Origin of the sequence: Pseudodesulfovibrio cashew (assembly GCF_009762795.1) — a bacterium.
Lineage (GTDB): Bacteria > Desulfobacterota > Desulfovibrionia > Desulfovibrionales > Desulfovibrionaceae > Pseudodesulfovibrio > Pseudodesulfovibrio cashew.
The window spans coordinates 999751-1453820 of sequence record NZ_CP046400.1; the positions used below are offsets into that span (position 1 = coordinate 999751).

The window sequence follows — 454070 nt, forward strand, 5'->3', positions numbered from 1 at the left end:
CGGTTGCCGGACCCGCACTTGGGCGAATGCACGCAGGACGGGCAGCCCAGCTCGCACTCGCAGCCCGTTATGGTACGCAGCGTGGTTTCGACCAGCTCTCCGGCCTTGTCAAAGGCCTGGCGGGTCAGCCCTGCTCCGCCCGGCATGCCATCATAGATGAAAACCGCCGGTCCATCCACCTGCGGGTGCATGGGCGTGGAGATGCCGCCCAGGTCGTTGCGGTCGGTCATGACCAGCAGGGGCAGCATGCCGATGGCGGCGTGCTCGAAGGCGTGGATGCCGCCCATGAAGTGGAGGAACTCGTCCTCGCAGCGGCGGCGGATCTCGTGCCCCACCTCGAACCAGACGCCCTCTGTCTCGAAGACCAGCGGCGGGAGGTCCAGTGGGGTGATGCCGAGCAGCTTGCCGCCGCGCACGCTGCGCTTTTCGTAGCCGGTGATCTGCTCGGTGACCCTGAGCCGCCCGAAGTAGACGCGGGTGCCGAAGCACGCCTTCTGTCCGAGGACCTCCAGGATGTCGGTGCTCTTGCTGCCGCGCACCTTGGTGTAATAGCCCACCCGCTGGCGCACCGAGCGGACGGCCTTGGCTCCGAGGTCCAGGTCGGTGACCACGTAGGTCTCGCCCCGGTGCAGGTAGACCGCGCCGGGGTGGGTCTCGCGGTAGGCGCGGAACTCGTCGATGGTTCCGATGACAGGAGCCTTGCCGCCCTGGGTATTGTCCTCGATGTGCAGAGAGCGGCCAGCGCCGCGCAGGTCCACTTCCCGATGCGGCCGTTTGCGGTGGGAGACAATCTCGGCGGCGTGGCCGGGCAGGTCGCCCGCCACTTCGAAGAGCACGCCCCGCTCCACCAGCTCCTCCACGCGGGTTTCGATGTCCGGCTCGCGCAGGAAGGTCTCGGCCCGACGCAGGGTCAGCTCGGCGGACGCGCAGACCAGGTGGCGGTCCATGATCACCGGGTTGTACGGGTTGAGCATGGCCGACTCGGGCGGACGGGAGAAGAAATCGTCCGGATTGCGCATGAAATACTGGTCCAGGGCGTCCTCCTGGGCTACCAGGGCGACCACGGAGTCGCGCGTCGAACGCCCCACCCGACCGCCGCGCTGGTGGGTGGCCATGACCGAGCCGGGGTAGCCGACCATGATGCAGACGTCGAGGCCGCCGATGTCGATGCCCAGCTCCAGGGCCGAGGTGGAGATGACCGCCAGCAGGTCCCCGTCGGCCATGCGCATCTCGATCTCGCGCCGCTCCTCGGGCAGGAATCCGGCGCGGTAGGCGGAGATACGCCCCTTGTACTTGCCGCTCTTTTCGGCGGCCCACAGGGCGATGAGTTCGGTCAGCTTTCGCGACTGGCAATAGACGATGGTGCGCAGATCCCGGGCCAGGGCGGCCTGAAGAAGCTGTATCGCGGCCTGAGCCGGGGAGCCGTCCGGGTTGAGAAAAATCATGTGCCGCCCGCCCCTGGCCGCGCCCGATTCGAGGATGGGGTGGACCTCCAGGCCGGTAAGCAGGTGGCAGAGCTCAACGGGGTTGCCGATGGTGGCCGAGCAGAAGACGAAGGTGGGGTGCGCGCCGTAGTATTCGCACAGCCGGAGCAAACGGCGGAAGACCATGGCCATGTGCGAGCCCATGACGCCCCGGTAGGTATGCACTTCGTCCACCACGATGTGGGTCAGGCCGGACAGGAACTCGGCCCAGGAGGCGTGGTGGGGGAGCATGGACAGGTGGACCATCTCCGGGTTGGACAGGATGACGTTGGGCGGCGAGTTGCGGATCTTCTTGCGAAAATGCGGCGAGGTGTCCCCATCGTAGATGGCGGCCGTGGGGCGGCGCTCCTCCGGGAGGAGGGCGGCCAGTTCGTTGAACGCCTTGAGCTGGTCCTGGGCCAGGGCCTTGAGCGGAAAGAGATAGAGGGCCTTGGCCTCGGGGTCGGCCAGACAACGCTCCATGACCGGCAGGTTATAGGTCAGGGTCTTGCCCGAGGCCGTGGGCGTGGCGGCCACCACGTGGCGTCCGGCGCGCACGTAGTCGGCGGCCTCGGCCTGATGGGAGTAGAGCCGCTCGATGCCCATGAGCGAAAGGGCGTGACGGAGGGGCGCGCTCAGCGGACGACGAGGCTCGGCATACCGGGAGTCCGCGCCATCCAGAATTCGATGGTGCGCCACCTGATGCGCCATGCGCTCGCTTTCCAGCAATGCAGTGACATAGTGTTCTACTGTCTTGTCCACGGGGGCGGATGGTAGTACGCCATAACTGGTGAATCAATATAATTGTCCGGTCCGACATTTTGCCGCATGGTAGTGCCGAGGAGAACCGTTGTGCCGACAAACAGATATGCTGCAAAACAAGCCGATCCGATAGAGCCCGCCCGAATTCTCGTGGTGGACGACTCCAGCTCGGTTCGCTACGCGCTGGACAAGAGCCTGAGCGAGGCGGGTTTCGCGGTCTCCCTGGCCGTGGACGGAGAGGAAGGGCTGCGCTACGCCGTGGAGCAGGACTTCGACCTGGTCATCACGGACATCGACATGCCGAACATGGACGGGTTTGAGCTCTGCGCCAGACTCAAGGGCGAATTCAAGACTTCGCACATCCCGATCATCGTCCTCTCGACCCGGGACTCGGACGAGAACGTGGAGCAGGGTTTCCGCCTGGGCGTGGACGCCTACCTGTCCAAGGGCGGGGACATGGATGAAAACATCCAGCGGATCAAGGATATCCTGCAGGCCCGCAGCTTCCTGACCGGCAGCCGCATTCTGGTGGTGGACGACTCCTCCAGCGTACGCCTGTTCCTCCAGTCCGACCTCGAGGAGGAAGGATTCGTGGTGCAGACGGCGGAAAACGGACGCGAAGCCATGGACCTCTTGCCCGGATTCAAGCCCGACCTGGTCATCACGGACCTGATGATGCCCGAAATGGACGGTGCGGAGCTGTGCCGGGCCATCAAGAAGTCCAAGGAATACGGCTCGTTGCCGGTCATCGTCATGTCGTCCCTGGGCGACAAGCCGGTCATGCGCCGACTGATGCGCGAAGGCGCCGCCTCTTTCCTGGTCAAGCCGTTCACCACGGCGCAGATTTCCATTGTCATCGAAGAGGTCTTCTCCTCCAACTTCCGGTTGCTGCTGGAAGAGAAGGAACGGCTGCGCATGGAGCATGAGCTGACTCTCGCGGCCATCGCCAGCCTGGTCCAGGCCCTGGAAGCGCGCGACCCCATGACACGCGGCCACTCCGAACGCGTGGCCCGCATCGCCGTGGGCATCGGCGGAGAACTCGGGCTATCCCGCTTTGAGCTGGACCGCCTGCTGCTCATCGGCCAACTGCACGACCTGGGCAAGATCGGCGTACGCGACAACGTGCTGCTCAAGAAGGACCGGCTCGACGACGTCGAATACGAACACGTCAAGGACCACTCCAACGTGGTGGCCGATATCCTGCGGCCCATCAAAAGCCTGCACGACATCCTGGAGGTCACGCTCTATCACCATGAGCGCTGGGACGGGAAGGGCTACCCCGCCGGACTCAAGGGCGAAGACATCCCCTTCAACGCCCGCCTGGTGGCCGTGGCCGACGTGTACGAGGCCATCACCTCGGAGCGGCCCTACCGCGACTCCATGCCCCGCCGGGTGGCTGTGGACATCATTACGGAAGAGCGGGGCAGGCAGCTCTGCCCCACCTGCGTGGACGCCTTCCTGGCCTGGTTCGAACGCACGGGCGGCAACATGGATATCCCCGAGGAGTTCCGGCAGGACTACGAAAGCTGACAGCGCCTCTGGCCTGCAGACTCCGGGAACGGTTCGCCTTGCGCCGGAGGTCCGGTTGCGGTAGGGTTCCACAATCCCTGAACTCCAACCGCCCGGCCGCCATGAAGATCCTCAAGCTCATCAAGTCCCATCAGACCATGACCCTGCTCGTCTACGGAGGAGCCGCCCTGCTGCTGTGCGCAGCAGTCTGGGTCGCCTACCAGTATGTCGAACCCCTGCCGCCGAACAAGGTGACCATCGCCACGGGCGGGCCCTCGGGCGCCTATGCCAAGTACGCCAGGGAATACGCAGATTATTTCGCGAAACAGGGCTTTGAGCTGGAGATTATCGAGACCAAGGGCTCCATGGACAACCTGGCGCAAATGAGCGCGGAGAACAGCACCATCGACGCGGCCTTCATGCAGGGCGGCATCACCACGCCCGAGGAGCACCCGGACCTGCAAAGTCTCGGCTCCCTCTACTACGAGCCCATCTGGCTCTTCCATTCCCGGCGCGCCGGGCTCAAGAACCTGACCAGCCTGAAGAGGAAGCGGGTGGCCATCGGGGCCGAGGGCAGCGGCACCGCTCATGTGGTCGCCCGTCTGCTGGAAGAAAACGGGATCACTGCGGAAAACTCCCACCTGATCGACATGGGCGCTGGCGAGGCCGCTCCGGAGCTGGTCAAGGGCAAGCTGGACGCACTGTTCGCCATAGCCGGGACCCGGTCCGCCGTGGTCGAGAGCCTGACAAGACCCGACAGCCGTGTGCGGCTGCTCTCCTTTGACCGGGCCGAGACCTACGCGCGATCCCATCCCTACCTGACCAAGCTGACCCTGCCGCGGGGCGGCATCGATCTGGCCCTGGACGTGCCCGCCAAGGACGTCTCCCTGGTGGCGCCCACGGCCAACCTGGTGGTTCGGGAGGACCTGCACGGAGCCCTCAAATATCTCTTCCTGTTGGCCGCCGACGAGATCCACCGCAAGGGCGACATCTTTGCCAGGCCCGGCCAGTTCCCGAACAAGGAAGCCGTGCTCTTCCCGCTCAGCAGCGAGGCCGAGAGCTTCTACAAGAACGGCCCGCCCCTGCTCATGCGCTATCTCCCCTTCCAGCTCGCCGTGACCCTGGAACGGCTCAAGATCCTGCTCATTCCACTGCTGACCCTGCTGTATCCCCTGTTCAAGGTCACACCGCCCGCATACCGCTGGCAGATCCGCCGCCGCATCTTCAAATGGTACAAGGATCTCAAGGCGCTGGACATCAAGGCCTACGACACGACCTCGCCCGAAGAGGTCAGGGAGATGCTGGACGAACTCCTGGCCCTGGATAAACAGGTCATGGAGACGTCGGTCCCGCTTTCCTACATGGACTACATCTACTCCCTGCGCCTGCACATCCGGCTGATCCAGATACGCCTGGACAAGATAGCCACGGGCAGCGACGGGGAGGAAGAGGCCGTCTAGGCCTCTGACCGGACTACTGCATGGGCGGCGGTCCCATGCGCCCCTCGGGAACGCAGACCGTGCCGTCCGGTGTATTCCGACAGATGCCGGACAGGGTGCCGTGGGGCGTACGCACCGTGCAGCCGTCGCCCAACTCCTTGTTTTCACAAGCCGTATACGCCTCCTCAGGCGGCCCTCCGCGCGGACGCATGCCCTGTTCCGACCCCTGACGCATGCCCTGTCCCTGCCTGCTTATGTTCGGATCGCCGCCCTTCCACGCCGGGATCGGCAAATTCTCCGGCTCGATCATGGCCACCCCGCCATCGGTGACGCAACGGGCGTAGTTCAGGATGCGGATGTCGTCGCCCTGTGGGCCGTGGCCCTGGGGAAATCGGGCCGGGTTGCCGGATTTTGGATCGCTGCGCTGGGCTCCGGCGCCGTGGACGTCCAAAAACAGCTTGGCCGCGCTGCTCCCGGGCGGGGCGAAGTAGCCCATGGCCCGGCCAAAGGCCACGTAGACGGCCCTGTCCGGCCTGGGGCCGCTCAGATGTGTGGTCGAAGTCCAGAAATAGGACTCCGGCTCGGTGACGGCAAAGATCGGATCAATTGCCGCCGACCCGGTGGCTGGAGGCGAGCGGGTGTAATCCACGATGGACTGGAGCTCCTTGGCGTTCGGCAACCGCCAGTCCGTGCGTCCGCCGAGTTCCAAATTCTCGCAGTATGCCAGGGCCTGGCGCCAGTTTTTGGTTCCGCCACTGTCCTTCCGCTGCCAGGTCAGGCCTGTGGCCCGATCCGAGACCGTGCCGTCGCCGTTGTCCAGGAAATCGTTCTTCCCGTAGTTCGGGTTGCCGCGCACGAAGCGCATGAAGCGCCCTAGGCCGCGATGGTCGTACTGGGGATACCCCTTGATCCGGCCGTCCGCGAAGTTCACACCGAACGCGCTGGGGTTGCCGCCCAGAGTCTGTCCCCGGTAGACGGTGGAGGACCAGTCCTGGCAGTCGATGACGCGCTGCCCCTGGCTGGGATTGCCGTACTCGAAGCCGAAATAGCGGGTGTCCAGGTAGGGGATCGAGTCGCGCTCCCTGCCCTGGACCCAGCCGTTGAAGTCCATAAGCGAGTAGAGCTCCTTGATGGTGGGAGCGCGCCAGTCGTCATACCCGCCAACGCGGCAGCGGCGCACCTCGTCCATGGCCTTGTCCCAGGACATGCGCCCGCCCCTGGCCTTGACCCACATCAGGCCGGTGACCAGATCCGAAACAGTGCCGTCCCGGTTGTCCCTGTACCTGGCCCGGTTGCCTCGGTATTGGGCGTCCTGCCCGCGGAACGCCTCGTCAGGTCCGGGACAGGCGACCTGTCCCCTTTCGTCGAAGCAGGCGTCCTGGCCGGTATCCACCACGGGATAGCCCAGTCCCCACGCCTTTCCGGCCAGGGTGAACAGACAGAACATCAGGCAATAGAATCCTTTTTTCAGCATTGCGTCTCCTGGTTGTGTTGCCAGTATACCCAACGCGCCGCCTCCCACAAGGTTGACAGGGCGGGCCTGTTAGGGCGGCGGAATCTCCCTCTTGCCAAACCGTCTTAATGTTTCTATAGTAACATTCCATTTGACCGATTCGGATTTGCCAATTCCCACGGACGGGAAGCGGAAAACCACGGGTCCCTCTGGAGTGAGCGAAACGAAAGTTTCAGGGACGGCCGGGCTGCGATGTAACGCGCCACGGCCTTTTTTCATGGGAAAAAAGGCGGGCGGAATATCGTAGGAGGGAGACGTGCGGGTCGCTTCCCACGCCTCTGAACAGTACCGCAGGAACGCGCTGGCCGTCAGGCAGCGCGAGTCCGTGCGCACCGAACCCCAGGCCAGCGTGAAGACCACGCTGTTCGGCTTTCGGCTGGGCAAGTTCGGGCTGGACTACGAATCGCAGAGCACCACGCTCGACCCCTCCCTTTCCCGCGACGTACGCGAACAGAAGAAGCAGGCACAGGCCTTCCGGGCCGAACGCGAGGTGGAATCCCTGCGCGCCGAGGTGGGGGCCTCCGGGGCAGTATACCGCGACTATCAGGGGTCTGCGCAGTCCGACGCCTCGTCCGGCGATTCCTCGCCGTCCCTGCACCGCATCAAGACCGCACTGGCGGCCTACGCCAAGAGCACCGAAGACATCCTGCCCCCTCCCGGCAACATGCTGGCGAGCGTGGTCTGATCAGGGTTTCCATTCGAATTTCTGGGCCGTGACCTTCGGTCCCCAGCCTTCGTGCGGGCGCTCCTCGCAAAGGACGAAACCGTTGCGCTCATAGAGCTTCCGGGCCGCGTCCAGCCCGGCAAAGGTCCACAGGTACACCGTGGAAAACCGCCTGGTCCGGCAGAACTCAAGGGCGGTGGCCAGCAGCGCCGCGCCCAGCCCGGCCCCCTGAAACCCCTCCGGCACGATGAACCAGCGCAGCCGCGCCTCGCCCAGGGTCTGGGTGCCGTCCACATACACGGCCCCGGCGAACTGTCCGTCCATCTCCGCCCACCAGTAGCTGTCCAGCGCCGGATCGAACCGGCCCAGATACTCGCCCAGCTCCTGCCCGACCTGCTCCGCGAACCGGCAGTCGAATCCCCAACGGTCGCGGTAGTACGCCTCGTGGTGGAGGATGACCGCCTCGGTCGCCCCTTCCTCATTGTGATGCAAGGTAAGCCCATTCATGGCCTGGAATACTGCGCCTATACGTTGCCTCCGTCAATGTTGCGGATTGCCGATACCCCGCCACCCGCGTCGTTGCTTCAAGAGTGGCAGCCCCTCGCATGTGCGTATCTACGCTTCGGTTCGGAGCTCTTTTGGCGTCTGGCGATTGACGATTTCACGGCAGCCGCCCGGCCTAGGTAAAGCCCACCCACCACCAGTGCGGGGCGATCCGGTAAAAGCCCACCACGTCGTCGCCCAGGCAGAGGAGGATAGGAAGAAAAAACCACGCGTTCCGCTTGAAAAAGCCGGCTATGGCCCACAGCAGGATGGCGAGGGTGAAGGCCGTCACGACCTTGGTTCGCCTCGTGTTGGCCTTGAATGAGTTCCATATCGATGCAAGCTTCACTGTTCTACTTATTATTAAATATTGAATGACAACATATTATCTGTGGCCACGATATGCTGTCAAATAAAACGGAGTAAGATAAGGTGCCGACAAGTGACGAAACTTGCCCACCCCTTGCCAAAGCGGGTTCGAGTGCGCACTATGGGCTTTTGACCCTGCAAGGAAGGACGGCTCCCTTATGGAAACAGTACAGGCACAGGTCAACGGCATGCACTGCGCGGCCTGCTCGGGACGCATCGAGCGGGTGGTGGGCAAGATGGACGGCGTGGACTCGATCTCGGTCAACCTGGCCGCCGAAACCATGGCCCTGACCTATGACCCGGACACGGTCTCCCTGGACGAGATCGGAAGCCGCATCAAGGACCTCGGCTTCGAGGCCCTTTTCCCGGAACCCTCCGCCGGAGGGCTGGAGGAGCTCAACCTCGCCCTGGGCGGCATGCACTGCGCGGCCTGCTCGGCCCGCATCGAGCGGGTGACCGGCAAGCTGCCGGGCGTGAACGCCGCTGCCGTGAACCTGGCCGCCAACACCGGCTCCTTCACCTTCGACCCCTCCCAGGTCACGCGCCGGGACATCCGCCAGGCCATCGCCGACGCGGGCTTCACCTCCGAGGTCCAGTCCGCCGCGTCCAGCAGCTTCGAGGAGCGCCGTCGCGAGGCCGAGGAAAAACTGGCCGCCCAGAAGCGGGAGCTCATCCCGGCCTTCCTCTTCGCCCTGCCGCTGCTCATCCTCTCCATGGGCCACATGTGGGGCATGCCGCTGCCCGCCTGGCTCGACCCGGCCCACGCCCCGGCCACCTTCGCCCTGGTTCAGCTCGCCCTGACCCTTCCCGTGGTCTGGTCGGGAAGGAATTTCTATCTCCAGGGCATCCCGGCCCTGCTGCGCGGCGGCCCGAACATGGACTCCCTGGTGGCCATGGGCACGGGCGCGGCCTTCCTCTACTCCCTATGGAACACCCTGGCCCTGCTCATCGGCGGCCACGCCGGGCTGGCCATGGACCTCTACTACGAGTCCGCCGCCGTGCTCATCGCCATGATCTCCCTGGGCAAGTATTTCGAGGCGCGCTCCAAGCTCAAGACCTCGGACGCCATCCGCGCCCTCATGCAGCTCACCCCGGACACGGCCACCCTGCTCAAGGACGGCGAGCAGGTCTCCATCGCCGTGGACGAGGTGGAGCCGGGCGACGCGCTCCTGGTCCGTCCCGGCGAGCGCATCCCGGTGGACGGCACCGTGGCCGAGGGCCGCTCCTCGGTGGACGAGTCCATGCTCACCGGCGAGCCCATGCCCGTGACCAAGGAGCCCGGCGACTCCGTGGCGGGCGGCACGCTCAACACCCACGGCGCCCTGACCGTCACGGCCAAGCGCGTGGGCCAGGACACCACCCTGGCGCGCATCATCCGGATGGTGCAGGAGGCCCAGGGCTCCAAGGCCCCCATCGCCAACCTGGCCGACCGCATCAGCTTCTATTTCGTGCCCGCGGTCATGGGTATCGCCCTGATTTCGGGCCTGGCCTGGTACATCGGCGGAGCGGGCTTCCCGTTCTCCCTGCGCATCTTCGTGGCCGTCATGGTCATCGCCTGCCCCTGCGCCATGGGGCTGGCCACGCCGGTCTCCATCATGGTCGGCACAGGCCGGGGCGCGCAGCTCGGCGTGCTCATCAAGTCCGGCCGCGCCCTCCAGGAGGCGGGCGACCTGGACACCGTGGTCTTCGACAAGACCGGCACCCTGACCCACGGCAGGCCCGAGGTGGCCGACGTGACCATGGTCCGGGGCACCATGGCCCGCACCGAGGCCGTGTACCTGGCAGGCGTAGCCGAATCCCAGTCCGAGCACCCGCTCTCCCAGGCCATGGTTCGCCACGCCAAAAAGCTTGGAGACGACCTGCCCGCGCCCGACGAATTCGAGGCCATCCCGGGCAAGGGTATCCGCGCCAAGGTGGGCTACCGCGAAATCCTCATCGGCAACTGGGCGCTCATGGAGGAGAACGGCCTCGGCTTCGGCGAGGACACCCTCTCGCCCCAGGCCGTGCCCCACTACGAGAGCCAGGGGGCCACGGTGGTCTACTTCGCCAGCGAGAACAAGCTCAACGCCCTGTTCGCCATCAGCGACGAGATGCGCGACGAGAGCCCGGAGGTGGTCGCCGCCCTCAAGGAGCAGGGGCTGACCCCGGTCATGCTCACCGGCGACAAGGAGGCCAATGCCCGCGTCGTGGCGGGCAAGGCGGGCATCGACACGGTCATCGCCGGGGTCCTGCCCGAGCGCAAGGCCGAGGAAGTGGCCCGGCTCCAGGCCGAAGGCCGCAAGGTGGCCATGGTCGGCGACGGCATCAACGACGCGCCCGCCCTGGCCCGGGCCGACATCGGCATCGCCATGGGCGGCGGCATCGACGTGGCCGTGGAGTCCGGCGACGTGGTGCTCATGCAGAACGACCTGCACGCCCTGCTCACCGGTCTGAATCTCTCCCGGGCAACCATGCGCAACATCAAGCAGAACCTGTTTTGGGCGTTCGCCTTCAACACCATCGGCATCCCGGTGGCCGCCGGGGTCCTCCACCTCTTCGGCGGACCGACCCTCAACCCGATGATCGCGGGCTCGGCCATGGCCATGAGCTCCGTGACCGTGGTCTCCAACGCCCTGCGATTGCGATTTTTCAAGTAATGGAAACAACGGGCGGAAGCGGAGACGCCCCGCCCAAGCCTTCAAGGAGAATCCAATGCCCGAAGTAACAGTCAAAGGCATGAGCTGCCAGCACTGCGTCAAGTCCGTGACCGAAACCATGGAGAAACTCGGCGCCAAGGACGTGGCCGTGGACCTGCTCACCGGCGACGTCAAGTACACCGAAGACGCGCCCATCTCCCCCGAGGACATCAAGGAAGCCATCGACAAGATCGGCTTCGAGGTGGTCCGCTAGGCGCACGGGACGCAAGGGCGCGCGCCGCGGACCGTGCCGGTTGGCGGCGTGCGTCCGGCCCGGAGCCGGTCAAAATTTACAGCGGGAACGTGGGCCCCGGGGCGTCATGCCCCTTTATAGCCCCTCGGGATAATTCATGACGAAGAACTGACGAATGGCGGTCCGGGCGCTGGAAGAAAGGGGCTCTTCCTTCATGGCCGGTTTCTCCCTTTGGAGCACGCGCAGGGCCAGATCGGCCAGGGAGGTGGCGCCATGCGCCATGGCTTCCATCTCGTCGTCAGCGATCATGCGGTCGGCGAAACGTTCCCACAGGATGTATTTGAAGAGGGTGGCCTGGTCTGCGGAGGGATTCTGGTTCCGTTTGCGCTTCCAGGCGGACAGGATTTCCATGGCGATATTGGTGGGCATGTTCTTTCTCCGTAAAAATGATTGTAGGCCGCGTCCCGTTGTTTTGACAAGCCGATTGGGCTGTGGGAAAAGAGGGCCATGCTGTCGTATTCACAGATCGTGTCCGAGGACCGCATCAGACGGGCTCTTGAGGAGGGCAAGTTCGACAACCTGGAAGGCGCGGGCAAGCCGCTGCCGCCCGACGAGGCCATGAACCTGCCGGCAGAGCTGCGCATGGCGTACCGGATGCTGAAGAACTCCGGATACATGCCCGCCGAGGTCGCCGAGGAGAAGGAGATCATCCAGACCATCGACCTCCTGGAGTGGATGGAGGACGAGAGCGAGCGCTACCGCCAGATGCAGAAGCTCAACGTGATGATCATGAAGATGAACGAGCGTCGGGGCAGGCCGGTCAACCTCGAGGCCAGTGACGACTACTACCGCCGCATCGTGGAGAAGGTCCGCCTCGCCGAAAAACGTTTCGGCTCCTCCGGGACTGAAGAGGACGCCGGTTAGTCCTTGTCACGCCCCTGTCGCCGGGCTTGGATCAGTTCGCGTTCCATACGAATCTGATAGATGGCCAGGGCAAAGAGGTTGGCCAGGGTTTCGAGAGTTTCCAGATCCTCGTCATTGTAGTCCTGATCCGCGTTGGCCACGGCGACCTGTCCGACGACGCCCGCCTCATAGACACAGGGAACGGACAGAAGCCGGGTGAGCTTCACATGTCCTTCGGGAACGCCCTTGGCCATGGGGTGGTTGGCGGGCATATTGCTGTAGAATCCCTTTCCCGTATTCAGGCTCTCGCCCCACAGGGCCGGGTAAATGCCGTCCTCCTGCTTAAAGGCCATGTTGTCCGATTCCAACCGGCACAGGCCCTCCTGCATTACCGAGATCGCAAGAATCTGCAGGTCATGGGAGCGCGGGTCGATCATTCCCACATAGCAGTAGCGGCTGCCCGTAAGCCGCAACGCCCAGTCGTAGACCTGCTTCGCGATGGAGCGGACAGTGGCACTGTGCGAGGAGAGAGACTTGATGATCTCGGCCTGGGCCTGGTTGATGACCTGTTTGCTCCGCTCCCGGCGCTCCTTTTCCCTCCGCTTGCTGATGTCCCGTGAGATGACGAGCAGAACATCCTTGCCACCCACCTTGAGGCGCGCGGTCTTGAGCTCCGTGGGAATGGTGGTCCCGTCCTTCCTGCGGTGGGTGCTTTCGGTGATGACGGCGTTCTGCGACCAGAACCCCATGCGCCTGCTGCTGTCGGCCAGGGCCTGATCGACCTCCCACGTCTTGAGCTCCAGGAGTTCGGTGCGAGTATAGCCAAGAGTCAGGCAGGCTGCGTCGTTGACGAACAGGAAATGTCCCTCCATGTCGCAGACGAAGACGCTGTCGCCCGCCTGCTCCAGCAGGCTGCGGAAAAGCATTTCGCTCTCTTTCTGGGCGTCCGACTTGCGCTTGATCTCCGTCACGTCCTGGCAGAAGCCCAGGATGTTCCCGTTGTCCAGGAGCACCCCGTTGAACCGGACGTAGGCATATTTCCCGTCCTGGCGGAGCAATTCATAACCGCCCGTGTGGGCCGAAGTCCGCAGCAGCGAGGAGAGATCGGCCCTGGCCCGCTCATGAACGGCGGCGGGGAGCAGATTGAAGATCGACTCCCCGGCCAGGCGATCTTCGCCATAGCCGACCATCTCGGACATGGCCGCGTTGGCCTGGAGAATAACGCCTTCCGGGTCGAAGACCAGCACACCGTCCGGCGCGTTTTCCATGTAGGCCCGATATTGCTTCTCGTTTTCCACGAGCTGTTCGTTCACTCTCACCTTGGCCCGGTTGATCCGGTACAGGCATGCCCCCACCAGGACGAGCATGAGGACGAGCACTCCCACCTCGATGAGAAGGACGCGGTTCGCCTCCCAGAAAGTCGGATCCGAATTGAGCAGGACGCTGCCCTGCGGCAGGAGACTCGTCGGGATATGGAAACGCTCCAGGGCGAGCTTGTCGAAAAGGAGGACATTGGCCTTGCCTCCGGTGACGACCGGCAGGTCCTTGGGCTTTCCCCCCGCCAGGATGTTGAGGACGAGTTCTCCGGCAAGCCTGCCGTGTTCCGTGAAGGAGATGACCTTCCCGCCGACGATGCCCTTGCCGATGCCGTGCTCCCATAGATGGAAGACGGGCAGGTTGGCGCTGCCGGTAACCACGCCGAGCCCCTCTTCGAAATCCACGGTCTTGCCGTCCTGGTCGCGGTAGCAGGAGAGAAGCAGAATGGCGTCCCTGGAGGACAGGCGGTGAAGCATGGTCGACGCGTCCTCCCAGCGCATGGTGGAGAGGTCGAAGACGGAATATCGCTCGTCGCCCCGCAGGCGCATTATCTCCTTGAACCGCTTCAGGTCCTCCTGCCCGGAGGGCGTAGCGTCAGTGAGCACGACCACGTTTCTGGTGTCGGGAAGAAGCAGACGCATCAACTCGACGGTTTGTTCCATGGAGACCTGTTCGATGACGCCGGTCATGCCGAGGGTGCGGTGAAGCCGCATGGCTTTCTGCGCATTGTTGATGCCCAGAAAGACCACGGGCAGCCCCTTGAACAGGGTGTCCCGGTTTTCCACGGCATAGTCCAGGGCGTTGTCGTCCGCTACAACCAGCACGTCGTAGGGCGGAAGATTTTCGAGCTTGTATTGCAGGAGACGGGTGAAATTCCCCAGGTTCTCCGGGGTGAAGAACCGCTTGGAGTCCATGAACTCCACATCGAGGTCCACGTTGTTGGCTGACAGAACCTCCCGCAGCCCGTCCACCTGGGCGTGAAAGGAGGGAAAGGACGGATGGTACGCGCTCAAAAGCAACACCCGCGACCCCCGTGCCCCGGCCATGGCTGGAACAAGAAGAAGGAGGATGGCGGCGATAATCAACGTTGAACGCATATCGTTATTAAACGCTAGCTTGAAATTATACGGAGAATGAACAATATAAGCTCCGCTTCCAGCGGACCATGATATTTTTTCGTTCCGCCGCCCCTCCGTGTTGCTTTTTCCGTCAAACGCGGCTAGGCGGTGGGGCATGGGCGGCACCAGCCGCCCGCAAGCCAAAGCAGCAAGGACAGCAATGCACAAATTCGGAACCGTCGCCCTGATCGGGCCGCCCAACGCGGGCAAAAGCACGCTCATGAACCGCTATCTCGGACAGAAGGTGGCCATAGTGTCGCCCCGCCCGCAGACAACCCGCAACCGCATCAGCGGCATCTACACGGACGACGACGCCCAGATCGTGTTCCTGGACACGCCCGGCATCCACCAGCTCCGGGGCAAGATGAACCGTTTCCTGCTGGAATCGGCCTGGAACGCCCTGTCCGGTGCGGACGCGGTGGTGGTGCTGCTGGACGCGGCCCTGTACGCGGCCAAGCCCCAGTTGCTGGAGAAGGAGATCAAGCCGCTGGTCAAGCCCGTTGCCGAGACCGGCCGTCCCGTGCTGGTGGCGGTGAACAAGGTGGACAGGATCAAGGACAAGCCCGCCCTGCTGCCGGTCATGGCCCGGCTGGGCGCGTTGTGGCCAGAGGCCGAGTTCATTCCGGTTTCCGCTCTGCGCGGCCAGGGAACAGAGGAACTGCTGGCCCGCCTGCTCGACTTCATCCCCGAGGGACCGCCCATGTTCCCGGAGGACCAGATTTCCACCGCGCCTGTCCGGTTCATGGCTGCGGAGATCATCCGCGAGCGGCTGTTCTATTCCCTCCGGCAGGAGCTGCCCTATTCCACGGCCGTGGAGATCGAGGCCTGGGACGAACAGACGCGGCCCGGAACCGCCATCATCAACGCGGTGATCTACACGGCGCAGAAGAACCACAAGGGCATGATCATCGGCAAGCAGGGAAGCAACCTGAAGAAGATCGGCAGCGAGGCCAGGAAGGAAATCGCCGAGCTGCTCGGCTGCAAGGTCCACCTCGAGCTCTGGGTCAAGGTCCGCTCCGGCTGGACCGAGGACCCCGGCTTCCTGCGAGCCATGGGGCTGGGCGAATAGCCCATTAGAAATTCACCGGACACGACAAAGCCGCCGCTCTCCGAGAAGAGAACGGCGGCTTTGCCATGTCTGCGGGGCGCTATTCCCCGTGGGCGTCCTCGAACCCCTTGCTCTCCTTGTAGCTCTCCCACTCGTCGTGGGATACAGAGCCGTCCTTGTCCTGGTCGGCGGCTTCGAAGACCGTCATGTCGCCGTCGGAAAAGGCTACCAGAAACTCACCCTTGGACACGGCCTCGTTGCCATCGGCGTCCAGGGAGAAAAAACAGACATTGTAGTTGGGTTCGGCCTGCGCAGGCAGGCACAGGGCTGCGAAGAGGCACAGGGCCAAAAACGCTTTTTTCATGTGTGGTTCCTTGTCTTGATCTATTTCAGTGTATCAGCCATCGAGGAAGCCGGTCAGGACCTTGATGAACTTGTCCAGCGAATCCTCGGGATTGGTGCCGTTGATCATGGCGTCGTGGTGGCAGCGGATCATGTACCGCTTCAGAATCAGCTTGTTGGCGGACTGGAGCGCGGAGCGCACGGCCCGGACCTGGACCAGAATCTCCTCGCACTCCTTGCCGTCCTCGATCATGCGCTGGATGCCGCGCACCTGCCCTTCGATGCGCTTCATGCGCGCCAGGACGTTCTTCTTGAGCCGCTCCTGTTCAATTTCGCTTGCCGTACCGTTCATCCTCTTCTCCTCACCGGTAAAACCCTTCCCGGGCGGCGTACAACGTTGCCGTTCCGCCCGTAATACCGTACCCTCGCAGGGTACGTATCATCACGGACAAAGGAGGCGTTCCCGTGCCCGTACCCGTCATCAGCCCTGTCGATGAACAGATCTTCCTTCTCAATGTCATCGAACTGCTCGCCGCGCTGTTCCGCACCCCCGACAGCGCTGGCTGGGCCGCGATCCGCGATACGGGCCTGCCTGCCTTGGCGGCCCGTGCCCCGATTCGGACGGGACAGCTTACGGATACGCTCGAAAAACTGCAAGGAGCATTAGACTCCTCTGAAAATACCATCGGAATCATTGACGAACTGCTCTCCGAACAGGTCCGTCTTTTCGTGGCAGGACGCGGCGGCGTTGTCGCCCCGCCCTATGAGTCCTGCCACCGGCCCGGCGAATCGGGCGTCATGGGCGAGGCCGCCCTGTCCATGCGCTCGAGGCTGGCCGAGGCCGGACTCGAAGTCGCCCTTCCCTCCAACGAGCCCCCGGACCACCTCTCCCTGGAGCTGGAATACCTCCACCACCTGCTGTCCACGGCCTGGGCCGAACAGGACGGCACCCGGGAGGCGGAAGCCCTGGCCTTTTCCGGAGAGACCATGCTCCCCTGGGTGGCCCGCTTCCGGGACGCGCTGCTCGAGGGCACGCCCCATCCCGTGTTCACGCACGCCGCCGACCTTGCCGTGGCCCTGTTGGAGGAGCTGAGCTCCAGAGCCGACAAGTAGCCGATCAGGGCGTTGCCTTGGAGTCGGTCACCGCCATCCTGAGCGTTTCCAGGAAGTGGTCGTCCGGCTCGAAGTAGCCGCGTTTCACCAACTCGATGATCCAGTTCCCGTCGCCCTGCGACCGGACCAGATAGGCCAGGGGCAGTTGCGCCTGGCCCAGGCACTCGAAGATCTGTCCGTGGCTGTCCGAAAAGAGCGGGTAGGACACGTCGTAGTGCTTGCGGAACCTGACCACGTCCCTGTTGGTGTCGAAGACGCCCAGCCCGATGAACTTGAGCTTTCCGGCCAGGACCGGATCGGACTCCACCCGCTCGGCGAACTGCGAGAGCTTCTTGGTCTCGCTGACGCAGTCGTTGCACATGGTGTTGTACATCTGGATGAGCACGAACTTCGCCTTGAGGTCGGCCAGGGAAAGCCAGCGGGCGCCCGACGGCAGGCCGAGATATTCCCGGTCCCTGTCTCCGCTGAGCACAGCCACCCGGCAGTCCGGGAACAGGTCGCCCACAGCCAGGACCTTGCGCTTGCCCTCGTCGCCCGAGACCAACTCCGGATGAGACGCCTTCCAGCCATGGAACCCCCTCGGATACCGGTACACGTTGGTGTACCCCATGCGCACTGCCCAGTGCGCTGCAATACTGCTGCGCAGTCAACGGAAACTCCGACAGTAGATGACCAGCTTGCGCTTGCGGTCGCTCCCCACCAGTTCCTCGAACGCCGCGCGCTTCTCCTGCGAAAGGGAGAGCTTGTCGCCCAGGTCGAACTCAAGGTTCTCCGCGTCGGGAACATGACCGGCCTCGAACTCATAGTCCGCCCGGGCATCGATGATGATGGCGTCGGTGTCCGAGTCGAGCAGCTCGGCAAGATCACGGGTGTCGATGAGCGAGTATCCTTCCCGGGCGGCCTCATCCACGGCGTCCTTCCACCAGATTTCATTCTCGTCCGCCGAGGCCGGCAGCGCGAAAAGACACAGGGCAAGAAGCAGGCATGCCGCAAACTTACGTGGTTTCCGCATGATCTCCTCCTTGCCCTGTTCAGTACAGGATGCGAGGCCGGGGGCTTGTTGGATCGGACCGCTGTGACGGCCCCCGGCCCATGGGTGTTATGGGCTCCCGACTACTTGTTGGGATGCACCTCATAGCTGTTGTCTTCGCCGAAGTCGTTGGTGGCCTCCAGGTAGAAGACGTTCTTGGCGTCCGGAACCTGGTCCATGTAGAGGTAGTAGGCCTCGCCGGCGCGTGCGCCGGAAGCGCAAGAGAAGACGATGGGCTTGTCAGTGGGGATTTCCTTGGCCTTCTTCTCCACTGCGTCAACGGGCATGTTGATGGCGGACGGGAAGTGACCGGCGGCGTACTCGGCGGGGTCACGCACGTCGATGAGCAGGATCGCGGACGGATTCTCCTTGATGGTCTTCAGGAACCAGTCGGTGTCCACGGCGCCTTCGGCCGCACCGGCCTTGACTTCCATGGCGGAACCGCCGCCGAACATCTCCTTCCAGCCGGGGTAGCCGGCTTCGGCGACCACGACCTTCTTGTAGCCAAGGTAGCGGGCCTTGACCGCGGACTTGTGGGACAGGGCGCACTTGTAGCCGCCGCAGTAGTAGACCAGGGTCACGTTGGCCTTGTCCACGGGCAACATGCCGCGCTTGGCCGCAAAGTCGCGCTCGGGGATGCCCAGCGCGCCGGGGATGGCGCCGCCCAGGTACTTCTTGTACGGGCGGGCGTCGATGGAGACGAAGTTGTCGCCGTTGGCGAGCATGGCGCTCAGGCTCTCAAGGCCGATGGAGTAGTACGGGGCCTTCTTTTTGAAATCGGGGAAGCCGGCGGCATAGACCTTGACGTTGGTGTAACCGAGAGCCTCGGCCTTGAACGCGGCCTTGTGGGACAGCGGGCACTTGAAGCCGCCGCAGTAGAAGATCAGCAGGTCGCCCTTGTTGGCGGGCAGCTTGTCCACCATCTTGTCGAACTGGCTGGTGGGAATGGAGACCGCAGTCGGGATGTACCCTTCCACGTACTTGGGCTTGTAGGGACGCGAGTCCACGATCATCACGCCCTTGGGCTTGGGCATCTTGGCGTACTTTGCAACGAACGAATAGTCCACGATGCTGTGGAACTTCTTGAATTCCTTGGCCTCGTTGGCCAGGGCGGTGCCGGCCAGGGCGGTCAGCGCGAAAGCCAGCATCACGGCGACGGCCATCACTCTCTTTTTCATGACACTCTCCTCGGGAGATCGGGTTGGGTACAAACCCCGCCCGGCGGCCCTTCTCCGCCGGGCAGAGCCCTTTGCATAAACACTATCGTTTCCGGGGGGATCATTCCCCGCCGGTCTTGACCTTTTCCCACCACAGTCTGTGGTGATGCTTGGCGTAGCCGTCGGGGACCACGCCGGTGAACATGGACTTGAAGCCCGGGCGTTCCTCGGGGGAGATGGCGGCCATGTAGACATGGACCAGCAGCCCGGCGAAGACCAGACCCACGGCGATGAAGTGCACGGCCACGGCCCAGCCGATCAGCCCCGTGGACTCGGCCCCGAAGGTCCGGTCGGACAGGAGCATGATCACGCCGGTGGCCGCGATGACGATGCCGCCAACCACGCTGGCCTGGGCAAAGGCCTTCTGACCCATGTTGTAATAGCCCTGGTCGGGCAGGGTCGGGTCGACGCCCACGGCCTTGAGGGCCTTGGGCCCCAGGGTCATGAGCACCATTTTCTTGAGCATCCAGCCCATGTCGCGGGCCGGACTGACGGCGAAGACCTCTCCCAGGAAAAAGGCCGCGCCCCGGAAGTTGACCAGCAGGTAGAGGACGAAGCCGGTGATCCAGGCCAGGCCGATGTATTCGTGGATGAGCAGCAGGTTGCCGCCTCCGCCCACCATGGAACGCATGGCCTCGGGATAGCCCGAGCCGAACGGGTCGATGGCGGGGTTCTGAATCAGGCCCACGCCGGTCAGGAGCAGGAGCAGCCAGCACGCGGCGTTGAACCAGTGGATGAAGATGTCGGATTTGTCATGCCGCTTGTAGGTCTTAGGCATCGGAATCCTCCTTGTGGGAATCATCGCTTCCGGCAAAGAGCTGGCGGCCGAGCATGGCCAGCACGCCCAGGCCGGACAGGCCGACGATGCCCTTGATCAGCGGGGCGGACTGCTGCATGGCCACCATGGAGGCGGGCACGACCGCTTCGCCACCCCAGTCGCCGGGACCGGGATCGCCGAGGTAAAACATGTTGGGCTTGGTGTCGGTCTTGGCCGCCACCCGGGTCAGCCGCTCCTTGTTCTTGCGGTACAGGAGCCCGGCCTCGGAGTTCGGGTCGTTGATGTCGCCGAACACGCGGGCCTTGGTCGGGCAGGTGTCCACGCAGGCCGGGAGCAGCCCCTGAGCGCGGCGCTCGGGACAGTAGTTGCACTTGTCGGCCTTGCGCTTTTCCGCGTTGCGGAAGCGCGCGCCGTAGGGGCAGGCCGGGATGCAGTTGCCGCAACCGATGCACAGGGTCTCGTCGATGACGACCGCACCGGTCTCCGCGTCCTTGAAGGTCGCGCCCGTGGGACAGGCGCTCACGCAGGTAGGATTCTCGCAGTGCATGCACGCGCCGGGCTGGAAGCGCGCCTTGGACCGGGGCCGAACGCCCGCCGCCGGAGCCTCCCCGGCGGTCTTGATCCAGTTGCGCCACTGTCCTTCGGGAACATGGTTGGCCACCTTGCAGGCGGCCACGCAGGCCTTGCAGTCGATGCATTTGGCCGCATCGATGACCATCGCCAGTTGCTGTGCCATTACGCCACCTTCCTTGTTACGGAGACGAACGTGGTGTGCATGGACGCGTTGCCCGTGACCTCGTCGTAGTCGTCTTCCAGGAGTTCGTTGATGGACGCGCCGTTGCCGTGGGAGAGGTGCTGCATGGTCGACAGGGTGTTGTACCCGGAGAGCATGTACACCGTGTCGCCACGGATGTTGTCCGAGACCTCGGCCTTGAGTTCCTGGGTGCCCACGGCGCTGGAGACCTGAACAAGGTCGCCGTCGTTGATGCCGAGTTCGGCGGCCTTCTCCCTGTTCAGCCACAGGGTGTTGGTCGGATGGAACTCGTTCAGCAGGGAGTTGTTGGCCGTGGAGGTCTGGGTGACCGTGGCGTCACGCCCGATGATCAGCCTGAACTGGTTCTTGGGCGTCTTGGCCGGGGCCGTGTACTTGGGCAGCGGGTCGATGCCCATCTGCTCGTAGCGCTGGTTGTACAGCTCGACCTTCTTGGACAGGGTCTTGTAGACCTTGCCGTCGTAGATTCCGTAGACCTTGGACGGGTTGTAGTAGACGCCGTCACGGTCGAGAATCTCCTCGGCCCTGTTCAGCCCGGCCAGTTGCTTCTGCCGGTATTCGGGGATGGTGAAATCGAAGTATTCACCCAGCTCCATGCGGTTGGCCAGCCCCTTCATGATGTCGAAGCAGGACCGGGACTCGTACAGAGGATCGATGACCGGGTCGCGCTTGATGACACAGGCGCAGGCGCTGGAGCCCTGAAGACCGGAGCAGGGATCGTACCGTTCCAGATAGGACTGGGAGGGCAGGACCAGGTCAGCAAACCAGGCCGTGTCGGACATGGCGATGTCCACCACCGTGACGAAGTCCATCTTGTTCATCATCTCGATGGTCTTCTTCCGGTTGGGCGCGGTGCCCATGGGGTTGGTCTTGTAGACCAGCCAGCCCCGGATCTCGTACGGATCGTCGGCCAGGATGGCGTCGCGGGTGATCAGGAACGAGCCCTCGTGCTCGAACATCATGGGCACCTTGCCCTCGTCGATGCGCTCGTAGTGGTTGTCGTCGTACCAGGGTGCGTCATAGGGCACGCCCTTGAGGCCCACCTGGCGGGCTGCCAGCAGGCCGCCGGGCTTGTCCCAGTTGCCGAGCAGGCCGTTGACTATGGCAAAGGCCCGCCTGATCTGGGTGGAGTCCTCGTAGTCGGAGCTGCGGCGGCCGGGGTAGACCATGGAAGCCGGGGCTGCGGCCGCCAGCTCGCGCGCCATGCGGGAGATGGCCTCAACCGGGATGCCGCACTCCTCGGCGGCAAAGCCGGGGGTGTACTGCTTCACGTGCTCGGCGAGCTGCTCGATGCCGTAGGTCTTTTCCTCGATCCACTGGGGATCGTAAAGCTTTTCCGTGATGATGACGTGGGCCAGGGCGAGCATGAGGGCCATGTCCGTGCCGGGCCGGATGGGATACCACTCGTCGGACAGGGCCGCGGTCTTGGTGTAGCGCGGGTCCAGGGTGACCAGCTTGCAGCCGTGCTCGCGCATGGCGGTCATCAGGTCCATGGAGTCCGGGGTGACCAGGGCCTCGAACCGGTTGGCGCCGCTCATGAGCACGTACTTGGAGTTGAGCACGTCCGCATAGGGAACCTCACCGAAGGTGTCCAGGAAGGCGCGGTTGTTGGAGACCAGGCACAGGGACTCGTGGGAAGTGACGTTGAACGAGCCGTAGACCTCGGCCAGCCTGCCCACGAACTTGGAGTGCAGGTCGGTGCCAGCGGAGAACAGGTGCCCGCAGGGCAGGTACTTCTTGCGCACCTCGAGCATCTTCTCGGCGGCCATGTCCAGGGCCTCGTCCCAGGGGATGCGCTGCCACTTGCCTTCGCCGCGTTCACCCTTGCGCAGCAGGGGGTACTTGAGGCGGTCCGGGTCGTAGACCTGGCGGATGCCGGCGTTGCCCCTGGCGCAGAGCATACTGCGCGACTTGAGGAATTTAGGGTTCGGGTCCAGCTTGGTCACCACGCCGTCCTCAACCCGCGCGATGAGTCCGCACTTGTTGAAGCACATGTCGCAGGCCGAGAACTTGGAGTCCCAGGGCTTGACCGCGGGCGCGGCGGCGCTGGCCTTGCGCAGGCCGCCCAGGACCGAGGCGCCGCCCACGGCGCCCGCCGCGAATAGGCCGGAGGCCTTGAAAAAGTCGCGGCGTGAAACTTTATGATTGGATTCTGACATATGGATCCGCCTTTCTCCCTTGCAGCGTCGGGATTGTCAGGTGGAGGCCGTCCGTTCGGATCACCCGGACGGACGGCCCGGAATGGCGATGGGAAACCGCCTTCGCAACCAGGCGGCTCCCTGCTTTACCTCGTATTAGCTGCACTTGGCCGGGGACGGAGAGTCCGAGGCGTAGTCGTGCAGGTAGGTGAAGATGTCGTTGAGGTCCTTGTCGGAAATGGTCCAGTCGCCCGAACACTTGATCTTGGCCTTGTCGGCGAAGGTGGCGTTCCATTGGGCCTGGGTCTTGGAGGCGGGGCTCAGGTCGGAAGCCTCGCTGCCGTTGTGACAGGATCGGCAGTTCTTGCGGTACAGGAACTTGCCCTTGCGGGCGTTACCGCCACCCATGGCAAAGGCCATGGAGACGGCGAAAAGAGTGATCAGCGCGCTGGCAGCGATCAGGGTAAGTTTGCGGGACATGGTTTCCTCCATTGTCGGTTTATTTTGGGAACACAGCGATCCATGCTCGTGTTCTTATATGCCCTTGGCGATTTCCGCCATTATAACCTCTACCCGGTATGGGAACCTCTTTCCTTCCATATACCCATAGGGGGTATAGGTGTCAAGACTGGAATAGAAAAATATAATGTCGGCGCGGCAGGGCATAGAAGATGCTAATCAAGTAGAAAATACAGCGTATTAGCTCGCAACAAAGCACCTGCCATCAGCATGGCAGCAAAAGAAAAGAGAATACCCTACCTGGGTATAAGTTACCAAAGGCGGTCGGCGAAGGCGCGGTGCAGGCCGTGGGAACGGATGAGTCTGACGGTCTTTTCGATGTCGTAGGACACGAAGCGCAGGGTCAGGATGCGGCTGTCCGTGTCGAAGAGGGCGTATTTGGCGCGGGGGTCACCGTCGCGGGGCTGGCCCACCGCCCCTACATTGAGGAGGTGGCGCAGGCCGGGGTCGAGGAGCGTCTCTCCCTCGGGCAGGGCAAGCTTTGCCGAGGCCTGGCCGTCTTTGGAGGTGAAGCGCATCAGGTCATGGGTGTGGCCCACGAAGCATACCCCCTCCTGGTAGCGGCTGAAGACCTCGTCCATGCTCTCCTCGTAATTCCATATATACTCGTTGACCGAGTCGGGCGGGGTGCCGTGCACGAACCGGCAGTCGTGGGCCGTCGCGCTCTTGGGGTGGGAGACCAGCCACTGGTAGGTTTCCTCGCTGATCATCTCGCGGGTGCGCCGCAACGCGTCACGCGCAGGCTGGTTGAAGCGCGTCAGGTTGTGAATGTTGATCAGCCCCTGCTCGTGGTTGCCCTGGAGGATGACCATCTCCCGCGTGCGCAGCAGGTCGCAACACTCCTGCGGCTGCGGACCATAGCCGACCACGTCGCCAAGGCAGTAGATCTCGTCCGGACCTTGGGCGTCGATGTCGACGAGAACGCTTTGCAACGCCTCGAAATTGGAGTGGATGTCCGAGAGGATGGCGAGTTTGGTCATGGTTGTGAGGGTATACTCTCGCTTGGCGCAGGGCAAGGAGAGGGGGTACATCTCTTCGCAGAGAGCCAGCGTTGGGGCCTGCGGCCCCTCGCTTCCAGAATCGCGCTTGCAGCGCGCGAGAGCCGGGTTTGGGAGCTACGCTCCCAAAAGCCCTCCATGCCCTCCCGGCGGGGTCCATTTCTTTTGCTGCGCCAAAAGAAATAGACGAAAGAAAAGGCGCTTGGAGAGGCATCCCCGCCCCGGTGCTCTCGGGCGAGAATCTCATCCAACCCGGTCGGCTCCGGACTTCGTTGAGTGGAACGCTCTGCCAACTTTACCATTCGCAGGCCGTCCCACGCCGTGCGTATCGCGGCCAAAGAGCCGCCGCCCGCGTTGGTGAGCTTCTAGGCCCGGGAGCAAGGGGCTGACTGCGGACCTCCGAAGAAGAAGTCGAAGCGCCGGATTGCTTCTTGCTGAATCGTACAGAAGTACTTGCTCGGCCTGATGGGAAAAGTTGTCTTAATTAAGCAGCTTGGTGCTGGCTCTACATGGCGGACAAAGGCCTGTTGCCTCATCCGGTAAGCTACCAATCACCCCGGCAGCGACCGGTCATCGAGCTCGGGGCTTAGAGCCGCTTTTACACGGCGAAAGCGCAGCCCGAAGCGCGCCTGCCCGCAGGCTTTCGCATTTCGGGCAGCGGAAGCCGTGTTAGCGGCTCTTGGCCCTGAGATCGCGCTGCAGCACAAAAAGCGCGTTTTTTGCTTACTTTTGGACGCGCCAGCCCAAAAGTAAGTCGGCCCGGAAGGGCCGAAACCCTTCCTACGTCAATCGCCGCCTGAAAGGCGACTTCCTTTATCTTTTCAAGCCGCGCCGCACGGCATCACACAAAAAAAAGCCGCCGCACCAATCGGTGCGGCGGCTGACTCTCATATTGAATCCGACCCTACAATACATCCCAGCTCGCGCCGAGGGCAGTATCCTTCACCTCAACCCCCATGGCTGTCATGGCGTTGCGGATATCGTCGGCCTTCTGGAAGTCCTTGGCCTTGCGGGCCTCCTGGCGGGCGACAAGGAATCCCTCCACCGTGGCCGGGTCGATGCCCGCCCTGGCGGCGCGGTTGTCGCGCAGCTCGGTCAGGAACTCGACGGGCTCACGCTCGAAGATGCCGAGGATGGCGCCCCACTGCTTCATGTCTTCCTGGATGCGGACAAAGAGATCGCGGCCGCCTTCGGACTTGCGCAGGTTCTTGTCCTCCGCCACGCGCCCGGCCAGGCGCATTGCGGAAAAGACGTGCCCCAGGGCCCCGGCGGTGTTCATGTCGTCCTCCATGGCCTCGTCGAAATGCTTCTCGATCTCGTCCAGCTCGGCGGTCAACTCCTCGGGGAACGGGGATTTCTTCCACTTGGTCTTTTCCAGTTCCAGCCCGATCTGGCCCAGGGCGGAGTAGACGCGCTTGATGCCCTTTTCCGCTTCCTCCAGGGCCTCGAAGGAGAAGTCCAGGGGCGAACGGTAGTGCATGGTCAACAGGAAATAGCGCAGGGTTTCGGGCAGGAACTTGTCCAGGATGTCCCGGATGGTGAAGAAGTTGCCCAGGGACTTGGACATCTTTTCGGAGTTGATCTGCACGAACCCGTTGTGCACCCAGAAGTTGGCGAAGGGCTTGCCCGTGGCCGCCTCGGACTGGGCGATTTCGTTTTCATGGTGGGGGAAAGAGAGGTCCTGACCGCCGCCGTGGATGTCCAGGGGCAGGGGAGCGTACTTCTCGCTCATGGCCGAGCACTCCAGGTGCCAGCCGGGACGGCCCTGGCCCCAGGGGGATTCCCAGGACGGCTCGCCGGGCTTGGCCGCCTTCCAAAGGGTGAAGTCCAGCGGGTCTTCCTTTTCCTCGCCGGGAGCGATGCGCGCGCCGGACTCCAGTTCGTCGATATTGCGGCCCGACAACTTGCCGTAGCCGTCAAAGGAACGGACCCGGAAATAGACGTCGCCGGACGGGGCGGCGTAGGCGTGTCCCCTTTCGATGAGCAGCTCGGTGAGCTTGATCATCTCGGGAATATGCTCGGTGCACTTGGGCTCCACGTCCGGCCGTTCAATGGCCAGGCGGTCCATGTCCACGTAGAATTCATTGATGAACTTCTCGGCGATGGCCCCGGCCTCGCTGCCCACCTCGTTGGCGCGCTTGATGATCTTGTCATCGATGTCCGTAAAGTTGCGGATGAAGGTGACGTCGTACCCCTTGTATTTGAGGTAACGGTAGAGCACGTCGAAGACCACGCTGGAGCGGGCGTGGCCGATATGGCAGAAGTCGTAGGCGGTGATCCCACAGACGTACATGCTGACCTTGTTGCCGTTGAGGGGCGTGAATTCCTGTTTCTTTCGGGCAAGGGTGTTGTACAGTCTCATCGCTAAGCTCCAATCATACTAATTTGAAATTATTGTCTATTAATTACTTGCCGTTGTCTTGTCGGCGACCACGGTGACCCGCAGCAGCCTGAGATTCTCATAGAGGTCCCTGCCCATGAACAGATAGAGGCAGGGAACCGGCTCGACCGGAGCCGCCGTGACGGTCAGCGTACCGGGATCACTGACGAACTGGCTCAGGCCACGCAGGGCCTCGGCGGCCACCGCGTTGTCTTCCCCGGCGGCATAGTCGGCCATGGCCGTCAGTTCGTTCCTGGCCTGCAGCCGTGCGCCGCTCCTGCTCATTCCCAAGCGGTTCGCGGCCCGTTCGAAGAGCTTGTCCATGAATGACCCGTTGGCGACGGTGAGGCGCAGATCCTTCAGGCTCAACCCGAGGAGTTTTTCCACACGGAGCGCGTCAAGGTCAAGCTGCGTGAACGAACCCGAGAGTGCCGCCTCTCCCGCATCCCCAGCGTCGAAGGCCAGGGATTTTATGGTCAGGCTCCGACTTTTCGGGTCATAGGCGTAGTCCACAAAGAGGTCGCCCTTGATTGGCTCGGCCAAAGAAAGCCCGGGGAGGTCCGCGTCGCCTGGCCGGATGACCAACCCTTTGGCCCTGGCGGTGACAAAGTGGGGCGTCCTGTGCTTTCGGTCATAGGCGGTGACCACGACCTCATCTGCCCTGAGCCGCTGCCCCGAAGGCAGCACCGCGTTCGCGTTGGTCAGGGTCACGGTGTGGTCGGCCAATCCCACGTCGAGGCCGTCGTAGGCCAGGGTAAGCCCGTCCACGTCGGACACGGCCTCGTCCAGCCCCTTGCGCACCTCGCCGTTCACGAACCAGACCAGTCCGCCGTAGCAGAGCGCAACGAAAATCGCAAAGGAAAGAAGAAACTTGGAAAGGCGGCTCATGGTGCTACAGTTCCCTCAAGGCGGTCACGGCGGCCACGGCCTTGATGCCCTTTTTCTCGCCGGTGAAGCCGAGTTTTTCCTCGGTGGTCGCCTTGAAGTTGACCTGGTGCGGGTCCAGGCCGAGCAACCGGCGCACGTTGGCCGCGATCTGGGCCGCATGGGGGGCCAGCCTGGGAACCTGAGCAATGACGGTCAGGTCCGCGTGCACCACGCGCACGCCCGCTTCCCCGGCCATGGCCAGGACTTCCTTGAGGAAGACGCCGCTGTTCGCGCCGGAAAATTGTTCGTCCGTGTCCGGGAAGTGGGTGCCGATGTCGCCGCCGCCGAATGTGCCGAGCACGGCGTCGGTCAGGGCATGAAGCAAGACGTCGCCATCCGAATGAGCCACGATGGTCTGTTTACCGGGAATGGGAACCCCGCCGAGCACCAGCGGGCGGTCGTTCTCGCCGCCGAAGCGATGGACGTCGTAGCCCCAACCCACGCAAGGGACCGTGACCCGCTCCTCTTCCAGACGGGCCAGATCCTCGGGCGTGGTGATCTTCACGTTGCCCCGTTCGCCCTCGATGGCCCGTACCTCGGCCAGCCGTTCAACCATGCTCGCGTCGTCCGTGACTTCCCAGCCTTCGGCCTCGGCCCGTTCATGGGCCTCCAGCAGCAACGCGGTCTCAAAGGCCTGGGGCGTCTGCACGCCGCGCAGGACCGCACGGTCCAGGGTCTCGGCAACGGTGTCGCCGTCCACACGCTTGATGGTGTCGGTTACCTCCACCGCCGGAATCACGCCGCGCGCGCCCTCATTCAGGGCGTCGATGAGCCGGGAGATCATCCCGGCCGAAACAAAGGGTCTGGCGCTGTCATGAACCAGCACGCCGCCACATGCCCGGGGCAATGCCCCGAGGCCGTTGCGCACGGAGTCCTGCCGCCGCTCGCCTCCGGCGCAGACGCGCCACTCCACTCCGAGGTCCTCGACCTTGAAAAAGTGGCGCACCTCTTTTTCCATGGCCTTGGCGTCGTCGGGCGGAAACACGAAGACCAGCCCCTTGACCCCGGCCACGCGGGAAAAGGTCCGGGCCGAATGCCAGAAGAGGGGGGCGCCCTTGTACTCCAGGTACTGCTTGCGCACCCCGCCCGAGGCCTCGGCCAACCGGGTGCCGGACCCGGCGGCGAGGATGATGCCCCATATATCGTTCAACGGTCGGTCCATGTATCGTTCTCTCTATTGTGCCTGCCGCCCCTGTTGCGCGGCCCGGCTGAAACGGGGATTGCCCCGCTCGATTTCAACCCTGGATGGCGGCTGCGCTCAAACCGAACTGGCTGGTCTCCTGCGCCGTAACGTAATCCGCCGTGCCACCTGCGTCTTCCAGTCAAAATCAGGAAGCTTCCCAGCCTTCTTCATTCTTCTCCCTCTCCGCTACCAGCCCGAAGCAAGGTTGCGCAGAAGGGGTCAGCCGCCAGGCGGACGGGTTCGCCTTTCCCGCAGGCGTATCCCAATACGCCAAGGACTCCGGCGATAACCGCCGCAATCCGGGAAGCTGCCCAACCTTCTTTTTCCTCCCTTCCCGCTATCAGCCCGAAGGGAGGTTGCGCAGAAGGTGTCAGCCGCTAGGCGGTCGGGTTCGCCTTTCCCGCAGGCGTATCCAAATACGCCGAGGACAAAGGCAACCCGCTCAACGACGCGGATGGCGCCTTATGCGCCACCGGCGTATGAAAAACAGGAGTTGGCCGTAAGCCGGGTCTTGTTCCCCTTGCGGGGCGACTGTCATTCATCTGGGACGGCTGTTACCAGACGCCTCTAGCAACCTACCCGATAGCTCGGCCGGGCCGGCCTACCACGCTACCCTATTTGGTCTTGCTCCGGACGGAGTTCACCTGGCCTGCCGCGTCGCCGCGACAGCCGGTGGGCTCTTACCCCACCCTTTCACCCTTACCGCCGGGCCGAAGCCCGGAGGCGGTCTACTCTCTGTTGCACTTGACGGGGATCGCTCCCCCTGGGCGTTACCCAGCGTCCTGCCCTACGGAGCCCGGACTTTCCTCGACAGCGGATGCTGCCGCGACAGTCTGGCCAACTCCTAAATATTTTCCTGTGTGCCCCGGCTTGCGATCGCGGCGCATCCGCTGCGTTGCCGAGCGCGGTTTGATGCTCGACGTAGCCGGGCTACGCCTGCGCTCAAACCGGGCTCGTCTCCTTGCGGCTACACCACGCTCACAAGCCTCACTCTGTCAAAGAGGCCATCGTGGCAATTTAGACCACTCACTGGTGGTTTTTTGTGCCCGTTGCCTTGCGGCTGGGACCTTCTGCCCAGCCTCATGGTGTCAAAGACTGACGTTTCCGCACTACTTCTTGTAGTGAAGTAATGCGGAACTCGTCGATGGCAACGGTTTGCGCCGCTGCCGAAGGCCGATTCTACTCTTCGCCCTCGTCCTCGCGCTTCCAGTAGATGAGGCGCTGGCAGTTGGGGCAGCTCAGGATCTGCTTGCCCTTCTGCAGGTCGTTGTAAGCCTGCGGAGGGATCATGATGTGGCAGCCGTGGCAGACGCCGCTGGTGACCGGGACGATGACCGGGTTCTCCATGCGCTCGCGAATGAACTCGTAACGGCCCAGGATGGGCGGCGGCACGACCTTGCAGGCCTTCTTGCGCTTGCGGTCCAGGGATTCGAGCTTCTTGTTGGCCTCGGCCAGGCGCTCGTCCAGGGTGGTCTTGAGGGCGTCGTACTGCTCCTGCACACCGGACATCTCTTCGTTCAGGGCCGCGGTGGCGTCCTGCTGCCGAACCACTTCCTCCTTGACCGCGATCTGCTCTTCCTCGCGCATGCGGTTGAGCTTTTCCAGGGAATCCATCTCGCGCATCATGGCGTGATATTCCTTGGTGTTGCCCACCAGCATCAGCTTGTTCTTGGACTTCTTGATCTTGCCGGCGTCCTCTTCGATCTCCACGCCCAGCTTCTTCTTCTGGTCCTTGAGGATCTCCATGCGCTCGTCGATCTGAACCCGACGCTCGTCGAACTCCCGCATCTGGGCCTCGAGGTCGGCCAGCTCCAGGGGAGCCTTTTCGATCTCGTCCCTGAGAATGAGGATCTCGTCGTCCACCTGCTGGAGAATGATCAGTTGTTCAATTTGTTTCTCGTACATTCGTAAACCTCTCTAATCTATTTGAAAACATCTAAAAATGGACTTTCCGTCATTTCCGGACGACAAAGCGCATGGGCTCGTCACCGGGGAAAAACCGTACGGCCACGCCGTCCAATTCGTCTTCCAGTTCCTTGGCGAAACGGCGCATCATCTCTTCTTCCAAAGAGAAATGGCCCACATCGGCCACGCAGACCGGAGTCTCCACTGCCGGGTGGTACTTCATGTCCCCGGTCACCAACACGTCCGCTCCGGCGCGGGCCGCCTTGTCCGCCAGGGAAGAACCGGACCCGCCGCAGTAAGCTACCCTGGACACAGTCTCGGGTTGCGGCCCGCAGACCATGAACGCATCCCTGTCGATGAGTCCGCCCAGCAGGTCCGCAAAGGCGTCCCAGGACAAGGGCTCGGGCAGGTCACCCACCTCGCCGAATCCGACCTCGGCTGTGGGCGCGGTCAGGGAGCGCAGGTAGAAGACGGGCCGTTTGCCCAGCGAAAATTCAATGCCTCCGGCCACTTCGTTCCAGGCCGCCTCGTCGCAGACCACGCGCACCTCGCCCGCCCTGCTCTGGGACACGGAGTGGATACCCGGATGATTGGCCCAGACCGCCGCGGTCTCCCGCTCGATGGGCTTGTCCGCGTAAAAGGACGCCTCGATGGGCGCGCGCCCGTGTTCCACCTCCAGCAGTCGGGAGCCTGTCAGGCCCAGCGCCTCGCCCAGCCAGAAGGCTGGCCCGCCGGGCCGGGTATCCAGGGAGGTATGCGCGGCATAGAGCCAGGCCCCGCTGCCGATCACCAACCGGACCACGTCCAGATAGGGCGACGGCGAGCCGAGTCCCTTGGGCTTCATGTAGAGCGGATGGTGAGTAAGCACGGCCTGCGCTCCCCACTCCAGGCAGCGGGCCACCATGGCCGGGGTCGGCTCCAGACAGACGGCGACCTTGCTCGCCGCGTCCGCAGCACCCGCTATCTGCACCCCGGAATTGTCCCAGGCCGACTGGTTCGCCTCAGGAGCCAATTTGTCGAAAATCGGCAAAATATCCTTAATTTTCATAGACTTATACCATACCCCCGGAATGAGAATGCTCCCGTAGGGTTTCCCCCTCGGGAGCATCATATTCCTCTTCTATATCCCGGCCTTCGGCCTTAGTGGGATATTTCAGGACCAGTGCGTTGAACGGTGTTCCTGTGTCGTATGCTATCAATCATTCCTCCCGGCAGGGGGGGGAGAGAGTTGGTGGGCCAGCCAGGATTCGAACCTGGGACCGACCGGTTATGAGCCGGTGGCTCTGCCAACTGAGCTACTGGCCCGTCGTGCGAACACAGGACGATAGACCAGACACCACAGGCGTGTCAAGCATGCAGCACAGGTGCAGTGCGATCATACAGGGGGAGTATGTCGGCAAACAGGCGGTCGTCTGATCAGAGGGAGAGTTCGGCCACGTCCATCTCGCTGCGCGCGGCCTCGATGAAGCGCCTGATCTCCCTTCGCTGGTGGGGGGAGTAGCGGAGCTGGAGGATACCCTTGAACTTGTCGGTCACGGTGAATATGCCCAGGTTGTCATAGCCTTCGAGCAGAAACCGGAACAGGGCGATGCGGGCCGGGTCGATCCGCACGTAGAGCCGCTCCGAGAACAGGGGCGGCGGCGGACAGGGACGCTTGCGCGGGCGGCGGCGGGAAGATTTTTTCTGCGAAGCCATAGCCGGGTCCTACCCGCTGCCGGGGCAAAGCGCAACGGCAAACATCGGCTCCTCCCGGCTGCCGGCAAGGGCCACGGCAGCGATACCGGCCGGATTCCATCCCCTCCAGGGCTGGAACCCTGCTTCGGGCCAGCACTTTTCCCGCAACCCGTCCCCCGCCCCTGCCTCAACAGCCCGCCAGGGCAGGCTTTATCGGCACTTCCGGGGAAACATTGGTTTGCCTTTCAAGCCGGATGCGGTATACTCGGACCGAATCTTCTCAATCCGCCGCAACCCCTGCGCACCCGAGGACAGTACCTATCCCAGGAGGCCGCTCATGGCTCGCATTACGCCGGAATCTCTGGCGACAATATACTTCACTTTCACGTGGGAGAGCTCCCACGCCGTTCACATGGAACACTACCTGGCGGAGGACGTCAGTTTCACCAGGGATATGCTCCCCTTGGGAGTAAAAAGCCACATGCGCGGGCTGGGCGTGGGTGACTCGGTCCGGCTCAGGATGGACCCGTCCGAGGTCCCGGCCTTCAAGCCGGGCAAGGTGCTGGACATGCCAATCGCCCGGTTCCAGCCGCCCCTGCTCGACGGCCGGATCATCAAGCCGAGGCTCGGCAGGTTCTACCCCAAGAATTTCATCGAGCGCGTGCCCGGAACCCGCCCCGACTCGGCTACCCCGTTTCGCGTGACCGGGCTCAGCCAGGGGACCTTCAAGGCCGACCTGAACCATCCCATGGCCGGGCGGGAGGTCGCCATACTGGCCGAAGTCATGGGTGTCCGCCCCGGACAGGGCAGCGGCAAGCTCAAGCGGTGGCCGGAGATCATCCTGCAGGGACCGGGCATGCAGGCCCGACTCCCCGAGACGCCCACCGACTTTCTGGGCGGCGAGCCGTTCAAGCGCAAGGACGAATCCTGCGACGCCCGGTTCTACGCCAAGCCTCGCCCGGTCCAGCATCTCGACCGCCGCGCCAGGGAGAACGTGCAGCACCTTCATGCCGAGCTGCTTTCCGACGACATGCGCATCCTCGACCTCATGGCCGGACACGAGTCCCACCTGCCAGAGGGCTTCCGCCCCGCCTCCATGGCCGGGCTGGGCATGAACCGGCAGGAACTGGAGGCCAACCCGGCCCTGACCGAGCACATGGTCCGTGACCTGAACGAGAGCCCGCGCCTGCCCTTTGACGACGAGTCCTTCGACGCGGTCATCTGCACGGTCGGCGTGGAATACCTGATCCGGCCCGGCGAGGTCTTCGACCAGGTGGCCAGGGTTCTCAAGCCCGGCGGACTGGCCCTGATAACGTTTTCCAATCGCTGGTTCGAACCAAAGGCCGTCCGCATCTGGACCGAACTCCACGAGTTCGAACGTCTGGGACTGGTCAGCCAGTATCTGCTCCGCACCGAACGGTTCGAAGGGATCGTCACCCGCTCCGAGCGCGGCTGGCCCCGGCCCGAGGACCCGGAGGACCGCTACTCCGGCCAACTGCCCGAGAGTGATCCGATCTATGCCGTCTGGGGACGAAAGAAGCAGGGATAGTCCCGCCGCCAGGCTGGACGGAAGATAAAAATGAATTGCGGGCGCAGCCTTGGCTGCGCCCGCAATTCATTTTTATCTGACATCACAGCGAGTTGAAACAACGCTCGCGTGACAGAAGTCTCGCAACGAAACCGCCTAGGTGAGCTCCGCCTTGGAGAGCACCTCGATGAGCAGCTTGAGCATGTCCTGGTCGTGGGCGGCGCCCCGGCTCTTGATCCGGGTCAGGGCCTCGAACGGGGTGTGCCGCTTGCGCGCCTCGCCCTCTCCGTTGAGCAGGTTGTCGTACTCGTTGCACAGGATGAGCGCCTTGACGTAGAACGGGAGCAGGTCCGCGTTGCCGCCTGAAGGATAGCCTGACCCGTCCATGCGCTCGTGATGAAAGAGGATGCACTGGAGTGCTTCCTGGGGCAGGGGCACGCTCGAGCAGACGCCAACACCAAGGGCCGGGTGTGAGCGAATCAGCTCGATCTCGCCCTGACTCAGGGTGGACGGCCTGCGTGCGAAGAGGTCTTCCGGCAGCTCCAGTTTGCCTATGTCATGAAGCATGGACCCGATGGCCACGGCCACCAGCAACTCGTTGTTTTCCGTCACGATCCTGGACAGCACGCTGACGGTCAGCACCATCACGGCGATGCCGTGCCTGAAGACCTGATTGCCCTCGGAGATGAAGCGGGCCAACTCCTTGAGGGCGTCGTCACGGGCCAGAAATTTGAGAGAACTGTTGATCAGCTTGCGGATGCGGGCGAACCGCTTCTTGTCCATGGAGTGCGGCATGGAGCGGTCAAAGGCCTCCTTGGCCAGGGAGACGGTCGCGTCGTTCCAGGCCCGGGCCCGCTCACGCACGGGGATGGCATCGTCGTCCAGCAGTTCAAGGAGGTTGTCGTGCAGGTAGACGGCGTAATGGCTGTAGTCCTCGGCCTTGACGTAGAGATGGTCCACACCGAGACGCCCCAGGCGCTTCTTGTGCTCGTCAGTGAACAGCTCGCCCTTTTCCGCATAGAGCACGAAGCTCTCGTCCTGCTTCAGGTACAGGGAGAATCCCCCCACGCGTGAAGGAATGACCATGTACGGCGAGACCTTGAACAGGGCGGATTTCTTTTTGTTTGTCTTGCCGGGCGCGTTGTTCCCGGCAGTTCGGTCAGTGTCCATCTATTCTCCCTTGGCCCGATGTAGGGCCCGACGGCGGGCCGGACACCCCCTTGCGGCGGCCTGTGTCCGGCATCCGGCAACCCGGCTGTCCCGCTGCGGGACCCGTGGCTTTCCGTCTCCGCTTTGCAACGGATTTGGCTTTGTCATGCGGCAATATACGCACCGGGTGGGGCTCTGTAAACGGCGCGCTTCCGATCACTTCATCGGCGCGGCAGGAGGAGACTTTACACGCCATGAACGGAACGCCTGCCATTTTGTTTCCGCCGCTTGCCATCCTTTCAGGAATGGTTACTCTCCCGGAATGACTCAATCCGCAGACAAGCATTCCATTCATATAGAAGGCGCCCGGCACCATAACCTCAAGGACCTGACACTCGACATCCCCCGCGACAAGCTCGTGGTGGTGTGCGGGCCGTCAGGGTCGGGCAAGTCCACCCTGGCCTTTGACATCGTCTACGCCGAAGGGCAGCGGCGCTACGTCGAATCCCTCTCCGCCTACGCCCGTCAGTTCCTGCCCCAGATGGACAAGCCGGACGTGGACAAGGTGGAGGGCCTTTCGCCCGCCATCTCACTGGAGCAGCAGACCGCCACGCGCAACCCGCGCTCCACCGTGGGCACGGTCACCGAAGTCTACGACTTCCTGCGCGTGTTCTTCGCCCGGCTGGGCAAGTTCTACTGCCCCGAGTGCGGCAAGCCCATCGAGGCCCAGACCACGGACCAGATCGTGGAGACCATCCTGGCCATGGAGCCCGGCACCAAGTTCATGCTCCTCGCCCCGCTGGTGGAGCACCAGAAGGGCACCCACAAGGACCTCTTTGCCAAGCTCAAGAAAGAGGGCTTCGTGCGCGTGCGCATCGGCGGAGAGATCCACCCCCTGGACGAGGTGCCCGAGCTGGAGAAGAACAAGAAGCACACCATCGACCTGGTGGTGGACCGGCTGGTGCTCAAGGACGGCATCAAGAAGCGGCTGGCCGACTCCGTGGAGCTGGCCCTGGACAAGGGCGACGAGCGGATGATCCTGTCCGTGGTCGGCGGCGACAAGCCGGGCGACACCTTCATGTCCACCCTGTCCACCTGCCCCTCCTGCAAAATCTCCATGCCGCGCCTCACCCCGCAGCTCTTCTCCTTCAACTCGCCCCAGGGAGCCTGCCCCACCTGCAACGGCATCGGCAGCGTGGAGTATTTCGAGCCCGACCTCATCGCCCCCAACAAGGGCCTTTCCCTGAACGAGGGCGGCGTCATCCCGTGGAAGTCCGCCTACCGGCAGGAACAGTACGCCCCCAAGCTCAAGGCGCTGGGCAAGCTGCACGGCTTCACCCTGGACACCCCGCTCGCCGACTACACGCCCGAGGCATGGGACGATCTTTTCTACGGCAACCCCCGGGTCAACTGGCAGGGCGTGGTGCCCATCCTGGAATACGGCCAGTTGCAGTCCGGGGTCTGGGACCACTGGACCGCCCGCTTTCAGCAGTCGCGCCCCTGCCCGGACTGCGAAGGCGCGAGGCTGAGGCCCGAGGCCCTGGCCGTGCGCGTAGCCGACAAGAATATGTTCGAGTTCGCGTCCATGTCCATCCAGCGCGCCCTGGAGTGGCTCGAAGCGCTGGAATTCACCGGCCAGGAGACGCTCATCTCAGAGCCGCTGCTCAAGGAGCTGACCCACAAGCTCGGGTTCATGGTCAACGTGGGACTGGAGTATCTCTCTCTGGGCCGGAACATGGCCACCCTGTCCGGTGGCGAGGCCCAGCGCATCCGACTCGCCTCCCAGCTCGGCAGCGGCCTGGTGGGCGTGACCTACGTCCTGGACGAACCCTCCATCGGCCTGCACCCCCGCGACAACCAGCGGCTCATCGACACCCTGCGCTCGCTCCAGACGCGCGGCAACACCGTGCTCGTGGTCGAGCACGACGAGCCCACCATCCGGGAAGCGGACCACGTCATCGAGATCGGCCCTTCCTCGGGCTGGCTCGGCGGCGAGATCGTGTTTCAGGGCCCGGTCACCGAGCTGCTCAAGGCCGACTCCCTGACCGGCAAGTATCTGCGTGGCGACATGTTCATCGAACCGCCCGAGACCCGGCGCAAGGGCAAGGGCAAGATCACCCTGCGCAAGGTGGAGACCAACAACCTCAAGGACCTGGACGTGGACATCCCGCTGGGGGTCATGACCTGCGTCACCGGCGTGTCCGGCTCGGGCAAGTCCTCCCTGGTCATGGACTCGCTCTACAAGCACATCCAGCTTCATCAGGGCAACAAGGCAAACAATCCCGGCAAGATCGGTGGCATCGAAGGACTGGACCAGATCGAGAAGGTCATCTCCATCGACCAGACGCCTATCGGCCGCACCCCGCGCTCCAACCCGGCCACCTACACCAAGATCTTCGACGAAATCCGCAAGATCTTCACCGGGTCCAAGGAGGCGCGTACGCGTGGTTACAAGCCGGGCCGCTTCTCCTTCAACGTCAAGGGCGGCCGCTGCGAGGCGTGCAAGGGTGACGGCCAGATCAGGGTTGAGATGCACTTCCTGCCCGACGTCTACGTCACCTGCGAGACCTGCAAGGGCAAGCGCTACAACGCCCAGACCCTGGAGGTGGAGTACAAGGGCAAGAACATCGCCGACGTGCTGGACATGACCGTGCGCCAAGCGCGCGAGTTCTTCGCCAACCACCCGCCGCTCATGCGCCGCCTGGACGTGCTCTCCCAGGTTGGGCTCGACTATATCAAGCTCGGCCAGGCAGCCACCACTCTGTCCGGCGGCGAGGCCCAGCGGATCAAGATATCCCGCGAACTGGGCAAGCGCAACCTGCCCGGCGCGCTCTACATTCTGGACGAGCCTACCACCGGCCTGCACATGCACGAGGTGGGCAAGCTCATCAAGGTTCTCCACGCCCTGGTGGACAAGGGTGCCACGGTCATCGTCATCGAGCATAATACGGACGTGATCATGGCCTCGGACCATGTCATTGATCTTGGCCCCGGCGGCGGCGAGCATGGCGGGGAGATTGTGGCCTCGGGAACGCCCGAGGAGATTATTGCCAATCCCGATTCGGCAACAGGGCAGTTTTTGTGATGGTTGCTTGTTGAAAGGAAAAAGGAAGGCCGCCTTTTTGAGGGCGGCCTTTTTATTTTGTGGGGCCTGCGGCGCTGGGGGAGAGGAAAAGAGAATAAGGAAGCCGCCTTTCGGCGTCGATTGATGGGGGAAGGGTTTCGCCCCTTTCGGGGCGACTTACTTTTGGGCCAAGGCGTCCAAAAGTAAGCAAAAGACGCCTTTGGTGGTGCTGCAGCGCGATCTCAGGGCCAAGAGCCGCTAACACGGCTTCCGCTGCCCGAAATGCGAAAGCCTGCGGGCAGGCGCGCTTCGGGCTGCGCTTTCGCCGTGTAAAAGCGGCTCTAAGCCCCGAGCTCGATGACCGGTCGCTGCCGGGGTAATTGGTAGCTTACCGAATGAGGCAACAGGCCTTTGTCCGCCATGTCAAGCTAGCACCAACCTGCTTAATTAAATCAACTTTTCTCATCAAACCGAGCTAGCACCTCAGTACGAATCAGAAAAAAGCAATTCGGCGCTTCGACTTCCTCTTCGGAGGTCCGCAGTCAGCCCCTTGCTCACGGGCCTAGAAGCTCACCAAGCCGGGCGGCGGCTCTTGTCCCGGAACCCGCACGGAGTCGGACGGCCTCCGAATGGTAAAGCTGGCAGAGCGTTCCACTCAACGAAGTCCGGAGCCGACCGGGTTGGATGAGATTCTCACCCGGGAGCACCGGGGGCGGGGATACCCCTCCAAGCGCCTTTTCTTTCGTCTATTTCTTTTGGCGCAGCAAAAGAAATGGACCCCGCCGGGAGGGCATGGAGGGCTTTTGGGGCGCAGCCCCAAACCCGGCTCTCGCGCGCTGCAAGCGCGATTCCCACAAAAAAAGCCGCCCCCAAAGGGCGGCCTTCCTTTATCTCTTCATCCCCGAAGGGGCCAACCCTCAATCATCATTGGCCAGGCCGGTCAAATCCCCGATCTCGTGCCCCAGCTCCTCGGCCTTGAGCACGCGGCGCATGATCTTTCCGGAGCGGGTCTTGGGCAGCTTGTCGCGGAACTCGATGGACTTGATCACGGCCACCGGGCCGAGTTCGTTGCGGATGGTCTTCTTGAGGTCCTTGATCAGGTCGTCGTCGGGCTCGAACCCGTGGTTGAGCAGGACAAAGGCCTTGGCCGCCTCGCCCTTGATCTTGTCGGGCACGCCGATGACCGCGCACTCGCTCACCGCGCGGTGCACGCCGAAGGCGGCCTCCAGTTCGGCGGAGCCGATGCGGTGCCCGGCGATGTTGATCACGTCGTCGGCACGGCCCTGAATCCAGATGTAGCCGTCCTCGTCCTTGCGGGCCACGTCGCCCGCGTAATACACGCCGGGAATCTTCTCCCAGTACTCTTTGTAAAGTTCGTCGTCGTTCCACAGCCCGGTCATCATGGCCGGCCACGGCTTGGTGATGACCAGCAGGCCGCCCTTGCCCGGGGGCACGGGGTTGCCGTCCTTGTCCACCACGTCGGCCTCCACGCCGGGCAGCGGCTTGGTCACCGAGCCTGGCTTGAGCAGGGAGATGGGCATGGGCGCGATCATGAACATGCCGGTTTCGGTCTGCCACCAGGTGTCGAGCACGGGGCATTCGCTGCGCCCGATGTACTTGTACAGCCAGGTCCAGGCCTCCGGGGAGATGGACTCGCCCACCGAGCCGAGCAGGCGCAGGCTGCTGAGGTCGTGGGTCTTGGGGTACTGGGTGCCGAAACGCATGAGCATGCGGATCATGGTCGGCGCGGTGTAGAAGATGGTCACCCCGTACTTGGCCACGATGGCCCAGAGGCGGTCGGCCTGGGGATAGTTGGGGTGCCCTTCGTACATGACCGAGGTGGTCCCGGCCATGAGCGGGCCGTAAACCACGGCGGAGTGGCCGGTGACCCAGCCCGCGTCCGCGGTGCACCAGAAAATATCGGTGGGCTTGATGTCGAAGACCGTGGTCAGGGTGCGGTTTACGCCGACCATGTAGCCCGCGTGGGAGTGGACGATGCCCTTGGGCCTGCCCGTGGTGCCGGAGGTGTAGAGCAGGAACAGCGGGTCGTCCGCCTCCATGACCTCGGTGGGAGCCTCGTTGCGCTCCTGGCGGATGAGGTCCTCGTACTGGAAGTCGCGGCCGTCGACCATGTCCACGCCGATGTTGCAGCGCCGGACCACGACCATGGACTCCACGCAGTCGGCGCAGGCCCCGATGAGCGCCTCGTCGGCGGTCTCCTTGAGGCTGATGATGCGCCCGTTGCGGTAGAAGCCGTCCGCCGTGATCAGCAGCTTGGCCTGGGCGTCGTTGATGCGCTGCCGGAGCGCCTTGGCCGAGAACCCGGCGAAGACCACGGAGTGGATGGCCCCGATCTTGGCCGCAGCGAGCATGGAGATGACGGTCTCGGGCAGGGGCGGCATGTAGATGACGATGCGGTCGCCCTTGCGGACGCCCAGGGTGCGCAGGGCGTTGGCGAACCTGTTCACCTCGCGGTAGAGTTCGAAATAGGTGTACTTGCGCGTGTCGCCGGGCTCGCCCTCCCAGATGAGCGCCAGCTTGTTCTTGTTGGCCGTTTCGATGTGCCGGTCCAGGGCGTTGTACACGATATTGCACCGCGCGCCCGAGAACCAGCGGCAAAAGGGAGCGTTGCTGTCGTCAAAGACCTGGTCCCATTTCTTGAACCAGTCCAGCTCGTCAGCCGCCTCCTCCCAGTACCCCAGGGGATCCATTGCCGAGAAACGGCGGGCCGCCTCCAGCTCCTGGGGATTGACGTTGGCCTCGATGACCAACTGCGGGAGCGGGCGGAAGACCCGTTCTTCCTGCAGCAAATTATCTATTGCGCCTTCCATGTGCTATCCTCCTCGCCCTTGACGGACCGGCCGTCCAAACCGGTTCGGCGAGACTCCTTCATACCAACATTACACGGCAACACCCGCCCTATTCGGTCAGCGGTTGCCCACGCAAGATAAACGGTCACAGTCCGATGACCTTTTTCAGCTCCGCTATGCGGCGGCGGCTGATGGGAAGCTCGATGCGGGTACGGCCCGCGGTCCTGAGCATGAAATTCGAGCCGGGCATGGACGCGATCTCAGTGACCATGTCCAGGTTCACCAGGTATTTGCGATGCACCCGGAAAAACCGGTGCGGTCCCAGCCTGTCTTCCAGATTCTTGAGGCGGTGGGACGAAAGAAACTTCTGGTTGGCCGTGTGCACGTAGGAATAGTCCTCGAACGCCTCCACGAAGATGATCTGATCGTAGGGAATGAGGATGGTCCGCCCGTCCTGAGTCACGGCCAGTTTTTCGATTTCCTGCCGGCGTCCGGCGGTCTGGTCCCAGGCCGCCTTGAGCGCGGCCAGGAAGGTGTCCTGCTCCTCTTCGGGCAGAGGCAGCTTCACGGTGAGCTCGTCCGCGTTGTCGTCCGGAGGCTCCACGTCCGCTCCGTATGCCGCCGGAGGAGGCACCTCGCGGTAACGCTGCTTGAAGGTCTGCAGCCGGTCGATGGTCCGGGCCATGCGCCCGGGCGCGGGCGGCCAGAGCAGGTAGTCGGTGGCCCCCAGTTCGAAGGCCGCGTACGCCCTGGCCTCGGAATCCGAGATGAAGACCAGCGCGGGCTTGTTCTTTCGCCCGGCCAGCATCTGGGCCATCTCGATGCCCGAGGCGTCGCCCGGCAGGTCGGTGCCCACGAAGAACACGCCGTAGGGGATGGCTTCGAGCAGCTCCAAGGCCTCGAACGCGGTCACGGCCTCACCCAGAATCTGCAGGAACGGCACGTCCTCAAGCGCGTCGCGCAACGCGCTGCGGACCGCCGGGTCCGAATGAACGAGCAGTGTCTTGAGCTTGGGCATGGTTCGGCTCGCCGCCTTGTTTGGTTCGGAATGGAGTGCTCTAGCCTGCTCTCTCTCTACCGGGAATCGGAGCCGGACGCAAGGTCCGGGGAAGAAAGGGGAAATGGGAAGAGCCCGCCTGTGGCGCGGAGAGCCACAGCGTAGACGGCCCGCGCGGACAGCCTGTCACGACGGCTCCCTAGGCGTCCGGGAGTTCGATCAGGAAGACCGTTCCGGCCGGGGAGTTGGACATGGCGCGGACCTGACCTCGGTGGTCGGCCACGATGGAACGGACGATGGTCAGGCCCAGGCCGGTGCCGCCCTTCTTCTGGGTGTAATAGGGCTCGAACATGCGCGAGGAGTCCTTGGGCAGTCCCGGGCCGTTGTCGGCCACGGCGATGGAGACGAGCCCCGCGCCGGTGTCGTGGGCCACGGTGACGGCCACCTGCGCCTTGGTGGTATCCTTAAGGGCCTCGGCCGCGTTGGTGAACAGGTTGATGAGCACCTTGCGGATGGCCTCGCGGTCAAAGGGGAACTCGCCCACCGGGGTGAGAAACTCTAGGGACCAGCCGATCTTGCGGTGGGTGTTCTCGAACATGGCCAGGACCTCTTCGAGCACGGGCGGCAGGCTGTCCGGCCTCGGCTGGACCTCGGGCAGCTTGGCGTAGGCGGAAAACTCCGTGACCATGTTCTGCAGCCGCTCCACCTGGTTGACGATGAGGCTGGTGCAGTCCTCGAAGACCGGCTCCCCGATCTCGGTGCCGTAGCGGCGCTGGAGGCGCTGGGCCGAAAGCTTGATGGGCGTGAGCGGGTTCTTGATCTCGTGGGCGATGCGCCGGGCAACTTCGCGCCAGGCGGCCAGCCGCTGAATCTTTTCCAGCTCGGTGATGTCCTCGAACACGGCCACGTGGCCCGCGTCGCGGCCGCCCACGTTCTGGAGGGAGACCACGTTGATGAGCATGCGGATGTTCTTGCCCTGGACCGGCAGGTCGATCTGCCGCTGCCACAGGGCGCCGGGGGTGTTGGAGACCTGGGAGAGCGCCTCCCGCATCATGTCCGAGAACTCGCCCGAGAGCAGCTCGGTGGGCTTCCTGCCGATGAGCAGGCCGCCGGGTACGCCCAGAATGTCCTCGGCCGCGGTGTTGACCGTGCCGATTCGGCCCTCGGCGTCCATGGAGATGACGCCCGAAGTGATGTTGTTGAGCACGGCCTCGATGTACTGGCCGCGCCGCTCCAACTCCTGGTTCTGCTGGGCCAGACGCAGGTTGGCCTGCTGCACCGACTGCTGTGACTGCTCCAGGTCCTCGGCCATGCGGTTGAAGGACTGGACCAGGAAGCCGAGTTCGTCGTCGGAACGGTCCTCAAGACGCACGGAGAGGTCACCCCGCCCGATGCGCTCGGTGCCCACGGCCAAGGCCTGCACTGGGGCCGAGAGCTCCTTGGCCAGGCGGAAGCCGAACCAGATGGCCCCGAGGATGATGAGCAGGGCCATGACCCCCAGGGTGAGGTAAAGGTTCATCTTCCAAGGGTACTTGCGATCCTTGAGCTTCTTGTATTCGTCCAGGCCGCGCACGATCTGGTCGAGGCGGTGCAGGAGCCCCTGGCCCACGGTCTCGCCGATGACCAGATAACCGGTCCTGCCCTCGTCCACCGGGGTGACGCCCAGAACCAGGTCGCTGCCGGGCTTGGGGATGATGGTTGTCCAGGGGCGGGGGTCCGCCTTGAGGGACTGCCAGTCGATCTTCTGCTTGATTTCGGGCCAGGCCTGGCTCCACTGGGGAGAGGCGTGGGTGTTCTGCTCGTTGCCCTCGGGGTTGATGACGCCCACCAGGCTGAGGTCGTACTCGTCGAATTTCTTGTTCAGGTAGCGGTCCATGCCCTTGCCGCCCCAGGCATACTGTGACTTGACGATCTCCCCGATCATGACCGTACCGCGCCGCTCCAGGCGATCCTGGGCCGAGCCGTAGAAAGCGCGCCCCAGCTCCAGGGCCTGCTCCATGGACTCCTCCACCTGGCCCTTGAACCAGTAATCCACCGAGGTCTGCACGAACTTGACCGACACCAGGTAGATAAGAGCCGTGGGGATGAGCGAAAGGGAGATGAAGGCCAGGACCAGCCTTGTCCTGAGCTTGGAGCCGAGCACGCGGCGACGGCGCTCCAGCATGAGCCGGACCGCGTTGCGCGCCACGTAGAAGAGCATGGCCAGCAGCAGGACCACGTTGAGGATGAGCAGGTTGAGGATAAGGTAGTAGTCCCCGCTCAGGTACTTGAGCTCGGCCCAGGTCAGGCCGACCAGGAGCACGAGAAAGACCAGGGCCAGGATGTATTCCCACTTGCGCCGCCGCTTTTCCCTGCGGGTGGTGGAAGAGATGCGGATGGGATCGGGTGACATGGCCGGGTCCTAGAAGGTGAAATTCAGGTGAAAGGTGTTGTCCGAGCCCGCGTCCCAGGACCAGAAGTAGAGGAACCGCTCCAGTCCTTCGGGCGCGTCCACCTCGTTCATGGTGGTGATCAGGCGCAGGGAATAGTTCTGTCCGTGCTCAAGCATGCTCCACGGCCCGAGCACGGTACGAATGGTCCCCCATCCCTCGGACAGGAGGGCGGGCAGGTTTCCGTTCCGCAGCGGGACCGTGCGTCCGGGCACGGTCATGACGAACTCCTGTGCCAGGCGGTCGAACCGGATGACGCTTTCGAAGCTGCCGGAGGCAACGGACCCGTCCAGCCAGTACTCGCGGACCTTGAACAGCTTGACCATGCACTTGAGCGCCAGCTCTGCGCCGTCCTCCAGTTCGCCCTTGAGCACGGGCAACTCCACCACCGAGACGCCGAAGCGCACGGTGAGGGAGCCGTTCTCGTCGGCAATGGCGGGCGCCCTGAGGGACAGGGTCTGCGCCCATGCCGTTCCGGCGGAGAGGATGACGGCCAGCCAGACCAGGAGCAGGAGCCCGGCCGGGAGGCGTGTGAATGGAGCGTTTCTCATATATTCACGAGATGTATCAGCAGCGGACCCAAAGAACAAGTCACGCCGCGCCATTGGCATTCACTCCCGGTTCGGATAGGCTGGTAAAAAGCCAAGGAGTCATCCCATGCAAAAGGAACTGTTGCTCGCCATCAGTGAAGACCGCTCCGCTTCCTACAACCTCCGCTTTCTGCGGGAAGTCTTCAGCACGTTCTGCGACTTGAAGCTCACACTGTTTTACGTCACCCCGTACAAGCCCTCCTGGGGCATGTCCCAGAGCGACGTCGCACCGCGTACTGCCGGGTTCGACGAGACCATGCATTTCACCGAAGGCAGCGGGCAGGGAGCGCTGGGCGATGCCGAGCGCTGGATCAAGGAAGTGGCGGGATGCACGGGTGAGAACGTCCGGACCAAGGTCGCCCACTCCAGGCGGGGGACCGTGCCCGAGCTGATCGAGGAGGCCCACAACGGCATGTACGACGCCCTGCTGCTCGGCAGGCGGACCTTCACCTGGTTCGAGGAAATCTTCGAGAACTCCGTGTCTCACGAGATGCTGCTCAGCGACATCGACTTCCCCCTGTGGATATGCAAGCGCCCGCCCGACTCCCTGGAAGCCCCGCGCCACGACGTGCTCCTCGCCCTGGACGGTTCCGAGCCGTCCAAGCGCATGGTGGACCACGCCGCCTACATGCTCGCGGATGAACTCCGACATACGTTCACCCTGTTCCACGTGGCCGAGAAGGGGTATGGCGCGGATCATGCGGCGAGACTGTTCGATGAGGCGCTCGCCATCCTGAAAAACAACGGCGTGGAAGAGGAGCGCATCGAGATGAAGACCGCCATGGGCAAAAGCCCGGTCAAGGCGATCCTCACGGAAGTCAGGGAAGGCAACTATTCCGCCGTGGGCGTGGGCAAGCACGGCGAGTCCAGCGACCACAAGGCCAGGGGGCTCTTTCCCAGCTCGGTGACGGTGAACCTGCTCAGGCAGCTTGAGAATTCGGCGCTGTGGATCAGCAAATAGCCCGGACGCTCCGCCGACTCCGTATCCAGGACGGCGTCACCCTGATTTTGAACAACCCCCTCAAGTGACAACAAGAGAATGAAAACAGGTCGAAAGGGTTTGGCGCTGAGAAGCTATTTCAGGTAGCGCCGGATAATCCGCTCCAAGGTGCCGTCGGCCCGGATGGCGTCGATACCGCGCTGGAGGCGCTGCACCACGGCGTCCTGCGTGGCTGGATTGAAGGCATAATAAATTTGGCTTTTGGAGACCACGAGGTCGGTCTCGAAATCCCCTCTGTTCAGCTTCGCCTGCTCGATGGCGAGATAGGCACCCTGTTCCCCGGTGAGCACCGCAGTGGTCCTTCCGTAGGCGAGCCGCTTCATCAGATTGACGGCGTTGGTGGAAAGCTCCACCGTAATAGGCTGCTTCTCCAGGGTTTGCAGCATCTGGTGCCCGGCCCCGTCGCGCAGCACGCCGACCGTCCTGTGCTTGAGGTCGTCCAGGCTCCTGACCGGCCTTCCCCCCTTGCGGGTTATGACCACCATGCTGAACTCCATGATCGGGCCGGCCCACTTGAAAAGGGACTCGCGCTGCGGCAGGCGGCAGGTGGAGAAAAGGCAGGTGTTGGCCCTGTCCTTGGCCAGATAGTAGGCGCGGGACCACGGATAAAAGGTGATGTCCGAGGTTGATTTATTGACCCCGACCACCTTGAGGGCGGCGAGCAGGGCGTCGACCGCCACTCCCTGGGCCTGGCCGTCGGCCTTGAAGTTGAAGGGGCGCAGGTCTTCCGTCAGAAAAACCGTGTTCTCCAGACTTTGGGCGGAAGCCGTGTTGAAAAGGACCAGAGCGAGCAGCGCAGCGAGGAAGAGGATGAGAGTCTGTTTCATACGTCTGGTGTTTCCGGGCGTGTTCAGAGGTGTTCAGAGTGTGTTCCGTCGTGCCTGACCATGAGTGGCTATGATTGTGCTCCACTTCACCCATAGTGACCGTTTCACGCCTTCTCGTCAACGGTACCGTTTTTCATGCGGCCTGATCGGAATGCCCCTTCGAGCCGGGACGCGATTGCAACGGGACGCGGGAGACTGCATACGCGCTGCCTCGTAAACAAAACTGCGCTCCCGAAACCGCTAAGCGCCCCATATGGAATATGCTGATTCCGCGCCGAGAGCCGGAACGTGCACGAACACTATTCGTCGGAGGGAGCGACCTTGGCCCGGCCTTCGGAGTAGATGATGCGGTAAGGCTCCTCGCGGATCACGGTGTCGAGCTGCCGGTTGAGCGGAGTATAGCTGGTGATGGCGCCGCCGTCGGTGGTCACGGTCACGAAGACCTTCTGGCCACGTTTCGGCTTGAAGTAGATCATGTCCGGCGAACGCCGCTGCCAGCCGGAATCCATCCTCTTGCACCCGCCGACGAACAGCTTCGGTGTATAGGGAGAGAGGGCGTACACCCGTTTGAAGGTCACCTGGAGAAAGGTGCCGTCGGAATTGGCGCTGACCTGGCGGACTCCGGCAACCACGGCGATGGCCTTGATTTCGGACTCTTCGGCCATACGGGAGAGAAAATCAGTGCCGGAGGCGGCCCCTGCCGCATGGGGGGCGGCCAGGATCAAGAGCGCCAACAAAAGGATGAGGTAGCTATATTTCAAATGCATGGTTCGGATACTAAGGCCTGGGTGGAGTGTGTCGGGGAACGCGCAGCCTAGCCCAGTCGAGCGCAATTCGCAACCTGAGGATAGGGCCGCCGGGAAGCGTGCCGGGCAAGACGACGCGTGCCGCCAGGGACCTCATCTTCCTCGCTGCGGGGCTGCTGCGGAGCTTGACCGGCCCGGCTTTCACCCTGTTGCATCCGATAACCACAGGCCTGCACCCGCGGGCTGGATTTATGTTGCGGACCGGGAAATTTCAGGTAAGATCCAACGTTGACGCGGCGAGTCCGCGCCGGTTTGAATCCCCCAAGGAGGTTGCTTATGACTACTACCCTTACCCTGCCGCGCCGTTTCCGGGCGCTCCTGCTGACCGCGCTTCTGGTTTTGTCCCTGGCCGCTCCCGCTTCGGCCGAAACCTGGAAGGTGGACCCGGACCATTCCGCCGCCCATTTTTCCATCCGGCACATGATGATATCCCAGGTGCGAGGCATGTTCCCGGACGTCTCGGGCACGGTCGTCTTCGAAGACGGCACGCCCACCGCCCTTGAGGTGATCGTCAACGTGCAAAGCATTTCCACCGGCGTCACCGCCCGGGACACCCACCTCAAGAGCGGCGATTTCTTCCAGGCCGACACCCACCCGCTCATGACGTTCAAGAGCAGCTCGGTGGTTCCCATGGAGGGGGATTATCAGGTCACAGGCACCATGACCATCAAGGGCGTCTCCAGGGAGGTTACCCTGACCCTGACCGGCCTGGACGACGAGAGGCTCGACCCCTGGAAGCACCTCCGGCGAGGCGGCACGGCCCGTTTCCAGCTTGACCGCCGGGACTACGGAATCGACTGGAACGCTCCCCTGGACGGTGGCGGGTTCATGATCGGCAACATGGTGGACGTAGCCGTGGACATCGAAGCGATCAAGCCCTGATCAATGCCGCCCCCCTTCCGCCCGGCGGCCACGTCGGGCGGTTGGCCGAATGAAATTCTTTTTATCCGGCCTTTATCGTGATGCTGACGACAGGCTGCCTTCTGCCGGCAGCCTGCGTTTCGCTGCGGAAAACCGTAGGCCCGAGGCTAGGGGAACCACCCTTTGTCCTTGAGTTTTTCAGGAGTCACGCGCTCAGCGTCCTCCCAACTTCAAGACGCTGTCGGCATATCCATACCCCGCCCTTGAAACCGCTTTTCTTCATTTGTCACAAATTCAATTTAACTATTTGGAATCAAATCTTTTTTTAAACGCAGAACGTCGTTCTCCAGGCTCTTCGCGGAAAGAGCGCGTTTTGATGCATTGAAGATATGGCCGAAAAACGGTATCAAGCCCGTTGCACAACCAGCCCCGCCCCTCCCCGACGGCGGAGTTTCTTCGGTCCGAACCGTGTCCCGGACCGGTGCCCTTTCCTGTCCCGGCCGGTTTGCCGGAATGGAAAATGTGAAGAATTTTCAGTGATGACGACTAGTACGGTGAGAGCGGTGGTCTTCGCCCTTCCGCCTTGGCGAGAGCGGCGACGGACACCGGGAAATGAAGACGATCCATGGGCGGCGCCCGTCCGCTCCCTTTTTCCCCGCTCGGTCACGGTCCAAACGCTGTTTCGATAACGGCCGGCAACGCCGGGTCCCGTGGCGGATCCCGTTGCCGCAACTTCTAAGTCATTGTTCAAGAGGTACCATTTTGTACAGGATCTTACGGAAGGAAAACATCAGCGACGTCACCAAGATGGTGATCGTCGAAGCGCCTCACATCGCCCGCAGCGCCAAGCCCGGCCAGTTCGTCATCGTGATCAGCCACGAGAAGGGCGAGCGGGTCCCCCTGACCATCGCGGATTTCGACCGCGAGGCCGGCACCATCACGATCATTTTTCAGGAGATCGGCAAGTCCACCATCGAAATGGGCCGCCTGGAAGTGGGCGACAGCTTCATGACCATCGCCGGTCCGTTGGGCCACGCCACGGAAATCAAGAATTACGGCAAGGTTATCTGCGTTGGCGGCGGCGTGGGCATCGCCCCGGTCTTCCCCATCGCCAGAGCGCTCAAGGAAGCGGGCAACGAGGTCATTTCGGTCATCGGCGCACGCAACAAGGAGCTGCTGCTCTGGGAAGACCGCATGGCCGAGGTCTCCGATCAACTGATCGTCACCACGGACGACGGCTCCGCGGGCCGCAAGTGCCTGGTTACCGAGCCGATCCGGGAATTGCTGGAGGCCGATCCGGGCGGCTTCGCCAGGGTCTGGGCCATCGGTCCGGCCATCATGATGAAGTTCGTCTCCTACACCACCAAGCCCTTCGAGGTGCCGACCACGGTCAGCCTGAACACCATCATGGTCGACGGCACCGGCATGTGCGGCGGCTGCCGGGTGCTCATGGCCGACGGCCGGGCCAAGTTCGTCTGCGTGGACGGCCCCGAATTCGAGGGCCACGACGTGGACTGGGACAGCCTGCTCTCGCGCATGACCTACTATCACAACGAGGAGCAGACCGCTGTGCAGCACCTGCACGGCAAGGATCACAAGTGCCGCCTGGACAAGGCGGTGGAAGAGGGGGTGCGCTAAGTGTCCGCTTTGACCAAGAAGGAACGGATGGCCATTCCCCGCAAGCCAATGCCGGTGCAGGAGCCGGAGGCGCGGGTCTTGAATTTCGAAGAGGTCGCCACCGGGTACACCCCGGAGATGGCCCAGGAGGAAGCCGAGCGCTGCCTCCAGTGCAAGGACCCCAAGTGCTCGCAGCAGTGCCCTGTGCAGGTGGATATTCCCCAGTTCATCGCGGCAGTGCGCGACGGCGACATGGCCGAGGCCGTGTCCATTCTCAAGGGCAAGAACAACCTGCCCGCCATCTGTGGGCGTGTCTGCCCCCAGGAGGTACAGTGCGAATCCGGCTGCATCCTGGGCATCAAGGGCAAGCCCGTGGCCATCGGCCGCCTGGAGCGGTTCGTGGGCGACTACGAGCTGTCCCACAAGACCCTGGCCATGACCCGCGCCGCGTCCACCGGACGCAAGGTGGCCGTGGTCGGTTCGGGCCCGGCAGGCCTTGCCTGCGCCGTGGACCTAGGGAGGCTGGGACATGACGTGACCATTTTCGAGGCCCTGCACCTGCCCGGCGGCGTGCTGGCCTACGGCATCCCGGAATTCCGGCTGCCCAAGGACGTCATCGGCAACGAGATCAAGAGCGCTGCCGAAGCACTGGACATCAAGATCCGGCGCGACCACGTCATCGGCAACACCCTGACCATCGACGAGCTCCTTGAAGAGTTCGACGCCGTGTTCCTGGGTACGGGCGCTGGACTGCCGGTCTTCCTGAACATTCCGGGCGTGAACCTCAACGGGGTCATGTCCGCCAACGAACTGCTCACCCGCGTCAACCTGATGAAGGGCTACCGCTTCCCGGCCTACGACACCCCGGTCAAGGTGGGCCGCAACGTCGCGGTCATCGGCGCGGGCAACGTGGCCATGGACGCCGTGCGCTGCGTGCGCCGCCTCCAGGCCATCCGGGCCGGAGAGGACGGCGACGCGGGCGAGGTGCACGTGGTCTACCGCCGCTCCGCCGACGAAGTTCCCGCCAGGCGCGAGGAAGTCCACCACGCCGCAGAAGAGGGGGTCATCTTCGACTTCCTGACCAACCCCGTGGCTATACTGGGTGACGAGAGCGGGGCGGTGCGCGCGCTGCAGTGCGTGCGCATGGAGCTGGGCGAACCCGATGCCTCGGGCCGCCGCAGGCCGGTCGCCATCGAGGGCTCGGATTTCGAACTCGAAGTGGACCAGGTCATCTTCGCCTTGGGCACCAACCCGAACCCGCTGGTCTTCTCCAACGCCGACGACCTGAAGCGCAACAAGCGGGGCACCGTGGAGGCCAGCGACGAGAGCGGCCTGACCACCAAGCCCGGCGTCTGGGCGGGCGGTGACGTGGTCACCGGCGCGGCGACCGTCATCAGCGCCATGGGCGCTGGCAAGCGCGCCGCAGCCGACATCCACGAGTACCTCTGCGGCCTGAACTGATCCCTAATCCCTTCCGGCCCCGGAGCAATGCGCGCCGGGGCCGGGGAGGGTTTTTCCTCGGCCTGCCCGTGCGGGCCGCCTTCCGCCCGCTTCCTTGATTTCCTTATGGATTGATACACGCCGCCCGGAGTCTCCGGGCGGGCTTCTCGAAGATTCCCGCTAGGCCAGCTTCTCCCGAATCCGCGCCACGAGTTCGTCCGCACCCTTGCCCACGCCCACCAACTCGATGGCGCTCGGCCCGGTTGCTCCCAGACCTATCTCGGCCGCGCGCCTGATCTGCTCCTGGTCGAAGACGCGCCCCTGCTCCACCTCCGGGGTAGTCCCGTACAGACGCAGGACGGCCACGCCCACGGCGTCCACGGCCACAGGGTCGTTCCCGGCGATGATCAGGCCCGGGGAGACCTCCTTGCCCGCGTGAGGCCCGCCGGAGACAAAGGCCTTCATGGCATCCATGACGATGAGGTCGCTGCGCACCGCCTGGCCGATCTCGGCGATCATGGACCGCTGCCGCTCGGACGAGTGCAGTTCGGTCATGTAGTTGTAGCCGTCGTCCGGGTCGCTCTTGGCCACCGCCCCGACCATATTCTTGAGGGAAAGGGTAAAGTGCCCGCCGTACTGGTGGGTCTTGAGGCAGCAGGTCTGAACCACCTTTGCGGCCTCCACGAAGGGACGGGCCACAAGGAAGCCCCGCTGCCAGTGGGAGTGCCGGGGCTGACGGTAGACGTAGTCTCCGCCGCCCAGCTCATCGAGGATGACCTTTTTCACATCGTATTTGGTGCAGAGTTCCGCCGCGCCCATGGCCTTGAGCACATGGCGGGTGTCGCCCATGCCGCTGCGTTCGGCCAGAGTGAGGGGGTAGCAGCCCGCGCCCTTGAGGGACAGGATCAGGGTCTCCAGGGTCTCGGGATGGGTGGAAGCAGGGAAGGGATCCGCGCTGTTGTAATTGGCCTTGATGGCCACATCGGCACCGAAGAATCCGGAGAGGTCGAACCACGCCACGGCCTGACGAATGCCCTCGGCCCTGTCCTCCGTCCTGACCACGACCACGGTCGAACGCGCGCGCGAGGCAACACTCCGCCTGGGGATGCCCGCACCGGCAAGAATGCCCGCGCCCAGAGTCAGGATCGTGCGGATACACCGCCGCCGTCCCTTGTCCGCTTCGGATACTGTCATTACTTTTCCTCTCAGTATCTGACATTACGGGGACAATGCGACCGTGTAAAGGGGTTACATATTATAAATGCGGTCAAACGCCCTGTTTCGACGCGGTTTTCAAAGCGGAACCCTTTTGCTAGAAGGGGTGAACATCACCTACAACCCGCAAGCATATCCATGAAAATAGCCGTTATCGGCGGGTACGCCCCGTCGCTCATCAATTTCCGAGGCCCGCTCCTGAAGCGACTGGTGGCCCTGGGCCATGAGGTTCATGCGCTGGCCCCCCTGCACACACCGGATGTGGGGCCCCAGCTCGAGGCCATGGGCGTGGAGTACTCCATGATCCCGCTTGAAAGGCGCGGCCTGAACCCGGTGGCGGACATCGGTTCCCTGCTCCACCTCAAGCAGGTCATGCACCGCATCGACCCGGACCTGGTCCTTTCCTACACCTTCAAGCCCGTTGTCTACGGCTCCATGGCCGCGCGGATGGCCTGGGTCGGGCACAAAAAACGGATCTATGCCCTGATCACCGGACTGGGCTACGCCTTTACCGAGGACAAGGGGCTCAGGCGGCGCATTCTGTTCAACGTGGCCAAGGGACTCTACCGCGCCGGGCTCCGCTCCTGCGACGGCGTCATCTTCCAGAACCCGGACGACGAGGCCTTCTTCCGCAGGCTGGGCGTCATCCCGGAGCACGCCCGGACCACTGTGGTGGGAGGCTCCGGCGTGGACCTGGCCCACTACGCGCAGGCACCGCTGCCGGAAAAACCGGTCTTTCTCTGCCTGACCCGGCTGGTGCGCTCCAAGGGCGTGGCCCTGTTCGCCGAGGCGGCCCAAAGGCTCAAGGCGAAACACCCCGAGGCGATCTTCCGCGTGGCCGGTCCCCTGGAGCAGGGCGGCGACGCCATCACCCCGAAGGAGATCGCCCGCTGGCGCAAGGAAGGCGCCCTGGAGGTCCTGGACGGAGTGGACGACGTCCGTCCGCTCCTGGCCGGAGCCGGAATCTACGTGCTGCCCAGCTACTACCGGGAGGGCACTCCGCGCTCGGTGCTGGAAGCCATGTCCATGGGCCGGGCCGTGATCACCACGGACGCGCCCGGCTGCCGCGAGACGGTGGTCGAAGGGGAGAACGGATTTCTCGTGCCGGTCCGCGACGCCGACGCCCTGACCGAGGCCATGGGCAAATGCCTGACCGACCCGGCACGGGTGGCGTCCATGGGCGCGGCCAGCCGCAGGCTTGCCGAGGAACGATTCGACGTGGAGAAGGTCAACGACGACCTGCTCCGCTTCATGGAGCTCATATGAAGCGACTCCTGGATATCGCGCTGGCCTTGCTGGCCCTGCTCCTGCTCTGGCCGGTGCTCCTGCTCGTGGCCCTGCTGGTCCGGCGCAAGCTCGGCAGCCCGGTATTCTTCCGCCAGACGAGGCCCGGCCTGAACGGCGTCCCCTTCGAACTCGTCAAGTTCCGCACCATGCGCGACGCCGTGGGGCCGGACGGAGCCCCCCTGCCCGATGGCGAACGGCTGACCCCGTTCGGGCGGTTCCTGCGCTCCACCTCCCTGGACGAACTGCCCGAGCTGTGGAACGTGCTCAAGGGCGAAATGTCCCTGGTGGGGCCGCGCCCGCTGCTCATGCAGTACCTCGGCCGCTACTCCCCCCGCCAGGCGCGCCGCCACGAGGTCAGGCCCGGCATCACGGGCTGGGCCCAGGTCAACGGGCGCAACGCCATCTCCTGGGAAGAAAAATTTGAACTCGACGTCTGGTATGTAGACCATCAATCGGGTATGCTGGATTTGAAAATCCTCTGGCTGACCGTCCTCTCCGTTTTCAAGCGGGAAGGCGTCAGCCAGTCCGGCCACGCCACCATGCAGGAGTTCATGGGCAGCGAAACGCCGGAAGACTGACCCAGACTGGCGGATTCGCCGCCACGCCGCAACCGTTTCACCCAGGAGGTGCCCATGAATGTCTCGAAGATTCTCCTCCCCGTCGACGGCTCTCCCCACTCCGACGCCGCAGCCGGAATGGCCATCGAACTCGCCCAGGACAATAACGCCTCCGTGGTTCTGCTCCACGTGCGCAAGGCCGTGCCCACCGGCCTGGGCCAACCCAACGCGGACGAACTGCTCAAGCTCCTTACCGACGGGGCCGAGGCGGTCATAGAGCACTACCAGGCAAGGCTGGAAGACGCCAAGGTGGATCATATTGACCTGATCGTCGGCGGCAACGTGGGCGAGGTCGTCGCCAACGTGGCCCGGGTGGAAAAGTGCGACCTCATCGTCATGGGCTCCAAGGGCAAGTCCGACCTCGAAGGGCTGATCCTCGGCTCGGCCACCCACAAGGTCCTGCACACCACCGAACTGCCGGTGCTGGTAGTCAAGTAACCTGCTTGACAATCCGGGGGAGGGGGAAGCCCTTCCCCCAAGCCTACCTTACTATATACCGTTTCTGTGGAGAGCCTTTATCTAAGCGCCGTCGACTCACTCCTTGAATCGATTCCAATTGTGCCCGTACGTTGCGCATCGCGTTGAGGCAGCCTTGCGATTGCAAGCCGGTATTTCACAATGGCTGTATAGGTTGTTCATATAATGAATTCGTGGCATATGATTACCACGATAGTATTTGTCAGCAGCTATGCGCGAAGAGAATATGAATATGAGATTATTTTGGATTGACGCAGTAAGGGTTTTCGCCATTTTGTCTGTCATTGGAATTCATGTCTCGGCTCCTGTCTTTAAGCACACAGAAGTCGGGGCCGCAACTTGGTGGATTGCGGACTTCATCAATTCGTTCAGCCGCTTTGGTGTTCCATTGTTTCTCATGATTTCCGGTAGCCTGTTGCTTGGAAAAGAATACGATACCTTGGATTTTTACAAAAAAAGAGCGTTACGATTACTTTTTCCACTGGTTTTCTGGACAGCCTTTTATCATCTTGGGATCAATTTCTTAAATGGTAGGGAACTGTTCAGGCTGAAAGATATCTTTTTTTTAATTATAAATAAGGGTGGATTTTACCACCTCTGGTATCTTTACGTATTTTCTCTAGCGATGTTGTTCGTCCCATTTGTAAATATGATCATAATTGGGAAGAAAGCAACAAGCAGAGACTACTACGTACTAATCGCTATTATCGTCATATTTTCGATACTTTTACAGTCAACCTTGATTCTTCAAGTTGTAAAAAATATCAAATTCAACTGGTATATTTCATCCATGACGTTTGTTGGGTTAATGCTTGTTGGCTATATTATTTCAAAAAAATATGATACGATAAATTTCAATAGTAAAGTAGCTATCATCATTGTTTTATTATTATCTTTGATTGGTGCCATACTAAATTATACTGTTGCAGTGAAACTAAATATACATAAAGATAATTTTGTAATTATTGCGGGAGGTCCACTAAGCCTGATAATTTCCAGTTTCATCTTTTATGCTTTTGCGAAAGTAGGTGGACATCTCCGCCCTTCAAAACTGCTTTCTTCGATTGCAGACACTAGCTTCGGTGTTTATTTATTACACCCTGCGATAATATTCCTATCCCTGAAGGCTTTCCCCGTTTTAAAATCATTAGGAATAATTGAAATTCCAATTCTCTTCTGCATTACATTCACTATATCCCATTGCACCATCTACTGCATGCGACGAATTACTATTTTCAGATATATCACATGATATTGTGACAAAGCTTGTCTGAAGTCCTAGTGTACTATTGGATTTCAGAGCCTCATCAACAATTTCCGAACAGGGATCGAGGTGGTGAGGAGTCTTACCCGAACCGGGTAATTTTCAAGGATGACAATATCGTGTTATCTGAAGAATACGCAAGTCTTGTCCGTCTTCCCCGCCCGTTGCCGCATCCGGGGCGTCTTTGCCCTTTTTTCCCGCTTTTTTCCTGTGCCATCCGACAAGAGTCGTGTATATTGCCCGTGTCTTCGACAAGGGTATGGACTTGTCGGGCAGCATGCCGTAACCCTTCGCCACACAACAAACTTTTTATGGAGGAGTCATATGAGCATCCCTGTTTTCAACTGCAAGAACGCCGATGACGTGATGAAGGCGGTCAAGGACTACGACGTCAGCTTCATCCAGTACTGGTTCGTGGACATCCTGGGGACCCTGAAATCCTTCCAGATCACGCCCAACGAGCTGGAAGCCTCCTTTGAAGAGGGCATGGGCTTCGACGGCTCCTCCATCCTCGGCTTCTGCCGTATCGACGAGTCCGACATGGTGGCCATGCCCGACCCGACCACCTTCCAGATCTGCTCCTGGCGGCCCGCCGAAAAGCCCGTGGCCCGCATGTTCTGCGACGTGGTCAACCCCGACGGCTCCCCCTTCGAAGCCGACTCCCGCTACGTGCTGAAGAAGATCATGGGCCAGGCCGCCGAGAAGGGCTACACCTTCTACGTTGGCCCCGAACTGGAGTTCTTCCTCTTCGCCGATGACCAGGACACCGAAATCCTCGACGCGGGCGGCTACTTCGACGCCCCGCCCCTGGACCTGGGCAACAACATCCGCCGCGACATCATCTTCGCCCTGGACGCCATGGGCATCCAGGTGGAGTACTCCCACCACGAGGTCGCCCCGTCCCAGCACGAGATCGACCTGCGCTACCAGGAAGGCATGAAAATGGCCGACACGGCCATGACCTACCGCGTGGTGGTCAAGGAGACCGCCCGCAAGCACGGCTGCTACGGCACCTTCATGCCCAAGCCCATCTTCGGTGAAAACGGCTCCGGCATGCACGTGCACCAGTCACTGTTCAAGAACGGCCGGAACGTCTTCTACGACGCCTCCGACGAGTACCATCTTTCCGCCGAAGGCAAGTCCTACATCGCGGGCATCCTCAAGCACGCGCCCGAGTTCGTGGCCGTCACCAACCAGTGGGTCAACTCCTACAAGCGTCTGGTGCCCGGCTACGAGGCCCCGGTCTATATTGCCTGGGCCCGCCGTAACCGCTCCGCCCTGGTCCGCGTGCCCATGTACAAGCCCGGCAAGGAAGCGGCCACCCGCATGGAACTGCGCTGCCCGGACCCGGCGGCCAACCCGTACCTCTGCTTCGCCGTTCAGCTCGCAGCAGGCCTCAAGGGCATGGAGGAGAACTACGTCCTGGCCGACCCGGTCGAAGAGGACATCTTCTCCATGAACGACCGCCAGCTCAAGCGCAACAGGATCAAGGCCCTGCCCGGCTCCCTGTATGAGGCGGCCATGAACCTGAGCCGCTCCAAATTCATGAAGGACGTGCTCGGCGAGCACCTCCACTCCGCCCTGGTGGAGAACAAGATCGCGGAATGGGACGAGTACCGGACCCAGGTCACCGAGTTCGAGCTGGACAAGTATTTGCCGATTCTCTAACCGGCATTGTGTCGACGCCATCGACCGAGGCCCTCCGCAAGGAGGGCCTTTCTTTTGCCTCCGGCGGCCGGGGGGAAGGGGAAGAGGGAACCCTTTGTAAAGGGCTTCCCTCTTCCCCTTCCCCCCGAACCCCCCATCCCCTTCTCCCTCCTAAACTTTTTGGCGCGCCTTCGGCGAATCTGTGCCGGGTCGAAATGGCCCCTCGCATCCGTTCAATTTCTGTCAATGGTGAAAACCCGTCGAATATAATTCCCCCCAATCGATTTGCATCCTTCCTCTTTTTCTTCGCATTTTTCCCCAGTGAATCACCAATAGGAGACTATCGACAGCCTCTAAATTCACCCCTCGCGGTTTGCGCCGGGGGAAGCGGCGGACCTTGTCCGGTACGAAGAAGGGTCTCCCATCCGCTTTCCCTGGCGCAAACCGCCACCCGGCACGGCGGGCGCGGGCGAGCAGTCCGTCCCCGCAAAAGCGGCACGGCCTAAGACCCCGCACGGATTCGAGCGAAGCGAGCAATGGGATTCTCAAGGCCCTCGGCCTTGAGCCGTCGGAGACAAAATCACCCGACGCCGTCGCGAAGCGACACCCAAACCTGATTTCTAATTAATACGCCAATCTTCCCAGAGACTTCAGAATCAGCGTGCAGCCCATGGCGAACATGCCGGTCAAGCCCATGCCGCAGGAGAAGCCCGCGAGCAGGACCGGGGCATAGTGCCGCCACTGGGTGCCGTACTTCTTCAGGAAGTAGAACCGCCCGAGCAGCGCACCGATCACCTCCAGCAGCATGCCGTGGGGTGTGGACTGCCCGAGGCCGCGCACCACGCCGTAGACCAGCAGGACCGGCAGGCCGAGCACGTTGAGCACCGAATACAGGACCAGCCCGAGCCCCAGGCCGGACAGCACCACCGGACCGGACAACGCCTGGAAGAACAGGGAATTGCCTTCGAGTGTCGAGGTCTGCATGAGCAGCGTGTTCAGGGCCTGGAGATGCCACAGCTCCTGGGCGAAGGGATACTCTGGCGAAGGGATGGGCGCGAGCTGCCACAGGAACTGGGAGAAGAACAGCGACGAGACCATGACGATGGGGAAGACGAGGATCTCGGCCTTGATGATGCCGCGCAGGCTGGTGCCTGTCAGCTCGATCTGCCGGAACTGAACCGTGGCCTCGCCGTAGTTGTGGATGGGGATGGGCGCGTACCAGATTTCCAGCCCCTGGTAGCCAAAAAACTTGGCCCCGGCGATGAACGAGAACTCCCGGACCATGGGCAGGGACACGAACTGGCCGGCCACGCCCTCCATGCGTGCGGTGATGTACGAGATCACCGGGGTATACACGAACCCGTAGATCACGAAGAAAATCCACGGGAACGACGGCACCAGCCAGACGCAGAAGGCAATATAGCACAGCGTCGAAAAGACGTAGATGCCGATGGAAACCCAGAAATTGATGTCGCCCCGCCCGGCCGGTGGGTTGAACAGCGCCGAGAAATCCAGTCCGCCCTCCTTCTTGTGGAAGGACTTGAACACGTAGTAGACGCCCACCGCACCGATGGCCAGACCCAGGCCGATGCCGAAGCTCATGTAAAAGTCGAAGTTATTGGCAAAAACAGTCTCGACCGTGGCCATGCCGGGATGCCAGCGGTGCAGGATGCCGTGGGCGTACAGGATCGGGTTGGCCACGATGGTCACGATCAGCCCGAGCAGTCCGCCAATGACCGCCCAGAAAGGCAGGACCATGCCGATGAAGACCAGCCCCAGATCGAACTGGATGCCGGTAGCGACCGCAGGGAGCACGTCCTCGGTGTGCTGGGTCAGTTCGATCCATGGAATGGGAATGAGCCGTATGGGCTCGGTGAACAGCAGCCCGGACAGGGCCGGTAGCAGCACGTAGAAAAATCCGAAGGCCAGCCCGATGACCCCGCCGATGGAGAAAACCCGCCACTTCCAGCCGGTCTTGCGGTCCTCGGTGGACTCGGCCAGGGCCATGGTGCCGAGCGCGCCCACCGGGGCCATGGGGAACGGCAGCTTCTCCACGTCCGATGTGATCCGGTAGAGCGAATAGCCCAACCCGAAATGGTCGATGCGCTGCACCAGTTGCGCGCCCACAAGCAGCAGGATCGGCACCAGCCAGTCCCGGTGCAGGAACGTCCGCTCCAGATACGAACCCGAGCCCAGGGCTGGGGCCACCCATTGCGGGATGAATTCGGTCAGCCCGAGCATGCGCGCCGCGTCGGACTGGACAATGTACTGGTTCCACAACAATCCCTGGAACGGTGAGGCCAGGGCCGCTCCTGCCATATAGTAGAGCAGGAATATTTCCTGTTGTTTCAGATGGGTATAGGACCGCTTGGCGATCTCGGCAAAAAGGATGATCGTCACCCACCGGGCAGCCGGGCCGATGCCCTGCCCGATGACCAGTTGCAGGTACATGGAGCCCGGCATCATCAGGAAACCGATGAACACCGCCCCCACGATCGTCTTCCAGTCAAAGCCCTCCTCGAAATGCTCGGGCGGCTTCATCAGGTCGCGATACTCTTGCAGTTCCTTATCGTCGTACATCCGTTTTCCCCCCGGCCCCCCTCCCATCTCCCCTCCTAAACTTCTTGGCGCGCTTCGCGGGGCAGGTATGGCAGGTCCGGTATGGTTAATTACAATTCATCTCTTCGCATCACTCCGCAAAAGCGGTCAGGGGCAAAAACCCAGAGCGTCTTTTGCTGTCAGTTGCCGCCAAGAAGGCGGCTTCCTCATTCTCTTCCCTCTTGAGGCTGCTCGCCCTCTACAAAGGAAACACGTTGTAACTCTGCCCCGTGAACAGGCCTATGACTGCATAGGCCCCGCCCATGAGAAAATCCCCCAGGACCAGGCCGACAAACAGGTAACGGACCCGGTTGTACAGGCTGGTGCCGCCGTAGTGCAGCACCAAATGGTTGCACAGCCAGCCCAGGAAAAACGGGAACCAGAGAATCTTCATCCCGCCCGAATAGGCGGCCAGGTAGCCGAGCGGATGCAGCGGCCACCAGGGAAATTTGTAGTAGCAGAAGATGAGCAGCGCCATGACCGCCGCGCCCGCGCCCGCGTAGGTGATCATCCACGGGTTTGGGCCCACGGGCTGGTCCACCAGCCGCTGCGCATTCTCGTAGTTGGCCAGCACGGTCCGGGTGGCCCAGTCCAGGCCCAGCTCACGCAGGCCGTACTTGTAGCCGAGGAAGAGCATGGTCACGAAGGCCGTTGCCAGGGCCAGCACCAGCGAGACGCCGATGGCTGCCAGCACCAGGTTGCGCCGTTTGGCCTCCTGCCGGATTTTCGCGCCGTGGAACAGGGTCGGAGCAACGGCCTCGCGCACGTCCAGGAACAGGACCTTCTGCATGACGGCGGTGGCGGCCATGCCTGCCGCTCCGAAAAAGCCCGTGCCAAAGCAGCCCATGAGCGCGTCGGACGGAGCCGCGGTAAGCGTGAAGTACGGCAGCCCGCCCTGGCAGACCAACCGGCTGGTGACCAGCATGACCACCAGAAACATGAACGGCAGCAGCAGGGCCGCCGCAAGGGGCAGGCCGAAGAACCAGCACCAGGCCGCCAGCCCGAGCATGCCCAGGCACAGCCCCCACAGCGGCCAGACCGGCGGGTCCCACTCCCTGGGCGTGATGTCGAACTTGCCTTTGTGCTCGACCACCTCGGAATGGCACGCCGGGCGCAGCATGCAGGTGATCGTTTCCTTGAGATGATGGCGGGCCAGCCAGACCAGGAAGAGGAAGAAGACCAGGTAGGAACCTATGGTCTGCGCACCCTCGGGCCGTGCCAGGTCCGGTCCGAGCGTGGTGCCCAGGGCGGCCTCGGGGAGCTGCCAGCCGAGCACGTAGAGCAGGCCGAAGAGCAGGCCGGACAGGATGTAGAAGACCCACATGGAAAAGGATATCTGCCGCGTGGTCAGGAAGGCGAAGCCAACAAAGGCGGGAATGAAATAGAGCTTGAGCTTGTAGAACCCGGAGAACAGCCCGAACTTGGGGAAATAGCTTCCGGCAAGGACCAGGGTCGGCATCTCGGGCACGGACGGGTAATAGAAATGAAGTCCGTTGAGCAGATGCAGCGCCCCGGCAAAGGTCAGCCCCATGAGCAGGTAGCGGTCGGTCCACCAGGACAGGAACAGCTTCTGGTCCAGGGCCTCGCCCATGAGCATGGGCACGCGCAGCAGCGGGAAATGCACCCGCTCATTGACCACCCACTGGCGGCCGAACAGGGACATCAGGCAGATCATGACGAAGAACGCGCCCAGGATGAAGCAGGCCCAGACTGAGAGCACGGGCAGCCAGACGTCCCAGGGGATGTGCCCGAGAACGGCGGTGAAGGACATGTCGCGTCCGCCCTTGAGGCCCTCGAAGAAGGTGTTCACCGCCTGGGCCGAATGGGGGAACCAGGACTCGGGCAGGAGCGGGGTCAGGACCTCGGTCCAGCGGTAGGCATCCTTGGCGAACCGCTCGGGCGCGGTGATGTTGATGAAAAAGGTCTCGCTCAAACCGGCGTAGCCGATGGCCGTGAACAGGACCGTCATCAGCCAGATGACCATAAGCTCCACCCCGGAAAAGAACGGCGGACGGCGGGTCAGGCGCGAGGCCATGGCGTCTATGACGAAGAGCCAGGCCACAATGAAGAATGGGGCCAGAGGAAAATGTCCCCCGCCCAGGGGCGTGTTGTGCAGGACGGTGTTGTTGTAGGGCGTGAACACGCCCAGGAGGAGCCCCAGCACCAGGCCGGTCACCAGCGCCCGCATTCTCAGCCGTCCGTTCATGCCTCATCCTCCTTGTCGGCGTCTTCCATGTGGTCGCTCAGGTCCAGGGCGTACTTGCCCACGGCCTCGTCATCCAGGGAACGCCAGGCCAGGAGCTGCTTGCGCAGGTCGTTGAGGAAAGTCTTATTCAGGGATTCCCACGCCTTGAGCTCGCCCGCCTCGCGCTGCAGGACCACCTTGATCTGGCGGAATCCCTGATACAGGTCCGAGGGACAGAACACGAGCTGGACCTTCTGGCGCACGCCGAAGTCGAACGGGGCCAGCCAGACGCGCAGATCCATGGTGAAGCACGCCTCATCCGGCAGCTCCAGGACGGACGGCGTTCCGCCTGGCAGCGTGTTCTCCTCCAGATCCAGGAAGTTGCAGCGCATGTCATCCGTGCAGAACGAACCGTGGGACACGTCATAGTGCGCGAGGTAGTAGCGGCGCAGGAAGCCGCCCGCACTGGCCATTTCGTTCAGCTTGATCAGGAACGGCAGGATCACGGTCAGGGTATCGCCCTCCGGCTTGGGCATGGTCCAGGACTTGTTCACGTCCGGGATGGCGATCTGCGCCGCCACCTTGGCCGGGTACAGGGCCGAGATAAGGACCACGGCGATGACCAGCACCATGGCTGCCACGCCCGCAGTGGACGAATAGTTGGCGGTCATGCCCTCCCACAACGGTGTCCCGGCCAGGAAGGCCGACGACCCCTGGGCCAGCAGGTAGCCCACCACCACGGAGATGACCGCGAAGGCCAGGGCCTCGGCAATGAACAGGAAGGCCACGTGCGGCGGGGCCAGGCCCACCGAGGTGTAGACCGCGATCTCGGGTTTGCGCTCGTAGACCGAGCCGATCATGGTGTTGAGCACGATGAGGATGGAGATGCCCAGCGGAATCAGGATGTTGGCCATGCCCGAGTAGCTCACCGCGTCGGTTGCGAAATAGAGGGAGGTGCCCTTGTCCGGCCCGTCGGCCACGCCCTTGAACAGGAGCATGCCGAAGCGGTCGCCCAGGTCGCCCGTGGCCTCGGCGCTGCCGGGCGCGGGCTTGACCGCGATACCCTTGAGCTTGCCCGTGGACAGGGAGAGCAGGACCTCCGCCGGGACGAAGATGGTCTCGTAGCCCGGGATATGCTGGTAGCGGGACTCTGCGGCGGCAACGTCCTCGCCGTCTTCCAGGGCCTCGGCCTCCACCTCGGAGAGCTGCGTGGCGGCCTGGTTGGGAAAGACGATGGGGGTCACGGGCTCGCCGTCCAGGTCCGGGTTGTTCCTCAGCCCGTCGTCGGCGAACACGCCCACCACCTTGATCTTCAATCCCCACAGATCGACAGTGTTCCGGGCCGGATCGTCGGGATCGGCACCGAGCTGCTCGGCCATGCGCTCGGAAAGCAGCATGGCCTCCCGCTCGCCTTCGCTGAACCAGCGGCCCTTGACCAGGATGCGGTCCAGGCCCGAGACCTCGGGTTCGCGCCAGGAGAGCCCGACCAGACCGCGCGCCTGGCTCTGCCTGCCGTTCAGGGTCACCGGAATGAGCGGCGCGCGGGACTTGTCCGAGGTGAAGCCCGTGTCGTACCAGGCGCGAGGCGCGACCACGCCCTTGCCCGAGTAGGCGTTTTCCACCACCGAGAGGGCCTCCACCGGCACGTCCTGCCAGTTGAAATACTTGAGCAGCCGTCCGGAGTAGGTGGCCTGGTCGCTGAATCGGGCCCATCCCTTCTGACGCACGGACTTCACCGTGGTGAAGTTCATGATGGTGAAGGTCAGGATGACCAGGGTGACGAAGGTCAGGAAGGTGCGCACGGGCCGCCGCTTGAGGTTGCCCACGCCGAGGACGAAGGCCGCGCCGAAGGCGGCCGCCGGGCTGATCCCGGTCAGCTTGATGTGCGCGCTGCGCTTTTGCAGCTCGACCATCTCACGCTCGAAGCGGAAGAAGATGATCAGCGAGACCAGCAGCGACAGGGCCAAAATGAAGAAGGCGAGGATGACCACCAGCGGCGAATAGGTGAGCTGGAAGGCCGGATGGACCAGGTAGACCACCCCGATGATGGCCGCCAGGAAGCCGCCAAAGGCCATGATGCGCTTCTTGATATCCACGAAGGAGAAGAAGAGGCGCTCCATGCAGTAGGCGAACGGCACGAACAGGGCCACGTAGAAGAGCACGCCCACGAGCACGTCCTTCTGGGTCTTGTCCACGTCGTTGTACACCCGGCTGGCCTTGGCCAGGGAGGAGCGCGCCGCCTCGACGAACTTGTCCCACGTCCGGCTCTCCCGATACTTTTCGGCACGAGCCAGGTCCTCGTCGCCCAGCCGCCGCAGGGTGCGGATGCGTTCGTTGACGATGCCCTTGGACTCCAGGCTGTCGATGCGCGGCCCGAGCAGCGCCCACATGTCGCGCGCGGCGCGGTACTCGGTCAGAGGCACGGTGGGCCACGCCTTGGCCAGGTATCCCAGCCCCTGCGGATGCTTCCGGTCTGCGTTGAGCAGCAGAACCTTCTTCTCGAGCACGGTGTCGGACAATGTCAGCTTGACCGGCGTGTCAGGCTCCAGAAAGAGCGTGCCCAATGTGGAGCTGCGGGTATCCAGACGGCTGTACCAGTAGCTGACCGGCGGAGCCTCGGTGCGGCCGTCGATGAGCACCGGGCGGTAGAGATATTTGAAGGAGCGCGGCTCGAACATGTCGAACACCGTGGTCTGGGTGCAGGCGAACAGGATCAGGTCCGTGGCCTGGACCGCGCGCTTGAGCTTGATCCGGTAGGCGGCCTTGCCGGTCTTGGGCTTGTCGATGGCCCAGTCGGCCAGGCCGGTCTCCTCGTTGAACTTGAAGGCCTCGACCACGGCCTTGTGGTAGCTGACCTTCCTGTTGGCCAGGCCCGGAATGCGGAACTCGCCCGCGGTGTCCACCATGCCGTAGTTGCGGGTGCGCCACTGGAAGGCGAGTACGACCAGGCCGGTGCCCGGGCGGTCCGGGAAAATCTCGCCCTTGCGCAGGAGATTGGCCCGCCCCTCCACGGTGACGAACTGGTTCTTGCCGCGCTTGCCCGCGTTGTCCAGGGGCTGCTCCACCAGGGCGGCCAGGAGCGCCTTGACCAGCGCGGCCTGACGCGCGGCGTAGCCGAAATCGATCCTGCCGGGCCGGTCATAGGGCGTTCCCCAGGCCTGCCGTACGTCATGCACTGTAGCCAGGGTCAGCCCCGGGAACCCGGCCAGGGCCATGGGCTCGCCGCCCAGCTCCGGGCGGTCGGGCAGGTAGGACTGCCAGGCGCGTTTGCCGGGCCGAAGCGTATCCTGGAACAGGGAGGCCGCCTCTGGGTTCTCCTTGCCGAATTGCTGGACCGCGCCCTTGAAGAGCGTGTCCACGGGCCGGAAAAAGGCGGTGCGGTTGACGTCCGGCTTGAGGTTGACGAGCCACCCCTTGTCGAAGCCGCCCACCCCGTCGCCGTGGCTGGAAAGATGAAGGGAGACATGGGCCGCGATGGACCGCTCCCCAATGGCGTCGCGCACGGCCCGGGCGGACGAGACGTCTCCGAGCTGGCCGGAGGCGTCCTCGAGAATGGCTGTCTGGTAGCGGATGACCCGGTCCACGAAGCCGGAAAGGATCGTCCGCTCTTTTTCCGGCAGGGGAAAATCGGAAACCGTTGAGTTGACCCAGTTGAGCCGCTTCAGGGTGATGCGCCGGTCCGCCAGCTGCCGGATGCGCGCCTGGCGCTCGGTCTCGGCCATGCCCATGGCCTGATGCCGCCCCCTGCCTCCGTGCCTGCCGCGTCCCATGCCCATGCTGCCGGGCTCCATGCCCATGGCTCCCGGCTCTCGCATGGGGCCGTGACCCATGAGCCGTAGCCGCATCAATTCGTTGGTCAGCTCGTCCTCGGTATCCCGGACCACGGCCCTGAAGGCCCGCTTGACCAGATCGATGCGGTCCGGGGTGAGCAGGGACTGGTCCAGCCCGTGCATGGGCCGCAGGATTTCGAGCACCCGCCCGGCCTCCAGCACCCGCCGCTCCAGCTCGCCCTTGCGCTTCTTCAGCGCCTTGCCCTTGGTCACCAGGGCCCAGGTGAATTCGCGCATGCCCGCCTGGGCGACGCCCTTGCCTGCCGAGGCCAGCAGGAGTACCGACCGCTTGGGCGGATGGGTCCGGAACCAGGCTGCGGTGTCCATGAGAGCGGCCAGAGACAGTGCCTCACCCGCGCCCGGGGATTCGCCCGCCACCAGGGCGGTGGAGTCATAGGGCGCCTCGATGATCACGGTCTGCCCGGCCAACTCCGGGTCACCACCCTCGATCATGCAGTAGACGTTGTCCCCGCGAACATTGCGCCAGGCCGAACTCGAGGTGAGCCGGGCCATGCCCAGATCCTGGGGCCCCTGGGTCAGGAACGCGGTGCCGAACAGGGTCTTGGCCCGCTCGCGGGAGAGCCAGAAAGTCGGGAAATCCACCGGAGTGAGCTCCAGCTTGGACTCGAAGAGCCGCCTGGGAGCGGCCCCGCCGTCTCCGCCCCGGCCTAGAAAGATCAGGGCGCGCGCGCCGAGCATGGCCGCGTTGTTCCAATTCTTGCCCGAGTCCATGTCCATGAGCACAACGGCCCCTTCCACATCCAGCCCGTTGAAATCACTGATGCGGCCTTCGCCCACATAGAGCACCGGGCCGTCGATGCCCGGAGGAGCCACCGCGCCGGGCGACAGGGCGTTGGAGCGGAGCTGCTTGAGCTCCACGGAACGGCCCTCGTCCGCAAGGGTCAGGGACGCTCCCTGATGCTCGATCACCGGCACGTGGAAGGACTGCCGCCCGATGGTCGCCCGGGGAAAGAGCGAGCGGAACTCGGCCTCGACCATCTCCGCAGCGCGGTATGCGCCCCGGCTGCCGGGAGAGCGGTCGCCCAGAGTGGACAGACGACGCAACAGATCGGCCCCGTCCGCTCCGGCGGGAGAGGCCGCCAGCAGGACGGCCAGGAAAAGGAGGAAATGCAGCCCGCGCCGAACCATGCGCTACGCCCCGTTCCCGCCGGTCTTGCCGTTTGCGGAGCGGCCCGCGAGCTTCTCGCCGATGCCGCCGATGGAAATATCCAGCTCCTCGCGCTTCTCCACCCGGTCGACCATACCGTCGCGGACCCAGACCACACGGTCGGAAACGTTGAGCATCTTGTAGTCGTGGGTGGCAGAGATGACAGTCACTCCGCGCTCGCTGGAGAGCATCTGGAGCAGCTCGATGATCTCCTCGCCGGTGGTCAGGTCCAGGTTGCCGGTGGGCTCGTCCGCCAGGATGATGGCCGGATCGTTGGCCAGGGAGCGGGCCACGGCCACGCGCTGCTGCTGACCGCCGGAGAGCTCCAGGGGCTTGTGCTGGAAGCGTTCGCCCAGCCCCACCAGCTTGAGCAGTTCGATGCCCTTGTCCTGGGCGTCGTCCGCGTTCATGCCGGCGAAGGTCATGGGCAGGGTCACGTTCTCCAGGGCGGTCATGACCGGGATCAGGTTGAAAGTCTGGAAGATGTAGCCGATCTTGCGGTTCCGGAGCCAGGCCAGCTCGTAGGCGTCGAGCTGGGAGATGTCCACCTCGTCGATGAAGACCTTGCCGTCCGTGGGCTTGTCCAGGCCGCCGATCATGTTGAACAGGGTGGATTTGCCCGAGCCCGAGGGCCCCATGATGGAGATGTACTCCCCGGCGTAGATCTCCAGATCCACGCCCTTGAGGGCGTCCAGCTTCTGCTTGCCCATGACAAAGGTCTTTTTCACGCCCACCACGCGGACTATGGTCCGTTTCTCGTCGCTCATACAATCTTCCCTCGACCGCAGGCCCGCGCGGTCGCGTCTTGGTGTCGCGGGTGCGGCGCACCCGCCCTGCTCCCTAGTGTTCCGCCCTGATGGCCTTGATAGGCTCCATACGCGCGGCAAGCAGCGCCGGATACAGCACCCCCACCAGGCTCAGGAAACAGCCGGCCAGGGTGGCCAGCCCCACGGAAATGGCGGCGTCCGCAAGTGAAAGGCCGGACAATGCGCCCAGGCCGAAGCTGACGGTTCCGGCCAGCAGGGAGAACAGGCACCCGGCCAGCGCGCCGATGGCTGCGCCGAGCAGCCCCTGCATGGCCGCCTCCAGCAAAAAAAGTTTGAGGATCATCGAGTCCAGAGCCCCGAGGCACTTCATGACCCCGATCTCGGCGAAACGTTCGGTCACGGACATGAGCTGGGCGTTGACGATGCCAACGGTGCACACAAGCAGTGAGAGCATGACGATCCACCGCTCCTTGGCCGACATGGCCACCGCGCCCCTGGCCAGGTCCACGTCGTAGCCTGCCTTGGAGAGGATGCGGGCCGCTTCCTGCCCGTGCTCGCGGAGCAGCCCGGCGGCCACGTCGAGGTTGACCAGCACGAACGAAAGGAACGACACCGCCAGCACCAGGCTGGACACGGTGATCATCGACCGGAAAAACCGGACCCGAAGGCTCTTGAAGCTGATCTCCAGGGATTTGGAGAAGGGCAGCGTGATGAGCCTGTCAATGGACTTTCGCGACCCGCCCACACCGGTTGCGGACGGCGCGCCGTTGGCGCTCATGGCGTCACCTCGTTTCATTAAGGAACTGATTTTCCACGTCTCCCTACTCTAGGGCAAGGGGCCATCACTGACAAGTTCAAAAGGATGTAGAATACGCGAAAATGGCCTGATCAATGGAGACCTTGGTCTCGTCGGGCCCGTGAGGCTCAATGGCGGGATTGGCGGCCACGGCGGCCAGGCAGCGCTCGAGGAAGGTGAACGCCGCCTCGTTCATTCGCTGGTGATGGAGCATGACCCCCAGCCTGCCGTAGCGCACGGCCTCGGCGATGTCCTCCAGCAACCCGTCCAGCCCCTGGCCGGGGTCGGCCTCCCCGCGCGTGTGCAGGTCCACATTCACCGGGGTGTCGTGCATGCGCCGGGAGAGCTTGACCTTACGCCCTTCCCCCTGGGAGCGCGAGACATTGCGGAACCCGAGCTCCAGGAGCACCTCGGCGGTAACCTCGTCGAATCGGTTCCACGGCGGGGTGAACACCTCGCAGAAGTCGTCGCCCATGATATCCCGGAGGCGGTCCCGGCCACGGGAAATATCCATTCGCTTCTCGTGCCGGGTGCGGTCCGAGCCGAACTCGCTCTTCTTGCCGTATTTCTGGTGATTGACGTGCCGCCAGCCGTGCTGGTGCCAGCACCACAGCCGGTCGTCCCCGGCCCAGGACTTGAGCGTCTCCCAACGCGGCCTGGTCAGCCAGGCGGGGGTCACGGCCAGATGCAGCGGCAGTTGGTAACGGGAGAAGAGTTCCAGCATCCTCCGGCAGTTGTCGCCGGGCACGGCCACGTCGTCCGCGCGGAAAAAGGCCTTGGTCCCCTTGCGGGCCGAGTCCAGGGCCGCCTCCATTCCGGCGCACGCCGCTTCCAGCCGTTCAGGCGGAGCCAGCCAGCAGGACGCTATGGTCGATTTGACTATCATGGTCCGTATAGTCTTAGCATGAAAGCGGGGAGAAAGGCAAAAGGTTGCAAGGTGATGGATTGAGGGCTTGACCGGTGAACGGGGTTCCCGATAACTTGACGGTGAAGGATTGTTTGTTACGACCGACAACGACAATCAAGTTTGGGAATTCAAGTGACGATACAGACGAAAACAACATTCCGAGACGGCTACATTCGGATCACCACCACCGGGACCATGGTCTCCCGCGAGGAGGCCCAGGCCTATGGCGACTTCATCTTCGACTTAGCGCAGCAGCGCGGCACCAAGCTTATCCTGCTGGATGAACGAGGCATGGTGGATGAGGAAGATGCCCTGGACGCCTACGAGGTGAGCGAAAGCGAGACCCTGGCAGAAATGGGCATGGCCGGTTTCCGCATCGCCCTGGTCTCGGCTCCGGCCAACCTCGCCATCAACCGCACCTGGGAGACGATCATGCAGAACCGCTCCATCAATCTCCGCGTCTTCTCCGACATGGAGAGCGCCACGGACTGGCTCACGTCCTGACCTTCAGGACACCTCCCCGAGAGAACTCCACCACAGCATCCCACGGGACAACGGACTCTCTCCCGTTAAGCCACGGCGTCCTCGACACCGCACCAGACTGACCGGACCACGTCGCGAAACTCGCGCAGGGGCGAATCGTAGCCGCTGCCCGCCGGGTAGGATAGACACAACGGGACCTGCAAACGCTCGGGCCAGAGCACGGCCTTGCCCACGGCCTCGAGCCGTCTGCCCTCGTCTTCGCGCAGGATGGCCACGCCCTCGCCCTCGGCCACCAGCTCGCGCATGATGTTCTCGTCCACCGAGTGCCCCACCGTGCACGGCTCCACGCCGAAGGTGGACATGCGCTCGCGCAGGGCCGTGTGGAAGGGGCAACCACGGAAGGTGTATACCCAGGGCAGGGCCGCCAGCCCACGCCAGTCTCCGGGCTTCACCTCCGGGGCCATGGCTGAAGGAATGGCGATGGCCAGGGGAACAGGGGCCACGAATTCGTCATGAATGCCCTCCTCTCCCCACATGCCGAAACGGAACCCCACGTCCATTTCGCCGGAACGCAGGGATTCAGCCGTAAACCGGCTCTGGGAAACGATGAAGGAAAGCTGTGCGCCCTGCAATCTGGAGCGCATCTGCCGGGCCAGTTCGGCCATGCGCAGAAACACGGGGTCGGTATTCAGCCCCACGGTCAGGCCCGTAACCCGGGCGTTGCGCAGCCTGTCCCCCTTGGCCCGGAAGTCCTCCATGGCCTGGATGGCGCTGCGGGCATAGGGCAGCAGGGTCTCGCCCTTGGCGGTCAGGGTCATGCCGCGCGCGTGGCGCTCGAACAGCGGATACTCCAGCTCGTCCTCGAGCAGCTTGATCTGCCCGCTCAGGGCGGACTGGCTTAGGAACAGGCTCTCGGCGGCACGGGTCAGGTTGCCCTCAAAGGCCACGGCCAGGAAACATTGCAGCCTGCGGATGTCCATCACTCCCTCCTTCTCTCTCACGTTCAGATATTCCGATGGCTCTCCCTTGATATCCCTATTTGTTCTTTTGGCCTCTTTCCACGATACATGGGGAAAATCAAGAACCGGAGGGCAAAATGGACCAACGGAAAATCAGAACGCTTCCATTGTGCTGCATGATGATCGGCGCCGTGCTCGGCTCGGGCATCGTCATCCTGCCGCCCCTGGCGCTGGATACGGCGGGGCAATGGGCCATCGCAGGCTGGGGGCTGACAGCGGCCTTCGGCGTGGCCTTCGCCTATGTCTTCGCCAGGGTGGGAACCCTGTTCCCGGGCGAAGGGGGCGCGGCCAGCGCGGTAAAGCGGGCCTTTGGTCCCGTGGCCAAGCGGTTGGCCGCCTATTTCCTATCAGGGGCGGTGCTCTTCGGCCCGGCAGCGGTGATCCTTACCGTTGTCGAATACCTGCCCCCGGCGATCACACCTGCCACGGACGCCGGTCGGGCAACGCTGGCCGCCGCCATGCAGGCGGGCTGCGCCCTGCTCCTCGCAAGCGGCTTGCGGAACATGAGCCGTTTCACCCTGGTCCTGGCCTCCTCGGCCACCCTCCTGCTCCTGACCGGCTCCGGCCTGGTCCTCGCCTTTCACTCCGTCCCGCCCGAGCCTCTGCCCCCCATGGACGCCCCGGCCATGGGCTACACCCTGCTCCTGCTCTTCTGGGCCGTGGTCGGCTGGGAAGTGGTGGGCAACTACGGGGACGAGGTGGCCGAGCCGAGCCGGACCATCCCGCGCGCCGCAGTCATCGCCGGGCTGGTTGTCGGGCTGGTCTCCCTGGCCGTGGCCGCCGCCCTGCAATACGGCGAGTTTCCCCCGGAGGCCGGGCACGGTGTGGCCGCCCTGCTGCACCCTCTCTTCGGCCAGGCCTCGCCCTGGGTCATGGCCGGTATGACCGCCGCCCTGTGCGTCACCACCTACCTGACGGTGGTCGGCGCAGTCTCCCGCCTGACCGCTCACATGGCGCAGGAGGGATGGCTGCCCGCCTTTCTGGACAGGCGCAACCGACACGGCGTCCCGTGGACGGCCGTCGCCCTGTACACTGCCTCGCACCTCGTCCAGTTCGCGCTCGTCGGCTTCGGCGTCCTCGACCTGGCCGGGCTGGTGGCCATCGCCGACGGATTCTTCCTGTCCAACGCCCTCCTCGGAACACTGGCCGCTGCGCGCCTGTTCACCGCCCCCCTGCCCCGAGCCACCGCAGGGCTCCTCGCTCTGTGCGTCCTTATCGTCCTGCTCCAGTCGCCCTGGCAGGTGCTCACGACCGAAGGCGTCATGATCCTGGCCGTCATCCGGCCCGGAGCCCGCAGGGTACGCCGTGCCGAAGACCCCCTCCGGCCTTGACAACAGGCCGCTTTCCATCGACGATTCGCCAGGCCGGACGCATCCATATCCAGAAAGAATTGGACGATAGCGGGTCCGGCGCATAACCGTGCAGACATGGAGAAATCAATGACGATATTCGGCACTTCCGTTCCGTTCTACAAGATGCAGGGCTGCGGCAACGACTTCGTGGTCATCGACAACCGCGAGGCCAAGGTCGACCCCGGCGTCATGGACCTGTGGGCCCAGAAACTCTGCGCCCGCGCCTTCGGCGTCTACGCGGACGGCGTCTTCTTCCTGGAGGAGACTGACGAGCCCGGCCTGGACTACCGCTGGCACTTTTACAACTCCGACGGCTCCCGCGCCGAGATGTGCGGCAACGCCTCCCGCTGCGCTGGCAAGCTGGCCCACGCCATCGGCCTGGCCCCGGCAACCCACACCTTCGGCACCGACGCCGGCCCCATCCGGGCGGAAGTCCTGGTGGACGGCCCGGACGCCGGACGGGTCAAGGTCCAGCTCACCCCGCCACTGGGCAAGGAGACCAACATCCGCATCGACCTGGACGGCGAGCCGCTGACCGTGCACTTCGCCGACACCGGCGTGCCGCATACCGTGGTCTTCGTGGACGACGTCGAAGCCGTGGACATCATGGATCTCGGCCCCAAGATCCGCTACCACGAACAGTTCGCGCCCGCCGGGACCAACGTCAACTTTGCCCAGGTCAAGGACGAGAACACCATGCTCCTGCGCACCTACGAGCGCGGCGTGGAAGCCGAGACCTACGCCTGCGGCACCGGTGCCGCCGCCACCCAGCTGCTGGCCAACGCCCTCGGCCTGACCGAAGGCCGGGCCGACCTCACCACCACCGGCGGCGAAGTGCTGACCGTCTTTCTCGAAGACGACAACGTCTTCCTGCAAGGCGCCGCCGAATTGACCTTCAAGGGCGAGGTCTACCTCGAACCCCTCGGATTGATTTAAGACTTTCATAACAAGCATTGGAAAGGCCGCCGGTACTCATCGGTGGCCTTTTTTCGTGCGATTGCGACACGACACGTAGGGAGGCCTCCGGCGATCCCTTTGGGGAGCCTTACCGGCGGTCTCCTTCGGAGAGACCAGGGCGCTGCCCTGGACCCGTCAAAGGCCGAGGGCCTTTGGAATCCCATAGCTCGCTTCGCTCGAGTACGTGCGGAAGCCAAGTTCGTGCCGCTTTTGCGGGGACGGACTGGTCGCTCGCGCCCGCCGTGCCGGGTGGTGGTTTGCGCCGGGGGCTAATTTTGGGAATTGCCGGGAGCAGGCTGTCGATATTTGGTTTGGAAGGAGAGAAGAAATATAGTGTGATTAGTGAGTTAAGAAAAAAATGAGACTCGGTAGATTTTGCCCTTAACTCGAATGAAACATTCGGGAAGGGCCTTTTCAAGTTCCTCCGCCCTTGAGCGAAGCGAACTATAAAAAGTTTAGGAGGGGAGAAGGGGATGGGGGTTCCCCTTTCCCTCGGCCGCCGGAGGCAAAAAAACCACCCAGCCTGGCGGGAGCCGGGCTGGGGGGTTTACCGTGGGCCAAGTTCAATTAGTCGACTTTGGCGTAGGAGGTGGCGGGGGCGTTGCAGATGGGGCACTTATCGGTGGGTGCGCCGTTCTGGGTATGACCGCATACGCTACAGATGTAAAATTCAGCATCGGCGAAGGTGTCGCCATCGGCTTCGAGAGCCTCGGTGTAGAGGGCGGCGTGAACTTTTTCGGCCTCGTTGGCAAAGCCGAAGTAACGCAGCACTGCGTTTTCGCCTTCTTCCTTGGCGTCGTCCATCATCTCCGGATACATCTTTTCGAATTCGTAGGTCTCGCCGGAGATGGCGGCCTTGAGGTTCTCCTCGGTGGAACCGATTCCCTTCATGAGCCGCAGGTGGGCGTGGGCATGGATGGTCTCGGCGGCGGCAGCGGCGCGGAACAGCTTGGCCACGCCGGGCTTGCCCTCTTTTTCGGCCTTGTCGGCGAAGGCAAGATATTTACGGTTGGCCTGGGACTCACCAGCGAAAGCGGCTTTCAGATTTTCAATGGTTTTGCTCATGTCTATCTCCTCGGATAAGGGTTTTTTGATTTGTTGAAAGCGGTTGTACCGAAATCTTCAACACATAGCAAGCAAATAATAATGATTCCTATTAAGAGGCTCGCAGACTGCCATCTATGCGTTTTGCAGGTGGCCGTTGCAGGTCTGGCATATATTAGATGGTGAGGAGAAAAAGTAAAGGGGGAGTGCCGGAAATGGCCTAATGGTATTCAATAGAGGTGCTGGACCCCGGTTGGGTTGGCAAAGTGGAAAATAAAGAGCCGCCCCTACCCGGAAGGAAAGGATGACGTTCCCGGGTAGGAGCGGCTCAAACCCGCTTGGCTAGGGGAGCTATGCTCCCGGAAAAGATCAGGCGGTGCGGGTGAACAGAGTGAGTGCAAAGGCCGCCATGGCGGCAGCGGAAGCGGCGGTATTGCGCGCACGCCTGGAAAGATGGTTACGGCGGGGGGCCGGGGTGTGATTGGTGCGGTCTTGCAGGGCCATCATCGAAAGTCGGGTATCGCATTCCATGCTCATGATCGTCTCCTTGTCCTTTGGTGCAAACGGGTTACGCCGTGCGGCGGTTTTCCATGACTCACCAATTACGGAAGGTGTGGGCCGCAATCCAATTGTTTGTTGTGATGCACTTGTTCAGCTTTTCCGATGGTGTTACAGTTCTTCATCGGATGGGCCGATCAAGAAGCGATAACTACAGTGATAAAAGGATATTATGGAACTCTATCAAATTAACACTTTCGTCGTTGTCGCCGAGGAAGGCCATCTGACCCGGGCGGCGGAACGGCTGCACGCAAGCCAACCTACGGTGTCGGCCCATGTGAAAGGGCTGGAGGAAGAGCTGGAAACCCGCCTGTTTATTCGTACGCCTAAGGGGATGCAGCTCACCGAAGCGGGTGAGCGGCTGTTTATCAGGGCCCAGGGGGTACTCAAGGCGGTGCGTGATTTGAAGCTGGAAGCGCGCAACATGGGCGGCGAGCTGGTGGGTGATCTCTCCCTGGGGCTGAACACGGATGCCGAGTATCTGCGCATCGTCCCCCTGCTCAACTCCCTGAGCGAGCAGCACCCCAAGATCACGCTACAGATCCAGCAGTCGGCGTCCAGCTCGGTGCAGGAGGCCATCCGGCGCGGGCGGCTGGATTGCGGCTTCATCTTCGGGCCGCCCCGGCACAAGGACATTCACGCCGTACTCCTGGAGACCACCCGGTTCTACGTGGCCGTGCCGGACGTCTGGCGGGACCGCATGGAGCATGGCATGCAGGCCCTGGCCGAATTGCCGTGGATTCTCGACCCGGGCGATAACCCGGTGCAGCAGCTGACCACGCCGTTTTTCGATTCCCTGGGATTCAAACCCAGGAACTTTCTTGAAGTGGACGGAGACGAAGTCATCCGCGTGCTGGTGGCCGCGGGCAAAGGCATCTCCTTCATGCGCCAAAACGAACTGGACATGGCCAACCGCTTCGGCAAGGTCCACGCCATGCCCTTCGACGCCCTGGCCATCGACCTTCATTTCGTTTGCCTCAGACGGCACGACCAGGACCCGGTCATGCAGGCGGTCATCGACCACGTGACCAAGGTGTGGAGCACTTAACCACTTGCCCCGCACAGCCTAAGTCCACCCGCCCGACCTTCGAAGCAAAGCGCCTTTTCTATTACCTTAAAAAAGAAGAAATCACCCACTTCGCGCCAAAGGAGCGAGAATGGGGATGCAAGGGGCCCCCCTTGCCCGCGGGAGGCGAAATCACCCGAGACTCGCCGCCGCAGGGCGGCAACAGCCTCTGATCCAGGACGCTGCAAACGAAGAAGGCAAGGATACAGACCGGCCCGGCAGGCTTTGTGGAGCCTAATCTTCTTTGACCTTGCGCGTCCCGGCGTAGAGCTCGTATTCGAGCAGACGGCATTCGATCTTGGCGTTGAAGAAGATGCGCCGCCGCCGGGTGCGCAGCCCCACGCACTTGGCCAGCCGGGAGTTGCCGGTGAAGATGAAGCCGGCCTTGCCGCCGCAGGACTGCTTGAAGAAGTCGCCGATGCGCCGGTAGACCGGCTCCAGTGCCTTTTCCTCGCCCAGCCGCTCACCATACTCCGGGTTGAGCATGACAATGCCCGGCCCTTCGGGAACCTCGGTGTCGGCGAAATCGCAGACCGCGAACTCGATGAAGTCACCCACTCCGGCGATGCGCGCATTGTCCCTGGCCGCCTCGACGGCTTCAGGGTCGTAGTCCGTGGCGATGATCCGCCCGGCGAAGTCCGGGGTCTCGCTGTCCTCGGCCCGGTCGATCATCTCGTCCCAGGCCGCCGGGTCGTATCCCTTGAGGTGCATGAAGGCAAAATTATCACGCAGCAGACCGGGCGCGCCGTTCATGGCCATGAGCGCGGCTTCTATGGCCAGGGTTCCGGCCCCGCACATGGGCGCGATGAAATGGCCGCCCTTGCGGGCCAGCTCCGGCCAGCCCGAGGCGAGTACGCAGGCTGCGGCAAGGGTCTCCTGCATGGGGGCCTTGTGCGGGCGCTTGCGGTAGCCCCGGCGCGGCAGGGGGTCGCCGGTAGTGTCCAGATAGAGGGTGGCTTCCCGTCCGCGCCAGTGCAGAAAGAGGCAGACCCCCTTGGTTTCCGGACCGGAGTCCGGCCTGGAGCCGAACCGCTGCTGGAACCGGTCTGCCACGGCGTCCTTGACCCGCAGCGCGGCGAAGCGGGAGTCGTTGACCTCGGTGTCGCGGATGCTGGCGTCCACCCGGAAATAGCCGTCCTTGTCCATGTACTGTTCCCACGGCAGCTTGTTCACCACCGCGTAGAGTTCGTCCGGGCCGCGCGCGTCGAATCGCTTGAGCTCGTACAGCACCCGGTGACCGGTGCGGACCCAGAGGTTCAGGCGCATGCAGTCGGTCAGGGTGCCGGGCACCATGACCCCGGCATCCAGGGCATGGGTTTTGGCGAAGCCAAGGGCGCGGAGTTCCGCTTCCAGATATTCGGGCATGGCCTTGGGACAGGTGACCAGTATGGGGGCGGTCGTGTTGAAAAGAGACATGAAAAACTCGTCTGGGTTAGAGGGGGCGCAGGTTCCACTCGTCGGTGGAGCCCGCTTCGACCGGGGGAGCCGGTGCGACGGCTTCCGGGGCGGCGGCTGATCTTTCGCGCGGCACGGACAGAGCCAGCAGGAAGCCGAAAGTTATGGCTGCAGCCGTGGCCGGATCATAGAGCAGCGGCGTGGTCATTCCCTGGGCGAAGAGCCCGGCCACCAGCCCCGCGCCCATGCGGGTCAGGCGGCGAAACAGGAGAATGAACACGACGGTGAGCAGCCCGACCGGTGCGAGCATGCCCCAGCCGAGGGTCAGCCTGAGCCAGAAAGAGGGCACCTGCGGCAGATAGGCTCCGAACAGGGGCGACTGGCCCGTGGCCGCCTGCCAGATGGCGCTCATGCCCGGCGGGAAAGCCAGCGGCAGAGGATCTGTCACGGGCAGGCCCGTCAGTAGCAGGGCGGAATTCTCCGAGAACAGCCGGAGGGACTCCACCCAGAGCCAGTAGTCCGCATAGCGAATGGCGTCCGAGGCAGTGGGGGGGAGCAGAAAGCTCACGAAAATCAGGACGGCGCAGGTCAGGGCGTAGAGCAGCCGGTAGCGCGCCTTGCCCCGCCCGAAGCAGAGCACGGCCCAGGCCGCCGCGAACAGGCCGGTGCGCGAGAGGCAGGTCAGGAGAGCGATCAGGATCATGGCCCGCCAGGCTGCTTTTCCCTGGTCCGGCTCATGACAGCCCCCCTGGTTGCCGCCTGGCTTGAGGGAAGCGCACAGCGCCACGACAAGAAGTCCGGAAAGGACATCCGCATTGCCGATCCAGCGCACCGTGGGCACGGTCTGGTAGGCGAAGACTTCCACTGCGAAATCGATGATGCAGACCAGGGAAAGCAAGGCACCGAAGCGCTGGAAGTCCGCCCTGTCCGGGAGGCCGAAGGTTCCGGCCCAGAGCAGACAGAAAAGCAGGATGACCGCCGGGGCCGACTCGTGCAGGTAGGGCAGAAGAGGCGAGAGCGCGGCGGTGATGTCGGCGGCGTAGACCATGAGGCCCGTGCAAAGCAGCAGAAAGAGCATGCCCTGGAAGAGAAACTTGACGCCGAACGGAGTGCTCCCGCCTTTGCCCCGCAGGGCGGCCAGAGTCCCGAGTCCTGCCAGGAGCAGCCATGGGATGTAGATTGGCAGGTCTGCAAAGTCGCCCAACAATCCGCGCATGATGGCTGTCCCCAGCGGGACCGCCCCGTAGGCCACGGCAAGGGGCACGGCGGTCAGCCCGCCCCGGGCCCAGGTTGCGGATTTAGTGCTGCTCATACGCACCGTCAATTATCGTGTTCTGCCGTTTAGGTAAAGGAAGGGCTGGGCCGGAGGAGAAGTATTTGTGCCTCAGAGTCTTGGCGATATCACGAAATTTCAGTATACTAGGGCATTAGTTCTAATCGAAAAATAGCAGAACATGCCGAGATGATTGGATAAAATGGTGTAACTAATAAATGGAAACACAACTCCCCAAGATTCTTAAAAAACTTGTCATGTGTCTAGAGATAGTTTAGAGTTTCTCAACGCTATCCGCTCAGTGGGATGAGGATGGTCAACGCATACCTGTGGGGGTAGACCATGAAAGGATACGCGATCGTCGCTTTGAGGAAGGCGGCACACATTAGCATGTTCATGCTGCTATTGGCCCTGTTGCCCGGCTGCGCGGTCGTCGGACCGTTGTTGAGCGTCGGCGGCATGGCCGGTCTCGCGCCGCTCCAGTATGCGTCTACCGCGTATACCGTCGGCGAGTTTTCCTATGAATATGCGGTCAACGACCAGGACCCCGGCGAGGTTATCGAAAAGAAAGTCGATGCCGTGCTCACGGGCAAGGCCTTTCTGTTGCCCGACTTCACGCCCGGTGTGCAGCAGGCCGACACTGCTGACGCTCCGGTCATGACCGCCTCAGCCGAAACGCCGCAGACTCTGCCCGCACTTTCCGCCGAGGCCCGCCACAAGCGCATTGAGCAGCTTCTGGGCCGCCGCGCCGTTCAGGCGGAACGGCTTGAGCTCCGCCGCCTGGCTTTTCTCGAAGCCCGGCGCAAGGACACGCTCTCCCTGCGGCTTGCGGACGCACCCCGCTCGCCCGGCTTGAACGCGGGATACGCTGGCAAGGCCACGCTCAGGTAGACTGAACGCCGCCAGTTGCAGAGGAGAAGAGGGAGATGACTCCCTCGGATTCGTCCTGCCCTGGGGCTCAGGCCTTCATATCGTTGCGCTTTGCCGCGATGCCCTAGCCCGGTATCCTACGAAAATGCGGGCAGGGCTATTTCCATCATCTTTTTTCCGCTCCCCCCATCCCCATCCCCTCCTGAGCTTTTGAGTGCCGCGCGACTTTCCGACAGCAAAAACCAGCTAAAATAACACATGATTTGCGTGCATGGCCGTATCTGGCGGTCCGCCCGACCCCGGCCGGGCAAGGGCGAAATTCCGTTTTGCGCATTGCCGGAAAGGGAAAAAGCAGGTACGCACAAGCCTGATCCTTCGTAGCCTTTGAGGGAAGTTCCGCGGAGTTGGCGATCGTGCCCGCACCTCGGAACAAGGTTTATGCACCTATTAATCAAGGAGTCCTGACATGCCCAAATACGTTATCGAACGCGAAATCCCTGGAGCCGGCAAACTCACGCCCGAAGATCTGAATGGAATCTCCCAGAAATCCTGCAGCGTCCTCAGCGAGCTCGGCCCCCAGGTCCAGTGGGTGCACAGCTATGTGACCGACGACAAGATCTACTGCGTCTACATCGCTCCCGACGAGGCGTCCGTCCTGGCCCATGCGGAAAAAGGCGGCTTCCCGGCCAACTCCGTAGCAGAAGTCAAGACGATCATCGATCCGACCACGGCGGAATAGATTCGAAGAAAGCGAAAGCCCCTGGCCCCTGCGCCAGGGGCTTTTTTCGTGGGCTGCTTCAAGGTAGACTGAGCTTCGATTCGCGCAGTGGCCAAGTTGCCGATTTCGATCCACAGGATTGGATTTCAAAAATTACCCGGCGAAAAGCGGATGGTTTCCGGATGGCCTTCCGGGGTAGGAAAAGACATGAGCGATCAGGGTAAACGGATGGCCGCGCTGCGATCGGGCCGTCAGGCAAATCGGAGGGCGCATGGCTCCATACGACGATGACGAAGTCCGCTGGAAGGCGGTGAAGGAGCGGGACAGGGACGCCGCCCACGAATTTTACTATGGGGTCCGGACCACAGGCGTATATTGCGTGCCGGGGTGCGCCTCGCGTCTGCCCCGCCGGGAGAATGCCGTGTTTTTCGATACCGCCGAGGCCGCTGAAGCCGCCGGGTTCCGGGCCTGCAAGCGGTGCCGTCCCGACGACCCGGCCCATGCCCATATCCCCTTGAAACGGATCATGGCCGCCTGCCGCACCCTGGAGCGGGCCGTGGAACGAGGCGAGCGTCCGCCTGGAGTGGCGGAGTTGGCGCGGGACACGGATATGAGTTCATCCCGCTTCGGACGGTTGTTCAGCAAACTGGTGGGCATCGGCCCCAAGGAATACGTGCAGGCCCTGCGCGACGCCGGAGTGCGGGAAGCCCTGGCCTCGGGCACGCCGGTGACCCGCGCCCTGTTCGACGCAGGCTACAGTTCGGCCAGCCGGTTCTACGAGCGCGCGGAAGGTGTGCTCGGCATGCGTCCCGCCCGTTACCGCAAGGGCGGCAAAGGCCTCTCCATCCGCTACGTGGTGACCGAAAGCCAACTCGGGCTGGTCCTGGCCGCGTTCACGGGAAAAGGCGTCTGCGCCATCGAGTTGGGTGATACCCCCGAGGAACTGGCGGCATCACTCCGGGCCCGCTTTCCCGGAGCCGTCGTCAAGGAATGCGAACCGCAACTGGACGAACAGGTGCGGGAGATCGTCTCCCTCATCCGAACGCCGGGCAAGGGCCTGTCGCTGCCCCTGGATATTCGGGGCACCGCGTTCCAGCAGCGGGTCTGGCGCGCCCTGCGGGACATTCCGGCGGGCGAGACCCGCACCTATAGCCAGGTGGCGGAATCCCTGGGCGAGCCGGGCTCGGTCCGCGCCGTGGCCTCGGCCTGCGCCCGCAACCCCCTGGCCGTGGCCGTGCCCTGCCACCGGGTGGTGCGCAAGGACGGCAGCCTGGCCGGGTACCGCTGGGGCCTGGAACGAAAGCGCGCCCTGCTCGAAGCGGAACGGCACGGACGGCCGGGAGAAGAAGGCGACGAGCCGGATCAGTCCTGAATCTTGTCTTTCACCTGACGAAAGAACTCCTGAAGAAAATGGGGCGAGGTGAGCCTGCCGTTCACGTCCAGCCTGTCCAGCAGCGCCACGTGGTTGCCGCGCGGGGTGGTGGTGGGCAGGAAGAAGAGCTCGTGCGAATCGCCGCCGGGCACGGCCATGGTGTGGACCCAGTGCCTGTTGTGTTGCCGCCAGTCCGCTTCTGAGGAGCCCCCCTCGGTCTCTTTTGCCAGCACTTCTATGAAGCCGGACAGGGGCAGCCTGCCAGGCACGCCGAGGAATTCGTTCTGGTCGTTGCGGATAACGATGGGTGCGTTGAGCAGGGTCGCGGGCGGGCCGTCCGGGATGATCTGGTCCTCCTGAAGCTCCAACACACCCTGCTCCGGTTCGGCGGTCTCCTTTTCCAGGGCGTAGGAGGTGACGCCGCCTTCCGGGTCTCTGACATTGACTATCTTGCGCGCGCGGACCCGTTCAGGCTGTGCGGGCTGGTGCTCCGGGCGAGGTTCGGCCGGCTGCTCCGGCTCCGGTTCCGGCTTCCGGGCGGCGGGCTCGTCCGGAGCGGCTGCCCGGGGTGCGGGCATGACCGGTTCCTCCGCCTGCCGGGCGAGGAGTTCGTTGAAAAGTTCCATGTTGCGGGTCTCGGCCTCCACCAGCGCGTCCACGGCCGCCTCCAGCCGCTCCAGCCGCTGGGCGGACTTGGCCTGGGCCGTGGCCAGGGAGGCCATGCCGTGCATCATCTTTCCAGCGGTCTGGAAGAACTGCTCCAGGTACTCCGCGGAGACACCACCCTGGCCCGATGGGGTGGGGGCGGGTTTCGTGCGTCCGGCGGGAGCGGCCTCCTCCTTGAAGCGTTCCTTGAGGAACTTGGCGGTCTCGGCCACGGACATGCCCTTCTCGAAGCAGTCGCGAATGGCCAGACAGACATCGCCGGCTTCCTTCTTGAAACGGATGGGCTTGCCCCTGGTCAGAACGTGGATGAAGCCGGGGAACTTGCGCCGGTAGCTCTTGATGGTGGTTTCGGAGACCGAACAGAGGTTCGCCAGGTCTTTATGGGTATAGGTATCTTCCATGATGACTGCTCATGCGGAGGGGTTTGCGGACCTCCCGCCGGGTGGCCAACCGGAGTTGGCGGGGGCGGGACCGGAGCCGGGCGTTCCAGATGCTGGAGAGGGCCCGTGGCCGTGCCGTGATGGCGGTGAGAGTTGCGTGTTTGCCGAGTCGAACGATCACTTTTTCCGGTAGGGAGACAGGGCCGAGCCGGATCACACAGACCTCCTTTTCGTGGAAAAGAATCCGCGTATCGTCACCCATCGTCACCCTTGTGAAACAAGGGCAAAAAGGGCAACGAAGCTTATCGGATTATTATCTAGAAAAGGTCTGGAAGTCAACCGGAGACACCCGGTTCGGATTTGTCCGTTGGCCGGGCCGGACTCCTTTTCGCGGCAGGTTTACAGCCGCCTGCCGATTTCGTGGAGGATGCGCCTGGAGGACTTTTCATTGCCCCACAGCCCCACCCGGACCGAGACGGAGAGAAGATTTTCTCCCACCTGTTCCAGGTAGACGGTCACCCGCTCGTTGGTGACCTTGCCCTGGATTTCCCCGTCACCTCCGTCGCGTTTCTCCTTGAGGACCGGGATGCTCATGTCCTTGAACGCGGCCTTGGTCGCGGAGATGCCCGAGGGCACGTCGCTGTGGAAGGTGCCGACGCTCTTGCCGTTGACGTAGGCGTAGGTGCCTGCGGCGGCAGCCCCGCCGACGATGACCGCACCGCAGCCGGGGAGCGCCAGCAATGAGAGAATCAGGAGCAGGGGCAGGATGCTGTTTCGCGCCATGGCGTTAGTCCTTCTCCGTGGGCTGGTAGATGTTGATGACCTTGACGTCCTTCTTCTTGACCGTGGCCGGTTCCTCCTGGAAGGAGCCCGCCGGGGTGGTGATGAAGCTGTAGGTGTCGGCGCTGTCCGAGCCAAGGTAGACGCGGGAGTCGCTGAAGTGGAGCTCCCTGTCCTCGCTGTTCACGATGGTGAAGGTGTGCTGATCCTGGAAGATGATCTTCTTCCAATGCTGGAGATCGTCCAGCCGGGTAAGGCTGACGACCGTGGAGGAGCGCCCGTTGAGCTTGCCGGAGATATAGATGTAGTACTTGCCTATCTTGTTCAGCTTGGTGATCTCCATGGCGTTGCCGTCTGCCAATTGCAGATCGCCCACCGGCCCTATGGTGATATTCTCAACGATGGCGTTGGCATCGGCGGCGCTGTCCGGAGCAGCCTCGCCGGATTCAGCCGTGGCGTTTTCGGCAGCAGGGTCTGCCGGGACGTCTTCCTTGCCCGCGCAGGCGGCAAGGAGGAGCAGGATCAGGAGCAGGGAAAAAACGGTCCGCATGCGGGTCCTCCGAAATGGTCTTGTTTCTGGGCCAGCCCTAACAGGTAATGGACGGAGAATCCAGTCCGGGGAGCAGGGGCGCGTACACTCTCTTACGCCTTCGGCTGCCTGCCTTGGACACGCTGCCAAACGCGTTCACCGAACGGAAAGACAGCGGCCCCTACCGGTGACTCGCCATCGGTGCCAGGTCCTTATGCGCGGTGTCCCCGGGCGTCGCGTCCTGCGCTTTCTCCGCTCCCCATTCGGATTCGGGCAACAGGAAGGCATATCTGCCAAGCAGCTTCTCGCTGGTCCCGTCTTTCAGCATCTCGTCGAAAATGCGGGACAGTCTCACTGCCATTCCTCCATTCTCCTTATTCAGAGCATGGTAAAAATAGCCTGTATACAAGGGAGGGGACGCGTTAAATTCTCTTGTCAGATGCGGGGATTCCGCCAGCTCCAGAAATGTCGTGTGCGTCACGAAGGCTGCCAGGTGGCCGGCGCGGAGCGCGCCGAATCCCTGTTCCAGCGAAGCGAAGGCGGTTGTGCGGAGTTTGTTTTCCCTGGCCAGGTTCCTTGTGGTCATGTCGCCTCTCAGATAGCCGACCTTTCCCTGCCGCAGGTCTCTCCATGTCTTTATCCCGGGACGGGATCGAACGGTGTAGGCGACGAGTGATGTTTTGAGGAGCGGCGTCGCCGACAGGACGATATTGTCGTTGCCCTGGGCCGCGACATCCGTACGCCCGGCGCTGGCATCAAGTACCTGCGCCGAGGTCTCGGCGAAATCGCGCAACATGGGAATGTAGATGAAACGTACAGCCATCCCCGCCCGCCGGTACGCCTCTTCTATCAGGGCTTCGCATTCAGGCAAGGGCTCCTGCGGCCCCTTGAGTTCGGGCATGCCCACGATGCACTCCTGTCCCGCTGAAGCCGGAGAGAGGAGCAATTGGAGAAGGAATATCGTCCATGCAAGAATTCGCATCGACGTAATATACCATTTTTATGGAACAAACCTATTATAAAATGGTTAATTGAAACTCGTGCGGCCTATACCGAATAACGGCATGAGAAAATCCCGGCGTTATCACCTCGGGCGTCTTCAGGACCGGCTCGAGGTGGACGTTTCCCACACAGCCGCACAGTCTTCGCCACGGGATGCCCCGGAGCCAACCACGCTGGGGCTTCCTTGATATGGGACCGGAGCTGCACCCACGACGCCTTAGATGCGGCATTCGTCTATGCATGCAATTGATTTTTTACATTCTTGTCGGGCGTCTTTACAAATCTTAATGTTCGCGTTTCGTACATTACCTCCTAACCAAGTATGGTTCTTACCGTGTTTCTTGAGGCATACTATTTGCTTTTTGTGAACAAACCATAAGGAGGAGATCATGATTCGTGCTGTATTCAAATCGTGCATTGCGGTTGCAATACTTTTGATGCTTGGCACCTCTGCCCAGGCCGCCATGTACACCTTTTACGGTGATCAGCTGCAGCAGCCGGCGTATCCCCTGGCCGCACAGGCCGAAGCAGAATTCCAATCCTACCTGCCTGCAGTGGCCTATGGCACCTACGGACCATTCTCTCATATCGAATTCATGTATAATGGTTCGCCCACCGGAATCTCTGCGGAGCACTCCATCGTCTCGACTGAATGGGTGCATGATTTCAACACCCCGATAAACGCCGTTGGCTTTTTTTTGCAAAGCATTGCCGCCGACACATCGAGGCTTAGCGTGGGGTATATCAACACCCTGACAGGGGCGAATTACTATTTTGATCTTCCCCATCTGCCGGCAGATCAACTAGTCGGCGACGATACGCTCTTCTGGGGTTACATCAACACGGACGAAACCTTTGACCGTGTGGCGATAGGCGGGATGGGCAGTTCCCTTGGCATGGCAAACATACAGATCGGCTGGAACAACGAACCCACCGGCAACCCGGCTGTCCCGGAACCCTCCACCATGCTTCTGCTGGCCGTGGGCCTGGGCGGTCTGGCCGTCTGGCGCAAACGATCCGCATAAAGGGGCTCCGTCAGCCTCGTAGCGACATGACATGCCGTATTTCACCATGGCGGTGTGTCTATACCCCCAAAAAGTAGGGCCACTCCCCATAATGGGAAGTGGCCCTTATTGATGGCCGTTTATGTTGGGATGGCGGGTTGCGCCATGGGCAGCGACACCTTGACATCGCCCAGGCGCACAGGCTCATGGTTCTTTCGGTAGCCTTGGCTTTGCCCGCCCCAGATATTTCTCCATTAAACCCTCGGCAATCATTTCCCTGAAGGACCGCTCCAGCAACGGAACCAGGTGGGCGTGCTTCTTGTTGACCACGTGATACACCTGTATCTCATAAAGATCTTTGGACACGACAAAATTCGTGTCGGGAAATTGTTCCATGTTGATAAGCAGCATCGTCTTTGCAGCAAACAAGACGTCCAGACGGCCTTCGATAAGCATCTTTAGGCCGGTAGTTAGATAATCGATCCGGTGCAGATGCGCGTTGCTCCCGGAGGCAATGGAAATGGCGATCAGATCGCCCCGCAGCACTCCGGTCAATAGTCCGTTCAGGTCCTCCAGATCATGGATTTTTTTATTACCCTTGATTGTGACCGCGACCAAACTTGTTGTAAAGAGAGGCACGGGCACCTTTATGATGTTGGGATATTTCTCGACAACTATGGGGTTCCTGAGGCCGCTCCCGTCAAGCTCGCCGTGGTTGGTCTTGTCCAGATCCCTCAGTCCGGGAAGGTACACGAACTCCACGGCCACGCCGATCCGGCCATAGGCGTCCTCCAGAAGATTCTCCAACTCAATGGCTTTACATTCCGCGCGGACCTGGCAATGCATGCCGATGACATGGACCTCCCCGGCCAATGCCTGGCTTGCACATAAAAAAAACACTGCGGCAAAAACAATAACGGTACGCATTACGTTCCCAGTATAGTGCACCGCTGTGTCCTACATATTATTTTTTCATATTGGCGATGCTTGTGTTTTTCCTTGTGCTTATATAATCTAAAATATCAATTTGTGACTATACGAGCAAAATATCCATGATCGCCAAAGTCTCCTGCGCCGCCTTGATGGGCATCGACGCCTTCAAGGTCGAACTCGAAGTTGATTTCTCCCGCTCCGGCATGCCGTGTTTCACCATGGTCGGCCTGGCCGAGGGCGCGGTAAGGGAATCCAAGGAGCGCGTCTTCTCTGCCCTGAAAAACTGCGGGTTCAAGGTCCCGCCCGCGCGAATCACCGTAAACCTCGCCCCTGCGGACGTCCGCAAGGCGGGCAGCGCCTATGATCTGCCCCTGGCCGTGGGCATCCTCTGCGGCATGGGCGTGCTGGACAAGGCGCAGGCCGAGGGCTGGTTCATGGCCGGGGAGCTCTCCCTGACCGGCGAGCTCAAGCCCATCCCGGGCGTCCTGCCATTGGCCCTGGCCGCCCGGCAGGAAGGCGGCAGGGGCATCATCGTCCCAGAGGCCAACGGACGCGAAGGCGCGGTGGTCAACGACATCCCGGTGGTCGGCGCGCGGGACCTGGGCCAGGCCGTGCGCATGCTGCTGGGCGAGGAGGCCGTGAAACCGGCCTGCGTGGACATCGACACCCTTTGGGAGGAGCGCAGGGACTTCCTGCTCGATTTCTCCGAGGTCAAGGGTCAGGAGCATGCCAAACGGGCCATCGAGATCGCCGCGGCGGGCGGACACAACCTGCTGTTCATCGGCCCTCCCGGCTCGGGCAAGACCATGCTCGCCAAACGCATCCCAACGGTGTTGCCCCCCCTGCGCTTCGAGGAAGCCCTGGAGGTGACTAAAATCTACTCCGTGGCCGGGCTGCTGCCGCCGGACCGCGCCCTGCTGGTTACCCGGCCCTTCCGCACCCCGCATCACACCATCTCGGACGTTGGGCTCATCGGCGGCGGCCGCTATCCCCAACCAGGAGAAGTCTCCCTGGCCCACCGGGGCGTGCTCTTTCTGGACGAGATGCCGGAGTTCAAGAAATCCGTGCTCGAAGTGCTCCGCCAGCCCCTGGAGGACGGCGAGGTCTCCATTTCCCGCTCCCTGGTCTCCCTGCGCTATCCGGCGGACGTCATGCTCGTGGCCGCCATGAACCCCTGCCCGTGCGGTTACCTGACGGACGAAACCCACCCCTGCGAGTGCACGCCCATCGCGGTGCAGCGCTACCGCTCCCGCATCTCCGGCCCGCTGCTGGACCGCATCGACCTCCAGGTGGAGGTGCCCGCCGTACCTTACGAGGACCTCAGCCGGACCGGCAGCGACGTGGACTCCGCGTCCATGCGAAAACGTATCGGTGCGGCCCGGACCGTGCAGCGGGAACGCTATGCGGACCTGCCCATCCTGACCAACGCCGACCTGGAGGGCCGCTCCCTGGAGACCTTCTGCCAGGTGGGCGACGACGGGCACGCGTTCATGCGGCGGGCCGTCCAATCCTTGGGCCTTTCTGCCCGCGCCTACACCCGCGTGCTGCGCATCGCCCGGACCATCGCCGACCTGGACAACGCCGACGCCATCGACACCGGCCACCTGGCCGAGGCCATCAGCTACCGCAGCCTGGACCGGCAGGGGTAGAATCCCATTTCATTCCTGGCCCGGAATCAAACAGATAAAGGCGCGGCCCCTGCGGACCGCGCCTTTTTCAGCTTTCGAAGACCCGAATTACAGGCCCATGATGCGGACCACCTGGGTGGCCAGTTCCCTGCCGTCCTCCTTGGCGGGATCGAGGGGCAGGGCGCGAAGGACGCCGTATCCTTCGCTCTTGTCGTGGAATTCCTCGGAAGGCAGTGAGGAGACCACGGCGGTGTTGACCAAGGCATTGGCCTTGATGAGTTCCACTACTAGGGGGAGCGCCTCGAAATCGGGCAGCTCCTCGTCGATGACCACGAGGCCCACAGGGCTCCCGGCCACCGTTTTCAGGGCCTGCGCGCCCGTGGAGACGGCGTCCGCCTTCAACTCGCCGGACTCGGTGAGTCCGTCCAGGAAGTCGCGGAAGGCGTCCTCCCGCTGGGTAACCAGCAGGCAGGCCGCAGGTGTGTTCGCTCCGGTTGCCATGGCGGATTAACCGACCTGGTGGCCGCCGCCACAGGTCTGGTCCGGGGTGAACTCGGGCAGGCTGTTCATGATGAACGCGTTGACGGCCTGGCCCACGGTGGGCGCGCCGCTGCCGTGAAAGACCTTGATGCCGGCCTGGTTGAAGCCCATCAGCGGGCGGAAGCCCATGCCGCCGGAGATGAGCACGGAGACGTTCTTGTCGGCCAGGTAGTTGACCGGGGCAAGGCAGCCGCCCTGCTCGTGGGCGCAACTGGGCACGGACTGCACGCCTTTGACCTCGCCTTCGGCCACTTCGACCAAAGTGTACATGGCGCAATGGCCGAAATGGGCATCAACGCCCGACTCCAGTCCCTCGGGACCGGTGGACGGGATAGCTACGATGGTATTCATGGTTGTTCTCCTTGGGGTTGTTTTTTTGTCTGAATATATGTTCAGCCATGTGATTGTAAAGACTGTCCCGCTACTTTTCCAGCAGGGCAAGGGTATCTTTCCAGGCCTGCTTGAGCAGAGTTCCAAGCCCGCCCGGGTCATATTCGGTGAGCACCTTGCGTTCGAGCATGGAATCCACCGCGGCCCGGTTGTGGGGGAAGCGACACAGGAGCGTGTAGCCCTTGTCCCGGCAGTACGCCTCGATCTTCTCGGTCATGGCCGGATTGATGTCCCACTTGTTGACGAGCACGGCCACCTTGGTACGGAACCCTTCGCAGAGTTCGGCCACGCGCTCCAGGTCGTGGATGCCGGACGGGGTGGGCTCGGTGACCACCACGGCCAGGTCGGTCCCGGCCAGGGAGGCGATCACCGGGCAGCCGATGCCGGGCGTGCCGTCGCTCAGGACGAGATCCAGCCCGCCGGCTTCGGCCCGTTGCCTGGCCTGCTGCTTGAGCAGGGTGACCAGACGGCCCGAGTTCTCCTCGCCGGGAAAGAGCTGCGCGTGGACCATGGTCCCGAACCGGGTGTCGGACACGAACCAGTGGCCGCACTTGCGCTCCGGGAAATCGATGGCTCCGGCCGGGCAGAGCTCCACGCATACCTTGCACCCCTCGCACCGGAAGGGCTTGACCGAGTATCCCTCGATGGAGAACTCAATGGCGTCGAACTGGCACATGTTCAGGCAGGTGGCGCAATGCACGCAGTCCTCGGCGCGGATTACCGCCTCATGGCCCGACCAGAACTCGCTCTCCTCCCGCTTGTCGGGGTCGAGGAGCAGGTGCAGATCCGGGGCGTCCACATCCAGGTCGCAGAGGATGGCGTTTTCGGCCAGATGGGCGAAGGCCCCCGCAATGGTGGTCTTGCCCGCGCCGCCCTTGCCGCTGATGATGACTATCTCACGCACGGAACACCCCCAGCATGTCGTTTTCCTCAGCCGCCGCCACCATGTGCTCCTTCAGCTTAAGGAAGGTGTCGCGCAGTCCGGGCACGGCGTCCGCAATGACCCGGCCCTGGGAATACGCCTCGGCAATAGCGCGGTCGTAGGGGATTTCCGCCCAGATGGGGATGCCCTTCTCCTTGCAGAAATTCTGGACCGTGGAGTCGCCAAGCCCGGCCCGGTTGATGACCGCTCCCATGGGGATACCCAGAGGAGAGAACGCCTCCCAGGCGAGCTTGAAGTCGTGGAACCCGAAGGGTGTTGGTTCGGTGACCAGCACGACGGCGTCGGCGTCCATGACCGCGTTCATGGCCGGGCAGCTCACGCCAGGAGGCGCGTCGATGATCACGTCGCCCGTGGCGATGAAGCCCATGCGCTCCTTGACCTGGCGCATGAGCGGCGGGGCCATGGCCTCGCCGATGCGCAGCCTACCCATGAGGAACTCCATATTCCCGGACCGGCCCCGGACGATCTCGCCCAGCTCGCGGCGGCCCGGGATGAGCGCCTTTTCCGGGCACACGGCCATGCAGCCGCCGCACCCGTGGCACATCTCGGGAAAGACGAGCAGGGTCCCGGCCATGAGAGTGATCGCCTTGAACTGGCAGATGTCCCGGCAGGCGCCGCACTTGACGCACCGCTCCTCATCCGCCTCGGGCACGGTGACGTAGCCCTTTTCCGTACCCGTGATCTCCGGATTGAGGAAGAGGTGGAGGTTGGGTTCCTCCACATCCAGGTCCACGGCGGTCACGTCGTTTTCCCACAGAGTGGCGAGGGAGGCCGAGACGGTAGTCTTGCCCGTGCCCCCCTTGCCGCTGGCGATGGCGAAGATCACTTATTGCCCCCGGCCTGCGCGTTGGCGGAGGCCGCCATGGGCACCTCGCCACGCTTGTATTTTTCCACGGCCTCGCCCACGGTCAGGCCGTCCACGTCCTGGCCCACGCCGATACCCGCCGCCTGGAGGGCGGCAAACGCCTTGGGACCGACATAGCCGGACAGCAACACCTGAGCGCCCGCGTTGGCCACGTTTTCCGCGGCCTGGATGCCCGCGCCCTGAGCCATGCTCTGGGAGCCGCCGTTATCGACATATTCCACTTCCATGGTCTCCAGATCCACCACGGCAAAACCGCCCGCCCGGCCGAAACGGGCGTCCACCCGGCTTTCCAGGGTGGGCCCCTCGCTGGTCACTGCGACTTTCTTCACTGCGCTCATTGTATTTCCTTGTGTGTTCGCCGGAGCTGCCCCGGCGTTCATTGCGGTTTGACGGCCCTGGCCCATGCCCTGTCCGCCCATTCCACGTCCCTGGCCCTGACCCATGCCACGGCCTTGGCCGCCCATGCCGCGTCCCCGGCCCTGGCCCATGCCTCGGCCACCCATGCCGCGACCCTGGCCACCTTGGCCCGGAGCCGCAAGGCAGCGTCCGTTGCCCAGCCCGAGACCTCGTCCCTGGCCACCCTGCCTGCGGCACACGCCGTCAGGCATTTGGTCCTGATTCTGATTGAAACCCATTCCCCGGCCACCCGAGCGGCGGCCGCCACCGGGTCCTCTCGATCCTTGTCCGTTCATTCCAGGCATAATCGCCTCCATGCTGTTGCGATACGTAACCGGTTACTCCCCGGACCCGCGCTTGGGGCACTGACCTGTGTCCCGGACAACGGTGTAATGTCCGCCGTCAACGCGAATGGCCCAGCCGTTGGCCAGGGCCATGGCGACGGTCTTCCGCGCCTGGCCGAGGATCCGGCCGAAGGTCGGCCGTGAGACGCCCATCAGACGCGCGCCCTCCTCCTGGGAGAGCCCCTCGCCGTCGGCCAGACGGAGCGCCTCCAACCCCTCGTGGGTCAGGGTCACGTCCGTCAAAAGCCTCATGGGTATCCCCTGGGGCTTGTAAAACGTCGCCCCGGGCTCCTGTTGCAACATCCGCCTTATTTTCCTTCTTCCCATGGAACCACCTGATGCATGAACAATTCGTAATCTGACGATACGCTCATATATGGCAAGGTCAAGAGAAATGAGCATATGCTCATAAAAATTACTCAGAAAAAAATATGGCACGCAATATCGGTATATTGCGTGCCGTGAGTGTGTGAAAAACCGCGATTGCTCAGATAAATGGCTAGCCGGATCAGGGCAGGGTCACGGTGAAGGTGGTAGTGCCGTCGCCCGTGGAGAAGCCCACCGCACCGCCGAGATACCGTTCGGTGAGCAGCTTCATGACATAGGCCCCCAGCCCCCGGTCACGGGACTTGGTGGACACGTACCGCTTGAAGACCTGTGTCCGGATGTCGCCGGGAATATCGCCGCAATTGGTCATGGAAATGATGACGCCGCCGCCCGGGTTGGCGAGACAATCCAGCTGGATCTGCTCGCCGCAGGACTCGCGCGCCTCAAGAGCGTTGACGAGCATGTCGCGAACCACATGGCGCAGGAGCCGCTTGTCGGTCACGAGGAGGTCGCAGCAGATATCCAGATCAACGACAGCGGGCTCGGTGTTGCGGACCCGGCACTCCTCCTCTATCAGCTTGGAGAAGAACTCCCCGGCATTGACCGGCTCCTTGCTCACCGCCAGGGTGCCCTGCTCCGCCTGCTCAAGATCCCGATGGTAGACCACGTCCCTCAGGATGCGCCGGGATGCATCTGCCAGCATCGGATAGAGGGACATGTCGCCGGGATCGTCCTCGAGAAACTCGGTAACGGTGGCGATGCCCCCCACGGTGTTTATCAGCCCGTGGTGGAAGAGGTTGTTGAGATACTTGAGCCGCAACTCGTGGCTGATGTCCAGGGCGAAGAGGAAGGCGAACTCCTGGCCCCGAAATTCGATGGGCGTGGCGAATACCTGGAGGTCCAGGGGTGTCTCTACCCCTTCCACCAGCCGGGTCAGGCGACAGTTCTGGCAGTCCTTCTCGCCGCCCAGGGACTTGACGATGGCCTGGGCCGCGCCGCAGGTGGCGCACTCGCGTGAACAGCCGCAGCCAGCCTCATTCAGGGTGGAATTCACGCAATTCAGGGCCTCGCCCGGACGCAGACCGATAACGCCTTCCGCTTCCGGCTTGAGGGACAGATTGCGAAACGCCTGGTTGCAATGGACGATCTGGCGGTACTTGTTGACAACGAAGACGCTGGTGGGCACGGCGTCGAGCCACTGAATGAGAAATTCCTTTTTCAACTCAAGGGAAACGGCTTTGACCTCTTCCGGCACCATCCTCTCCGGAGCCGCAAAAAACGAATGTAACCCTTCTCCTATCAAAGCCATAACCACCCCTCATTGTTTGCTTTTATTGCAAATGACCCAATGCTATTTTTATCAGAACAAATAGTTGCGGAAAGCGGGGTACAAGTCAATGTCGTTATAATCGGCCGCCCCTTGCTCCTCGGCCTATGGACAGGGCGTGCGGGGGCGGGTTAAAGCGAACGGGCGTTCGCCGAGAATCCCACCCGTCAAAGGAGACCTCCCATGTTCGGCATTCACGACCTTGCCCTGTTCATCATTTCCGGCCTGCTCCTCAACATCACCCCGGGCCAGGACGTCGCCTTCATCGTCAGTAGAGGGGCCGCCTTCGGCTGGCGCAAGGGAATGGTCGCGGCCCTGGGGGTGGGCACCGGATGCTTCGTGCACGTCTTTGCCGCCGCCCTCGGCCTGTCCGCCATCCTGGCCACCTCGGCCACCGCGTTCACCGTGGTCAAGCTCGCGGGTGCGGGCTATCTCATCTGGATCGGCCTGAGCGTGTGGCGGTCCGGCGGAGAGAATGGCGAAGCGAATCCGATACAATACCACAAGGTCTCCCTGCGCCGTCTTTTCATCCAGGGCTTCCTGACCAACGCCCTCAATCCCAAGGTGGCGCTCTTCTTCATGGCCTTCCTGCCCCAGTTCGTCTCCCCTGACTCACCGGCCAAACCCCTGGCTTTCCTAACCCTTGGCGTCATCTTCACGGTCAACGGCACCATGGTGAACTTCGGCTACGCGTGGTTCGCGGCCCGGGCCGCGGCCCTGTTCAACGGCGGCGGACGCTTCACCGCCTGGATCAAAAGGGCCGCCGGAACCCTGTTCATCGGCCTGGGCATCCGCCTGGCCATGGCCGAACGCATCTGACGGGCTCCCTGAACACCACCCTTTTCCCACCCTCGGAGCCACCCACGCCAGACCGGATGACAAGCCGCACCTCCGGGCTGTCCGGCCAGTTCAACCTTGCCAAATAGGCCATTTTTCCTTAAACGGATGAGCATCCGAAAAATGACAAGGGGGCCCCTCATGAAGATATTAGTTGTTGGCAGCGGCGGCCGCGAGCACGCGTTGTGCTGGAAACTGTCCCAGAACCCCAAGGTGGAGCGCATCCTGTGCGCCCCCGGCAACGGCGGCACGGCCCAGGTGGGCGAGAACGTGCCGGTCAAGGACGACGACATTCCGGCGCTGGTCAGACTGGCCAGGGAAGAGGAAGTGGACCTGGTCGTGGCCGGGCCTGAAATGCCTCTGGTTCTGGGCCTGGAGAACGCCCTGCGGCAGGAAGGCATTCCCTGCTTCGGGCCGAGCGCCTACGCCGCCAACCTGGAGGGCTCCAAGGCCTTCTCCAAAAACGTCATGGCCGATGCGGGCGTGCCCACCGCGCCGTTCCGCGTCTTTGACGAATTCGATCCCGCCGTGGCCTTCATCAAGGAGAAGGGCGCGCCCATCGTGGTCAAGGCCGACGGCCTGGCCGCGGGCAAGGGCGTCGTCGTCGCCTCCACCGAAGAAGAGGCCATCGAGGCAGTGGAAGAGATGATGGTCAAGAAGGCCTTCGGCTCGGCAGGCGACCGCGTGGTCATCGAAGAGGCCCTCAAGGGCGAGGAGGCCTCGTTCCTGGCATTCTGCGACGGGCTGCACTACGCCCTGCTGCCCTCCAGCCAGGACCACAAGGCCATCTACGAGGGCGACACCGGCCCCAACACCGGCGGCATGGGCGCCTATTCCCCGGCCCCGATCCTGCCCAAGGAAAAATACGCCGAGACCGCAGAGCTCTGCATCGCTCCCATTCTCAAATATCTCGCCGCCAAGGGTGAACCCTTCAAGGGCGTGCTCTACGCCGGACTCATGTACACCGAGAACGGCCCGTCCGTGCTCGAATACAACGTCCGCTTCGGCGATCCCGAGTGCCAGCCCCTGCTCATGCGCCTGGAGACCGATCTGCTGGAAATCATGTTTGCCTGCATCGACGGCAAGCTGGACCAGGTGGACGTGGTATCCACCCCGCAGACCGCCTGCGGCGTGGTCATGGCCGCCGAGGGTTACCCCGGCTCCTACCCCAAGGGCATGGAAATCACCGGGCTCGATCAGGCCGACGCCATGGAAGGGGTCAAGGTCTTTCAGGCCGGGACCCAGCTCAAGGACGGCAAAATCGTCACCTCCGGCGGTCGCGTGCTCTGCGTAACCGCTCTTGGCGACGACTTGGCCGCCGCCCGCGAGAAGGCCTACCAGGCCGTGGACAAAGTACATTTCGACCAGAGCTACTACCGCCGCGACATCGCGGACAAGGGCCTCAAGCGCCTGAAATAGGAGAAACAAAGACAATGCCGAAAGTAGTGATCTTCATGGGCTCCCTCTCGGACGAGGAGAAGATGCGCCCCTGTTCCGACCTGCTGTCCGAACTCGGCGTGGACCACGTCTTCACCGTGTCCTCGGCCCACCGCACCCCGGAACGGACCGCCAAGCTGGTCGCGGAGTACGAGGCCGACGGCTGCCAGGTCTTCATCTGCGCCGCAGGACTCGCCGCCCACCTGGCCGGAGCCGTGGCCGCCAAGACCACCAAGCCGGTGCTCGGCGTGCCTCTGACCGCCTCTCCGCTGGGCGGCATGGACGCCCTGCTCGCCACCGTGCAGATGCCTCCGGGCTTCCCGGTGGGCACCCTGGCCCTGGACAAGGTCGGCGCCAAGAACGCCGCCTGGATGGCCGCCCAGATCCTCGCCCTGCACGACAGGGAGCTGGCCGCCAAGATCCAGGCCGCCCGCGACGGCTTCAAGGCCTCCGTGGAAAAGGCCGCCGCCAGCCTGTAGGCCGGACGCGAGGGGAGACGCCCCCGCGATTCCATCGACATCAAAAACATCGCGAGAGACATCCCATGGGGAAGTCTCTCGCGATGTTTTATTACCTGCCCAGGTCCGGCGATGCCAAAGCCGTGTGAAGGCGACGGCCTAGCGCAGGATGAGCATGGACGAGGAGGCGTGGTTCACCAGCGAGGCGACCTTGCTGGTGGAGAAAAGCCGCTTCAGGGGCGACTGGTGGTGCAGCCACAGGGCCATGAGATCGTTCTCCCCGCCCGCCTCGATAAAGGCCTCAAGGGAACTCTCGTCCACGACCCGGACGCGGGCCTGGATGCCCCGATCCAGATAATAATCCAGCACCTCGGTCATCTTGGCCTCCACATTTTCCCTCAGGTCCCCGTGCTTCAGGACGCCGGCCACCTCCAGCTCTGCGCCATAGAGCGTCACCCACTGGTTGATGAGTTCCAGGGATTCCTGCGACACATGGGCGTGGTCCAGGCAGCAGACCACCCTGGACGGGGTCATGTTCTCGCGGATGATGTACACCGAGCATTCGACCGCGTCGGCGACCTTGCCGGGAACGTCCGATCCCCTGCCCCATGCGGCGTCATGATGGCCGCAGCCGACGATGACCAGGTCGCTTTTCTCGGCCCGGGCCTCGGCGGTGATGGCCTTGACCGGATCGCCGTGGCGCAGGTGCAGGAGGAAGGACTTGCGGCCCGAGGCGTTCTCTTCGAGCACCTTGCCCGGCTTGTGGGCGAGGGTCAGGTCTTCCTCCCGGCCGTAGAGGTCCACATCCGGTCCGAGCGCCTCGAGAAAGTCCGTGCGACAGCGGTGCAGCAGTCGGATTTTGGGGTGGGCCTCTTCCGGGTTGAGGTCGTCCTCGTCCACGTAGGTGCGGTTCTTTTCAATGGCCAGCATGACCATGTCGGGCCAGGTGTTGGCGGCCAGCCTGGCGGCCTGGTGCACCGCATACCGGCTGTAGGCGTTCTCATCGACGGCGACAAGCAGCTTCATAACGATTCTCCCTTGGTGCGGTTACCAGCATAAAAGGATCGGGCTGGACACAAGGCCCAGGACCTCGGTCAGGGGCGACTTGCGGTTGGACTTCCGGTCCATGTGAGCGACGAGCAGGCCGTAATCGTGCAGGGCCTGCGAGGCGGAGTCCGGGCCGCACAGCAGGGTATACGCCATGGCCGGTGCATAGCCCCGCTTTTCCAGGATGCGTCCGGCTTCGGCCAGGAGCTCGTCCGGGTGCGGGTCCCGGTGCAGGTCGTCCATGGCATAGGCGCACAGGTCGAAATCAGTCCCGGTGTCCGTGAAAAACTTGCAGAACTGGGCGACCAGGTATTCGACGTCGGTCTTTTCGTCGAGCATGAGGGCCACGCGGTCGGACTGGATCATGTTGCGCACGATCAGGGCCGGGCAGGGCATCTGGCGATAGAGCTTGGAACGGAGCCGCTTGCGGAACTCCCCGGTGTTGAAGTTGACCACCTCGCCCTCGACGAAGAGGTCGTGCCCCCCCATGCGCAGCTCCTCGAGAATCCTGTCCTCCCGCGATCCCACGCGGACGATCGGGTTGGGCAGGACAAAGCAGTCCAGCTTCTCGCTCTTGAGAACCCGCTGGACCTCTTCCATGCCGGCCTGGCGCAGCCCCGATTCCCAGGACTTGCGGATCCAGCCGGTTTCCGAGGAATGCGGCTTGTGATCCGGCTCCTCGACGTGAATGGGCTGAACGCCAATGCCGAGCAGGCCGGCCTTCTGACACAGGTATCTCAGGGCGACATTGGACGCCAACGTCATCTCCACGGGGACAAGGGCTTTCATCATGTCCATGGACGCACCTCGCTTGTTTGGTTTCCTTTGTTACGAGCCACAGCGGATGTGCTCCTCCGCCTTCCTGATGACTTCCTGGATCTCGCCCAGCTTGAAGGGCTTGGCCAGGAAGTCGAACACGCCCTTGCGCATGGACTCCTTGGCGGTGTCCATGGTGGCGAATCCGGTGATGACGATGACCTCGGTGGACGGGGAGAGCCGTTTGACCTCCGCGAGGAACTGCATCCCGTCGATCCCCTCCATCTTCAGGTCGGTGACGACGATGTCGAAGCTCCGCTCCCGGATCCGCTCCATGGCCTCGGCACTCTTGTAAAAACTCTCGATTTCATAGCCCATTTTCTCAAGGGCCGGCTGAAGCCGCTTGCTGACGATGGGTTCGTCGTCCAGGATGAGAATGCTTGTCTTGTATGAACTGATCATGTCGCAATCCTCCAGTAGCTAATTTAACACCGCCTCATTGACGATGCGTTCGAATTCCTCGCAATGCTCGTAAATGCGGGCATCGTTGACCATGGAGACGTCCAACTGCCTGGTATAGGCCACTAGAATGCCCAAGATACGCATGAGCCGCTTGAGGTCGCGCGCCATCCAGCCCTTTGCGCGGGCCACGACCAGGTCTTCCTTGACCGTCACGGAGAAGTCGAAGGTCTTGAGCACCTCCGACAGGAACCGCGCCCGCCGCGAGCGCCGGGTGACGCCGGTGACGCCACCGGCAAAGCGGAACTGGATGCTGTTCCGGGTGCCGTCCTCGCTCTCGTAACAGTCGATCATGGTGAAGTGGTATCCAAGCTTGAGGCTCAGGTGCAGGTAGTGCTCCGAGATGACGGCGAGATTCTGCCCAATGTTTTTGGCCCCGGCCGCCTCGGCCGAGAAGGTCCGGGTCATGCTGGACATGAAGCTGGAAAAATCAACGGGCACGGGCGTGGACTGCCACACTCCCTCCAGGGTCACCCCGTCGATGAAGGCGTGCAGGGTCCCGGACTTGACCTGATCCGGCTGGATGGTCCGGCGCAACTTCAGGCCGTCCAGGCCGCCGGTGCACTCCGGGGCAAGGCCGCCGCCGATGTCCAGCACTACCAGGTCCAGGGGCACCGGCAGCACCAGCCTGCCGCCCGGGCACGCCTCCCCGGACGCGGAGGCGTTGGGGATGTTCGCCAGGATGTCCACGGACTTTTCGTGGATGAACCGGGCGATGTCGTGCAGGGTCCGGCATCCCTGCGGGGTGAAATTGCTCGCCTCGGGATCGAAAAGGTTCAGCGGCTCGATGAGCTTGAGCATCCGCCGCAGCAGGCGATATTCGTAGGTCTCCTCCATGCGCTCGCGCATGTAGTCGTGGAGCCGCAGCTCCCTGACCTCGCCCCGGTACACGGTCTTCTGCTCCGCATCCACGGTGACCACGTCGCCCTCTTCCAGGACCATGGTGGCCCGGCTCGCGTTGAGCAGGGTCGGGACGCGGTATTCCCGCGCGATGGTGGCCATGTGCCCCAGGGGGGAGCCGATGTCGGTGATCACGCCCGAGGCGCGGTGCAGGATCGCGGCGTACTGGGGCGACGAGAGATGGGCCACAAGCACGGCCCCGTCAGGGAACGTCTCCAGGTCGCGCCCCTCCCAGGCCACGAACACGGGCCCGGAGCCGACGCCCTGCTGGGCCACCTCGCCCTCGCCGCTGAGCAGCACCGGGTAGCGCTTCAGGCTCTGGCTCAGGTCCGGGGTCTCGCCGTCTTCCTTTCTCCCGATGCGCAGGGGGCGCGTCTGGAGCACGGTCAGGCTCCCCTCCGAATCAAAGGCGAATTCGATGTCCTGGGGCTTCCTGAAATACCGCTCAAGGCGAACCGCCGTGTCCGCCAGCAGGCGCACTTCCTCCGGCGACAGGCAGGGGACCTTGCGCAGATCCTCGGGCACGGGCTCCATGGTCACGGAACCGCCCGGCTTGCCCTGCATGGCCAGGGCCTTGTCCGCGACGGAATTGGACAGGATGGCGTGCCCGGCGTCCCTGGAAACCACGAACCGGTCCACTTCGACCTCGCCGGAGACCACGGGAGCGCCGAGCCCCCAGGTTCCCGCGATGTCGGTGCTGTTGCGGCCGGGATCGACGGGAGAGAGGCTGTAGGCCACGCCGCTGGTCCTGGCCTCGACCATCTGCTGCACCGAAACCGCCATGAAGACCTCGTCCGGCTTGAAGTCGTACTCACGCCGGTACTCCATGGCAGAGGGAGAATAGGTGCTGGCGAGCACCTTCCTGTAGGCGTCGTGCAGGTCCTCGGGGGTGACGTGGAGGAAGCTATCGTACTGACCGGCAAAGGACAGGTTGCCGTCCTCGCCCCAGGCGCTGCTGCGGACCGCCAGGCGGATCTCCCCGTCCCCGAGCTTGCGCCGCAGGGCGTCGAGCTCCCGGTTCAGGGCCTTGCGCAACCGGGACGGGATGGTCCCGGCGAGGATGTGCGAACGGATTCTGCCCGAGGCTTCCGCCGCGGACAACTCGCCCGAGTTCCAGGCCTCCTCGCTGTCCTTGATCACGTCGAGGATCTCGTTGCGCTCCATGAACAAACGGTAGGCCGCCGTGGTCACGGCGAACCCATGGGGGACCTGGGCCGTGCCGGTCTCGGCGATGATGCCCAGCCGGGTGCTCTTGGCCCCCACCGCGTCCATGTCCTTGGCCCCGATCTCCTCGAAGGGGATCGCCATGATGTCCGGCAGGACGGGCCGCCGCTCCAGCTCGCCGTCCAGCTTGTCGCGGATGCTCCGGAAGCTGACGTAGAGTTCGGGATACCGGCCCGGGGCCAGGGCGTCGAAGGCGTCGATCAGCTCACGGACCGTGTTCACCATGTACTGCCTGGAGCTGCGGAGATATTGCAGGTCGAAGATGTAGCTGCCGCCGAGCTTGTTGTGCATGGACGCGATGGTCGTCAGCACGCGATTGTTCAACTCCAGCACATGCTGGAACTGGCCGAAGACGGCGGAGAGGGAACGCCGTTCCCTCCGCCGCCCCTTCAGCCTGTTTTTGATATGTTCGAACAACCTCAGCATCGGCGACTCTCGCGTTAGTGAACGCCTCCGCGTTCCTTGAAGAGCATGCTCATGATCAGACCCGCCAGGATGGCGATGATGACGGCGGCTATACCGTACACCAGGGAATGATCGAAAGCGAACTTGGACAGCATGGCGGGCACGCCGGTGAGCTTGGTGTGCAGCTCCTGCGAGGCCCGGCCCACGATCTTGCCGTCCCTGACGGCCAGGACCTCCACCTCATACACGCCCTGGTGCATGGCGGACGGGATGGACAGCGAGGCGGCGAAGGGCCGCATGCCGTTTTCCGCGTCCTGGTAGGCGACTACGCCATCCTCGATCTCGTAGAAGCCATCCTGCTCCATGAGCTTGATGAATTCGTCGAAGATAAGGTCGTCTGTCTCGCCCTTGACGGACAGGAACCCGAGGTCCGAGTGCTCCCAGTTGATGCCCGGAGTGCCGTCGGTGCCCACGAGAAACACGTCGGGAACGTTGGTGATCTCGATGGAGTTGAGATTCATCCACAGGACGCCCAGGGCCTTGCCCTTCTGCTTGAAGTGGCGGTTCTGGGGCTCGCCCAGCAGCCGGATGACCGCGCTCGTCCCTTCGGGGACCTGGCCGTTGATGGCCAATTGCGCGCCGTTGAAGCTGGTCCCGATGCCCACCAGGTTGGGCCTGATGGTCAGGGAGGTCTGCGCGCCGGCAAAGGCCGGGCAGGACAGCAGCAGGATGGCCACGAAGGCCACGCAGGTTGCGGTGAATTTTCTCATGACTAGTGACCTCCGGCGTAAGCGAGCAGCACGTCGGGCGTGAGCAGCAGGTTGAGCAGCATCTTGACCATGACGGCGAGCACCAGGGTGGCCAGCAGGATCTTGAGTTGCTCGCCCTTGAGCTTGCGGCTGATCCGGGTGCCGAACTGGGCTCCGAGGGTGGAGCCGAGCAGCAGCAGGACGGCCAGCACGAAGTCCACGGTGTGGTTGGTGTACGACTGCAGGATGGTCACGTTGATGCAGGTGAACAGGATCTGGAAGAGGCTGGTGCCGACGACCACGTGCATGGGCATGCGCAGCAGGTAGACCATGATCGGGACCATGATGAAGCCGCCGCCGACGCCCATGATGGCCGCCAGGACGCCCACCAGGACGCCCAGCACCAGGGGCATGAGCACGGACAGGCGTACGCCGGACTTGGTGAACTCCATCTGGAAGGGGAGGCTCTCCAGCATGCTGGTGTAGCGGGATTTCTTCTTGGGGGGAGCCTGGGTGTCGGCCTCCGGGGCCTTCTTGCGCATGCTCTGCAGGCTCTCGATGAACATGTAGGAACCCACGCCGCCGAGCATCAGCACGTAGGTGATGTTGATCAGGAAGTCGGCGTTGCCCATGGCCCTGAGGACCTTGATCACCTGGACGCCGCCAAAGCCGCCGAGCACGCCGCCGATGAGGAGCAGGAAGCCCATCTTGAAGTCCACGTTACCCAGCCTGTAGTGGGCCAGGCAGCCCGAGGTGGACGCCCCGACGATCTGGTTCGAGTCGGAAGCGGCGGCCACGGTCGGCGGTATGCCGAACATGATCAGCAGCGGGGTCATCAGAAATCCTCCACCGACACCGAAAATGCCGGAAAGCAGGCCGACAAACCCTCCCAAGGCGAACACGAGGAACACGTTCACGCTGTTCCCGGCGATGGGAAGATACATATGAAACATTAAGGAACTCCTCTACGGTTTGAATTGCACTCCAACGGTCCCTTTCCGGCCGTCCGTCCCCGTCCTTCCGGTGCCGAACCGTTCCTCTTGCCGTTATCCGCGCCCCCCCGCATCGCTTCGCAGGACCAGGCGCCTTTTCATTTCCTTTTGCTGTGAGCGGAAACCTTCTGGACCACCTCCACCTCGCAGTGGGTGGTGGTGTTCACCGCGTCGATGACCTTCATCAATTTGGCGTAGGCGTCGGGTCGACGGCCCTCCGGGTGGCCGATGAACATCTTGGAGATGGCGTTTTCCCGTATGAATTTAGGGACTTCCTCCTCCATCCTGCCTCGCGTGACGTAGTAATTGATGTGCGCCGAATCGGAGTGATCCTCGGCAAGGACGGATTCGAGCCGCTTTTCCGGTGAGCCGATCCACTGGCCGGAGTCCCCGCACAGGTCGGAGTACTCCTCGTCGACGACCATCAGAATGGAGACCCGCGCGTCGATGCGGTGGGTCAGGCCCATGGCGTAGTAGGCCAGCCACAGGCTGGACTCGGATTTTTCCACGACAATCAATACGTTCTTCATGCTTCCTCTCGTTGCCGCCATAAGAGCAAAGCCGGTGCCAACCCGTCCGAAGGGGGAAAAGCGGCTAACTAACCAGAACTATTGAATGTCTGTCTTTCTATGGTGGGGTGATCCGCTCAATTCACTCGAAATCGTGTTCCATAATGAACAGCTATCGACTGATTCGCTCGTGTCGGCACGAAGGCCGGTGCCCAGACAGTAATACTTTCATAACTATCTGTTTTATTGAAATAAGTGCTAAAATACACTGGAAGTAGTGTATTCGGTATAAGCCGTTTGCGTGTTTCATTATGGAAAAAACGCTTTTTCCGAATCGGCCCGACGGACCAAAAGCTGAAAATCGTGTTTCAAAATGAACAGCCCGGCGCGGGCCGTTGTCGGGCACGCGCCGGGCAGGCATAATTTTTTTTGAAGGAGGGGAAGAGAAAGGGGTGATGGACCGAGAAATGACGCGGGCCGAGGGGGCGTTCGCCGGGCGCTAGTCCTCGTCCGCCTTCAGTCCGAATTTCTTGATCCTGCGCCACAGGGTGGTCCGGGGGATGCCCAGGATGCTGCTGCTCAGCCCCTTGTTGTAGCCGGTGGCCTCCAGGACGCGCTGGATGTGCCGCCGCTCCACCTCTTCCAGGGGGAGCAGACCAGGGGTGCCGAGGCTGCTGAAGGAGAGGTTGAGCAGGTCCTGGGGAAGCTCGCGGATACCCACGGTTTCCCCGTCGGTCAGGGCCACGGCGCGCTGCACGATGTTCTCCAGCTCGCGCACGTTACCCGGGTAGTTGTACTGGACCAGGATGTCCATGGCCTCGGGCGAGATGGAGCGGACGCCCTTGCCGAAGCGGGTGTTGAAGATCTCCAGGAAGTGGTTGGCCAGCAGCGGGATGTCTTCCTTTCGCTCGGCCAGGGGCGGCAGGTAAATTCTGACCACGTTCAGGCGGTAGAACAGGTCCTCGCGGAACTCGCCAGCAAGCATGGCCTCCTCCAGGTCCCGGTTGGTGGCGGCGATGATGCGGATGTCCAGGTCGATGGGCTGGGTGCCGCCCACGCGCATGATGCGCCGCTCCTGGATCACGTGCAGCAGCTTGACCTGCATGTTCAGCGGCATCTCGCCGATCTCGTCCAGGAAGACCGTGCCGCCGTTGGCGGATTCCAGCAGGCCGATCTTGGTGGCCGTGGCCCCGGTAAAGGCACCCTTCTCGTGCCCGAAGAGCTCGCTGGAGATGAGCTCCTCGGTGAACCCGCCGCAGTTGAACGACACGAAGGTCTTGTCCTTGCGGGGGCTGAGATCGTGGATGGCCTTGGCCGCCCGCTCCTTTCCGGTGCCGGTATCGGCCTGGAGCAGCACGTTGCAGTTGACCCCGGCCACCTTGCGGATCATGGCGAAGACCTCGAGCATGGCCGGGCTGGAACCCAGGAAATCCTTGCGCGGGGCCTTTTCCAGGGCCTCCCGCAGGCGGCGGTTTTCCGAGCGCAGCGCGATCTTCTCCTGGGCCTCGCGGACAATGGTCTTGATCTCCTGCAGACGGAAGGGCTTGACCACGTAGTTGGATGCCCCCTTGGCCGTGGCCTCCACAGCCGAGGGAATGCTGGCGTTTCCGGTGATGATCACGGCCTCGACATTGTCGAACCCGGTCTTGACCGCCTCCAGGATGTCCAGGCCGTCCATGTCGGGCAGCTTGAGATCGATGAAGACGAGCTGGAACGGGTCCTCGGCCATGCGCGCCAGGAAATTGTGCCCCGACGAGAAGGTCTCCACCTCGAAGCCGAGTTTTTCCACTGCCCGGGCCACAAGCCGCCTGGCCTGGACCTCGTCGTCTATGACCGCCGCGCGATTGGTTTGCATCAGGCCTCCTCCCCTTCCGCCAGCAGCGGCAGGCGGACGGTGAACGTGGCGCCCTCGCCCGGCTCGCTGTCGGCGTCGATGGACCCGCCGTGCTTCTTGATGATGCCGTAGATGATGGAGAGCCCCAGGCCGGTGCCCTGCCCCACGGGCTTGGTGGTGAAGAAGGGATCGAAGATGCGGCTCAGGGTCTCCCGGTCCATGCCGCAGCCGTTGTCGGCCACGTCCACCCGGAGCATACCCCCGTCCTCGCGGGCCGAGATGCGCAGGGTCCCGCCCTGCTTCATGGCCTGGTCGGCATTGAGGAACAGATTGATGAAAACCTGCTGGAGATAGTGAAGATCGCCCCTGATGGCGGGCAGTCCGTCCGGGATGTCCACCTCCACGCCGACATGGTTCAGGGCCAGTTGATTGCCCACCAGCTTGAGTGTCTGGCTGATGACCGTGGCAATGTCCAGCCGGGACAGGCTGCGCTGCTCCTCGCGGGAGAAGTCGAGCAGGTTGCGGACAACCCCGCTGGCGCGGCCCGTCTCGTTGATGATGTCGGTCAGCAGCTCCCGGATCTCTTCCTTGGGCAGGTCGTCCAGCTCCTCCAGAAGGGTGTCTGCCGTCAGGGAGACATTGTTCAGGGGGTTGTTCAGCTCATGGGCGATGCCCGAGGTCAGGGTGCCGATGGACACCAGCTTGCGGGCCTCGATGAGCTGTTCCTGGCGCGTGTCCAGTTCGCCGGCCATATTCCGGAAGGCAGAGCGCATCAGCAGGGAGATGGGGTCTTCGCTGCTGATCTGCTGCACGGCGGCGTAGTCGCCCTTGGCCACGCCCTCGGCAGCCCGCTGGACGTACTTCAGCCGGTCCAGGACCTTCCTGGCCTGCCAGATGTAGACGATGGTGCCCAGAGCCAGCAGCAACGCCATGACCGCCAGGGGCAGAAACAGGATGCGGTTCAGGGCGGTGTGGATGCGAAGCTTCTTCTGCCGGAGCAGGTCCTGGGCAAACTCCACCAGCCAGGTCCCTTTCCGCCGGGTGGCGGTGGCCACGGTCTTGTCGCCGTGCGCCAGGGAGTTGAGCAGCGTACGGTATTCCCTGATGTTGGCCCGCAGGGAGCCGTAGGCCTCGTTGCCCACGATCTCGACGATCTTGGGCTGGAGCAGGTTGGCCGTTTTTTCGGCCCGGTCAAGATAGACCTGGGCCTCCTTGAGGCTGCCCGGCTCAGGGTAGAACATGAAGTTCTTTTCATACCGGCGCGTTTCCAGGATGTCCGACAACACGTCGTGGAATTCGTCAATGATCGTCAGCCGCTCGCGGAAGGCGGCGATGTTCCACCAGTACATGCCCATGTTCAGGGACATGAACACGACATAGGCGATGAAGAGCAGAAAGACTTTGATTTTGAGTGCGCGCATGCAGGCTCCGGCTTTGCGGGCCACACCGATAGGAACGCCTCCGTTCACATTGAACGAAGACCCCCCTCAGGACCCGGCCCATACTTTCGCCCCAAACGGCAGTAAAAATCAACTCATGCGCTGTCGGGCCGGGAAACCGGCCGGGCAGATGCTGTACAACGCCCTTCCGGCCCTGTATGAAAAGCGCGGCCCTGCGCGATTTCGAGCGGTGGATCTCGCGAAGTCCCGGCCCACTCTCTCGGGAGAACACAAGAACTCCAACAAACACCAACAACCATGCACGTCCTGCTCATCGACAACAACGACAGCTTCACGCGCAACCTGGAGCACCTGCTGGCCACGTCCATCACCGGCGCGGTGATCTCGGTGGAGCCATATGCGCGGCTCGCCGAGCTGGACCTGTCCACTGCGGATCTGATCGTTATTTCGCCGGGACCGGGCGCGCCGGAAGAGTATCCGGGCTACGGCAGGGTGTTCGAAAGCGGCGTGCCGGTGCTGGGCGTGTGCCTCGGCATGCAGATCCTCAACGAACACTTCGGCGGAGAAACGGGCCGCCTTCCCGGCTGCGTGCACGGACAAACCGACACCATTGTCTGGCAGGGGCGCGAGGCTTGTGTGGCGCGCTATCATTCCCTCTGCGCCACGCGGGTGGGGGACGACCTGGACGTGTTGGCGCGCAACGTGGCGGGCGTGGTCATGGCCCTCGGTTCACAACAACGGCGGGTGCTCGGATTCCAGTTCCACCCGGAGTCCTTTCTGACCGATGACGGAGGAGCGTTCCTTGCCGACGCATGCGCATACCTTTCCCTGTAGCCGCGCCGGGTTCGACGCCCTGGCCGGACGGCTGGCGCGGAGTGGAGGCGCGGACTTCATCCTGTCCTCGCCGGGGTATCCGGCCCAGACCGAGTCGGTCATCGGCGTGGAGCCCGTGGCCGAGCTGCGGTTCACCCCGTCCACCACGCCGGAGGAGATAAAGCGGTTCTGCTTCGGCTCCCCCGGCCTGAGCCTGGGGTTTGTCAGCTACACCTACGGCATGCTGCTGCGCGGTGTCGCGTCCGCCAAGCCGCTGGACTTCCCCCTCGGCCACCTGAAGAAATTCCGAGCCGTGGCCGAGTTCGATCCCGAAGCAGGAGCCGTGGTCCATACGGAGGACCCGGCTCTGGTCAGGCGCATCGGGCTGCTGCTGGAGGTCGGAGAAGAATCGACGCCGCCGGTGACGCTGCCCAAGGGCGACTTTACCGCGTCGCTGGACCGGGCGGGGTACGAGGCCGGAGTGAGCGAGGCCCTGGAGCGCATCCGCTCTGGCCACACCTACCAGCTCAACCTGTCCGCGAAATTTTCGAGGCATTGGCCGGACCTCGACCCCCTGGCCCTGTTCATGGCCCTGCGCCGGGATCACCCCGCGCCGTTTTACGCCTGGCTGGAGTCCGGTCCGCACCGGGTGCTCTCCACCTCACCCGAGCGTTTTCTGCGCGTGGCTGACGGAGAGGTGCTCTCCCAACCCATCAAGGGCACGCTCAAGGTGGAACCCGACGCGGGAGAATACGAACCCGGCCAGGAAGAGCGGCTGACCGGGTCCGCCAAAGAGAGCGCCGAGCTGTCCATGATCGTGGACCTGATCCGCAACGACATCTCCACCAATTGCGACTACGGCTCGGTGCGAGTGGAAAACCACAAGTCCGTATTCCAGGTGGACAACCTGTTGCAGATGTACGCGAACGTACGCGGCACCCTGCGCCAGGATCGCGACTGCCTCGACCTCTTCCTGGACGCCTTTCCCGGCGGGTCCGTCACCGGCTGTCCCAAGCACAGTTCCATGGAGATCATCGAGGCGCTGGAGCCCCACTCGCGCGGCGTCTACTGCGGCTCGGCGGTGGTCATCCGCGACGAGCGGAACATGGATTCGTCCATCGCCATCCGCACCGCCACCTGGGACGCGGCCTCGGGCGGGTTCGCGGTCTACGGGGGGAGCGGTATCGTGGTGGACTCTGACCCGGCAAAAGAGTATCGGGAAACCATCGCAAAACTGGAAAAATTCTTCGCCCTGGGAGGCGCATGATCTATTACTACGCCGGGAAACTCAGGGAAGGCGCTTTCCCCATTGATCCCGCCGCGCCAGGCTTCCGCTATGGCGCGGGTTTCTTCGAGACCATCTGTTACAACGGCTCCGTTCTCTGCCATCTGGACCGCCACCTGGACCGGCTGTTCCATGCTCTGCGCGACCATGCCGTGCCGCACCGGAGCATCGACTTCGAGGCTGCCATCCTCCGGGTGCTGGCCGAAAACGGGCTGTCCGAGAGCTTTGCCCGGGTAAACATCGTCTACCCCATGCGCGAACCGGAGGCGCGCCCCGTGGTCATGGCCGCCCCCTTCGAGCCGGCGCCCCACAAGGCCTACCGCCTGTGTGTCTGCTCGGACCGCCACGTCTCCGCGCTCAACGCCTACAAGACCACCAGCTACATGTTTTTCCACCTCGCCCGGCGGCAGGCCCAGGCCATTGGGTTTGACGACGCCGTGCTGCTCGACCTCAATGACAACCTGCTCGAAAGTTCCACCGGTGCCATCCTCTTGAAAAGACAGGGTGAATACTTCGAGATGGACTCGCCCTACAAGCTGCCGTCCACCGCCCTGGCCCTGGCCGGGGAAGTCCTCGACGTGGTCCCCGCCACCGTCCCGCTCGGTGATCTCGGGCAGTACCGGCACGCGTATCTGCTCAATTCGCTCATCGGCATGCGGCCCATCGTTTCCATCGGGGAGAACGCCTTCATCCCGGATGAGGGGCCTTGCCAGAAGGTTACCGACGTCGTTCTGGAGCGGTAAGGGGGCGCCTGCGGCGCGGCCTGAGAGTCAGCGGCGGGGCCTGCGGCCCCTCGCTTCCAGGTCCGCGCCTGTGGCGCGGAAGAGCCGTTGTTGGAGCGTTCCGCTCCTCCCCCTCCGGGAATCGCGCTTGCAGCGCGTGGAGAGCCGGATTTGGGGCTATGCCCCAAATACCCTCCATGCCCTGCCGGGCGGGCCTACTTTCTTTGGCGGCGCCCAAAGAAAGTAGCAAAGAAAGGTCGCTGTAGCGCCATCTCCGCCCTGATGCTCGCTGGCAAGAATCTCATCCAACCCGGTCGGCTTCAGACTTCGTTGAGTGAAACGCTCTGCCAGCCTTATCATTTGGAGGCCGTCCCACGCCGTGCGTATCGAGACCAAAGAGCCGCCGCCCGGGTTGGTGAGCTTCTAGGCCCGTGAGCAAGGAGCTCACGGCGGCCCCCCGAAGGGAAGTCAACGCGCCGAATTGCTTCTTTCTGATTTGTACAGAAGTGCCAGCTCGACTTGATGGGAAAAGTTGTCTTAATTAAGCAGCTTGGTGCTGGCTTAACATGGCGGACAAAGGCCAATTACCTCATTCGGCAAGTTCCCAATCACTCGGGCAACGACCGGTCATCGAGTTCGGGGCTTAGAGCCGCTTGCACACGGCTGTAGTGCAGCCCGAAGCGCGCCTGCCCACAGGCTTTCGCTTTTCGGGCAGCGAAAGCCGTGTTAGCGGCTCTTGGCCACGAGATCGCGCTGCAGCACAAAAAGCGCGTCTTTTGCTTACTTTTGGACGCGCCAGCCCAAAAGTAAGTCGGCCCAAAAGGGCCGAAACCCTTCCTACATCAATCGCCGCCTAGAAAGGCGGCTTCCTTCTCTCTCTTCCTCTTCTCCCCTTTTCCATCAAACAAAAAAGGCCGCCCTCAATTGGGCGGCCTTTTTTGTTTCCCGTCTTCCCCCTACCGGGAAACCAACTCCTCCAATATCCTCGCGGAGTTCTCCCCTCCATTGAGGTTCAACCCATGCGGGGTGGGCGTACGCTCCAACCCGGCGGCCATGTGCGAGGCCATGGTCTCCGGGGCCAGGTCCTCGTCCAGCAACATCTTCACGATGCCGCGTTCCTCCAACCGCGTGGTGCGCATGCGCTGCTCGCGATTTTGGAGGAAGGGGTACATGAGCCCGTAGGTGCCGGCGGCAAGCAGGTTCATGGTCGTGTTGTATCCGCCCAGGGACACGGACAGGTCGGCGGCGTCCAGGTAATCCGGGAACCGCTTGGTGAACCGCTTCACGGTGATCCAGTCATGCCCTTCGGCCATGGCCTGGTATTCGGCGAAGGCCTCGTCCGTGGCGTAGGGGCCGGTAAAGACGATGAGCTTATGCGGATGGGTCTCGGCCAGCAGCACCGAGGCGGACAGGGTGGACTTGAGCAGGCTTCCGCCGATGTGGCCGCCGCCCACCGACTGGACCACCAGCGGGACGTCGCCCAGGCCGAGCTCCTCCCGCAGGGCCGCGCCCGCGCCGGGCTCGGGCTTGCGGGCCACGTAGCCGGTGTAGTGGACCTCGGGCACGATGCCGTCCACACCCGGAAAGGTCTCCTCCAGCCGGACCAGCTTGGGGTCGGAGTGGACCAGCACGGCCTGAAAATTGGGGTTGAGCATGGCGTGGACCCGCTGCACCTGACGCTGCATGTCGGCCTTCTCCACCAGGATGTCCCGCACCGAGCAGACTGCCTTGCACGGGCCCCAGGTGGAGAAATTCACGCCCTCCAGGATGGGCAGCAGCTCGAAACGAAACTTCTTGCGGCCAAAGGGGAAAAGCTCCACCAGAAAAACGTCGGGCCGGTACTCTCGCATGATCTCCTTGAATTGCTTCAACCGCCGGGAGAGCACGTCCTCCACGTCGGTGACGCCCTCCTCCAGCGGAATGAACGACTTGAAATCCGGGGTCATCATCAACCCGGGCAGCTGGATGTGGGTCATGTGCGCAGGCTTGTCGAACTCCACCTCTGCCCCGCCCGTGACCATGATCACCTCATGATCCTTGAGACCCTTGATGATCTCCAGGCTGCGGAAGACGTGGCCCACGCCCAGGACGTGCTGGCAATAGAAGACAATGCGCATTTACAGCTCCATGTTGATCTCGCCCAGGGCGAGCTCGTTCTCGAAACATTCGATCCGATGCACCCGGTAGGGGCGTATGGGGGATTTCTCGCCGGGCAGATACTCCAGGCCGGACAGGGCGTACATCAGACACTTGAGCACGCCGTTGTGGGTGACCACCAGTACGCGGTCATCGGGATGGGCCTCGGCGAACTCCAGCAGGGCGTCGCAGGCCCGTTGGAGCACCTCCTCGCGACTCTCGCCACCCGGAGGACGGAAGTCGAAGCCGCGCTTTTCCTGTTTATCCACCTTGGCGCGAAGCTGCTTCAACTCCGCTTTGGTCAGGCCGGTCCACTCGCCCCAGTCCTGTTCGCCGAGCCGCGCGTCGGCGGAAATCGGCAGCCCGCCGAGCTTCCCGTTGAGGATGGCGGCGGTCTGTTCGGCCCGGGCCAGCGCCGAGGTCAGGATGCGATCGAACCGGTTATCCGCGAGAGAGTCGGCCCAGGAGTCGGCCATGGTTCGCCCCTCGTCCGAGAGGTCCGTGTTCGTGGTGCCCTGGATGCGCTTGTCGCGGTTCCAGTCCGTAAGCCCGTGCCGCAGGCAGAAGAAAGTGGTCACGATTGCTTCCTTTCGCGCACCAGGCGCGTGATGATCTCGTTGAGCGGGGCGTAGGCCGTGGCCGAGGTGTGGTTGTCCCGCACGTAGGGTGCCGCCTGCGCGCCGAGCCGCTCCAGCAGGGCGGAATCCGTGAGCAGCCGGTCCACGGCTTCGGTGAAGGCGCGCCTGTCCACGGGCGTTATCAGGCCGGAAACCTCATGGCGGATCACGTGGGGCGCGCCCTCGTCGTCGGTGGCCACCACGGGCAGGCCGCACCGCTGGGCCTCCAGATAGACCATGCCCACGCTTTCCTCAAGGCCGGGAAAGGCGAACAGGTCGCCCGCGCTGAACAGCCCGGCGAGCTCGGTCCTGTCCACCAGGCCGAGAAAAGTCACTCTTTCGCCCAGCCGCTCGCGGGCCAGGGCCTCGATCTCGTCCCGGCGCGGGCCGCCCCCGGCAACCACGAGCCGGAAATCCCGGCCCCGGGCCGCCAGCTCGGCGCAGGTCTCCACCACCCACCTGAGCCCCTCGGCCTTGACCCCGTGGCGCATGATGGCCGCCGTCACGATCACCGGGACGCCGTCAGCACTCCATTCCCGGCGTAGCCGCTCCCGGGCCGCCTCGTCCCTGGCGAACAACCCTTCGGGCAGGCCGGGACGGACGTAAGTGTAGCGGTCTTCGGGCAGCAGCTTGGCGCAGCCGCGCATGTCGTTTACCCGGTTGCAGACGATGTGGTCCGAAGCAAGCATGGCCCGCTTGTTCAGGGCGTAGCCCGGCCAGGTGGCGAGCCTGCGGCCCCGGTTTTCGGCATAGGACGCCTGAAAGATGACGTAGGGCATGGCCAGTCGACGCGTGATTGTGGGGCCGAACACGTCCGGCACCTTGTAGTAGCTGCCGTAGGTCAGCCAGCAGTCAGCGCCGCGCGCCGCGTCGGCCATGCGGTTTAAGGCACGCCAGGCACCGGGCCAGGTGGTCGGTTTGCGATAGATCTCCTTGGCCGGAAAATAGGGAAGCGGCAGGACCTCGTGTCCGAACCCGGCCAGGGCTGCCGCCAGATCACGGGCGATGGTCACGTCTCCGGAGACGGAGGCGTGATCAATGGGCTTGAACGGGGTGCAAAAGGCGATTTTCATGACCTGCCGGGCTGTTGAAGTTGCTCCCGGCGTTCTACACCAAAGGGCCTGGAGAGGAAAGGCGCAAGGGGAACCGCCGCGCCGGGAGGGGCGGCAAGAATCGGATTGCGGCCCGCCACGCTTCTGCTACACTGCGCCGACCACAGGCAGACAATGGAGACGCGCTTGAAGAAACTGGACGCCATCATATTCGACTTCGACGGAACCCTGGCCGACGTGCCCCTGGACTTCGACCTGATGAAAACCAGGATCGCGGCCCTGGGCGAGGTCTTTCTGGGCGAGCGCCCCGTGCCCGGCACCACCCCGGCCCTGGAGTGGCTCGAGGAGCTGGTGCAGCAGGCCATGGAGTGGGACGAGGACGAGGGCAAGGAGTTCCGCTCGCGGGGCCAACTGGTGATCACGGCCATGGAGCTGGACGCGGCCCGGGAAGGCAGGCTGTTCGAGTTCACCCGGCCCGCCCTGGAACTGCTGCGGGAGCGCGGCGTGGCGGCCGGAGTAATTACCCGCAACATCACCCCGGCGGTGAAGACCGTATTTCCCGACATAGAGAAATTCATCCGGGCCTTTGTGCCGAGAGAGGACGCCGTGCGCGTCAAGCCCGACCCGGCCCATCTCTTCCAGGCCCTGGACAGGCTGGGCGCGGACCCGGCCAACTCGCTCATGGTGGGCGACCACCCCATGGACGTGATAACGGCCAAAAACGGAGGCGCACTGGCCGCCGCCGTGACCAGCGGCAGGATCGGGCCGGAGGGATTCGCCGAGCTCGAACCCGATTTTCTGGCTCCGGACGTGGGACAACTCATGACGCTGCTGGAGGAAGCAGGCAGGCTCTAGCCGCCTGGAGGGCCTCTAACAGTGCTGAATATTTCTATTGTCTTCTATTGACTCCTTGATGTAGTGGGGGTGCATGGGGAAAATTTATGAAAAGGCCATGACCGAGGAGGAGATCCGGGAAGCCCTCAAGGACGATCCCGTCCTGGCTGAGGAGCCCGGTCCCACGGCTCCAGCCACTATCCAAGAAGAGCTTGAGCGGGCGGACAAACTCTACGGCGAAGCCGTGAACTACGCCAAATCCTTCATGGACAACGTCCGGGAAGGCAAACCATTCGACTTTCAGGACGCCACCCCCCTGGTCAACGACCTCATCGATTCCGTCTTCCGCAACGACTCGGCCACGGCAGCCATCAGCAAGCTCAAGGCCTTTGACGAATACACCTACACTCACTGCATCAATGTCTCGGTCCTGGCCGTGATCCTCGGCAAGCGGCTCGGCTATTCACGTGAGAAGCTGGAGATGGTCGGCATGGCCGGCATGTTCCACGACGTGGGCAAGGCGATCATTCCCCCACACATCCTGAACAAGCCGGGCGCGCTCACGGACAAGGAGATGGACGTCATGCGCACCCATCCCGTTCACGGCTACAAGCTGCTCAAGGAACAGCCCGACATCCCGGAGGAGATCATCCGGGGCGCCATGGAGCACCATGAGAAGCACGACGGAAGCGGCTACCCGCGCGGGCTCAAGGGCGAGCAGATCAGCGAGATCGCCCGGCTCCTGGCCGTGGTGGACGTGTACGACGCCCTGACCAGCAAACGGGTCTACAAGGACCCCCTCCCCCCCGGAAAGGTCCTGGCCATGATGTATAAATGGCGGGTCACGGATTTCTACCCGGACATCGTGGAGCAGTTCATCAAGAGCCTGGGCGTGTACCCTGTGGGCAGCTTCGTGCGTCTCTCCACGGGAGAGCACGGCGTGGTCACCGACCACTCCCCGGAACACCCGCTCAACCCGGTGGTGCGCATCTGCTACGACGAGCGCATGCGCCCGGAGCTCAAGCGGGACGTCAACCTGGCCGAAGACCCGGACCTGCGCATCACCGACGTAATCAACCCCGACGAGCACGGGGTGGACATCTTCAAACTCATCCAGTGACGAACCGAGGGTGGCGATGCGGAGAATAGCGCTGTGCATGTCCGGCGGGATGCGTTGCTACCGGCAGACCGTGGACTCCCTGCGCCGCAATCTCATCGAGGCCAACCCGGACTGCGAGTTCGACCTGTTCCTCGTCACCAACGAGAAAGTCAGCCACGGCTCCAAGGACTACCAGCAGCCGGACGCGTACGGCAAACGAGTGTCCGAACTCTACGGCCCCCTCATGAAACGGAAGGAAAAGCCCTTTTCCGAAGCGGCTGCGCAGGAAGTGTACGGCGACCTGCTCCGGCGCATGGAGGTGTGGGGCGACGACCAGCCCTACGGCTACTTCCAGATCCTCTCCATGTTCTGGAAAATCGTCCGGTGCGACGAAATCAGGATGGAATACGGGCGCGAGCACGATTTCGAATACGATCTGGTCATCCGCCTGCGCAGCGACCTGCTCATCTGCACCCCGCTGGACCTGACGCCGTTCTTCGACAAGCCGGGGGTCATGTTCCAGAGCTGGCTCTACAATCCGGGCGAACCGCGCCTGGTCGAGCCGCTGATGACGCTTTTGGAGGACGAAAGCCAGCCCCTGGCCCCGCTCATGCCCCACCCGGACGCGGGCGGCAAGTTTTCGGACATCATGTTCTGGTCCGACGGACCGACCATGGCCCGGATGCACGGCGTCACCGACTTTTTCCTCAAGTTCCTCAATCGATTCCAGAAGGACAAGGGGCTGCCTCCCCTGACGTCGCACACGCCGCCTCCCGAATACGGCGGCCACCCCGGCAGCTGGGATATGCTCACCCTGTTCTACCTGCGCTTCAAAGGCATCACCCCGCATCCGGGAAGAACCTTCCTCTCCTTCCTGGTCCTTCATCTGGTCCTTGAGCAGGGCGTGACCATCCGCAAGGAAGACCTGCCGGAGGAGTTCCGGCGGGAGCTCCTGCGAGCCTATTTCCGGGACGAGCCCTTCACCGCGCGGCTGGCTCTCCCCTAGCTCTTACGCAGCCAATTGCCAGCCACTTCAACGTATTCCGATTGAATTGTAACCCTGCCGACACATGGGGGTCATGATTATCATTGCATGCCCTTGGGGTATGTTTATTATTGGGTTAATTGTTAGGCTCCCCTAAACAACCCCTCATAGCCAAGGAGTGGATATGATCCGCTATAAGGATTGGCAGCTTAAATTCAAAATACTCATCCCGACCTTCCTGGTCGTCCTGGCCGTGATGATCGCCAGCAGCCTGATCATGACTCTCAAGGCCCAGGACATGGCTCTGGGACAGGCCAAGGAAACCGCTCACTCGGCCGCCTACGGCTTCAGCGCCGAGCTGGAGAACACCATGGGGCGGGCCATGACCGTCACGCGCACCCTGGCTGCGGTCTTTGAGCAGGGCACCAATTACGCCAAGATCCCCGACCGGGACCTGCTGGACGGCATCCTCGTCGAGACGCTCAAACGCCATGAGGGGCTGGCTGGTGCATGGTGTGCCTTCCCGCCCGGCGCATTCGGCGATGACGAGGAGACATACCGGGCCAAGTACAAGGGCGCCTATCGCAACTGGTACTACCGCGACGGCAACAGCATCGCGTCCAGCTACGCGGGCGACGCCAACCTGGAAGGCCAGGCGTGGTTCGAAGTTCCCATGTCGGGCGATGTGGAGACCCTTACGGAGCCCTATCCCTGGGAAGCCAACGGCAAGAAGTTCTGGCTCTCCTCCACGGGTTACCCCGTCAAGAAAAACGGAAGAAACATCGGCGTCGTCGGTGTGGACTTCTACCTCAACGACCTGCAGACGCTCGTGGGGGGCATCAAGCCCTTCGAGACCGGATATGCCTTCCTGGTGACCAACAAGGGCACCGTGGTGGCCTATCCCAAGGAGGACGTCATCGGCAAACCGTACGCCGATATCGCCGACAAGGAGAATGAATCGCAAACCCTGTCGGCCATCAAGAGCGGTCAGGAAATCTCCTATGAAACCTACACCCCGGACGGCGAGCACGTCTACATCACCTTCCGCCCCGTGAAGATCGGCCGCACCACAACGCCGTGGAGCCTGGCCGTGGTCATCCCCTGGGACAAGGTGCTGGAGCAGGGGCACTCCTTCGCGTACCTGTCGGCCGTCATGGCCGTGGTCATTCTCGTCCTCCTTTTCGTGGTCCTGTGGTTCATCGCCAGCGCCATCACCAAGCCCATTCACAAGGGCATCGGCCTGGCACGGAACCTCGCCGACGGTGACCTGACGCGCACCATCGACGTGGACCAGAAGGACGAGGTGGGCGTTCTGGCCGACTCCCTCGGACAGATGACCGCACGCCTCAACGACGTCATCGGCACGGTGAGCGACTCCACCGAAAGTGTGGCCTCGGGCAGCGAGCAACTGGCCGCTTCGTCCCAGGCCCTGGCCCAGGGCGCCTCGGAGCAGGCCGCCAGCATCGAGGAGGTCTCCTCCTCCATGGAAGAGATGGCTTCCAACATCCAGGCCAACGCGGATAACGCCGGGCAGACCGAAGCCCTGGCCGATCGCGCCGCCGTCCGCGCCGAAGAATCCGGCAAGGCCGTGTCTTCGGCCATGGGGGCGATGACCGACATCGCGGAAAAGATCTCCGTCATCGAGGAGATCGCCCGCCAGACCAATCTGCTGGCGCTCAATGCCGCAATCGAGGCCGCCCGCGCCGGCGAGCACGGAAAGGGATTCGCCGTGGTCGCCGCAGAGGTGCGCAAGCTTGCCGAGCGAAGCGGCGTGGCAGCGGCCGAGATCAGCGAACTCTCCATATCCACGGTAAAGGTGGCCGAAGAGGCCGGGGAAAAGCTCAGCCAGCTGGTTCCCGACATTCAGGAGACCGCTCGCATGATCCGGGAAATCGCCACGGCCAGCAACGAGCAGAACACGGGCGTGGAGCAGATCAACGCCGCCATCCAGCAGCTGGATCAGGTAACCCAGCAGAATGCCTCGTCTTCGGAGGAGCTGGCGTCCACTGCGGAAAGCCTGGCCAGCGAGGGAAGCCACCTGCAACAGACCATCAGCTTCTTCAAGCTTGACCACTCGGGCGCAGAACGCTTCGCGCAACGCGCAACGCGCGCCTTGCCTAGTCGAGATGACGATGATCTCGAGCGGTTCTGACATGACATTCCATAAAAACAAAACGCGGGCTCCCGGTTTCGGGAGCCCGCGTTTTTTTCGCAGATGGCCGGGTCATACCACGCTGCCCCTGACCGCGAAGCCGCACCCGAACGAGCCCGGACCGATGACCCCGGCTTTCCTCGCATTGTCCCTGCCGCCACGGTCATAATTATTTGCCACAACGGCCCGCCATCTCTATGCTGGGTGAAATCCAAGGAGGATACATGCTTCTCGAAGGCAAAAAAGCGCTCATTTTCGGCGTGGTCAACGACCGCTCCATCGCCTACGGCATCGCCCGCCAGTTCAAGGAACACGGGGCTCGCTTGGCCTTCAGCTACGCGGCCGACCCCATCCGCCGCAGGCTTGAACCCATCAGCGAGGAGCTGGGCGGCGAACTGCTCTTCAAGTGCGACGTGACCAGCGACGAGGAAATCCGGTCCGGGGCCGAAATCGTCAAGGAAGCCTGGGGCGATGTGGACATCCTTGTCCACTCCATCGCCTACGCCAACAGGGAAGACCTCAAGGGCCGTTTCATCGACACCAGCCGCCAGGGGTATGCCGTGGCCCTGGACGTGTCGTCCTATTCCCTGGTGGCCCTGTGCCGCGCCTACGAGCAGCTCCTCAATCCCGGCAGCTCCGTGCTCACCCTCTCCTACTACGGCGCGGGCAGGGTCGTGGCCAACTACAACGCCATGGGCGTGGCCAAGGCCGCCCTGGAGGCCTGTGTGCGCTACCTCTCCGTGGATCTCGGCGAGCGCGGGGTGCGCATCAACGCCCTGTCAGCCGGGCCGGTCAAGACCATGGCCGCCAAGGGCATCTCCGGGTTCTCCACCATCCTCGGCCGCATCGAGGAGAAGGCCCCCCTGCACCGCAACATCACCATCGACGACGTGGGCAAGTCCGCGCTCTATCTCGCCTCGGACCTCTCCTCCGGCACCACCGGGGAAGTGTTGTTCGTGGATTCGGGCTACAACATCATGGGCGTGTAAAGCCCGCAGAGGATGCCTCCGGCAGGGCCGTGCCGTCCTGCCGGGGATATTCAGGCCCGGCATGCGCCAACCCTCTCAGATTGATCGAAAGAGTCTTTACTTTCCGCAGGGCACGCCGTGTGAGCGGTAGATTTCGCCCAGATCGCGGATGAGCTTCTTGTTGTTGAAGACCTCGTGCACCTTGTCGCGGGCGGCGGGGATGATCTCGGCGCGAAGCGACTGGTCGGTGAGAATCCGCTTGAGGATGGCGGCCAGCGCGTCCGGGTCGTCCGACGGGCAGAGCATGCCGGTCTCTTCGTGGTCCACCAGCTCCGGCACGCCGGACACGTCGGTGGCGGCCACCGGCACGCCGGTGGCCATGGCTTCGGCCACCACGTTGGGGATGCCGTCGCGGTCGCCGTCGCTGGCCTCGCGGCAGCCCAGGGTGAAGCAGTCCGCCTCGCCCAGCAGCTTGATGACCTCGTCGTGGGTGATGGTGCCCGGCAGGGTGGTCACGTCGGCAAGGCCCAGCTCGTCGATGAGCTTGCGGACCTTGCGGTTGAACTTGGCCTTGCCCTCGCCCACCAGGGTATAGCGGAACTCCAGCCCCTCGGCCCGCAGCTTGGCCAGTGCGCGCAGCACCGTGTCGATGCCCTTTTTCTCCACAAACCGGGCTACGGTCAGGATGTGGTAGGGCTGCTTGGCCGAGGTCGGCCTGCCGTTGGGCGAAAAAAGATCGAGATTGATGCCGTGGTAGACGCAGTGGATGGGCTTGCCGCCCGGCGACACCTCGGAGAGATACCGTTCGTTGTAGCGGGTGCAGGTGACCACAAACCGGGCCAGGTCGATCTTGTCCTGAAAACGGCGCGGGTCCTGGGTGTAGATGTCCTTGGCGTGGGCCGTGAACGAGAACGGCACGTCCGCCAGCAGTGCCGCGTACATGGTCACCGTGGTAGGCGTATGCGCGAAGTGGCCGTGCAGGTGCCCGAGGTCCACGCCGTCGTCGTGCACCGACTTCTGGACGATGTAGCCGCCCTGGAGCAGGTGCTTGAGCCAGGTGTGCTTCTTGGGCGCGAGCTTGAAGCGGGATTTCATCAGCTTCACGCACTCCATGTACCGGCGCGGCATGCGGCAGAACAGTCGCAGGTTGTGCCACAACAGAGCGGGCAGCCCCCAGATCATGGACGAGGGCAGGTAGGTCACCTTGGCCTTGATCGCCTTGATCGAGTCATGGGAAAAGGACTCGCGCGGGGCGCGCATGGAATAGATGTGGATGTTGAAACCCATCTCTTCCAGCAACCTGATTTCGTTGGAAATAAATGTCTCGGAAATACGGGGGTACCCCTTGAGCACCATGCCCAGGGTACGCCCCTTGGGGGCGGAATCAATCACGGCAGTTCTCTCGGAAATGGGCCAGGCGCTCGCTCATGACGTCGAGGCCGGTCATACAGAAATTGTCAAGACTGGTGCAGCAGAGGCCGGGGTCGTTCAGCAGGCCGGTCACCTTTTCCCGGAGCAGCTCCGGGGTGACGTCCCCCCACTTGATGAAGTCGCACAGGCCGCGCTCCTTGAAGACCGTGGCCCGGAGCAACTGCTCCTGGCGGGGGTTGTCGCGCGGAATGACCAGGGCCGGTTTGCGCAGGGAAAGAATCTCGCACAGGGTGTTGTAGCCGCCCATGGTCACGACCAGGTCGGCAGCGGCCATGCGCTTTTCCAGGTTGCGGACAAAAGGCTTGATCTGGACCTTGAGAGCCCGGGCCCGATCGGCCAGCTCGTCCAGGCGGTCCGGGTCGAGAAAGGGACCGGTGACCATCAGGGTCTTGAAATCCACTGTGCCGTTGGACTCCAGCATCTTCAGGTAGTTGTCCAGAACGGTGTAGCCGTCTCCACCGCCGCCGATGGTGACCACCACGCGCTTGTGGCGGCGGACGCCCTTGCGTTGCGTGGGGACCCGGCGCGGGATGTAGCCGGTGAAGACCGTCTTTGCCGCGATGTCGTCCGGGAAATCGTATTCCTTGATGGGATCGTAGAATCCGCGCTCTCCATAGACCCATATTTCGGAATAGAAGTCGCGCAGGATTTCGGGAAATTTCTTTTTCTTCCAGTCGGCGCGCGTGGACTCGGCGTCATCGAGAATATCCCTGAGCCCCAGCACCACCCGCGTGCAGGGGAGCTTCTTCCTGATCCACTTCAGGGTGGGCAGAACCTCGTTCTTCAGGCCCGAAGGCACTTTATCCACGATGAACAGGTCCGGCTTGAAGGCCCTGGCCGTGCTGGCGATGATGTTCTTGCGGATTGCGATGGCGATCTTGGGATCGACCTTGATGGAGTGCGGGACGTAAATGGTGTTCGTCTTCTTGATCATGCCGGGCATGCGCACGAAGTCCACGCCGCTGGGCATGGAGTAACGCCCCGCGATGGGCGAGCCGGTAACGATGAGGATGTTCACTCCCGGCCGCACCAGGTTGCGGGCGATGGCCATGGTCCGGCGGATGTGTCCCAGACCGTAGGTGTCGTGGGAGTACATCAGGATGTTGTAGGATTTCGGTTCCATATACTCGTCAGTCCGCAAAAAAAGGGCCGGGTGGCAAACGCTGTCTCCCGGCAACTTCCCAACACTACCGGGTTGTGTCCCTTATGTCCAGAAAAGTGAGAATGCTCTGTTCAAGAACCACCCTGCGTGCCCTCGGAACACCGCTTAAGCACAAGGGAAATTGATGTCCAGGCAGATCTGCGGGTCGAAGTCCGCACCCGCCTTTGCCTGTTCGAGATTGTCCGCGTAGAGCGCGCGCTCCGGGCGGCCTTCCAGGGCTGTCTGAAAATGACGCACGGCCCCCTCGCGGTCGCCGTTTCGCCACGCCAGCACGCCGAGGTTGTTTTCGGCGCAGGGATGGGCAGGAGCGCCGGCCAGCGCACGTCCGAAGGCGTCCGCCGAAGCGCGGTTGTCGCCGACCACGCCGAACTGCACGCCCTCCACCAGGTCGGCCTGGCTTTCGGTCAGAATGACGTGGTCCAACCCCCGGCAAGGACAGCGACCCTTGGTGCACGGAGTCGGGCCGCCGGTCAGGGCGACCTCGTCCAGGATATTGCCCAGCACGGTCTTGTCGCCGGGGCAGCGGAGCACGGTCCCGTCAGGCTCCATGCGCAACAGGGTGTGGCCCGCCGAGCAGGGCACTCCCTGGAAATTGAAGGCGACCTTCTTTCCCTGTTCCGGGTGGTCGCCGAAGATGTCCTTGGCCTGCTCACCGTAGGCCTCGGGATAGCGCCTCCCCTCGTATTCGCCCTTGAACGGGCGCGGGGTGATGTTCACGCCGTGCGCGGCATAGAACTCGCGGTCCGCCGGGAAGCGACCGATAAGCGTCGGATGAACCACGTAGTTGACGATGACCTTGAAGCCCGAGTCCATAAGCAGCCGGGCGTTTTTGATGAAGGCCTCGACTCCCTTGACCCGCTCCCGCTCCTCGATATGCAGGGCGGCGTAGAAATTCTGCACCCGCGCCGGGTCGATACGCTCGGCGAACTCCCGTATTTTAGAAGACGCGGACAGGTTGGTGTCGATGCCTACGATATGGTTTCGGGTAAGTGCCACGCAGATGTCCACGATGCCCGGATAGATGAACGGCTCGCCCCCGGTCAAACGCACCTTCCAGGTGCGGCCCGTGGCGTCCAGGAAGTCCGTGATCCTGTCCACGGGCAGGGTCTCGGTCACCGGGGAGTTGTCGTGGGGGAAGTAGCAGTATTCGCAACGGAAATTGCACTTCCGCGTCATGTTCCAGATCAGGCTGTTTACGTGCGTAGCCATGTGTGCGCTCCTTGTGCGCCATTCCTGCCATGGATCGCGCCAAAACGCCAGAACAGGGGTTTCCCTTTCAGGGGTTCCTCTGCTACAACCTTTTTCCAATGACCCGAGAACCGTTACGCATACTTCTGGACGAGCTGGACGCCTGGGAAAAAGAAGGCCTGACCGCCGAATTCTGGTGGCGCGACGACGACGCCGCCGAGCCCCACGTTGCTCTGGACCGGCTCTTCGCCCTGAGCGATCGCCACGAGACCCCCTGCGGTCTGGCCGTGATCCCGGCTCGGGCCGGCGAACCCCTGCGCAAGGCCGTGTCCCAGGCCCATCACATCTGGGTCCTGCAGCACGGCTACGCCCACAAGAACCACGCGCCCAAGGGCGGCGGCGCCTGGGAGCTGGGCATGCATCGCCCCGTCTCCGTCATCCGCGAGGAACTGAGCCAGGGAACACACAAGCTGAACCAGCTGTTCAAGGACCGCTTCGTGCCCGTGATCGTGCCGCCGTGGAATCGCATCGACCCGGAACTGCTAGCGTATCTTCCGGTCATGGGCTTCAGGGGCGTTTCGGCCAGCTACAAGAAGGACCGTCCCGAAGTGCCCGAAGGACTGCGCCGGGCCGATGCCCATTGCGACCTTCTGAACTGGAAGGACAAGGCGCACGGCGCTCGCTTTGCCGGAAGCGACAAATGCCTGGCCGGGCTGATCGGCCATCTCCGGGACAAACGCACGGGCGAAGCCGATCCCTCGGAGCCCACCTGCGTCCTGTCCCACCACCTGGAGATGGACGAGGCGGCCTGGGATTTTCTGGAGACGACGCTCTCCGCAATCAGGGAACACCCCGCCGCCGCCTGGGTGTCCCCTGTCCAGATATGGCCCGCTAACTGAACCTGATTGAGGACGTAATCCGATGACCGTTACGCTACGCCGGGTTCGCCCCGGTGATATCGATGGGGTGTGCTCGCTGCTGCATACGTACATGAACCCGGACTTCCCCGTTGAGCGGTGGCAGAAACTTTTCGAGCCTACGTGGTGCGTGGACAACCCGGACATGGGCATCGTGGCCGTGGATAAAACCAAAAATGGACAGGAGATCGTGGGCTTTCATGGCCACGTCTGCTCCCACCGCACCGTGGGCACCCGCCAGGAGCGGTTCGTGAATTTTTCCTCCTGGTACCTGCGCAAGGAATACCGGGGCCAAGGCCTGGGCCGGAAGATGCTCGAAATGGCCACCTCCCAACCGGAAACCACCTACGTGGTCTGCTCTCTCTCGCCCAAGCGCGTGGAGTATTTCAAGACTCTCGGCATGGATGTGCTCGACACCGAGCGGCTGCTTTGGCGCAAGGACGGCCACCTCTTCGACAACCTCGAACTGATCCACGACCCGGAAACCATCGCCCGCTACGCCAACCCGGACGAGCTGACCGTGCTCGAAGACCACAAGGGGCTCAACGTCACGCCCGTGCTCGCCTCCACCCGGTGCACACAGTGCCTCATGCTGCTCTCCCTAGCCAAAAAGGACGAAGGGCGGCTCTATTACGACGTGCTCTATCGCTCCAACCCCGGCTTGTTCACTGACCGCGTCCGCGACATCGCCGAAGCCCTGCTGCCCGAAGGCAACTGCGTGCTCGCCGCCGACCGCCGCTTCGTGGAAAATGACGGCCCCGGAGCCGAAGTGGAACAAATCAAATCGCCGCGCTTCTACAAAACCGGCCGGGTCAGACCTAGAAACGTCGACCTCGCCTACTCCGAAATAGTACTCCTGGACCTCAAGCTGGATTAACGCGCCTCCGGCGGCCGGGGGGAAGGGGAAGAGGGAACCCTTGGACTCGCCCCGTCCTGGGGCTCGGGTCTTCGACCCGTTGCGCTTCGCTGCAACGCCCAAATCCGCCGTCCTGCGGATTTGTGTAAAAGGGCTTTCTTTTCCTTTCCCGGACCCCCCACCCCCTTCTCCTTCCTAAACTTTTTACAGCTCGCTTCGCTCGAGGGCGGGGGAACTCGAAAAGTCCCTTCCCGAATGTTCTGTTCGAATTAAGGGCAAAATCCATCGAATCTCATTTGTCCTCTTAACTCACTAATCATATGATCTTTCTTCTCTCTATTTCGAACAAATCGACGGCGTAACGCTCTCGACAATTCCAAAAATCCACCCTCGCGGTTTGCGCCGGGGGAAGCGGCGGACCTTGTCCGGTACGAAGGCGGGTCTCCCACCCGCTTTCCCCGGCGCAAGCCGCCACCCGGCACGGCGGGGTCGAGCGACCAGTCCGTCCCCGCAAAAGCGGCACGAACTCGGCTTCCGCACAAATCTGAGCGAAGCGAACACAAAAAGTTTAGGAGGATTCTTAAGGAACCCTTCTCAAAGGGTTCCTTAAGCCGTCGGAGACGCCCCGCCGGCGAGGCGACCACCGGTAGCCCCCGACAGGGGCGCAGAAGCCCCTTAAAACGCAAAACAGGCTATTCCGCCTCTACTGCGTCGCCGTCCTGCCAGACGGCGGCCACGGCGTCGAGCAGGGCCTGGATGAGCGGATCGTTGCGGCGGGTCTTGGCGTAGCAGAAGTTGATATTGAGGGAGAGCTCCGGGCCGGTTTCACAGATAACGGCGGTGCCTGCGCGAACCATGTTGAGGGCGTCGTGCTCCTTGATCAGGGAGAGTCCTTTTCCGGCCGCCACGAGTTCACGGATGATGTCTTCGGAGTCGGCACCGATGCACTGATCCATGATGATGCCGGAGTCTTCGAAGACGCCGTTCATGACCTGCATGAAGGGGCAGTCGTCATGGGGCTTGATCCATGGCAGTTCGGCGAGCTGGTCCACGGATTTGCCTTCCACGCGAGCGGCCCAGGCGGCCGGGGCCACGATGCGCACGGGCATGGTCTTGAGCTTGAGCACTTCGACCTCGGCGTAGTGATTTTCGAAGAAGGAGAACCCCGCATCGATGCGCCGGTCGCGCAGATCCTTGAGGATGCGGTGGGAGGAGGAGAGGTGGAACTTGAGCATGAGCCCGGGGTGGGTTTCGGCCAGAGTGGTCACCAGGGCGGAGATGCGCAGGAACTCGGAATCCGTATTCAGGGCCACGCTCAGGTCGCCGGTGAGGTCCTTGCGGAACCGGTTGGCCTGGTCGAGCATGTCGGCGGCGGCCAGAAGGATGGAGTCTGCTTTGAGCTTGAGTCCCTTGCCGATGTCGGTCAGCTGCATGCCACGCGGGGTACGCACGAAGAGCGGCAGGCCGAGTTCTTCTTCCAGGGCCTTGATGTGCGCCGACACGGCGGGTTGGCTGGCGAACACGCGCTCGGCGGCGCGCGTAAGGTTGCCTTCCTCGGCCACGGCCACGAACGTCTTAAGCTGATAGAGTTCCATGCTGTCCTCACAGGGACCAAAGTTGGCGGACCACGTCGGTCAGCGCGCGCAGGGCCGGGTCTTCGGCCTGGGCGGTGCGGTAGACGAAATTCAGTTCCACGGGATGGCGCCCCAGGGAAGGGCAGACCACGGCCCGGCCAGAGGCGACGAGTTCCGGCGCCTCGTCCTCGCGCACCAGGGAGAGCGCCTTGCCATCAACCACCAACTGGCGGATGACCTGTTCCGAGTCGGCCCCGATGGTCTGTGCCGGGGATATGGAGAACTCCTTGAAAATATTGAGCTGTAGTTCGCGGAAAGGGCAATGGGTGGTAGGCATGACCCAGGTGAATTCCGCGAGCTCATCCGGCGTGGCGCGCTCAAGCTTTTGCTGCCAGCGGGCCGCACCCATTATCACATACCCCGGCTCGGCCAGGCGCAGGGCGGTGACGTCCCGGTAGGGATTGCCTGAAAAAATGAACCCGGCATCCAGATTCTTGGCCCTGAGTTCATTCAGGATGACGCCGGAGGGCGACTGCACCAGCTTGAGGTTCAGCTTGGGGAACCGCTCGCCGATGTGTTCAAGCAGGCCAGAGACGTTGAGGTATTGCGGGTCGGTGCAGAGGCCTATGGCGAGCTTTCCGGAGACCTCGCCCTGGAGAGTTACGGCCCGCACCTGGAGCTTTTCCGCGGCATCAAGCACCTCGATGGCGTCGCCGATCAGTTCGCTGCCGGCGGCGGTCAACTCCACGCCGCGCGGGGTGCGGTCGAAGAGGAGTACGCCCAGTTCTTCTTCCAGGCTCTTGATGTGCGAAGACACGGCGGGCTGGGTGGCGTGCACGCGTTTTCCCGCCTTGGTGAAGTTTCCCTCCTCGGCCACGGCGACGAATGTTCTGAGCTGATAGAGTTCCATGGAAGGCATTCTAGTTTCATTCCCGTTGGGGAGCAATCGTAATTCGTTATGACTGCCTTCATACTTTGCTATTGGACCTTTCACCGCCCTATATGTAGCACAGTATGAGTTTCCCGCCATTTCCTATCATAAACAAGGAGGCAAGGATGAACAGAAGGAAAAGGCCGTTCAACTGGCTGTACCTGGTTCAGGCGGAGGACTTGACGACCCAAAGCGGCAGCCGCCTCAACGAGGCCTGCAAGACCTGTCTCTGGCTGGGCGTCTCCATTCTCCTCGGTGTGGGATTTGGACAACTGACCTAACTTTTTCTTTCTCTTACCGGTGCGCGGCTCTCTCCCCGACCTTCCGCGCGCCAACCACAAAAGCGGCGTCCCTCTCCGGCGCCGCTTTGTTTTTTCCCAGGGAGCATAAGTTTATTTTTATGCATTATTTCAGATTGTAATGCAGCTTTTGCGGAGAGCTGGATAAGAAAGAGAAGTGTCTTGCGGCGTCACTCTCTAATGTGTGACCGGAATGGTGAAGGTGAAGGTCGAGCCGCTGCCCAGGACGCTGCTCGCGGTGATGGAGCCGCCGTAGTGCTCGGCGATACGCTTGGAGATGGCCAGCCCCATGCCGCTGCCGCGGGCCGCCCGGGTGTCGGATTTGGACCGGGCCACCTGGTAGAACTTGTCGAAAATGCTCTCCAGCTTGTCCTGCGGAATGCCCACGCCGGTATCCGAGACAATGAAATCGACCCCTTCCTCTCCGGCCTTGGCAGTGAGGGTCACCGAGCCCTTTTCCGTGAATTTGGCCGCGTTGCTGATCAGGTTGTTGAGGACCTGGTGCAACCGGTCCGGATCTGCATTGATGGCTGGCAGCGTCCCTTCGACGTCAATGTTCAGGGTAACGTCGGTGTCGCTGAAATATCCCTCCAATACGGGCCGGGCCTGATCTATGAATGAGGCCGGATCGAGCGTGCCGTCGTTCCAGACCATCCTGCCAGATTCTATCTTGGAGAGATCCAGGAAATCATTGATCATTCTTGTCAGTCGTTCCCCCTCGTTTTCCACGATGGCGAGGTTGGAGATGATGCGCCTTCCCCTGGCCTTCAGGGTTTCGTTTTTGCGGCAGGCAGGAACGAAGTATTTTTTGAAATCCCGTCCGATGATCTTGCAGAAACCGAGAACCGACGTCAGCGGGGTCCGCAGGTCGTGGGAGACGGTATTCAGCACTGACGTCTTGAGGTCGTCGAGCTTGCGCAGCTCGTAGTTGGCTACCTCAAGCTCGCGGGAGCGCTGCACCAGTTCGTTGGTCCTGTCTTCGATCAGCGCTTCCTGGTAATGGCTGAGCTCCTCGAGTTCCTGCTCGGCTACGCGCCGGGCGCGATTGTTGAGCAGCAGAATGACAACGGCCATGGAGAGCAGGGTGATGAACAGAATGGCGGTCCAGAATTCAAAGGTGTATTTCGTTATCAGCGACTCGGGCACGTTGATCATGATGCCGCCCTCGGGAACCCTGTCCGGGTCCAGCCCGAAGCGCTGCAGCACGGCGTAATCAAACACGTAGCCGTTGGCTTTTTCCAGGACCACCGGAATGTCTGCGGCCCGGGTCCCGTCCAGTATCCGCAACGCTTTGCGTGCCGCCAGTTCCCCCTGCTTCGCTCCGGAGGTGATCATGCCCCCGAGGATGCCCTTGTCCAGGAAGAAATCCCACATACCGTAAATCGGTGCAGTGCTCGCTTGGCTCAGTACGCGGGCGACCTCGGCATAGGTGAACCAATTCCCCAGCCGATCCCTGTTGTACATAACGAGCAGCACGGCAGAATCCGGAGGCAGCTTGGCCAGGTCGCCCCTGAGCTCGGCCAGGGACTTGTCGTCCAGCCAGGTAACGTCGAGCCGGTCCCTGAAGTCGGGCAGAGTCCGTTCCACGTGACCTCGGCCTATCTTTCCCGACGTGGTGTCGTCGCACACCACGTAAAGCCGTTTCAGGCCGGGTTGCAGGCTCAAGGCGGCACGAATGGTGGAGGCGATGTCGGTAAATTCGAGCACGCCCGTGGCGTTGGTGAAATCGGGCCTCTTGGGCAGGTCGAAATCATTGACCCCGCAAAAGACCATGGGGGCATCCAGGAACAGGTCATGATGGTGGCGCAACACGAAATTAGCCGCGTTGTCATCGGACGCGATGATCGCATCGAAACGGACATTCCGGTATTTAAAACGATACTGCTCTTCCAGCAGGGCGAGATATTGCGGGGAGTAGTGGTTCTTGGTGTCCATGTACTCCACGAACACCTTTACCTCACCTTCCCGCTCGGCGAGCGCTTCCATGGCTCCGCGAGTGATGCTCGCGGTCCAGGCAAGATCCTGATTGTACGAATTAAGCAGCAGGACCCGCTTTTCCGGCTGACAGTGAGCCGTTCCCGCCACCGCGCACAGGCTCAGCAGCAGAGAAACCACAAGAAAAAACTGGCGAATTCCATTCGTCATGCGCCGCGTACTCCGATTTTGACGCTATTGGCTTTTTCACACCAATAGCATCAATACCCGCTCATACATAATAATGCAACGGCTACCGTGAATGAACCGGGTCTTTTCGCATGCGAACCGGAAGATATTCGGGGAAATCAGTTCTGCGGCGGCTGGGGGATTTCCTTTTGGGGCTCGATGTATGGGAGATTGGCCAGTCTGGTCTCGACGACCTTGGGGTTGGGGTAGGTCTTCACGATGGATTGCAGAAGCTCCCGGGCCTTGTTGTAATCCCGTTCGTTCTCGTAGATGTCGGCCAGCAGAAAGACGGCCAGGACGCGGGTCTGCTCCTTGACGCCATCCAGGGACAACAGGGTCTCCAGGGCGCGGCGCGACTGATTCCAGTTGGAGATGAAGCTGTAGCTCTGGGCAAGTTCATAGAGACAGCGCGCCTTGGCATCGTCGTCCTTGGCGGAATCGGCGCAATTCTCCAGCGTCACGGCCACCATGTCGTAATTGCCCATGTTCCGGTACAGCTTGGCCATGCGCAACTGCGTAACATAGGTGTGCTCCGGCGACTCCACCGCGTACACCATGCACTTTTCGAATGACTCCAGCGCCTTACTTCTGTTTCCTAATTGCGCATAGATATCGCCGAGTTGAAACATGATTCGCCAGGCGGCCTCCGGGTCGGTGCCCAACTCCAGATACATGGCCTCCAGCAGCACCACGGCGCGATCCAGGTCGCCTTTGACGCTGATGGCGATCTCGCTCAGCCGATTCCACGCCTCGGTGCGGAACCTGCCCTGCGGCTCGTCCTGCAGGTAGCGCTCATAGTTCTTTTCCGCCTCCAGGTAGAGTCCCTTGGAGTAGGCCTCGCGGGCGTGCTCGATGTCTTCCCGGCCCGGTCCGCCGCCCCGGTCGCAGCCGGTCGCGGCGAAAAGCGCGGCAAGGATGACAATGGCCAGCAATATTCGCTTCATGAATGCGTTTCCCGATTTGCCCGGTCTCCCATGGGAGACCATTGCGTTTTCTACGCGTTAACCAGGAAAAAAAGGCGAAAAAACACACCGGCTCCCCATTTTCTCCGGCGGAATGCGGGCCGTTTCCGGCCCGCATTCAAAGTCTTTTACGCGTTTCTTTCACCGCCTGGGACGTTACTTGTCCTTCAGTTCATCCTCGTCATCCATGACCAGATCGAACCCGGCCACGTAGTTGCCTTCGTCCATGCGGACCAGGCGCACACCCTGGGTGGCTCTGCCACGGGTCTGGCTGATCTCGCCCACGGACATGCGGATGACCTTGTTCTGTGTGGTGAGCAGGATCACGTCGTCGCTCTCGTTGACCATGCGCGCGCCGACCACTTGGCCGGTCTTGTTGGTCAGGCGCATGTTCAGGATGCCCTTACCGCCGCGCGACTGGACCCGGTACTGGTCGATGGAGGTCCGCTTGCCGAAGCCGCCCTCGGAAACCGTGAGCAGCTGGTCGCGCTCGGGATCGCCGGTGACCACGCAGGCCACGACCTCGTCGCTGCCGCGCAGGGCAACACCCTTGACGCCGGCGGTGGCCCTGCCCAGCGGGCGGGCGTCATTGATGTTGAAGCGGATGGCCGAACCCTCGCGGGTGGCCAGGATGCAATCCACGTCCGGTTCGATCTCGCGGACCATCATCAGCTCGTCGCCATCGCGCAGGTTCACCGCGCGGATGCCGGTGGAACGGCAGTTGCCGTACAGGCCGATGGAGGAGCGCTTGATCATGCCCTTGCGGGTCACGAACAGGAAGAAGCGGTCGTCCTCGAACTCGCGCAGGGAGAGGGCGGTGGCGATGTGCTCGTCCTTCTCCAGGGGCAGCAGGTTATTGACGTGGCCGCCCTTGGCGTAACGCGAGCCTTCCGGCACCTGATGGACCTTGATCTTGAACATCTTGCCCAGGTTCGTGAACAGGACAAGGTGCTGATGGTTGGTGGTCAGCATGAAGGTGTGGATGAAGTCGCCGTCGCCAGTCTGCACGCCGGAGATCCCCTTTCCGCCCCGGCGCTGGGCCGTGTAGTTGGAGAGCGGGGTGCGCTTGATGTAGCCACGCTGGGACAGGGTGATGACGGTCTCCTCGTCGGGAATGAGATCCTCGATGTCGATGGAGTCCGGATCGGCCATGAGCAGCTCGGACTTGCGCGGAGTGGCGTAGTTTTCCTTGATCTCGCCGAGTTCATCGCGGATGACGGACTTGAGCACGTCCTCGTTCTCCAGAATGGACTTGAAGTATTCGATCTTCTTCATCAATTCGGCCAACTCTTCCAGGAGCTTGTCGTGCTCCAGGCCGGTCAGCTTCTGGAGTCGCATGTCCAGAATGGCTTTGGCCTGGATCTCCGACAGCTCGAAGCGGCTCATCAACCCTTCCTTGGCCTCGTCGGGCGTCTTGGAAGCGCGAATGAGCTTGACCACTTCGTCGATGTTGTCCAGGGCGATGCGCAAGCCTTCCAAGATGTGGACGCGGCGCTCGCACTTGTCGAGATCGAACTTGGTCCGGCGGATGATGACTTCCCGGCGATGATCCAGGAAGTGGCTCAGAACCTCTTTCAGGTTCATGAGCATGGGCCGCTTGCCGACAACGGCCATCATGTTGATGCCGAAGCTGGTTTCCAGCGGCGTGAACTTGTAGAGCGAGTTGATGATGATGTCCGCGATGGCCCCGCGCTTCAGGTCGAGGACGATGCGGATGCCCTTGCGGTCGGACTCGTCGCGCAGATCGGACACACCCTCGATCTTCTTCTCGTGGACCAGGGCAGCAATCTTCTCCACCAGGGTGGACTTGTTGAGCGCATAGGGAATTTCCCTGATGACGATGCACTCCTTCCTGCCCTTCCTGGCCTCCTCGACCTCGACCACGCCGCGGATCTTGATGGACCCGCGCCCGGTCTCGTAAGCGTCTTTCAATCCCTGGCCGCCGAAGACCATTCCTCCGGTGGGGAAGTCCGGTCCCTGAACGTGCAGCATCATGTCGGCCACGGTGCAGCCAGGGTTATCCAGCAGATGCACGCAGCCGTCGATGAGCTCGCCCAGGTTGTGGGGCGGAATATTGGTGGCCATGCCGACCGCGATACCCGTGGTGCCGTTGAGCAGCAGGTTGGGCACCTTGGTGGGCAGCACCGAGGGCTCCTGCAGGGTGTTGTCGTAGTTGGGACGGAAGTCCACGGTCTGCTTCTCGATGTCCCCGAGGAACTCGGAGCAGAGCCTGGCCATGCGCACTTCGGTGTAACGCATTGCCGCCGCGGCGTCGCCGTCGATGGAGCCGAAGTTACCCTGGCCATCCACGAGCATGTCGCGCATGGAAAAGTCCTGGGCCATGCGGACGAGGGCGTCGTAAACTGCCGAGTCGCCGTGCGGGTGGTATTTACCGATGACGTCACCGACCACGCGCGCGGACTTCTTGTAGGCCCGGTTGTGGTAGTTGCCCAGGTCGTGCATGGCGTACAGAATACGCCGGTGGACCGGTTTCAAACCGTCCCGGACGTCCGGAATGGCGCGTCCGATGATGACTGAAAGCGAGTACTCCAGGTAACTCTTCTTCAGTTCGCTTTCGATAGTGATCGTATCGTTCATTATGCCTCCTAGGAGTTGCCTCCGGCGGGCCTACCGGCGGTCGCCTTCGGCGGGACCAGTGCCCCCTTTGAAAAGGGTTCTCTGGACTCTCCTAAACTTTTTGTCACGCCGCTTGGGAGCCCCCTTGGAACCCTCTGATACGACTTGGCGGCGAAACTGTGCTAGATTTCAAATTTATCTATCTTTTCAGTATGATGAATAAATCAGCCATACTTTCTTAACCTACCTCCACGCCGCTCTGCGGAATTCTCGCTTTCCGCCGTATGACCTTGTGGCGTGGCACCAAAAAGTTATGGAAGAGGGTCTGGGGAAAACCTCTCTCAATAGGTTTCCCCCAGTCTTCATTCCAAAACTTAGATATCCAGCTCCTGGACGGCCAGGGCGTTCTTTTCGATGAATTCCCGGCGCGGTTCGACGTTGTCGCCCATGAGGTCCATGAAGATGTCGTTGGCCGCGGCCGCGTCTTCGATATGAACCTGGAGCATGGTCCGCTTTTCCGGGTGCATGGTGGTCTCCCAGAGCTGTTCCGGGTTCATTTCGCCCAGACCCTTGTAGCGCTGGATCTGCCAGCCTCGCTGGGCCTCCTCCATGACCGAGTCGTAAAGCGAGAACAGCCCGGAGACAGGCTTCTCGCCATCCTTGAGCAGCAGGGAGAAGTCGAAGCCGCCGCAGGCCTCCTTGATCTCGGCATACGTCGCGTAGCCCAGCTTGTAGAGCTTGGAGTAGAAGAACTCCATGGCCAGCCGCGTGCGGTGCCCGTTGGAATTCTCAAAGGTTACATAGGTTCGATCCTTGTCCACCTCGTCGTCGTGCTCGCGGTCGATGATCACCGTGAAACCCAGAGCCGCAAAATCGGCCTTGAACTGCTCGGGATCATGCTCCTCGAAGTGGGTGAAGGAGATGCGCTCGGGATAATTCAGGAGTGCCTGATATAGCCCGACTTCGATGCCCACGGTCTCGGCCTCGTTGAACTTGGCCCGCAGGAACCGGACCTTGTCCATGATCTTCATCAGATCATCTTCAACGAAGAGTTTGCCGGACTCGGCCTTGATGCGCACGTCGGTGCCGACTTTCTCCATGAGGAAATCGTCAAGCTCGGTGTCGTCCTTGATGAACTTCTCGAACTTGCCCTTGTGGGCGCGGTACAGGGGCGGCTGGGCGATGTACAGGTTGCCCCGGTTGATCAGCTCCTCGTACTGGCGGAAGAAGAAGGTGAGCAAAAGCGTGCGGATGTGCGATCCGTCCACGTCGGCGTCGGTCATGATGACGACCTTGTGGTAGCGCAGTTTGTCGTAGTCCTTCTCGTCTTCGTCATGGCCGATGCCGATGCCCAGGGCCGTGATCATGGCACGGATTTCCTTATTGCCCAGCATCTTGTCCATACGGGTCTTTTCCACGTTCAGGATTTTACCCCTGAGCGGCAGGATGGCCTGGTGCTTGGGGTCGCGACCCTGCTTGGCCGAGCCGCCTGCCGAGTCACCCTCAACGATGAAGATTTCAGAATCCTCGGGGTTCTTGGACTGGCAGTCAGCCAGCTTGCCGGGCAGGGAGTTGTCGGACAGCGCGCCCTTGCGCCGGACCAGGTCCCGCGCCTTGCGAGCCGCTTCACGCGCCCGGGCAGCGTCGACGACCTTCTCGATGATGAACCGCGCTTCCTTGGGGTTCTCCTCGAAGAAGATGTTCAACTTTTCGTAAATGATAGCGGAAACCAGTCCGGTGGCTTCGGAGTTGCCGAGCTTGGTCTTGGTCTGGCCTTCGAACTGGGGATCGCCCAGCTTGACCGAGATGACCGAGGTCAGGCCCTCGCGCACGTCGTCGCCGGTCAGCTTCTTGACCAGCTTCTTGGGCAGGTCCGCGTTCTGGACGTAGTTGTTGATGGCGCGGGTCAGGGCCGTCTTGTATCCGGCAAGGTGAGTGCCGCCTTCTATCGTACGGATATTGTTCGCGAAGGTGTACGTGTTCTCCTTGTAGGAGGAGGTGTACTGAAGGGCGAACTCGACCATCATGTCTTCGGACTCGCCCTCGCCGTACACGATCTCGCCGATGGTGTTCAGGTTGGCGTTGATGTCCTTGACGTACTGCCTGATGCCACCCTCGAACTTGAAGGTCTCGGGCTCGGCGTCCGGGTTGCGCTCGTCCTTGAACTCGATCTCCAGGCCGGAGTTGAGGTAGGCCAGCTCCCTGAACCGCTTCCGGAGCACGTCGTAATCAAACTGGTTGACCTCGAAGATTTCCTCGTCCGGGCGGAAGCGCTGGCTGGTGCCGGTGGAACTGGCCGGGCCGATTTCCTCCAGCTGGGACACGACCTTGCCGCGCTCGAACTTCATGCGGTAGGTGGTGCCGTCGCGCTTGACCGTGGTCTCCATGAACTCGGACAGGGCGTTGACGCAGGACACGCCCACGCCGTGCAGGCCGCCCGAAACCTTGTAGGTATCGGAGTCGAACTTGCCGCCCGCGTGCAGGGTGGTCATGGCCAGTTGAACGGCCGGGACCTTCTCCTTGGGGTGGATGTCCACCGGAATGCCGCGGCCGTTGTCCGAGACCGTGCATGAGTTATCCATGTGCAGGGTGACCTTGATCTTGTCGCAGTACCCGGCCATGGCCTCATCGATGGAGTTGTCGATAACTTCATAGACCAGATGGTGCAGGCCGCGGATATCGGTGGAACCGATATACATGGCCGGCCGTTTTCGAACGGCTTCGAGCCCTTCGAGTACGGTAATTGACGCAGCGTCGTAGTTATTGTTCTGTTCGCTCATCTACGCATTTTCCTCGGTGTAGTAAGTCTCTTCCTGGATCATCATTGGCATGACGATAACCTGGTAGTCCTTGTCGTCGGCTCCGGACACGCCGCAGGGCGCCTCGGTGCCGGTGAGGGTGAATTTGACGGTGTCGGAATTGAAGTGGTTGAGTATCTCGATCAGGTTCCGGGTAGGGAACGCAATACGCTTCATTTCGCCGCTGAAGGTGGCATCCAGCGATTCCTGAGCCGTTCCCGTCTCCTGGCCTTGGGCCGAGACCAAAACTTCGCTCCCGTCGAATTTGAAGTACGCGCAGCGGTTGGAGTCCGTATTGAACAGCGCGACGCGGGAGAGGGCGTCGACCATCTCCATCCGGTTGACCTCCAGGGTGGAGACGTCCGGATCATTCAGTTTCGACAGGAAGTTCTGGTAGTTGGGGTACTGGTAATAAGAGAGCGGCAGGGTAAAGGTCTCCCGCTGGTCACCGGTGCGGAAGAAGAGGCGCTTGTCGGAAATGGCCAGCTCGATCTCATCGGCGGTGAGCCACTTCTTGAGCTCGGTGAGGTACTTCTTCTGGATGAGCACGCCTTCTTCCGGGAGCATGGCGTAAATATCGTCGTTGACGAAGTTGAACATGGCGAACTGGTGGCCGTTCAGGCCGCAGACCTCGACCTTCTTCACGCCCATGACATCGCGCGGCACCAGGTACAGGCAGGCGATGGCCTCCATGGAGTCCTCATCGGAGATGCAGAAGGCGATCTTGTCGATGATTTCGTGCAGAAAGTCGCCGGACCAGAACACGGTGCCGTTCTCGGGAAAGCTGGAAAACTTCTGGAACCAGTCGGGATCGTTGACCGGGAACTTATACTTCCTGGCCCGCTGCTCCACCAGCACGTTGGCGGACTCGTCGTCCGTGCGGATGGTCAGCTCGCCCTGATCGCCCCTGAGCTGCTTGACCAGGTCGTAGAAGGCGCGACCCTGAACGCCGGCCAGCCCCTCTCCTTCGATGGTCGCGGGATAGGATCCCTTGAACTCGAGGTTGGAGTCGGTGGACATGACGTTGAGGCTCCCATTTTCGCACTGGAGCCAGATGGTGCGGAGAAAGGCCGCTCCGGTTTTGGCCGGGATGATGTTCGCCGACTTCTGGAGGCCTTCGATGATTTCATCTCTGTTCACTTTCAGAAACATAAATTAAAACTCCTTTATTGAGATTTATTACCTCGGTTCCTTTGTTCCAAATTCAGCCAACCCCTTTTTTTCCATGGCTTTTTTGCGCACATGGATTGTCCCTGATTTGGAACTCTTGGAACCGAGATCACCGCATTTCGTGCATGGATCACGTCATGCGACATTTTGTCTTCAACGTTTTCAACAGTTGTTTCAGTTCGTTGTCATCTTCCTGCATTTGTTTGATTTTTTTTACCGAGTACAGGACGGTCGAGTGGTCCTTTCCGCCAAAGGCGCGGCCCAGGGACGGATAGGAAGTGTTGAGCATCTGACGGCACAGGAACATGGCCACCTGCCGCGCAAGGGCGATGTGCTGGTGACGCTTGGTACCGGTCAGGTCGCCCACGCGGATGTTGAAATGCTCGCTGACCACGCCCATGATCTTTTTGGGCGTCAGGTCGTCCGTGGCCTTCTCCTCGGTGTTGGAGAGGATGTGCTGGAAGTCCTTTTCCGTGAGCTCCTTCTTGACCAGCTCCTTGAAGGCGAACAGCTTGAGCAGGATGCCCTGGAGATAGCGGAAATCCGTGAACCGCTGGGCCAGGGTCAGAACCTGTTCCTTGGTCAGGGTCAGCCTTCTCACCTTGCACTGACGCTGGATGTATCCGACCCGGATCTCCAGATCCGGCTTCTTCAGGGTGACTATCAACCCCCATCCCAGGCGCGACTGCAGGCCGTCGTCCAGGAAGTCGTAACTGGTCACCTTGTCCCGGCAGGCCAGCACCATTTGCTTCTTGTTGTCGTAGAAGTGGTTGAAGATATTGATCAGTTCCTGCTGGAAATGGGGATACTCCCGGATCTTGTGGAAGTCGTCGAGGAACAGAAAATCGTACTCGAACAGGTGGTTTCTGGCCCGGAACGGGTCGCCCTTGAACTGGATGGTGTACAGGGAGTTCAACTCGTCCATGGTGCCCATGAAGATTTTCGAATAGTCGCTGTTTTTCGAAATCTCGTTGCCCACCGACTTGAGGATGTGCGTCTTGCCCGAGCCGCCGGGACCGCAGATGATGAACGGATTGAACAGCGAGCCGGACTGCTTGGCCACCTCTTTGGCCGAGGCCACGGGAAAGTAGTTCTTCTTGTTGATGAGGAAGGATTCGAAGGTAAACTCCTGGCCGAAGGGGAAGTCGATGCGTTTGACAACCTCGGGAGGTGCACCGGCCGGGCGGTCCACAGCGCCGTTGTCCCGGTAGCTGACAAGATAGCCGTTGCCGAGGAACAGGTTGAGCTGCGCCTCGAATCGGTCCTGGACTTCGCTTTCAAACCATTTGGCGAAAAAAGCGTGCGGAAAACCGACAACGACCCGTTTGCCCTCGGGTTCGTATTCGAAATGAAGGGGGTCGAACCACCGTTTCAGATCGCTATTGGAGTTGGTCTGGAGGAGATGTTTGCGAAGTGCCTGTTTCACGTCTATTCCGTGGCCTGGAAGGTGACTCTGTAACTACTTAATAAAAATAGCTAAAATATGTTAAAACATGTGTCTAAAGAAATTCACGAAAATACTCGGTACATATACATTAAAAGATACCTAAAGCCAAGCTCTCGGGGACTGTTTCAGCAGACTAATTTTCGGCCGTTTTTCCCCGTGAGCCAAGTCCGCCTGTCACTTGCCGAATGCGTGGGGCGTTTCTCGTCCGTGCAAGATGGCGCTTCTTTCCCTTGACGACAGCCGGGAAAAAATCTGCTATTGATCTTGTCCGTTTGATACTGACACAAATCCAATCGGAGGCGATATAATGGCGCAACATCAGGTCAATAAGACGATCAAGGAGATCAACGACCGAATCCGCAAAGGCAAGGCCGTGGTGGTCAACGCCGACGAGATGGTCGAGATCGTCAAGAAGGAAGGCAAGGTCCGCGCGGCACAGGAAGTGGACGTGGTCACCACCGGCACCTTCTCGCCCATGTGCTCCAGCGGCCTGCTCTTCAACATCGGACAGCAGCCGCCCGTCATGAAGGTTTCCAGGATGTGGCTCAACAACGTCCCCTGCCACTGTGGCGTTGCCGCCGTAGACGCGTATATGGGGTGCACAGAGCCTTCCGAGGACGATCCCCTTAACAAGGTTCATCCCGGACGGTTTGCGTACGGTGGTGGGCACGTTATGGAAGATTTGCTCCGGGGCAAGGCCGTGCACCTGCGCGCCGAGGCCTACGGTACCGACTGCTATCCGCGCCGCGAGCTCGACAAGGACGTCACCCTTGCCGACCTGCCCAATGCGATCATGCTCAACCCGCGCAACTGCTACCAGAACTACAATGCGGCCGTGAATCTCACCAGCGGTACCGTCTACACCTACATGGGACCGCTCAAGTCCAACTGCTCCAACTGCAACTACGCCACCGCAGGGCAGCTCTCGCCGCTGTTTAACGATCCCTACTTCAAGACCATCGGCATGGGCACCCGCATCTTCCTGGGCGGCGGCATCGGGTATGTCATCGGCGAAGGTACCCAACACGTCCAGAAGCCTAAACGCAACGAACGCGGACTGCCCGAGAACCCCTCCGGCACGCTCATGCTCAAAGGCGACTTCAAGCAGATGAACGCCCGCTACGTGCGCGCCCAGTCCATCGTCGGTTACGGCGTGTCCCTGGCCGTGGGCGTCGGCATCCCCATCCCCATGCTCAACGAGGAGATGGCCTGGTTCACCGGCGTGGCCGATTCCGACATCACCATGCCCGTCAAGGACTACGGTTACGACTATCCCAACGGCATCCCCCGCGAGCTCGCCCGGGTTACCTTCGAGGAACTCAAGTCCGGCAACGTGACCATCAACGGCAAGGAAACTCCCACCGTGCCGCTTACCAGCCACATCATGTCCCTCGAAGTCGCCGATACGCTCAAGGAGTGGATCGAAAAAGGCGACTTCCTGCTCACTGAAAAAGTCGACGATATTCCCAGCTTCTAACAGCCGGAATCACTGATTATAGCAAGGCCTGCCGAGCAACCTCGGCAGGCCTTTTTCGTGCTCTTTGTGCGGTTGTTTCGGATAGATTGTGTGACTGACTTTGAAACGGCTTCGGCGGTCCTTCAGTCGGCTCGAAAATCACATAGCCCGTGAATTTGTGCATCCCAACAATCTTCGTGGAGTGGAGTGAAAAACCGTGACCACTTCTCCAGGGGGAGTTTGGGCCAGAAGTCTTTTCCTTATGATGGAACTGGTTCATGGGGACTTTACATCCACTATGAAAAAATGGATAAGCAGACTGGTATAGTTATCTATACCAGCCTTTGGTTTTTGTAATAGCGTCCAGGCCGTAAATTCAAATTTCAACACTCTATGTCCTTGGAGGATCAGATGTTACCCCACAAGCTTGGTTGGAAAAAACTTGTCGTCTGCATGATGCTTGTCTTGTTGCCGGTCTTGCAGGGCTGCCCGGCCCTTCTCATCATCGCATTGGTCTCCTCCGATGATTATGTCTCGGGTACAGTGGAAATCCCCCGAAGTGCGGATGAGGTTTTTGCGGCAGTCAAAGCGCGTGCCCAACAAGGTATTGATCAAGAGACTCAACAGGAATTTATCATTTCAAAAATGGATGAGGGCGACCGTTTCGTACAAGTCAAAGACTCCAATGACACGTGGTGGATGGAGGTTGCGATTGTACCTTTGAGCGCCCGATCAAGCCGACTTCAGATGATAGGGCATAGTACGGGCGATGAGAAGGCACAGGTTGATAGGGGGCTTCGGGCCATCGCAAGGGTCTGTGATGATCTTGGCGTCAAATACAGGGTTGTCGAGACCAGCGTTGGTGATGACAATTAGGGAGCCTAAGTCAGCTGAACGAAATATATGGCTGCGCTTTTTGGCTTAAGAACTGGTATCGATACGGCAATTCGAAAGATGTCACGGATAACCAGCACTGAACCACTTGGTTCAGCGCTATTCATGGCCGATAAGAAAAGGCCATTAGGAAGCTACGGGCGCATAGTCGGTATACCCTTGAACTTAGCCCTCTTACAGATCAAGTGTTTGATGGAGTCCTTGCAGGGGGCTCATTAAACTCCCTCGCCCTCGAGCGAAGCGAGCTACATAAAGTTTAGGAGGGGAGATAGGGATGGGGGGTCCGGGGGGAAGGGGAAGCCCTTTTCTAAAGGGTGCCCCTCTTCCCCTTCCCCCCGGCCGCCGGAGGCAAAAAAAACCGCCCAGCCTGGCGTGAGCCTGGCTGGGCGGTTTGTTATTGCCAGATCAGCGATCTAGCCGACGACTTCTGCGCCGGCCTGGATGGCCTGGGTATTGGCGGGAATGAGTTTGTGGTAGCGCTCGGAGATGACGTTCTCGAGGGAGTCGATAACGGCCTGGAGCGGGATGATGCCGGTGGCCTGGACGAAGGCTCCGATGGCGACCATGTTGGCCATGCGGGTGTTGCCGAGCTTATCGGCGATTTCGTTGCAGGGCACGGCGTAGCATTTCAGGCGCTCTTTATCGGCCAGCTCCATGTCGATGAGCGAGGAGTTGACGATGTGCACGCCGTTGTCGACGATCCGGGGCTGGAACTTGTCCAGGGAAGGTCGGTTCATGGCGATGAGCGACTGCGGCCGGTGGATGATGGGCGACCCGATGTCTTCTTCGGACAGGACCACGGTGCAGTTGGCGGTGCCGCCGCGCATTTCGGGCCCGTAGACCGGAATATAGGTGACGTTAAGGCCGTCCTTCATGCCCGCATAGGCGAGCAGGTTGCCGATGAGCATGACGCCCTGGCCGCCGAATCCGGCGATGATGGTGTCCATGTAGCGCATTAGCAGACACCTCCTTCCTCGGACACATCCTTGTACACGCCGAGGGGGAAGTACGGGATCATTTCATTCTGGAGGCGTTCGTTGGCCTGCAGCGGCGTCATTTTCCAGTTGGTGGGGCAGCCGGCCAGGAGTTCCACGAACCCGAAGCCGGTGTTGTTCAGCTGGAATTCGAAGGCTTTCTTCATATACTTCTTTGCCTTGCGGATATTCTTGACGCTGTCGAGGGAGCCGCGTGCGGCAAAGGCGGTACCGCCCAGGGAGGCGATGATTTCGGTCATGCGGATGGGCGCGCCTTCGTGGGTGACGCAGCGTCCGGCAGGCGTGGTGGTGGTTCGCTGCCCGATCAGGGTAGTGGGCGCCATCTGGCCGCCGGTCATGCCGTAGACGGTGTTGTTGACGAAGATGACGCAGATTTTTTCACCGCGGTTGGCGGCGTGCATGATCTCGGCCATGCCGATGGAGGCGAGGTCGCCGTCCCCCTGGTAGGTGAAGACGAAGTTGTCGGGCCGGGAGCGCTTGACGCCTGTGGCCACTGCGGGAGCGCGGCCGTGGGGCGCTTCCACTGCGTCCACGTCGATGTAGTTGTAGAGGAACACGGAGCAACCGATGGAAGCGACCGCCAGGGTCTTGTCCTGGATGCCCAGCTCGTCGATGAGTTCACCCACGAGCCGGTGGGCGATGCCGTGGTGGCAGCCGGGGCAGTAGTGGGTGGCCCGGTCGATGATGGAGTCGGGCCTGTCGAATACGAGTTTTTCGTTCATTTCAGACATTTATTTCCCCTCCAAACAGTTGAGGATCGGCTCCTCGAGCTCGTCCGGTGTGGGCAGGTTGCCGGGGTAGATGGGGTAGAAGTCCGAGTCGGCCACGGTTCGGATGGAGAGTCGGACGTCTTCGAGCATCTGTCCCAGGTTGTGTTCGATGGTCAGGAAGCGTTTTCCCTGCTCGGCCAGCGCCTTGAGTTCGGCGGCGGGGAAGGGATAGAGGGTAATGGGCCGGAACAGGCCGACCTTCTTGCCTTCCTTGCGGAACTTGCGCACGGCGGTCTTGGCGATGCGCCCGATGGAACCGTAGGCGCAGATGATCAGATCCGCGTCCTCGGTTTCGAACTGCTCGGCCTCGGCCAGATCCGTCCAGGCGTCATACTTGGCCTGGAGGTGCTTGTTCTGTCCGGCCAGTTCGCCTTCCAGGAGGAAGAGGGATTTGACGAGCCGTTTTTCACGGTCGGCGGTCTTGCCCATGATGGCCCAGTCGCGTCCGCCTTCTTCGTCGATGTTTTCAGGTTCCCAGGGAGTGATGGGTTCCTTCATCTGGCCCAGAATGGCGTCACCGAGGATGAGGACCGGGGTGCGGTGCTCGAAGGCGATGTCAAAGGCGCGGATGGTCAGGTCGTAGGCCTCCTGGACGGTGCCGGGGCCGAAAGTGAAGTGGCGGTAGTCGCCGTGTCCGCCGCCGCGGGTGGACTGGAAATAGTCGCCCTGCGCCGGGCCGATGTCGCCCAGGCCCGGGCCGCCCCGGTTCATGTTGACGATGACCGCCGGAATTTCGGAGCCGGCCATGTAGGAGATGGCTTCCTGCTTCAGGGACATGCCCGGGGAAGAGGAGGAGGTCATGGCGCGCACGCCGGCTGCTCCGGCGCCGAGCAGCATGTTGGCCGCAGCCACCTCGGATTCGGCCTGGACGAAGTCGCCGCCCGCCTTGATTATGGCCGAGGACATGAATTCGGGGATGTCGTTCTGGGGCGTGATGGGGTAGCCGAAGAAACATTTGCACTTGGCCGCCAGCGCGCCGCGGGCGATGGCCTCGTTGCCTTTGACGAAGATGCGTTCGGGCTGTTTGGTCATATTATTCGCCCCCTTTCTTTTTCGGGGTTCTGTATACCTTGATGGCCACATCCGGACAGATCATGGCGCATGAGGCGCATCCTGTGCACTTGTCCGCATCGGCTTCCGGGACTTCGGCGACCTTGTAGCCGCTGACGTTGAACCGATCCGACTGGACAATGATGTCCACAGGACAAACCGTGGTGCAAAGGAGGCATCCCTTGCAACGATCTTCCTGGACTTCGATTCGGGACATTCTACACTCCAGTGTTGTTTGAGATATAAGAAGGTGACCGCGACTATTTTATCAGCATCGCATCTCCGTAGCTGAAGAAGCGAAACCCGTTTTCCAGGGCTTTGGCATATGCCGAAAGGATGGTGGACCTGCCGGCTAGAGCAGAGATCATAATGATCAGCGAGGATTCTGGCAAATGGAAGTTGGTCAAAATGCCGTCGATGACGGAGAAGCGGTATCCCGGGTAGATAAAAATATCCGTTTCTCCTTGAAATTCTTTTATTTCTCCAGCTTCACGGTACATCCCTTCCAGGGTTCGGGCGCTGGTGGTTCCGATGGCTATGACCGGCCGTCCCTCTGCCTTGGCTCGTTTTATCGCTTCTGCAGTGGCCTCGGGGACCTCGATGTATTCGGCGTGCATCCGGTGGTCGCGAATGTCCGGGCAGCGGACTGGGCTGAAGGTGCCGTAGCCTACATACAGGGTGACTTCCGCCCATTGGAAGCCGCGTTCGAGGAGCTTCTTCCGCATTGCAGGAGTGAAGTGCAACCCGGCCGTTGGCGCGGCCACGGACCCGGTCTTGTTCGTGTCCGAGTGGGTGGTCTGGTAGCGTTCCCTGTCTTCGGCGGTGTCCGGGCGTTTGATGTAGGGCGGCAGGGGCAGATGTCCCAGGCTTTCGAACAGGTCCTTCAGGTCGCCGCGCCATTGGAGTTCCAATTGCCACCTGCCGAACTCGCCGGGTTGTTTCGGGACCAGGCGAAGATCATCCGAGAAGGTGACCACGGTGTCGGCCTTGGGCGTCTTGGACGCCCTGAGCAGACCTTCGGCCATGGTTTTCTGCCAGCCATCCGGTCCCGGTTCCGCCTTGAGCAGCGGCAGGGGAGTTAAGAGAAGGAACTCCACCTGTCCGCCCGTTGGCTTGTGTCCGAAGAGTCGCGCCGGGATGACGCGAGAGTTGTTGGCCACCAGCAGCGCGTTTTCCGGCAGGTAATCCGGGAGATCGGTGAAGCTGACCGGCTCCATGGTCCGGCTGGCCCTGTCGAGAACAAGCAGCTTGGACCCGTCGCGTTTATCGGCGGGTTCCTGCGCAATCCGGTCCTCGGGCAGCGGGTAGTCGTAGCTGGAGAGATGAAAATCTGCGGGTATATCCATAATAATAACGCCCTGTTTGGGAGCACCCCTTTTACACTACCTTCGCGGCACGGGCGATACTTTTTTCTTGTTCAATGATCCCGGGTGGATAACTTTTCTCTTGTGCAGCTTATGCTTTGGACTTGATATTGGCCCCATTCGTGGTATTGCATAATGCATGAATTGGCTTTCCGTGGCTGAGATAGCCAAACTTACCCGCATTCCCGCCCCCACGGCACGCCGCTATGCGTCCCTGTTCAAGGATTTTCTCGGTGGGCGCAAGCTGGGCCGGATCACCAAGTATCCCGAAGAGTCCGTTGTCGTTTTCGAGCGGATTTCCCGGCTGTATGGTGAGGGCCGTGTTACCGCCGAGATCGAGGATGCACTGCGGGCTGAATTTCCCCGAACCATAGACGTTGAGCAGGGCGGCGGAGCTCCGGCCACCTCGTCCGACGGTTTTGCCAAACTTGCCGAGACCTTCAATGGAGTTATCGGCAAGGTGGCCTCCTGCATGGAGGTTATCGCCGACCAGAAGAGCGTTATCGAGCGCCAGCAGGATGATATCCAGAAGCTGAAGACCGCCTTTGTGCTCCTGGCCCGCAGCCAGAAGAAAATGAAGGAACTTCCGGTGGGACAGGATATCATTCCCGAAGAGATTCTTGAACAGACCAAGGCGTTGGAAAAGCGCGACTCGGAGATCGAGGAGATGGCGCTCAAGCTGACTTTCGACACGTCCGATATCAAGGCAAAGCTGCAAATATTGGAATCCGAACTGGTGCGTCTGCGTAAAGACCGCCGCGATATGGAAAAATACCTTCAGGAAAAGATCGACCGGCTCAAGGATGCCGCGTCTTGATCCATTGCGGACTTCCCGTTCCGGGAACTCATTTCGTAAGCACTTCAGGGAACGTAACAGGAGGATAGTATGCGTTCTTTCATCAAAATTCTCGTCGTCATGGTCCTGCTTTCCCTTTGTTTCGGCTGCAACGCCATGAACAGCTCCAGCTCTTCAACTACAGAGCCCGCACGTCAGGCCAACTATTCCGAGCCCGATTACTATCTCGATTTCGATGACATAATGATCCCCAAGGAGATCGACTACGACGCCGACGACTCCTACAAGCTCGACAACGCCAAATTCCGGGCTGCCATTATGCGGTTCAAGGGCCGCGTGGAAGTCATGGAACTTGTTCAGTATTTCCTCAATAACATGGCCAAGGACAACTGGACCCTTATTTCCAACAACAAGGCCAGCGCCATTCATGTCCTCACCTTCGAGAAGTTCAACAAGAGCTGCGTCATCCAGATCGATGACAGTTTCGCCACGGCCAAGACCACCATTTTTGCCGTGGAAGTCAAGGATTCCGCCACCCCGGCCAAGGTTCAGTAGCCTATGCAGGCGCACTACGGCTTTGCCGGATTCATGGGGAAGCGCGTCCACCTGGGCGTGTGTGGTTCCATAGCCGCTTACCGTGCGTTGGACCTTGTCCGTGCCTTTTTGGACGCGGATTGCATGGTCTCCGCCACCGTGACAGATGCGGCCGCGAGGTTCGTCACGCCCTTGTCCTTCGAGGGACTGGGCGCTTCGCCGGTCTATACGGGCATGTTTGACGCCGCAACCGAACGGGAGAGCGCCTTCGGGCATCTGGAGCCCGGCCAGACCTGCGAGGTCATGGTCATTGCTCCGGCTTCGGCCAACACCATAGCTAAACTTGCTAACGGGCTGGCGGACGACATGCTCTCCTGTCAGGCTTTGGCCTTTGCCGGACCCAAGGTTGTGGCACCGGCCATGAACCCGCGCATGTGGGCAAACCCCGTCACCAGGCGCAATTGGGACATGCTCGAAAAACTCGGGTTTATCGGGGTGGTTCCCGAGACGGGAAAGGTTGCCTGCGGCGACACCGGAACTGGCCGACTTGCTCCTGTTGAAGAGATTTTTCTTGCCGGTCTCAAAGCGCTTTCGCCTCAAGATTTGAACGGCAAGCGGGTAATGGTCACCCTTGGACCTACCAGGGAGCCATGGGATGCGGTCCGCTTCTGGTCCAATCCTTCATCAGGAACCATGGGCGCGTGCATGGCCATGGCCGCCTATCTTCGCGGAGCCGAGGTCACCGTGGTGGCCGGACCCACAGCCTTGAGTTTTCCTTCCGGGATGTCCGTGGTGCAGGTCCAGACCGCCCAGCAGATGAATGCGGCATGCCAGGATCTCTGGCCCTCCATGGATGTGGCTTGCGCCACCGCTGCTGTGGCCGACTTCCGTCCGGTTCTCTATGGCCCGGACAAGTTCAAGAAGGAGCAGGGCGACGGCCTGCACGTCGATTTTGTCCCCAACCCGGACATCCTCAAGGGATTGGGCGTTTCCAAGCAGGGATACCAGCGTCTCATCGGTTTTGCCGCTGAAACGCGGAACATCAAATCCGAGGCGTCCCGCAAGCTCAAGAGCAAGAATCTCGACCTCATTGCTGCAAACGATGTTTCGAGAGAAGGCAGCGGCTTTGGCACTGCCACGAATCAGATGTATATACTGGACAAGGCAGGCCGCCAGGAGTCGTGGCCTAAACTGCCAAAGACCGAAGTAGCATGGCGTTTATGGGATCACCTTCTTCTCGATTAAATACGGCAACTCGGTATCGTCCCTGGGTGGACGCCGGGCTTAAATATGTCTTTTCGCCTGACAGGGCGGGGCATCCGGTGGAGGTAGCCGCTCCAGCTGCGGTCCAGTCCCAAGGGCCAGCTTCCCTTGCAGCCTCACCGCGGCCTCAAAGAGAGGCAGCACCAGCCCGCGAGATTGATACAAGCCGTGCAGCACCACCAAACGCACCAGCGTCAACTCAACCTTTTCCCCGTACCGCAACTTTTCCCGAACCATGGTCTACGTTCCTGTCCAAGGTCAAAGCCAGTTCACCCAAGGTCATCTGCACGTACATGGAACTGGGACTCGATCTTGGCGGTCAACCTGACCCGCGCAGAAGCGCCGTGCTCAAGTCGACGCTCAACACACATCTGAAGTGGCCTCCGGGCACTGCAGCGTTTTGGCCCATGTCAGCATTACGGCAGGGCAGTCTGCAACCCGACCGTGCCATGTTCTGGAAAGGGTGGGAGATTTGGCGGACACCGTACATTGTTTGTTTCGGTGATGAAGCACTCAGGGTTATTCATCCCGAAGGGGTGGCAGGGAACAATACGCATCTGCTGGAGCATGTCACCATACTTGTCGTGCCTCCCCTCGCCCGACTCATTTCCATGCTTCCGCATGAACAGCATCTTGCCACCGAAGGACTCAAGGCTGTCCGTCTGTGATAATTTTTGATCGGCGGAGTACCGTGTTACTCTCCAGCCTCTTCCACTTTAGCTCTTTGTTGTCTGCATTTCCCTTGTATGCCTGCAATTCGTTCATAATTGCGCGTTGACGCATTTTACGCCTTTGCGGGATAACCCGGGCTGGATTTTTAATAAAATGTCTCAGCGGCCCGATTTTCAGGAGCCATAGAACGCCAACGCTTTACCGGTGTTGTGTCTCCAAATGGTCAAATTCTGACCTTCCTGTCCCATGTCACTTGCCTAACGGCACCTGGATAGCGTATGAGATGCCCTTAAACCTGTGTCACCTGTGCCGCCCCTATTTTTCATAGAAGGTACAGGGAGAGCAAAACACCTTTTTTACAACAGGGATGCCCATAGCATGAAACTTCTTGTTACCGGAGCTGCCGGATTCATCGGCTTTCATCTTTCCTTACGCCTCACCAACGAGGGCCATGAAGTGGTGGGTCTGGACAATCTTGATCCATACTATGACGTCAACCTCAAGAAAGCTCGACTCGACATACTTTCTCAAAGCGAGCTATTTCGTCACGTAAACATCAGCCTTCAGGATGAACGCTCCATGAGTGATCTTTTCAAGACCGAAAAGTTCACCCATGTGATCAACCTGGCAGCGCAGGCCGGCGTCAGGTACTCCATCGAAAATCCCATGGCCTACGTGAACACCAACCTGGTGGGCTTCGCCAATGTTCTTGAGGGGTGCCGTCACAATGAAGTAGAGCACCTTGTTTACGCTTCCAGCAGTTCTGTCTATGGCATGAACACCAAGATGCCGTTGTCGCCTCATGAAGGGGTTGATCACCCCATGAGCCTGTACGCTGCCACCAAGAAGTCCAACGAGATGATGGCGCACTCTTATTCCAACCTCTATGATCTGCCCACAACTGGTCTTCGTTTCTTTACCGTATATGGTCCTTGGGGCAGGCCAGACATGGCGCTTTTCTTGTTCACCAAAAACATTCTTGAGGAAAAACCCATCAATGTTTTCAACTACGGCAAAATGCGCCGCGACTTCACCTATATTGATGACATCGTCGAAGGCGTAGTCCGTGTGACCAAAAACATTGCAACTGCCAATCCCGATTGGGATGGTGATAATCCCGATCCTTGCACCAGCTCCAACCCCTACCGTGTCTATAACATTGGTAATAACCAGGTTGTGGAGTTGTCGCGTTACATAGAGGTCATCGAAGAGGTTGTCGGCAAAAAGGCCATCTACAACTATATGCCCATGCAGCCGGGCGATGTTCCTGCCACCGAGGCAGATGTCAGCGATTTGATGCAGGATGTTGGATTCAAGCCCGACACCAGCATTGAATTCGGGATTCGGAAATTCATCGAGTGGTACCGAGAGTATTACAACGCTTAGTTCTACTTTCCAGTCTTCGCCGAAGCTATCTAATCGATATCAAAGAGCGCGATCCAATCAGGGTCGCGCTCTTTTTTGTGTGATTTTATCCTGATCAACTTGCCTTCATTTTCATTTCGTCCTACGAACACGTTGAGCACTGACTGATCTGTTTCACGTGAAACAATCATGACAGAAGTGACATGTTTCACGTGAAACATTGCACTGAATCCACAACACCGTGGTCAAGCGAGGATCGTGTGGCGAGAAGAATCGTTGTAGCTAATCAGAAGGGCGGTGTCGGCAAGACGACCACGTCCGTGAATCTGGCGGCGTCTTTGGCGGTGATGGAAAAAAAGGTTTTATTGGTGGACTGCGATCCACAGGGGAACGCCTCGAGCGGGCTCGGGTTCTACCCGGGAGACAGACGCGAAAACATCTACACCGTGCTGTTCGACCCCAAGAAGGTGCACAAAGCCATTTACGAAACCGACGTGCCGTTCCTCCATATCCTGCCGGGAACGCAGGATCTGGTAGGTGCTGAAATCGAATTGGTAGGGGAGATCGGACGCGAACATTACCTGCGGGAATTGGTGATGGGGATTGATGAGGAGTATGATTTCATCATCATCGATTGTCCTCCGTCCCTTGGGTTGCTTACGGTCAATGCCCTTTGCGCAGCAACGGAGATGCTGGTCCCGCTTCAGTGTGAGTATTACGCTTTGGAAGGTATAGCGCAGTTGCTCATGACATACGAAAAGGTGCGCAAGAGACTTAACACCGAGTTGAAGATTCTCGGCGTGGTTCTGACCATGTATGATGGGAGGAACCGGCTGTCCTGGCAGGTCAAGCATGAGGTGCGCAAGGCCTTTCCTCAGCATCTTTTCGATACGATCATACCGCGGAACGTCCGTCTTTCCGAGGCGCCAAGCTTCGGCAAGCCCGTGATCAATTACGATATCAAGTCAAAAGGGGCTGAGGCCTACCTGGCACTGGCGCAGGAAGTGGAGAGGAGCTCCACGGCGCCGGCCTGATCAAGTTCTTTCACAAACGAAAACACCCCGGAGAACCGGGGTGTTTGCTAGGCCCAAAGGGGAGATGATCAGTACCGCGCTTCCTTGGTGTCGTCCTTTTCATCCTGGTAAGGAGAGCACTCGGTCAGGATTTCGTCCTTGAAATGCCGTTTGATTATCCTTGATTGACATTTGACGCATTTGAATGCGACCAAGCCGGCCAAGTTGGCGGACGTCAGGAAAAAACGGCGTGGATTGTCGGCTTCCCAGTCCTCAGTAGCGTTACCGCAATGCTCGCAGGCAACGTCCTTATCGACAGGGTAGTCAAAGTCCCAGTACTCTTGGAGCGTCTGCCAGTCAGAGATCGGCTCGGCCATGGGTTCGGGCTCCGGTTTTTCGGCCAGGCCAAGTGCCTTGAGCACGTCCTCGCGGACATGAGCCCAGGCCTCGGCAGTCAGCAGGGCGCCGATAAGGTTCCCGTTTTTATCATAGAGTTCATTGATGTGGTCAGACATGTCGGCTCCGTTGGTTCATGATGTGCTTTCGGGGCGTTATAGGCGCTTCCGTGCCAATGGGCAAGCGCGCAGAGATCAAGCAAGAGGAGAGCATATGAGTTCGGGTAACAGAGGGCTTGGCCGTGGGCTCGACGCCCTGTTGGGTGGGGTTAGGGAAGATGCCGAGATTACGGTTGAATCGTCGGAAGTCCGGATGATTCCCATCGCGTCCATCACGCCCAACCCCCACCAGCCGCGACGGGAGTTTTCCAGGGAAGCCCTTGAGGACCTCAGTTCTTCCATCAAGGCGCGTGGCGTACTCCAACCGGTGCTTGTCCGGCCCTTGGAAGAAGGGCGCTACGAGCTGGTCGCAGGTGAGCGTCGTATGCGCGCTTCCAAGATGGCCGGTCTTGAGGAGATTCCCACGCTGGTCCGGGACATGACCGACCAGGAGAGTCTGGCCATCGCGCTCATCGAGAATCTCCAGCGCGAGGATCTCAATGCGGTGGAGGAAGCTCTGGGGTATCAGCAGTTACAGCGCCAGTTCGGCCTCAGTCAGGAGGAACTGGCCAGGCAGGTGGGCAAAAGCCGGTCCGCAGTGGCCAACTCGTTGCGACTTTTGAATCTCCCCGAGTCCATCCAAACGGATATCCAGCAGGGTGCGTTGACGGCGGGGCACGGTCGCGCCATCATGTCGGTTGCCGACAACGCCATTCAGGACGAGTTGCACCGCCGGATTGCTGATAACGGTTTGACCGTCCGGCAGGCTGAAGCGCAAGCCGTGTTCTGGAAGCAGAACGGCAGACTCCCTGGTGCGGAAGAGGTTGGTGAACCTGTGAGCAACTCCAGGAGCGGAACATCCGTGACCAAGCCCATTGATCCAAAACTCAAAGAGCTACAGACACGGCTGGGTGACTTGCTGAATATTAAGGTTAAAATTTCAGGCAGCCAGGAAAAAGGCAAGATTACGATGAGTTATTCAGATGAAGATTCATTGCGGTCTATTGTGGAAAAATTGGGTTCCGAGATGATTTGAACCCCTGACTTAATCAGTGGGGGCAGACTTCATCCGTGATCGGATTGCGATGATCATCTTGTCGTGGCAAAATAGATGCACTTGGCAACCCGGAATCTTTCAACCAACACAAAAATAGGAATCATCGGCAGCTTCTTTATGACTCTAGAACAAATCCATTCCGCCATAGCCGCGCTCAAAGGCAACAAGGTCATGATCATTGGCGATCTGATGCTGGATCATTACATGATCGGCGGTGTTGAGCGCATTTCACCGGAGGCGCCTGTTCCCGTGGTCCGCGTGGAGCGGGAGTCTTCCCTGCTCGGTGGCGCAGGTAACGTCGCCCGCAATATTGTCTCCCTGGGCGGTCATGCGATGCTTGTTTCCACCGTGGGTACGGATGAGGACGGCAATACCCTGGATCGGCTTTGCCGGGAGGCAGAAATCGCTACGAAGCTCATTCGCGACCCTGCCCGCCCAACCACCAAAAAAACCCGTATCATCGCCAGCAACCAGCAGGTGGTCAGGGTAGACCAGGAGTTGGCAGTACCCCTGCAACAGGCCGAGTTCGACGAATTGTTCAACTATCTGAGCAGCGTGATCAATGACTATCCGGTGATCATTCTGTCCGACTACGGCAAGGGGTTCATTTCCCGGGAGTTCATGGATCGGTTCATGTGCCTGATAGAGACCTGCGAACGCCGTCCGCTGGTCCTGGTCGACCCCAAGACCGTGAATTACGACCTCTACACCGGGGTGGACTTGCTCACTCCCAACACCAAGGAAGCCGGGGAGGGTGCCGGGTTCCCGGTGACGGGGCAGGATACCGTCATCCGGGCAGGACGAGCCCTGTTCGAGCGTCTGTGCTGCAACAACCTGCTGATCACCATGGGCGGAGACGGCATGGCCCTGTTCGAGGGAGTGGACTCCATTCGGCACATCCCCACCTTTGCCCGCAAGGTCTATGACGTGACAGGTGCAGGCGATACGGTCATTGCCACCGTGGCCTTGGCGCTGTCAGCCGGGATTGGCCTCCTGACAGCCTGCACCCTGGCAAATTACGCAGCCGGCATAGTGGTGGGCCAGGTGGGCGCGGCCACAACCTCGCTTGAAGAAATGGCGGAGACCGTAGACGAACTCCCGGAACCTCAGGTTACCAACTGGTGAAGAAGCCCGGTCATGCTCGACACGCGCGCCGTTCTGGCCGATGATGCTGCATAGGGAGTACGCCGATCAACCGGATCGCCCTGGAGGAAACCATGTCGAAAGAAGCTGTATTGAAATACAATACCGAGATTCCGACCCTTGGCCCGGCCAAGACGACCACCCCCCTTGGCCACACCAAGTATGTGGATGAAAGCCAGCCGCAGAGTCTGATCATGACGCCCGAAGAGCTGGCCGAGCTGGAAAACGATACTGTGACCATGCACTTCGAAAAGGCAGGGCCGCGAAAGAAAATCTACTTCGACCCCTCAAAGACCAAGTGTGCCATCGTCACCTGCGGCGGTATCTGTCCGGGCATCAACGATGTCATCAGGGCTCTGGTCCTGGAGGCGCATTTCAACTACAACATCCGCACTGTTCTTGGAATTCGTAATGGATTTCGAGGTTTTATCCCGAAGTATGGCTACGACGTCATGGAGTTGACTCCCGAACGGGTGACCAATATCCACCATTTCGGCGGCACCATTCTCGGAACCTCCCGGGAATTGCAGGACCCGGCCGAGATCGTCGATTCCCTGGAGCGGCTCAATATTAACGTCCTGTTCGTTATCGGCGGCGACGGCTCCATGCGGGCCGCCAAGGCAATCATGGATGAAACTTTCCGCCGCAAGCGCAAGATATCCGTCATCGGGATCCCCAAGACCATCGATAACGACATCAACTTTATCACCCGATCCTTTGGTTTTGACACGGCGGTAGGGAAGGCCACCGAGGCTATTCAGTGTGCCCACGTCGAGGCTACGGGCGTGGACATGGGCGTCGGCCTGGTCAAGCTAATGGGCAGGGAGGCCGGCTTTATCGCGGCTCAGGCGACCCTTGCCTTGCAGGAGGTCAATTTCCTCCTCGTGCCCGAAGTGAAGTTCTCCCTTGAAGGGGAGAACGGTTTCCTGGCCGCCCTTGAGCGAAGGTTGGACTCTCGGAAGCACGCCGTTATCGTCTGCGCTGAAGGAGCCGGTCAGGACCTGATGTGCGAAAAAATCAAACGGGATGAATCCGGAAATCCTGAATTGGGCGACATCTGCGGCCTGCTCATGCAGCGCATCAGAGAATATTTCGAAAAACGGGGCAAAGAATGCACTCTCAAGTTCATTGATCCCAGCTACATAATTCGTTCCGTGGCGGCCAATGCCGCTGACAGGGTCTATTGCACTTTCCTTGGCCAGCAGGCCGTACACGCCGCCATGGCAGGTAAGACAGGTATGGTCGTGACCCATCTCAAGTCCAGCATGGTTCATCTTCCCTTGGATCTGGTGGCCCTCAAGCGTCGTTCTCTCAATCCGCACTCCGACTACTGGTGCACGGTAATGGAATCTACTGGCCAGGAGAGCTATTTCCTGACGTAGGCGCATCCTTTACTAGGAAAGAGGGCATGAGTGACACGAGTTGAACTGCTAGGCAGGGGCTCGGGTGCCTCAATATTTCTTGGAACTTGAGCATAAAAAAAGGGGACCTGACCAGGTCCCCTTTTTCTTTGCTGATGAAAAGTGGCTATTCGTTGGCAGCCAGTTTGCGACGAACCTGCTCGGAAACCTGACGGCTGACGCCTTCCTTGTTGGACTCAAGCGCCACAGCCAGCAACTCGAAAAGTTCATCATAGGAAAATTCGAGGGAAAGCACGCCGTTGGAAGCGATGCAGCTGTCCTCGCGTTCTTCGACGCGGTAGGCTCTCCGCTCGCGGGCGTGGCCAATGGCGGAAATAATGCCATAAGCGAGCTTGCCGTCCGCTTCACGGTACAGCTTCTCCATGGTCAGCATTCCGGAGTTGTCGTCAAAATACATTTCTTCACCGATGAGCTGACCTTCGACAGTCATATCCTCACCGAAATCATTGGGTAAATTGACGCTCTGGACAAGGTCGGAACCTTTGTTGCCACCCTTGCTGCTCTGGGACATGCTCACTCTCCTATTCCAAGGGAAGTTTATATTGCGTTGGGCCCGGCTTGGATTGGTCCTCCGGTTCGGGCTCCTGCCAACCTGAATTGATGAATTCCAACAGCGCGCTCTCAGGGACTCGCCATTGGCTGCCGATCTTTATCGCCTTGATACTACCGCCCGTAATCAACCGATATGCCGTCCGTTGATGAACGCGAAGAAGCTCGGCGACTTCCCGCACGGTATACAGCACTGGGGGCGATGTAATATCTTTCTTATTCATGATGTCATAGTCTGACTTACAATGTTCATTCTTTGACATAGGGAGTCAAAGTTTGTCAACAAAGTACAACGTTGTCCTACAAAGTCTAGACTTTTTCTACAGTCCAACGGAAAGAAAAGCATTACAAACCGTTGTTGAACGTTGAAGTGCTACATAGCAAAATTCAGCCTGAAACTTAATGGGAAAAAGTCACTTTTTTTTGCTGAGAGGCAATGTTTTTAAAGGGTTATGTCTAGAAAAAATCAAAGTTTTGTCTGGATGAAAATAGTCGATGAAATTGATTTGCCGTGTAAATGCAGCTGGTTAAGGAAATAAACCACAACTCCTCTTAAGTGGAAGCCATAAACAGGTATATTGTGGCGGGTTACTTTATAAGGCTGGCAAACCGAGGTTAACAAGGTAGGATAATGACGGAAAAAATCCACTAGGGATGATTGCTGTCAGTTGTGGTTGAAACTCTATGAACGTGACGGCAGGCGATCAGAAGTCCTGCCTCTGACTAATTCTGCTTGTGTGCTGTAACAATGACGTCCTTGCCAAAGAAAAGGGCGTCGCTGAGAAGAGTTTCCGCGATGAAGGTGTTATAGGCGATATTTTCCGGTTTGGTTTTCTCGTGCTCCTGCGCGTTCTTTTTGTATTTGAGCAGATAATGACGGGTTGTAAACCGGATGAGAGGACGAATCAGAGAGAATAGGCGGTCGCTCTTCTGGAAGTAGGATGATTCCACGGTCTTGACCTCATAGCCGGTCTTGCGGAGGAAGTAATCCATCTCCGGGTAGCCGATGAGGTTGATGTGGGCCTCGCCAAAAGGAACATCAAGGTTAATGGGAGACTTCATCCCACGGTAGAACCCGGAAAAGAGGTGGAGAAAGCGTGACCGGATCTGGAGACGGTTGGGGAACGTCAGCACCAGGGTACCACCGGGTTTGAGTATGCGGTTGAATTCCCGCAACACGTGGGGCACGGATTCAACGTGTTCGATCACTTCACGGCAGATGACCACGTCAAAACTGCTGTCCGGCAGTTCGAGCGGCTGGTTCAAGTCTGCGTGAATTTCCTTGATGTCCTTGAAATTCTGTAAATAATAATTGGAGATGGTCACGTCATGGCCCTGATCCCGTAGCTGCCTGGAAAGGATGGCTGCCCCTGCACTGGATTCAAATACGGCGCATTTCTTGTCGGGAATATGGGAGAAAATGATTTCGTCCTTGCGGATGTCACGGCGGTGTTTGCGGACAACTTCTCCGCCGATGGTGATATTCTCGTATTTTTTCATGACGTCTCCTCGCCGGGGATATCTATAGGTGTTTGGCCCCGAAGGCAACTCCGGCGGCAGTACCACGTTGAATCGGAATGTGATGTTTTCAGGCCCTTCAGGCTTCTGTCATTATTCGACGACCTCATCGAGCAGTATCATTAATGGTTCTTCCTGATCCGACTGGAGCTTGGTGGTCATTTGCTGCATGATCCGGCGGAGGTATCGAAGGTCGGTGACGCTCAGTCCTTCATTGACCGTGTTGCCGAGGTCATCAAGGGCAGTCCTGACTGGCGATTGCAGACGGTGGGCATCTTCCGTCAGACGGATATGCAAGTTGCGGCGGTCCAGTTTGTCCCTGGTCCGGGTAACGAGTCCGTCACGTTCCATTCGGTTAAGAGTATTGGAGAGGGTGGCCTGCTCAATGTCCAAACCACGTACAAGCTCCTTCTGGGTGATGCCGTCCTTTTCCCAAAGTCTGAAAAGGACGGCAAGGTAGCCTGGCTGCACCTTCAACTGGCCGAGTCTGATGGTTAGAGACCTCGTGTAGAGTCGCTGTAACCGTGACAGCTCCTGAAAAAACGTATTTGAATTTAATTCAGTCATGATATTAGTGAATTAAGTGGTGGTTAAAATAATAAATTGCATACTATGTATGCAATAGATAGCTGTCAATATGTTGTTGGAGGACTTTACCGTGAACTCTGTGGAAGGTAGAAGTCGAGCATGAAAGTAGTCCTGAATGCGGAAGATTTTGGTTTGCATCCCGCAGTCAATCGCGCGGTGGAAAGGTTATTGGGAACACGGAACATTACTGCGGTGTCACTGCTCGCTAACGGCGAATATCTGGAACAGGCAGTGAAGCTGCCAACCCCTTCCATGGGTGTTCACCTTGATATTTTACGCGGCAGACCTGTGAGCCATTGGCAGCATGTTGCGACCCTTTGTGATGAGAACGGGGCGTTTCTGATCAAGCCGGATATCCTGTTTAAACGCTATGCCATGGGCAAGGTTGACCATGTCCATGTTGAGATGGAGTGGTCTGCACAAATTGAGCGTGTCCTTGATCTTGGGGTGCGGCCGACCCATTTGACGAGCCATAAGCATCTGCACGGTTGGCCGTCTCTTACTCGAATGGCTGCCACGCTGGCGGAACGGTATGCCATTCCATGGGTGCGAAAGCCGGTCGAATGCGCCGAGATCGCCAGGCTGGACAGGACGGGCTTCCCGGCACGCTTTCAGAACGTCTGCAGGTTTTTCGACAGAGAGGCTGGCAACGTGAAATGGACTACCGGATTTGTGAACCTGAAGGAGATGCCCGATCCGGTCCCACAGCGGGTGGTGGAATTGCTGGAGGAAATGGAAACGGTTGAGCGCGACGGACTCGCTGAAATCCGCGTGAGGCCGGGGTTGAACGCCGTCGGTGATCCACCTATACCTTCCTATTGCAATCCTCCGGTGATTTCGTCCCAATGGAGCCGGGAGTATCATGCCCTGCTACAGGGGGATTGGCCCAGCGAGTTGAGACTGGCGGGATGGGAAGCGGTTGGCTTCTCGGAGGAATACCCGAAGCAACCTTGAAAGAGGTATAACTCGGGCGGAAGCGTCGTCTGCGATAATCTGATAAGAACAGTGCAAAGATGGACTGAACTCATTGTTATTTCATATAAAAATGATGATCAATACTTGGCGCAATATGAAAAGATCGGAGTATTATCACAGCAGGTAGAGCCTATTTGGCAAGATCTCGCCCTAGTACACAAGGCTTTGGCTTTCAAGAAATGTGGCGTGCGATAAACGATAGGTGGGACAGTGCAAAGGCGGGTTGGGTGCCTGAAGCGGTTGCCCGGTCCGTGTAAAGCGTCTAGGATTGAGGCTGTTTTCAGGGTGACTTGGGAGCGTTTTGCAAAATTGCAGTGACTAAACGTCATCTGGCTCTGTCGTTCCGGGGTTTCCCCCGGGCTGAGCAATTATCATGAGAGCAGAGTTGCAGGTTTCATTGCAGACGCTGTAGTTGAGTTGTCTTACGAGCGACATGAGTAAGCATAATCCAAGCTGTTTAATTGTGGAAGAATAAGACGTAGTCATGCAAAAGGTATGGAGTGAATTGATCAGTAATACAAGCTGTTACTCTGATAATTTCTGCTCTGGGCCCGAACTTCAGCAAGAATGCATACTGGGGGCTGCGACGCCTCCGAAGTCTATTATGCGGATTATTGCGGATTGCTTTCCATCGAGTAACGGCAGGGACGTATCTCCGTCGGTCGTGATTCAGGGGGCGTGGGTACTCGACGGATGCCAAGGCATGGCCGTCCTGTCACACTGTGGATTATTGCAGTTTATGCAACGCGCGGAGGCCGATTCAGATGCCTGATCAGGTGGAAGTGATCATTGCAAGATACAGGGAAAACATCACTTGGGCTGCGGCGCTCGGCTATGATTACGTAGTGTACGACAAAGGCGGCAAGCCTGCTGAAAATGCCATTGAATTGGAGAATATCGGCAGAGAAAGCCATACCTACCTTACGCATATAGTGCGCAACTACGAGCGGCTTGCCGACGTCAATGTCTTTTTGCAGGGAAATCCGTTTGATCATTTGGATGATCGGCATCAGGGGAGCGTGGAAATGCTGCGGAACATGATTGCGGACGTTGCAGACCGCAGGGTGCCATTCAAGGGTTTTGCCTGGTTCAAGCTCAAATGCGACGGTCTGGGACGCCCGCATGACCTGCGCAAGCCTGAGAACGAGGGGCGTTGGGCCGGATGGGGCAAAGACATCCCTCTGGCCGAAGTTTTCGAGAGGCTCTTTGACGCGTCGTTTCCAAGACAGTTGGTGGTTCGAGCTCCGGCAGGGATCTTTGCCGTGACCGGAGAACGCATCCGTTCACGGCCAAAGGCGTTCTATGCCTACGCCCTCGGACTTTTGGAGGCAGACCCGGCGGACGAGTGTAATACCGGTCACGCCTTCGAGCGGCTATGGCAGCATATTTTCAACGGAAATACGGCCTGGAACCGGGAGGTGTACCCGGCTCCCGATGGACCTGTCTGTCTTTGACGCGGTGGTGGGCCAGCCATGTTTCTCCCTCTCAATCTACGGATCGCGATTTCTTCGCTCAAGGCGCACAAATGGCGTGCCATCTTGGCCATGGTTGGCGTGTTTCTCGGGGCCCTGGCCTTTACCGGGGTACAGCATGTTTCCGAGATAATGGTTCGCCAGTCAGAGATCGAGACTGAAAAACTCGGTCCCAACCTTTTCGCCGTGATGGCAGGGCAAATTCGTTTCAGTCGAGGCGGATCGGTGCGCGTGTCCGCCAGCAACAGAAATTTTCTCCTTGGCGATGCGGTGGCAGTCATCAACGGGGTTCCGTCGGTGCTGGAAGGCGCGCCCTTCGTGGCCACGGACATGCCGTTGCGCGCCAACGGACGGGGAGTGACCGCCAAGTTGCTCGCCACCTGGCCGAGTTATCAGGAGATACGGAATTTCCGGCCTTCGCTGGGGCGGTTCTTCGATCAGTCCGACGTGGAGAACAGATCGAGAGTCTGCGTTCTCGGTCAGAAGGTGGCCACACGGCTTTTCGATTCGCCGGAAGGGGCCATGGGCAAGATGGTTCATCTGTACCGTGCCGGGTTCCGAGTCATCGGAGTCATGGAGGTCAAAGGGCGGGATATTTCCGGCGAGGATCAGGACGAATATGTCTTTTTGCCGGTAACGACCTTCCTTCGCAGGGCAGCCAACCAGAACTGGCTAAGCGGCGTTTTTCTCCGCCTGGCCAAGGAAGCGGACCCTGATGAGGTCGGGGCGGCGGCATCAGCGGTTCTCCGGGAGCGTCATGCCATAGGTCCCGGGGAAGATGATGATTTTTCGACCATGTCAGCCAAGGACGCCATGAAGCTTCAGCAGCAGGCCCTGGATCTCATGGGCACCCTGGGCGGCATCACCTCGGTGATCTCCTTTGCAGTGGGCGGTATGGGCATACTTTCCATCATGATTCTGGTGGTGCGTTCACGCCGGGTGGAGATCGGCGTGCGTCGCGCCGTGGGCGGAAGGCGGCGCGACATCGTGCGCCAGTTCCTCTTCGAGTCCGCTCTGATGGCCGGCGTAGGGGGCGGGCTGGGCGTCCTGGTCACCGTGGTTCTGGTCACGGTGGGCTGCAATTTGGCCGACCTGCCTCTGGTCATCCAACCGGCCGGACTTCTGCTGACCCTGGCCGGGTCCTGCCTGCTCGGCGTGGCCGCCGGTGCATATCCGGCATGGCAGGCCGCGCGAATCGAGATTCTCGAAGTACTTCGGCACTAGATGGAAAAACCTGTTATTTCAGCTTGAATCAAATTAAATAGTTGGCTATATTTGTATTTATAGCTGGCTATTCAATTGTGCGGAGGCCGTCATTTGCAGAGGCTGGCCCCTACACTGGATGCGTCATCCTGCGGAGTTATTTTCAAGTCTAAGCCCTGTGACAAAATCCATATTTCGTGGCATGTCTTGAAGTCCAGGGTCGGTGGGATTGCATCTCCCGGCCACATGATGTCGACCAAAGGGGGGAGGCATGGGAAACAACACAATGTCGGCGGACATGCGTACCAGAGTGATTAAGGCGGCGGCGGATTGCTTCGATGAGCGGGGTGTTGAAGGCACCGAGTACTCGCATATTGCCGAGGCCGCAGGTGTCAGCATCGAAGACATCAAGTCGGAATTCGGGAGTAAGGAGGAACTGGCCCTGGACGCCCAGTCCTATGAAATTGAGCGACTGACCGACGAGTACCTGGCCAATATGCCCGATGCGAGCCCTCGGGACGCGGTCAAATTCATTTTCAGAACTCGACTGTCCTTTATCGAAGCGAAACCCAATCGCACCAAATTGTTCTTGTCTGAAGCCATTCAGGGCAAATCGCCCTGGTCGGAAAGGCTGGACCAGGTAATCTGGCATGTCTCCATCGAGCTGGCCTCGCTGCTGGAGCGCGGGATACGCGAGGGTCGGTTTGAAAAGAACACTGATGCGCAACTGGTGGTGCGCGCACTGACCTCCATCTACCTGACCGGTGTGGTCACCATCGGCATGCGCAGGGAAAAAATCGTGGCCAAGGACGTTTGGGACTTCATCGAGCCCCAGATCGACCTGATCTTCGACTGTATTCGCGCCTAGCCCTCTTCTTTCTCGCTCAAAAAATCAGGCCACGGGTCAAGTCAGGTCCGTGGCCATCCGATATGACAGTGTTGCAACAGCCTGTGAACGGCGTTTACAACGCGGAAACTTATTGATAACGGCTTGAGCATGAACCGGGAACGGAAGCTCCGGCAGGATCGCGAGACCATGCGGCGGCGCATTCTGGACGCGGCCAAGCGGCTCTTCGTCAAGGAAGGGTTCGAAAACGTGTCCATGCGGCGGATCGCCACGGCCATTGAGTATAGTCCGGCGGCGATCTACCGGTATTTCCGCAGCAAACGCGAGATACTCTCGGTCCTGCGCGATGAAGGGTTCCGGCGTTTCGTGGCCGGACAGCGGGAACGGAGTGGCTCCCACTCGGACCCGCTTGAACGGCTGCGGCAGAGCGGGCGGGGCTACCTTGAATTCGCCCGGCGCGAGCCGGATTATTATCACCTCATGTTCTCCACCGACTGCGCCGAGGTGGAGTTGGACGGGGATCTGGCCGTGAACTCGCTGCTTTCCTACCGGCTGTTCCGCGAGTCCGTGCAGGATTGCCTGGACACCGGACGTTTCGGCGACGTCGACCCGGAGGCCGCGGCCTTCGCCTTCTGGTCCGGGGTGCACGGGCTGGCCAACCTGATCAACACCGGCCGCTTCGGGGTCATGGCGCAAGCCGGAAACCATGAAGAACTGATCGACCGTATTCTGGAATTTACCCTCCGTTCGGCGCGAGCGGAGGATACAACCGCTGAAAGAGGCGACGCATCATGAAACATGTCAGTCTGTTGACCCTGGCGCTGGTCCTGTCCGTCTGGCTGCTCCCGGCATCGGTCCGGGCTCAGTCGCAGGAGACCTTCGAGGCCGAGGCCGCCGCCCGCCGCGCCACGCTCACCGGATTCACCCGTGCCCGGAGCTCCATGACACTGGTGGCCGAGGAGTCGGGACGCGTGGAAAAGGTCATGGCCGACGTGGGCGACACCCTGGGCCAGGACGGGCTGTTCGCCCAGCTGGACACCACCTTCATCCGCCTCGATCTGCGGGAGAACCGGGCGGAGCAGGAACGGCTCAAATCCGATTTCGAATACTACCGCAAGGAGATGAACCGCTACAAGCAGCTGGTCAAATCCAAGAACGCGGCCCAGTCCACGCTGGACTCCAACGTCCGGGCGCATCAGGGTGCGCTCCAGCAACTGCGCGGCAAGCAGATCGAGGAGCGCGTGCTCATGGAGCGGATGAAGCGGTTTTCCCTGATCGGGCCTGCGGGATGGAAGGTCGTCACCCGGTACATCGAACCCGGCGAGTGGGTGACCAAGGGGGAAAAGGTGGCCGAGTTGGGCAACTACGAGGCGCTCCTGGTACCCTATGCCCTGACCGGGGCCGAGTTTCGCGCGCTCAAGGAGCAGGGAGAGAACATTACCCTGCGGTTGACCGATCTGAACATCCCGGTCCAGGCGAGAATTGAGCGCGTTTCCCCGGGCTTCGACCCGCAGAGCCGTAAAATCAATGTCGATCTCCAGATAAGCCAGGGCGACTTCGAATTCCGGGGCGGCCTGCGCACCGAGCTTGTCCTGGAGCTGCCTGATCCTGGCGGTGCGGTGCTGGTCCCCGCGACCGCGTTGGTCAAGGCGTATGAAGAGTACTTTCTCATGACGCCCGAAGGCGAGCGGGTCCGCGTCATGCTGTTGGGCAGCGGCAGGAACAACCTGCGGCGTGTTTCCTCGCCGGAAGTCCACGCGGGCGACAGGTTTATGGTCAAGCCGTAAAGGCTTTGCCCGCCCTACGGGCCGGGCTTTCAACAGATGAGCATGGCGTTTGGCAGCGGTCCGCTTTGAGCCGGACCAGGCTGGCGGCGGGACCCGGTCGCCCGGCACGGTGACAAGAGGGGCGGAGGCAGTTTCATGATACAAAATCTCGTCGCGTTGACGCTGAAGCAGAAAGTTTTCGTCAACCTCATGTTCGTCCTGCTCATGGTCGTCGGGGTCTTTTGCGTTTTCGATCTGTCCGTGGAGCGCTATCCTGACGTGCGCATGGGCAAGGTGATCATCAGCGGCTTCCTGCCCGGCGCCAGCCCGGACGAGGTCGAGACCCTGGTCACGCGCAAGATCGAGGACGCCCTGGAAGATCTGGAGAACGTGGAGTTCATCCGCTCCCGTTCATTCCGCCAACGCTCCTCCGTATTGGTCAAGTTCCTGGACGATACCGATTACGACAAGCTGTATGACGAATTGCGCTTCAGGGTGTTGTCTATCCAGAATGACCTGCCCGAAGATATGGATCCCCCCTCATTCACGGTCATTTCCATGGCCGAGTGGCTCCCTGCCATCTCCGTGAACCTGGTGGGCGAGCGCTCCAACCGCGCGCTCACGCTCATGGCCGAGGAGATGAAGATCCCGCTCCAGCGGATCGCGGGAGTAAAAGAGGTCCAGATCAAAGGCGAATTCGAGCGGGAATTTCACGTCGCACTGGACCCGCGCAAGATGATGCGCCTGGGCGTGACCTTCAACCAGGTGGCCGAGACCCTGCAAGGGGCCAACGTTTCGGTCCCGGCTGGCGATTTTCTCAGTGATTCCGGTGAATACGTCATTGTGGTCGACGAGAAGTTCCGATCCCGGGACGAAATCGCCTCCACAGTGATCCGGCGCGACCTGGACGGCTCCTTCGTCACGGTGGGCAACGTACTCAGCCACGCGGGCATGGGCTACCGCGACCCGTTCGTGGTATCATCCGTGAACGGCGTGGACTCGGTTTCGGTCAAGATCATCAAGACGCCCGAGGGGAACGCCCTGGACATCGGGGCCGAGGTGGAGAAGGTCGTGGCCTCGTTCAAGCCGCTGCTCGACAAGGAGGGCGTCAAAGCGGTCCTGACCCAGGACCAGCGGGTCTACATCAACGAGAACATCAACACCCTGGGCTCCAACCTGCTGGTCGGTATTTTCCTGGTCTGCGGCTGCATCTGGCTGGTAATGGGCTTCCGGAACGCCATGCTGACCACCGTGGGCGTGCCGTTCTCCTTTTTGGTGACCATGATCATCATGTGGTTGACCAACAGCTCCCTGAACGAGATCACACTGTTCTCCTTTGTTTTGGTTTCGGGCATCATCGTTGACGACGCCATCGTGGTGGTGGAGAACGTCTATCGCCATGTGCAGGAAGGCAGACCGCTCCGCGAGGCGGTGATCCAGGGCACCAGCGAGGTCTTTCTGCCCGTCATGGCTGCCACTTCAACCACCGTGGCCGCCTTCCTGCCCATGCTGATCATGTCCGGGTCCACCGGGGAATTCTTCGCCCAGGTGCCCAAGGCCGTCTCTTTCGCCATCCTCGCTTCGCTCATCGAATGCCTGCTCATCCTGCCGTCGCACTTCTTGGACTGGCCCGGCGCGGAAAAGCTCGAATCCGAGGCAAAGGCAGGCACCAAACACGTATCCGATCCTGCGTTCGTGATCTTTCTCAGGCGGGTCACCGACGCGGTGCTGCAGGTCTTCCTGCGGCACAAGTGGAAATCCCTGCTGACCATCGTGGTGGCCTTTGTTGCGGCCCTGGCCATCTTCGGCGTCTCGGTCACCGGCGTCATGCCCCTGCTGCGCATCAAGTTCTTCCCTGACGAATACAACCTCTTCTACGTCTCGGCGGAAGGGCCCGTGGGCACGGACGTCTACACCTCCTCCGACAAGATCAAGGCGATCTCCAAGCTGATTCTGGGCTTCGGTCCGGGCACGACCAAGTCCTGCTCCGCCCTGGCCGGCATGGACATCAACGACGACTACGAGACCGTGTTCGGAACCAACCGGGCCATCGTCACCGTGGAGATTCCGGCGCGGGAGGACCAGCATTTCATCGACAACCCGGAAAACGACCCACAGTTGTTGCTGGACACCGTGCGCGAGCGGCTCAAGCCCTTGACCGAGGGCGGCTGGTCCCTGCGCGTCTGGGCGGAGAAGGGTGGTCCTCCCGCGGGCAAGGACGTGAATATCCGTGTACTCGGCCCGGACCAGGAGGCTGTGCGTGGCCTCAAGAACGACATCTACTCCTGGATACAGCAGAACAAGGACATCGCGCCCCTCCTTATCGACTTCGGCAGCGACACGGGCATGGACAACCGCGTGTTCCGGTTCAGCCCGCTGCCCGATCTCGTTTCGGAATACGGGCTGACTCCGGCCCAGGTCGTTTCCCTGGCCGGAGGGCTGCTTGACGGCCGTCTGGTGGGAGAGTTCCGGGCCGCGGACGAAGACGTGGACCTGCGCATGAAGATCGACAAGCATTTCCTGCGGGAGCCCGAGGACGCCCTGGACATCCCGGTGCTGGAAGACAACGAGGGGCCGGTCCGCGTGGGCGATCTGGTCGAGGTGTCTACCTACCGCGAGCCTGGTCAGCTCAACCGTTTTCAGGGACAGCGGGCCGTCACCCTGACCGCCAACATCCGTCCCGGCGCGCCCATCACCGCACCGACCGTGGTGCACGACGTGAGCGCCTACTACAAGACCATCCAGGCCAAGTATCCGGGTGCGACCCTGAACTTCTCCGGGGAATTCGAGTCCACGGGGCGGTCGTTCACCTCGCTCATGTACGCGTTCTGCATCGCGCTGCTGATCATGTACACCATCCTGGCCTGCCAGTTTCAGTCCTATGTCCAGCCGGTGGTCATCCTCTCGGCGGTGGCCTTTGCCCTCATCGGGGTCATCTTCGGCACCTTCCTGACCCGTTCCCTGTTTACGGTGAACAGCTTTGTGGCTACCGTGGGTGTGGCCGGGGTCGTGGTCAACGACTCCCTGGTGCTGCTCGACTTCATCAACCGCCTCTACAGTGCCGGATACAAGCGGCGGGACGCCATCCGCGAGGCGGTCCGCATCCGGCTGCGGCCCATCCTGCTGACCACCCTGACCACCACGCTGGGACTGCTGCCCATGGCCATGGGCATTCCCTACTATTCGCTGGTCTGGGGCACCATGGCGACCACCTTCGTCACCGGCCTGTGCGTGGCCACGGCTCTGACCCTGTTCATCATGCCCATAGAATGGGACCTGTTGACGCGGCGCAAGGAGCGCAAGGCCTTGAAGCGGGCCAAGAAGCGCGGTCTGAGCCAAAGCGACGGCGGGATGTAACCGTTTCAGAGAAGAAAGACGGCAGCAGTAAAGTTCTGAAGGACGAAAAAAGCCGGTTGCACACTTATCCCGCACCAACGGTGCGAAAAAGGGGATGCAAGGGGCTCACCCCCTTGCCCGCCGGAGGCGAAATCACCAGACTGTCGCCGCCGAGAGGCGGCTTCAACCGCTGATTCGATTTTATGGGGTTGGCGATGTATTTCAAAATGAAGGCGGGAGCCGGCAATGAAGGCTCCTGCCTTGTTGTTGGGCGAGTGCGCGAGCTTCCGCTGCCCCTCGGTTGCGCCACTCCGCCGGGCAGGCTATCGTGGGCCACCATCCGTCAACCAAGGAGTTTCCATGGCCGTGCATCCCACCGTGACCCTGCTGGTCCGGGACATCGAAAAATCCGCTCAGTTCTACGAACGGAGCCTCGGCTTCACCCTGACCTGGGAAACGTTGCTTATCGGCCCCTACGGGCAATCCCTGCGCCTTCTGGAGGTGCCTGACGGTCCCACCGGGGGGTGCATCGTGCACACAGTGGAGGTGCCGGACGTGGATGCCGCCGTGGACGCCATCGTGGAGCACGGCGGCGGGCGCGGAGAGAATCTCCTGGACGGCACGCCCCTCTATGTGGGCCCGGACGGCGAACTGATCATGCTCTCCCAGCGGGGGCTGCCGGGAGCGGACGCGGTCAAGCTGGTGGTTTACGATTTCGACGGCGTCATGACCGACAACCTGGTCCATGTGCGTGAGGACGGCGTGGAGTCGGTCTCCGCCAACCGCTCCGACGGCCTCGGCGTGGGCATGATCCGGAAGCTCGGCATTTCCCAGTGTATCCTCTCCACCGAGACGAACCCCGTGGTCAAATCGCGGGCGGCCAAGATCGGTATACCCGCGGCCGGGTCAGTGTCCGACAAGGGGTCCGCCATCATCGGCCTTGCCTCCGAGTATGGCGTTTCCCTGGCCGAAGTCCTGTACATGGGCAACGACGTGAACGACGCGGACGCCATGGGCCTGTGCGGGTTCAAAGTCGCCCCTGCCGACGCCCATCCGTCCATCCTGGCTCTGGCCGACTACGTGACCGAGGCCGCAGGAGGTCATGGCGCGGTGCGTGAGCTGGCGGACGTGCTGCTGGCCGGAAGAAAGGGAGAGTAAGTCGGGATGCCCGCTATAATGTGGGCAGGGTGAAGACGAACTTGCTGCCTTCGCCGGGTGTGGATTCAACCCAGATATGGCCCTGGTGGCCTTCGATGATGTTCCGGGAGATGGACAGTCCCAGCCCTGTGCCCCGGGGACGGTCGGTCAGGCTGTCCTGCGCCTGGGTGAACTTATCGAAGATGGTGGTGCGCATCTCGTCCGGGATGCCCGTGCCGGTGTCGGTGACGGAAATGCGGATGTGCTCGCCCACCTGCCGGGCGCGGACCGAGACGGTGCCGTGTTCGGTGAACTTCACGGCGTTGGACAGAAGGTTGACCATGACCTGTATCAGCCGGTCCGGGTCGGCCATGACGTCGGGCAGGTTCGGCTGGATGTCCGTTATCAGGGTCAGGTCCGTATCCATGAACAGGGCGTCCGAGGCCTCCAGCGAGCGCTGAATGAAATCGTTGGGGCTGATGGCCTCCATGCGGTACTCGACCTTGTTGGCCTCCATCTTTGCCAGGTCGAGGACATCGTTGATCAGCGCCGTGAGCCGTTCCCCCTCGCTGACGATGATGTCGAGGTTCTTGCTGATCCGCTCCATCTCCTTGGGCAGCTTGGGGTCGCTTTCCTGGTTCACCGCAGGATAGATGGCCTCAAGGAGCTTCTTGCGGATGATCTTGGCGAAGCCGAGAACCGAGGTCAGCGGGGTGCGCAGTTCATGGGAGACCACGGACAGGAACTCGGTCTTGGCCCGGTTGGCCCTGGCCAGCTCGCGCGTGCGTTCCCGGACGCGAATCTCCAGTTCGTCATGGCTTTTGCGAAGTGCCTCCTCGCTCCGCTTCCGCTCGGAAATATCGCGAGCCACGATCACGGCGTGGCTTTTGCCCTGCTGGTCGACGATGCGGAGGGACATCTCCACCGGGACCGGTTCGTCCCGCCGGCAGTGGGGACACAGGAATTCGGTCTCCAGGCTCAGGTTGTTGCTGCGGGAGTTGAACAGGTTGGTGGAGTACCGGGCGATGTGCTCGGGCAGCAGTTCCCTGAACGGGGTGCCCTGAAGGGATTTGGGCCGACACCCCAGCATGTTCTCAGTGGAGCCGGAGGCGTCGAGAATGGTCCCGGTAGCCGTGTCGACGACGATAATGGCGTCCGACACCCGGTCAAGCAGCGAGCGAAAGTGTTCAAGCTCGTCCAGGCGACTCTTGAGTTCAGGATAATAGCTCTTGCTTATGGATCGCTCGCCCAGCCCGATGAGCTTTTCGCGTTCACGGGCCAGGACGTCTGTAGGCGGTTCAGCACGCTTTTTCATAAATACCCATCACCTCGTCCTTGGTGGGCTGTTTCGGATTGGTCAGCATGCAGGCGTCCGCCAGGGCGCAGTCAGCCAGTTTGGAAAGGTCGGCCGAAGTCACTCCGAGCTCATGCAGGTTGTCCCGGACGCCCGCAGCGCGCTTCAGCTGCCGGAAGGCCTCCAGTGTTCCGGATTTGATCTCTTCCAGGGAGGCGGAAGCGGGGATGCTCCCGCCCAGGGCGTTGCCGAGTTGCCGGTATTTTTCCGGTGCCGCGTCGAAATTGTAGTCCACCACGTGGTCCAGCAGAATGGCGTTGCACAGGCCATGGGGCAGGTCGAGCAGGCCGCCGAGGCTATGGGCCATGGCGTGCACTGCGCCCAGGATGGCGTTGGAAAAGGCGAGTCCTGCATAAGTGGAGGCGAGCATCATGCCGACGCGGGCGTCCAGGTTGTCCGGCTCGTTGATGGCCGTGAGCAGGTGGGCGTGCACCAGACGCACGGCCTCCAGGGCGTTGAGGTCTGTGAACGCGGAGCTGGCGTTGGAGACGAAGGCCTCGGTGGCGTGGGTCAGAGCGTCGAGGCCGGTGTGGGCCGTCAGGTCACGGTCCATGGTCATGGTCAGCAGGGGATCGATGAGCGCCACGTCCGGGACCATGGTCTTGGATACGATGGCGATCTTCACCTTCCGCTCGGTGGCGTTGATGATGCAGAACTGGGAAACATCCGCGCCGGTTCCCGCAGTGGTGGGTATGCAGATCAGGGGCGGCGCGGGATAGCGGACCTTGTCCACGCCTTCGAAGTCGAGCACGTGCTGGTTGTTCGTGCAGACGATGCCGATGGCCTTGGCGCAGTCCATGGAACTGCCGCCGCCTACGGCCACAATGGCGTCACATCCCTCCCGCCGGTACACGTCGGCGCCTTCCATGACCTCTATGTCGCGCGGATTGGGCGTCACATGGGTATACAGGACGCTGTCCACCCCGGCCCGCGCCAGGGAGTCCATGGCGTCGCCCGGAGTGCCGATCCGTGCCAGGTCGGGGCAGGAAACCACCAGGCATTTCTTTACGGACAGGTTGGCTGCGAACTGGCCGGTAAGCGTAGCCGCTCCGGCACCGAAGACGAATTCCGGAGCCACGAATTTTCTCAATTCCGAGATGTCGGTTCGAACCATACTCCCTCCTTGGCGGCGTGATCCGCAAAGAAACATTTGCGGTATATATAGCGTAAACCGTGAAATCAGGGAAGAGCACTGGAGAAATCTATAACGAAATCAGAGTGAGCGCATCATGATCAGCAACTCCTCCACCTCCTCGCCCAATCTGGTACGGTAAATTTCAGTTCCTTTCTTCTCCCTGCAGGCCGATTCCAGATCGGCGGCGGTGAGAGCCGCGGCGTGGGCTCCCACGGCCGAGCATATGGACTTGGCGGTGCGGGCGAGTTTGGCGGCGGACATCGGGTCCCCTGCGTCGAGAGCCTGACCTATTTCCGTCATGATCAGGGCCAGTTCCGTCCGTGCCGTGGCCGTGAAATCCGCGAACAGCGACTCATCCGCGCCCAGGTCCTGCATGGCCTTGTCCGGGGACCAGACCGGCAGCTCTTCGCCTTCCGGCGGCGGTTCGGGGCGGATGGAACCGGCGGGGGCGGATCTTGGGACTGCCGGCTGGACAGGGGCTGCGTGCTCCGGCGTGGCTCCCACCAGGCGGTTGATGATCAGGGCAAGCTCATTGAAATCCACCGGCTTGGAGACGTAGTCGTTCATCCCCGCGTCAATGGATTTTTCCCGGAACTCCTTGAGGGCGTGGGCGGTCACGCCGACGATCGGTATGGACGGGTTCGGGATGGGATGGCCGGGGTTGGCCAGGCGGATCGCCTTGGTGGTGGAGATGCCGTCCAGAACAGGCATTTCAATATCCATGAGCACCAGGTCGAACCGTTCCCGCTTGAGCAGATCAAGGACCTCAAGGCCGTTGGCGGCCACGGAGTAGGAATAGCCCATCTCCTCCAGCCGCAGGGTGGTGACCATCACGTTCACGTCGTTGTCCTCGGCCACCAGGAGGTGGATGGGCCGCGTGGGCGCCTCGGGTACGGCGGCCCGCGGTGCAACCGGAAGCGGGCAGGAGAAGCCCGGTTCGAACCGGACGACGAAGGAAAAGACCGACCCCCGGCCCACCTTGGACGTGACGTTGATGTCGCCGCCCATGAGCGCGATGAGCTGCTTGCAGATGGCCAGCCCCAGGCCGGTGCCGCCAAAGGCCCGCGTGGTCTGGGAAAAGGATTGGAAAATGGAGTCCATGAACTCTTCGGGGATGCCGATGCCCGTGTCCTCCACCTCGAAGAGGATACCGATGGTCCTCGGGTCCTCGGGATCGCGGGAAGGGGCGTCCGGGGCGGGCTTGACCCTGATGGCGATGGTTCCCCTGTGGGTGAACTTGATGGCGTTGCCCACCAGGTTCATGAGCACCTGCCTGAGGGAGAGCGGGTCGCCCTTGACGCAGGTGTGCAGGCCTTTGTCGATCTCCAGGACCATGTCCAGGTCCTTTTGCCGTCCCTGGACCTCCAGCCCCTTGATGGTCGTCCGCACGTGGAAGGGCAGGTCGAAATCCGTCCTGTCCAGAACCAGCTTGCGGGCTTCGATCTTGGACAGGTCGAGGATGTCGTTGATGATCGAGAGCAGATGCTGGGCCGAGTCCATGACGGTCCGCAGATAGTCGCGCTGGTCGCTGTTCAGGTCGGTCTGGAGCAGGATGTCGGTCATGCCCACGATGGCGTTCATGGGGGTGCGAATCTCATGACTCATGGCTGCCAGGAATTCGGATTTGGCCCTGTTGGCCGCCTCGGCATCCTCGCGGGTGCGGACCAGGTCCTCTTGGTTGCGCCTGTGGTCCGTGATGTCGTCCCAGGCCCAGATCACGCCCTTGCCCAGGCTGCCGGGGTCCACGGCCTTGCCGTACATCCGGCACCAGATCTTGTCTCCCTGCTTGTTGCGGAAGGCCTGTTCCGTGTTGAATTCGCCCCGCTTGGAGAGGGTGTCGCGGGCATGGCGTACAAAGGCCTCCTCCTCCACTTCCGTGCTGAGGATCATGCTCAGCTTGTTGCCGATGAGCTCGCCGGGAGAGTAGCCGAAGATTTCCGCGCCCCGGCGGTTGATGGTCGAGAAGCGGCGGCCTCGGGACATGGCGATGCCCATGAGGGAGTTCTCCAGGATGGCCTCGAACTTGGAGAGGGATTGGCGGATGCGGTTTTCCGATTCCTTGCGCACCGTGATGTCGCGCACGTTGGCCAGGATTGCCTCCTGGCCCCGGTAGACGATGCGGTTGAGATAGATCTCGGCGTCGAATTCACTGCCGTCGTGCGGTCGTCTGGCTTTCCATTCGAAATATTGCGGCTCACCGTTGACCACGGACCGCCACAGGGAGGAGAGGCGGTATACCGCGTTGTTCCGGCTGGAGAGGTCCTTGGCGATGGATATTTCGGACAGCTCCTTGCGGGTCAGGCCGTACATGCCCAGCATGCGCTCGTTGGCGTCCAGGATATTGCCGCCCACGCCGTGGATGAAGATGGCGTCGTGCGAGGCGTCGAAGATGGTGCGCATGGCCTCTTCCGACTCCTTGAGCTCGCTGGTCCGGTCGCGGACCCGTTCTTCCAGAAGCTGATGGGCGCTGCGGAGTTCCTTTTCCGCCTGCCTGCGCCTGGCCCTGTTGGCCATGAGCACCAGGATGATGACCATCTGGATGACGGTGAAGGCCACACCCATCCATATGTATTTCATATCCTGATTGTATATGGACGGCGGGCGGTTGATGATTTCCGACTCTTCCGGCAGCGCCGACAGGTCGATATTGTGCCGCTTGAGTTCCCGGTAGTCGAACATGGGCCGTGACAGTCCCTCGGTTATCACCGGGATATCCTTGGGCTTGTTCCCGGCCAGGACGTGCAGGGCGATCTGGGCCATGGCCTGCCCCTGGAAGTGTCCGGAAGAGAGCATGCCCCCCACGATGCCGTGGCCCAGGTCGATGTCCACAAGCCCGTAGACCGGCACGGCAGTCGCCTTGGACACGGCGTTGACCACCTCGCCGACGTCGTGGAAATGGCCGAGATTGTCCCGGTGATAGACGCCGAACAGGACCAGGGAGTCCTCGGGGAGCCCCTTGACCTCGCGGTACAGGTCGGGCAGCGGGATATTGGCGGAATAGCGGATGCTTACGCCCGGGGCAAAATCCTGCAACTGCTCCTTGATGGTCCTGGTGATGGCCTTGCCTGTGGGAGAGTGGTCGTTGATGACGTAAACCTGTTTGGTGTCGGGGTGTATCTTCAGCGCCCACCACAGGGTTCCCTTGGCGTCAACGTTCTCGGCCACGCCGGTGAAAAGCGGGTGGTCGCGGATCATCTCCGGGCGGTAGAAGTTGATGCCGCAGAAGACCACGGGGACCCCGGGGAAGAGCTCCTCGTGATAGCTGCGCATGAAGTCGAAGGCGTTGTTGTCCGCAAGCATGATCAGGTCCAGCTTCACGTCCCTGTACTTGTGGGCGTACACATCCCGGAGCTGTTCGGCGTAGTGCTTGTCGAAGGTGACGCGCTTGGTGTCCATGTTTTCCACATGGAGGTTGATGCCCATTTCCTTGGGACGCAGGACCTCGAACAGGCCGCGCGAAATGGATTCGTTCCAGATGAAGTCCTGGTGGTAGGAGTTGAGCAGCAGGATCTGCTTGTGGTCCTGCGCTCCGTGCGCCGGGGAACAGGCGGCGGCAACGAAAATGACCAGCAGAAAGACTGCTGCCCAGAAACGTCCGTTTGCGCCGAGGTCCTGATACCGGTTCATGGCACCGCCTGGTAGGGTTGATGATTGAACACCCGTACCAAAAGCGCGCGTTTAAATAAAGGGCAATCCCGTTAAGGTGTTGCGGAGGGCTCCCTAGTTGCTGGCGGGAGCCAGGCCGCCGAAGCGGGAGGCCAGCCGGGCCTTGTACAGCTGGTCGTCCTCGGCATTGTTCACCCGGTTGTGCTTCTCGTAGTCCACCTCGATGAGCAGGGCGTTGGGATTGAAGACGAACCGGTCCTGGGCAAAGGCGATGGCCGACAGCTCGGTGTCTCCGTACTGGGAATGGTAGCCGGGGTAGAACAGCATGTTTCTGTACAGGGAGGCCAGCCAGGCGCGACGCGCCAGGCCGAAGGCGGCCACGGTGCCGAAGAACCGCCCCTCGTTGAAGGCCATCAGCCCGCCACGGCTTTGTTTCATGGCGTTCATGCCCTGCTCCAGCCAGTACATGCCGGGGTATGCGTCCTGGGCCAGGTAGCCGAAGAAGGGCGACTCGGTCCGGCTGTACACGAAATTCGCCACCCGGATGAAGCCCATGCGCTCGTCGTCGTCCACCAGAACCAGCAGTCCGGGATGGTGGGCCCGGAGCCGGAGGATCTCCTCCACCTTCACGGCGAGTTCGTGGTCGATGTAGGGCAGCACCAGGACCACATCATCGTGGCCCGTGGGCTTGAACGAGGCGAATTCGGACGATTTGACGAACTGGGAGGTGAACATGTCTCTTCCTGGCTGGTTCGGGTTGTTGGCGATGCTCTCCCTATCGTCGCTTTCGGCGATTCCCTTGAGGCTGTCTCGGAGGAGAAGCCGTTTTTTTTAAAAATAATGCTTTTTCTCCCCGTTTTTGACCAAAGTCATACTATTGGCCTCGGGAATCTCCTAAACCAGGACTCAACGAGCCTGATTCCGTCAAAAACACAAGGAGTGAAACCATGTTTTGTTACCAATGCGAACAGACCGCCAAGGGCGGTTGCACCAAAGTCGGCGTGTGCGGCAAAAAAGACGAGACCGCCGCTCTTCAGGATTTGCTGCTCTATCTTTCCAAGGGCCTTTCCCAGGTGGCCGTGGCCGCCCGCGAGCAGGGCGTTGAGGACCCCGCCGCCAACCTGTTTACCGTGAAGGCCATCTTCTCGACCCTGACCAACGTCAACTTCGACGACGACCGCTTCGTGGCCCTGATCAACGACTGCGTTGCCAAGCGCGACGCCCTCAAGGCCAAGGTCTCCGGCGTCGAGTTCACCGGTCCCGCCGCGCTGGTTCCGGCCGCCGACAAGGCGGGCATGATCGCCCAGGGCAAGGAATACGGCATCGAGAAGGACCCCGAGCTCAACGAGGACCTCAAGTCCCTCAAGCAGACCCTGACCTACGGCCTCAAGGGCGTGGCCGCCTACGCCGATCACGCCGCCATCCTCGGCAAGGAGGACAACGACCTCTACGCCAAGATCCAGGAGCTCATGGCCGCCACCCTGTCCACGGACCTGACCCTGGAGCAGTGTGTGGAAGCCGCCCTCGAATGCGGTCGCCAGAACATCCGCGCCATGGAGCTGCTCGACGACGCCAACACCTCCGCCTACGGCCACCCGGAACCCACCGAGGTCAAGCTCGGCGCCACCAAGGGCAAGGCCATCCTCGTCTCCGGCCATGACCTCAAGGACCTGGAGACCCTGCTCAAGCAGACCGAGGGCAAGGGCATCAACATTTACACCCACGGCGAGATGCTGCCCTGCCACGCCTACCCGGAACTGAAGAAGTACCCACACCTGGCGGGCCACTACGGCACGGCCTGGCAGAACCAGCAGAAGGAATTCGCCGAGTTCCCCGGCGCCATCCTGATGACCACCAACTGCATCCAGAAGCCCACGACCTACATGGACGCCATCTTCACCACCGGCCTGGTCGGCTGGCCCGGCGCGGTGCACGTCTCCAACGACGACTTCACCCCGGTCATCGAAAAGGCCCTGGCCATGGGCGGCTTCCCCGCCGACACCGACAAGAGCACCGTCATGGTCGGCTTCGCCCGCAACGCGGTCATGTCCGTGGCCGGCACGGTCATCGACGCGGTCAAGTCCGGCGACATCCGCCACTTCTTCCTGGTGGGCGGCTGCGACGGCGCCAAGCCCGGCCGCAACTACTACACCGAGTTCGTGGAGAAGACCCCGGCCGACACCGTGGTCCTGACCCTCGCCTGCGGCAAGTTCCGCTTCTTCGACAAGAAACTCGGCGATATCGGCGGCATCCCGCGCCTGCTCGACATCGGGCAGTGCAACGACGCCTACTCCGCCGTGCAGATCGCCCTGGCCCTGGCCGACGCCTTCGACTGCGGCGTCAACGAGCTGCCGCTCTCCCTGGTCCTGTCCTGGTACGAGCAGAAGGCCGTGGCCATTCTCCTCTCCCTGCTGGCCCTGGGCATCAAGAACATCAAGCTTGGCCCCTCCCTCCCGGCGTTCATCACCCCCAACGTGCTGAACTTCCTGGTGGACAACTACAATATCGCCCCCATCTCCACCCCCGACGAAGACCTCAAGGAAATCCTCGGCTAACCCGGCGGAAGACGAACAAACGATCCGGCCTGTCGCGCTCTCGCGTGACAGGCCGTTTTTTTGCGCTTCCAGGCTTCGGAGTCGGCTTCGGTTCGTTATCCGTTACCCATACCAATCCGGGTCGCCGCCCGCGTCGCCCATGGGGTCCGGGGCGGTCCAGCGGCTGGTGAAGGTGGCATTGAGGCATTAGACAAATCAGTCATGTCCGATCCTTTTTTGCAGCATAATCGGCTAGGTCTTTGGGTGTTAAAAAGACACTGAGGTTCTGCCCTTTGAATATGAAAACCGGGTATGTCGTTTCGTGTTGCATAGTTGCCTTGCATAGGAGGGAGGACACCTGTCCGGGCGCCTGTCCCGGATAAGTTGAAAGCCCGGAGCAGAAAGCTCCGGGCATGATTATATATATTTCTCTTAGTCTTTCTGTCGCAATCTCCGTTTGACTTGATAAAAAGTCAGTAACTGCCGAAGAGTGCTCGCAAGCAGGCAAGCGAGGTAGACTACGAAAAAGAATGCGCCAACCTCTGTGTTATTGGTGAAAGCATAGACAATCAGGCTGAGCGCTATGCCTATCACAAGATAGAACAGAGTGTTTTTGGCAATGTTGCCTAGTGTATATTCCTTTTCAAGTTTGTAGAGAGTCTTATTCTTCATATGATGCTTTCCCGTAACGTTCCCTTTCGCGGATTGCCTCTTCTGTATCTAATACGTCAAGCCACCCTTTGGCTGCCGCCTCTTTTTTCCAAAGCAGGAAGTCTCCTCCCTTGTTGGCTTCCGCGGGAGAGATCAGGTCACCGATTGGAGCTGTCAAAAGTCCCAATCCTGTGGCGACTCTCGAAGAAAGTTTACCCGCCTGCTTGAGGCCTTCAATCCCGACAGTTACCCCAGTAGAAACGACATCCCCCGTAGTGATGTCAAACAACCCCAGCGGGTCCGCGCCATTCACCGGATCATCCAGACAATACCCATACCAATCCGGGTCGCCGCCCGCGTCGCCCATGGGATCCGGGGCGGTCCAGCGGCTGGTGAAGGTGTCGTAATGTCGCTGGACTAAGAGGATGAAGTCGAGGGTATAGAGGAGCATGAGGGGCAAAAGTATTACCAGCTAATTTGAGATCATCAACGTGTCATTGTAGCACTTGCCTACTTTGGGGTTGTAGTCAGGGCTAATCTCGCAAAATGTTTTTTCTTTGTAGGCACTTAAAAAATTGAATGGTTCATGAACTGTAAGTTGTAATTTAAGATCTTTTCCGGCCCCACGGTAGGGAAGATTGAAGACGAGTATATTTATTGATGTAACTCCATTGATGAGCCGCAGATGTCGTCTGTTTGGCATATATGTATTGCCTGTTGCTATGATTTGTCCTTTGGAAATGAAATGATATTTCAAAGTACCAGGACCTACAATATTGTCATGGAATATATCCTTGTCTGTGACAGAAATGGCTAGGCTATAGCATGTGCTGTGTGTGTATTTTAAAGGGATAGTGATGGTGTTGCCTTCTTTGGTAACATCAAATGGGACAAAGCAAGTATTTTTGTAGTAAGATTCAGGAAAAAAGGATGCTTGAAACCAATCTGATTTAAAGAAGTATATGCCGACAACTATAAGTAGTACCGCGGTGATTTTTAGGTATTTCATGATGCAGCCTTTTAGCCGAAGGGGCACATGCCCCTTCGGGCGTTATTACTAGATTAATTTTTTTCCGCTGTTCGCAGAAAGCGATATCGCTCGCGTAACCTATCAGCATAATCTTGGCAGTTGTTCGACTTGCTTCCCATTTTGCATGCTTTGTATGTGCCTGGCTCAAGACTCTTCTGGGCCTGCCGCATACGTTCATCGTCAAAGTGCGTGTCATCAAGTTTATAGTTGGTGATGTCCTCATCTTTCATTAGGCCATGATTCCCCAAACCGATATTGTCGCCTGTCCCATCTTCATAGAATCCGTGCTCGTGCTTCAGTTCATAGTTGCCCTTGTCGGCGGTCGATCCGTTGGTTCCGATCCAATGCCATCTGTCGGGCAGGAAGCCCAAGGGGCGTTTGCCGAAAATGAACAACCCCAGCGGGTCCGCGCCATTCACCGGATCATCCAGGCAATACCCATACCAATCCGTGTCGCCGCCCGCGTCGCCCATGGGGTCCGGGGCGGTCCAGCGGCTGGTGAAGGTGTCGCCGTTACGCTATGAAGGATAAAGCCCGAAGGTGTATCACTTCGGGCTTCGATCTATTTGAGTGACGACAGGAAAATGAATGCGGCGACAGCGCTTATAAGCAGACCAAGGATGCCGTTTATGAGTTTCTCTTTTGGATTTAATCCACTGTCACTGTTGAACCATCTTTTCCAAGAGAAAGGGTGCAAGTCAATGTTTCGATTTATATACCATTCTCGAAGATAGCATGCGCCTCCAACAAAGCAAACAATCCAAGCAGTCAGGTAGAAGATTTGGCCGATGCTCATTTTTCTTTTCTCTTCATAAGTGCTTGCTGAAGCAAGCTATCAGTAATTTCCGTACCCGTTGCAGAGCCTACTACCCCTCCTAATGAACTCGCATCCTTTAGAGGTTCTGGAGGGATTGTTCTGGGAGGAGTGATTCGTCCAAAACTCTTTCCTGCTTTACTCCCAAGTTTGCCGATTCCTGCATCAATACCACCGCTTGCTCCTGCCGCAGCAACCTTCTTGAGATCATTAACTGCTCCTGTTTTTATCACTTGGTTGCCTGCTTCATTTACAGCCGCAGAACCTGCGCCCAGCAGTAGCGTCGAGACCAAGCCTCCTCCCAAAGTACTTGCTGCTCCAGTTGCCGCGCCCAGTCCAATGGATTTGGCATAGTCGCCTGTCGACATCGCTCCGCTGTTCCAATCATCCCAATTGTCATAGGCATTGGACGCTCCACCAATGGCCGCACCGGCAACAGGCACCCATGCAAACAACCCCAGCAGGTCCGCGCCATTCACCGGATCATCCAGGCAATACCCATACCAATCCGGGTCGCCGCCCGCGTCGCCCATGGGATCCGGGGCGGTCCAGCGGCTGGTGAAAGTGTCGTAATCTCTCCAGCCGAAGCGGACGAAGCCGAGGTCCCGGTCGTGCAGGCCTCCGGCAAAGCCGATGGAGTTTGCATGTCTTAATAGATCTTATCGATACTGTTCATCCTACTGGTTAATCCGCAGGGCTTCACCTATGCATCGGTTAACCTTTGGGTCATAATCAGGAGTGATTCTGCATTTGATGTTGTCTTTGTAGGGCGCTAGGAACTCGAAGGGTTCAACAACCTCAAGCTCCAAAACAAGTTCGCTGCTTTGCCCCGGAAAGGGAAGATCAAAAAGCATAACAGGGATTAAAGAGGTGTTGCGGCGAAGTCCTAATTGATGCCTGTCCGGTGGAAATGATAACCCGTTGCCGAGAAGTTTTCCCCCGGAAACAAAGCGGTATGCCAATCGGCCGGGTCCGACCATGCTGTGATGAAAGACATTTTTGTCTGGTACTGTCAGGGCTAAATCATAACATGTCTGGTAGGTATACTTGAGTGGAATGGAAACTTTTTCACCTCTTTTCGTTGCGTCAAATGGAGCATCATAAATCGGTTGATAAAAACGATTGTAGAGAAACGTGGATTGAAACCAGTTGGTATTGTAAAAATATACGCTAGCAAGTGTGGCACAAAGAATTAGTGTTAAAAAAGCTCTCATGAAAAATCCTGATAAGCGGGGTGGAGGAGCCACCCCGCATCTTTTTAATATTTCTTTGCAGTGCGTAGGAATCGGTACCGCTCACGCAATTTATCTGCGTAGTCTTGGCAATTGTTTGACTGGCCGCCCATTTTAAATAATTTATAATCGCCGGGATCTAAACTGCTTTGTGCTTCGCGCATAAGAGTATCATCAAAGTGCGTTTCTTCGAGTTTATACTTGCTGATCTCTTCATTTTTTAACATTTTATCATTCCCCAAACCGATATTGTCGCCTGTCCCATCTTCATAGAATCCGTGCTCGTGCTTCAGTTCATAGTTGCCCTTGTCGGCGGTCGATCCGTCGGTTCCGATCCAATGCCAACTGTCGGGCAGGAAGCCCAAGGGGCGTTTGCCGAATACGAACAACCCCAGCGGGTCCGCGCCATTCACCGGATCATCCAGGCAATACCCATACCAATCCGGGTCGCCGCCCGCGTCGCCCATGGGATCCGGGGCGGTCCAGCGGCTGGTGAAGGTGTCGTAATCTCTCCAGCCGAAGCGGACGAAGCCGAGGTCCCGGTCGTGCAGGCCTCCGGCAAAGCCGATGGGGATTCGCAGGGCCGGGTTCGAGTCCTCGATGATGCCGCCGAAGGGGTCGTACAGGACTTCCTTTATCACATTGCCGGACTGGTCGGCAACCACTCGCAGGGAGCCGACCTGGTCGTAGTGCAGGGTGGCCGTGGCGCCGTCCTCGCGCTCCATGGCGTAGGGCGTGCGCTCGCCTGTGCGATAGAGGAAGCGGTAGGCGGCCTCGCCGTCGTGAAACCCGGCCAGGCGCAGGAAGTCGAGCCATCGGTAGGCTTCGACCAGCTCGCCGTTGCGGTACTTCGCCTCGCGTTGCCCGTTCTCATCATGGGCGAACTCGAAGACGACGTCCTCGTCCTCCTGGGTGGCCTTGAGCAGCCGGTAGTCCGGGGCGTATTCGTACAGGGTGTAGCTGCCCTCGTGGTTCCAGAGGGAGCGGAACCCCTGCTCGTCGTGGGTGTAGCCGTTGTTCCCGGCCTGTTGCAGCCGGTTGTCCAGGCGGTAGCGGTAGTTGCGCACCTGGCTGCCGTGCGTCTTGGGGAAATAGTCCTGCTGCCGCCTGCCGTCCCGGTCGTAGTGGCACTGGCAGATGAGCCGGTTGTCCAGATGCGCCTCGAACAGCCGTCCCTGTTTGTCGTAGGCGTAGGTCCACCGGACGGTCTTGCCGCCGACGGTTTCGGTTTTCTCCACGATGCATCCGTTCCGGTCATGCCTGAGTTGAAATGAGTATGTTGAGCTCATGAGAGTCTCCCTTGTTTCGTTCCCCGGGACCATCCCCGGGAATCGGGAAAACCCTACACCCGGTTTTCAGGCCCGGATGAAAACGGGCGTCAGAGGGATGAAAACGGGCGAAAATGGCATAACATTTCCTCTTGACGGGATTTTGAGAGCGGCCTGAATCCGGCGAAAAAAAGCCCCGGAACCGTGTTGGTCCAGGGCATGTCTTTTCCTGTCCGGGATGAAGTCCGGGCTTTGGATTTGCGGGAGGGAGAGTAGCGGGTTGGAGCTGGCCCTGCAAGACGCTTGAGCCAGCCGGAGAGCTGCCTAGTATCGCGTATTCATGCGCGCATAGCCGTTGTGTTTCGCGTAGTGCTGCTTGCCGCCGTCGCCGGTGAGTCCCACGAGCAGCATGCCGGCCGTCAGGAGGGCGGTGAGGCAGAGGGCGGGCAGCGCGGCCTTGCCTGCCAGGTGTTTGCGCAGCACCGACCAGTTGATGGGGATGTGCAGAAAGCACAACAGGACGAAGGCGAGGCCAACCCACTTGTGAATGTCCATAACGCCAGGGAACCTGACGTGAAAGAGCAGCAGGAGGCTCGTGATCATCATCGGGATGAAGGTGAAGGCCGTGGCCGTGGAAACAAAGGCGCGGTTCTTTTTAAGTTGTGTCATGGTGCTTCTCCATTGATTTGTTGGTGTGGCTGTATGGAGGGCATGTACTACGGGAGCGCCGGAGCGATTCCGGGATAACGTTGTAAAGTGTGAAAAAGTGTGAACGGGCCGGAAAAGGCTAACGTCCGTTTCGGAAAATCGGTATGGACCGCTTGAGAGGTGCACATGAGGGATCTTATTCTGATTATCGACGACGACGCCAAGCTGCGAAAGATGATCGGCGACTACCTGGCAGGATACGACTACGGAGTCAGGGAGTTGGCCGACGGGACCGATGTGGCGGAGCAGGTCGGTCGATTGCGTCCTGCGGTCGTGATCCTGGACGTCATGATGCCGGGCAGGGACGGCTTCGAGGTGCTTTCGGATATCCGCCGGGTGTCGAAGGTGCCCGTGATCATGCTCACGGCAAAGGGTGATCCGTCCGACCGGGTCGTGGGGCTTGAGATGGGAGCGGACGACTACCTGCCCAAGCCGTTCAACCTGCGGGAGCTCCTGGCCCGCATCCGGGCCGCGCTGCGTCGGTATGAGCCAAAATCCGCCAGGCAGGACGTCTTGGAAGCGGGCGGAGTCCTGCTGGATCTCTCCCGGCAGGTCATGCGCGTCGAGTCATCGGAGTATGACCTGGGCACTGCGGAATTCAACGTCCTGTCGTCGCTCATGCGCCATCCCGACGTTCCGCTGTCGAGGGACACGCTGCTCGACATGGGGTGGGGCGTGGAAACCATCGTGTCCGATAGGACCGTGGATGTGCACGTCAGCCGGTTGCGGGCGCTGCTGCGGAACCATGCCGGACACGAAGACCGGATCAAGACGGTCTGGGGCACGGGCTACAAGTTTGTGGGGAAGTCGGCATGAAGCGGCTCTATTGGAAAATCGTCGTGACCGAGGGGGTGTTCCTCGCCCTGGTCATCGGCGGGGTCATGTGGATCCTGGCCCTCTCCCATCAGGCGGATGAATTCCGGCGGGAGGACGAACGCAAGGCCGCTATCGAGTTGTTGAAGATAGGCCTCCGGAACGACCTGACGCGGGAGGTCCCGCTCGCCAACCTGGAGAAGGTCGCCTCCAGGCTCTTCAAGAGCAATGTCCGGATCGTAAAGGCGGACGCAGCCGGGGCGGAAACCTCGCCCGACGCCATCCATTTCAACCAGGACGGGGTTCCGTACCTGCTGATCATGTCCGATGACGCGCCCCATGGAGACGCCCGGGGGATCGTCTCCTTTCTGACCCATTCGAAGTACATGGGCATCCTGCTGGTCCTGACCATGACGCTCGGTCTGCTGGCCATTCCGCTGGCGCGCATCGTCACCCGGCCCCTCGGTAGGCTGAGGCGGGACATGCGACGGTTTGCCTCGGGCGACCTGGCGCACCGGACCGACGTTGCCTCCGGAGACGAGGTCGGGGATGTGGCCAGGGATTTCAACGAGATGGCGGAGTCCATCCAGAGCCTGGTTCACGTCGGGCGTGAGATGACCGCGCACGTCTCGCACGAGCTGCGCAGTCCGCTGACCCGGATAGACGTGGCCAGACAGGTTCTGGAGGAGCAGGTGTCGGGCCGGCCGCTCGCGCTTCTCGATTCCATACGCGAGGAAGTGGAGGGCATGGATGCGCTCATAGACAGGATTCTTCGCCTCTCCCGCCTTGAACTGAACGACAATACGCCCGCGCCGGTCTGTCTGGCGGAGCTCCTCGGGGAAGCGCTGCGGCGGCACCAGGCCTCCTTCAAGGCCAATGACGTCGACCTACGCGCCGAAGTTCCCCGGAGCCTTCCGGGCGTCGGCGTGAAGGAGGATCTCGCCTGCCTCGTGGACAACCTCCTGGGCAACGCCCTGAAGTTCACGCCTCGGGGCGGCCACATCGACGTCGCCTTGAACAGAGACAAGGATCAGGCGGTCCTGACGGTCTCCAACGAGGCGGAAAAGCCCGCCGTGGACCCGGCGCGCCTGACAGAGCCGTTCCAGCGCGGTGCGGCCTCGGAGTCCGTCCCGGGGTCGGGCCTCGGCCTCGCCATCGCCAAGAGGGTCGTGGATAATCACGGCGGCGAGATGGCGTTGTCATGGCACAGGGGCGTGTTTTCCGTCGTCGTCAGCCTTCCTCAGGGAACAGAACGGGAAGGATAGGCCTGTCCGGGGCCGACCTCATTTTTTCGGCAGCGTTGCGTCGAACACGGAAAGCGTTGCGCCTTCCTGTGGACTTTGTTTTCATCTACGCTTACACATATGAACACTTTCGTATGTGTGCATATACATTTTTGTACGAAAGAAAGGTCGTTTTTGTAGGCTAAAAATACAACATGCTGAAACTATGAGATAATTTTATTGGTACGGTTTGTGCTTTTAGAAGCCCAACCATAACCAACCCCGGGAGGGTTTCATGAATATCACCTACAAGCCCATCGGCTATCTCCATACTCCGCACAAAAATGTCACGGGCATGCCCGTCCAGCCTTCGGGCGCCAAGGGCGTGCACGGTACCCTGACGGTGCTGCCCGAGTTTCGCGAAGGGCTGAAGGACATCGACGGCTTTTCCTACCTCATCGTCCTCTACCACCTGCATGAAATCTGCGGGCAGGAGCTGACCGTCACTCCGTTCCTGGACACGAACCCCCACGGAATTTTCGCCACTCGCTCGCCCAAGCGGCCGAATTCACTGGGGCTCTCCGTCATGAAGCTGCTCGAGGTGGAGAACGGAGTCCTGCTGCTCGACAACGTGGACGTGCTCGACGGGACGCCGGTCATCGACATCAAGCCGTACGTGCCGGACTTTGACGTCTGGCCCGCCGAGCGCGTGGGCTGGTTCGAGGGCAAGTCCGGCAACGCCACGACCAAGCGCAGCGACAGCCGCTTCGCCAACCCTGAGCCGGTCTGCGTGGAAGAGTAACGGGCCTTGCTGGCCTCCCGTTAAGCTTTTTCAAGAAATCTTAAGCCTGTCTTGGGTAACCCGCCTTCCGCTGGACGCGATTGTCTTGTGGAGAGCCTTGCGCGCGCTCCGCATGTCCGCCTTTGGGGAAAGGGAGACCGCTCTGTCGGCTGTTGCCGGACGCGGAGAGCGCGGGGGCGAACCCTAGGAGGTGTCCAATGGAAATCGGTTCCATGGGATCCATGGCCGGTATGATGGGCATGCAAGGCATGAGCGGGATGCAGAAGCCCGACGAGTCCGAGATGGCGTCCAACTTCGTCGACTCCCTCGACTCGGATGACGACGGCCTGCTCAGTCAGGCCGAGTTCTCCGTGGCCGAAAGCCCGGATGGCACTGACAGCGCGGAAGCTTTTGACGCCCTCGATACCAACGAGGACGGCTTCGTTTCCCAGGATGAGCTGGAAGCCGACATGAAATCCAAGATGGAGGACATGAAGGCCCAGATGGAATCCGGCATGTTCAGCGGCATCCGACAAAGCGGCGACAGCGAGGAGTTCCAGCAACTCGCGGACATGATCGGCTCCGGTACCGGCGACCAGGCCTTGGGCGCGGAACGGTACGCCCAGATGCAGGGGACCCTGTTCAGCGGTATGGGTGAACAGGCCTCCGCCGGATTGAGCCTGAGCGCCTGATCTCCTTCCACTGTCCAGCCTTATTGAGGGGCATTCGCTCCGAGCCGCGCCCTTTGGCGCGGCTTTAAGCTGTTGGCTGGGGCTCGATTGCGGCGTCGCTGCGAAAAGTCCAACGCGCCGCGTATCCTGACACGCTTCGGCCTTGCGTCTTTTCCGCTTTCGCCTTTGAATTTTTTTCGGCAGCCATCGCCGGTATTCCACGAGCCGCGAGCGCGGCAAAAATCATATCAACGAGCCCTCGTCCCAAGCCTTGCCGACTGCGTTCGGCCTTCCAGGTGCGCTCAAGTCGCTTTACGCATCAGGCCGGACGGAGCCGGGGCGGTCGGCCGGGCCTTTCTCTTCTCGTTTAGCGAGGCAATTTTATTTGTTATTATGGCTTGTTGCATGGGTCACTTCGTCAGCCCTGGCATGGGATATACAAATGGATAGACAAGTGATATCGGGTGGATCAAGGAGAGTTCCGCCCATGAGGAAAATGCTGGTCATAACCCGCGACGGAGGCCGCTCGGAGGATGTCGAGGAGCTGTTCGGAAAGGGGAAGGTCGTCGGGGCCGGAGGCGGTCTTGATGAGACGGCCCCGGAGGGCGACCGCGAGGTGGACACGCTGTTCGTCGATGTCGAAACCCTGCTGAACGGCGACGGCTCCATTTCTTCGGCTTTGGAGGACCTCTGGCAGCACTATCCGTCCGCCGCCATCGTGGTCATGGCCGACGACGGCCAGACCAAGGAGGCCGTGGACGCGGTCAAGGCGGGGGCCTTCGACTACCTCACCCGTCCCGTGGGCAGGGAGGAGTTCGGCCTCGTCATGGACAAGGTCCGCCGGACCGACGTCCTCCAATCCGAACTCGACTACCTGCGCGACCAGTTCTGGAACGAGGAGTCCCTCGACTACGTGGACACGCGCAGCAAGGCCATGCGCGACGTGTTCGTCAAGCTCCGTCAGGTGGCCGGGACCCGTACCACCGTGCTGCTGACAGGGGAGACCGGCACCGGCAAGAGTCTCATCGCCAAGCTGCTGCACGCCCACAGCAACCGCAGGGATATGCCGTTCATCAGCGTCCATTGCGGGGCCATTCCGGATACGCTGGTGGAGAGCGAGCTCTTCGGCCATGAAAAGGGCTCATTTACCGGCGCGGTGCGGCGCAAGCTGGGCAAGTTCGAGCTGGCCCACGGCGGCACCATCTTTCTCGACGAGATCGGCACGGTCAGCCAGTCGGTACAGGTCAAGCTGCTCAACGTCATCCAGGAGCGGGTCATCCAGCGCGTGGGCGGAGAGAGCGACCTGGCGGTGGACGTGCGGATCATCGCCGCCACCAACGAGGACATGGGCCAGTTGGTGGAGGAAGGGCGTTTCCGCCGGGACCTCTACTACCGCCTGAACGTCTTCCCCATCCGCATTCCTCCCCTGCGGGAACGCGCCGAGGACATCCCCCGCCTTTCCGAAGGGTTCATCAAGCAGTTCAATGGGCTGCTCAATACCGAGGTGAAGAGCATCCACCCCCAGGTGCTGGACCGGCTCATGGAGTACCATTGGCCGGGCAACGTGCGCGAGCTGGAGAACGTCATCGAGCGCGCCTGCATCCTGGAGCCGGGCGACGTGCTGACTCCGGACAGTTTCCCTCCCGACCTCCTGGGCGGTCAGGGAGAGATGGTCACCGCGCCGGTGCGGACCAACCTGCCTTTGAAGGAGGCGCGCCGCATTACGGTGGACACCTTCGAAAAGCAGTACCTGGCCAGCGTCCTGGAGCTGTGCGGGGGCGTGATCAAGGACGCCGCCGAGCACGCCGGGATAACCACCCGCCAGTTGAACAAGCTCATGAACCGCCACGGGCTGGACAAGAAACCTTACAAGAATAAGAAATAAAAATTCCGAAATAGAGCCCAATGCGATCTTAAAATTCTTATTCTTATTTAACTTGTTGAAAATATAGCTAGTTTATTTCGACAGGTCGCACTCTCACTCCTTCTGTTTCCCCGGAAAGCAGCGTTTCCAGCCCCATCCTTTTTGTTTACGGAACTTTTAGTTCCTGTTTCATTCTTTGGGTTTCTAAAATAAATCCCTGTATTTCAGTCTGTTATGCGGTTGGCATGGTCGATGCTTTGGGGGCTGGCAAAGATCAGTCGAGGAACCGAATGACCCAGGCTTCGAACATATCGTGCAGGCGCAGAGAAACCATCCGTGGCGTGGTCGTCCCCGAGCAGTGGGACGACCAGTTTCGTGTCACCGAGGTGCATATCGCCTGCGAGGGCGAGCGCGAGGTGCGGGTGGAGAACCTGGATCGGTTTCCGGTCCTGCTTTCCCTTTCGCAGACCGAGGCTGTCTTCACCGGCTCCGTGCTCCGCTCGGACATGGGCGAATCGATCATCGTCGAGAGTTTTACCCCTCTCGGCGGGGCGTAGGGCGCTGAGGCGGTCCCGCCGGATGCGGGCCGTCCATGGCCGGGATGAAAACAACACGGAGTTACACCATGGACAATTTGATCAGTGAAGCGGTTGATTCGCGCGAGGTGCGCGAGATCAGGATCGTGTCCGGCCTGACGCCCGACGATGTGGAAGCCATTCTGGAAATGGCGGGCAACAGCGGCCTGTTCTCCTCGGACGCCCTGATGGCCGCCGAGGACATGGCCTGGGACAGCGCCTACGGCGACGGCAGGGAGGCCCACACTTTTTTGCAGGCCGTGACGGGCGAGGAGGATGGTGCGCGCACGGTCGGCTTCATCTGCTTCGGTCCCATCGCCCACTGGACCGGCGACTACGAGATGTACGGCATCGCCGTGGACGGAGAGTTCCAGCGGCTGGGCATCGGCACCGCCCTTGTGCTCGAGATGAAGCGCCAGATAGCCGCTAACGGCGGTAAGGGAATTTTCCTTGAAACGGGGATGGACCGGGCCTACGAGAACGCCCGCCTCTTCTACGAGGCCAACGATTTCGTCCAGGAACACCGCTTTTGCAAGCAGTTCATCCCCAATGATGGGGGCGTGGTTTACCGCTTTGGCGTGGAGGCCGAAGAAATTTCGCAGTACCAGTAAAGGGGGCGGCATGGCTTTGGATGTGTATGAAGAAACCTTGTACGGGCAGGTCCTGCCCCTGGACTGGGACAACGAATCGGTATCCGGTGTCGTGCTCCTGGTGGATGGGGAAGAGGAATTTGTTGTCGAGCCGGACAAGAACGGCAAGAAGCTCTACGATCTTATCGACAGGTGGGTGACCGCCGAGGGCGTGATCCGGGAATACCCCAATGAGCTTCGCTTTCAGGTTCGGTCATACAAAGTGGAAGACGAATTGGATTACATGGACGACGACAACTGGTAGTTGCGCCGAAACTGTCAGCCCTGAACGGTCAAAGCCGCCCAGGCCATCACGAGTTAAAGAGAATGATACATCCTGATACGGAAGTGCGATTCATCGATCCGGCCATGGGCCGCGGTGTCTTCGCCACCGCCGACATCCCGTGCGGCACCATCGTCTACGTCAAGGACAGGCTGGAGATCGAGTTGACCGACGAGGCGTTTCACGCCCTGGACGAACCGCTCCGGGCACAGGCCGAGAAGTACGCCTACACCGACGAGCGCGGCGTTCGCATCCTCAGCTGGGACAACGCCAAATACGTCAACCACCGCTGCGACTGCAACACCATCAGCACCGGTTACGGCTTCGAGATTGCCATCCGCGACATCGCGTGCGGCGAGGAGATCTGCGACGACTATGGGCTGTTCAACGTGGAGGAGGACATTCCCGTGTCCTGCAACTGCCCCTGCTGCCGGGGAACCATTCGGCCGGACGACATCGAGACCCACCATGAGGAGTGGGATCGGATGATCATCCCGGCCCTGGCGCGGGTGCCCGAGGTGGAACAGCCGCTGATGGCCTACATGGAAGACAACGACAAGCGGAAGCTGCGGGCGTATCTCTGCGCGGAGGCGCCGTACACTTCAGTAACGGCCCTGCGCTACAAATCGGCGTGCAAGGAAGCGGACCTGCCTCCCGGACCCATCGGCGCCGTTTATCAGGAAGCCAATGGCTAAGAAAACTCCAAGATACCCAAAGATGACCATCGGGTGGCGGGAGTGGATCTCGCTGCCCGATTTTTTTGTGCCTGCCATCAAGGCCAAGATCGACACCGGTGCGGCCACCTCGGCCATCCACGCCTTTGACGTGACGACGTTTACACGTGATGGGCAGCGGTTCGTCCGCTTCTGCATCCATCCACTCCAGGGGCGGGACGACATCTCCATCCCCTGCGAAGCCCCGTTGCTGGACAAGCGGAAGGTGAAGAACTCCGGCGGCAGGAGCCAGGAACGGTACGTTGTCGGCACCACCCTCGAAGTGGCGGGCCGAAGATGGCCCATCGAGCTGACCCTGACCAGCCGGGACGAGATGAAATTCCGGATGCTGTTGGGCCGCTCGGCCATGCGCGGGAGGCTGGTCGTCGATCCGCACCTCTCCTACCAGGCCGGAAAAATTGAAATTGAAACCTGTTACCCTGATTTGGAAGACTCATGAAAATTGCCATCCTGTCGCGCAAGCGATCCCTGTATTCGACCAACGCCCTGGTAGAGGCCGGCCGTGCCGCCGGTCACGACATGCGCGTCATCAATCCGCTGCGCTGCTACATGAACATCGCCTCGCACAACCCGACCATCCATTACAAGGGCGAGGACCTCTCCGACATCGACGCGGTCATTCCGCGCATCGGCGCGTCCATCACCTTTTACGGCACCGCCGTGGTCCGCCAGTTCGAGATGATGGGCGTATACTGCCTCAACGAGTCCGTGGCCATCACCCGCTCGCGCGACAAGCTGCGCAGCATGCAGCTGCTCTCACGCAAGGGCATCGGCCTTCCGGTCACCGGTTTCGCCAACTCCACCAAGTTCACCGACGACCTCATCGAGATGGTCGGAGGCGCGCCGCTGGTGGTCAAGCTGCTGGAGGGCACCCAGGGCATCGGCGTGGTCCTGGCCGAGAACAATCAGGCCGCCAAAAGCGTCATCGAGGCCTTCCAGGGCGTCAAGGCCAACATCCTGGTCCAGGAGTACATCCGCGAGGCCAACGGCTGCGACATCCGCTGCCTGGTCATCGGCGGTAAGGTGGTGGCCGCAATGCAGCGCAAGGCCCTGCCCGGCGAGTTCCGCTCCAACCTGCATCGGGGCGGCTCGGCCTCTGCCATCCGGATCACCCCCGAGGAGCGCTCCACGGCCATGCGGGCGGCAAAGATCATGGGCCTGAACGTCTGCGGCGTGGACCTGCTGCGTACCAACCACGGCCCGGTGGTCATGGAGGTCAACTCCTCTCCCGGGCTGGAGGGCATCGAGACCGTGACCGGCAAGAACATGGCGGCCCGCATCATCGACTTCGCGGAAAAGAACGCCAAGCCGGGCAGGACGCAGACCAAGGGCAAGGGATAACGGCCTTTCGAATGTGGGAGCAGTCCCGTTGATTCAACGATATCAGCCCCCTGCATGTTCGCGCATGCCGGGGGCTTTCTTTTGGGGCAGCTCCCTGGGCTGGTACTGGAAGAGGGGGTGTTATTTCCCGATTCGCATCCTTGACTCCACTGGAAACGGACGTATCCATTGAATAGGAGACAACCTTAACCTTCAGAGGAGGATGTCATGACTGTTTCAAAGCTGAACCCCTGGAATTGGTTCAGGAAAGAGCGGGAGCAGGAACACTCCCTGCCTGTCAGGAAGCCGGGGCGCGGCGGTACCGGAGCCGTGTCGCCGCTTGACCGTTTCCACGACGAATTCGACCGCATGGTCGAGTCCATGTTTACGGGCTTCGGACTGCCTGCGGAAGGAGGTCTGTTCGGCGCGGGCGAGGCCGGGTTCGGCAAGGTGGCCATCAAGCCCAAGGTCGACGTCTACGGGACCGAGAAGGAGTACGTCATCGAGGCCGATCTCCCCGGCGTGGAAGAGAAGGACCTGTCCATCGAGCTCAAGGACGACGTGCTGATCCTGTCCGCGGAGAAGCGGCACGACGAGAAGACCGAGGAAAAGGGCTACTACCGGGTGGAGCGCTCCTATGGTTCGTTCCGCCGCGTCTTCAACATCCCCGAAGACGCGGACAGGGAAAACATCCGCGCCAAGCTGACCAAGGGCGTGCTCTGCGTGACCATGCCGAGGACCAGGGCGGTCGGGGGCGAGACCAGGAAGATCGCGGTGGACAGCGAACAGACGGCGTGACCGCCCCACGCCGCAACAGTGAAAACCCCGGCCCATGCGACCGGGGTTTGTCTTTTGGTGGAAGCTTCGGCCCGGCAGGGGCCGGCCGCGTCGGTTGCCTCGGACCGGGGACCGGTGTTATCACTTCCGGCGAGTTGTCCAATCGGAGAAGAGCGTGAAAGAACTGTTCAACAATCCCTACGTCCTCAAGACCGCGTACAGCCTTGGCCTGGCCCTCGTGCTTTTCCTGCTGGCCAGGCTTGCGGGCGCAATGACCCGCAGGCGTGGCGGCAAGCCTGCCGAATCCGGCTTCGTCATCAAATACGCCGGGCTGTCCGTCTTTGCCCTGTGTCTGGTCTTTATCTGGATGGACGGACTCGGCCCCATCGTGACCGTTCTGAGCGTGGTGGCGGCGGCCCTGACCATCGTTTCCAAGGAATTGATCCTGAATTTCCTCGGCTCGTTCGTCATCCTCTGGCGCGAGCTCTTCGCCATCGGCGACCGCGTACAGGTGGGCGACTGCGCGGGTGATGTCATCGACAAGGGGCTGTTCTATTTCACCCTGCTGGAGGTGGGCAACAACGATTTCGCAGGGCACAGCACCGGCAGGCTGATCAAGGTGCCCAACTCCCTGGCCCTGACCCTGCCCGTGATCAACGCAACGCGCGGTGCCGGGTATGTCTGGAACGAGATCGGCGTGACCATCACCCGCGAAAGCGACCGCGAGGCGGCAAGGGACGCCCTCTTGGCCACCGTGGGGGAATACTATGCCCGGGAGGGCGTGGACCTGGAGCGGGTGAAGCGGTTCTTCGAGACGAAGGGCGTTTTCTTCCGCAAGACCACGCCCCGTGTTTATCTGGGCGTGGTCACCGGCGGATTCCGTCTCACCCTGCGTTACCTGTGCAGCTCCAGGATGAGCCGCGAGAGCGGGGATTTCATCCTCACCGGCTTTGTGGATCGCTGCCCGGAGCTCGGCGTGGAGCTGGCTCAGACGCAGGAATAGGCTGTTGGCCGACCCGGCAGGTAAATTTCTTGTAACCTCCCCTGATTTCGCCACGATAAAGAGAATACGCGTCCTGCTCCTGCGGGCGCGGATCTTCAATAAGACAGGCCTTCAGCAAATGACCATTCTGCCAGTAGAGATCCCGCCCGAGACCCTGAAGCGGCTCATGGAAAAAAAAGCGGGAAAGCCAGCCCCCGGACACGAGCGCCGGAAACGTAAGCAGGGCGATTCCTGAGCGTACCGACGCTGTTCCCTATGATGATGACGAGAGCAGGCTGCTCAAGGTGTCGGCCTGGGTTTCGTAGGTGCTGAGCAGGGAGTCCAGCGCGGAGTATTTCCGTTGCAGGGACGTCTCCAGGGAATCCAGCCGTTTTTCCTCGTTGTAGATCTGGTTGTCCAGGCTGTCGACGCTGTCCTCGTAGTTCTCGATCAGAATGGCCAGGGTGCCGCTTTCCTCGTTTGTGTAGTTGTCCAGGGCGTCCGAGAGTTCACCGATCTTGCCCTGCTTGACCCGCGCCGTGCCTGAATAGTCGCCGTCCGCCTGGTTGGCTATGGACAGGTACAACCCCTTGGCGCTGGAGCCGGTGCCGAGGATGGTCCAGCCGTCCACGGAGGCCTCTTCGCCGTCGATGGTGGCCGAGGTGATCTCGCCGCCTTCAACGGTGTATTCCACGGTGTGGTCTCCGGCGGGCGTGACCGTGTCGATGACCGAGATGACCTGGAAATCCGAGCTGTCTGATTCGCCTTCGGCCCGGGCCGCAAAGAGCTGGGCCACGGCCTCCGGGTCGGTGTCCAGGGCCTCCTCCAGTTCGTCCTCGTCCAGCAATAGCTGGCCGTAAGTATCCGAATCCTCATCCGTATCCGTGTAGAAGCCTATCTGGGACAGGGAGCTGTAATAGTCGCCGCCCTCATCCTCGTCGTAATACTGGAAGCCCAGCGCCCCGGACGAGATGATCGACTTGATCTCGCTGTACATGATGTCCAGGGCGTAGCTGTTGAGGGTGTAGGTCTCCTCGTCGGAGTCCTCCTCCTCGGTCACCCGGCCGGTGATGAGCTGAAGATCCAGGATGATCTGGTTCAGTCCCTCCACGAATTCGGTGATGGTGTCGAACATCTCGTCCGTGTCGTACTCCACGGTGACGATGACCCCGTCGCTGTCCGTCGTCTCCTTGAGCTCGAAGGTGATGCCGTCCACCACGTCGTCTATGGAGTTGGTGTCGCGCTCGATCCAGGCGTCCTCGTCCACCGGGAAGCCGTCCACCTTGATCTGGGCGTTCTGGCCGGTCTGGGTGTTGACGAACCCGTCCACGGACATGCCGGTCAGGGAACCGGTGTCCGTGACCGTGATGACGTTGTCCGCCCCGGCGTCCGTGCTGTTCAGCACGAAATAGTAGCTGCTGCCGTCGTACATCAGGTCCGCCTCGAACTTGTCGCGGGCGTCAACGCTGCCGTTGATGGTGGTCACCAGGCCGTTCAGGGTCGTGCCAGCGGCCACATCAATGGAGATGGTTTCGCCCTGGAATTCGACCTCCAGGGTGGTGGCCTCGGACGCGATGACGGTGTCCTCGGAGTCATACCCCTGGTCGTTGCTCACCCAGACGTCGTTGAGGGCGAGTTGGTTGACTACGATGGTGTGCGTGCCTTCCTCGGCCTCGCCGTCCACGTCCACCTCGACTTCGTCGCTGCTGCACTCGCCGAGCAGGGAGTAGAACTCGTCCGGCTCGTCGATGTCGTCCAGGGTCTCGTTGAAGTCGTCGATGGCCTCCTCCAGTTCCTCCAGAATGTCGATTATGTATTCGTTCTCCTCCTGCTGCGCCTCGTACGCCTCCAACTGGAAGCTCTCGGCATCGATGGTGGCGTCGATGATCTCGGAGAAGTCCGTGCCATTACCCAGCCCGGAAAAGGATATCTCGCCGGAGGTGGTCACCGGTTCGTAGGAACTGACGCTGCTGGAAACCGAGGAAACATATCCCATGACAACCTCCTAGATGTAGTTGAGCAGGCTCATTTTCATGATGTCCGCAGACGAGTTGAGCACCGCTTCATAGACGTAGTTGGCCTGTTCCAGTTCGACGATGATCTGGGTCGCGTCCGCATCCTCCTCGCGGCTGATGCTGTTGGCGGTCAGGCTCTGGACCAGGGAAAGGGACTGCTCGGTGTAGGAGACCTTGGTCTCCCTGGCACCGAGGTTGGCCGCCCCGGTCTCCACTACCTCGTGGGCGTCGCCCAGCACCTCCAGGCAATCGGCAACGCCGTCGTAGTCGCCGGTCTCCAGGCAGACGATGCAGTCGCTGATGGTCTCGAAGAGGTTGGCCCCGTCGTAGGGCGTGCCCGTGTCGTCCAAGCCGCCGAAGATGGTGCTGCCCACCGTGGTCATGTCCACGCTGGTGTTTTCCGAGATGGACACGGACATGGCCGTGTCGCTCCCGGTGTAGACCACTGCCTGGCGCAGGTAGAATTCTCCCTCTCCCTCGCCGTCGGCAGCGGAGACCACGGTGCCCGTGGCCATCTCCACCTGGGCGTCCCCCAGGTCGAGGACCGTATCGCCGGCGGCCAGGGTGGCCGTGGTCCAGGTCTCGCCGTTGTCCGTGGAATATTGGTAGTCGATGGCATCGGTGCCGATGGTCCCGTCGCTCGTGAACTGGACCGTGACCGTGGAGTCCACTTCGCCGCTCAGTTCCACGAAGGAGGCGTTGGACAGCGTCTCGCCCGGCAGGGTGACGCCCAGGCCGAACTCATAGGCGTTGTCTCCAATGTCGTCCCCGGCGAAGAGGTAATCGGACCCGGTCTGGGTGTTGGCGATGGCGAACAGGCTCTCCAGGTAGCTCTCCATCTCCAGGGCCATGGCCTGAAGCTGCGTCTCGGTGTAGGTCTCGCTTGCGCCCTGTTCGGCCAGTTCCATGGCCGCCGCGATGATTTCACTGGCATCGTTGAGGACCTCGTCCGCGGTGGAGAGGTAGTCCGAGGCCACGCCGCAGTTGTCCACGTAGCCGCTCAGGGTTTGATCGTAGGCTCGCAACTCCACCACCTGCCCCATGCCCGCCGGATCGTCCGAGGGGCGGTTGATTCGCTTCTGCGAACTGTTGATCTCGTTCAGCTTGGCCACGTCGTTGAGCGAGGAGTTCAACTGGGTCAGTGACTGCGAGAATATTTGAGATGTGCTGATGCGCATGGTCGCTCCTTGCCGCCTAGACGATGTCCAGGATGGTATCCATCATTTCGCGGGTCACGGTGATGATCTCGGCGGCCGCCTGATAGGCCTGCTGGTACTTGGTCAGCGCGATGAGCTCCTCGTCGATGTTCACTTCGCTGGCCGAGGCCTGCTGGTCGTAATAGTAGTCCGCCGAGGTCTGCGCGTAGGTCTGCTTCAGCTCGGTGGAGGCCGCCGCCGACCCCACCTCGGTGACCAGTGCCGACAGGGCCTCGGTGAGGGAGGTCTCGGTGTCGCCCACGGTGACCGTCTCGTCGGCCAGGGTGGCGATGGTTTCGGCCACGGTGTTGCTGCCGCTGCTCACGCTGCCGTCGCTGTTCACGGTCCCGGCGTTGATGTGGGAGGTGTCCGTTGCCACGGTAGCGTCGAGGGCGATGGATGCGGCGTCGCTGCCGGTGAAAAAGGTGTTGATACCCAGGGCGGCCAGCAGGTTGGACGTGTCCTCGCCGATCTCGAAGGTCATGTCCGAAGCCGAGGAAAGCGTGAGCTGTCCGTCGGTGACCGTGGCCGTCAACTCCCCGCCGAAAGCCGTGTTGATGTCCGCGGCCACGCTGTCCAGGGTGGAAGTGGCCGGGTCGACTGAGATGATGGCCGAAGTGGAGACCTCGCCGTCGCTGTCATAGGTGTAGAGCGCGATGTCCCCGGCCTCGATCCGGTCGGCGTAGGCGAGTCCCGAGTTGCTCAGCACGTCGCTTGCGTCGTCCACGGAGAAGCTGGCGGTCAGGGAAGTCTGCCCTTCCAGTCCGACCCCTTCGGAGTGGGCCTCGTTGACTTCCCAGATGAGCGCCTCGGCCAGGTCGTCCAGGTCGTCCAGGGTGGGGATCACAGTGTCGTCCCTGGCGATGAACAGTCCGGCCAGGGAGCCGCTCGAGGTCCGCCCGGATACGTCGCTGCCGCTGTCGTCGGTCATGGGGGTGATGTTCTGGAGGTTGCCGTCTCCGTTTTCCCAGTACAGGCCGCTCTTGGCGATGACGGTGTAGCGGTCGCCCTCGGCGTGGTCGCCGGTGCCGTCGAACCAGATCTCCACGCCTTCGATGGTCACGGAAGAGTCTTCGTCGCCCGCGGTATAGAGTAGGGTGTCGCCGTTTTCGTCCGTCTGCCAGGTGTTGCCGCCGTCGGTCGAGACCTTGAACTGGGCCGTACCGTCCGCGCCGGAAGAGACGAATTCGATGAGGATCTCCTCGCTGGAGGAGCCGGAATATTCCAGGGTGCCCTCGTAGTCCGAATCGCGAATCAGGGTCGAGGTGACCTGGGCGGTGCCGTAGACAAGGCTGTGGGTGCTGGTTCCGTCTACCAAGGTGTATCCCTCCTCAGTCAGGATGGTTACCGCGCCGCTGGACTGCTCGATGACCTCCACGCCGATGATCTCGTCCAGGTCGCGGATCATCTGGTCGCGGTCGGAGATGGCCTGGGTGTCGTCCGGGTTGGCGGTGATGGCCGCGTTGGCTGCGGCGATGTCTTCGATGAGCTGGTTGGCGTCGCTGATCTGGCTCTTGATCTCGGAGTCGATGGTGTCGGCCATGGTTTCCAGCTCCTCGGCCGTGGAGTTGAGGGCGTAGACCAGGGTCTCGGCCTCGCCCAGAAGGGCTTCCCGCGCGGACGAGGAGTCCGGGTCGGTGGTCAGTTCGTTCCAGCCGTCCAGGAACTCGCCCAGGATGTAGTTGAGGCCGCTGTCCTCTTCCTGATCCAGCAGGGTGTCGAGCTGGGAGAGGTATTCCAGGGCCGCGGTCTCCCGCGCCGCATCGGCCGAGGCCTCCAGGTACTGCGCCTCCACGAAGTCGTCCTTTTCGGACTGGATGGCCGCCACGTCCGCGCCCGTGCCCACGGTGAGTCCGTAGATGGTGATGGACTCGCTGGTCTCGTAGACGACGGTGGTCCGCTGGTATCCCTCGGTGTCCGCGTTGGCGATGTTGTTGGACGCATTGTCCACCGACACCTGGGCGTTCTGCAGGGCCGTGGTGGCGATGTTGTAGAGGTTGTTGAGCATGGCGGGCCTCCTGAAGCGTCCTGGTTTAGCGCTTCATGCTGATGGCGGTGGAAAGCAGGGTGTCCGCCGTGGTGATGATCTTCGAGTTGGCCTGATACGCGGCCTGGAGGATGATCAGGTTGGTCAGCTCCGTGGCCGTGTCCACGTTGGACTGCTCCAGGGCGTTGGCCGTGATGGTGCCGAATCCGGCGGAGCCCGCCGTACCGATTCGCGCCTGGCCGGAGTCGGTGGTGGCGGAGTAGAGGTTGCTGCCCTCGGAATAGAGCCCCTGGAGGTTGGTGAAGTCGGCCAGGGCGAAGGAGTAGAGTTCCTCGGACTGGCCGTTGGTGTAGTTGCCCGAGAGCACGCCGTTCTCGTCGATGGAGACGTCTATGAGGGTGCCGGGCGCGTAGCCGTCCTGAAGCAGGGAGTAGGTGGCCGAGCTGTCGCTGTAGCTGGTGGTGGCGCTGGTACCCAGGACCGCGTTGTTGAAGGTCGGCAGGTCGTCCGGGTCGGCGGTGCCGATGGCCGAGAGGGTGGTGATGCCGCCCGAGGTGTCCCATCCCGAGCCCGAGGCGAAGTCCGTGTTGGTCAGGCCGATGTTGAAGCCGATCTCCTGGTTTTCGTCCGCGCCGGTGAAGTTGGCCTCCAGCACGGGGCTGCCCTCGTCGTCGAACTCGGCCAGTTCCCAGTTGTCCATGTCCAGGGGGTCGGTGCTCGAAGGCGTGTCGCTCAGGGTGAAGGCCGTGGTGGAGATGAGCTGGCCCGAAGTGTCGAAGGTGATGGTTCCGGCCATGAGCAGGCCCGCCGCGCTGGTGGTGTCCAGGTCGGTGCCGGAGAAGACTCGCTCGTCCTCGTCCGCGTCGCAGGTGACGAGGTATTCCCAGACGATGGAGCCGTCATCCGAGGTCTCCACCTTGTCGAAGTAGACGGTCAGGTCATGGGACGAGCCGTTTTCGTCATAGATGGTGATGGTCGTGGAGTAGGCGTAGAGGGAGTCGCCGATGGGCGGGTCCTGGGTTCCGTCGTAGTAGTTGAAGAGAGCGGTGTACGGGTCGGTGGAGGAGGTGGCGTTGTCCGTCTCAGTGGAGTCCAGGTTCAGGGCGAACTGAACCTCGGTAGTGGCGCTGGGCGGAGACTGGGACTCGTCGAGCTGGATGTCCACCAGGGACCCGGAGATGGAGCCGTCCTCCATGGCCCAGCCCTGGACCCGGTTGCCGTGCGCGTCCACCAGGTAGCCCTCGGTGTCGAAGGAGAAGTTGCCCGCGCGGGTGTAGTAGGTGGTGTTGGTGTCGGGGTCGACCACGATGTAGAAACCGTCGCCGTTGATGGCCACGTCCGTGTCCGAGTTGGTGGATTCGTAGGACCCCTGGGAGTAGTCGGTGTTGACCGAGGCCACGGTCACGCCGTTGCCGATCTGGTCCGAACTGCCGCCCGCGTAAATGGTGGAGTAGAAGACGTCCTCGAACTGGACCGAGGAGCTCTTGTAGGCCGTGGTGGTGGAGTTTGCCAGGTTGTTACTGACCACCGAAGTGGCTTCGCTCTGGGCCTGGAGGCCGGAAATGCCGGTATACATGGAGCCGGTGATACTCATGTCGAATCTCCTTGATTTCTCGTTCCCGCCGGTCCTAGGAGCCGGTCGCGTAGGTTACGTCCGTCAGGTTGACGGTTCGCCCGTCGTCCAGGACCAGAACCACGCCGTCGTCGGTGGTGCTCACGCCCGTCACGGTGCCGGTCGTGGTGGTGGACACGTCGAGGTCCTCGCCGTCGCTGTCCGTGGCGCTGAACACCAGGGTGTAGGTGCCGTCGTCGCATTCCTCGCCGTCGTAGTCGGTGCCGTCCCAGGTGAAGGTGGAGGTGCCGGACTCCACATCGCTGTATGTCAGGGTGTTCACGATGGAGCCGCTGGAGTCGTAGATGTTGATGGTCAGCTCTGCGGCGTCGTCCTCCAGCTCGAAGTAGAGGTCCGAGACGTCGTCGCCGTCCTTGACCACGGTGTAGCCCTCGGCCTCGACTTCCTTGCCGATGTAGCCCAGGCCGGAGACCGAACTCATGGCGGTCAGCGCGTCGGTCAGGGTGTCCATCTTGTCGTTCAGGGAGGTCAGCTCATCGAGCTGGGAATACTGGGTGAGCTGGTTGACCATCTCGGTGTTGTCCATGGGCTCGGTGGGGTCCTGGTATTCCAGTTCCGTGACCAGCAGGGTGAGGAAGTCCTCGGAAGTGAGCGAGGTCAGCTCGTCCGTGGTGGTGTATTCCACGGTGCTGGTGGTGCTGGAGGAGGTCAGGGAGTCGTAATAGCTGGTGGTGACGGTGCTCATGAGACCTTCCTCCTCTGCGTCTCCGCAGTTCGGGGCGCATGAATGGGGGCGGAAGCGCCATAGTGGTCGCGAAGCCGTTCCAGGGCCTGGAACTTGAGACTGCGGACCGTGCGGTTGGTGATGCCGAGCCGCTGTGCGACTTCGCCGGTTTCCAGTCCTTCCTTGAAGAGCAGGGTGATGACTTCGGTCTGGCGTCCGGTGAGCACGCCCGCAGGCAGGCTGAAAAGCACGGCGTCCACGGTCTGGAAGGTCCTGGCCGGATGTCTCTCCGAAAGGATTGCTTCCATCCAGCGCAGCTTCTTTCTGTAGTAATCGATGGCGGTCGTTCTGCAGATGATGTTCAACCAGGTAATGAACGAGCTCTTTTCACTGTTGTATTTGGAAATATAGTCATTCTTGAATATTTTGAGCGCCACTTCCTGGAAAATATCGTCTACTTCTGAATTTTGAAGGTTGATATTCTTCGCTTTCACAAAGTTGTGGATAAGCTTGTATATCAACTTTGAGTGTTCCTTGAAGAGAGTGGTATACGATACTTCTTCTCTGGATCGTTCCATTTCTGCGAGTATGTTGCTCATTGCGGACCTCCTGACAGGCAATTCAGCAACTGCAATGCCGCGATGCATTAATTAAATGGAAAGTATTATTAACTTGAAATATTCATTTATCCTGAATTCATCAGTTTTATGTTTGCTCTCACTACGATTCTGAAGCTGAAATAAATAAATCTTAATACAATTTCCCGTTCAGAAGCATTGTTTCAGGGCAGTGATGCAGTCGCAGTACGGGGAGGCATTTTTTGCCTTTTGGGCGAAAAAAAGTGCAACCATCCGCCGGGTTGCGGCGATTACTAAAGGAGAGGACCGGCCCGGAGGTCATCCCGGGCCGGTCCGTCTTGGAGAAGGTGATGGCTAGCCGATCAGGGACAGCGCCATCTGCGGCAGAGAGTTGGCCTGAGAGAGCATGGCCACAGCAGACTGAGTGATGATCTGCTGCTTGGTGTACTCCGTCATTTCAGTGGCCACATCCACATCCGAGATGCGGGATTCCGCCGCCTGGAGGTTTTCCGCCTGGATTTCCAGGTTGGAAATGGTTGCCGAGAGCCTGTTCTGCATGGCTCCCAGATTGGCGCGGATCTTGTCCTTGGAGACGATGGCCGCGTCCAGGGCCTCGAGGGAGGCCTGGGCCAGGGCCTGGGTGGAGACGGTGGCGCCGGCACCGGTGCCGCTGCCAATGCCCACTCCCAGCGAGGAGGCCGTACACGTGTCGATAGTCACGGCGTACTTGTCCTCGGCGGAGTCGTTGCCGGTGCCGAAATGCACGGTCAGGCCGGTGCCGGACAGGTTGCCGTTGAGCAGGTAGATGCCGTTGAAGTCCGTGGCGTTGGCGATTCGGGTGATTTCCGAGGCCATGGCCTGGTACTCCGAGTCAATGATCAGCCGCTGGTCATCCGTGTAGGTGCCGGTGGCGGCCTGCTCGGCCAGTTCCTTCATGCGGATGAGCTTCTCGTCAATGACGGAGAGGGCGCCGTCCGCAGTCTGGATCATGGAGATGCCGTCGTTGGCATTCCTGACTCCCTGGTCGAGGGTCGAGATGTCGGAACGCATCAATTCGCGGACCGCGAGTCCTGCCGCATCGTCCGCAGCGGAGTTGATGCGAAGTCCCGAAGAGAGTCGTTCGGTTGAGGTGCTCAACGCGTTGTAGGCGTCGTTGAGGTGGCGGGCTGCCGAATTAGCCATAGTGTTGTTGTTAACTACCAGAGACATACTTTCCTCCTTGAAAGCTTGTGCATCCATGCAGAACCCGATTCACCATGAGTCGGATTCAATTTGCACATGTATACGGAGGAAAATGCGCAGACCGTTCATGTGGGAAAAAAATTCCCTGCTCGGTAGTGCAGTGGCTGATTAGAAAAGTACAGTCTGTCTTAATGTTTCTTTATGTAATTTATAAAATTTAACAAAAAAATGATTCCTCTGCCCAATCTAAATACTTATTTTGATACTAAAGGAGTATGTAATGAATGACATCTTGCTCGTCGACGACGACCCGGAACTGGCGGAAATGGTCACCAGTTACCTGGCCGGAGAAGGCTTCACCTGGGAGGTGGCCTTCAGCGGAAAGGAAGGACTGGGCAAACTCAAGGACAAGGAATACGGGCTCGTTCTTCTGGACGTCATGTTGCCGGACATGAGCGGATTCAACATCCTCTCTTCACTGCGAACCCACTCCCAGGTGCCTGTGGTCATGCTCACCGGCAGGGGAGACGAGATCGACCGCGTGGTCGGCCTGGAAATGGGCGCGGACGACTACATAGCCAAGCCCTTTGCCCTGCGCGAGCTGCTGGCGCGAATCCGCGCCGTGTTACGCCGTTATTCGGCGGTCCCGGAAGGAGAGGACGGGCGGTCCGGTCCGGTGCTCAAGAAGACCATCGAGTTCGGTGGCGTCACCCTGAATCGCAATGCCCGGACCCTGGCCCTGGACGACTCCCCCGTGCACCTGACCTCCACCGAGTTCGACCTGGTGGAACAGCTGGCCATGAATATGGGCAGCGTGGTCGAACGTGGCTCGCTCATGGAGAAGGCCCTGGGGCGGGGAGAGGATTTCGACGACTACGTTCTCAACGTGCACATGAGCAACCTGCGCAAAAAGCTCGGCGATCACGTCAGCATCAAGACCATTCGCGGCAAGGGATACCTGCTCGCCGCGCCCCAGCCGGGAGAGGCGTGATGCGGAGCGGAGGGGCGGCCCTGGCATTGTGGCTCTGCTACGCCCTTCTGTTCGGCCTTTATCCCGTCGCGGCCCTTGGCGATGACAGTGGCGAGCTCGCCTCCCTGGATCTCGAGGAGCTGATGGAGGTGGAAGTGGTCACGGCCACGCGCCGTGCCGAACCCCTGTCCCAGGTGGCGGGGGCCATCGTCGTGCTCGACGAGGAGGACATCTTCCGATCCGGGGCCACCTCCCTGGCCGAGGTGCTCAAGCTCGTGCCCGGCGTACATGTGGCCCAGATGGACCTGGACCGCTGGGCCGTGGGCATTCGCGGCTTCAACGGTCTGCTCAGCAACAAGCATCTCGTGCTCCTGGACGGCAGGCCCATCACTTCCCCGACCACGGCGGGAGTGGACTGGGGCGACATCGTGCCCCTGAGCATGGTCAAGCGGATCGAGGTGGTCAAAGGCACCTGGACCCACCTGTGGGGCGCGGACTCGTTCACCGGGGTAATCAACGTCATCACCAAGACTGCGGCCGAGACCCAGGGCGGGCAGAGCGTGACCCTGGCCGGAACTTCGGGCGTGTCCGAGACCCTCCGCTACGGAGGAGCCCTGGGAGACAACGGAAACTACCGGGCCTACACCGAATTGGGCTACCAGTCCGGCAACTGGATCGCCGAGAAACAGGATGCCCGCAGCTCCAGCGACTGGAAGAAGAAGCGGTTCGGGTTTCGCACCGATTGGGAAAATGCCTTTACCGATGCGCTTTCCCTCCAGGGCGATCTTTCGGTTTCCAGCATCGAGGACGGCGCTTCCGCCAACATGCACGTCTACGACTCGCACACCCGGGACAGAGTTAACGGTTACGCCCAGTTCGTCTGGAACAGAGCCCTGGGGCTGGATTCCGGCATCAATTTCCGGACCTCCTTCACCCGCAACGAGACCTCGGTGGACGACCTCACCGGCGGCACCAACACCCTGGACGCCGAGGTCCAGTACGCGGCCGAACAGATGGGCGCGCACCGTTTCACCTGGGGCATGGGCAGCCGCTACTACTGGGACAATATCGAGAGCGGAGACCACACCAGCATCGGTCAGGACAACCGGTACACCTTCACGGCCAACGGCTTCGCCATGGACCGGATCACCCTGAGCGAAGACAGCCTCTACCTCACCCTCGGCACCAAGTTCGATTACTTCGGGCAGACTCCGATCGAAATACAACCCACGGCCCGGCTACTGCACACCCGGGGGGACAAGGAGTTCTGGCTGGCCGTGTCCCGCGCCGTCCGCGCCGATACCCGCTGGCAGCGGAGCGGCAGCTACGTCATCGACGACCATGGGGTGGCGTACACGGTGAATCCGCCAGACTCCCTGACCACGGAAAAACTGCTCTCTTACGAGGCGGGCTACCGGCAGCGGATCGCGCCCGACCTGCGCTGGGACCTCTCCCTGTATGTCAACGACTACGACGAGCTGGCCATGCTCGTATTCAACCACGCCACTCATACCGCCACCCTGGGCAACGTGCTCAAGGGCACGGCCTACGGGGTGGAGGCGCAGTTGGAGTGGAAGGCTGCGGACTGGCTTACCCTGCGTCCCTCGGCCAGCACCATTTACCAGAACATCTACGGCATGGATGAACCCCCCGGTGGCGAATCCATGCCCGAGGAAGGGCTCGGCTACGAGCTGAAGCTCCAGACCATGACCACGCCCATGAAGGACGTGGGGTTCGATTTCCTGGTCGGCTACATGGATGGCCCCACCGATCGCAACCTCCCCGGCTACTTCTCCCTGGAAGCCCATACATCCTGGCGGGCCTCCGAAACCCTCATGCTCGAACTCATCGGACGGAACCTCGGCGAGGCCACGGAACAATACTCCAGCCTCCAGGTGGGACCGAGCGTGGATCTGCGCATAACCTGGGACTTCTGATGCGCGGAATTCGGACCCTGTGCGCCACGCTCCTCCTGGGGATGACTCTCCTCTTCCCGGCTCCGGCCCATGCCGGAGGCAGGCGGCTGACCGCCAGCAGCGAGCAGTTGCAGGCCCTGTTCGTGCAGCGGCTGGTCAAGTACGTGGCCTGGCCGGGCGCGACTGGTCCCGCGCCGGGCGAGCCGTTCATCGTCGCCGCCACGGACGCCCGGAGCCTCAGGCCGTATTTCGACTCCGCCGCCGGACCGGATCATTTCGAGCTGGTGCAGTGGCCCGCCGAGAAGTTCCACGTCCTCGTGGTCAACAACGCTCCGGAACGGGAGGCCGCCGCCATCCTCCAGCGGGAGGCCGGGAGGCCGGTGCTGACCATCGGGCAGAGTGCACAGAATCTTCGACTGGGCGTCATCGTCAACTTCCGCATGGTGGGCGGCAAGATCCGCCTGCAGGTCAACCCCGTGGCTGCTGAGCGGGCCGGATTGTACATCAGTTCCAAGTTGTTGCGGATAGCACAGATATATCGGGAGAATGACGATGAGTGATGTCGGGCTCACCCCTCTGGGGCGGAAGATCGCCGCCGCCATCCTCGGCACCACGCTGCTGGCGCTCATCTTGGGGTTCCTGCTGAACCTGGGCCCCACGGTCTACGGGTTCCGCCAGGCCGCGGCGGAGCGGGCGAGTGCTCAGGCCGAGCTGCTGGCCGCCTCCCTGGCCGCTTCCGTGGATTTCGATGACCCGGCGGCCGCAGCCGAGAGCCTGGCGACCCTTTCCCTGGTCCGCGACGTGGCCGGGGCCGCTGTTTATGTGGGGACGTCCGCAACGCCTTTTGCCGCGTACGGAGTCTCTCCGGCACGGGTGGACGTCTCTTCGCTCACGGTCAGTTCGGGCTTCTCGGACATGGTCATCGCCTCTCCGGTCCCCGCTGGGGCCAAGGGCAGCGTGCTGGTCCTCGCAATCTCCCTCGAAGAGCAGTGGAAGATACTCAAGGATTACCTCCTGGTGGGCACCGTGCTCTTCCCTGTCATATTCTTCTTCAGCTACCGGATGGCCTGGCGCTTCAGGCGCAAACTGGGGGATCCTCTGGCCGAACTTACCTCCGTGGTCCGCGAGATATCCGGGAAAAAGGACTATTCCCGTCGCGTGGACTATGAGGGCGACGACGAGATCGGCGTACTGGTGTCCGAATTCAACGCCATGCTCCGCAGGGTTGAGCTTCGCGACGACCAGCTCAACCGGCACAAGGAGATCCTGGAGGCGACCGTGGACGAGCGGACTCTGGAGCTGCGGCGCAACCAGCTGGAGTTGTTGCGTAACAACCGCCTTCTGCTCTCCGAAATCAAGAAGCGCGCCAAGGCCGAGATGATCCGGGAGGAAGTGGAGCGCATCAACCGGCACGACCTCAAGTCCGGGTTGAGCCTGGTTATCGGCTACCCGGAGATCCTGCTCAACGAGGGCGGCCTGACCCCCGGTCAGCAGAAGAATATCCGGCGCATCCGCGCGGCGGGTTACCGGATGTTGGACATGATCAGCAATCAGCTCGACATCTTCAAGATGGAAAAGGGCATCTACACCCTGAGCACCTCCCGCGTGGACCTCATTGAGATCGTCTGCGGGCTGGAGGAGGAGTTCGCCCCCCTGCTGGAAAAAGGGGGGGTGGAGCTGGGGATCGATCTCGACGGCAGGGAGGTTGTGGGCGACGAGTTCTTCCCGGTTACCGGCGAGGCCGCACTGCTGCGGACCATGCTTCGCAACCTGATGCAGAACGCCATCGAGGCCTCGCGGCCCGGCGACTTGGTGACCGTCTCCTTCGAGAGCGTCGGGGACGGGCGAGTTCATGTGACCAATCCCGTGGCCGTGCCTGCCGAAATTCGCCGCCGCTTCTTCGACAAGTACGTTACCAGGGGCAAGGAGAACGGCACCGGCCTGGGGACCTATTTTGCCGCGCTGGTGGCCAAGACGCACGGGGCTGACATCGCCCTGCGTACCGGAGATGACATGGGCACGCTGATCTCCATCCGGTTCAAGAAGACCGTCCCGGCCGACGTTTCCGAAGCGGTGGAAGACGGCGCGTCGTGATTTCTAACTTCTGGATCAGTCCAGGGGCAGCAGCAGGGTCATACGGAATGTGCCGTTCGTCGAGGAGGCGGACATGGTGCCACCGTGGTCCTCCACGATACGCCGGGCAAAGGCGAGCCCAAGTCCGTTGCCTTCCACGTCATCGTAGCCCAACCGCTTGAACGGGGTGAAGAGCGCCTCCAGTTCCTGGGCCGTGAGCGGGGGATAGGGGTTGGAGACCGCCACGGTCAGGGCTTCTTCCCCGGCCAGGCTCTCCACCGTGATTTCTCCGTTTTCCGGGCCGTACTTGACGGCGTTGGCGAGCACATTGTCCAGGACCATGCGGATATCCTCGGCGCGACAGCGATATGCGGGCAGGGAGGATGCCACGCGCCTGACGGTCATGGCCTTGCGCTCCATGAGCGGCTGCTGGCGTTGCACGGCTTCTTCGATGAAATCGTTCAGGTCGATGGCGTCCTCGCGCGGGCCGGGGTCCTGGAGATCAAACTTGGAGAGGCGGAGGATCTTGTCGATGAGCCCGTCCATATGGTCGATCTCGGCCTCCATCTTGGCCACGTGTTTTGCCACGCCGTCCGTTCGTCCCGAATCCAGCCGGTCGCGGATGATCTGCTGGGAGATGCGGATGCGGGCCAGGGGGCTGCGCAGCTCATGGGAGAGGTTAGCTGTCAGCTCGCGTCCGCCCCGGATCATCTTTTCCAGATTCTCCGCCATGTGGTTGAAGGTCCGGGCCAGCCTGCCCACCTCGTCCTGGCGGTTGGTGTCCACGCGGGGGGAGAAATCGCCCCTGGCGAGGTGTTCGGCGGAGTCCGTGAGCTGGTTGATGGGCCGTGAAATGCGTCGGGAAATGGGGATGAGCATCAGCGCCGAAAGCGTGCCCATGAGCAACAGCCCCTTGAAGAACCAGACCTCCTCGCGGTGTTTCCCCCACTGGTGGAGCACGTGGACGGTCAGGACGGCGCCGTGGAACGGGACCAGGGTCACGCCGTACATGTTCTTTTCCTCGGCGTTGGGGCCCCGCTCAAGCAGGTAGAGTTTGCCCCCCGCAGGGGTATCCCTGGAAAACTTGATCTCTTCGGTTCCGCTGAGCGGCGGATTGCCGGGAAAGGATTTGGCCACGGTTCGGCCGTGGTCGTCTGTCACCCAGGCGTATCCCTCGAAGGCTCGCACATAGATGCCGAGGACGTCGTCCAGCCGCCGTTCCAGGGCCGGGCCGAGTTGCCGTCTTCCGGCCAACTCCTCCCGGAGAATCTCCCGAAGCTCGTCGGTGCGTTCTTCGGCGTGCCGGGTGGGCGGCGGCTGAATCTTGCCGATGCGGACCAGCAGGACGATGGCCAGCACGGCCAGGACCTGGACGACCACGAAGGCCGCCAGAATCTTGAAGTAGAGTTGGCTTATTTTCATGGCTCGTCCACGAACATGTAGCCCGTGCCCCAGACGGTCTTGATGCGTTTGGCGTGCTCCGGGTACGGCTTGAGCAGGGAGCGCAGCTTGGAGATGTGTACGTCGATGCTGCGGTCATAGGCCGAGAAGTCCCGGTCCCAGACCTTGTCCATGAGTGCGTCGCGGGTCAGGGCCCGGCCCGCATGGGTCATCAGCACCTTGAGCAGCCGGAACTCCGTGGCCGCCATCTCCAACTCGTCTGCGCCAGCGCGCAGGGTCTGCCGAGAGAGGTTGAGCGTCAGGCCGCCGGCCTGGATGGTCTTGACCCCGCCATTGCCTTCGGTCGAGCCGCCCGCCTCGAAGCGCCGGAGCACGGCCTTGATCCGTGCCAGCAGTTCGCGGGGGTTGAACGGCTTGGCCATGTAGTCGTCGGCCCCGAGCTCCAGGCCCACGATACGGTCCGTGTCCTCGCCCTTGGCCGTGAGCATGATCACGGGCACGGCGAATTCCCCGCGCAGCTCGCGCAGGACCTCCAGCCCGTCCTTGCCCGGCATCATTACGTCCAGGACCACCACGGCGGGCGATATCTCGCGCACGGTCCGGGCCGCCTCCATGCCCGAAGGCAGGGTGTGGACTGTGTAGCCGTACTCCTCCAGATATTCCAGGAGCAGTTCGCGCAGCTTGGCATCGTCGTCGATAATCAGGACAGGTCCTTGCATTTCCATGAATCTCCCGTACCCCCACTTCCTGCAAAAGGGAAAGGCGGCGGGCTGGTTTTTTACATCCTTTAACACTTTTTATCATCAACTACACACTCCTACCATCTTTCTCCCGTAGTAGTGAATCATCACTCTGGGAGATTGCACGTGAAATTCAATATTACGCATAGTCATTTCAAGGCCGCCTCGCCGCTGCTCTGCCTGCTGTTGCTGGTCTCTGCCTGCTCGCCGTTCAAGCCTTCGCCGCGCCAGGAACCTGTGGCACCGCTTCCGCAAGCCTTTTCCCTGTATTCGGAACAGGAGCCCGACACGGGCAGGTGGTGGGAAGCCTTCGGCAACGAGGAGCTGAACGGCCTGGTCGAGGAGGCGCTGGCCGCCAACACCGACATTCTTGTGGCCTGGGCCCGCCTGCGCCAGGCAGGGGCCACCGCCACCCAGTCCGCCGCGGACAAGTATCCGACCCTGGACGCCACCGGCGACTACTCGCACACCAGCACCCACGACAACGGCGGGCCCAAGCGGAACACCACCGCCGAGGAGCACGCCGTCGGCCTGAGTGCAGGGTATGAAGTGGACCTCTGGGGCCGCATCCGGGCCGCCTCGGCCTCGGACGACTACGAGTTCATGGCCACCCGCGAGGACGTCCGGACCACGGCCATGACCGTGGCTTCGGAGGTGGTTTCCCGCTGGCTGGAGATCCAGGCCGAGCGCCGTAAGAAGCGCATCCTGGCCGAGCAGATCAAGGCCAACCAGACCTATCTGGAGCTCATCGAGCTGCGCTTCCGCAACTCCATCTCCACGGCTCTGGACGTCTACCAGCAGCGCCAGAACCTGGCCGGAGTCCAGGCCAAGCTGCCGCCGGTGGAGTCCAACGAACAGACGCTCCTGCACGAGCTGGCCCTGCTCATGGGCAAGCCCGCCGGGAGCGTGACCGTGTCCGACGCCGACCTGCCCGAGCTTTCGTCCCTGCCGGGACTGGGCCTGCCTGCCGATCTTCTGGCCCACAGGCCTGATGTCCGGGCCGCCGGACTCCGGCTCTCTTCGGCCGACTGGTCCGTGGCAGCGGCCAGGGCCGACCGGCTGCCCTCCCTGAACCTGGCGGGCACGGCGGAGTATTCCGGCACCCAGCTGGCCACCCTTTTCAACAACTGGGCCCTGGGCCTGGCCGCTTCCATCGTGGGCCCCATCTTCGACGGCGGCTACCGCAAGGCCGAGGTGGAGAAAGCCCGGGGCGTGGTGGACGAGCGCATTGCCGACTACAGGAACACCGTCTACACGGCCTTCAAGGAAGTGGAGGACGCCCTGGTCCAGGAGAAGTGGCAGAAGAAATACATCACCGCCCTGGGCACACAGCACGATGCCGCAAGGACCTCCCTGAGCGAAGCCGTTTCCCGTTATACGCAGGGGCTGGACGACTACCTGCCCGTGCTCAGCGCATTGCTCTCCGTTCAGGACCTGGAACTGACCATGGCTGACGAGCAAACCAACCTGCTTCTGTACCGCGTGGCCCTGCACCGCGCTCTGGGCGGCGACTGGACCGACGGGCTCCAGCCTCCGGCGATCGAAACGAAACCCCGGGAAACTTCCACCGGGAACCAAGGATAAATTTATGCACAAGACCGACAGCAAGACCTGGTCCCTGTTCAGCCTGAAGACGATCGTCCCGGCTGCGATCATCCTTCTGGCCGCCGTTGCCGCCTACGCCATGGTCGCCACCGCGCCCAAGGCGCGGAAAAAGGCGCCCGTCGCCATTCGTCCCACGGTGGAGACGGCGAACGTGTCCCCGGCCAGCCGCCGCGTGTGGGTCCCGGCCATGGGTACCGTTGTGGCGGCCCGCGAGATATCCCTTGAGGCCCGGGTGTCCGGCGAGGTCAAGACCGTCAGCGCCATGTTCGTACCCGGCGGCTTCTTCAAGACCGGCGAGGAAATCCTGACTCTCGACCCCGAGGACTACGCCCTTGCCCTGAGCGAGGTGCAGTCCGAGGTGGCCAGCGCCGAGTACGACCTCAAGGTCGAGCAGGGCTACCAGAATGTCTCCGCAAGGGAGTGGGACCTGCTCAAGGGCACGGCCAAGGGAACCAAGGCGGACGAAGAACTGGCCCTGAGAAAACCGCACTTGGAAAAAGCCAAGGCCGCGCTCAAGGCTGCCAGGGCCAAGCTCAGGCAGGCTAAGCTTGACCTGGAACGGACCCGGATCACGGCTCCGTTCGCGGCCATGGTCGAGGCCAAGAGCACCGACATCGGGGCCACTGTCTCCGAGCAGGAGGCCCTGGCCACCCTGGTGGGCACGGATGAATTCTGGATCGAGGTCTCGGTCCCCACGGACCGGCTTGGCTGGATCAATATCCCGGTCGGCGCGTCCGAAGGGGCGTTGGCCCGCATCCTGACCGGTAGCGGAGCGAACCGCTCCGAGCGCGAGGGCAGGGTGATTCGCCTGCTGCCCTCCCTTGAAAGCGAAGGCCGCATGGCCCGCCTGCTGATTTCGGTCAAGGACCCCCTGAATCTGGCCGGGAACGCCGACGTCAAGCCGCTTCTGCTTGGCAGTTACGTGTCCGTGCAGATCGACGGCGGTACCCTGGACGGCGTGTACGCCATCCCGCGCACCGCCTTCCGTGAGAACAATACGGTCTGGGTCCTGTCGGACAAGGGGACCCTGGACATCCGCACCTTGAACCCGGTCTGGCGCGACAATGAAGCCGTGGTCTTCGACCAGGGGTTGGCCCAGGGCGAGAGGGTGGTTACCTCCAACCTTTCCGCGCCCATCCAGGGTATGGCCCTGCGCGGCGCGACCGAGGCGGAGGCCGAATCCGGCACGCCTGACGCCATTGGCGTGAAGGCGGAGGAGGGCGGCAATGGCTAGCCCGGAAAACAAGGCCCCCAAGGGTCCCATCGCCTGGATGGCAGGCAACTCGGTCGCCGCCAACCTGGTCATGATCGTCTTGCTGGTCGGCGGGTTGATCTTCGGCTTCCAGATCAAGCAGGAGGTCTTTCCCGAGTTCTCTCTGGACACGGTCTCCATCTCCGTCTCCTACCCCGGGGCCAGCCCCGAGGAGGTGGAGCAGGGCGTGATTCTGGCCGTAGAGCAGGCCGTCCAGGGCCTTGATGGCGTGAAGGAGGTCACTTCCTCTTCCGCAGAAGGCAGCGGCAGCGTGCAGGTGGAGGCCCTGGAGGGGGCCAACCTGCAGAAGCTCGCCCAGGACATCAAGACCGAGGTGGACAGGATCTCCTCCTTCCCCGAGGAAGCCGAGGACCCGGTCATCTCCGAGGTGTCCCACACTCGCGAGGTGCTCTCGGTCATGGTCTACGGCGACCAGCCCCAGGTTACCCTGCGCGAGGTGGCCGAGCAGTTGCGCGAGGAACTGCTCGCCGACACGGGCATCACCCAGGTGGAGCTGGCCGAGGTCAGCGACCTCCAGATTTCCATCGAAGTTCCCCAAGCCAAGCTGCGAGCCCACGGGCTGACTCTCCAGGAAGTGGCGGACCGGCTGGGCGAGGCCTCGGTTGACCTGCCCGGCGGCGGTATCAAGGCCGACTCCGGGGAAATTCTCGTGCGCATGAAGGAACGTCGCGACTACGGCCAGGACTTCGCCCGCACGCCCATCGTTACTGGTAGCGACGGCACCCAGGTGCTGCTGGAGGACATCGCCACGGTCATCGACGGGTTCGAGGACGACGACATCGTTACCACCTATGACGGCATGCCCGCCGTGCGCCTTCAGGTCTACCGTGTAGGCACCCAGACGCCCATCACCGTGTCCGACGCCGTGCACAGGCAGTTGGAGACCTTTGAGCAGCGTCTGCCGGACAGCGTGCACGTCGAGGTGCTCAACGACATGTCCGAGGTTTTCTCCCAGCGCATGGACCTGTTGCTGACCAACGGCTACATGGGGTTGGTCCTGGTCTTTGTCTTCCTGGCCCTGTTCCTGGAGCCCCGGCTCGCCTTCTGGGTGGCCATGGGCATCCCCATTTCCTTTTTGGGCAGCTTCCTGATTCTCACCGCCGTGGGCGTGTCCATCAACATGATCACCATGTTCGCCTTCCTGATCTCTCTGGGTATCGTCGTGGACGACGCCATCGTGGTCGGCGAGAACGTGTTCACCATGCGCCAGCAGGGCATGCCTCCGCTCCAGGCCGCCATCAAGGGCGCGCAGAGCATCGCCATGCCCGTGGTCTTCAGCGTGCTGACCAACATCGTGGCCTTCCTGCCGCTCATGTTCGTACCCGGTGTCATGGGCAAGATATTCTGGTCCATCCCAGTGGTTGTCATCTCCGTTTTCTCCATCTCCCTGGTCGAGTCCCTGTTCGTCCTGCCCGCCCACCTGGCCCACCTGAAGGAAGGGCACCGCAGCCGGATCATGCTCTGGATCACGCGCTATCAGGAGCGGGTGGCGAACAAGTTGCTGCACTTCATTCGCAACGGCTACCGCCCCTTCCTGGATTGGAGCATGCAGTGGCGCTACGCGGTGGTGGCTCTGGGCATCGGGCTGCTGGCTCTGACCGGCGCTTTCGTCATGTCGGGTCGTCTCGGCTTCACGCTCATGCCCAAGGTCGAGTCGGACTATGCCTATGTGGAGGCCGAGTTGCCGTACGGGTCCGCCGTGGAACGCTCCAAAACCGTTCTCACGCGGCTGGAAGCGGCCGCCGAGCGGGTCCGCGACGCCAACGGCGGCGATAGGTTGGTCGAGGGCATCAACGCCAAGATCGGCGGCGAGGGGCGTGACGTCTCCGGCACCCACGTGGTCAAGATACGGGTATATCTCACCCCGGCGGACCAGCGTCCCATCTCAACGGACGAGTTCGTGGCCCGGTGGCGCAAGGAGGCCGGGACCATCCCCGGTCTGGAGACCATCAGTTTTGCGGCCGACAAGGGCGGCCCCGGCGCGGGCGAGGCCCTGGAGTTCGAACTGAGCCATTCCGACGTGACCACCCTGGAGAGCGCGGCGTCCGCACTGGCCGACGCCCTGGAGCAGTACCCGCGCGTCAAGGACGTGGACGATGGTTTCTCGCCCGGTAAGCGCCAGCTCGACTTCACCATCACCCCGGCCGGGACGAGCCTCGGGCTCACCGCCGAGGACGTGGCACGCCAGGTCCGCGCCGCCTACTACGGCACCGAGGTCCTGCGCCAGCAGCGCGGCCGCAACGAGATCAAAGTGGTGGTGCGCCGCCCCGAAAACGAGCGCGTCTCGGAATACGATCTGGAGGAGCTGATGGTCATGACCCCCTCGGGCACGGAAGTCCCGCTGAGGGAGGTGGTGGACATCAAGCAGGGCCGTGCCTACACGGTCATCAAACGGCGCGACGGACGACGGGTCCTCTCGGTCACCGCCGACGTCACCCCGCGCGACCAGGCCTCCCAGGTCATGAATGCGGTCATGAAGGACGTCCTGCCCGGCCTCAAGGCCCAGTATCCGGGCCTGAGCTGCACCATGCAGGGCAAGCAGGCGGACATGAGTGAAAGCGTGACCAGCCTGATGACAGGACTGCTTCTGGCCATGCTCTGCATCTACGCTCTGCTGGCCATTCCGTTCCAGAGCTATGTTCAGCCGCTGATCATCATGGTCTGCATCCCCTTCGGCGCGGTGGGGGCCGTGTTCGGGCACATCCTGATGGGCTACTCCATCTCCCTGATGAGTCTGCTCGGCATCGTGGCCCTGTCCGGTGTGGTGGTAAACGACTCCCTGGTCTTCATCGAGTTCGCCAACAGCCGCCGCAAGCTCGGGCACTGCGCCCATGACGCGGTCCTGGAGGCGGGTACGGCGCGGTTCCGGCCCATCCTGCTGACCACCCTGACCACCTTCAGCGGCCTGGCGCCCATGATTCTGGAGACCTCGCGGCAGGCGCGGTTCCTGATCCCCATGGCTTTGTCCCTGGGATTCGGTATCCTGTTCGCCACGCTGATCACCCTGATCCTGGTGCCGTCACTGTATATGATCCTGGACGATTTCCTGCTTTGGTTCCGGCGGGTTTTTTCCCGGTCCGAGGCTGTTGCGGAGTCGTCGGCGTCCAGTCAACGGTGATATAAGAGGAAGAGGAAAAGGAAGCCGCCTTTCAGGCGGCGATGATTGCTTTGAGGATTTCGTCCCTCCGGGCCGACTTACTTTTGGACCAGAGCGCCCAAAAGTAAGCAAAAGTCGCTCTGTTGGTACTGCAGCGCGATCTCGTGGCCAAGAGCCGCTAACACGGCTTCCGCTGCCCGAAAAGCGAAAGCCTGCCGGGCAGGCGCGCTTCGGGCTGCACTTCAGCCGTGTGCAAGCGGCTCTAAGCCCCGAGCTCGATGACCGGTCGCTGCCCGGGGTGACTGGTAGCTTGCAGTGTGTGGCAACTGTCTTTGCTCGACAAATCGAGTTAGCACCTGTCGGCGAATAAAAACAAGCAATTCGGCATGTTGACTTCCCCTTCGGAGGTCCGCAGTCAGCCCCTTGCTCACGGGCCTAGAAGCTCACCAAACCGGGCGGCGGCTCTTGTCCCTGGACCCGCACGGAGCGGGACGGCCTCCGAATGCTAAGGGGGGCAGATCGTCCCACTCAACGAAGTCCGGAGCCGACCGGGTTGGATGAGATTCTCGCCCGAGAGCACCGGGGCGGGGAGAACATACACAGCGACCTTTCTTTGCTACTTCCTTTGGGCGCCGCCAAAGAAAGTAGGCCCGCCCGGCAGGGCATGGAGGGCTTTTGGGGCATAGCCCCAAACCCGGCTCTCTGCCGGAGTGAGGCAGCATGCCTAGCTGGTGATCAAAAAAGAGAAAGAGAAACGGAGGCCGCCTGTAGCGGCGATGGATGTAGGAAGGGTTTCGGCCCTTCCGGGCCGACTTACTTTTGGACCAGAGCGCCCAAAAGTAAGCAAAAGTCGCTCTGTTGGTGCTGCAGCGCGATCTCGTGGTCAAGAGCCGCTAACACGGCTTCTGCTGCCCGAAAAGCGAAAGCCTGCGGGCAGGCGCGCTTCGGGCTGGGCTTCAGCCGTGTGCAAGCGGCTCTAAGCCCCGAGCTCGATGATCGGTTGTTGCCGGGGCGGGAGGTGACTTGCCGTGGGCGGCTATTGCCGTAAGTCCGGCAATTCGAGCTGGCACCTTGTTACGAATCAGAAAGAAGTAATTCGGCTCTCCGCCGGAGCATATTGCGAAAAAACATCCTCCCTTGATCGTGATCAATGCGCGATCAGGCCGCCAGGCCTAAATTGGAGCCACAAACCAAGGAGGCTCCCATGTCCGTTATTACCGTCAACTGTCCGTATTGCGCCGCTGTCCGGTCCCTGCCCGCCCCGCAGGACTACAGCCCGTTCTATGTCGATTGCGACCGCTGTTCCGAGCGGTTCATCGTGGAACCGGTCCAGAACGGGACCATGGTCTACCGCGACGGCGAAGCCCCGTGCTGCTCCGACCCTGAGTGCCGGGCCACTGAAATGGGCGACGCCGGTCAGGACTGATACGAAGGAGGAATTAGAATATGTTGACCTTGTTGAAGAAATTGTCCGCTCATCTCATTCTGGCCATCCCGGTCATGATGCTCGCGGGCTTTGCCTGCGGCATGCTCATGGATGCGTCCCAGCTCAAGGCCCTGATCGTGCCCTTCACCTTTCTCATGGTCTACCCGATGATGGTCACCCTCAAGGTCCGCAAGGTCTTCGAGGGCGGCGACATCAAGGCCCAGGTCCTGACCCAGTGCATCAATTTCGGGGTGGTCCCCTTTCTCGCCTTTGCGGCGGGCAGGATCTTCTTTCATGACAACCCCTACATGGCGCTGGGGCTGCTCCTGGCCGGGCTGGTGCCCACCTCGGGCATGACCATCTCCTGGACCGGCTTTGCCAAGGGCAACATGTCCGCTGCCGTGAAGATGACCGTCATCGGCCTGGTGGCCGGGTCCCTGGCCACGCCGTTCTACGTGCAGGCGCTCATGGGCACGGCTATCGAAATGAGCCTGCTCGCGGTCTTCAAGCAGATCGTGTTCATCGTTTTCCTGCCCATGGTCCTGGGCTACGCCACCCAGCGCTACCTGGTGAAAAAGTACGGCCAGCCCCGGTTCCAGCGGGAGATCGGCCCCAACTTCCCACCGCTCTCCACCGTTGGCGTGCTCGGCATCGTCTTCGTGGCCATGGCCCTGAAGGCGCGGACCATCGCCGCCGCTCCCGAGATGCTCCTGTCCATCCTCGCGCCCCTGGCCCTGATCTATGCCCTGAACTTCATTCTCTCCACCGTGGTGGGCAAGGCGCTGCTGCCGCGCGGCGACGCCATCGCCCTGGTCTACGGCTCGGTCATGCGCAATCTATCCATCGCCCTGGCCATCGCCATCAACGCCTTTGGCGCAGAGGGCTCGGACGCGGCCCTGGTCATCGCCATGGCCTACATCATCCAGGTTCAGTCCGCGGCCTGGTACGTGCGCTTCACCCCGAAGCTGTTCGGCCCCGCCGAGGAGCCGGAAGCGGTACCCGAGCCCCAACCGGCCAGGTAGTCTTCCGCCGACCTGCACGCTCCATTTCGGCGCTCCCCGTTCCGGCATTTTGTTGCCGAAGCGGGGAGCGCCGTCGGTTTGATCGGACCTTTGGTTGCGTTCTCTCACTGACGGAATGCATTTTTGTTTCGTTCACTGAATGATTTTAGCACCAAATTTGCAATTCCTGCGGCGAGCGTTAACTTTTTGACCGTGGGAGCAGCGTGGTCCGCTATCGACTCAATCCGACATTTGTCGGCGAAATACCTGAAGATCATTGGCATGGACAGCTGGTGGTCGCCTTTGGTCGTGTCCGGATTGACGCGGCCATTCCCGAGGACCGGGTCTGGCGGGTGGAAAATCCTGCCGGGGACGGAATCAGGGGATTTGCCGACCGTCTCAGGCCCGAGCTGCTGGTGGACGGCATCTTTTTCGTGGTGCCCGAGTCCCTGGAGCCGGAGGACGCCTGTGCGGTTTTCGACATCCAGAGGCTCCTCATCCATCTGCACTACAAGTATGTCTATTTCCCACAGCGCTCCCTATCCACCGCCGACGTGGCGGGCGTGCGCGAGGAGTCGCTGCCCGACGTCATCCGGGAGATCAACCAGCTCAGGAACTATCCCTGGCTGCTGAGCTCCCCGCTCACGGACAAGCTGGCCCGTGAGAAGATCGGCCTGCCGCTGCTGGTGGTCCTGCCCGGTCCGTCCATGCACGAGGTGCTGCCCCGCCTGGAGGCCATGCGCGACCACTGTCTGGTGGCCTGCGTGGGTCGGACCGTGAACGACTGCCTCCATGCAGGCGTGATCCCGGACGTGGTTATCCAGCTCGACACCTATCAGGTGCAGCGCAACTTCTACGAGAATCTGCCTGACATGCCGGAGACCCTGCTGGTCCCGCTCTCCATCTGTCCGTTCTATCCCTATGCCCGCAAGTTCCGGGGCGTGGTCATGATGGACAGCTTCAACCTGGAGCTGCTGCCCAACCCGGCCCGGCTGCGGGAGTCCTACGTCTCCACCATCACCGCCTGCCTGGGGCTCGCCGAGGCTCTGCACGCCCCGCACTGCTTCATCGCCGGGGCCGACCTCTCCGCGCCGCTGGCCCTGGCCGGTCATCCGTACGAGGGGCGGACGAGCGGGCCGTTGCCGGTCTTTTCACACCGCAACACCTATCTTTTTCAACGCCGGGACGGCTCCCTTGCCCAGGGATGGGACTATTTCATTGCCACGGCCCAGGAGGTGGACCAGTTCGCCGAGGCCATCGGCCAAAACACGGGCACGCGCTTCTATTCGACCACGGACGCCACGCTGCTGTCGCGCCGCTGGTTCCCCCATGGACCGCCCGAGACGATTCTCGGGCTGCCGCAGGTGGACCGCGCCGTGTTCCTGGCCGCCGTGGACCGCGTCCTGGCCGTGCGCGAGGACGTGGACATCACCCGTACGCGCATGCACCTGCTCCGCCTGCTGGAGGAGGTGCGCGGGGCCGAGACCGCCTATGTTGGCGGCGGGGTCCCCCGTGAGGTGCTGGAAAACCACACCCTGACCAAGGCCGTGGGTCGCATGCGCAATCCCATGCTCAAGGGGGATGTGGACCGGGTGGGCGTGGCCGCAAGGGTGGCGTCCAAGTGGCGCGAGGCCCTGAACGATGCTCGGTTGCTGATCCAGGCCGTGACCCAGGCCGGGCGTGGCCGTGCCGTGCCGCTGCTCTGCCTGCCCCATGAGGTCGAGCCGCTCAAAATGATGCTCGGACGCATTGTCGGTGGTGGCCGCTGGGAGCTGTTCACCATCTCCACGCCGCCGTGCCCGCCGTTCCCCGAGGCCGAGACCCTGGCCGTGAACGACGTGCTGGGCTGGCTGGCCGGACAGCAGGCGGTTTTTGCCTCCCCCGGCATCATGAAGGAATTTGAATACATTATGGATTACGCGCCCGGCGGCAATGTGTATGACCTGCGCCGCGTAGCCGGGCCGGAAATCAAGAGGGAAACGGTATGAGCAGACCCAAGCGTTACTGCATCCTGCTTGCTGCGGGGTCCGGGAACCGGATGAACTTCCCCACCCCCAAGCAGTTTCTGAAGCTGGCGGGGCGGACCATCATCGAGCACACCCTGGACATGGTGGACGGCCACCCCGAGGTTGATGAGATCTTCATCGTCACGGACCGGGACTACCGCTCGTTCCTGGAGGAGATCCTCCTGCGCAACCATTACGCCAAGGTGACCAAGGTGCTCAACGGCGGCGCGTCCCGCCGGGAGAGTTCGGCCTCGGGCATTTTCGCCGTGGAAGAGGACGACGCCCTGGTCCTGCTGCACGACGCGGTCAGGCCCTTCCTCAGCCACCGGATCATCTCCGACTGCTACCGGGCCCTGGAGACCCACGCCTCGGTGGATGTGGCCGTGCCTGCGGTGGACACCATCATCGAGGTTGACGAGGCGGACGCCATCGCGGCCATCCCCAACCGGGCCAGGCTGCGCCGTGGTCAAACGCCACAGGGGTTCCGCGCTTCGGTTCTGCGCGAGGCCCACGAACGGGCCATGGCGGACGAGGGCGTGGAAGTCACCGACGACTGCGGCCTGATCCTGCGCTACGGCCTGGGCGAAGTACACGTGGTGGAGGGCGAGGAGCGGAACATCAAGATCACCTATCCCGAGGACCTCTACCTGGCGGACAAGATTTTCCAGTTGAAGACCGTGGACATCGAGCCTTTGCGCACCGGGAGAACCCTGGAGGGCAAGGTGGTGGCGGTGTTCGGCGCCAGCCGGGGCATCGGCGCGGAGATCATGCGTCTTGGCGCGGAGCAGGGCGGCGTCATGCGCGGCTTTTCCCGCTCAAGCGGTGTGGACGTCCGAGACTACGCCTCGGTTCGGGAGGTCATGGAGCAGGTGTATGCAGAGACCGGACGCATCGACGCCGTGGTCAACACCGCAGCCATCCTGCGCTCGGGCACGCTGCTCTCGCGTGACATCGAGGACGTCAACCTGGAGATCGGCATCAACTACACCGGGGCCATCAACGTGGTCAAAGCTGGGCTGGATTATCTCAAGGAATCCCAGGGAGGTGTGGCGTTGTTCACCTCCAGCTCCTACACCCGTGGCCGCGCCCTGTACACGGTCTATTCCTCGACCAAGGCCGCCGTGGTCAACCTGACCCAGGGGCTGGCCGAGGAGCTACACGCGGACGGGGTGCGCATCAACGCGATCAACCCGGAGCGGACCAACACACCCATGCGGCGGGAGAATTTCGGCGTGGAGCCGGAGCACACCCTGCTCTCGGCAGAGGCCGTGGCCAAGGCCACCATCGATACCCTGCTGGCCGATTTCTCCGGCATGGTCGTGGACGTCCGCCGCGAAACGGACGGCTCTTAAAATACATAGAGCTGAATCCTATGGTCATAAAAAAGCATAGTCTCGCGCCATAGGCGCAAAACGGGGATGCAAGGGGCTCAACCCCTTGCCCGCCGGAGGCGAAATCACCCGAAAATAGCCGCCAAAAGGCGGCATCAACTCCTGATTTTAGCCCGCACGATTAAATGATTGCGGTCAAAATAAATCAGCAAAGGCCGAAGAGGAGAACACCATGAGCGTCACCGAGGAGCTCGTCGCCAAATTCGAGGCCATGGCCGAGGTCACGCCCAAGGACCCGAACCTGTACGTGTTCATGGGCGAGTCCAACGGCTCGTTTACGGGCAACACCAAGCATCTTTTTCTGTACTTCGCCCTGCACCGGCCGGACGTGCGCTCCTGTTACTTCACCTGCAACCGCGAGACCTGGCGGGAGCTGCGTCACCACAAGCTGCCCGTGGTCCTGTTCCCGGACCTGCAGGCCGCCGAGACCCTGGTGGAGGCCGGAACCGTGGTCGTGGACTCCTTTGACTACAAGTTCGGCATCTACCGTCCGCTGACCGAGGGCGCGCGTATCGTCCAGCTCTGGCACGGCGTGGGTTTCAAGAAGATCGGCCTGCTGGAGAAGGACACCGAGATCGCGGAGAAATACAACAAGCTGGATCTCGAGTACCTCTACTCCGGCTACGACGATGTGATCACCACCTCGCCGTTCTATGCCGATGAGGTCTTCGAGCCCTCGTTCAGGGCCGGGAATTTTCCCGTTCTGGGCTATCCGCGCAACGACGCGCTGCTGCAGAAGCCGACCAGGGAGACCATGCTCAACTGCGACATGGACGCCTTTTCCCGGGTGGGGGCCTGCCGCCGGGAGCGCAAGATCATTCTCTATGCGCCCACCTTCCGGGACCAGACCGGCACGCCTTTGGGCGGGCTGGACTTCAAGCGGCTGCACGACTTCCTGGACCGCGAAGGGCTGCACATGGTCATCAAGGCTCACCGGCTCTCCAACGTCCAGGCCGCCTCTTCCCTGCCATGTCTCTCCTTCTATGAAAACACCCGCGACGCGTACCCGTTCATGCCTTTGGTGGACGTCATGGTCACGGACTATTCCTCCATCTACATGGATTACCTGCTACTGGACCGGCCTGTGGTCTTCTACTGCCCGGACTATGAAGAATACGTCACGTACAACCGTGAGTTCCAGTTTCCGTATGACGAAATGACGCCCGGCCCCAAGTGCCGGGATCAGGACGCGTTCCACGCCGCGCTCAAGACCGCCGCCTACGGTGACGACGGGTTCGGCGAAGCGCGCCGCACCCTGTGCGCCAAGGCGTTTTTGGACCGGGACGGTGAGTCGTCCCGGCGCATCGCCGACTATCTGTGCGGTCCGCGCGGGTAGGGCGGATCAGATTCCCTCGTATTGCTGGCCGGGCTTGCGGATGATGGCGTAGTAGGGCTGTTCTCCTATGATGCCGGTGAGCTTCTGGAAGAAGCGCGCGGCCCCGGGGTGGGGCTCGCCGAGGCTGTCCCGGAACTCGGCGTGGAAGGCGTTGTCCGAAACCGTTTCGTACACGGCCCGCAGCCGCCTGTAGTCGGCGGTGTCGGCCAACTCGCCCTGGCGGAAGGCGTCCAGAAAGGCGTGGTTGCGTGCCCTGATGAAGTAGTTGTCCGGTCCGCGCGTGTTGTTGGGCAGTCCGTGGCCGGGCGAGGTTGCCGGGGCGAGAAGTTCCTCCAGAGGCACACCCGCCAGCCGCTCTCTGTCCGCTGCGCACGCGGTTTCCGAGCCCGCGCTCTGCGTCAGTCCGATGCGAAAGTAGCGGTCCAGAATGGCCCACCAGGTCATGAGCATCGAGGACGCGAACTTGTCCGACGTTACAAGTCTGACGATCTTGGCCGACACGGCCGAGGCCTCGGGCGACAGGCTTTCGTGACGGTAGACCGGGACGTCGGGCAGGTTGATCCGGACCGGGTCCACGGCTCGGCGGAAATAGGCCCGGAACACCGGGAAGTCCGCGCAGAAGGGCAGACCGAAGAGACGAATTTCCGGAATCCAGTGCTCCCGCCATCCGTTGTGCCGGAACCAGAGGTTGGCGTTCAGGTCCAGCAGCCGCGTCAGGTCGCGCCGGTGGCCGTAGAATTCAAAATCCGTGATGAAGAATGGAGAGAGGATGTGAGCCTCGTTCACCGCGATGCGGTGCTCGAACAGGGGCGGGAAGCCCGGATAGGACTCGGCGTCCGGTGTCAGGTCCGTGGAAAATATTGCCGTGTCCAGGTCCGTGGTGAGATTCTTGTCCGTGCGCGTCTTGAGCACGAAGGCGTCCTCGGGGCAGAGTTCCAGGCCGAGTCGGAGCTGCTTGGTCTGCCTGGCCAGGTTGCCCGAGCGGTCCATGCCCGGGTCGGCGGTCTCCACCGTGCCGATGCCCAGCGTTTCCAGAAGGTCTCTAAGCCCCTGATGTTGATCTATTTCTCCATACCATGTCGAGAGGACGACGCCGTTGATGGTTCCGGCCTTGCGCAACCGGTGGTGGTGGAGCACGGTCTCCTCCAGCCGCTCCCGGTTGCGGGCGGCGCCGCAGATGACAACCCAGTTTTCGCGCACGCGGATTCTCCTCGTTCAGGGGCACGGTATTTGCTTTCTTCAGGCGTGGCGTCAATTTGACCACACTCATTGGTGTTTTTCAAGACGGTTGCGAGCAACATAATGAAACGATTGGTTTTCGATATAGACGGCACCCTGACCATGCAGGACGGCGCTCCCTATCCAGAGGCCACGCCCCGCGCCGATGTCATCGAGCGGCTGCGGCGCTATCATGCCGATGGATTTGAAATCATTCTCTTTACCAGCCGGAACATGCGCACGCACCAGTGCAGCGTGGGACGGATAACAGCCAAGACCCTGCCCATCATCCTGGACTGGCTGGAACGCCACGACATCCCCTACGACGAGATCCACGTGGGCAAGCCGTGGTGCGGAACCGAGGGGTTCTACATTGATGACCGGGCCATCAGGCCGTCGGAATTTCTTACAAAAAGCCGTGCCGAGCTCGACGCGCTCCTGGACGCGGAGAAGACCGCGCAGGAGGGCTCGTGATCGTCATCCCCATGGCCGGACTTTCCTCCCGCTTCGCCAAGGCGGGCTACGTGCTCCCCAAGTACATGCTTGAGGCGCACGGCAAGTCGCTGTTCCGCCATGCCGTGGAGAGTTTCTCCCGTTATTTCGGGGATACGCCGTTTCTCTTCGTCCTGCGGGACGTGGTCGGAACGAGGGCGTTCGTGGAAGAGGAGTGCCGGGATATGGGCGTGGCCGACACGCGCGTCGTGGCCCTGGAGGATCTCACCCGGGGCCAGGCCGAGACGGTGCTCATGGGCATCGACCTGGCCGGGGTGGACGACGACGTCCCGTTAACCATTTTCAATATCGACAGCGTACGGCCAGGTTTTGTTCATCCCGAGTGGGCGGATCGTTGCGACGGCTATCTTGAGGTTTTTCGCGGCGAAGGGGCGCACTGGTCCTTTGTGGACCCCAGCCAGCGCAACGACGGGCGGGTCAGGCGGACCACCGAGAAGGTACGCATCTCCGACCTCTGCTCAAACGGGCTGTATCATTTCGCCAGGGCCGGGGACTTCCGCGAGGCCGTCGCCGTGCAGGCCGCCTTGTCCGGGGACCGGTTCCAGGGCGGAGAGCTTTATGTGGCCCCGCTTTACAACGAGCTGATCGCCCGCAAGCGGGACATCCGTTACCGCGTTGTTGACCGGGACGCCGTGCAGTTCAGCGGCACGCCCGAGGAATACGAGGCCTTTTGTCGCCGCCCCCTGAGCAAAGGAGCAGACGCATGATCCTGATCACGTCCGGGGCCTACGTGGGCCATGAAATAGCCGCCGAACTGGGACGTCTGCCCACCGCATTCCTGCCCGTGGGCAACCGGCGGCTCTTTGCCGTGCAGATCGAACTGCTCAAGGAATCCGGCGAGGAGATCGTCCTCTCCCTGCCCGAGGACTACGCGCTGCCCGAGCACGACCAGGCCTTTCTGGATCGCCTCGGGGTGCGCGTGCTCCGGGTGCAGCCCACCGTTTCCCTGGCCGAATCACTGCAATACTGTCTCTCCCAACTGCTGCCTCTGGACGGCCCGTTCCGTATCCTGCACGGCGACACCCTGATTCTGGACATCCCTTTTGGTGAGGATGATGTCTTTTCCAAAGGGATGACCGACGCCTACTACTCCTGGGCCGAGTTCCGGGAGGACGCCGGAGGCATCCGGTTCATCGAGGGACTGCCCAACGGCGGCTTCAACCGCGAGGTCCTGAGCGGCTATTTTTCCTTTTCCTCGCCCTATGCCCTGCTGCGCGCCCTGTCCGGCAGCCGGGGCAACTTCATCGACGCCCTGAATCGCTACGCCGCCAGCCACCGACTCCACCCCCTGGAAACCGGGAAGTGGTTCGACTTCGGGCACTTGCAGACCTATTACCGGTCCAAGGCCATGCTCACCACCGAGCGGGCCTTCAACAGCCTGATGATCACCTCGCGCACCGTGACCAAGAGCGGGCGCAACCCGGCCAAGATCGAGGCCGAGGCCGGGTGGTTCGGCGCGGTGCCGCCCGCCCTGCGTCTCTACCTGCCCGCCATGCTGGAAAGCGCCAAGGGGGAAGGTGCGTTCTACCAGTTGGAATACCTGTATCTTTCATCGTTGAGCGAACTCTTCGTTTTCGGCGACCTGCCCCCGTTCCTGTGGGAGAACATTTTCGCCTCCTGCGACGAGTTTTTGACCCAGGCCAGGGCGGCCAAACCAGGAGCAGGGGACGCCGCGGCCACGGACGGCCTGTATCTGGACAAGACCCTGGAGCGGCTGGAGCGCTTCTCCCGGGAGAACGGCGTGGACCTGGACCGCGAATGGCGGATCAACGGCAGGCCGGTACCCGGCCTCTCGCGCATGGCCGAACTGGCGGCCTCGGCCATCCCTCCAGTCACGGACAAGGACCTGGGCGTCATGCACGGGGACTTTCATTTCGCCAATATCCTCTACGACTTCCGCCACGGGATCATCAAGGCGCTCGACCCGCGCGGACTGACCGCCGACGGGCGCTTCTGCGTGCACGGCGATCTGCGCTACGATGTGGCCAAGCTGCACCACTCGGTGGTGGGGCGGTACGATTTCATCAAGGCGGACCGGTTCGCCTGCCGTGATCACGGCGGGCACGCCCTGAGTCTGACCCTGCCCGGCAGCGAGCGGCTGGACCGGGTGGAGGCTCTGTTCAAGGAGCGGACCTTTGGCGGCTATACCCTGGAGGGCGCATCCTCCCAGGCCGTGTGCGTGCTGCTCTTCCTGTCCATGCTCCCGCTGCACGCGGATAGGCCCGGCCACCAGTTGGCCCTGCTGGCCAATGGCCTCAGGCTGTTTGCGGATATGGACGCGCTGCATGTGGCCGCGCCGCCCAAGGGAGTTGCTCCCCTGGCCGTGGGCCGAGACCCGCTCTCCGGATTCGTCCGCTAGGAGGCTGGGATGAACCATCTGTTTTTCCTTCATATTCCCAAGACAGCCGGGACCACGCTCAACGCGGTGCTCAACGACAACTTCGCCTCCTCCGATATTTTCGACCTCTATACCGACGAGCAGCGAATTCGGCTGCGGGAGACCACTTACGAGGAACTGGCCCGCTACCGGTTGGTGCGAGGCCATGTGTTCGTCACGGATTTTGCGGATATCCTGGACGGCCCCATCCCCTTCGAGGTCTTCACCTTCCTCCGCGATCCGGTGGAAAGGGTGATCTCCGAATATCATTTCCTGAAGAGTTGGCCCAAGAGCCATGTCTACCGGTTCCTTAACGAAAACAACGTGTCGCTGAGTGAGTATGTGGCGGGCGAGAGCCCGGAGTTGCGTTGGCGCGGACGCAACGCCATGGTGAACTCTCTCTCCGGAGTGGGGCATCCGTCCATCGAAAAGGGACTGGAGGTGGCCTGGCATCACCTCAGGAACCGCTTCTGCTTTTTCGGCATCCTGGAGCGGTTCGACGAGTCCCTGCTGCAACTCAGCCGCATTCTCGGTCTGGAGCGGTGCTTCTACGAGCGGCAGAACGTGCGCAAGGGGCGGGCGCGTTATGCTGCCACGACCGAGGAAGTGGAGTTGATACGGGAACACAACCAGGCGGACATCGAGTTGTATGAGCGCGCCTGTGTGGAGTTCGATCGGCGCATCCGGCTCATGGGTGAGCCCTTTCAAGCCAATCTGCGCCTCTTCCGCAAGGTCAACGACCGCTTCCAGCGCGTCTCCCGGCTGATCATGGCGCGGGACAACCTGGACCGGGGTGAAATCCTCAACGCCAAGTAGATCGATTCGCATTTATTGCTGTCCCGTCCATTTGACATTGCCGACACGTTGGCCCACAGTTCTAGACTGGAAAACCATACTATGGAGTGGGACCTGTGAGCGAATTCAGGACGGAAACGGATTCCCTGGGGCCGGTGGAGGTGCCGGCGGACAAGCTTTGGGGAGCGCAGACCCAGCGGGCGCTACAGCTCTTTCCCATCGGCGTCGACCCTATGCCGCCGGAGATGATCGAAGCCTATGCGCTGCTCAAGATGGGGTGCGCCCTGGCCAATCACGGGGCAGGGCGGCTGAATACCGAGGCGCGGGATCTCATTGTCACCGCCTGCGGTGAAATCCTCTCGGGCGACCATGACGCCATGTTTCCCTTGCCGGTCTGGATTTCCGGGTCCGGCACCCAGTTCAACATGAACGTCAACGAGGTCGTGGCCAATCGCTGCTCCCAGCTTGCGGGCAGGCCGCTGGGCTCCAAGGAGCCGGTTCACCCCAATGATCACGTGAACCGTTCCCAGTCCACCAACGACAATTTTCCCACGGCCATGCATATGGCTGCGGCCCTTGCGATATCCCGCGCGCTCATCCCGGCGGTGCGCGCCATGGCCGGGTCCCTGTCCGACCATGCCGAAGCCTGGGACGACATCGTCAAGATAGGGCGTACCCACCTTCAGGACGCCACGCCGCTGACGCTGGGGCAGGAGTTTTCCGGCTATGCGGCCATGCTTGAGGACCATCTGGTCCGTCTGGAAACCGCCTTCGAAGGCGTGCTGGCCCTGCCCCTGGGCGGTACCGCCGTGGGCACAGGCATCAATACCCACCCCGGTTTTGCCGAGGACGCCGTGGCCCGCATCGCGGACCTGTCTGGCCTGGACTTCCGGCCGGTCGCCAACCGGTTCGCGGCCCAGGGAGGGCACGACGCCCTGGTGCATCTCTCGGGCTGTCTCAAGGGGCTGGCCGCCTCCCTTTACAAGATCGCCTGCGACATCCGCCTGCTGGCCTGCGGCCCTCGCGCAGGGCTGGCCGAGCTGGTCCTGCCCGCCAACGAGCCGGGCTCCTCGATCATGCCGGGCAAGGTCAACCCCACCCAGTGCGAGGCCCTGACCATGGTCGCGCTCCAGGCCATGGGCAACGACCTGGCCGCCACTCTGGGCGGCGCGGGCGGCATATTGGAGATGAACGTCTACAAGCCGCTCATGATCTTCAACGTCATGCAGTCCATCCGCAACCTGTCCGGGGCCATGGTCGCCTTCAAGGCCAACCTGCTGGACGGTCTCAAGCCCGACCGGGAGCGGATCGCAAATCTGCTTGGGCGGTCCCTTATGCTCGTCACCGCCCTGAGTCCTGCCATCGGCTATGAGAAGGCCGCCGAGATCGCCCTGCACGCCCATCGCACCGGCTCCACCCTCAAGGAGGCGGCCCTGGAGCTTGGGTACGTCACCGAAGAGGAGTTCGACCGCATCGTGGTCCCGGCGAGAATGGTCGGGCCGCAGGTCTAGCCGCATAGCTCCTTCTGTTGCCGGGGTTTGATGATCAGATGAGCATGGCGTAGGCCGTGGCCCCGACCATGACCGTGACCAGCACGATGTTGAAGCCCATCCTGACGGAACGAGAGCGGAGCAGCTGCATTATCCCCATGCCCATCAACCCCCACAGGGAGTGGAACGAGACCTGGAAAAACATGAAGGTCAGGACGAAGACCACCACCTGGGGCGGCAATGGCGCTTCCGGGTTGGCGAACTGACTGAATCCGACCACGGCCATGGTCCAGCTTTTCGGGTTGGTCGGATGGAGAAACAGGCCATCCCGGAACGAGAGAGGTTTTTCCATTCCCGGCGCGGCAAGCTGCATCCTGATGATCTTCCAGCCCAGATAGAGAATATAGGCCATTCCGCCGATCTTCATGAACCAGGCGGCCTGGGGATTGGCTGTGAACAATCCGCCCAGACCGAGGGCGACCATGGTGTTGAGAAGAACCGCGCCCGCAGTGGTGCCCGCCAGAAAAGACAGGGATGAACGAAATCCCGTTGTCTGGCCTATGGCCATCATGGAAAGATTGCCCATGCCGGGTGTGCCGGTCATGACAATGACGAAGAGGACAAAAGCTGCATACGTTTCCATACCGTTATTCTCCTTGGGGACGGTTGTTCATGCTGCCTTGTATGGTTGACATTGTATGGTGTCAATGAAAGCATTGTCCGCATGACAATGTACACACCGCACGTGGCAAGGGAGAACGGGCCCCTGTACAAGGCCCTGGCGGATTCCATCGAACGGGATATTCAGGCCGGAACGCTCACGCCCGGAGAACGGCTGCCGACCCATCGCGACATGGCCGACGCCTTGGGCGTGAACGTGTCCACGGTGACGCGCGGCTACCGCGAGGCCGAGAAGCGCGGCCTGCTGTCCGGTACCGTTGGCCGGGGGACCTTCGTGGCGTCGGACGCGGTCACGTCTTCGGCCATGGTTTCCTTCGAGCCCGGCGCGCCCGGCATGATCGAAATGGGGCTCATCGCGCCCCTGTCGTACCTGGACCCTGACGTGGCCGAGGGCTTCCGGCGTATTGCCCGGCGAAAGGATCCCACTACATTCCTGCGCTACACCGACCCTCGCGGCCTGCCGGACCACCGCCAGGCGGGTGCGCTCTGGGCGCGGCTCTACGGTCTGGAGTGCGGCCCCGAGGAGATCATTGTCTGCGCCGGAGCACAGCACGCCCTGACCTGCTGCCTGGCCGGGCTGCTCCGCCCCGGCGACCGGCTGGCCGTGGACTCCCTGACGTATCCCGGCCTCAAATCCCTTGCCTCCATGCTCGGCATCAGGCTGGCGCCCATCACCATGGACGGGCAGGGCATGATGCCCGAGGCCCTGGATGCCGCCTGCCGCCGCAACGACATCAAGGCCGTCTATCTCATGCCCGGCGTGCACAACCCCACCACCGCCACCATGAGCGAACCCCGGCGTGACGAGATCGCGCGGCTGGCCGAAGTTCACGACCTGATCATCATCGAGGACGACGCCTACGACCTGACCCACCCCGGTCGGACCACGCCCGTGTCCGACCGCGCCCGGCACCGCGCCGTGTTCGTGGCCGGGCTCTCCAAGTCCCTGGCCGCAGGACTGCGCGTGGCTTTTCTGGTCGCGCCGCCCGCCCTGCGCAAGCCCCTGGCCCAGGCCGTGCTCAACACCATCTGGATGGCCCCGCCACTCAACGTCGAGCTCGCCGCCATGTGGATCACCGACGGCACCGCCGAACAGATTCTTGAAGCCAAGCGCGCCGAAGCCGCCCGCCGCTACATGATCGCCTGTGACGTGCTCGACGGGCTGCGCTTCCGTGGCAAGCCCACCGGCTTCTTTTGCTGGCTGGAGCTGCCCGCGCCCTGGACCGGCGCAGCCTTCGAGGCCGCCGCCCGCGCCAGGGGCATCAATGTGTTTGGCGCGGAAAAGTTCGTGGTCGGCGACACTGCCGCGCCTGCCGCCGCGCGCCTCTCTCTTACCGGAGCCGAGGACATAGACGACTACCGCCAAGGACTCTGGGTGCTCTGGCATCTGCTGACCCGCAAAGACTGAGTTGGGGAAGGGGGGACCCTTTGGCGGGCAACCGGGGCTGCTCCGCAGGGCCTACCGGCGGTCCCTTCGGGGAGCCTGCCGGCGGTCTCCTTCGGAGAGACCAGGCCGCTGTCCTAGACCTGCCAAAGGCCGAGGGCCTTTGGAATCCCATTGCTCGCTTCGCTCGAATTCGTGAGGAAGCCGAGTTCGTGCCGCTTTTGCGGGGACGGACTGTTCGCTCGACACCGCCGTGCCGGGTGGCGGTTCGGGCCGGGAAAAGTGAGAGGTAAACCCGCCTTCGGACCGGCCCAGGACCGTCACTTTTTCCGGCCCGAACCGCTAGGGTTGTATTTGGGTATTGTCGAAAGCGGCTTGTTGCCGATTTGTTAAAAAAAATCGGGAGAGGAGAAGCTGATGTTGATTGTTGGAGAATAGGAGAGCCCTATTCGTTTTGGCCGTTAACACATAGCGGCACGCGAGAGCCTTTTTTTAAACTCCCTCCCCCCGCCGAAGGCGCGCCAAAAAGTTTAGGAGGGGAGATGGGGATGGGGGGTCTGGGGGGAAGGGGAAGAGGGGAAGCCTTTTCCAAAGGGTGCCCCTCTTCCCCTTCCCCCCAGCCGCCGGAGGCTTATTCCAACGTCTTGATAAAGGCGTCGGCTTCGGCGATGGATTTTTCCATTTCCTTGATCAGGGTGCCGACATTGGACTGGATGGTGGTGAGTTCGCCTTCGAGGGAGGCGATGGCCTTGGCGTTGAGGTTGTGCTTGAGGTAGAGCACTTGATCTTTGAAGGCGTGCAGCACGGGGTCCATCTTGGCGCTGGCCTTTTTCATGGCGCGAATGAGTTTGTTGTAGCGCGACTTGGTGGCAGAAAGTTTCTGCTGGCTGGCGCGGCGCAGCTTGGAGGAGGTGTACTGGGTGATCTCGTCGGCCCATTCCTCGAACAGGGCTTCAGCCACGTCCTCGACGGATTCGATGCGGTCGCGGACGTCTTCGGCCATGGCCTCGCTGGTCTCGTACTCGCTGTTGAGGATCTCGTATTTTTCTTCGAGCTCACCGCCGTCGAAGTTGACCACGGACTTGTAGCGTTCAAGGGCGTTGGCGAACTGTTCCTTGGCGTCCTGCTGGGATTCGCGGGCGTTCTCGACGCGGTCGGACAGGATTTCGCGCTTGTCGTACCCGACCTTTTCCATGGCCGAGTAGTAGGCTTTCTGGCAGCCGAGGGTGAAGATGAGGGAAAAGAGGGTGAGGGCGAGGACGATCCGTTTCATGTCAGGCTCCTTGAGGCGTATTCTTTTTCGGACAGATACAACAAAGCCGTGGCGCGGGCAACGGCTAGGCGGGCGGGGCGAGTTCGCGGCGCGCTCCGCTCACGAGGGCTTGGGTGAAGCGGGAGAGCTGTGCGGATTCGAGATTCCAGCAGTGCCAGTGTAGCCGCACCGTGTAGACGTGGCCGGGCAAAAGGTCGATGAGTTCGCCCCGATCAAGGTACTCTGCGGCCTGCTGGTCCGGGAGCATGCCGCAGACCCGGCCGGAGGCGATGGTCGGCGCGAACTTCTCTGAGGAGGGCAGGTAAAAGGCGTTGTATGCAGTCGGCGCGCTTCCAAGGGCTTCGGCGATGAGGTCGCCGTGCATCAGGTCTTTGCGGTTGAAAATGAGGATTGGCGCGGCTTCCATACCTTCCGGCGCCACGCCGCGGGGGTGCCATTTTGCCCTGTAGTCCGGTGTGCAATACAATCTGTAAGTCTGATCGCCCAGGTAGTCCACGCGACAGCCCTGGAAGGGCTCGCTCCGGTCGCTGATACAGCCGAGGACTTCGCCGTCTCGGAGGAGCTGGTGGGTCTGGGCCTGGTCGTCCACGGCCAGGTCGAGCAATACGGGGTTGGCATCGAGGTAGTCGTTCACCGCCGGGAAGAACCAGGTGGCCAGGGAGTCGGCATTAATGCCCACGGGCAGGGTTACGTACCCGCTGCCGTCCTGTTCCGTACCAAGGCCGAGGTCCGCCTCCAGCAGTCTCACCTTCCGGTAGTGCTTGAGCATCTCCCTGCCCGCCGGGGTGGGCGAGGGCGGGGAGGATCGGACGAGCAGCACGCACCCGGCCTGTTCCTCCAGCAGCTTGACCCGCTGCGACACGGCGGACTGGGTCAGATGCAACACCTTGGCAGCCTTCTCGAATCCGCCTTCCCGCACTACGGCCCCGAAGGCCTCCACCAACTTGTAATCGAGCATGCCCGATCATTAGCAAAATTAATCCAACATGAAAACAATGAGTTTTACATCTGGACGGTTCTCCGGCTACCCCTTACCTCACCAACGGAAAACAACCTTCAACGCGATTACCCTCCCCGCAAAGCGGCACCAAAAAGTTTAGGAAAAGGAGGGGATGGGGGTCCGGGGGAAGGGGAGAGGGACAACCTTTTTCACAAATCCGCAGGACTGCGGATTTGGGCGTTGCGGCGCAGCGCAACGGGTCGAAGACCCGAGCCCCAGGACGGGGCGAGTCCAAGGGTTTTTCCTCCCCTTCCCCTGGCCGCCGGAGACAACCATATGACACCATTTCTCCAAGGGTTCGGCATGGGCGGCGGGCTCATCGTGGCCATAGGGGCGCAGAACGCCTTTGTACTGACCCAGGGCGTGCGACGCAACCATCATCTCGCCGTGGCCGCGCTGTGCATCCTGTGCGACGGCGTGCTGATCTCGTTGGGCGTGACGGGCGTGGGCACCATGGTCGCGTCCAACCCGCTCCTGGGTAAGATGGCGGCCTGGGGCGGGGCTGCGTTCCTGACGTGGTACGGGCTGGGCTCGTTTCTATCGGCCTGGCGCGGCGGCGTGCTGGGCGAGGGCGAGGACGCGGGCAAGACCTTGCGTCATACCCTGGCGCTCACTTTGGCGGTGACACTGCTGAATCCGCATGTCTATCTGGATACGGTCGTTTTGATGGGGTCGGTCTCGGGCCGCTTCGGCGATCCGGGCCGCTACCTTTTCGGCCTGGGCGCTTTCTGCGCCTCCACCGCCTGGTTTGTCCTGCTCAGCCTTGGCGGCCAGGCCCTGGCTCCGGTGTTTCAACGTCGCTCCACCTGGCGCATCCTGGATGGCGTGGTCTGCCTGACCATGTGGACCATCGCCGCTACCCTTATTCACTCCGCCGTCAGCGCATAGCTGGCTATTTATTAGTGTTTCGTTAATGAATAGCTGGCTATCCTATGTATCTATCCAATTGAATTGAATTGATTATATCGATATCATCAAAGGATTAGGGGGAACTACTCATCGTCTGGGCAATCCTTCCTGCCGAGGCGGAACAGGGCTTGCCAATCCAGCGGGACGAGGGAGCGGCGGTTCTTCCACTGGAGGTAGTCCCAGCCCTCGGCGGGGATGGTGCGCACGGCCACCTTGTTGACGAACTGCTTGCCGTCGTCGCCGCAGCATTTGCAGGCCCAGCCGCAGATGTCGCAGGTGCAGCCGCCGGTCTTGATCATCTCCTTGGCAGTGCCGGAGTTGTCGCAGCAGCCGTCGCACAACCGCAGATAGCCGGGATCGGTGTTGTTGCCCATGCCGGAAGGTAGGCGTCGGCAAGGACTGTGGTCAAGACGGGAGTGGCTTTTCCTTCTCCATGACCGGGATGGCGAGCCCCTGCGATGTGGAAGCGTCTTCCTCTTTCGTACCGAATGGGGTATGCTGGAAAGAGGAGTGTCGCATGTTGTATCATCATTCATTCGGCGTTGTTTTTCCCCTGGTTTGCAAGGACGGGCCGGAAAGGGACGCGCCCGGACCGGAGGAGCCCGAGTTGACGCCGGAACCCCATGAAGGGTTTGGCGACAGGACGTTGGTCTGCAGGGCATGCCAATCAGTGATTACCCGTCGCGAGCTGGCGATGGAGGTGAGCGGCCAGCATCGTCACGTCTTTTTCAACCCCTATGGGGTGGTCTTCGAGCTCGGGTGTTTTGCCTCGGCCAAGAACGTGGAGCCCGTGGGACCGCCCACGGACGAGTTCACCTGGTTTCCGGGATTCGCCTGGCAGGTGGTGGCCTGCTCGGGGTGCCGCTCGCAATTGGGGTGGCGCTACGTCGGCCGGGAGGGCGGTTTTTACGGCCTGATCCTCAAGGCGCTCGTGGAGAAGGCCGGGCGCAAGGCTTGATTCCCGGCCTTTCCCTTCGGTGCGTCCTGGCGTATGTTGCCTCCCGTCATGACACAATCCCCTTTGCATCCATACGAACAGTGGTTTCACGGCCATGTGGACCGCTATCTGGCTTTGGCCGGAGAGGACGCCTTCATGGTCGAGCGCAAGGTGCGCCACACCCGGCGTGTCCTCGCCCATGCGCGGGCGATCCTCAAGGAAATCAAGCCGGGAGCGACATTTTCCCATGTGGTGGAAGTGGCCACCCTGCTGCATGACGTGGGCAGATTTCCGCAACTGGTGGACCAGGGGACCTATGACGACAGGGCCGGGTTCAATCATGCCGAGGCCGGGGCCGAAATTCTGGAGAGCCAGGGTGTGCTCGCTCCACTGGACGAGGTCGACCGGCGCAGGGTGCTGGACCTCGTGCGCTATCACAATCGGGCCGTGGTGCCCGAGGGATTGGACCCGGACACCCGCCTGGGGCTTCACGTGGTACGCAATGCGGACAAGCTGGACGCCATCCGCAACAATCTCAAGTACCTGAACCCGGCGGCACCCCACGGCAAGGCGCTCAAGGCCGGGGTTGTCTGGCATGATGCCGAGGTTTCGCCCGCGGTGCTGGAGAGGGCGCGGAACCGGCAACTCATCCCTTTTGCCGATATCCGCTGGTCCAACGACTTCATTCTGTTCCTGTGTTGCTGGCTCTACGATCTGCACTTCCGCTACAGCTTTCGCCACCTGTTGTCCTCGGGCCGCTTCGAGGAGCTGCTAGGAAGGCTGCCGGATCACGGCCCCCTGGCCGAGTTGGCCGACATGTTCCGGGAGGACCTGGAGCGGCTGGCCGAAGAAGGGGCTGACCCGCTTTCTTGACCTGCCGGAACGGGGCGGGCTACACCCGGCCCATGGCCATCCGTTATCCCATCCCCGCTGAAACCTACCGCACCGAGGACTCCATCAAGCGCAGCCGCTTCATCGTCACAGCGAGCCATGCGCCTGACAGCGAGAGCGCCAAGGCCTTCATCACGGAGATAAAGGCCGAATTTCCTGACGCCACCCACAACTGTTGGGCCTATGCCGCCGGTCCGCCGGGCGACACGGCGCAGGTGGGCATGAGCGACGACGGCGAGCCCCATGGTACGGCGGGAAAACCCATGCTCAACACCCTGCTGCACGGCGGCGTGGGCGAGATCGCCGTGGTGGTGACGCGCTACTTTGGCGGAACCAAGCTCGGCACGGGCGGACTGGTGCGGGCCTACACCTCCCTGGTCAATCTCGCCCTGGAGGGATTGCCGCAAAAGGAAAAGGTCGAGACCGTGCGTCTGCTCGCCACCGTGCCGTACCAGTCGGTGACCCTGTTCAAGCGGATGCTCCCGGAGTTCGAGGCCGAAGTGGCCGAGGAGCGGTTCACGGATGAGGCCGGGTTCGTTCTGGTCATGCCCGCAGAGCACGAGGCGGACTTCGCCGCCAGAGTGGCGGAGTTGACCGATGGGCGGGGCCGGATCAAAGCGGGATAATTACGGATTGATGGTTGCAATGGGTTGCGTAAATGGGCTAGCCTTGTGTTAATTCATATAACAGCAAACAGAACGCAAGGCCTATGTCCGCACACAAGCTCCGCGCCATCTACAAGCAACTCAATGACAAAATTGACGAAGCAACCGAAGCGGCCCTGTTTGAAATCAAGGAACTGAAAACCGACCTCAACGAACTGCAACGACATTTCTCCGGACGCAAGAAGGTAACGGACATCCAGCCGGACGACGTCCTTCGCTCCGCGTACGAGATTGCCCACCGCATGCGGGACATCCAGAAGCGCAAGGAAATCCTTGCGGAAATGGAGGATGTGGCCGCCGAGACCGAAGCTCTCGGCTACCTCGAATCGCGCGGCGCCAAGCTGCTCACGCGACCGGCGGGGTGGCATTTTCAGACCGCCAAGGAGCGTTTCCTGCTTCATGAGAGCGACCCGGTGGCCGCAGCGGCCGAGCTGCGCAAGCTCCTGGCCGCGGGCAAGCGGCTCAAGCGTCCCGCAAAACGGAAAAAGAAGTGATATTGACGGAAAGCGCGCTGGCCCGCCTTGACTTTTTCAGGGTGGGTCGCATCTTTCGGTAACGTCTCAACACCCAAACCCTATGGACCATCCGATGATCAAACGCATCACCCTGGCGCTCGTCGCCCTGTTCATGACCCTGTCCCTGACCGGCTGTGGCTACAACTCCATGCAGCAGCAGGAGGAGAATGTCTTCGCGGCCTGGGGCAACCTGGAAGCCGCGTTGCAGCGTCGCGCCGACCTGATCCCCAACCTGGTGGAAACGGTCAAGGCCGCCGCCTCCCATGAAAAGGACACCCTCCAGGCAGTGGTCGAGGCGCGGGCCAAGGCCACCCAGACCCGGATCACGCCGGACATGCTCGGCGACAAGGCCGCGCTGCAGCAGTTCCAGGCCGCGCAGGGCGGGCTCTCCTCGGCCCTGTCCCGGCTGATGGTCGTGGTGGAACGCTACCCCGAGATCAAGGCCAACCAGAACTTCCTGGGCCTCCAGCATCAGCTCGAGGGCACGGAGAACCGGATTAACGTGGCCCGTCAGCGCTACAACGACGCGGTCAAGGTCTTCAACAGCTCCATCCGCTCCTTCCCCAACTCCCTGACCAACTCGCTCATGCTCAAGCTGGACCGCAAGGAGTTCTATCAGGCCGATCCCGGGGCCAAGACCGCGCCCAAGGTCAACTTCGGCAACAACTCCTAACGGGAGCCTTTCGTGCGCAAAGTAATCCTTTTCGTCCCGGCGGCGCTGCTCGTGCTCGTGTTCGCCTCCGGCGCGAAAGCCCTCGACGTCCCCGAGTACAAGGGATACGTCAATGATCTGGCGGGCATGATCTCGCCCAAGGTCCGGCAGACCCTGGAGGCGCGGCTGGCCGATCTGGACCGGACCGATTCCACCCAGATCGCGGTGCTGACCGTTCCATCTCTTGAGGGAGAGGACATCAACGACTTCTCCATCCGCGTGACCGACGCCTGGAAGATCGGCCAGAAGAACGAGGACAACGGCGTGCTGCTGCTGGTCAGCAAGGCGGATCGAAAACTTCGTATCGAGGTGGGCTACGGCCTGGAGGGAGTGCTCACCGACGTGCTCTCCGGGCAGATCATCACCAACGTCATCGCTCCCCGCTTCAAGGCAGGGGATTATGACAGCGGCTTCCTCGACGGCGTGGGCGCCATTTCCGGCGCGGTGCGCGGCGAGTTCAAGGCCGCACCCGTCAAAACGTCGCGGCGCTCCGGGCGCGGCGCGTTGCCGCTGATCATCATTCCCATGATCCTCTTCGTGGCCCTGACCGAAATCTTCGGCAGGCGCAGGCGCGCCGCCCGCATGAGCGGATGGGACGGCCTGGACGGACAGCATGGCAGATCCTCCGCCATGGGGTCGGCGGCCTCGACGCTCTTCTGGCTCTCCCTGCTCGGCGGAGGCCACCGGGGCGGAGGCGGCGGCTTCGGCGGCGGTGGATTTGGCGACGGCGGTGGTTTCGGCGGATTTGGCGGTGGCGGTTTCGGCGGCGGCGGCGCCTCGGGCGACTGGTGATGCCGGGACGGGTCCTTCCTCTCCTGCTCGCGGTCCTGCTTGGCTGGACCGCCTGCGCCTGGGGGTTGGAGGTGCCTGCTTCGGACGGCTATGTCACCGATCTGGCCGGTATCATGTCCTCGTACACGGAACAGACCGTCGAGCAGAAGCTGGCCGACCTGGACCGGACCGATTCCACCCAGGTGGCGGTGCTGACCATTCCGTCCTTGGAAGGCGAAGACCTGGAAGGATTTTCCCTGAAGGTGGCCGAGGCCTGGGGCATCGGCCAAAAGGGAAAGGACAACGGTGCGCTGCTTTTGATCAGCAAGGCGGACCGGAAGATCCGTATCGAGGTCGGCTACGGCCTGGAGGACACGCTGACCGATATCAGAGCCGGGCGGATCATTGACCAGGAGATGTCCCCGCGCTTCAGGAAAGGCGACTTCGACGGGGGCGTCATGGCCGGAGTGGACGGCATCGTGGACACGGTGCTGGGGCGGTATGAGGCGACTCGTGCGCCGGAGGATAAAGGCGAAAGCTGGCTTTCCATAGTGCTCGGCATCCTGTTTTTCCCGGTGCTGATCCTCATGTCCTCCCCTCGGTTGGTGTACTATCTTATCGGGAAATTTATTTTCAAAGTCCCACCGGATTCCCTCCGGGGTAACCGCTACCCCGGGTCCGGCCCGACCGGTTCCGGTGGAATCGGCTTCGGGGGCGGAGGGTTCGGCGGCGGATTTGGCGGTGGCGGTTTCGGCGGAGGCGGGGCCTCCGGCGGCTGGTAACCATAGCAAGGCATCATAATGAAGACACTCGCACAGACATTTCTTTCCCAGGACGAGCAGGAAAAACTCGTCCAATGCGTCATGGACGTGGAAAAACGGACCTCGGGCGAAATCGTCCCGGTCATCGCGTCCTCCAGCTACGACTATCCCCGGGCCTCGCACCTGGGCGGGCTGCTGCTCGGCGTGCTCACCGCCGTGTGCGTGGCCATGCTCCTGGGGCGTGAGGACATGTGGGTTTTTCTCGCCCTGTTCCTGGCGGCCTATGTGCTCTTTTCCCAGCTGCTTAACGCCATCCCGGAGCTCAAGATGCCGTTCATCTCCAAGCGGGAGATGCGCGACGAGGTGGACGAGGCCGCGCTCACGGCGTTTTACGTCAACGGGCTGCACCGGACCCGCGACCGGACCGGGATCATCATCTACGTCTCGGTCTATGAACGCACCGTGCGCATTCTCGCGGACAAGGGGATCAACGACAAGGTCAATCCCACGGCCTGGGACGAGGTGGTGGCCGACATCACCAAGGGTATCAAGGAAGGCAGGCCGGGCGAGGCCCTGTGCCGGGGCGTGGTGCGTTGCGGCGACCTGATTACCCGCCACTTTCCGGTCAAGCACGACGACACGGACGAGCTGCCCAACCTGATCATCGGAGGGGAGGCCAAGTAGCTCCCGATGCGGGCGCGGCGTTCATCTTGCGGAAAGATTCTTGCAATTCCATCTGGTTTGGGCGATATGGGTCAAGATCAGAGGGAGATACCATGGATGATGCCCATTTACTCGGCCATGATGCCGCCGTCCTGACCATCCTCAGGACCACGGACGAGGTGAACCAGCTCAGGGACGTGGACACGATCCTTGACAAGATTCTCATGGAGTCCCGGAAGTTCGCCAATGCGGATGCCGGCTCCATTTTTCTCGTGGAAGGCGATAGCCTTATTTTCAGCTATGTTCAGAATGAGACTCTCTTTGCAGAGGGAAGCGCCAACGCAGCGCTTTACCAGAACTTTTCCATCCCCATCAGTGAAGATTCCATAGTCGGCTACGCGGCCAAGACGCGCAAGAGCCTGGTCATCGACGACGCCTACGAGCTGGACCCGACCCTGCCGTACTCCCTGAACAAGGCCTTTGACGAGAAGTCGGGATACCGGACCACCTCCATGCTGACGGTCCCGCTTATCGCCCAGGAAAGCCGGTTGGTGGGGGTCATGCAGCTGATCAACGCCAAGACCGAGTCCGGCCGAGTGGTGCCTTTCTCCTGTGAGGCCGCGACGTATATTCCCCTGTTCTGCAACAACGCCGCCGTGGCCATCGAGCGCGGGATCATGAACCGTGAATTGATCCTGCGCATGATGCAGATGGCCGAGCTGCGCGATCCCACGGAAACCGGCCCTCACGTCCAGCGTGTCGGCGCATTCAGCGCCGAGATCTACGGTGCCTGGGCCGCACGCCGGAAGATTCCGCCCAAGGAGATCAAGCGGGAGCAGGACAGCCTGCGCCTGGCGGCCATGCTCCACGACGTGGGCAAAGTCGGCATCCCGGACGCCATCCTCAAGAAACCGGCCAAGCTGACCACCGAGGAATTTGAGATCATCAAGCTGCATACCCTGTTCGGGGCTCGGCTCTTCCGAAACCAGACCAACGAACTGGACCGCATGTCCATGGAGATCGCTCTCCGCCATCATGAGCGCTGGGCCGAGCCCGGCTATCCGGGCATCGTTACGCCGGACATTTGGGCTCCGGAGCCGAAGCTGGGCGCAGGTGAGCCCATCAACGGCGAGGCCATTCCGCTGGCCGCCCGTATCTGTGCCGTGGCCGACGTCTTCGATGCGCTGTCTTCCCCGCGCGCGTACAAGGAGCCATACGACGACGCCAAGTGCCTCCGCATACTGGAGGAGGAGTCCGGCACGCACTTCGACCCCGAACTGGTCGAGATCTGTTTTGAGATTTTCGACGTCATCAAGGCCATCAGGGACAAATACCAGGAAAAGTGGACCGTGTGACCATGGCCACCGCTAAGACGCTTTACGACTTCATCGATCCGGCGGACGGGGAGGGCGTCCTTCGCGAGGTGGAATTTCTGCTGGCCCGGGCTTGGCCCGAAAGGGATTTCAGTGTGGTCAGGCAGGCATTTCGCGACGTGGAACGCCTTTTTGCCGGAGAGTATCCTGGTTACCGGGCGTGCAACACCGCGTATCACGACTTCGAACACACCTGCGCCGTTTTCCTGGCTGCTGTCCGGCTTGTGGACGGGGCTCTGGCCGAGGGGGAGACCTTTCCCCGCGCTGCCGCCGTCAAGTGCGTGCTGGCAGCCCTGTTCCACGATGTGGGGCTGATTCAGGCCGAGGGCGACGACTCTGGCACAGGTGCCGTGCACACTGTGGGGCACGAGGCGCGCTCAATCCGCTTCATGCGGGAGAATCTTGAGGGGAAGCTTGCCCCCGAAGACCTCGACGACGTGGCGGATTGCATCCGCTGCACCATCCTGAACATGCCGCCCGGGCTGATCGAGTTCCGGACGGACGACATGCGCAGGATGGGGGAATTCGTGGGCAGCGCGGACTTGCTGGCCCAGATGGCGGACCGCTACTATCTGGAAAAGCTGCCCCGCCTGTTCGAGGAGTTCCGGGAGGCGGGCATCCCGGGCTACGCCTCGGCCCACGATCTGCTGGTCAGGACGCGCGTCTTCTATCAGGAGGTGGCCAGGCCGCGCCTGGAGAGGGACCTGGGCCGCGCCCGTCGGTTCATGGCAGCCCATTTCCGCAGCCGCTGGCAAGCCGGCGAAGATCTCTACGCCCGAGCCATTCAGGACAATCTCAAGCGCCTGGACCGCATTCTGTCGGAATGCGGCGAGGACCTGGACTGCTTCAGGGAACAGCTCCGCCTGGACGGTGTTTCCCTGGACCTCCTTTAGGTTTCTTTTCCCGGTTTCGTCTTCCCGGAAAAACTCATTGTGTCCGGTCCCGTATCCGGTATGATGGGACCATGTCCGACCAGTCCAAGAAATCATACGAAAAGGTGTTCGTGGCCCGGCAGCCCGTGTTTCGCCCGGATGAGACCCTCTGGGGATACGAGCTGCTGTTTCGTTCCGGCAGGGAGAATATGGCCGTCGTGGTCGACGAGTCCGAGGCCACGTCCTCGGTCATCGCAGACGGTCTGATCATGGCCCTGGAGGGAGTGGACGAGAGCGCGCGCATTCTCATCAACTTTCCTGAGCAGATGTTGCTGGAGGACGTGGGGTTCGCCCTGCCCAGGGAAACCTGCGTCATCGAGATTCTGGAAAACGTGCGCCCCAGCAAGAAGACCCTGGCCGCCGTGCGGCGGCTGAAGGAGGCGGGCTACACCATCGCCGTGGACGACTATTTCGGTCAGCCACAGCTCAAGCCTTTCATCGACCTGGCGGACATCGTCAAGATCGATCTGCTGGAGCTTGGCTCCGACCCGGACAGAGTCGCAGAGGCCGTAGAGGCCGTACCGGTCTCCGGGGTCGAGCTTCTTGGCGAGAAGGTGGAGGACGAAGCCACCTTCCGTTTCCTCAAGGACTTGGGCTTCACCCTGTTTCAGGGATTTTTCTTCAGCAAGCCGGAAATCCTGCCCGGTCGCAAGCTCTCGGCCAATGAGACCACCAAGCTGCAGCTGCTTTCGGAGCTGTCTTCAGAGGGGCTGGAACCGGCTCGGCTGGCCGAAATCCTCCAGTCTGATCCGAGCCTGAGCTACCGTCTGTTCCGCTACATCAACTCCGTGGGGTTCGGGCTGCGCAGCAAGGTTACCTCGCTCAAGCGGGCCATCGACATGATGGGCATGCTCCAGGCCAAGCAGTGGCTGCGCACAGTGGTTCTGGCGGACATGAACACCACCCCCAAGGGCGGAGAGCTCGCCTTCATGGCCGTGCATCGCGCCCGGTTTCTGGAATCCTTCTGTTCCCTCTCTTCGGACAAGCCCTGCAACACGGACGTCCTGTTCATCGTCGGCCTGTTTTCTCTCCTCGACAGCATGCTTGGCATGAAGATGGTGGACATCCTGGAGACGCTCCCCCTTGACGACGAGGTGAAACGGGGACTGACCAGCGAGAGCGATGCTCATGATTATCTTCATCTGGCCGCCTGCTACGAGCGGGGGCAGTGGGAGGAGACCGTGCGGATCATTGAACGGCACGGACTGGACGTGGATCAGGTGGACGCCATTTACGCCCGGGCGCGCATCTGGGCACAGGAGATGATGGGGCACGCCTCGCCGCCCGAAGAGGCAGACGTTGTGGAATAGCCTCCGTTTACCGGGACGATCCAAAGTTTAGACTTTTTCATGAAAATGTGTTGGTCTTGCCTAGCGCGGGACCACCGGCCCCGCATAAGGAGCCAGAACCATGGAGAATCCAGCGTCCCTGCCCATCGGCATCTTCGATTCCGGCGTGGGCGGACTGACCGTACTCAAGGCCCTTGCGGAGCGGTTGCCCTGCGAGGACTTCCTTTATCTCGGCGACACGGCCAGGCTGCCCTACGGCACCAAATCGGCCCAGACTGTCTCCCGCTACGCCGTGCAGTGCTCGGCCGAGCTGGTGCGGCGGCGGGTCAAGCTCCTCGTGGTGGCCTGCAACACGGCCTCTGCCGTGGCCATCGCCCCGCTCCGGCAGGCCTATCCCGGCATTCCGGTCATCGGCGTGGTGGAGCCCGGCGCACGGGCTGCCTGCGCCGCCACTCGCAACAAGGCGGTGGCGGTCATCGCTACCGAGTCCACCATCGCCGGGGGAGCCTACCAGCGGGCCATCCATCTGATCGAGCCGGAGGCGCGCATCGTGGGCCACCCCTGTCCGCTGTTCGTGGCGCTGGCCGAAGAGGGCTGGACCGAGGGAGCTATTCCCGAAGGGGTGGCCGCCCGCTATCTGGACCCGGTGTTCCGCCCCGCATCCGGCACGGAGCACCCTGTGATCCCGGATACGTTGGTCCTGGGCTGCACGCACTTCCCGCTTCTGGCCCCGGCAATACGCAACGTGGTGGACCCGTCCACGACCATCGTGGACTCCGCCGCAACCACGGCCGAGACCGTGTACGCCGAACTTGCCCGCCTCGGCCTGGGGCGCAAGGACGGGGCCTGCGGGTCCGCTCGCTACCTGACAACGGACGACGCCGCACGCTTCGCCCGGACCGGCACCCGCTTCCTGGGCAGGCCCATCGGCGAGGGCGACGTGGAGCTGGTCGACCTCTAAGCCGGGAGGCGGATCGTTTTTCCGTTGCGCCCCCTTGGCGTGAAGGGCAAAGCGGTATACACTCGGTTCGTGATCCATTACCTGCGCGAAAAACGGTGGTTCTTCATCACCCTGGTCATCCAGGCGGCCATGCTGCTCGGCCCCGTGCCCGAAGGCGTCACGCCCGAAGGGTGGAAGGTGCTGGTCATGACCGTGGGCGCGACCCTGCTGTTCGTCACCGAGCCCATCCCCCTGCCCGCAGTGGCCCTGCTGATCATCCTCGGTCAGGTCTTCCTGCTCGGCATGGACTCCAGCCTGGTGGCCAAGTCGCTGATGAAGGACTCCGTGCTCTTCATCATGGGCTCGCTCATGCTCGCCGTGGCCCTGGTCAAGCAGAAGCTCGACAAGCGCCTTGCCTTGGTCATCGTCAGTATTACGGGATCGAATACGTATAACATCGCGTTTGGTATTTCCATTTTCTCCGGTATTCTGGCCTCGTTCATCGGCGAGCACACCGTGGCGGCCATGATGCTGCCCGTGGCCCTTTCCCTGCTGCAATTGGCCACCGATGACGAGAGGCAGCGCAGAGCCCTGGCCATCCTGTTCCTGTTCTCCATCTCCTACGCCTGCGCCATGGCCGGTATCGGCACACCTTCCGGCGGGGCGCGCAACGCGATCATGATCGATTACCTGCGGGACTTTTTCTATTCAGGGACCGATCCGGCCACGGACCGCTACCGCGTCAGTTATCTCCGCTGGATGATCTACGCCTACCCGGTCTTCCTGATACAGCTGCCGCTCATGCACTTCATCCTCCGTCGCACCTGCGGGGTGGACGTCCGGGACATGAGCGTGGCGGTGGCGAAGCTCAGGGAGCAGGTGGGCGAGGAGGGCGCGCTTCAGGGCAGGCACTATGTGGCCATTGCGCTTTTCCTGGGCATCCTGGTGGGCTGGGTCGGATTTTCGTCCAAGGTGGGCATGGGCACCATCGCCATCCTGGGCGCGGTCCTGTTCCTGGTGGCCGGGCTGGTCCGCTGGCAGGACCTCAACTCCGGCGTCAACTGGGGCGTGGTCTGGCTGTATGCGGCGGCTATCTCGCTGGGAGTGCAGATGCGAGACACGGGCGCGGCGGCCTGGGCCGCAGGGCTGTTCATGGACACCCTGGCCCCGGTGGGGCTGGGCAGCGGTCTGGGGCTGCTCGCCTCGGTCATGTTCCTGACCACCTTCATCACCAACACCATGAGCAATGGCGCGGCCGTGGCCGTGCTCGGGCCCATCGTTCTCTCCATGGCCGTTGAGTCCGGGACGAATCCACTGGCCGTGGGGATGGTTACCGCCGTTTCCAGCGCCTTTGCCTATTTCACGGTCATCGGCACCCCGGCCTCCACCATCGTCTATTCGTCGGGCTATCTTCTTCCCCCCGATTTCATGCGTGTCGGATGGCGCATGGCGATCATGTCTTTTGCCGTCCTCATTCTGGCTTCGAAACTGTACTGGCCCCTGGTGGGCATGTAAGGAGTTGTCCCCATGACGCAGGACGACCAAAGGTTGCGGATATTGGTTTGCATAGGAGGAGGGCCCGAGGCCTTCACGGGTCTCAAGTTCGTCCACCGCATGGCCGAGGCGAGTTGCCCGGACATCGCGCTGCTCTATGTCCGTCCCCTGGATTCGGGTCTCAAGTCCGGCGGCATGGAAGTGCGCGTGGCCAGGGAGAACGTTTTGGACTGGGGATTGGAACTGCCCGGCATGGCCCACCTCAAGAGGGCGCGGGACATCCTGGCCGAGATGGGCGACATCGACAAGGAAAAGACCGAGGGCTGGGTCCACAGAGATATTTCGGGCGATCCTGCGGGCGAGTTCATCCGCGAATGCGAGAACCCTTGCGGGGGGAGCATCTCCCTGCGGCTGCGCACCGCGCATGACGTGACCAGCGCCGTGGTGGACGAGGCTGATCGTTTCAAGGCGGATTTCATCATCGTGGGCGGTTCCCCCGCCCCGAGGGAAGGGCTCAGGCGGTATCTGGCACCCCGACAGCGGGCGTTGAAGATTGCGGCCCACATCGGGTGCTCAGTCATCGTGGCCAGGCGACTGGAGCCCGGACACGGCCATATGGTCTGCGTGGAGGATACCGACACCTCACGGGCCATGCTGCCCAAGGCCATCCGGTACAGCAAGGCATGCGACTGCCCGGTCACCCTCCTGTCCGTGGCCGGGGACGAAGCGGACCGGGAAGCGGCCGAGAAGGCCGTGCGCGAGGCCGCCGAAGCCTTTCGCGCCGAGGGCATGGAGCCCCATGAGGAACTGGTGGAGGTGGGCGACCCGGCCGAGGTCATCATGGAGATAGGATACGATTTCTCGCTCATCGTCCTCGGAGAGTCCGAAAAGCCGTGGTTCGCCAAGGCGTTCAGCGTCTCCCACGAGGTCGCGGACCGGGCCAGGAACTCGGTGATGATCATCAAGTAGCCGCATTTGCCCGACTTTCCTTTTTCGCTGCCCTGGGGTAGCCTGCGGTCAACCGCAACGAACAACAACCAAGGAGTATCGCCTTGAAGCGCACCATGTCCGCCCTGGCCGAGAACAAGCCGGGCGTGTTGGCCGAGTTGGCCGCGGCGTTCGGCAAGTCCGGCGCAAACATCCTGTCGCTGGCCGCCGGAGAGACCGAAAATCCCGGGGTATCCCGCATCGTGCTGCGGCTGGAGGGGGACGACGAGGCCATCGACGCTGCCGAGCTGTGTCTGCGCAATCTCGACGGCATCATCGGGATCGACGATCTTTCCCGGAAGGATTTCGTGGATCGCGAGCTGGTCATGATTAAGATCGCCATGAGCCCGCAGAGCACCGGGCAGCTCATGCAGATTTTCGAGGTCTTCCGGGCCAACGTCGTGGGCATGGGCCAGGAGACCATCACCGTGGAGCTTTCCGGTGACCAGGAGCGCATTGACGGCCTGATTCAGATGGTCAAGCCTTACGGCATCAAGTCCATGTGCCGGTCCGGGATGATCGCACTCAAGCGCGGCGACGAGTAGCCCATGATCGAGTATGAAGCCGTAACCAGCCTTAACGGGCTGGTCCGCAACGTCCTGGAGCACACACGCGGCGGGCCGCTGCCCCGGGTAGCCATCGCCCGCTCCGCCGAAGGGCACGTCTTGCGCGCCGGGGTGGAGGCCTACGAGCGCGGCGTGGCCGAGCCCATTCTCATCGGCGACATGGAGGAGACCCGGCGCATCGCAGACGAGCGCGGCCTCGACATTTCGCAGTTCGCATCCATCCACATGCCGGACGACGCCCAGGCCGTGCACGAGGCCGTACAGCTGTTTCGGCGCGGCGAAGCGCATTTTATCATGAAGGGGCTGGTCTCCACCGCCGTGCTGCTCAAGGGTGTGCTGAACAAGGAGACGGGCGTCCCGCTGGAGGGCCGCATCCTGAGCCACGTGGCCGCGTTCGAGTCGCCCATCGACGGAAGGCTGATGCTCATCACCGACCCGGCCGTGAATATCGCGCCCAACCTGCAACGCAAGGTGGCCATCCTCAAGAACGCCCTGGACGTGGCTCGGAAGCTGGGCATCCCCCGGCCCAAGGTCGCCGTGCTGGCGGCCACGGAAAAGATAAACTATCCGGCCATGCCCGCCACCCTGGACGGAGACATACTGACCAAGATGGCGCGCCAGGGCGAGTTCGGCGACGCCGAGGTCCTCGGCCCCCTGTCCCTGGATCTGGCGGTCTCCCGCCAGGCCGCGTGCAGCAAACATTTCGAGAGCCCCGTGGCCGGATGCGCGGACATCCTGCTCGCCCCGAATATCGAGGCGGGCAACATTCTGTACAAGGGGCTGACCGTGCTGACCGGCTGCACCATGGCCGCCGTGGTGGTGGGCAGCCGCGCCCCGGTGGTGGTGCCTTCGCGGGGGGATTCCGACGAGTCCAAGTTCCATTCCCTGGCCCTGGCGAGCCTGCTCGCCCATCGGAGCGAGGTATGAGGATATTCGTCATCAACCCCGGCTCCACCTCGACCAAGCTGGCGGTCTACGAGGACGGAGAGCAGTCGCTGTACCGGGAATACCAGCACGACAAGGCGGAGATGATCCGCTTCGACCATGTGACCGACCAGCACGGGCTGCGCATGGAGGCCATCCGCAATACCCTTAAGGATGCGGGGCTGGACGGCGCGGATTTCGATGCCGTGGCCGCGCGCGGCGGATTGCTTCATCCGCTGGAGGGTGGCGTTTACGAAGTGTCCGACGGCATGTTGGACGACCTGTCCCAATGCCGTTACGGAGAGCATCCGTGCAACCTCGGCGCGGTCCTGGCCGACGAGCTGAGCCGGGAGTGGGGCGTGCCCGCCTACGTGGTGGACCCCGCGGTGACGGACGAGCTCATGGATGTGGCCCGGATCACCGGGCTGCCCGGCCTGGAGCGTCGTTCCCTGTTTCACGCCCTGAATCAGCGCAACGCGGCCCGCACCGTGGCCGCGCAACTCGGCATCGAATACGAATCAGCCAATTTCATTGTCTGCCATATGGGCGGCGGCGTGACCATCGGCGCGCATCGGCAAGGCCGGGTGGTGGACGTGGTCAACGGCCTGGACGGCGAGGGGCCGCTCACCCCGGAGCGTACGGGTGGCCTGCCCGTGGTCCCGGTGCTGGACAGAATTATTTCCGGGCGGACCACGCCCGAGGAGTTGCGGGAGAGCGTGCTCAGGCGGGGCGGCCTGTTCGCGCACCTCGGCACCAGCGACATGCGCGAGGTGGTCCGGCGAATTGAGGAGGGCGACGGCGGCGCACGCCTTGTCTTCCGCGCCCAGGCCTACCAGACCGCCCGGTTCATCGCGTCCATGGTTCCGGCTCTGGTGGACGAGCACGGCGTGCTCGACCTCGCCTCTGTGGTGCTGACCGGGGGCCTGGCCCGCAGCGAGGCGCTGGTGAGGGAAATAACCCGGATGACGGCCTGGATCGGACCGGTTTCCGTGGTCGTCGGCGACGAGGAAATGCGCGCCCTGGCCTCCGGGGCGGAGCGGGTGTTGACGGGTCGGGAGAGCGCGAAAACGTACGTGCGGCGTACATAGTAGTGTAAAATATCATTGAGATTCAGGAGCAGAAGCCGTAAGGGTTAACTTGTTACGGGTATACGAATCAGCGCCCGGGCGGACCGGGCCTGTTGAACTAAGCGCAAGGATTTGGTGCATGGGCTCCCTGTTTTCCAAGACCATCAGCCTGAGAAAGAACATCAAAATCGAGGACGACGAGTTCGTCCTGTTGCGTGATTTCATTTATTCGAAAAGTGGAATCTACGTCGATATCAAACGGAAGTACCTGTTTGAAAACCGTTTTTCCGCTCGGCTGGCCAAGCTGGGGCTCCAGACGTTCACAGATTACGTCAATTACCTGAAGTTCGACAGCAAGAAGGATCAGGAACTGGCCAAGCTCTTTGAACTGGTCACCACCAATGAGACCAGTTTTTTCAGGGATATGAAGCAACTGGAGGCCTTCCGCGACAACGTGCTCAAGCAGAAGCTCGACGAGCAGCGCAAGGCCGGCAAGCGGGAGTTGAACATCTGGTCGGCGGGTTGCTCATCAGGTGAGGAGCCGTACACGCTCTCCATGCTCCTGCATGAATGCCTGGGCGCGGAGATGGCCCGGTGGCGGATTCAGATTGCCGCGGTAGACCTCTCCCATGCCATGATCGCCAAAGCCAAGGCCGGGGTCTACAAGGAGTACGCCTTCAAGACCACGCCTCCGGAGATGCGGAAGAAGTATTTCATCGAGCAGGGCGAGGAGTGGAAGCTCCGTCCCGAGGTCATGCGCCCGGTACGTTTCGCCCAATTGAATCTGAATGACCGAGCCTCCCTGAAGCGCCTTCCGCGTTCGCATATCGTCTTTTGCCGCAACGTGATCATCTATTTCGACGAAGACATGAAGAAACGGGTTGTCGGCTCCTTCTACGACAATCTCTTGCCCGGCGGGTATCTCCTGCTCGGCCACTCGGAAACGCTGCACAGGGTCTCCAAGACCTTCAAGCCCATTTTCCATCCGGGCTCCATCGTGTACCAGAAAGAAGGCTAGGGATACGGCGCGCCGCAGACAGGGAGGGAAGACGTTTTGGCTATCAAACCGCTTAGCGAATTGACTCCGGGCATGGCCCTGGCTTCCGACCTCAGGGCCGAAGACGGAAGGCTGCTCTTCACCGCCGGGACCGAGCTGGAGGAGCGCCATTTGGCGCTGCTCGATCGGGTGGGCGTGGCCGAAGTCGACGTGACCGAAGAGGAGGCATCGCTCAGCGACGAGACCCTGCGTGATATCGAGGACTACGTTCGTGACTTCTTCCTCTACGTAAATCCTGATTTTTCCCCGGCCATCGAGTTGTTTCATGTGGTCCTGGAGATCACCGCCCGGGCCGTGGCCTCGGGTTGGGCTCTGCCCGACCTGGATGCCAGGCGTGCCACCAACGTGGAGCACCTTGAAGACATCTTCATCACGGGCATGGGCACGCCGGAAACCATCGCCAAGCACGAGACCGAGCTGTCCAGCTTCCCGGACATCTATTTTCGCATCCGCGAGGTGCTGGAGGACGAGTCCGCCTCGGCCGAGCGCATCGCCAAGGTGGTCAGCACGGACATGAACCTGTCCGCCAAGCTGCTCAAGCTGGTCAACTCGCCCCTGTACGGGTTTTCCCAGTCCGTGGATACCATCAGCCGCGCCGTGGCCCTGGTCGGCGGTCGTGAGTTGTCCACACTGGCCCTGGGGCTCTCCGCCATCAATTATTTCAAGGATATTCCGCCCGAGCTGGTGGACATGCGCACCTTCTGGCGGCATTCCCTGGCATGCGGCATCTTCGCCAAGCTCCTGGCCGAGACACAGACCGGCCTGTCCCCGGAACGGTTCTTCATCGGCGGCCTGCTGCACGACGTGGGCCGCCTGATCCTGTTCAAGAAGCTGCCATACGCCTCCACCGAAGCCATGCTGTTTGCCCGTGAAAATTCCATTCCCCTGGTGGAGGCGGAGCGTTCGGTCATCGGGTTCATTCATACGGACATCAGCGTCTCGCTCCTGGCCGCCTGGCAGTTTCCGACGGGAATATCCGACATGATCAACTTCCACCACACTCCGTTGCAGTATCCCAACCCCCTTGAACCCGCCATCATTCATGTGGCCGACAACATCGCCAATGCGGTGGAGATCGCCGAAGGGGGCATGTACGTTCTTCCGGGCATCGAAGAGGGTGCCTGGGACCTGCTGGGCCTGGAGCCCGATCCCTTCCTGGCCGAGGCCGTGGGACAGTACCGCCATCAGATCGATTCGTTGATGAGCGCCTTTTTCTAGCAAGACAGATCCATTGTAGACATCACCGTTTGACTTGGCGGCGGTACGCCGTTGGCGTGGCCTTTGAGCGCGTCAGCCGGAGAGGGCGCAGACGCCTCAGGCGGTTGCCGGGCTTTGGCGGACGGTCGTTTCGGCGTTGTGTTGTCTCCCGGATTTCCCCTCGGCGGGTTCGGGCTCGTCCAGAAGCGTGGCGAGCAACTCGGCGTTGGGGCTGGAAGGGCGCAGGCAGCGGCAAAGCGTACCCGCAACCAGGAGCAGAAGCAGAACTGCGGCGATGGGAATGGCATTACACATGGCTTTCCTCCTTATACAGGGGAATGCCATGGTCATGTTACGGTGGCATGCCGTTCCGGGGGCGGTTGGATGAAAGCGCCCCCCGGTCCGAGCGTGACGCCTAGAAGCGAAGCAGGTATTTGCGGGCGATGCGGTTGTACGTCCCGTCCTTGCGCATCTTGTCCAGGGCAAGTTCCAGCTGCTGGAGCAGCAGTTCCTTGTCTTTCAGCGCCGAGGCCCGCGACATGACCAGGTAGGCGGGCTTATTGGCCAGGATTTTTTTGGGCAGGTAGACCACGGAACTGGTCAGGCCCATGTCCTTGAGCCGGTAGTAGGTGACGTCGATGTTGCCTGCGTATGCGTCGATTTCACCCAGGAGCAGGCCGCGCAGGGCGGCGGCCAGATCGGGGTAGTCCTTGACGGTCATGATCGCAGCGGCTTCGGCGGCGGCGAAATCAGGTCCGAGGTCGGTACCGCTGGCACGACCGATGACCTTGCCCTTGAGGTCGGCGTAATCCTGGAAGGGAAACTTGTCGCCCACCTTGGTGAACAGCACGTAATTGCTTACGTGGAGGGGGACGGCCTCCATGAACAGGGAGTATTTCAGGCGTTCGGGCGACTGGAAAAACGAGAGGCCGCCGTCGCATTGACCGTTCTTGACCATGGAGACGAGTTCGTCCCAGGGCACAAGCCGGATGTCCAGGTCCAGTCCGGCACGGAGGGCCGCTTCATTGATGACGTCGACGTCGATGCCGGCGGGGACGCCGTCGACAAGCATGGAATAGGGCGCGAAATCAAGATTGGCCGCAAAGACGGGGCGTTGCGCCCGGGCAGGAAGCGTCATCAGGATCAGGCCGAGGATCAGGGCGAGGGCCGGGGCGATTGCGAAGCGGCGCATGTTTTTTCTCCTGCTGGATGTTGTCGATGTCGCAGGTTTACCCGGTTCCGCAATCCCTGGCAAGGCACGCCTTGTCTGTGTTCCCGGTATGATGGCGAAGGCATTGGAAGATTGCTTTTCCTTTGTTTAAAACATAGAATGTCCGGTAGCGATCAGGAGGATAAGCTTTTTGCGGCAGCCACATTTGCTCATCATCGACGACAGCCCGTCATTTCGTTCGATTCTGGTTTCAGAAATGATCCGTCGCGGTTACAGGGTTACTGAAGCGGACAACGGCACGGATGGGGTCGAAGCATTCACCTTGGACAAGCCCGACGTCGTGCTTGTCGCCTTGCGGCTGTCCGGGATGAGCGGGGTCGCCGTGGTGGCCGAGCTGGCGGAGCGGGGGCCGGAACTGCCCCTGATCGCCCTTTCCGAGGGCGGGGAGCTGAAGGACGCCGTCAGGTCCATGCGCCAGGGTGCCTGGGACATCGTGGCCAAGGGTGAAGGCATGATGGCGGAGCTTGATCAGGCCTTGGTCAAGGGATTCGAGCGGGCCGCCTTTCTGCGCAGGCAGAAGGCGGAGCTTGAGGCCGAAGTGCGGGAGCGGAAACTGGCCGAGGACCGTTTCCGAACCATGCTGGAGGTCTCCCCCCAGCCTGTGGTCATCGTGAACCTGGAGAACGGGCGTTGTGTCTTCGCCAACCACGCGGCCGCAGAACAGCTCGGGGTGGCCCCCGGCGAAGCCGAGGGGTTGCGGGCGCGAACCTTTTTCGACGAGGCCAACGTACACGGGGATGTGAGAGGCCGCCTGCTTCGGGACGGGCACCTCAAGGAAGTCGAGCTGGAGCTCTGCCGGAAGGACGGTTCCGTCTTCTGGGTACAGGCCTCGGCTTCTCTCATGAGTCTGGATGGACGCAGGGTTGCCTATGTTTCATTCATCGACATTTCCGCCCGCATGGAGCTGGTGGACGCCCTCCGGAAATTCAAGTTCATCGCCAACGCCTCCCATGACAGCATGACCCTGGCCAACCGCGACTATGTCTACGAAGCGGTCAACAGGGCGTATCTGGATCAGACCTGGGGAACGGACAAGGATATCCTCGGACGGAACATGGTGGAGATCTGGGGCGAGAAAAATTTCGAACAAAATATCCGACACCATTTCGACCTGTGCCTCACGGGTCGCACGGTAGTCTATCGGGCATGGTTCGCCTTCCCCGGCCAGGAGACACGGTATTACGAAGTGTTCATGTATCCGTATGGCAGGAAGAAGGAGGAAATCACACACGTTGCCACTGTCTCAAGGGATATCACCGAATCGGCCGAAGCCGAGGCCAGGATCATGCAGACCCGGGAGTACTTCCAGGCCATTTTCGAGAGCTCCCTCGATCCCATCCTTCTTTTTGACGAAGATTTGAACATCCTGGACATGAATACGGCGGCCACGGCCAGGTTCATTGGCGTATCCGGCAAGAAGAGGCTGGGTTTGACCAAGCTGTTCCCGGATGAGGCCGGACAGGAGTTCCGGTCGATGGTCATGCCCGCCTTGAAGTCCCTTGGCTCCTGGTTCGGCGTCTGGTCCTTCGTGGATATCAATGGCGAGTCGATTCCTACGGAGACGGCCATCTCGGCTCTCCCCCAGCGGGGTAATGCCCGTCCCTGCCGGTACGTGGCCGTGGTCCGCGACATCAGTCCGCGGCTTAAGGCCGAGGCAAGGCGGCGGGAGACCGAGGAACGATACCGGGCGGTTTTCGAATTCACCGGGGCCGCTACCGTGCTCATCAACGAGAAAGGCTTGGTGGTCAAGGCCAACCAGCGTTTTGCCGAGCTCTACGGCCAGGACCGGGAAGAGATTGAAGGTCGGCTGGATTGGATCGACTACGTGGCCGAGGAAGACAGGGAGCGGCTTCTGGGTCAGCGGCAGAAGCGTCTGCGGGCCGGGTGCGGCGCGGTGACCGAATACGAGTTCCGATTCGTCAGCCATGACGGCGAGGTTCGTGACGCGTGCAGCCTGGTCTCCCAGATGCCGGACGGCAAGGAGTCCATCGCCTCCATTACCGACATCTCCGAACGCAAGTACAACGAGACCGTGGCGTTCACTCTCTACCGTGTGTCCAACGCGGTGAGCACGACCCCCTGCCTGGATGAACTTTACAAGCGTATCCACTCGATTCTGTGCGATATTATCAACGCCGAGAACTTTTTCATCGCCGAGCTGGACAAGTCCAGGCGTTTTCTCGAGTTCCCGTATTTCGAAGACGCCATGGATAATTGCAAGGGCGTGGTGTTCGACACCTGGGATGACGAGGTGACGAGCCTGTCCGTGGAGGTGCTTAGGCTGGGGCGGCCATTGCTGGTCAAGGACGTTGACCACTCGGTTGCCATGAGCCGTAGATGCCTGGACGACGCTTCCATCAAGATCGAGTGCGTTGCCAGGAACGAGTTGCTGCGTCGCAAAGGGGCGGCGGAGGGCTCCATGTTTGGCTCCTCGTCCAAGGACTGGCTGGGCGTCCCCATCAAGGTCAAGGGCGAGGGTATCGGGGTCTTGGCCGTGCAGTCGTATGACGATCCGGAGCAGTATTCCGCCAGGGACGTGGAATTGCTGGTGTCCGTTGCCGAGCAGGTGGCGTTGGCCATCGAGCGCAGGGCCAACGAACGGGATCTGCTTTCGGCCAAGGAGCTGGCCGAGGCCGCCAACCTGACCAAGAACGAGTTCCTGGCCAACATGAGCCATGAGGTGCGAACTCCCCTCAACGGCGTCCTGGGCATGCTCCAGCTGGCCAAAACCACGCCTCTTTCCAGGGAGCAGCGGGATTATGTGGACACTGCATTGGCCTCCGGGAGGTCTCTGCTGTCCATCATCAACGACATCCTCGATCTGACGAAGATCGAAGCCGGACGCCTGGAGATCGCCTGCGAGCCGTTTTCCCCCAGGCATTTGGTGCGCGACGTGATCGCCACCTTCCGGCACGACGCAAGCGACAAGCACATCACCCTGGAGGCCGACCTGTCGAGCAACCTGCCGGACCTTGTGGTGGGCGGCAAGGGGCGGCTGCGGCAGATTCTTTTCAACCTGGTGGGCAATAGCGTCAAATTCACCGAAAAAGGCAAGATTACCGTTTCCATGCTTCCCATGAATATTGATCATGAGGCGGGAAAGGTTCGCATGTTGGTGAGCGTCGCCGATACGGGCATCGGCATTCCGGACGATATGATCAGTCATGTCTTCGAACCCTTTACCCAGGTGGACGGTTCTTCCGTGCGCCAGCACCAGGGTTCCGGGCTGGGGCTGGGCATCGTCAGGCGACTGGCCTCGCTCATGGGCGGTTATCTGAGCGTGGACACCATGGAGGGAGAGGGGACCACCGTCTATCTGACCCTGACTTTCGATCTGGACCCGGCTGGGGCCGAACGCTCCTGTTGTCTGTACAACGCGAGCGGGCGCCAGGACTCGATGCATTTTCTGGTGGTCGAGGACAACCGGATCAACCGGTTGCTCGCCATCAGGATGATCGGCAAGCTCGGGCACACCGAGGAATCCGCCAAGGACGGGAACGAGGCCCTGGAGAAGTTGCGGGAGTCCCACTTCGATGCGGTCTTTACGGACATTCAAATGCCCGGCATGGACGGGTTGGAGCTGACCCGACGCATCCGGGCCTCGGAACCGGGCTCGGACATCAATCCGGACATTTGGATCATCGCCATGACTGCCCACGCCATGAGCGGAGACCGCGAGCACTTCCTGGCCAAGGGGATCGATGACTACATTGCAAAGCCCTTGGAGATGGACGACATCCAGGCCGCAGTGGCCAGGCTCTATGCCAGCAGACAGCCCTGAGCGTGTTTCGTCAAAGCTCTTCCAGGTATTGAATGCGTCTGTTGCAGTTGCGCTATGCATTCATCCAATGCATAGTACTTATTGCGTAAAATGAAGCAAAATAGTGTGTCAATTAACCTATACCTTACAATCGAACTATTTGAAACTACTGCTTTTCTAGAAAATATCCCGAATTTTGCTAGCATTCCGTTTGCATATAATATATGGCTCGACAATGGATGTGAAAACCCGGGCCGCACGACCGGTATCCTATTTTCCCGTTTCTCCGGTAATGCTGTTCCCGGAGGCGTTTGGGGATTTTGCCGTCTACCTCTGGCAGGGAGGGGACTTCGTCCTCTACACCAAAGCGGGTCAGAAGTTCACGCTACGACACCGCCAGGTCCTGCACCGCAATGACGTGCAGGAAGTGTACGTTCAGGGCTCCGAAAAGCTTCAGTACGAGCAGTACATCGAAAAACACCTGGGCAAGATCCTGCAGGACGAAACCCTGCCCATCGCCGTCCGATCCAAGATTTTCTACGAGGCGTCCACCGTGGTCATGCAGGACGTCTTCGACCGCAAGCTGCCCAGCGCCCTGCGCGCCAGGCACTTCAATCGCATCACCGACATCGTCAAGAATTCCATAAAGTTTCTGGCCTCGGACAATTCCCTGTCCTCGGTGGCGCCGTTCATTTCACACGACTACAAGACGTATACGCACTGCATGCACGTGTTCATCTGTTCGGTGGCGCTGTTTCACGTCTACGACATGACTCCGGGCGAAGTCTTCGAGTGCAGCCTGGGAGCGCTGCTGCATGACGTGGGCAAGACCAAGATCCCCCACAGCATCCTCAACAAGCGCGGCTCACTGACTCAGGGCGAGCGGGAGATCATCAAGGAGCATCCCGTGCACGGGGTCTCCATGTGCGCCCACCTTCCCCTGACCCAGAATTCCGTCAACTGCATTCTGTTCCACCACGAGAAGCTCGACGGCACCGGCTATCCCGCCGGGCTCAAGGCCGATAACATCCCCCTGCCCGTGCGCATCATCACCATGGTCGACGTCTATGACGCCCTGACTTCGACCCGGCCCTACGCCGAGGCCATGGACCCTTACGAGGCCCTGACGCTCATGCGCCACAGCATGCGTGACGGTCTGGACATGAGCGTCTTCAAGCGATTCGTGGCCGTCCTGAGCGGCGCGGACATGATTTAACCCGCCTCTCCCTCTCGATTCCCAACGCTGTATCCCTCCGGCAATCCCCGGATGGCCTCTCGTTGCTTTCCCTCGTTGCCATGGCCCATATCATTCCCTTCGAACGGGCCAAGACAAATCCCGTTCCGCTCCGTCCTCAAAAAAAAGGCCCCGGAGGGAGTCCGGGGCCTTGGGCGCGTTGTGATGGTGTTCTCTATTCAGCGGCTTCGCGGGCGGCTTTGAGCCAGCCGTCCCAAGTGGCCTTGTTCTTGGCGATCCATTCGTCGGCATGCTTGGCGATGTCCTTGTCGGACTTTTCGCCTTCGTTCATGCGAGTGTTCTGCTCGCTGATGTCGACCAGGGGCAGGGTGAAAATCTCAAGGAACTTGGCTGCGGCGGGATTGTCGGCCAGGAACTTCTTGTTGGCCACGACGCGGATGTCCGAGATCACAAAACCGGCCTTGAGCGGGTTGCTCACTGCGCCGACCACGTCATTTGCGACCATGCGGTCTTCGCTGCCGGTCTGGGCTTCATTGGGGATGATTTCGGGCACGTTGATCCACATGACGTCCTTGCCGGGCTTGAACTTGAACACCGTCCAGTTGGGGGTCCAGGTATAGAAGAAGACAGGCTTGCCGGACTTGTAGGAGCCCAGGGCGGAGGCCATTCCGGCCTCATAGGAGGCCTTGACCGGATTGATGGAACCCTCGAGGCCGTATGCTTTCATGTGGTGGGAGATGACCTTTTCGCAGGCCCAGCCAGGGGGGCATGCGGTCAGCTCGGCCTTGCCGTCGCCGTTGGAGTCGAAAGCCTTCATGACTTCGGGACGCTTGAAGTCGTCCAGGGACTTGATGTTGTATTTTTCCACGTCGCGCTTGGAGACGAGGTAGCCCTGGAGGCCGCCTGCCTTGGCAACGTAGCCGATCTTCTGCGCCTTCTGGTCGAAGTTCTTGGGCAGCTGTTCGTTGTGCATGGGGAACCAGCCGTTGGCCCAGTAGTCCACGTCGCCCAGGACGACTGACTTGTAAAAGATGGGATTTTGTAAATCTTTGGGTTTTTTGACGTCGTAACCGAGTTCGGTCAGCCCCTTGTTGATGAGGGCCTCCTGGAAAAAGCCGGTGTTCCAGGTAGCTCGGGCGGGCTGGACAGTGACGCCCTTGCCGGGCTTCATGTCCATGGCGAAGGCGCTTGTCGCTGTGATGGCAAGACACAGAATGAGGATTGCAAGACGTTTCATACTCTCTCCTTGGTTATGGTGAGTCCGCGCCGCATCCAGCTTCCGTGCCGGGGGCAGCCCATGCCGAAGGGCAGAGCATGGCGGACATAAAAGAGGAGCGCCCGGCGGGCGCTCCTTGCGTACGTATTGGTCGATGCTACTCGGCGGCCTGGCGGGCTGCTTCGAGCCAGCCGTCCCATGTCGCCTTGTTCTTGGCTATCCATTCGTCGACATGCTTGGCGATGTCCTTGTCGGACTTTTCGCCTTCGTTCATGCGGGTATTCTGGGCGGATACGTCGCCGATGGTGAGTTTGAAGTTCTTGAGGAAGGTGGCTGCCGCCGGGTTTTTCTCAAGGAACTTCTTGTTGGCCACGACAGTGATGTCATAGACCATGAAGCCGTTGCGCAGGGGGTCGGATACCGCGCCCTTGACGCCGGAGACGGTGCCCTGGTCGTCGCCTTCCTCGGGGACGTTGATCCACATGACGTCCTGGCCGGGCTTCAGCTTGAACACGGTCCAGTTCGGGGTCCAGGTGTAGAAGAAGATCGGTTTGCCGGATTTGTAGGCGCCGATGGCGGAAGCCATGCCCGCCTCGTAGGAAGCCTTGATCGGGTTGATGTCCCCGGCGAGGTCATACACCTTCATGTGCTTGGAGATAACCTTTTCGCAGCCCCAGCCCGGAGGGCAGGCGGTGAGGTCGGCCTTGCCGTCGCCGTTGAGATCGAACGCCTTTTTCACTTCGGGGCGCTTGAAGTCATTCAGGGATTTGATGTTGAATTCTTCAACGGCCTTCTTGGATACAAGGTAGCCCTGCATGCCGCCGGCCTTGATGATCGGGTCGAGAATCACGGCCCTCTTTTCAAAGTTCTTGGGCAGTTGCGGATTGTGCAGCGGGAAGTTGCCGTTGCACCAGTAGTCGATGTCGCCAAGGTAGATGGACTTGTAGGCGATGGGGTTTTGCAGGTTTTTTGGAGCCTTGACTTCGTAGCCCAGTTCCTCCAGGCCGCGGCGGGCCAGAGCTTCCTGGAAGAAGCCGGTGTTCCAGGTGGCTCGAGCCGGGCGCAGGGTGACGCCTTCGCCGGGTTTCATGTCCAGGGCAAACGCGGTGGACGCGATCATGACCGCGCACAGGGCGGCCAGCACGATTTTCAGCAGTTTCATACTACCTCCTAGGATATTCTTTTGTCTTTTTTCGGACTATTTCTTTTGGGCCATGGATTGCGTGATGCGGTCCAGGACGATGGCCATGAGCACGATGCCCACGCCGCCTACCACGGCACGCCCGATGTCCAGGGTGTTCAGGCCGAGGATAACCGGTGAGCCGAGTCCGCCCGCGCCGATGAGCGCGGCGATGACGACCATGGACAGGGCCATCATGATGGTCTGGTTGAGTCCGGCGAGGATGGTCGGCATGGCCAGCGGGATCTGAACCTTGACGAGCACCTGCCAGCGGGTGGCGCCGAAGGCCTGCGCCGCCTCCACCAGTTCGGGGTGCACCTGGCGAATGCCCAAGCCTGTAAGGCGGATGATGGGCGGCAGGGCGAAGATGATGGTGGCCAGAACGCCTGCCACGTTGCCCACGGAAAAGAGCATGACGATGGGCACGAGATAAACGAAGGCAGGGGTGGTCTGCATGGCGTCGAGCACGGGCCTGAGGCCTGCCTCGAAGCGATCGCTTCGGCCGGACAGGATGCCAAGCGGCACGCCGAACAGGGTGCAGATGACCACTGAGGACAGGACCATGGCCAAGGTGATCATGGTCTCTTCCCAGAGCCCGAGGAAGCCTACCAGGAGCATGGCGGCCAGAGAGAAGACGGCCAGTCGCTTGCCGGAAAAACGCCATGCGGCCAGGCAGACCACAGCAATGATAATGCCCGGGTGCAGGGCGTTGAGCCCGTGTTCAAAGCCGTTGAGCAACTGCTCCACCGGCCACTTGAGGGTCTGGAAAAATTCCCGGTGGTAATCCACCAGCCAGTCGACTCCAGCGGAAACCCATTGATCCAGAGGAATGATCGCTTCTTCAAACATTATTCTTCACCCCCGTCGATTTCCAGGTTTGTTTCCGCCTTGTGCAGGGTGTGCAGGAATCTGTTTTTGGAAACCACTCCCCTGTAGACGTTGTTTTCGTCCACCACCGGCACGGGCCAGGTGGCCGAGGCGACCAAGGGCAGGATGTCCTGCATGGAATCGTCTGCCTTCACCGGCGAGACCTCGGGCAGGAAGGCCTGGCTCAGCGGCTTGTCGGGCACGTTGGCTTCCAGACCGTTGCGGATGCCCTCGGAGGACACGATGCCGAGGAAGTGGCGTCTGGTGTCGAGCACGTATCCGTGCTCCCGCTCGCTGCCGCTCAGGATTTCATGAGCGGTGCGGAGGCTGCCCTCCTTGGACAGGACGATGGTCGGGTGAGTGTCGCGGGCGATGTCTCCTGCGGAGATGACGCCCGTGGGGTCCACGCCGCGGAAAAATGCGCGAACATAGTCGTTGGCCGGATTCTGGAGGATTTCGTCCGGGGTGCCCACCTGGACGACCTTGCCGCCTTCCATGATGGCGATGCGGTCGCCTATGCGCAGGGCTTCATCCAGATCGTGGGAGATGAAGACGATGGTTCGCTGGTGCTCCTCCTGGAGCTTGAGCAGTTCATCCTGCATTTCCGTCCGGATGAGCGGGTCCAGCGCGGAGAACGCTTCGTCCATGAGCAGGATTTCCGGGTCCACGGCCAGTCCTCTGGCCAGGCCCACGCGTTGCCGCATGCCGCCGGAGAGCTGGGACGGATACTGGTCCTCCCATCCCGCCAGGCCGACCTGGGCCAGGGCTTCCCTCGCCCGTTCATAGCGTGTGGTCTTGTCTATGCCTGCCAATTCCAGGCCGAAGGCCGCGTTGTTGAGTACTGTCTGGTGCGGCATGAGGGCGAAGGACTGAAAGACCATGCTCATGTTGTGCAGTCGGAATTTGACCAGTTCCTGCGGCGACATGGCGGTGACGTCCTCGCCGTTGACCAGGACTTTGCCAGCCGTGGGTTCGATGAGTCGGTTGAGCATGCGGACCATGGTCGACTTTCCGGAACCGGAGAGGCCCATGATAACGAAAATTTCACCGGACTCGATAGAAAAGGAGGCGTTGTCAACGCCGACAGTCATGCCCGTTTTCTCGAGCACTTCGGACTTGTCGAGTCCTTTCCGGAGCATGGACAGGCCCAATTTCGGCTTGGGGCCGAAAATTTTATAGAGGTTTTCTACGCGAATTTTTTCCATTGTTTCTCCAATAGGTGCGATAAAAGGCCGTTAGCCGCCGGGCGGCAACGGTGCATCGGTTGCTAAGAGGGGGGGAGATGGAAAAAGCTAACTGGGGGGGACCCGCTTTCGCAGGCCGCAAGGGATGGATTCACGGGGTTCGCCGTGAATGGGTGAGATTTTGAAGTCTATAGTATAGTCAGATGGTAGAGACATATTTTGATGCAATATTCCTGTACAACGTAAAAAACCATTGTTGCATGACACAATAAAGGCAAAGGCCAAATTGTTATTGATTTATCATGCTCGAATCACGAGGCGTTACAGTGAATATAGAAGCTAATTCATGAATTTCATACTGTATAAATTAAGAGAAATCTGCGCTGGGAATTGAAAAGTACCTCGGAGTTTTTTATCGTAGGTAAAATGAAACAGCTTGTCAAATCTCAATCTGATGACAAAAAAACAACGAACTCGTCTAGGCTTGCACAGGGATGCATTTCGAATGGAGAAGGCTGGCTTTTGAGGCTGTGCGGAAGGCTGCTTCCGGGCGCGGAAGAGGTGGGGCTCGGCGGATGGAAATCCCTTGGAAAATATGTCTTTACCGGCTGGCGGCGCTGCCATATAGTGTTTAGGTAGCAAAAAACGTGTCCCCTTCATGAGAGACGGAATTCCAATGAATGATTGTAACAATAATGGCGCTGTACATATGAACGAGGTTCTTCGAAAATTCGGTATTGAACACGATCCGGATTGGGTCGCCGTGGTTTTATTTGTTCGCAACCTGCTGACCAAGCTTTCCATCTACTCCTATGAGAAGAAAGCCGAGATCCAGCGCGAAGTGACCAAGGAGCTGGCCAAGCGCGACTTTTCACCGGAGCATTTTGACCAAGTTGTCGCCATGCTCGACATGTATATCATGCAGAACATAGGCACTGTTGAGCTGGAGGATGCGCTGGCGCAGGAAAAGCGTTCGGCCGTCCAGTTGCTCAATGAAATGGATGAGATCATCAATTCCATGCATGGCACCACGGAACGCCAGCAGCGAAGGCTTGACGCTTTCAAGGAGCATACCGTGGGGGTCATCCAGTCCAACTCGGACAAGTCGGTGATCGTGGCCAAGGTGCGGGAGATGTTCACCGAGCTGATCGTGGAGTTCAAGGAAGAGGCCCGGGAGCTTCAGGCCAAGGCTGAAATGCTGGAACGCACGGCCAATTTCGATCCGCTGCTCACCGAATTGCACAACCGGCGCGCCCTGGACGCCTTTCTCAACCAGGCCGTACGGGAGCAGGCCGAGGGAGAGGGGACGCTGTCCATGATGATGATCGACGTGGACTTCTTCAAGCGGGTCAACGACACCCATGGGCACCAGGCCGGCGACGACCTGCTGCGCGCCCTGGCCAGAATCCTGACAGCACACGCCACCCTGTATCAGGGGTTCACGGCCCGCTATGGCGGCGAGGAGCTGGCCCTGGTGGTCAAAAACATGGATCAGACCATCGCCGCCATCAAGGCCGAGGCCATCCGGGCCGGGGTGGAGAGTTACGATTTTCGCATCCGCACCGACGGCAAGTTGTCCAGCCGGGTCGACTTCACAGTTTCCATCGGCGTCGCGCAGTGGCGCGAGGGATGGGATGCTGGGAAGCTCGTCAGCGCCGCAGATGCCGCGCTGTACGAGGCCAAGAACTCCGGCCGGAACAAGGTCTGCGAATACACGGGGAGCTAGGCGCGGCGGCGTTGCCGCCCCAAGCGGTGTGTGTTCCCTTTTTCCCATTAATTGTCATGCCCGATCATTGCCGATTCGTCCTTCTTTGTTGCCTGGCGCTGGTCTGCTGGTGCCGTCCCGCTTTGGCCGCCGAAGTCGTGCTGCTGCATTCCACGGCTGAGCCCGACGCCTGGACCGAGGCCGTGGGGAGCGGACTCCGGCAGGCCCTGGACGGAGTCGCCGAGGTAGGCGAGCTGTATCCCGGCACCCCCCTGGACGATGAGGACCGTATCGCTGGCCGGTTTGATGAAATATCCCGTCGATGGGCGGACCGGCCTGTGGCTGCCGTGGTCACGGATGGCCCTACGGCCTTTGCGTTCATCCGCAAGTACCGGGAAGATCTGTTTGCCGGAGCGCCAGTCGTCTACTGCGGAACGCCCCGCCCGGAACCGGAGTACCTGCGCCAGTGCGGCGAGTGCGCCGGAGTCCCGTTGGAATATGCGGTTCGGGAGACAGTCGATCTTATCTATGCGCTACGCCCGGAAACCTCCCTTGTAGCCGGAATCATGGATGGTTCTCCGAAAAGCGTGCGGTTGCGGCGTCGGCTCGAAGCGGCCATGGCCTTGCGGGGCAGGGAGGCGGCCCTGATCTTTCCTGGTCATGAACCGGGAGACGATAGAGGGCTGGACCCGAGCTCCCTGGCTGACGTGGCCATGGGCATGCCGGGCCTGGGCGTGGTGCTGGTGTTGTCCGTTCAACAGGATAATGCGGGAAATCCGCTATCGGTGTCGCAGGCAGTGAAAATTCTAACAGAAAAGAGTGTGGCGCCGGTCTATGTCCTGTCGCGGGACCTCGTCGGCGCGGGAGCCTTGGGCGGGGTGGTCGTTCGGGGCGAGGACCAGGGGCGGGCCGCCGGGAACCTGGTACGCAGGGCTCTGGTCGGGGAGCGGCTGGGCGAGATGCTGGCCGAGGCCCCCTCTGCCGTGGCGGTGGCGGACCTGTCGGTCATGGCCCGGTTGGGCATGTCGGCGGATGCGCTGCCATCCGGGGCGGAGCGACTCAACGCGCTGCCGACGACAAAAGAGCCCGAGGGACTCTCTCCTGCCGGAGCGGGCGTCGCGTTTCTGGCGGCGGTTGTCCTTGTCCTGGCCTATGTCCTGCTCAGACGGTCAGCAAACGGTAGAGGTGGCCGGCTTCGATGACGGCCATGAGCCCGATCATTATTCCCGCCACATAGATCATGCGCCTGGTTTCGCGCCGTACCTTCAGGCGGATGGCCTCCAGCCGGCTGGCCATGCGGTCCTCGCTGTTTTTAACCCGTATCCAGATCATGCCTTGAACTCCATGCTTGGTTGTCTGACGCACCGAATGCGTTGTCGACCATACCCGACGGCGGGCTGGAATCGAGCGCGCAGGTGACGTCCGTGCGACGGTCGCATGGAATTGTTGTGTGGTTTTCGTGACGCGGCTTCTACCGGAGCATGGCCACGAGGGCGGCCACGCCCCAGAGCAGGGCGCAGCATGCCGAAGTGGTCGGGATCATCCACCATTTGAGGTGGACCCGCCTGCCTCGCAAGGTGAAGGCGGCGCAGCAGGAGAAGAGGCTGAGTACCATCTGGGCGAGCAGGCCGGATACGGCCAAGGCCGGAAGGGCGAAGAGCCAAAAGACGGGGTCTGAAATCCAGGAAACGGTCACGGCGAAGCTGAGGGGATCAGGCCATGATCCATTCGGCCAGGAGAGGAGGCCGTTTCAGCCTGCCGATGTGTTGGAAATGACAGGCCGCAGTCAACTCCACGCCATTCTTGATGATGGAGACCGGTCTGTCCGCAGAGACCACCACCACGACGATGTCCTCATGTTCCGCCGTAAAGCGCAGGGCGGAGTTGAAGCGCGCGCCGCGCGCCCGGTTTTCACCCGGCACGCACCGTCCGTCCATGAGGCAGCCGAAGCCGTGCAGCTTGAGGTCGCGGCCCACGTGCAGCGCGCCATCGAGCTTGGCCAGGGAGCAGGCGAGCTTGAGCTGGCTGGACTCCTGAAGGTCCAGCGGCTTCTCGAAGTGCTGACCTGACATGGTCAGGCGGTCGTGGCTGGTGTCGATGACCAGGGTGCAGCCGTGCTTGCGGTCGCGCACGCGGTTGACCATCAGCGAGACGATCTGCATGAGCGTGTGCTGGTCCGCCATGCTCATGTCGGTTTCCAGGAGCTGCTCCTCCAGTTGGACCAGGTTGGCCCGCAGGTTGGAGGAGTGGAACCGGCCCTCGTAAAAGGTGCAGATGAGCGCGTCCCGGAGCCAGAGAAAGCCGTGGCGTCCGCTGAACTGGGCGGCCAGGTAGGAGCCGGGCATGGGCCCGATGGCTACACCGAGGATGCGTTGCCCGTCAGAGACCAGCACTCGTCCGGATTCCTCCACGGCCTGCAACAGCTTGCGGACGTGCTTGGTGTCCTGGATGCGCGGCTGCTCGGTCTCGGGGAAGCGGCAGACGAAACGCACCGTATCCAGTTGGCTTGGCTCGACTACGACCACGCGGCCGCGCGGCCACTCGCCCTCCTCCTGGGTCTCGGAGACCCCGAGGACAGCGTCCAGGAAGGGGTAGATGCGGATTCGGGTATCCAGCCAACCCTGGCGGGAGCGTTCGTCCACGATGAAGTCGCGCACGGCATGGGTACCACAGTGCTGGAGCACGAACCCGGCGGTGTCCAGGTTCTGCACGTCACACGTGGCGAAATTCTGGGAGAGGAGTCCTGCGGCGTATTCCAGCCAGCGTTTGGTGGGCCCCACGGAGCACATGTCCGGGTGCTCGTCGGTGAACCAGGCCTGATACCGCATGAACCTGGAGTGGGCTTCCAGGGAGATGATGCCCGCCATGTCCAGGCCATCGCCTGCGTTTTCAATGACGTGGATTTCGTTGTGGTTGATGTCCTTGCCGCGCCACTTGTTGGAATAGAGGTAGAAGTCGCGCAGTTTGGGCTGGTGGCCCTCCAGGAGACCGAGCGGGTCGCAGATGCGCGGCGGGGAACCCGCTTCCACGGCGTAGATAAGCGCCACCCGGCTGGGTTGAGAAAAGTGGGTGAGACCATCCCGGAGGCCGTCCAGGATGTGCGAAATACAAATATTCTCAAAGGATGACGAACTCATGCTCACTCCCTGGCTGACCATGGGCCGCAAGCGGCCCCGATGTATGGATGTACCCTTAAAGAGGGAATAAAGTCCAGTCGAGAGCCCTCCGGCACTGCCTGCGTTCGGTGGAAGTGGAGCTTTGTGCAGGAATCGGAAGTTGTTTGCACGCCGGGCTCACCGCGCGTATGGGAAGTTGATGAACTTTGTTGGAGTGGATGGATGCCGAGGCGGGTGGCTGTCATGTCGTGTTGAGGGCCGGGAGGCGGTGTTTGCCGTGCGCCCGGATTTCGAAGCGGTGTGGCGGGAACACGGCGACGCCCGGTTGCTTCTCGTGGACATCCCCATCGGCCTGCCGGGCAGGCTGCATGCCGCGCGCAAGGCCGATGCCGAGGCGCGGCGAGTTTTGGGAAAAAGGCATTCCTGCGTGTTCTCTCCCGGGGTGCGCGAACTCGCTGGATGCGTTACATACAGCGAGGCTTGCAAGGCTAACCGGAAGCTTACCGGTAAGAAGATAAGCAAGCAATATTGGAATATTAAAAATAAGGTTGAGAGCGTCGATTCCTTTTTGTGCGCCACCCCGAGCGCGTTACGGATTGTCCGGGAGGCTCACCCCGAGGTCCTGTTTTCTCTTGCAGGAGGCGGTGTTTCCCTGCCCAACAAGCGGACACGGGACGGACAGGAGGCACGGTTGGCCATCCTGCAAAAATTCATAATGAATATTGAAGGGATAGTGAAAGAATTTCTGCAAAAGTCTCCGAGGAGTACGTTTGGCACGGACGATGCCCTCGATGCGGCCATCCTCGCGGTGGCTGCGCAGGAGAGTAGGGGAAAGCTGCGCTCTCTGCCGGATCCGCCCGAACAGGACGACCTCGGCCTGCCCATGGCCATCTGGTATCACGATTTTTCTTCAGCCCCATGAGGTGACCACAATGCAATGCAACTTTCGAAATCCGATCCTCGCCCCAGGGCGCGTCCTGACGCTTCTGGCCCTTGCCCTGGCCCTGGGAGCCTGCGCCAGGCACGTGGAGCACCCGCCCCTTGAGGTGACCTTCCTGCCCCAGCGCGGTGATTTTCTCTCCAACGGGGGTGATCAACTCTCCCTGGAAGAGATCACAGCAATGGCAAAGGGTAAGGACTACATCCTCATCGGCGAAGGGCACACCAACGGCTGTGACCACAATATACAGCAACGCGTTCTCGCCGCCCTGGCCGCCTCGGATGCGCCGCCGGCGGTGGGCCTTGAGATGGTGAGCGTGGACATGCAGCCCGTGCTCAACGATTTCTGCAAGGGACAGGTGGAAGTGGATGGCCTGGAGGAGGAACTGCAATGGAGCACAAGGTGGGGATACCCGTTTTCCCTGTTCCGGGGGCTGTTTGAGCTCGCTCAGCGCCACAGTCTGCCGGTGGCAGGGCTCAATGTTCCCACCCAGGTGACGCGCAAGATCGCGCGGGAGGGCATGGACGCCCTGACCGACGAGGAGCGGGCCTTTCTTCCGTCCGAAATCGTGCCTCCTTCCAATGACCAGGTGGCGTTTCTCGATGAAGTCTTTGCTCAGCACGAGGCTCGGAATGCCGCAGACCCGGTCCAGCGGGAGCGGTTTCACCTGGTCCAGTCCATCTGGGACTCGAAGATGGCCGAGGAAGCGGTCCGGCTTCGCAAGCAATACGAGTGGCCCGTGCTGGTCATCGCCGGGGGCGGCCACGTGGAGAACGGCTGGGGCATTGCCCGGCGCATCCGCCGTTTTGATCCCGGTGCCCGCATCTTGATTATCATGCCGTGGCGTGGCGGCGAGTTCGACGGCAAGAGCGGCGACGCACTGTTCTATTGTCCGGAAAGCTATGAATCCCGCATGGGTGCATTGCTCACGGCTACAGGCTACGGCGGGCTGCTGGTGGAGCGGGTCCAGCGGGAATCCCGTGCGGACAAGGCCGGGTTGCGGCCCGGCGACGTGCTGCTCGAGGCGGGCGGTGTGCAGTTGGACCATCTCTTTGACCTGCACATGGCAGGGTTCAAGGTGCATGAAAAGAACGCGGAATTGGTTTTCACGGTCCGGCGCGGGAGAGAGTCCTTTCCCGTGAGCGTGGGCAAGCTGGGACAGCGCAGTCCCGGTTCCGCTTCGGCCAAGCATCCGGCATCCGGCCCTGTCGATAAGAAAAATGATACTGGAAAGGAAGACAAGTAAATGCGCGCGATATCAACTCTTTTGTTTGGATGGCTGCTGCTTTGCCACCCGGCCATGGCCCATAATCTGGCCTCTCTTCTGCCCAAGTCGGCGGGTGATTTGAGTCGGGTGGAGCTGGTTACGGGAGAAGCGGCGCAGGAGGCGGTGGACAAGCTCCACGGCAAGCATCTGCCCGCACAGGAGAGTGCCATGGCCCGCTATGCCCGGCCCGGGCAATCGGCGCATCCTGCAGAGGTGTGGGTCTCGCGGGTGGAATCCGAACAGGAAGCGCGCCGCCAGACCGGGCAGATGGTCCATCTCATGTTCGAGAATCCCAAGTCGCCGTTCAAGCACCCTAAGCGCGTTGATCATAACGGGATACCGGTCTATCGCTTCGAGGGCATGGGCATGGTTCATCTGATTTGGTACAAGGGTGACCATGTCTGGTGGGTCAGCGCGGCTCCCGCCGCCGAACAGGCTTTGCTGGAGACGCTCTGTCGCTGAGCGGAGGCCATGAGATTTGACATCGGGACGGCGGACAGCTAATGGCGGAATAAGTCAAAAAGCGAGGTGACGGCATGAAACGGGTATTCTTGATGTTGGTTGCGGCGTTGGTGCTCTGCACGGCGTCCACGGCACTGGCCGAGGGCGACTCAATTCTGTCCGAGATCCGGGGCGGCATCTACGCGCATGACATCAGCTTCTGGAGCTTTCACCGTGAGGACGGGCCCGACGTCAACGCGGAGCTGCTTTTCGTCTCCCCCGAATTCCTCAAGGTGTTGTGGGCTCCGCGTCCCCACGTCGGCGTGACCATCAACACCGCGGGCGACACCTCCCACGCCTACGGCGGCCTGACCTGGGAATACGACCTGCCTGCCGGATTCTTCGTGGACGGCAGCCTCGGCCTCTCCGCGCACAACGGCCACCTCGACACAGACAACAGCAAGCGCAAGTCTCTGGGCTCGCCCGTGCTCTTCCGCGTGGGCGCCGCGCTCGGTTACAACTTTACGGAAAGGTGGAACGTCTCCGTTCAGTACGAACACATGTCCAACGCCTACATCGCCAACCCCAACGAGGGGATGGACAACGTGGGGTTGCGTCTGGGCTACCGTTTCTAGTCCCTGGTATGCGTCGGGTGCGCGAGTTTCCGCGTCATTTGCTCCACGCATTGTTTCTTTTCTCCACCCCGGTTTTCGGGTAGTTGAGGGACATGCCTGAACTGCCCGAAGTGGAAGTCATCGCCCGGGGCCTCAACGCCACCCTGTGCGGACGGACCATCCGTTCCGTGGACCACCTGGACCTCACCCGCCAGAGCGATCCGGCGGAGGTGCTCTGTTCCCGTCTGCCGGGCCGGACCGTTGTGCGCGTCTACCGCCGGGCCAAGGTCTTGCTGGTGGAGCTCTCGGATGGCGTGACCCTGGCCTTTCATCTAAAGATGACCGGACGGGTCGTGCACGGTCCCATGCGGAAGCCGGGCAGGCATGACCGACTGTTCCTGGCGCTGGACGACGGTTCGCTGCTCTCCTTTGCGGACATGCGGCGGTTCGGCTATGTGCGCGCCATGACGGCAGGTGAGCTGGCGGAGTGGGGTTTTTTGCTGCGTTGCGGCCCGGAGCCGCTGGAGACCGCACCAGAGGTGCTGGCCGATCGCATCGCCGGGCGGAAGTCCGCCATCAAGGCGTTGTTGCTTAACCAGAGCGTGGTGGCGGGTGTGGGCAACATTTATGCGGATGAGTCCCTGTACCGGGCGGGCATCCACCCGCAGGCCAGGGCGGACCGCCTCAGCCGGGGGCGCGCCTTGAAGCTCTTTACGGAACTCCAGGCGGTGCTGCGCCAGGCCATTAGCGAGAACGGCAGTTCCATCCGCGATTACGTCAACGCCAGCGGTGACGCCGGAGCGTTCCAGAACAGCTTCAACGTGTACGGCAAGGGCGGCGGCAAGTGCCCGGAGTGTGGCGCGCCATTACAGACCGAAAAGGTGGCCGGTCGAACTTCCACCTTCTGTCCTCGTTGCCAGAAGCGGTAGGCAGGTGAATATAGTGTCTACATGGCAGCCCGGGTTGTCTGTCAGGCCAACAAAGAGAGGACCCGCGCCGCATGCGCAGCAAGGGGATGCAAGGGCGCTAGTCCTGTCGCTGCTGTCGGTATCTCTAAGACCGAACAAGTTCGGCCTAAGATCTGCCGCCCGCCGGAGGCGAAATCACCTGAAGATAGGCGCGAAACGGCCATCCTCTTCGGATTTTGCCACACCACAAGCTGCCGATGGAACTCCTGCTAGGATCGGAGGCCGGGCTTTACACCCCCTGCCGCCAGCCAATATGTTCATGCACCCCTGAAAAAAGTCCCGAGAGATGCCGGGGAGTTGCCAATTTTCTGCATAAGCACTAGAGAAAGTCTGGAACAACAGGTGGCCCCGAACCGGGGATTTGGGCAATCGGAAAGCTACCGGATGGTGTGATGAACAAGCACGGAAAGGCCATAGCCAGCAACGCCGCCGTTGTGGCGGGAGCGACCCTGATTTCCCGGATACTGGGATTCGTCAGGGACGTCATCGTGGCCTTCGCTTTGGGCGCGGGGCTCTTTGCCGACGCCTTTTTCGTGGCCTTCCGCATTCCCAACCTGCTGCGGCGGCTGTTCGGTGAGGGCTCGCTGACCATGGCCTTCATTCCGGTCTATTCACGTATTCGGGAAGAGGAGGGCGAAGAGGCGGCCCAGGCCATGGCTCGTTCGGCCATGATCTGGCTCGGGGTGATCCTGACGGGCATCACCGTGCTGGTCGAGCTGCTGGCGAGTCCGCTGACCATGGCTATCGCCCCCGGCTTCACCAAGAACCCGGAGCAGTTCCGGGTCACGGTGGATCTGGTCCGCATCTGCTTCCCCTACGCCATCTTTATCTGCTCCGTGGCCCTGTGCATGGGTATCCTTAACTCGCGCAACCATTTCCTGGCCCCGGCCCTGGCCCCCACGGTGCTCAATGTGGCTCTGATCGGCTCGGCCCTGACCGGCTACTTCCTCGGCTGGAACGTGGCCTACGCCATGGCCTGGGGCGTACTGCTCGGCGGCGTGGGCCAGTGGCTGCTGCAACAGCCCTTTTTGCGCCGCACCGGCTTTACCTGGCGCGGCGCGTGGTCCTGGCGCAACAAGGGAGTGGCCCGGATGGGGCTGCTCATGCTGCCTACGGTCTTCGGGGCCGCAGTCTACCAGATCAATATTCTGCTCTCCACGCTCCTGGCCTCGTTCCTGCCAGTGGGCTCGGTCTCCTACCTTTATTACGCGGACAGGCTGGTCCAGTTTCCCCTCGGGGTATTCGGCATCGCGGTTTCCACTGCGGCCCTGCCCAGCCTGGCCAAGCTGGCCGCCCGGCGCGAGATGGAGGAATTCGACTCGGCCCTTTCCGCCTCCCTGGGGCTGACGCTGTTCATCGCTCTGCCGTCCGCTGCCGGACTTATCGCCCTGGCTTCGCCGGTCATCGCATTGCTTTTCGAGCGTGGGGCATTCTCGCCCGAGGCCGTATCAGCCACGGCATCGGCCCTGGTTGCTTACAGCGCGGGGCTGCCCTTCATCGCCCTGTCGCGTCCCCTCGTGGCGGCGTTCTACGCCCTGGAGGACACCCGTACACCGGTGAAGATCGCTGCGGTCTGCCTGGTGGCCAACGTGGGGTTGGGAGTCTGGCTCATGCAGCCCATGGCCCATGTGGGGCTCGCCCTGGCCGTAAGCTTTTCCTCGCTGCTCAACTTCGTGCTGCTGTTCGTCCTGCTCTCGCGCAAGCGGGGCGGCCGGGTCATGTCTTTCGCGTCCTGCATCAAATCACTGGTTCTCAGTGCGGGCGTCGGAGTAGGCGCGTGGTTCACGGCATCCCTGCACCCGTGGTGGCTGCTGCTTATTCCGGGCTGGGTGGTCCTGTATATAGCCGGCGGTTCCCTCTTGCGCATGGAAGAGGCGCGCCTGTTCACCGCCGCGCTCGGTTCGCGGCTGCGCAGGCGCAGGGAGGGCAAGGCGTGACCGGAGTCGATACCAAGGCCGTGCTGGAACGGCGTGAGTTTTTTCCCCGAGGCATGATTCAGCCGGAGGGCGGTTATCGCTTTTCCCTGGACTCGCTGCTCCTGGCCTGCTTCGCCCGGCCTGGACGTCGGCACGTGGGCGTGGACCTGGGCTGCGGCTGCGGCGTCGTCGGTCTGGCCTTGCTCCTGCGCGAGCCGGGGGTGACCGTTACTGGCGTTGAAATCGACACCCAGTCCATCGAGGCGGCAGCGGCTAATGCCGATAGCTTGCTCCTTTCCGGTAAGTTTTCGGTAATGCAGGGTGACGTGGGCTCATGGAGGCCGGAGAAGGTGGTGGATTTCGTGGTGGCCAACCCGCCATACCGTGAGCTGGGGCGGGGTAGGGTGAGTCGTGGCGACAGCCGTGCGACCGCTCGTTTCGAAGACCGGGGGAGTTTCGCAGGGTTTGCCCGGTGCGCCGCCGTGGCCTTGAAAACGCGGGGCAAGTTCTCCTTTGTTCACATTCCGGAGCGGTTGCCCGCCCTCATGGCCGCGCTGCACGCCAACGGTCTGGAGCCAAAACGCATGCGGCTGGTTCACGGGCGTGTGGACGAGCCCGCGCGCATGGTGCTCATGGAGACGGTCAAGGCAGGCGGCAGCGGTCTGAAGGTGGAAGCGCCGCTCATTCTGCATGAAGGCAGGGGAAAAGAGACCAGGCTGACGCGAGAGGTAATTGAATTTTGTCCTTTTTTGGACTGCAATCCCGGCACGGAGGAAACAGCGTGAGCGAGTACATCCGGAAAAGAGTTGAGGAGCTGTTCGGCGGCGGACAGTTGTATTGCGCCGAAACGGTGCTGGGGCTCATCGCGGAGGCAGGAGGCAGGGAGGCCAAGGACGTCGTGCCTCTGGCCACCGGATTCTGCAGTGGCGCGGCAAGGACCTGCGGTCAATGCGGGGCCGTGTCCGGCGCGATCATGGGCATCGGGCTCTTTGCCGGACGAAGCGAGCCGGGCGGCGATTACGAACCATGCTATGCCCTGGTGCAGGAGTTCCTGTCGCGCTTCAATGCGGCGTTCGGGTCCATCAACTGCCTGGAACTGACCGGGTGCGACTTCGCCTCCGAAGCGGACCGGGAGCGGTTCAAGGAAGAGCGGATCGTGGTCAAGTGCTTCAACTACGCCGTGACCGCCGTCGACATGGCGCTCACCCTGTTGCGGGAGGAAGGCTACCTGCCGGAACGGGAGGATTTCATTCGCTCCAGGCTGGCCCCTTGCGGCCTGTCCTGCGGAAGCTGCCTCGCCTTTGCAGGTGGGCCTATCCAGCGGCATGCCAAGGCGCTGCAAGCATTGCTGGGCGAGAATTTCGCTGCCTATGCCAAGCGCTTTGAGGGTATGAATCCGGTTTTTGAGAACTACAGTCAGTTCGAGGTGTTGCTGGGTTTCCTCGGCCAGGGAAGCTGCTCCGGCTGCCGCGAGCAGGGGTGTCTGTTCCTCCAGTGCAAGGTCCCGGCATGCTGCCGCGAGCACAGGGTGGACTATTGTCACCAGTGCGAGGAATTCCCCTGTGATGTTCACGGCATGCCCGAAGGCCTTGCCGAGCGCTGGCGGATCAATAATGAAAAGATGCGGGAACTGGGCGTTGCGACGTGGTACCAAGGGTGTTGCGTCAGGCCGCGATATCCCTGACCGCCTGCCATATTGAATTACTATAAGGCAAGTAAAGCAGTTGGTTAACAATAACCGATAAGTGTATGATAACCAGGATTGTTCTCAAGGATTTCATGGCTCATGCCGACACTGAGCTGGAGCTCGGACCCGGCATCAATGCTCTGACAGGTCCCAACAACACGGGCAAGTCCGCCATCGTGGAGGCCTTGCGATGCGTGGCCACCAACCCGATCCCGCGCCACTATATTCGGCACGGGGCCAAGGAGGCGCGGGTCACTGTGGAGCTGGAGGACGGCACCCGCATCGTCTGGGTTCGGAAAAAACGCTCCTCGGGGTATGAGCTTTGGGCACCAGGCGCGGAAGAACCGGTGGAATACTGGAAATTCGGCCGCAAACCGCCCGAGGACGTCTTGGCCGCGCTCCGACTGGACCTGGTGGAGCTGGAGGGGGAGAACAAGGATCCTGTTGACGTACATGTGGGCAACCAGCGCGACCCGGTCTTCCTGCTCAACCAGCCCAAGTCCGACGCCGCCGCGTTTTTTGCCGCGTCCACGGAGTCGGCCCACCTGTTGGCCATGCAGAACCTGCTCAAGCGGAAAACTCAGGATGCGAAGCGCCGGGAACGGGAGCTCCAGGCGCGGTTGACCGCCATCGAAACCGAAATGGAGCGGTTTTCCCTGTTGCCGGACATCGCGTTGCACCTGGAAACGGCCCGTGAACTGGAGTCGACAGCAAAGGAACTTCAAGTCGCTGTTCCCGCCCTGGAAGCGACCCTTGCCGACCATGTCACACTGACAGTCGAGCATGCCGGACTGGTTCGATGCAAGGGGGTTTTGGATACGATTACTGACGTACCGAAACTCAATGATGTAGGTGGATTAACAGAACTGCTCTCACAGTTGGAAGGAACCGGGGCGTTCCTCAATGGCGCGGCGCGAATTTCAGCAACTCTGGCCGTCCTGGCCGACCCGCCCGAGGTACACGACACCCCGCTTCTGGCCCGCTTCCACAAGGAACTGCAAGACATTGAGGCGGCCCTGAATCTCGCTCGGAAACAGGCCGAAACCGGTCGGGCTCTATTGCCTCCCCCAGTGCCGGATGAAACGGCACAACTCGTCGCAATCCTGGACGAAATCATTGCCCACACCTATCGATCACGGCGGGAGACGCGACGGAGGGAGACGCTTCGGAGCGTTGCGGAACCTCCCGCACTCGCGGACTGCGAACCTCTCCAAGGGGTGGTGGCCGAGCTTGACGGGATCACCGGGCAATGCCGGGAGGCACAAGACCGCCTGGCAGGCTTGGAGACGGAGTTGGAGACCTTGGAGAAGCACATTCGCCACCGGCTGGATGAGCTGGGGCGGTGCCCCACCTGCGGCGGGGAGTTGAATTCCCTTGGATTCCTTGAGCGGAGGCACGGACATGACGCTTGAGCGCATCCGCGGCAACGGACTCTTCTTCATGGCCGACCCGCATCTGGCGGACATTCCGCCCGGTCAGCGGCTCGAGGGTTATCTCGATCAGATCATGATAAAGCTGGAGGCCGGACTGGCCCGTGCCAGCGAATTGGGGATGGTCACGGTCATCCTCGGAGACCTTTTTCACTGGCCCCGCGACAACTCCAACAAGATGCTTGTGGAGTTGATCCGCATCTTCGGGGCGCGGCACGGCGACGAGCAGGTCTGGGCCCTGGTGGGAAATCACGACAAGTATCAGTCCCGGTTCACCGAAGATGTGTCCCTGGCCGTGCTCGAAGCCGCCGGAGTGATCCGGCTGATGAAGGAGGACGGCCCGCAGTTCGTGCTGGAGACCGGCGAAGGCGACGTCCTGGTCGGGGCCAGCCCGGACGGCACGCCGCTGCCCAAGGGGTACGCCCGGCAGGAGGGCGATCCAGAGACCGTACTTTGGGTGGCGCACCATAACATCCGTTTCCCGGAGTTTCTGGACCGAGCCTACGGTATCAAGGAGCTTCCCGGTATCGACTGGCTGGTCAACGGTCATATCCATCGCCCCCAGCCGACCGTCAAGAAGGGACAAACCACCTGGGCCAACCCCGGTAATATCACCCGCCTCACCTTCACGGAGCTTTCCAAGGTCCGCGAGCCTGCCGCCGCCATCTGGACGCCGGGCTGCGAGGAGCTGGAGAAATGGGTCGTGCCGTTCGAATCTTTTGATAAGGTCTTTCCGGATCAGGAGCTGCCGCCCCAAGATGAGAACGCGACAGGAGAGTCCGACTACGTCAAGGGGCTGGAGCGGCTGGCCTGGCAGCGGACCAGGGAAGGCATGGGACTGAAGCAGTTTTTACAGGATAACGTTTCCCGCAAGAGCAGCGAGGGCAGGCTCATCTGGGAACTCTACGAGGAGGTCGTCAACGGTGAATAATCACTCCAACGGAACAGGGAAAAACCAGGATGCCCAACTGGAGCAGGAGCTTAACGGCCTGCGTCGGCAGTATGAACAACTGCGGGATCAGCGGGTCCGCACGGAGCAGCAGGTGACGGATCTGACCGGCCGCCTGGAGGCGCTCAAGGCGCGCGCTGAAGCCGAATACGGCACCAGCGACCCGAAGGAACTGCAAGCGTTGCTTGAAGAAAAAAGAGAGGAAAACCGCAAGGTCGTGGCCAGCTACCGCGAGCACATCCAACAGATTCAAGCCGATCTGGCCGCCGTTGAGAGCGGGGTGGGCGGGGATAACTGATGACGACGGATGTGGCCCTGCCGGATATCCGCGAGGCGGAACGCAGCCTGGACCGTTTGGAGGCTCTCGCCGAGAGCTTGCATAACGAGCATGGGCGGGTGCGCTCCTCGCTTGGCGCCGAGCGCGAGTTTCTGGTGCTCGCGCCGGAGGCGAGGGACCGTCTCGAAGAACTGTCCAAGGCCCTGTTCGGCAAAATCCTGGACGAAGTGGAGCTTAACCTGACCCATGGCATCCGGGAGATTCTCGGCCAGGACCGCGTGGTCTTCACCGAACGGGAGGTGAAGAACAACCGCCTCCAGATTCATTTCCAGATCCAGAACCGTGGTCGGGACGATGAGGTGGAGGATATCCTCACTGGTCAGGGCGGCTCGGTCTGCAATATCCTCTCAGTGGGGCTGCGCCTGATCGCCCTGTCGCAGCTGCCTGAAGAGCATCATCGCCGTTTCCTGGTGCTGGACGAGCAGGACTGCTGGCTCAAACCGGCGCTGGTACCGAAGTTCATGAAGATCATCAACGAGATAGCCGACAAGCTTTCATTGCAACTTCTGGTCATTAGCCACCACCCCCTTGATCTTTTCGCCGGTGCCGCCGATCGGATTTTCGAGCTGAAGCCGGACCGGGAGCGCGGAGCGGTGGTTACCCGCGTGAAGTAGCGACCGTCGGTGCGAAACCAGACCAATGTTGCCCTGCTTTGTGCGGGGATGCTTTTATTTCCACTATATCATGATACGGTGACGCGTCCCCGTAGACGGAAAACCTTTTGGCGCAATCCGCGCCGTTGCGTTTTGCCGCCGGGGTAGTCGGGCATACAAGGAGAAAATTATGAAACGAGCGAGTTTGTTTCTGTTGGCGGTATTGGTTTTGGGCGCTACGTGCGCCTACGCAGGGGATCCCTTCCCCGACCTCGCGCTCGGCGGCAAGCTGGACGAGGATCAGCGGGCGTATCTCGGGGTCGCCTCCGATTCCTTCAAGTTGAGCGACATTCGGGCCGAGTACCTCTTTATCGAAGCCTATTCCATGTACTGTCCCATCTGCCAGCGGGACGCGCCCCACGTGAACGAGGCGTTTGAGGCGATTGCCGCGGCCGACAAAGCGGGCCGGATTCGCTTCCTTGGGCTGGCTCTGGGCAACACGCCTTTCGAGGTGGAGTTCTACAGGAAGAAGTACGCGGTCCAGTTTCCCCTGTTCGGCGATGAGGACTACGTCATCCACAAGGCCCTGGGCGAAGTTCCCACGCCGGCCTTTTATGTCGTCAAGCTCGGTCCGGAGCCGGAAATCCTTTTCAAGAAGGTGGGAGAAGCCGAGGGCACTGAGGCGCTGTTACAGGCCATCAAGGAGCATACTGGGATATAAGTTGAGGTGATAATATGCTGAAAAAGATAGTTTTCACGATTATCGTAGGGTTATTGGCAACTGCCTCTTATGCGGATAAGCTGACCATCTACCAACTTCCGGAGCTCAAGCCGCGCGACAGTGTCCTCAAGGTCAAGGTGGGCAACCCGGCGCCGGACTTCGAGCTGCCGTCCATAACGGGAGAGCGGGTGCGCCTGAGCAGCTTCAAGGGGAAGAGCAATGTGGTTCTCTCCTTTGTCCCGGCCGCCTGGACGCCTGTGTGCTCGGACCAGTGGCCGGGCTACAACATCGCGTTGTCCCTGTTCGAGCAGCACGACGCTGTCCTGCTCGGCATCAGCGAGGACAACACGCCGTCCCAGTACGCCTGGTCCGAGGCCATGGGGACGCTCAAGTTTCCGGTTCTCTCGGATTTCTGGCCTCACGGCGCGGCAGCGTCCAGCTACGGGGTGCTGCGTTCGGACGGGACCAGTGAGCGGGCCCTTTTCGTCATCGACCGGCAGGGAATCATCCGCTACATCGACGTACATGATATCAACAGGCGTCCCGATCTGGGGGTGCTCATTCAGGAGCTGTGCAAGCTCAAGAAGTGAGCCTGGCTTTTCGACGAAAAAGGCGCGGCCCTTCCGGGGCCGCGCCTTTTTCGTTCAACAGATTCAGACGGACTATTGCAGGGCTTCTTCTGCGCTTTCGTACATGCTGGCGAGCTTGGTGATGCCGACCATGTCGAATACGGTCTTGAAATTGGGGGAGAGGCCGGCAAGGGCCACCTGGATGCCCTCGTCGCGGTGGGTTTGCAGAAGCCGGGTCAGGCCGGTGATGCCCGCGCCGTTGATGGAGGCGTTGTCCTCGAAATGGATCAGGATGAGTCCCTTGCCAAGTCCTTTTGCAGTGCGGAAGGCTGCGTCCAGATGGGGCACCGTGTGCCCGGAGATGTTGCCGCGCACGGCGATGACCGCAGCTTCGGGCCGCTCCCGGACGCTGATCTGGCCCTCCTCGTTGCGGGTGATGGCCAGCCGTTCCGAGGCACGGTTTAGGGCCTGCTCCAGCGCTTCCCGCTGCAACGGCTTGTTGATGAAATCCGTGGCGTCGAGGTTGAGGGCCTGGATGGCCAGGTCCATGTCGCCGTGACCGGTGATGACGATAACCTCCGCGTGGGGATCGATCCGCTTGATTTCCTTGAGCGCTTCGATGCCGTCCATGACCGGCATCTTGATGTCCGTGAGCACCAGGTTGGGCCGTTCCGCCTTGAACAGCTCCACGCCCTCATGGCCATTCTCCGCTGTAAGGATGTCGTACCCGTAGGCTGAGAGCAGCAGGGAGAACATTCTCAGGGTCGGTTTTTCATCGTCGATGACCAGTACTTTTTCCTTGTCCGTCATATGGAGGGTCCTCCTCGCGTGTTTGCCGCCGGAAACTGCATGCGGAACACGGTTCCTTTTTTATTATCGCTGTTGATGCGGATATCTCCGCCGTAGTCCTTGACGATGCCATAAGTGATGGCCAGGCCCAGCCCCATTCCTTGACCTGCTTCCTTGGTGGTGAAAAAGGGCTCGAAAATTTTGTGCTGGTCCTCTTCGCGGATGCCCGCTCCGGTGTCCTCAATCTCGGTATAGATTTTCCCCTCGGATTTACCTGTGCGGATGGTGATCCTTCGGTCGCAGACTGCGTCCATGGGCGACGAACAGTCGTTGATGGCGTCTCGGGCGTTGGTGACCAGGTTGAAGATAACCTGCTGAAGCCGGTTGGAGTGCGCCGAGACTTTGGGAAGTCCCTCGGTGAGGTCGAGTTCGAAGCGGATGTTGTCGAGTTCGAACTGGCGGCGGACCATGGAGAGCACGGCCCGGACAGGCTGGTTGATGTCGACCAGTTCTTCGATGAGATCGGATTTGCGTCCGAAGGAGCGCAGGGTGTCGATGATCTCGGCGGCGCGGTCCACCTGGGCGGAGATCTCGGCCACGACCTGGAGGAAGTCCTCCTTGGATACGGCGAGGTCCTGCTCCTGCATCATGGCCAGGTACTCGCTGCCCATCTTGATGGCATTGAGCGGCTGGTTGATCTCATGGGCCACGCCGGCGCTCATCTCGCCCAGGGATTTCATCTTGCCCGCCTGGATGAGCTGGGCGTCCTTTTCAATCATCTCGGTGATGTCCGTGACCGCGACAATGATGGCGTGGCGGCCCCGGTAGGAGATGGGACAGGCGTGCATGTTGACGAAAAACGGCTCATTGCCTTTCTTGTAGTGGAGCACCTTGGGGAAGTAGACGCAGCCGCCTCCGCCTTCGCTGAAGTAGTTGAGACACTCGGCGTTATGTTCCGGCCCCAGGTTCAGGAATTTCAGCGCGAGCAGCTCCTCCTTGGCGTAGCCGTAGAGCTCCTCGGTGCGGGGGTTGGCGTCGCGGATGTCGCCTGTGGCGCAGTCGACGACGAAGATGGGGTCCGGTCCGGAATCGAAGAGGGAGCGGTACTTTTCCTCGGACTCGCGCAGGCGGCGGCGGTACAGTTTGATCGACCAGACCATGTTGCGGAAGGAGTCCGAGAGCTGGACGACCTCGTCGCCCTCGTGCTTTCGGTAGAAGGCGCACTTGGCGCACTTGCGGTGCTCTTCACCGGGAGCCTCGCCGCTGCGTGACTCGTCGAAGTGCCAGCAGGGCAGGTCCGTATTGGTGAAGGCCGGACAGTTGGCCGTGTCCCAGTCCTCGTCCGGACCGAGCTTGAGCGGTATGTCGAAATTGCCCCGGCTTATTTCATCCGAGAGACGTGTCAGGTCCGTGATCGGCTTGGTAATGTAGCGGGTCAGCCAGGAGGAGAGGAATATCGTGATCAACACCACCAGTGAGATGAAGCCGAGAAAGGCGACCCGTAATTTGCCCACGAGCGTGTCGATGTGTTCCTTGTTCAGGCCCACGTGCACGGTGCCGATCCGGTAGAGGCCCTCATTGATGGCGGCGGCCACGTCGTAGATGTGTTCGCCTTCCACGTTCAACAGCTTGATGGCGTCATGCTTGCCTTGTGGAAGTTTATTGGAGAGCAGTACGTCCGGCAGCCGTTTGGTCATGGTATGGGCCAGGAGCTTGCCGTTGACGTCTTCAATAAAGATGTAGGAAAGCAGATGCTTGCGCTGGTGAAGCTTGGCCTCGTCAAAGATCAGGACCAGAAGTTGCGGTATGTCGTTGTCCAGGATGTAAGACCCGCCGCGTTCGGCCACCGAATGGGCGATGGCCTCGCCGCGCATCTCAAGCTCCTGGTTCAGGGAGCTGAGCAGAATGTAGCGCGCGATAAAGGCGATGGCCACGGAGATGAACAATACGGCCACGAGCATGGAAAAGAGCAGCTTTTCCCTCAGCCCGGCGTGGTGGAAGCGGTGAATGAGCTGTTCCTTGAGCTTCACCGGGCCTCCCTCTGTTGCCGGATGACATTCCAGTCCGTGAACGGAATGAACCGCCCGTTTACCAGCCTGGTGAAGTGGACGTCCTCAAGACCCTGCCGGTCGTGCTTGCCGTAGGTGACGGTCATGCCCGAGCCCAGTTCGTAGTTGTGGAGCGAGGCTATGGCGTCAATGAATTTCTCCCGGGTCAGGTCCGGCCCGGCCCGCCTGAGCCCCTCGACCAGGATGCGGGCGTTGAGGAAGCCCTCCAGACCCACGAAGCTCGGGGTTTCGCCCGGGTAGAAGCGCTCGAGCAGGGTGACGTACTGTACGGCGGCATCGTCCGGGTCCCCCAGCTCCTTGGGCTGTGGCACGACCTGGGACATGAGCACCGGCGGCGCGCCAGGGCCGATGCGCCTAGCCAGCTCCTCGGCGCCGACGAAGGAGACGTTGTAGAAGATGGGGGAGAACTCGTGCCGTTTGGCCAGCCGGATGAACCGGGCGCAGGCCCCGTAGGTGCCGACCATGACCACGGCCTCGGCTCCAGAGGCTGCGATCTTGTTGAATCCCTCGGTGACGTCCTGCGTCCCCCTGATGTACGAGCCGCGCGCCACCGGTTCCAGGTGAAATTCCTTGAGGGCCAGCTCCGTGCCGACCAGTCCGTCGAAGCCGTAGGCGTCGTACTGGTAGAAGACCGCGATTTTCTTGATGCCTAGGTCCTGGACCAGGTGCCGGACGGCGGCTCCGGTTTCCTGGTAGTAGGAGGCGCGTATGTTCACCACGTAGCGGTTGAAGGGTTCGCGCAGGCCGTTGGCTCCGGTGAACATGCCGATGAGCGGAATCCTTGCCTCTTCAACCATGGGCAGGACTTTGACCGTGGTCGGGGTGCCCACATAGCAGAACAGGGCGAAGACGTTGTTGTCGATGATGAAGTGCTGGGTGTTGGCCAGGCAGCGGGGCGGGTCGTAGGAGTCGTCTTCGGCCTTGATGGTGATTTTGCGGCCGTAAATGCCTCCGGCCTCATTGACCCATCGAAGATACGCCAGTGCTCCGCGCAGGGTCTGGGTGCCGAGGTAGCCGGCATGGCCCGTGAGCGCCAGGGAGGAGCCGAGCCGGATTTCCGTGTCCGTGACCCCGGGCACGCCCTTTTTCCCGATAGTGTCTTCGCTTGTGGCGTTGCAGCCGCCCAGGACTAAGGCCAGGGCCAGGCAGACTACGATGAGGGTCAACACGGTACGGCTCACGGGTTGGCTCCATGGGTTGCGGGACGGTAATCGTGCGGGAGGGCACGTCTCATCTCACTACTTCCCCGAAAGGAAAAACACAAGAGACCTCATTTTCCCCACGGTTACGACCCGCGCCGGGGGCTTTCTTCCGAAAGCGGCGCCGGATTCAACGTCAAGACTAGCCAAAACACACGGTTGCGGATATGGGTATGATGAAGACTATTGAACGCAACCCGTTCATCAAACAGGATTTCACCAGGAGGAACCCATATGTTGGTAGAGAATTGGATGTCCAAGGACGTGGTGACGCTCACCGCCGATCGTTCCATGATGAAGGCGTCGAAGCTGATGAAGGACAAGAACATCAGCAGCCTGCCCATCGTCGACGATGACGGCAAGCTCTTAGGCATCCTGTCCGACCGGGATATCAAGGAGGCTTCGCCGTCCAAGGCTACCACGCTGGACATGCACGAGCTGTACTATCTGCTTTCGGAGATCAGGATCAAGGATATCATGACCAAGAAGGTCGTGACCATCCGTCCCGATGAAACCGTGGAAAAGGCGGCGGTCCTCATGCTGGAAGGCCGGTTCGGCAGCCTCCCCGTAGTCGACGAGGACGGCAGGGTGGTCGGCATCCTCACCGACACCGACGTGTTCAAGGTGCTGGTGGAGATCTCCGGCATCTACGAGGGCGGCATCCAGGTGGGCCTGCAGGTGTCCAACGAGCCCGGCTCCCTGGCTCCGGTCCTGGATTACCTCAAGCAGGGCGGCGCGCGCATCATGTGCATCATGACCCACAATGCCCCGGAGACCGAAGGCATGAAGGACGTCTACATCCGCTTCCGCGACATGGAGAAGCCGGACCTCAAGCGGCTCAAGGCAGGTATGGAGGAGCGGTTCCCGGTGAAGTACTGGGCCGTCGACCCGGTTCACCGCGTGGTTTAATCGGGTACTTGGGCGGTTTTTCCCGCCCGCGCCAATCAGGCATTCAGGGCGTTCTCCCCCAGGGAGGACGCCTTTTTTCATCCCGTCGGAAGCAAATTTTTACCTTAAGCTTTCGTCGAAACCAGCCGAAAAGATGGCTACCACAGGAGAAGGAGCCGTCATGGGGAGCGTTGTCGCACTGGATCAGTACCGGGAACTACTCGGCAAAAATAAGGAAAAGCGGGTTCGTCCGCCTCGTCCGAAAATTTCGGGCGGGGAGGTCTGGGGCCGCGATTACCGGGAGACCGAAGCAGTCGTCTACGCACTGCTCACGGTGCGGGCCATGGCCGCCCACCATTCGGGTGGGCACGACCACGGGTTTGACGCCCTCTGCATGGAGGCCCTGGACGCCGCCTACCACATCGAGGAGCGCGGTCACGTCCGGCTGAAAGGAGCGATCAAGCCTCTCAAGGAGTGGCTCCTTGGGGACATGACCGAGGACAACAAGCGGGATTTGTCCTGGTGTCTGGTCCTGCTCGACCTTATTGAAAAGTCGCCTGTTAAATAACTTTTCGATAACTTTACCTACTTTATCTTCCTTTATAACAACTAGTTGAGAGTTGCCGATCTGGGAGCATCACTCTGGGTTGGCTCGTTGTCGCCTGGAGCTCGCGCCGATGAACCCAGCTCCGGAGCCGGTGGGCCGACAGACGCTCCCCGCGGTCCGGCGCGCCGTTCACCGGGCCGTTTGCGCCCTTCCCCGAAATTAGGGTGGCGGTTGCGGTCCGGCAGGGTATGCAGGGAGTATGGAAAGTCCTGATCGCGACCAGGCCGGTCCCCGCATCCTGCTATCGGCAGGCTGTCTTTTCCATCTTCCGCTGGAACGCATCGCGCGTATCGGGCGGGACGCGGGTTTCGACGGCATGGAACTGATCATGAATTCGCCGGACCTCGTTCCCGGGACAGGCCTGGAGCGGATCAGCGAAGTGCTGCCCATCCGCAGCCTGCACGCGCCGTTTCGCGGCTGGGCGGCCTGGGGCGGGCACCTAGCCTCCTGGAAGATGACCACCGCCCTGGCCAACTCCCTTGGGCCGGCGGACCACATCACCATGCACCCACCCGGTTCCCGGCTGGCCAACATGATCTCCAACCGCTGGTTCGAGAAGGCCTATGACCTGCCGCTTCTCCTGGACGCCAAGGGGCGCATTCGCTTCTCCCTGGAAAATATGCCCTGGGCAGAAGGGTCTCCATTCGGCAGGGATCCGCTGGACAAGCTCATGGATCAGTGTCGCGACAAGAACGTCGGGCTCACTTTCGATGTCTGCCACATGGGTGTTTCCGGGCGCGACGTCATGGCGGCAATCCGTAAGGTGCCCCTGGATCTCCTCTACAACGTTCACTTTTCCGATGCGGTTGGCTACACCGAGCACCTCACGCCAGGAGCCGGAGCTCTGCCCCTGGGAGAGTTTCTCGCGCATCTTGGCAAGGTCGGCTACTCCCGTTACATTACCCTCGAACTGGAGCCAGGCGCCTTTCCGGACGACGAGGACGCGACCGTCGCGTTTCTCATTTCGCTCAGGGAACGCATGCAGCGCCAACTCGCAAGCCAGGACTGAGTCATGCCGGAAAATTATCTTGCCGAGGTTCGCAAACCCGGCCAGCAGGTCAATCCCCTCTTCGCCTTTCTCGGTGTGGAGATCCTCGAAATCGTCCCTGACCGAGCCGCCCTGCGCCTGCCGGTCGTCCCTGGCCTGATCCAGGGGGGCGGGAAACTCGCGGGCGGCATCCTCGCCACATTGCTCGACGAGGCCATGGCCCATGCCGCCCTCGGCGGCAACGCCCCTGGCCGTTTCACCACCACCGTGGACCTCAACGTCAGCTACTTCCGGCCCGCAGGCCTCGGCGACGTGCTCGAGTGCGAGGCCAAAGTGGTCAAGCGGGGTGGACGCGTCCTCTTCACCGAAGCCCTTGTTACCCGTGGCGAAAAAGAGATAGCCCGGGCCACCGCCTCGTTTTTGGTTGTCTGAAGCATCGAAATATTTCTGCCCGCAACAATGAAAACGGCCAGCACCTGAGTGGTGCTGGCCGTGTGATTGGCAGGTTGTGCCGCGCGCCGGGGTTAGTCCCAGGTACGCTTGTCTTCGATGGGCCGGATCTGCGGGGGCAGGGTGCCGGGAGCCAGGACCTTGAGGATGGGGCGCAGCTTGATCTTCTCGCGGAAGAGGTGGAGCAGCTCGTCCTCCTGGTTGAACTGGCCGGCCTCGATGGAGAGAACCATCTCGTCGATGCCGCCGGGGTTGGTGACCTCGATCTGCCAGCGCTTGACCTCCTCGAAGCGGGCCATGACCTGTTCGACCTGGTGCGGGTAGACGAACATGCCCTTGATGCGGGCGGTGGTGTCCACGCGGCCGACGATGCCGCCGAGGCGCGGAGAGGTACGTCCGCAGGCGCAGGGGGAGCGGTCAAGGTAGCCGAGGTCGCCGGTGGCCAGGCGGATGAGGGGGTAGGTCTTGTTGAAGGCGGTGACCACGATTTCGCCGACTTCGCCGTCCTTGAGCGGGATGCCGGTGTCGGGGTGGCAGATTTCAACGTAGGCGCGGTTGGAGAGGTGCAGTCCGTCCTTGTGGAAGCACTCGTAGCCGATGCAGCCGACGTCGGCGGTGCCGTAGCCCTGGCGCATGATGCAGTCGAATTTCTTTTCCAGGGTGGAGCGCATCTTTTCGGAGAACTTCTCGCCGGTGACGAAGGCCACTTCCAGGAAGAGGTCCTTGCGCAGGGAGAGGCCCATTTCCTCGGCCTTCTGGGCGAGATGCATGAGGTAGCTGGGGGTGCCGACGTAGCCGGTCACGCGCAGCTTCTGCATGATCTCGATCTGGGAGTTGGTGTTGCCGGGTCCGGCCGGGACAACGGCGCAGGCGAGGTTGCGCAGGGGCTCCTCGAACATGAGGCCTGCAGGGGCGAGGTGGTAGTTGAAGGTGATCTGCGCCAGGTCGCCGGAGCGGAAGCCTGCGGCGTAGAAGCCTTCGGTCCAGCCCCAGTAGTCCTCGGTGCGGTCTTCGGGGTCGAAGATCGGGCCGGGGGAGAGGAACACGCGCTGGAGTTCGCCCAGATCCTTGGTCAGCAGCCCGCCCAGGCGGGGGCCCATGGATTGGAGGAAGATGAGTTCCTTTTTCTTGATAATGGGGATATGCTTGAGGTCGTTGAGGGTGCGGAATTTCTCCACGTTGAACTGGGCGCGGTCAAAGCGCTTCTTGACGTCCTCGGAGTAGCGGTAGGCGTATGAGAGCAGCTCTTTGAGCTGGAGCTGGCAATATTGCCTGCGCTCGGACTCGTCGAGGACTTCGCGGCGGGAGTAGATACCCTCTGTTCTGTCTTTTCTGGTCATATGTATGCTCCTTGAAGGGGGATTTGTCGCAAACGGACAGGGGCGGGAGTATATCATCTGAGAACTTTTTTGCAAGAAAAAAATTAAATTGACAGTGATGCCGAATGGTTGTAGACAAAATTCAACGCACGGCAAGAGCACAGATTCTGCTTGACACGGCAAAGCCAAATGGCATAGAGATACCTTCCCTGAGCGCGGGTCGTTAACTCAGTTGGTAGAGTATCTGCCTTTTAAGCAGAGAGTCACTGGTTCGAGCCCAGTACGACCCACCATATATGCGTCCCCATCGTCTAGTGGCCTAGGACTCCGGCCTCTCACGCCGGCAACAGGGGTTCAAACCCCCTTGGGGACGCCATAAGAAAAACAGGCACTTACGAATCAATTCGTGAGTGCCTTTTTCGTTTTCGATACACAGGACAGTACATGTTTTAGACACAAAATATGTGTAAGGCTAATGAAGGGACGTTGAAATACTTCACTTCTTGAATCCTGTTACGGGCCTGTAGGGCCGGTCCCTTATCCTCTTGGATGTGAGATTCAACAAAGTGAGTCCGCTTTAAAAGACCTGTGCCAACAAAGATTGGATGAAGAAGGCACTTTACCAGCCCAGTATAATGAAAAGCCCCGGTCTGATTGCCGGGGCTTTCTCCTGTCTGGTGGTGTGCGTATGGTTTCAGCTACACGGAATGTGCTGCCTTGCCCATCACGACTTTGACCGAAGTATCGTCCTCAGTAAGGAAGGGGAGGTTCTCCGAAACTGCCGTGGAGAAGTCGGTGAAGATATTGTTGCTACCGACGATTTGATCCGTTCCCATCCGTTTCATAACCTTCATGATGGTGGGATGCACGCCGGACAGGATGACCCGTATGCCCTGTTGTTGGCTTCGGCGAATAACGGTTTCCAACCCTTCCAGCCCTGTGGCGTCAATAGTCGGTACTTGGCGCATGCACAAGACGAGTATTTCCGGTTTCTTTCGGGTAAAGCGCATGACGTCGAGGAACCGATGGGTCATACCGAAGAACAAAGGACCGGAAATTTCATACACAACCATTCGGGGGTGACCGGTTCGGCGACTGATGATCGCCTCTTCGGGCAATCCGGTGTCCAAACTGTGGATATCCACCAATTCACTCATGCGTTTCATGAACAGGATGGCGGACAGGACTACGCCGATTTCCACGGCTGTGGTCAGCCCTATAAATACGGTCAGACCAAAGGCACTCAGCATGACCATGGAGTCGGACATGGGGGCGCGCAACAATCGTTTTATACGGTGGGGTTCGCTCATGTCCCAAGCCACGACCATGAGCACGGCAGCCAGACTGGACAAGGGGATAAGCGAGGCCACCGGTGACAGGAATTTGATGAACATCACTAGGGTCAGGGCATGAATCACCCCGGCAAAGGGGGAAAAGGCCCCGGCCCGGATGTTGGTGGCGGTGCGGGCGATGGCCCCGGTTGCAGGCAGGCCGCCAAACAGGGAAGAGGCGATGTTGGCGGCTCCCTGAGCCACCAATTCCGTGGATGAATTGTGTCGGTCGCCACTCATGCCGTCAGCCACGGTGGCGCTTAAGAGGGATTCTATGCCCGCGAGCACGGCGATGGAAAGGGCGTCGGGGAGCACATTGCGGATATCGGCCAGAGTGACCCCCGCGACAGGCATGAATTTTGGCAAGGTCGCCGGGATGCCTCCGAATCGACTGCCGATGGTCTCCACGTCCAAGCCCAGAGCCCAAGCCGCAATGCTCCCGATAAGGATTCCGGCAAACGGGGCAGGAATGCGCGGGATGAACCGGCGAACCATCAGCATGACCGCCAAGGTCAGCGTGCCGATGCAGAATGTTGCGAGGGCAAACGAAGGCATGGCCTGAGCACAGGCCACAACCTGACTGGCAAATGCAGATGGCATCTGACTGATCTGAAGCCCGAAAAAGTCCTTGAGTTGCGAAGTGAAGATGAGCAGGCCGATGCCTGAGGTAAACCCGGCTGTGACCGGGTAAGGGATGTATTGCAACAGCCGTCCCATGCCAAAGATCCCCATGAGGATGAGCAGCAGGCCTGCCAAAATGGTGGCCAGAACAAGACCTTCGTATCCATTCCGACCGATGACTCCGGCAATGATGATTACGAATGCGCCTGTTGGGCCGCCAATCTGGAAGCGGGTGCCGCCCAAAATCGAGATGATGAATCCGGCGACCACCGCAGTATATAATCCCGCCTGCGGACCGGCTCCCGAGGCAATGGCAAAGGCCATGGCGAGGGGCAGGGCCACAATGCCGACAGTGACTCCGGCCCCGAGGTCACGCTGCAGCGCATTTAAGGAATAACTTTTCAAATACGTAAAGCTTTTGGGAGCGAGCGAAGCGGCTCGCGCACGCAGAGAGAATGCCATTGAGATACCTTGTTTAAATGGTTCTCCGTGGATCACAGTCGGTGGTCTGTTTCTATGAGGGCCAAAGGCTGGAGGGTCACGCGGGAAAATGGGTAATAAAATCCCAAGCCCATTTCGAGTCAAGTGTTATTAATTTCACATAACTGAGAGAAACGATGGGATGCCAGGCCATGCTGAATCGCAGACCATGAGCCCTTGGCGTGCTTTCCTTTGTTCGGCTCAGTTATAGCCAACATTCAAAAAAATAGCCGATCAATTTGGGGACACTTTCAAGTCGTGGCTTAAGAATCGGCTGACCACAGCACCGTCATTGACGACGGGTTGCTTTAGACACCCGGGGGTGTGGACCTGCGTTCCAGCTTGCTTCGGGAGATAAAATCATCCAGCCGCTTGCCTTTGAAGTCGTATTTTCATGTTCGACTGAAATCGAACGTTTAGACACAAATCCAGACACAAAACCTGGGGCATTTGTGACAATTCTCTGGCACCTGCGGAATATTGTAACATATTAATTTGCTTTAATTACTGAACGAAGGCCGGGGCCTCCCTCGTCGGCAACAGAGGTTCAAACCCCCTTGGGGACGCCAAGACAAATCAACGGGTTGCATCAAAAGATGTAACCCGGTTTTTGTTTGCATTAAAAATGGTGAAAACACCCGGCAGTATTCGGGGCGAAATAAAATCTTAGGAAACAGCTTGAGGCCTTGGTCGCCGTCGGGGGCAGCCGTTTTGTCGCGCCGGGGAAGCTTGGGTCCCTTCGGCTCCGCCACTCTTCTGGGAGGAGATCAATCGTTTAGAGTGATCTCCTTTTTTGTGGGGTGGAAAATTTACCGGACACATCCATCGGATACTATGTTTGTTTTAGATAGTAATATCGAAAGGTTGAAATAACCGTGTGCTCACATCTTTGGGTTGATCGCTTTCTTTGCTGAATATGTTTTCAAAGCGTATTGTGCCAATATGGGCATAACTCTTTGTGGGCTAAACTTGGAATCGTTCTTCAACGTGACCTGTGTGCGTTCTTGGTATTTCTACTGCTCGGAAAGGACACGGGGCAACGATGACCAGCAAATGCAGCTAGTTTTTTCAGAGCGACTGACTGGTGGGAACAGGGCAAGGCAAATTTTTACCCGCTTGGCATACGGAGTGAATGATGGACACGACAATAGCTGACTTAATAAGATTTAATGAGTTCCTGGATTCGACAGTAGATCCTAAGAATTTGGATGAGGAATTTATTACATTAAGACAAGTCGAGCTAGAGGGCATATCAAGGAATTCCGATGCTACATATTATCCTGTTATTGCCTTGAGCTATGCGAAATTAATGGAGTTGACCGTATTCTTGGCCGGGACGTATTCTGATAATTGCCAAATCGCTGATTTTGGGGATCTTCTGGTAAACCCCAGGCACATAGACGTTTGCGTCCTCAATATCAGATTGATTAAAGAGGATTATGGCATAACTGACAGTATTCCGCTTTGGTTCAAAAGACAGGTGCGTGAGCGTACTGGTGGCCAATACTCTGAAGATCTGGGAAGAATGGTTGTAGACCCATCCTTGCTGTCACATTTTATTGAAAAAGGTCTGCTGCTGAGGATAGTAAAAAAAGAAAGACATGGAAGATTAAGCGATCAGTTCCGGGATTGCATTCCAGGTGATCCCCAGTTGGCATTTCCCAAATATGTTGGGGCTATTACACCTGTCACACACAACCCGGTAAAGGTGCTTGGTTGCGGCTGCGGATGGGTTGAGTGTTACGACGTTGCATCCTGGCTTGCCAGCAGCACAGTATTAAATATCGTTAAAGGCACCTTGAAAACCGATCTTATGGATGTGTTGCGTGAAGTTATATCAGATGATTATATGAAATCAATTAACAAAAGATTTAAAAAGGCATTTGATTCTCTACACTATGTAAGCATGGGGATGAAAAATATTGTGAATTTCCCATATGGTGATGAGGTGCGAATAGAAGAGTGGGATGAGATAAATAACACTCTGTGCTATTTTACCCTTGATGGTTATGCTGTAATTCAGTCTGAATTAGATAAGATTCTTTCCAATCCATACTACAGAAGTCCCTTTCTAAAGAGGGTGGTGTACAACATGCCAAGAAAACTGGACACGAATGGTCAGAAATATCATGCGATGTATCAGCATCATCTGACATGCTCCAGTCAATCATGGAGAACTAGCCAATTGAATTAATTAACCTTGTCGGCGAACATTCTTGGCGACGCCAGAACAAATCAACGGGTTACAGCATATTGCTGTAACCCGTCTTTTGTGTGGCTCATCCCTTTGCTGCGGCGTCGTCTCCAGCTCTTAAATAACGAAGCCGATCACAGAGAAAGCCTGTAAATGATGTTGGTTGGGTTGGGGATGGGAACTCCTTTACACTTCACCCGTGTACGGTGGGGCCGGGTCGTACTGAAGTATTTTTCTGACCATGCGGGCGTGGTCAGGGGTGTGGATTTCTCCGACGAGCCACAGGGCCATGTCTATGCCGGCGGAAATACCTTGAGAGGTGACGATGTTGCCATCGCGGACATAGCGAAGGTCCGGTAATTCCGTGACTTCAGGGTCTTTGGCCAATGATTCCATAAGCATCCAGTGGGTGGTAGCCTTGCGCCCTTTGAGCAAGCCCGCCTTTTGCAGGAGAAGTCCACCCGTGCAGACGCCTGTCATCCAATCCACTTTGTTGTACTGGTCTCGCACCCAGTCGATGGCCTTGTCGTTGCCAAGTGCATATTCACTGATTTCCGCTGTACCTGGCAGAAGCAGGACGTCCAGTTTTGGAGCGTTTTCGAAGCTGTAGTCAGGCACTATCTGCAAGCCGCCCACTCCGCGCAGGGGGTGTGTGTCCTGCCCGATGGTCACGACCTGTCCGCTTTGTAGTAGCTGGTTTGATACGCCGAAAACCTGGAGCGGGCCGACGAAGTCCAGTTCGGCGACCTGTTCATAAATGAATATCCCGTATGTAAGACCCTTGGTCATGTTGTTCTCCTTTCATAAAATGGGCTCGATATTGAGCCGGACTGATGCCGAGCCTTCTCTGGAAGGCGCGGCGCAACCGCTCCTCGCGACCGAAGCCGGATTCACGTGCAATCTGTTCAAGCCCTTCGACACCGGATTCGAGCAATTCGCGCGCGCGATCGATCCGCAGCTGCTCAATAAATCGGCCAGGGCTCATGCCGGTTTCCGACGGAAAAATTCGTGCAAAAGTGCGGGAGCTCATGTGGGCTTTCTCGGCCAACTGGTCCACTGTGAGCTTTTGATCAAGATGGGCTTCGGCCCAATCGAAAAGAGGCTTGAAGCGCTTGCCCACCTTCGCTTGCAGAGCAAGTGTCGTGCTGAATTGGCTCTGATTGCCCGGTCTTCTGCGGTACAGCAGAAGCAGTCTCGCCACCTCGATGGCCAAGGAAGGGCCGTAATCCTCTTCAACCAGCGCAAGGGCCAGATCTATCCCGGCGGTCACGCCTGCACTGGTGTATGTATTGCCGTCCTGCACGTAGATGGAGTCCTGTTCCAAGTGAACAGCCGGATAAAGTTGTGCCAGACGGTCGGCTACCATCCAATGAGTGGTCGCCTTTCGACCATCAAGGAGGCCTGCTGCAGCCAGGAGGAAGGCGCCGCTACACACCGAAACGACCCGTCTCGCTTTTTGTGCCGCCATTTGTATGTTCAGACTGTTTGTCGAGTCCGTGGAAGCCGTTTCTGCGATCATCCCGCCTGGTACCAATAGCGTGTCAATTTTTTTCATTCCGGGACGGGCATCTGCATGAAGGCACAGGCCGGATGAAGTGGATACCGGTCCGGGGGCGTTGGCGGAAAAAGTCAGTTCGTATCCCCCCTTCCCTTTGCCATTTCGCGAGAGCAATTCGTTGGCAGCTTGAAAGACGTCGAGGGGACCGGTGACATCAAGTGCCAGCATGCCTTGGTAGAAATAGAACTCCATGCGTTTCTTCATGGAAACAAGATAGGGAGGACGGGGAGTGGCGGCAATGACAAAAAACACGCATTTTCTGCCAATATTGAGCAGCACGCTGCAAGAGAGACGATCCGAGCCGGAGCTTCATTTGATCGGCTCAGGCCCTCCTCAGTGCCTTTGGGTTCTCGCCGATGCCTTGTCGCCCAGCGGATCTGGCGCGGTCCAGCGGCTGGTGACGTACGGGTAGCTTTTCCTTATGATTAACCAGCAAAAGATCAAAGTGACCAAAGGGATGATAAGGACAATGACCAACAGCTAAAAGTATTAATCCCAAATATTAAGTTGGGGGAAATAGGAATGCACCAAAGCAACAAGGCTATGGTATATGCTGCTTTGGTGCATTTTACGTTTGACATTTTACTTGTGGGCTAGGGAGCGAATCCACCTGTTCCCCAACAGAGGAAGACCAAGCCATCAACAGCAAGTAGCGGAAGGCATAGGAACGCTGAGCTCAAGCCCCACCAGTAGCGACGAAGCGGTTTGGTTTTGTAATAAATAAGAAACCCCAGCAGAACAAACCAAGGGATAGTCGGAAGAACTATGATCGACAGAAAGGAATCAAACATGCCTCCCCATCGCCATATGTTTATTATCCATGGGAACACGGAAGAAACACAGAGCAACATCGATATGATCTCTGCAGTACGATCAGCATTTGTATTATCTTTGTCTGCCTTCATTTGAACCACCATTCCGCTTTGTCCTTAAACCAGCTAGCAGTTTTTTCAGTTCCAACAGGAGGAGGGCTTGGCCAATTTCGAGGGTCGCTATCCAACTCATTCAAGCCGTTAACCAAATTTTTGTCTGCCATTTTAATCATTTCACGCTGAGCCTTTTTAACATCTCCCAACACCGGAGTATTTTTGGCCTTCTCGTAAGCAAGATCATGCTGTTTATACAATACATCCGAGCTGTCAATCGGCCCCGCATCACCAACTTCTCCGCCGGTTTTGCCTCCGCTATAGTTCTTGCCACCCCAATTGCCATACATAGGGCCATCAGATATGGGAGCACGTCCGTTTCCGCCCCACTTAACATTCTTCATAATTTCATAAGTCTTTGCCGCTTCATTGGCAGCACCTTTGGCTAAGAGTTGCGATAGCCAAGCAAATAGCCCCAGCGGGTCTACCCCATTGACCGGATCATCCAGACAGTACCCATACCAGTCCGGGTCACCGCCCTTGTCGCCCAGCGGATCGGGCGCGGTCCAGCGGCTGGTGAAGGTGTCGTAATCTCGCCAGCCGAAGCGGACGAAGCCGAGATCCCTGTCGTGCAACCCGCCCGCGAAGCCGATGGGGACTCGCAAACCCGGGTTGGTGTCTTCGATGATGCCGCCGAAGGGGTCGTACAGGATTTCCTTTATCACGTTACCGGACCCATCGGCAACCACGCGCAGGGAGCCAACCTGGTCGTAGTACAGGTAGGCCACGGCGCCGTCTTCCCGCTGCATGGCATAGGGCGTGCGCTCGTCGCCGTCGTAAGCGAAACGGTAGCCGGCCTCGCCGTCATGGAATCCGGCTAGGCGCAGGAAGTCGAGCCACGTATAGGCCTCGACCAGCTCGCCGTTGCGGTATTTCACCTCGCGCCGGCCGTTTTCGTCGTGCGTGAACTCGAAGACAATGCCCGCGTCCTCCTGTTCCGCCCGCAAGAGGCGGTAGTCCGGAGCGTACCGGTAGGTGGTGTATTGCCCCTCATGGTTCCAGATGGACCGGAACCCGTTTTTGTCGTGGGTGAACCGGTTGTTCCCCGCCGAGGCCAGCCGGTTGTCCATGCGGTAGCTGTAGTTGCGGATGTCCTTGCCGTGCGTCCTGGGAAAGTAATCCTGCTGGCGTCGGCCTTCCCGGTCGTAATGGCACTGGCAGACCAGCCGATTGCCCAGGTGTGCCTCGAAGAGCCGTCCTTCCTTGTCGTAGGCGTAGGTCCACTTCATGGCCTTGCCCTGGACGGTCTCGACTTTCTCCACGATGCGGCCATTCCGGTCGTGCTTCAACTCGCAAGTATATACGTTGCTCATGGGTAACCTCCGTGAGCTTTTCGTCCCCGAACACCATTGCCGGGAATCCGAAAAAACGTACCACGGGTTTTCGGCCCAGGATAAGAACGGGCGTCAGAGGGATGAAAACGGGCGAAAATGGCATAACATTTCCTCTTGACGGGATTGACGACCGGATCGGATTACAGGGGCGACATCCCTTCATGAGCGTCACCGCTTTTCCTATTGCCTTGCGGGGTGAAGTGGTTATGTAGGGGGAAACGTGGAGAAAACAGCATGAATACACAGACGCGAAATATAGTGTGCCCGCATTGCCGGGCGATCAATCGGGTTCAGGCGGGGCGCGAGGCCGAGGCCACCTGCGGCAAGTGCCGGGGCAGGGTGTTCGAGGCCAAGCCGCTGGAGTTGGTGGGCAGCACGTTCGAGCGGCATGTGACCAAGTCGGATGTGCCCGTGCTGGTGGATTTCTACTCGCCTTCCTGCGGGCCGTGCCTGATGATGGGGCCGCAGTTCGAGGAGGCGGCCAAGCTGCTGCACCCCCGGGTACGGCTGGCCAAGGTGGACACTTCCGCCGAGGTCGGCATCGCCGGGCATTTCGGCATCCGGTCCGTGCCCACGCTGATGCTCTTCCGGGGCGGTCGGCAGGTGGCGTCCCAGGCCGGGGCCATGAACGCCAGGGACATCGTGGCCTGGACCAACCAATATCTGTAGGAACGACGGGCTCTGCCGGATGAACAAAGACGAAATCAAGAAGATCCTGCTGCTGCGGGCCGACCGCATCGGCGACATGTTCTGCACCACACCGGCCCTGCGCGCCATGCGGCAGGGATTCCCGGATGCGCGCATCGACCTGATCGCCAGCGAGGGCAACCGCTCCGTGGCCGAGGGCAACCCCCACATCGACAACCTGTACGTGTTTCCGGCCAAGAAGCCCTGGAAGTGGCCGTATCATTTTCTGCGCCACCGGCTGACGGGCTATGACCTGGTGGTCAACTTCAACGGCGAGTCCGGCACCACCTCCCGGCTGGCCCGGTTTCTGGGCGCGCGCCGGTTGGTGGGCACCTGGGCGCGCAAGACCGAGGGGTATTATCCCGAGACCGTGCGCATGGTGAAGGGTGACCACACCATCGACTTCATGCTCCGGGTCACGGCCCACCTGGGTGCGCCGTCCGAGGACAGGAGCATGGTCTACCCCCTGCCGGAAGAGGTGCTGGAGCGCCAGCGAAAGCGGTTCCCCCGGCGCGAAGGGAAGAAGCGGGTGGCCGTGTTCATCGGCAACGCCAAGAAGGTGGACACCCGCTGGCCCGAGGACCGCTTCGTGGCCCTGACCGATCGGCTGCTGGAGCGGGAAGACGTGGAGATTTACATCGTGGCCGGACCGGGCGACGAGGGGCTGCTCGAGGGCTTCACCTGGTCGGAGGACCGGGTGCTCTATCCCGGCGGCAGCCTGCGCGAGCTCGGAGCGTTTCTCAAGACCTGCGACCTGTTCGTGACCAGCTCCACCGGCCCCATGCACCTGGCCGCCGCCGTGGACGCGCCCATGGTCGCCATCCTGGCCGACTTCACCTATGAGTGCTGGCGGCCCCTGGCCGATATCCACGCCATTGTCCAGTCCGGCCAGTCCGGCGTGCAGGTGGGCACGGTCACGGTGGATGAAGTCCTCAAGGCCGTGAACCGGAAGCTCGGGAGCTGAACCGTGAAGGCACAAACTCGAAGGGCGCAAGGCAAAGAATAACAATAGTCCTTTTGATTATGGAAAAATCCACTTTGCGTATGACGCCGCGCCCGAGGCGTGAAAACGGGGATGCAAGGGGCTCAACCCCTTGCCCGCCGGAGGCGAAGTCTCGCGATAATCGCCGCCGCACGGCGGCTTCAGCTTTTGTTTTTGGATGAAAGGGGTATTGATTCAATCGACGAAAATCCCGGTGGAATGTCCGCCGGGATTTTTTTTGTCAACCGGCTCAGGGCAGTGGCGTTGAAAGGGGTGTGACGACGCACTCGGGCATGCAACCCAAGGAGCTACAGACATGAAGACTCGCATTCTTATCGCACTGACCCTGATCCTGGCCCTGTCCGCCACAGCGGCTTTTGCCGGTGACCGTGGCCGTCTCGCCCGCCAACTGGACCGGGAGGGCGACCGCATCGCCCAAGAGTACGACGCCAGGGGCGACCGCATCAACGAACACTATGATCTCATGGCCCTGAACGCGGCCCTGCACGGCGACTTCGGTACCGCGCTCATGCTCGACGCCAAGGGCGACCGCATCAACGCCAGGCTCGATGCCAAGGGTGCCCGCATCAACCGGGCCCTTGATCGCAAGAGCGCAGCCATCGCCCGCCACGCCCGGTACGAGAATAAGCACCGCAAGGTCGCATACCGACATCACTACCGTCATGGCCGTTAACATGGCTTTCCCGTCCGCAATGCGGCGCGGGAATTGAAACAGGCAGCTTGGAGGCGCACGCCTCCTTCCCAACCCCAGGGCTTCACCCGGCCCGTCCGCCCCGTGCCTCCCCACGGGGCGGTTTCTTTTTTGTCAACCGACGGGCGAGATACCCGTTCTATTTGATATCAGCGCGCACAACGGACTGACTATTGGAGAAGTACCATGACCAAATCATTATTGATGATTGCATTCCTCGGATTGATCCTGCTGGCCACGTCGGCCCGCGCCGCCTCTTCCGATTTGGCGGAGGAAACCTACGGCGAGAGCACGACGAGCGTGGAAAGCGGCTACAACACCCGAAGTGATGGCGGCACTGGCTATCGTTCGGATTCCGGACGGAGCTATTCCGGGGAAATCTCGGACAGGACATCGGCAAGCGGCGTCAGCAACGGTGGCGGGACCGCTGATACCAGGGTCGACCGGAGTGGCCAAAGCGGCTACACTGACGGCACCCGGAGCCGTTCCTTTCGTGGCGATGGGGCTAACACCGGCAGGAGCCGATACGGCCAAGGCCAGAACAACGGAGGTTCCCGCTACGGCAGCCAGGACCGGAATAACGCACGGCAACGCTACGGCAATCAGGGGCGTGACAACGGGCGGCGCAGCTACGGCCAGAACAGCCGCAATGCGCAGCATCGCTTCGGCCAGGGTAGCAACAACGGCTACAGCCGCGGCGCGAACAATGGACGGCGCAGCTACGGCCAGGGCGGCAGCAGCGGATACGGCCACTACAGTCGGGGCGCGAACAGCGGCAGGCAGCAGTGGAACAACCGCAACGGCTACGCGAACCAACACCGTTTCAACCAGAGCGGCAGGAGCGCGTGGAACAACTCCGGCCGAGGATCCGGCAGCGGCGGGTTCAACCAGGCATACGGCGGAAACCGACAGGGTATCAGCCGGGGTTCTGGTGATTCTTATGGCGCTCGGCGCTTCGGCCGCCGATAGATGAACAAACTACCGGGAGCCCGTCCGGACGGGCTCCCACATGACGGCATGCAATCGACGCATCGGACCAGCGCATGGAAGCGTTTCTGAAATCCATTGAGGCCAAGGCCTACCGCATGGCGCTGGTCGGTTGCAGCGATCCGGATGACGCACTGGATCTGGTGCAGGATTCCATGTGCCGCTTTGTCGACAAGTACGCCTCCAAGCCGCGCGATCAATGGAGGCCGCTGTTCTACACGATTCTGAACAACCGTATCAAGGATCTGTATCGCAAGCGGACCGTGCGGAACAAATGGCGGATGTGGTTCAGCCCGGACCAGGACCGGAACCAGGGCGACCCCATCCAGGCCATGCCGGACCACAAGGCAGAGGACCCCGAACACGCCGCCAAGGTGGGCGACGCCTTCGGACAACTGGAAACCGCGCTGAAAACCCTTCCGCACAGGCAGCGGCAGGTCTTCCTGCTCCGCACCTGGGAGGAAATGAGTGTGAAGGAGACGGCCCTGGCCATGGGCTGCTCCGAGGGATCGGTGAAGACCCATTACTCCCGGGCGGTACACGCCCTCCGGGACAAATTGGGGGACCATTGGCCATGACGGATAGAGACCGGGAATTTTTGGAAAAGGCCAGGTTTGTCCTGGATGAATCGGTGGACGGCCTGGACGGCGTCACCCGCGCGGGACTGGCGCGGGCAAGGAACGCCGCCCTGGATACCGCAGGACGCGGCCGGGCGCGGCGGCGAAGGCAGTGGTTGGCCTGGGGCACGCCTGCCGTGGGACTGGCCGCCGCCTTGCTGGTGGGGCTGTTCCTCTTCAACGGAACCACGCCCCCGACTGCGGGCGAGTACGTGACCGATCTGGACATCCTGACCAGCGGGGAGTCGCTGGATTTTTACGAGGAGATGGAGTTCCTCGAATGGTTGGCGGAGGAAGCTGCACATGACGAGGTTTCTCGCGGCGGGAATTATTACCGTCCTGCTGGTTACCATGCCCGCTCACGCGGCGGATGGCACCGGAAAAGCGGACGCTCCGGACATGGATATGCTGGAGTTTCTGGCCGAGTTTGAGGATGACGACGCCGGATGGGTAGACCCCGGCGTGCTGACGGATACCATGCAAAGTGGAGAAGAGGACAATGCGACGGCGCAGGAGGGCAATGATGAAGGACAGTAAGCGTTTCGTGCGCGGGCTGGCCCGTGCCCTGTGCGGCCTGGCGGCCTGGGTGCTCGTCCTGGCGCTGTGCTCCCCGGCTTTGGCCGGGCGGTTCGAGGACCTGACTCCCGATCAGCAGAAGGTGCTCGCCCCGTACCGCGACCGCTGGGACGGCCTCGGCGCGGACCGGCAGGAGCGGCTGACGCGTGGGGCCGACCGGTGGATGAAGATGTCCCCCAAGGAGCGGACCCAGGCCCGGGAGCGCCTCCAGCAGTGGAAGGCCATGACCCCGGAGCAGCGGGAGCAGGTGCGCGAGCGGTTCCAGCGCTTCAAGCAGCTGAGTCCGGAGCGGAAGGAACAGCTTCAGCGGGCCCGCGAACAGTATCAAAAGATGACCCCGGAACAGCGTGAACGCGTCCGGGAGCAGTGGCGCAACACCCGACCCCAGCGGCAGGATGGCATGCGCGGCCAAGGCTCAGGGAACAGCCAGGGCCGGAGTCCGAACCGCCAGTGGCAAAATGGTCCGTCCCAACAGGGCCGGAGCGGGAGCCAGGGCTGGCAGCAGCCCGATTACCAGCGTCGGGGCAACGGGCAGGGACAGCCGTCCCGGCAGCAGCCGAACTGGCGGCAATCCCCGTCCGGCGGGGGACAGTCTCCCGGTCGGGGCCAACAGCCCGGCCAGGGCCGTGGCCGCTGGTGATATTCAGAGAGTAAAAGCAACAAGGCCCGCTTCGTGGAAGCGGGCCTTGTCATTTATTCGTCGTCGGGACTGGTTTCGTCTTCATCCCCGGGGAGTTCTTCCGGGGCGGGCGCGGGTGTCTCCGCCGGTTCAGGCGCGAGTTCGGGCGCAGGGGCGGCCTTGGGCGGCTCCATGTAGCGGGCGAAGACCAGGAAGCCGGTGTGGGCCACCATGCGGTCGTCCGGGCGCAGTCGGTCGGCCACGGGCTTCCAGCGGCGGACCAGGATTTCCAGGACTTCCAGGTCGGCAAAGGGGCCGTCTTCCAGGCCGCGCAGCAGGTCGGATACCTGGTTGACCGTGGGCAGCAGGAAGCCGCACATGGCACCAGGGATGACCGCATCCGGTATGGAGTGGAGATATTCCCACGGGGTGCGCACGTCCAGGAAGAGGGCGTCCGCGCCAGAGTGCAGGAAGCCGTCCTCGATATTCTGGTTGACCTGCTCCACGCGGTGGGCGAGGCCCACGCGCTCCAGGTTCTTGCCCGCGAGCTTGAAGAAATCGGCGCGGCGTTCGTAGGTGATGACCTTGCCGGTGTCGCCCACGAACCAGGCCAGGGCCGTGGTCAGGCCGCCTGAGCCCGTACCGGACTCGATGACAGTGGAGCCGGGGCCGATGCCCAGCTTCATCATCAGGTAGCCGATCTCCTTGGGGTACATGATCTGGGTCTGGCGCTTCACGCCCTTGATCAGGTCGTGCAGGGTGGGCTTGAGGATCAGGTACGGACGGCCCAGGTGGGTCTTGACGTACTGGCCGAAGCCCGCCTCGGCCACCTCGTCCATGAGGAGCTTCCCGTCATGGGTGTGAACCTCGCCGCCCGCCTCCAGCTTGCGCAGGTAACGTTTGCCTTTGTGGCTTATCAGTAAAATGAGTTGTCCGGGTTCGATCATGCGTTTCCCCCCTCCTGTGAATTATGGCCTTCGGTACGGTGGGTGGGGCCGGAAGTCAAGGGATAAGGGGGTAGGGGGGATGTGGGGAGGATGGAAGGAGGATGAAGAGGAAAAGGAGGCCGCCTTTCAGGCGGCGATAATTGTTTTGAGGATTTCGTCCCTCCGGGCCGACTTCCTTTTTGGCTGGGCCGCTCCAAAAAGGAAGCAAAAAGATCGGCTTTTTTGTGCTGCAGCGCGATCTCGTGGCCAAGAGCCGCTAACACGGCTTCCGCTGCCCGGAAATCGAAAGCCTGCCATGCAGTCGCGCTTCGGGCTACACTTCAGCCGTGCCAAGCGGCTCTATGCCCCGAGCTCGATTACCGCTTGTTGCCGGGTAGTTGGTAACTTGCTGTGGGCGGCAATTGCCCTTCACCCACCAAGTCGCGCTAGCACCTCTGTTTGAATTTGAAAGATCTATTCGGCGCTTCGCCTATCCATCCAGAGGTACGCAGTCAGCTCCTTGCTCACGGGCCTAGAAGCTCACCAAACCGGGCGGCGGCTCTTGTGCCGGGACCCGCACGGAGTTGGACGGCCTCCGAATGGTAAAGCTGGCAGAGCGTCCCACTCAACGAAGTCCGGAGCCGACCGGGTTGGATGAGATTCTCGCCAGGGAGCACTGGGGCGGGGATGATGCTCCAAGCGCCTTTTCTTTCGTCTATTTCTTTTGGCGCAGCAAAAGAAATGGACCCCGCCGGGAGGGCATGGAGGGCTTTTGGGGGCGCAGCCCCCAAACCCGGCTCTCGCGCGCTGCAAGCGCGATTCCCGGAGGTGGAGGAGCGGAACGCTCCAACATCGGCTCTCCTCCCCGCGCCTGCACCCACAATCTCCACCCCTGTCAACGTCCAATTTCACCCTTTTCGCGCGGATTATCCATGGCCTCTTCGCAGGCATAGGAGCGTCCCCGATTCCATAAGCGACGCCGCCTGGCATTAATCCTGATCCCTTCATTGCCAACCGCAACCGATTGGCCTACGCTCGCAGGCCATGCCCGCTCCCCAGGATACTTCTTCGGTCTCGCCTCACTCCCTGTTGCGTTCAGTGTTCGGCTTCGACGGCTTTATCGGCCTGCAGGAGCCGATCATCAACCGCGTCATGGCGGGCGGGGACGCCCTGGTGCTCATGCCGACAGGCGGGGGTAAGTCTCTCTGCTACCAGATTCCGGCCATGCTCCGGCCCGGCGTAGGGGTCTGCATTTCGCCGCTCATTGCCCTGATGCAGGACCAGGTGCGCGGCCTGACCCAGATGGGCGTGCGCGCGGCCTGCCTGAACTCCTCCCTTGACCCCTACGAGGCCAGCGATGTGGAGCAGCGCCTGGAGACCGGGCAGCTCGACCTGCTCTACGTGGCCCCGGAGCGGCTCTTCAAGCCCGGCTTCATGGATTTCCTGGCACGGTGCAATCCGTGCCTCTTCGCCATTGACGAGGCCCACTGCGTCTCCCAGTGGGGTCACGATTTCCGGCCCGAATACATGCAGCTTTCCGTGCTGCACGACCGCTTCCCCGGCGTGCCCCGCCTGGCCCTGACGGCCACGGCGGACGCGCCCACCCAGCGGGACATCGTGGCCAACCTCCGGCTGGAGCGGGCCGAGGTGTTCGCCACCGGCTTCGACCGGCCCAACATTACCTACGCGGTGCAGCCCAAGAACAACGGGCGGAAGATGCTGTTGCGCTTCATTCGGGACAACCACCCCGGCGAAGCGGGCATCGTCTACCGCATCTCGCGCAAGAAGGTGGAGAAGACCGCCCAGTTTCTGGTGGATAACGGCATCACGGCCCTGCCGTATCACGCCGGGCTCCCCCAGGCCGAGCGCTACGCCAACCAGGAGCGGTTCATGCGCGAGGAGGGCGTGGTCATGGTCGCCACCGTGGCCTTCGGCATGGGCGTGAACAAGCCCAACGTCCGCTTTGTGGCCCATCTGGAGCCGCCCAAGTCCCTGGAAGCCTACCACCAGGAGACTGGACGCGCCGGGCGCGACGGCCTGCCCGCCTCGGCCTGGATGTGCTTCGGCATGCAGGACATCGCCATCCTCCGCTCCATGATCGACTCGGGCGAGGCTGCGGACACGCGCAAGCGGGTGGAGGCCGCCAAGCTCGGGTCCATGTTCGCCTTTCTGGAGACCGCCGGGTGCCGCCGCCAGGCGTTGCTGGCCTATTTCGGCGAGGACATCGAGCCGTGCGGCAACTGCGATAACTGCCTGAGCCCGGTGGAAACCTGGGACGGCACCGTGGCCGCACAGAAGGCGCTCTCCAATATTTTTCGCACCGAGCAGCGCTTCGGGGTCAACTACCTGGCCCAGGTGCTGGCCGGAAAACGGACCGACCGCATCGTGAGCTTCGGACACGATCAGGTGTCCACCTTCGGCATCGGCACCGAGCTGAGCCAGGAGCAGTGGAAGTCCGTCTACCGTCAATTGCTGGCCAACGGCCTCTGTTCAGTGGACCTGGAACGGTTCAACGCCCTGACCCTCAACGAGCGTTCCTGGCCAGTGCTCAAGGGCGAGCGACCGGTCCGCTTCCGCACCGACCCTGCCGCGCCCAAGCGGCTGAAGAAAAAGGCGCGCCTGCGGTTGAATGCGGACGATGTCCTGAACACTCAAGAGGCCGAGGCCCTGTTCGAGGCCCTGCGCGGGGTGCGCCTGTCCGTGGCCGAGGAGCAGTCCGTGCCGCCCTATGCCATCTTCCCGGACAAAACCCTGCTGGAGCTGGTCCGCTACCGGCCTTGCGATACGGCCTCCATGGGTTGCATTTCCGGTGTGGGCGCGGTCAAGCTGGAACACTACGGGCAGGTCTTTCTGGAGGCCCTCCAGGCGCACGAGGCCGAGCATGGGCGCCCCGAGAGTGTGCCCGAAATTCCCCTGGAGCGCCGGGAGCAGCGGGAAAAGCAGCAGAGCAAACAACGCGAATTTTCGCCAACGGCGCAGGAGTCCCTGGAGCTTTTCCTCAATCTGCGGGACATCGACGCCGTGGCCGTGCGGCGCGCTCTCAAGCCCGCATCCATCTGGCGGCATCTGACACAGGCAGTCCAGTGGGGCAAGATCGATTACCGCGACGTGCTCGGCCTGCCCGAGAAGGAGTTGCTGGCAATCCGCGACACCCTGGCCGACTTCCGCAACAAAGGTATTACGGCTTTGGGGCCGGTTTTCGAGAGTCTGGAGGGGCGGCATTCCTACGAGGTGATCCGTATGGTGCGGGCAGGAAGGGACTGACGGGAGAAAAAATGAGCATCAAATACGTTCACACCAACCTGATCGCCCGCGACTGGAAGCGGCTGGCCGAGTTTTATGAGCAGGTCTTCGGGTGCAAGCCCCTGTCCGCCAGGGATTTATCCGGTAGGTGGCTGGACGGGGTTACCGGCCTGGACGATGCGCATATCACGGGCATGCACATGAGCCTGCCCGGCTTCGGCGAGGGCGGCCCGACTCTGGAACTTTTCCAATACGACGCCATGCCGGATCATCCGGACGTCCGTCCGAACACGCCGGGCTTTTCCCACATCGCCTTTCTGGTGGATGACGTGGCCGCCGTTGCCGAGGCGGTCATCGCCAACGGCGGCAGGGCCGTGGGGGAACTGACTTCCCAGGAGGTCCCGGGAGTGGGTGTCCTGACGGTGCAGTATCTCTACGATCCCGAGGGGAACATCGTCGAAGTCCAGAACTGGGACGCCTGATTTGACGGTATCTCCCACTGGGGGCATCCGGCGAGTTTTCGCGAAATTGGGCTTGCCTGCGCCGATGGCTGCGCATAACCCGCCGCCATCACGCTAACCCTCGCTCCTTTTATGGGCCTCACGTCGAAAAACCGTTTTCTGCGTTTCCTTCGGCGACAGGTGTTGAATAAGCCTTTTTTGTTCTTCGCCAAACCGTCACTTGCGCCGGTTCGCAACTGCGCGTAAGGGGAGAGATATGCAAGTACGTTCTCCCAAGCCCCTTCCTCCGGCGAGGCGGGTGGCGCTTGAAGCACTTTACCGTTGCCTGTTTTCCAAACAGGACATTCAGGCCGCCCTGGACACGGCCCTCTCCCATGACGCGGTCGATCCGCGCGACGCGGGGTTGGCCACGGAGTTGTCCTACGGCTACCTCCGGCTCAAGGGCCGCCTCAACTACGTCCTCTCCCGGTTTCTCAAGGACCCCGGCAAGCTGCCTCCCAAGATGCACCTTGCCATGGGCGTGGCCGCTTACGAGATCCTCTTTCTCGACAAGGTGCCGACCTACGCCTCGGTGGACTGGGCCGTGGAGTTTTCCAAATCCAAGCCCGGCTCCCGGTTCTCGGGTCTGTTCAACGCCGTGCTGCGGCGTGTGGGCGAGCTGGGCGACACCGCCCATGATCCCGACTACTATCGCAAGGACGCCTCCCTGCCCGAGTTTCTGACCCGTTGGTATTCCTGCCCGCAGTGGCTCTCCGACCTCTGGTGGCGGGCCTACGGGGAAGAGCAGGCCACGCGCTACCTGGAGGCTCAGCTCAAGCCGCCTGCCGTGGGCATCAATCTGTACGGGCATCCCTACGCGGACGAGATTTTTTCCGAACTGGCCTCGGCTCCGGAGGTCATCGACATCGAAGGGTTTTCGTTTGCCCTTCCGCCAGGCATGCAGATCGACGGCGTGCCCGGCCCGCCCCTGGCCCGGCAGTCGTTCGCCGCGCGCCAGGCACTGGAGGCGCTACGGCCCGACACCTGGGGCGACCCGGTCTGGGACGCCTGCGCCGGACGCGGCGGCAAGACGCGAATTCTCCGGGAAAAGGGGCGCAAGGTCTTTGCCTCGGACCCGCACTCCGGGCGGTTGTCAGCCCTGCATCGCGAGTTGCCGGACGTGGAGACCTTCGAGGCCAACGCGGCCACGGCGGTCCCGCCTCACAAGCCCGCGACCATACTCCTCGATCTTCCCTGCTCCGGCCTGGGCGTGCTCTCCCGGCGGCCCGACACCAAGTGGAAGCGCAAGACACGGGATCTGGACGATCTGGTGAAGCTCCAGACCGAGATTCTGGACAACGCGGCCCAGCGGGTGAAGCGCGGCGGACTGATCGCAGTGGTCACCTGCACGCTTAACCCTGATGAAAACGAGGGACTTATCCGCGACTTTCTGGAAGCCCAGCCCGGCGCGGTGTTGGAGACCGAGTGGTCCACTCCGTCCGATTCCCCTCTGAACGAGTTCTTTTACGGAGCGTTGCTGCGTATCCGCTAACAGGCTTTCCGACGGCTCTTTCATGAAAACAAACGCCCGCGCCATTATGGCGCGGGCGTTTGTTTTATTGCTTCTAGTGCGGTCCGGCGACTATTCGTCGTACTCGTATTCGATGTCGATGTGCACGCTCTTGCCGAAGGATTCCTCCAGTTCGGCCAGGATCTTGCGCTTGTTGTTGAGCAGGTAGATGGCCAGTTCCTCCTCGCAGGTGTAGTCCACCACGTCCACGGTGGGCTTGCGGATGTCCCGGTGGATCTCCTTGAGGGCCTGGAGGGCCTGCCATTCCATGTTACGGCGGATGCCGGTGCCCTTGCAGCAGGGGCAGGGCTCGGTGGAGATGGCGATTGCCGATGACCCCAGGCGCTGGCGGACCAGCTCCATGAGTCCGAAGGAGGAGATGCGGCTCACGTCAGTGCGGGCGCGGTCGTTTTTCATCTCGGCGCGCATGACTTTCTCTACCTCGCGGCAGTCCTTGGCGCTCTTCATCTCGATGAAGTCGATGACCACCTGGCCTCCGATGTCGCGCAGCCTGAGCTGGCGTGCGATCTCTCGCGCGGCCTCCACGTTGGTCTTGAGCGCCATCTTCTGGAAATTCCGTTCGCCGCCGATTTTGCCGGAGTTGATGTCCACGGCGGTCAGGGCCTCGGTGGCGTCGAACACGAGCCGCCCGCCCGAAGGCATGGACGCCTCGCGGGAGTATATTTCCTGCACCTGTTTGACCAGGTTGAACCGCTCCAGCAGCGAGAGGTCGGTGTCCTCGTGGAGCTTGGCCAGGTTGTTCTTGCGCGGGAAGGCGAGCTTGACGAACTGCTGGACCTGCTCGAAGGTCTCGGCGTCGTCCACCCAGATTTCGGTCACGTCGCTGGTCAGGTAGTCGCGCACGGCGCGGGCGGCCAGGCCCAGCTCCTGATAGACCATGGCCGGAGCCTTTTCCTTTTGGGCGTTGGCCCGGATGTCGGTCCAGAGGCGGTTGAGATACTTGAAGTCGCGCTCCAGGGCGGCCTTTGACTGGCCCACGGCGGCGGTGCGGGCGATGAGCCCCACGCCCTCGGTGGTCTCAAAGGATTCGAGGACCTTTTTCAGGCGGACCCGTTCCTTTTCATTTTCAATCTTGCGGGAGACGCCCATCTGCGAGCGGCCCACGGTGTAGACGAAGGAGCGGCCGGGCAGGGAGAGATAGGAGGTCATGAAGGCGCCCTTCTTCCCGGTGGGTTCCTTGACCACCTGAACCAGGATCTCCTGGCCGGGCTTGAGCACCTTCTGCATCAGCGGGAAGCGCTGCCCCTTCTTGGTGGCCGGGCTGCCTATGTAGTATTCCGGGTGGACCTCGTCGATCTGGAGAAATCCGTTGCGTTCGGCGCCGTAATTGATGAACGCGGCCTGGAGGCCGTTGTCGATGTTGTGGATGTAGCCTTTGTAGATGTTACCCTTGGTCTTTGCCTGGTGGACCATTTCAACGTAATACTCGTTGACCTTGCCCTCTTCGGCGATGACTACTTCAACCTGTTCTCCCGGCAGCACGGAGATGAACATCTTCTGCCGTTTCTTCTTTGCGGTCATGAATAACCTCGTGATAAAAAAGTTGTTTCATGGAGCGCTATTCCTCCAGGACGTGGCCTGTGCCGTGGTAGAAGGTCTCACCCCGGTCTTCCCGGGAGACGACGTCGCCCCCGCATACGAGAGCTTCCACAGCCCGGCGGATCAGTTTCTGATCCGCGTTCAGGGCCTTTGCCATTTGGGGAACTGTCTGCGGTCTGCGGAGCAGGGAGGCCTTGACCAGGGCAACCAGGTGTTCCTGGGGCATGACCTCGCAATCCGCAACTTCGGCTGGGCAGGTTGCACACTTGCCCATTTCCAGTTCAGCGCGCCAGCGGCTGAGAGTGTCCCGTTCCACGGGACGTGTTCCCTTGACCGTTCCGGGGCGGGTTGTGGTCACCACGTCCACCCGGTCGGGCTTGAGCCGCTTGCAAAAATCCGTCAGCAAGCCGAGGTTTTCGTCAGAGTCGTTGACTCCCTCGACAAGCAAAATTTCCAAAAATATCTTCCCGCTGAATTCCTTTCTGAATTTCAGCAGTCCCTGGGCCACGGCTTCGGGCGAAACCTCCCCGCAGGGACGGTTCACGCAGCAAAATTCCATTTCCACCAGGGAGTCCATGCTCGGCAGGACAATGTCCGCCAGGGCCAGTTCCGCCCGTACCTCGGGGTCGGTCATCAGGGTCGCGTTGGTCAGCACCGCGATGTCCGTGCCGGGAAAGAGGGTCCTTGCCCCGGCGATGACGTCCGCCATCTCCGAGTTAAGGCATGGCTCGCCCAGTCCTCCCAGCGTCACCACGTCCGGCGGGGTCAGTCCCTCCGCCTTCCAGGCCGCCAGTTCAATAAGGATGTCCGCCGCCGAAACATACGGTTTGCGTTCGAAGGTCAGGTTCCTGGTCGCCCCGACCTCGCAATAAATACAATTCATGGAACAGATGCGGTCACCCAGCAGGTCCAGCCCCAGGGAGCGGCCCAGCCGCCCGCTCAGTACGGGCCCGAAGACGTATTTGTATGCCATGGATTTTCTTCTCTCGCGGTCGGCGTCCACCCTTTGCGGCGGGCGAAGCAATCATCACAGGTTATTAAGGACCGGAGCGCGCATGTCAAGAGCGGAGTGGCGTAAAGGGTATTTCCTGGTTCGGTGTCGGAACGGCGTCACTCCTCCGCCGTTTCCCCTGCGAAGAAGGTGTCCGCCCAGGAAAAGGCGTGCTGGTAGCTGACCGCGACGGTGCCGGGCAGAAGGTTGAGGGCCTTGGCCTTGATGCCGACTTCGTCCCAGTCGGAGTTCTCAATGGCCCGCACGAGCTCAAGCCAGAGGCTGTAACGGTTGCTCTTTCCGCAGAGGGCGGCCTTGACCTGGTCATCCACGGGCAGGTGCTCGACGATGGACTCCATGCGGGTGTCGAGCATGGCGTCCAGCAGGGAGAAGAGACCGAGCATGAAGAGCTTGTCGGACTCCTCCTCGTAGCCTCCACCCAGGGCCGCTGTTTCAAATAGCTTGGCCCGGTGTGCGGAGATGTACGAGAGCTCCTTGCTCTTTTCCGTGGGCGTCATGTCCGTGAGGATGATCAGCCGCAGCCAGTTGCGGATGGGCTTCCAGCCTGCCAGGACCACGGCCTGGCGGATGGAGGTGACCTTGGTGGCGAAGCTGAAATTGGCGGAATTGAGGAAATTGAGCAGCCTGTAGGAAATGGACACGTCCGCCTCGATGGCCGTGGCCAGCGCGTCGAAGTCGGGCTCGTCCCGCTCGATGATCTTGAACAGCTTGAGGCGGGTGGCCTCGGCGGAAGTGATCTTGCGCCCGGACTCGGTGGAGGGGGACTTGAAAAAGTAACCGTGGAAGAGGTTGAAGCCGGCCTTCTTGGCCCGCTCGAGCTCTTCGGCGTCCTCAACGCGCTTGGCGAGGACCTGAGGCGAGCCGAGCTTCATGGCCATGCCTGCGATGGCGACAAGGGCCGCATCCTTTTTGCCGTGTATGTCGACGATGAGGATGTCTGCGGCCTCTGCCAGGGATTCGCACCCTGACCTGCCTTCAAAGTTGTTGATGGCGATTTCGTAGCCGGATTTCTTGAGATCCACGATGGCCGTCATCAGCTCCGGGCCGGCTTCGGCGGTCTCCTCCAGGATGATGACCGTGTTGGCCCAGGGGATGGCGTTGTGAACGCCTCTGATGACATCATCCGGGGTGAAGTGAATCATCAGGCGGGCACGATCGCCGCCCAGGCCGCCGCAGAGGGGCAGGTTGGCCACCAGGTTCATGGTCGCCTCGGAGTCGTCGGTGAAGACGGCCCGGTCCGCGTTGTCGGAGTCGCGGAAAAGCAGCATGTAGCCCCATGTTTCGTTGCGTTCATCGAAAATGGGCTGCCTGGCCACAAATATGGATTCGTATGCTCTTTCTTCGGTCATTCTACCCTCAATGCCGGACGAAGTCCGCCTATTGGACGGACCTTCCCATATTTCTCCCGTAGGAGTCAATAAATTGCGCCCGGAAGTCCCCGGCGGGAGCAAACCGCCCCCGGCGGCCCGATTGGACTTTCTTCTTTCGGGCGAGTGTATTATGTGATGTGCCATCAAACGAAGCATTTGTCATTACGGACAGACAAACCCGCCACGTCAAAGAGGTTCAGGATGCATATCGGCAAAGCCATACGTCTGGAGAGGATTTTCAACCGGAACACCGGAAAAACCATCATCGTGCCCATGGACCACGGCGTGACCGTCGGGCCCATCGCAGGGCTTGAGAAAATGCGCGACACGGTGACCAACCTTGTGGCCGGAGGCGCCAACGCCGGCTTGGTCCACAAAGGCCAGGTCAAGCTCGGCCACCGCATGCAGGGCCGGGACTTCGGGTGCATCGTCCACCTGTCCGCCGGAACCTGCCTGTCGCCGTTTCCCAACGTCAAGCGGCTGGTGACCACCGTTGAGGAGGCCATCCGCCTTGGAGCGGACGGTGTCTCCGTGCACGTCAACCTGGGCGACGAGACCGAAGGGCAGATGCTCAGCGACCTGGGCAGCGTGGCCGCTTCCGCCTCGGAATGGGGCATCCCGCTTCTGGCCATGGTCTATGCGCGCGGTCCCAAGGTCGAGGACGAATATGATCCCGAGGTCGTGGCCCACTGCGCCCGCGTCGGGGCCGAACTGGGAGCGGACGTGGTCAAGGTCAATTACACCGGCGACGCCGAAACCTTCGCCCACGTGGTGGACTGCGCCTGCGTGCCCGTTGTTATTGCCGGAGGGGCGAAGCTCGATTCCACCCGTGATTTCCTGGATATGGTCCGGGTTTCCATTGACGCGGGCGGGGCAGGGCTCTCCGTGGGACGCAACGTCTTCCAGCACGCCGATCCCACTCGGCTGGTGGAGGTCCTCAACCGGATCGTGCACCAGGGCATGGATGTGGACTCGGCGATTGAGGGATACGAAGACATTCTTTAAGTCTCCCTGCGCGTCAGGCAAGCGACGTCTTTACAACCGCCCCCCGCCGGATTCGTTCCGCAGGGGGCGGTTTTTTTCGTGCGACCAGCCGAGTCTGCCGGGGGAAGTTGTGTCCCCCCGGGGGCCACGGCTTCCGAGAGGTGGAATCCGGCATTGCGGAGGGCCCTGGCCGACGGCAATGGTTTGTCGCCCTTGCGTATCAAAATCATGGCTTGTTGCACTATGCTCCCGCATGGTGGCCCAAAGGTGCACTGCTGCATTGCCCGGCCGCCATGGTTTAGTTGTTTCTATAAATATCGTAAAAGCGATTTATAAATAAGGAAGACGGGGGTAAAAGTCCAGCTGATATTGCCAATTTTAGTACGTAATCACCTATTTTACTTTGATTTTTTATTTTTTTATTCTATAATATTTTGCCGCTGACATGGTGTTGCATGTACTTGTGATGCAAAAAGCGGAGCCTGTATTGTTGTAGTGCCGGGTAATATATTGTTTTAATGGAATGCTGTAGTCGAACGGCAAAAAGGCGCCCCATACAATTCAGTATGGGGCGCCTTTTTGCGAGTTGGAACGATTCTTACGCGTTTTCCGTCTTGAACACGAAAAGAGGCAGCTCCGCCAGAGTGTTCCATGCGTCACCTTCCTTGACCGCCACCCCCAGGGTGTGGCGGCCTTCCCTGTCCACCTGGAGGCCGGGGAGCTGGAAGTTCATTTTGTGCAGCACGGTCTGTCCGGGCGTGATCTCCTGGATGCCGAGCAGGGTGGGCTCGCCTTCCGGCGGAGTGAGGGTCAGGGAGACGGTGAACGGGGTTCCCTGGCCGTCCATCTCCCAGAGGCTGGCAAAGTACACCGGGGGGAGCATGGCCGGCAGTTCCGGGACCACGGCGTGCTCGATGGTCCTGATGAAGGACGTGGAGCTGGAGTCCTTGTCGATGATCAGGTCCGAGCAGATGAGAGAATAGATAAGGTTGGGCATGTGTCTCCTTACGGTTTGGTGTGGTGCTTGACCCCTTGCAGGGCCGAGAGCACTTTTTCGGGTAACGCGCCGACCACGTTCGGGTCAATCTCCACTAGCAGCAGCGCCGCCGCTACCTGCTGGCCGAAGGAGCCCTGCCCGATTGCCCGGCGCAGGGCAGGGGCAGCAGGAGCGCCGATGTCGGCCAGAGCCTTGAAGGCGAACTGGGCGAGCGGCGTTCCGGGACGGGAGAGCAGGCGCACCAGTACGGGTGCGGCCTTGCTGCCTATGCGTCCCGGTACGCAGGAGCCTGTCGCGCCGATGAGGGGCAGGTGGTGCAGGGCCACGGCCGGGTCCGGCCCGATAAGATCAACGGCCTCGGCGATGACGTGCATGGCCCGTTCGTCCTCGGTATCGAGGGCCCGAATCAATGCCGGGATCGCTCGCGATGCCTCCGGGCCTATGGTTCCGAGGAGCCAGGCGGCCTTGGCCCTGGCAAAGGTGTCTCCGGAGGCGAGGACGTGGCTCAGCGCATCCACTGCTCCCGCGCCCATCAGCCTGAGACCGAAGGCGGCAGCGTTGCGTACCCGGAAGTCGCTGCTCTCCAACCTTGCCGCAAGCCACGGAGCAGCGTTGCTCCCCAGGATGGCAAGGCCGTGCGCGGCCATGGATCTGGTCGACGGGTCAGGGTCGCCCAGGGCGCTGAGCAGGGTGTCCGAAGCCAGGCCGGGGTATGGCAGCAGGGCCAGGCCGATGACCGCGCCGCGTCGTTGTGCGGTGGTTCCTTTCCGGTACAGGGCGGTGAGCGGGGCTTGTGCCTCCTGTCCGTATAGTCTCAACTCCAGAGCGGCTTCGGTGCGTACGGAGCGGTCTTGCGGGTCGGCCAGCCTGAGCGCGAGGTCCTCCATGTCGGGTAGGGCCGGATGCCCGGCCGAGGCGCTGGCGGCTCCGGTAAGGGAGAGCAAGAGAATTGTACAAAGGATCGCGGATTGGCTTAAAGACAAAGTTTGTTTTTTGTCTATCATAAAAAGCTCCGGTAAATGCTGATTGGCTATTTGCGGCTCATGTCGCTCCAGGCCCAGACGACGTTGCCGCCGATGGCCCGGGAAATGTCGCCGTTGTAATCTCGCTCCAGCCGATAGGTGGCGGGGGGGAACTCACGGCTGTTGTCCGAGTAGAAGACCAGCTCCAGGTCGTTGTCCAGCCGCTTGGTGCAGACCCGGCGGAGCAAGGTTGCGCCGTTTTCTCCAGGCTCGCGCACGAGCATGATCCTGCCGGCCGGGGCGGGGTCGCGGTCGTTGCGGTCCACCAGCGCTATGTCCCCCGGTTGCAGGGCGGGCGCCATGGCCTGCTCGCTCCTGTCCACCTCCACGGCCACCAGGTTGGAGCGGAAGCGGAGCGACTCCTGGTGTCGCCAGACCAGAACCCATCCACCGATTCGTTCCTCCGGGATCAGGCCCGGGTCCGCCGCCACGGCTGCTGCCGTCAGGGGGACGGCCATGTAGTCCTCGGGTTCCAGGACGGGGGAGTTGCCGTTGTCCCGTCCTTCCGGGGGGCTTTGGAAGCAGACCTCTCTGGCCGCGTCCCCGGGTTCGTCCCCGAAGGAGACGGTCGCGCCGAGGCGGTCGAGGATATGGCCCAGGGAGTCCGTGTTCAGTCCTCGTTCCTTTTTCAGGAACCGGTTGAGCTGAGAGGGGTCGATGCCGAGGTCGTCGGCCATGCGCTTGTTGTTGGGGTAGCGCTTTCCCTTGCCGATGCGGCTGTTGAGCGCGTCGCGTACGTCGTCAGTGAAGCCCATGCTAGTCTCCGTTGAATGGTGCGGATTTCCACCTGGTTATACACTTTATTGGGCAGATGTCTAAAGATATTTGTCAAAATTTGTTGACTTTTAAATAGTCAAACGTCTATTAAGGGCGTGTCCAGATCGGGAACTCAGGAGGAAAATAGAATGAAATCATTGGACTTACTTCGAATAGAGCAAGGCGAAGACGGCACCTTCGGCGTGCTGCGGCTTGACGGCAAGGCCTGGTGCGTAACCCTGGAGCCTCAGGACCTGGGAAACGCCGAGAATGTCTCCTGCATTCCGGCCGGGCGCTACGTGTGCCGTCGCGTGCATTCACCTCATTTCGGGGAGACATTCCAGATTGCCGATGTGCCGGGCCGCTCGCACATTCTGTTGCATGCCGGCAATGTGGCCGGAGATACTCGCGGGTGTGTGCTTCTGGGGAGGCGATTCGGTTCCCTGGAGGGGTGTCGCGCCGTGCTCGACTCCGGACGGACCGTTGCCGAGTTCATGGCAGAACTGGCTGGAGAGGACGAGTTCTCCCTTGTCGTCAGGGATGTCTCCAGGGAGGCGGCGTGAACGACTTCTGTCTCAAGGGGGCCCGCGAAATATGTGATGCCGTGGGCGAAAACCCCAAGAACATCCATGACCTGGTCAAGGAACACGGCCTCCCTGCCTGGAAGCGTGGGGCAAAGGGTACCTGGCGCGCCCTGCCGGACGACCTGCGCCGCTGGATACGGGAGCAGCGAGACCGCAACATCGGCCATTTCGTCTATGGCTCCGGATGCGACGAGGACCGCCTAGCCGGGAGAGACGAATTGTAGGGAACCGTCGCGAGGGATGTTTACCCCTTGCGCGGAAACGGGGAATGTCCAGTTGACCGGATGCCGGATGGACCAGGAGCCGCTGACTTCGGTTCCGGTTTGTCCGGCATCCCTATGTCCGGCGGAGCAGCGGACCCCTGTCTCGGGCGAGGCCATGGCGATGCGTTCGGCCTCGGCCAGTCCCTGCTCCAGGCGATCCAGTCGGGAGCGCAGGGGGTCGGGACGGTGCGACACATAGGTGAAATGCGGTTCGGGCCGAGATTTTGCCACTCTGGTGGGGCGTGGAACCCGCGGTGCGGCCTTTGGCGTAGTGCGCGGCATGGCCCTGACGGCGATTGTTTTCGCCGGGGACGGCAGGGGAGTGCGTTCCTTACGGACGATCGGCGGCGGGAGCGTTTCGGCCAGGATTACAGGTCCGGGAACCTCAGCCTCTGCCGCAAGGGGTGGGAGAGAGGGCAGGGCAACTTCCGTCGCGCCCGCCGTCAGCGTGGGAGCAGGCCTTGCCGGGGGCTCCTCTTCCCCGAACAGGAACTCGACCTTTGCCTCCAGCACCTCATCCGGCGTCCTGCCGTTGACCGCGTATTCATAGGAGTATTCCGCCACGGTGTAGGCGGTCCCGGCGTACTGGAGGGGGCCTGTGGTGACCAGGCCGATGCCGCCCAGCAGGCCGCTGATCAGCAGGCAGCCGGACAGGGCCGGGAGAACGGCGGTGACGAGTATGGCCGGGACGAGACGTTTCATGCCTCGAAATCTGCATACCGCGTGCCTTTTCCTGGAAATCCTGCAAAACCGGTCCTGGAAGCGGACGCGTTCGGGACCATGTCCCTCGAAAGGGGCCCTTTCGTCAAAAAACGGGCGTCATGGAGCGAGGCTGAATTCGTCCTCACCGATGACCAGGCCGGTCACCCTCCGGTGGGCCACGGTTCTGTTCGTGGCCTCCATGTCGAAGTAGCGGATGGTGACGGTCTGTCCGTGGGCGTCGGCAAGCCGCTCGTACACGGCCTCTTTCATCCTTCCGGGAACCTCGGGGCCGATGACGTAAGCGCCGTCTTCGGTGTCGAGGGCCAGGATGCCTTCCCCGGCATACTGATCCATGCCGGTGATTCGGGTGGTGACGGAGAGCTCGGGCGTGTCGTGGGGGACGAGAGGCGGGGCCTCCTCGTGGGCGGTCCGCGCCGCACAGCCTCCGGCCAGCAGCAGGAGGGAGAGCAGGAAAGGCGCGGCGTGCCTGGTCACGGCCTGATCTCCGGGCCGGGCAGGGTGGTCATCCCCGAAACGGCTTCGATGTAGAGGCCGTCAGGCCGAGCCAGGTCCGGCAGTTCGATGCCCGGCTCCAGGGTGGTGATGACCGCGCGGCCTATGACCTTACGTCCATAGAGGCCGCTTCGTTTGGTTTTCAGGCCCCAGGCCGCGTGAAGCACCACGGGATCACCGTCCTGCTGCCCGATGTAAAGCATGATGTGTCCCGGCTTGCGGATGAGGGACAGGAACGGGGTGGCCGTGGCCGCGATGAACCGTTTCTTGTCCTTTCTCGGCATGCCATCGAGCGGGACGTAGGTCCCTTTTTTGACCTGCTGGCTGGAGTTGCGCGGCAGGTAAATGCCGAAGGCGGCCATCAGGTCCATGGTCAGTGCCGAGCAGTCCCGGTTTTCATAAAGCCCGCCCCAGCCGTACTGCCTGCCGAGCATGACGTTTGCCACCTTGGCAAAGTTGGCCGGAGTGGCGGGCAGGGGCCACGGTCGGACCGATTGATCCGACAGTATGGCCTCTTCCAGCACGGCGTTGCCCTGTCGGTCCCGCACCGGGATCAGGCAGATGTTCACCTCGCCCTCGCGCCGGGCTACCGGCAGGAGGGTGCCCACGTAGCCGGTGAATCGATAGAGGCCCTCACGATCCAGGATGGAGAGACCGTCCCGGACCACGGCGGCATAGGCGCCGCTGCGGAATGCGTCCATGACGGTCTTGTCCACCCAGGCGACATCCCGCACAGGGACCCAGCCGAAGGCGAAACGGGATTCCACCAGCACCCAGGCGCGGTCCGCGCTCAGGTGGGTGGCGTGAAGCGGCGTTCCGGCCAGGACCAGGGAATTCTGCATGTAGTCGAAGGGATAGCCTTCGCCCGCCAGGCTGAAATCAAAGAACGCGGGGTGGGCCGTGGGCAGGACCCGCATGGCGGTGTTGGCCACGGCTATGGCCCGCCGGTTCAGGGACGGGTATTCGTCCACGCGGCACTGGCGACGCATCTCGTCCAGCCAGGCCGTCGAGCGGCGCAAGGTGTTCTCTCCGTACAGGTCCTTGTTCGCATAGGTGGTCAGCCCCCAAAACGCTTCACTCGCCGGATAGCCCGGCTCGTTCCGTTCCCAGGGGGCGAAGTGGGCGGTCAGGAATCGTTTCGCAGCCGCCTGCTGGACCTTCACTGTCAGCAGCGGCACGTCCGGCGCGAGGCCGTGATACGCCCCGGCGTCCTGAACCAGTCGGGTCAGGTCGGCCACGGGAGGGCTGACTGTCCGGGGTGAACAACCGACCAGCACCAGGAGCGCGAGGAGGAGGAAACCGAACGTGCGCCGCATGACCGGGCCTAGTCCTTGAGGTATTTCCTGCCGATGTCGAATCCCTTGCCCACACGTCGGCCCACGGTGTGGTAGTCGCGGGCGCCCGGGGAAAAGATGAGCGGCAGAATTTTTTCCACGTCGGGGTGCTTGCCGTCGATGAGTTTGTCCTCGTCGCACTTCACGTCCTTGATTTCGCCGATGAGCATGGTGTGGACCCCCACCTCATGGGTTTCCAGGAGGGTGCACTCGATGACCAGCGGGAATTCGTCGATGTAGGGGGCGTTGACCACGTCGCTTTTCACGGCGGTCAGTCCGGCTCTGGCGAGCTTGTCCTCATTCTTGCCGGAGGCCATGCCGAGGTAGTCGGCCTCTGCGGCCATGGCCTCATTGCAGATCGAGATGGTGAACGCCTTGTGTTTCATGATGCCCGCATAAGTGTGGCGGGACGGGCGCACCGACACGGTCATGGCGGGAGGCTGGGATGAGGCGATGCCGCCCCAGGCCGCGATCATGGCGTTGGGTTTGCCGTCCTCGTCGAATGCGCCCACAGCCCAGACGGGAGTGGGTTGGGCCAGGGTTTTGGCTCCGAGTGATTTTTTCATATGTCGTTGCTCCTTTTGGTCTTGAAAGTGACTCCATACCCCATTGCCGGGGGTTTGAACACCGCCTTTAGAGGAAAATGCTTCCTCTCACGGCGCGGATAGTGCCTGACACGCGGATTTAGTGACCTTCTTGCGGGAATTCCGGGACAGATCAGCGTCTGGAAGGCTTGTCGGACAACTCGCTGAGATGCGGCAGCTTCGGTTCCTTCCGACATATGAGAGAGTCTGCCAGTGATGCGCACCATCCGCAAGCGCGGCATGCTCCGGAACATTGCGCCGTCTTCTCGAAGAATTCAAGGGGTATCGATGCGTTGGGCAGGTCGATGCGGTCGGCCAGGTCGCCCATGGCGTCCATGAGGTCCAGCAGGTTGCCGGGATAGTGCCCCTCCAGGTAGGCGTCCACCGCGCGGCCAAGAAAATCAGCGCCCCTGGTCCTGCCGCAGAGCTTGATTCCGTCCACAATGTCGCAATAGCGTCCCATGTCCTCTGGCCGGATGAAGGGCGAGGCCAGGAGCAGGCCGGGATCGTCGAGGAAGCGCCGGATGCAGCCCAGGTCGTGGTTTATGGCGAAGGTCCGATCCCGGCACAATCCGGCCACGGACATGGCCAAATGCGCGTCGTGTGCGGGCTTGTACGGACAGGCGGGCAGGCATCCCTCATTGGCCATGAGCAGGAAGCGCATGCCGGAATAGAGTTTCCGGATTTCACGAACCGTGTCCCGCAACCGGTTGAAGTCGCGATTCAGGGAGCGGTCCAGGACCAGCCTGGAGGGTTGGCGAAAGGCGGTCCCCGCGATCATGTCCAACATGGCGAATATTCGCCGGGGAGAGTCGGGCATGGCATTGATGGAGATGACGGCCTCCAGCTTTTCGGCCACGCCGGGATGGGCGTCCGACAAGGCCTGGAGGTAATACGGGTCCGCGAAGATCAGCCCCTGGATACCGGCCTCGTCCGCCAGGTAGTCGAGCCGTGCGGCGGCGGCAGCCAGGACTTCGGCGGAAAAATAGGCCTCGGGCCGGTGCAGCCGGGTGTTGAGCAGGACGAACTTGGGAACTCCGTCCAGGGGTTTGAGAGCCCGGGCCAGGTCTTCGGGCGCGTGGCGTTCCATGCGCGGCCTGGCGTCTGCCAGGGCCGGGTCGAAGAGGCTGAAGTGGACCGAGGCGAGCCGTCCGGTCCGTTCGGCCAGAAACTCCGCGTAGCCGGAGTCCGGCAGGAAGGGTACGTCCAGTTGCATCAGCGTCCTCCCTTGGCAAAGATGGCCGTTGGCTGAATCCATTCGGGCCGGGGTTGGTAGAAGAGACCGTGCCCCTTGTTGGATTTGATCCGGGTTTCCCGGAAGGTCAACCCCTTTCCCGATGATTGCGCCGTGGCCTGGCGGCATGACCCTGCGACCATGTCGCTTCCGGCATAGATCGAGTAGAGGCGGCCCTTGAGCCGTGCCCCCCGCTTCCGCTTCAGGAATTGGTCGAACAGGTAGCCTCCCTGGCCGTGACCGCAGCCTGCCATGATCACGAAGCCCACGGCGGGGTCGCCAAGGGAGGAGGCGATGAGCAGCGCGATGTGTCCGCCTTTGGAGAACCCGGCAACGGTAATGTTGTCGGGCGGAACGCCGGCAGCCTTGAGGCGACGGATCTGCCCGATGATTCTGTCAGCGTATCGGTAGGGATTGACCCTGCCCCGCACCTCTTCGATAACCACCAGTCCCCGGTCCTCGTATTCCTTGACGATATTGTCGTAGAGATAAGGGCCGTAGCGTGGGCTGACGCCATTTTTCCCTGTTTCCTCCAGAATGGCTCCGTGGAGGTAGAAAAGGTATTTGTCCGTTGTATTGGCCGTCTTGAGTACGGTCTCGAAAGGAGCGGCAAATCCGCTGGCGGCGGTCAGGAGGACCAGAACGAGAGGAACGAGGCGGTGCATGACAGGCTCCATGGGCCGGAACGTGGACCCGGCCCGCCGCTTTTAACGAGGAAAGGGGTGTGCCCCGTCGACACACCCCTTTCCGGTTAAAGTGGAAAGGAGGGATTAAAACGCTTCGAAATCCTCATCGTCCGTTCCCCGGTACCCTCCGCCCGAAAGCGGGGTTGCTTGCGCCCGGGGCAGCCCTTGCGCCGGAATGTCACGACTTTTCACCACGACGCTTCGGGTGCGAGGGGCATCCTGTTTGTCGGTGGTGAAAAAGGTCATGGACTGAGCCAGCATCTGGGCCTGGGCCGAGAGTTCCTCGGAGGTGGAAGCCATCTCCTCGGAAGCCGATGCGTTGTTTTGGACAATGGTGTCTAACTGCCCTATTGCGGCACTTATCTCCGTGACGCCCTTGTCCTGCTCCAGACAACTGGAAGCAATTTCCTTCACCAGTTCGGCGGTTTTGCCGATCTGGGGTACTAAATCCTGTAGCATGCTTCCGGCTCTGTCCGCAACTCCCATGGAGGTATCCGAGAGCTCGCCGATCTCCTCCGCAGCCTTGCCGGAACGCTCTGCCAGCTTGCGCACTTCCGCGGCAACCACGGCGAATCCCTTGCCGTGTTCGCCCGCCCGCGCGGCCTCGATGGCGGCGTTGAGGGCCAGCAGATTGGTCTGTCTGGCGATCTCCTGGATGATGGTGATCCGTTCGGCAATGGCCTTGAGGGCATCCATGGCCTCGCTGACCGCTTCGCCCGATTCCTTGGCCCCTGTTGCCGCTCCGGAGGCGATGGCCTCCGTTTCCCTGGCGTTGTCCGCATTGGAGCGGACTCCGGCGCTCATCTGTTCCATGGAGGCCGACACCTGCTCGATGGACGCTGCCTGCTCGGTCACCGATTGGGATAGGGCCTGTGCCGTGGCCGACAACTCCTCGCTGCCCGAAGAGACGCTGTCGGTGGCACTGTTGACCTCGCCCACCACATGGTTGAGTTGGGCGGCCATGCCGGACAGGGAATCGGCCAACTGGCCGATCTCGTCCTTCTGGGAAATGTCCACCTTGGCGCGGAGGTCTCCGCTGGAAACAACCTTGGCGAAATCGATGCCCTTTTGCAGAGGGCCGATGATGCCCTTGGCAATAATCCAGGCGAGGAATATGCCGAGCAGGACCGAGGCCACGCCGAAAATCATGACGCCGGTCAGGGTCCGGTCGGCTTCGTCGAGCATCTCCTTGTCCGTCATGATGTTGTCGGCAATGGTGGCCGTCGCCTTGTTGAGGATTTCCTGCACCGAGTTCAGAGCGGGCACCGTGACCGTGGCGTAGATGTCTTTGGCCTTGTCATACCCTTCCTGCCGCCGGTCGTTGAGGGCGATGACGCCATCGATGGCCCCGAGCGTGGCCTCGGCCAGGCTTGAAGTCCTGTTGCGGAAGAAATCCTGGGCTCCGATCCTGTCTCCCTCGTCCAGCATTGCGTCGATATCCTTGGCCGATTCGTGCAAGGCCATGTGAGGCTTGAAAATATGCTTGACCAGCGCGCCGAACTCCGCGTCCTCCTGCATCCACCTGGTTACTTTATCTGAGTAAAGCCATTTGCCGAGGGCGCAGTTATGCGGGTCGGTCATTACGTCGGTGGAGTGGGCATCGGGGTTGATGAGGGCATCCTTGATCCGGCCCATCCACTTGAGGTGGTCGAGCTTCTTGTCCCGCAGGAATGAGCCCAGCTCGACGTCCGCCGGCGCATAGGCTTCGCCGATGGCTACGGCTGATTGGTGGAGCTTGTTGTGGTAGGCCTCGATGGAGGCCATGAGCGGCTTGATGGCGGGCACCAGCTCTTCAGCCTTGGTGCGGGCATCGCTGTAGTACCACTTGCCGAAGGCGCACTTGTGCGGATCTGTCTGGACTTCGAGCTTGTTGATATTGGAGTCCGTCAACAGAGCGTTGACTTTTTCCGACCATTTCAAATGGTCCACGACCCGTTGGGTGAAATTCCCTCGTAGCTCGTTTCCGGCGATGACCTCTTCGGCGTTTCCGACGATGCCTTCGATGCCGAACACGGCCCATCCGCCAAGGGATACAAGAAGCAACAGTATGATGCCGAATCCCATGGCGAATTTAAGGCAGAGTTTGCAGTCTTTCCAATTCATGACCATCCTCCCGTACGTCATCTGGAAATCAAACAGCTATTTTAACGCGTCCCCCCCAGTCCGCGATAGTACTGCTCTGGCACCATGTATGGAATTAAGCAATTATAATGGAAGGGATAATGCATTGGAAGGTGGATAAATGTTGTCAACACCCGATTTCATGCCATTTTCGCCCTAAGATGCCCTTTTTTTGCCCGATTTTATCCGCAGGAAAAAGCGCATGCTATGCTTTCCGCGTCCCGAATTCGAGGAGGTGAGCTGAAAGGAAAAGAGGAAAGAATCATGGCAACTAGCATCATTGAAATCTGTAATAACGCGCTGCTGGACCTGGGCGAAGACTCCATCATGTCCCTTGGCGACGAGTCCAAGGCCGCCGGGCTGTGCAACCACCGCTGGCCCGCCGTGCGCGACGCGGTCCTGCGCACCCATCCCTGGAACTGCGCCATGACCCAGGCCGAGCTGGCCGCGGCAACGGCGGCTCCCCTGTGGAAATGTGAATACAAATACACCCTGCCCACCGACTTCCTGCGCATCGTCCGCATCGTCGGCCAGGACTCCACTCCGGTCATGGACTGGGAGATCCAGGGCGGCATCATCCTCTGCAACGAGGAGGCTCCCATCTACATCTCCTACGTGCGGCGCGAGACCGACCCAAGGCAATATGACGCCCTTCTGGCCGAGACGTTCTCCGCGCGCCTGGCCGCCACTCTGGCCTATCCGCTGTCAGGATCGACCTCTCTGGCTCAGGCCTGCTGGAGGACCTACCAGGACAAGCTGTCCGAGGCCCGGGGGGTGGATGCCCGCGAGGGCGTGCCCGAATCCGTGGTCCCCACCGGCTGGCTCGGGGCCAAGGGAGGGAGGCTGTAGAAGGAAAAACAAAGGGGGCATCCGCCCCCTTTTTCATTGCCGTGACTCCGGCCTCGTCATCGTCTCCTGTGTCGCTTGCGCCACTGGTAGGGCGTTTCTTTCAGTCCGCCCCGTCTCCAGAATCCCCTTTTTTTCTCTTTGGCCATCTCCTGGGCGCGGGCGAGCGTGTCGCTGTGTCGGGTGTTGGGCGGATATTCCGTGGCCAGGGCAAGCCCGGCACCGACAATGGCCTCGTTGAGCATCCGGTCGCCGAGGTATGCGTAGGCGAGCATGCGGCCGTAGCGGTCCTTGCGTTCCTTGTCGAACTCCAGGGTCAGGGTCTGTCCGAAGCAGAACTTGAGAGTGAAGGCCTTGGCCTGCGTGCCGTACTCCTGGCCCCATTCCGGTGCGTCGATGCCAATGAGCCGGAGTTCTCGCGTCCGGCCATGATATTCGATGCGCAGGGAGTCGCCGTCGATGACTGAGAGAAAACGGGCGGTCTCCGCGGCAGGGGAGGGCGCGGACCACCCGCAGAGGACGAACAGGAGGCAGAAGACGCGAAGGAAAGGGAGAAAGGCGTTGCGGGAAGGCATGGGGAGCGTGTAAACCGGATTGAAAATCAATACCAGCCCCAATAAAGGACGGTCCCCATGAAACTGACGTTCCTGGTCGAGAACAACTCCCTGGTCGGCAACTACCTTCTCTCCGAATCCGGCCTGTCCATCCTCATCGAGGACAGGGAAAGCCGCATACTCCTGGATACCGGCTATTCCGATGCCTTCCTGCGCAACGCCCTCAGTCTGAATGCGGACCTGTTGCATCTGGACTGGCTGGTCCTGTCCCACGGTCATTATGACCACACCTGGGGCCTGGAGGCGCTCATCCGCCACTATTTCGAGGCCGCCTCCCTGAAGCGGGATGTTTCCCGGCCCAAGCTCCTGGCCCATCCGCAGGCTTTTCTTTCCCGGGTCAACAAGAAGGGGCTGGAGACCGGCATCCTGCTCGGCGAGGAGAAGCTGCGCCGTCAGTTCGAGGTCATGAGCGAGGCCGGACCGGTCTGGCTCAATGATCGGCTGGTGGCTCTGGGCGGCATCGAGCGGGTCTTCGATTTCGAGCGGGCCAAGCCCCTGGGCAAGCGGCTGGAGCCGGAAGGGCCGGTGGACGACCATATCCCCGACGACACTTCCCTGGCCTATGTTGCCGACGACGGCCTTGTGGTCATCGCCGGCTGCGCCCACGCAGGCATCTGCAACACCGTGGAGCAGGCAAAGCGGATAACCGGTGTGGACAACGTCCGCGTCGTGCTCGGCGGCTTCCATCTCCAGAAGGCCAAGCCCGAGCGCCTGGACTCGACCACCGATTACCTTGCCGAATTGGAGCTGGAGAGCCTGTACGCCTGCCACTGCACGGATCTGGCGGCCAAGCTCGCCTTGGCCCGGCGCTGCCCCTTGCGCGAGGCCGGGACCGGGCTCGTGCTGGAGTTCTGATTCCTTTCACCGACGAGCCTGAACACAGAGGGCTGTCGGGTCTTCCCCTGCTTGCCACTGTTTCGTGACGTGGCTGGAGGAGCTCAGGGCCTCCCCCAATGACTCTCCCGAACAAGAAAAGGGGGACCGCTCATGAGCGGTCCCCCGTGTCCGAACCGGGAGGGTTGTTCTGTTTTTACAGTATGAAGGTGTTCTAGCTTCCGTTGACCACCGTGACGGTGCCTGCGGTGTTGGTGGCTACCAAAAGATCGACAGCGTCGGCCTTGGTTGCCCCGGTGCAGGCGATGACGATGTCGCCGGTGTCCAGATTGTAGTCTTCCACCGCCTCGTCGAAGTAGCCGGAGGCCGTGATGTCGGCCGTCAGGTCCTCGGTGCGGTAGATGAACAGCTGCTGGCCGGGAACGCCGCCCATCAGCCGCATGTCTTCACTGATATAAGCCATGATTGTTCTTCCTTAAGGGGCGGAGAGGGGCATTCCCCTCTCCGGTTGGGGTTAGAGGATGACCGCGTCGTCGTCGCACTGGATTTCGATGACGCCGTCCGGGTCGATGAGGCACGCGCCCGCGCTGAGCATGTGGTCCACCAGGTGGGCGGCCTTTTCCGGCACCCAGTCCACGTAGGCCTTGACGTCCTGGCCTTCGGCCAGTCCCAGGGCGTTGCGGTGGTAGATGAAGCAGGAGCGGGTGCCGGTATCCAGGGGCAGCCCGGTGTGGAACATCCAGGTGATGCCGAGCCAGGTGCGGGATTCGGTGCCCTTGAGCCAGGGGTACTGCTCGCCGGAGAAGTCGCTTGACTTGAACTCCTGGATGTTGAGCAGTTCGTTCCACTGGTGGGGGCCCACCAGGGCGAAGCGGTGGCCGTCGTCGGCCACATCGTTGGCGTTAAGGGTTCCGAAAGCCTGGAGGATCTTGTCCTTGGTCAGGCCGGAGGTGGCCTCGGCCACCACGTTGGTGGCGCCGATCATCTTGGAGATGACCAGCTCGTCGATCTTGCGGCCCAGGGCCCAGGCCCCGGCGTCGGCGGCCACCTTCTGCTCGTCCTGCTTGTCCTTGAGTTCGTCGAGCTTGTCGACGTACTCGGCGGCGTACCAGTCGGACAGGGTGCAGGATACCGAGGTGTGGTTGAGGTTCATGAGCGGCACGTTGCCGTGGCGGGTCTTCTTGCCCGCGGTGCCCTTGCCGACTTTCTGGAAGACGCATTTGGAGCCCTCGACCTTGGTCTGCAGGCGCACGGTGTTCCTGATTTTGGAACCGCGCTGCTGGTAGGACTGGTGCACCATGTCCGCGTATTCGGTGACGAACGAATTGGCGATGGTTGTGGACATTGCCGTTTTTCTCCTTGTTGGGTTGGGGTTTCTTGACGATCCGGGTGTCCGTGAAACGGCGCATGCCTCGGGTGTCCTCCAAAGTGGGACGGAACCGCTCCGTCCCGCTCCGGCGGGCCTTGGCGCAGGCCATCGGGCCGGATGCGAAACCCTACCCCCGACTTTTCGGCCAGGATGAAAACGGGTGAGAATGGCATGAGAACGGGCGAAAAAGGGATAAGAAAAGGTGTTGACAGGTTTTCGAGAAGGCCTGTTTTACGATGAAAAGAGACAATGAAACCCGAAAGGAAAGACTGTCCGAAGAAACGCCCTCCGCCGTATTCTGCAAACATTACCCAACTCGAGCGATAAAGGACTTTGAGCGAAGCGAGCGACAAAAAGTTTAGGAGGGTCTTGGGAACCCTTCCCAAAGGGTTCCCGAGCCGTCGGAGACGCCTCCCCGGCGAGGGGCCGCCAGAGGCTCACTCAACCAAAGCTCGGCCAAAGAAAAACCCCCGGCGAATTGCCGAGGGTTAGGGGAGTGTTCCTTTATAAAGAAAAGTCACTAGACGTCTTCGAACATATCTCGGATCTCTTCCATACTGCTGGTCAGACCCAGCGCGCACATAAGCCGGATGCGCGCCTTGGGGCCGCCGAGCCGTCCGCAGAGGATGATGCCCTTGTCCTGGAGGTCGGCTCCGCCGCCGGGGTAGCCGTAGATGGGCCAGACTCCGCCCTCGATGCAGCGGGTTGCCAGGACCACCGGAATATTGTCCGCAAGGCATGCCTCCAGGGCTGGTACCGCACCGGGCGGCACGTTGCCAGCACCGAAGCCCTCAATGACAATACCCTTGTTTCCCACGCTTTTTGCATGATCGATAAGCGATCGATCCATTCCCGTATATGCGGTGAGCAGGGCGACCTTGGGCTCGATGGCCGCAGGGGAAATCTTACGCCTGGGGGCGTGGTGCAGGGGGCAGCCGGCCAGGATCACGGACTCTCCCGCCACGTAGCCGACGATGCCTGCTTCGCGGGATTCGAAGGCGTCCACGTTCAGGGAGTTGACCTTGACCGCCTCCCGCGCCGCGAAGATGCGGTCGGTCATCAGCAGGCACGCGCCCGTGCCCGGCGGAATGGGCAGCAGGATGGCCCGCACGGCGTTGATCAGGTTACGGATGCCGTCGTAGCCGGACTCGGAGTAGTAGCGCATGGACCCGGTCAGGATCACGGGCTTGTCCGAGTCGATGACCAGGTCGCAGAGGTAGGCGGTCTCGGCCAGCACGTCGGTTCCGTGGAGTATGACCGCGCCCAGTACCGAGGGGGCGGCCAGTCCTTCCTCGACCTCGCGGGCCAGCCGGAACATGTCCTCCGGGGTCATGTGCGGGCTCGGCTTGTCCGACCACAGGACGGGCTTCAGACGGACGTTCTCGTCCTGGGGGGCCAGCTGGTTGAGGAGCTTCTCGAAGTTGCCTCCAGGCGCTACGCCGTGGACTCCTTCCGACGGCGACATGCCGATGGTTCCGCCAGTAAAGAAAATCAATATTTCAGAGTGTTGCTTCTGTGTAGGCATTGTATTGCAGTTTGTTGCGGTTATTTGTGGTCAATGGCTTGCAGTCTCGCAGTCTGTTCCTGCGTCACAGGTCCGAAAGCGACCTTAACACCTCGCGGAAACGGTCTTCGGAAACCGCCCCGGTGATGGTCGGGCCACCCTCGAAGAAGAAGGCTGGGATGGCGGTGACACCGCGCGCCTTGGCCTCTTCGCTGCCCTCTGTCACGCGCTTGGCGAAGCGAGCCTCGGCCAGGGCTCGGTGCAGCCTGTCCGCATCCAGGGAGCACTGCCGGGCCACGTCGAGCAGCACGGTCATATCTCCTATGTTCCGGCCTTCGGTAAAGTAGGCCCGGAAGACCGCCCGGTGAAAGTCGTGGTAACGCCCCTCGTCGCGGGCGAACTCGGCGGCCTCCAGGGCGAGGTGGGTGTTGCTCAGGGTGTGCATGTCCGCAAACTCGAGGCCGTAGGGCTCTCCCCGCTGGCGACAGGTCATGGTCACCTGGTCGATGTCGAACCGGGGGAAAAGATCGGTCATGGGCCTCCCTTCCTTGGGTGTTTCCGGGTGGATTTCGTGGGGCAGCCAGATATCGTCGATGGCGAATTCCATTTTCAGCGCGTCGACAATTCCCGTGCCGACATAGCAAAATGGTCACACAAAGTCCGAAAATATATAAATGGTTATGGACATCGATAAGTCTCCGGAAACTTTCTTTTCACGCACTTGGGCGTGTCGTCAAAAAAGACATCTCTTCGGCTATTCCACAAAATGAAGCTGGGGGACCCCGCCCTTGTCCAGGATGCGAACGATGGCCTGCCACCGCTCGTAGCAACCAGTATGTTGGTCGTCCGGCGGCTCCATGTCGTTTCGGTCAAAGGGAATCTCGGCCACTACATAATAGGATTTGGTGAAGACCAGAGCCCAGTGTTTTCCGTCGTCCCACTTGAATCGGTAAGGGAGTTTGCCCCGGGTTTTGAAGTCTCCCCCGGCACCGGGCCGGACAACACAGACCGCATCCCAGTCGTAGTATTCCAGGAAGGCGTCCAGGGAAAAAGGTTGCTGGTGATCATATTGGCCCGACTTGAGCGCCTTGTTGAAACGCTTGGCCACATACGTGTCCGTGTAGTCGAAGTTGACGGCAATCAGGATGGCCCCGGCCAGGACCACAAATACGATGATGGCGCTCTTCAGCCTCGTCATGCACGCTCCTTACGGGTTTGACGGCGGATATGTCCCGGGGACGATACGCGTCCCCACTCGGCGGGTCAATCGGCAGCGCCACGCTGAAGGATGGGGGCACCTGACGAATGCAGATATGTAATTTTTGCCTTTTACAAAATTGGAAAAAAAAATCAAATTTTTGCAGAATTGTAAATCGATTTTAATTCAAAATTGTAGAAATGGCTAAACCACGGGGGTTGTCGGCTGGCCTCTCTTTTGCATATAGGGCCGCCGGAGGTATGAAAGTATGAATCCCACTGACAACGCATTCATTTTGATCTGCGCGGCCCTGGTCATGTTCATGACCCCGGGCCTGGCCCTGTTCTACGGCGGATTGGTCCGCTCCAAAAACGTCCTGTCCACCATCATGCATTCCTTCATGATGCTGGGCCTGGTCTCGGTCCTGTGGGCCGTGATCGGCTACACCCTGTCCTTTGGCTCCGACATCGGCGGCCTCATCGGCGGGTTGGACTTTGCTTTTCTGCAAGGCGTCGGCATGGACAACGCCGGATCCCCGGCCGACAACCTGCCCCACCTGACCTTCATGATCTTCCAGTGCATGTTCGCCGTGATCACGCCCGCCCTCATTTCGGGTGCGTTCGCCGAGCGCATGAAGTTCGGCGGGTTCATGGTCTTTTCGACCCTGTGGCTGATCCTGGTCTACGCCCCCATGTGCCATTGGGTCTGGGGCGGCGGCTGGATGGGCGAGATGGGCGCGCTGGACTTTGCGGGCGGTGCGGTCGTCCACATGAGCTCCGGCGCTGCGGCCCTGTGCTGCGCCATCCTCATGGGCAAGCGCAAGGGGCACGGCTCCACCGCCTTCATCCCGCATAACCTGCCCATGACCATTCTGGGGGCGGGCATCCTCTGGTTCGGCTGGTTCGGTTTCAACGCCGGAAGCGCCCTGGCCGCTGATGGAGTGGCTGCCAACGCCTTCGTGACCACCCACATGGCCACCGCCGCCGCAGCCCTGTCCTGGATCGTTGCGGAATGGTTCCACGGCGGCAAGGCCACTACCCTTGGCGCGGCCTCGGGCGCAGTGGCCGGACTGGTCGCCATCACCCCTGCCGCCGGTTTCGTTACCCCCATGTGGGCCATCGTCATCGGCCTGTGCGCGGGCGTCATCTGCTACGGCGGCATCATGCTCAAGAACAAGTTTGGCTACGACGACGCCCTTGACGTTGTCGGCATCCACGGCGTTGGCGGCACCTTCGGGGCGCTGGCCACCGGCGTGTTCGCCACCGTGGGTGCGGATGGCCTGATCAACGGCAACGCCCATCAGCTTTGGGTCCAGTTCGTCTCGGTCGTCGCCACCTGGGCCTTCTGCTTCGTCATGACCTTTGTTATCTTCAAGGTGGTGGACGCCACTGTCGGCATGAAGGCCAACGACGAAGAGCAGGACAAGGGTATGGATATCGCGGAACACTCCGAAACGGGGTATCAGTGGTAGACGGACCCGAGCCGGGCGTCCGTTTCCGATACCGGGAGAACCCGAGTTGAACCCATTGCTCTGCAAGGAGAGAGAAATATGAAGAAAATCGAAATCATCACCAGGACGTTCAAGCTCGACGAGGTCAAGACGGCCCTCGCCGGGATCGGCGTCAAGGGCATGACCGTCAACGAAGTCAAGGGATTCGGCCGCCAGGGCGGGCACAAGGAAGTGTACCGCGGCGCCGAATACCAGGTGGACTTCGTGCCCAAGATCAAGATCGATGTGGTCGTCGAGGACGACTTCGCCGCCCAGGTGGTCGAGGCCGCCAGGGACGCCGCCCGGACCGGGCAGGTGGGCGACGGCAAGATCTTTGTTTCCCCGGTGGACGAGGTGGTCCGCATCCGCACCGGCGAAACCGGCGATGAAGCCATCTAATCAGGCCCCCAGTCCCGCCCGGCAGCGTTCCGGGCGGGATTTGCCGAAGCCCTCGGTCCGAGAGTCCCGATAGGCTTCCCTTCACCTCGCCGGCCTCTTCGGAGGCTCGGCTGAACCGCCGGGGCGTACCGACCAGCGCCCCGGCGGTTCAACCCCATCCCGGCTTGCCGCCGCACTCCTCAACCGCTAGGCTATCCGCATGCAGCCAGACGCCCATCTCCCCGAATCCGCCAAGCGCCTCAAGCAGGCCAGGAGCGACCTCTGGGCGCGGGCGAAAAATGGCTCGGTGGGTGGCTTTGCCTGGGAGTATTCCCATCTGGTCGACCAGTATTTCGAAGACCGCATCCTGGAGGCGGGCGGCCAGCGCTTCGCCTTCACCCTCGTGGCCGTGGGCGGTTACGGACGCGGTCGCCTCTGTCCCGGCTCCGACGTGGACGTGCTGCTCCTGTTCAAGCGGAGAATCCCCTCGGGTGCCGCTGCCTTCGTCAAGAAGCTCCTGTTCCCCTTGTGGGACCTCAATTTCGATCTCGGCCACGGCGTACGCACCGTCGCCGACTGCCTGGCCCTGGCCAAGAAGGACTTTCAGGTCCTGGCCTCGCTCCTGGACGCCCGGCCCCTGGCTGGTGACGCCGATGTCTTCCAGGCCTTCCGCGCCGCCTTCGACGCCAAGGTGCTCAGGCGCAAGGGCAAGGTGTTCGCCGAAAGCCTGCGTGAGCACAATCGGACGCGGGCCGCCCAGTACGGCGACGCCACGGGACGGTTGGAGCCCGAACTGAAGAACGGTCTGGGCGGCCTGCGCGACGGGCAGCAGGTCCTCTGGCTCTCCCGGGTGCTGGAGGCAATGGGCGGGAAACCCCTCTTCCTGCCCGAGGAGCTCGCCCGGCTGCGCGAGGACCAGGCTTTTGTCAACCGCGCCCGCACCGCTCTGCACCTGGCCGCCGGGCGCAAGAACGATACGCTCTTTTTCGACCTCCAGCCGCCCACCGCCCGGTTGCTGGGCTTCGCTCCGCAGGACGGCAGCCCCGAGTCCATGGGCCGCGCCGTGGAGTTCTTTCTTTCCCGGCTGCATCAGGCCATGACCCGTATCAAGGCCATGCGCCAGGCCCTGTATCAGGAGGGATTCCCGCGTCCGTTGGAAAGGGTCCCGGTCCTCTCGGTACGCAACCTCGGAGCCGGACCGCAGGGCATCTATTTCAAGTCCCAGGCCGCAGCCACGCCCGAGAATGTGCTCGACGCCTTCCTGGAGTCCTCGCGCACGGGTCTGCCCCTGACCTGGGGGGCGCGCAGGCTCATCCGGCGCGACCCCGGCAGGATTGCGGCCCGGCTGATCGACAAGCGGCAGACCCTATCCATCCTGGTGGAGATATTCCTGTCGCCCAGGGCCGAGGCCGCCTGCGACGGCTTGCTGGAGACACGGTTGCTCCCGGCCATCTTCCCCGAGTTTGGCGACGTGGAGCACCTCATCCAGTTCAATGACTACCACGTTCACCCCGTGGGGCGGCACACCATGGCCGTCATTGCCAGGCTCGCCGCCTTTCGGGACGGTGAACCGGCTTGGGCAGGCGAGATTTTCGCCCGGATAAGCGATCCCAAGCGGCTCATCCTGGCCGGTTTCTTTCATGACCTCGGCAAGGGACAGCCGAGCCATTCCAAGGCCGGGGCACGCATGGCCCGCGATGTCCTGGCTCGCTATGGAAGGGACGGGGAGACCATCGAGGACGTGGCCTTTCTGGTGCAGCACCACCTGCTCATCCCCAAGGCCGCCACCCGCCACGACCTCTCCGACGAGCGAGTGGTCCTGGACGTGGCCGCCACCATCGGGACCCCGGAGCGGCTGGAGATGCTCTACCTGCTCTCCGTGGCTGACTCCACGGCCACAGGGCCCCGGGCGTGGAACAACTGGACCCGCTCGCTCCTTTCCGAGCTGTATTTCAAGGTGAAGCACCTGCTGGACCACGGCCCGCTCTCCGGGCCGGACGCGGCCAAACGGCTGGCCGGTGTCAGGGAAGAGGTCCTGTCCGCCAGCCGGGACAAGGACCCGGAGTTCATCAAGGCGGCCATGGACGCCATGCCTCCGCGCGCCTTTCTCGCCTTTGACGCACCAGTGCTGGCCCGGCAGATCGCCCAGGTGGAGCGGTTCTGGAAGGCTCTTGCCGAGGACCGAATCCGCAAGCCCTCCCGCATCGCGGGCAAGGGTGTGAACCTGGTCGAGGCGGAGCCGGGCCGGGCCAAGGGCACCTACCGGCTGACCATCACGGCCCTGGACCGCACCGGCCTCTTCTCCACCCTGGCCGGGGCCATCGCCCTGCACGGCATGTCCATTCTGGCCGCCGATCTTTTCATTTGGAAGGACGGCACCGCCGTGGACGTGTTTACGGTCAGCGACCCGCCGGAGAATCTCTATCTGGAAGAAGTCTGGGCCCGTATTTCCCGTTCCATCAGCTACGCCCTGCTGGGCAAGCTCGACCTTGCGGCCCGGCTGGAGGAGAGGCGGAGGTCGCCCCTGACCCGGGATCGGTCCAAACCCCGACTCAGGCCGTTGGTCACCGTGAACAACGATCTGAGCGATTTCTATACGATCATAGAGGTGGCGGCCACGGACCGCACCGGCTTCCTGTTCGATATGGCGCGGGTTCTGGCCGAGCACCATCTCTCAATTCATCTTGCCAAGATAACGACCATCAAGGGCCGGGCAGCCGACATCTTCCACGTGCGGGACGAGGACGGCCAGAAGGTGCTGGACGAAGGCCGCATCGAGGTCATTCGCACTGCGCTGCTCACCGCCTCGGGCGGCCCGGAGAGTTGATAAAGTCCATTCCGGCAGACTGTGGAGTGCCGGGGCACGCCTGTCCTTCATATGTATGGGGCAGAGTAGGGGGTGGGGCTTAGTCGGCCTGTTTCCGGTAGAGCTTCAGGTAATCCGCCGCCATCCGTTCGGCGGTGAAGCGTTTCTTCCCGGCGGCAAATGCGGCCTGGCCCAGTTCGCGGCAGGCGGAGCCACTGGTCAGCAGGGTTGTGGCGGCCTGGATAAAGGCGTGTTCGTTCCCTGGCTCCACAAGGATGCCGGTCGCTTGGTCCGTGATCTGCTCGGGCACGCCGCCCACGCCGTAGGCCACGGCTGGCAGGGCCTGGGCCATGGCCTCCAGCAGGACGAGCGAGTGGTTGTCCGCCTTGGTCGGGTAGAGGAGCAGGTCCGAGGCGGCCATGATCAGGGCCAGTTGTTCGCGCCTCACATAGGGCCAGACCACCAGATCGCCGTCGCGGCCGGCGGTATCACCTCCCACAGTGAAGCAAAGGGCCTCGGGCACGTTGGCCTTGAGCGCACTCCAGATGGATTTCCAGCGGTTGCCTGACTTGTATGCTGCGTCAGTGGCGCCGTGAGCTGTGAACAGGACCACTCGCGCTGCCGGATTGATTCCGAGTCGGCTCCGGGCCTCTCGTTTGCTTGTCGGCCGCTCAGGCCAGGGGATGCCGTTGGGGATAACGGTCACGGGCCGGAAAAGGTGGGTTTTGGCCAGCCGGGCCAGCCATCGGGATGGAGCGGCAAGCGCCGGTTCGAGGCGATGAATCTGGCGAAGCTTTTCCTTTCGCAGGTCCGCGGCCCCCGGAAACTTGCGCGGGCAGGCCGGGACGCACCCCGCGTTCAACTCCGGACAATCCAGCGGGTAGGGGCAGCCGCCGGTGAACAACTCGCAGTCGTGCAGGGTTATGACGGTCCGGCGGCCGGGCGGAATGGCCTCCAGCAGCGCGGGCCAGTCTCCGGTGCAGTGGACATGGGCCACGGCCCCCCTGGGCAGGTATCTTCCGAAATCGCCGGGCAGGATCGCGGCGGAATCAGGGCCCTCCCCCAACTCGAAGCTGAGGTTGGCCTCAATGCCCGCCTCGGCCTGGGCTTCCATGAGCAGTCTGGCCACGCGCGTGGCTCCACCGGAAGATTCCAGACCCGTATGGTGGTAGACCGAAACCGGTTCCGTCATGCTCAACCGTCCGCCTTCTCCATGTCCAGAACCATGTCGACCAGGTCCTCGTCATGCGGATCGGGCATGATCTTGAAGCCGAACTTCTTGGACAGTCCCTGCATGGCTTTGTTTTCTACCATGGTTTGCCCGGTGAGCTGTTTGGTGCCGCGATCCTGGGTGTAGCGGATACCCTTGTGGAAGAGTACGGAGCCCAGCCCCGCACCTTTCTGGTCGGAGCGGACCACAATGGCGAATTCCGCCTCGGAGTTGTCGGGCCGGGTGTTGGTGCGCATGACGCCCAGAGTTTCGGGTTCGCCGTTTTCGTTCATGGACGTGGCGATAAAGGCCATCTCCCGGTCATAGTCGATCTGGGTGAAGCGGGCTATGTCCTTGTGGTCGAAGTCGCGCTGGACCACGCCGAAGAAGCGCAGCCGGAGGTCTTCGTCCGAGAGCTGAGCCAGGAAGGCGCGGTGGGTGTCTTCGTCCTCGGGCCGGATGGGCCGTATGGTCACCTTGCGGCCGTTCTTGAGGATCACGCACTCCTCCAGTTCGCGGGGGTAGGGCCGGATGGCCAGCCGTTTCTCCCCGTGCCCCTCGAACGGGGCGATGGCGATCTTGCCGCCCAGGGCGAGCACACCTTCGCTGTCCGCGTAGAACGGGTTGATGTCGATGGACGTGATCTGGGGCACGTCGATGAAGAGCTGGGAAATCTGGATGAGGGTCAGGCAGATGTCGTCGATGTCCACCGGGGGCTGCGAGGGCGTGCCCTTCAGCAGCGTGGCGATGCGCGTACGCCCGACCAGTTCCTTGGCCAGGGACATGGACAGCGGGGGCAGGGTCAGGGCCTTGTCCTGAATCATTTCGCGGGCCATGCCGCCGTGGCCGAAGGCCAGGACCGGGCCGAAGACCGGGTCCACGTTGGCGGAGATGAACAACTCGTGCGCACCCGGCCTGCGCCCCATCTTCTGGACCGTGAAGCCCTCGATGTAGGCATCCGGCCTCTCTCGCGTGCAGCGGGCAAGGATGGAAGCCGCGCCTTCCCAGACGCGTTCGGGTGTTTCTAGGTCGAGGAGCACGCCGCCCACGTCATAGGGTTGGGGGACCTGGGGACTGCGTAGCTTGATGGCCACGGGGTAGCCGAGCTTGTCTGCCGCGATGACCGCTTCCTTGGCCGAGACCGCGATGCGTGTCTCCACCACGGGCACGCCGTAGGAGGCCAGGATATCTTTGGCCTCGGGTTCGGTCAGGGATTCCCGTCCCTGTTCGAGCGCTTTGCTGACGATCTCCCGCGCCGTATTGGTGTCCGGGAAGAAATCCGACGGCAGCGAGTCCGGAGTCTCGATCAGCAGCTCCTGGTTGCGCAGGTATTCGGCCATGTACAGGAACGCGCGGACCGCCTGGGTGGGGGAGTCGTAGGTGGGGATGTCCGCTCGGCGGAATGTCTCGCGTGCCTCCTCGGCCGTGCCCGAGCCGAGCCAGGCAGTCAGGACCATGCGCTTGACTCGCTTGAGCGCATCGCGAAGCGCTTCCGCCACTTCCACGTCCGGCTGGGCGGTCCAGGGCACGTGCATGACCAGAATGCCGTTGGAGTTCTTGTCCTTGAGCAGCAGCTTGAGCACCTGGGCGTAGTCCTTGCCGTCTGCATTGAACGGAATATCCACGGGGTTGGAGCGCGACCAGTTGTCCTCGCCGAGCACTTCGCTGATGGCATTGATGGTCGTTTCGTCCAGTTTGGCCAGCTCGCCGCCGCCGGCGAGGAGTCGGTCGGCAGCCAGGATGCCCGCGCTGGTCCCGTTGGTCAGGATGGCCAGCTTCTTGCCGAACACGTGCTTGGGCGTACCCAGGGTCTGGGCCGCGTCAAACAGGCCATCAATGTTTTCCACGCGGAGCATGCCCGCCCGGCGGAAGGCCACGTCGTAGACCGCGTCCACCAGCCGGTGGTCTCCGGTTTCCCGGAGCTTGAGGTCGCCGAGCACCGTGTCCAGGGCCTGTCCGGGCCGGATGACCAGCACGGGCTTGTTGCGCGATGCTGCCCGAGCCGCGGACATGAACTCGCGGGCGTCCTTGATGGACTCGACATAGAGCATGATGGACCGGGTCAGAGGGTCGGAGCCGAGGTAGTCCAGGATGTCGGAAAAGGAGACATCGATGCGGCTGCCCAGTGCGATCATGTGCGAAAAACCGATGCCTTTGGCGCGCGCCCAGTCAAGGACCGTGGCAAACAGGGAGTCGGACTGGGAGATGAAGGCCACCTTGCCGGGAGCCACGTCCGAGTGCGCCAGAGAGGCGTTCAGGTTCAGTGAGGGAACCATGAATCCCAGTGACTTTGGGCCGATGATCCTGATATCGGGCGGATTGGCGATGGACAGGATGGTTTCCTTGATGTCCTGTCGTTCCTCCCGGTTCATGGCGGCGAATCCCGCACCCATGAGCACCGCGCCACGGGTGCCTCGCTCCTTAAGAGAGTGAATGATCTCGGGCACTTCATCCAGCGGGGAGCAGACGATGGCCAGGTCCGGTGTCTTGGGCAGGTGCTTGACCGACGGATGGGTCAGAACCCCGGCGATGGCCTCGGCCTCGCTGGACACGGGCATGACCGGGCCCATGAAGCCGCCCGCCATGATGTTTCGCATGACAATGTTGCCTGCGTTGCGCGGGTCGTTGGTGGCGCCGATGACTGCGACGGATCGTGGCTTGAACAGGTATTGGAGATTGGTGACGCTCATGGATTCCTCATGATTGGGTTGGTGCTTTGCCACGTTACCTTTTTTTGTTGCCGCCGTGCAACAGCATGTTTCTTGAGGCAATTGAAGAATTCGTTCCCCTCCCTCGCCCCTGTTTGGGCTGCCGTCAGGGCTAAAAAAAGGGAGAATCAGGTGTAATTGTCAAAAATCAGCAGAAAATCGTAGAAAATAAAATTCATCATGTGGAAAACTTTTTGCTGTGAGAAGAGATAGCTCTTATTCCGCAATGCTTTTCGGCTGAAGGGCGTGGTTGTTTAAAACTGTTAACAGTTGGAGAAAATCTGTCGAGGCTCTTTACAATTCTTTAGATTGCGATTCCGTAACCTGTTGAAATGGTGTGGTTGGCCTATTGTTTGCTATCGAGATCGTCACTCGTAGCGATACAAAAATTAAAAGGTGCGAAACGCAATGAAGAAAATGATATTGATCGCCGCAGTGGCGGCTCTGGGCATCCTGATATGCAGCGGACCGGCCCTGGCCCATTTTTTCCCTTCTTATCCGTATACGTCATGGCCCTGGCCCACCCAACCGGTGCCCGAGCCCGATCCCACTCCCGAGTACCCCGAATTGACCGTGGAGTATATCCGCACCGCCACCGGAGCGGAGGCGAGCGTGAGCACCGCTCCCGGTTACACCCAGGTTTCTCATACCACCGACTATTGGCAGCGCCTGGGCAACCAGTGGCTGGTCAACGACGGGGTGGACTGGTCCGTTGACGGCGGCGCCTCCTGGGGACACGATGTGATGCATTGGGGGCACTCCGTGATTTTCCGTTTTGATTTCCAGCGCACCGACGATGGGCTGCACGAGTACGATCAGCTCAAGAGCTGGATCGACTGGAACGGCGATAAGGATTGGGACGACGCGGGAGAGCAGCTCATCGCCGAGAAATGGTACCAGTGGGACCCGAGCGAAGAAAAGCCCTTCTATTTCGACAACTACAGGTTGGACAACGGCCTGCCGGTCAACCTGATCCAGCAGTATTTCTTTGCCGAAGTGGTCGTCCCGGACTATGCCGTCCTCGGCGAGACCTGGCTGCGGGCCCGGGTGCACTGCACCGAAACGCCTTTTGAAGATTTCAGCTGGGATAACAACGTGACGCAGGGTGAGGTTGAGGACTATGCCGTGATCATCGCTTCGCCCGAGCCGTCCACGTTCCTCCTGCTCGGCGCGGGGCTGCTCGCGCTGCTCTGGGCCGGAGCCCGGCGGAACCGTGAGGCCAAGGTCCGAGCCTGATTCCGCTTCTTTTACCAGAATGCGAAACGCGCGGCAGGATTTCCTGCCGCGCGTTTTTTTGCGTCTGCCGATACCGATCGGCAAAGGGGCGTGCAAAAGGATTTCCCACGACTCTCCAAACAGGGTAGCATTGCCATGCCCCGCTTGCTCGCAGGACAGGAGGCGGTGAAAAGCCCTTTATGAAGGGGCTGCCGTTTATGGGGCGAGGATGCCATTTACCTGGAGAAACAGGACCGCTGTGACCTTCGGTGCCGTTCACCGGGCGATTTGGAACCGTTCACCTAAAATTGGTCCCGCAAGCGTAATTCTTTCTTTAAATGAGAATGACGGCGACGCGGTTCTCCCGCCCGCCCATCGAGAGAGTCACGAGAGGTGCGGTCCGCTGGAAGCGGATTCCTCATGGAAAGCATATCAACGAAGCCAGGAGTGTAATGACATGAGCGACGAGAAGAAAATCGAGAGCATGCAGAAGGATGGGCAGGTGTTCCAGCCCGACGAGTCCATGCAGGGACAGGCGTGGATCAAGTCCATGGCCGACTACGAGGCCGAACACGAGCGCGCGATGAACGACCCGGAAGGCTACTGGGGCGAGCGGGCCAAGGATCTCCTTTCCTGGTTCTCCGATTTCGACAAGGTCCTGGAGGCGGACTATGACAAGCCCGAGTTCAAGTGGTTCGCGGGCGGCAAGACCAACGTCTCCTATAACTGCCTGGACCGTCACCTGACCAACGGCCGTCGCAACAAGGCCGCGCTCATCTGGCAGGGCGAGCCCGAGGAGGACACCCGAGTCTACTCCTACCAGATGCTGCACACCGAGGTCTGCCGCTTCGCCAACGTGCTCAAGAAGAAAGGCGTGAAGCGCGGCGACCGCGTGGCCCTGTACATGCCCATGATTCCGGAGCTGGCCATCGCCATGCTCGCATGCACCCGCCTGGGCGCACCGCACTCCATCGTTTTTGCCGGGTTCTCCTCCATCGCGCTCCAGTCCCGCATCGAGGACAGCGAAGCCCGTGTCCTGATCACCGCCGACGCCGTCCTGCGCGCCGGCAAGACCATCCCCCTCAAGCCCAATGCGGACGAGGCCCTGAAGGACTGCCCCAGCGTGGAGCAGTGCATCGTGGTCAAACGTGGCGGCAACGACGTGGACATGGTCGAAGGCCGCGACTGCTGGTGGCACGACGAGATCAACGCCGAGGACATCACCTCCGACTGCCCCTGTGAGGAAATGGACGCGGAAGATCCCCTGTTCATCCTGTACACCTCCGGCTCCACGGGCAAGCCCAAGGGCGTGCTCCACACCACAGGCGGCTATCTGACCTACGCCGCCCACACCACCCAGTACGTCTTCGACGTCAAGGATGACGACGTCTACTGGTGTACCGCCGATGTCGGCTGGATCACCGGCCACTCCTACATCGTGTACGGTCCGCTGGCCCTGGGCGCCACCTCGGTCATGTTCGAGGGCGTGCCCAGCTTCCCCAAGCCGGACCGCTACTGGCAGATCGTGGACAAGTTCAAGGTCAACATTTTCTACACCGCTCCCACCGTCATCCGCGCCCTGATGCGCGAGGGCGAGGAGTGGACCAAGCACTACGATCTCTCCTCCCTGCGCCTGCTCGGCTCCGTGGGCGAGCCCATCAACCCCGAGGCCTGGCTCTGGTACCACAAGAATATCGGCGGCGGCAGGCTGCCCATCGTGGACACCTGGTGGCAGACCGAGACCGGCGGGATCATGATCTCCGCCCTTCCGTACGCCACCCCGCTCAAGCCCGGTTCCGCCACGCGCCCGCTGCCCGGCATCGCGGCCAAGATCGTCCGCCGCGACGGTTCCCCGGCCGACCCCAACGAGGGCGGTCACCTCATCATAGACAAGCCTTGGCCCGGCATGCTGCGTAACGTCTGGGGCGACTCCGAGCGCTACAAGACTACCTATTTCGCCGGGTTCCCCGGAGCCTACGAATCCGGTGACGGCGCACGGTACGACGATGACGGCTACTTCTGGATCATGGGTCGCCTGGATGACGTCATCAACGTGTCCGGCCACCGCATGGGCACAGCGGAGATCGAATCCGCCCTGGTGGCCCACGAGGACGTGACCGAGGCCGCCGTTGTCGGCATGCCCCACGAAGTCAAGGGCGAGACCATCTACGCCTACGTGACCCTGAAGGCCGGCGTGGAACCTGATGATGACATGGTGAAGAACCTCAAGATCTGGGTGCGCAAGGAGATCGGCCCCATCGCCACTCCCGAGTTCATCCAGTTCGCCGACGGCCTGCCCAAGACCCGCTCCGGCAAGATCATGCGCCGCGTCCTGCGCAAGATCGTCGAGGGTTCCGGCGACTTCGGCGACACCTCCACCCTGGCCGATCCGTCCGTGGTCACCGACCTGGTGGAAGGCAACAAGGACCTGGTCGGCTAGCCGGTCCCGCGTTTAGTAGAATCAACGCCCTCGCACCATCCGGTGCGGGGGCGTTTCTTTATTGCTGCTGACCTTTTTCCTGCTTTGAGCGGTAACCGAAAAGTGCCTTCTTCCCCGTATCGGTCAGTCATGGCAACATGGAGCGTTATTTCAGGACGGAAGTATTAATCTGTGATGAAGCAGGAGAAGATGATGCCGACAGTCACGACGCCCATTACAATACGGGGGAATATCATCAGGAACCGAATCGCCATGCTGCCCATGGTAACCTTTTCCTTCAAGGGGGGCGGGGATGCCTACTACGGGAAGCAGCACGTGGAACACTACACCAATGCAGCGCGGGCCGGAGCAGGGTTGATCATCCTGCAATCCACCAACGTGGTCGGCGTGGAGCGTGGGGAGGGCATGTGGACCGCCGGGAGCCTAGAGGCGTTGCGCGCCATCGCCAGGAACGCCACGGCTCAAGGAGCCACGGTCATGATGCAGCTGGCTGGCGGTTCCGACGCGGACGGGGACATCAACGACTGGTCCACCGCCGACGTGCTGGACCGGCAGCGCGCCCTGAAGATGGCAGCAGTCAAGGCGGCCGAACTGGGCTTCCATGGAGTGGAGTATCATTTTGCCCATGGGTTCACCCTCTGCCGGTTCATGGACGCGGCCTATAATCAGCGGACCGACGAGTTCGGCGGTTCCCTGGAAAATCGGCTCAGGATCGTGACGGACATCCTTCCGGAAGTACGGGAGCAGGTGCCGGACAACTTTATTATTTCCGCAAGGATGGGGGAGTTTGTTCCCACCGCAGAGGACGGAGCGGCTGCGGCGGTCCATCTGGAGCGGTGCGGCATTGATCTGCTGGATGTATCCTTTGGGATGCGTATGCCGGAGGGGCCGGTGCCGGAAGGGTTCGAGTTCTCTCCGGTGACTCATTCGGGGTACGCAATCAAGCGGGTTGTCTCCATTCCGGTCATCGGCGTTTACGGCATCCGTACGCCGGGCCAGGCGCGGAGACTGGTGGAGGGCGGCTATGCGGACATGGCGGGCGTCGGCAGGGCCATGCTCGCCGACCCCGGGTTCGCCTCCGCCGTGCTTGACGGCACGCCTTACCGGCAATGCCTGGCGTGCAAGCGATGTTTCTGGTTTACGGACCACACCCTGTGTCCGGCGGGCAAGTTGCCCGAGACGCTGTGATCTGAACGGGAAAAGTGCGGACAGCCCGGTGAAGGCTACGCCGTGAACACGATCCTGGCGGCGACCAGCAGGAAGATCACGCCGGTCACCTTGTCGATGACGTGGGCCTTTTCTCGCAGCTTGTCGAGGATGATCGTGTTGGAAAGAATGAGGACGATGGTCGTGTACCACAGCCCGTCGGTGACAAACGGGGTCATGACCGTGACGAGTTGGCCGTTCCTGCCCACGCCCGGATCGATGAACTGGCTGAACAACGCGATGAAGAACAGGCCGATCTTGGGATTGAGGACCGAAATCATGGCTCCGTCCCGTATGGATTCCATGTAGCTTGCCTTTTCTCCCGAAGCCAGCTTGGCGGCAATGCCTCCCTTGGTGCGCAGGGCCTGAACTCCGAGCCAGGCGATGTAGAGCGCCCCGGCGATGGAGATGGCCTTGAACAGGGTGGGCGACTGCTTCAGCACGATGGTCAGGCCGAACAGGGTGACGATGGCGTATCCGGCGATGCCCATGGCGTGGGCCCAGGCCGTGAGCACACCGTTGACCTTGCCGCCGCCGAGGGTGTTCTTTACCACCACGGCCAGGCTCGGGCCGGGGAACATCGCCCCCAGCAGGCAGATGGCAAACAGGGAAATCCACGCGGTAAAAGTCATGCCAGCCTCTTTCGGATACGGTCTGTTGGCCCGGATTCATGCTGGGACCGCCCCTCCGTGAATTCGGACGAGCGGACTATATTGTTTTTCCGGATGGAATGAAAGAGGCAAGCGCGGCAGGGGCGCGGGCCTGTCTTGCGTCCGGTCCGTGTCCCTGCCGCTCGCTTTCGAGGCGGTTCGGGTTATTGCATCATTCCCGATCCACGCATGCCGCTGCCCCAGTTGCCGCCCATCATGCCGCCGTGCATGTAGCCCATGCCGCCGCCCATCATGCCGTAACCGCCGTGCATCATGCCCATGCCGTAGTAGGGCAGGCCCTGCTCGCGCATGTCCGCCTGCATCTCCACCTGGAGCATGTGGCACTGCTTCATCAAGTCACCGGTTTCCCCTGCCAGGGCCGTGACCTTCTTCCTATCGATCTTTTCCTGGGCCAACTCGGCGTTGAGCAGGGCGCGCCTGGCCCACAGCTTGTTGGTCAGGTCAACCAGCTGCGGACGGTATTTCTCCGCAATGGTCTGGTAGGCCTGCTGCTGCTCCTTGGACAGGCCCCAGCCGCCCGTCTGTCCGGCTGGGTAGCCTCTGCCATCCTGTGCGTATCCCTGGCCGCCCATGTGGTAGCCGTGTCCATAGCCCATCTGGGCAAATGCCATGCTTCCGACAAGGAGCATTGCCAATCCGAAAACCAATGCCGTGAACCGTTTCATGTCGACCTCCGGTCTTTGCAAGTATGGATTGCCGCCAGCATAACACGGTTGCCCTCCGGCAACAGTATTATTTTGCGTTTCGCCCTCTCCCTGCCAGGACCATTCCCAATCCGGCGGCTTTGGGGTATCACTTCCCCATGAAGATAGGACGTTACGAAATACGCGGACTGCTTGGGCGCGGCGGCATGGGTGCGGTCTACAAGGCGGCCATGCCCGTCACCGGACGAATCGTGGCCCTCAAGGTGCTCAGGCCGGCCGAGATCATGGAAGATCTGGTGGGCATGGAGGCCCTGACCTCCATGTTCCTCAAGGAGGCCGCTACCATGGCCTCCATCTCCCACGCCAACATCGCCTCCGTGCTCGACGTGCACGACGGTGCGGACGGCTCTCCGGCCCACTTCACCATGGAATACTTCTGCGGCAACCTCGGCGTGCTCATGGGCGAGACCTACGAGGTTGAGGCCCCGTCCCGTCGTCTGGGCGTGGAGGCTTCCCTCCAGCTCGCCCGCGAGATGCTGCGGGGCCTGGATAGGCTGCATTACGAAGGCATCGTCCACCGTGACGTCAAGCCGTTCAACGTCATGCTCGCCGAGGACGAGGGCGGCGTGGGCCATGTCAAGCTCATCGACTTCGGCCTGTCCAAACTGCGCGGCGAACCCACCCCCGGCCCCAAGGGCATGGTCGTGGGCTCCCCGTACTACACCGCCCCGGAACAGGAGGCCGATCCCGAGGCCGCCGACGCCCGTTCCGACATTTTTTCCGTGGGCATCACACTCTACCGCATGCTCACCGGCTGCCTTCCCACCGAGGACCCTGCAGCGCGCCGACCAGTCTGCGAACTCCACCCCGACCTGGACTGCGCCTGGGACGACATGTTTGCCCAGGCCCTGGCCCCGGACCCCGCCGGTCGCTACCCGGACGCCATGACCATGATCGCTGCTCTGGACTCGCTCGAAGCCAAGTGGCGCGATCAGAAGGACGCCGTCTGCTCCGGCGTGGACCTGCTCCTCGAACCCGAGCGCCATGCCCCGGACTGGACCCCGCGCGACGTCCCGATCAAGGTACCCCTCAAGGCTGCCCGCGAACGCTTCGCCCTCGACGAGCTCTGGCGGCCTACCGAATACGGCCAGGGCGATTTCCTCGATCACTACGACGGCACCGTGCTCGACCGCGCCACCGGCCTGATCTGGGAAAAGTACGGCTCCCGCTATCCTCTCACCTGGGAACGCGCACACCAGCACGTGGCCCGGCTCAACAAGCACGCCTACGGCAACCGCACCGACTGGCGGCTGCCCACCGTGGAGGAGCTCACGACCCTCTTCACCGGCCGCACCGAACCCGGCGACTTCTGCCAGCAGTCCGCCTTCGATCCGCGCAAGGCCAGGCTTTGGAGCGCCGACACCAAGGCCTTCAGCGCCGCCTGGTATGCCGACGCCGAGCTCGGTTTCGTCTGGTGGCAGGACCGCACCTGCCGCTTCTTCGCCCGCGCCGTCTGCGGCCAATAGGGTGGGTGTTGCGGCCTGCGCGATCTTTTTCCGACAAGCGCAGAAGCGGAATTGCGTTCAAGTCGCGACGATACAATTCCATACGCGTGACGGGGTTCATGGACGAGTTGGATGATTCGTTGCCGACAACTCACATGGTCTGGCGTGCGAAACTCCGAATTTAAGGAGTGGATTGAAAGAATCGATCAGTGATAAGAGGGGGCAAGGAGGAGAATATAATGCAAAAATCGAAAAGAGAATTCGCTTGGATCCGCTTTGTGGGGCCGCCGAACCCCAACTCGAAACGGTTGTTTCCAAAGGAGCACTTCAAGAGGTTTCACTGCGGCACATATCTCGTTTCAGACAAGGCGTCTGACGACTCGGACAAGAGTTCGGATACGAAATAGTTTTATTTTCAACGCCATGTCGGATAACGGCCATGCGCTTAATGGCCGTATCTACAATCACGGCCACATAACAGCCCGGCGCAGCAGAAGAACGTGCCGGGGCAAAGTTGTTGTTTCGTGAAACTCCGCGACTATAAAAATCAATAAAATAAAACCGGAAACAACTCTTACGCCTGCTCGCCCGCTTTCAGCTGGCCGCAGGCGGCTTTGATGTCGGAGCCCATGGAGCGTCGGATGAAGGCGGTGAGGCCGTGTTTCCAGAGGCGTTTCTCGAAGGCTTCGACGCGTTCGCGGTCGGGTGCCTGGTAGGGCATGCCTTCGGTTGCGTTGTAGGCGATGAGATTGATCTTGCCCTTTTTGCGGTCGATGAGCTTGGCGAGCTGGTCCGCGTGCTCAAGGGAGTCGTTGACGTCCTTGAGTAGCAGGTATTCGAAGGTGATTCGCTCGCGCGGGCGCATGGGGTAGCTGTTGAGGCAGTTCATGAGGTCGTCGAGGTGGACCTTGGCGGCCTTGGGCATGATCTTGGCGCGCAGCTCCTGGGTGGGGGCGTGCAGGGATATGGCGGGCAGGGCGACCTCGAGATCGCCGAGAATGCGGAGCTTGTCGGGGAAGCCCACGGTGGAGACCATGGAGCGTCGCCAGGACAGGGAGAGGCCGCGCTCGCAGGGCAGGTCGTTGAGGACCTTGAGGAGCGTGTCGAGGTTGAGCAGCGGCTCGCCCATGCCCATGAACACGAGGTTCTTGAGCGGGTTCATGCCCAGGTCTTCCAGGTATTGGCGACCCACCAGGATCTGGCCCATGATTTCGCCGTAGGTCAGGTTGCGTTCGAAGCCGAGCTTGCCCGTGTTGCAAAAGGTGCAGGCCATGGCGCAGCCCACCTGGGTGGAGAGGCACTGGGAGTAGCGGTCCTGCATGGGGATGAGCACGGTCTCGATGAGCGCGCCGTCGGTCATGCGCAGCAGAAATTTGATGGTGCCGTCCTTGGACTGCTGGACCTTGGCGATATCCGGCCAGATGATGTCGGCCATGGATTTGAGCTGTTCGCGCAGCGGCTTGGAGAGGTTGGTCATGCCGTCGATGTCACGGACGCGCTTCTGCCACAGCCACTGCCAGATCTGCTCCGCCCGGAATCGGGGGAGTTTCAGGTCCCCGGCCACAAAGGCTTCGAGGTCGTTCTTGTTCAGCTCGATGAGGTTTTGCATGCGTGTCCCTATGTAGGTCATTGAGCGGGCGTGTCAAGTGAAGCCGTGTTTTCGGGATCAGGTTGTGCCCGTGTGGAGCCCTGGCGCGTATATGTTGAGGGGACCTTTGCCGTTGCGGCAAGAGCTCCTGGCAGGCCCTGAAAGTCGGGTGTTGAGCAAAGTCTCCCCGGTGTGCTATCAGGGGGACACCTGGCTGAATAGTATTGGAATTAAACTGGAGGAAAATCCGAAATGTGGAATAGAATAGTCAAGTATGCCTGTTACATCACCATTGTCTGCATGATGGTGCTGAACGTATCCGTGCCCATGGCCAAAGCGGAGATGATCTCCACCGAGACGTCCATTGCCGCCAGCCAGAGCGAGGCAAACCGCGACCTGGTTCGCTCGTTTTTCCAGCGGGACGACCTGCGGCAGGCCCTGACCGAGCGAGGAATCAATGTGGATGAGGCCCAGGCCCGTATCGATAGCCTCTCGGACGAGGAAGTCGCTTCCCTGGCTGATCGCATCCAGGACATGCCCGCTGGTGCGGGTGCGCTGGGAACGATCCTCGGCGCGGCGTTGCTGGTGTTCATCATCCTTTTGATCACGGATATCGCCGGGGCCACTGACGTGTTCCCGTTCGTGAAGAAGCAGTAGACTCATCATATGACGACCCAAAGACCGCGCAGTGTCCGCAAGGGCGCTGCCGGTCTCCTTTTTCTTCTGCTCACCGTGATGACCACGGCGGGGTGCGCCCTGCATCCGGGCGGCGAGCTGACCCTTCCGCAGGACGGCCCGCCGCGAGTCGTGGTGCATGACGTGCCTTTTTATGCCCAGGAAGAGTATCAGTGTGGTCCGGCCACGCTGGCCATGGCCCTGGGCTGGAGCGGCGTGCGCGTCACCCCGGACGCGCTGAAGGCGGAGGTATACACCCCGTCCGAGAAGGGGAGCCTGCAAAGCGCCATGGTCGCGGCGGCCAGGCGGCACGGGCGCATGGCCTATGTGCTCAGGGGCAGGGATTTCCTGCTGGACGAGTTGGCGGCGGGCAATCCGGTCATCTTGCTGCAAAACCTCGGGCTGTCGTGGTATCCGGTGTGGCATTATGCCGTGGCCGTGGGCTACGACAGGGATGAGGACGCGGTGCTGCTGCACACCGGTACCATGCGAAGTCGCTATTATCCGCTGGGCCTCCTGGACAGGACCTGGGCCCGGAGCGGATATTGGGGGCTGCTGGTCCTGCCGCCCGCGAGGATGCCCGCATTCGTGGAAGAGACGCCGTGGCTCAAGGGCGCGGTGGGCCTGGAGAGGGCCGGGCGGACGCGTGAGGCCCTGGCTGCTTACGAGGTCGCAACCGCGAAGTGGCCAGGGAGCTATGACGCCTGGATGGGCGTGGGCAACAGCCGGTATGCGCTCGGGCGGGACGAACTGTCCGCCAAAGCCTTCGGGCGGGCCGTGGCGATCAGGCCCGACAACGGTATCGCCTACAACAACCTCGCCAATGTGCTGGCCCGGCTGGGCAGAAGGGAAGAGGCCGTGGCCGCCGCCGAAAAGGCCGTGGCCTGCGGCGGACCGCACATCGAGGTCTTCAGGAAGACGCTCTCCGAAATCCGTCAGCCGTAATTTCGTGCATGGCCGTGAAGGTCAGGAACAGAGTTTCATGAACTGTCGTACGGTGCGCCCGGCGTGCTCGGTGATTTCTTCGGGCGAAGGCGGGGCGTGCAGGCCGACGAGGACGCCCATACGCATGGAGAGGAGGGTATCCAGCAGCATCCTGACCGCATACTCCGTGTCCTCTGCGTGGCATCGCTCTTCAATGAACCGGGCCAGCCGGGTCCGGGTATCACGCGGCCCAGCCGCGTAGAAGGCGCGCGTCAGTTCCGGCGCCTCCGGTCCCTCCGCGATGAGCAGCCGGATGCCTGCCAGATGCTCTTCGGACATGTGGTGGGCGAGAAAACCGGCGGCAAAGCGGCTCAGCGCCAGTCGGGTATCTTCCCTGTCCAATTCTTTGAGAAATTCACTCCCATTGTCTTCCCGGCGGGCCTCCAGGCAGGCCTGGAAGAGCTGCTCCTTGGACTCGAAATAGCGGTAGACCGTCTGTTTGGTCACCCCGGCCTTTTTCGCGATCCTGTCCATGCCCGCACCAAGGTATCCTTCGGAAAGAAACACCTCCCAGGCGGCCCTCAGAATGGCCTCCCGCTTCCGCTCCTTTTTCTGCTCGATCCTTGTCATACCTGCCTCCCGGCCCGTTTTCAAAATCATACTTTACAGTATGATTTGTCTTGACACAACGGAAAAGCGCCGTAAGAATCATACCCATGAGTATGATTTTGAAAACGGGGCAAATCATGATCCTGACCAGAATATCCGCACTGCTTCCCGACGACTCGCGGGACAAGGGGAGGCTGGCCGCTCTCGGGGGCGGCCTGCTTATCAGCTTCGATCCCGTGTTCATTCGGTTGTCTGGAACGGGCGGCTTCGACACCGCGTTTCTGTTCGGCCTGTTTACGGCCATATCCATGTTTCTGCTCATCCGGATGACGGATGAGCGGGGTGTGCTCGGAGTGTTACGGGATGGCGGCTGGCCGCTGGTGGTGTCGGGCCTGCTCATCCTGGGCAGTGCGTCCACCTTCGTGTTGAGCGTCAAGCACACCGCCGTGGCCAACACCATGATCATCCTGAGCGGGCGGCCCGTGCTCACGGCCCTGGCATCATGGATCTTCCTGAGGGAGCGCACTTCCAAGGCGCTGTGGCTGGCCATCGTCGGGGTGATCGCCGGGATTTTCATCGTGGTGTCGGGATCTCTGGAGTCGGGCAACGTCCTTGGCGACGGCCTTGCCCTTATCACCGTGACCTGCCTTGGTTTGAACGGGACCCTGTGGCGGCGCTACAAGTCCATCAGTCGGTTGGCCGTGGTTGGCCTGGGCGGTCTGTTCATTGCGCTGGTCATGTTCGTACCTGCGGCTCCGTCCGACTTCTCTCCCGCCACCTGGCTGGTCATGGCGGCCATGGGCTTGGGCTCCGCCCCGCTGGGCCGGGTGCTGAACGCGGTCTCTTCCCGCTATATCCCCGCCGCCGAGATGGCCACCATCGCCCTGTCCAGCGCCGTGTTGGCCCCTGGCTGGGTTTTCCTCATCTTTGCGGAGCAGCCTTCCGCAGCGACCTTGCTGGGCGGCACCGTGGTGCTTGGCTCCATCTTTTCGTATATCGTCATGACCCGGCAAAGGGCGTGACCCCGGTCCTGCGGTCTGAAGATTGGGAATGCCGGAGCAGCGGAGTGGAAGGATTACCTCTAACCCTGTGGCGCGGCGTCTGTCGGGGGAAGGTCGCGGCAGGACACCAGGATGTTGCGCCCTTTTCTCTTTGCCGCATAGAGAGCCTTGTCGGCGAGCTCGTACAGTATGTTGCGGGTATGGCATGGAGTGTCTGCGGGAAGCCCTGCGACGCCTATACTGACGGTCTGGTTAATTCGTTTCTTTTCCACCCATATGGGCGTCGATTCGACGTCTTTTCGGATGCGTTCTCCGATGTTACTAGCGACCTTTTCATCTATGCCGGGCAGCAGAATGGCGAACTCTTCTCCCCCGATGCGGGCCAGCATGTCCGACCCCCGCAGGTTTTGCTGGCAGAGTGCCGAGATGTGGCACAGGACGTCATCGCCGATGGAGTGCCCCCACGTGTCGTTTACCTTTTTGAAGTAATCAACGTCGAGCAGAAGGAGGGAAAAGGACTTCCCCGTTTCTTCAAACCGCCGCATCAGGCGGTTGAACCGCTTGTCGAAGCTCCCCCGGTTGTCCGCGCCGGTGAGCGGGTCGGTGTTCGCCTCATGGCGGAGCTTCTCCTCCGCTTCCTTGCGTTGGCGGATTTCCACCGCGATTCCGGATAGCTTGCGCAACCTGCCGTCCCTGTTGGCGGAAAGCTTGGCGATTACCTCCACCCAGACGAGGCTTCCGTCATCCCTGATCAGGCGCAGGTCCTCACGGAAGGTTGTCTTATCCTGCGCTACGTGCTCCCGGATGCTGTCGAATACGCCCTTGCGGTCCTGCGGATGAATGCGTCGCAACATGGCGAACAGGGACATGTGGATATTGTCGGTGAGTCTGGTCGAGGTAGCGAACAACTCCGGGCTGCACCAGAAGTGTCCGTTGATGATGTCCAGCTCCCATGCACTGGATTCGGTAATGCCTTGCAGGATTTCGAATTGCTTGGTCCTGGAGGAGAGCCTGTCCCGCAGGATCGCGTTGGAAATGAGGTAGGTGGCCGTTCTCAGGAGCGCGATTTCCACGTCGCTCCAGTGGTATTTCCGGAGGCAGTCGTCGAAACCCAGTATGCCCCACCATTTCCCTTCGACGATGATGGGGATGGTGAGCATGGAGAGGATGTTCTGCGAGCGCAGGTCGTCCTTGAATTCGCCGTCCTCCAGTTGTTCCGTAATCACGCTCTGCCACTCGCCCCGTTGCCTGCTGGCCACTATTCGGCGGTATTCCTCGGAGGCCTGGCGCAGGTCTTTGCGAAACACGCTGAAACGGGGCATGGCGAGCTGGACGTGCTCGGGGCAGTCAGCCCATTCGAAGGGGTAATCCTGAACGATATACTCGTCGGTGAGTTCGATGAGCTGGAATATCCAAACTCTGCTGACGCGGGTGATGCGGCCGAGGTCGGCCATCAGGTCTATGACGCCGTCGGGCCAGCCCTTGCCGCTGGTCAGTTCCTCGGCGCTCCTTGCGATGGCGGCGAGCAGGCTGCTCTGTTGATCGTTCTGTGTCTGACCGAGCTGGTCAACGCGGCCTATGCGTAATGTCATGCAGGTCTGTTCACTCCGTCTGCCTCCCGGCCGTTTTCATCGTTCCGGGTGCTGTAGGCTTTTCTCGTATGATGTCCGAATAAGAACTGGTTTTGCCAATGTAAGGTCGTTCAAAGCGCACCGTCAAGCAACGGGTGGGAACGGTGCGAGTTTGTAACGCGTGGGGACGGCCATGGGTAATGCAGTCCTTCTTTGTCACGGCTTCTTCTCCTTGATTTATTTGAGGGCCGGAAGGGTGGATGCCGCCCTCCCGGCCCTGTTCGGGGAGGGGCGGCCTAGAGGCGGCTGCCCGGGATGTAGTCGCCGGGGTAGAGCTGCTCGAAGCCCTTGCGGATCTTGGCCACGAACTCGGGGTCGCGCTTGAGCGGGTCGTGGTAGCGCGGGTCCTGCATCATCTCGCGCAGTTTCTCGCGGGAGAGCTCCTCGCCCCAGCCCGAGCCCGAGGTGCGCATGCCGGACTCCAGGACCAGGGGAGCCATCTTGGCGAAGGCCGCGATGACAGCGGCGCGGTCGCCCGCCCGGGTCTGGTCCAAAGCGTGGAGCAGGTCCTTGCCGCCGAGGACCTCGGCCGTGCGCAGGGCGTTGTCGAGCATGCGGGGCGTTTCGCCCCGGTGGACGGCGCGCAGGGATTCCAGTTCGCTGTCCTTGAGTTGGCGCGCCTCGGCTTCGAGCCCGGCGTGGGTGTCGAGGACCAGGGGCAGAAACCACTGGTACAGGCCAGCCACCTGCTCAGGGGTCAGGCCGAGATCGAAGGCTATGGACCTGAAGCCCTCAAGCATGGCCTCCTGGACCTCGAAGCCGTCGGGCAGGTCGATTTCGGGCAGGGCGTAGCCGTCCGGGGCCTCCGGGCGGCCCAAGGCGGCGTAGAAGGCGGCCACCTGTTCCGGGCCGTCGTCCTTTCCGGGCATGCGCACGTATCCCTCGGGCGTCTTGCCGAGCATGCGCTGGGCGTGGACAAGAGCCTTCACGGCCTCGTCCTTGGTCTTGTAGTCCCTGAGCGCCGGGTGTTCGCGCAGGGGGATCTCCACTTCGCTCCCGTCCTCGGCGAGCTGTTTTACGGTCCATTCCTCGGGCATGGTCATGCGCCAGTCGGCGGTTGCATTGGTCGTTTTCGTCATGGGTTAGTTCTCCTTTTGAATGAAGTTGGTTTCGTCGCACATGTGTTTCACATGCAGGACAAGTGATCTGCGGCCCTCGTTTACGAGGGTCCTGCCGGGTTCAGCGGAAAAGGTGGAGCCGAGGAAGCAGCCCCTCTTTTCCAGGTCTTTCATGATGGTTTCGCCGTCCGGGGTGGCGAAGACCCGCTTGTAGGCGCGGTGCAGCTCCAGGGGGTTACGCTCCATGGCGAACCTCCGTGTTGCCGGGCTCTGGCGGACCGGGCTGTTGCGGCGGTTGGGCTGTCTGTTGCGGTGTTCCGTCCGCAAAGGCCTGGAGCCCGCCGTTCTTGAGCAGGGTCAGCACCTCGGTGAGCAGGCTGGGTCGCTCGGTGGATGCCTCGGACAGGGTCTTGGCCAAGGCGGCCATCTGGGCCACGGCCCCGGCGGTCTGCGCCGTTGCCTGCGCCTGGGACTGGTCCTGGGCCTTGCGATTCCTCGTTTCGGCAACCTCGGGCTCTGGCTTGACGTAGTCGGCGGGGGTGCCGAAGAGGTCGGCAGCGTGGCGGGCCACCCGGTCGGTGTCGAAGTTGTCCATGATCCCGAAGGGATCGCCCGTGCCCACCAGCGGGGCCAGGTGCTGCATGACCTGGGGCAGGGCCTGGGCCTGATACTGCTTCTGCGCCCGCGCCACGGGCGAGGTGTAGCGGACCTCAACGTCGTCCGGGGTCAGTCCCTCAGGGAAGGGTGGCAGTTGCCCGGCCCGGAGCATGATCCGGAAGACCCTCTTTATGAGCGGGCTGAGGAACTCGGTCTGGAGCCTGCCGAGGACCGGGCCCAGGGCGCGCATTTTTTCGCTCTGGCGGATGACCGCCTCGGTGGCCGATACCGCCGGTCCCTCCGGGGTGAGCTGGTCGCCCAGGAAGATGCGCCGGATGGAGTCGCGCCGCTGCTGCATCATCCGCTCGGTGGCGGCCAGGTCCACGCGCACGGGCAGGGCCTCGATGCGGTCACCGGACCCGGCCCGGTAATAGGACAGGCCGCCCGGGCCCGAGCGGACCGGGCCGAGGAAGCCGTCGTCCGGCACCATGAGCGGCGGGTCCGACATCTTCTCGGCGGCCATGAGCGCGGTGCGGGCCATGGCGTTGAGCACGCGGGTATCCGAGAGCGCGGTCTGGCCCGGCCCCCGTCCGTATATCTCGCCCGCGGCCTTGGCCCAGCGAGGGACCAGGTAGGGCATCTCCAGGTAGCCGGAGTTCTCCAGCACGGTCTCGGTGGCCGTCTCCACGTATACCGAGGCATAGGGGAAGTTGGCCGCGCCCATGGCGAAGGGGTCGCGGTCCAGGCGGGGAAAGACCGCGTGCAGGATCGTGACTTTCTCGTCCGGGCTGTCCGTGCCCTTGCGCCGCAGCTCGTCCGAGCAGGTGGCCGTCCACTCGCGCGCGGCCTGCCTGGCCGGGATCTCGTAGCGGCGGTACACGGTGTCCACCACGCCCCGCGCGGACTCGGCAGCGTAGATCTCGCCCAGGGGCCGGGTGGAGAAGCGGACCACGGTCTCGGGGTCGGCCTCCACGTACATGACCGCCGTGCCGAGCAGGGCCACGTCCAGGTAGAGCTCGTGGACATTGGACTGGAAGCCCGTGTCCTCGGAGTTGAACAGGGCCGCGATGCGCTCCCTGGCCTGTTCCAGGAAGTCGCGGGCCGTTTTGTCGTCGCCGGTTCGCCTGTCCTTTGCGCGGATGTCGAACCAGGGTATGGCCGGGTTGGTCAGCAGCCCGCCCAGAGACGATGCCAGCAGCTCCAGGGCGTGCATGGGCGTGGAGTCAAAGATCCGTTCGTCGCCGGAGCGCCCGCGGGTCAGCCCGCCCGAGGCGAAGGAGTTCTTGCGGGGCAGCATGTACTCCGTGAGCTCCTGCCAGGAAGACACCCAGGGCTGCCGCGTCTCTTCCAGGCCCTCAAACCGTGCAAGCAGGGAGCGAGCCAGTTCCTGTTTTGCGTTGTCGTGTTTCTGTCGCATGCAGTTACTCTCCGAACTTCTGCTTGAGGCCGGAGACTTTCACCGCCGCCTTGTTCGTCAGGCCGGACCCGCCGCTGAGCAGGGTAGTCTGGCCTTGGGTTGAGGCGGTTGCCGCGCGTCGTCGTTCCTGGTCGCGGGCCTCGGTGACCTTTTCCCGCTCCCTGCGGCGGTCGTCCGCCTCCTGTTGCCGCTGTTCCTCTTCGCGGGCCTTTCTTTCGGCCTTGAGCCGGTCCGCCTGATCTCCGGCTGCGCCGCCGGTTTTGGCCGTCATCTGGGTGGCGAGGTTGAGTGCCGTGCTGATGAGGCTCATTGCGCCTGCCGATGCTCCCATGGGTGTATCCTCCTTGGGGGTTAAAGGGTTTTCCGGAACCCTACCCCCGGTTTTCGGCCCGGGATGAAAACGGGCGTCAGCGGGCGAAAAAAGGACGTCATAGGGCGAAATCGGGTGTTGACACGATTTGGGGAGAGGCGATTTTTTCGCCTTGCGCTGGGCGGGGAATAGGGGGGTTGACGGACTTTTCGTGCGGCGTATATATTATATGTGCCGAAGTTGCCCGTTCGCGGGCCAGCGCCGACCAGGGACGGTCGGATTTGGCGGGAGAATCTCATGTCTGCCAGCGTCACGGATTTCATCGTGGCCGGCCCTCCGGGGCAGGTTACGGCAGGTCCGGCGGGTTCATTCCAGGCGGTAGGCCCCGGTCATGTCATTACCGGGGAGCCTGGGCACGTGCCCATAGACACCACCCCTGCGCACGTCCCCATCGACACATCCATTGCCAGAATTCCCTATGCCGCTCCCACCGGGTTCACCGACCCCGGAGGAGGCGGCATGACCGGCATGCCCGGTACCGGAGGTGGCTCTTCGGGCGGTGGCGGTGGCATGACCGGCATGGCCGGGACAGGTGGCGGCGGAGGCGGCTCGGGAACGGGCGGCGGCGCCATCGGCGGAGGTGGCGGCATCGGCGGCGGGTCCGGGCAGGCTTCGTCCAACACCGGCGGCAACATAGAGAAGTCGGGCGGCGCGGGCAGCACCGGCCAGACCGGCGGCGGAGGCCAACCTTCCCTGACCACGGGCTCCCACTTCGTGGACGGGGGCAAGGTTCCCACATCCATTGAACCGGGCAAGCCCCCGGTCCGCTCGGCCACGGGAGGAGGCGGCGCGCCTTCGTCCGGTGGAGGCGGTCCCTTTGAGCGGGGCGGCGGCGCTCCTCCGGAGGCAACGGGCCGCGTGCCCATCATGCCCCCTCTGGGCATCCAGCCCATTTCCCCGGGAGGGCGGGTCATGTCCACGCCCGGCATCGGCTTCGCCATGCCCACCATGACCGGCTTCGTTCCCGTTCAGCCCGGCGGCCAGATCATGGCCCACCGCATGACCCAGCCTCGAGGTCCCTCCATCGGGCATATGCAGCATTGGCCCAATGACGTCTTCCACCATTCGGTGCAGTCCATCGGCTTCACCCCGCCCAAGGTGGACCTGGCTCCATGGATACCGACCCTGGACGGGTATGAAGAGCCGTACATGCCCAAGATGAATTTTGACGGCGTCACCCCCAAGGGAGGCAACTACGACCTCTCTTCGGATTTCAATCTGAACGTGGATCAGTCCCAGCGTATCGAGAATTCCTACACCGAGAGCAATGTCGAGAACGTGGATCGCTCCCTGGACCAGTCCACGGCCTCGAACATCCAGCGTTCGGACACGCAGATAGATCAGAACAGCGTGGACAACTCCACGGTGGCCAACCAGGACATGTCCACCATCCGGAACGTGGCTACGGCCAACACGCTCAGCCACGTGGTCAATCAGGAGACCATCCGCAACACCCGGCAGGAGGCCACCACCAACCTGGACAATTCCTCCACCTTCAATAGCCCGGAGACCAACAACGTTACCAATCGGACCGAGCGGACCGAGGTCCGCAACGTGGACGCCAGCCAGTCCACCACGGCAAACAACAACACGGACCGGAGCACCGAGGATCGCTCTTCGGCCAACTATGTCACCGAACAGAACACCAACGTCAGTAACGACAATTCGGTGGTCCGCAACGAAGACCACTCGGTGGCCACCCGCAACGAACAGACCACCAACTTCAACACCGAGGACAACTCGGTGGTCAACCTGGAGGAAACCAACCGGACGGACATCGAGACGAGCAACGAGTTTTCCCTGTCCCTGGAAGAGACCAACGTCAGCCGGGATGACAACTCCACCAACGTTGACAACCAGACGGTTTACAACTCCCGGAACGAGGACAGCTCGGTCAACAACAACGTGGAGAACAAGACCACGGAAATCAACGAGAACAGCGAGCTCTCGTTCGCCTACAACCTTTCCTCCGAAAACAACTTCGACCAGTCGCGCAATATTGACCAGTCCACGAGCTATACCAACGTGGAGCAGGATAATTCGGTAACCAACCGGACCACCCAGCACGTCACCAACATGGACGAGGAAAGCAACCTTGCGTTTTCCTACAATTTCTCGGGCGAGAACCATTACGACCAGTCCCGAATCATCGACCAGTCCACGCGCTTCGTCTTCAATGAGAACGACAACTCGGTGACCACCAACAACACCAACCACGTCACCAACATGAGCGAGGAGACCAACCTCGACTGGTCATACAACTTCTCGGGCGAGAACCATTACGACCAATCGCGGATCATCGATCAGTCCACGACCTTCAATTTCGTGGATCAGGATAACTCGGTGACAGCCAACAATACGCAGCACACGACCAATATCAGTGAGGAGACCAACCTGGCCTGGGCCTATAACTTCTCCGCAGAGAACAACTTCGACCAGTCCCGAATCATCGACCAGTCCACCACGTTCAACTACGTGGATCAGGACAACTCCGTGGTGCGCACGATCAATGACAACGACACGGTGTTCGTGGAGAACAACAGCCGCAGTCTGGAGCTCAACGACCAGCGCGTGGTCAACACGGACCTCTCCTCCACCGTCAACCTGAACAACCAGTTCGATCAGATAGCCCAGGACAATTCGCAGGTCAGCTATGAGGAAAACCACGACCTGACCATCATCAACATCGATAACCCCAGCACCTACATCGACAACTCCACCACCGTGGTCATGAATATCCTCGCGCCCGAGCGCATGGGCGGAGACCTGTACGCCGGGAACGCCTAGCGGCTGCCTGTTCGGGTCGGGCGGTGGGCGTTCGGAAAGGGCAGTCCCCTTTTCCTTGCGTGGGAGAAAGCAAAAAAAGGCGTCCCTTCAAGAGAAGGGACGCCTTTTTGTCGGTCGTTGTCTTTTCGCCTAGGCCAGATTGATGTCCGCCTCGGTCAGGGAGACGTCGGAGTCGAAGGTGGCCACGAGGGTGTGGTTCGCGCCGTCCGATCCGTCCGCGTCGTAGTAGAGCGCAAAGGTGGAGCCGTCGTTGTAGTAGACGAAATGCTCGCTGTTGGTGGAGAGCCCGGTCTGTCCATCGGACAGGTAGGCCGAGTCGTTGACCTCGGCGAAGTTGGCCGCATTCAGGGTGCCCGTCCCCAGCGAAGCAAAGTTGGTGTCGGTGAACTGGAGCACATCTTCGGCGTGCGTGAAGTCGGAGATGGCGTCACCGCATTCCGAGGTGGACTGGTAGTGGAAGGTGTCCGCGCCGTCGCCGCCGGTCAGGGAGTCGGTTCCGTTTTCGCCGCGCAGGTAGTCGTCTCCGAGGCCGCCGAGGAGCGTGTCGTTGCCGTCGCCACCGAAGATGTTGTCGTTGCCGTCGCCGCCGTCCGCCGTGGTGGCCTGATTCCAGAGAACGATGGTGTCGTTGCCGTCAAGACCTTCAACGGAGATGGCGTCGTTGCCGGACCAGTCGCTGAACGTGGGGGTGGAGGAAAGATTCAGGGAGTTGTCAGTGCCCGAATCCACGATGGAAAGGGTTTCGTCGCCCCCGCCGCTGTGCCCGTAGATGTCGTCCAGGCCGGAGAGGAAGGATTCCTTGCCCCAGTCCACGGTCAGTGTCACGTCTTCGGCCAGAGTCAACTCCTGGAGATTGGAAAGGGTGGCCGTGGCCTCCAGGGAAATGGTCGCATCGACGGAGAGCTGGTTGGTTCCGGCTCCGCCGTCAAAGGAGGAGGTGGCCGCCACATCCGATGAAAGGGAGAAGGTGTCGTTCCCTATGCCTCCGGTGATGTCATTGATGCCCTCACCCGCCGAGAAGTGATAGCTGCCGTCCAGTTCGCCCGAACCGTCCCAGGTGAAAGAGTGGGTGGAGGTGATGGCCGAGGCGTCCACATAGGCCGTGGTCCCGCCGCTGACGAGCGCGTTGACCGCAGTGACGGAGGTCTCCGCGTCACCAAGGACGAAATGCTCCACGTTGCTTACGTTGTCCAGTTCGTCCGTGCCCAGGCCGGTGTCCGTGAACGAGAGCGTGTCGTCGCCCGTGCTGCCGTTCACCGTGATGGACGAGGACATGTTGCCGCCCATGGCCACGCTGTCATTGCCTGTGTCCGTCGAAATGGAGACGGAACCCGCCAGTGAGGCAAAACTGATGGCCGCCAGATTGACGGAGTCCGCGCTGGTGGAGCCGAGCACTTCCAGGGTGCAGCCGGAGGCCACGGTGGTGCTCCAGGATTGCCCGCTGATGGTGCCGGAGCTCAACTGGAGGGTCGTTGTGGAGCCGCCCACGTTCAGCACTTCCACGCTGGAGACACTGAGCTCCGTGGCGTCCACGGTGTTGTTGCCGGAGGCGTCCAGAGTGTCGGTGCCAGCGCAGCCCTCGAAGGAGGAGCCCGCTTCCACATCGGCGGTCAGGGAGAGTTTGTCGTCGCCGTAGCCTGAGTCGATGGTCACGGCCATGTTGTTGGCGTTGCCCACGTAGTTGATCAGGTCGTTGCCGCCCTTGGTCTGGATCGTCATGTTCGTGGTGGCCGTGTCGCTGGTGGTGATCACGTCCGCGTTTTCCGATCCGATGAAGGTCTCGAAGTTGGAAAAGCTGTCCGTGTCGCCGTAGCCGTCATCGGAGACCGTGCCGTCCAGGTCTGCGGTGACTCCTCCGGTGGCGTCCTGGTAGGAGAGGGTGTCGGTGCCCACGCCGCCGTCCAGGGTGTCGTCGCCCGAATTGCCCTTGATCAGATCATTTCCCACGCCGCCCGAGATGGAGTCGTTTTCCGTCGAGCCGGTGAGGACGTCGTTGCCCAGGCTTCCGGTCAGTATCACCTTGTCCGAACCAGCGGTCCAGTTGGCGCCGAAGGTCATGGCCGAGAGGTCGATGGTCTCGGTTTCGCCGTTGGCGCTGGAGGCCTCGATGGACAGGGTGTCGTTGGAGGACGCGCCGGACGTGTTCACGTCAAAGGCGGTGGTTCCGTCGAAAATGTCGAAGTCCGTGGCCTGGAAGGTGACGCTGCTGTTGGTCGTATCGAACAGGATCGCTTCCACATTGGTGACCGAGGTCAGTCCGGTGAGGTCGTAGTTGCCGGAAGAGGTCCACACCACGAAGGTGTCGGTGTCGTCGCCGCCGTCAATGACGCCGGTCAGGTCCTCATGAAATTTGAGCGTATCGTCGCCCGCGCCGCCGTACAGGGTGTCGTCGCCGCTGCCGCCGCCCCAGAGGAGGTCGTTGCCGTCGTTGCCCCAGAGCACGTTATCGCCCGTGGTGCCGAAGAGAGTGTCATTGTAGTCGGAGCCCGCCGCGTTCTCGAATCCGGCCAGGGTGTCCGAGTAGTTCGTTGAGGAAATGGTATAGTCCGCCGTGCCTGCGTCGAGGTCGAGGTCCACGCCGGCAGAGAGGGTGGAGTAGGAGACCGTGTCGTTATCCGTACCGCCGTCGAGGTCGTCCCCGCCGCCGTTGCCGAAAATGGTGTCGTCACCCAGGCCGCCGGAAATGGAGTCGGCACCGGCGCCACCCTTGAGCAGGTTGTCCGAATTATTGCCGGTGATGGTGTTCTCGCCGGTGGCCGAGCCGGTCACCGTAACGATGCTGTCGCCGACATAGGTGCGGCTGGCGGAGTTGCCCGTGACCTCCCAGTAGGCCGGAGAGGTGGAGATGTCCACTGTCAGGTTGTCGGTCTCGTTGCTCAGATCCAACGAGGTCTGGGTCGGCGTTGTGTTGCCGGTGGTCTCTTCAAGAGTTGTCCTGCTGGTGGAGGCGCCCAGCTCGGGACCGCTGCCTGTCTCCGGGGCCACCGGGACCGGTGCGGCCTGCTCCATGGCAGCCATCATCGGCGTGGCCGGTGGCGGCGGCAGGACCTGGCCGCCGGTCTCCTCGCCTGCGGGCTGGAGGCTCATCGGTTGCGCAGGAGCTTCTCCCTGGCCCGTTTCTCCCTCGCCGGTTTCCGCCTGGGCTTCGCCAGCAACAGCGTCCTGCTGGCCGTCGTCCTGGTGCCGGTCATTGTCTTCCTCCTGGCTTGGGGCTTCGTCATAGGTGGGCGCGCCCTGTTCCATGGAGGCCGAGGAAAGTTGATCAAGATTGGAGAGGACATCGGCCGGGGCCGGAGCGACTTCACCCAGTCCCGCGAGGGTGGCGGTTACGCCCATGCCGTCCTGGGTGATGACCCGCAGTCCGCCGTCCTGGGAAACGACAACGGCCCTATCCACGAAGTCCACGCAGACGTGTTGTTCCGGGCTCCCGTCGGCGGGAACCACGTGACCCGTGGTGGTGCCCCGGATGCCGATGGTGGCCAGGGGAGATTCGATGCGGAAGCCTTCGGGATTCATGTCCACGATTTCGCCGGTGACCGAGCGCAGGGTGCCCTGGATGATCTTGACCGTCATCTCTCCCATGGATTGATCCGGGTCGTAGACATAGGAGTCGAGCACGATGGAGGAATCCGGACCCTGGGAGAGCATGGCGCCGTCCCGCAACTCGATTTCCACCGCCGAGCCGTGCCCCACAGTCTTGATGACATCGTCCGCGTAGACCGGGCTCTCCGCGTTCAGGGTGCGGATGCCTTCGGGCCCTTCGGCCGTGGCCGTTCCGTGAGCTATGGTTACGATTCCTATCTGATTTGCTGCATCAGGCATGATTTACTTCCTTAGATATATTCATCACCTGCCTCCGCCTTAGCATCGACGCCGTCCGCCCGCAAGGCGATTAGATCGATTTCACAAAAATTTTGCACAGGCTAATATCCTGGAATGATTTTCTAAAAATTTTCATGAAAACATCGATTGAGGTCATTCCAAATAAAGGGTGGCGGTCTGAAGCACGCAACAGTCGGTAAAACCGAAGAGCCGGGCAAAGCGGAAGAGCCGTGGGTCGAAGTCCCCCAGAGTGTTGATGCGGACCCCTATGATTTTTGATTTTCCCAGCCTTCTGGCCTCCGTCTTGAGCCATTTTGCGTCTTCCCGGACGCCGCGCCGGACCCCGGGGCCCCAGCGGGCCAGGGTCAGGTGCAGCTCCAGGGCGTCCTCCCTCTCCCGGAAGGCGGCGTATCCATAGACTTCGCCCTCCTCGTGCAGGCGCAGCCAGCGGTAGTCCTCGTCGTCCGGGAAGTGGCTCATGCAGGATGGGCGGCGGGTGAGTTCATCGACGCTCATGACGCCTCCCGAACGGATCGTAGTCGTTGACGGATTTCATGGGCCTGGGGCCGCCCGGCCTCCGGAAGCCCACGGCAAAATAGCGGAAGGCGTCCACTGCGTGGCTGGTCCAGTCGTGTACGGGCCGGGAGCCGAAGTCGTTCATCCGCTCGTTGAAGGCGCGGCGGTAGTGGCGGAGGGACTCGATGCCCGGTCCGCATTGTGTTGCGTCGAACCAGCAGGAAGGCAGGATGGAGCGGACCGCGTTGATGCCGTCCTGCACCGGGATGTTGGGCGCGATGTCGAAGCGGATGCCCAGCCCGCGTGCGATCTCCAGGCGCGATTTGCCCGTGCCCAGTTCGCGCACCCGGATATCGTGGGGCGCGATGTGGGCGCCGTACTTGTAGCCCTTTTCGTCCAGCACCTTGGCGTAGTGGTCCAATCCCTCGCCGCAGGCTTCGTAGTAGTCGATCACCGCGAAGGTTCCGCCCGGCCTGGCCTGGACGAACCAGATGGAGGTGGAGTCGGACATGCCCAGGTCCCAGGCCGTGTGGACGGGCAGGGACGGGTCGGGGGCCACGTCCGTGATTCGCCCCGCCTTTTCCGCCTCGCCCATGAGGTTGCCGAAGTAGGCCCCGCGAATGGCCGCCGTGAACGAGCACTCGAACTCCTGCTCGAACTCCTCGGGCGACATCTCCCGCCCGGCTGCGGCCAGCTCCTCTGCTTCGATGATGCCGGTCTCCGAGGCGCGGTACATGGCAGTGAACCAGTCCGGGTCGCGCCTGCCCTCCTCCCACAGCTTGTACAGGGCGTTCTTGCCCTGGGGCGTGCCGATGAATACGGCCCAGCCCCTGCGGTCGGACAGGGCGGGCCGGATGACCTGCGACCAGACCTTGTGCGGCATCTGGGCGACCTCGTCGAAGATGACGCCGTCCAGGTAGATGCCGCGCAGGGAGTCCGGGTTTTCGGCTCCGAAGAGGCGGATGCGCGCCCCGTTCTCGAAGTCGGCGCGCAGCTCGGTCTCGTGGAATTTGACGGTGCAGTCGTCACGGCCCAGGCCGCAGTATTTCTTTAGCTCATCCCAGACCACGGTCTTGGCCTGCTTGTACAGCGGGGCGATGTAGGCCCCGCGCCAGTCCGGGCGATGGGTTTCCCTGGCCGCTCTGATCAGCCGGTTGATGGACAGGGCGGTTTTTCCGAACCGCCTATGGCAAACCAGGACCGAAAACCGGGCCAGCCGGGCCTCGATTTCGGCCTGATGTTTTCTCGGGGTATAGAGTTCGTTCATTATCTTCACTTTCCTTATGTTGACGGAGGGCAAGGGGGCGAGTATCCCCATTCAATGCGACATGCCGTCCGTGTTATCGTTTTAATCGTTCTTCTTGCCTGCGCCGGTTGTTTCGGGGCCTCGCGCACGCCCATGGCGGACCGGGGACTTTCCAGGGATGAGCTGGTCACCCAGAAGCACGAGGCCGAGGCTGCCGAGAATCTCGACAAGGCCATGCAGCTCCTCCATAACGGTGAGTTCCTGGACCCGGATGCGGCCATGGACTATCTGAATCTTGCCGTGGAGCTGGACCCCACGCTGGTCACGGCGCGCTACCAGCGAGCCATGCTCTACCTGGAGCGGAACCGCCAGGAAGAGGCCCTGGCCGACGTCCAGGAAGTGCTCAAGATCAGGCCCGATCACCTCCGGAGCCGGTTCACCGTCGGCTACATCTATTTCATGCAGGGGCGATACGCCGACGCGGTCCAGGCCTTCAACAAGGTGCTGGACAAGGATGGAAACATCTCCGAGGCGTTCAACCTGCGCGGTTCCTGCTACGTCAAGCTGGGGCGCTACGAGGACGCCATCAGCGACTTCACCCAGACCATTGCCCGGAGCCCGGCCCATCGGGACGCCTATTACAACCGGGGCATGGCCAACATGCACCTTGGCTACAGCCTGCGCGCCCTGCACGACCTGACCCAGGCCCTGAGCCTGGATTCGGAGAATGCGGACACCTATCTGGCTCGCGCCGGGGTCTATATGAAGCTCGACCGCCGTGATCAGGCCATGGACGACTTCGACCGGGCCATCGAGTTGCAGCCGGAAAACACCCTGCTGTACGCCGTGGTTGCCGAAGCGCACGCCTCCCTGGGCGAGTTCGGCGAGGCTCTGAAGAGCGCCCGCCGGGGGCTCGCCCTGGCTCAGGCCAAGGGCGACGCTCAGGCCGTGGGCGTCTACGAGGGGCTGATCTCCGGCTACTCGGCCAAGTCCTCCCAGTAGGGGCTTACCGGAACGCTTCATAGAGCACCCGGGCTCCGATTCCGGCCACGCCCGTCAGGCAGCCCCAGACGAGTCTTTCCAGGATGCGGATTTTTTCGTTGTGGCTGGCGCAGCTCCGCGCCACGTTGATCTCCCGGATGTCCTCCTGGATTGCCTTGACCCTTTCGTCTATGCGGACCAGCAGGTTTTGCAGGTCCTCTCTCTCCATGCCGCTCATCGTCCGCCTCCCACTGCGTCGCGCAGCCCCTTGATCGCTCCGGGCAGATAGTCGCCGATCTTCTTGACCCCGAGCACGGCGGCCACGATCCAGAAGGTCACCTGGAGAAACCAGTCGGGCAGGTTCTCCCAGGCGCGGACGACATCGGCTGCGCCTTCGGGGTCCACGCCGGACCAGATGAAGAATCCGATCCAGGCGAAAAAGAGCACATCGTCCTTCCAGCCCGCGTTCTCCAGCTGTTTCATCTCCCATTCATGGTTGAATTCCTGATCACTGCTTGCCAGCCGCATCCGGTTTTCCATGACTGTTTTCTTCAGTTCCTGTTTTTGTTTCATGTGGCCGGTGACGCCTTCCACCACCGTGGTCAGCAGCCCTGCCACCGCACCTATTATGGGCAACATGGTCGTTCTCCTTGGATTGTCTCCGGGTTCGGACCAAGACCATACCCCCGGTTTTAGCGCCGGGATGAGAACGGGCGTCACAGGGCGAAAAAAGGATGCGAACGGGCGAAATAGGGTGTTGACACGATTTCTGAGAGGGGTTGAACTCCGGCCCATGCCGAACGCAGAGAAGAACCGCCTTGCCGACTTGCTGACTCGTCCCCTCTCCATCGCGGGCAGGCCCGTGGCCAACCGGCTCTGGCTGGCGCCCATGGCCGGGCTGACCCACGTGGCCTACCGGGAAGTGCTGGAGGAATACGGCGGGTGCGGGCTGCTCTTCACCGAGATGTGCTCGGCCAAGGGGGTGCCCACCGAGAACAGGAACGTTTCCCCGGTCTTTCGTTGGAGGGACGAGGAGTTGCACCGGCTGGTCTGTCAGGTGGTGGGCGCGGACCCCGGAGAGCTGCTCCCCGCGGTCCGGCGTGTGGAGGACGAAGGCTTTTTCGGCGTGGACATCAACATGGGGTGTTCCGCTCCCGGCATCGTCAAGCGCAATTCGGGTGCGGCCCTGCTGCGTGACCCGGGCGCGGCCCTGGCCGCCGTGGAGGCGGTGCGGCGCGAGGTGTCTATCCCGCTCTTCGTCAAATTTCGCACCGGCTGGACCCGCGATGTGGAACCCGCCGCGACCCTGGCCCGGCGCTTCGAGGAGGCGGGTGTGGACTGCCTGGTCTTCCACCCGCGCGTGGCCCCGGACAAGCGGACCCGCCCCCCGGTCCGGGAGCACATCCGGGCCATAAAGGAGGCGGTCTCCATCCCGGTTCTCGGCAACGGCGACGTGGTCACCCCCTCGGATTGCCTGGAGATGCTGGAGACAACCGGATGCGACGGCGTTTCCGTCGGCCGCATGGCCGTGGCCCGACCCTGGCTCTTTGCCGAGTGGACCGGCGGCCCTGTCCCGGACGAGGCGTGCTTCCGGGACTACGCCCTGCGCCTGGCCGACCTGCTCGACCATTATTTCGATCCGATCCGTGCCCTGAAGCGGTTCAGGCTGTTCACGGTCTATTTCGCGGCCAACTTCACCTACGGGCACTCCCTGCAATCCCGTTTTCTGGGAGCCAAGTCCATGGACGAGGTCCGCGACGTGGTTCGTGAGCACGTCAAACCGGGCATGCAACTGGTGTCGCGGCCCAACATGAACATGTACAATACGTGAGTCGTGTTGAAGGTTTCTCCGTTTACGGCTAAAATCAAAAGTTGAAGCCGCCGACAGGCGGCTTCCTCATCTGATTTTCCCCATGGCGGATTGCCTCTATTCACAGGCCAACCACAGGAGAACACCATGCGCGTCATCGACCTGACCCACGCCATGCACACGGGCATGCCGGTCTTTCCCGGCGACGAGCCGGTGAACATGCGCCGGACCCGTTTCGTGAGCCGGGACGGTTACGCCGTGACCGGCATCACGGCCACCACCCACGCGGGCACCCACGTGGACATGCCCGCCCATCTGTTTGCGGACGGGGCCGGGCTGGACGACTTTGGCCCCGATCGCTTCGTGGGCCAGGGGACTGTTGTGAATTGCACTGGAGTCGAGCGTATCAAGGCGGGCTCGCTGGCCTGGCTGGAGTCGGTCCAGGATCTTGACTTCGTTCTGCTGCGCACGGGCTGGGACCAGTACTGGAAGACCGAACACTATTTCGAGGGCTATCCTATCCTGGAGGAGGAAGCTTGTCGGTATCTGTGCGGGCTCGGCCTCAAGGGCGTGGGGCTGGACACCCCGTCGCCGGACCCTTTGGACGGCTCCGGCCTGCCCGCCCACAGAATGCTTATGGAGCACGATCTGGTCATCGCGGAAAATCTCTGTCATCTAGACCTGTTGCCGCCGGAAGGATTTCTCTTCAGTTGCCTGCCGCTCAGGATTCGGGAGGGCGACGGAAGCCCGGTCCGGGCGGTGGGGCTGATCCTGTGACTTAAAACCGGCGTGGTGAGGGCAAAACCGCCGTTCTTCTTGGTTTTCCCGTGCCGGGAGGGGATGACCTTTCACCTCCCCGTTACTGCCGCTCACCGTATTGCACCTTGCGCCCCGGGCGTTCCTGGTGGTAGTTCTCCCATACGCCTGGAAAAAGCGTAAGGAGTATCCATGCTGTTAGGAATCGACGTTGGCGGCACCCACACGGACGCTGTCGCCATCGATATGACCGGGGACGCCGAGGTAGCCGCCTCGTGCAAGGTCCCCACACATCATGACGACCTGTTGCGCTCCGTGACCGAAGCGCTGGCCGCCATCCTGGCCGAAGTGGACAAGGACGCGGTCACCCAGCTCAACCTTTCCACCACCCTTTCCACCAACGCCATCGTCCAGGGCAAGACCGAGGACGTGGGCGTCATCGTTAGTTCCGGTCCCGGCATCGACCCGCATAACGCCATGCCCTGCAAGGACTTTTTCGTTATCGACGGCTCCATAGATCACCGGGGCAACGAGGTCCGCGCCCTGTCCGCCCGGCAACTGGAGCGGGCCGTTGACGCGTGCCGTGAGAACGGAGTCCGCGTGTTTGCTGCGGTGAGCAAGTTCTCCACGCGCAACCCGCGCCACGAGAACACGATCCGGCGCATGGTCGAGCGCGCCGAGGACCAGGAGGGCAACCCCCTGGCCGATTTCGTCACCCTGGGCCATCAGCTCGGCGGAGCGCTCAATTTCCCGCGCCGGGTGGCTACCGCCTACTTCAACTGCTCGGTCTGGCGGCTGTACAACGACTTCGTCACGGCCGTGGAGAGCGCGCTCGAGGAAATGGGCCTGGGTCACGTCACCGTGAACATCCTCAAGGCGGACGGCGGGACCATGCCGCTGTCCCAGTCCCGAACCATGCCCGTGCAGTCCATCTTTTCCGGCCCTGCGGCCTCGGTCATGGGGATCATCGCCCTGACAGACATCTTTCATGACTCCGTTATCCTCGACATCGGCGGGACCACCACGGACATCGCCGTGTTTGCGGAGGGCGCGCCGCTCATCGAGCGCGAGGGCATCGACATCGGTTCCCATCCCACCCTGGTCTCGGCCCTGAAGGTGCTGTCCATCGGTATCGGCGGGGATTCAGCCATATCGGTGGCGGGTTCCGGCACGGTGCGCGTGGGGCCCAACCGGCTCGGACCGTCCGTCTGCCTGGGCGGTACGCACCCGACCCTGACCGACGCCCTCAACGTGCTCGGGGCCAGCGCCATTGGTGATGTGGACAAGTCCGCTCAGGCCATCGAGGTCCTGGCCTCGGCCCATGGACTCTCCGGCCCTGACCTGGCCCGCGATGCCGTGGACCGTGCTTCCGAGACCATCTACGACGCCACCCGCGAGCTGGTGGAGGAGATCAACTCCAAACCGGTCTACACCATCCACGAGTTGGTGGAGGACAAGCGGGTGGTGCCCAAGAAGATCTACGTGGTCGGCGGACCTGCCGAGGCCATGAAGATGGACCTTTTCCGCCGCTTCCAGCTGTCCACCGAGGTGCCGGAGAACTATGGCGTGGCCAACGCCGTGGGCGCGGCCCTGACCCGGCCCACCTGGGAGCTGGAGTTGTTCGCGGACACCCAGCGCCACACCCTGTTCATCCCGTCCCTGTCCTACCGCGAGAACGTCCACTCCAGCTACGATCTGGAGGACGCCAAGAAGGACGCGGTCAACCAGTTGACCATGCAGCTCGATTCCATGGGCGTGTTTCTCCAGCCAGAGGACGCCCAGATTACCCACGCCTCCAGCTTCAACATGGTCGAGGGCATGAGCCGGGTGGGCAGGAACATCCGCGTCAAATGTCAGGTCAGGCCGCATGTGGTGGCCGTGCTGGGGGGGAGATAAACCATGCTCAAGGCGAACAACAAACTCGGCATCATCTTTTTTCCGGCCTTTGACTGGGCCATCTCGCCCACTCACCCGGAGCGGCAGGAGCGACTCCTGTATACCCAGGATCAGCTGCGCGAAGAGGGCATCTTCGACATCGAGGGCGTGGAGGAATACAAGCCCGACGTGGCGGACATCGAGGACGTTGAGCGCGTCCACTTCTGCTTTCCGGACGTGAACTCCGTGACCACGCGGTCCCACCGGATTTCGGCGGGCGGGGCCATGAAGGCCGCCGACCTGGTCATGACCGGCGAGCGCGACTGCGCCTTCGCCATGGTCCGGCCGCCCGGGCATCACGCCATGAAAGTGGTCCACGGCTCCCGCGGCTTCTGCAACATCAACATCGAAGCGGTGATGATCGAGCACATCCGCGAGACCTACGGCCACAAGCGCGTGGCCATCGTGGATACGGACTGCCACCACGGCGACGGCACCCAGGACGTGTACTGGCACGACCCGGACACCCTGTTCATTTCCCTCCACCAGGACGGGCGCACCCTGTATCCCGGCTCGGGATTTCCCCAGGAACTGGGCGGACCCAAGGCCAGGGGCAGAAACATCAACATCCCGCTGCCGCCCAACACCTCGGACGAGGGGTTCCTGATGGCAATGGAGCGTGTGGTCATGCCCATCCTGGAGGACTTCAAGCCGGACCTGGTGGTCAACTCCGCCGGGCAGGACAACCATTTCTCCGACCCGATCACCAATATGAACTTCTCGGCCCGGGGCTACGCTGCCCTCAACGAGATGCTCAAGCCGGACATCGCGGTGCTGGAAGGGGGCTATTCCATCCAGGGCGCGCTGCCGTACGTCAACCTCGGCATCTGCCTGGCCATGGCGGGGGTGGACTACTCGCACGTCCGCGAGCCCAACTACAATCCCGATCAGATCAAGCAGGACGATCAGACCACGGCCTACATCGAGGAGCTGTGCAGACAGCTGCCCAAGCTCTATTTCGATCCTCCCGCCTTCGATCCCAAGGGCGACTCCCGCCAGGGCGTCATCTCCGGCAACCAGTTCATCCGCCACAAGCAGATTTACTACGACACCGACGGCATTAACGAGGTCCAGCAGGAGTCCCTGACCCTGTGTGACAAGTGCCGGGGGCTGTACAAGGTGGAGACCCGCGCCGACTCCGGTCCGCTCTGCCTGGGCGTGGAGATTCCCATCGACGCCTGCCCTGACTGCAAGAGCAAGGGATACCAGCTTGTGGAAGACGGCCTGATCAAGGGCGGCTATCGCTATGTGCAACTCATCAACAGAAAGGACAAGGACTATGTCCGATACGGATTCTGATCCGCACTGGCGGAGGATGAAACGGTGGTTCCTGCTGTTTTATCTTCTCGTGGCCGTGCTGACCGGGCTGGGCATCGCCTGGCATGTTCCCAATCCCGTGCTCTGGAATTCCCTTGAGGTCACGGTGACGGCCTACAACTCCACTCCGGGGCAGACCAGCGGCAATCCGTTCGTGGCGGCCTGGGGAGACCGGCTGAAGCCCGGCATGGAGTGCGTGGCGGTCTCGCGGGACCTGATCCCCCTCGGCCTCGGCCATCGTGCCGAGGTCTATGTCGACGGCATCGGCGGGCCATACCCGGTTCTGGACAAGATGAATCGGCGGTTCAAGAAGCGGATCGATCTCTACTTCGGAGTCAACGTGAAAAAAGCACGCAAGTTCGGGGAAAGGTCCACAACCATCTATTGGCGCTAACGGCAGGCGGCCGAGAAAGGCGCGATTGCTGCGTTGCTGCGAGAAGTTCAAAGCCTCGCGTACTTCCTGTACGCGAGGCTTTGAACTTCTCTTGCGCCTTGCACTCACACCTTTCTCGGCCGCCTGCCTGGGTGGTTGTCTCTGCAGCCTTGCGGGTAATTGGGGGCGGCTACCCGGGTAGGAGGGCAGGGCGTGCTTGCGGCGTTGCCGTAAAGTGCAAGCCTTGTGTTTCGGGCTCACGTTCCTTTTTTTCGCTGTACCTCTCTCGTTTCCCTAGATCCTTACATGGGCCGGATTCGCCGACACTCAGGCCGTTCTTTCGGGAATGGCTTTTCTGACATGAAAGGGGAGCGCGTCATGCCCGCAATTGGTCGAGGGGTGCAGGTGGAAAAGTGCAAATGTGCAACCGCATTTGTGCAAGAGGAGGCACTTTGCACAAATGTTGAGCATGCAACATTTTTACTATTTCATATATAGCTATGAAATAATTGGGTAAGATGTTTTGGCACGCCCCGTGCTTATGTCTTCGCATGCACGATGCAGTTACCGTTTCTCTCATCATCCTGGTCGTCGCGTTGTTGCGACGATCCCTCCTCATTGACTCGGGCGCCGGTTCCGGCGTCCGGGCAGGAGGGGAGATTCTCGGCTTACCGGTCCCGGCTCCCGCACGGGTCCAGGCGGTACACCCCCAAGCCGCCCGGTACAGGGAGCGTCATACCCGGGACCTTTGAGCATATACCATACCTCCCTACTCAAGGAACGCGAAACTAACCTCAACCCTCCTCAACAGTTGAACCCAAACCGAAAAAGGCCATCCCCCCAGATGGCCTTTTTCCAGTTCTGGCGTCCCGAAGAAGTTGTCATCCATCTGTTCGGTGAACGGGAAAGAGTTGCGCCAAAAAAAGGACCGCTCCAGGCGGTCCTCGCAGACTTTCGACAAAGTTCAATCTGGCAGGTTGGAGAGGAATCGTCAGCCGCTAGGCGCAAAAAAAGCTCAGGGCCGAAGCGTATATGCATACGTGAGGGTCTGAGCTTTTTGAAGCAACGACGCGGATGGAGGTTGCTCCCCAAACTGAGAGGACCGCCTTCGGGCGGTCCTCTTCATGGCGCTTGCGCGCCGAAATGCGGCGGTGCGAAAAGCTATTTCTTTTCGTCCTTGACCTCACGGATGGAGGCCTTGCCCACGGTCAGGGAGCGAACGTGACGCTGGCGCACCAGTTCGACCATGCGCACGTCTTCATCGCTGTACACCACGTGTTCCTTGCCGTTGTTTTCGATCACCAGTTCGTACATGTCTCACCTCTTTTAGAGAATGCTGTCGCCCGATCCCGTTTTGGCGATCGGGGTCTCCGGGGCGTCGTCGCGGGTAGCCTTGGCGCCGAAATCGGCTGCCACGACCTTGGCCCCTGCGGCCACGCCCTCTTTGGTCATCACGATATTGCCTTCCATGACGGCCCCTTGCTCGACCACCAGCGCAGGGGTGGAGAGGGAACCGTTGAGCACGGAGGTTTTTTCCAGCACGGCGCGTTCCTTGACCGTGACCTCGCCTTCGATGCGGCCACAGGAGGTCAGCCGACCCACCCGAATCTTGCCGATGATGGAGGCCTTGCGCCCGAGGATCAGGTCGCCGTCAGTGGATATTTCGCCTTCGAACTGTCCGTCGATGCGGACCGTTCCCACGAAATCCAGTTTGCCTTTGTATTCCGTTCCCACGCCGAGAAAGGCGTTCAGTTCGGTATTGTCGCTTTGTTTACTGCCAAAAAGGCCCATGGTTCATACCTCGCAAATATAGACGGGTGCGGGGCTCGCTCCCTGGAAGCAGCCTTATCGGAGCAGGCAGGAAAACCCTATACCCCCGGCTTCAAGGAAATGCCACATTTTTTTCCGGGCCTCGGGGGCCGTCCTTCCGGGAATGATTTTTTGCAAATTGTCGTTGATTTGTTTTGCGCATGCAATACAGTTGTGCGTGAAACTGAAGAACCGGCCCGCGCAGCATCGGCGGCGCGGTGTCCCGAGTATAACCCAGAGCAAGGCAGGTAGGACATGAGCCAGCGGCTTTACAAAACCATTTACGAAATCGCCAGAACGGTGAACTCCAGTCTCGACCCCTCCGAAGTGATGGCGGCCATTGCCAAGGAGGTCTCGGACGCCATGGAGGCCAAGGGGTGCTTTATTCGAGTGCTGGATACCCGCGAGACCATGCTCAAGCCGGGCGGATTTTACGGCCTCAGCGAGCGGTACGCCCAGAAAGGCCCCGTTGAGGTGGGCAAGAGCCGCCTCGACCAGGAGGTGCTGGAGGGCAGGACCGTGACCATCGCCGACGTCCGCGACGACGACCGCTTCCAGTACCCCAAGGAGGCCTCGGAGGAGGGCATCGTCTCTCTCGTGGTGGTCCCGCTCAATGCCCGCGACCGGGTCATCGGCGTGTTGCGCGTCTACTCCGGCGAGGCCCGCGTCTTCAGCGAGGAGGAGATGGACTTCTTGCAGTGCATCGCCAATCTCTCCGGCCTCGCCCTGGAAAACGCCCGCATGTACAAGGCGCTCAAGCGCGCCAGCGAATTGGCCGACGAATTCAACTACCGCGTATTTGAAGACTAACCCCCGGAGCCGGGGCGGGCGCCCCGGCACGGCCCAAGGAGAATATCATGGCCAAGATCAAAGTAGGCATCAACGGCTTCGGCCGCATCGGACGCCAGGTGCTCAAGACCATATGGGAACACCACCGCGACACCCTGGAAGTGGTCGGGGTTAACGACCTCTTCGATATCAACACCAACGCGCACCTGCTGCGTCACGACACCTGCTACCGCAGCCTGCCCGTGCCCATTACCGTGGAAGGGGACACCTTCCATGTGGGCGACGACTTCACCGTGCGCAACTTTGCCGAGCGCGACCCGAAGCTCATCCCGTGGGGCGAACTCGGCGTGGATGTGGTGGTGGAGTCCACCGGCATCTTCCGCACCGGTCCCACTGCGGCCCATCACCTGGAGGCGGGCGCCAAGAAGGTCGTCATCTCCGCCCCGGCCAAGGAGGAGGACATCACCCTGGTCATGGGCGTGAACAATCACCTCTACGACCCGGCAAAACATCACGTCGTCTCCAACGCGTCCTGCACCACCAACTGCCTGGCCCCGGTGGTAAAGGTGGTGCATGAGGCCTTCGGCATCACCAAGGGCGTGATGACCACGGTCCACGCCTACACCAACGACCAGCGCATCCTGGACCTGCCGCACAAGGACCTGCGGCGTGCCAGGGCGGCGGCGTGCAACATGATCCCCACCACCACGGGGGCGGCCAAGGCCGTGGCCCTGGTCATCCCCGAGATGCAGGGCCGTTTCGAAGGATACTCCGTGCGCGTGCCCACTCCCACCGTCTCCCTGGTGGACTTCGTGGCCGTGCTGGAGAAGGACACCACCACAGAGGAACTCAAGTCCGTGCTGCGCGACGCGGCTCACGGCCCCCTCAAGGGCATTCTCGACTACAGCGAGGAACCGCTGGTCTCCTCGGACTACATCGGCAACTCCCATTCAAGCATTGTCGAGGCCGACTTCACCGTGGTCCAGAGCGGCAACCTGGCAAAGATTTATGCCTGGTACGACAACGAGTGGGGCTACTCCTGCCGCGTGGCCGACCTCATCGCCTACATGGCGGAAAAAGGCTTGTAATACATGTCGGTAAGCGCCCTTCCGGTCCAATGGGCCGGAAGGGCGATCTTGTCTTCGGCCGCTGCGAACCTCGTCTCCGTTTCGCCCGGTTTACCTGCAGGATCGCAAGCATGCGGGTTTTTCTAATTGTACGCCCCCGTCCATTTAGTGTACTTAATAAAAAAAAGGGTGCCTTAACCTTGCGGGATAACGGCAGGGGAGCGGTTTCACTATCGTGGGAGACGACGAAGACGTATGACCGACAGCAGTACGCAGAACATCAAGTCCTACTACAAGGGACAATCCATCTACAAGGAAGGGCAGAAGGGCTCAGTCGCCTACATGATCAAGAAGGGGTCGGTGAATCTCTACCGTACCGTTGACGGGCGCAAGATCGTCACCGAGCGGCTGGGCAAGGGCGAGATTTTCGGCGAGATGGGGCCCCTGGGCGGCAGCGAGCGGTCCAGCAGCGCCGAGGCCGCCGAGTTCTGCGAGCTGATGGTCCTCACCGGGCAGGTCATTCAGACCATGCTCGATCGTTGTCCCAAGACCATCCAGCTCTTGACCCGGGTGTTCGTCAGGCGGCTGCGCAAGGCCGAGTCCACCACGCTCAACCAGTCGCACAAGAGCTCGTTTCTTTCCATCTGCCGCATCTTGGAGATGGCGTACAGATGTCACGTCTCCATGAAGCCCGCCGAGGCCAAGAAGGTGCCCGGCCACAGGCAGGGGCTGGCCGCGAGCGAGTTCGCCAAGCAGGTCAAGAACATCCTGCTCGTCTCCCAGTTGGAGATAGACACCGCCCTGGACCAGTTGGCCGCCCTCAAGATCATCGCCATCACCAAGCACGGTTCGGGCAAGGCCTTCAGCGAGCGCTACATCGCGGTCAACGACATGGAGACCTTCTTCCAGGTGGCGGCGAATCTGTACAAGGAATTGTCAAAGACGGGTTCGCTGGAGCCGGAGCTCGAATACATCGACATCCACGACCTGGCCGACGAGGTCGATGCCCAGCCCGACGTGCTTTACCGCAAGCTGGCCAATCACGAATTTCCCGAAGCGCTTTTCTGCTTCCCCCGCAGTGCCGTACTTAACTGGGCTGATGAGCAGGAAGAGGATTTCTTCAAGCGGGTCAAGCGCCGCCGCAAGGCGATAAAGGACCTGGAGGACGTCAACGACATCGTGTTCGTGGACAATGCCACCTGCAAGGAGGTCTTTGCCAAGCTCGGTTACTACAAGCTCGGCGTGCTCCTCTCCGTGGCCGACGGGGAGGCGTCCCAGAAGATTCTCGGCAACCTGGCCAAGAAGATCGCCAAGATCGTGCAGGACGAGGCCGAAGCGCGCGGCCCGGCCGATCCGGCGGAGGCCGAGGACGTGTCCGATGAGCTCATCGAAATGATCAAGGCGGCCAAGGGAGTGAACGGCTAGTGAACATCGCCACCATCTTCGGCATCATCGCCGGCATCTTCGTGCTCTGCGCGGCCACCTATGCGGCCACCGATTCCGTGGCCGTGTTCGTCAACCCTCCGGGCCTGGCCATCGTACTCGGCGGCACCATCGCCGCCACCTTCATCTGCTACCCCCTGCGCGAGGTGGCCCGGGTCATGGGGCTGTTCGTCACCGCCTTCACCGCCGAGGAACTGCCCATCGGCAACTACATCAAGGACATCGTCGAGATTTCCAAGAACGCGGCCAAGGGCGAGGAGCACCTGGAACGGTCCCTCAAGGGCATGGAGAACGAATTTCTGCGCGACGGCCTCCAGATGCTGGTGGACGGCTACTCCAAGGAAGAGCTTGAGGAAATCCTCAACAACCGCATCCAGCAGTTCCACGAACAGGAGACCAACGCCGCGGGCATCTACCGGACCATGGCCGCGCTCTCGCCCGCCTTCGGTATCATCGGCACGCTCATCGGGCTCATCGCCATGATGCAGTCCATGGGCGACGACGTGGCCCGCATCGGCCCGGCCATGGCCACCGCGTTGACTACCACCCTCTACGGCGCGCTTTTCGCCAACATGCTCTACACGCCCATCGCCACCAAGGTGGAGCGGCGCGTGGAGGAGCGCACCATCCTCATGTGCGTCATCCGCGACGGCATCCTCTTCATCAAGGACAAGACCCCGGCTCCCATTATTTTGGACAAGCTCAAGGGCTACCTGCCTCCGCGCAAGTGGTCGTCCATCGCCAAGGCCAAGTAGCCCGGAGCCGCCATGCGCTACTCCAATTCGTTCATTCTCAAGAAAAAGGCCGTCCCGCCCGACGCGGGCTGGAGCCTGACCCTGGCCGACATGATGACGCTGCTGCTGTGTTTTTTCGTCATCATCGTCTCCATCTCGAAGGTGGACCCCAACCGCTATGAGGCCATGTCCGACGTCCTGGCCGAGGCCATGCGTTCCAAGGGGGCTCCCTCCAAGCGAGTTGCCAGCGAGACCCGCATGCGCGTGGAAGGCAAGTCCAAGAACCTTTTTGCCCTGCAACTGGAGCTGGCCAAGCTTGTTGGGCGCGACGCCAACGCCGTCAGCCTGAAGATGCGGCCCGACGCCGTGGCCATCAACCTCAAGGGTGGTGTCTTTTTCCAGCTCGGCAGCGCCTCCCTCACCGGCGACGCCCTGCGTATTCTCGACAAGCTCGCCGCCCCCCTGACCGAGGCACACTACCAACTGACCATCGAAGGGCATTCCGACAACCTGCCCATCAAGTCCTCCCAATTCCCGTCAAACTGGGAACTCTCCTCTGCCCGCGCCTCCTCGGTGGCTCGTTATTTCATTGCCCAGGGCTTCCCCAAGAACGACATTCGCGTTCTGGGGTTGGCTGACACCCGGCCGCTGGCGCCCAATACCGATGCAAAGGGCAACTCCATTCCCGAGAATCAGTCCAGGAACCGCCGCGTCGTCATCCTCGTCAGGCCCATGAAGGGCTAGGCAGCCGAGGCCGTCGGCCCTGGTTATTCACTGTAGAATCCGGTTGTTTTTCCGAAAGAAACCCATGCGCGGCGCGGTGCCGTGCACTGGAATGCGGCCTTGTCCTTGGGCAGGGTCGACCGGGGAAAGAGGGTAGCGTCCCGCGCTATTCCAGGTCGCGGTCGCTGAGCCCGATAAGGTAAAGGATGGAGTCGAGGCCGAGGGTGGAGATGGCCTGGCGCGCGCCTTTCTTGACCTTGGGTTTGGCGTGGAAGGCGATGCCCAGCCCTGCGAGATTGAGCATGGGGAGGTCGTTGGCGCCGTCGCCCACTGCGATGACCTGTTGCAGGGAGATGGATTCCTCGGCGGCGATCTTCTGGAGCAGCTCGGCCTTTCGCTCGGCGTCCACTATGTGGCCCACGGCCTGGCCGGTGAGCTTGCCGTCCACGATCTCGAGTTCGTTGGCGTAGACGTAGTCGATCCCCAGTCTTTCCTTTAGGATATGGCCGAAATACGTGAACCCGCCGGAGAGGATGGCGATGGTGTAGCCCAGGTTCTTGAGGGTGGCGATGAGCTTTTCCGCGCCTTCGGTCAGGGGCAGGCGGTCGGCCACCTTCTGTAGCACGGACTCGTCGAGGCCTTCGAGCAGGGAGAGGCGCTTGCGCAGGGACTGCTTGAAGTCGAGCTCGCCGCGCATGGCGGACTCGGTGATGGCGGCCACCTGGTCGCCCACGCCCGCCTCCTTGGCCAGCTCGTCGATGACCTCGGCCTGGATCAGGGTGGAGTCCATGTCAAAGGCCACCAGACGGCGGTTGCGGCGGAAGATGTTGTCTTCCTGGAAGGCGATGTCGGCCATGAGCTCGGCGGAAATATCGAGGAATTGCGAGCGGATCTCCGCGATGTCGCGGGGCGTGCCGCGCACGGAGAACTCCACGCAGGCGCGGGAACATTCGTAGTCGCCGCAATCCAGGGGCACTCGGCCCGAGAGGCGGTGGATGGTATCGATGTTCAGGCCGGAATCCGAGACCACTGAGGCAATGGAGGCGATCTGTTCGGCGGAAATGGCCCGGGCCAGGAGGGTGATGATGTAGCGGGGCTTGTCCGCCGCGCCAACCCAGGAGCCGTAGGCTTCCTCGGTCTGGGGGTGGAGCTTCATGGTCACGCCGAGTTCGTGCGCCCGGAAGAGCAGATCCTTGAGCACGGGTTGGGCGTCCTCGGGCAGCCGGATGAGGATGCCCAGGGTGAGAAAGTTGTGAATGACCACCTGGCCGATGTCCAGGATGTCCACGTCGTACCCGGCGAGGACGCGGGTCAGTTCGGTCGTCAGGCCAGGGCGGTCGCTGCCCGTTACGTGCACCAGTATGATCTTTTCCATGCAAAGCTCTCCTAAGGCGAAATGCAGACGGACCTTCTCATAAATCCGGGCGGCAGTAAATGTGCTGAGCGGACCCTATCCCGGTTGGCTGGCGATATAGTCGTCCACCTTGAATTTCCGGCGGCAGCCATTCTCGTTCATGTAGCGTACCGAACCGTAGACGGGGCGTGTTTTCCAGGGGCGGTCGTGCAGCCCGGCCACGGACCAGAGTGCGCCCACGTAGCCGTTTGGGTCCCTGCCGTCGAGCTGGTAGCGGTCGTTGAGGCGGATGACGGTCGCCAGGGCTTCCTCCGGCGAGGCCGACCACTCCAGGATTTTCTTGGCCCAGAACATGCGCAGGTAGCCGTGCATGTATCCGGTCTCGAGCATCTGGCGCTGGGCCGCGTTCCAGAGGGCGGAGTGAGTCCTGGCCGCCTCGAATTCCTCAATGGAATAGAGGTAGGGGCGCGGATCGTCCCGATGTTCGTCCAGGGTCTTGCGCGCCCACTCCGGAGCGCCGTCCAGGGAGTCGTAGTGTGGATTGTGCAGGCAGAAATTGTCTGAGAGTTCTCGCCGGACCACCAACTCCTCCAGATAGGCGGCCTGGCCTTCGCCCTTGCCCGAGGCAGCCACGGCCAGGGCTGCGCGCAGAGGTGCCAACTGACCGAAATGGAAATAGGCCGAGAGCCGGGAGGTGGCGTCGGCCACGGGATCATTGCGTCTGTCCGAGTACCGGTGGAGGCGGCTTTGGACAAATGTGTCCAGAGCAATGTGGGCGGCGGCTTCGCCGGGCTCAAGGCCTACCGGTCCCACGGAATCGTCCACGATCAGGTCCCTGCGAACCGTCGCCCAGGCCGTGACCGAGTGCTGTGCCGGCGGTCCCGGCATGGGTGCAAGAGGCGGGAATTCCTCGAGGAATTCCTGTGAGAGGCGGTGGATCTTGGGCCGGATGGTCCTTGCCGCGTACTCCTGCTTGTCCGAAACGAGCCGGGCCGGGATGACGTTATGCCCGTCCACCTCGATGAGCGGGACGGGGAGTGTCTCGGCCACGCCTTGCTGCCAGGCCTGCTTGACGCGCAGGGGGTCGAAGTCCGTGATCACGGCCCCGGCGTTCAGCTCGGCAGCCAGGGCCGGGATCGCCAAAACAGGATCGCCCTTCAGCAGGAAAAAGGGGATGTGCAGCTCCATGAGCCCGCGCTCGACTTCCTCCAGGCCGCGCAGCATGAAGTCGTAATGCCGCAGGGTTGCGCCGGGGTAGTCGTCGACAAGACAAAAGGCCACGGCCAGTTGGCGGTCCTCCCCGGCCAGTTCGCGAGCGTGCAGCAGGCCCCAGTTGTCGTGGATCCGCTGCTCTCGGCTCATCCAGTAGAGGATGGTCCCGTCGGCCATGGCAGCCTTGTTCAGACAATGGATTCGCATGGTGTTGGTACGCATGCGGCACCTTAGCAAAGAACGGCGAAATGGACCACGCTCAGGGAAAGGAGCGCGTTTGTGCAACCACCTTGTGCAGATTGTGTGGAAAGGGTATGGTGCATTGTACTGGATTCTCATACGGAACCGATCTTCCGGGAGGAGGCATGGGCAAGACAAGCGGTTCGGATGACGCCAATGGCGCGTCCGGCAACGAGTTCGCCACGGATGAAGCCCGCCACGAATACGTGATGATGCGGATCAAGGAAAAGCTCGTCGACTACGAGGGGTACGACTTTTCCATGCAGCAGGTGCGGGCCTTCAACATATTTTTCGAGCTGGCGCAGGAGTTGCGCGGACGCGACATGTTCTACACCGTGTGCATGATGATTCCTCGCGTGCTTTTCGGCCTGGAGTCCAACATCTACATTCTGGAGGACGAGGAGACGTTCGTTCTGGCAGGCTGCTCCGGCGACCGTTGCGCGCTGGACTCCACCCGTCCCTGGGACGACAAGCTTACCAACCACGTGGTCCGGGCCGACGGACACCTGTATATTCCCATTCACTGCAACCCCGGTTACACCGATCTGCTCGCCTTTCCACCGCCGCACAACATCATCGGGTGCTTCGAGATGTACCCGTGCGACAACCTGGGGGATCAGGCCCTGCTTTTTCTGGAGAAATTCGTCAACCGCATCGGGTTCCAGCTGCACCACCGCATCATCCGCTCCCGCAACAGGGAACACCTCCAGTTCATCAAGTCCATGGTTCAGGACATCGGGCACAACGTCATCGTGCCCAACATGTATTTCAAGCTCTATTTCAACCGGTTGAAACGGCAGATCGAAGCGCTGCACGTGACCACGGAGCGGGTGCTGACCATGATGGCGGAGTGCGGCCGGGATGAATGCGTGGACGTGGGCAATGAACTGGCCCGGACCGCCGTCTCCATCGACCAGCAGTACAAGGAGATATACCGGCACTACGAGACCACCTCCATGTTCCTGGAGACGCTGTTGCGGCGCAGGCATTTCGAGGAAGGGCGCTACGTGTTGATAAAGCGTGAGGTCAACCTGCGCACCAACGTGCTGGAGCCGCAGCTGGATCGCTACAGCCAGCGGTTCGAGGAGCGCGGCATCCAGGTCGGATTCGCCCTGGGCGGCGCACCTGACCAGATGATCCGGCTGGTCATGGACCCGGGACTCATCGCCCAGGTCTATGCGAACTTCTTTTCCAACGCCGTCAAGTATACGGACGAGGCGACCCTGCCCGACGGCAGGCATGGCAAGTTCGTCTCCTACGGCTGGGAGGTGCTCAAGGATCACTTCGGAGAGGGACGTCCCGGCATCCGCATGTGGGTGACCTCCACGGGGCGTCCGTTGACCCTGGCCGACCCCATGGATGTGTTCAAGCCGGGCTTCCGCGCCGACAACGTGGCCGGGAAGAGCGGCACGGGCCGCGGACTGTATTTCGTCCGCCAGGTGGTGGAGTTGCACCACGGCAGCGTGGGGTATCGGCATTCGGCCTACGGGAATGAGTTTTCGTTTATTTTGCCCTTCGAGCAGGCAAAGGAAGCGGAGTAGGTTCACTTCTTACAAATTAGTCTTTCTCCATTTTTCCTCTGTTGTGCCGCTTCACATCCCGCCCCCTTTTTTGCGGCACCGATTATCAAGAAATAAGGAAGCCGCCTTTCGGGCGTCGATGATTGTTTTGAGGATTTCGTCCCTCCGGGCCGACTTCCTTTTTGGCTGAGCCGCTCCAAAAAGGAAGCAAAAGCCGCGCTTTTTTGTGCTGCAGCGCGAGTTCGGGGCCAAGAGCCGCTAACACGGCTTTCGCTGCCCGAAAAGCGAAAGCCTGCCGTGCAGGCGCGCTTCGGGCTGCGCTTTCGCCGTGTGCAAGCGGCTCTAAGCCCCGAGCTCGATTACCGGTAGCTGTCGGGGTAGTTGGTAACTTGCCGTGGGCGGCGATTGTCCTATGCCCGGCAAATCGAGTTAGCACCTCAATGACTAATTAAAAGAAGCAATTCGGCTCTTCGCCTTTCCCTTCAAAGGTCCGCAGTCAGCCCCTTGCTCTCGGGCCTAGAAGCTCACCAACGCGGTCGGCGGCTCTTTGGCCGTGATACGCACGGAGTCGGACGGCTTCTGAATGCTAAGGGGGGCAGAGCGTTTCACTCAACGTAGTCCGGAGCCGACCGGGTTGGATGAGATTCTCGCCAGCGAGCACCGGGGCGGGGATGCCCTCCAAGCGCCTTTTCTTTCGTCTATTTCTTTTGGCGCAGCAAAAGAAATGGACCCCGCCGGGAGGGCATGGAGGGCTTTTGGGGGCGCAGCCCCCAAACCCGACTCTCGCGCGCTGCAAGCGCGATTCCCGGAGGGGGGAGGAGCGGCACGCTCCAACACCGGCTCTCCTCGCGCCGACAGGCACAATCCCCACCCCTGTCAACACCCTATTTCACCCTTTTTTCGCCCGTTCTCATCCCATTTTGATTCGGGCCGTCCATGGCCCTCACCCCTTCGGGGCGTTGCGGCAAGACCGCAACGTCCAAATCCGCTGTCCTGCGGATTTGTCACCCGTTTTCATCCGGCCCGAAAAACCGGGGCTACGCTTCCTCATTCCGGCAATGGTGCCGGAACCAAACCAAGGAGGAAGTCATGCCTCATCCATATGAGTATCAACTGAAACGCGACCACGAAGGCCGCATCATCGAGAAAACCGAAACCGTGGCGGGCAAGTCCGTTGTCTGGACGTACGCGTACGACAAGGTCGGACGCCTCACCGAGGCCCGGCTGGGCAACCGGATCATCTGCCAGTGCTGGTACGACAGGGAGGGCCGCCGCAACCAGGACTGCTTTCCGGCAACGGCGGGCAAGGACCTCCGCCGCTACACCTACCGGCTGGACAATCGCCTGATGTCCGCCGGCAACAACGGCTACACCCACGACAAGAACGGCTTCCGCTCCATCTGGAAGCACGAAGGCAAATACACCACGTACCAGTACGCGCCTGACTGCCGCCTGCTCCGGGCCGAAAAGGAGGACGAGGGCGTGGTCTTCGAGTTCGCGCACGACGGCGAGGGGCGGCGCGAAGCCAAGTTTCGCAACGGCGAGCTGGTCGAGGCCTATGCCTGGCTCGACTTCCTCCGCCTGGCCGGGTTCCACGACGGCGAACACGGCCATGAGTTCGCCTACCGCGAAAACGAGCGTACGCCCTATGCCATGCGCCGCGACGACGGAGCCGTGGCCGCGCTCCTCTACGACCAGGTGGGCTCCCTGCGGGTGGTTGCCGACATGGACGGCCAGAATCATTACGACACCTTCACCAGCCGATGGGCCGCCCCCGACCCCATGGGCGACGCGGGCTGGGGCGTCTGTCGCCAGCCAGACGGTTCAGTCCAGCCGCTTGCCCATGCTGATGCGGTCTTCCACGGCAAAGCCGTTGGCCTCGTAGAACGAGCGCACGGATTCGTTGCCCGCCACGATCTGGAGGTTAACCTTGATGCAGCCCAGGGCCGCAAGGCGCTCCTCGGCGTGGGCGAGCAGGGAGGAGCCGATCCCATGGCCGCGCCTGTCCGGGGCTGTTGCCAGGGAGTATATCCAGCCCCGGTGGCCGTCGTATCCCGCCATGACCGTGCCGATTACCTCGCCGCCGTCCTCGGCCACGAAGAAGAGGTCGTCCACGGCGATTTTCTTGTCGATGGCCAGGGCCGGGGCGTTGTGGGCGGACTTGTAGCCGAACACGTTTTTCCAGAGGGCGATGACCGCCTGCCGGTGCGTTGAGTCGTCGTAGGTGAGAATGTGCATGGTTTGAGTCTGCCTCTGCCGCGTTGCGCTGTCCAGCCCCGTCCGCCGTTGTATTCGCTTGACGCCCCGTGGCAACCTCTCCTACTCTTCTGGCATGAAACGAAGCGAGATCAACGCCCTTATCCGTGACGCCAAGGAGTTCTTCGAGTCCTTTCAATTCAAGCTGCCGCCCTGGGCTTTCTGGGGGCCGAATGACTGGAAGGGCAAGGGAGACCTGGAAGTGGTCCGCAATCAGCTCGGCTGGGACCTGACCGACTACGGCGCGGGCGACTTCGAGAAGCGGGGCCTGATCCTGTTCACCATCCGTAACGGCAACCTGGCCGCCGGACACCCCAAGCAGTATGCGGAAAAGATCATGATCGTGCGCGAAGGGCAGATCTGTCCCATGCATTTTCACTGGTCCAAGACCGAGGACATCATCAATCGGGGCGGCGGTAACCTCGTCATCGAGCTTTACGGCTCCACCCCGGACGAGGAACTCGCCGCCGAGCCGCTCACGGTCATGGTGGACGGCATCCCCCGCACTGTGGAGCCGGGCGGCACCGTGATCCTCTCCCCGGGCGAGTCCATCTTTCTGGAGCAGGGCATGTACCACCGCTTCTACGGCGAGGCGGGCAAGGGCAAGGTGCTGGTGGGCGAGGTCTCCTCGGTCAACGACGACAACACGGACAACCGCTTTCATCAGCCCCAGCCGCGCTTCCCGGAGATCGACGAAGACGAGCCGCCCCTGCATCTGTTGTGCACGGACTATCCCGGCTACATCTAGTCGCTCAGGCCCGGCTCGACATCGCCGGAACCGATGGCGATCATCGCAAAATATGAATGGACCATGGACGGCAAGGGCTCTATACCTCATGCCGGAACAATAGCATGCAGAAACAGTCTCTTACCTATCTTTACCTGCTTCTCGTCACCAGCATGGCACTGTGGGGCGGCACCTGGATCGCCGGACGCGTCCTGGCCCAGTCCATCCACCCCATGTCAGCCGCGTTCCTGCGCTTTTTGCTGGCCTCGGCCCTGCTCCTGTTCATGAGCTGGCGCGCAGAGGGGCGCATCCCCCGGTTGCGGGGTAAACAGGTCTTGCCCGTGGCCTTTCTCGGGGCCACCGGCGTGTTCATCTACAGCTATTTCTTTTTCACCGGGCTTCAGACCATCCCGGCCGGGCGGGCAGCCCTGATCGTGGCCTGCATCCCGGTGTGCATCTCCCTGCTCTCGGCCGTGCTGTACAAGGAAAAGTTCGGCCCGGTTCGTATCGCCGGGGCGATGACCTCGCTGGTGGGCGTGTCCGTGGTCATTGCGGACGGCAACCCCCTGGCCCTGCTCTCTGGCGGGGTGAGCCGGGGCGACTTCATGATCCTGGGCTGCGTTGCGGCCTGGACCGCCTATTCCCTGGGCGGGCGTTCGGTGATGAAGACCCTGTCACCGCTCACCGCCGTGACCTGGTCCTCGGTCTTCGGCACGCTCATGCTGCTGCCTGCCGCCGTCAGCGGCGGCCTGGCCGAAGACGTGCTTCGCGCCCGCCCCCTGGACTGGGCGTGCGTGGTCTACCTCGGCGCTCTGGCCACGGCCCTGGCCTACTACTGGTACTACCAGGCCATCTCGGTCATCGGGGCCAGCCGTTCGGGTATCTTCATCAACACCGTGCCGGTTTTTGCCGTGGTCATGGGCTTTCTACTGCTCGGCGAGCCCATTCACCTCTCCCTGCTTCTCGGTGGCCTCATGGTCGTCACGGGCGTCTACCTGACCAACAGGACGTGATACGGTCTTGGCGGCTTGTCCCGCCTTTTCCGATGTGCGAAGGTGTGATACGCCCTTGCGCCTGATGGCTGTGAGCGACAAAAGTCGGTCGGATTTTTCGCCATCATTAAGAGGTGTTGCCGGTTCATATCCCTTTTCCGGCAGGGCTGTCCCTTGACCGTGCCATCTGTTCGGCTCACACTTTCCCCCTCGGGAGGACATCATGGAAGAACGTATCGAACGATTGGAAAATCTGGTTTCGCTTCAGGACCGGACTATCGAGAAACTGAGCGACACCGTGTATGATCAGCAAAAACAGATCACCGACCTGCGCAAGGTGGTGGAAAGACTGGCTGGCAAGCTGCGCGACATCGACGAGGCCCTGGACCAGTCCGGCGGGGTGGATACGCCGCCACCGCATTACAACGGATGACAATCGTCAAGTTTACGATATGATATTATCATGAGGAAATAATGAAAGAATTGTCTGCTGAGGAAGTTATCGATATTCTTGGTCTCGAACCCCATCCTGAAGAGGGTGGATACTTCAGGGAGACCCACAGGGCCGAAGAGCTGCTGGGCGGGGAATCGGTGCCGTCGCGCTATGCCGGTGACCGCTGCCATTCCACGGCCATCTACTATCTGCTCACGCCCGGGACCTATTCCCACATGCACCTCTTGCAATCAGACGAGATATTTCATTTTTACCTCGGCGATTCGTGCGAGATGCTCCAATTGCATCCCGACGGCGCAGGCGAGGTCGTGCGTTTCGGCACGAACCTGCCGGCCGGGGAGCGACCTCAGGTCAGGGTGCCGCGCGGCTCCTGGCAGGGCATGCGTCTGGTGCCCGGCGGTCGTTTCGCACTCATGGGCTGCACCGTGGCCCCGGGGTTCGAGTACGAGGACTATGCCCATGGCGACCGTTCTGTTTTATTGGAAAAGTATCCTGATTTCGAGGTGTTGGTACGAGAGTTGACTGCGGGCTAGCCAACGTGAAAGGCGCTTTCCCGAGGGAAAGCACCCAGGCTGCTGATAAAGGCCCGATTGCTGCGTTGCTGCGAAAAGTTCAAACCCTTGCGTACAGGAAGTACGCTTCGGCCTTGAACTTTTCTTGCGCCTTGCGCTCGAACCTTTCTCAACAACCTGCCAGAATGGGTTTTGTTAACGTTTAGAGGCGCTTTCCCAAGGGAAAGCGCCTCTTTTCATTCCGTGGCGGGTTGTTCCGGCCAGGACACGGTTTCGGGGAATCCGTCCTGCTGCGGCACGTCGCGCAGGGCCTGCCGGTAGCTTTGCCACAGGACCATTGCGGTGTCGTCCAGAGGGTGGTCCGCCAACTGAGTCCAGTCAGACGCGGCCAGCCTGGCGTCACGCTCCGCGCGGGCCGTGGTAGCCATGTGTCGGTTTTTGCCGCTTCATCCACAGTTACGGTGACCGCCTCCTCGCGGTAGATCAGGTCTTCGCCCTTGATCCACCTGGTCTCGTAGGCGGTGAACGGGGCTCGATCCAGAGGGATTGCCTCGTTGTAGCCGAGTTCATCCCACTGTTCGCGGGTCAGGCCGGTGAATCTTCGCCGGTAACCGCCATGGTCCACGGTGGCCGGAGGGTTGGTGCGGAACTGTCCGTTGTCGTATCGAAACATGATGATTCTCCCGTTAATATGCGTTGTTGTAGTTGGTTGACTCAAGGATGGCGAAACCGATGACAAGGCTGCCATCCTCGTTGGAGTCGTATTTGATGTTGGCGAGCTTCAGCCCGTTGGCGGTGAACATGACGTCCTCCGCATAGTCGGTCTCCACGTTGGCTCCGTTCGGGAGAAGCTGCGTGTCCACCGGGTTGGTCGGCTCCGTGGCTGCGTTGTAAAGCATCCACGATCCGCCGCTCCCTTCCGTGTTTTTGAGCAGCACCAGCTTGGGGCGGCCTCCCAGGTTGATGAAGGGGCCGTCCGCCAGGCTGTTGCCGATGAAGCCGAATATTTTGAAGATATCGGACTCGGCAAAGAGATATGCGATATATCCTGCGCCGCTGTAGTTGACTCCGTAGTGATCGCCGAGAGTGATGGTCGTGGTTGTCGGCTCCGTGTCGTTCCAAAACGACGTCGCTGTTTGGGCGGCTGCGGTTTCGTTGACGTAGAGCCCCTGTGTCGCGCCCAGGCCATGATGATAGGCGATCCACTTCTGAGAGTTGGTGGTACTCTTGATGATCACCAATCCGGGCTTTCTCCCCAGGCTGTGCGCGACCTGTCTGCCCACCACGCTGTTGCCGGTGTAGGAGATGATTTCGAATCCTTGATCCGTATTTTCGGCAATGCACAGGTCAAGAAACGAGCATCCTGCCGCATTGGTCAAGGTTTGGTCGCCAAGGCTGTATCCATCCGTGTTGAAGGCCGTAAGCGAGCCGGTTTTGATTGTTTCAATATCCGTCAAATCCATGAACAGAGCCTTCTCCGTTCCTCGTTTCGAGTCGAAGGCGCCCCATGACCGGGCGGTGTCACGATCCTTGATCAGCACGAAGTCGGGCTGGAATTCCAGCGACGAAACGGCAGCGCTCGCCCCTGTCCCCTCGCGCAACACGATGTCCGCAACACTCTCCGAGCGTATGACCGGAACCTCAAGGTTGGCTGCGCAAAGCGCCTTGAAGCCCACCGTGGGGGTGTGATTGAATCCTGTGGCTCCGCTATTGAAGCGCACGGCGTTGTCCGGGTTGCTGTCCGACTCCAGGCAGACCGCTGGGAAGAGCGGGCCGTGAGCCATGGACCAGGTGAAGCTCCCCTGAGATTCGTCGTTGTTGAAGAACTCCACGGTTTTTGTGTCCATGTCGACTTCGACGCGCACGACGTCCCCTGTGGCCGTCCCCCAGGAGGTGTTCGACACCGGGGTTGTCCCGTCAAAGTCGGTGTAGACGGCCGTGAAGTTGTTCACCCTCCAGACCCAGTTGCCCACAAAGGCGTCGATCCAGGTTCCGTAAAGGTGCTGCACGAGCGTGAGGACCACGGAGTCCGTGAAGGAGATGATCTCCCACTCCCACGCCCATTTTCCCGTATCGGGCAAGGGCATGGAGGAAAGGCAGCAGTTATAGGTCCCGCCGCCGGATGCGGTCGCGGTGGTGTTGCCGCCCGAGAATCCCGGTGCGTTGTAGCCGGTGTGCGTCGACGGATAGCCCACCATCGGGTTCAGTGTGGCGTGGTTGTTCGTCGGCGTGTCCGTCGTCTGCGTGCCCGTGATGGTCCAGTGGTTGCCGTTGCCGGACCCGTCCTGCCCGAGGTTTGCGGAGTCTCCGAATGTCAGCAGGGTGTGCGGTGCGAGCGCACCGAGGCTTTTGGGCGTCCACAGCCCGGTCACGAGCTCGGATTGCTCCAGGAACACCGCGTAGTCCAAAGCCTGCTCAATGACGACTACCCGCGAGTAGTAGCCGTAGTGACTGCCCGCGATGGCGGTGAGCACATTTTGCAGCAGTTGGGCATAGGTCGCGCCCCCCACGGTGGCGTAGGAGAGCGTGGCGATCTGCGCGCCCTGTTTCCAGATGGTTATGGCGTCTCCCTGCTTGCGGATAGTGAGCAGGTAGTGGCCGGTCTCGTCGCACAGCGGGGCGGTGACGGAATCGGTCGGTTTCCAGCCCAGGGCGATGGTGGCGTCTTCGGTCACTGCCCCCGTGGACGAGAAGGTGGACTCGATGAGGGCGGACTGGGCGATCTTCATCGGGAAGACCGCCGAATTGTTTCCGGGCAGGGTTTCTTTTGGTGTCAGCGCCATGGTCAGGCCCCCATATTCTGCAGGCCGACAAGGCTTTTCCGGCCGTTGAAGACTTCCACGGCCACGCGGATTTCACCCGCCGCCGGGTCCTGTTCCTCCAAGGACGCGGACAGCTTGTACGCGGACGAGAAGGTCACCGTGTGTCCCGCCGGGTAGATGTGGAAGACGTAGGTCCCGTCGTAGGGAAAGTCCACGTCGTCGAAGGTGGCGTCTCCGGTCAGCGTCCAGAGCAGGTGGTTGCGGGTAACGGAGAGCCCTGTCAGGCTCGTCCCGGAGATCTCCTGCGGCTCCTCGCCGTAGACCGCCCGGAGCAGGTCCGCCAGGTCGGCCTTGAGAATGGCCGTGTCCGCCGGTTCGGCGTCCATGGCCGCCAGGGCCTCGGAGCTTGTCCCGGCCACGGCCACACTGCGGCCGGTCTCACCCATGCCGAGGTTGACCATGGCCTGGGTGCCGTCGGAGCCTCCGGTTCCGCCCTGTTCTACGGCCAGGGGCAGGAGGACCGCGTCCATGGCGGCGGCGTCGCGGTTGGTCAGATTGGAAGCGTCGCCGTTCCAGGCCAGGAGCTGGTTGGACTCCGGTTCGGGGAGCTCCACTCCGGTGACGGCGGAGGAGACGCGGAAGGTGATGGTCCTGTCCAGCCGTTCGGCCAGGGCCTGGCAGATCATGGTCAGCTTGTCGAGAGCCGCTTCGTGGGTGGCTGCCGGGAACGCGTCGTTCTCCACGTAATCCACTTCCTGGACCAGGGCGGGATTACGCCTGAGCACCAGGGTTTCTCCTTCCACGGGAGCGACGTTCAGGGTGCAGAGCCCTCCGGATTGGTCTCCCGCTCCGGCGAGCTGGTAATCGGTGGAAATGGTCAGCACGGCTTCGCTCTCTCCGTCGGAGAGGATTACCTCCACGTCTTCGTCCCGCAGGAACATAAAGGGTACGGCAAAGCCGGAGGTGGAGCCGTTGCCCGCGTAAATGGCCTTGGTCAGTGTTGATGATATGGTCATGGTTATCTCCCGTATCTGTAGATGGACGAACCAAGGGAAAGGGTGGACCTGTTGGGCTTGAGACCCTGGCTGATCCGGCTCAGGTTGGCTTCGTGCCGCCCCTGGTTAAGGGTTTGCCTTGCCTCGGCCTCGCCTTCGAAGAGCAGGTCCTCCTCCAGCTGTCTGTCATGAAGCTGCTGCGAGTCCCTGACCAGGGCCGAAGACCCGCTCATGGCCAGTCCGGACTGACCCCAGGCGGCGTTGGCCCTGGCCCTGGAGTGTTCATTGGTTTCGTGTGTTGCGGCCGCCTGTTGTCTGGCCTGTTTCCGCTGTTCCGCCGCTGCGGATTGTGCGTCGAGCTCCCGAAGCCTGGCTTGTTCCTCGTGCACGGAGTCCATCGGATCCTCCGTGGTCTGGGGGACCGTGATGGCCAGCCGGGAGTACATGTCGTTGACCATGCCCAGCCCTTGCTCGAACTGAGTGGTCGCCTGTTCGTTCATACCCATGTCTCTCTCCTTTGTGGTTGTTTGTTGTTATTCGTTGGTGATGGCCGTGGGCACGATGAGCAGGACCGTCATGGGCAGAGGTTGGTCCTGGACCACGGTGAGCACGGCTTCCCGTGTCCATCCTTTTGGAAAAACGACTGATTTATCGCCGGAAAAGACGCCGACGGACTGACCCATGGGCGCAGCTGGATAGCGGAAGAGGATGGGTTCCAGGGCAGACAGGTCAGGGCCGATCCGGCCGCCGAGGGTGTTATGGAAACGGACGGCCACGCGGGTGATGCGCTGACGCTTGGTCTGTCCGGTGCCGCGCACTGAGCCCGCCTCGATGCGCATGGGCTGTACCATGGAGGTGTAGGGCAGCCCTGCGTGGACCTTGGAGGCGGGGCGGTCCAGGGAGATGGAGCCGTCGGGCGCGACAGTCTTCTCCGTCTGCACCGCGCCGTCGGCGAGTACGGCCACGGTCTCTCCCGCAAGGTGATCCAGGCCGGTCATGATCGAGGTCGGTTCACCGTCGTAGCTCAGTCCGCTGTCCACGAAAAAGGCGTCCTCAATCTCCCCGGCGAAGTCGGCCTCCAGGTATTCGATGAACCGCTTCTCCTCGCCGCCCACCGTCCGGTTGACCACCACCCAGAGTTCGTCCCGTTTGCTCGAATCGGAATAGATGGAGGTGAGGGCTTCGACCTTGCCCCGGGTGACGATGCGGGACCAGCCGGTGACGTCCTGTGAGGGCTCGTAGGTCATGGCGGGCACCACTCCGTCCTTGCGCACGCAGTAGAGCACCGAGTCCGGCTCCTGCACGTAGGCGAGCTGGGTCAGCCCATCGCCGGTGACGTGTTCGGAGAGCACGGTCAGGTCCTTGGACACATAAGCGTCGGTCTCGAAGCTGTAGGCCATCTCCCGGACCTTTTTCCCAGCCCGCTGGATGTAGAGGGTGGCGTAGCCGACGGACTCGGGCCGCATGGAGGACGCGCCGCACGAGCCTTCATGGGACGCCTTGATGTTGTCCGGTGCGAGCGCGTCGCCGCCTGCGCCGTAGAGGGTCCACTCGCCTCCTGCCGTGCCCAGCCAGAGCCGGGAGCGGGGCACCATGAACTCAATGGCGTTGGCCTGCCTGCCGGACAGGGTGGCCTCTATGGCGTCGTCGCTCAGGGGATCGTCTCCGGCCTGCGCGTCCGTGCGGTCGCCCACCTCGAAACATTCCCAGTAGTCGCTTTGGAGCGCGTCGTTTGCATCCCATATGGCCTCGATCCCGTTTGCTCCGGGGGAGGCCTGGAAGGTGATGGTTTTGTCCGCACCAGAAGCCACGTGGTTTGCGTCGCCCTTGTACCGGTAGTAGCGGGTGGTGCCGTCGGGGTGCTGTCCCTTGATGCCGTCACTCTGTTCGAAGCCGTCGCCGTCAAGCAGGGTGAAGGTGTCCCCGGCCTTGCCGTCGCGAATGCCGTCCGAGTTGGCGTCGGTGATTTCCCGGTCCCGCCAGCCGTCCAGCGGCACCTCTCGGGTCTTGAGCCGGAAATCCGTCATCTCGCCGGTGCGGGAGAACCAGATGGTGCCCGGTTTGTCCGGGGTGGCGGCCAGGACAAGGCGCTGTTCGAAAAAACCCACGGCCGAAGGATAGTTGTTTTCGGTCCACGCTTCGGGCTGGCCCAGGAAGGCCATCTCCTCCAGGGACCAGTCGTCGTGGTCCACGCGGGTCAACTTGCGCACGGGATGGGCGGGGTGGGTCAGGATGAGCACGTCTGCCGACTGGGTGTAGCGCAGGGCATCGAGTTCATTGGCGGCGTAGGGAATGTCCCGCACGTACTCACTCCCGCCGGAAAGCACCACGCCGTGGTCGGTAAAGACGCGCATCTTGCCCTGCCCGTTTTCGTCCTCACCGAACTCCAGAACATAGGTTTGCTCCCCGTTGAACTCGAAGGGTATGAGCAGGGTGGGCTTGTCCCGGCTCAGGGTTTCCGCCACGAAGCGGAAGCCCGAACGGCGGGTGATCCCGCCGTGGGGGTGGATATGAAAGTTCTCGAGGGCGCGGCAGCCGTTATAGTACTTGGACAGGTCGCTGCGTCCCTCGAGCCGGGGGCTTAGCTCCCCCGCCGTGAAATTGGTCAATGCTGGTGTGGAAATGCTCATTCTCGTCGCTCCTGAAACGGGTTCTCCGGGACCCCCCGGATGGGTGCCCAGAGCCTAACCCCGGTTTTTGTGCCAGGATGAGAACGGGTGATAATGGCATGAGAACGGGCGAAAAAAGGATGAAATGGGGTGTTGACAGGATTTCAGGAGGTCCCGTTTTCACCGTTGGGCATGGGGAGAACCCCTGCTCGAAAAGCAGGACGCCCCTTCACCGGCAAGTGCCGGGGAAGGGGCGTCCTGGAGGAAATAACGGAAGCTGGCGGCTAGTTGGCCGTGGCAGGCATGGGCCTGCGTCCTTCCTTCTCCTTGTTCAGGCGGATGACCTGGGTGGTGAATGAGCTTTTGTCCGGCGTACAGCCGGGGCATCCCTCGGACATGATGACACACCGCTCGTCCAGGGAGGCAGGGTCTATCCCGGCCAAGTTGAGCAGCTTGGTGGTCGTGCCGTACTGCCACAGGACCGGCTGGCCGCAGCGGCTGCATTCCACGTACAGGAGTTCCGGATCGAATTTTCTGGTCATGAACACAGTCTAATCATCCCACGGGCCAATGACAAGGGGGGATGAATAACCGACGCGCCGCCTGCTTCTCTTGGGACTATTTCAGGCGCAGTTCGGGCGGCATGTCGGTCATGGCGCCTTCTCTGGAGCAGACATGGGCCGCCACCTGGGCCGCGTATCGATTGATCTCGTCCAGGCTCCATCCCTTCAGATAGGCCAGCACCATGGCTGCGGAAAAGGCGTCGCCCGCGCCGATGGTGTCCCGAACCTCAACCGGTTCGCCGGGCAGGTCCGAGATCCCGTCCGGGGAGATGATCAGGCTGCCTTCGCCGCCGCGCGTGAGCACGGCCAGCTTCAGGTCGTGGAGGGCGAGAAGGCGCGCCAGCGCTTCCTTTTGACCGGATGGCAGGGAGAAGGGGCCGGTGATCATCATCAGCTCATCATCGTTGATCTTGAGCACGTCGGCCCGGTCCAGTGAGTCCCGGATTCGCCCCGGGGTGAAGAAGTCCTGGCGCAGGTTGATGTCGTATACCTTGAGCGCGCCGGGTGCGGCTTCCAGCACCTGGCGGATGGCTTGACGGGAGGTGGGGCAGCGCTGGGCCAGGGTGCCGAAGCAGATGACGTCGGCACGTTCCGCCAGTTGGCGGGTGGCGTCGTCGCAGGTCAGGAAATCCCAGGCAACGTCGTCCGGAAATGTGTAGGTAGCCACGCCGTCCTTATCCAGCTCGGCCAGCACCGTGCCGGTGGGGTGCTCGGGATCGATGGAGACGTAGTCGGTGCAGAGGCCGTTGGCCTGAAGGATATCCAGGGCTTCGCGTCCCAGGTCGTCATCTCCCACGCGGGAGACCGGAACGCCGGTGCCGCCGAGGGCGTTGACCTGATAGGCGAAGTTGGCGGGCGCGCCGCCAAGCTGGCGGCCTTCGGGCAGCACGTCCCAGAGGATTTCGCCCAGGCCGATGGCGGTCACTTCGCTCATGGTTGCGCTCCCCGCTCCACGATGGCGCGAAGCCGTGCCTCGGTCAGGGCGCGCAGCCGGTCGTCCGTAGGCCGTCGGCCGGTCTTTTCCAGTAGCACGATGTAGTTGTCCAGGGCCCTCTCCATGAGCGGGTGCCCCGGCCCCAGGGCGCTCTCGTAGGCGGAAAGCCCCCGGGCGTAGAGTTCCGCGGCTTCCTCATCACGCCCGGCATTGTCCAGGAACAGGGCAAGATTACAGAGAGATTGTGCGGTCTCGGGGTGCGCCTCGCCATAGGCCTTGGCACGGATCGCCAGGCTCTCGCGAAAATGGGATTCGGCCTCTTCACGCCTGCCCGTGGCATCCAGGAGCAGGGCCACGGCGTTGAGGTCCGCCGCAACTTCGGGGTGATCGGAGCCGTAGGCCTCACGGTTTATCTCCAGGGCGCGGCTGGCCAGGCGCAGGGCTTCCTCAGGGCGGTTCTCGGCCTCGTAGAGCAGTGCGAGATTGTTCAGGCAGGAGGCGATGGCCGGGTGCCCTTCGCCGTGGGCCCGAGTCAAAACCTTAAGGCATTCCTTGAAGGTCGCTTCGGCAGCCTCATGTTTGCCCAAGGCCTGCCGGATTACGGCCAGGCTGTTCAGGATGGGCGCGGAGACCGGATTGTCCTCGGTGAAGATGGCCTGTTGCAGCTCCAGGCAGGTGGTGAAGGCGTTCTCGGCCCGCTCCAGTTCGCCTCCGGCCCAGAGCACGGTTCCCAGTCCTTCCAGGTCCGCGCAGATATCGGGGTGGCGGCGGCCCTTGATGGCCACGTCCACGGCAAGGGCCGCGTCCAGCAACGCGGCGGCCTCACGATGTCGTTGCTGGTGGTAGAGGGAAAATCCGGCCTGGTGCAGGACCCTGTTGGCCGCCGCCGTGTGGACGTCCAATTGGGTGATGAGGTCCCGGCAGGCGTAGACGTGGGGCAGGAGCCACTCCACGGTGGGCCAGTTCTGCGGTTCGGCGTCCGGAAGGACTAAGTTGAGGGCGTAGATGGCGCGCCCGGCCCACTCCGCACGCGTCGCCGTGTCCAGGCTCTGGACCACGGTCCGGCGCACCTCTTCGCGCACCTGGAAAATCTGTGCGTCCACGTCGGTCTTGATCAGGTCGCGGTCCACCAGCGGGTCGATGGTGGCGGTTGCCGCAAAGAACGCCGCCGCCGGGTTGATAAGCGACGGGTTGTGCTGGGTCCCCTCCAGGGACAGGGCAAAGTCGTAGGGCAGGGGCGAATCGGCGAGCATGGCCGCCATGAACAGCGCCTCTGCGCCGCCCGGAGCCTCGGTCTCCACCTCCCTGATCAGGGCCAGAATCTCGCCGCCGGAGCGGGCATGGGTCTCGGTCACGGCATTTCTCCTTGTGCAACGGGCATTGGGAATGTCCCTATCCCGTTTGCGGTCCGAACACAAGAAAGGCGCGCCGGACCAAGGCGTGTTTCAGCCGGTGAATGCCGTTCAAACGCCCCCAAGACAAGAGATCTCTGGTGGAATATCGATAAGCTATCGTCAAAGAAATAGCTAATAAATATAGATAGTGGTAATGGTGCCGATATAGCTATTTGAAGAGATGCCTGCTTTGCCGGGCCGGACTGGCGTCCAGCCCGGAGCGGAACTATCGCTTGATGCTGATGGTCGTGTTCAGCAGGGAGTCGGACGTGGTGATGATCTTGGTGTTGGCCTGATAACCGCGTTGGGTAAGAATCATCTTGGCGAACTCCTCGGCCATGTCCACGTTGGACATCTCCAGGGTGCTCCCCTGGATGGTGCCCCGGCCGTCGACGTCGGCGGTCCCGGCTATGGCCGCTCCAGAGGCCTCGGTGGCCACGAAGTTGTTGTTGCCGTCCCGCCGCAGCCCCCACTCGCTGTTGAAGCGGTAGAGGGCCACCTGGTAGAAGTCCTCGGTCTGCCCGTTGGAGAAATAGCCGCTGAGCACGCCCTCGCGGGAGAGGCTGGTGTTCTGGAGGTAGCCCCAGGTGTAGCCGTCCTGGATCTGGTACAGCGTTGCCGATCCCGAGTCGTAACTGGTGGAGGAGCGGACGTCGCGGTCCATGCTCTGGAGTGAGACCAGGCTGCTTGCGTTGAGGCCCACATCGGCCGCGCTTCCGGCTGCGGAGCCAACCCAGGACGAAGACGAGGAGCTGATGCCGAAGTCGTAGGATATGCTTTGCACGTTGCCTATGGCCGAGCCATTGCTGCCGAAGGTGAAATCGAACTGCGGCACTCCCTCTTCGCTGAAGGAGGCTGCCTCCCATGAAGTCAGGCTCTTGCCGCTTGCGCCGCTGGTCAGGTTCAGGCTGTACGCGGAGTGGTTGACCAACTGGCCGGAGCCGTCGAAGGTCATTACCCCGATGCCGGCCAGGCCGCCCGCCGAGGTGCCGTAGGCGGCAGATCCGTCTGCAGTGGGGGGCAGGGCGATGAGATATTCCCAATAGGTGTATCCGTTGGTGGCGTTGGATATGGTCGAGGCTGCCACCGGGTCGAAGTAGATGGTCAGGTCCCGCTCGTTGCCGTCCTCATCGTACACGGCCAGGCTGGAGGAATAGGATGGATTGTTGTCCCCGAAGGGCGATCCCGCGTTGCTCAGGCTGCCGTCGTAGCTTTCGAGCATGGCGAAGAAGGGATTGGTTTCGCTGGTGTGCAGGTCGGTGGCCAGGGCGTCCAGTGTGGTAACCATCTCCAGGCTGGTGGTGACCTTGGGCTCGGAGCGGACCATGCGCAGCTCCTGGCCGTCGATGACCACGTCGTCGTAAGGAAGCTGGATGTCGGACACCGTGGTGGAGACCTCTCCCGTGTCGCGGTCGATGGCGTATCCCTGCAGACGGTAGTCGTGCGGGTCCACCAGGTAGGCCTCGTTATTGAACCGGAAATCCCCGGCCCGGGTAAAGTGGGACGGGCCGGTCGTCACCTCGCTGCCGGTGACCTTGCGGACCCCGAAGAAGCCGTTGCCCGTGATGGCCATGTCGGTGACCGTGTTGGAACTCTCCAGTCCGCCTTCCTGAAAGACGTTGCGGATCTCGCCCACGCCCACGCCCATGCCGATCTGGCTGAAGGAGTAGGCTCCGCTTTCGTAGGACGCCCCCCCCGATGACATCTGTTGGCTTAAAAGGTCGGTGAACTGGGCATCCGCCTTCTTGTACCCGACGGTGGAGAGATTGGCGAGGTTGTTGCCAACAACCTGCATCCTGTCTCCATGTGCGATGACGCCCGTAGCGCCCACATATAGACTACCGAAACTCATACTGTCCTCCGATCCGGCTGCTGCCGGATGTGGCTGGGAAACGACCGGGAGACCAATCCCGGAAAAAAATTCCCCGATTCCTTCTCGCAGAGAACAGAAGCAAGGGGTGTGCCATGCAAAAAGACACATGATCCTGAGGGGTAATGAAGGCAAATTGGTGGAAAAACATGCCATCGGACCGGCAAGAACGGTATTCTCCTTGCCATGTGCACCAACCATGGGTAGGGTTGCGCCACTTGAAAAAGGCCTGACGCAAACCAGAAACAACGGAGATACCGAATATGCAACGGACCTTGACCCTGCTCGGCGCAGCGTTGATCAGCCTCATGATTCTTGCCGGATGTGACCAGAAGCCCGGCGTCACCATCGGGGTGGTGGACGAAGCCGCCGTTTTCCAGAAGAACCAGGCTGCCAGCAAGGCTATGGCCTATCTTCAGGAGCTGGGCGCTCCCCTTCAGGAAAAGGCGGAGGCCGCCTACAAGCAAATGCAGAAGGAACAGACCGAGGAGAACGTGGCTGCCTACAAAGCCGCCATGGGCGAACTCCAGAACGTCATGCGCGGCGAGGAACGTCGCCTCGTGGAGCTCATCGACGCCAAGCTGAACGAGGTGCTCGACACCTACCGCGAACAGAAGGGACTGACCGTTATCCTGTCCAAGGAGTCGGTGGTTTCCGCTTCCTCCACCATTGACGTCACCGACGACGTGGTGGCCGCCATGAACGCGGTGGAGATCGACTTCACTCCCCCGGCCAAGGCTGCTGCCGAAAAGGAAGAGCCCGCCGGTAACGAGACCAAGGAAGGCAAGGAATAGTTTCATCCATTCCGCACAATAAAAGGGCCGTCGACATTGCCGGCGGCCCTTTTATTGTGCGGAATGGATGCGGGATCAACTGTTGATGTAGTCGTTCATCTCGTCGTGGGCGGTGTCGAGCAGGTCGCTGAAGCGGCTGAAATGCTCCCGGGTGGCGTCGAGGTTTTCGTCCTTTGCCGATATCTCCATGGCCAGAGCCAGGGAAACCAGTGCGTCGGAGCGGATCACTCCGCACATGCCCTTGAGCGAGTGCGCCATCTTGGCGGCTTCGCCCGCGTCATCGTTTGCCAGCGCCTCTCTCAAAGACGCGGTCCTCACCGGACTGTCCTCCATGAACGCGGCCAACAGCTCCCGGGCCAACTCATCGTCGTCCGCCAGGCTCCTCAGGAAGTTTTTCAGGTCGAAAATGCTTTGCGTCATGGGCTCTTCTCCTTATTGGTACCAGTAACCAATTCCTAACATCCCCTTAGCGCTAATGAAAGTATAATAACGCTTCGAATGCTCAGGCGGCATAAATCCGTTCGTAGCATTCCACCATGGCAGAGAGGGAAAAACGTTCGGCGATGCGTAAACGCGCCGCCTGACCCATGGTGCGGAGCGCTCCCGGCTCCAGGGCAGCCAACCGGGAAAGGGCCGTCGCCAGCGCCGCCGGGTCACCCGGAGGCACGGTCACCCCGGTCTCTCCCGCCAGCAGAGCGGCATCGCCCACGTCGGTGACCACGTTGGGGACGCCGCAGGCCATGGCCTCGCCCACCGCGCCCGGAAAACTTTCGCCCAGGGATGAGGATACGTGAATGTCCATGGCCGCCATGAGCCGGGGCACGTCGGCCCGTTCACCCAGCAGGCGCACCCGTGCTGGGTCGAGTCCGGATTCGGCGAGCCATGTGGCCAGGTCCAGGTTATCGTGGTCCATGCCCCGCCCGGCGAAGACAAAGACCGTCTCCCTGTCGGACTGCACCGCTGCCGCGGCGCGAATCATGGTTTGGTGGTCCTTCATGGGGTCGAAGCGCGCCACCTGGCCTATGATCAGGCTGTCGGAGTCGACAGACAGCTCCCGCCGTACTTCCTCGCGCGCTGCCGGGTCCGGTTTGAACCGGTCGATGTCGAAGCCGTTGTGCACGACTTCGAATCGTTTGGGATGGTATCCCAGTTCCTGATGGAATCGTTTCGCGTCGTGGGAGTTGGTCAGGATCAGGTCCGGCAGGCCGGAGAGGGCCGCGCAGGCTCTCAGCGTCAGGCCGGTCAGCCGCCGGTACTCCTCAAGGGCCATGTAGGAGCAGCGGATATTCCAGGCGACCTTGGGGCCGCCGCCCAGAGGGAAGGCCAGCTTCGCGGCCATCAGTCCGGCCAGGTCGGCGTGGTAGAGCCATGTCTGGATCAGGTCCGGACGCCAGGAGCGGATCAGCCGCACCAGTTTGAACAGGCCCGCCGGAGACGGCACGCCCCGGCGCATGTCCAGGGAGTCCACCTCGATGCCCGCACCCGAGAGCTGCTCGCCAACAGGTCCGGGGGGAATGAGGCTGACCACTCTGGATTCGAAGCGGTTCGGGTTCATGCCGGAGCACAGCCTGTAGAGCATGGTTTCCGCGCCCCCCACGTCGAGGCCTGTGATGACGTGCAGAATCTTCATGGTGATGGGTCGTTGCCTATCATTATATAAGGTAAATGACCACAGCCGCGAGAGCGCCCCCGCTCCGGGTGCTCCGTCACGGGATTGTTGCCGGGGAATCTTTTAGTGCCAGCCGGTGCTGCCCGCGAACAGGACCGCGCCGAAGATTGCGATGGCTGCCGCCCCGCACAGGGAAAGACCGGCGCGCAGGACGCGGAAGGCGGTCCGGTTGGTTCGGGTCGCGCCGAGGGTGGCGGAGCGTGCGGCCACGGCTCCCCAGGCGAAGAGGGTCGTGGTCAGCCCCATGCCCGCGGCCATGACCACAAGGGCCGCAATCCCCGCCGGGAGAATGTTCTGGCCGATGGAGAAGGCGAGGATCACTGCCGCGCCGGGACAGGGGACCAGTCCGGTAATCAGGGCAACCGTGAGGACTTTGCGCGTATCCGGCCTCTCCTCCGCGGCCTCTCCTTCCGGGGAGCAGCCGTTCGACGCTGCGCCCCTGCCCCGGATCACGTCCAGCACGGCCTTGGCGAAGAGGACAAGCCCCATGAGCGCAAGCAGCCCGTAACTGGCGGGCTGGAGTGCGCGTGACGCCTCGGCAAAGCCGCCCATGCCCGTGGAGAAGATCAGGTAGGCCACGGTGACCGCCGCCGCTGCCGAGCCCATGTGCGCGAAGGTGATGGCGTTGCCCATCAGCGCGCCGGTCCACAGGGAGCCGGGGTTGGCCAGGAAGTACGAACAGACAACCGTCTTGCCGTGCCCCGGCCCCACCGCGTGGACCACGCCGTAGAGAAACGAGAGGCCGAGAAAGAGCCAGAGGGCGGAGCCCAGGGGATCGGCCTTGATGTCCATGCCCAGGCCGTTGAGCCTGAGGGTCAGCTCCTTTTGCACGGTGCGGACCAGGGACATGAGCCGCTCCATGAGGCCGGGTGCTCCGGCGTCTGCCACTGCGGGGAGATCCGTAGCACCGCCCGGGGATGCGGAAAGGGACAGGTGTACCGCCTCGGGCACGATGAACTGCCAGTATTTCTGGTCCTTGGCCGGAAGCACCGTGTGCGAGACCTGCGCCCCGCCGTCCACCTTGAAGCGGAGTGCTTCCTTCACCAGCAGGATGTCCGTGTAGTAGTCCTTGTCGAATACTGCGGCGCGGAAGTCCTTCACCTGGTCGAAGGGGAGCCCTATAGGGACGGAGAATTCATAAACCAGGCGGCCATCGGACAGAGATGCCCTGAAGTTCGTGACTTCGGTGATCGGGATGCGTTTGCCGCCGTTTTCGATGAAGGTGAAGTAGCCGTAGTTGGCCAGGTAGGCGAACGCCCCTTTTTTGATGGTCTCCTGGCCGGAAGTCAAAGCCAGGGTTTCGGCGGTCAGGTCCACGTCGGCGAGGATGGCGTTGGTGAAGATCTCGTCGAACAGCCAGCGCTCTTCCATGGAGCGCAGGCCGCTTTCGTCGATGTGGAAGGTCAGGGAGGCGTCCACATAAACGTGCGGATGGGCGGAGACGGAAGGGGCAGCGGATAGGAGCGTCACCCAAAGCAGTAAGAGGGTCAGGCAGCGGGCTGTCATCCGGGGGATGTACGGCAGCGCAAGGGGGATGGCAAGGGATATTGGCGTGCGCTTGTCAACGGGCGAGATTGGGCCTAAAGTTAAATCTAATAGGAATTTTTCTTGGTTAGGTAAAATGAGACGATACACCGCCATTCTCTGCCTGGCCTGGGTGTTGTTGCTTGCCGGGAGTCCGGCTGAAGCGCAGAGCCTGCGCCTGGTGACCCTGTCACTGCCGCCGTTCGGCTTCCTCAAGGGGAATCGGATCGCGGGACTCGCGCACGAGTTGGGACAGGCCATCGCCGAAGACGCGGGGTACGAGGTCGAGGAAACCCTGGTCAGTGTGACTCGGGGCATGCGCGAGGTTGAAACGGGTAGCTGTGACATGGTGCTCATGCTCCCCGGGCCGGAAATCGAGCAGCATGCCAAAAACCTGGGCGACGTGATGGAAATGGAAGTGGTCATCCTCGGCCGGGCCGGAGTGCGGCTCGAATCCCTGCAGGATGTTCGGGGCAAGCGTTTGGCCCAGGTGCGCGGGGCGCGCTATGACGAGCGGATCTCGCGGAAGAACGGCATGATCGTTTACGCGACGGAAAATTATGTCCAGAGCCTCAAGCTGCTTGTGGCGCGCAGGGTGGATTTTGCGCTGGGGCCCAGGCTGGGCCTTATCGCCGCAGCCGAGCGGCTCGGCCTCCCCAGGCGGGCGCTCGGGCGTCCCTTGCAACTCTCCGTACTGCGTGCGGCGTTGTTTGTCAGCGACAAGACCGGGCCGGAGATGCGTCGCCGTCTGGCCGAAGCCAGGCAACGTCTGATGGATAGCGGGAGACTTTCGGAGATTGTACGGAATTATCGAAAATAACGAGGGTGACACCGGCTTGGTGTTTGTGTAGAGATAGGCAGTAATGTTGTGAAATGCGCCAGTAGTTGACGGGAACCGTTTGGATCACTGAATGCAGCCAGATAGCCAAAAATACAAGCGCCCTCTCTTTTCCAGCCGCTCCATCTCGCGGGATTTGACGTTCAGTCTGGTGGTCATCGTTCTGGTCGTGGCCACGGCTATGGGCGCGTACATCTACTGGCGCCAGACCGAGGAGATGTGGAAGACCGCCGAGGAAAAAGGCGAGGACACGATCACTTCGGTGGCGGAAATCCTGGCCGTACCCATCTGGAACCTCGATTACGACAACGCCCGCCTTATCGGATCCGTCTACACCCACGACGACATGGTCCAGGGCATCCGCATTTATGGCTCCCGCAATGAAGTGGTCTTTGCCCACGAAAAATTTTCCGGTACCCAGGCGGACTTCAGCAAGGTCCGCTCCATCGTCTTCGAAGGCCGTACCATCGGCCGTGCCGAAATAGACTTCACCCTGGCCAAGGACAAGAAGCGGCTCAACGAGCAGATGTTCGTCTCCTCGATGATCATCGTGGTCGCCATTTCCGTCATCCTCGCCATCACCGGCCTGTTGCTGCGCGTCTTCCTGAACAAGCCTCTGCACGTCCTCCAACAGGGGATTGCCAGGGTCGCCAAGGGCGATTTCTCCTATGAATTCGGCGAGGTCTATCACGCGGAGCTGCTGGAGATCGCCAAACGATTCAGGCGCATGTCCGCCGAGATCGAGGCGCGCGAGAAAAAGCTCCAGACCATGAACAAGACGTTGCAGGAAGCCGAGGAGAAGTACCGGGGCATTTTCGAGAACGCCATCGAGGGCATCTTCCAGGCCACGCCTGACGGAGTCCTGCGCCGGGCGAACCCGGCCATGGCCCGCATCTTCGGCTACGACTCCCTGGACGAGTTCCTGGCCAGCGTCCGTTCCCTTGGCTCGCGGATCATGGTCAATCCTGATTCCATGCAGCACTTCTACGAGGAGGTGCGCGAGGAGGGCGAAGTCAAGCGGTTCGAGGCGGAGTACTACCGCCGCGACGGCAAGGCCATCTGGGGGTCGCTCAACGCACGCGCCATCTACAACGACGCCGGCGAACTGGTTTTCATCGAGGGCATCCTCGAGGACATCAGCGACAGGAAAAAGGCCGAACATGACCTGGCCGAACTCAACCGCCACCTGGAGCAGCTGGTCCGGGAGCGCACCGAGGACCTGGTCAACAAGGCCCGCGAGCTGGAGGACGCCAACCAGCGTCTGCGTGAACTCGACGAAATGAAATCCGCGTTCCTTTCTTCGGTCTCCCATGAACTGCGTACGCCGCTCACCTCCATTCTCGGTTTTTCCAAATTGCTGCACAGGGAATTCGGCAGGAACTTCCTGCCCCTGGCCGGTGACAACCAGAAGCTGCTGGGCAAGGGCCAGCGCATTCAGGAGAATCTCTCCATCATCAGTCATGAAGGAGAGCGCCTGACCCGCCTGATCAACGATGTCCTTGATCTGAACAAGATCGAATCCGGACGCATGGGATGGCGCGACGAGCTGCTCGACATGGCCGACATCGTGGAGGTGGCGGTCCAGTCCGTGGCGGGCATGTTCGCGGAAAACTCGGATTTGCGCCTGACTACGGAGGTCGAGCAGGGCCTGCCTTCCATTGTGGCCGATCCGGACCGTTTGCAGCAGGTGCTCATCAATCTGCTCAACAACGCGGTCAAGTTCACAACCACGGGCACGGTCACCGTGCGTGCCTTCCCCCGCTTCGGCCAGGTGCGCGTGGAGGTGGAGGACACCGGGTTCGGCATTCATGCCGACGATCAGGCCCAGATCTTCGAGAAGTTCCATCAGACCCGAAGCGACACCATGGAAGACAAGCCCAAGGGCACGGGCCTGGGGCTGACCATCTGCCGCGAGATCGTGGAGCACTACGGCGGCCGAATTTGGGTCGAATCCGAACTGGGCAAGGGCTCCACCTTCATCTTCACCATTCCCACGTCCTCCTAGAGGATCGTCGACTCCTGTCCCGCAACTCCGCCCGGACGTGATTTGATCGGTTGCGTTGTCAGGGAAATGGCCCTCTACGAGGTCCTCACAGTGGTTTCTGGTCTTTTGCCTTTTTGCCACCCTATACATATGAAAGGTCGGATTTACGGCGCAGCGATTCTTCCTAACGCGCTTTGGGCGGCCGTTTCTCTCAGGCCGAATCCTCTTCCGCAGACGTTCGCACCCCTTTTTAGTCCGACCTTGCTAACCCCTTGATCGCTCCTGCGGGGCGTATGTCTATCGTGGCTGATTTCTTGCCTGATTTGCATATGGACGAGTGCCTCTATGGTGGCCAGGGCCAAAATTCAAGGTGCTTTCCTATGATTCATAATGGATAAAATGCAGTTTTTTTCTCCGAAAAAATAGGAAGGGAATTCAGCATAGTGGCATCCCATTATTCGGTTCAATTATTGTAAACTATAAAAATAAAACTTATAAAATCATTTAGTTATGCTGCTGACGCTTGGAGATTGTTACGAAAATGCAAAAAAGTTGACAAGGCTGGAAACCGCCATTACATGGGTCGCTACCAAAATGAAGCAGGAGAATAATTCTTAATGCGAATATTGTTTGACTACACATTCATGCCCATTGTCTGCGCCGTCCTGGTGCTCATGGCCGTGGTCGTGGTCGTGAAGCAGCAGGAGATCGACAGCCTTGAGCATAAGCTGGCGCTGGTCGAGCAGACCGCCGAGGCCCGCAAGCGCATGGTCGAGGAGGTCCGCCTGTTGCAGAAGGCCGTATCCGCGCCCCCGGTGCGCACCGTTACAGTCACGGCCTATAATCCGGCCGTGGACCAGACCGATTCCGACCCGCTTATCGCCGCATCCATGCGCAAGGTCCGCCAGGGCACCATCGCCGTGTCCCGCGACCTCTTCGACCAGGGGTGGGTTTTCGGACGCAAGGTCCGCATCGAAGGCCTCGGCATTTTCGAGATCAACGACCTGATGAACAAGCGCTACACCCAGCGCATAGACATCTTCATGTGGGACGAGGACCAGGCCCGCCAGTTCGGAAAGAAGAACATCAAGGCAGCCCTGCTCGAAATCTAGTTCCATCCATAGACAAATGAAAAAGGCGCGCTCCCCTGGAGCGCGCCTTTTTTCGTCTGGATAACGGTGGTGTCGTCTTGACTTACCAAGGCTAATCCAGCCAGCGGAGCGATATGTCCTTTCTCCGAGGGATGCGCTGGTAGCGGAATTTCGGGTAGCCGAACATGAGGGCGGCGTGCACGGAGTGCCCCTCGGGCAGGTCGAGCTTGTCGCGCAGTGCCTGGCAGCCCTGGGCCGCCTCCATCAGGAAACCGGCCCAGCAGGCGCCGATGCCACGCGCGTGGGCGGCCAGCTCAAGGTATGCGGCGGCCAGAGAGCAGTCTTCGGCCGGGTGAAAGCTGAAGTCCGAGGCGTGGGCCAGGGCCACGTGCGGCGCGCCGTGCAGGATCTTGTCCACGCCCTTTTCCCAGTTCTTGATCAGGCCGGGGTAGACGTTGTTGATGGCCATGAAGCGGACGGTGAGCCCGGCCAGCTCCCGGGTAACCTCCGGGTCGCGGGTCACGATCCAATCGGCGGGCTGCCCGTTCTTTGCGCTGGGCGCGTATCCGGCCACGGCCAGGATGTCGGCGATCACGTCCTCGGGGACGGTCTTGTCCTTGTAGGAGCGGATTGAGCGGCGGCTGCGCAGGAACTGGTCCGCTTCCTCCGGGGCGATCCGCATGTCCCGGCTGATTTTCCCGCACTGCTCGGGCGTGAGGCTGGCGGCTACCGGCATCTCCGGCAGCACAGCGGAGCCGGTGGGGCAGACAGCCACGCAGTGCCCGCAGGCGATGCACGTCTTCCTGGCGGCAGGGCGGAGCTTGGGGAAGCCCTCCTTGTCCTCCACGATCAACTGATAGGGGCACTCCGACAGGCATGCTCCGCATCGCTTGCACATTTCTTTGTCCGCAAACATTCTCGCCTCGCTAATTGGTCTTTGGCGGCGTCTCATTCGGCGCCTCGCCGGTCAGGGCTTGTATACGAATCCTTGGCCGGGGGAAAGTCCGCACTCCTGGCGCTACTTCATGATCACCAGCTTCTGGCCGGGCCTGATCACGCTGTTGCGAACCAGGTTGTTCAGCTTGAGCAGTTTCCAGAGGGGCATGCCGTTCTTGTCCGCGATCAGGCTCAGGGAGTCGCCCTTGCGGACCGTGTAGGTCTTGCCCCGGTGTTTCTTCCGGTATTGGACGATGAGCGGCTGGTAGCGCTCGGCAAACCCCTTGGAGGCGCCTTCGGGCAGGAAAACGACGTTGTCTCCGGGCGGAATCACGTCGCTCAGGATCTGGGGATTGAGCTCCTTGACGGTCTTGTAGTAGGTCCCGGCGGCCTTGGCCACGATGAGCACAGGGGCGGCGTGGCCGTGCTTGAGCCGGACACGGTCGAACTTGCGCGGCCGGTAGTAGTCCTCTGGAATAAGTCGGAACCCGTAACGGGCCGGGTCGGAAAGGATGAGTTTGGCCGCCACGGCGCGGAGGATGTAGCGTTCGGTCTCCCTGGGCAGGTCGAGGTGGTAGTAATCCTTGACCTCCTGCTTACCCATTCTCTTTTCCAGTCCTTCCTCGCCCATGTTGTAGGCCGCGCAGGCCAGGGTCCAGGAGTTGAACCTTTCGTGCAGGATGCGGAAGTAGCGCACGGCCGCCGCGGTGGCGAGGTAGAAGTTGCGCCGTTCGTCAATGTACCTGCTCACGGTCAGGCCGTGATTGCGGGCCGTCGTCGGAATGAACTGCCAGATGCCGCGCGCCCCCCTGCGGGAACCCGCCTCGGGTTTGAGGGCGGACTCGATGACCGCGATGTACTTGAGGTCGTCCGGCATGTCCGCGCTTGCGAGCATGGTCCGGATGTGGGGAAAGTAGCGGGCGGAGCGTTTGAGCCAGAGGATCACCTGGGCTCGGTCCCAGAGCATGATCAACAGCTCCTTTTCCAGCCCTTCGCGCACGCCGGGCAGATGCAGGGGCACGAATTCGCCGCAGAAGGTCAGCGGCCCTTTGACGCGGATGGCCGACTCCAGGGAGGGGAATTGCGAATCCTCCAGCGGCACGGCCGGGTCCTGGGCGCGGACGGCGGTGAAATGGACCAAAACCAGGAGACCCGCCAGGAGCGGGAGGATGAAGCGCCGGGTGCGCACTGGTGCGTTCCTCTTGTTCCCGCGCCGGACCGTGCCCGGCGCGGGATGATGATTACAGTTTCGACTTCAGGACGATGTCCGTGATCGGTCCCCGCGAGCGGTCGCCCTTGAGGACCATGTGTGCGTAGTTCTTGTAGCCCTTGAGCTTGCGCACAGTCCAGTTGAGCCCGTTGTTCGACTCGTTGAGATACGGGTTGTCCACCTGTCTGGTGTCACCCAGGCAGATGCACTTGACCCCTTCACCCATGCGTGTGAGCAGGGCGCGTGTTTCGCCCCGGGACAGGTTCTGCATTTCATCGACGATGACCACGGCGTTCTCGATGTTCATACCCCTGATGAAGGCCACGGGCTGGACCTCGAATTTCTTGGGGTTGAGCTTCAGGGACTCACTTTGCGGATCGGCCCAGATGCGGTTGCACGGGCGGATGTCGTGGAGCTTGATGAGCAGATCCTGGATATATTTGACGTAGGGCAGCATCTTCTCCTCGATGTCTCCGGGAAGATACCCCATCTTGGCCCCGATCTCCACCACCGGTTTGACCAGGTAGATCTTTCGGTATGGATTGTCCTTGCGCTCCAGCATCAGGTAGAGGGCCGCGGCAAGGGAGAGAAAGGTTTTGCCGTAGCCGGCCTCGGACTGGATGGAGACAAGATCGACGCCTTCCTGGAGCATCAGCTCCAGGGCCAGGTTCTGATAGACGGAGCGTGGCTTCACTCCCCATATCTCATGACTGTACGCGATGGGCTTGGGCCCTTCCGGGCCGTGGAAGACAGGCGTGCCCGCCTCCCACTTGAAACAGTTGTGGACCGGCTCCTCGTCGTCCTCCACGAAGCCTGTGTAGCGTTGGGACTCGGAGCGGAAGGGGTCGGAGTCGCGGTACTCCTCGCTGGGAATGCCGTAGCATTTGGCCTTGATCTGAAGGATGCGGTCATTGGTGATCAGCGTGGCCTCTTCCGGGGCCATGTGAAGTATTTCCTTGAGGATGCGGTCGTCCATCACGTCGTCGGTGAGGGTGAGCGCGAAGTCCGGCGGAAAGATGTGGACCTGTTCGTCGTGGAGGATGGCGCGCACAGCCTGGGACACGATGTGCCCGATGCGCGGGTCTTTCTTGAGGCCGTCCAGCTCGGTCAGGACGGTGTAGGGTATGTATACCTGGTTTTCAACCCCGTTGCGCAGGGCCGTGATGCATTTCGGGTTTTCAATGAGGACGTTGGTGTCGAGGACAAAGTGCTTCTGGGCCATAATCCCCCGTCCGTTGGTTAGCGGTTGATTCCCTGTGCTTCTACGATGTTCCCGGCTCGTGGCCGGGAATCAGCGAATCAATTTCATCGTCACCTCCAGCAGGATTTTCTGTCTTCATGGTCGAGAATGACCAGTTTTCGTGAAAATGTCTAGATGTAGCGTGCCCCAAAACCGGAAAGGGGTCATGGCGGAAAAGTGACGATCCGGATACGCGGGCGGGAGGCCTGGCACGGGAGGAGCGGTGGGGAATTATAACATGGTTTACGGAGCCCTCCCTCCAGCTTATGAAGCTGGTTGGGAGAAAAATTATGCAGGCACAATTCGAGAGCACATCCGGCGGCGACGGCAAGACTGTTTTCGTACTGACAGACAATCCTTCCCTTTACGGCGACACGTTGAGCCGGGGCGGTCACGATCCGGCCTTTGTCAACGACGTGGGAGCGCTGGTCTCCCAACTGGCTCAGGAGCGCGTGGCCGGAATGGTTCTGGAGATAGACAAGGTCATGAAGGGCAAACGGCGCGAGCGGGACAGGTTGTTCAATCTCGCTAGCCGGTTCCCGGTGCTCCGGACCCGCGCCAATGCCAGAAACGGGCATGTCACCTATCTCGATCCTCCGGCTGCCTTTTTCTGCAACCTCAAGGCCTCGCAGGGCAAGTGGGAACGCAGCCACGAGCGCCGCGAAGTGGAACTCGCCTGCCGTCTCTCTCGCGAGGAGGACCCGTCCATGGCCGTCCCCTGTCAGGGCACGATTTTCGACATTTCGCCAGGCGGGTGCCGCGTGTGCACGGAGAAAGCCCTTGAAGGAGAGCCTTTTCTCCATATCTGCCTGACGGGCTTCGGCTGCCAACGCCCCATCTACTCCAGCGTGCGCTGGACAAGACCGTCCGAAGACGAAACGGGCAGGGTCTGCCTTGGCCTGCTGTTCATAGACCTCGAAGAACGCCAGATGGAGGCCCTCGCCGGGCTTTAGATGGTGCCGCAGCAGCGGCTCGGCCGCATAGCCTCGTCGTGGGGGGTGTCCCTACGGGGAGGTCGGTTCACTCTCCCTATCCCAATCTTTTCTCCAGCAATCCGGAAGTGTCCCGGACGGCCAGCGCCTTTTTAAACAGTCGGATCTGGCCCTGCTTATCTGCCAGTTGGCGGGCCAGAGTCAGCTCCTGAAGGCCCGAGTCCAGCCGAAAGGACTTGAGGTTCGCCAGGCCGATCTCGAAGGCCAGCCGCCAGTCCTCCCGCTCGTGCAGGGTGAGGACCGAGAGAAAGCCCACCCGAGCCTGTTCCAGCCCCATGACCGGAAGGAGTAGGGTGTTGAGCAACCGGAGCGTCTCAAGGTGCTCCGGCCTGTCGCGCAGAATCGTCATTAAACATTCCCCAGCCGTTGCCGGGAGATGAATCGTTGAATCAAAGGCGAACCCTGCCCTGATCAGCAAGTCCCGCCGTGCCAGGTCTTTGGCCCAGAGGGTGAGGAGCCCGGCCGGATCGCTCGCTTGTTCGATGCGTCCTCCCGTGGCCCGGACATGACGGAGTCTGAAGGCCCTGGCCGCGTCGAAGCCGTCCAGGCGCAGGGCGGCCAGGGACCCCGCGAGGTTCACCTCAGGGTCGTCCGGAAAGAGATTTCCCGCGAGAATGGCGTGCACGTTGGCCTGCAGGGGCCGGGTCATGCCCGCCTTGGCCTGAACTCGGAGGACAGCGGCAAGGACCTCACCGGTCTGTTCCAGTCCGGCCAGCCGGTCCAGGACGGTGGGTGCATCCAAGGGGAGGAGGTCCGCCTCCCACATGGCGGCGACCGTCAGGCCGGTCCAGGTTTCGGCTTCTCTGGCGGTAGCCCGCCGAGTCGCTGCATCCCCGGCGTATTCCAGCAGAGTGCGCACCCGGTGTTCGGGCAGGTGCTCGGCCTGGAGGCGTTCCCTGGCGGCGCGCCCCATGGCCTGAACGAGTCGCTCATTGCCCAGATAGCGGGCGAGCTTCTCGTCCAACTCCACCACGTGGGCGTAGGTGTCCATTTCGCGGCCCGGTTCGAACAGGGCCGCCTGTTCGTCTCCCAGATCCTGGCTCACTACCAGGCAGCCGCAGGAGGCCGCTTCGAACAAACGAAAATTGATCTCGCCGAAGATGGACTCGTTGGGGATGATCCGGGAGTCGGCGTACAGGGCCATCATCTCGCCATAGGACAGGGAGTGCTCCAGGGCGAGGCGGAAGCCGCGTGTCTTTTCCTTGAGGAAATCCACCATCCACTGCCGCGCCGGGCGCTGGCCGGAAATGCGTCCCACAAAGGCCATGTCGTATCGCCGCTCGGCCATGGGGGTCCACTCCTCCACACGGTGATACCAGGGGAGCCAGCGCACATCCTCTGCACCCTGCGCGGAGAGTCGGGGCATCCACCCTCGCTGGGTGGAGCAGGTCAGATCAAAGAGTCGGGCGTACCGCGCCTGCCAGTGGGCGTTGAGGTGCGGGTCGACGGCCCAGAATATCGTGGGGCAGTCCACTCGGTCCAGGCCTGTGACCAGAGAGCGGTTTCCCAGGGTTTCGGTCTGCACCACCAGGTCCGGTTCGAACTTGTTTTCATCAAGGGCTTGCCCCAGGTCGAAAAAGGGAGAGTCGCCGGTGCGCAGCGGGAGCACCTTGCAGCCGAGGTCCCGGAAGGCGTTGATCAGCACTTGCTGCGGCGGGTCGATGAGGCAGGCGCGTTTTATGTCGGGCATGTCGTTCCATACCCTTTTTTGCCCGCGCTTGTCATTGGCGTTGTCGCTTATATGGCAGCGTGTCAGTGGTTGCCCAACAGTTTCAGGGGGTTGGGCTTCTTGTTTCTGGCGTTTTATAATGGATTGATTTGTAAGGAGAAAAAGAAATAAGGGCTTTTTCTGGCACCAACCCTAAGCCAACGCGGGAGGGTGTCCGATAAGAGGTTCAACCTCGGACGGAAGACCTTGCAATGATCACCCGTCCGTAGACCATTCCGGGTTGCGGGAGAAATCGCTTGCGGGACGCAGGCCAAGGCTGCCGTAACGGGATGAGGGGAGACATAAGGGAAGGATTGGGAGATCCTTCCCCCTGGCTTCAATAACCCAGGGAGGGGTTAATGAAGGGTTATGACGAGCGCCGCGCTTTTGGTGCGGCCGATATAGAGACCGAACGCGTCCTGGACGAGTTCGACGCCACCGAGTCGGAGCGGAGTCGCCGGGAAGAGGCGGCCGAGCGCAGGCGCAAGATCGCCCGGCTCAAGCAGGAGGTGCGATCCGGGGAGTACAAGGCCGATGTCCACGACATCGCCCGGCTACTGACCTCGGCAATGGACCCGACCCTGTAGGCGGCACGGACACAACGGCGCGAGGCCGGACCGGAGAAATTCCGGTCCGGCCTCGCGCCGTTGTGTCCGTGGAGGGGTCAGCCCATGACCACGCGGTTGCGGCCCGTCTGCTTGGCCTCGTACAGGGCCACATCGGCCCGCTTGAGCAACTCGCCGATGGAGTGGGTGTCCTGAACCAGCACCGAAACGCCGATGGAGACGGTGATGCGCAGGGTGGTGGCGCCTGCGTTGATTTCGGTTCGTTCGATGGAGAGGCGGAGCCGTTCGGCTACGTCCAGGGCCGCGTCGGCATCGGTTTCCGGCAGCAGCACACCGAACTCTTCGCCGCCGAGCCTGCCGAGGATGTCGGCGTTGCGCAGGGCGATGATGGAAATTTCAGAGAGGGAACGGAGCACCAGGTCGCCTACGTCGTGGCCGTGTTCGTCGTTGACGTCCTTGAAGTGGTCGATGTCGAGCATGAACATGGCCAGAGGGCGTCCGTAGCGGGCCGAACGGGCGAACTCCCGTTCGCACAGCTCCATGAAGCGGCGGCGGTTGTAGAGGCCGGTCAGGCTGTCCGTTGTGGCCAGTTCCCGAAGCTTGGCCTCGGTGGCCTTGCGCTCCGTGATGTCGCGGATGGTTGCCACGGCATACCATTCCCCGGCCAATTGAAAACCGGCGATGGAACGTTCCACCTCGAACCGGGTGCCATCCTTGTGCATGGCCACCATCTCCGTGACCGCACCGACCGCCGGACCAACGCCGTCCCTGGCGAACCGCTGCATGCCCTGTTCGATAGGCCCTCTGTCTTCCGGGGGCACCACCAGCGAGTGGACGTCCTGCCCCAGGGCTTCGTTCTCGGTGTAACCGAACAGGGTCTCGGCGGCTCCGTTCCAGAAGGAAACGAGCCCCTGGGCATTGATCATGACGATGGCGTCGTAGGCGGATTCCGCCAAGGCACGGAGCTTGCGCTCACTGGCCTTGATCGCGATCTCGGATGCCTTGCGTTCCGTGATATCCATGGCCGCGCCACGGTATCCCTGAAAGACCTGATCGCGGTCAAAATAGGGGCTGCCGCTGATCTCCAGCCAGACGACGCGACCATCTCCTGCGCGGGAGCGGACCTCCACATTGGAAAAGGGTTCCATGCGTCCGTACACCCCGTTTCGCCAATGGATGAAGTCCTCCACTTCTTCTTCTGGGAGCAGGGCGGCCATGGATTTGCCGAGCATCGCCTCGGCCTGGTACCCCACAGCCTGGATGTCACTGGTGACGAACGTCAGGATGCCCTCGGCGTCGGTCTCCCAGATGATTTCGCCCACGGCTTCGCTGACGTCCCTAAAGCGCTGCTCCGACTCCATCAGGGCGGCCTCTGCCCGGCGCTGTTCTGTGATGTCGCGGATGAAGATGGCCAGCTGGTCCACCACCCCGTCCGGGGCCTTGACCGGATAAATGTTGACGAGCATCCACCTGTCCCCGAGCTTTTCCTCGAAGGTGTAAGGCTCTCCGGTTTCCCGGATCTGCTTGATCATCTCGCGGCTCTGTTCCGCCATGGTCGGCGAGATGAGTTCCAGGGCGTCCTGTCCGAGGAGTTCGTCCACGCTGCCGCCCAGCCGCTCGGCCCCCACCTTGTTGATGGCCCTGATGCTGCCGCTCAGCTCGATGAGCATGGCGCTTTCGGTGGGCGCATTGATCAGCGCCCGGCTGGTCTCCTCGCTTCGCCTCAGTTCCAGTTCCCGCTTTCTGCGCCGGGAGATGTCGCGCATGAAGCCCACCGCGTACCAATCGCCCTTGAACTTGAAGGAGGAGGCGGCCAGCTCCATGGGGATGCTTCTGCCGTCCTTGTGCAGAACGGTGACTTCCACGACCTTGTTCAGGATATCCCCTCTGCCGGTGGCCATGAAGCCGCGCATGCCGGATTCGGCACTTACCCGGTATTCCGGGGGAGTGAGCAGGTCGTGAAGCTTGTTGCCCATGGCTTCGCTCCGGGCGTAGCCGAGGAGACGTTCGGCGGCGGGATTCCAGTGGACGATGGCGCCCCGGCTGTCGACCATGGCGATGGCGTCCTGGGAGCTCTGGCTGATGGCCATGGTCCGTTCCTCGTTCTCGCGCAGACGGCTCATGACCTCTGCCCGGTGGGTCCGGTTGTCGGCAACCTGCCAGCATCCCATGCCGAGCAGGCCGAAGAGGAGGCAGCCCAGGGTGATGTACATGGCAGACCAGGTGATGCTGAGCTGTTCCGCCGGGACCCAGGTGAGAATTTTCCATCCCTTGAGATGAGGGCCTGCAGGCGCGGTGCTTTCCTGCAGGAGTTCTCCCGGCGAGACCTTGATGGTGTCGAAGGTGAACAATCCTTGCGGCGTGGCGAACTGGGCTTTGTGGTTTGTGGAGATGATGCTCCACGCTTCGGGAAAGCGCAGGGGCATGGATGCCTTGCCTCTATCCTTGATGAGGTGGGTCCACTCCTCTTCCTCGGACGGACCTAGCATCCAGTTTCCTTCGCCGTTGCAGAAGAGGACCATGCCCTCGCCCGTTCCCGCGCGCAGTCGAATGTCGTTGAGCAGCATGCGGCCCTCGAAGTTGATCACCACGGCTCCGAGTCTGCTGCCTGCGTCGTCGAAAACCGGGCACCCTATCCTCAGGGTGGGCCGGTACGGTTTTTCCAGCTTGCCGTGCTCAACGTTCAGGTCGAACCGGGAGATGTAGACCTCGTTCTTTCCGGCGGTCATGGTCTGCTGGAAATAGTAGCGTTCTTTCTTGTCCTGGAGCATCCCTCTGGGCGTGACGATGAGTCCTGCGTAGCTGCGGTCCACGCGGACAAGCTCCATGCCGGAAGCGTCCAGATATCGGATGCTGAAATAGAAATCCCTGCTGCGTCCGAAATCGACGAAGAAGTCCTCAAGGTCCCGCAGGACCGCCTGGTGGGCGTGGACCAGGTAGCGGGAGGTCAGGCGGGCCAGAAACCGGGCGTCCGAGGCGTGAGACAGCAGGTCTCGGGAGATGGTCCTCGAGATCATGTCCACCTCTGCCTGCTGCCGTTCGGCCAGCAGATCGAAATGGGCCTGATTGCGGGAATGGAGAAACCATGCCCCCAGGAGGAGCAGGGCGACGGCCAATACGCCGAAAAGTTTTATGAATTCCTTGAAGGTCGCCATGTAATACCGGACCGCCGGTTATGAACGCACTGTTCTGGTTCTGGAATTCGATAATACACAAAAACCAAGGCGCGAAAACCCCTTATCTGCGGTTAAGGAATGTTTTTTCAATCCCGGGCCACCACCACGCAGTTCCGGCCCTGGTGCTTGGCCCTGGTCAGGGCGGACTGCATCCGATGCAGGAAGGTCTCCATGTTGTCATCCTCCCGCCCCTGGACCACGCCCATGGAGAGACTCATGCGGATTTTGCCGCCGAACAGTTTGTGCCCCACCATCTGTCGGAGTTTTTCCGCGATGATGGCCGCCTTGTCGACGTCGGCGTGTGGCGCCAGGATGATGAATTTGCCCCCTCGCCAGCGGAATACGTAGTCGGTGTTGCGGAGCTTTGTTGAGACGAATCGGGCCATGTTGGCGAGCAGTTTGTCACCCGTGGCATAGCCGTGCTCTTCGTTGAGCGCCTTGAAGTTGTCCACATCGAACATGATCCCCGAGACGGGGTTGGCGTAGCGGCGCACGTTCTCCAGTTCCCGTTTGATCACGGATTCGAACTTGTAGCGATTGTAGACCTTGGTCAGGCCGTCCAGAAAGGAAACCTGGTCGAGCTCCTGCTGCAGGGTCTCGACGGTGCGGCGCTCCTGACCGAGACGGGAGATGAGGCGGGAGAAGACGAGCACGGCCTGGGCGGCGAGCACCAGGAAGCCAGCCATCATGATCAGGTAGACCAACTTCATGACCGTGGCCGGGTCTTCCGGCGGGGTGACCACGAGGGTGTATATGACACCGAAATCCGCCAGCAGGATTCCGCCCAGGGCCACTGCGCTCAGGGCGTAGAAAATCGAGTACCGTTTCTTCATCTTGTTGCCGGATGTTTCCATCTCCGCATCCCCCGCAGGGCCTCCGCCCGAAATTATTCGATGCTGCCTTCGTAGGTGTAATAGAGCCCGCCGGAACCAGCGTCGTCGTCATAGTCGATTTCGATGGAGAACTCGGGCCACATCCAGCCGTAGCGGCTGCCCACGGTGCGTCCCGGGCCGTACATGGAGAGCAGCCGCTCCTTTATCAGGAAGTGATTGGCCCGCCCGGAGAAAGCCACGCCCACGCGGTAGAGCCTGTCCTTGCGGAAATAGTATGCCACGGACTGGATGGCCGCGTCACCGAAGGAAAGCGACTCTCCGTGGCGAAAATACGTGTTCTTGAATCCCGACTTTTTCACGGGCAGAAGTTCCGGAACGTCTTCCAGCGCGGTGCCCCAGGCAAGTCCGCGGAAAGAGGTGGGGGCCTTGCCCATGGCGTAGTCGCCGGCCACGGCGGTTCCGGCGACAAGAACGCCGAGGAGTGCCAATAGCATGATATGTTTCGTCATCGGTCCTTCTCTTCTGCTGGGGGGTGGCGGCCCGGTCTGCTCCAGACCTAGCGTATTGTACGGAGTTGTCCTGTAAAATCAAGGGCAGAGAGGTTGATTCCTCCGAATGGATTGTCAGCGACCATAAGCGTGTGCTACATCCGGACCCATGAAGAAACACATTATTGCAACCGTCGTCCTGGTCTGTGCGCTCGCCGCCGGGCTTCTGCTGGCGGGCTGTCCCTCCGAGCCGTCCCCCGAGGCCCGCGAGAAACGGCTGGCGGCCATGGAGGCCGAACTGGCCGCCCTCAAGGACGAGGCCAAGGCGCGCGACGTGGAAATCAAGAAGGAATTGGGCCTGTTGCGGGAGAACCTGGATTCCATCCGGGATATCCTGTCCGTGGAGCAACAGCGGTCGGAACTCATGGACCAGAATCGGACCATGGGGCAGTCCCTGGACGAACTCAACGACAAGGCCAAGACCCTTGCCCGGGAGAGCATGGATCGGCTCATGGAATTGACCAAGGAGCTCCTGGACAAGCTGGAAAAGAAAATGGACGAACAAACCACGAAACCCGCTCCCGCGCCCGAGGGCCGGGAGATATGACCGGAGTCCCAATGCGCATTCGATATCTCCTCCCCGTTGCCCTCGTTCTCCTGGCCCTGGCATTCAGCGGTTGCCTGCGGGAAAACGCCATCAAGTTGAACTATGCCCTTGGGCCGACGCTCACCCCGTGCTCCGGCGAGGTCGTGATCTTCAAGTTTGCAGACAAGCGCAAGATGTCCCGCCTTGGCTCCGACAGCGACGGCACGCCCATCACCGCGCTTTCCGATGTGGCCGACTGGGTGGGCTGGGCTCTCTTCGACGAGCTCCGGGCTGCCGGTTGCGAAGTCAAATACCGCACCTCCACCGTGACGCCGGGTGAAACCCCGCTGGTCACCGGCGAGGTGCTCGAAGCCACCCTCAACCAGACCGGCACCACCACCTATGCCGGAAAGGTCGTGGTCCGGGTTACCGTGACCAAGCCGGGCCAGCCCGCGCACACCGAGAAATTCACCAGCGAGGTGGAAGACGTGGCCGTGCCGGGCTACGGCACCCCGTCCGACATTATGGCCGAAGTCCTGCGCGGGCTCATGGCCGAGGCTGTTCCGACCATCTGCGCGAACCTGTAGCGCCTTCGGAAACGAGAAAAAGGGCACGGTCATTTCGACCGTGCCCTTTTTTTTTCGGGATGTGAGCCCTGTTTGCCGGGCCTTGATCTAGTTCGTTTTTTCCACGTACCAGCCGCTGGACTTGGTCAGCAGGTCCTGGACTCGGCCCACCAGGGCGTGGGGGTCGGTCAGGTAGCCTTCGAGCAGCAGGGCGGATTCGAAGAGCTGGTTGGCGGCCTGATCGATGAACGGGTCGTTCTCGTCGCGCTCGAAGATGGTGAGCATGTTGCGCACCAGGATGTGGTCCGGGTTGACCTCCAGCACCTTCTTAGGGATGGAGGTGTCCTTGCTGACCACGCGCATGATCTTGTCCATGGAGCTGGTCACGTTGCCGTCCGGGTTGGCCAGGCAGACAGGGGAGTCGGACAGCCGCCTGGAGGCCTTCACCTCGGTGACGGCTTCGCCCAGGACATCCTTGATGCGCGCCATCATCCGGTCCAGGGAGGACTGCTGCTCTTCGGTGAGCGCCTCGGCTTCCTCCTTCTTCTCCAGGTCCTCGAACTTGTCGAGCTTGGCCATGTCAGCGTGCTCGGCGCTGGTCAGGGTGTAGCCTTCGTAGTCGCGCAGGGCGTCCATGACGAACTCGTCGATGGGCTCGTAGAGGTAGAGGACCTCCACGCCCTTCCTGCGGAAGACCTCCAGGTACGGGGACAGGCCCAGGGCCTCGCGGCTCGGGCCGAAGGCGTAGTAGATTTCCTTCTGCTCATCCTTGGCCCGGGAGATGTAGTCGTCGAAAGAGGCCAGCCCCTTGGAGTCCTCGCTCGCCGAGGAGTTGAAGCGGACCAGCTTGGCGAATTTGTCCTTGTTCAGGAAGTCCATGTAGCCGGCCTTGAACAGGGTGCCGTGGGCCTGCCAGAATTCGGCGTAGCGGTCGGCATTGTCCTTGGCCATCTTTTCCAGGTTGCCCAGCACCTGCTTGACCAGGGTGGAGCTGATCTTGCGCATGAGCATGTTGTCCTGGAGCGTCTCGCGGGAGATGTTCAGGGGGAGGTCCTCGGTGTCCACCACGCCCTTGACGAAGCCGAGGTACTCGGGGAGCAGGTCCTTGTTCTGCTTCTCGATCAGCACCCGGCGGACGTAGAGGTCCAGGCCGCGCTGCTCGCGGGCCATGCCGAACGGGTCGTCCCCGGACTTGGGGATGAACATCAGGGCGTTGAACTGGACGGGGGCGTCCACGGACGTGTGCAGGGTGTCGAAGGGGTCCTCGGAGTCGTAGGTGAGGAATTTATAGAACTCGGCGTACTGCTTGTCCTTGATCTGGAACTTGGGCTCGCGCCAGAGGGCGGTCACCGTGTTGACCCGCTCGTCGGCCACGTAAATGGGGAAGTTGATGAAGTTGGAGTGCTTGTTGACGATGTTCTTGAGCGCGGCCTCGTTGGCGAAGCGGGAGACCATGTCCTCCTTCAGCTTGACCTCGATGCGGGTGCCGCGCGGCAGGTCCTCGTCCAGCTCCTGGAGCTTGTAGTCGGTCCTGCCGTCCGAGGTCCAGATGATGGCCTGGGCGTCCGGCTCGATGGAGCGGGTCGTCACAGTGACCTCGTCGGCGACCATGTAGACGGAATAGAAGCCCACGCCGAAGCGGCCGATGAGCGCGTCTAGAGACTCCTTGCCTTCCTGGGCCATGCGGGTCAGTTCGGCGGTGCCGGAGTGGGCGATGGTGCCGATGTTGCGCATCAGCTCGTCGCGGGTCATTCCCACGCCGGTGTCCGTGACCGTGACCGTGCCCGCGTCCTTGTCCGCTGTGATGCGGATTTCCGGAGCGACATCGTTCTCGCTGCCCTCGCTGGTGGCCTTGAAGCGGACCTTTTCCAGTGCGTCGGATGCGTTGGAGATGAGTTCCCGCAGGAAGATTTCCTTGTTGGTGTACAGGGAATGAACCAGGATATCGAGCAGTTGGCTGACTTCAGCCTTGAATTTGTGTGTCGTCTTGCGACCCATTGCGAAACCTCCTGATAGTGAGCGTACGGAATGCCCGCCGTCCGGCCCCTGCATACAGGCCGAGCGGCGGGTCTTCCAATGGCGTATAGAGAGTGTAAGGGAAATTTTTCCCCCGTCAGCGCGGGGCGTTCCCGTAGCGGTTCGGAAGGTCTTGCCACCGACCGGGCGGGAGCCGCATCAGGCGGCGGCGCCTCCGGGAGCGGATGCGGCGAAGCCATTCCAACCAGCCGGGAATTTAAGTAGTCACGGCTTTGATCTTGTCAAGGAGGTACTTTTCCATTTCGCGGTGGTCCTTTCTGAGGCGGATCATTTCCGCCTCCATGATACGGAGTTTCTCCTTGAGCACCGCATTTTCGCTTTTCAGGGCCTCGGTCTCCTCCACGGTCGTCGTGATGCGCAGGGCGGCCTGCTCCAGACCCTCCCTGATGTCACCCACTTCCGGCCCGCCGGACGCCTCTGCGGCAAGGACCGAGCGGATGCCTTCACCCACCGATTTGGCGATCTCCAGCCCGATGGCCGCCGCCATTTTCATGGCCGGTTCCATGCCGCCGTTGCGAGGTAGGGTCGCCACGTCGCCCTCCCGGGGAACGGCGTCCGCCTGGAGCGGAAATTCCTGGGCCAGCCGGTCCATAACGTCGCGCGCCGTGTGGCCTTCCTTGAGCAGACGGGAAATGGCCGCGAAGACCTCGACTGCCTCGGGACGGAACCGCTTCTGCCGCCCCCTGCCCACGGACGGCAGGTGCTGAGCGAATCGGTTTTTCCAGTAATGGACCGTGGACTCCGGCAGATCCAGCTCACGGGCTATCTCGGCCACGGAAAGCACTTTTTTGCCTGTCATTGCTGTCAAGCCCCCCATTAGTGCAGTTGTCATACCTTGTTGTTCTTTGTCGTAGTACTCCAATATGACAATATTGACAAGCTAATTCACAATATATCTTAGTCGGTTATCGTTGTTGTGAACATTCTTCACGAAGGAGAGCGTAATTCTTAACTTTTTCTAGACTTTTTACAGAGAACACTGCGTCCGGAGCCCTATCCGGTGTCATTTGCTCATCAAGTTTATCTATTTGTTCAATTGACATAAAACATAATATACAAAAACCGTCTGTCCCGGCTATCGTCCCCGGACGGTTGGAGGAGTATGCTGAAAATTCTTGATTCCAAATTGGTGTATCGCGCCATCGGGTTGATCGTGGGAGGCGTTTTCGTCTTCGCGGGCATCTCCAAGGCGGGACATCCCGACGCACTGGCGGCGACCATCGACGGCTACGGCCTGGTCTCCTGGGGCATGGCCACGGTCATTGCCCGCGTGCTGCCTGTGGTCGAGATCGTGTCCGGCCTTGCGTTGATGTTCGACCTGAGGGGCGGTTTGGGGACGATTGTTGCACAGTTGTTGGGGTTCATCGGCGTGCTCGCCTATGGAATCCACCTGGGACTGGACGTGGATTGCGGGTGCTTCGGACCCGGCGACCCCGCCGCGGCGGAGTCGCATGACCTGATGCCCACCCTGATCCGGGACGTTGGCCTGCTTGCGGCATGCCTGTTCCTGTACTGGCAACGGTATGCGGCCGGCTTTGCGGCCCGTGTGCCCAATCTCTCGAACCTCTTCAGAAGAACGGAGTGATCACCATGAAAAAAGTCTGTCTGGCCCTGCTCGCCTGCGCCGTCCTGCTCGCCGGTTGCCTCGGCGGCGAGGACAAGTTCGTCCGCGAAGTGACCAAGGAAAGCGAAGCCGTCAAGCTGCACGGCGAAACCGTCCGGGGTGGCTACGATCTCATTACCGTGGCTCAGCTCAAGGATCTCCAGGACAAGAAAACCGACATGGTCATCGTCGATACCATGCCCCTGGAAGCCAGCTACGAAAAGGCCCACGTGCCCGGCGCGGTCCAGTTCCTCTTCCCCATCCCGGACATGAACGCCTGGGACACCAACGAGACCGCAGGAAAGACCCAGGAGGACTACGTCAAGCTCCTCGGTCCGGACAAGAACAAGCTCATTGTGGTCTATTGCGGTTTCGTCAAGTGCACCCGCTCCCACAACGGCGCGGTCTGGGCGAAGAAGCTCGGGTACACCAACGTCAAGCGGCTGCCCGGCGGCATCTTTGCCTGGAAGGGCGCGGGGTATACCGTGGAGACCGGCAGCTAGACCGGATTTGATTGCAAAAGCAGGCCGGATGCCCACGCGGGCGTCCGGCCTTTTTCATGCCCAATCGCCTTGTCTCCGGGCGAGGTCCGTGTCATTACCAGATTCGATATGCAGCAGCCGACCCTTGCCCAGATATTCATTCATTTTCTCCGCCTTGGCATGACCGCCTTCGGCGGCCCGGCCATGGTGCCGTATATCAGGGCGCTTGCGGTGGACAGGAAACAATGGCTGGGTGAGGAGTCCTTCCGCCTCGGCATGGCCGTGACCCAGGTCATCCCCGGCGCCACCGCCATGCAGATGGCCGCCTATGTGGGCCTGCGCAGCCGGGGCGGCCCGGGCGCGCTGGCCGCCTACGCCGGGTTCGGGCTTCCGGCCTTCCTGCTCATGCTCGTGCTGACCATGCTCTATGTCTCCACCCGGGACGTGCCCCTGCTGGTGGCCGCCTTTGGCGGACTGCAGCTGGTGGTCGTGGCCCTGGTGCTGCACGCGGCGGTCAACTTTTCTCGGCGGTATCTCGGCTCCCTGGGCGCCCGTCTGCTGGCCTGTGTGGCCGGAGCCTGGTTCGGGCTGAAGGGCAACCCCATCCTCGCCCTGGTGGTGGTCTGTGCCCTCTCCCTGTTTCTGCTTCGGAAGGAGGGCGGCAACGCCTTTGCCGGTGAAGGAGGAAGACAACCCGGCAGGCCGCTTTTCGCCGCCCTGGTAATTGCCTTGGCCTTTGCCGTCTTTCTGGTGCTCCTCGCCCTGGTGATGCCGGAAATGGCCACCCTGGGCCTGGTCATGGCCAAGATCGACTGCTTCGCCTTCGGCGGCGGTTACGTATCCCTGCCCATCATGCTTCATGAGGTCGTGGAGGCTCGTAACTGGGTGACTCCCGCCCAGTTCATGGACGGGCTGGCTCTGGGGCAGGTCACACCCGGCCCCATCGTCATGACCGGGGCCTTTGTGGGCTACCTGCTTACCGGATTGGCCGGGGCCGTGGTGGCCACGATCTCAGTGTTCACCCCCTCCCTCATCTTCGTCTGTGCGGTGACGCCCTTTGCGGACAAGCTGGCCGCTTCGCCGCTGGCTCGCCGTGCCTTCCGGGGCAGCCTGATCACCCTGGTGGGTCTCATGGCCGCCGTGGCCGTCCGGTTCGGGCTGGATACGTCGTGGGGCGTACCTGAAGTCCTGCTCGCCCTGGGAGCATTCACGGCTCTGCGCCTGGGCACCGACATCCTCTGGGTGGTTCTCGGCGGTTTCCTGGCCGGTGCCATCCTGCTCTAGCGTCGAGCCCGTCACCACCACGTCTTTCAGTTCCTCGATTCCATTGACGGAAGTAGGATCACGCGGACCATTCTTGCGTTCGCGTGCGCAATTTCCCTTCCCGTTCCTTGCGTCTACGACACGGGTTTCCCAAAAAAAAGCAGCAATTCCGGTCAACCTCCCTGCGGCACGCGCGTTGCTAAAGACAGGATATCGAATACGAGGCCGTATCCGGCCACAAGGAGGACCACCATGAAGCGCATTATTCCATTGATATTGATCCTGTCCCTGCTGGGCGCCTGCCAGACCACCCGTCCCCAGCAGACCGCCGCTCTCGGCACCCTGGCCGGTGCCACGCTGGGCGCGTTGACCTTCAAGAACAAGATTTCCGGCGCGGCCATCGGCGCGGGCGCGGGCATGCTCGTCGGCTACATCGTTGGTAATGAGATGGACCGCTACGACCAGGCCCATCTCTCGGACACGTTGGAAAGGACTCCTTCGGGACAGGCGTCCACCTGGACCAACCCGGACACGTATGCCCAGTATGAGGCCATTCCCGAGCCGCCCCGCCAGTACAACGACGGTCGGGTGGAGCGCGACGTGACCCTGCGCGCTCGCATGCCCAACGGCGAGATGGAGACTGTCTATGCCAAGGCCTACCGGCAGCCGGATGGCACCTGGCAGTTGGTGCAGTAGTTGTTTTTGGGGGCTCGCCCTGCTTGAATGAACTTTATTGAAGAGCTGCCCCCACTTTCTCGGGAAGTGGGGGCAGCTCTTTTTCTGTTGAAGTGTTCTGTTTCTCTTCCTTCGGGAATCGCGCTTGCAGCGCGGGAGAGTCGGTGTTGGAGCGTGCCGCTCCTCCACCTTCAGGCTTCGCTTTGCGAAGCGAGAGCCGGGTTTGGGAACTGCGCTCCCAAAAGCCCTCCATGCCCTCCCGGCGGGGTCCATTTCTTTTGCTGCGCCAAAAGAAATAGACGAAAGAAAAGGCGCTTGGAGGGGTATCCTCGCCCCGGTGCTCGCTGGCGAGAATCTCATCCAACCCGGTCGGCTCCGGACTTCGTTGAGTGGAACGTTCTGCCAGTCTTATTATTCGGAGTCCGTCCGACTCCGTGCGTATCGCGGCCAAAGAGCCGCCCACCGGGTTGGTGAGCTTCTATGCCCGTGAGCAAGGGGCTGACTGCGGACCTTTGAAGGGAAAGGCGAAGAGCCGAATTGATCTTTCTTATTCATTACGGAGTGCTAGCTTGATTTATCGGCAAGGGAGATTGCCGTCCACGGCAAGTTGCCAATCACCCCGCAATGACCGGTAATCGAGCTCGGGGCATAGAGCCGCTTGGCACGGCTGTAGTGCCGCCTGAAGCGCGACTGCACGGCAGGCTTTCGCTTTTCGGGCAACGGAAGCCGTGTTAGCGGCTCTTAGATCACAAGATCACGCTGCAGCACAATAAAGCGCGTCTTTTGCTTACTTTTGGACGCGCCAGCCCAGCGGTAGCCGTTGGCGAGTCTTCAAGCCTTACGGATAGCGACAGCAGAACAAAGTCAGTCGCCCCGAAAGGGGCGAAATCCTTTCCCCATCAATCGCCGCCGACAGGCGGCTTCCTTTTCTCTTCTCTAAATCGCAGCATCGCATGCCGCCTCACCCCGGCGGAGAGCCTGGTTGGGGGCTACTCGACGTATCCGCCGAATAAATCGGGCATTTCCCATCCGAAGGGCGTTTTTTATTCTTTGTTTGTCTGGATTATAAAATAATTGACATAAAATTTATCTTTTTGATAAACAGGGTCAGCCTAGTTTTCAAAAAGAAAAAATTCGGTGGAGAAAGCCATGAAAACCGAACTTGATCAAAACGACCGCAAGCTGGTGGCTGCACTGACCCGGGACGGGCAGATGTCCCCCGGCAAGGTGGCGGACGAGATCGGGGTCACCGCGCCCACGGTCCGTTCCCGCATGAAGAATCTCATGAAGGCCGGCGTGCTCAAAATTGCCGGGCTGGTCAACCCGGTGGAGGCCAAGGGGCTGACGGTAGCCCTGGTCGGCATCTCCCTCCACAGCCATGAGCAGCTCGGTGAAAAGCTGGATCAGATCGGCTCACTGCCCCGCGTCAACTGGTGCGCGGTGGTCACGGGCCGCTACGATATCATTGTCGAGATCGTCTGCTCGGACGAGATCGGCGACCTCTACGACTTTCTGGACAAGGATCTGTCCCAGGTGGGCGGGATCAACTCCAGCGAATCCTTTGTGGTCATGAAGTCCCGGCGCAAGTGGCTCTGTCTGCCCGACGCCGTGCTCGACGAATTCAACTCGTAACCGCTTTGCAGGCATTTCATCAAGGAGAGACAGGATGATTATCGGTATTCCCAAAGAGATCAAGACGCTTGAGAATCGGGTCGCCATGACCCCCGGTGCCGTGGAATCCCTGGTGCGCCAAGGCAACGAGGTGCTGGTCGAGGCCGGTGCCGGCGTGGGCAGCGGCCTCACCGACGAGGAGTACGTCGCCGCCGGGGCCAAGATGGTCTCCCCAGCCGATGCCTGGGGCGCGGAAATGGTCATCAAGGTCAAGGAACCGCTGGAGTCCGAGTACAAGTACCTGCGCAGCGACCTGCTTCTTTTCACCTACCTCCACCTGGCCGCCGCCGAGTCCCTGACCAACGCCCTGCTCGAAGCGGGCACCACGTCCGTTGCCTACGAGACCGTGGAGTCCGCCGACGGCACCTTGCCCCTGCTCACCCCCATGTCCGAAGTGGCCGGTCGCATGGCCACTCAGGTGGGTGCGCACTGCCTGGAAAAGACGCAGGGCGGCCAGGGCATCCTGCTCGGCGGCGTTCCCGGTGTGTACCCAGCTGAAGTGCTCGTCCTCGGCGGCGGCGTGGTCGGCACCAACGCCGCCCGCATCGCCATGGGCATGGGCGCGCGCGTGACCATCCTCGATCTCTCCCACGCCCGGCTCCAGTACCTGGATGACGTCTTCCAGGGCCGCATCACCACCATGATGTCCACCGAGCCCAACATCCGCGACATGGTCCAGAAGGCCGACCTGGTCATTGGCGGCGTCCTGCTGCACGGTGCCAAGGCCCCCAAGCTCATCACCCGCGACATGCTGCCGCTGATGAAGGAAGGCTCGGTCATCGTCGACGTGGCAGTGGACCAGGGCGGCTGCGTCGAGACCACCAAGGCCACCACCCACGACAACCCGACCTACGTGGTTGACGGCGTGGTCCACTACGGCGTTGCCAACATGCCCGGCGCGGTGCCCCGCACCTCCACCTTCGCCCTGGTCAACCAGACCGCTCCCTACGCCCTGCGGCTGGCCGCCAAGGGCATTGACGCCCTCAAGGACGACCCGGGGCTGGCTCTCGGACTGAACACGTACAAGGGCAAGCTGACCTGTCCCGCCGTCGGCGAGGCTTTCTGCATCGGCTCTGTCACCCCGGGCGACGTACTTTCGTAACCCCGTCCCTCTCACCTTGCACGAAGGCCCTCCGACAACCGCCGGGGGGCCTTCTGCTTTTTGTGTCGTTAACCACACAGCCCGCCGCGCTTTTCCCGCATCGCCGAGTTGAACAAAGGCCCGGGGGCTGCTACATCCGTTAAAACCGCAACCCGGAGCCGCCCATGCTCACTTCCGACAAGCCGTACACCCTGGACCGCGTCGTCCGCCTGGTCCTCTCCGCAGCCGCCATCGTGCTCGCCGTTTGGCTCCTGGGCTATCTGTCCAGCGCCCTGGTGCCCTTTGTGGCGGCCTTGCTCCTGGCCTACCTGCTCGATCCGGTCACCAGCTTCATCGAGAGGGTGGTCGGCAATCGGGGCGTAGCCGTTTTTCTCTCTGTGGCGGGGCTTCTCGCCTTGATCGTCATCCTGTTCCTCACGGTAGTACCCATGATGGCCGACGAGTTCGCCCACATGGGCCGGGTGATCAAGGACTTGGCCACGGATCAGGGGCTGGCCCAGCGGGTACGCGGCTACCTGCCGCCCGATCTCTGGAACTGGGTGCGGGACTTCGTGCGCAGCCAGGACATCCAGTCCCTGTTTACCTCGGACGGGGCCATGAAAGTGGTGCAGTCCCTGTTCGACAAGGCCATGCCCGGCATCCGGGGCCTGCTCCAGGGCACAGCCAACGCCCTGGCCGGCGTGCTTGGTCTGGCCGTGATCCTGCTCTATCTGGTCTTCATGCTGGCTGATTTCGGGCGTATCCGGTCCAACTGGCAGAACTGGCTGCCCAAGGAGTACCGCCAGACCGTGGTGGAGTTCGCCGCCGAGTTCGAGGAGACCATGAGCCGCTATTTTCGGGGTCAGGTGATCATCGCCCTGCTGGTGGGCGTACTGCTCTCCATCGGCTTTCTGATCATCGGCCTGCCCCTGGCCCTGGTCTTGGGCATGCTCACGGGCATCCTGAACATCGCCCCTTATCTCGGCACGCTGGGCGTGATCATCGCCATGCCCCTGGCCGCCCTCAGCTCCCTGGAGGCGGGGCAGACCCCGTGGGTCGGCATGGGCCTCGCCCTGCTGGTCTTCGCCGTGGTCCAGGCAATTCAGGAGGTCGTGCTTATCCCGCGCATCCAGGGCAAGTCCATGGGCCTTTCTCCCTGGCTCATCCTCCTGGCACTGTCCGTCTGGGGCAAGCTGCTCGGCTTCCTCGGCCTGCTCATCGCTCTGCCCATGACCTGCCTCTGCCTTTCCTATTACAGGCGGCTGCTCGCCCGACGCGAAGCGGAGTAGGGTGGGGATACGGATGCCGCCTGCGGCGGCGATTGACGGGTGATTTCGCCTCCGGCGGCTTAAGGCCGAGGGCCTTAAGAATCCCCTGTCGCCTTCGGCGGGTTAGTGGCTGGTACGTGGCAATTCCCTACGCACCACAAGACGTGGCGCGAGTAGAGTTCCCAAATCTCGCCGCTCTATGCGGTTTCCTTTTTGATTGAGCTACGCCCGGCGCAGTGCCGCCGTGAGCAGCCCGGCCCCGATGAGGGCGGTGCCGCCTGCGCGGTTGACGAGCTTCATGGTTCGCGGGTTGGCCACGGCGGTGCGTGCCCTGGCGGCGAGCAGGGCGTAGAGCACGGCGTTGATCACGGCCAGAGTCACGAAGGTGATACCCATGATCAGCAGTTGGGGCGTGAGCGGCGCGCCATGGTTGAGGAATTGCGGCAGGAACGCGCAGAAGAAGGCGATGGATTTGGGGTTGGTGGCGGTCACGGCAAAGGCGCGGAACACATGGGTCCGGCTGGACTCCGGCTGCATGCGGGCCATGGCCTCGTCCAGCTCCGGCTTGGCGCGCCAGGTTTTGACGCCGAGATAGATGAGGTAGGCCGCGCCGATCCATTTGAGGACCGTGAACAGCGCGGCCGAGGTGGCGAGCAATGCGCCGAGACCGGCCAGAGAGGCGGTCATGGCGGTCAGGTCGCCGAGGCCGACTCCCAGAGCCAGGGGCAGGGCCGCCTTCTTTCCCTGAGTCAGGGAGCAGGAAACCACCAGCATGATGGTCGGGCCGGGGATGATCAGCACCACAATGGTGGCGGCCAGAAAGGCAAGGTAGGTTTCGGGCGACACGGCAGCCTCACAGGGTTGGGGGGTGGATGGTTCAGAAGGTAGCCTTCCGGCGGGTAAAGTCAAGTGGGTGAGGGTATAGTCTCCGTTGAGGGAGAAAAGAAGAAGCGATAGGGAAGCCGCCTTTTAGGCGGCGATGATTGCTTTGAGGATTTCGTCCCTCCGGGCCGACTTCCTTTTTGGCTGAGCCGCTCCAAAAAGGAAGCAAAAAGATCGGCTTTTTTTGTGCTGCAGCGCGATCTCGGACCTAAGAGCCGCTAACACGGCTCCACTGCCCGAAAAGCGAAAGCCTGCGGGCAGGCGCGCTTCGGGCTATGCTTCACCGTGTAAAAGCGGCTCTAAGCCTCGAGCTCGATGGCCGGTTGCTGCCGGGGAGATTGGAAATTTGCCGAAGGTGGCGATGGTCCTCTACCCGGCAAGTCGAGGTGTCACCTCTGTACGATTCAAAAAAAAACAATCCGGCTCATTGAATATCTCTTCAGAGGTCCGCAGTCAGCCCCTTGCTCACGGGCCTAGAAGCTCACCAATCCGTTCGGCGGCTCTTGTCCCGGAACCCGCACGGAGTCGGACGGCCTACGAATGATAAGGCTGGCAGAGCGTTCCACTCCACGTAGTCTGGAGCCGACCGGGTTGGATGAGATTCTCGCCCGAGAGCACCGGGGCGAGGATACCCCTCCAAGCGCCTTTTCTTTCGTCTATTTCTTTTGGCGCAGCAAAAGAAATGGACCCCGCCGGGAGGGCATGGAGGGCTTTTGGGGGCGCAGCCCCCAAACCCGGCTCTCCGCGCGCTGCAAGCGCGATTCCCGGAGGGGGAGGAGCGGAACGCTCCAACACCGGCTCTCCTCGTGCTGTAAGCGCGAACCTGGAAGCAAGGGGCCGCAGGCCCCAACGCTGACTCTCCCGGTCGCGCCGCAGGCGTGAGCGTTCTACGCCCCTTCGTCGACGAGCAGGCCAGGGCCGCTGGCAGCGCCACGGGCGAGATCATCAACGCGCTCGTTGAACATATGCCCGGAGTGCCCCTTGACCCAGTTGAACTTGACGTCGTGCTTCTCGATGAGCGGCACAAGGCGGCGCCAAAGGTCCTGGTTCTTGACCGGCTTCTTGGCGGCGGTTTTCCAGCCGTTCTTGAGCCAGTTTTTGAGCCAGTTCTGGGTGATGGCCTGCTGTACGTACTTGGAGTCGGTCCAGAGCTGTGCGCTGCAAGGGCGGGTCAGGGTTTCCAGGGCGGTGATGACGGCCAGCAATTCCATGCGGTTGTTGGTGGTCCGCTTATAGCCTTGGGAGAGTTCCTTGTAGTTTTCCGCGTCGCGGCCTTTGTATTCGCCGTAGACGAGCACCGCGCCGTATCCGCCGGGGCCGGGATTGCCCAGGCAGGAGCCGTCGGTGTAGATGGTGACGTTATTGCTCACTGGGAGAGGTTCCTTCCTGAAGTTGGGTCAGCCGGTCGAAGATGGCCAGGAGCACTACCTGGATCTCCTGCGGCCAGTCATTGTACTTGAAAGAGGGCAGAAAATGCTCGGTCGCGAGCGAGTCGATGAATTCCTGGCCCAGGGCCTGGCGCATCATGGCCGGGAAGCGGATCTGGACTTCGTTGATGGCCGGGGCCAGCCCGATATACATGGTCTTGGCGTCGAGGTCCGGGACCACGAAGTCTCCGCCGTAGATTTGGATGCGGCAGTCCAGACCGAATTCGTTTTTGAGCGTTTTGGTGAAGGAGAGAATGAATTTCTTCTGCTCCTTGTCCAGGGTCTTGGTCTCGTCGTAGATGGAAGCCTTCTGGTTGAGCATCTCCACCACGCGTTCGTTGTTTTTTGAGAAGGCCCAGATGACAGCGGCGAAGACGAGAATGAGCGCCAGGGAACGGATGAGCTTTTCCCTGGGCGTTGCGCCGTGGACTCTGGGGATGGTGATTCGCATGGGCTCTTCCTAGCGTGCCGGGAGATTTACCGCAAGCCCGGCAGCGAAACCGGGAGGAAGAAAGGGGTGCAGGCGGGTGCGGGAAAAGTGGTGGCTATCCTTCGCCTTTGAGCGCCTGTATGGGGTCGAGGTTCGCGGCCTGCCGGGCAGGGCTGAGGCCGAAGATCAGTCCTACGGCCTGGGAACCGGCCAGGGCCATCAGGAAGGCCTTCCAGGAGAACTGGATGGTCAGAATGTCCAGCCGCGACAGGAACTGCCCCAGGCCGAGGCCCAGGAACAGGCCGAGCACGCCGCCGAGCAGGGTCAGGGCGCACGCCTCCACCAGAAATTGGAGCAGGATTGCCGAATTCCTCGCTCCCATGGCCTTTTTCAGGCCGATCTCTTCGGCCCGGTCGCTGACCGAGATGGAGAAGAGATTGGCCAGCACGAAGCCGCCCACCAGCATGGCGATGGTGGCGGTCACGCCCAGGAAGATGGTCAGTCCGCCCTTGAACATGGCCAGAAATTTGAGCACCTCGTCCGCTGTCAGAATGGTGAAGTCGTCGTCATCGGTGGGGCCGAGGTGATGCTGGTGCCGGAGCAGCGAGCGCAGGTTGGCCACATGGGCGTCCATGTAGTCCGGCTCCAGGAATTTGACCCTCAGCGCCCGGAAATATTTGCGGTTCAGGTTGTAGCGCTGCATGAGCGTGGACAGGGGGATGATAATGCGATTGTCCACCTCGCCACGGCCTCCTGAGAACCCTCGGTAAGCGAGCTTACCCACTACTTGGTATGGCGTCTTGCGGATGTATATGATCTGGCCAACGGGTGACTTGTCACCGAATATTTCCCTGGCTGGCGCGTCTCCCATGATAGCTACCTTGGCTCCCCGCGCCTCATCCTCAAGAGTTATGTCCCTGCCCTCCGTAAGGGGCCAGTTCCACGCTTTGGCGTAGTCGTGAGTAGCCCCGACTATGTAGACGTCCCGACGGCTGCGATGACCGAGCCATACCATTTCACCGCCTTTTGCCCTCATAGGGAGGACCTGGTATGCGCCGGGCAGCGAGTTCTCGACTCGGGCCGCGTCCTCCTTGCTCAGGGTCAGCACACGCATGCCCACGGCCCGCTTCATGATGTTGCCGCCGAAGACCAGCGCCGCGTCCGGCCCGAACATGTCCACGATCTCCATGGCCTTGCGGTTGGCCCCGTCTACGGCGGTGACGATCAGTGTCAGGCTGGCGATGCCGAAGGCCACGCCGAGAATCACGAACGCCGAGCGGAGCTTGAAGGCCAGGACAGCCCCCAGCCCCATGCTGGTGATGCGCGTGAACAGGCGTGGTGTCATTCGTGTTGCTCCCGCCCCTGCTTTCTTCCGAATTGTATGTGAAGCGGGGCGTTTGGTCGTTTCGCGGCTGGGTGGGCCGCCGGGCCTTATTGTTTTCCGTGCTGGTGCCTACCGTATGTCCTCAACAATCCTGCCGTCGTGGAGCTTGATGATCCGGCCCGCTTCCCGGCCCACGTCCGCGTCGTGGGTAACCAGGACGATGGTGGTTCCCGCCTCGTGCACCCGGTGGAAGAGCTTGATGATCTCCGCCGAGGTGGTGGAGTCGAGCTGTCCCGTGGGTTCGTCTGCCAGGACGATGTCCGGCTCGTTGAGCATAGCGCGGGCCATGGCCACCCGCTGCTGTTGTCCGCCCGACAGCCGGGAGGGCCGGAAATGCATGCGGTCCGCCAGCCCCACCTGTTCCAGCAGGGATTCGGCGCGGGCCTGCAGCTCGACGCGCGGCTTGCCGGAATAGAGGCCGGGCAGGATGACGTTCTCCAGGGCCGTGGCGTAGGGGATCAGGTAGAAGGACTGGAACACGAAACCCAGGGCCTGGTTGCGCAGGTCGGACTGGTGGTCGTCGTCTAGCCCGGCGGTGTCGTGCCCGAGCAGGGCGTAGGAGCCCGAGGTGGGCCTGTCGAGCAGGCCGATGATGTGCAGCAGGGTTGATTTTCCCGAGCCCGAGGTGCCCTGGAGGGCCACGAAGTCGTTGTGGGCGATATCAAGGGTGATGCCCTTGAGCACGGTGATGCCCTGCGCCTCGCCGCCGTCCTTGCCGCTATCCCCCTGTTCATCGAACCGGGCGAAGGTCTTGGTGATGTCCGTGAGAGAGATGACCGCGGACATGCTATTTATCCTTCTTTTTCACTTTCCCGCCGGGAAGGACGAGCTGGGTCGCGACCGTATCGCCCTCTTTCAGTCCGGAGAGTATCTCGCTGCGGTCCAGCCCGGTCAGGCCGAGGTCCGGCTTGACTTCGCGGGGCTCCTTCTCAGGGTCGTCCACCACGAAGATCACCTGCCGGTCCTTGACCCACTTGAGGGCCTTGTTGGGCACGGCGAGCACATCCTTTCTGGTCTCCACGATGATCTTGCACTGGGTGGTCATTTCCGGGCGCAGGTACTCGGCCTGGTCCGTGGTCACCCGGACCAGGGCGCGGTAGTAGACGATGTTGTCGCGGATCTCCGGCTCGGGATAGATACGCGCCACGGTGCCCTTGAAGACCCGGTCGCGGTAGGCGTCCACGGTGTAGCGTACGGGCAGGCCCACGCTGACGCGGCCCACGTCGGTCTCGTCGATGTAAATCCACATCTCCAGCCGGGCCGGATCGAGCACGGTGATCAGGTTGGACACGGACAGGCCCGAGACGATGGTCTCGCCTTCCTGTGCGGCCACCTGGGATACCACGCCGTCAATGGGCGAGTAGATTTTCGTGTAGGAGAGCTGGACCTCCAGGGTCCTGAGCTTGGCTCTTGATGAGGCCACGGCATAACGGGCCATCTCGGTGTCCTGGTAGGCCTGGTCGAGGGAATCCTGGGCCTCGAGCTTCTTCTGGACCAGGGTGCGCTTCCTGGGCAGGCTTTTCTCCATGTAGGTCAGCTTGGCTTCCTCCAGGCGGAGGTTGGCCCTGGCTTCGGCGATGCGGGCGCGCAGCTCGCGCGAGTCGATCTCGGCGATGAGGTCGCCCTTCCTTACCGCGTCCCCGACCTTGACCGGCACGGAGTCGAGCACGCCCGTGGCCCGCGCCCCGATCTTGACCTGGGCGCCCACCTGGGCCTTGACGATGCCGGTGGCCTCCAGAATCCTGGACACATCGGCGCGCTTGATGGTCGCCGTCTTCAGCACCTTGATTTTCGTGGCGGTCGTACCTCCGGCGAAGTACCAGACTCCGCCGCCGGTCACGAGCAGGGCTATGAATATGAAAAGCAGTTTTTTCATTATGTTGTCCGCTTGTCAGCCTGTTGCAGGTCTCTTTCCCGTTCCTGGTCAAGCACATCGGAAAAGCGTGGCGCGCGGATCTGTTTCCGTCGCAACAAGACGTCCCTGAAGGTTACGCTCTTGAAGCGGAAGCCGCACTCCGCGCCGATCCAGCCGCCTTGGTAATATAGCGATTTGGACGGATAATTTCTACATAAAGGGAGTCGCTCTCCGTAGGATGTGCAGAGATTGTCCTCGCCTTGCATGGCACAATCGAATACCAGCCGTCCACGGTGGTCTTTGCCCGTGATGCGGAACCGGGTGTGCGCCGGTTCCCGTTCGCACAGTTTGTCGAACTGCCGCTTGCGCTTGAGCCATCCCCTGTCCTTGAGCAGGATGCCGTGGCAGCAATTGCCGCACAGGCGGCATTGTCCCACGATCTCCACCTCCCGCCTCAAGACGAGGGTGCGGAAGCGGCGAAACAGCCCCCGGAACAGGTTGAGCGTGCGCAAGCGCTACCCTCCGAGTTCCTCGATCCAGGCGCGGACCGGGGTTTCCATGATCTCCCGGATTTCGGCCAGTCGGGCCTCGGATTCGGCCTCGAAGCGGAGCACCAGCGCGCCCTGGGTGTTGGAGGCGCGGACCAGGCCCCAGCCGTCGCCGAACTCCACCCGCGCGCCGTCCATGTCGATGACCTCGAAGCGCTCCTTGAAATAGGCCTGGGCACGGGCCACCACCTCGAACTTGATGGCCTCGGGGCAGTCCATGCGGATCTCCGGCGTGTTGTACGTGGTCGGCCAGTCCTCCAGGTAGCGGGAGAGCGGCTTGTGATTCTTGCTCAGGATTTCCGCGAGCTTGAGCGCGCCGTAAGTGGCGTCGTCGAACCCGTGGTAGCCGTGGAAGAAGAACATGTGCCCGGACATCTCGCCGCCGATGGCCGCGCCGGTCTCGATCATCCGGCCCTTGACGATGGAGTGGCCGGTTATGCACATCTCGGCCTTGCCGCCGTGGTCCTCCACGTCCTTGAACAGCAGGTGGGAGCACTTGACGTCCGCCACCACGCCCACGCCGGGAAATCCCTTGAGCAGATCGCGGGCATAGATGGCCAGGAGCTGGTCGCCGAACATGAGCCGTCCGGTCTCGTCCACTGCCCCGATGCGGTCGCCGTCGCCGTCCAGGCCCACGCCCGCGTCCGCGCCGACCTCGACCACTTTGGCCTTGAGGTCTTCCACATACGCCTCCACCACCGGGTCGGGGTGGTGGTTGGGAAAGGTGCCGTCCGGCTCGCAGTAGAGGCGGACCACCTCGGCCCCGGCGGCCTCAAGGATATCGGCGGTCAGGTCGCCCGCCGCGCCGTTGCCCCCGTCCACTACGATCTTGACCGGCCGGGCCAGGGTGCAGCGGGAGAGCAGGTCCTCCTTGTAGGAGGGGATGATGTCGTGCCGGGAGACGAGCCCCGCGCCGGAAGGGTATTCGCCCTTGCGCATGATCTTGTAGATGGCCCGGACCTCGTCCCCGAAGATGGTGGACTTGCCGCCCCAGACCTTGAACCCGTTGTATTCGCTCGGGTTGTGCGAGGCGGTGATCATCACCCCGGCCTCGAACCCGAGGTGCTTGGCCGCGAAATAGAAGACCGGCGAGGAGACCTGGTCCAGGCAGACCACGTCCAGCCCGGTGGCGGACAGCCCCTCGGCCATGGCCCGCTGATACTCGGGCGACGAGGCCCGGCAGTCATGCCCGAGCAGGGCGCGGGTCCACCCCTTGCCCAGAAAATAGGTTCCGCAGGCGCGGGCGAGCTCCCGCACCCACTCGGCGTCGAAGTCCTCGTCCACAATGCCTCGGATGTCATAGGCGCGGAAAATCCGCTGATTGATCGGTTTCATGCCCCGAGTGTGCCCTGCTCCGGCGGACAATTCAAGAAATCTGATGCGTCAGGCCTTTCCTTTCTTGCCCCGTCCATTGGACTTAACCATCCCTCCGAGCGCGCCGCTTGCCGCTGCGTTTTTCGCATCGCGGGCGTCCTGATCGCGCTCCAGCCTAGCCAGGTCGCGTCTATCCCGTTTTGATCTCGCTCCCTTGTCCATTTGACGGGATATGGATATAGTTAAATAAATATGAGGAAGCGTTATGTCGTTGCTGTATGAATATGGAAAAATCAAGCTGCCCCGAGGCAGTGGATTGGTCTATCCCGTAAAGAAATCCGAGGTGGACCATGCCTTGGAAATGGCTAATGTCTCTGAATTGGATACATTTTACTTTTCTCCTCGATGCCGGAGTGCCGATCTGGTCGTTCTTGACGTAGTGTTGATGGGAGAGTCTCAACAGGGATATTGGAAAAAACAACGGCCGGGTATAACTGTTTGTGCAGTTCCATCAGATCAATCGGGAAAAATTAGAGAGTTGCTGATGCAGGGCAATTACCTGTTGCGGTTGGCGAAGTGGGTTAAGGGTCTTGAGAGTGCTCCCAATGTCATCAGGGATGTCAATCGGGCGCGGCTTGTCTGTTTTGGGGCGGGTGAGCTTTTTGTAAAAGATGAAAATGGAAGAAGGGTAGCATTGCCATAGGCGACGCTACCCTTTTTTTGTTTCTTTCTTTAACTGCGTTGGCTGGTTCCCGTAAGTCTCTTTTAATTCTTTGATAATGGGGTCTTCCAAAACGCGCTTCCCTTTACCGTATTGCCCCTTGGACTGGACCATTCCCCCGAGCGCGCCGCTTGCCGCTGCGCTTTTCGCATCGCGGGCGTCCTGTTCGCGCTCCAGCCTTGCCTAGTCGCGTCTATCCTATTTTGATCTCGCACCCTTGTCCTTTTGACGGGATATGGATATAGTTAAACAAATATAGGGGGGCGTTGTGTCGTTGCTGTATGAATATGGGAAAATCAAGCTGCCCCGAGGCAGTGGATTGGTCTATCCCGTAAAGAAATCCGAGGTGGACCATGCCTTGGAAATGGCTAATGTCTCTGAGTTGAAAGAGTTCTACTTTTCGGATGGTTACCGGGATAGAGATCTTGTCGTGTTCAGGGCAATGCTGATGGGGGAGTCTCAAAAGGGATATTGGGCGAAACAAAGTCCCCTTTTTTGCGTGTATGCTGTCCCGGTTGCTCAGGCAGAAGAGATCAGGGTTTTGCTCAGAGAAGGCAATTATCTGTTGCGTTTGGCTGAGTGGGTTAAAGGCCTTGAGGATGCTCCCAATGTCATCCGGGATGTAGATCGGGTGCGATTTGTCTGTTACGGGTCGGGTGAGCTTTTTGTAAAAGATGAAAATGGAAGAAGGGTAGCATTGCCATAGACGATGCTACCCTTTTTTTGTTTATTTGCTTAACTCGTCGGAGCCCACTCCATTCTTCAATCTTCAACATTTCACTTTGTTCCGTGCCCCGGACATCCTTGATTGTCGGATTGGAATAACGTATAGTTTCGTCTATAAAACAGGAGGGGGCGTGGTTGAATACGAATTCGGCGGAAGAAGCAAGATAATAAAGGGGTATTCCTACCCCATCAAGCGCGGGGACCTGGATCAGGCGTTGGATGAGGCTGGAGTGACGGATATCCAGAGAGTGGCTTTCTTTTGTCTTCCTAAAAAAGGCGGCGGACGGCTTGTTCTCTTGGGCTATTTTTTCGGTGAAGCCCGGCTTGACGGCCTCGTTACGCAAGAGTCTCCAGATATCACAGTGTGTTGTGTGCCAACCCAATATGTGTCTGAAATCAAGAGCCTGCTTGAGAAGCATACTGTGTTGAACCGTTTGGACCAGTGGGTAAAACAAATTGAATTGGCTGAGAATGTGTACCGCGATCAACGTCATGGTTTTCATGTGTGTTATGAGGATGAAGCACTTGTGGTAGAAGTCGAGTAGTTTTTAGGGAGATGTCGGCATGCTCTTAAGGTGGATAGGGGAAAGTTGTCCCCTAGACTGCCTCAGGCGAGGCTCATGATCGTTCTGATAGGTCTTTTAGCAGACATAAGACAAGGAATATGAAATTTAGGATATATTGGTGCGTGCTATGTCTGTAAAGTATGAATACGGGGGGAGGGATAAAGCTGTTAAGGGGTTTACATACCCAATCAAAAGGGCGGAGTTGGATCATGCTTTGTTGCAGGTGGGCGTTGTGGAGCTTGGTGTCGTCAGTTTTGTTTGTTGCCCGGTTGCAGAAAAATCTTACTCCGTGATCAACGGCTATTTTAGCGGGGATGCACGCAACCCGGGCAAGCTTGAGAGGGCATTGCCAACTGTATGGTTTGATGCCGTGAAATCCAGTGATTGCCCGAAGATAAAAGAACTCCTTCGAAGGCAGAATGTGTTGAACCGATTTGCCAATTGGTTGAAAAAAATAGAATCTGGCGAGAATGTTCTTAGAGGACAGTTTCACAACTTCAGTGCTGTTTTTGAAAACGACGAATTGGTTATTGAGATAGTGTCAGGATATAAAAGATGAGGAGCGAGAATCCGCCCCCCATTGCATTATGTGTTGTCGGGGCTCCATTTGCTACCGATTGGTACCTTGGAAAGTTCTTCAACAATATCTTTGTTAAAGATAGTCAGTGGTGGTCCCATTCTAACCTTCCCGTCGGTAAGAATCTTTATCAGTCCGGCCCATTGGTCTGCTCTGTTTTTTAGCCTCGTTTTCTCTTTCCCTTTCAACGTCTTGCTTTCTTTTCGTAGGTTGTCGACCTTTTTCATATACCGTCGTTTAACGATATTCTTTTGCCTGTCGTTTCTGGCGTTATTGTATTCTTCAATGAAATCATCAATCATCGGATCATTCCCACTGGCCTTTCCTTTCTTGCCCTGCCCCTTGGACTGGACCATCCCTCCGAGCGCGCCGCTTGCCGCTGCGTTTTTCGCATCGCGGGCGTCCTGTTCGCGCTCCAGCCTGGCCAGGTCGCGGGCGTGTTCCTCAGCCGAGATCGTCCGCTTTTCCCGGTCGGCCAGGTCCCTGGCGTCTTGGGCAACGTTCCGTTGCGGCGTCTGCGCCTGTGCGGGGGCTTTTTCCGGGTTCGTGGGTGCGGGCTGCTCCTCCCGGCCTTCGAGCGCCTTGCTGCCCAGGCCGAGCAGGGTGCGCAGGGGAGGCGCGGGAGCGGCGGGGCCGTCCGCCTTGCCCTGAGTCGAGGGCGGGGCAGGCTTTCCCGGCGCGGCGGTTTCGGGTTGGTCGGGCGTGCCCTCCTTGCTTTTTTCTTGGTTCCCGCCTGACTGACCGCCTGCGGGTGCGGCAAAGGGCACGCCGGTCTTCTGGTCGGCCAGGTCGTCCCGGGAACCGAGGGTGTGGTTCCAGGAGAACCCGGCCCCTTCGTCGGCGGGTTTCCAGTCGGCGGGCTTGTTCACCTGCCACCAGGAAAAGGTGCGGTGGTCCTCGTTTTTCTTGCGGCGCAGATTGCCGTCCTTGCGCACGGGTTCGAACACGCCGTCCGCGTATTTGATCCAGCTACGCCGGGTGGTGTTCGAGGCCGGATCGTAGCTGAACACCCCGTTGGTGTCGCCGGGGCCGAACGCCTCGTTTGGGTTGTCGAAGAATCCTTTCATGTTGTTTCTCCTTGATGAGTTTGTGATTGGTTGGGATTCCGGCGAAGCATACCCCCGGTTTTCGGGCCGGGATGAAATCGGGCGTCAGCGGGCGAAAAAAGGATGAAAACGGGCGAAATAGGGTGTTGACACGATTTTGAGAAGGCTCGCCGCTCATGCCGCGCCTGGATTTTTGCGGCGCGTGGAATGGTGTGCTGCGGCGTGTTCGACTCCCCGGGAGGGGAAATGGGGAAAATCATGCGGGAATAGCCGGGTAAATGCCGACTTTCCTTGACCTGACTCGGCAGAGAGCCTATTTCAGAAACATTATGAATTGGGATTGGGAAAAATTACAAAAGCAGCAACAGGGGCGTCCCGGCGGCAAGCCGCCGAGCTTTGACGATTTCCAGGATCAACTGGAGAAATTCAAGCAGTTCAAACTACCGGGCTGGAAGCTGATCCTGCCGGTCTTGATCCTGCTCTGGGCCGCTTCCGGTTTCTACATCGTCGAGCCCGACGAAGTGGGCGTGGTCCAGCAGTTCGGCGAGTTCAACCGGATCACCACGGCCGGACCCAACTACCACATCCCCTACCCGGTGGAGTCGGTCCTGACCCCCAAGGTCACGCAGATCCGGCGCATCGAGTTCGGGTTCCGGTCTTCGGGCCGGGCGCGGGTGCAGAATTTCCAGCAGGGCGTGAGCCGCGAGGTGCCGGAAGAGGCGCTCATGCTCACCGGTGACGAGAACATCGTCTCCGTGCAGTTCATCGTCCAGTACATGATCAAGGACGCCAAGGACTACCTGTTCAACGTCTATGACCCGTCCGGGACCATCGTCCACGCGGGCGAGGCGGCCATGCGCGAGGTCATCGGCAACGGCAAGATCGACGACGCCCTGACCACCGGCAAGCAGGAGATTCAGGTCCAGACCCGCGATCTGATGCAGAAGATCCTCGATTCCTATCAGACCGGCATCAGCATCGTTGCCGTGCAGATGCAGAACGTGCATCCGCCGGAACAGGTGGTGGACGCGTTCAAGGACGTGGCCAGCGCCCGCGAGGACAAGAGCCGGTTCATCAACGAGGCCGAGGCCTACCAGCGCGACATCCTGCCCAAGGCCCGAGGCGAAGCGTCCCGGGTCATCAACGGAGCCCAGGCCTACAAGGAGGCCAAGGTGCGTAAGGCCGAAGGTGACGCGTCCCACTTCCTGGCCGTGCTCAAGGAGTACGAGAAGGCCAAGGACATCACCCGCGAGCGTCTCTACCTGGAGGCCATGGAGGGAATCCTTCAGAACCCCGAGGTCGAGAAGCTGATCATGTCGGACAACGCCCTGAAGCAGTCCGTCCCCTACCTGCCGCTGGGTCAGTTGCCCAGAAGCGGCGCAACCGCAACGCCCAAGGCGACCAAGTAGAGGGAGGCCGACATGAAGAAATCAACCGTTACGCTCATCGTCCTGGTCATCCTCGGGACCATCGTCCTGACCCAGTCCGCCTTCACCGTGGACCAGACCGAAAAAGCCATCGTCATACAGCTCGGCCGTCCCGTCGGCGAGAGGGCTCTCGGCCCCGGCCTGCACTTCAAGCTGCCCCTGGTCCAGAACGTCGTCTATTTCGACGCCCGCATCCTGGACTTCGACGCCAAGCCCGAGGAGATCACCACCACGGACAAGAAGTACATGAACGTGGACTCCTACTCCAAGTGGCGCATCGTGGACCCGCTGACCTTCTACACCAAGGTGCGGACCATCCAGGGCGCCCAGGCGCGGCTGGACGATATCGTCCGCTCGCAGCTGCGCGTGGCCCTTGGCCGCTACACCCTGATCGAGGTCGTCTCCCACAAGCGCCAGGAGATCATGGACGCGGTCAGCTCGCGCTCCCGGGAACTGCTCGAGCCCTACGGCATCGAGGTGATCGACGTGCGCATCAAGCGCACCGACCTGCCCGCCGAGAACGCCCGGGCCATTTTCGGCAGAATGAAGGCCGAGCGTGAGCGCCAGGCCAAGCAGTACCGCTCGGAAGGGCGCGAGGCCTCGGCCAAGATCATCGCCACTGCCGACAAGGAGCGGGCCATCATCCTGGCGGACGCGGCCAAGCAGGCCGAGATCATCCGAGGCGAGGGTGATGCCCAGGCTACCAAGGTTTACGCCGACGCCCTCGGTCGTTCTCCGGAGTTTTATGCTTTCACTCGAAGCCTGGAAGCGTACCGCAAGGGCTTCGGCAAGAACGCGCGCTTCATTTTGACTCCGAAATCCCCGTTTTTGAAATACATGCAATAAGCTCGACATTCGTGCGATAGACAGGGGCGTGGTTCGGAACCACGCCCCTTTTTCTTCGTGACAAAAATGGACTTTGAAGGTAGGAAAATGCACAACGGGTATGGGATTTTTTCCCAGAGAATCCGGGAAAATTTCCTGGACTAAAATAATTCACCAATATATAAGAAGTTTTTTTGTAGCGGCGGTATTTATTCACTAATACTATTGACTATTTCATAGCTTCTTGCATACTTGCCGAATCCATCATTATGAAGGGGGAAGAAAATGCCGAAAAAGAAAAGACAATGTGACGAGGCGCAGCTAAAGTGGTTTGAAGAGGCCCTTGAGCGAATCAAGAAGGCCACCGGCGCCCGCACGCAGGTCCAGCTTGCCGAAGTTCTGGATGTGCGCCAGTCGTCAATCTCAGACGCCAAGCGCCGCTGTTCCATTCCTGCCGAGTGGCTGCTCAAACTCTATCGCAGCCACGGACTGGACCCGGACTGGCTTTCCGAGGGCCTGGAGCCGGTCTACATCAACGAGTCCAAGGGAAAGATCCCTGCGGACACCCTGCTCAAGGAGACTCCCGCCCCGTACGGCCGCATGAACTCCCGTGGCCGGGTAGTGCCCGTGTCTACCATGGCCGGCGCCAACAAGGGCGGAGCCACCTGGGAGCCGCATCCCGTGGAGGAGCTCTCGGTTCCCGAGTCCTTCTGCCGCCCCAAGCTGCAGGTGATCAAGGTCGACTCTTCCGCCATGGAGCCGATCATCGGTCGTGGCGCGTTCGTCGGAATTGATCTCGACCAGAAGAGTCACCCGGACGGAGACCTGTGCGCCGTGCACTTCCCGCACCAGGGGCTGACCATCCGCAGGGTCTACATGCAGGGCGACACCTATCTCCTGAAGGCGGAAAACGAAAAGTACTCCGACCTCACCATCCCTGCAGCGGAAATGGATGAACGCACCGTGGGTCGCGTCATCTGGGTTCTGCAAAACCTCTCACTCATGTAATACCCGCATACGATGGTCAGCCGACCGGGCAGCATATGCCCGGTCGGCTGGCCTTTTTTTTTGCACATCGTAGCGAGTGCGAGAAGGCTCTGCCGGGCATCCTCCCCCTTGACGCGGCGGTTCGCCGGTCCTACTTAAAGGGGATGAGCACCCATACCGAAACTCCCAAGACGACAAAGGTCTCGCCCATGACGGCCCCGGCCATTCAGGCGCGCAAGAACGGCGAGAAAATATGCTGCATGACGGCCTATGACTACTCGTCCGGCGTCATCGCCGACAGTGCGGGCATGGATCTCGTCCTGGTGGGCGACTCCCTGGCCATGGTCGTGCTCGGCTATGAGGACTCCCTGTCCGTTACCATGGATGAGATGATCCACCACGTCCGTGCCACCCGCCGGGGAGTCAAGAACGCCCTCCTGGTGGCGGACATGCCGTTCATGTCCTTCCGCACGGTGGAAACGGCCCTGGAGAACGCGGGACGTTTCATTCAGGAAGGAGGGGCCAGGGCGGTCAAGCTGGAAGGCGGCGTGCCGGTGGTGCCACAGATTCAGGCTCTCACGGACGCGGGCATTCCGGTCATGGCTCATATCGGCCTGACCCCGCAGCATGTGGCCAAGTTCGGCGGGTTCAAGGCTCAGGGCAAGAGCGTTGAGGCGGCCAAGGCGCTCATCGAGGACGCCCAGGCAGTGGAGGCGGCAGGCGCCTTCTGCGTGGTGGTCGAGGCCGTTCCCGTGGAGGTGGCCCAGTTGATCACCGATGCGGTGGATATACCGACCATCGGCATCGGCGCGGGCAACGTCACCGACGGTCAGGTTCTGGTCTATCACGACGTGCTCGGCCTCTTCGACCGGTTCACGCCCAAGTTCGTCCGCAAGTACGCCCAGCAGGGCAAGGAAGCCATCGAGGTTTTCGGCCAGTACATCAACGACGTAAGGCTGGGGCGTTTTCCGGGTGACAAGAACACCTTCTACCTTTCCGACGACGTTGCCGCCCAGGTGCGCAAGATCAAGGTCAAGAAGAAGAAATAGATGACGCTCGATCTCTCCTGGCCGGTCCTGTGGAATGGCCTTTTCTGGCCCCTGATCCGGCTGACCTTCTTCATCAGCGTCGGCGTGTTCGTGGGCATCCTCATCGAGTCTCTGAACTGGACCCGGTATGCTGCCAGGCTGGCCGCGCCCCTGGCCCGTCGCGCCCGGCTCAAGGATATCTCAGCCGCCTCCTTCTCCATGGCTTTCTTTTCCGGGATCACGGCCAACAACATGCTGGCCGAAGCGCGCGAGAGGGGGGAGCTCACCGAGCGTGAGCTGATCCTCTCCAACCTGTTCAACTCGCTGCCCACCTACTTCCTGCACCTGCCCACGGTCTTTTTCATCGCGGCTCCCTTTATCGGAGCGGCTGCCGGCGTCTACGTGTCCCTGACCGCCTGCGCCGCCGTGCTGCGAACCCTCGCCATCACGCTGTCCGGTCGCTTCCTGCTCCCTCCCCTGGAGGAAGGATGCCTGCCGTGTCGGCTGGATGAAATGGAGGAAAAGCGAGACAGGTCCTCGGCGCTGCAGAAGACCTGGAAGCGTTTCATGAAGCGGCTGCCGAAGATCATCACCATCACCGCGCCCATCTATGTCCTGTTCTTTTTCCTGCGGCAGCTGGGCCTGTTTTCCTGGCTGCAGGGGCTCATGGCCGGTCAGGTGGGCGTCTTTTCCTTCCTGCCGCCCGAGGCCCTGGGCATCGTCGGGTTCCACATGGCCGCCGAGTTCACCGCTGGGCTCGCCGCAGCCGGCGCGCTCATCACCGATTCCCAGTTGACCTCCCCGCAGGTGGTGCTGGCTCTGCTGCTTGGCAACGTGCTCTCTACGCCCATGCGCGCCTTCCGTCATCAGTTCCCGTACTACGCAGGCATCTTCAAGCCGCGCATGGCGCTGAAGCTCATCGTTCACAACCAACTGCTGCGGATCGTCTCCATCGTCGTGGTGGGCGTGGCCTACGCCATGTTCATCTGATCAGGGTGAGGGAAAGTTCCGAGCTGCGGTCAGTGACGGCCGAGGCCGATGGATCAGAGCATCCGGGCTACGTCCCAGGGCGACTCTTCCAGTCTCCAGATTACACGGATGGTGGTGCCGCGTCCGGGCCGGGCGTCAATCTTGAGCAGGCCGCCGGATAATTCGGCCCGCTCCTTCATGCTCGTCAGCCCGAGGCCCAGCCGGGTGTCGGGATAGCGCAGTGTCTTTTTCGGGTCGAACCCCACGCCGTTATCCTCAATCTCCAGAACCAGACTCCCGCAGCGATGGTCCAGTCCCACCGTCACCGTGTCCCCTCCACTGTGTCTGCCCGCGTTGTACAGGGCTTCCTGGGCCAGCCGGAAGATCGGGGTTCGGAGCTGCTCCGGGATCAACTCCTCATTGATGCGGATCTGCCGCCGCACTTCCATCGTGGAGTAGATGTTGGAGAAATCGTCAAGAAAACCATTGAGCGCGTTGGTGACGCCGAAGTCCCTCAGGGTGGGCGGAAACAGGGCGGTCTGCATGCGGCGGATAGTGTCGATGACTTCCCTGGAGAGGTTGGAGGCGCTCCGCAGGGAGTTCTTGGCGGACTCCTGCGCGTCCTCCAGGAGGAAGAGCGCGTTTTCGATACCGATCTTGATGGCCAGGATGGACTGTCCCACTTCGTCGTGGATTTCTCCGGCCACCCTTCTTCGCTCCTCTTCCTGTGAACGGAATAGCTGGGAGGAGAGGTGCTTGAGGCGCTGGCGGTTTTCTTCGAGATTGCGGTAGAAGAGCGTGGCCGAGAGGGCGTCGGCAATGCGCCCGGTGATGTCCTGATACATCCGCTTTTCCTCCACGGTCCAGGTCCGTTCGCCGGAGCAGTGGTGAAGGCCCATGAGCCAGGGGCTTCCCAGCTTGGGGTGCAGGGCGATGAGCAGTGCGGCTTTGGCTTCGACCTCCGCTGCCTCCCGGGGAACCTCCTTGACGCTGTTCTCCTTTCCCAGAGGAAGCGGCTCAGGAGTTTTCAAGGCGAGCCGGAAGTTTTCCGCCAGATCCTCGGTTTGGGGCAGGGCCTCTTCCGGGCCGAAATTTATGGGATAGGCCGGGTCAACGGAGCGGTACGGCACATGCCAGGAATCGGCGTCAGGATCGCATGGATGGAGCAGCCAGGCCTGGTCGCAGCCGAAGATGTCCCGGATCACTTCCATCAGGCCGTTCATCATCCGGTCCATGTCCGTGTTCTCGCGGATGGCCTTGTCGATGAGGGCCGTGCTTTCGAGATACCGGAGCTGCCGCCTGACTTCGGGGGCCTCTCCGCAGGGCCCCAGCCGTTCCCTCAGCCTGAGGTTCTCCAGCCTCTGCAGGCGGAGTTCGTAGAGCAGTTCGCTCTTGCTCAGGGAGTTGTCCTTGTCCATGTTTCAATACTCTGTGATCACAGGCTGTTGGAGGTCTGGCCACTGTAGGCCCCTCCACGGTATGGCAGGCGGTCGGTCCGCGCAAGACCGTTAGAATCGTTCTTGGTGTCTACTCCTCGAAGGCCAGGCGGCGGATGATCACGTTGGAGACGAGCATGCCGTTTTTGGTCAGGCGCAGGAACCCGTGGCTGATGCGGACAAGATTTTCCCGGTGCAGGGCCGTGATCAGCCGCTCCCGCCGTTTGACCAGGTCGAAACCGGCCCGCTTCCGAAACTCCTTCAGGTCCAGCCCCTTGGATGTACGCAGGGAGAGCATGACCATCTCCTTGAGCCGGTCCTCGTCGGTCAGGGTTTCGTACTCCGCTCCAACCAGGCCGCCGCGTACGTAGGCGTCGTACTCGTCCATGTAGAGCGGGTTGCTGAAGCGGCGTCTGCCGATGGTGGACACGGCGGACGGCCCCAGGCCCAGATAGTCCGAGCCGTCCCAGTAGCCCGAGTTGTGCCGGGAGATAAAGCCCATGCGCGCGAAATTGGAGACCTCGTAGTGCATGTAGCCCATGGATTCCAGGTACTCCGCGCCGTAGATGAACATGCGTCCCTGCTCCCGTTCCGGAGGAAGCGGGAAGTCGCCGCCCTCGGAGCACATCTTGTGCATGACGGTGTCTTCTTCAAGGGTCAGGTTGTAGGCGGAGATGTGCTCGGGCCGCATGTTGGTCACGGCGGTGAGCTGGTCGATCCAGCCCTTGAGGCGTTGTCCCGGCAGTCCCCAGATGAGATCCACCCCGATGTTGCCGAACCCGGCCTGGCGGGCGGCCTCGAAAGAGGCCAGGGTCATGGCCGCCGAGTGCGGGCGGCCCATCAGGTGCAGGTCCGCGTCGCTCAGGCTCTGCATGCCCAGAGAAAGGCGGTTGAAGCCCATGGAGAGCAGGGCGCGGAAGTAGCTGACGTCCTGGGCCGAGTCCGGGTTGGCCTCCAGGGTGTTCTCCATGCCCGGCCCCAGGGTGAAGTGCTTGTCCAGCGCCTTCATGATCATGTCCATCTGCTGGAGCGGAATCAGGCTGGGCGTGCCGCCGCCGAAATAGATGGTCCGGAGCTTCGGCCTGTTCAGCCGCTTGCCCCACAGCTCGATCTCCTGGAGCAGCAGCTTGTGGTACCAGGTGAAGGTGACCTGGTTGAAGGACTGGGAGTGGAAGGTGCAGTAGTGGCAGCGGGAGCGGCAGAACGGTACGTGGATGTAAAGCAGCAAATCCTTGCTGCCGTCGCCGGCCGGTTTCTCGGCTTTGGCGGTCCCGGTGGGGAAAGCGGGCCTGACCGGTACGTCTTCGCCGTATATTCTGCCCATGCTCAGTCCCTGATGTGCCGTTCTCGGTGCAGAAGCAGCGCGCCCCAGGTCAGGTAGATCCCCGCCACGGTCTTGAGCAGCATGACCGCGTAGGACACGTCCGCTCCCTGCTTCAGGCCGCTGAAGGCGTCGTAAAGAAAGCCGGACCCGGTGACGATGAGCAGCAGCACGGTGCACCAGATGGCGAGCAACTGCCGCTTGTGGGCGAACCATGCCACCAGCGGGAAGGCGATCACGGAGAGAACGGAAAGGAGCGTCTTCTCCGAGGACGCGCCGAAGTCCGTGGCCAGGGTATTGGCGATGCCCGTGACCACGAAGGCCAGAAGCACGGTGTCACGTTTGAGGAGAATGTCGGGGAAATGCGTCATGAGCGGCGGAGCTCCCGTTGGTGCCGTTCGTTTTCGCTGTACAGACAGCCGCAGTATTGCTGGCGGTAGATCCCCCATTCCTTGGAGGTTTCGATGCCCTCGCTCCAGCCTTCGCGGAAGTCGTGGTACAGGAACCGGGTTTTGGAGGTGGCCAGGTCCCGGCCCAGGGCCGCGATGTCATCGTGCTTCTGGTGCTTGGAGTAGAGCAGGGTGGAGGTGAAGAAATCGAAGTTGCCGCGCCGCGCTATCTGGGCCGTGCGCTCCAGCCGTCCTGCGTAGCAGTGGAAACAGCGGTTGTTCTCCCGGTGGGCAACGGCGCGGAACCACTCCTGCGGCCTGTATTCGTCGTCCTTGACGATGACGTTGATGCCGAACCGTTCAGCTACCTGCAAACAGCCGTCCCGCCGCTTCACGTATTCCGTGAGCGGGTGGATGTTCGGGTTGTAAAACAGCCCGGTAACGTCGTGCCCCTGGTCCTGCAGTGTCTGCAGCGTGGTGATGGAACAGGGGCCGCAACAGATGTGCAGCAGCAGTCGTGTACTCATGGGATCTCCTCCCGGCAGATCCGGGAGAGGACAGTGTGATCGCCCCGGGCGGGTTTGTAAAGTATAACCGCCCGCCGCCTCCCTCCCGTGCGACAGGGAAGCGGCGGGCGTGGACGGGGAACGATCAGGCGGGGGCCATGGCCTTGGTCAGCTGCATGAGCACGCCAAGGCCCTTGCGCACCTCTTCGTCGCCCATGGCGCGGAACAGGTCCATGGCGCCCACGGCCTCGGCCCGGGAGAGGTCCACCCTGCCGGGCAGGGAGGCCATGTGCTCCACGAAGCCTGCGGCTTCGGGCGAGCCGAGCTTGCGCAGCACGCCGGTCAGCTTGACGAGCGTGGCGCAGATTTCCTCGATCTCTTCGGGCGAGTAAGTCTCAGCCAGTTTCTCCAGAGTGGCGAGGCCGGTGCGGAGCAGGGCGAACACGCCCTTTTGCTCCAGCTCGTCGAGACGGTTGATGTAGTGCGGCACCGTGATCTTCATCAGCGGCTCGGCGGTCTGCACGAAGTCGATGAGATTCTTCATCTGGTTGAGGGCGAAGTCGATATTGCGGATGTTGCGCAGCATGTCCTTGCCCAGCCGGGTAAGGTCCGAGAGCTGGAAGTCGGAGTCGATTTCGGCCAGCTCCACAATGACGTGCCGGACAAGTTCGTTGACGCGCGGCGCCAGCTCCTCCTTGAACTCGCTCATGGTGCGGGCGGACTCCGCCAGCGGGGTCATGAGCGCCTCTAGTCGGTCGAGCCGTTCGAGAATTTCGTCTTCCCGCTTCATGGCTAGCCCTCCTTTTCCACGTACCGGCGCACCTTGCCGGCCAGGCTCATCTCCGGTTCCAGAGGCAGCTCGAGCCCCTTCATCATCAGGTTCCAGTAGACCCAGCGGAACATCATCTTGCCCCAGTAGTTGCCCAGGGACTCCTTGAGCAGGTCGAAGGGGCCGATGCCCGGGAACGGGAACATGCCCGGCAGCGGTTCAACCGTGTAGTTGAAGTCCAGGAGTACGGCCTTCTCAAAGCCCGAGGCGAGGAAACAGGTGGCGTGGCCGTCGAAGGTGGGTTTGGCCTCGTGCCCGTCGATCTCGCGGATCAGGTTGTTGACCACGGTGGTGGACTGGTAATGGGCCGTTGACCCGGCCTTGGAGGCCGGGACGTTGGTGGCGTCGCCGATGACGAAGACGCGGTCCATCCCCTCGGCCTTGAGGGTGTGGTTGTCGGTCTGCATGAAGCCCATGGGGTCGCCCATACCGGAGTCGAGGATACACTTGTCCCCGAGGTTGGGGGGGATGGAGACGAGCAGGTCGTAGCCGACCTTGCGCCCGTCCGCGGACTCGATCTGCTTGTTCTTGGCGTCCACGTTGTCCAGGGCGAACTGGGTGGTGACGATGATGTTCTTGCGCTCGGCCAGTTTGGTCAGGGCCTTGGTGGCCACGGGCTTGGTGAACACGCCGTCCAGCGGGGTTACCAGTTCGATGTCCACCTTGTCGCGCACCCCGGCCGTGGTGAAGAACCAATCGGCCATGAACACGAACTCCAGGGGGGCGATGGGGCATTTGTAGGGCACGTCCGCGATGTTCAGGACGATCTTTCCCTCGGAGAAATACTTGAGCTCCTTTCGCAGGGCCAGGGCACCGCCCAGAGAGTAGAAGTCGAAGACCGAGTCTCGCCAGCCGTCCATCATGCCGTCCACTTCGGAGGGGTCTATGCGCGCTCCCGAGGCGATGACCAGCCAGTCGTAGTCGTAGGCTCCCTTTAGGGTCTCCACCTTGCGGCCCTTGGCGTCCACCCGCACCACCGTGTCGAGCACGAACTCCACGCCCTCGGGAATGAACTCCCGTTTTGGTTTGAGTACGTCGTTCTTGGAGTATATGCCGAAGGGGATGAAGAGATAGCCCGGCTGGTAGTGGTGTTTTTCGTCCCGGTCGATGATGGTGATCTCGAACTCCTCCTCGTCGAGTTCCTTTCTGAGCAGGTTGGCCACCATGGTGCCGCCCGCGCCCGCACCGATGATCACTATTTTCCTCATGTCGTACCCCTCGGTTCAGGTGGACCCGCGCCGCATCCCGCCGGACGTTCCGGCAATGCCCAGCGGCGGAAGGTGAAGATGGGGAACCAGAATAGCATGGAGTGGAACGGAGACGCATTATTTTCTGCGTATTTTGCGGCAGGTTCCGAATCCGCCCGAAAAAGCGGACTAATTTGGTCTGAAATGGCAGAGGGGAGGCGTTGCGGATCGGGCGTGCAGGGCGTGGAAGCGGAACGGAGCGGAAAAATCACTTTTTTTTTCTTTTCCCGAACGCATGGGATTACTGACGGTTTTTTGACGGATTATGCCTGTTCGGGCACAATTTTGGATATTTAATAATAATAAAAACAGCATATTGAGAGTATCAGTGTCAAACCTTGAGTAGGTGCCAGTTCTTTGGCAAGATCAATGAGCGCCCCATACGGTTTTTTCACACCGGATAATACACAAGGGGAAAAAACATGACATTCGACCTGGAACGGGCTTCGCGCCATTTGGAGACCAAACTCTCCCAGCTTCGAAAGAAATCCTACATTTCAGAAGAGCTGATCGACCTGTTGGATGAGGTTGCGCATAGGCAACTGGAGGCGCGGGTGGAAGCGGACGTGGTCCTGCCGCCGGACAATGCCATGACGCCGCCTGAGGCTGTCCTCCAGGGTGTGTCCCTTGTGGCGCGGGAGGAGTTTCCGTACGACGCGGCCCAGGCCGGAGCGCTCCTGCATACGTTTATCGGCGTGCTCCGCAGGCGGGGCGGGCCCTTGGGGCTGGCCGCAGCCTCGGTGGAGCAGGCCCTCGATTCCGGGGCGTTGACGCCTGCGATCCTGTTCCGCAAGTTCCTGGACGACGATTCCGCCTTTTTCGGCTCCTGGGCCGAGCGCATGCCCGATGCGCCCAAGACTGCGTCCTTCCTCGCCTTTGCGTCGCTCAGCCCCTCCTTTGAGGCCGCCGCTGACATGCTGGCCGGGAAACTGCCCGAGATGAAGGTCCCGGCAGTGGGCACCTGCCCGGTCTGCGGGGCCCTGCCGCTCATCTCCTCCCTCAAGGAAAAGGAAGGAGTCCGTCACGCCACTTGTTCCTTCTGTCGCCACGAGTACCGGATCAAGCGGATTGCCTGCCCGGTCTGCGGTGAGGAGGACCAGAAGAAGCTGACCTTCTTCACTGTGGACGAGGAGCCCGGCTTCCGGGTGGACGTCTGCGAATCCTGCAAGACCTACATCAAGACCATCGATTTTCGCGAGTTGGACCGCATCGCCGTGCCCGTGCTCGACGACCTCGACTCCCTGGCCCTGGATTACGTGGCCGCAGGCCAGGGGTACCGGCGGGCAACGGTTTCCGCGTGGGGATTTTAACCGGGAGGGCTTGAATGTCCACCACCCAGATGCCCATGAACGT

411 protein-coding genes, 3 tRNA genes, 1 other RNA gene, 2 pseudogenes and 1 riboswitch (2 of these 418 only partly in view) are annotated in these 454070 nt (G+C 61.5%); of the genes and pseudogenes, 209 read left to right on the plus strand and 208 right to left on the minus strand.

The genetic code is table 11. From position 1 onward, the window contains the following. A protein-coding gene (locus tag GM415_RS04405) for a DEAD/DEAH box helicase (RefSeq protein ID WP_158950764.1) crosses the window boundary here: on the minus strand, positions 1-2174 show its 5' portion. 655 nt of this gene lie to the left of the window's left edge; only the first 2174 of its 2829 coding nucleotides appear in the window; the start codon lies at positions 2172-2174; the stop codon falls past the left edge of the window. 141 nt (positions 2175-2315) lie between these two features. Between GM415_RS04405 and GM415_RS04410 the strand changes: the two genes are divergently transcribed. Beyond that, complete coding sequence (locus GM415_RS04410; RefSeq protein ID WP_242012346.1) at positions 2316-3755, plus strand: response regulator; 1440 nt, start codon at positions 2316-2318, stop codon at positions 3753-3755. Positions 3756-3856: 101 nt separating this feature from the next. Continuing rightward, entirely contained in the window at positions 3857-5194 is a 1338-nt protein-coding gene (locus GM415_RS04415; protein ID WP_158946620.1) for a TAXI family TRAP transporter solute-binding subunit, read from the plus strand. 13 nt (positions 5195-5207) lie between these two features. On the opposite strand, the gene GM415_RS04420 is transcribed toward GM415_RS04415, so the two are convergent. Continuing rightward, positions 5208-6647 (minus strand): Lcl C-terminal domain-containing protein, encoded by a 1440-nt coding sequence (locus tag GM415_RS04420; RefSeq protein WP_158946621.1) that lies wholly within the window; start codon positions 6645-6647, stop codon positions 5208-5210. A 295-nt stretch (positions 6648-6942) separates the two neighbouring features. Between GM415_RS04420 and GM415_RS04425 the strand changes: the two genes are divergently transcribed. Further along, positions 6943-7371, plus strand: a complete 429-nt coding sequence (locus GM415_RS04425; protein WP_158946622.1) for a hypothetical protein — start codon at positions 6943-6945, stop codon at positions 7369-7371. Here GM415_RS04425 and GM415_RS04430 read toward each other — a convergent pair whose 3' ends face one another. Beyond that, positions 7372-7857 (minus strand): GNAT family N-acetyltransferase, encoded by a 486-nt coding sequence (locus GM415_RS04430; protein WP_158946623.1) that lies wholly within the window; start codon positions 7855-7857, stop codon positions 7372-7374. It abuts the gene before it with no gap. Positions 7858-8029: 172 nt separating this feature from the next. After that, positions 8030-8242 carry a hypothetical protein gene (locus GM415_RS04435; RefSeq protein WP_158946624.1) on the minus strand — a complete coding sequence of 71 codons (213 nt, stop codon included), beginning with the start codon at positions 8240-8242 and terminating at the stop codon, positions 8030-8032. 178 nt (positions 8243-8420) lie between these two features. Between GM415_RS04435 and GM415_RS04440 the strand changes: the two genes are divergently transcribed. Continuing rightward, positions 8421-10898 carry a heavy metal translocating P-type ATPase gene (locus GM415_RS04440; RefSeq protein WP_158946625.1) on the plus strand — a complete coding sequence of 826 codons (2478 nt, stop codon included), beginning with the start codon at positions 8421-8423 and terminating at the stop codon, positions 10896-10898. 55 nt (positions 10899-10953) lie between these two features. Then, positions 10954-11151: a heavy-metal-associated domain-containing protein gene (locus tag GM415_RS04445; protein WP_158946626.1), complete on the plus strand. Its 198-nt coding sequence runs from the start codon at positions 10954-10956 to the stop codon at positions 11149-11151. 114 nt (positions 11152-11265) lie between these two features. Here GM415_RS04445 and GM415_RS04450 read toward each other — a convergent pair whose 3' ends face one another. Next, positions 11266-11559, minus strand: a complete 294-nt coding sequence (locus GM415_RS04450; protein ID WP_158946627.1) for a hypothetical protein — start codon at positions 11557-11559, stop codon at positions 11266-11268. A 78-nt stretch (positions 11560-11637) separates the two neighbouring features. Here GM415_RS04450 and GM415_RS04455 point away from each other — a divergent pair, with 78 nt between their 5' ends. Continuing rightward, on the plus strand, positions 11638-12054 hold the full coding sequence (locus tag GM415_RS04455; protein ID WP_158946628.1) for a DnaJ family domain-containing protein: 417 nt from the start codon (positions 11638-11640) through the stop codon (positions 12052-12054). Here GM415_RS04455 and GM415_RS04460 read toward each other — a convergent pair. Further along, positions 12051-14363 (minus strand): ABC transporter substrate binding protein, encoded by a 2313-nt coding sequence (locus GM415_RS04460; RefSeq protein ID WP_158946629.1) that lies wholly within the window; start codon positions 14361-14363, stop codon positions 12051-12053. The two genes, GM415_RS04455 and GM415_RS04460, sit on opposite strands and share 4 nt — an antisense overlap. A 265-nt stretch (positions 14364-14628) precedes the next feature. On the opposite strand from GM415_RS04460, the gene era reads away from it, so the two are divergent. Then, positions 14629-15537 carry a GTPase Era gene (era, locus tag GM415_RS04465; protein WP_158946630.1) on the plus strand — a complete coding sequence of 303 codons (909 nt, stop codon included), beginning with the start codon at positions 14629-14631 and terminating at the stop codon, positions 15535-15537. Positions 15538-15616: 79 nt separating this feature from the next. Here era and GM415_RS04470 read toward each other — a convergent pair whose 3' ends face one another. Beyond that, positions 15617-15880, minus strand: a complete 264-nt coding sequence (locus GM415_RS04470; RefSeq protein ID WP_158946631.1) for a hypothetical protein — start codon at positions 15878-15880, stop codon at positions 15617-15619. 33 nt (positions 15881-15913) lie between these two features. Next, positions 15914-16210 (minus strand): metal-sensitive transcriptional regulator, encoded by a 297-nt coding sequence (locus GM415_RS04475; protein ID WP_158946632.1) that lies wholly within the window; start codon positions 16208-16210, stop codon positions 15914-15916. 113 nt (positions 16211-16323) lie between these two features. Between GM415_RS04475 and GM415_RS04480 the strand changes: the two genes are divergently transcribed. Beyond that, positions 16324-16971: a TorD/DmsD family molecular chaperone gene (locus GM415_RS04480; protein ID WP_158946633.1), complete on the plus strand. Its 648-nt coding sequence runs from the start codon at positions 16324-16326 to the stop codon at positions 16969-16971. Positions 16972-16975: 4 nt separating this feature from the next. Here the strand turns inward: GM415_RS04480 and GM415_RS18175 are convergent, their stop codons facing one another. From GM415_RS18175 to GM415_RS04560, 15 genes are all read right to left on the minus strand, one after another. Further along, complete coding sequence (locus tag GM415_RS18175; protein ID WP_271121213.1) at positions 16976-17983, minus strand: rhodanese-like domain-containing protein; 1008 nt, start codon at positions 17981-17983, stop codon at positions 16976-16978. A 101-nt stretch (positions 17984-18084) separates the two neighbouring features. After that, positions 18085-19179 (minus strand): rhodanese-like domain-containing protein, encoded by a 1095-nt coding sequence (locus GM415_RS04495; RefSeq protein WP_158946636.1) that lies wholly within the window; start codon positions 19177-19179, stop codon positions 18085-18087. Between the two features lie 100 nt (positions 19180-19279). After that, a complete protein-coding gene (locus GM415_RS04500) occupies positions 19280-19996 on the minus strand; it encodes a formate dehydrogenase subunit gamma (protein ID WP_158946637.1) in 717 nt (238 codons plus the stop codon). Beyond that, a complete protein-coding gene (locus GM415_RS04505) occupies positions 19989-20732 on the minus strand; it encodes a 4Fe-4S dicluster domain-containing protein (RefSeq protein ID WP_158946638.1) in 744 nt (247 codons plus the stop codon). The genes GM415_RS04500 and GM415_RS04505 overlap by 8 nt, the downstream gene beginning before the upstream one ends. Further along, the gene (locus tag GM415_RS04510; RefSeq protein ID WP_158946639.1) at positions 20732-22927 is read right to left on the minus strand and encodes a molybdopterin-dependent oxidoreductase; all 2196 of its coding nucleotides are present in this window, start codon (positions 22925-22927) and stop codon (positions 20732-20734) included. The genes GM415_RS04505 and GM415_RS04510 overlap by 1 nt, the downstream gene beginning before the upstream one ends. Positions 22928-23062: 135 nt before the next feature. After that, complete coding sequence (locus tag GM415_RS04515; protein ID WP_158946640.1) at positions 23063-23386, minus strand: c-type cytochrome; 324 nt, start codon at positions 23384-23386, stop codon at positions 23063-23065. Between the two features lie 290 nt (positions 23387-23676). After that, entirely contained in the window at positions 23677-24405 is a 729-nt protein-coding gene (locus tag GM415_RS04520) for a metallophosphoesterase family protein (protein WP_158946641.1), read from the minus strand. A 922-nt stretch (positions 24406-25327) separates the two neighbouring features. Further along, positions 25328-26785 carry a cysteine--tRNA ligase gene (gene cysS / locus GM415_RS04525; RefSeq protein ID WP_158946642.1) on the minus strand — a complete coding sequence of 486 codons (1458 nt, stop codon included), beginning with the start codon at positions 26783-26785 and terminating at the stop codon, positions 25328-25330. Positions 26786-26824: 39 nt separating this feature from the next. Next, positions 26825-27691, minus strand: a complete 867-nt coding sequence (locus GM415_RS04530; RefSeq protein ID WP_158946643.1) for a hypothetical protein — start codon at positions 27689-27691, stop codon at positions 26825-26827. A 4-nt stretch (positions 27692-27695) separates the two neighbouring features. Further along, a complete protein-coding gene (ispD, locus tag GM415_RS04535) occupies positions 27696-28892 on the minus strand; it encodes a 2-C-methyl-D-erythritol 4-phosphate cytidylyltransferase (protein WP_158946644.1) in 1197 nt (398 codons plus the stop codon). Between the two features lie 506 nt (positions 28893-29398). Then, an RNA gene (gene rnpB, locus GM415_RS04540) (RNase P RNA component class A) lies at positions 29399-29758 on the minus strand. A 334-nt stretch (positions 29759-30092) separates the two neighbouring features. Further along, positions 30093-30818 carry a zinc ribbon domain-containing protein gene (locus GM415_RS04545; protein ID WP_158946645.1) on the minus strand — a complete coding sequence of 242 codons (726 nt, stop codon included), beginning with the start codon at positions 30816-30818 and terminating at the stop codon, positions 30093-30095. A gap of 49 nt (positions 30819-30867) precedes the next feature. Then, complete coding sequence (locus GM415_RS04550; RefSeq protein WP_158946646.1) at positions 30868-31866, minus strand: Nif3-like dinuclear metal center hexameric protein; 999 nt, start codon at positions 31864-31866, stop codon at positions 30868-30870. A gap of 181 nt (positions 31867-32047) precedes the next feature. Then, positions 32048-32123, minus strand: a tRNA-Ile gene (locus tag GM415_RS04555). Positions 32124-32234: 111 nt separating this feature from the next. Then, positions 32235-32513 (minus strand): DUF4911 domain-containing protein, encoded by a 279-nt coding sequence (locus GM415_RS04560; RefSeq protein ID WP_158946647.1) that lies wholly within the window; start codon positions 32511-32513, stop codon positions 32235-32237. 316 nt (positions 32514-32829) lie between these two features. Between GM415_RS04560 and GM415_RS04565 the strand changes: the two genes are divergently transcribed. Further along, positions 32830-34041, plus strand: coding sequence for a methyltransferase domain-containing protein (locus GM415_RS04565; protein ID WP_158946648.1), 1212 nt, complete (start codon positions 32830-32832; stop codon positions 34039-34041). Positions 34042-34176: 135 nt separating this feature from the next. Here the strand turns inward: GM415_RS04565 and GM415_RS04570 are convergent, their stop codons facing one another. Then, positions 34177-35190 (minus strand): HD-GYP domain-containing protein, encoded by a 1014-nt coding sequence (locus GM415_RS04570; RefSeq protein WP_158946649.1) that lies wholly within the window; start codon positions 35188-35190, stop codon positions 34177-34179. Between the two features lie 72 nt (positions 35191-35262). Next, positions 35263-35339, minus strand: a riboswitch (cyclic di-GMP riboswitch). A 152-nt stretch (positions 35340-35491) separates the two neighbouring features. Here GM415_RS04570 and uvrA point away from each other — a divergent pair. Beyond that, positions 35492-38254 (plus strand): excinuclease ABC subunit UvrA, encoded by a 2763-nt coding sequence (gene uvrA / locus GM415_RS04575; protein ID WP_158946650.1) that lies wholly within the window; start codon positions 35492-35494, stop codon positions 38252-38254. Positions 38255-39150: 896 nt separating this feature from the next. Here the strand turns inward: uvrA and acs (GM415_RS04580) are convergent. From acs (GM415_RS04580) to GM415_RS04595, 4 genes are all read right to left on the minus strand, one after another. After that, positions 39151-41064 (minus strand): acetate--CoA ligase, encoded by a 1914-nt coding sequence (acs, locus tag GM415_RS04580; RefSeq protein WP_158946651.1) that lies wholly within the window; start codon positions 41062-41064, stop codon positions 39151-39153. Between the two features lie 124 nt (positions 41065-41188). Next, on the minus strand, positions 41189-42061 hold the full coding sequence (locus tag GM415_RS04585) for a LytR/AlgR family response regulator transcription factor (protein ID WP_158946652.1): 873 nt from the start codon (positions 42059-42061) through the stop codon (positions 41189-41191). Between the two features lie 178 nt (positions 42062-42239). Further along, complete coding sequence (locus GM415_RS04590) at positions 42240-44432, minus strand: sensor histidine kinase (protein ID WP_158946653.1); 2193 nt, start codon at positions 44430-44432, stop codon at positions 42240-42242. A 9-nt stretch (positions 44433-44441) separates the two neighbouring features. After that, positions 44442-45020 carry a DUF4390 domain-containing protein gene (locus tag GM415_RS04595; RefSeq protein WP_158946654.1) on the minus strand — a complete coding sequence of 193 codons (579 nt, stop codon included), beginning with the start codon at positions 45018-45020 and terminating at the stop codon, positions 44442-44444. A gap of 106 nt (positions 45021-45126) precedes the next feature. Here GM415_RS04595 and GM415_RS04600 point away from each other — a divergent pair, with 106 nt between their 5' ends. Further along, positions 45127-46020 carry a universal stress protein gene (locus tag GM415_RS04600; protein WP_158946655.1) on the plus strand — a complete coding sequence of 298 codons (894 nt, stop codon included), beginning with the start codon at positions 45127-45129 and terminating at the stop codon, positions 46018-46020. Positions 46021-46133: 113 nt separating this feature from the next. On the opposite strand, the gene GM415_RS04605 is transcribed toward GM415_RS04600, so the two are convergent. Together GM415_RS04605 and GM415_RS04610 are read right to left on the minus strand one after the other, a co-directional pair. Next, complete coding sequence (locus tag GM415_RS04605; RefSeq protein WP_158946656.1) at positions 46134-46886, minus strand: substrate-binding periplasmic protein; 753 nt, start codon at positions 46884-46886, stop codon at positions 46134-46136. A 299-nt stretch (positions 46887-47185) separates the two neighbouring features. After that, entirely contained in the window at positions 47186-47653 is a 468-nt protein-coding gene (locus GM415_RS04610) for a hypothetical protein (RefSeq protein WP_158946657.1), read from the minus strand. 315 nt (positions 47654-47968) lie between these two features. Here GM415_RS04610 and GM415_RS04615 point away from each other — a divergent pair, with 315 nt between their 5' ends. From GM415_RS04615 to gltA, 3 genes are all read left to right on the plus strand, one after another. Beyond that, positions 47969-48574, plus strand: a complete 606-nt coding sequence (locus GM415_RS04615; protein WP_158946658.1) for a YceI family protein — start codon at positions 47969-47971, stop codon at positions 48572-48574. Between the two features lie 741 nt (positions 48575-49315). Beyond that, the gene (locus tag GM415_RS04620; RefSeq protein WP_158946659.1) at positions 49316-50191 is read left to right on the plus strand and encodes a sulfide/dihydroorotate dehydrogenase-like FAD/NAD-binding protein; all 876 of its coding nucleotides are present in this window, start codon (positions 49316-49318) and stop codon (positions 50189-50191) included. Beyond that, entirely contained in the window at positions 50192-51631 is a 1440-nt protein-coding gene (gene gltA, locus GM415_RS04625; protein ID WP_242012347.1) for an NADPH-dependent glutamate synthase, read from the plus strand. It begins immediately after the preceding gene. A 159-nt stretch (positions 51632-51790) separates the two neighbouring features. On the opposite strand, the gene GM415_RS04630 is transcribed toward gltA, so the two are convergent. Then, the gene (locus GM415_RS04630; RefSeq protein WP_158946660.1) at positions 51791-52804 is read right to left on the minus strand and encodes a DUF362 domain-containing protein; all 1014 of its coding nucleotides are present in this window, start codon (positions 52802-52804) and stop codon (positions 51791-51793) included. 159 nt (positions 52805-52963) lie between these two features. Between GM415_RS04630 and GM415_RS04635 the strand changes: the two genes are divergently transcribed. The 5 genes from GM415_RS04635 to GM415_RS04655 all read left to right on the plus strand — a co-directional run bounded on the left by GM415_RS04635 (position 52964) and on the right by GM415_RS04655 (position 58138). Further along, the gene (locus GM415_RS04635; RefSeq protein WP_158946661.1) at positions 52964-54091 is read left to right on the plus strand and encodes a glycosyltransferase family 4 protein; all 1128 of its coding nucleotides are present in this window, start codon (positions 52964-52966) and stop codon (positions 54089-54091) included. Continuing rightward, positions 54088-54690, plus strand: coding sequence for a sugar transferase (locus GM415_RS04640; RefSeq protein ID WP_158946662.1), 603 nt, complete (start codon positions 54088-54090; stop codon positions 54688-54690). The genes GM415_RS04635 and GM415_RS04640 overlap by 4 nt, the downstream gene beginning before the upstream one ends. A 54-nt stretch (positions 54691-54744) precedes the next feature. Next, positions 54745-55167, plus strand: a complete 423-nt coding sequence (locus GM415_RS04645; RefSeq protein ID WP_158946663.1) for a universal stress protein — start codon at positions 54745-54747, stop codon at positions 55165-55167. Positions 55168-55438: 271 nt separating this feature from the next. Further along, complete coding sequence (locus tag GM415_RS04650; RefSeq protein WP_158946664.1) at positions 55439-56458, plus strand: acyltransferase; 1020 nt, start codon at positions 55439-55441, stop codon at positions 56456-56458. 336 nt (positions 56459-56794) lie between these two features. Beyond that, complete coding sequence (locus tag GM415_RS04655) at positions 56795-58138, plus strand: glutamine synthetase family protein (protein WP_158946665.1); 1344 nt, start codon at positions 56795-56797, stop codon at positions 58136-58138. A gap of 603 nt (positions 58139-58741) precedes the next feature. Here the strand turns inward: GM415_RS04655 and GM415_RS04660 are convergent. From GM415_RS04660 to GM415_RS04685, 6 genes are all read right to left on the minus strand, one after another. Then, positions 58742-60697, minus strand: coding sequence for an OPT family oligopeptide transporter (locus GM415_RS04660; protein ID WP_158946666.1), 1956 nt, complete (start codon positions 60695-60697; stop codon positions 58742-58744). A gap of 217 nt (positions 60698-60914) precedes the next feature. Then, positions 60915-62921, minus strand: a complete 2007-nt coding sequence (locus GM415_RS04665; RefSeq protein ID WP_158946667.1) for a DUF6785 family protein — start codon at positions 62919-62921, stop codon at positions 60915-60917. Beyond that, complete coding sequence (locus GM415_RS04670) at positions 62918-67879, minus strand: FtsX-like permease family protein (protein ID WP_158946668.1); 4962 nt, start codon at positions 67877-67879, stop codon at positions 62918-62920. Before GM415_RS04670 ends, GM415_RS04665 begins: the two co-directional genes overlap by 4 nt. Positions 67880-67882: 3 nt before the next feature. Next, positions 67883-68665: an ABC transporter ATP-binding protein gene (locus GM415_RS04675; protein ID WP_158946669.1), complete on the minus strand. Its 783-nt coding sequence runs from the start codon at positions 68663-68665 to the stop codon at positions 67883-67885. A 73-nt stretch (positions 68666-68738) separates the two neighbouring features. Beyond that, entirely contained in the window at positions 68739-69443 is a 705-nt protein-coding gene (locus GM415_RS04680; RefSeq protein ID WP_158950768.1) for an ABC transporter permease, read from the minus strand. 76 nt (positions 69444-69519) lie between these two features. Further along, entirely contained in the window at positions 69520-70347 is an 828-nt protein-coding gene (locus GM415_RS04685; RefSeq protein WP_158946670.1) for a polysaccharide deacetylase family protein, read from the minus strand. 153 nt (positions 70348-70500) lie between these two features. On the opposite strand from GM415_RS04685, the gene GM415_RS04690 reads away from it, so the two are divergent. Beyond that, complete coding sequence (locus GM415_RS04690) at positions 70501-70872, plus strand: PLP-dependent aminotransferase family protein (RefSeq protein WP_158946671.1); 372 nt, start codon at positions 70501-70503, stop codon at positions 70870-70872. Positions 70873-70937: 65 nt separating this feature from the next. On the opposite strand, the gene GM415_RS04695 is transcribed toward GM415_RS04690, so the two are convergent. Further along, on the minus strand, positions 70938-71831 hold the full coding sequence (locus tag GM415_RS04695) for a LysR family transcriptional regulator (protein WP_158946672.1): 894 nt from the start codon (positions 71829-71831) through the stop codon (positions 70938-70940). A 116-nt stretch (positions 71832-71947) separates the two neighbouring features. Here GM415_RS04695 and GM415_RS04700 point away from each other — a divergent pair, with 116 nt between their 5' ends. Beyond that, positions 71948-73201: an APC family permease gene (locus GM415_RS04700; protein ID WP_158946673.1), complete on the plus strand. Its 1254-nt coding sequence runs from the start codon at positions 71948-71950 to the stop codon at positions 73199-73201. A gap of 108 nt (positions 73202-73309) precedes the next feature. After that, entirely contained in the window at positions 73310-74158 is an 849-nt protein-coding gene (gene dapF, locus GM415_RS04705; protein WP_158946674.1) for a diaminopimelate epimerase, read from the plus strand. Positions 74159-74746: 588 nt separating this feature from the next. On the opposite strand, the gene GM415_RS04710 is transcribed toward dapF, so the two are convergent. Further along, a complete protein-coding gene (locus GM415_RS04710; protein WP_158946675.1) occupies positions 74747-75244 on the minus strand; it encodes a rubrerythrin family protein in 498 nt (165 codons plus the stop codon). A gap of 348 nt (positions 75245-75592) precedes the next feature. Further along, on the minus strand, positions 75593-75760 hold the full coding sequence (locus GM415_RS04715; RefSeq protein WP_158946676.1) for a hypothetical protein: 168 nt from the start codon (positions 75758-75760) through the stop codon (positions 75593-75595). 193 nt (positions 75761-75953) lie between these two features. On the opposite strand from GM415_RS04715, the gene GM415_RS04720 reads away from it, so the two are divergent. After that, positions 75954-76829, plus strand: a complete 876-nt coding sequence (locus tag GM415_RS04720; protein ID WP_158946677.1) for a LysR family transcriptional regulator — start codon at positions 75954-75956, stop codon at positions 76827-76829. A gap of 252 nt (positions 76830-77081) precedes the next feature. Here GM415_RS04720 and GM415_RS04725 read toward each other — a convergent pair whose 3' ends face one another. Both GM415_RS04725 and GM415_RS04730 read right to left on the minus strand, forming a co-directional pair. Beyond that, on the minus strand, positions 77082-78263 hold the full coding sequence (locus GM415_RS04725; protein WP_158946678.1) for a THUMP domain-containing class I SAM-dependent RNA methyltransferase: 1182 nt from the start codon (positions 78261-78263) through the stop codon (positions 77082-77084). 16 nt (positions 78264-78279) lie between these two features. After that, entirely contained in the window at positions 78280-79554 is a 1275-nt protein-coding gene (locus tag GM415_RS04730) for a hypothetical protein (protein ID WP_158946679.1), read from the minus strand. A gap of 303 nt (positions 79555-79857) precedes the next feature. Here GM415_RS04730 and GM415_RS04735 point away from each other — a divergent pair, with 303 nt between their 5' ends. The 3 genes from GM415_RS04735 to ada all read left to right on the plus strand — a co-directional run bounded on the left by GM415_RS04735 (position 79858) and on the right by ada (position 82475). Then, positions 79858-80406 (plus strand): hypothetical protein, encoded by a 549-nt coding sequence (locus tag GM415_RS04735; RefSeq protein ID WP_158946680.1) that lies wholly within the window; start codon positions 79858-79860, stop codon positions 80404-80406. A gap of 445 nt (positions 80407-80851) precedes the next feature. Next, complete coding sequence (locus GM415_RS04740; protein ID WP_158946681.1) at positions 80852-81124, plus strand: DUF4242 domain-containing protein; 273 nt, start codon at positions 80852-80854, stop codon at positions 81122-81124. A gap of 250 nt (positions 81125-81374) precedes the next feature. Beyond that, complete coding sequence (ada, locus tag GM415_RS04745) at positions 81375-82475, plus strand: bifunctional DNA-binding transcriptional regulator/O6-methylguanine-DNA methyltransferase Ada (protein ID WP_158946682.1); 1101 nt, start codon at positions 81375-81377, stop codon at positions 82473-82475. Here the strand turns inward: ada and GM415_RS04750 are convergent. The 4 genes from GM415_RS04750 to GM415_RS04765 form a co-directional block, all read right to left on the minus strand. Next, positions 82466-83542, minus strand: coding sequence for a MerR family transcriptional regulator (locus tag GM415_RS04750; protein WP_158946683.1), 1077 nt, complete (start codon positions 83540-83542; stop codon positions 82466-82468). The genes ada and GM415_RS04750 overlap by 10 nt on opposite strands. Before the next feature lie 378 nt (positions 83543-83920). Beyond that, a complete protein-coding gene (locus GM415_RS04755) occupies positions 83921-84304 on the minus strand; it encodes a DUF3568 family protein (protein ID WP_158946684.1) in 384 nt (127 codons plus the stop codon). A 4-nt stretch (positions 84305-84308) separates the two neighbouring features. Further along, on the minus strand, positions 84309-84851 hold the full coding sequence (locus GM415_RS04760; protein ID WP_158946685.1) for a hypothetical protein: 543 nt from the start codon (positions 84849-84851) through the stop codon (positions 84309-84311). Between the two features lie 160 nt (positions 84852-85011). Further along, positions 85012-85731 (minus strand): substrate-binding periplasmic protein, encoded by a 720-nt coding sequence (locus tag GM415_RS04765; protein WP_158946686.1) that lies wholly within the window; start codon positions 85729-85731, stop codon positions 85012-85014. Positions 85732-86221: 490 nt separating this feature from the next. Here GM415_RS04765 and GM415_RS04770 point away from each other — a divergent pair, with 490 nt between their 5' ends. Further along, positions 86222-86857 carry a PEP-CTERM sorting domain-containing protein gene (locus GM415_RS04770; protein ID WP_158946687.1) on the plus strand — a complete coding sequence of 212 codons (636 nt, stop codon included), beginning with the start codon at positions 86222-86224 and terminating at the stop codon, positions 86855-86857. 183 nt (positions 86858-87040) lie between these two features. Here the strand turns inward: GM415_RS04770 and GM415_RS04775 are convergent, their stop codons facing one another. After that, positions 87041-87763: a substrate-binding periplasmic protein gene (locus GM415_RS04775; RefSeq protein WP_158946688.1), complete on the minus strand. Its 723-nt coding sequence runs from the start codon at positions 87761-87763 to the stop codon at positions 87041-87043. 125 nt (positions 87764-87888) lie between these two features. Between GM415_RS04775 and GM415_RS04780 the strand changes: the two genes are divergently transcribed. Further along, a complete protein-coding gene (locus tag GM415_RS04780) occupies positions 87889-89418 on the plus strand; it encodes a YifB family Mg chelatase-like AAA ATPase (RefSeq protein WP_158946689.1) in 1530 nt (509 codons plus the stop codon). An 87-nt stretch (positions 89419-89505) separates the two neighbouring features. On the opposite strand, the gene GM415_RS04785 is transcribed toward GM415_RS04780, so the two are convergent. From GM415_RS04785 to GM415_RS04815, 8 genes are all read right to left on the minus strand, one after another. Continuing rightward, on the minus strand, positions 89506-89898 hold the full coding sequence (locus GM415_RS04785) for a response regulator (RefSeq protein ID WP_158946690.1): 393 nt from the start codon (positions 89896-89898) through the stop codon (positions 89506-89508). Positions 89899-89904: 6 nt separating this feature from the next. Next, positions 89905-90288: a NifB/NifX family molybdenum-iron cluster-binding protein gene (locus GM415_RS04790; RefSeq protein WP_158946691.1), complete on the minus strand. Its 384-nt coding sequence runs from the start codon at positions 90286-90288 to the stop codon at positions 89905-89907. A 70-nt stretch (positions 90289-90358) separates the two neighbouring features. Continuing rightward, positions 90359-91231, minus strand: coding sequence for an ATP-binding protein (locus GM415_RS04795; RefSeq protein WP_158946692.1), 873 nt, complete (start codon positions 91229-91231; stop codon positions 90359-90361). Then, on the minus strand, positions 91224-92096 hold the full coding sequence (locus GM415_RS04800) for an ATP-binding protein (protein WP_158946693.1): 873 nt from the start codon (positions 92094-92096) through the stop codon (positions 91224-91226). The genes GM415_RS04795 and GM415_RS04800 overlap by 8 nt, the downstream gene beginning before the upstream one ends. Next, positions 92093-92473 carry a NifB/NifX family molybdenum-iron cluster-binding protein gene (locus GM415_RS04805; protein WP_199244334.1) on the minus strand — a complete coding sequence of 127 codons (381 nt, stop codon included), beginning with the start codon at positions 92471-92473 and terminating at the stop codon, positions 92093-92095. The genes GM415_RS04800 and GM415_RS04805 overlap by 4 nt, the downstream gene beginning before the upstream one ends. A gap of 38 nt (positions 92474-92511) precedes the next feature. Then, positions 92512-92799, minus strand: a complete 288-nt coding sequence (locus GM415_RS17960; RefSeq protein ID WP_199244335.1) for a hypothetical protein — start codon at positions 92797-92799, stop codon at positions 92512-92514. A gap of 70 nt (positions 92800-92869) precedes the next feature. Further along, complete coding sequence (locus tag GM415_RS04810; RefSeq protein WP_338419790.1) at positions 92870-93277, minus strand: DUF134 domain-containing protein; 408 nt, start codon at positions 93275-93277, stop codon at positions 92870-92872. A gap of 106 nt (positions 93278-93383) precedes the next feature. After that, on the minus strand, positions 93384-94457 hold the full coding sequence (locus GM415_RS04815; protein ID WP_158946695.1) for a sensor histidine kinase: 1074 nt from the start codon (positions 94455-94457) through the stop codon (positions 93384-93386). Positions 94458-94712: 255 nt separating this feature from the next. On the opposite strand from GM415_RS04815, the gene GM415_RS04820 reads away from it, so the two are divergent. The 3 genes from GM415_RS04820 to purE all read left to right on the plus strand — a co-directional run bounded on the left by GM415_RS04820 (position 94713) and on the right by purE (position 97282). Next, positions 94713-95348: a LysE family translocator gene (locus GM415_RS04820; RefSeq protein WP_158946696.1), complete on the plus strand. Its 636-nt coding sequence runs from the start codon at positions 94713-94715 to the stop codon at positions 95346-95348. A 159-nt stretch (positions 95349-95507) separates the two neighbouring features. Then, positions 95508-96785: a phosphoribosylamine--glycine ligase gene (gene purD, locus GM415_RS04825; RefSeq protein WP_158946697.1), complete on the plus strand. Its 1278-nt coding sequence runs from the start codon at positions 95508-95510 to the stop codon at positions 96783-96785. Positions 96786-96799: 14 nt separating this feature from the next. Then, on the plus strand, positions 96800-97282 hold the full coding sequence (gene purE / locus GM415_RS04830) for a 5-(carboxyamino)imidazole ribonucleotide mutase (protein WP_158946698.1): 483 nt from the start codon (positions 96800-96802) through the stop codon (positions 97280-97282). 138 nt (positions 97283-97420) lie between these two features. Here the strand turns inward: purE and GM415_RS04835 are convergent, their stop codons facing one another. From GM415_RS04835 to GM415_RS04875, 9 genes are all read right to left on the minus strand, one after another. After that, positions 97421-98287 carry a universal stress protein gene (locus GM415_RS04835; RefSeq protein WP_158946699.1) on the minus strand — a complete coding sequence of 289 codons (867 nt, stop codon included), beginning with the start codon at positions 98285-98287 and terminating at the stop codon, positions 97421-97423. A gap of 21 nt (positions 98288-98308) precedes the next feature. Beyond that, entirely contained in the window at positions 98309-99106 is a 798-nt protein-coding gene (locus GM415_RS04840) for a universal stress protein (RefSeq protein ID WP_158946700.1), read from the minus strand. Between the two features lie 30 nt (positions 99107-99136). Beyond that, positions 99137-99526 carry a response regulator gene (locus GM415_RS04845; protein WP_158946701.1) on the minus strand — a complete coding sequence of 130 codons (390 nt, stop codon included), beginning with the start codon at positions 99524-99526 and terminating at the stop codon, positions 99137-99139. Positions 99527-99544: 18 nt separating this feature from the next. Further along, positions 99545-102133, minus strand: coding sequence for a PEP/pyruvate-binding domain-containing protein (locus tag GM415_RS04850; RefSeq protein WP_158946702.1), 2589 nt, complete (start codon positions 102131-102133; stop codon positions 99545-99547). A 14-nt stretch (positions 102134-102147) separates the two neighbouring features. Further along, complete coding sequence (locus tag GM415_RS04855; protein WP_158946703.1) at positions 102148-102882, minus strand: TIGR02186 family protein; 735 nt, start codon at positions 102880-102882, stop codon at positions 102148-102150. Between the two features lie 2 nt (positions 102883-102884). Next, the gene (locus GM415_RS04860; RefSeq protein ID WP_158946704.1) at positions 102885-103814 is read right to left on the minus strand and encodes a sulfite exporter TauE/SafE family protein; all 930 of its coding nucleotides are present in this window, start codon (positions 103812-103814) and stop codon (positions 102885-102887) included. 137 nt (positions 103815-103951) lie between these two features. Further along, a complete protein-coding gene (locus GM415_RS04865) occupies positions 103952-104383 on the minus strand; it encodes a universal stress protein (protein WP_158946705.1) in 432 nt (143 codons plus the stop codon). Between the two features lie 478 nt (positions 104384-104861). Beyond that, on the minus strand, positions 104862-106217 hold the full coding sequence (locus GM415_RS04870; RefSeq protein ID WP_158946706.1) for a sigma-54-dependent transcriptional regulator: 1356 nt from the start codon (positions 106215-106217) through the stop codon (positions 104862-104864). Then, entirely contained in the window at positions 106217-107617 is a 1401-nt protein-coding gene (locus GM415_RS04875; RefSeq protein WP_158946707.1) for a sensor histidine kinase, read from the minus strand. Before GM415_RS04875 ends, GM415_RS04870 begins: the two co-directional genes overlap by 1 nt. A 276-nt stretch (positions 107618-107893) precedes the next feature. On the opposite strand from GM415_RS04875, the gene GM415_RS04880 reads away from it, so the two are divergent. The 3 genes from GM415_RS04880 to GM415_RS04890 are packed head-to-tail and all read left to right on the plus strand — an operon-like array spanning position 107894 to position 110437. Next, positions 107894-108430: an aminodeoxychorismate/anthranilate synthase component II gene (locus tag GM415_RS04880; protein ID WP_158946708.1), complete on the plus strand. Its 537-nt coding sequence runs from the start codon at positions 107894-107896 to the stop codon at positions 108428-108430. Continuing rightward, positions 108399-109676, plus strand: coding sequence for a chorismate-binding protein (locus GM415_RS04885; RefSeq protein ID WP_158946709.1), 1278 nt, complete (start codon positions 108399-108401; stop codon positions 109674-109676). Before GM415_RS04880 ends, GM415_RS04885 begins: the two co-directional genes overlap by 32 nt. Continuing rightward, a complete protein-coding gene (locus GM415_RS04890) occupies positions 109673-110437 on the plus strand; it encodes an aminotransferase class IV (RefSeq protein ID WP_158946710.1) in 765 nt (254 codons plus the stop codon). Before GM415_RS04885 ends, GM415_RS04890 begins: the two co-directional genes overlap by 4 nt. A 935-nt stretch (positions 110438-111372) precedes the next feature. Here the strand turns inward: GM415_RS04890 and GM415_RS04895 are convergent. Genes GM415_RS04895 through GM415_RS04905 form a run of 3 tightly spaced genes read right to left on the minus strand, consistent with a single transcriptional unit; the run spans position 111373 to position 114242 of the window. Then, the gene (locus GM415_RS04895; RefSeq protein WP_158946711.1) at positions 111373-112533 is read right to left on the minus strand and encodes a glycosyltransferase family protein; all 1161 of its coding nucleotides are present in this window, start codon (positions 112531-112533) and stop codon (positions 111373-111375) included. Continuing rightward, on the minus strand, positions 112534-113130 hold the full coding sequence (locus GM415_RS04900) for a histidine phosphatase family protein (RefSeq protein WP_158946712.1): 597 nt from the start codon (positions 113128-113130) through the stop codon (positions 112534-112536). It abuts the gene before it with no gap. Then, positions 113127-114242 (minus strand): glycosyltransferase family 4 protein, encoded by a 1116-nt coding sequence (locus GM415_RS04905; protein WP_158946713.1) that lies wholly within the window; start codon positions 114240-114242, stop codon positions 113127-113129. The genes GM415_RS04900 and GM415_RS04905 overlap by 4 nt, the downstream gene beginning before the upstream one ends. A 165-nt stretch (positions 114243-114407) precedes the next feature. Between GM415_RS04905 and GM415_RS04910 the strand changes: the two genes are divergently transcribed. The 5 genes from GM415_RS04910 (at position 114408) to GM415_RS04930 (ending at position 120280) form a co-directional block, all read left to right on the plus strand. Then, positions 114408-115076, plus strand: a complete 669-nt coding sequence (locus GM415_RS04910) for an HAD family hydrolase (RefSeq protein ID WP_242012349.1) — start codon at positions 114408-114410, stop codon at positions 115074-115076. 73 nt (positions 115077-115149) lie between these two features. After that, on the plus strand, positions 115150-116175 hold the full coding sequence (locus GM415_RS04915) for an HD-GYP domain-containing protein (protein ID WP_158946715.1): 1026 nt from the start codon (positions 115150-115152) through the stop codon (positions 116173-116175). Positions 116176-116191: 16 nt separating this feature from the next. Further along, positions 116192-117160 (plus strand): hypothetical protein, encoded by a 969-nt coding sequence (locus GM415_RS04920; protein WP_158946716.1) that lies wholly within the window; start codon positions 116192-116194, stop codon positions 117158-117160. A gap of 163 nt (positions 117161-117323) precedes the next feature. Further along, positions 117324-119291 (plus strand): methyl-accepting chemotaxis protein, encoded by a 1968-nt coding sequence (locus GM415_RS04925; RefSeq protein ID WP_242012350.1) that lies wholly within the window; start codon positions 117324-117326, stop codon positions 119289-119291. A 224-nt stretch (positions 119292-119515) separates the two neighbouring features. Further along, on the plus strand, positions 119516-120280 hold the full coding sequence (locus GM415_RS04930; RefSeq protein WP_158946717.1) for an enoyl-ACP reductase FabI: 765 nt from the start codon (positions 119516-119518) through the stop codon (positions 120278-120280). Between the two features lie 96 nt (positions 120281-120376). Here the strand turns inward: GM415_RS04930 and GM415_RS04935 are convergent, their stop codons facing one another. The 3 genes from GM415_RS04935 to GM415_RS04945 form a co-directional block, all read right to left on the minus strand. Continuing rightward, positions 120377-121615, minus strand: coding sequence for a glycosyltransferase family 4 protein (locus tag GM415_RS04935; RefSeq protein ID WP_158950774.1), 1239 nt, complete (start codon positions 121613-121615; stop codon positions 120377-120379). Between the two features lie 28 nt (positions 121616-121643). Beyond that, positions 121644-122813 (minus strand): glycosyltransferase family protein, encoded by a 1170-nt coding sequence (locus tag GM415_RS04940; RefSeq protein ID WP_158946718.1) that lies wholly within the window; start codon positions 122811-122813, stop codon positions 121644-121646. A 144-nt stretch (positions 122814-122957) separates the two neighbouring features. Continuing rightward, positions 122958-124061: a radical SAM protein gene (locus tag GM415_RS04945; protein WP_158946719.1), complete on the minus strand. Its 1104-nt coding sequence runs from the start codon at positions 124059-124061 to the stop codon at positions 122958-122960. 29 nt (positions 124062-124090) lie between these two features. Between GM415_RS04945 and GM415_RS04950 the strand changes: the two genes are divergently transcribed. Together GM415_RS04950 and GM415_RS04955 are read left to right on the plus strand one after the other, a co-directional pair. Beyond that, a complete protein-coding gene (locus GM415_RS04950) occupies positions 124091-124939 on the plus strand; it encodes a polysaccharide deacetylase family protein (protein ID WP_242012352.1) in 849 nt (282 codons plus the stop codon). 22 nt (positions 124940-124961) lie between these two features. After that, a complete protein-coding gene (locus GM415_RS04955; protein ID WP_158946720.1) occupies positions 124962-125834 on the plus strand; it encodes a GNAT family N-acetyltransferase in 873 nt (290 codons plus the stop codon). A gap of 671 nt (positions 125835-126505) precedes the next feature. Here GM415_RS04955 and GM415_RS04960 read toward each other — a convergent pair. After that, positions 126506-127408, minus strand: a complete 903-nt coding sequence (locus tag GM415_RS04960; protein WP_158946721.1) for a LysR family transcriptional regulator — start codon at positions 127406-127408, stop codon at positions 126506-126508. Positions 127409-127415: 7 nt separating this feature from the next. Further along, positions 127416-128306: a LysR family transcriptional regulator gene (locus GM415_RS04965; protein ID WP_242012353.1), complete on the minus strand. Its 891-nt coding sequence runs from the start codon at positions 128304-128306 to the stop codon at positions 127416-127418. Between the two features lie 137 nt (positions 128307-128443). Here GM415_RS04965 and GM415_RS04970 point away from each other — a divergent pair, with 137 nt between their 5' ends. Next, positions 128444-128599 (plus strand): hypothetical protein, encoded by a 156-nt coding sequence (locus tag GM415_RS04970; RefSeq protein WP_158946722.1) that lies wholly within the window; start codon positions 128444-128446, stop codon positions 128597-128599. A gap of 195 nt (positions 128600-128794) precedes the next feature. Here GM415_RS04970 and GM415_RS04975 read toward each other — a convergent pair whose 3' ends face one another. The 6 genes from GM415_RS04975 to GM415_RS05000 form a co-directional block, all read right to left on the minus strand. Further along, entirely contained in the window at positions 128795-130762 is a 1968-nt protein-coding gene (locus GM415_RS04975; RefSeq protein WP_158946723.1) for a sensor histidine kinase, read from the minus strand. A gap of 137 nt (positions 130763-130899) precedes the next feature. Beyond that, positions 130900-131724 carry a tetratricopeptide repeat protein gene (locus GM415_RS04980; RefSeq protein ID WP_158946724.1) on the minus strand — a complete coding sequence of 275 codons (825 nt, stop codon included), beginning with the start codon at positions 131722-131724 and terminating at the stop codon, positions 130900-130902. 174 nt (positions 131725-131898) lie between these two features. Beyond that, positions 131899-134340, minus strand: coding sequence for a DNA gyrase subunit A (gene gyrA, locus GM415_RS04985; RefSeq protein WP_158946725.1), 2442 nt, complete (start codon positions 134338-134340; stop codon positions 131899-131901). 353 nt (positions 134341-134693) lie between these two features. After that, on the minus strand, positions 134694-137099 hold the full coding sequence (gene gyrB / locus GM415_RS04990; protein WP_158946726.1) for a DNA topoisomerase (ATP-hydrolyzing) subunit B: 2406 nt from the start codon (positions 137097-137099) through the stop codon (positions 134694-134696). Further along, entirely contained in the window at positions 137100-138269 is a 1170-nt protein-coding gene (gene dnaN, locus GM415_RS04995; protein ID WP_158946727.1) for a DNA polymerase III subunit beta, read from the minus strand. A 148-nt stretch (positions 138270-138417) separates the two neighbouring features. Next, the gene (locus tag GM415_RS05000; protein ID WP_158946728.1) at positions 138418-139713 is read right to left on the minus strand and encodes a DnaA ATPase domain-containing protein; all 1296 of its coding nucleotides are present in this window, start codon (positions 139711-139713) and stop codon (positions 138418-138420) included. 328 nt (positions 139714-140041) lie between these two features. Between GM415_RS05000 and GM415_RS05005 the strand changes: the two genes are divergently transcribed. Together GM415_RS05005 and GM415_RS05010 are read left to right on the plus strand one after the other, a co-directional pair. Further along, entirely contained in the window at positions 140042-141211 is a 1170-nt protein-coding gene (locus GM415_RS05005; protein ID WP_158946729.1) for a homocysteine biosynthesis protein, read from the plus strand. A gap of 390 nt (positions 141212-141601) precedes the next feature. Then, on the plus strand, positions 141602-142066 hold the full coding sequence (locus GM415_RS05010) for a hypothetical protein (protein WP_158946730.1): 465 nt from the start codon (positions 141602-141604) through the stop codon (positions 142064-142066). A gap of 431 nt (positions 142067-142497) precedes the next feature. On the opposite strand, the gene GM415_RS05015 is transcribed toward GM415_RS05010, so the two are convergent. From GM415_RS05015 to queA, 5 genes are read right to left on the minus strand one after another with little or no spacing between them, the layout of a single operon-like run. Next, positions 142498-143040, minus strand: coding sequence for a 2-oxoacid:acceptor oxidoreductase family protein (locus GM415_RS05015; protein ID WP_158946731.1), 543 nt, complete (start codon positions 143038-143040; stop codon positions 142498-142500). Further along, positions 143040-143810 carry a thiamine pyrophosphate-dependent enzyme gene (locus GM415_RS05020; protein ID WP_158946732.1) on the minus strand — a complete coding sequence of 257 codons (771 nt, stop codon included), beginning with the start codon at positions 143808-143810 and terminating at the stop codon, positions 143040-143042. Before GM415_RS05020 ends, GM415_RS05015 begins: the two co-directional genes overlap by 1 nt. Beyond that, positions 143811-144881: a 3-methyl-2-oxobutanoate dehydrogenase subunit VorB gene (locus GM415_RS05025; RefSeq protein WP_158946733.1), complete on the minus strand. Its 1071-nt coding sequence runs from the start codon at positions 144879-144881 to the stop codon at positions 143811-143813. Position 144882: 1 nt separating this feature from the next. Next, positions 144883-145116, minus strand: coding sequence for a 4Fe-4S binding protein (locus tag GM415_RS05030; RefSeq protein ID WP_158946734.1), 234 nt, complete (start codon positions 145114-145116; stop codon positions 144883-144885). A 43-nt stretch (positions 145117-145159) separates the two neighbouring features. Then, the gene (queA, locus tag GM415_RS05035) at positions 145160-146245 is read right to left on the minus strand and encodes a tRNA preQ1(34) S-adenosylmethionine ribosyltransferase-isomerase QueA (protein WP_158946735.1); all 1086 of its coding nucleotides are present in this window, start codon (positions 146243-146245) and stop codon (positions 145160-145162) included. Positions 146246-146402: 157 nt separating this feature from the next. Between queA and GM415_RS05040 the strand changes: the two genes are divergently transcribed. The 6 genes from GM415_RS05040 (at position 146403) to GM415_RS05065 (ending at position 151927) form a co-directional block, all read left to right on the plus strand. Beyond that, on the plus strand, positions 146403-147080 hold the full coding sequence (locus GM415_RS05040) for a MerR family transcriptional regulator (RefSeq protein ID WP_158946736.1): 678 nt from the start codon (positions 146403-146405) through the stop codon (positions 147078-147080). A gap of 69 nt (positions 147081-147149) precedes the next feature. Continuing rightward, positions 147150-147614: a hypothetical protein gene (locus GM415_RS05045; RefSeq protein ID WP_158946737.1), complete on the plus strand. Its 465-nt coding sequence runs from the start codon at positions 147150-147152 to the stop codon at positions 147612-147614. A gap of 3 nt (positions 147615-147617) precedes the next feature. Beyond that, positions 147618-148838, plus strand: a complete 1221-nt coding sequence (gene coaBC, locus GM415_RS05050) for a bifunctional phosphopantothenoylcysteine decarboxylase/phosphopantothenate--cysteine ligase CoaBC (protein ID WP_158946738.1) — start codon at positions 147618-147620, stop codon at positions 148836-148838. A 311-nt stretch (positions 148839-149149) separates the two neighbouring features. Next, positions 149150-149524 carry a hypothetical protein gene (locus GM415_RS05055; RefSeq protein ID WP_158946739.1) on the plus strand — a complete coding sequence of 125 codons (375 nt, stop codon included), beginning with the start codon at positions 149150-149152 and terminating at the stop codon, positions 149522-149524. 382 nt (positions 149525-149906) lie between these two features. Further along, positions 149907-150914: an NAD-dependent epimerase gene (locus GM415_RS05060; protein ID WP_158946740.1), complete on the plus strand. Its 1008-nt coding sequence runs from the start codon at positions 149907-149909 to the stop codon at positions 150912-150914. A gap of 239 nt (positions 150915-151153) precedes the next feature. After that, positions 151154-151927: a ParA family protein gene (locus GM415_RS05065; protein ID WP_158946741.1), complete on the plus strand. Its 774-nt coding sequence runs from the start codon at positions 151154-151156 to the stop codon at positions 151925-151927. A gap of 68 nt (positions 151928-151995) precedes the next feature. On the opposite strand, the gene GM415_RS05070 is transcribed toward GM415_RS05065, so the two are convergent. Beyond that, positions 151996-152421 (minus strand): hypothetical protein, encoded by a 426-nt coding sequence (locus GM415_RS05070; RefSeq protein WP_158946742.1) that lies wholly within the window; start codon positions 152419-152421, stop codon positions 151996-151998. A gap of 94 nt (positions 152422-152515) precedes the next feature. Between GM415_RS05070 and GM415_RS05075 the strand changes: the two genes are divergently transcribed. From GM415_RS05075 to GM415_RS05085, 3 genes are all read left to right on the plus strand, one after another. Then, positions 152516-153436, plus strand: a complete 921-nt coding sequence (locus tag GM415_RS05075; protein ID WP_158946743.1) for a ParB/RepB/Spo0J family partition protein — start codon at positions 152516-152518, stop codon at positions 153434-153436. Positions 153437-153574: 138 nt separating this feature from the next. Next, positions 153575-154582 carry a D-glycero-beta-D-manno-heptose-7-phosphate kinase gene (rfaE1, locus tag GM415_RS05080; RefSeq protein ID WP_158946744.1) on the plus strand — a complete coding sequence of 336 codons (1008 nt, stop codon included), beginning with the start codon at positions 153575-153577 and terminating at the stop codon, positions 154580-154582. Between the two features lie 92 nt (positions 154583-154674). Next, a complete protein-coding gene (locus GM415_RS05085; RefSeq protein WP_158946745.1) occupies positions 154675-155982 on the plus strand; it encodes an ATP-dependent 6-phosphofructokinase in 1308 nt (435 codons plus the stop codon). Between the two features lie 145 nt (positions 155983-156127). On the opposite strand, the gene GM415_RS05090 is transcribed toward GM415_RS05085, so the two are convergent. From GM415_RS05090 to GM415_RS05105, 4 genes are all read right to left on the minus strand, one after another. Next, on the minus strand, positions 156128-156532 hold the full coding sequence (locus tag GM415_RS05090; RefSeq protein ID WP_158946746.1) for a hypothetical protein: 405 nt from the start codon (positions 156530-156532) through the stop codon (positions 156128-156130). Positions 156533-156542: 10 nt separating this feature from the next. Then, entirely contained in the window at positions 156543-156794 is a 252-nt protein-coding gene (locus GM415_RS05095; RefSeq protein WP_199244336.1) for a helix-turn-helix domain-containing protein, read from the minus strand. 499 nt (positions 156795-157293) lie between these two features. Further along, complete coding sequence (locus tag GM415_RS05100; protein ID WP_158946747.1) at positions 157294-158070, minus strand: class I SAM-dependent methyltransferase; 777 nt, start codon at positions 158068-158070, stop codon at positions 157294-157296. A gap of 111 nt (positions 158071-158181) precedes the next feature. Further along, the gene (locus GM415_RS05105) at positions 158182-158559 is read right to left on the minus strand and encodes a MarR family winged helix-turn-helix transcriptional regulator (RefSeq protein ID WP_242012354.1); all 378 of its coding nucleotides are present in this window, start codon (positions 158557-158559) and stop codon (positions 158182-158184) included. Positions 158560-158775: 216 nt separating this feature from the next. On the opposite strand from GM415_RS05105, the gene GM415_RS05110 reads away from it, so the two are divergent. The 8 genes from GM415_RS05110 to GM415_RS05145 all read left to right on the plus strand — a co-directional run bounded on the left by GM415_RS05110 (position 158776) and on the right by GM415_RS05145 (position 169433). Next, on the plus strand, positions 158776-159630 hold the full coding sequence (locus GM415_RS05110; protein WP_158946749.1) for a ChbG/HpnK family deacetylase: 855 nt from the start codon (positions 158776-158778) through the stop codon (positions 159628-159630). 785 nt (positions 159631-160415) lie between these two features. Next, complete coding sequence (locus tag GM415_RS05115) at positions 160416-161105, plus strand: DUF3431 domain-containing protein (protein WP_158946750.1); 690 nt, start codon at positions 160416-160418, stop codon at positions 161103-161105. Positions 161106-161123: 18 nt separating this feature from the next. Continuing rightward, entirely contained in the window at positions 161124-162347 is a 1224-nt protein-coding gene (locus GM415_RS05120; protein ID WP_158946751.1) for an ABC transporter permease, read from the plus strand. Between the two features lie 250 nt (positions 162348-162597). Continuing rightward, complete coding sequence (locus GM415_RS05125; protein WP_158946752.1) at positions 162598-163194, plus strand: TetR/AcrR family transcriptional regulator; 597 nt, start codon at positions 162598-162600, stop codon at positions 163192-163194. A 129-nt stretch (positions 163195-163323) separates the two neighbouring features. Further along, a complete protein-coding gene (locus tag GM415_RS05130) occupies positions 163324-163968 on the plus strand; it encodes a TetR/AcrR family transcriptional regulator (RefSeq protein ID WP_158946753.1) in 645 nt (214 codons plus the stop codon). Next, positions 163965-164960: an efflux RND transporter periplasmic adaptor subunit gene (locus GM415_RS05135; RefSeq protein WP_158946754.1), complete on the plus strand. Its 996-nt coding sequence runs from the start codon at positions 163965-163967 to the stop codon at positions 164958-164960. The genes GM415_RS05130 and GM415_RS05135 overlap by 4 nt, the downstream gene beginning before the upstream one ends. 135 nt (positions 164961-165095) lie before the next feature. Continuing rightward, positions 165096-168296, plus strand: coding sequence for an efflux RND transporter permease subunit (locus GM415_RS05140; RefSeq protein WP_158946755.1), 3201 nt, complete (start codon positions 165096-165098; stop codon positions 168294-168296). A 339-nt stretch (positions 168297-168635) separates the two neighbouring features. After that, positions 168636-169433, plus strand: a complete 798-nt coding sequence (locus GM415_RS05145) for a VOC family protein (RefSeq protein WP_158946756.1) — start codon at positions 168636-168638, stop codon at positions 169431-169433. 13 nt (positions 169434-169446) lie between these two features. Here GM415_RS05145 and GM415_RS05150 read toward each other — a convergent pair whose 3' ends face one another. The 4 genes from GM415_RS05150 to GM415_RS05165 form a co-directional block, all read right to left on the minus strand. Beyond that, positions 169447-170727, minus strand: coding sequence for a PAS domain-containing sensor histidine kinase (locus tag GM415_RS05150; RefSeq protein WP_158946757.1), 1281 nt, complete (start codon positions 170725-170727; stop codon positions 169447-169449). After that, positions 170711-171880, minus strand: a complete 1170-nt coding sequence (gene ercA, locus GM415_RS05155; protein ID WP_158946758.1) for an alcohol dehydrogenase-like regulatory protein ErcA — start codon at positions 171878-171880, stop codon at positions 170711-170713. The genes GM415_RS05150 and ercA overlap by 17 nt, the downstream gene beginning before the upstream one ends. 99 nt (positions 171881-171979) lie before the next feature. Next, a complete protein-coding gene (locus GM415_RS05160) occupies positions 171980-175528 on the minus strand; it encodes a PAS domain S-box protein (RefSeq protein ID WP_158946759.1) in 3549 nt (1182 codons plus the stop codon). Between the two features lie 93 nt (positions 175529-175621). Further along, positions 175622-176242, minus strand: a complete 621-nt coding sequence (locus GM415_RS05165) for a hypothetical protein (protein WP_158946760.1) — start codon at positions 176240-176242, stop codon at positions 175622-175624. Between the two features lie 212 nt (positions 176243-176454). On the opposite strand from GM415_RS05165, the gene hcp reads away from it, so the two are divergent. Beyond that, complete coding sequence (gene hcp, locus GM415_RS05170) at positions 176455-178062, plus strand: hydroxylamine reductase (RefSeq protein ID WP_158946761.1); 1608 nt, start codon at positions 176455-176457, stop codon at positions 178060-178062. Positions 178063-178702: 640 nt separating this feature from the next. Here hcp and GM415_RS18040 read toward each other — a convergent pair. The 7 genes from GM415_RS18040 to GM415_RS05205 form a co-directional block, all read right to left on the minus strand. Further along, positions 178703-179143 carry an RHS repeat-associated core domain-containing protein gene (locus tag GM415_RS18040; protein ID WP_242012355.1) on the minus strand — a complete coding sequence of 147 codons (441 nt, stop codon included), beginning with the start codon at positions 179141-179143 and terminating at the stop codon, positions 178703-178705. Between the two features lie 21 nt (positions 179144-179164). After that, positions 179165-179701, minus strand: coding sequence for a hypothetical protein (locus GM415_RS05180; protein ID WP_158946762.1), 537 nt, complete (start codon positions 179699-179701; stop codon positions 179165-179167). A 53-nt stretch (positions 179702-179754) separates the two neighbouring features. Then, complete coding sequence (locus tag GM415_RS05185; protein WP_242012356.1) at positions 179755-180195, minus strand: hypothetical protein; 441 nt, start codon at positions 180193-180195, stop codon at positions 179755-179757. Between the two features lie 319 nt (positions 180196-180514). Beyond that, positions 180515-181171 carry an RHS repeat-associated core domain-containing protein gene (locus tag GM415_RS05190; protein ID WP_277872938.1) on the minus strand — a complete coding sequence of 219 codons (657 nt, stop codon included), beginning with the start codon at positions 181169-181171 and terminating at the stop codon, positions 180515-180517. A gap of 42 nt (positions 181172-181213) precedes the next feature. After that, the gene (locus tag GM415_RS05195) at positions 181214-181750 is read right to left on the minus strand and encodes a hypothetical protein (protein WP_158946763.1); all 537 of its coding nucleotides are present in this window, start codon (positions 181748-181750) and stop codon (positions 181214-181216) included. A 44-nt stretch (positions 181751-181794) separates the two neighbouring features. Then, a complete protein-coding gene (locus tag GM415_RS18280) occupies positions 181795-183057 on the minus strand; it encodes an RHS repeat domain-containing protein (RefSeq protein ID WP_158946764.1) in 1263 nt (420 codons plus the stop codon). Positions 183058-183360: 303 nt separating this feature from the next. Continuing rightward, a complete protein-coding gene (locus tag GM415_RS05205) occupies positions 183361-183705 on the minus strand; it encodes a DUF4405 domain-containing protein (RefSeq protein ID WP_158946765.1) in 345 nt (114 codons plus the stop codon). Between the two features lie 165 nt (positions 183706-183870). Here GM415_RS05205 and GM415_RS05210 point away from each other — a divergent pair, with 165 nt between their 5' ends. The 13 genes from GM415_RS05210 (at position 183871) to GM415_RS05270 (ending at position 194417) form a co-directional block, all read left to right on the plus strand. Next, positions 183871-184560, plus strand: a complete 690-nt coding sequence (locus GM415_RS05210; RefSeq protein WP_158946766.1) for a response regulator — start codon at positions 183871-183873, stop codon at positions 184558-184560. Next, a complete protein-coding gene (locus GM415_RS05215) occupies positions 184557-185822 on the plus strand; it encodes a sensor histidine kinase (RefSeq protein ID WP_158946767.1) in 1266 nt (421 codons plus the stop codon). Before GM415_RS05210 ends, GM415_RS05215 begins: the two co-directional genes overlap by 4 nt. Before the next feature lie 253 nt (positions 185823-186075). Next, entirely contained in the window at positions 186076-186582 is a 507-nt protein-coding gene (tsaA, locus tag GM415_RS05220; protein ID WP_158946768.1) for a tRNA (N6-threonylcarbamoyladenosine(37)-N6)-methyltransferase TrmO, read from the plus strand. A 197-nt stretch (positions 186583-186779) separates the two neighbouring features. Next, complete coding sequence (locus tag GM415_RS05225) at positions 186780-187253, plus strand: EF-hand domain-containing protein (protein WP_158946769.1); 474 nt, start codon at positions 186780-186782, stop codon at positions 187251-187253. Positions 187254-187719: 466 nt separating this feature from the next. Further along, positions 187720-189117, plus strand: coding sequence for a sigma-54-dependent transcriptional regulator (locus GM415_RS05230; RefSeq protein WP_158946770.1), 1398 nt, complete (start codon positions 187720-187722; stop codon positions 189115-189117). A gap of 269 nt (positions 189118-189386) precedes the next feature. Beyond that, entirely contained in the window at positions 189387-189653 is a 267-nt protein-coding gene (locus tag GM415_RS05235) for a hypothetical protein (RefSeq protein WP_158946771.1), read from the plus strand. Positions 189654-189721: 68 nt separating this feature from the next. Then, entirely contained in the window at positions 189722-190282 is a 561-nt protein-coding gene (locus GM415_RS05240; protein WP_158946772.1) for a GNAT family N-acetyltransferase, read from the plus strand. 10 nt (positions 190283-190292) lie between these two features. Next, complete coding sequence (locus GM415_RS05245; protein WP_158946773.1) at positions 190293-190565, plus strand: hypothetical protein; 273 nt, start codon at positions 190293-190295, stop codon at positions 190563-190565. A 62-nt stretch (positions 190566-190627) separates the two neighbouring features. Continuing rightward, positions 190628-191278: an SET domain-containing protein gene (locus GM415_RS05250; protein WP_158946774.1), complete on the plus strand. Its 651-nt coding sequence runs from the start codon at positions 190628-190630 to the stop codon at positions 191276-191278. Then, complete coding sequence (locus GM415_RS05255; RefSeq protein ID WP_242012357.1) at positions 191271-191756, plus strand: ATP-dependent zinc protease family protein; 486 nt, start codon at positions 191271-191273, stop codon at positions 191754-191756. Before GM415_RS05250 ends, GM415_RS05255 begins: the two co-directional genes overlap by 8 nt. Continuing rightward, on the plus strand, positions 191753-192658 hold the full coding sequence (gene rimK, locus GM415_RS05260; RefSeq protein WP_158946775.1) for a 30S ribosomal protein S6--L-glutamate ligase: 906 nt from the start codon (positions 191753-191755) through the stop codon (positions 192656-192658). The genes GM415_RS05255 and rimK overlap by 4 nt, the downstream gene beginning before the upstream one ends. A 207-nt stretch (positions 192659-192865) precedes the next feature. Further along, positions 192866-193435, plus strand: a complete 570-nt coding sequence (locus GM415_RS05265) for an Hsp20/alpha crystallin family protein (RefSeq protein WP_158946776.1) — start codon at positions 192866-192868, stop codon at positions 193433-193435. A gap of 154 nt (positions 193436-193589) precedes the next feature. Next, the gene (locus GM415_RS05270) at positions 193590-194417 is read left to right on the plus strand and encodes a mechanosensitive ion channel family protein (protein WP_242012359.1); all 828 of its coding nucleotides are present in this window, start codon (positions 193590-193592) and stop codon (positions 194415-194417) included. 253 nt (positions 194418-194670) lie between these two features. On the opposite strand, the gene fliD is transcribed toward GM415_RS05270, so the two are convergent. From fliD to GM415_RS05305, 7 genes are all read right to left on the minus strand, one after another. Continuing rightward, positions 194671-196392 carry a flagellar filament capping protein FliD gene (gene fliD, locus GM415_RS05275; RefSeq protein WP_158946778.1) on the minus strand — a complete coding sequence of 574 codons (1722 nt, stop codon included), beginning with the start codon at positions 196390-196392 and terminating at the stop codon, positions 194671-194673. Positions 196393-196401: 9 nt separating this feature from the next. Beyond that, on the minus strand, positions 196402-197589 hold the full coding sequence (gene flgL, locus GM415_RS05280; RefSeq protein WP_158946779.1) for a flagellar hook-associated protein FlgL: 1188 nt from the start codon (positions 197587-197589) through the stop codon (positions 196402-196404). A 16-nt stretch (positions 197590-197605) separates the two neighbouring features. Next, on the minus strand, positions 197606-199615 hold the full coding sequence (gene flgK, locus GM415_RS05285; RefSeq protein ID WP_158946780.1) for a flagellar hook-associated protein FlgK: 2010 nt from the start codon (positions 199613-199615) through the stop codon (positions 197606-197608). Positions 199616-199640: 25 nt separating this feature from the next. Beyond that, complete coding sequence (locus tag GM415_RS05290; RefSeq protein WP_158946781.1) at positions 199641-201188, minus strand: flagellar hook protein FlgE; 1548 nt, start codon at positions 201186-201188, stop codon at positions 199641-199643. A 34-nt stretch (positions 201189-201222) separates the two neighbouring features. After that, the gene (locus GM415_RS05295) at positions 201223-201912 is read right to left on the minus strand and encodes a flagellar hook assembly protein FlgD (protein ID WP_158946782.1); all 690 of its coding nucleotides are present in this window, start codon (positions 201910-201912) and stop codon (positions 201223-201225) included. Further along, complete coding sequence (locus GM415_RS05300; protein WP_158946783.1) at positions 201909-202490, minus strand: RNA polymerase sigma factor; 582 nt, start codon at positions 202488-202490, stop codon at positions 201909-201911. The genes GM415_RS05295 and GM415_RS05300 overlap by 4 nt, the downstream gene beginning before the upstream one ends. A gap of 333 nt (positions 202491-202823) precedes the next feature. Next, positions 202824-203678, minus strand: a complete 855-nt coding sequence (locus GM415_RS05305) for a flagellin N-terminal helical domain-containing protein (RefSeq protein ID WP_158946784.1) — start codon at positions 203676-203678, stop codon at positions 202824-202826. Between the two features lie 253 nt (positions 203679-203931). On the opposite strand from GM415_RS05305, the gene GM415_RS05310 reads away from it, so the two are divergent. Genes GM415_RS05310 through GM415_RS05325 form a run of 4 tightly spaced genes read left to right on the plus strand, consistent with a single transcriptional unit; the run spans position 203932 to position 208631 of the window. After that, positions 203932-204642, plus strand: coding sequence for a response regulator transcription factor (locus tag GM415_RS05310; RefSeq protein ID WP_158946785.1), 711 nt, complete (start codon positions 203932-203934; stop codon positions 204640-204642). Continuing rightward, entirely contained in the window at positions 204642-206558 is a 1917-nt protein-coding gene (locus tag GM415_RS05315; RefSeq protein ID WP_158950784.1) for a TonB-dependent receptor plug domain-containing protein, read from the plus strand. The genes GM415_RS05310 and GM415_RS05315 overlap by 1 nt, the downstream gene beginning before the upstream one ends. Next, positions 206558-207097 carry a YfiR family protein gene (locus tag GM415_RS05320; protein ID WP_158946786.1) on the plus strand — a complete coding sequence of 180 codons (540 nt, stop codon included), beginning with the start codon at positions 206558-206560 and terminating at the stop codon, positions 207095-207097. The genes GM415_RS05315 and GM415_RS05320 overlap by 1 nt, the downstream gene beginning before the upstream one ends. Beyond that, complete coding sequence (locus GM415_RS05325; RefSeq protein ID WP_158946787.1) at positions 207090-208631, plus strand: HAMP domain-containing sensor histidine kinase; 1542 nt, start codon at positions 207090-207092, stop codon at positions 208629-208631. The genes GM415_RS05320 and GM415_RS05325 overlap by 8 nt, the downstream gene beginning before the upstream one ends. 15 nt (positions 208632-208646) lie before the next feature. Here GM415_RS05325 and GM415_RS05330 read toward each other — a convergent pair whose 3' ends face one another. Continuing rightward, positions 208647-210032: a HAMP domain-containing sensor histidine kinase gene (locus GM415_RS05330; protein ID WP_158946788.1), complete on the minus strand. Its 1386-nt coding sequence runs from the start codon at positions 210030-210032 to the stop codon at positions 208647-208649. Further along, on the minus strand, positions 210029-210736 hold the full coding sequence (locus tag GM415_RS05335) for a response regulator (RefSeq protein WP_158946789.1): 708 nt from the start codon (positions 210734-210736) through the stop codon (positions 210029-210031). The genes GM415_RS05330 and GM415_RS05335 overlap by 4 nt, the downstream gene beginning before the upstream one ends. Positions 210737-210877: 141 nt before the next feature. Here GM415_RS05335 and GM415_RS05340 point away from each other — a divergent pair, with 141 nt between their 5' ends. The 8 genes from GM415_RS05340 to GM415_RS05375 all read left to right on the plus strand — a co-directional run bounded on the left by GM415_RS05340 (position 210878) and on the right by GM415_RS05375 (position 223886). Next, complete coding sequence (locus GM415_RS05340) at positions 210878-212335, plus strand: efflux transporter outer membrane subunit (protein ID WP_158946790.1); 1458 nt, start codon at positions 210878-210880, stop codon at positions 212333-212335. Between the two features lie 4 nt (positions 212336-212339). Then, the gene (locus GM415_RS05345; protein ID WP_158946791.1) at positions 212340-213590 is read left to right on the plus strand and encodes an efflux RND transporter periplasmic adaptor subunit; all 1251 of its coding nucleotides are present in this window, start codon (positions 212340-212342) and stop codon (positions 213588-213590) included. Next, on the plus strand, positions 213583-216747 hold the full coding sequence (locus tag GM415_RS05350) for an efflux RND transporter permease subunit (protein ID WP_158946792.1): 3165 nt from the start codon (positions 213583-213585) through the stop codon (positions 216745-216747). Before GM415_RS05345 ends, GM415_RS05350 begins: the two co-directional genes overlap by 8 nt. A 1183-nt stretch (positions 216748-217930) precedes the next feature. Further along, the gene (locus GM415_RS05355; protein WP_158946793.1) at positions 217931-218152 is read left to right on the plus strand and encodes a hypothetical protein; all 222 of its coding nucleotides are present in this window, start codon (positions 217931-217933) and stop codon (positions 218150-218152) included. A gap of 20 nt (positions 218153-218172) precedes the next feature. Further along, the gene (locus GM415_RS05360) at positions 218173-219174 is read left to right on the plus strand and encodes an arsenic resistance protein (RefSeq protein ID WP_158946794.1); all 1002 of its coding nucleotides are present in this window, start codon (positions 218173-218175) and stop codon (positions 219172-219174) included. Positions 219175-219377: 203 nt separating this feature from the next. Further along, entirely contained in the window at positions 219378-221141 is a 1764-nt protein-coding gene (locus GM415_RS05365) for a 6-hydroxymethylpterin diphosphokinase MptE-like protein (RefSeq protein WP_158946795.1), read from the plus strand. Next, entirely contained in the window at positions 221138-222511 is a 1374-nt protein-coding gene (gene ispD / locus GM415_RS05370) for a 2-C-methyl-D-erythritol 4-phosphate cytidylyltransferase (protein WP_158946796.1), read from the plus strand. The genes GM415_RS05365 and ispD (GM415_RS05370) overlap by 4 nt, the downstream gene beginning before the upstream one ends. 211 nt (positions 222512-222722) lie before the next feature. Then, positions 222723-223886, plus strand: coding sequence for a CDP-glycerol glycerophosphotransferase family protein (locus GM415_RS05375; protein WP_158946797.1), 1164 nt, complete (start codon positions 222723-222725; stop codon positions 223884-223886). A 6-nt stretch (positions 223887-223892) separates the two neighbouring features. Here GM415_RS05375 and GM415_RS05380 read toward each other — a convergent pair whose 3' ends face one another. Then, the gene (locus tag GM415_RS05380; RefSeq protein WP_158946798.1) at positions 223893-225086 is read right to left on the minus strand and encodes a hypothetical protein; all 1194 of its coding nucleotides are present in this window, start codon (positions 225084-225086) and stop codon (positions 223893-223895) included. 102 nt (positions 225087-225188) lie between these two features. Here GM415_RS05380 and GM415_RS05385 point away from each other — a divergent pair, with 102 nt between their 5' ends. From GM415_RS05385 to GM415_RS05405, 5 genes are all read left to right on the plus strand, one after another. Beyond that, positions 225189-225578 carry an LNS2 domain-containing protein gene (locus GM415_RS05385; protein WP_158946799.1) on the plus strand — a complete coding sequence of 130 codons (390 nt, stop codon included), beginning with the start codon at positions 225189-225191 and terminating at the stop codon, positions 225576-225578. Continuing rightward, positions 225575-226324, plus strand: coding sequence for a glycosyltransferase family 2 protein (locus tag GM415_RS05390; protein ID WP_158946800.1), 750 nt, complete (start codon positions 225575-225577; stop codon positions 226322-226324). The genes GM415_RS05385 and GM415_RS05390 overlap by 4 nt, the downstream gene beginning before the upstream one ends. Further along, complete coding sequence (locus GM415_RS05395; protein WP_158946801.1) at positions 226321-227976, plus strand: protein kinase family protein; 1656 nt, start codon at positions 226321-226323, stop codon at positions 227974-227976. Before GM415_RS05390 ends, GM415_RS05395 begins: the two co-directional genes overlap by 4 nt. 9 nt (positions 227977-227985) lie before the next feature. Next, on the plus strand, positions 227986-228810 hold the full coding sequence (locus GM415_RS05400; RefSeq protein ID WP_158946802.1) for a sulfotransferase family 2 domain-containing protein: 825 nt from the start codon (positions 227986-227988) through the stop codon (positions 228808-228810). Positions 228811-228905: 95 nt separating this feature from the next. Then, positions 228906-230300 carry a class II fumarate hydratase gene (locus tag GM415_RS05405; RefSeq protein ID WP_158946803.1) on the plus strand — a complete coding sequence of 465 codons (1395 nt, stop codon included), beginning with the start codon at positions 228906-228908 and terminating at the stop codon, positions 230298-230300. A gap of 34 nt (positions 230301-230334) precedes the next feature. Here GM415_RS05405 and GM415_RS05410 read toward each other — a convergent pair whose 3' ends face one another. Further along, positions 230335-230922: a LysE family translocator gene (locus tag GM415_RS05410; protein ID WP_158946804.1), complete on the minus strand. Its 588-nt coding sequence runs from the start codon at positions 230920-230922 to the stop codon at positions 230335-230337. 81 nt (positions 230923-231003) lie between these two features. Here GM415_RS05410 and GM415_RS05415 point away from each other — a divergent pair, with 81 nt between their 5' ends. Further along, the gene (locus GM415_RS05415) at positions 231004-232368 is read left to right on the plus strand and encodes an aminotransferase-like domain-containing protein (RefSeq protein WP_158946805.1); all 1365 of its coding nucleotides are present in this window, start codon (positions 231004-231006) and stop codon (positions 232366-232368) included. A 607-nt stretch (positions 232369-232975) separates the two neighbouring features. Here the strand turns inward: GM415_RS05415 and GM415_RS05420 are convergent. Together GM415_RS05420 and GM415_RS05425 are read right to left on the minus strand one after the other, a co-directional pair. Then, positions 232976-233617: a DUF2959 domain-containing protein gene (locus GM415_RS05420; RefSeq protein ID WP_158946806.1), complete on the minus strand. Its 642-nt coding sequence runs from the start codon at positions 233615-233617 to the stop codon at positions 232976-232978. A gap of 64 nt (positions 233618-233681) precedes the next feature. Then, positions 233682-234575 carry a LysR family transcriptional regulator ArgP gene (locus tag GM415_RS05425; protein ID WP_158946807.1) on the minus strand — a complete coding sequence of 298 codons (894 nt, stop codon included), beginning with the start codon at positions 234573-234575 and terminating at the stop codon, positions 233682-233684. A gap of 318 nt (positions 234576-234893) precedes the next feature. On the opposite strand from GM415_RS05425, the gene GM415_RS05430 reads away from it, so the two are divergent. Further along, a complete protein-coding gene (locus tag GM415_RS05430) occupies positions 234894-235505 on the plus strand; it encodes a LysE/ArgO family amino acid transporter (RefSeq protein ID WP_158946808.1) in 612 nt (203 codons plus the stop codon). Positions 235506-235609: 104 nt separating this feature from the next. Here the strand turns inward: GM415_RS05430 and GM415_RS05435 are convergent, their stop codons facing one another. Beyond that, positions 235610-235900, minus strand: coding sequence for a hypothetical protein (locus GM415_RS05435; protein ID WP_158946809.1), 291 nt, complete (start codon positions 235898-235900; stop codon positions 235610-235612). Between the two features lie 143 nt (positions 235901-236043). Between GM415_RS05435 and GM415_RS05440 the strand changes: the two genes are divergently transcribed. From GM415_RS05440 to GM415_RS05530, 19 genes are all read left to right on the plus strand, one after another. Continuing rightward, positions 236044-236484, plus strand: a complete 441-nt coding sequence (locus GM415_RS05440) for a cereblon family protein (protein ID WP_199244337.1) — start codon at positions 236044-236046, stop codon at positions 236482-236484. Between the two features lie 48 nt (positions 236485-236532). Then, complete coding sequence (locus GM415_RS05445; protein ID WP_158946810.1) at positions 236533-237336, plus strand: HD domain-containing protein; 804 nt, start codon at positions 236533-236535, stop codon at positions 237334-237336. A gap of 32 nt (positions 237337-237368) precedes the next feature. Then, positions 237369-237980 carry a YigZ family protein gene (locus tag GM415_RS05450; protein WP_158950786.1) on the plus strand — a complete coding sequence of 204 codons (612 nt, stop codon included), beginning with the start codon at positions 237369-237371 and terminating at the stop codon, positions 237978-237980. 83 nt (positions 237981-238063) lie between these two features. Beyond that, complete coding sequence (locus GM415_RS05455) at positions 238064-238513, plus strand: hypothetical protein (protein ID WP_158946811.1); 450 nt, start codon at positions 238064-238066, stop codon at positions 238511-238513. Between the two features lie 94 nt (positions 238514-238607). Then, on the plus strand, positions 238608-239207 hold the full coding sequence (locus tag GM415_RS05460; protein ID WP_158946812.1) for a LemA family protein: 600 nt from the start codon (positions 238608-238610) through the stop codon (positions 239205-239207). A gap of 12 nt (positions 239208-239219) precedes the next feature. Continuing rightward, positions 239220-240038, plus strand: coding sequence for a TPM domain-containing protein (locus tag GM415_RS05465; protein ID WP_158946813.1), 819 nt, complete (start codon positions 239220-239222; stop codon positions 240036-240038). After that, a complete protein-coding gene (locus GM415_RS05470; RefSeq protein WP_158946814.1) occupies positions 240038-240799 on the plus strand; it encodes a TPM domain-containing protein in 762 nt (253 codons plus the stop codon). Before GM415_RS05465 ends, GM415_RS05470 begins: the two co-directional genes overlap by 1 nt. A gap of 18 nt (positions 240800-240817) precedes the next feature. Beyond that, complete coding sequence (locus tag GM415_RS05475) at positions 240818-241462, plus strand: TPM domain-containing protein (protein WP_158946815.1); 645 nt, start codon at positions 240818-240820, stop codon at positions 241460-241462. Positions 241463-241554: 92 nt separating this feature from the next. Then, entirely contained in the window at positions 241555-242796 is a 1242-nt protein-coding gene (locus GM415_RS05480; RefSeq protein ID WP_158946816.1) for an HD domain-containing phosphohydrolase, read from the plus strand. A 2-nt stretch (positions 242797-242798) separates the two neighbouring features. Beyond that, a complete protein-coding gene (locus GM415_RS05485; protein WP_158950788.1) occupies positions 242799-243707 on the plus strand; it encodes an HD domain-containing protein in 909 nt (302 codons plus the stop codon). Between the two features lie 71 nt (positions 243708-243778). After that, a complete protein-coding gene (locus GM415_RS05490; protein WP_158946817.1) occupies positions 243779-245056 on the plus strand; it encodes an EAL and HDOD domain-containing protein in 1278 nt (425 codons plus the stop codon). 100 nt (positions 245057-245156) lie between these two features. Beyond that, a complete protein-coding gene (gene murI / locus GM415_RS05495; protein WP_158946818.1) occupies positions 245157-245996 on the plus strand; it encodes a glutamate racemase in 840 nt (279 codons plus the stop codon). A gap of 69 nt (positions 245997-246065) precedes the next feature. After that, complete coding sequence (locus GM415_RS05500; RefSeq protein ID WP_158946819.1) at positions 246066-247490, plus strand: SLC13 family permease; 1425 nt, start codon at positions 246066-246068, stop codon at positions 247488-247490. A 12-nt stretch (positions 247491-247502) separates the two neighbouring features. Continuing rightward, the gene (locus tag GM415_RS05505) at positions 247503-248438 is read left to right on the plus strand and encodes a universal stress protein (RefSeq protein WP_158946820.1); all 936 of its coding nucleotides are present in this window, start codon (positions 247503-247505) and stop codon (positions 248436-248438) included. A gap of 83 nt (positions 248439-248521) precedes the next feature. Then, the gene (gene ilvN, locus GM415_RS05510) at positions 248522-249001 is read left to right on the plus strand and encodes an acetolactate synthase small subunit (RefSeq protein WP_158946821.1); all 480 of its coding nucleotides are present in this window, start codon (positions 248522-248524) and stop codon (positions 248999-249001) included. 3 nt (positions 249002-249004) lie between these two features. Then, entirely contained in the window at positions 249005-249949 is a 945-nt protein-coding gene (locus tag GM415_RS05515) for a bifunctional enoyl-CoA hydratase/phosphate acetyltransferase (RefSeq protein WP_158946822.1), read from the plus strand. Beyond that, positions 249946-251034 carry a butyrate kinase gene (buk, locus tag GM415_RS05520; protein WP_158946823.1) on the plus strand — a complete coding sequence of 363 codons (1089 nt, stop codon included), beginning with the start codon at positions 249946-249948 and terminating at the stop codon, positions 251032-251034. Before GM415_RS05515 ends, buk begins: the two co-directional genes overlap by 4 nt. A gap of 118 nt (positions 251035-251152) precedes the next feature. Next, a complete protein-coding gene (locus tag GM415_RS05525) occupies positions 251153-252031 on the plus strand; it encodes a CheR family methyltransferase (protein ID WP_158946824.1) in 879 nt (292 codons plus the stop codon). Positions 252032-252067: 36 nt separating this feature from the next. Further along, positions 252068-253288, plus strand: a complete 1221-nt coding sequence (locus GM415_RS05530) for an HDOD domain-containing protein (protein ID WP_158946825.1) — start codon at positions 252068-252070, stop codon at positions 253286-253288. Between the two features lie 96 nt (positions 253289-253384). Here GM415_RS05530 and GM415_RS05535 read toward each other — a convergent pair whose 3' ends face one another. Further along, positions 253385-253582 carry a hypothetical protein gene (locus GM415_RS05535; RefSeq protein ID WP_158946826.1) on the minus strand — a complete coding sequence of 66 codons (198 nt, stop codon included), beginning with the start codon at positions 253580-253582 and terminating at the stop codon, positions 253385-253387. A gap of 100 nt (positions 253583-253682) precedes the next feature. Beyond that, complete coding sequence (locus GM415_RS05540; RefSeq protein WP_158946827.1) at positions 253683-254459, minus strand: substrate-binding periplasmic protein; 777 nt, start codon at positions 254457-254459, stop codon at positions 253683-253685. A 184-nt stretch (positions 254460-254643) separates the two neighbouring features. Between GM415_RS05540 and GM415_RS05545 the strand changes: the two genes are divergently transcribed. Both GM415_RS05545 and GM415_RS05550 read left to right on the plus strand, forming a co-directional pair. Continuing rightward, entirely contained in the window at positions 254644-258279 is a 3636-nt protein-coding gene (locus GM415_RS05545) for a PAS domain S-box protein (protein WP_277872939.1), read from the plus strand. A 214-nt stretch (positions 258280-258493) separates the two neighbouring features. Beyond that, the gene (locus GM415_RS05550) at positions 258494-259474 is read left to right on the plus strand and encodes an HD-GYP domain-containing protein (protein WP_158946829.1); all 981 of its coding nucleotides are present in this window, start codon (positions 258494-258496) and stop codon (positions 259472-259474) included. Positions 259475-259667: 193 nt separating this feature from the next. On the opposite strand, the gene proX (GM415_RS05555) is transcribed toward GM415_RS05550, so the two are convergent. The 4 genes from proX (GM415_RS05555) to proV all read right to left on the minus strand — a co-directional run bounded on the left by proX (GM415_RS05555) (position 259668) and on the right by proV (position 263921). Next, positions 259668-260690 (minus strand): glycine betaine/L-proline ABC transporter substrate-binding protein ProX, encoded by a 1023-nt coding sequence (gene proX, locus GM415_RS05555; RefSeq protein WP_158946830.1) that lies wholly within the window; start codon positions 260688-260690, stop codon positions 259668-259670. 136 nt (positions 260691-260826) lie between these two features. Next, a complete protein-coding gene (proX, locus tag GM415_RS05560) occupies positions 260827-261831 on the minus strand; it encodes a glycine betaine/L-proline ABC transporter substrate-binding protein ProX (protein WP_158946831.1) in 1005 nt (334 codons plus the stop codon). 36 nt (positions 261832-261867) lie between these two features. Continuing rightward, positions 261868-262698 carry an ABC transporter permease gene (locus GM415_RS05565; RefSeq protein WP_158946832.1) on the minus strand — a complete coding sequence of 277 codons (831 nt, stop codon included), beginning with the start codon at positions 262696-262698 and terminating at the stop codon, positions 261868-261870. Next, on the minus strand, positions 262698-263921 hold the full coding sequence (gene proV, locus GM415_RS05570; RefSeq protein WP_158946833.1) for a glycine betaine/L-proline ABC transporter ATP-binding protein ProV: 1224 nt from the start codon (positions 263919-263921) through the stop codon (positions 262698-262700). Before proV ends, GM415_RS05565 begins: the two co-directional genes overlap by 1 nt. Positions 263922-264663: 742 nt before the next feature. On the opposite strand from proV, the gene GM415_RS05575 reads away from it, so the two are divergent. Continuing rightward, positions 264664-265626, plus strand: a complete 963-nt coding sequence (locus GM415_RS05575) for a GGDEF domain-containing protein (protein ID WP_242012363.1) — start codon at positions 264664-264666, stop codon at positions 265624-265626. Between the two features lie 56 nt (positions 265627-265682). Beyond that, the gene (locus GM415_RS05580; protein WP_158946835.1) at positions 265683-266807 is read left to right on the plus strand and encodes a type 1 periplasmic-binding domain-containing protein; all 1125 of its coding nucleotides are present in this window, start codon (positions 265683-265685) and stop codon (positions 266805-266807) included. Here the strand turns inward: GM415_RS05580 and GM415_RS05585 are convergent. The 3 genes from GM415_RS05585 to GM415_RS05595 all read right to left on the minus strand — a co-directional run bounded on the left by GM415_RS05585 (position 266767) and on the right by GM415_RS05595 (position 268742). After that, positions 266767-266937 carry a hypothetical protein gene (locus GM415_RS05585; protein WP_158946836.1) on the minus strand — a complete coding sequence of 57 codons (171 nt, stop codon included), beginning with the start codon at positions 266935-266937 and terminating at the stop codon, positions 266767-266769. The two genes, GM415_RS05580 and GM415_RS05585, sit on opposite strands and share 41 nt — an antisense overlap. Positions 266938-267076: 139 nt before the next feature. Then, a complete protein-coding gene (locus GM415_RS05590; RefSeq protein ID WP_158946837.1) occupies positions 267077-267301 on the minus strand; it encodes a competence protein ComEC in 225 nt (74 codons plus the stop codon). Positions 267302-267317: 16 nt separating this feature from the next. Beyond that, on the minus strand, positions 267318-268742 hold the full coding sequence (locus tag GM415_RS05595) for a DNA integrity scanning protein DisA nucleotide-binding domain protein (RefSeq protein WP_158946838.1): 1425 nt from the start codon (positions 268740-268742) through the stop codon (positions 267318-267320). A gap of 178 nt (positions 268743-268920) precedes the next feature. On the opposite strand from GM415_RS05595, the gene GM415_RS05600 reads away from it, so the two are divergent. The 14 genes from GM415_RS05600 to GM415_RS05665 all read left to right on the plus strand — a co-directional run bounded on the left by GM415_RS05600 (position 268921) and on the right by GM415_RS05665 (position 281174). Beyond that, positions 268921-269643 carry a DUF429 domain-containing protein gene (locus tag GM415_RS05600; protein ID WP_158946839.1) on the plus strand — a complete coding sequence of 241 codons (723 nt, stop codon included), beginning with the start codon at positions 268921-268923 and terminating at the stop codon, positions 269641-269643. Between the two features lie 10 nt (positions 269644-269653). Beyond that, positions 269654-270907 (plus strand): ChaN family lipoprotein, encoded by a 1254-nt coding sequence (locus GM415_RS05605; RefSeq protein ID WP_158946840.1) that lies wholly within the window; start codon positions 269654-269656, stop codon positions 270905-270907. Further along, positions 270908-271390, plus strand: a complete 483-nt coding sequence (locus tag GM415_RS05610; protein ID WP_158946841.1) for a hypothetical protein — start codon at positions 270908-270910, stop codon at positions 271388-271390. A gap of 74 nt (positions 271391-271464) precedes the next feature. Further along, positions 271465-272004, plus strand: a complete 540-nt coding sequence (locus GM415_RS05615) for an acyloxyacyl hydrolase (protein WP_158946842.1) — start codon at positions 271465-271467, stop codon at positions 272002-272004. Positions 272005-272096: 92 nt separating this feature from the next. Continuing rightward, positions 272097-272912 (plus strand): bifunctional DNA-formamidopyrimidine glycosylase/DNA-(apurinic or apyrimidinic site) lyase, encoded by an 816-nt coding sequence (gene mutM / locus GM415_RS05620; RefSeq protein ID WP_158946843.1) that lies wholly within the window; start codon positions 272097-272099, stop codon positions 272910-272912. A gap of 431 nt (positions 272913-273343) precedes the next feature. Beyond that, a complete protein-coding gene (gene murJ, locus GM415_RS05625) occupies positions 273344-274888 on the plus strand; it encodes a murein biosynthesis integral membrane protein MurJ (protein WP_158946844.1) in 1545 nt (514 codons plus the stop codon). Continuing rightward, positions 274885-275652: a tRNA1(Val) (adenine(37)-N6)-methyltransferase gene (locus GM415_RS05630; protein ID WP_158946845.1), complete on the plus strand. Its 768-nt coding sequence runs from the start codon at positions 274885-274887 to the stop codon at positions 275650-275652. The genes murJ and GM415_RS05630 overlap by 4 nt, the downstream gene beginning before the upstream one ends. Continuing rightward, positions 275649-276551 carry a C-GCAxxG-C-C family (seleno)protein gene (locus tag GM415_RS05635; protein ID WP_158946846.1) on the plus strand — a complete coding sequence of 301 codons (903 nt, stop codon included), beginning with the start codon at positions 275649-275651 and terminating at the stop codon, positions 276549-276551. Before GM415_RS05630 ends, GM415_RS05635 begins: the two co-directional genes overlap by 4 nt. A gap of 65 nt (positions 276552-276616) precedes the next feature. After that, positions 276617-277966 (plus strand): AAA family ATPase, encoded by a 1350-nt coding sequence (locus GM415_RS05640; protein ID WP_158946847.1) that lies wholly within the window; start codon positions 276617-276619, stop codon positions 277964-277966. Continuing rightward, positions 277956-278915, plus strand: a complete 960-nt coding sequence (locus tag GM415_RS05645) for a metallophosphoesterase family protein (protein WP_158946848.1) — start codon at positions 277956-277958, stop codon at positions 278913-278915. Before GM415_RS05640 ends, GM415_RS05645 begins: the two co-directional genes overlap by 11 nt. Next, entirely contained in the window at positions 278908-279231 is a 324-nt protein-coding gene (locus tag GM415_RS05650; protein WP_158946849.1) for a hypothetical protein, read from the plus strand. Before GM415_RS05645 ends, GM415_RS05650 begins: the two co-directional genes overlap by 8 nt. Beyond that, positions 279231-279884: a hypothetical protein gene (locus GM415_RS05655; protein WP_158946850.1), complete on the plus strand. Its 654-nt coding sequence runs from the start codon at positions 279231-279233 to the stop codon at positions 279882-279884. The genes GM415_RS05650 and GM415_RS05655 overlap by 1 nt, the downstream gene beginning before the upstream one ends. A 169-nt stretch (positions 279885-280053) precedes the next feature. Continuing rightward, positions 280054-280584, plus strand: coding sequence for a peroxiredoxin family protein (locus GM415_RS05660; RefSeq protein WP_158946851.1), 531 nt, complete (start codon positions 280054-280056; stop codon positions 280582-280584). 14 nt (positions 280585-280598) lie between these two features. Continuing rightward, complete coding sequence (locus GM415_RS05665) at positions 280599-281174, plus strand: peroxiredoxin (protein ID WP_158946852.1); 576 nt, start codon at positions 280599-280601, stop codon at positions 281172-281174. Between the two features lie 72 nt (positions 281175-281246). Here the strand turns inward: GM415_RS05665 and GM415_RS05670 are convergent, their stop codons facing one another. The 3 genes from GM415_RS05670 to GM415_RS05680 form a co-directional block, all read right to left on the minus strand. After that, positions 281247-281963 carry a response regulator gene (locus tag GM415_RS05670; protein ID WP_158946853.1) on the minus strand — a complete coding sequence of 239 codons (717 nt, stop codon included), beginning with the start codon at positions 281961-281963 and terminating at the stop codon, positions 281247-281249. After that, on the minus strand, positions 281960-283903 hold the full coding sequence (locus tag GM415_RS05675; RefSeq protein ID WP_158950790.1) for an ATP-binding protein: 1944 nt from the start codon (positions 283901-283903) through the stop codon (positions 281960-281962). The genes GM415_RS05670 and GM415_RS05675 overlap by 4 nt, the downstream gene beginning before the upstream one ends. Positions 283904-283968: 65 nt before the next feature. Continuing rightward, positions 283969-285192 carry an ABC transporter substrate-binding protein gene (locus GM415_RS05680; protein WP_158946854.1) on the minus strand — a complete coding sequence of 408 codons (1224 nt, stop codon included), beginning with the start codon at positions 285190-285192 and terminating at the stop codon, positions 283969-283971. Positions 285193-285444: 252 nt separating this feature from the next. Here GM415_RS05680 and GM415_RS05685 point away from each other — a divergent pair, with 252 nt between their 5' ends. The 4 genes from GM415_RS05685 (at position 285445) to GM415_RS05700 (ending at position 288125) form a co-directional block, all read left to right on the plus strand. Further along, positions 285445-286119 (plus strand): CBS and ACT domain-containing protein, encoded by a 675-nt coding sequence (locus tag GM415_RS05685; protein ID WP_158946855.1) that lies wholly within the window; start codon positions 285445-285447, stop codon positions 286117-286119. Positions 286120-286252: 133 nt separating this feature from the next. Next, a complete protein-coding gene (locus GM415_RS05690) occupies positions 286253-286666 on the plus strand; it encodes a hypothetical protein (RefSeq protein WP_242012365.1) in 414 nt (137 codons plus the stop codon). A gap of 238 nt (positions 286667-286904) precedes the next feature. Beyond that, positions 286905-287714, plus strand: a complete 810-nt coding sequence (locus GM415_RS05695) for a sugar phosphate isomerase/epimerase family protein (RefSeq protein WP_158946856.1) — start codon at positions 286905-286907, stop codon at positions 287712-287714. Between the two features lie 3 nt (positions 287715-287717). Beyond that, complete coding sequence (locus tag GM415_RS05700; RefSeq protein WP_158946857.1) at positions 287718-288125, plus strand: PaaI family thioesterase; 408 nt, start codon at positions 287718-287720, stop codon at positions 288123-288125. Between the two features lie 92 nt (positions 288126-288217). On the opposite strand, the gene GM415_RS05705 is transcribed toward GM415_RS05700, so the two are convergent. Beyond that, positions 288218-289483, minus strand: a complete 1266-nt coding sequence (locus GM415_RS05705) for a phenylacetate--CoA ligase family protein (RefSeq protein ID WP_158946858.1) — start codon at positions 289481-289483, stop codon at positions 288218-288220. A gap of 196 nt (positions 289484-289679) precedes the next feature. Here GM415_RS05705 and GM415_RS05710 point away from each other — a divergent pair. Both GM415_RS05710 and GM415_RS05715 read left to right on the plus strand, forming a co-directional pair. Next, positions 289680-289755, plus strand: a tRNA-Lys gene (locus GM415_RS05710). Positions 289756-289762: 7 nt separating this feature from the next. Further along, a tRNA-Glu gene (locus GM415_RS05715) sits at positions 289763-289838 on the plus strand. A gap of 322 nt (positions 289839-290160) precedes the next feature. Here GM415_RS05715 and GM415_RS05720 read toward each other — a convergent pair. Then, on the minus strand, positions 290161-291876 hold the full coding sequence (locus GM415_RS05720; protein ID WP_158946859.1) for a SulP family inorganic anion transporter: 1716 nt from the start codon (positions 291874-291876) through the stop codon (positions 290161-290163). Between the two features lie 1153 nt (positions 291877-293029). Here GM415_RS05720 and GM415_RS05725 point away from each other — a divergent pair. After that, complete coding sequence (locus GM415_RS05725) at positions 293030-294088, plus strand: hypothetical protein (protein ID WP_158946860.1); 1059 nt, start codon at positions 293030-293032, stop codon at positions 294086-294088. A gap of 186 nt (positions 294089-294274) precedes the next feature. Here the strand turns inward: GM415_RS05725 and GM415_RS05730 are convergent, their stop codons facing one another. The 3 genes from GM415_RS05730 to GM415_RS05740 form a co-directional block, all read right to left on the minus strand. Beyond that, the gene (locus tag GM415_RS05730) at positions 294275-294877 is read right to left on the minus strand and encodes a DJ-1/PfpI family protein (protein ID WP_158946861.1); all 603 of its coding nucleotides are present in this window, start codon (positions 294875-294877) and stop codon (positions 294275-294277) included. After that, positions 294840-295925: a GlxA family transcriptional regulator gene (locus GM415_RS05735; protein WP_242012368.1), complete on the minus strand. Its 1086-nt coding sequence runs from the start codon at positions 295923-295925 to the stop codon at positions 294840-294842. Before GM415_RS05735 ends, GM415_RS05730 begins: the two co-directional genes overlap by 38 nt. Before the next feature lie 622 nt (positions 295926-296547). After that, complete coding sequence (locus GM415_RS05740) at positions 296548-297885, minus strand: RHS repeat domain-containing protein (protein WP_158946862.1); 1338 nt, start codon at positions 297883-297885, stop codon at positions 296548-296550. A gap of 255 nt (positions 297886-298140) precedes the next feature. Here GM415_RS05740 and GM415_RS05745 point away from each other — a divergent pair, with 255 nt between their 5' ends. From GM415_RS05745 to GM415_RS05775, 8 genes are all read left to right on the plus strand, one after another. Further along, positions 298141-298575 carry a thioredoxin family protein gene (locus GM415_RS05745; protein WP_158946863.1) on the plus strand — a complete coding sequence of 145 codons (435 nt, stop codon included), beginning with the start codon at positions 298141-298143 and terminating at the stop codon, positions 298573-298575. Positions 298576-298594: 19 nt separating this feature from the next. Further along, positions 298595-299557, plus strand: a complete 963-nt coding sequence (locus GM415_RS05750; protein ID WP_158946864.1) for a glycosyltransferase family 9 protein — start codon at positions 298595-298597, stop codon at positions 299555-299557. A gap of 334 nt (positions 299558-299891) precedes the next feature. Further along, entirely contained in the window at positions 299892-300269 is a 378-nt protein-coding gene (locus GM415_RS05755; RefSeq protein WP_158946865.1) for a hypothetical protein, read from the plus strand. Between the two features lie 204 nt (positions 300270-300473). Beyond that, the gene (locus tag GM415_RS05760; protein WP_158946866.1) at positions 300474-301256 is read left to right on the plus strand and encodes a hypothetical protein; all 783 of its coding nucleotides are present in this window, start codon (positions 300474-300476) and stop codon (positions 301254-301256) included. Positions 301257-301309: 53 nt separating this feature from the next. Continuing rightward, positions 301310-301852 (plus strand): RNA polymerase sigma factor, encoded by a 543-nt coding sequence (locus GM415_RS05765; protein ID WP_277872940.1) that lies wholly within the window; start codon positions 301310-301312, stop codon positions 301850-301852. Beyond that, positions 301849-302322, plus strand: coding sequence for a hypothetical protein (locus GM415_RS05770; protein ID WP_158946868.1), 474 nt, complete (start codon positions 301849-301851; stop codon positions 302320-302322). The genes GM415_RS05765 and GM415_RS05770 overlap by 4 nt, the downstream gene beginning before the upstream one ends. Beyond that, positions 302297-302428, plus strand: coding sequence for a hypothetical protein (locus tag GM415_RS18180; protein WP_277872931.1), 132 nt, complete (start codon positions 302297-302299; stop codon positions 302426-302428). Before GM415_RS05770 ends, GM415_RS18180 begins: the two co-directional genes overlap by 26 nt. Then, on the plus strand, positions 302412-303107 hold the full coding sequence (locus GM415_RS05775) for a DUF3106 domain-containing protein (RefSeq protein ID WP_158946869.1): 696 nt from the start codon (positions 302412-302414) through the stop codon (positions 303105-303107). Before GM415_RS18180 ends, GM415_RS05775 begins: the two co-directional genes overlap by 17 nt. Positions 303108-303160: 53 nt before the next feature. On the opposite strand, the gene GM415_RS05780 is transcribed toward GM415_RS05775, so the two are convergent. Next, positions 303161-304033, minus strand: a complete 873-nt coding sequence (locus GM415_RS05780; protein ID WP_158946870.1) for a tRNA (adenine-N1)-methyltransferase — start codon at positions 304031-304033, stop codon at positions 303161-303163. 1023 nt (positions 304034-305056) lie between these two features. On the opposite strand from GM415_RS05780, the gene recQ reads away from it, so the two are divergent. The 3 genes from recQ to GM415_RS05795 all read left to right on the plus strand — a co-directional run bounded on the left by recQ (position 305057) and on the right by GM415_RS05795 (position 309247). Beyond that, on the plus strand, positions 305057-307276 hold the full coding sequence (gene recQ / locus GM415_RS05785; RefSeq protein WP_158946871.1) for a DNA helicase RecQ: 2220 nt from the start codon (positions 305057-305059) through the stop codon (positions 307274-307276). Between the two features lie 11 nt (positions 307277-307287). Then, complete coding sequence (locus GM415_RS05790; protein WP_158946872.1) at positions 307288-307737, plus strand: VOC family protein; 450 nt, start codon at positions 307288-307290, stop codon at positions 307735-307737. A gap of 235 nt (positions 307738-307972) precedes the next feature. Then, positions 307973-309247: a transcription antitermination factor NusB gene (locus GM415_RS05795; RefSeq protein WP_158946873.1), complete on the plus strand. Its 1275-nt coding sequence runs from the start codon at positions 307973-307975 to the stop codon at positions 309245-309247. A 90-nt stretch (positions 309248-309337) separates the two neighbouring features. On the opposite strand, the gene GM415_RS05800 is transcribed toward GM415_RS05795, so the two are convergent. The 3 genes from GM415_RS05800 to GM415_RS05810 all read right to left on the minus strand — a co-directional run bounded on the left by GM415_RS05800 (position 309338) and on the right by GM415_RS05810 (position 313186). Further along, positions 309338-310807, minus strand: a complete 1470-nt coding sequence (locus GM415_RS05800; RefSeq protein ID WP_158946874.1) for an Rne/Rng family ribonuclease — start codon at positions 310805-310807, stop codon at positions 309338-309340. Between the two features lie 37 nt (positions 310808-310844). Continuing rightward, positions 310845-311798: a radical SAM protein gene (locus GM415_RS05805; RefSeq protein WP_158946875.1), complete on the minus strand. Its 954-nt coding sequence runs from the start codon at positions 311796-311798 to the stop codon at positions 310845-310847. Between the two features lie 137 nt (positions 311799-311935). Then, positions 311936-313186 (minus strand): EAL and HDOD domain-containing protein, encoded by a 1251-nt coding sequence (locus GM415_RS05810; protein ID WP_158946876.1) that lies wholly within the window; start codon positions 313184-313186, stop codon positions 311936-311938. Between the two features lie 222 nt (positions 313187-313408). Between GM415_RS05810 and GM415_RS05815 the strand changes: the two genes are divergently transcribed. Then, positions 313409-314212, plus strand: coding sequence for a 2-amino-3,7-dideoxy-D-threo-hept-6-ulosonate synthase (locus tag GM415_RS05815; RefSeq protein WP_158946877.1), 804 nt, complete (start codon positions 313409-313411; stop codon positions 314210-314212). Between the two features lie 577 nt (positions 314213-314789). On the opposite strand, the gene GM415_RS05820 is transcribed toward GM415_RS05815, so the two are convergent. The 3 genes from GM415_RS05820 to GM415_RS05830 form a co-directional block, all read right to left on the minus strand. Further along, positions 314790-315188 carry a hypothetical protein gene (locus GM415_RS05820; protein ID WP_158946878.1) on the minus strand — a complete coding sequence of 133 codons (399 nt, stop codon included), beginning with the start codon at positions 315186-315188 and terminating at the stop codon, positions 314790-314792. An 8-nt stretch (positions 315189-315196) separates the two neighbouring features. Then, complete coding sequence (locus GM415_RS05825; protein ID WP_158946879.1) at positions 315197-316132, minus strand: HEAT repeat domain-containing protein; 936 nt, start codon at positions 316130-316132, stop codon at positions 315197-315199. Positions 316133-316218: 86 nt separating this feature from the next. Next, positions 316219-316965: a S24 family peptidase gene (locus tag GM415_RS05830; RefSeq protein ID WP_158946880.1), complete on the minus strand. Its 747-nt coding sequence runs from the start codon at positions 316963-316965 to the stop codon at positions 316219-316221. Positions 316966-317115: 150 nt separating this feature from the next. On the opposite strand from GM415_RS05830, the gene GM415_RS05835 reads away from it, so the two are divergent. Together GM415_RS05835 and GM415_RS05840 are read left to right on the plus strand one after the other, a co-directional pair. Then, complete coding sequence (locus GM415_RS05835) at positions 317116-317529, plus strand: DUF5675 family protein (RefSeq protein ID WP_158946881.1); 414 nt, start codon at positions 317116-317118, stop codon at positions 317527-317529. Next, positions 317526-317774: a helix-turn-helix domain-containing protein gene (locus GM415_RS05840; protein ID WP_158946882.1), complete on the plus strand. Its 249-nt coding sequence runs from the start codon at positions 317526-317528 to the stop codon at positions 317772-317774. The genes GM415_RS05835 and GM415_RS05840 overlap by 4 nt, the downstream gene beginning before the upstream one ends. Here GM415_RS05840 and GM415_RS05845 read toward each other — a convergent pair. The 7 genes from GM415_RS05845 to GM415_RS05875 all read right to left on the minus strand — a co-directional run bounded on the left by GM415_RS05845 (position 317751) and on the right by GM415_RS05875 (position 324969). After that, positions 317751-318515, minus strand: coding sequence for a hypothetical protein (locus GM415_RS05845; RefSeq protein WP_158946883.1), 765 nt, complete (start codon positions 318513-318515; stop codon positions 317751-317753). The two genes, GM415_RS05840 and GM415_RS05845, sit on opposite strands and share 24 nt — an antisense overlap. Before the next feature lie 117 nt (positions 318516-318632). Continuing rightward, the gene (locus GM415_RS05850; RefSeq protein ID WP_158946884.1) at positions 318633-319010 is read right to left on the minus strand and encodes a hypothetical protein; all 378 of its coding nucleotides are present in this window, start codon (positions 319008-319010) and stop codon (positions 318633-318635) included. Beyond that, the gene (locus tag GM415_RS05855) at positions 319007-320344 is read right to left on the minus strand and encodes an NlpC/P60 family N-terminal domain-containing protein (protein ID WP_158946885.1); all 1338 of its coding nucleotides are present in this window, start codon (positions 320342-320344) and stop codon (positions 319007-319009) included. Before GM415_RS05855 ends, GM415_RS05850 begins: the two co-directional genes overlap by 4 nt. A gap of 8 nt (positions 320345-320352) precedes the next feature. Continuing rightward, on the minus strand, positions 320353-320928 hold the full coding sequence (locus GM415_RS05860; RefSeq protein WP_158946886.1) for a flavin reductase family protein: 576 nt from the start codon (positions 320926-320928) through the stop codon (positions 320353-320355). Positions 320929-321079: 151 nt separating this feature from the next. After that, complete coding sequence (locus GM415_RS05865) at positions 321080-322162, minus strand: hypothetical protein (RefSeq protein WP_158946887.1); 1083 nt, start codon at positions 322160-322162, stop codon at positions 321080-321082. Continuing rightward, positions 322162-322845, minus strand: a complete 684-nt coding sequence (locus GM415_RS05870) for an alpha/beta hydrolase (protein WP_158946888.1) — start codon at positions 322843-322845, stop codon at positions 322162-322164. Before GM415_RS05870 ends, GM415_RS05865 begins: the two co-directional genes overlap by 1 nt. A gap of 105 nt (positions 322846-322950) precedes the next feature. Continuing rightward, entirely contained in the window at positions 322951-324969 is a 2019-nt protein-coding gene (locus tag GM415_RS05875; protein WP_158946889.1) for a methyl-accepting chemotaxis protein, read from the minus strand. A gap of 282 nt (positions 324970-325251) precedes the next feature. Here GM415_RS05875 and GM415_RS05880 point away from each other — a divergent pair, with 282 nt between their 5' ends. Beyond that, complete coding sequence (locus GM415_RS05880) at positions 325252-325836, plus strand: phage connector family protein (protein ID WP_158946890.1); 585 nt, start codon at positions 325252-325254, stop codon at positions 325834-325836. Between the two features lie 56 nt (positions 325837-325892). On the opposite strand, the gene GM415_RS05885 is transcribed toward GM415_RS05880, so the two are convergent. Further along, positions 325893-326438: a thermonuclease family protein gene (locus GM415_RS05885; protein WP_242012370.1), complete on the minus strand. Its 546-nt coding sequence runs from the start codon at positions 326436-326438 to the stop codon at positions 325893-325895. Between the two features lie 27 nt (positions 326439-326465). On the opposite strand from GM415_RS05885, the gene GM415_RS05890 reads away from it, so the two are divergent. Beyond that, positions 326466-327302 (plus strand): MBL fold metallo-hydrolase, encoded by an 837-nt coding sequence (locus GM415_RS05890; RefSeq protein WP_158946891.1) that lies wholly within the window; start codon positions 326466-326468, stop codon positions 327300-327302. A 193-nt stretch (positions 327303-327495) separates the two neighbouring features. Here GM415_RS05890 and GM415_RS05895 read toward each other — a convergent pair whose 3' ends face one another. The 5 genes and pseudogenes from GM415_RS05895 to GM415_RS05915 form a co-directional block, all read right to left on the minus strand. Then, on the minus strand, positions 327496-327744 hold the full coding sequence (locus GM415_RS05895) for a hypothetical protein (protein WP_158946892.1): 249 nt from the start codon (positions 327742-327744) through the stop codon (positions 327496-327498). Between the two features lie 51 nt (positions 327745-327795). Next, complete coding sequence (locus GM415_RS05900; protein ID WP_158946893.1) at positions 327796-328626, minus strand: phage capsid protein; 831 nt, start codon at positions 328624-328626, stop codon at positions 327796-327798. A gap of 544 nt (positions 328627-329170) precedes the next feature. Next, positions 329171-330175 (minus strand): asparaginase, encoded by a 1005-nt coding sequence (locus tag GM415_RS05905; RefSeq protein WP_158946894.1) that lies wholly within the window; start codon positions 330173-330175, stop codon positions 329171-329173. A 64-nt stretch (positions 330176-330239) separates the two neighbouring features. Continuing rightward, positions 330240-330791, minus strand: a pseudogene (locus GM415_RS05910) (DsbA family oxidoreductase); the annotation flags it as partial. A 117-nt stretch (positions 330792-330908) separates the two neighbouring features. Further along, positions 330909-331352 (minus strand): hypothetical protein, encoded by a 444-nt coding sequence (locus tag GM415_RS05915; RefSeq protein WP_158946896.1) that lies wholly within the window; start codon positions 331350-331352, stop codon positions 330909-330911. 268 nt (positions 331353-331620) lie between these two features. On the opposite strand from GM415_RS05915, the gene GM415_RS05920 reads away from it, so the two are divergent. From GM415_RS05920 to glnD, 3 genes are all read left to right on the plus strand, one after another. Next, positions 331621-332823, plus strand: coding sequence for an ammonium transporter (locus GM415_RS05920; RefSeq protein ID WP_158946897.1), 1203 nt, complete (start codon positions 331621-331623; stop codon positions 332821-332823). A 78-nt stretch (positions 332824-332901) separates the two neighbouring features. Then, positions 332902-333240: a P-II family nitrogen regulator gene (locus GM415_RS05925; RefSeq protein WP_158946898.1), complete on the plus strand. Its 339-nt coding sequence runs from the start codon at positions 332902-332904 to the stop codon at positions 333238-333240. Positions 333241-333439: 199 nt separating this feature from the next. Continuing rightward, positions 333440-336046, plus strand: coding sequence for a [protein-PII] uridylyltransferase (gene glnD / locus GM415_RS05930; protein ID WP_158946899.1), 2607 nt, complete (start codon positions 333440-333442; stop codon positions 336044-336046). A gap of 79 nt (positions 336047-336125) precedes the next feature. Here glnD and GM415_RS05935 read toward each other — a convergent pair whose 3' ends face one another. Together GM415_RS05935 and GM415_RS05940 are read right to left on the minus strand one after the other, a co-directional pair. Then, positions 336126-337217, minus strand: coding sequence for a glycosyltransferase (locus GM415_RS05935; protein ID WP_158946900.1), 1092 nt, complete (start codon positions 337215-337217; stop codon positions 336126-336128). 2 nt (positions 337218-337219) lie between these two features. Further along, the gene (locus tag GM415_RS05940) at positions 337220-339925 is read right to left on the minus strand and encodes a bifunctional acetate--CoA ligase family protein/GNAT family N-acetyltransferase (protein WP_158946901.1); all 2706 of its coding nucleotides are present in this window, start codon (positions 339923-339925) and stop codon (positions 337220-337222) included. A 426-nt stretch (positions 339926-340351) separates the two neighbouring features. On the opposite strand from GM415_RS05940, the gene GM415_RS05945 reads away from it, so the two are divergent. The 3 genes from GM415_RS05945 to GM415_RS05955 all read left to right on the plus strand — a co-directional run bounded on the left by GM415_RS05945 (position 340352) and on the right by GM415_RS05955 (position 344786). Next, a complete protein-coding gene (locus tag GM415_RS05945; protein ID WP_158946902.1) occupies positions 340352-341179 on the plus strand; it encodes a GEVED domain-containing protein in 828 nt (275 codons plus the stop codon). Positions 341180-341615: 436 nt separating this feature from the next. Beyond that, positions 341616-343598: an acetate--CoA ligase gene (acs, locus tag GM415_RS05950; protein WP_158946903.1), complete on the plus strand. Its 1983-nt coding sequence runs from the start codon at positions 341616-341618 to the stop codon at positions 343596-343598. Positions 343599-343790: 192 nt separating this feature from the next. Next, positions 343791-344786: an oxidoreductase gene (locus tag GM415_RS05955; RefSeq protein ID WP_158946904.1), complete on the plus strand. Its 996-nt coding sequence runs from the start codon at positions 343791-343793 to the stop codon at positions 344784-344786. Between the two features lie 35 nt (positions 344787-344821). Here GM415_RS05955 and GM415_RS05960 read toward each other — a convergent pair whose 3' ends face one another. Next, a complete protein-coding gene (locus GM415_RS05960; RefSeq protein WP_158946905.1) occupies positions 344822-345436 on the minus strand; it encodes a LysE family translocator in 615 nt (204 codons plus the stop codon). A gap of 182 nt (positions 345437-345618) precedes the next feature. Continuing rightward, positions 345619-346140, minus strand: coding sequence for a periplasmic heavy metal sensor (locus GM415_RS05965; protein ID WP_158946906.1), 522 nt, complete (start codon positions 346138-346140; stop codon positions 345619-345621). 137 nt (positions 346141-346277) lie between these two features. Here GM415_RS05965 and GM415_RS05970 point away from each other — a divergent pair, with 137 nt between their 5' ends. Beyond that, complete coding sequence (locus GM415_RS05970; protein ID WP_158946907.1) at positions 346278-347645, plus strand: protein kinase domain-containing protein; 1368 nt, start codon at positions 346278-346280, stop codon at positions 347643-347645. A 553-nt stretch (positions 347646-348198) separates the two neighbouring features. Here GM415_RS05970 and rlmN read toward each other — a convergent pair. After that, positions 348199-349233 carry a dual-specificity RNA methyltransferase RlmN gene (rlmN, locus tag GM415_RS05975; protein WP_158946908.1) on the minus strand — a complete coding sequence of 345 codons (1035 nt, stop codon included), beginning with the start codon at positions 349231-349233 and terminating at the stop codon, positions 348199-348201. Between the two features lie 231 nt (positions 349234-349464). Between rlmN and GM415_RS05980 the strand changes: the two genes are divergently transcribed. Together GM415_RS05980 and GM415_RS05985 are read left to right on the plus strand one after the other, a co-directional pair. After that, a complete protein-coding gene (locus GM415_RS05980) occupies positions 349465-349869 on the plus strand; it encodes a PA2779 family protein (protein ID WP_158946909.1) in 405 nt (134 codons plus the stop codon). A 9-nt stretch (positions 349870-349878) separates the two neighbouring features. Further along, positions 349879-350832 (plus strand): PA2778 family cysteine peptidase, encoded by a 954-nt coding sequence (locus GM415_RS05985; protein ID WP_158946910.1) that lies wholly within the window; start codon positions 349879-349881, stop codon positions 350830-350832. A 21-nt stretch (positions 350833-350853) separates the two neighbouring features. Here the strand turns inward: GM415_RS05985 and GM415_RS05990 are convergent, their stop codons facing one another. Further along, positions 350854-351441, minus strand: coding sequence for a TetR/AcrR family transcriptional regulator (locus GM415_RS05990; protein ID WP_158946911.1), 588 nt, complete (start codon positions 351439-351441; stop codon positions 350854-350856). A 116-nt stretch (positions 351442-351557) separates the two neighbouring features. On the opposite strand from GM415_RS05990, the gene GM415_RS05995 reads away from it, so the two are divergent. Further along, complete coding sequence (locus tag GM415_RS05995; RefSeq protein WP_158946912.1) at positions 351558-352442, plus strand: DMT family transporter; 885 nt, start codon at positions 351558-351560, stop codon at positions 352440-352442. A 59-nt stretch (positions 352443-352501) separates the two neighbouring features. Here the strand turns inward: GM415_RS05995 and GM415_RS06000 are convergent, their stop codons facing one another. The 5 genes from GM415_RS06000 to GM415_RS06020 all read right to left on the minus strand — a co-directional run bounded on the left by GM415_RS06000 (position 352502) and on the right by GM415_RS06020 (position 357455). Then, entirely contained in the window at positions 352502-354013 is a 1512-nt protein-coding gene (locus GM415_RS06000; protein WP_158946913.1) for a sensor domain-containing diguanylate cyclase, read from the minus strand. A 275-nt stretch (positions 354014-354288) separates the two neighbouring features. Next, complete coding sequence (locus GM415_RS06005) at positions 354289-355131, minus strand: hypothetical protein (protein WP_158946914.1); 843 nt, start codon at positions 355129-355131, stop codon at positions 354289-354291. 3 nt (positions 355132-355134) lie between these two features. Continuing rightward, a complete protein-coding gene (locus GM415_RS06010; protein WP_158946915.1) occupies positions 355135-355356 on the minus strand; it encodes a Bbp19 family protein in 222 nt (73 codons plus the stop codon). Next, entirely contained in the window at positions 355346-357124 is a 1779-nt protein-coding gene (locus tag GM415_RS06015; RefSeq protein ID WP_158946916.1) for a portal protein, read from the minus strand. The genes GM415_RS06010 and GM415_RS06015 overlap by 11 nt, the downstream gene beginning before the upstream one ends. Positions 357125-357128: 4 nt before the next feature. Next, the gene (locus tag GM415_RS06020) at positions 357129-357455 is read right to left on the minus strand and encodes a hypothetical protein (RefSeq protein ID WP_158946917.1); all 327 of its coding nucleotides are present in this window, start codon (positions 357453-357455) and stop codon (positions 357129-357131) included. Positions 357456-357731: 276 nt separating this feature from the next. Here GM415_RS06020 and GM415_RS06025 point away from each other — a divergent pair, with 276 nt between their 5' ends. Next, entirely contained in the window at positions 357732-360281 is a 2550-nt protein-coding gene (locus tag GM415_RS06025; RefSeq protein WP_158946918.1) for a ring-infected erythrocyte surface antigen domain-containing protein, read from the plus strand. A 129-nt stretch (positions 360282-360410) separates the two neighbouring features. Here the strand turns inward: GM415_RS06025 and GM415_RS06030 are convergent, their stop codons facing one another. From GM415_RS06030 to GM415_RS06040, 3 genes are all read right to left on the minus strand, one after another. After that, on the minus strand, positions 360411-364103 hold the full coding sequence (locus tag GM415_RS06030) for a FecR domain-containing protein (RefSeq protein WP_158946919.1): 3693 nt from the start codon (positions 364101-364103) through the stop codon (positions 360411-360413). A 153-nt stretch (positions 364104-364256) separates the two neighbouring features. Continuing rightward, entirely contained in the window at positions 364257-364619 is a 363-nt protein-coding gene (locus GM415_RS06035; protein WP_158946920.1) for a hypothetical protein, read from the minus strand. Further along, positions 364606-365886 (minus strand): terminase large subunit domain-containing protein, encoded by a 1281-nt coding sequence (locus tag GM415_RS06040; RefSeq protein WP_242012377.1) that lies wholly within the window; start codon positions 365884-365886, stop codon positions 364606-364608. The genes GM415_RS06035 and GM415_RS06040 overlap by 14 nt, the downstream gene beginning before the upstream one ends. Positions 365887-365940: 54 nt before the next feature. On the opposite strand from GM415_RS06040, the gene GM415_RS06045 reads away from it, so the two are divergent. Further along, positions 365941-366867 (plus strand): tetratricopeptide repeat protein, encoded by a 927-nt coding sequence (locus GM415_RS06045; RefSeq protein WP_158946921.1) that lies wholly within the window; start codon positions 365941-365943, stop codon positions 366865-366867. A gap of 4 nt (positions 366868-366871) precedes the next feature. Here GM415_RS06045 and GM415_RS06050 read toward each other — a convergent pair whose 3' ends face one another. Continuing rightward, positions 366872-367084, minus strand: a complete 213-nt coding sequence (locus GM415_RS06050) for a hypothetical protein (protein WP_158946922.1) — start codon at positions 367082-367084, stop codon at positions 366872-366874. Beyond that, positions 367081-367485, minus strand: coding sequence for a hypothetical protein (locus GM415_RS06055; protein WP_158946923.1), 405 nt, complete (start codon positions 367483-367485; stop codon positions 367081-367083). The genes GM415_RS06050 and GM415_RS06055 overlap by 4 nt, the downstream gene beginning before the upstream one ends. A gap of 154 nt (positions 367486-367639) precedes the next feature. Between GM415_RS06055 and GM415_RS06060 the strand changes: the two genes are divergently transcribed. The 5 genes from GM415_RS06060 (at position 367640) to GM415_RS06080 (ending at position 373058) form a co-directional block, all read left to right on the plus strand. Continuing rightward, entirely contained in the window at positions 367640-368677 is a 1038-nt protein-coding gene (locus GM415_RS06060; RefSeq protein ID WP_158946924.1) for a tRNA dihydrouridine synthase, read from the plus strand. A 126-nt stretch (positions 368678-368803) separates the two neighbouring features. Then, entirely contained in the window at positions 368804-369433 is a 630-nt protein-coding gene (locus GM415_RS06065; RefSeq protein WP_158946925.1) for a cyclase family protein, read from the plus strand. Between the two features lie 171 nt (positions 369434-369604). After that, positions 369605-371308, plus strand: coding sequence for a hydantoinase/oxoprolinase family protein (locus tag GM415_RS06070; protein ID WP_158946926.1), 1704 nt, complete (start codon positions 369605-369607; stop codon positions 371306-371308). Positions 371309-371311: 3 nt separating this feature from the next. Further along, complete coding sequence (locus tag GM415_RS06075; protein ID WP_158946927.1) at positions 371312-372646, plus strand: histone deacetylase family protein; 1335 nt, start codon at positions 371312-371314, stop codon at positions 372644-372646. Beyond that, on the plus strand, positions 372627-373058 hold the full coding sequence (locus tag GM415_RS06080; protein WP_242012378.1) for a 3D domain-containing protein: 432 nt from the start codon (positions 372627-372629) through the stop codon (positions 373056-373058). The genes GM415_RS06075 and GM415_RS06080 overlap by 20 nt, the downstream gene beginning before the upstream one ends. A gap of 1140 nt (positions 373059-374198) precedes the next feature. Here the strand turns inward: GM415_RS06080 and GM415_RS17965 are convergent. Both GM415_RS17965 and GM415_RS06085 read right to left on the minus strand, forming a co-directional pair. Beyond that, complete coding sequence (locus tag GM415_RS17965; RefSeq protein ID WP_199244338.1) at positions 374199-374351, minus strand: hypothetical protein; 153 nt, start codon at positions 374349-374351, stop codon at positions 374199-374201. A gap of 12 nt (positions 374352-374363) precedes the next feature. Next, positions 374364-374828, minus strand: a complete 465-nt coding sequence (locus GM415_RS06085) for a bactofilin family protein (protein ID WP_158946928.1) — start codon at positions 374826-374828, stop codon at positions 374364-374366. Between the two features lie 273 nt (positions 374829-375101). Between GM415_RS06085 and GM415_RS06090 the strand changes: the two genes are divergently transcribed. The 5 genes from GM415_RS06090 to GM415_RS06110 all read left to right on the plus strand — a co-directional run bounded on the left by GM415_RS06090 (position 375102) and on the right by GM415_RS06110 (position 379623). Beyond that, positions 375102-375656, plus strand: coding sequence for a GAF domain-containing protein (locus GM415_RS06090; protein ID WP_158946929.1), 555 nt, complete (start codon positions 375102-375104; stop codon positions 375654-375656). Positions 375657-375703: 47 nt separating this feature from the next. Then, positions 375704-376723, plus strand: a complete 1020-nt coding sequence (gene gap / locus GM415_RS06095) for a type I glyceraldehyde-3-phosphate dehydrogenase (RefSeq protein WP_158946930.1) — start codon at positions 375704-375706, stop codon at positions 376721-376723. Positions 376724-376957: 234 nt separating this feature from the next. Beyond that, positions 376958-378127: a cyclic nucleotide-binding domain-containing protein gene (locus tag GM415_RS06100; RefSeq protein ID WP_158946931.1), complete on the plus strand. Its 1170-nt coding sequence runs from the start codon at positions 376958-376960 to the stop codon at positions 378125-378127. Further along, the gene (locus GM415_RS06105; protein ID WP_158946932.1) at positions 378127-378900 is read left to right on the plus strand and encodes a motility protein A; all 774 of its coding nucleotides are present in this window, start codon (positions 378127-378129) and stop codon (positions 378898-378900) included. The genes GM415_RS06100 and GM415_RS06105 overlap by 1 nt, the downstream gene beginning before the upstream one ends. A 12-nt stretch (positions 378901-378912) precedes the next feature. Further along, positions 378913-379623, plus strand: coding sequence for an OmpA/MotB family protein (locus GM415_RS06110; protein WP_158946933.1), 711 nt, complete (start codon positions 378913-378915; stop codon positions 379621-379623). 145 nt (positions 379624-379768) lie between these two features. On the opposite strand, the gene serB is transcribed toward GM415_RS06110, so the two are convergent. Continuing rightward, positions 379769-380977 (minus strand): phosphoserine phosphatase SerB, encoded by a 1209-nt coding sequence (gene serB, locus GM415_RS06115; RefSeq protein WP_158946934.1) that lies wholly within the window; start codon positions 380975-380977, stop codon positions 379769-379771. Between the two features lie 75 nt (positions 380978-381052). Continuing rightward, a complete protein-coding gene (gene phrB, locus GM415_RS06120) occupies positions 381053-382390 on the minus strand; it encodes a deoxyribodipyrimidine photo-lyase (RefSeq protein WP_158946935.1) in 1338 nt (445 codons plus the stop codon). 143 nt (positions 382391-382533) lie between these two features. Here phrB and GM415_RS06125 point away from each other — a divergent pair, with 143 nt between their 5' ends. Both GM415_RS06125 and GM415_RS18285 read left to right on the plus strand, forming a co-directional pair. Further along, the gene (locus GM415_RS06125) at positions 382534-383949 is read left to right on the plus strand and encodes a sensor histidine kinase (protein ID WP_158946936.1); all 1416 of its coding nucleotides are present in this window, start codon (positions 382534-382536) and stop codon (positions 383947-383949) included. Positions 383950-385017: 1068 nt separating this feature from the next. After that, a pseudogene (locus GM415_RS18285) lies at positions 385018-385653 on the plus strand (RHS repeat domain-containing protein); the annotation flags it as partial. A gap of 99 nt (positions 385654-385752) precedes the next feature. On the opposite strand, the gene GM415_RS18250 reads toward GM415_RS18285, so the two are convergent. Beyond that, positions 385753-386166 carry a GNAT family acetyltransferase gene (locus GM415_RS18250; protein WP_158946938.1) on the minus strand — a complete coding sequence of 138 codons (414 nt, stop codon included), beginning with the start codon at positions 386164-386166 and terminating at the stop codon, positions 385753-385755. 94 nt (positions 386167-386260) lie between these two features. Between GM415_RS18250 and GM415_RS06140 the strand changes: the two genes are divergently transcribed. From GM415_RS06140 to GM415_RS06155, 4 genes are all read left to right on the plus strand, one after another. After that, the gene (locus GM415_RS06140; RefSeq protein ID WP_158946939.1) at positions 386261-386932 is read left to right on the plus strand and encodes a D-lyxose/D-mannose family sugar isomerase; all 672 of its coding nucleotides are present in this window, start codon (positions 386261-386263) and stop codon (positions 386930-386932) included. A 104-nt stretch (positions 386933-387036) separates the two neighbouring features. After that, positions 387037-387924: a DMT family transporter gene (locus GM415_RS06145; protein ID WP_158946940.1), complete on the plus strand. Its 888-nt coding sequence runs from the start codon at positions 387037-387039 to the stop codon at positions 387922-387924. Between the two features lie 202 nt (positions 387925-388126). Continuing rightward, positions 388127-388336, plus strand: coding sequence for a SlyX family protein (locus GM415_RS06150; protein WP_158946941.1), 210 nt, complete (start codon positions 388127-388129; stop codon positions 388334-388336). 41 nt (positions 388337-388377) lie between these two features. Further along, a complete protein-coding gene (locus GM415_RS06155) occupies positions 388378-388890 on the plus strand; it encodes a cupin domain-containing protein (RefSeq protein WP_158946942.1) in 513 nt (170 codons plus the stop codon). 215 nt (positions 388891-389105) lie between these two features. Here GM415_RS06155 and GM415_RS18055 read toward each other — a convergent pair whose 3' ends face one another. The 9 genes from GM415_RS18055 to GM415_RS06200 form a co-directional block, all read right to left on the minus strand. Further along, positions 389106-389297 carry a tail fiber assembly protein gene (locus GM415_RS18055; RefSeq protein ID WP_242012382.1) on the minus strand — a complete coding sequence of 64 codons (192 nt, stop codon included), beginning with the start codon at positions 389295-389297 and terminating at the stop codon, positions 389106-389108. Between the two features lie 258 nt (positions 389298-389555). After that, on the minus strand, positions 389556-391652 hold the full coding sequence (locus tag GM415_RS06165; protein ID WP_158946943.1) for an SPRY domain-containing protein: 2097 nt from the start codon (positions 391650-391652) through the stop codon (positions 389556-389558). Between the two features lie 2 nt (positions 391653-391654). Continuing rightward, positions 391655-392647 (minus strand): hypothetical protein, encoded by a 993-nt coding sequence (locus GM415_RS06170; RefSeq protein ID WP_158946944.1) that lies wholly within the window; start codon positions 392645-392647, stop codon positions 391655-391657. A gap of 2 nt (positions 392648-392649) precedes the next feature. Continuing rightward, positions 392650-393132, minus strand: coding sequence for a hypothetical protein (locus tag GM415_RS06175; RefSeq protein ID WP_158946945.1), 483 nt, complete (start codon positions 393130-393132; stop codon positions 392650-392652). A 27-nt stretch (positions 393133-393159) separates the two neighbouring features. Beyond that, a complete protein-coding gene (locus GM415_RS06180; protein WP_158946946.1) occupies positions 393160-395256 on the minus strand; it encodes a phage tail protein in 2097 nt (698 codons plus the stop codon). Positions 395257-395519: 263 nt separating this feature from the next. Then, positions 395520-395777: a hypothetical protein gene (locus GM415_RS06185; RefSeq protein WP_158946947.1), complete on the minus strand. Its 258-nt coding sequence runs from the start codon at positions 395775-395777 to the stop codon at positions 395520-395522. A 76-nt stretch (positions 395778-395853) separates the two neighbouring features. Continuing rightward, complete coding sequence (locus tag GM415_RS06190; protein ID WP_158946948.1) at positions 395854-396732, minus strand: carbohydrate kinase family protein; 879 nt, start codon at positions 396730-396732, stop codon at positions 395854-395856. Next, on the minus strand, positions 396729-398087 hold the full coding sequence (locus GM415_RS06195; protein ID WP_158946949.1) for a tetratricopeptide repeat protein: 1359 nt from the start codon (positions 398085-398087) through the stop codon (positions 396729-396731). Before GM415_RS06195 ends, GM415_RS06190 begins: the two co-directional genes overlap by 4 nt. 265 nt (positions 398088-398352) lie before the next feature. Beyond that, positions 398353-399978 carry a flagellar hook protein FlgE gene (locus GM415_RS06200; protein WP_158946950.1) on the minus strand — a complete coding sequence of 542 codons (1626 nt, stop codon included), beginning with the start codon at positions 399976-399978 and terminating at the stop codon, positions 398353-398355. A gap of 281 nt (positions 399979-400259) precedes the next feature. Here GM415_RS06200 and GM415_RS06205 point away from each other — a divergent pair, with 281 nt between their 5' ends. Next, positions 400260-400790: an OmpH/Skp family outer membrane protein gene (locus GM415_RS06205; protein ID WP_158946951.1), complete on the plus strand. Its 531-nt coding sequence runs from the start codon at positions 400260-400262 to the stop codon at positions 400788-400790. 75 nt (positions 400791-400865) lie between these two features. Here GM415_RS06205 and GM415_RS06210 read toward each other — a convergent pair whose 3' ends face one another. The 3 genes from GM415_RS06210 to GM415_RS06220 form a co-directional block, all read right to left on the minus strand. After that, positions 400866-401210, minus strand: coding sequence for an Hpt domain-containing protein (locus tag GM415_RS06210; RefSeq protein ID WP_158946952.1), 345 nt, complete (start codon positions 401208-401210; stop codon positions 400866-400868). A gap of 82 nt (positions 401211-401292) precedes the next feature. After that, complete coding sequence (locus GM415_RS06215; protein WP_158946953.1) at positions 401293-402420, minus strand: glycosyltransferase family 4 protein; 1128 nt, start codon at positions 402418-402420, stop codon at positions 401293-401295. Between the two features lie 102 nt (positions 402421-402522). Then, positions 402523-403965, minus strand: a complete 1443-nt coding sequence (locus tag GM415_RS06220; protein ID WP_158946954.1) for a HoxN/HupN/NixA family nickel/cobalt transporter — start codon at positions 403963-403965, stop codon at positions 402523-402525. A gap of 115 nt (positions 403966-404080) precedes the next feature. Here GM415_RS06220 and GM415_RS06225 point away from each other — a divergent pair, with 115 nt between their 5' ends. The 3 genes from GM415_RS06225 to GM415_RS06235 all read left to right on the plus strand — a co-directional run bounded on the left by GM415_RS06225 (position 404081) and on the right by GM415_RS06235 (position 407917). Further along, a complete protein-coding gene (locus GM415_RS06225) occupies positions 404081-404803 on the plus strand; it encodes a substrate-binding periplasmic protein (RefSeq protein WP_158946955.1) in 723 nt (240 codons plus the stop codon). A gap of 91 nt (positions 404804-404894) precedes the next feature. Then, a complete protein-coding gene (locus tag GM415_RS06230; RefSeq protein WP_158946956.1) occupies positions 404895-406826 on the plus strand; it encodes a sensor histidine kinase in 1932 nt (643 codons plus the stop codon). Positions 406827-407422: 596 nt separating this feature from the next. Continuing rightward, positions 407423-407917: a 3D domain-containing protein gene (locus tag GM415_RS06235; RefSeq protein WP_158946957.1), complete on the plus strand. Its 495-nt coding sequence runs from the start codon at positions 407423-407425 to the stop codon at positions 407915-407917. 91 nt (positions 407918-408008) lie between these two features. Here GM415_RS06235 and GM415_RS06240 read toward each other — a convergent pair whose 3' ends face one another. The 3 genes from GM415_RS06240 to GM415_RS06250 form a co-directional block, all read right to left on the minus strand. Beyond that, on the minus strand, positions 408009-408812 hold the full coding sequence (locus tag GM415_RS06240) for a nitroreductase family protein (protein WP_158946958.1): 804 nt from the start codon (positions 408810-408812) through the stop codon (positions 408009-408011). A 102-nt stretch (positions 408813-408914) separates the two neighbouring features. Further along, positions 408915-410021, minus strand: a complete 1107-nt coding sequence (locus GM415_RS06245) for a lytic transglycosylase domain-containing protein (RefSeq protein ID WP_158946959.1) — start codon at positions 410019-410021, stop codon at positions 408915-408917. Between the two features lie 52 nt (positions 410022-410073). Next, positions 410074-411264 carry a PhoH family protein gene (locus GM415_RS06250; RefSeq protein ID WP_158946960.1) on the minus strand — a complete coding sequence of 397 codons (1191 nt, stop codon included), beginning with the start codon at positions 411262-411264 and terminating at the stop codon, positions 410074-410076. A gap of 308 nt (positions 411265-411572) precedes the next feature. Between GM415_RS06250 and GM415_RS06255 the strand changes: the two genes are divergently transcribed. Further along, positions 411573-412235: a PilZ domain-containing protein gene (locus GM415_RS06255; protein ID WP_158946961.1), complete on the plus strand. Its 663-nt coding sequence runs from the start codon at positions 411573-411575 to the stop codon at positions 412233-412235. Positions 412236-412311: 76 nt separating this feature from the next. On the opposite strand, the gene GM415_RS06260 is transcribed toward GM415_RS06255, so the two are convergent. Next, on the minus strand, positions 412312-413964 hold the full coding sequence (locus tag GM415_RS06260) for a CgeB family protein (RefSeq protein WP_158946962.1): 1653 nt from the start codon (positions 413962-413964) through the stop codon (positions 412312-412314). A gap of 377 nt (positions 413965-414341) precedes the next feature. Between GM415_RS06260 and GM415_RS06265 the strand changes: the two genes are divergently transcribed. Further along, entirely contained in the window at positions 414342-414569 is a 228-nt protein-coding gene (locus tag GM415_RS06265; protein ID WP_158946963.1) for a flagellar biosynthesis anti-sigma factor FlgM, read from the plus strand. A 77-nt stretch (positions 414570-414646) separates the two neighbouring features. On the opposite strand, the gene GM415_RS06270 is transcribed toward GM415_RS06265, so the two are convergent. From GM415_RS06270 to GM415_RS06280, 3 genes are all read right to left on the minus strand, one after another. Then, a complete protein-coding gene (locus GM415_RS06270; protein WP_158946964.1) occupies positions 414647-417703 on the minus strand; it encodes a sensor domain-containing diguanylate cyclase in 3057 nt (1018 codons plus the stop codon). Between the two features lie 107 nt (positions 417704-417810). Then, entirely contained in the window at positions 417811-418578 is a 768-nt protein-coding gene (locus GM415_RS06275) for a GGDEF domain-containing protein (RefSeq protein ID WP_158946965.1), read from the minus strand. A gap of 32 nt (positions 418579-418610) precedes the next feature. After that, positions 418611-419066 carry a hypothetical protein gene (locus tag GM415_RS06280; RefSeq protein ID WP_158946966.1) on the minus strand — a complete coding sequence of 152 codons (456 nt, stop codon included), beginning with the start codon at positions 419064-419066 and terminating at the stop codon, positions 418611-418613. A 148-nt stretch (positions 419067-419214) separates the two neighbouring features. Here GM415_RS06280 and GM415_RS06285 point away from each other — a divergent pair, with 148 nt between their 5' ends. Next, positions 419215-419652 carry a hypothetical protein gene (locus GM415_RS06285; RefSeq protein ID WP_158946967.1) on the plus strand — a complete coding sequence of 146 codons (438 nt, stop codon included), beginning with the start codon at positions 419215-419217 and terminating at the stop codon, positions 419650-419652. 11 nt (positions 419653-419663) lie between these two features. Continuing rightward, positions 419664-420218 (plus strand): hypothetical protein, encoded by a 555-nt coding sequence (locus GM415_RS06290; RefSeq protein WP_158946968.1) that lies wholly within the window; start codon positions 419664-419666, stop codon positions 420216-420218. 87 nt (positions 420219-420305) lie between these two features. On the opposite strand, the gene htpG is transcribed toward GM415_RS06290, so the two are convergent. Next, positions 420306-422195, minus strand: a complete 1890-nt coding sequence (gene htpG, locus GM415_RS06295; protein WP_158946969.1) for a molecular chaperone HtpG — start codon at positions 422193-422195, stop codon at positions 420306-420308. A gap of 235 nt (positions 422196-422430) precedes the next feature. Continuing rightward, the gene (locus tag GM415_RS06300) at positions 422431-423033 is read right to left on the minus strand and encodes a MerR family transcriptional regulator (protein WP_158946970.1); all 603 of its coding nucleotides are present in this window, start codon (positions 423031-423033) and stop codon (positions 422431-422433) included. Positions 423034-423336: 303 nt separating this feature from the next. Between GM415_RS06300 and GM415_RS06305 the strand changes: the two genes are divergently transcribed. From GM415_RS06305 to GM415_RS06320, 4 genes are all read left to right on the plus strand, one after another. Beyond that, a complete protein-coding gene (locus GM415_RS06305) occupies positions 423337-423819 on the plus strand; it encodes a MauE/DoxX family redox-associated membrane protein (RefSeq protein ID WP_158946971.1) in 483 nt (160 codons plus the stop codon). 5 nt (positions 423820-423824) lie between these two features. Continuing rightward, positions 423825-424340 carry a rhodanese-like domain-containing protein gene (locus GM415_RS06310; RefSeq protein ID WP_158946972.1) on the plus strand — a complete coding sequence of 172 codons (516 nt, stop codon included), beginning with the start codon at positions 423825-423827 and terminating at the stop codon, positions 424338-424340. 108 nt (positions 424341-424448) lie between these two features. After that, on the plus strand, positions 424449-425603 hold the full coding sequence (chrA, locus tag GM415_RS06315) for a chromate efflux transporter (RefSeq protein WP_158946973.1): 1155 nt from the start codon (positions 424449-424451) through the stop codon (positions 425601-425603). Between the two features lie 231 nt (positions 425604-425834). Then, complete coding sequence (locus GM415_RS06320; RefSeq protein ID WP_158946974.1) at positions 425835-426278, plus strand: glycine zipper domain-containing protein; 444 nt, start codon at positions 425835-425837, stop codon at positions 426276-426278. Between the two features lie 34 nt (positions 426279-426312). Here GM415_RS06320 and GM415_RS06325 read toward each other — a convergent pair whose 3' ends face one another. Then, positions 426313-426621 (minus strand): hypothetical protein, encoded by a 309-nt coding sequence (locus GM415_RS06325; RefSeq protein ID WP_158946975.1) that lies wholly within the window; start codon positions 426619-426621, stop codon positions 426313-426315. A 785-nt stretch (positions 426622-427406) separates the two neighbouring features. Here GM415_RS06325 and GM415_RS06330 point away from each other — a divergent pair. From GM415_RS06330 to GM415_RS06340, 3 genes are all read left to right on the plus strand, one after another. Next, positions 427407-427889 carry an Lrp/AsnC family transcriptional regulator gene (locus tag GM415_RS06330; protein WP_158946976.1) on the plus strand — a complete coding sequence of 161 codons (483 nt, stop codon included), beginning with the start codon at positions 427407-427409 and terminating at the stop codon, positions 427887-427889. A gap of 34 nt (positions 427890-427923) precedes the next feature. After that, a complete protein-coding gene (gene ald, locus GM415_RS06335; protein ID WP_158946977.1) occupies positions 427924-429030 on the plus strand; it encodes an alanine dehydrogenase in 1107 nt (368 codons plus the stop codon). Positions 429031-429194: 164 nt separating this feature from the next. Beyond that, complete coding sequence (locus GM415_RS06340) at positions 429195-430298, plus strand: AI-2E family transporter (protein ID WP_158946978.1); 1104 nt, start codon at positions 429195-429197, stop codon at positions 430296-430298. A 201-nt stretch (positions 430299-430499) separates the two neighbouring features. Here the strand turns inward: GM415_RS06340 and GM415_RS06345 are convergent, their stop codons facing one another. From GM415_RS06345 to GM415_RS06380, 8 genes are all read right to left on the minus strand, one after another. Next, positions 430500-431123 carry a LysE family translocator gene (locus GM415_RS06345; protein ID WP_158946979.1) on the minus strand — a complete coding sequence of 208 codons (624 nt, stop codon included), beginning with the start codon at positions 431121-431123 and terminating at the stop codon, positions 430500-430502. A 923-nt stretch (positions 431124-432046) separates the two neighbouring features. Beyond that, positions 432047-432529, minus strand: a complete 483-nt coding sequence (gene rnhA, locus GM415_RS06350) for a ribonuclease HI (protein ID WP_158946980.1) — start codon at positions 432527-432529, stop codon at positions 432047-432049. Then, positions 432519-433037 (minus strand): hypothetical protein, encoded by a 519-nt coding sequence (locus GM415_RS06355; protein WP_158946981.1) that lies wholly within the window; start codon positions 433035-433037, stop codon positions 432519-432521. Before GM415_RS06355 ends, rnhA begins: the two co-directional genes overlap by 11 nt. A gap of 94 nt (positions 433038-433131) precedes the next feature. Then, on the minus strand, positions 433132-434361 hold the full coding sequence (locus GM415_RS06360; protein ID WP_158946982.1) for an ABC transporter permease: 1230 nt from the start codon (positions 434359-434361) through the stop codon (positions 433132-433134). 108 nt (positions 434362-434469) lie between these two features. Then, positions 434470-435186, minus strand: a complete 717-nt coding sequence (locus GM415_RS06365; protein ID WP_158946983.1) for an ABC transporter ATP-binding protein — start codon at positions 435184-435186, stop codon at positions 434470-434472. 1 nt (position 435187) lies between these two features. Continuing rightward, positions 435188-436276 carry an efflux RND transporter periplasmic adaptor subunit gene (locus GM415_RS06370; protein WP_158946984.1) on the minus strand — a complete coding sequence of 363 codons (1089 nt, stop codon included), beginning with the start codon at positions 436274-436276 and terminating at the stop codon, positions 435188-435190. Further along, positions 436276-436767 (minus strand): YkgJ family cysteine cluster protein, encoded by a 492-nt coding sequence (locus GM415_RS06375; protein WP_158946985.1) that lies wholly within the window; start codon positions 436765-436767, stop codon positions 436276-436278. The genes GM415_RS06370 and GM415_RS06375 overlap by 1 nt, the downstream gene beginning before the upstream one ends. Before the next feature lie 3 nt (positions 436768-436770). Continuing rightward, positions 436771-438138 carry a phosphomannomutase/phosphoglucomutase gene (locus GM415_RS06380; protein WP_158946986.1) on the minus strand — a complete coding sequence of 456 codons (1368 nt, stop codon included), beginning with the start codon at positions 438136-438138 and terminating at the stop codon, positions 436771-436773. A gap of 244 nt (positions 438139-438382) precedes the next feature. Between GM415_RS06380 and GM415_RS06385 the strand changes: the two genes are divergently transcribed. From GM415_RS06385 to GM415_RS06400, 4 genes are all read left to right on the plus strand, one after another. After that, complete coding sequence (locus tag GM415_RS06385) at positions 438383-438820, plus strand: hypothetical protein (RefSeq protein WP_158946987.1); 438 nt, start codon at positions 438383-438385, stop codon at positions 438818-438820. 286 nt (positions 438821-439106) lie between these two features. Further along, the gene (locus GM415_RS06390; protein WP_158946988.1) at positions 439107-439544 is read left to right on the plus strand and encodes a hypothetical protein; all 438 of its coding nucleotides are present in this window, start codon (positions 439107-439109) and stop codon (positions 439542-439544) included. Between the two features lie 151 nt (positions 439545-439695). Continuing rightward, entirely contained in the window at positions 439696-440109 is a 414-nt protein-coding gene (locus GM415_RS06395) for a hypothetical protein (protein WP_158946989.1), read from the plus strand. Between the two features lie 148 nt (positions 440110-440257). Further along, the gene (locus GM415_RS06400; protein ID WP_158946990.1) at positions 440258-440689 is read left to right on the plus strand and encodes a hypothetical protein; all 432 of its coding nucleotides are present in this window, start codon (positions 440258-440260) and stop codon (positions 440687-440689) included. 26 nt (positions 440690-440715) lie between these two features. Here the strand turns inward: GM415_RS06400 and GM415_RS06405 are convergent, their stop codons facing one another. Beyond that, positions 440716-441774, minus strand: coding sequence for a hypothetical protein (locus GM415_RS06405; RefSeq protein WP_158946991.1), 1059 nt, complete (start codon positions 441772-441774; stop codon positions 440716-440718). Between the two features lie 308 nt (positions 441775-442082). On the opposite strand from GM415_RS06405, the gene hflK reads away from it, so the two are divergent. The 5 genes from hflK to GM415_RS06430 all read left to right on the plus strand — a co-directional run bounded on the left by hflK (position 442083) and on the right by GM415_RS06430 (position 447010). Beyond that, on the plus strand, positions 442083-443162 hold the full coding sequence (gene hflK / locus GM415_RS06410) for an FtsH protease activity modulator HflK (RefSeq protein ID WP_158946992.1): 1080 nt from the start codon (positions 442083-442085) through the stop codon (positions 443160-443162). A gap of 12 nt (positions 443163-443174) precedes the next feature. After that, entirely contained in the window at positions 443175-444026 is an 852-nt protein-coding gene (hflC, locus tag GM415_RS06415; RefSeq protein ID WP_158946993.1) for a protease modulator HflC, read from the plus strand. Between the two features lie 264 nt (positions 444027-444290). Continuing rightward, entirely contained in the window at positions 444291-445013 is a 723-nt protein-coding gene (locus tag GM415_RS06420) for a LexA family transcriptional regulator (RefSeq protein WP_158946994.1), read from the plus strand. Positions 445014-445156: 143 nt separating this feature from the next. Next, a complete protein-coding gene (gene panB, locus GM415_RS06425; protein ID WP_158946995.1) occupies positions 445157-446041 on the plus strand; it encodes a 3-methyl-2-oxobutanoate hydroxymethyltransferase in 885 nt (294 codons plus the stop codon). Continuing rightward, entirely contained in the window at positions 446042-447010 is a 969-nt protein-coding gene (locus GM415_RS06430; protein WP_158946996.1) for a hypothetical protein, read from the plus strand. 53 nt (positions 447011-447063) lie between these two features. Here GM415_RS06430 and GM415_RS06435 read toward each other — a convergent pair whose 3' ends face one another. The 6 genes from GM415_RS06435 to sqr all read right to left on the minus strand — a co-directional run bounded on the left by GM415_RS06435 (position 447064) and on the right by sqr (position 452678). Further along, complete coding sequence (locus tag GM415_RS06435) at positions 447064-448407, minus strand: sensor histidine kinase (protein WP_158946997.1); 1344 nt, start codon at positions 448405-448407, stop codon at positions 447064-447066. A 109-nt stretch (positions 448408-448516) separates the two neighbouring features. After that, positions 448517-449749: a radical SAM family heme chaperone HemW gene (hemW, locus tag GM415_RS06440; protein WP_158946998.1), complete on the minus strand. Its 1233-nt coding sequence runs from the start codon at positions 449747-449749 to the stop codon at positions 448517-448519. 2 nt (positions 449750-449751) lie between these two features. Next, a complete protein-coding gene (locus GM415_RS06445) occupies positions 449752-450117 on the minus strand; it encodes a hypothetical protein (protein WP_158946999.1) in 366 nt (121 codons plus the stop codon). After that, entirely contained in the window at positions 450114-450662 is a 549-nt protein-coding gene (locus GM415_RS06450; protein ID WP_158947000.1) for an epoxyqueuosine reductase QueH, read from the minus strand. Before GM415_RS06450 ends, GM415_RS06445 begins: the two co-directional genes overlap by 4 nt. A 124-nt stretch (positions 450663-450786) precedes the next feature. After that, entirely contained in the window at positions 450787-451431 is a 645-nt protein-coding gene (locus tag GM415_RS06455; protein WP_158947001.1) for a DUF1641 domain-containing protein, read from the minus strand. A 2-nt stretch (positions 451432-451433) separates the two neighbouring features. Then, entirely contained in the window at positions 451434-452678 is a 1245-nt protein-coding gene (gene sqr / locus GM415_RS06460; protein WP_158947002.1) for a type III sulfide quinone reductase, selenoprotein subtype, read from the minus strand. A 78-nt stretch (positions 452679-452756) separates the two neighbouring features. On the opposite strand from sqr, the gene GM415_RS06465 reads away from it, so the two are divergent. The 3 genes from GM415_RS06465 to GM415_RS06475 all read left to right on the plus strand — a co-directional run. After that, on the plus strand, positions 452757-453014 hold the full coding sequence (locus GM415_RS06465) for a hypothetical protein (RefSeq protein ID WP_158947003.1): 258 nt from the start codon (positions 452757-452759) through the stop codon (positions 453012-453014). Between the two features lie 125 nt (positions 453015-453139). Continuing rightward, positions 453140-454027, plus strand: coding sequence for a formate dehydrogenase accessory protein FdhE (locus GM415_RS06470; protein ID WP_158947004.1), 888 nt, complete (start codon positions 453140-453142; stop codon positions 454025-454027). Between the two features lie 35 nt (positions 454028-454062). Beyond that, positions 454063-454070: the start of a transposase gene (locus GM415_RS06475; protein ID WP_422393764.1), read on the plus strand. Its footprint extends 916 nt past the window's final position; the window shows 8 of its 924 coding nt (coding positions 1-8); the start codon lies at positions 454063-454065; its stop codon lies off the right edge, out of view.

What these genes read in the sequence shown, in the direction of transcription:
- ada (WP_158946682.1), top strand. Translation starts at nt 81,375, where the DNA reads ATGGCTCCATACGACGATGACGAAGTCCGCTGGAAGGCGGTGAAGGAG.
- flgL (WP_158946779.1), bottom strand. Translation starts at nt 197,589, where the DNA reads ATGCGCATCAGCACATCTCAAATATTCTCGCAGTCACTGACCCAGTTG.
- hcp (WP_158946761.1), top strand. Translation starts at nt 176,455, where the DNA reads ATGTTTTGTTACCAATGCGAACAGACCGCCAAGGGCGGTTGCACCAAA.
- GM415_RS05020 (WP_158946732.1), bottom strand. Translation starts at nt 143,810, where the DNA reads ATGTCTGAAATGAACGAAAAACTCGTATTCGACAGGCCCGACTCCATC.
- GM415_RS04915 (WP_158946715.1), top strand. Translation starts at nt 115,150, where the DNA reads ATGGGGAAAATTTATGAAAAGGCCATGACCGAGGAGGAGATCCGGGAA.
- GM415_RS05400 (WP_158946802.1), top strand. Translation starts at nt 227,986, where the DNA reads ATGAACCATCTGTTTTTCCTTCATATTCCCAAGACAGCCGGGACCACG.
- GM415_RS04510 (WP_158946639.1), bottom strand. Translation starts at nt 22,927, where the DNA reads ATGTCAGAATCCAATCATAAAGTTTCACGCCGCGACTTTTTCAAGGCC.
- GM415_RS06365 (WP_158946983.1), bottom strand. Translation starts at nt 435,186, where the DNA reads ATGTCCGCGGTCATCTCTCTCACGGACATCACCAAGACCTTCGCCCGG.
- GM415_RS18040 (WP_242012355.1), bottom strand. Translation starts at nt 179,143, where the DNA reads ATGCTCCTCTATACCCTCGACTTCATCCTCTTAGTCCAGCGACATTAC.
- GM415_RS05895 (WP_158946892.1), bottom strand. Translation starts at nt 327,744, where the DNA reads ATGGCTTATATCAGTGAAGACATGCGGCTGATGGGCGGCGTTCCCGGC.
- GM415_RS04730 (WP_158946679.1), bottom strand. Translation starts at nt 79,554, where the DNA reads ATGAGCAGCACTAAATCCGCAACCTGGGCCCGGGGCGGGCTGACCGCC.
- GM415_RS06155 (WP_158946942.1), top strand. Translation starts at nt 388,378, where the DNA reads ATGAAAGAATTGTCTGCTGAGGAAGTTATCGATATTCTTGGTCTCGAA.
- GM415_RS05315 (WP_158950784.1), top strand. Translation starts at nt 204,642, where the DNA reads ATGCGGAGCGGAGGGGCGGCCCTGGCATTGTGGCTCTGCTACGCCCTT.
- hflK (WP_158946992.1), top strand. Translation starts at nt 442,083, where the DNA reads ATGAATTGGGATTGGGAAAAATTACAAAAGCAGCAACAGGGGCGTCCC.
- coaBC (WP_158946738.1), top strand. Translation starts at nt 147,618, where the DNA reads ATGCAGGCGCACTACGGCTTTGCCGGATTCATGGGGAAGCGCGTCCAC.
- GM415_RS04940 (WP_158946718.1), bottom strand. Translation starts at nt 122,813, where the DNA reads ATGGAACCGAAATCCTACAACATCCTGATGTACTCCCACGACACCTAC.
- GM415_RS05580 (WP_158946835.1), top strand. Translation starts at nt 265,683, where the DNA reads ATGCCCGATCATTGCCGATTCGTCCTTCTTTGTTGCCTGGCGCTGGTC.
- GM415_RS05395 (WP_158946801.1), top strand. Translation starts at nt 226,321, where the DNA reads ATGATCCTGATCACGTCCGGGGCCTACGTGGGCCATGAAATAGCCGCC.
- GM415_RS05945 (WP_158946902.1), top strand. Translation starts at nt 340,352, where the DNA reads ATGAAGAAAATGATATTGATCGCCGCAGTGGCGGCTCTGGGCATCCTG.
- GM415_RS05865 (WP_158946887.1), bottom strand. Translation starts at nt 322,162, where the DNA reads ATGCAACTGGACGTACCCTTCCTGCCGGACTCCGGCTACGCGGAGTTT.
- GM415_RS05455 (WP_158946811.1), top strand. Translation starts at nt 238,064, where the DNA reads ATGTCCGCACACAAGCTCCGCGCCATCTACAAGCAACTCAATGACAAA.
- GM415_RS04445 (WP_158946626.1), top strand. Translation starts at nt 10,954, where the DNA reads ATGCCCGAAGTAACAGTCAAAGGCATGAGCTGCCAGCACTGCGTCAAG.
- GM415_RS04935 (WP_158950774.1), bottom strand. Translation starts at nt 121,615, where the DNA reads ATGGTGCTCAAGGGGTACCCCCGTATTTCCGAGACATTTATTTCCAAC.
- GM415_RS04920 (WP_158946716.1), top strand. Translation starts at nt 116,192, where the DNA reads ATGCGGAGAATAGCGCTGTGCATGTCCGGCGGGATGCGTTGCTACCGG.
- GM415_RS05755 (WP_158946865.1), top strand. Translation starts at nt 299,892, where the DNA reads ATGAAGACTCGCATTCTTATCGCACTGACCCTGATCCTGGCCCTGTCC.
- GM415_RS06175 (WP_158946945.1), bottom strand. Translation starts at nt 393,132, where the DNA reads ATGGGTATGAACGAACAGGCGACCACTCAGTTCGAGCAAGGGCTGGGC.
- GM415_RS05250 (WP_158946774.1), top strand. Translation starts at nt 190,628, where the DNA reads ATGATACATCCTGATACGGAAGTGCGATTCATCGATCCGGCCATGGGC.
- GM415_RS05995 (WP_158946912.1), top strand. Translation starts at nt 351,558, where the DNA reads ATGATCCTGACCAGAATATCCGCACTGCTTCCCGACGACTCGCGGGAC.
- GM415_RS04755 (WP_158946684.1), bottom strand. Translation starts at nt 84,304, where the DNA reads ATGGCGCGAAACAGCATCCTGCCCCTGCTCCTGATTCTCTCATTGCTG.
- GM415_RS05770 (WP_158946868.1), top strand. Translation starts at nt 301,849, where the DNA reads ATGACGGATAGAGACCGGGAATTTTTGGAAAAGGCCAGGTTTGTCCTG.
- GM415_RS05215 (WP_158946767.1), top strand. Translation starts at nt 184,557, where the DNA reads ATGAAGCGGCTCTATTGGAAAATCGTCGTGACCGAGGGGGTGTTCCTC.
- GM415_RS17965 (WP_199244338.1), bottom strand. Translation starts at nt 374,351, where the DNA reads ATGTACGAACTGGTGATCGAAAACAACGGCAAGGAACACGTGGTGTAC.
- GM415_RS05100 (WP_158946747.1), bottom strand. Translation starts at nt 158,070, where the DNA reads ATGAAAAAATACGAGAATATCACCATCGGCGGAGAAGTTGTCCGCAAA.
- GM415_RS05305 (WP_158946784.1), bottom strand. Translation starts at nt 203,678, where the DNA reads ATGTCTCTGGTAGTTAACAACAACACTATGGCTAATTCGGCAGCCCGC.
- GM415_RS05325 (WP_158946787.1), top strand. Translation starts at nt 207,090, where the DNA reads ATGAGTGATGTCGGGCTCACCCCTCTGGGGCGGAAGATCGCCGCCGCC.
- GM415_RS04960 (WP_158946721.1), bottom strand. Translation starts at nt 127,408, where the DNA reads ATGGAACTCTATCAGCTTAAGACGTTCGTGGCCGTGGCCGAGGAAGGC.
- GM415_RS04855 (WP_158946703.1), bottom strand. Translation starts at nt 102,882, where the DNA reads ATGAGAAAATTCACCGCAACCTGCGTGGCCTTCGTGGCCATCCTGCTG.
- GM415_RS06060 (WP_158946924.1), top strand. Translation starts at nt 367,640, where the DNA reads ATGCCGAACGCAGAGAAGAACCGCCTTGCCGACTTGCTGACTCGTCCC.
- GM415_RS05185 (WP_242012356.1), bottom strand. Translation starts at nt 180,195, where the DNA reads ATGGGCGACGCGGGCGGCGACACGGATTGGTATGGGTATTGCCTGGAT.
- GM415_RS05665 (WP_158946852.1), top strand. Translation starts at nt 280,599, where the DNA reads ATGCTGAAAAAGATAGTTTTCACGATTATCGTAGGGTTATTGGCAACT.
- GM415_RS04655 (WP_158946665.1), top strand. Translation starts at nt 56,795, where the DNA reads ATGAGCATCCCTGTTTTCAACTGCAAGAACGCCGATGACGTGATGAAG.
- GM415_RS04805 (WP_199244334.1), bottom strand. Translation starts at nt 92,473, where the DNA reads ATGAGCGCAGTGAAGAAAGTCGCAGTGACCAGCGAGGGGCCCACCCTG.
- GM415_RS04500 (WP_158946637.1), bottom strand. Translation starts at nt 19,996, where the DNA reads ATGCCTAAGACCTACAAGCGGCATGACAAATCCGACATCTTCATCCAC.
- GM415_RS05855 (WP_158946885.1), bottom strand. Translation starts at nt 320,344, where the DNA reads ATGCGGCGCACGTTCGGTTTCCTCCTCCTCGCGCTCCTGGTGCTGGTC.
- GM415_RS05435 (WP_158946809.1), bottom strand. Translation starts at nt 235,900, where the DNA reads ATGGGCAACAACACCGATCCCGGCTATCTGCGGTTGTGCGACGGCTGC.
- GM415_RS05730 (WP_158946861.1), bottom strand. Translation starts at nt 294,877, where the DNA reads ATGACCAAGGGTCTTACATACGGGATATTCATTTATGAACAGGTCGCC.
- sqr (WP_158947002.1), bottom strand. Translation starts at nt 452,678, where the DNA reads ATGAGGAAAATAGTGATCATCGGTGCGGGCGCGGGCGGCACCATGGTG.
- GM415_RS06145 (WP_158946940.1), top strand. Translation starts at nt 387,037, where the DNA reads ATGCAGAAACAGTCTCTTACCTATCTTTACCTGCTTCTCGTCACCAGC.
- GM415_RS04605 (WP_158946656.1), bottom strand. Translation starts at nt 46,886, where the DNA reads ATGAAACAGACTCTCATCCTCTTCCTCGCTGCGCTGCTCGCTCTGGTC.
- dapF (WP_158946674.1), top strand. Translation starts at nt 73,310, where the DNA reads ATGACGATATTCGGCACTTCCGTTCCGTTCTACAAGATGCAGGGCTGC.
- GM415_RS04520 (WP_158946641.1), bottom strand. Translation starts at nt 24,405, where the DNA reads ATGACCAAACTCGCCATCCTCTCGGACATCCACTCCAATTTCGAGGCG.
- GM415_RS04420 (WP_158946621.1), bottom strand. Translation starts at nt 6,647, where the DNA reads ATGCTGAAAAAAGGATTCTATTGCCTGATGTTCTGTCTGTTCACCCTG.
- GM415_RS05025 (WP_158946733.1), bottom strand. Translation starts at nt 144,881, where the DNA reads ATGACCAAACAGCCCGAACGCATCTTCGTCAAAGGCAACGAGGCCATC.
- GM415_RS04650 (WP_158946664.1), top strand. Translation starts at nt 55,439, where the DNA reads ATGAGATTATTTTGGATTGACGCAGTAAGGGTTTTCGCCATTTTGTCT.
- GM415_RS06285 (WP_158946967.1), top strand. Translation starts at nt 419,215, where the DNA reads ATGAAGAAACACATTATTGCAACCGTCGTCCTGGTCTGTGCGCTCGCC.
- GM415_RS05550 (WP_158946829.1), top strand. Translation starts at nt 258,494, where the DNA reads ATGGATGTGAAAACCCGGGCCGCACGACCGGTATCCTATTTTCCCGTT.
- GM415_RS05320 (WP_158946786.1), top strand. Translation starts at nt 206,558, where the DNA reads ATGCGCGGAATTCGGACCCTGTGCGCCACGCTCCTCCTGGGGATGACT.
- GM415_RS06190 (WP_158946948.1), bottom strand. Translation starts at nt 396,732, where the DNA reads ATGAGCGAAGTGACCGCCATCGGCCTGGGCGAAATCCTCTGGGACGTG.
- GM415_RS04930 (WP_158946717.1), top strand. Translation starts at nt 119,516, where the DNA reads ATGCTTCTCGAAGGCAAAAAAGCGCTCATTTTCGGCGTGGTCAACGAC.
- GM415_RS04865 (WP_158946705.1), bottom strand. Translation starts at nt 104,383, where the DNA reads ATGAAGAACGTATTGATTGTCGTGGAAAAATCCGAGTCCAGCCTGTGG.
- GM415_RS05670 (WP_158946853.1), bottom strand. Translation starts at nt 281,963, where the DNA reads ATGACGGACAAGGAAAAAGTACTGGTCATCGACGATGAAAAACCGACC.
- dnaN (WP_158946727.1), bottom strand. Translation starts at nt 138,269, where the DNA reads ATGTTTCTGAAAGTGAACAGAGATGAAATCATCGAAGGCCTCCAGAAG.
- mutM (WP_158946843.1), top strand. Translation starts at nt 272,097, where the DNA reads ATGCCTGAACTGCCCGAAGTGGAAGTCATCGCCCGGGGCCTCAACGCC.
- GM415_RS05525 (WP_158946824.1), top strand. Translation starts at nt 251,153, where the DNA reads ATGGGCTCCCTGTTTTCCAAGACCATCAGCCTGAGAAAGAACATCAAA.
- GM415_RS05165 (WP_158946760.1), bottom strand. Translation starts at nt 176,242, where the DNA reads ATGTTCACCTCCCAGTTCGTCAAATCGTCCGAATTCGCCTCGTTCAAG.
- GM415_RS05830 (WP_158946880.1), bottom strand. Translation starts at nt 316,965, where the DNA reads ATGGGCTTCACTGACGACGTACGCGACGCGCTCAACAGCCGCATCGGC.
- GM415_RS05990 (WP_158946911.1), bottom strand. Translation starts at nt 351,441, where the DNA reads ATGACAAGGATCGAGCAGAAAAAGGAGCGGAAGCGGGAGGCCATTCTG.
- GM415_RS06050 (WP_158946922.1), bottom strand. Translation starts at nt 367,084, where the DNA reads ATGAGCGGCATGGAGAGAGAGGACCTGCAAAACCTGCTGGTCCGCATA.
- GM415_RS05760 (WP_158946866.1), top strand. Translation starts at nt 300,474, where the DNA reads ATGACCAAATCATTATTGATGATTGCATTCCTCGGATTGATCCTGCTG.
- GM415_RS05600 (WP_158946839.1), top strand. Translation starts at nt 268,921, where the DNA reads ATGAACTTTGTTGGAGTGGATGGATGCCGAGGCGGGTGGCTGTCATGT.
- GM415_RS06055 (WP_158946923.1), bottom strand. Translation starts at nt 367,485, where the DNA reads ATGTTGCCCATAATAGGTGCGGTGGCAGGGCTGCTGACCACGGTGGTG.
- GM415_RS05470 (WP_158946814.1), top strand. Translation starts at nt 240,038, where the DNA reads ATGCCGGGACGGGTCCTTCCTCTCCTGCTCGCGGTCCTGCTTGGCTGG.
- GM415_RS05095 (WP_199244336.1), bottom strand. Translation starts at nt 156,794, where the DNA reads ATGAATAAGAAAGATATTACATCGCCCCCAGTGCTGTATACCGTGCGG.
- GM415_RS06265 (WP_158946963.1), top strand. Translation starts at nt 414,342, where the DNA reads ATGAAGGGTTATGACGAGCGCCGCGCTTTTGGTGCGGCCGATATAGAG.
- GM415_RS04545 (WP_158946645.1), bottom strand. Translation starts at nt 30,818, where the DNA reads ATGTACGAGAAACAAATTGAACAACTGATCATTCTCCAGCAGGTGGAC.
- GM415_RS05245 (WP_158946773.1), top strand. Translation starts at nt 190,293, where the DNA reads ATGGCTTTGGATGTGTATGAAGAAACCTTGTACGGGCAGGTCCTGCCC.
- GM415_RS06075 (WP_158946927.1), top strand. Translation starts at nt 371,312, where the DNA reads ATGCTCAAGGCGAACAACAAACTCGGCATCATCTTTTTTCCGGCCTTT.
- GM415_RS05515 (WP_158946822.1), top strand. Translation starts at nt 249,005, where the DNA reads ATGATCGAGTATGAAGCCGTAACCAGCCTTAACGGGCTGGTCCGCAAC.
- GM415_RS05140 (WP_158946755.1), top strand. Translation starts at nt 165,096, where the DNA reads ATGATACAAAATCTCGTCGCGTTGACGCTGAAGCAGAAAGTTTTCGTC.
- GM415_RS05385 (WP_158946799.1), top strand. Translation starts at nt 225,189, where the DNA reads ATGAAACGATTGGTTTTCGATATAGACGGCACCCTGACCATGCAGGAC.
- GM415_RS04645 (WP_158946663.1), top strand. Translation starts at nt 54,745, where the DNA reads ATGAATGTCTCGAAGATTCTCCTCCCCGTCGACGGCTCTCCCCACTCC.
- GM415_RS05795 (WP_158946873.1), top strand. Translation starts at nt 307,973, where the DNA reads ATGCAAGTACGTTCTCCCAAGCCCCTTCCTCCGGCGAGGCGGGTGGCG.
- GM415_RS05425 (WP_158946807.1), bottom strand. Translation starts at nt 234,575, where the DNA reads ATGCTCGATTACAAGTTGGTGGAGGCCTTCGGGGCCGTAGTGCGGGAA.
- GM415_RS04835 (WP_158946699.1), bottom strand. Translation starts at nt 98,287, where the DNA reads ATGAAGCTGCTTGTCGCCGTCGATGAGAACGCCTACAGCCGGTATGCG.
- GM415_RS05845 (WP_158946883.1), bottom strand. Translation starts at nt 318,515, where the DNA reads ATGAAACGTCTCGTCCCGGCCATACTCGTCACCGCCGTTCTCCCGGCC.
- GM415_RS04570 (WP_158946649.1), bottom strand. Translation starts at nt 35,190, where the DNA reads ATGGACACTGACCGAACTGCCGGGAACAACGCGCCCGGCAAGACAAAC.
- GM415_RS04590 (WP_158946653.1), bottom strand. Translation starts at nt 44,432, where the DNA reads ATGTCACCCGATCCCATCCGCATCTCTTCCACCACCCGCAGGGAAAAG.
- GM415_RS04775 (WP_158946688.1), bottom strand. Translation starts at nt 87,763, where the DNA reads ATGCGTACCGTTATTGTTTTTGCCGCAGTGTTTTTTTTATGTGCAAGC.
- GM415_RS06340 (WP_158946978.1), top strand. Translation starts at nt 429,195, where the DNA reads ATGCTCACTTCCGACAAGCCGTACACCCTGGACCGCGTCGTCCGCCTG.
- GM415_RS04670 (WP_158946668.1), bottom strand. Translation starts at nt 67,879, where the DNA reads ATGGTTCGGCGCGGGCTGCATTTCCTCCTTTTCCTGGCCGTCCTGCTG.
- GM415_RS06215 (WP_158946953.1), bottom strand. Translation starts at nt 402,420, where the DNA reads ATGAAGATTCTGCACGTCATCACAGGCCTCGACGTGGGGGGCGCGGAA.
- GM415_RS04600 (WP_158946655.1), top strand. Translation starts at nt 45,127, where the DNA reads ATGCAAAAGGAACTGTTGCTCGCCATCAGTGAAGACCGCTCCGCTTCC.
- GM415_RS18180 (WP_277872931.1), top strand. Translation starts at nt 302,297, where the DNA reads ATGCTGGAGTTTCTGGCCGAGTTTGAGGATGACGACGCCGGATGGGTA.
- GM415_RS05075 (WP_158946743.1), top strand. Translation starts at nt 152,516, where the DNA reads ATGAGTTCGGGTAACAGAGGGCTTGGCCGTGGGCTCGACGCCCTGTTG.
- GM415_RS04760 (WP_158946685.1), bottom strand. Translation starts at nt 84,851, where the DNA reads ATGCGGACCGTTTTTTCCCTGCTCCTGATCCTGCTCCTCCTTGCCGCC.
- GM415_RS04965 (WP_242012353.1), bottom strand. Translation starts at nt 128,306, where the DNA reads ATGCCTTCCATGGAACTCTATCAGCTCAGAACATTCGTCGCCGTGGCC.
- GM415_RS04715 (WP_158946676.1), bottom strand. Translation starts at nt 75,760, where the DNA reads ATGAGCATGGAATGCGATACCCGACTTTCGATGATGGCCCTGCAAGAC.
- GM415_RS04870 (WP_158946706.1), bottom strand. Translation starts at nt 106,217, where the DNA reads ATGCAAACCAATCGCGCGGCGGTCATAGACGACGAGGTCCAGGCCAGG.
- GM415_RS04820 (WP_158946696.1), top strand. Translation starts at nt 94,713, where the DNA reads ATGTTCGGCATTCACGACCTTGCCCTGTTCATCATTTCCGGCCTGCTC.
- GM415_RS05505 (WP_158946820.1), top strand. Translation starts at nt 247,503, where the DNA reads ATGACGCAGGACGACCAAAGGTTGCGGATATTGGTTTGCATAGGAGGA.
- GM415_RS05160 (WP_158946759.1), bottom strand. Translation starts at nt 175,528, where the DNA reads ATGAACCGGTATCAGGACCTCGGCGCAAACGGACGTTTCTGGGCAGCA.
- GM415_RS05040 (WP_158946736.1), top strand. Translation starts at nt 146,403, where the DNA reads ATGAATTGGCTTTCCGTGGCTGAGATAGCCAAACTTACCCGCATTCCC.
- GM415_RS05360 (WP_158946794.1), top strand. Translation starts at nt 218,173, where the DNA reads ATGTTGACCTTGTTGAAGAAATTGTCCGCTCATCTCATTCTGGCCATC.
- GM415_RS06140 (WP_158946939.1), top strand. Translation starts at nt 386,261, where the DNA reads ATGAAACGAAGCGAGATCAACGCCCTTATCCGTGACGCCAAGGAGTTC.
- GM415_RS05725 (WP_158946860.1), top strand. Translation starts at nt 293,030, where the DNA reads ATGGACACGACAATAGCTGACTTAATAAGATTTAATGAGTTCCTGGAT.
- ercA (WP_158946758.1), bottom strand. Translation starts at nt 171,880, where the DNA reads ATGGTTCGAACCGACATCTCGGAATTGAGAAAATTCGTGGCTCCGGAA.
- GM415_RS06210 (WP_158946952.1), bottom strand. Translation starts at nt 401,210, where the DNA reads ATGACGCAAAGCATTTTCGACCTGAAAAACTTCCTGAGGAGCCTGGCG.
- GM415_RS04955 (WP_158946720.1), top strand. Translation starts at nt 124,962, where the DNA reads ATGACCGTTACGCTACGCCGGGTTCGCCCCGGTGATATCGATGGGGTG.
- GM415_RS05045 (WP_158946737.1), top strand. Translation starts at nt 147,150, where the DNA reads ATGCGTTCTTTCATCAAAATTCTCGTCGTCATGGTCCTGCTTTCCCTT.
- GM415_RS04495 (WP_158946636.1), bottom strand. Translation starts at nt 19,179, where the DNA reads ATGAAAAAGAGAGTGATGGCCGTCGCCGTGATGCTGGCTTTCGCGCTG.
- GM415_RS06370 (WP_158946984.1), bottom strand. Translation starts at nt 436,276, where the DNA reads ATGAAAAAACTGCTTTTCATATTCATAGCCCTGCTCGTGACCGGCGGC.
- GM415_RS04475 (WP_158946632.1), bottom strand. Translation starts at nt 16,210, where the DNA reads ATGAACGGTACGGCAAGCGAAATTGAACAGGAGCGGCTCAAGAAGAAC.
- GM415_RS05335 (WP_158946789.1), bottom strand. Translation starts at nt 210,736, where the DNA reads ATGGAAATGCAAGGACCTGTCCTGATTATCGACGACGATGCCAAGCTG.
- GM415_RS05460 (WP_158946812.1), top strand. Translation starts at nt 238,608, where the DNA reads ATGATCAAACGCATCACCCTGGCGCTCGTCGCCCTGTTCATGACCCTG.
- GM415_RS06170 (WP_158946944.1), bottom strand. Translation starts at nt 392,647, where the DNA reads ATGACCATATCATCAACACTGACCAAGGCCATTTACGCGGGCAACGGC.
- phrB (WP_158946935.1), bottom strand. Translation starts at nt 382,390, where the DNA reads ATGCGTACCAACACCATGCGAATCCATTGTCTGAACAAGGCTGCCATG.
- GM415_RS04515 (WP_158946640.1), bottom strand. Translation starts at nt 23,386, where the DNA reads ATGTCCCGCAAACTTACCCTGATCGCTGCCAGCGCGCTGATCACTCTT.
- GM415_RS05090 (WP_158946746.1), bottom strand. Translation starts at nt 156,532, where the DNA reads ATGTCCCAGAGCAGCAAGGGTGGCAACAAAGGTTCCGACCTTGTCCAG.
- GM415_RS05810 (WP_158946876.1), bottom strand. Translation starts at nt 313,186, where the DNA reads ATGACCGAAGAAAGAGCATACGAATCCATATTTGTGGCCAGGCAGCCC.
- GM415_RS05780 (WP_158946870.1), bottom strand. Translation starts at nt 304,033, where the DNA reads ATGATCGAACCCGGACAACTCATTTTACTGATAAGCCACAAAGGCAAA.
- rfaE1 (WP_158946744.1), top strand. Translation starts at nt 153,575, where the DNA reads ATGACTCTAGAACAAATCCATTCCGCCATAGCCGCGCTCAAAGGCAAC.
- GM415_RS04415 (WP_158946620.1), top strand. Translation starts at nt 3,857, where the DNA reads ATGAAGATCCTCAAGCTCATCAAGTCCCATCAGACCATGACCCTGCTC.
- GM415_RS05310 (WP_158946785.1), top strand. Translation starts at nt 203,932, where the DNA reads ATGAATGACATCTTGCTCGTCGACGACGACCCGGAACTGGCGGAAATG.
- GM415_RS04610 (WP_158946657.1), bottom strand. Translation starts at nt 47,653, where the DNA reads ATGCATTTGAAATATAGCTACCTCATCCTTTTGTTGGCGCTCTTGATC.
- GM415_RS06355 (WP_158946981.1), bottom strand. Translation starts at nt 433,037, where the DNA reads ATGCGAATCACCATCCCCAGAGTCCACGGCGCAACGCCCAGGGAAAAG.
- GM415_RS04905 (WP_158946713.1), bottom strand. Translation starts at nt 114,242, where the DNA reads ATGAAAATCGCCTTTTGCACCCCGTTCAAGCCCATTGATCACGCCTCC.
- proV (WP_158946833.1), bottom strand. Translation starts at nt 263,921, where the DNA reads ATGGAAAAAATTCGCGTAGAAAACCTCTATAAAATTTTCGGCCCCAAG.
- GM415_RS05005 (WP_158946729.1), top strand. Translation starts at nt 140,042, where the DNA reads ATGGCGCAACATCAGGTCAATAAGACGATCAAGGAGATCAACGACCGA.
- GM415_RS04585 (WP_158946652.1), bottom strand. Translation starts at nt 42,061, where the DNA reads ATGCCCAAGCTCAAGACACTGCTCGTTCATTCGGACCCGGCGGTCCGC.
- GM415_RS05745 (WP_158946863.1), top strand. Translation starts at nt 298,141, where the DNA reads ATGAATACACAGACGCGAAATATAGTGTGCCCGCATTGCCGGGCGATC.
- GM415_RS05740 (WP_158946862.1), bottom strand. Translation starts at nt 297,885, where the DNA reads ATGAGCAACGTATATACTTGCGAGTTGAAGCACGACCGGAATGGCCGC.
- acs (WP_158946651.1), bottom strand. Translation starts at nt 41,064, where the DNA reads ATGGAAGGCGCAATAGATAATTTGCTGCAGGAAGAACGGGTCTTCCGC.
- GM415_RS06165 (WP_158946943.1), bottom strand. Translation starts at nt 391,652, where the DNA reads ATGGCGCTGACACCAAAAGAAACCCTGCCCGGAAACAATTCGGCGGTC.
- uvrA (WP_158946650.1), top strand. Translation starts at nt 35,492, where the DNA reads ATGACTCAATCCGCAGACAAGCATTCCATTCATATAGAAGGCGCCCGG.
- GM415_RS18250 (WP_158946938.1), bottom strand. Translation starts at nt 386,166, where the DNA reads ATGCACATTCTCACCTACGACGACTCAACGCACCGGCAGGCGGTCATC.
- GM415_RS04550 (WP_158946646.1), bottom strand. Translation starts at nt 31,866, where the DNA reads ATGAAAATTAAGGATATTTTGCCGATTTTCGACAAATTGGCTCCTGAG.
- GM415_RS06420 (WP_158946994.1), top strand. Translation starts at nt 444,291, where the DNA reads ATGCCGAAAAAGAAAAGACAATGTGACGAGGCGCAGCTAAAGTGGTTT.
- GM415_RS05805 (WP_158946875.1), bottom strand. Translation starts at nt 311,798, where the DNA reads ATGGCATACAAATACGTCTTCGGGCCCGTACTGAGCGGGCGGCTGGGC.
- GM415_RS05815 (WP_158946877.1), top strand. Translation starts at nt 313,409, where the DNA reads ATGCATATCGGCAAAGCCATACGTCTGGAGAGGATTTTCAACCGGAAC.
- GM415_RS18055 (WP_242012382.1), bottom strand. Translation starts at nt 389,297, where the DNA reads ATGGCTACCACGGCCCGCGCGGAGCGTGACGCCAGGCTGGCCGCGTCT.
- GM415_RS04470 (WP_158946631.1), bottom strand. Translation starts at nt 15,880, where the DNA reads ATGAAAAAAGCGTTTTTGGCCCTGTGCCTCTTCGCAGCCCTGTGCCTG.
- GM415_RS06065 (WP_158946925.1), top strand. Translation starts at nt 368,804, where the DNA reads ATGCGCGTCATCGACCTGACCCACGCCATGCACACGGGCATGCCGGTC.
- GM415_RS04720 (WP_158946677.1), top strand. Translation starts at nt 75,954, where the DNA reads ATGGAACTCTATCAAATTAACACTTTCGTCGTTGTCGCCGAGGAAGGC.
- GM415_RS05970 (WP_158946907.1), top strand. Translation starts at nt 346,278, where the DNA reads ATGAAGATAGGACGTTACGAAATACGCGGACTGCTTGGGCGCGGCGGC.
- GM415_RS04595 (WP_158946654.1), bottom strand. Translation starts at nt 45,020, where the DNA reads ATGAGAAACGCTCCATTCACACGCCTCCCGGCCGGGCTCCTGCTCCTG.
- hemW (WP_158946998.1), bottom strand. Translation starts at nt 449,749, where the DNA reads ATGGGCAGAATATACGGCGAAGACGTACCGGTCAGGCCCGCTTTCCCC.
- GM415_RS06125 (WP_158946936.1), top strand. Translation starts at nt 382,534, where the DNA reads ATGGGCAAGACAAGCGGTTCGGATGACGCCAATGGCGCGTCCGGCAAC.
- serB (WP_158946934.1), bottom strand. Translation starts at nt 380,977, where the DNA reads ATGGAAAAGATCATACTGGTGCACGTAACGGGCAGCGACCGCCCTGGC.
- GM415_RS05640 (WP_158946847.1), top strand. Translation starts at nt 276,617, where the DNA reads ATGATAACCAGGATTGTTCTCAAGGATTTCATGGCTCATGCCGACACT.
- GM415_RS05595 (WP_158946838.1), bottom strand. Translation starts at nt 268,742, where the DNA reads ATGAGTTCGTCATCCTTTGAGAATATTTGTATTTCGCACATCCTGGAC.
- panB (WP_158946995.1), top strand. Translation starts at nt 445,157, where the DNA reads ATGAGCACCCATACCGAAACTCCCAAGACGACAAAGGTCTCGCCCATG.
- GM415_RS05030 (WP_158946734.1), bottom strand. Translation starts at nt 145,116, where the DNA reads ATGTCCCGAATCGAAGTCCAGGAAGATCGTTGCAAGGGATGCCTCCTT.
- GM415_RS05265 (WP_158946776.1), top strand. Translation starts at nt 192,866, where the DNA reads ATGACTGTTTCAAAGCTGAACCCCTGGAATTGGTTCAGGAAAGAGCGG.
- GM415_RS04790 (WP_158946691.1), bottom strand. Translation starts at nt 90,288, where the DNA reads ATGAATACCATCGTAGCTATCCCGTCCACCGGTCCCGAGGGACTGGAG.
- GM415_RS05205 (WP_158946765.1), bottom strand. Translation starts at nt 183,705, where the DNA reads ATGACACAACTTAAAAAGAACCGCGCCTTTGTTTCCACGGCCACGGCC.
- GM415_RS06185 (WP_158946947.1), bottom strand. Translation starts at nt 395,777, where the DNA reads ATGACCAGAAAATTCGATCCGGAACTCCTGTACGTGGAATGCAGCCGC.
- GM415_RS05980 (WP_158946909.1), top strand. Translation starts at nt 349,465, where the DNA reads ATGTGGAATAGAATAGTCAAGTATGCCTGTTACATCACCATTGTCTGC.
- GM415_RS05145 (WP_158946756.1), top strand. Translation starts at nt 168,636, where the DNA reads ATGGCCGTGCATCCCACCGTGACCCTGCTGGTCCGGGACATCGAAAAA.
- GM415_RS04560 (WP_158946647.1), bottom strand. Translation starts at nt 32,513, where the DNA reads ATGGCTTCGCAGAAAAAATCTTCCCGCCGCCGCCCGCGCAAGCGTCCC.
- GM415_RS05130 (WP_158946753.1), top strand. Translation starts at nt 163,324, where the DNA reads ATGAACCGGGAACGGAAGCTCCGGCAGGATCGCGAGACCATGCGGCGG.
- GM415_RS04780 (WP_158946689.1), top strand. Translation starts at nt 87,889, where the DNA reads ATGATCGCCAAAGTCTCCTGCGCCGCCTTGATGGGCATCGACGCCTTC.
- GM415_RS05890 (WP_158946891.1), top strand. Translation starts at nt 326,466, where the DNA reads ATGAAACTGACGTTCCTGGTCGAGAACAACTCCCTGGTCGGCAACTAC.
- htpG (WP_158946969.1), bottom strand. Translation starts at nt 422,195, where the DNA reads ATGGGTCGCAAGACGACACACAAATTCAAGGCTGAAGTCAGCCAACTG.
- ald (WP_158946977.1), top strand. Translation starts at nt 427,924, where the DNA reads ATGATTATCGGTATTCCCAAAGAGATCAAGACGCTTGAGAATCGGGTC.
- GM415_RS05750 (WP_158946864.1), top strand. Translation starts at nt 298,595, where the DNA reads ATGAACAAAGACGAAATCAAGAAGATCCTGCTGCTGCGGGCCGACCGC.
- GM415_RS06025 (WP_158946918.1), top strand. Translation starts at nt 357,732, where the DNA reads ATGTCTGCCAGCGTCACGGATTTCATCGTGGCCGGCCCTCCGGGGCAG.
- GM415_RS05475 (WP_158946815.1), top strand. Translation starts at nt 240,818, where the DNA reads ATGAAGACACTCGCACAGACATTTCTTTCCCAGGACGAGCAGGAAAAA.
- GM415_RS04685 (WP_158946670.1), bottom strand. Translation starts at nt 70,347, where the DNA reads ATGATAGTCAAATCGACCATAGCGTCCTGCTGGCTGGCTCCGCCTGAA.
- GM415_RS04615 (WP_158946658.1), top strand. Translation starts at nt 47,969, where the DNA reads ATGACTACTACCCTTACCCTGCCGCGCCGTTTCCGGGCGCTCCTGCTG.
- GM415_RS05705 (WP_158946858.1), bottom strand. Translation starts at nt 289,483, where the DNA reads ATGACCAGAAAAGACAGAACAGAGGGTATCTACTCCCGCCGCGAAGTC.
- GM415_RS06260 (WP_158946962.1), bottom strand. Translation starts at nt 413,964, where the DNA reads ATGCCCGACATAAAACGCGCCTGCCTCATCGACCCGCCGCAGCAAGTG.
- GM415_RS06465 (WP_158947003.1), top strand. Translation starts at nt 452,757, where the DNA reads ATGGGGAACCAGAATAGCATGGAGTGGAACGGAGACGCATTATTTTCT.
- buk (WP_158946823.1), top strand. Translation starts at nt 249,946, where the DNA reads ATGAGGATATTCGTCATCAACCCCGGCTCCACCTCGACCAAGCTGGCG.
- GM415_RS05015 (WP_158946731.1), bottom strand. Translation starts at nt 143,040, where the DNA reads ATGCGCTACATGGACACCATCATCGCCGGATTCGGCGGCCAGGGCGTC.
- GM415_RS05720 (WP_158946859.1), bottom strand. Translation starts at nt 291,876, where the DNA reads ATGGCATTCTCTCTGCGTGCGCGAGCCGCTTCGCTCGCTCCCAAAAGC.
- GM415_RS05350 (WP_158946792.1), top strand. Translation starts at nt 213,583, where the DNA reads ATGGCTAGCCCGGAAAACAAGGCCCCCAAGGGTCCCATCGCCTGGATG.
- GM415_RS05690 (WP_242012365.1), top strand. Translation starts at nt 286,253, where the DNA reads ATGGCTACCACAGGAGAAGGAGCCGTCATGGGGAGCGTTGTCGCACTG.
- GM415_RS06385 (WP_158946987.1), top strand. Translation starts at nt 438,383, where the DNA reads ATGTCGTTGCTGTATGAATATGGAAAAATCAAGCTGCCCCGAGGCAGT.
- GM415_RS04950 (WP_242012352.1), top strand. Translation starts at nt 124,091, where the DNA reads ATGGATCGCGCCAAAACGCCAGAACAGGGGTTTCCCTTTCAGGGGTTC.
- GM415_RS04895 (WP_158946711.1), bottom strand. Translation starts at nt 112,533, where the DNA reads ATGCGCATTGTCTTCTATTGCCAGCACGTCCTGGGCGTGGGCCACGTC.
- GM415_RS06445 (WP_158946999.1), bottom strand. Translation starts at nt 450,117, where the DNA reads ATGACGCATTTCCCCGACATTCTCCTCAAACGTGACACCGTGCTTCTG.
- GM415_RS06220 (WP_158946954.1), bottom strand. Translation starts at nt 403,965, where the DNA reads ATGACAGCCCGCTGCCTGACCCTCTTACTGCTTTGGGTGACGCTCCTA.
- GM415_RS05290 (WP_158946781.1), bottom strand. Translation starts at nt 201,188, where the DNA reads ATGAGTATCACCGGCTCCATGTATACCGGCATTTCCGGCCTCCAGGCC.
- GM415_RS06380 (WP_158946986.1), bottom strand. Translation starts at nt 438,138, where the DNA reads ATGAAACCGATCAATCAGCGGATTTTCCGCGCCTATGACATCCGAGGC.
- cysS (WP_158946642.1), bottom strand. Translation starts at nt 26,785, where the DNA reads ATGAGACTGTACAACACCCTTGCCCGAAAGAAACAGGAATTCACGCCC.
- GM415_RS06405 (WP_158946991.1), bottom strand. Translation starts at nt 441,774, where the DNA reads ATGAAAGGATTCTTCGACAACCCAAACGAGGCGTTCGGCCCCGGCGAC.
- flgK (WP_158946780.1), bottom strand. Translation starts at nt 199,615, where the DNA reads ATGCTCAACAACCTCTACAACATCGCCACCACGGCCCTGCAGAACGCC.
- GM415_RS05960 (WP_158946905.1), bottom strand. Translation starts at nt 345,436, where the DNA reads ATGACTTTTACCGCGTGGATTTCCCTGTTTGCCATCTGCCTGCTGGGG.
- GM415_RS05480 (WP_158946816.1), top strand. Translation starts at nt 241,555, where the DNA reads ATGGATGATGCCCATTTACTCGGCCATGATGCCGCCGTCCTGACCATC.
- GM415_RS05800 (WP_158946874.1), bottom strand. Translation starts at nt 310,807, where the DNA reads ATGACCGCAAAGAAGAAACGGCAGAAGATGTTCATCTCCGTGCTGCCG.
- GM415_RS04975 (WP_158946723.1), bottom strand. Translation starts at nt 130,762, where the DNA reads ATGACGAATGGAATTCGCCAGTTTTTTCTTGTGGTTTCTCTGCTGCTG.
- GM415_RS05485 (WP_158950788.1), top strand. Translation starts at nt 242,799, where the DNA reads ATGGCCACCGCTAAGACGCTTTACGACTTCATCGATCCGGCGGACGGG.
- GM415_RS05180 (WP_158946762.1), bottom strand. Translation starts at nt 179,701, where the DNA reads ATGAAATACCTAAAAATCACCGCGGTACTACTTATAGTTGTCGGCATA.
- GM415_RS04890 (WP_158946710.1), top strand. Translation starts at nt 109,673, where the DNA reads ATGATCTATTACTACGCCGGGAAACTCAGGGAAGGCGCTTTCCCCATT.
- ispD (WP_158946644.1), bottom strand. Translation starts at nt 28,892, where the DNA reads ATGGACCGACCGTTGAACGATATATGGGGCATCATCCTCGCCGCCGGG.
- GM415_RS05605 (WP_158946840.1), top strand. Translation starts at nt 269,654, where the DNA reads ATGCAATGCAACTTTCGAAATCCGATCCTCGCCCCAGGGCGCGTCCTG.
- GM415_RS04810 (WP_338419790.1), bottom strand. Translation starts at nt 93,277, where the DNA reads ATGCTCATTTCTCTTGACCTTGCCATATATGAGCGTATCGTCAGATTA.
- hflC (WP_158946993.1), top strand. Translation starts at nt 443,175, where the DNA reads ATGAAGAAATCAACCGTTACGCTCATCGTCCTGGTCATCCTCGGGACC.
- GM415_RS05685 (WP_158946855.1), top strand. Translation starts at nt 285,445, where the DNA reads ATGTTGGTAGAGAATTGGATGTCCAAGGACGTGGTGACGCTCACCGCC.
- GM415_RS05135 (WP_158946754.1), top strand. Translation starts at nt 163,965, where the DNA reads ATGAAACATGTCAGTCTGTTGACCCTGGCGCTGGTCCTGTCCGTCTGG.
- GM415_RS04740 (WP_158946681.1), top strand. Translation starts at nt 80,852, where the DNA reads ATGCCCAAATACGTTATCGAACGCGAAATCCCTGGAGCCGGCAAACTC.
- GM415_RS06010 (WP_158946915.1), bottom strand. Translation starts at nt 355,356, where the DNA reads ATGGAGCGTAACCCCCTGGAGCTGCACCGCGCCTACAAGCGGGTCTTC.
- GM415_RS05375 (WP_158946797.1), top strand. Translation starts at nt 222,723, where the DNA reads ATGAGCGTCACCGAGGAGCTCGTCGCCAAATTCGAGGCCATGGCCGAG.
- recQ (WP_158946871.1), top strand. Translation starts at nt 305,057, where the DNA reads ATGCCCGCTCCCCAGGATACTTCTTCGGTCTCGCCTCACTCCCTGTTG.
- GM415_RS06330 (WP_158946976.1), top strand. Translation starts at nt 427,407, where the DNA reads ATGAAAACCGAACTTGATCAAAACGACCGCAAGCTGGTGGCTGCACTG.
- GM415_RS05125 (WP_158946752.1), top strand. Translation starts at nt 162,598, where the DNA reads ATGGGAAACAACACAATGTCGGCGGACATGCGTACCAGAGTGATTAAG.
- GM415_RS04675 (WP_158946669.1), bottom strand. Translation starts at nt 68,665, where the DNA reads ATGAGCGACGAGAAACGGACCATAGTCCGCGTGGTGGGCGTGAAAAAG.
- GM415_RS05330 (WP_158946788.1), bottom strand. Translation starts at nt 210,032, where the DNA reads ATGAAAATAAGCCAACTCTACTTCAAGATTCTGGCGGCCTTCGTGGTC.
- GM415_RS06305 (WP_158946971.1), top strand. Translation starts at nt 423,337, where the DNA reads ATGCTGAAAATTCTTGATTCCAAATTGGTGTATCGCGCCATCGGGTTG.
- acs (WP_158946903.1), top strand. Translation starts at nt 341,616, where the DNA reads ATGAGCGACGAGAAGAAAATCGAGAGCATGCAGAAGGATGGGCAGGTG.
- purE (WP_158946698.1), top strand. Translation starts at nt 96,800, where the DNA reads ATGCCGAAAGTAGTGATCTTCATGGGCTCCCTCTCGGACGAGGAGAAG.
- GM415_RS05430 (WP_158946808.1), top strand. Translation starts at nt 234,894, where the DNA reads ATGACACCATTTCTCCAAGGGTTCGGCATGGGCGGCGGGCTCATCGTG.
- GM415_RS06280 (WP_158946966.1), bottom strand. Translation starts at nt 419,066, where the DNA reads ATGACGAAACATATCATGCTATTGGCACTCCTCGGCGTTCTTGTCGCC.
- GM415_RS05230 (WP_158946770.1), top strand. Translation starts at nt 187,720, where the DNA reads ATGAGGAAAATGCTGGTCATAACCCGCGACGGAGGCCGCTCGGAGGAT.
- proX (WP_158946830.1), bottom strand. Translation starts at nt 260,690, where the DNA reads ATGAAACGTCTTGCAATCCTCATTCTGTGTCTTGCCATCACAGCGACA.
- GM415_RS05965 (WP_158946906.1), bottom strand. Translation starts at nt 346,140, where the DNA reads ATGAAACGGTTCACGGCATTGGTTTTCGGATTGGCAATGCTCCTTGTC.
- murI (WP_158946818.1), top strand. Translation starts at nt 245,157, where the DNA reads ATGGAGAATCCAGCGTCCCTGCCCATCGGCATCTTCGATTCCGGCGTG.
- GM415_RS05410 (WP_158946804.1), bottom strand. Translation starts at nt 230,922, where the DNA reads ATGGAAACGTATGCAGCTTTTGTCCTCTTCGTCATTGTCATGACCGGC.
- GM415_RS04880 (WP_158946708.1), top strand. Translation starts at nt 107,894, where the DNA reads ATGCACGTCCTGCTCATCGACAACAACGACAGCTTCACGCGCAACCTG.
- GM415_RS06045 (WP_158946921.1), top strand. Translation starts at nt 365,941, where the DNA reads ATGCGACATGCCGTCCGTGTTATCGTTTTAATCGTTCTTCTTGCCTGC.
- purD (WP_158946697.1), top strand. Translation starts at nt 95,508, where the DNA reads ATGAAGATATTAGTTGTTGGCAGCGGCGGCCGCGAGCACGCGTTGTGC.
- GM415_RS04725 (WP_158946678.1), bottom strand. Translation starts at nt 78,263, where the DNA reads ATGTCTCTTTTCAACACGACCGCCCCCATACTGGTCACCTGTCCCAAG.
- GM415_RS05440 (WP_199244337.1), top strand. Translation starts at nt 236,044, where the DNA reads ATGTTGTATCATCATTCATTCGGCGTTGTTTTTCCCCTGGTTTGCAAG.
- GM415_RS04640 (WP_158946662.1), top strand. Translation starts at nt 54,088, where the DNA reads ATGAAGCGACTCCTGGATATCGCGCTGGCCTTGCTGGCCCTGCTCCTG.
- GM415_RS04750 (WP_158946683.1), bottom strand. Translation starts at nt 83,542, where the DNA reads ATGGAAGATACCTATACCCATAAAGACCTGGCGAACCTCTGTTCGGTC.
- GM415_RS06005 (WP_158946914.1), bottom strand. Translation starts at nt 355,131, where the DNA reads ATGACGAAAACGACCAATGCAACCGCCGACTGGCGCATGACCATGCCC.
- GM415_RS04695 (WP_158946672.1), bottom strand. Translation starts at nt 71,831, where the DNA reads ATGGACATCCGCAGGCTGCAATGTTTCCTGGCCGTGGCCTTTGAGGGC.
- GM415_RS04630 (WP_158946660.1), bottom strand. Translation starts at nt 52,804, where the DNA reads ATGACAGTATCCGAAGCGGACAAGGGACGGCGGCGGTGTATCCGCACG.
- GM415_RS06150 (WP_158946941.1), top strand. Translation starts at nt 388,127, where the DNA reads ATGGAAGAACGTATCGAACGATTGGAAAATCTGGTTTCGCTTCAGGAC.
- GM415_RS05195 (WP_158946763.1), bottom strand. Translation starts at nt 181,750, where the DNA reads ATGAGAGCTTTTTTAACACTAATTCTTTGTGCCACACTTGCTAGCGTA.
- GM415_RS06200 (WP_158946950.1), bottom strand. Translation starts at nt 399,978, where the DNA reads ATGAGTTTCGGTAGTCTATATGTGGGCGCTACGGGCGTCATCGCACAT.
- rlmN (WP_158946908.1), bottom strand. Translation starts at nt 349,233, where the DNA reads ATGCAAAACCTCATCGAGCTGAACAAGAACGACCTCGAAGCCTTTGTG.
- GM415_RS06470 (WP_158947004.1), top strand. Translation starts at nt 453,140, where the DNA reads ATGACATTCGACCTGGAACGGGCTTCGCGCCATTTGGAGACCAAACTC.
- GM415_RS04840 (WP_158946700.1), bottom strand. Translation starts at nt 99,106, where the DNA reads ATGGACATGATGAAAGCCCTTGTCCCCGTGGAGATGACGTTGGCGTCC.
- ispD (WP_158946796.1), top strand. Translation starts at nt 221,138, where the DNA reads ATGAGCAGACCCAAGCGTTACTGCATCCTGCTTGCTGCGGGGTCCGGG.
- GM415_RS05675 (WP_158950790.1), bottom strand. Translation starts at nt 283,903, where the DNA reads ATGCTCGTGGCCGTATTGTTCATCTCCGTGGCCATCGCCTTTATCGCG.
- GM415_RS06035 (WP_158946920.1), bottom strand. Translation starts at nt 364,619, where the DNA reads ATGAGCGTCGATGAACTCACCCGCCGCCCATCCTGCATGAGCCACTTC.
- GM415_RS06090 (WP_158946929.1), top strand. Translation starts at nt 375,102, where the DNA reads ATGAGCCAGCGGCTTTACAAAACCATTTACGAAATCGCCAGAACGGTG.
- GM415_RS05010 (WP_158946730.1), top strand. Translation starts at nt 141,602, where the DNA reads ATGTTACCCCACAAGCTTGGTTGGAAAAAACTTGTCGTCTGCATGATG.
- GM415_RS06400 (WP_158946990.1), top strand. Translation starts at nt 440,258, where the DNA reads ATGTCTGTAAAGTATGAATACGGGGGGAGGGATAAAGCTGTTAAGGGG.
- GM415_RS05540 (WP_158946827.1), bottom strand. Translation starts at nt 254,459, where the DNA reads ATGCGCCGCTTCGCAATCGCCCCGGCCCTCGCCCTGATCCTCGGCCTG.
- chrA (WP_158946973.1), top strand. Translation starts at nt 424,449, where the DNA reads ATGCAGCAGCCGACCCTTGCCCAGATATTCATTCATTTTCTCCGCCTT.
- GM415_RS05905 (WP_158946894.1), bottom strand. Translation starts at nt 330,175, where the DNA reads ATGCCTACACAGAAGCAACACTCTGAAATATTGATTTTCTTTACTGGC.
- GM415_RS05920 (WP_158946897.1), top strand. Translation starts at nt 331,621, where the DNA reads ATGAATCCCACTGACAACGCATTCATTTTGATCTGCGCGGCCCTGGTC.
- GM415_RS06450 (WP_158947000.1), bottom strand. Translation starts at nt 450,662, where the DNA reads ATGAGTACACGACTGCTGCTGCACATCTGTTGCGGCCCCTGTTCCATC.
- GM415_RS05955 (WP_158946904.1), top strand. Translation starts at nt 343,791, where the DNA reads ATGCCGACAGTCACGACGCCCATTACAATACGGGGGAATATCATCAGG.
- GM415_RS05240 (WP_158946772.1), top strand. Translation starts at nt 189,722, where the DNA reads ATGGACAATTTGATCAGTGAAGCGGTTGATTCGCGCGAGGTGCGCGAG.
- GM415_RS06225 (WP_158946955.1), top strand. Translation starts at nt 404,081, where the DNA reads ATGAGACGATACACCGCCATTCTCTGCCTGGCCTGGGTGTTGTTGCTT.
- GM415_RS05820 (WP_158946878.1), bottom strand. Translation starts at nt 315,188, where the DNA reads ATGCCCAACCTTATCTATTCTCTCATCTGCTCGGACCTGATCATCGAC.
- GM415_RS05295 (WP_158946782.1), bottom strand. Translation starts at nt 201,912, where the DNA reads ATGAGCACCGTCACCACCAGCTATTACGACTCCCTGACCTCCTCCAGC.
- GM415_RS06000 (WP_158946913.1), bottom strand. Translation starts at nt 354,013, where the DNA reads ATGACATTACGCATAGGCCGCGTTGACCAGCTCGGTCAGACACAGAAC.
- GM415_RS04770 (WP_158946687.1), top strand. Translation starts at nt 86,222, where the DNA reads ATGATTCGTGCTGTATTCAAATCGTGCATTGCGGTTGCAATACTTTTG.
- GM415_RS06275 (WP_158946965.1), bottom strand. Translation starts at nt 418,578, where the DNA reads ATGGAAACATCCGGCAACAAGATGAAGAAACGGTACTCGATTTTCTAC.
- glnD (WP_158946899.1), top strand. Translation starts at nt 333,440, where the DNA reads ATGCAGCCAGACGCCCATCTCCCCGAATCCGCCAAGCGCCTCAAGCAG.
- GM415_RS04635 (WP_158946661.1), top strand. Translation starts at nt 52,964, where the DNA reads ATGAAAATAGCCGTTATCGGCGGGTACGCCCCGTCGCTCATCAATTTC.
- GM415_RS04565 (WP_158946648.1), top strand. Translation starts at nt 32,830, where the DNA reads ATGGCTCGCATTACGCCGGAATCTCTGGCGACAATATACTTCACTTTC.
- GM415_RS04980 (WP_158946724.1), bottom strand. Translation starts at nt 131,724, where the DNA reads ATGAAGCGAATATTGCTGGCCATTGTCATCCTTGCCGCGCTTTTCGCC.
- GM415_RS06100 (WP_158946931.1), top strand. Translation starts at nt 376,958, where the DNA reads ATGACCGACAGCAGTACGCAGAACATCAAGTCCTACTACAAGGGACAA.
- fliD (WP_158946778.1), bottom strand. Translation starts at nt 196,392, where the DNA reads ATGGGATATGTTTCCTCGGTTTCCAGCAGCGTCAGTTCCTACGAACCG.
- GM415_RS05070 (WP_158946742.1), bottom strand. Translation starts at nt 152,421, where the DNA reads ATGTCTGACCACATCAATGAACTCTATGATAAAAACGGGAACCTTATC.
- GM415_RS04440 (WP_158946625.1), top strand. Translation starts at nt 8,421, where the DNA reads ATGGAAACAGTACAGGCACAGGTCAACGGCATGCACTGCGCGGCCTGC.
- GM415_RS04735 (WP_158946680.1), top strand. Translation starts at nt 79,858, where the DNA reads ATGAAAGGATACGCGATCGTCGCTTTGAGGAAGGCGGCACACATTAGC.
- GM415_RS05445 (WP_158946810.1), top strand. Translation starts at nt 236,533, where the DNA reads ATGACACAATCCCCTTTGCATCCATACGAACAGTGGTTTCACGGCCAT.
- GM415_RS04430 (WP_158946623.1), bottom strand. Translation starts at nt 7,857, where the DNA reads ATGAATGGGCTTACCTTGCATCACAATGAGGAAGGGGCGACCGAGGCG.
- GM415_RS04945 (WP_158946719.1), bottom strand. Translation starts at nt 124,061, where the DNA reads ATGGCTACGCACGTAAACAGCCTGATCTGGAACATGACGCGGAAGTGC.
- GM415_RS05695 (WP_158946856.1), top strand. Translation starts at nt 286,905, where the DNA reads ATGGAAAGTCCTGATCGCGACCAGGCCGGTCCCCGCATCCTGCTATCG.
- GM415_RS05225 (WP_158946769.1), top strand. Translation starts at nt 186,780, where the DNA reads ATGGAAATCGGTTCCATGGGATCCATGGCCGGTATGATGGGCATGCAA.
- GM415_RS05660 (WP_158946851.1), top strand. Translation starts at nt 280,054, where the DNA reads ATGAAACGAGCGAGTTTGTTTCTGTTGGCGGTATTGGTTTTGGGCGCT.
- GM415_RS04785 (WP_158946690.1), bottom strand. Translation starts at nt 89,898, where the DNA reads ATGGCAACCGGAGCGAACACACCTGCGGCCTGCCTGCTGGTTACCCAG.
- GM415_RS05880 (WP_158946890.1), top strand. Translation starts at nt 325,252, where the DNA reads ATGGCAACTAGCATCATTGAAATCTGTAATAACGCGCTGCTGGACCTG.
- GM415_RS04680 (WP_158950768.1), bottom strand. Translation starts at nt 69,443, where the DNA reads ATGAGCGCCAACGGCGCGCCGTCCGCAACCGGTGTGGGCGGGTCGCGA.
- era (WP_158946630.1), top strand. Translation starts at nt 14,629, where the DNA reads ATGCACAAATTCGGAACCGTCGCCCTGATCGGGCCGCCCAACGCGGGC.
- GM415_RS04505 (WP_158946638.1), bottom strand. Translation starts at nt 20,732, where the DNA reads ATGGCACAGCAACTGGCGATGGTCATCGATGCGGCCAAATGCATCGAC.
- GM415_RS05915 (WP_158946896.1), bottom strand. Translation starts at nt 331,352, where the DNA reads ATGACGAGGCTGAAGAGCGCCATCATCGTATTTGTGGTCCTGGCCGGG.
- GM415_RS05610 (WP_158946841.1), top strand. Translation starts at nt 270,908, where the DNA reads ATGCGCGCGATATCAACTCTTTTGTTTGGATGGCTGCTGCTTTGCCAC.
- GM415_RS05875 (WP_158946889.1), bottom strand. Translation starts at nt 324,969, where the DNA reads ATGAATTGGAAAGACTGCAAACTCTGCCTTAAATTCGCCATGGGATTC.
- GM415_RS06205 (WP_158946951.1), top strand. Translation starts at nt 400,260, where the DNA reads ATGCAACGGACCTTGACCCTGCTCGGCGCAGCGTTGATCAGCCTCATG.
- GM415_RS06270 (WP_158946964.1), bottom strand. Translation starts at nt 417,703, where the DNA reads ATGGCGACCTTCAAGGAATTCATAAAACTTTTCGGCGTATTGGCCGTC.
- GM415_RS06320 (WP_158946974.1), top strand. Translation starts at nt 425,835, where the DNA reads ATGAAGCGCATTATTCCATTGATATTGATCCTGTCCCTGCTGGGCGCC.
- GM415_RS04860 (WP_158946704.1), bottom strand. Translation starts at nt 103,814, where the DNA reads ATGTTTCATATGTATCTTCCCATCGCCGGGAACAGCGTGAACGTGTTC.
- GM415_RS05055 (WP_158946739.1), top strand. Translation starts at nt 149,150, where the DNA reads ATGGAACTGGGACTCGATCTTGGCGGTCAACCTGACCCGCGCAGAAGC.
- GM415_RS04845 (WP_158946701.1), bottom strand. Translation starts at nt 99,526, where the DNA reads ATGATCAGTTCATACAAGACAAGCATTCTCATCCTGGACGACGAACCC.
- GM415_RS05115 (WP_158946750.1), top strand. Translation starts at nt 160,416, where the DNA reads ATGCCTGATCAGGTGGAAGTGATCATTGCAAGATACAGGGAAAACATC.
- GM415_RS06230 (WP_158946956.1), top strand. Translation starts at nt 404,895, where the DNA reads ATGCAGCCAGATAGCCAAAAATACAAGCGCCCTCTCTTTTCCAGCCGC.
- GM415_RS05835 (WP_158946881.1), top strand. Translation starts at nt 317,116, where the DNA reads ATGAAATCATTGGACTTACTTCGAATAGAGCAAGGCGAAGACGGCACC.
- GM415_RS05210 (WP_158946766.1), top strand. Translation starts at nt 183,871, where the DNA reads ATGAGGGATCTTATTCTGATTATCGACGACGACGCCAAGCTGCGAAAG.
- GM415_RS06360 (WP_158946982.1), bottom strand. Translation starts at nt 434,361, where the DNA reads ATGACACCACGCCTGTTCACGCGCATCACCAGCATGGGGCTGGGGGCT.
- GM415_RS05615 (WP_158946842.1), top strand. Translation starts at nt 271,465, where the DNA reads ATGAAACGGGTATTCTTGATGTTGGTTGCGGCGTTGGTGCTCTGCACG.
- GM415_RS05775 (WP_158946869.1), top strand. Translation starts at nt 302,412, where the DNA reads ATGATGAAGGACAGTAAGCGTTTCGTGCGCGGGCTGGCCCGTGCCCTG.
- GM415_RS05255 (WP_242012357.1), top strand. Translation starts at nt 191,271, where the DNA reads ATGGCTAAGAAAACTCCAAGATACCCAAAGATGACCATCGGGTGGCGG.
- GM415_RS04700 (WP_158946673.1), top strand. Translation starts at nt 71,948, where the DNA reads ATGGACCAACGGAAAATCAGAACGCTTCCATTGTGCTGCATGATGATC.
- GM415_RS06290 (WP_158946968.1), top strand. Translation starts at nt 419,664, where the DNA reads ATGCGCATTCGATATCTCCTCCCCGTTGCCCTCGTTCTCCTGGCCCTG.
- GM415_RS04660 (WP_158946666.1), bottom strand. Translation starts at nt 60,697, where the DNA reads ATGTACGACGATAAGGAACTGCAAGAGTATCGCGACCTGATGAAGCCG.
- GM415_RS04530 (WP_158946643.1), bottom strand. Translation starts at nt 27,691, where the DNA reads ATGAGCCGCCTTTCCAAGTTTCTTCTTTCCTTTGCGATTTTCGTTGCG.
- GM415_RS06300 (WP_158946970.1), bottom strand. Translation starts at nt 423,033, where the DNA reads ATGACAGGCAAAAAAGTGCTTTCCGTGGCCGAGATAGCCCGTGAGCTG.
- GM415_RS05345 (WP_158946791.1), top strand. Translation starts at nt 212,340, where the DNA reads ATGCACAAGACCGACAGCAAGACCTGGTCCCTGTTCAGCCTGAAGACG.
- GM415_RS05860 (WP_158946886.1), bottom strand. Translation starts at nt 320,928, where the DNA reads ATGAAAAAATCACTCGGAGCCAAAACCCTGGCCCAACCCACTCCCGTC.
- GM415_RS06180 (WP_158946946.1), bottom strand. Translation starts at nt 395,256, where the DNA reads ATGAGCATTTCCACACCAGCATTGACCAATTTCACGGCGGGGGAGCTA.
- GM415_RS06030 (WP_158946919.1), bottom strand. Translation starts at nt 364,103, where the DNA reads ATGCCTGATGCAGCAAATCAGATAGGAATCGTAACCATAGCTCACGGA.
- GM415_RS05235 (WP_158946771.1), top strand. Translation starts at nt 189,387, where the DNA reads ATGACCCAGGCTTCGAACATATCGTGCAGGCGCAGAGAAACCATCCGT.
- GM415_RS06310 (WP_158946972.1), top strand. Translation starts at nt 423,825, where the DNA reads ATGAAAAAAGTCTGTCTGGCCCTGCTCGCCTGCGCCGTCCTGCTCGCC.
- GM415_RS05985 (WP_158946910.1), top strand. Translation starts at nt 349,879, where the DNA reads ATGACGACCCAAAGACCGCGCAGTGTCCGCAAGGGCGCTGCCGGTCTC.
- GM415_RS05565 (WP_158946832.1), bottom strand. Translation starts at nt 262,698, where the DNA reads ATGTTTGAAGAAGCGATCATTCCTCTGGATCAATGGGTTTCCGCTGGA.
- gyrA (WP_158946725.1), bottom strand. Translation starts at nt 134,340, where the DNA reads ATGAACGATACGATCACTATCGAAAGCGAACTGAAGAAGAGTTACCTG.
- GM415_RS06085 (WP_158946928.1), bottom strand. Translation starts at nt 374,828, where the DNA reads ATGGGCCTTTTTGGCAGTAAACAAAGCGACAATACCGAACTGAACGCC.
- GM415_RS04765 (WP_158946686.1), bottom strand. Translation starts at nt 85,731, where the DNA reads ATGCCCGAACTCAAGGGGCCGCAGGAGCCCTTGCCTGAATGCGAAGCC.
- GM415_RS05300 (WP_158946783.1), bottom strand. Translation starts at nt 202,490, where the DNA reads ATGAGCAACATACTCGCAGAAATGGAACGATCCAGAGAAGAAGTATCG.
- GM415_RS05935 (WP_158946900.1), bottom strand. Translation starts at nt 337,217, where the DNA reads ATGACGGAACCGGTTTCGGTCTACCACCATACGGGTCTGGAATCTTCC.
- GM415_RS06255 (WP_158946961.1), top strand. Translation starts at nt 411,573, where the DNA reads ATGCAGGCACAATTCGAGAGCACATCCGGCGGCGACGGCAAGACTGTT.
- GM415_RS05450 (WP_158950786.1), top strand. Translation starts at nt 237,369, where the DNA reads ATGGCCATCCGTTATCCCATCCCCGCTGAAACCTACCGCACCGAGGAC.
- GM415_RS06240 (WP_158946958.1), bottom strand. Translation starts at nt 408,812, where the DNA reads ATGTTTGCGGACAAAGAAATGTGCAAGCGATGCGGAGCATGCCTGTCG.
- proX (WP_158946831.1), bottom strand. Translation starts at nt 261,831, where the DNA reads ATGAAACTGCTGAAAATCGTGCTGGCCGCCCTGTGCGCGGTCATGATC.
- GM415_RS06020 (WP_158946917.1), bottom strand. Translation starts at nt 357,455, where the DNA reads ATGGGAGCATCGGCAGGCGCAATGAGCCTCATCAGCACGGCACTCAAC.
- GM415_RS05085 (WP_158946745.1), top strand. Translation starts at nt 154,675, where the DNA reads ATGTCGAAAGAAGCTGTATTGAAATACAATACCGAGATTCCGACCCTT.
- GM415_RS04875 (WP_158946707.1), bottom strand. Translation starts at nt 107,617, where the DNA reads ATGCGCGCACTCAAAATCAAAGTCTTTCTGCTCTTCATCGCCTATGTC.
- GM415_RS05415 (WP_158946805.1), top strand. Translation starts at nt 231,004, where the DNA reads ATGACAATGTACACACCGCACGTGGCAAGGGAGAACGGGCCCCTGTAC.
- GM415_RS05110 (WP_158946749.1), top strand. Translation starts at nt 158,776, where the DNA reads ATGAAAGTAGTCCTGAATGCGGAAGATTTTGGTTTGCATCCCGCAGTC.
- GM415_RS05060 (WP_158946740.1), top strand. Translation starts at nt 149,907, where the DNA reads ATGAAACTTCTTGTTACCGGAGCTGCCGGATTCATCGGCTTTCATCTT.
- GM415_RS06015 (WP_158946916.1), bottom strand. Translation starts at nt 357,124, where the DNA reads ATGCGACAGAAACACGACAACGCAAAACAGGAACTGGCTCGCTCCCTG.
- GM415_RS05870 (WP_158946888.1), bottom strand. Translation starts at nt 322,845, where the DNA reads ATGCACCGCCTCGTTCCTCTCGTTCTGGTCCTCCTGACCGCCGCCAGC.
- GM415_RS18280 (WP_158946764.1), bottom strand. Translation starts at nt 183,057, where the DNA reads ATGAGCTCAACATACTCATTTCAACTCAGGCATGACCGGAACGGATGC.
- queA (WP_158946735.1), bottom strand. Translation starts at nt 146,245, where the DNA reads ATGGATATACCCGCAGATTTTCATCTCTCCAGCTACGACTACCCGCTG.
- GM415_RS04970 (WP_158946722.1), top strand. Translation starts at nt 128,444, where the DNA reads ATGAACAGAAGGAAAAGGCCGTTCAACTGGCTGTACCTGGTTCAGGCG.
- GM415_RS06040 (WP_242012377.1), bottom strand. Translation starts at nt 365,886, where the DNA reads ATGAACGAACTCTATACCCCGAGAAAACATCAGGCCGAAATCGAGGCC.
- GM415_RS06250 (WP_158946960.1), bottom strand. Translation starts at nt 411,264, where the DNA reads ATGGCCCAGAAGCACTTTGTCCTCGACACCAACGTCCTCATTGAAAAC.
- GM415_RS05925 (WP_158946898.1), top strand. Translation starts at nt 332,902, where the DNA reads ATGAAGAAAATCGAAATCATCACCAGGACGTTCAAGCTCGACGAGGTC.
- gap (WP_158946930.1), top strand. Translation starts at nt 375,704, where the DNA reads ATGGCCAAGATCAAAGTAGGCATCAACGGCTTCGGCCGCATCGGACGC.
- murJ (WP_158946844.1), top strand. Translation starts at nt 273,344, where the DNA reads ATGAACAAGCACGGAAAGGCCATAGCCAGCAACGCCGCCGTTGTGGCG.
- GM415_RS05355 (WP_158946793.1), top strand. Translation starts at nt 217,931, where the DNA reads ATGTCCGTTATTACCGTCAACTGTCCGTATTGCGCCGCTGTCCGGTCC.
- GM415_RS06435 (WP_158946997.1), bottom strand. Translation starts at nt 448,407, where the DNA reads ATGGACAAGGACAACTCCCTGAGCAAGAGCGAACTGCTCTACGAACTC.
- GM415_RS04665 (WP_158946667.1), bottom strand. Translation starts at nt 62,921, where the DNA reads ATGAACGGACGGCTGAGAATGCGGGCGCTGGTGACCGGCCTGGTGCTG.
- gyrB (WP_158946726.1), bottom strand. Translation starts at nt 137,099, where the DNA reads ATGAGCGAACAGAACAATAACTACGACGCTGCGTCAATTACCGTACTC.
- GM415_RS05900 (WP_158946893.1), bottom strand. Translation starts at nt 328,626, where the DNA reads ATGTCCACAACCATCGCCAATTCGTTCGTCACCGAATACGCGGACATG.
- GM415_RS05420 (WP_158946806.1), bottom strand. Translation starts at nt 233,617, where the DNA reads ATGAAACGGATCGTCCTCGCCCTCACCCTCTTTTCCCTCATCTTCACC.
- GM415_RS05655 (WP_158946850.1), top strand. Translation starts at nt 279,231, where the DNA reads ATGACGACGGATGTGGCCCTGCCGGATATCCGCGAGGCGGAACGCAGC.
- GM415_RS06110 (WP_158946933.1), top strand. Translation starts at nt 378,913, where the DNA reads ATGCGCTACTCCAATTCGTTCATTCTCAAGAAAAAGGCCGTCCCGCCC.
- GM415_RS06080 (WP_242012378.1), top strand. Translation starts at nt 372,627, where the DNA reads ATGTCCGATACGGATTCTGATCCGCACTGGCGGAGGATGAAACGGTGG.
- GM415_RS06070 (WP_158946926.1), top strand. Translation starts at nt 369,605, where the DNA reads ATGCTGTTAGGAATCGACGTTGGCGGCACCCACACGGACGCTGTCGCC.
- GM415_RS05120 (WP_158946751.1), top strand. Translation starts at nt 161,124, where the DNA reads ATGTTTCTCCCTCTCAATCTACGGATCGCGATTTCTTCGCTCAAGGCG.
- rimK (WP_158946775.1), top strand. Translation starts at nt 191,753, where the DNA reads ATGAAAATTGCCATCCTGTCGCGCAAGCGATCCCTGTATTCGACCAAC.
- GM415_RS05700 (WP_158946857.1), top strand. Translation starts at nt 287,718, where the DNA reads ATGCCGGAAAATTATCTTGCCGAGGTTCGCAAACCCGGCCAGCAGGTC.
- GM415_RS06455 (WP_158947001.1), bottom strand. Translation starts at nt 451,431, where the DNA reads ATGAAGCGGGAAGACGAAATTCTCGAACGGCTCGACCGACTAGAGGCG.
- GM415_RS05585 (WP_158946836.1), bottom strand. Translation starts at nt 266,937, where the DNA reads ATGATCTGGATACGGGTTAAAAACAGCGAGGACCGCATGGCCAGCCGG.
- GM415_RS04450 (WP_158946627.1), bottom strand. Translation starts at nt 11,559, where the DNA reads ATGCCCACCAATATCGCCATGGAAATCCTGTCCGCCTGGAAGCGCAAA.
- GM415_RS06430 (WP_158946996.1), top strand. Translation starts at nt 446,042, where the DNA reads ATGACGCTCGATCTCTCCTGGCCGGTCCTGTGGAATGGCCTTTTCTGG.
- GM415_RS04925 (WP_242012350.1), top strand. Translation starts at nt 117,324, where the DNA reads ATGATCCGCTATAAGGATTGGCAGCTTAAATTCAAAATACTCATCCCG.
- GM415_RS05940 (WP_158946901.1), bottom strand. Translation starts at nt 339,925, where the DNA reads ATGAGCGTCACCAATCTCCAATACCTGTTCAAGCCACGATCCGTCGCA.
- tsaA (WP_158946768.1), top strand. Translation starts at nt 186,076, where the DNA reads ATGAATATCACCTACAAGCCCATCGGCTATCTCCATACTCCGCACAAA.
- GM415_RS05645 (WP_158946848.1), top strand. Translation starts at nt 277,956, where the DNA reads ATGACGCTTGAGCGCATCCGCGGCAACGGACTCTTCTTCATGGCCGAC.
- GM415_RS05490 (WP_158946817.1), top strand. Translation starts at nt 243,779, where the DNA reads ATGTCCGACCAGTCCAAGAAATCATACGAAAAGGTGTTCGTGGCCCGG.
- GM415_RS06235 (WP_158946957.1), top strand. Translation starts at nt 407,423, where the DNA reads ATGCGAATATTGTTTGACTACACATTCATGCCCATTGTCTGCGCCGTC.
- GM415_RS05790 (WP_158946872.1), top strand. Translation starts at nt 307,288, where the DNA reads ATGAGCATCAAATACGTTCACACCAACCTGATCGCCCGCGACTGGAAG.
- GM415_RS05150 (WP_158946757.1), bottom strand. Translation starts at nt 170,727, where the DNA reads ATGAAAAAGCGTGCTGAACCGCCTACAGACGTCCTGGCCCGTGAACGC.
- GM415_RS04850 (WP_158946702.1), bottom strand. Translation starts at nt 102,133, where the DNA reads ATGCTGAGGTTGTTCGAACATATCAAAAACAGGCTGAAGGGGCGGCGG.
- GM415_RS04455 (WP_158946628.1), top strand. Translation starts at nt 11,638, where the DNA reads ATGCTGTCGTATTCACAGATCGTGTCCGAGGACCGCATCAGACGGGCT.
- GM415_RS05535 (WP_158946826.1), bottom strand. Translation starts at nt 253,582, where the DNA reads ATGTGTAATGCCATTCCCATCGCCGCAGTTCTGCTTCTGCTCCTGGTT.
- GM415_RS04710 (WP_158946675.1), bottom strand. Translation starts at nt 75,244, where the DNA reads ATGAGCAAAACCATTGAAAATCTGAAAGCCGCTTTCGCTGGTGAGTCC.